The sequence below is a fragment of the Pedobacter folensis genome (genome assembly GCF_056490665.1).
Map to the genome: position 1 here is coordinate 1,326,443 of NZ_JBWJIF010000001.1, position 461,373 is coordinate 1,787,815.

Sequence of the window (461,373 nt, forward strand, 5' to 3'; positions counted from 1 at the left end):
TAAATTCTCACTAAAGATAAAGAAAAAGACTAATCCAATAATAAATCTTAAAATATTTTACAATTGGTTAGTAAATGTTGCAGGTTTTCGTCTTGAATTAATGCCTGTTCGTCGAGTATTACCTATCGATTGTATAAAAACGCAACATGGCCTGCAACGTTTTTCATTTCATTGCGTCTTATCTACAAAACTACAACAAAAAGACTTAAACATTTAAATAACAATTAATTAACATTTAATTTATTAAATAAAAATATTATGAAAACCTCAATCAAAACCCTAATCGCAACTTCATTAACAGCAATCGTTTTATCTTCGGCAGTATTTACTACAAGTGTTTCTGCAACAGAAAAAGAACCGGATGCCATTTTAAAAATATCGGCTTTTAAAAGAATTTCTGTAAAAGGAAATGTAGAAGTAACCATTATCCAGCGGAGTAATCCTGGCATTTCTTATACTGATGACAACACCGGAACAGCAAAAGTAATGCAGGATGGTGATAATTTAAAAATCGCTTCTACCAGTACCGAAAAAGCAAAATTAACCGTTTATGTAAACGATTTTTACAGAATTGAAGCTTCAGAAAATGCAATTGTTAAAACAGAAGGAAAACTAAGAACTAAATATCTTCAGATCTTTTTAAAAGGAAATGCACATGCCGAAATCAATACCAGCTCAGAAGGTTTATATACTGTAATTTCTGATCAGGCAGATTTAAAATTAAGTGGTTCTACTGATAACCATACTTTAGTAATGGGTAAATCGCAAAAATTAACCATTGATAGATTTGCAGCTTTGAAAACCAACATCAGTTCTGTAGAAACTGTGGCTGTTGAAAAAGAAATTGCCGCAATCAAATAATCATAAAACACACCAATGAAACAAGGCTTTCTGATCGCAATCAGAAAGCCTTTTGTTTTTAAAGGTGATTATATTACAAATTTCTTTAATTCTATTTTCATTTTCTGCTGGTTCCGGTTAATCTCCAGTTGAATTTTATTCCTGGCTAAAACCCTCAATTGTTGTGTAATCTGATCAACAGATTCGGGTACAAGCTGATTAACTTTTATCAGTTCATCACCCTTTCTCAAACCCGCCTGATAAGCCAACCCGTCCTCATCAACATTTTTAACAATAAATTTACCACCCTCTTTCTGGAAACCCAAACCCAGTGCATACAATGGTACAATTGGTGTTTCGAAATTTTTATTCGGACTTAACTGGATATAGTTTAAACTATAATTAAACAGCATATTGAATTTACCGATTAGCGACATGCCCAACAAACCATGACTGTTAAAGCCATATGGATTTTGTTCTTTTGGCAAATCGACCGTTACCACGGGGTTGTTAAGATTATAGCCTGCAATACTAATTGCATCAATCCCTCCAATTTGCGCTTTACTAATCTGATTGGTTAAATCCATCGAAGCACTTGATCTTTTATTTTTCAATTTATCAACCAGGCCATTTACATAAGTATTTAAAAAATAATTACCTGAAATACTGCCACCATTACCGGTATCAAACATTAAAATACTGGGATAATTAATGCCATTCACTTTTAATGTAACTTCTAATTTGGCTGTATTTCCATTCAGTTTTACAGGCACTTTATTTCCTGTTGATTGATCAAAATAGCCGAAATTATAAATACTCATCAAGTTATCGTCTAAATTAACGGCAACCTGATAATCTTTTAAAAGATCAAAGCCAATAATGCCATCCATTGGCTGGCCTACTACCTGCGATAAAGCATTTAAATTGGCAACAACAACTTGTTTCCCACGCACATTTACACCTTCGATATTTAACGCTAATGAATCGATGGTTTTAAATTGTCCGCCCTTACCTGCTGTTTTAATATCGATGGCCTTTTGATTGATTTTAAAATTTAAACTTGTGGCCAGACTTTCATTTATAGTTGTTGCACCCGCACCGCTATCGAACAGGAAATTGTATTTTTTACCTGCTATGGCTACTTCTACAAACATTAAACCTGCTGAACGTTTAACATTTACTTTCGACAGTAATTTAGCTGGTTGCAGTTCTTGAAAAACAGGATCAGCAAGCCCCATTAACAGCTCGAAATGACCAATTCTTTCAAAAGTTAAAAACTTGCTCATCCGCAGCCAGGAGATCATTTTCGGTCCAGTTTTTGGAACGGCAACCTGTTTTGCGTAGATTTTATTATTTTTTTTAACGACCGTTTCATAATAAACCGTATCTAATATAACCGGATTTACGAGTTGCGGCACAACCGGATACACATCCCTGTCACTATATTCGGCAATACGAAAAGATGGATCGAGTGCATCGAGGATATTTTTAATATGATGTGTCTTTAAATTTTCACCACACTGCTGCAATGCATATTTAATCTGAACATCATTGGCTTCCTGTTGTGCAAATGCATGTTGACTAATCAACAAAAGCACAATGTATACTATTTTTTTCATGGTAGTTATTTAGTTGAATGAATAGATTGATCGGCCATTTTCAAGGCCTGATAAGCATTAACGATTCCACCAGAAACAGAAATGTTCTGTAGCTTTTGCTTTCCCTGCCATTCTTCCGGAACGATGGTTACCGTTTTCATTAAAATATTTCTAATCTCCGGAGCTGATAATTTTGGATAATAGGAACGCAATAATGCTGCAATACCACAAACTACGGGAGAGGCCATACTGGTACCATGCATGCCCGAGTACTTATTATCAATCATGGTCGAATACACATCAAAACCCGGTGCAAAAAGATCTACCGATTTCTTCCCATAATTAGAGAAACCCATAATTTCGCCAAATGGACTGGTTGCCCCTACCGTAATTACATTTTTCGCCTGTTTACCATTGTTATAAAACTGTGAAGGATAAAAAACAAATTGATCAGTATCTTCGGTAAAATTCCCACCACCTCTTACAATCACGACATCCTTTTTTTCTGCGTACCGGATGGCTTCATCAACCAGGTATTTCAAGGGTGAAACACGTTTTCCAAAACTCATATTGATTAGTTGTGCTCCGTTATCTACGGCATAATAGATCGCTTTGGCTACATCCCGGTCATACTCATCGCCACTTGGCACCACTACACGGATCGGCATAATTTCTACCTGACCGGCAATACCTTCAATACCCAAATTATTGGTACGGTCTGCAGCGATAATTCCAGCCACATGTGTTCCATGATCAGAACTTTGAAAACTCAATTGATTATTGCCCCAGTTTTGCCCGTCCTTAACGTCTTCCATTACAAAAGCACGGTCATCTTTCGATGCTGCAACCAATTTATTCTGATAATTAATTTTAGCCTGACTGATCATAAAATCGCCCATGGTATATAAAATATTTGCGGGCTGACTTACACTATATTTCGCTCCCTGAGCTCTTAATTTTAAAAGTTCGAAAGCAAAAACTAAATCTTTATCGTTTGCGAACTCCGGTTTTTCTTCGTTAAAAGTCTGAATAGTAACCACCTTATTGGGGTACTTTTTACGAAAATAATGATCGATTGAATCAAATTTAGAAGCCATTTTTTCCGCTAAACCGATCGAAGATGCCGTTCTGTATACATCCGATTTACGTTTAACAAGTTCTAAATATTTTTTCTCTTCCCCTTTTAATTTTGTGGTATCTACATTTTCATATTTACGGACCAAACGCAAATATTCACGGTCATTTTCGTTGGCCGTAACCTGAATATTCCTTTTTCCATCAGCACTGCCTAAGAAGTTCCATCCATGAATATCATCTATGTAGCCATTATGATCATCATCTATTCCATTATCAGGAATCTCTTTTTTATTGGTCCAGATTACTGATTTTAAATCTTCATGGTTAATGTCAACACCGGCATCAATCACGGCCACCAGCACTTTATTAGCGATTTTTCCTTTTAAAATTTCGGCGTAAGCTTTGTTTACCTCCGTACCATAAACACTATCCTTATCGAAAGATAACAGGTGCCAGTTTTGAGGATGATGTGTAAACAGGTCTTTCTTTTTAGCTGCAGATAAACCACCTTTTTGCTGTGCATTTAGACAAAGCGGTAGCCATAAGACCAGGAATAGTCTTGTTATTTTTTTCATTTTCGTATTGATTTTTGGTTCTTTCTCTAAAGCTATTTGGCTTGGAGCGCTGTTTGAATTAAGGTTTCATAAGCAGGTTCTGATGCCTGTACAGCATGATCTTCGATAATTTTGCCGTCTTTACCAATTAAGATATACCTGGGTATGCCTGTAATGTTATAAGCTTTTTCGAAAGCAGATGAAGTTTTATCTCCGGCATGCAGATCAACACCATTCATATTTTTCGATTTCAAAAAAGCAAGCCACTTCGTTTTGGATTCGGCATTATCGGTAGAGATCGACATAAACACTACATTCGGATTATCTTTATATTTATCGCGGAATTTTAGGAAATATGGAAGCGAATGCATACAAGGAATGCACCAGGTGGCCCAAACATCTATCGCCACTACTTTTCCTTTAAAATCAGCCAGACTAATCATTTTGCCTGTGGCATCTGGAATAGAAAAAGCAGGCGCCATTGTGTTTTTAGCAACCTTACTGTATTTTTCTCTTAAAGAAATCAAATTTTTCTTGGCTGCCTCATCAGTTGTTTTTTCGATGGCCACAACCATAATTTTGTCCAACTCAGGGTTCCATCCTTTTATAGAGAGATGATAAACAATACTCTGGCTCAGCTCTTCGTTGATGATCCGTTCGTTGCTTACATTTTTAAGTATATAGGTCATTTTGCCTAATGATGAATTGTCGTTTAAATCTTCATCTTTGATATTTGCACCCTGACTCAATTTTAAGAACATGTAAAAATTGGACACCAGCGACCTAAGCCCGATAGATTTTAATGAATTAACCGCTGGATGATTTAAAGAGATCTTGTTTGCAATACCGAAGAAACGTTGGTCAACCTTTTCGGTTGGATGTGCCCTTAAATATTGTAATTTTGCTTCCAGATAGCGTAAATCATTATAAAAACTGGCTACTTGATTAATCCCTGCATCTTTAGATCTGGAAATTAGCTTTGTTTCGGCTTGATAGGCCTGATCAATTTCTGCTGTCGTTGGGATGCCCTTTTTTTCTTTGCTAAAATTTGCCCAGGCCACATTAATTTCATTAATCAATAAATTATTGATGGTTGGTTTTCCTGCCAGTTTAATGTTGGTTTCGGTAAGCATTCCTGGCGTAGCGGCTTTCTGTCCGACAGGCCCTCCTATTACAAAGGCACCCGATTTGCGTTCGGGCAGGATAATTTCGAGACGCTCATTGGGCTGTACGTATACCGGGAAATTATCAATCCAATACACTAAAGCCTCATTTGTAGGGAATTCCAAAACAAATTTGCCGTTCTCATCAAATTTCAAGCTTTTATAAAGCACTCTTCCCTGTTTAGAAAAAGCCTCTACAAAAAAACCTGAACTTTTCTCGTTGGCACCTGTCCTACTGCCATGGATGGTAGCAGAAAATGCAGGTAACACAGCAGCAACCGAAATCAATAAACTTAATATTTTCGCTTTCATAACTAGTTAATTACACCTGCATTACCTATGGCCTGCAAATCGATATTGTATTTCGTTTTATAATAATTGATAATGATATCGTATTTCTTTTTAACCAATCCAGCGGTATCATTTGATGGTTTTAAGATGGTCGCATCAAGCTCTGCTTTAGTTTTTGAAGTAATTAAAGCGATGTAAGAAAGAAAATCTCTTATAGGTTTGTTATCCTGTAAAGAAACTAAATAGGATACATAACCATAGGTATAAAAATTAGTTGCGGTAACCCCTGTTTGGGTATAATTTGTTACAGTGGTAAATTCTGCGGGAACATCAAGTTTACCTCTGTTAAATATGAAGTTGAAAAACTCAGTATGCAAATTATTTACATATGTTTTTTTCTGTGCATCCGTCATCAGATCAAAATCTGCTGAAAAGTTGCTGAGGGTAATCTGATTATAATTGGATAAAATGGTGTATTTTGTGGTTGGAGATGCTTTCATCCTTAAATTCTGTCCCAGTAAAACTTTAAATGGAAGGTTATTTTTCAAAAAATCATCAGAATAATAGTTAAGCCAGTTTTTTTGGATAAACGCAAGTGCTTTACCCACATAAGTTTCATCTGCTATATCTGCAGTGTAAGTTTCATTAAAGCCATTAGCCAGATATACAGGATTGGAAGCAAAATCTACAGCACTCCATTTATATAGGAAAAATGTACCGTACTTTTTGTTCAGTTCTACTAATATCGGATCGTAATCGTGGTTACCCTGCGGCAACTTATATTGTACATCTATTTGCGAAGGCGTGAGCGTTTCTTCTTTCTTACATCCCCAAAGCACACAGCTTAGTATTGCTGTAAAGACTAAATATTTTATTGTTTTCATTTTTAATCTGAGTTTATGGATTTTGGATCAAATTCGGATTACGTCTTAATGCCTCAGTTGGCACATCTAAGGTATATCGGCTATCGTTTTGACTTAAGGTAACCGTTTGAGGCGAGCCAGCAACAAGCTGGATGGTATGCGTCATTTCGGGCATGCCCCATCTGCGAAGATCAAACCAGCGATGATCTTCCAAACAAAGTTCACGGCGGCGTTCTGCTTTGTAATAAGTAAACAAAGCCTGCGGATCAGTTATCATTATTGGCGAATAATTAGCAGTTCTAATCCGGTTTGAACGTAAGAGATTGATATCTGCAAGGGCTTTTGCTATTCCTGAAGCATCGCCGGCTATTCCTTTTTGAATATAGGCTTCGGCACGGTTAAGATATGCTTCTGCAGTCCTAAATGCTTTACCATTGCTAATGCTGGTATTTGCAGTTGAGTACTTCGCGGAGCCCGATTTGTAGCTTACAATTACTGATGTGAGATAAGCTGTACTTCTAAAACTGTAGGTAGTTCTCAGATCACCGGTTTCAAAGGTATTTAAAAAATTATCTGAAATGGAAAAAGCGGCTTTAGCAGCAACACCAACAGCTAAACCAAATGGCATCCCCGTTAATTCTGTTGAACTTCCATAGCCCCAAATCACTTCTGGGGATGAAACACCGTAGGCGATTGGAAATAGTGGTGTAGTGATGGCATTGTATTGTTGCAAAGTTGGTTTTTGCAGTATAACCGCATCCGCATATTTAATACTGGCATCCCAATTCCCCATATAAAGATAAACCCTCGATAATAATAATTTTGCCGCCGTAGCATTAAATTTATAAATATGGTTACCACTTCCATTTGCCTCAAGCAAAGGAACTGAGTTCAGTAAATCTTTCTCAATTTGTATATAAACTTCTTTAACAGTAGATCTGGCAACCGGAGAATCAGAGACTTCGGCTGTTAAAATAAGGGGCACACCTAAATCTGTTTCTGGATGTACACTCGTGCCTACATAAGGTTTACCGAAAAGATTTACCAGCATAAGATAATAATAAGATCGTAACGCTAAAGCCTGTCCCCGAAGGTTATCTTTTTCAGATTGCGGTCCATCTACGCGATCTACATAATCCAAAATCACATTACAACCTTTTATCCTTGCGTAATAATTGTACCAGGTATTACTATAGGTTGGAGCAACATCAATCAGCTTATCAATCATGTTGCGCTGCCAGGTGTAAACAGGAGCATATTTATTCAAACCAGCAACAATCGTTGCATTTGCATTGAAATCAGACTGAATATCGTCAGTTAATAAATCAAGGTAATCGTTCAGGAATGATTCGGCAGTTAATGCATAACCTTCGCCAGACAATAACTGATTTAGTGCCGCTGTTGTGGTAGGGCGTACCAAATCCTGACTGCTTTCTTCCAGGAAGCTTTTTTTGCAGGAAACAACGCTTATTGTTAAACAGATAAGCATTAGTATTTTATAATATTTTCTCATGATCTACAGATTATAAACCAACATTTAGTGTTAAAGAATAGGTTCTGGGAATAGGTAAACTGTTTCCTGTTACTTCAGGGTCTTGTCCATTTAATCGCTTATCAGCCACATAAAATAAATTGGTTACCGAAGCCATTAACTGGAGTGATTTTAAACCTAAATGGGTTACCTGTTTGTTTGGAACAACGTATCCAAGTGCTAAATTTCTTAATCTAATAAAACTTGCATCAACAACCCTGGCATTCGAATAATCGTAAAGCGTTCTCGAATATACGTAACCAGAGGTTCCCGGAACAACTAAACCTGTACTGGCTTGTGGTCCGGCTGTTGGTAACGAAGGAATAATGGTATTGGCCTCATCGCCAGGCTGACGCCACCTGTTAACCAGTTCAGATGAAAGATTCTGGAATGAATATGGCGCAGAACTTGCTGAGGTTGCTGTTGGATAAAGTTCGGCCAGACGTTTCACATTGCCTGTACTGATGTAGAGAAAGGTATTAAGCGTAAATGACTTATACCTGAAATTATTGGTTAAACCACCGGTAAACTTAGGATCTAACTGACCTGAATAAACCATTGCTTTGGTCACATCGGTAACAGCACCCGGGTTACTGGCTACATTTAACCCGTTAAAGGTTGGGTTTCCGTTAGTGGCATCTAAACCTGCAAAGTCGAATGACCAGATTGCAGATGACGGATATCCAATCTTATACAAGCCCCCGGAAACAGCCGTTTTCCAATCTGTTAAAGAGATTGCACCAGACTGCTGCACATTATTGGTAACTTTTGAGGTATTAAAGCCTATATTCCAGTCAAAATCTGATGTTCTGATTGCACCAACATTCAAAGAAAGTTCAAAACCCCTGTTATCTACATTCCCCGCATTGATGGGCATGGTTGTTAAACCATATTCTAATGGAATGGTCTTCTGAACAATAATATCGTATCCTTTTTTAATATAATAATCAAAAGTTCCTGACACCCTATTTTTCAGGAAGGCAAAATCCAAACCCAGATTTACAGTTTTGTTGCGTTCCCATCTTAAATCTTTATAGGCCAAACTTTTAATCAATAATAAAGGTTCACCAGATACTTGACTCACTGAAGAAACGCCTGATGGTATTCTTGCAATTAAATCAGGACTGAAGTTTTCGGCAACATTTCCCTGAAAACCATAACTAACCCTGGCAGAAAGCTGATTTAACCAGATAAGGTTATCAAATAAATGCTCTTCTGCAATATTCCATTTTCCGGCAATAGACCATACCGGTAAAAATCTGTGGTTTGAATACTGACCGAAACGATTTGAAGCATCGGTGCGGATATTTCCATTGATTACATATTTCTGATTGAAATTATAAGTTGCAGTTCCAAAATATGATACAAAATTAGAAACACGATCTGTAATCACTGGAATAGTTTGCCCAAATATTTGATTTATAATCGCTCCACTCGATGTGGTAATCGTTAAAGGAACTTGTGCAAATGATTTCCCACGGTCGGGCAGATAACCGAAGTTGGTTTGACTTAAACCATCATATTTTGAGCTCCTCACCTCCTGGCCAACCATAACGCTCAGGTTATCTTTATTTTGGCGCAATGATTTCGAGTAGTTTAAGTTATTTCTTACGGTAACGGTTTGATTGCTCATTGAAAAGCCGTTGTAAACTCCACCAACAGGCAGTGGAGATGAAAGATAAGCAACAGATCCGGGCAAGGCACTTCCAAATGCGTAACCCCTCATAACCGTAATGTAATTTGAGTTTTCTGTTGCGAAAGTATGAGCAGAAGTTTGATTATAACCGTAACCGAATAAAGACTGAAAAGTAAAATCTTTTAAGAATTTATATTCCAAATTTGCAGCCATATTAATGGTGGTTAACCTATTGGTATTGCCCGTTTGAGATTGCTCGTAGCGCGCATTATAATTATATGATCCTGTTGTAGTATTTGGTGCGGTATAGAAAAAATAAGAGCCATCATCATTAAAAGCGGGTATTGTTCTGCTGGTATTATAAGCATATTTAAAAGGATCAACCTGGTAAAAACCACTTGTTGTGCTTTTAGACCCATTTAGTTTTAAACCGATGCGTAAGTTATTGGTTAAATTGCTGTTGATATTTGCTGAGGCTGTATAACGGTTTTGCTCGTTACCTTTTGAGTTGCCTCTATCATTCATATAACCAATAGAACTGTAATATGTTGTTTTATCAGAACCACCAGAAACACTTAAGCTGTGGTTCTGACTTACAGGTGTTTGAAACAAAGCATCAAACCAGTCCATATTTGTAGTCTCCAATTTATTTACACCAGCAACAAACTGCTCCTGGGTAATTTTCTTATCGAATAAACTGGTCGCTAAACCTTCATATGAAACCGGATCTGGCGTTACAGCAAATTGCAGACCTTTGGCATAAACTTCTCTGGATACATCTACACGCTCTTTCGAGTTCATTAGATTAAACTGGCTATAATTCGGTCTTTGAGAAGTAGTAAAATTTGTAGAGTAGTTGATGGTTGGCTTACCAATTTTACCTTTTTTCGTGGTGATTACAATTACACCATTGGCTGCCTTTACCCCATAAATTGCGGTAGATGCTGCATCTTTAAGAACTGTAATATCCTGAATATCTTCAACATTTAAAAAAGCAACGGTACTGCCCACCAGGTTCTTTATCGCATCACTTGAAGACTGTCCGGACAGCGAGTTTAATTGTTGATAATCGAACGGAATCGGATCTTCCTGGATAATCCCGTCCACTACCCAAACCGGTTCTTGATTACCGAGCAGTGTTGAGGTACCACGCACCCTTACTTTTGGTTTTGAACCTATCAGACCAGAAGAATTGGTTACCGCAACACCCGGCAATTGACCCTGCAATAATTTATCGATCTGATTGGTTCCGGCAACTTTAATATCTTCCATTTTAACAGAAGCAATAGCACCAACAAAATCTCTTTTGGCAATGTTCTGATATCCTGTAACCACTACATCATTAAGCCCTTGTGCCGATTCCTCTAATTTAATATTCAACACCAATACTTCAGTAGTTGCATTTACATTAACTGCTTTTATTTCTGCTTTGTAACCAATATACTGATAGCGAATGGAGCTGTTATCATTAACTAAAAGCACATAATTTCCATTTTCGTCGGTTGAAGTTGCATTCTGCTGCCCAATTTCCTGTATGGAAACACCAGGTAAAGAGCTATTCTTTTCGTCGGTAATTTTACCCGTTAACCTAATTTTCTTTTGTGATATGGTTGGTTTTCCTGATGTGCTAAAAGCTTTTGTTTTAAAAATCACCACATCTTTATCAATTACAAAGGTGATGTTGGTTCCGTTTAACAGGCTGGTTAATACCAGCTCTAAACTTTTATTTTTTAAAGAAATACTTACCCTTGGATTTTTATCCAACTGGTCGGCATTATAAAAAAACTGCATCTTTGCTTGCCTGCTCACCTGTTTAACCGCATCAGACAGTTTTGCATTTTTAACACTAATGCTAATGTTAGCTTGAGTTTGCGCTTTTAGGGATGAACTGAAAATTATAATTGCACAGATTGCAACACTTATCGTTTTTACTAAAAGGCTTAATCCAGGCGAAAAATAATTTTGTAAATATTTTTTCATTTAATTTTGAATAGTTTGGTTGATTTTTTCGATTTTGGTTTGGTTAGATGTCAGTTTTTAACGTTGATCTACATATATCCTCCTGTTTTTAATGCTGAACTTCACCCCGCCGGTTTGTTCAATAATGTTTAGTATTACTTGTATATCTTTATATCTTTCAATTTCTCCAGAGAAATGGATTTGTTTTATTTTTTCAGACTGGAATTCGACATCATAATCGTACCATAAGCTCAACTGATCCATTACCTCATCAAGTGTAGCTTCTTCAAATACAATTTTTCCATTAGCCCAGGCCACAAAAGGTGTTACATCTATAGCTGTTTTGCTTAAAACATTGCTTTGCTGATTATATATTGCCTGTTGGTTTGGTGCTAAAATGGTAGTTTGATTGTTCGCACTTTTGGCTTCAACCTTACCCTCAACCAAAGTCGTGCGCGTAATTTTGGTATAGGTATTTACATTAAAAGTTGTACCCAAAACCTTTACATCCATACCATTTGCATGAACAATAAATGGTTTGTCAGGATTTTTTGCCACCTGAAAGTAAGCCTCTCCTTTTTCTAAATACACCTCTCTGCTATTGGCTGCATTTATGTTGACCGGAAAACGAAGTACCGACGCAGCGTTAATCATTACAGTAGTTCCATCAGCTAAAGCCAACTTATACTCGGCTCCCCTCGGAATAATTAACTGATTAAAAACCTGCTTTCTGCTTGTTGTACCGCTTTCTTTATAACTTAACAATTCTTTATTTTTATTGGTAATGCTTGTTCCACCTACCTCTGATAATTTTTGGTCGCCTTGTTCAGAGAGCTCAACCGAACGGCCATCAGATAAAATCAAAGTAGCCCGGTTATGATTGGTAGGTGCCAGTTTGGCTAAGTTTAACGCAACAGGCTCATTATTTTTAATATAATAGAAAATACCTCCGGCCAATAAAAACACAGGTAATAACAAAACCGCAGCATACTTCAACAATCCTGGCATTAAACGCGCACGCTTTGCTTCGAAATGATGCTGTACCATTTTCCAGGCATGTTGCTCGTCCAACCTGTTAACCAAAAGGCTGGCATTTGCAATCAGTTTATCGGCTTTCAAAGCATCAATCAGTTCTCTTTCCTCCAAACTTAATTGTTCGAGCAATTGCTGGTCGGGCAACTCATTGTTGTTTAACTGTTGGATCACTTTAATCCAGATATTTTCTGTTGCGTTCATTTTCTTAGACGGATTAATATATAGTATAACATATGTTAATTTAGGGTGACAGCAGTATTAAAAAATTATTAAATAATTTTCAACTAACTGATTATCAATAAAATAAATTATATATTTTGATTAGAATTTTCCTTTACCCAATAGGATGGCGATGAAAATTACCGAAAGCGGATCTTCTGCTGCTTTGGCTTTTAGAAAAGCATAAGCCCTTTTCATTTGTGTTTTTACGGTATTAACAGAGATTTGATTTGCCTTAGCAATATCGGCATAACTTAAGCCTTCTACTACGTATTGCAGAAACACTTTTTTGCGTTCATCGGGCAAAAGATTAACCAAACCCAAAACCTTTTCGTCCGTGGTTTCCTTTAATAGCAAAGCCTCTTCTTCTTCCAGGTAATCGGTTTGAATGGCTAAGGGTGTTTGCTCAGTTAACTCAACCGAAAGCGGTTGCTTTTTTAGAAAGGTTAAAGAAAGATTTTTAACGGCACGGGTGGCGTACGATTGAAAAGAAGTTTCGATGGTAACTTCATTTCGCCTGTTCCAAAAGTTGATAAAAAAATCCTGAACAACATCTTCAGCGGCAGCTTCATCTTTAATCATTTGATACGCAACAAGCACTAAAAACTTATAATGTTTTTTAAACAAGTTTTCGAATGAGGCTATATCAGAGTATTCTGCCAATTTTATTATGAATAAGGATGATTTTAAGGAATATCAATTGTAAAATTAATTTAAAACTTGGCAAAAAGAAATATAGTGGTGTATTTAGAATAATTATTCAGCCACAAAAACAGGGAACATTTTGTGAATGCTTTTTATTTTTTATTATCCTGAATGTAATTAAGGATCTGTTTAAACTGTTTGGGTGCTGCGTTTCATAGCCTAAAGATGCTTCACTGGGACCAGCATAACAGACATCCGTTTAATTTATTAAGTTAAAAAAAATCCCCTGGTTTTATGCCAGAGGATTTCAAAATTATATTTAATCAACTTAGTGCTGTAATACCTTAGCGATTTCCTTTTCGATAGATTTGATCTCTTTAGGTTTAAGCTTTTTAGCTGCATCTGTTTTGGCAGTTACTTTATTTTCCAGGTATTTCACACCTACCCTTAAAGCTTTTAATCCGGAAACGCCTTGAAGTTCATCCAGTTCAAGTTCCTCTAAATCATCGTTTAAATAACCTTGCACCTGCATGTATTTAATGTACTCCATATATTCTTTGGCTTCTTCTGGATTGAAATAAACCATGGCAATTTTATGGGGCTGCGTTAAACGTTCGGTGGTACCTTTAACCAATACTTTGTCAATACGTTTTTTAACTACTTCGTAACGGATATTGTAAGCACCTTCTACATCGAAACGACGTTCATCATTCCTGAAGCTAATGTCAATTGCATTAGAGTGGATAAAGATCAGCTGTGTAGTTTCTAAGGCACGAGGCATTTCGCCAATTAATCCTTTCGATAAACGTGCAATATCGACCATGGAGGTTAACTGCCAAAGGCGGATATTTTTGAGGTACAACAAATCGAATGGCCTGTCTGGCGCAATTTCCTGTCCGATATAAATATCGTATTCTACCCCATCTGTTCTGAATTTGGCGAAATAACAAGGGTAAGAAGCCTGTAAATTGGCCTGCGATTTCTCCAGGTATTGACTCACTTCGGTATTGATCAGTTGCATCGAAACTTCCAGCTGCCTGCGGTTGGCAAAACCAGCGCCGGTTTCGGGAACAATAACTTCGAAATAACGATCTACAAACTCAGCTGTTATCGGGTAATTTCCTTTTATAATCGATAAAAAAGGATAAACTTCGATTTCTAAAAACTCGTTCAGTTTGTTTTCTTCATTTGATGAAGCAAAATCACCGATGCGTTTAATCCAATCTTTACAATTGAATAATAGTTTATCGGTCAGTTCTAAAGAAATATGCTTGCGGATGGCCTTTAAAGTATCAATTAAACTGTTTAACTGCACTTCCATGTCATCTTTTAAAGCTTTATTACGCTCTATGGTAGAATTACGGATATCTATTGCACCAAACAATGGATACATATGTTTAAAGGTGATCGTTTCGATTTCCTTTAATTTATGGTAACTGTTATTTTGTTGAAGAAAGTGCCAAACCGCTTCGTTAAATTTCCATTGTACCGATGGTTGCAAAGCCGTAAATTTATCCATCAGCACTTCATCCATTTTGGCATCAAATTCTTCAATACTGTATTGGAAAAGCTGGCCGATTAAAGGCATCGCCGGACGCAACCTCGATAACAATTTATCATCAACCAACACTTCCTCGCTCGAATAAACCTCTAAGACACCTGCCAGCTGGGTATTGTAATACACCGGCAATACCGAATAAGAACAAACTCCTGCTGCTTTTAAAACCCTCAAAAAAGGATCTTTATCAATCTGGTCGTCGTTGATTGAACTCACAAAAATAGACCGTGGGTTTTCTTTATACTTATCAACCAGCGAATAAAAAACCTCTTCTTCGAGATTTGATGATTTTGCCGAATTAATCAGCATACTTTGTGAAAACTCCTGATTATCGAAAACGAGTTTATTGTTAACGGTTAAAAAAGGCATTAAGCCAAATTCAAGTTTTCCGTTTCCGCTAAGTGTTTTTAAAGCGTGGATTACATGCGTATACGCCTCCGTTTGATAATTGTGATTAACCAGGGCATCGCGGATACCATCAATGGCATGCTGCAAGGTCACATCAGTGATAGAAATGATGCTGAATCCTTCAAAATGGAAATTTTGCAGTGGCAAATGCGCTACCAGATACTCCAGTTCGGTTTCGTCCTGGAAATGTTTACCCAGTTCTTCAAAATTAAGCTCAGGCAAATCGCCTTTATGCATAATATCTACAAACTTGGTATCGGTTTGGATATTATAATATTGCGTAAGCTTCGTGTCCTGATTAATGTGCGCATAAATGATCTCATTTTTCAGTACTGAAGTAAAATTATAAAAACGGCCTAAAATAATATTGTAGATAAACTTAAGCTGTTTTTTCTCAATAGGCTCATTGTCTTTAGTTACCTTATTTTTAGGATCATGATCCTTAAAAAATTTATAGAATGCATTGGTGCTAAAAAAAATCTGATCTGGAATTGGGGTACTTAATGCCCAAAACAAATCATCTTCATTATCCATTAAAGGCGTTAGAATAGTAAAAATTAATTCTAAAGTATCTTTATATTGAGATAAATCTTCGGCACTGATGTTGCCAAGCAGCACATCGTCTTTTTCAATTTTTTGAAGTAAAAACCTGTAAAATTCAGATTTTACCGATTTTTCTGTTTTCAACCTGCCTTTTAAATACTCCACAAGCGGACGGAAAGACAGAGATGATTCTACCTGGCAATGTATACATTCGTTTTTATGTAGTTGTATTACATTGGTATTCATTGTATAAGTTTTGCTATAGTGTAAAATTTATAGTTATCTGTTTAATTACTAATTCATTGCAAAGATACACACTCCTAAAAGCAATGTTCGTCTGCTGAACGTAATACTTGGATATTACATCTATTAATATGTTACACAAATTTAATACCTAAAATTAAGCGATACGTATGGATACCAGCCATCAGACGAGTGTCCCATCACAAATCGCACAACTGTGAGTGATGCTGGCGCAAAGTAAACGCCCCCTCCTACACCGTGGTGCCACAATGTAGAGGCTTCATCTCTTTTCCAAACCCTACCTACATCATAAAAACCCAGTAAGCCAACTTGTCCGGGTAAAACATAACTTACTAAATCGCCAATTTTAGCACGTAGCTCTAAATTATTATAAAACATATGCTCGCCGGCAAACCTAAACTGACGGTAACCTAAAAGGTTCCCTTGACCGCCTAAAAATAAAGCCTGATAAAAAGCCGGCTTACCAATGGTTACTCCTCCACCGAAACGATCGGCCAAAATGAAGTTTTTCCGACCATCGAGGTTTTTGTACAGCGCTATACTCGCTGTAAATTGTCCGTAAGAATTAGAATATTTGTTAACGCCTTTATAAGCCAGCAGTTTAAAATCGACATAACTACCCAGGGTTGGCAATAAATCGTTATCACGCGTATTATTGGTGAAATTTACAAATGCACCTGCAAACATCTTTTCGTTCCGAACGGTAAGCGAATCGGATGAATGCAATTGTGATGGATTTTCGATAAAACGGCCTGCATTATCTTCCTGATTAAGTTTATAATATTGATACGATGGACCTACACTAAAAGTAGATTTAGGGCGGCGCCACCGGATGGAGGCATCAACCTGGTAAAGGTTGAAACGCGCACGGTAATACCTGATATCGTCGCCATGTTCGTCAAAATTTGTTTCATTCCCCAGGCCAAAGAAATTCTGCACATTGTTTGGCGCGAAAGCATCAGCTTTTAACACAAAATCGCCCTTACCTAAAGCTTTTAACCACTCTCCTTTATAATTAAACCTAAATGCTTTGGTTGAAAACGAATGCAAAAAGGAAACGGTCTGCGAATTGCCGTAAGGCTGTTTTCTGAAACCAGGATTGGTCTGTTTGTAAATCAAGCCCAACAAAACACCATCATCATTATTGTAACCTGCATTTAACAACCACGAATTCCGGCGATACATATCTTTTGGAATATAGCTGAAATTAGCAGTATCATTAGAGATTATTTTTCTGATTTTATTGGCATCCTCTCCATTATAAGTTGCCTTATCGGTTCTGCCATATAACTTTACAGATCCATTGCTGTTGGCAAAATCGTAAATTTTAGTGCCCTTGCCACCGATAATCCGCAGTTTAATGTTCGAATTTTTATTGTTCAGGATCAGGCTATCGTTACCATTATGCATGTATACCCTGATCTCTTTGGTTACTTTCGGATCAAATTTCCGGTCGAAAAGCTCGTCTTTAACATTACCCTCTTTAGAAATTTTATTGATTTTTACGCGTAAGCCATTATCATCTGCATCAACGATCTGAATCCGTTCATTTTTATTGGTCACTTCGATATCCACAATGCGGTTAAAGAAATGATAATACTGGTTCATTAACTTTGGCAAGGTGGCTATCCGGTTACGCATCTGTGCCAGAAAGGCATCATGGTGTAAGGAATAACTTGGTTTAGGAAGTTTTTTTAGCGCTTTTTCGAAAACGGCATCATTATAATTTGCGCAGAAATCTTTCACAATTTTATCAAATTCGGCCTCGTCGATATTGGCGGTCCAACGGCTGCTGATTTCTCTTCCTTCCCATAAAAACCAATTGATATCTTTTATACCACGCTCATAACCCTGCATCATGGGTAATAAAGAGGAAGATTGTGTGTAACGCTGTAAAAAGCCGTCTGATCTAAAAAATACCTGATCACGATCTCTTGGTACAGGCGAGTAAACCGAACCATCTTTAGTTTTGGTTTCTTTCCAGCGCCATTGGTCTTCATGTCTGTCCCAATCTCCGAGCAACACATCAAAGGCCCTTGCTTTTACCCAGGCTGGTCCGTCTAATCTATTATCGTTATCGTCTGTTAGCTTTTTATCCATTTTTGGAGAACTGTCTGATTCTCCCGTTGGTTCCCTTTCTTCGAACAAACACAAAGTATTGGCAAAAGCCGATTCAAATTCGCCCAGATTATCATCGGGCGAAACCCAGCCAATAATCGGGTTGCTATGCGCAATCCCCCCAGCCTTAGCCAGCTCAGGCACCACTAGCGCCGAAAACGGGTGTTGTGCCGACATGTTATCCTTGATAATATCTTTAGCAAAGGTTTCACGCAATGCTGCAGGCAATAGTACCTCAGGGTATTTCTCTACACTGCGCAACACGTATTCTTTGCCATTTTTATCCTCTAACCGTAATGAACGTGATTGATTCCCCCCGCCGCGTTGTGTCGCTTTTAAGCCACCCATCATTTGGGAAACCCTTAGTACCGGAACTTTTGTTCTTGCAGCATATTCTTTACGGTAATTTTCGCCAAAAATTGCCCGGTGAAAACGACCAACACTATCATATTCGGGTTTAATGCGCACAAAAATGCTATCAGCAGTAATCGGTTTATCTCTGTTTCTTACTTTTTGAGGGATGGTTTCGAACTTTTTAATGTAACTGTAAACCCTTTTAACGCTGGTATCTGAATAAATATAATATTCGTAACGCATATCGTTGTTTTTCAACTGATCAGCAACCACATAACCTTGCTGCATTTCGTGAAATAAAGATGTTTTGCCTTCTTTATTTGGCGATACTTTTGAACCAGATCCACTAATAATCTGCAAGTGTTTTCCTTTAATTAACTGCAGACCGTGTTCATGCCCGGCAACATAAGTTACGTTAGGGTAATCGCCGAATACGCCGGTTACTGATTTAATCATATCCTTATAGGCCGGATGGTTTAAATCTTCAGGACTTAACAAGGTAGAACGAAGTAAAGGATACACAGAGCCCAAAACAGGCAAAGGGATATATAAATTTTTATCTAAAGATGTTAATGGAAAAATATGGTTTCTTAAATTGAAATAACCGCCGTGTGGTCCGTAACTCTGAAATGGATGGTGCGAAGCCAATAGAATAACTTTGTTTTTATTTTCTTCGAGCAGTTGTTCCATTTTGACCAAAACCTCATCTTTTGTCCGGCATTCGCATTCGCCGTTGGGATTTGATTTATTGTATGGGAAAAGCCACCATTCGCTGTCGTAGGCAATAATGGTTAATTTATCGGTTAATTTAATCGCTACGGGATCAGGACATCCGTTTTCGGGTATCAGCCTCAATAATGAATCACCATGTGCTTTAAGGAAATCATCCTGTGCTTTAATTTTGGCCAAGCCCTTAGGACCAGATTTATCCCAGTCGTGGTTGCCGGGAACAAAATAAACCGCAGCGCCCATTTTACGCATAGGCTCGAATTGCGAACGCAAAATCTTTTTAGTTTCTTCTTCTTCTACACTTCCTGGCAGCCCCATTCCAGTAGGGTAAATGTTATCACCTAAATATACTACCGTTGTTTTTTTGGGAAGAATTTGCTTGGCTGCGTTTTTTAAATCCTGCATCTGCGCAGGATTCATTTCGCCTGCATCGCCAAAAAGAATTACACGATATTTTACATCATCCTGCGCTAAGGCAATGAAGTTAATTAAAAATAAGATGGTAAAAAGGGTAAATCTTTTAATCATAGACTCAGCGTTTGTATAAAGATAGTTATTTTAAAATTTAATTTATTTCTCCTTCGGACCGTCATCCTGAATTTATTTCAGGATCTAAAATCAGAAACAATTTAACAATGACCGATTTCGACAGAAAAGTCATCATCGAGTTTTAATTAATTCATAAACATCAGAACTATTGATTCTTTTTGTCCTAAGGCTAATCCTTGCCTCGGCTCGCCGCCGCCGATGGGCTCTTTCTTTTTGATGTCAAAAAGAAACAAAAAACACCGGCTGAAAATTTTTCTTTCAAAGCAACTACTTTGGCTTGTTCTGTGTCTCCCGAAAAATTTGTTAGGCCGGGTTGAAGTGGAACGAGGATACATTGCTATGGCCTAGCGGGGCCTGAATACATATTTATAAGAGAGCGATCTTATATATTATTTACTTTTTCAATTTAAACATTAAAATATTTCCTGCCGATAAAGCACCGCCCTCATTAGAGATATAAAGGTTCTGATCGCGGTCAAATGCAATACCTTCTGGTTGATTAAAGAAACTTCCTTTTAATGGATAAGTGGCTTTAATTTTAAAGTCTGCATCGGTAACGACCAATAATTTATTCATGGACGAAAGCACATACCACTCATTAGTTGATGGGTTTTTAGCCAAAGCAGATGGACGAAATTTGATTTTAGCTTCACCCGATAAGTCTGCGATCTCTTTATATGGTAATGCAAAGGTTCCACTTGCTGTAAATTTGCCATCAGCATATTTAAAGGCATAGATATCGGTTTGATCACTTTTATTTTTCTTAATTTCTTTCGTTAAAACATACACCAGACCTGCTTTCTCATCAGCAGCTAATCCTTCATATTCAGCTTTGGGAACCAGATCTTTGGTTTTAACCACATTGGCCACATCTGGTTTATTAATCTCAGAAATAGGGAATGAATGTAATTCGCCATTACTTTTTAACACAATTACGGTATTATTTAGAATAGCTACGTCTTCGTAATCGCCTTTACCGCCAAATTTGGTGAATTTCGATTCTTTATCAGTTAAACCCAGATGAAATAAATCACCATCTTCGTCCTGTATCGCAAATACTTCTTTCGGATCGCCGTTATGGAATACAATTCCAGAGATTTCGAAAAGATTTTGGGGCATGTTATATTTTACCGGATTTGCTAAATCATAAGGAAGACTTGATTTTTCTCCCCCGCCTGAAGAAACGGTTTCAGTTGAATCACTTTTTTTATTGTCGCGGTTACCATTTACGCATGATATACCTATAAAGGCAAGGGCAATGAGAAAGCCGGGCGCTAAGAAGTTTTTATTGTATTTCATAGGATAAAAATTTAATGTCCATGGTCTGTGTCCTCACAGACCATTAATAAGTAAAATCATGTGGTCTGTGAGGACACAGACCACGGCGTTATAGATTTCTCCATTCCGCTACGCTACAGTCGAAATGACGACTGCTTGGTGGAACTCTAGTCGAAATGACAATCATTTATTTTTTAATAATTGATAAATATCGTGTTGAGACTCGACAAGAGTCCCGCTCCTTTTGACAGGAATATTGTTCATGTTTTCATCTATACAAACGGCCTGCACGTTATCTTGTTTTTGGATTTCGATAATATCTATCATTTCTTGTTTAATCTGCTCATTATAAATCGGAAAGCAAACTTCAATTCTTCGATAGATATTCCGGTTCATCCAGTCGGCAGAACCCAGGTATACATCATTCTTGCCTAAATTGTTAAAAATAAAAATACGTCCGTGTTCTAAATAACGATCTACGATACGGGTAATTTTAATGTTCTCGCTCATTCCGGCTACACCTGGAATCAAGCGACAAATACTCCGCACAATCATATCAATCTTTACACCTGCCGATGACGCCTCGTAAAGTTTGTCGATTAAAACCTTCTCTTCGAGGTTATTCATTTTAATGGTAATACCTGATGGCTTGCCTTGTTTGGCGTGTTCGATTTCCCTATCTATCAAGTTAAGAAAAACCTGCTGTAAATTAAACTGCGCCACCAGCAAATGATTAAATTTAATCAGATCGGCTGAGGTGGGTTTAACCCTTTTGGCCAGAAAAATAAAAAGCAGTTCTACCTCACGTAACATCTCTTTATTGGCTGTCATTAAAATATGATCCGTATAAAAAGCGGCTGTACTTTCATTAAAGTTTCCGGTGGAAAACAAACCAGAATAGCGCATTCTATTACCAACCTGGCGTTTCACTAAGGCTACTTTGGCATGCACTTTTAAGGCGGTTACACTGTAAATAATATCTACACCAACTTCCTTCATTTTTTTGGCCCACTTGATGTTGTTCGCTTCATCAAAACGGGCTTTAAGCTCCACCAAAACAGTCGCTTTTTTGCCGTTTTTTGCAGCGCTGATTAAAGCATTTACAATTTTCGAATCGCTGGCTACGCGATAAAGGGTAACATAGATTTCCCTTACTTCAGCGTCAATAGCCGCTTCGTTAAAAAAACGCAACACGCTATCATAACTCTGGTAAGGCGTATGTACCATAATATCGTTTTTATAAATGGCTTCGGTTAACGATCCATCTATCAAATCGGTATTGCATAGTTTTGGCCAGTTTTGGTTAGATAATTTTGGCGAATTGACAGGAAAACCCATAAAATCTTTCAGGTTATGGTATTGTCCGCCTTCCATCCTGTTGGCTTTTTTCAAATTAAAAAGCTTTTTAAGGAGTTCGAAAACATTGGCCGGTATACCTGGCTGGTGGAGAAAACGTGTAGCCAAACCCGAATCGCGTTTTAACAATTGTTTTTCCAGCTGCTCTGATAAACTGCCCGAATATTCGTCTTTGAGATCTATTTCGGCATCCCGGGTAATTTTGAAACTATAACATCCGGTAACTTCACCTTCCGGGAAAATACGGTCTAAATGAAAACGTACGATATCATCCAGAAAAACAATAAAAGTCTCATCTCCAGTTTCCACCTTATAGAAACGGGGAAGCTGGTTGGAAGGGATATTTAAAATAACCACTTCTGCATCTTCCTTCTTTTTTAGTGTAATCAGAAAATACAGCTCATTATTTGAAGGAAAAAAGTTCGTATTCGCATTAATGTAAACGGGCTGCAAAAAAGCCATTACCTGACTTAAAAAGTACCGGGTTATATTTTTCTGAATTTCTGCGGGGAATGCCTGCCCGTAAATTAAATTGATCTTATTTTCTTTGAGCAGGGGAATAAGATCTGATTTAAGTACTTTACCGTAGCGCTGTTGCTGTTCTGAAATCAGCTGATTGGCTGTGCTCAGCAAATTATCGTCAATCTGAATATCGTTATCTTCCTTATTGCTTAATTTTTCTAAAGCGAGTAATACCGGCATCCTTACCCGGTAAAACTCATCGAGATTGGAGGAGAATATAGACAAAAACTTAATGCGCTCTAAAAGCGGAACAGTGTTTCGCTCGGCTTCCATTAAAATACGCTCGTTAAACTTTAACCAGCTTAAATCTCTGTTAAAAAAAGAGGTTTCGACTATCTGTTCCATTAAAGTTTACCGTAAGCTGCGTAAGCAATTACAAATGCCAATACTGCTGCAATTAAGCCAAACATGAAAATATTATAAGCCAAACGGATCAGTTTATATTTCCGGCCTAAAACTACACCCTGCGAGTAAACATCAGTAATGAGGGTTCCATATAAAAAATCTTTATCGTTCATCACCTTAATCATACCATCGGTATAACTGGGTAAGCTCATTTTATAAAAGTTGCCGAAAAACAATAAATTCACCTTTTTCTTATCCATATCTTCCTGGGTGAATTCTCCCTTCGGAATAGATGGACGGGTTGATAAAATAGATACCACCACACAGGTTAAACTCACCAATAACAAAATAAAGGTAGGTATAATCAGGTTGCCGTGATCTTCTAGCCGCCTTAACAATAAACTCACAATCAACGAAAGCATGATCGAATTTACAGTGATGAGGATATGTGCTTTATTATCAGCCATGTCGCTCAACCGCTGGTTGTTGGCAGAAGTAATCCTGAACATGGTTTCGATACCCTTATCCGGTCTGTCGTCTTTATCCTTCTTCTTTTTGCCCTGTACCACATTAGGTGCAAAGTTTTTAGTTTCGGCCAGTTCCGTACTGATTTCCTCCTGCGCCGTTAATTTACTTTTCAGTTTACTGATATTTTTTTGTTTCTGATCGCTCAGTAGTAAAGTGGCATAATCGGTATGGTAATGATGAGATTCCATAAACTGGATATCTTTTTTGCGCCAATCTAATTTACTGATATCTTTTTTATAGATCAGTTCATTTTCCTTGTGCATTAATTTACCCTTTGCTCTGAAATCGGCCAGGCCTAAATGGAATAAATCTGCATCGCAAAGGATTTTATCAATTTCATTTTTGGGTTTCTGGGGAATTTTAGTGGCCAGTATTGCACTTTTAACGTGATCACGGATTTCCTGATTCACCTGATGTTTGGCTAAAAAATGATCAGCCAGTTCGGCTCCTTTTGCTTCGTGGTTTAATGCATCTTCAAAATACCCTGTATCGTGAAAATAGGCCGCAACGGTTACGGCAAAAAAATCCTGCTCATTTAGCTGGTAATGATTGGCAATTTGCTGCGCAGCATTAACCACTTCCTGCGTATGTTCGAGGTTATGATATACCAGACGGGGATCGTTATGGGTATGGAAGTAATCGCCAACGTGCTTTTCTACATCTTCCTGCAATTGTTTATAGTTCATGAGCATATTGGGGTTGCGATAATTTAATATGTTGAAGGAAATGCATTTCTTGAAAATCTTTAAAACTGAAAAATCGTGTTATTATTTATGATTATAAAATTACGCTAATTTTTTAAAAACAACACTGATCTCCCCTCAACAATAATAATGCCTTGTTTATTTTACAATAAGATTTAGAAATGGCCCGGTTTAAAACTATAATCTGACTAAGAAAGTTTATTCTTGTTAAAAAAAGATAATAATTTGATATAAATAGCCTACTTATTAAAATCTGAAAGTTCTAATTTGCATCTTTTAAATTCATGATTGATCACCTATAGTATTTTAATCTGATGCCAATAGCCCAAACTTGAATGATCAAAAATTCAGGATATGAAATATAAAAACATTCAAGTACCTGCGAGTTTGAATGCTTTATCTAAAAACGGATTACAACCGATCATTTATCTGATACAAAACCGAAGCCGGCAGCGCACAAAAACCTATATAACAGATTTTTACACATACAAAGATTTGCATTGCTTTTTGTACCTGTACTTATCTTTATTACAACTATTTTGGAATATTTTTACGATTAAAACCAGATCGGTCAATAATCCCGATTTCTTAATAGCAGGTGCAGAAAGCATCACCTAAACTTTTTACCCAAATAAATAATGAAAAGAAAAAACACATTTTTTTTTTTACTCTCGATGGCAATAGGTCTGAATAGCTTTGCGCAAAAGACGATAGAAATTGCTACAAAAAACAATGTACTCATCCTGGAAACAGATCGTGATAATACCTTATTATCGACATACCTTGGCAAAAAATTGGAGAATGCGGGCGAATACCCAGGCATACAGGCATTGGATAAATACAAACCTGGCTCTGACGATCTTTTAAATAAACGTGAAGCTTATATTGCCTCAGGCTCACTTAATTTATTAGAACCTGCATTAACCGTAACCCATGCTGACGGGAACAAATCGACGGTATTGACATTTTCAGATGTAAAAACCGAACAGCTGGATCAGAACAGAAAGTTAACCAGCGTTATCCTTAAAGATTTAAAATACAATTTTCAGGTTACACTAAAATACCTGGCCTATTTTAATGAAAACGTGATCGAGCAATGGGCAGAAATTGAACATAAAGAGAAAGGCACCGTAGTGCTCAATAAATATGCTTCCGCAAATCTGACCTTAAGTGGAAAAAAATTCTTTCTTAAAAACCAATATAGCGGTGCTACACGCGAAATGCGATCGGAAGAGCAACAATTGCTGCATGGCATAAAAACCATCGATTCGAAATTGGGGACCAGAACAAATTTGCTTCATTCTTCTTCTTTCATGGTTTCGATAGATCAGCCTGCCACTGAGGATATGGGTGATGTAATTGCAGGCTCGTTAGCGTGGACCGGCAACTTTAAATTAGATTTTGAAACTTTCGACGAATATTACCTCAGGATAACTGCCGGAATTAATAATTTTTCGTCGAACTATACTTTAAAGGCCGGCGAAAATTTCGTTACTCCCCGCTTTATTTATACCTATTCATCTGCAGGAAAAGGTTTAGCCAGCAGAAATTTACATGACTGGGCCAGAAACTATCAAATATTAGATGGAAAAGGCGAAAGATCTACCATATTAAACAATTGGGAAACCACTTATTTCGATTTCAATGATGAAAAACTAAACGAATTAACCAAGGATACCAAAAAATTAGGGGTTGATGTTTTTTTACTGGATGATGGCTGGTTTGGCAATAAATATCCACGAAATGGCGCCACGTCTGGTTTGGGCGATTGGCAGTATAACAAACAAAAATTAAAGAACGGCATTAGTGCTTTAGGTAAAGAGGCCACTGCAAGTGGTGTAAAATTTGGCATCTGGATAGAACCAGAAATGGTGAATCCTAAAAGTGAGCTCTATGAGAATCACCCTGATTGGATTATCAGACAGCCGGAAAGAAAAGAATATTATATGCGCAACCAGCTGGTGCTGGATTTAACCAACCCTAAGGTCCAGGATTTTATTTACAAAACGGTTGATGATATTTTTAAAGAAGTACCGGAAGTGGCTTTTATTAAATGGGATTGTAATTCTTTAATATACAATGCAAACTCTCCTACTTTAAAAAACCAGGATCATTTTTATCTGGAATATATCAGGGGATTAAACAGCGTGCTGGATAGGATTAGGAAAAAATACCCTAAAATACCGATGATGTTATGTGCCGGAGGAGGTTCGAGGGTAGATTATGCTGCGCTACAACATTTCACCGAATTTTGGCCGAGCGACAATACCAATCCATACGACCGCATCTTTATTCAGTGGGAATATTCGTATTATTTCCCTTCCATTGCTGTAGACAACCACATTACCGATATGGGTAAACAACCCATTAAATTTAAAACAGATGTGGCCATGATGGGAAAACTGGGATATGATGTACGGGTAAATGAGCTCAGCAAAAATGATTTGCTTTTTAGTCAAAATGCGGTTAAAACCTACAATAGTTTTAAGGATATTATCTGGCATGGCCAGCAATACCGTTTACAGGATCCTTACGAAAACAAAATAGCCTCCATTGCCTATGTAAATGAGGCTAAAGACCAGGCTATTGTTTTTAACTATCATGTGGCAACCCTTTTTACCAATGGTGTGATCTTACCGATTAAACTAAAAGGATTAGACCCTGCTAAAAAGTATAAAATAGAAGAAATTAACCTGTACCCGGGGGCTAAATCGCCAATTGATAGTACTAAAGTTTACTCCGGAGATTTTTTAATGAAAGTAGGCTTTAATCCGGAAGCAAATGCCTACAGAACAAGTGTGGTTTTAAAGATACAGGCCATTTAGCATTTCCAAAAACATCAACATGATATTAAGGGTGGCTTTTCGCCCCCTTTTTTGATATAGACCTTTATACATCCCTATGAAAAAATACATTTTTAGCATTTGCGGCATTGTCTTGATTGGTGCAGCTACCCTATCCTTCAAAAACAAAAAAAAACAATCTTCTGATCGTCCGAACATTCTTTTCGCCATTATGGATGATGTTACCTACCAGCACATGGGCGCTTATGGCTGTAAATGGGTAAAAACACCAAATTTCGATCGCATTGCTCAGGATGGGCTTCTTTTTAAAAATGCCTATACACCAAATGCCAAATGTGCACCATCGCGATCGTGTATTGTTACGGGCAGAAACTCCTGGCAATTGGAAGAAGCCGGCAACCACTGGTCTTATTTTCCGGCTAAATTTGCCTCATTTGCAGAGGTCTTGGCGCAGAATGGATATGCAGTTGGTTATACCGGTAAAGGTGTTGCACCTGTGGTGGCCAAAAAAGCAGATGGTACACCCAGGGAGATGCTGGTAAAAGCATTTAATCAGCTTAAAACAACACCTCCTACAGCTAAAATCAGTAATGTAGATTATGCGGCCAATTTCGATGCATTTTTAAGTACAACAGACAGCAAACCTTTCTTTTTTTGGTATGGAGGTTTAGAACCACATCGCGAATACGAATTTAACTCGGGCGTAAGTAAAGGAGGAAAAAATCTGAGCGATATTCCCAATGCAGAAATTTATCCCTTCTGGCCAAAAACCGATTCGGTACGAACCGATCTGCTGGATTATGCATTTGAAATTGAATACTTTGATAAACAATTGGGGAAGATGCTTAAAATGCTCGAAGATAAAGGCGAACTGCACAACACCTTAATTGTAGTTACTTCAGATAATGGAATGCCTTTTCCACGCGTTAAAGGACAGGCCTACGAATACGCTAATCACTTGCCGCTTGCCATGATGTGGGCTGATGGCATTGCCCATAAAGGCCGTAAAATTGAAGATTTTATCAGTTTTATTGATTTTGCCCCTACCTTTTTGGACCTGGCCAAAGTACCTGCTGCTAAAAACCAGATGAAACCCATTACAGGCAAAAGTTTTAAGGATATTTTTAGTGCTGATCAGGAAAAGGTTTCAGAGAAACGCAATTTCGTGCTTGTGGGTAAAGAGCGGCATGATGTAGGCCGCCCTAAAGATGTAGGCTATCCTATCCGGGGTATTTTTCAGGAAAACTATTTATTTATAAAAAATTTCGAAACCGACAGATGGCCAGCCGGAAATCCTGAAACTGGTTATTTAAACGTAGATGGCAGCCCAACAAAAACGGTTTGCCTCAATACGGTGTATGCTACTGATCATAATTTCAATTATTGGTTATGGTCTTTCGGAAAACGACCAGGTGAGGAATTATACGATATTAAGAACGATCCGGCCTGTTTAAATAACCTGGCTTCAAATCCGGCTCATCAAAAGAAATCGGCACAGTTAAGAAGTAAATTACTGACTTTATTAAAAGAACAATCAGATCCCCGCCTTTTGGGTAAAGGCAGTGAATTTGACAAATACCAATATGCCGACCAAAGAGGGGTTAACTTTTACGAAAGATATATGGCTAAAGATCCCAAATTAAGCTGGGGATGGGTAAATGATTCAGATTTTCAGGATATTTCAAAAATAGAACGGGCTAAAAATGCACGTAATAAATAAGTATTGATTGTTGATTCCAGTCATTAGCAATAAAACCTGAAAAATTGACCGGACTTGCGACTACAGCGCAGCAAAGTGGAGATAGCTTTTAACCTGGTTCAAAGCTATCTCCACCCCTGTAGAAATAACAATTTATCTATAGTGGAATAAGATTTTTCAATATTAAACAAGCTGGCTTAAAGACCTAAATCGTTCTTCGTAAGCTCTTGGCGAAATGCCGACAACATTTTTAAACACACGGTTAAAATTAGTCATGCTTTTAAAACCAGCTTTGTAAGCCACGTTGGCTATATAATCGGCCTTTTTACCAGTGGCCAGATTTTTACATACCTCATTAATACGTACCTCGTTGAGAAAGGTGATGAAATTGCGGCCGGTATGGCGCTTAAAATAACGGCAAAATGCACCAGAAGACATAAAGGCCTGATTAGATACTTCTTCTAAGGTGATGGGTTTATGATAGTATTGCATAATGTAATTAATCACCTTACTCAGCTGAACGTTTTCATTCTCGTTCATATTTGGTAAATAATCTATTGAGCAAAGCGATTCCAATTGATCTGCAAATCTAAATTCATTGATTAAGTCGATAAAACTGATCAGTATCTGTTCATCGTTTGCCTGATTGATTTTCTCTATTTTACGGGCAATTTTAACGGCAGATTTACCACTCAGCTTAAAACCATTGCTGTAATGATTAAAAACATGACGGGTCTCATTCATTTCTGGTAGTTCAAAAAGTGATCCTATCCCCGTTTTGAGGTTAAAATATATCGAGTATACTTCTACCTGGCCAATGCTGGCTGCACTAAAATGCTCCGCATCACTTTTTAATAAGTGGGGTACATTTGCCCCAATTACAAAAATATCGCCGGGGCGGAAATTATGGATATTATTCCCCGAAAAGACAATGCCCCTGCCTTTAACGATCCAGGTAATCTGAACTTCCTCATGCCGATGCAAATGAGGGTAAAAATGTGTATCACAAATATGTTCAACAATAATGCTCCGCTCATTAGGATATAAAATAGTAAAGGGCAGTACTTTCATCAGATTTCACAAAAAATATGGTGTACAATCTTAGCAGATATGATTACCCCAAGTTAAGTGTGAAAAGAAAATAGCATAAAGATTTAATGGTACAAATAACAAACAAAAGCATGCACACACAAACAACTCTAAATAAGATTGTTAAAGCACTAAATAAAAGGAAATGGACAGAAAAAAATCACTTAGCTAATGAGAAATGAATAATCGAAAACGAAGTCGCAACTAGAATATTTCTTTGGTAGAAAGATCCTCTAATTTTGGAGAAATGGCCTTACCAATTCCACTAAATAAAATCTTGATCCCCATCACCTTACCTATCGATCGTTCATAACTGGTCGTCAGTACTTTTTTACCATTTAGGATTACAGCCGCTTTTTTATTTTCAACCCTGATCTCTATATCTCCTCCGTTTAAAGGATCGAATGCTAAGGCACCTAAAAACTGTTCAGATCCCTGTACCCTTTTCTCCGAAAACTTATATTGTGAAAAAGCTACGCAGCTGGCCCGGTTTAAGGTTAATAAATGGCGGTGCTTTTCTCCCAAAATAATCACGGTGGTTTCTACACATTGCGTACCCGGGCGGCTTTGTTCTGAAAAAACCCTACAGGTGAAAGAGAAATTATCGCCGCTAATGTTTGAGGGTTTAATATTACTATAACCCACCAAAAAAGGTTTATTGGTGGCTAAACCAGCTGAATCTAATTGTTCTTTTGAAACGTAAATATTTTTAGGGTTTAAGGGTTTTAAACCTGCAATGGGGTAAGCCCTGGAGGTATCGTTACCCGAATTGGCCACCCAGCCTTTTGTACGCATGTATACCGCAACAGTATCAATTGGTTTATCCTGGTATAAAAGCGTTGCGTACACCACGCCTGGGTTTCTGAAAAATTTAGCCACTTCTTTTTTTCCGCTTATGGCAGATGGAAGCGCTTCATCCATAAAATCTATCTTAAACTCTTCATTGTTATTCACCGAAGTGCCCGATTTTAATTTAAAAACTGCCGTGTGTGGAACGTTTCCAACAGGATTCTCGCAGACCAATTTTGCATCAATGGGCTTAGCTGTAGATTTCCAAATGAAAAAGCTCCCCGTCAGGACGATTATGATGATGGCAAAAATGCTTACATAAGTATATTTTCTGCTGGTTTTAGGCTTAATTTCGGTGGGGATTGAGACTTCTTCGATGGGTTTATCGACTTCGGTTTTTACAGGAACAGGTTTTACTGCAGCGTGTACGAGCTCAAATTCTTGCCAATCGCGATAACCAATAAACTGTGCAAGTGCATCCCTTGTCGCTTTTTGTGGAAAATATCGCTGGGGTGTTTTCAATTGACCAAACAACCTTTTCAGCGTATTTACACTGAGGTACACTTTTGTTTGTTTACCCAATTGACTACTCAGGCTGTTATAATCAGATACCCGCCAGTCTTCAATCGCCTTGTCGCCCATTTTTTCGATTAGCTTCTGGCAACAGATATCCATTGCATCGAGGGCAGGTTGATTATGAGGTTGTAAAGCGCTGGTATCCATTCGACTATTTTTTTAACTATAGGGACTAATTAATTAAAACAGATCAATTCTGTAAAAAGTTCACAAATACTAAACTTTTGTTTTGCAAACATATAAAATAGTGATGGCTTATAAATATATTTTCTAATTAAAATAGCTTTTTTAATCTTACCTGATGAGTGAAAACTTATCCATTATTTTATTGCTTAAAATCTGATTATTAATATTTTCAAAATTATTGATTTTAGAAAAGCCAGACATTCAATTTTGGATAAAAGACTTTTAATCTGGTCAAAATTATTCACCTCAAATTTCTCGTCTATAGCTTAAAAAAAAGAGGCATGCCAATTTTGGCAATGCCTCTAAACTAAAACTGATTCTTAAGAAATTATAGATCAAATAGAAGTATTAGCTGTATTATCTGTCTGATCTAATCAAAAATTCTTTTTCAAAATCTTTCAAGAATGGTTTACCGCTAATATCAAATACAGGCTCTATTTTGGTTTTTGTCCAATACATCATTAACGCGCCTATATCAGCAACAGCTGGCGCCAACGAATAACCCGTTGTACCTTCATAGGTTGATTGTGAGGGCGCATCGGCTCCTAATGCAGACCAGGTATAAGCGCCTGAAAGGTTCATATTATATCCTGTGGGTGCGGTATTCTGAAGTGTTCCTTCTGCACCCTCGTCCATTTTCCAAAAACCAATTAAGCTATTGTAATTGGGGTGTTTGGTAATATCTTTAAGATTTAAATTCGCCTGAATGGTTGGTCCATCCAGTGCAGTTTGAAAATAAGCTAAATTTGCCACATAATAATCCATCGGATCACCTGATCCGCAATATTTAAATCCGATTCTTAATGGATCAGTTGATGTAAGCGTTTGGCCATTCCAATTGGCTTCGGTTGCAGCCTTAACTCCATCATAATAACAAATTGCTGTTCTGGTTGTCGCATTTACCCTTTTAACCGTCATGGTAAGCGTATGCCAGGCTACATCAGTTAGCCTACCCTGATCACCTTGAAACCATGTTCCACTATAATAAGGTCTCCACTGGCTTGCCCAGGTACCGAAAGTCCAGCCTGTACCTCCATTTGGGTTTTTTGCTGCATCCTTATATCCTGTTCCTTTTGAAAGAAAACCAACGTATCCTGTACCACCTTTGGTTATTTTAACCTGTGCCTGAACAGTGAAATCTTTATCGTTCCCAGCATTGTACAACCCATTATCCTGAGCAACCTGCGCAAATACGCTTGTGCCTGTAAACAAAACCGAATTATAGCCTATTTTCTTTAATTCCTGTGATTTCAATGCCGGATTATTAATTACGAGGAAACCACTTGTAGGGTTATCACTGCTTCCGCCGTGGTTGGATGTAATAATAACCAGCCATTCTTCATTGGTGTATGTTTTGCGTGCTTTAATGGCTTTGATAATTTCATCTACATAACCATCGGCCTTTAGTATGGCATCTTTATATGCAGCGTTAGTGGCCACATAACCACCATTTGCACCCGCAGCCTCAGCTTCTCTAAAATTCACAATGGTGGCCCCTACGCCTTCGTACTTGTTTAATAGTGCAATGGTAGAATCTTTAGCGGCTTGATCAGTATTTACCAGGGGCCTGTAATCAGCCACTTTTACATAATTCCGCAGGTTGGGCCAGGGCGTGATAAATGCGGTTTTAGTGCCTATTCCACTCATAATGTAATCCAAAATATTTCTTCTGATGGGCACAGCATCATGCTCTCCGGAATTTGGATCGGTTGTGGGCTGAAAATCATCTGTAGAAACCAGGTGCTTGGTATAAGGCACGCCAGTAAGCATAGATGTCCAGGTGGCTGCATCAGTTGCCACCGCCGATTTAAATGTTGCATAAGAGTATTTACTGGTAGGCAACAATGCGGTAATGGCTGGCGGTGCAATGGTTTTCAGTTCTGAGCCTGTAACACCATCTATACTAATTAAGATTACCCTTCGTGATGGTGCTACAGAATTATCAAGCTCCTCGTTAAAAGTTGGTGGGTTAGGATATTTCTTACAGCCAGCAAGCGTTACGACAGCTAATGACAGTGCCAGGAAAATCTGTTTTTTATTTAAAAAATAAATCATGTTAATATATTTTTAGCGCTTATTTAAATAGTGTAAGTTCTGATAAAGACATAAATGTTGTACTTGCACCTGTTCTTACAATTACTTTTACATAACGAGTTGTGATTGTTCCTCCGGGAAATGCATAATTGTAACGGGTTTCGTTTTGAGGTACTGTTGTCGTGCCTGCAAGCGTATAGGTGACATTATCAGGACTGGTGTAAATCTCCACATTTCTCACATATCCATTAGACTGGCCAATTCTTTGCACAAAACTGATTCCTTTTACTGGTGCCGCAGTAGCTCCTGTGCTCACAACGATACTAATTGGAAGGCTTTCTGCCGGTGTAGGCGATGAATATTTAGAATGATAAATGGTAGCGGTGTTATTATCAACCAGATTTGCTAAAGCACCATCTTGTGCAGGTGAACTGGCCGAAACTGCTGTTGTTGGTATTGTTGTTGCGACAACTGGTACGGGTCCATCGCCTCCTGTTCCTGTCATAATATTATAAGTCCATATTGCTTTTGCAAGTGGCGGATAATTTGCGGCTTTTATTTTACTTTGCGAAACGTTACTCACGGTAATACCCCATGCACCAAAGAACTGGATTAAATCGGTTTTGGTGTATTCGCAGGCCCACTCATAAAAATTATCCTTTTTGTCCTGATCGTTATTGGCTAAACGTGGTGCATGCCTTGCTTTGGTATAAATATAAGTTAACAAGCCGTAATCAAATTTTTCCAGAAGCTGTACAAAAGGGACTGTGCGTGCAAACGAACCGTTCTCTCTGCCACTATTTAAATCCACATCGAAGTTTTTGGTGGCACTTGGCGGCGTAGCAGCATAAGCAAGGGCCACATCATTCCACTCGTTAGGCGCATGCAGAATTTTGAAATCCTGCCCGTAAGCTTTTGCTACTTTGTATGAGAAAAGATTATTGGTCGATTCTCCCAAAGCAGACCAGTTCCAGGTGGTATTTTGTTGGCAGTTGTGTCCAAATTCATGATAAGTACCCCAGTTTGGATGCGGCTGATTGGTGGTCAGCTGGTTTAAACTTACCCAGGTTTGAAACCACTCGCTGCCGTTATAGTTTAGTAAACCCATAAAAGGGAAACCAGAGTGTCCGGCTGCCGTAGGGAAACCGCTAATCTGAATATCAACTGTACCTCTCCACGGTCCTTGTGGACTTCTGTCGCGCAAATCAGCTGCATTAGGTGATAAACCCATCCAGGCATTATAGTGTTCATCAAAAATCTCATTCCATTTGGTCATCAATGCCGTCGGATTGGTTAGTGGATCTCTTGATGAGGTAAACTTTTCTACAATCAGGTCTCTTGGCACCAGGTAGACTACACTTCTGCAGCGAAGTTCTAACCAGGGCACTTGTGAGGCTTTAACCTGAGCCATCCAGGCGGCATCGTTTGATTTGCCCAATTCGAAATCGGGGGTTACACATGCGCCTGAAATGCTAAATTCTATCGGATTGGGATAAGAAAAGGTCGCATTGATATAAATATACCCCCCGTAAAGGTTACGCACATAATTTACACCGGCAAACAATTGTTTTTTAACCACAATAATCGGGTCTCTCAACAAAGGGCTTACACCTGTTAAATTATCGGTATGTCCGCCAACCTGTACACTTAATCCATCTGCACCTGCAGGCACCACAATTTTGATCAATTCGCCAGGCGGCGCATAATAACCAGTACCAAATTGCGGTTGTGGTGCAACAGAAATCCTTAACATATTGGCGGTTTGGGCGCTAAAGTTTAAGTTTAGCGTAAACTTTGCATCTGTTACTCTTGGTTCGCCATCGCCAACCAAACCAGGGAAAACCCTGGCTTTAGCAAAGGCAGAACGATCAACAAATAACCGGTTGGTATCTACTGTAATGCTTTTGTTGTTTCCTGAGTTATCATCATAACCATCTTCTACTTCGTAGCCGTATTTTTTACAGGCTGATAAAGTCACCATGCCTATCAATATCGTTAGCTTTAATATGCTTTTCATTTGAAATTTCATTTAATACAATCAAATTAGTTCGTTACCACATCAGTAAAAGTTGGAGGCCAGGCTTTGCCCGATAAGTTCCATTCGGTTCGCGGCAGAATGCCTAACCAGTTATAAATCTGGAAAGGTAAGTCTACATTGTTGGGTACTGTACGGTAGGCTGCTCCTACTATTTCCGGATTAATATTTGGCGACAAATCGTTAAATGTTCCCCAGGTAGCATTACTGGTTAAAATAAAATCGTTGTTTTTGCCCGAGCGGTCTTTCAGTAAAAACCCGGTGCCTTCTTTACAAGGCCACCAGCCTTCTAAACTCGAAAAATAAGGATGGTTGGGTGTTACTTCCCGTTTCATATAAGTAATAACATCCGCATCAGACATGGTGGTTTTGTATATGGCCAGATCCCTGATTAAAAAGTTGGTTACTTTTCCACTAGCTGCACCAATACGAAGAAAACCAGTGTTGGTAATATCTTTACCTGTTACATCTACCGGATAGTTGGTACCAACCGGTCGCTTAACGCCATCAGTAAACATGGTTAAATACCTTTTAGTGCCTTCCATATAAACTTTTACGGCAATGGTATGCCATGCACCATCTCTGATTACAGTAACATCAGGACGCAAGAAAGCACCTGCCGCATTGGTCGCATTGCCCCAGTCAAACTGGAAATAGGTGTTAGAAAAAGCAAATGTCCACGCATTTGCAGCAATGGCGAAGTTTGATGACTTGGCCAGAAATGTAGGCCATGTGGTGTTTACGCCTGCGTCATTTCTGATTTTTAACATCATGACATAATCACCAGTACTTCCAAAATTACCAACAGTAGCATTAGACAACAGGGCTGTTACCTGAGTGGTTTCGGTAGACTGGAACCTTGGTGCACTACCTGCATAAGGTACATCAGAGGTGTTTGGTTTACCGATTAACCTGGCTGCGAATTTAGGATTATACAAGGCCACATAAGTATTGCGCGCATCGTCGCCAAAAAGACTGAAATCGGTACGGGGATTAGTTGTTGCGCCCCCTTTGTTTGAAGCAATTACCACCAGCCAATTCTCATCGCGAAAAGTAACACGCGCTTTTAAAGTAGCTACCATTTCACCAATGTAAGTATCTAATGTGCCAATAGCTGAACTGTAAGCTGCGTTAGTTTCACTGTATCCACCCGCTGCACCAGCCGTTTCTGCACTATGAAACTGTGTAACAATTAAATCAGCATTACCATCTTTTAGCTTGGTTACGGCTGATGTTTTTACCTCAGCATCTGAAGTTAAAGTTTGCTTTTCAGATGCATCTCCGGCTAAATTTTGGGTAAAAGCACTACTTGCAGCATAAGAAACCGTTGTAAACTTCGGCTTTTCTTGTTTGATCCTGGTAAACAAACCAGGATAAGTTGTTAAATCGTTTCCGGTAAAACTATCGCCTGTTACTTTGTGGAATTTTGGATCTACCCCGGTGATTAAACTTGCCCAGGCGCCCGCATTGCTTACCGGTAACTGCGTGCTATCCGTTAAACCTACAAAAGAATAAATTGCATTTTTATTGATTTCTGTAATCTTTGGCGGCTTAATTGCGGCCACAGCCGAACCTTTTACCCCATCCAGAATAATGTAAAGCACTTTTGGCTTACCCGAACTTACCCCGGCAGTATCATTTTTGGTGTTGGCCGGAATTACATTATCAAAATTTTTGTTACAGGCACTACCCAGTAACACAAGGGCAAAAAAACAAACCGATATGCAGCCAGTGCCCAGATTTGAAAGTGATATTTTTCTATGTCCCATATTTGTGAGATTATGAATGTTTAATTAGTTAAGCAGTTCTACCCTTAATATATTTTTAACCGGAATATTATCGAATCGGAAAATGTTTCCAACCAAAATGATTGCCGGATTTCCTGCTGTAGAAGTGGTTTCGATCATTTTTTCTATCGTCCCCTGAAATACACCGGTATTGTTATAACCATTTGCCAAGGTACCGTCGGCATTTAAAATCATAAATCCCTGGCGCAGCACGTTGCGGTATAAATTAAAGCTTCCTCCAACGATTACTTTTCCGTTATTCAACTGAGCGGCAAAATTCACTATGCCCCCGTTAAGACTGGGAAAAGTAAAACTTGAGGTTAGGCTACCATCAGCATCTAACATGGCTACTCCGGTACGGGACTGCCCGTTAAAATTTTTGAAAGTTCCGCCTAGCAGTAATTTGTTTGTCGTAGCATTATAGGTAATGGATGTAATTTCATCATCAGCACCTGTTCCGATATTGAATGAATTATCTACAGATCCATCTAAATTTATTCTTACGACGCGGTTTCTGCTCACCCCATTAAAGGTGGTAAAAGTGCCCACCAGCACCAATTTACCGTCGGGCATTTGTATCGCATCGTTAATATTTCCATTACCGGCATTAGGACTTTGTTTTGTCCCTGCGTTGTAATGAAAGCTCTGATCCATTGAACCATCCATATTCATACGCACCATTTGCCTCATCAGCACCCGGTCGAAAACTTTAGAATCGTAGGTAGACCTTTCGTAAAAAGCCCTTAAATAATAATCAAAATTGCCAATGGCATAAATCTGATCATTGAAAGTAAAAATCTTCTTAATGGTACCTTGTACCCCGCCATTAAAACTCGGCACAGTATCTCTGTTTTTTGACGGATCGTTAGGTGTGGCATTTACCACATCAATAATGGTAGAATCTAAAGTGCCATCTACATTTAAGCGGGTAATGCCGTTTATATTGGCCCTGTTTGGTCGCTTGGTATTAAAAGATGAAAAATTACCTGCAATTAGAAATTTGCCATTATCATTACCACTCGAAATCCTGGTTACTGCATTTACCAGATAGTTTGCGCCGATGCCAAACTTTAAGGCCGTTTCTACGGCACCCGCGGCATTTATTTGTGCAACATTCCCTATCGGAAGATCCTTGGTCGCCCTGTTTTCATAATCGGTAAAGGCCCCTGTTAAAAAGTAGCCCCCTGCAGGCAAACGTAAAATATCGTAAATTGGATAATTAGAGCCATTAACCACCTGAAAACCAGCATCAAAACTTACCTTACCCGCAATTTGCATGGTTGGGCCGAAAAACGTCTGATTATCAAGTGTAGGATCATTAACGGTAATCCAGATACCACCTGTACTGGCATTTACCGGCACCTTAAACTTTAGAGTACTATCGGTAAAATTTAATACTTCAGCCTCAATTTCGTTAACATACAGTTTAAACTTACCAGTATATTTTACCAGCCCCCTGATATTTACATCTACTTCGTCGCCGGAGGAAGCAATAGCAGGGCTAAGGGCTTTTGATTTAAATTGAATGCCCAATGGTTCTTTACCATTGGCATAAGGATCTTTCAGTTCTACTTCATTTTTTTTGCAGGCAAACAAAAGCATGGCCAGCAGAAAAAATCCGATTTGAAAAACCCTGGTTGTATATTTATTATAAAGAGATATCATCTTTTAAATCGCTAATCATTAAAAAAATTATTATTGTATTGGCGTTATGCCACTGGCCAGTACATCATTGATGAAAATGTTGTTCACAAATCCAAAATTATGCTTGTTAACCAGGGTACTCCCCGACAAGGTTGCCTGCCTTAATACGTGTATGATTCCATTGGTTGGTGCAATATCTGAGGTGGCTACCGGGATATTAACCAAACTTTGCTGTGGTTTAGTGAAGTCTTTTATGTAAGAAAGAAACAACTGCCTGTAACCTGCATATTTTATACTGGTAGCGCCACTCACCGCATCATTAAATATGACGCCGATATTCATGATCCTGCCATTCTCATAAGAAGAAAAAGACTGTCCGGGGAATGCGGTATAAGCAAGTGTATCCAACTGTGGATAATCTTTCAAACGGTTTGTTCCTTTAAAAATGTATTGCGAAAGTGTTTTGCGCCATACCTCACGTTTAATCTGCGACAATTCTTTTACCGTGTCTCTTCCGTTCTGTATCAGGTATGCATTTAAAGCCCGTACCGATTTATAAATGGAAGAACTTGTTGGTGCAAAAAAAGTAACGTTCTCTTTGTCCAGTACATCATCCATTCCCGCAAGTGCAATTACCCTCACCGTCGTATCGAACATGGCTGGTTTCGATTTCAGGTATTGCAATATCGTTCCGTTGTACGTTGGAGTGAGTACCCCAGAATCTACATAATACTCTTTATTGCAGGCAGTTGCCAAAAGCAATACGATAGCTGCGAATATTAAATTAATTTTTTTATTCTTCATCTCTTTAATTTTATCTCCAGAAATTATTTAAAGTCATATTAGGATTGTTCGCCAGGGCCGATTCGCTGATGGGCCATGTCCAGGCACCTGCATTAAAATCAGCCACACCTATTGGGTGATCGGAATATTCAGAATCCAAAATTCGTTTGGTACGTACCAGATCATAGAAATACTGCCCCTCACAAAACAGTTCTCTTACACGTTCGTAATAGATATCGTCTTTTAACTGATCGCCAATAGAACTGAAAGGAATAGCCTGCGCCCTTGCCCTTACTTTATTTACAAAGGTTTGTGCGGTAGTATTATCATCTAAATTTGCCGCCGCTTCTGCGGTTAACAATAATGCATCTGGCAAACGGAAAATAATGCGGCTATCATCATGAGAAATGGTGTTGTTTGTTCCGCTTGGATAGGTATTGGAAAACTTTTTCAACTGAAATGTATTGTTGCCGATATCGGCATTTTCGAACCAGAGGTTTCTTCGTACATCACCATTTCCTGCAGGAAATACTTTCTGCATAAACTTTACGCTGTAATACATTTGTGAGGTAGTGGTGGTTACGGTTCCACGGAATGGGTATTTAGAGAAAAAGACCGATGGGTTATCATACTGAGAAAGTACCTCTCCATAATTCGCATTCGAAACAATTTCGAAAAGGCTTTCTTTGGTATTGCCTTTGAAAATCTTTTTATTGTTATCTACCGTATAATCCAGCAAACCATAATCGGCATAACTGCTGAGTTCCTGTCCATATTTAACAACTTGTTCGTAATAAGCTGTTTTAATGCCATTATCAAATCCGGCAGCCCACATGTTCATGTGCATAATTAAGGCTAGTGCCGCACCACGCATGGCTCTCGTACCCACCTGGCTGGCATCAACATAGGTTACCGGTAAATCATCTTTAACTGCTGCCATATCAGCAATACAGTTTTTCATTACGGTAATCTGGTTGGTTCTGCCTAAAGGCTGATCATTATAGGCATTGGTATAATACGGAACATCACCATACATTCTCACCAATAAGAAATAGCAAAGGTTTCTTAAGAAAACACCCTCAGCCATATATCTTTTCCTGCTTTCATCAGAAATGGCCGAGTTGGGCATTTCGCTTACCTCTTTCACCATGAGGTTTGCACTGCCAATTACATCATAATAAGATTTCCACTCGGTTGCCGCTTTAAAATTATAGAAGTAATAATTGCCGTTTGTTGATGCAATAGCGCCTTTTAAGTCATTGTTGATGAAGTTGGTAAAACCAGCAATATTAGCAGAATTGATTACCGGTGCGCACCTGAGATCGGCAAAAGTATAAAATGTGCTCCCATTATTGAGTATTCTGCTTCTTAATTTAATATAGATGCCGTTTACAAATTTTTCTACATCGGCTTCATTTTGCCAATAATTATTACCTGAAAGGTTATCTATCGGTGTAACATTTAAAAACTTTTTACAGCTCAGCGCAGCAATGCTGATGATGGCTATAAATATTATATAGGTAATTTTTTTCATATCGATTTTCCGGTTAAAATTCGAGGTTTAGACCTAGTACATATTGTTTACTCAAAGGATAACCCCCAGAGCTATCGCGACCAAGTGCCGTTACAGCCTCTGGATTAGGGCCAGAATAATTGGTTAAAAAGCCAAGGTTTTGTGCGGTAACATATACGTTAGCACGGTTGATTCCGAACTTGCTTGAAAAAGTCTTGTTTAAAGTATAATAAAGCTTAATGGAGTTCAGCTTAAAATAAGTTCCATCTTCCTGGAAGAGTGTTTGCCCGTAACGGAATGGATCGATAATGGAAGCCCTGGTATAGTCAAGCGGATTCGGATAAGTTCCGTTATTGCCTGCCCCGGTCCAATAGCTGTATTGCGATAAGGGCACTAAATTTCCAAGCGTTGTAGGATTATTAAAGTTTCTGAACTGTGCTGCTAATGCATTGTTCAATATATCCCTTACCAGGGTAAATGATCCGTTTACTTCAACACTCCAGTTTTTATAGTTTAATAATGCGCCTATACCACCGGTAATTTGTGGCTGGGAGTTACCTGCAACTACCCGATCATTCGCATCTAAAATATAATCTCCGTTTAAATCCGTGTAAATCGGATCGCCAGCCCTAAAATAGTTCCTGATGCCAGTACCACCCGTTCTGTAACGTTTACCAGTCATTGGGTCGAAAGGTACATCAGCAGTACTGTTATAAACACCTTTGGTATTGTATAGGAAATTGGAAAGCGAGTTAATTCCCAGTCGGTAGTAAATGTCCTGCGCAAAATCCGGATCCAATGCAATCAATTGCCTTGCACCATCAGGTAGCGCTGCCAAAACTTCTTTATTGATGGCTAAGTTGGCATAAACATTAAGTTTGAAAAGACTACTTGGGTTTAAAGGTCTGGAGTTTACCTGAAACTCCCAGCCGTAATTCACATTACTGGTTTCTACCGTGGTCACATTTGAGAAAGAGTTGATATTAGCAATTCCTTTTTCGCGGAAAATATTATCAACCTGTTTGTAATAGGTATCGAAACTGAAGTTTAGTTTGTTTTTGAAAATACTAAAATCAAGTCCGGCATTTAAAGTTGTATTTTTAGTTGGCTCTAAGCTCAGGTTGGGTAAACGGCTTAGATCTATCACCACCGATTGGTTATTGCTGTAGGTACCGCCACCAAAATATCTTCCGTACACATCATAAATACTTCCGTTAGGCTGGATATTACTACCATAACTTAAACGGATATCGCCATAATCCAACCAGCGGTTTCCGGCTAAAAAGTTTTCTTTATCGAAATTCCATTTTACGGAAACAGATGGATTTTTTACATAACCGGCCAATGGCCCGTTGGTAGAAGTTCCATCCACACGGTAGTTGAAATCGATTACATATTTCTGTTTATAGTTATAAGAAAACTGACCTGCAAAACCTACTGATCTGAAATCGCTGAAATTATCTAACGTTCCCCCTAAAGTTTGGTTGTAAGCCGGATTGTGGGTAATTGGTCCACGGATAAAGCTGTTTACGGTACGATCGTTTAAAATGGCATCGGCTTTAAAATTAGAGCTGTTGATTTCGGTAAAAGCAAAAACACTAAAATTGTGTGCAGGCTCATTGGCCTTATCATTTATGGTATACACATAACTCAAACTGCTTCTGTTGTACAATTTGGTAGAACGGTCATTGTAAGAATAAAAATTAGCAAAACCGCCATTAAGCGAAGCTGGTACAAAATTATCCCTGGTACCGGTAATGTTTGTATAGTTGATTACGGTACTCGCTTTAAAATTCTTTAATATTTCATAATCCAGCTGCACTACAGCAAAGGTGTTTAAGGTCTTGTTATCGTTATCGCTTTCTGTAGCCCCCTGTACCTGGTTTACGGACGAGTACAAAGATGGTGGTGGTAATAAAGAAGATGAACTTCCTCCTGTGGCCACTCCGGTATTAAAAATACCATTACCACTTCCGGTTTGCTGTCGCTGCACCGAATTGTTCAACTGACCTAAAATTTTAAACTTACGGCTGGGATTGTAAGTCATGGTGGTATTTAAAATATACCTCGAATAGCCTGTATTTTGTTGTACGCCATCCTCATCATATAAACCTAAAGCCACTTTATAGTTAAAGGCCACATCTCCACCGGAAATGGATAAATTGTGATTCTGGTTATAGGTTGGGCGGTAGAAATACGACTGCCAGTTGGTAGAGTTGTTATAATAAGCGTTTAAGCTATCCGAAAGGAAATCTACCGCATTAATGGTACCCAATGCATGGTAGTAGGTAGAATCGTATTGCATAATCTGTCTTAACCTCATGTTACGTTCTTCTACCCCGCCAATTACCGCTCTTAATTGTGGTACGGTGCTTAAAAATGCAGAACCCTGATAGCGCACTACCGGCACTTTAGAACTACCTCTTTTGGTGGTGATTAAAATTACCCCATAAGCACCACGCGAACCATATAATGCGGTTGCCGCAGCATCTTTTAGTAACTGGATCTCTTCAATATCTTCTGCCGGAATCTGTGAGGCAGGCGAAGTACCCGGGCCCGCTTGCTGGAAACCGTAAGAGAATGTGGCGTTATCATCAACCGGCACCCCATCGATTACATACAAGGGAGATGTTGGCGTTAAGTATGCACTGTTACCCGATCCGCTAACGTTAATGTTGGATAAACCACGTACCTGAACCGAACCCCTGAAACCAGGTGCACCTGTATTATTCTGAATGTTTAAACCGGCTACCTTACCTTGTAGCAGCGAAATAGCATCGCCTGCTGGCTGGCCCTGAATTTCACTACCAGAAATTTTCACGATTGATCCGGTAGATAATGTTCTGGTTTTGGTTACATAACCTGCCGAAACCACTTCAACTGTTTTTAAAGTACTGTTTAGTGGCTCTAAAGTAATGTTGATATTGCGCCTGTTGTTTACTTTAACTGTAATGGGCGCCATCCCCACATAACTGAATTTCAGTTCGGCATTTCCGGCTACCGTTACCCTAAAATTTCCATCGTTATCGGTTTGTCCGATAACCTGGTTGCTTGCAACGAGTATAATGGTTACACCCGGAATTGTTTCTTTTTTTACTGAGCTGGCATCAATTACTTTACCAGTAACCGCAATTTTTTCCTGTGCGTGGACCTGGTTAAATAAACCCATCAGCAGCACCATTACGATTGCATAAAAATATCTCATCATGAATATATTTTGCTTAGTTTTTAATCCTGTCTCCATTAGTCGTTAACAAATTTTGGTTTCTCGGTTTTAAACCAGAAGATGATCTCCCAGTCGCCCTTTTCGTAAATATTATAGTTTAACCCTATGATTGATTTTTGTAATATATTGCCAAAACCAATGCGCTCGAACCTGAATAAAGAGCTCGCCTGTGCACCCGAACTTGTGGTATACCGGGTTGGATAATCGTTTAAAGGGATAGGATAAGCCACCTGATAGGTAACTTTCTCGGATGTTTTGACCATGTTAAAACCATGTACAACGTTTTCCCATTGCGTGGTGGCAAATTTATTGGGATCGATGGTACGGAAAAGTGTATCGACAAACTTGAAAGAAATGGTATTTCCAGGACCTCCTGTAACTTTATTAAACAATACCTGTACATCTGAGCTACCCAAAAAACGGTTTGTGCGCTCGCCACGGATATTGCTGATTACGGATGGATTAACAGAGGTTCTTACCTCTTGTCCGGTAACCGCATCAAAATTCGACGGCTCGTAAGGTCTTTCTCTAAAAGGTCTCAACCTCATTTTCTGAAAATATCTTTTACCGCCTGAATTAGACATTTCTACATCGAATACATAACCCGAATCTGGTTGTGATTTTACAAAATCTGATTTAGCAGCATCCCACATCAAAAACTGACCTGAATGTTCCCTGATTTCGAAAAGTTTATGGTTTTCTATCCCTCTTTTAGCTTCTATTTCTGCAAGTGATTTTTCATTACCATCATAAGCTTGTTTCCAGATTTTAACCGGAAAATAATCGTTCAGTTCAGGAGCAGATTCGCCGTTGAACCTCCTCATGTTCACAATTTTAAAATTTAAGGGTAAGGATGATGTGCCTGCGTTAAAGTTTCCGCTAAACAAATTATTACGGCCTAAAACCGGCTCGTATACCGTTTTGGTAAACTGTGTATCTTTACTGAGCGAGAGTGCATCATCTGGCAGGTTTTTTCTGCAGCCTGCTATCACTATTACCAACAGCAATAACAGATAAAATAACTTTGATTTATATATAACTAATTTCATTGCGTTATTTGTTTAATTTGGTGGTAAAATCGCCAAAGCCAAAAATGTGTGTAGGGCTTAAAATATTAATGATACCGTTACTGGTTTTGATATTTACAGCATTCGTTACGCTTCTTTGCCAGTTGGTTTTTACGGTCAGATTTTTCGGATCGGAGAAAGTAACCGTTACCGGACCGCCGCCCTGATAACCAGATGCATTTTGCTTTTGATATTGAATATGCATCTGATAGTTAAATTTGATTGAACTTGCATAAGAACCATCAAGGAAAGGCTTGTAAAAATCAGTCGTGTTCCTACCGGTGATGATATACTTATCCATCATGATCTCTAATTCGGTCAGATCAGCATTCTCTAAGGTTACCGGAGTTTTACCCTGTTCGGTTCTGAGCTGGTTAAGCTCATAAAGGGCAGCTGCAAAATTATCGTTGGTCGGTGCAAAAAGCGTCACCTTGCTCTCTGTAAGTGCTGTTTTTAAAGCAGTTGTCCTGTTCAATACCACCAACAGCGAACTAAATGTAGCGGGCTGGGTTTCGAGATATTGAATCACATTGCCATTAAACTCTGTTACCTCATTCTCATAATCGCGATATGGCGAATCTTTTTTACACGACGACCAAATCAGGCAGGTCATCACCACTATTAACAAGTGTTTTATTTTGATATTTAATTTCATTGATATGCTAGATTATTGCCAGAAATTATTTTGTGTAATGCCTGGGTTGGCATTGATTACATCCTGCGAAACCGGCCAGTAAATGGCACCTGCGCTTTCGGCCTGTGCAAAAGTTAAAGGCTGTCCATTCTTGGTAATGAAAGTTCCATTGGTTCGCTTAATCCTGTTGTAACGGACTAAATCGTACCATCTCCAGCCCTCTCCCATCAGTTCTCTCCTTCTTTCAGCAAAAATTTCGTTAATTAAATCTTTAGTGGAGCCATCAGGATACGGAATGTAACCCCTTAATGCTGCAGCTTTGTTCAGCGCCACAATGGCATTATCTCTCTGGCCCATTACAGCTAGTGCTTCGGCTCTTAACAGGGTGATTTCTTCTAATCTTGTAAATAATACTGCCGAAGAAAATACGGCGTAATCGCTGGTATTCGCCACGGCCTCAATGATCTTCACTTTACTGAACATCGGGCGCTGCGTGCCATACTGCGTAAAATAATTTTCTCTGTATAAGCCCGTTTGTGGATCAACACTAAACCTCAGGTCTAGTGGGTTTGTAAAAATTTTGCGAATACTGTCTTTAGGTACATAAATCTCCGGTTGTGCTTTAGGTACAAATGGTGCAGCTAAGGTTAATTGCTCAATATGCCCGTTGGCCGATGAATAACCATAGCCATACTCAAAAGAGTAACCAACTAACTGAGTGGCACGTTTATAGGCAAATGGATTAACCTGCTGCGTTTCGTTGGTACGCACATTTAGCGTAAGTTCATTAATCGTCAGGTATCTGCAATTGTAGTCGGTTACCCCTGGTTCTACCAACTGGGTATAATTGTCCAATACAAACTTGGTATAGATATCTGTTTCCAGGTAGTTTTGCTGCCAGGCAGTAACATGTGCCAGCAAGCAATAAACCGAAATGCGGGTCATTAATGTACCATACCAATTTGGATCGGTACTTACCGTTAGGCCATAATAGGCACCCGGAAGAATTACGTCAGTACCACCGTATCTAAAAGGTACAACCTGTGCAGCAGCCAGTAATTCTGATTTACAGAACGATAGTACTCTTTCTTTAGAAGCTCTTGGGGCTTTAATAAAATCGCCATCATGGGTAGTGGTCAGCAAGGGCACATCGCCCCAGATCCGTACCATGTAGAAATAAGCAAAAGCACGCAAAGCTCTGGCCTGGGCAATATCTACATTGTTATTTGCCAGGGTGTACCTATTATCAGATTTCACAATTTGCGACGAACGCTCTATAAATATCGTTGTGGCATTTACTACAGCGTAAAATCTTCTCCAGTTGGTTATGCTATTAATGACAGGATAAGAAGCGTTTAACCTTCCTTCTATAATGGCCTGCAAATCTGCACGGTTGGTTGACGCGAAGTCGCCATTTCTTAAATCGCCCATTAACCAGTGGCCGTTATCTGAGGCCAATGCATTCCGCATTAAGGCATACATGCCGATTAAATTGGCCTTGGCATCATCAATGGTTTTCCACGAATCTGTTTCTTTCTGCAACCTGGTAGATTGTGTGTCATCAATCTTTTTGCATGCACCACCAAGCAATACCAGGATCAGCGTAAAAGCAATCACACTTTTGTGGTAAATGCTGTTATGTTTTAAATTAAATGTCATGATTTCTTACTATCGATTATAAATCAAGTTTAAAGCCCAATACAAATGTTTTAGGGATCGTGATATTTGCACCATCGTACATCCCATTATAGTTTACCAGCTCCGGATCTACTCCCGAAAAATTAGTAAGGGTAAGCAGGTTTGTCCCGGTGGCATATAAGTAAGCCCGTTTAATTGTAGATTTCTTTTTAAGCATACCGCTAAAATCATAGCCAATGGTTACCGACCTCAGTTTGGCATAGGAGGCATTTTCTAAGAACAGGTCCTGATCTTCACGATAAGGCACTACAGAACTGAAAGGGTTATAAATCGGGTAGCTTTTAGCATTATCGAATGATTGCCATGCTGTAATTTCTCTAACTGAATTAATGTTATTTGCAGACTCACGATTAATAAAATCGTAACGGGCAGCATCATACTGGTTTATTGCTTTTTGTCCAAGTGCGAAAAACACATTGAAATTAACATCGATTTTTTTGTAACTGAATGTGTTGTTCCAGCCGCCAATAACTTTTGGCAACCGATCACCGGTAATTACTTTATCATTTATATCAATGCGGTAATCATTATTATAATCAACCCATCTCGGATCACCCGCTTTTAAAGTAATACCGTTAAAGGTCATTTTCTGACCAGTTGCCGGGTTGGTAGGCACCTCCGCATCGGTATTGTAGATGCCACTATTGGTGTACAACCAATAGGCACTGGATGATGCCCCAACTTTTAACTTATTGTTCTGATAAATCAGCTCCTCTAAACCATTGGGTAATGCGCCAATTTTGTTTTTATTATAATTGATGTTAAAACCTGTTGACCAGCTAAGGCCATTTTTATTTTGTACGGGTGTACCATTAATTAAGAGTTCGGCGCCACGGTTATTGATGGTTAAACCCGATTTATACTCGGTAATATAACCTAACTCCTGTGGTACCGGTAAGTTAATCACCTGCCTTTTATCATCACGGTTGTATACGCTAACAGCAGCACTTAACCTGCCTTTTAACATGGTGGCAGAAAGCGTAAGGTTGGTCCGGTCAGAAATTGGTAAAGGAATATTGTAACCTACATAACCTGTTCCATATGGACGGGCAACGCCGATAAAGGTACCGTAACCTGGCAAGGTAGGTTCATCTGCCCAGCCATTAACAGTTGTATATTGAGGACCTGCAGCAAAACGGTCATCAACAAACGGACGCACGGTACGACCCCATCCGGCATTCAGATCAAGGGCATTGAAGAAAGTGTTTTTTGATAAAAACTGATTTTTAATGCTCCAGGTACCACTAAATGAGGGTGCAAATAACCAGCGGCTATCTGGCTGTCCGTTCGATGAACCATCGCGGCGTAAAATGGCATCAAAACTTAAAAGGTTTTTATATTTATATTCTCCACTTGCATATAGCGAGAACAAACTACTGCGCTCTTTGTCTAAAAACCTGAAAACATAAAAATCCCCGTAAGCATTTAAATAATCGCCTGCGTTTGAGTTACCGTTAACCTGAATAATTTTAATAAAATCATTTGGCCCATTATAACCCCTGGCGTAATTATATTTATAGGTATCAGATTGGAATGTTTGTCCAACATCAACCTTTAGCTGATGATTAGTGCTGCCTAAATCGAATTGATAAGCAGCATGGTTATCGAGTATTAACCTTTGGTTGTAACCAAAATAATTAGATACATAACTTATTCCCGCCAAGAGTGTTGAAGGTAAAAAAACATCTCTGATGCCTTCGGTATAGTCGCCAAGCAAGGAGGTTGTTAAGGTTAAGCGCTTAAGTTTTGCATTTAAAATAAGGTTACCATTTATCCCGGTGGTTCTATTCAGATCGGTACTGCCGTCTACGATGTTCAGGTAAGCACCGTAGCTATCAGAATTAGGTGATAGCGGATTAGACAAATCGGGAATATACTGTGTTTCGGCAAAACGGTCGCGTAAACTGCGGTTGCGGTTACGGTCTAACCTGATTGCGTTTATGGCACTCGATACCGTTAACCACTTAAATGGCGCCATATTGATCCCAACTGATAAATTATAACGGCCAAGTTTAGTATTATCGGCATTCCCGGCATCTTGAGTTGCCGCACCGTAAAACCTAAAATTAGCGCGTTCAGAACCACCGGTAATCCCCAGGTTAGCATTATAAGTGGGTGATGTTTGATAATATTGTTTGTCCCAGTTTGATGGTCCGAAATAATCCAGATTAGTAGAATCCCTTAAATAGCTGGCGTAGGTATTGTAATTTGCAGTGCTCGCATATTTCTGATAGAAGGGCCTTCTGAAGTTATTGTCATAAACACCGTTGGTAGGCGCTATGGCCGGAGGGGTTACATAACCGTAATACGAATTAAAACTAATATCGCGATTACCACTCCTTGCCCCTTTTGTGGTAATATAAATGGCACCATTTGCAGCATTCGGTCCAAGTTTAGCCAATTCATATGGATCTTTAATCACCACAATCGACGTAATATTATCGATGTTGATCTGAGATAAAAGGTTATTCGCCGGGCCGATACGGGTATAATCATATTTTTGCACATCGTATGCAAAGGGGTGATCCTGTGCAAGCGGCACACCATTTAAATAAACTGCTGGCTGTAATGCATACCTATCTTTTTTACTGAATAATAATGATGATGGTCCCTGAACAATCATACTTTGTTCGGTTCCGGGCTCACCAGATGTTTCCTGAACATAAACACCAGCCAAATTGCCCTTTACCATTTGTTGCAAGGAAAGGTTTGGAACATTTTTCGACCTCGCTACATCAAGGGTATCCTTTAGTTTATTGAACCTGAGGAGGGATTTCATCATCTCTCCTATGGTATCCAGTTGTTTGGTTTTCTTTGTGGTATCCTGCTGTTGAATCAGGTAACGATTACCCATAACAGTCTCCCTGGCTGGGCTGGCAAAAGCCATAGAAATTCCAAAAACAGATAAAAACAAGACACCTATAGTGCTTGTAGAAATTTTAACCATTTTAAATAAAATTTAGTATTAAAAATTTTGATTGTGTAGATTAAGACCGGCGGTTAATTGCCGGGATTTTGTAATGCCATAATCTCCCGTCTGTTTAATGTTTCACTAAGAAAGGCGCTCGTTTATCATTAATATCCGGCCTACAACTTTTGCATTGCTTAACTGAACATTTGTGAATGACATTTTGGAAAAGTAAATTTTAATCATAGTTTTTTTGTTATGAGTTTGTTTTGGTTGTTTGTTGGGATGTGTTGTCGGTTACAGCTGTGGCTCAAAAAAAAGAGGTGGTTCGGTTCTTACCGGCACTCTTAAATAGCAAATAAATACTAAACAAAGTTAATTTATACTAAACATAAAACCACTTAGTTATTAACTGATATTAACAGTATTTTAGCTGATCTAACTTTTGCTAATTGAGCAGCTTAATTTTTATTAGTTATTGTTGTTTAGCGTATTAGCGTTTTTAACATATGCCAAAAAGCGAATTTCTTTTTTGATAAAGTTATATGCAGTGAATCCCGAAAAACACAAATCAACAATACAAAGTGATTTCAAAAAGATGGACAGGTAAGTATTTAAAAATCAGATTATTAAAATTTTTAAAAATCTGAAATGAACAGATTTATTCCTTCAAAATTCTCCGGTATTAATTTTTTGTTAATGAAATAGCATTTTTTAAGAGCAGTTTATAAAGCAGAAAATCTTCAATCGAGTTGACTTTTACATTTTGAGTGCGTTTGTAATAAGGCTACTACAACATTTACGTGCTAATTTTTATTGTTCTGGTGGTAGTCGGCTACAGCTGATGCAAAGAGCTGAAAATTTTAGAGGTGTTATGGCCTTCAAATTATTAAATTGCCGTGAATATGGTTTTAATAACAGGTATCGCAGGAATAGATCGCTAGCCTAACAAGATCGTTAAGCATAGCTATCGAGCTTTTCAAGAGCAGATTTAGTTCTTTACAAATCATATGCTTGTATCATCTCAATGCTATTAAATTAAGCCATAGTTTAGAGATATTTTTTTCCGCTCTATGCCGCGGGGGCATGGTACTTTGGAGCGCCAAAGTACCCAAAGCGCTTTGTCAATCCAGCAATGTGGCTCCTCACCATCCACGCTCATCAAAAAAACAGCAGCACTTTGTTTTGTGTTCAATTCCCCTGAAAGCTTTAAATCAGCGATATGAACACAAAACCACTGCGTTTAAGGTTTGGTAGTACCATTTGTTCTAATCTGCAACTGTTTTTTTGATTTTTCTGCCACTTGGGATTGACGGCGTTCTTCGGTAACACCCTTACTTTATCAAAGTTGCTTAGCAAAATGCATAAAAACCCAAATTAAAACATGTGGCCAAATGATAGGACTCTTAGCAATAAAGCACACACTAATAGCGATCGTTGTAAGATGTTTAGTTGGTCTGAAAAAGCCTGTCATCTGATAATTATCGGATGATACCACTCAACCTATCGCTGCACCAAAAATTCGCTGTCATCTATCCTAACGCTCCATTTCATCTTCTCTGGCTAAGTATTCGCTGGGCATACACCCGTAATACTGTTTAAATGCAGTCGAAAAATAAGAAGGAGAATTAAATCCACACATATAGGTAATTTGCGCGATGGTGTATCGTTTGCTCTGCATCAGCTCAACTGCTTTACTAAATCTGATTCTTTTAATAAAATCGGTTGCTGATTCGCCGGTTATTGCTTTAAATTTAAGGTATAAGTTGGAACGGCTCATACCAATTTCCCGGCTGAATTTATCCACTGAAAAATCAGAATCGGCCAGGTACTTTTCTACAATCGCTATGGCTTCTTTCAAAAACTCTTCATCTAATGTATTAAATGCTAAATTTTGAGGAACCACCTCTTTACTCCCGCCATAATATTCTTTTAACCGTTTGCGCGATTTTAACAGACTGGCAATTTTAGCGCCAAGCATCTCCACAGAAAAAGGTTTGGTAATATAATCATCTGCTCCCATTTCTAAACCCTTAATTTGCTGGTTTACTTCTGTTTTAGCGGTTAACAGAATCACCGGAATATGCGACGTATTAATATTTTGTTTCAGCCTTTTGCAAAAATGCAGTCCATCCAGCTCTGGCATCATCACATCACTGACAATCAAATCAAACTGCTCGTTCTCTAAAATATCCAATGCCATTTTACCATCAAAAGCTATTGTAATTTCATAACTTTCTTTAAAATAATCTTGCAGATAGTCTAAAATTTCTTTGTTATCATCAACCAAAAGCAGTTTACTTCTTTGCCCGTCGTTTTCATTAAGAGCTATTGTTAATGATTGATCGGCGTACATCAGGTTATTTTCGGCTATAGCTTCTTCTTCGGGTACGATCGAAAGCTCATAACGCATATTTTCGGTTTTTACATCCTCCTGGTAAACGGCATCTGCCATTGGGATGGAAACTGTAAATTTACTGCCCTTGCCAAGTTCGCTTTCTGCTTTAATCGATCCGTGATGAAGTTCTATCAGTCTTTTGGTAAAGGCTAAACCCACGCCCGAACCTAAATTCATTTCCTGGTTATTCACCTGATAAAAGCGATCGAAAACCTTTGCAATATCATCTTCTGAAATACCCACGCCCGTATCGGTAACGGTAATAATGGCAAAATTATCCTGCGTAGATAACTCAACACTGATTTTATTATGTGCACCGGTATATTTAAATGCGTTTGATAAGAGGTTGAACAATATTTTCTCCATTGCATCATTATCAAAATAGAAAGATAATTTTGCTTCGCTTGAATGGTAGGTATATTGTACCTGATTTTTATCCGATAGTGGTTTAAATGATTCGTAAACCTCATGGATAAAACTTACGATATCACTTTTGCTAACCTTTAGCTTTCTGGTACCGGTTTCTGTTTTTCTAAATTCGAATAACTGATCAACAAGGTTGTACAAACGTTTAGCATTGATCAACATCATTTCATGCCGTTTCGTAATCACTTTATCCGTTGAAGGCTTTTTAATCAACTCTTCTAACGGCGCCAGGATAAGCGTAAGTGGCGTTCTTAACTCGTGCGATACATTGGTAAAAAAGTCCATTTTCACCTGGTTGATATAACGTACCTTTTCTTTATCAATCCGTTCTAGTTTAAGCTGGTGTAAGGCCTTAATTCTTTGATCAATAATCCTGTACGCAATATAACTGGCGCCTACGAGGTCGATAAACACAAACAGATAAAACCAGGTAGCATTATACCATGGTGGCGATATGATGATTTTCAAGGTCCTTACCGCACTGGCTTCACCATTTGGCCCAACTGCTTTAATTAAAAAGTTATAGCTGCCTGCCCTCAGGTTATTGTAGGTTATTTTTAAATCTTCGGTATGTTGCCAGTCTTTATCAAAACCATCTAATTTATACAGGTATTTGGTTCTGTTGGCCGAGATATAATTGAAGGTATTGAAATGGATGGTAAATTGTTTGTATTCTGCCGCAAATTCGAGTTGAGTGCTTTGATCGATATGGTTCTCGAGTATTTTAGTTTCATCGCCACTGGTTACACTGTTATTAAACACCTCGAGGCCCGTAAAAGTTAATTTTAAAGGTAAGGGTTGTTGTTTAATGCTCGATGGGTAGAAATAAGAAAGCCCTTTAATCCCGCCAAATAATAACATACCATCGCTGGCTTTGCAAAAAGCATAATCGTTAAACTGGTTGTTCTGTAAGCCATCAGTTTCATCAAAGGCTTGCGAAGTTTTCGTTTCAGGGTTGTAACGGATGAGCCCCCTGTTGGTAGAAACCCAGATATTGCCTTCATTATCGGGCTGCAAACCATAAATGGTACCTTTTATAAAGTCTTTCCGGTTTTTATAGGTCACAAACGATTGCTGGTTCTCATCATATAAAATCAGTCCTTCTCTCGAACCAATCCATATCCTCCCCTTTTTATCTTCTGTAATGCAACTGATTACATCATCGCGCAGCTGATTATTGAGATCATTACCAAATAACATATTATCCGGATAAAACAGCGTAATGCCATTGGTGGTACCAATCCATATCCGGTGTTTACTATCTTCAAAAAGGTAGGTAATATCATCAGAACTGGGCCTTTTCCCTGCCTTGTCTAAATGAATATGGGTAAAAGTCTGACTTTGGGGATTAAACTGATCTAAGCCCGAGCGTGTTCCGACCCAGATCCGGTTTTTATAATCTTTTAATATCCCGTAAACCAGATCGCCTGCTATACTATTCGGATCATTTTCGCTATGGCGGTACCGCTTTACGTTACCGGTATTCGGATTTAAGATATTTAATCCACCATTGTGCATGCCCACCAAAAGGTTCTGATCATTGTCAAAAGCGATGGCTTTAATGTTATTTGCACTTAAACTGTTGGCATTGTTCTCGTTATTGGAAAAATAACTAATGTTATTGGTGGCCCTGTTCCAATAATTCAGGCCCTTATCATTCGTTCCGATCCAGAAATTACCTTTCGAATCTTCTTTAATGGCACTTACTACTTCATCGTTTAACGATAACCTACCTGTATTCTGGCTGAGCAGGTTAAATTTGATATCGTTTTTATGATAATAGTTAATCCCGCCGTAAAAAGTACCCAGCCAGATCCCGTTTTGTTTATCTTTAAAAAAACAGCGCACCGAATTCTGACTGATGGTATAAGGTTGAGAAATCTGGTGGTAATAATTCTCTAAAGTGTTGGTATTGGGGTCGAAAATAGTCAGTCCCTTAAAAGTACCCAGCCAGATATTTCCATCGGTATCTTTCCCAACACAGCGGATATTGTTGTCGGCAATACTCTTACCCCCCGGCGAGTGCATGAAAACTTTCTTTTCTCCGGTTTCGAAATGGTATTGAATCAAGCCATCCCCTTCGGTGGCTACCCAAAAAACATCTCCATCAATATATACATCGTTAATGGCGGGTTTATCGGTTCCCAGATCAATTTTTACCAGTTTATTTTTCGGACCGGTCATTTTAAAAAGGCCAACTTCGGTACCGATTAAAATGTTTTGTTTCCAGCTTCCAACATATACTACCCTTTTAATGCCTGTGTTAAAAGAGTCGTAATTAACCTGCTTAAACTGCGATTCGCCAGCAGTCAGCTTAAAAACCCCCCCAACAACAGAGGTAGCCCAGATATTATGCTGTGGATCTTCAGTAATAGAGGAAACATACCATTCGCCTAAACTACGGGGCAGTTTATAATTGGTAAAACTATCGGTCGCATAATTATAACGGCTTACGCCCTGATTACCTCCTACCCACAAACTTCCGGTATGATCGATAAAAAGGGTACGCGTATAATAAGACTGTACACTTTTCGGATCTGACTTAACGGGGCGGTAAACTTTAAAGCCTTTACTATCGTAGCGGTTAAGCCCGTCTTGTGTTCCTATCCATATGAAACCTAAAGTATCTTGTTTAATGGCAAATACCGTGCTTTGTGATAAACCTTTTTCGACAGAAATATTTCTAAAATGCCGGCCGTTTATTTGTGCATGAAGTTTAGAAAAAACACATAAAACAAGTATTGCGGTTAACAGATACCGGCCGAAACCCGGTAACCGTTTAGCTAACTTCCTACGATCTAAAATATCTCTCTGCAACATTGTACCTGGCCTTTTATTTGGATTTGGAGCCTCAAGTTAACAATTTCTTAATGAAACTTGAGTAGCGATAAAGCTAAATTGGTTAAAAAACAGACATTAATGCAAGCGATGCTGCCAGAGGCACCATACAACGACCTTAATTAATGCCAAATCAGTAATACATCCATAGGTATAATGTTGTTTAACTGGTTTTTACAAAAAAATAATACTACATAAAGTTTAGCTTAAGTAAACAGCTACATCGGGTAATATTTTAGTTCATGTAGCTGTATTTTATTTTCATATTGAACTGTTATTTTGATTCGGGATCGAACTTAACCACATCCGGCAGTTCACCCACTACTTCCTGTTTGTTCACTTGAGCACCCTTCATTTCCAATAATAAACTGCTGTTCTTAATTTGAGTACGATAGGCTTTGTTGCGATACACCACAGGCAGGTTTCCGTAATTAAACAAGGACACTAATTGTTTATCAAAAACCTGCAGGGCAGCGGTTTTATTCCCATCCAGTTGCGCCTGTATATCCCAGTTGCCAACTTTTAAATGAGTGAGGCCATTAACAGCTGTAATGGTTTTAATTACCTCCGGTTTTCCGTCTTTAATTTGTATAATGGTTAAGTACCTGAATTTTTGGGCCGGTAAAGAGGTGATACCTGCATGCCATTGGTTCGTGTATTCAATCAATTTTCCATCAGCGTCAGTAAGTTTGTTCCAGTTTAAAGGCTGTTCGTAAAACTGATCGTGTACATTCATTTTTAAGGCGCTGTTGGCAAATATACTGGCCGTTACGTTGCCCACATCGTTTGTTACGGTAAAATTTTGCTGGTTGGCTTTGCCGCTTTGATCCGCCTTGATGGTGTAATACGGGGTGTGGAACTGTGTTGTCCATTTTACAGGCTTATCAGCTTCCAGCTCATCATAGAGCACAATATAACCGCCATCTAACTGCAACATGTGCCTGCGGTATAAGGTTACACCACTTTCGCCGTAACCATTGGCTTTGCCTGGTTTGAGGTTGATTTGCTCAAACCGGTTTAACCAAAATTCGCTTTTAATATCGCCATAGGCATTGCTGGCATCGCCCAAAGCGTACTGAATATGATTGCCGGAAATGGCACGGGGTATCCAGCCATAACCTTCTTCGCCCAGTTTTTGGTTCAGGCTATCGGCCAGAATGGTATTATAAGATTTTGTTGAACGGTAGTTAAGCAAATTATGTTTATCGCTGAAATTGCTGTAATATCCGGCGCCGCCGAAAATAATTTTCCCCTTATAATTAATGGTAAAGGCATTTTGCGAGGCATGGCCGTGGCCTGAAGAACCAAAGGGATTGCTCAGCAAAAAGCTGCTTAAACTTTTATCGGGATTTGCCAAATCCTGGTACATGGCGACCACGCCTACATCAGCAAATTTGCGGGTTTTGGGTAAATTTGCTGGCGAGGTTACCTGCAATTTCCGATCAGGCTTATAATTCAGCAATCGGTATAAAAGATATTCGTCAGTACCGGTAAAATATTTGGGATTGCGTTTCTTAGCTTCATCAACATACCAGTTTAAATAAGGATTATCCATCCTGAAAGTTAGTGCATCGGTAAACCAGGCCTGCCCCCTGCCACCAGTTGGGTATTTCTCCCACATATCGCCGGTGGCCGTATTACCAGCACCCACCGGATTGGTGTATAACATATAATAAGGCAGGTTTTGCATCCATGGCAGGTTAAAATAATTTACGCCACTAAAATCGCCAAACATTTGCGACAGATAAATAATCGACCTGAAGTTTACCATAAAATAGCCATTGGCCTCATGCCAGCCTCCATCGGTAGTGCCTAAAACCGGAAATCTTGCTGTCCAAACTTCGTACAGGTAAGTTAACAATTCTTTGGCTTCGGGTACATCGTTTATTACGGCTACGGTAGCAATGGCGAGGTTGGCCATCGTAATTTGCCATACGTGGTTATCACTTACATGAAGTTCGAAACGATTAGGCAAATGATCGTACACCAGTTTTGCACGTACAGTAATGGCCTTCTTAAACATTTCTTTTTCCTGTGGGCTTAAAAAATCATAACCCGCATCGTAAAACCAGCCCAAAGCTTCCAGCACCACACCATTGTTAAAATCACTTCCCGTTGCCGGGGCATTGGGATCCATATTGATGATGTTTAAAGCCCTGCGTTTGGCATCCAGAATAAAACGTTTGTCTTTACTTAACTGATAAGCAATACACAGATTGCTGATCGGTTTACCTACAAAATCGCCAAAACCATGATACATGCGGGTTTCGAGTATTTTTTTCTCTATTGTACTTTTGCCTGCAGTATCGATTACCCGCATTGGTTTTTCGACAGGCAGCGGTGCATCCATCAACCTTGTGGCAAAAACAATAAACTTTTTGGCCTCGGGATTCTGGAGGTTATTTTTATAAAATTCTTCGCCAATGCGATGCATGCCCCACAGTAAGGGATGCTGGCCTTCATTGCGTTTTAAGACCTCAGTGATTGGCGGCGCTACCTTTTGATTGGCATATTTGGCATCAACCACAAAATGATAAACTGGCGACCAGGTCCATTTATCACTTCCTTTTAAAGCATAGCTGTATTTCCAGAACCATTGACCAGATTTTAAGGCCTGATGTAAGGGATAAACTGCCCAACGTTGCTCGGCACCGGTAATTACATTGTTTTTAAAATCTTTATCAGTAGCCAGCACAACTTTATAGCGCACATTGCCAATGGCTGGATCTTCAGGTACTTCACTCCCGCTTTCCATAGGGGTAACTATATTTTTGCCATTGGTGGCCGGCCACATCAAGGCAGGCGCATTGGTAGGAACGGTAATTCCGTTTACCGGATAAGGCCATTCGCGGACACGGGCGTGCAGTTTTTCTGCTGTTAATTTAATAACGGCAGGCCTTTGCTGAGCAAAAGAGCTTAGTGAAAATAGTGCTAAGATGAGGATGATTATTTTTTTCATCAGTTCTGCTGCTGCGTTTAATGTTTTATTCTTTTTTATTGGGCGTGCCCCTGCGGGTCGGGCTATTCGCTGCAAGTCCTCGCTACGCTGTGGGCTTTCCGCTGCTATCCCTGCCCGACAACCTCCTTTACGTCCGATGCGTCAGTCGGCCAAACACAAATCATTTACGGCAAAGTGTGGTCATCTAAACGGAGAAAACCTATAAACCTGCCGTAAACTTATCACCGTTTATTTTGCACCATTGTTTTAAATAGGCGCGCATGGCCATTAATTTCTTTTTGTAAGCTGTATTTTTTACCAGGTTGCTCATTTCTCCGGGATCTTTGCTCAAATCAAACAACTGTTCTTTGATTTCGCCCTGATTATAAACGATGTACTTAAAATCTTTGGTGATCACCGCTCTGCCATTAATACCTAAAAGCTGATCATTATCGGCAAAATCAGTTTCTATGACCAAAGTATCACGTAAATTCTTGGCGGGGTTTGCTATTCGTTTACTGATATCTACACCTTTTAAATCAGCTGGTTTTTGCACACCGGTTAGGCCACAAATGGTCGGAATGATATCTGTACCGTTACACACCAGCATATCGTCGGTACGGCTTTTTATAGAACCATCCATTTTGGCAATGATGAAAGGTATTTTAGCTGCTTCTTCGTATAAAATCTGTTTTTGGTTCCAGCTGTGGCCGGCATAACCATCGCCGTGGTCGGCGGTAAAAATGATGATCGTGTTTTTCTCTACGCCATATTTTTTAAGCGAAGCCATCACCATTTCGATGTATTTATCTACTTTTTCAACCAAACGGTTGTAAGCCCAGCGGTACTGGCGCCATTTTTCCGGCGAATAATTTACCGAAGGATAGGTTCGCAGGCCGACCGTTTTTTGTAGTTCGCGGAGTACTTTCGGTTCATCATCCGGAATTTTCCAGTTGGCTGGTAATTGCGGGCACTGATCAGGTGATGGAGCGTTTTCCAATACATCCATTTTCAATTCTTCATCCCTTGCCCATTCACAGATATCGTGTGGATTTAAAAACGAGGCTACCAGTAAAAACGGATTGTTTTTATTTTCTTTGATAAAACTGGCGCAAAAGGAAGGCGTTGCAGCGTCGTTGTAATCTAAAAAATTAGTATTCTGGATGTATTCGAAACCATGTTGTTTTATCTTTTTGGCAGGAATAGGCAGGTGCCACTTCCCTACGTAACCTGTTTTATAACCCCCGTTCTGAAAAATCTTACCCATGGTTAACAGGCTATCGGCCCATAAGCCGTCTTTTTCAGGCGAATTACCTACAAAACCTGTTTCGAAAGGCATTTTACCACTAAAGATAGCCGTGCGCGAAGGTGTACACAATGGCTGTGCGCAATAGGCTTTGGTAAAACGAACCCCGTTTTTTGCCAGTTTATCCATGGCTGGGGTATGCAGATCTTTATTACCAGCAATACTCATCGCATCAGCAGTTTGCTGATCGGTCATGATGATGAGGATATTGGGTTTACTGGTGCTTTGGGCGTTGGCTACTGCAGCTAAAAAAAACAACAGGCTAAGGATGTTATATTTCATTTCTCGAATCGTTTCTGATAACGAATTTAGCTATACCTGTGCAAAATGGGTTTAGAATATGGTTAAAATAAATGCAGTTTTGGTGAAAAAGGCCAGTTGCCGATTGAAAAACAGGTTTAAAACCTTTAACAACCGGCCCCTTTCATATTTGTTACAAAGCTTTATAACACGATTAATTATCCCGGATACTGACCAAACAATTTAATCAGGTGTGCTTGCTGCACTTTGTAGGCTGGTTTATCAAATAGGTTTACCCTTTCTGCCGGATCTTCTGAAAGGTTATACAATTCATTCAGTTTCTTGCCGTCTTTTTCTGTTATCCTTAATTTCCATTCGCCATCTTTAACGCCTTCTAAAACACGGTTTACATAATAAATAGGTTGATGTGGCTTATTGTAATTTTTAATGCTTAATAAGTTTTTTACCGATTCGCCATCTAAAGTATAAGTCGGCAATTTTGCACCTGTCCAATCGGCAATGGTCGGCAGCATATCAATATTAGATAATGGTGTTCTGATCACAGCGTTTGTCAAGGTATGGCCTTTATAATAAACGATAAAAGGTACACGATGTCCGGCTTCATAAGAAATACCTTTTGAACCTCTAAAGATACCTGCAGTGCCGATATGATAAGGCTGAGTGATTCCATCTTCGAACATTCTTTCCGGCGCATTTAGCCATGGTCCGTTATCGCTGGTAAAAATGAAAATGGTATGATTAGCCTGTCCGTTTTTTTCAAGCGTTTGCCAAAGTTTGGCCATCGACTCATCCATATCTTCTATTACGTTACCTAATGCACCGCCGGCAGAATGTAAACCATTCTTTTTTGCTGCCAAACCCACCGGCAAATGCGGCATATTGTACGTAAGGTATAGAAAAAACGGTTTTTTTTGAGCGGCTGATTCGTTAACAAACCTGATGCTTTCTTTGGTATATAATCCTGTTAACGTGGTATCCTCAGGTTTATAAATTTCTGGTCGTGTGTTTCTGAAAATTTTGATTACGGTATCTGTTTTTACATAGGGCGCACGGTAATCATGACTGTATAACATGCCGTAAAATAAATCAAAACCTTGTTGGTTAGGTAAATATTCACCATGGTCGCCCATATGCCATTTCCCGATTACTGCCGTTTTGTAACCTGCAGGTTTCAGCATTTCAGCAATAGTTACTTCTCCTGCCTTTAGTCCGGGCGCTTCACCAGGCCCTACCGGCCAAACCAAATTGGTACGGGTACAATATCTTCCGGTAATTAACGAAGCACGCGATGGTGAACAAGTAGGTGATGTGGTGACAAAATTGGTGGCTAAAACCCCTTTTTTTGCCATACCATCCAGAAATGGTGTGTTGATTAATGGGTTGCCATAACATGAAATGTCGCTATAGCCCATATCATCGGTCAGGACTATTATTACATTGGGTTTCTGCTGCGAATATGCAGATGAGCATACCAACAGAATACCTGCTACAAGTGTTTTTCTAAGTATTTTAATTATTATCATTATTTAGTTTATCTTTTCTTATTCGTTTTTATTCAAATACCACTACTACTGCTGTGCGTGCTGGTACGTTAACTACAGTGGTATTAGCGCCTACGGCATATTGTTCTCCGGCACCAGCTGAAAAAGTACCACTGGTACTAACGGTAGCGCCTCCAAAAGTAATTCCTGTTTTTGAAGCAATTGAAGCTGCTGTAAGCCGATAGAGTGTCATTTGTGTTGCAGCGTTGCTAAGGTTTACCGTGTACGATAAATCAGATTGATCTCTGTTCACCATCGTAACATAAGTTTTTCCGTTTTTGGTACAGGCATATGCAGTACACAACTTGCCATTAGCAGTTAGCGTAGCTGGCAATATTTGGCTTCCACTACCTCCGCCATATTTAAAGGCGAGCATAGCATAATAAGTTGGGCGCGGTACTATGGCTCCATTTGTTCTTGCTATAGGTGTATAGTTTGATGTGGCGCTGCCGTGAAAATCAACTCCCCGTCCATTATTGACAGCAACCTGCCACATAAAATCCAAAGCCCATAATGCCGAACCAAAAGCATCGCTAATACCCGCTACGCCACCTTTAGACACGCTGCCACATTCCGTAATACGATAAGGAAGGCTGTATGAGGTGGCAAGTGTATTGATTTTACCCAATTGTACGGGCGTGGTTTTATAGGTTTTTATAGAAGTAATGGAATCAAAAACTGATTCGGGATCGGTTGCTACAACTGGTGAATAACCGTTGCCATAGTAATGGCCAGAAAGTAATTTGATATCTGCATGGAGATTATCGGCAAATGGTTTTGAAAAAACAGAGATACTATTGGTCATCTTGCTTACATCAGGCCCTGCCAGCGGTGCAAGGGGTAAACGGTTGCGTACCGAATCGCGGTAAACGCTCCAGTCGGCCATATAACCGTTTACATCATAACCTGGGGGGCGAAGACCACTTTCACTGAGACTTGCCGGTTCATTGCCAAATTGTAATGCATACAAGTTTGCACCTAATGCGTTCGATACATATACTCCTTCTTTTGCATTAAGCGAAGGATTGTAATGCCCCATATTTAAGCCAAATATGAGCTTCCATCCACCGGTAGCACTGACAAATGCGGCCAATTGATTTATATCGGTTGTAGTGAGCGAATCGATACCTGTATTGCTATAGCGAGGGCCACTTGTCCATATGGTTTCGTCACTTGAACCTCCGCCTATACGTATTATTCCGTTTGCCCCTAAGTTCTGAATCATCTGTAAAAGCACAGCATTATCTGCTCTTAAAAACGAGGGATCGCGGGCAATATAATTGGTTTCGTAACTCAGTCCGGCAAAATTATCAGCTATTGTAAAACCCGGCTGTGTCTGGTTAATGGATACTGATACCGCCTGACCATTGGCTACAGGAGGTGGTGGCAGCGTAGAAAGTATAGACTGCTGTACTCCAGCTAATTTTTCTGGTGCTAATTCAGGGCTTTTTTGACAAGCGGATAATGCAATTAGAACGATACCCAAATACAAAAAGATACCATTTGAAGGTTTAATCATGCTGTTCATAACTGATCATTTCAGGGATTAAAGATTTTCTACAGGATTGTCATTACATTTTTTAGCGAAATACGATCGGTAATTTTACTGGAACTGGTAAGCCATCACCCTGTTGTGGTTAAACGTTGGAATATATAACATACCTGTTTGTTTATCATAACCTAAATCGGCAGTATTCATCTGACCTTGTACATCCAGCATTTTTTTTATCTCACCATTGGCTTTTACGTGGTAAATTAGTCCGGCCCAACAGGTAACCAAAAAATCGCCGTTTTTCAACTGTTCTAAACCATCACCTGCCTTTTCAAAACCTTTGGCTACAACAACTATTTTCTTTTGTTTATCAATTTTCCATAGCTCGGTATTGGCCAATACAAAAAGGTTTGAATTCACCCATTTTAAGCCATTGGCATTTGGTACATTTTGCAGGTAAAGTTCAGCTCGCCCATTTTTTACACAATAGATTTTATTGGTGCGTGTATCTGAAACATATACCGTACCTTTTTGATCTACGGTTACGTCATTAAGGAAAACGGCACTGTCGATTTCTAACTTATTAATGATTTTACCGCTCGTTATATCTATACTTACCAATGCGGTTAAATCGGCCACAAAAAGTGTGTTTTGATACCGGGCCAGGCCTTTGGGGGCGTTTAAGTTTTCTACCCATTTCGCATTGATGATGGTGCCGTCGGTATGGAGCATAGCTACCCCGCCTTTACCATCCTTAACATTTCCTGCCCCATCAATCAGACTTACATAGAGCTTTTTCTCTTTTGCACTATAGAGTACAGATTCTGGCACGGGCAGTGGCTTGCATTCCCAAACAGGTTTTGAAAGCTCCTGGGCTTTGACAGTTGTAATGCTAAGGGAAATCAGCACTAATGAGCGAAGCATATTTTTACAGGTCATTTTTGACAAAGTTTGATATCTGTTACTTATCTGCAACCATCATAGGGTAACGATCTATTGATTCCTGAAAACCATTTTTGTTTACCAATATGGTGCTTAACGAAAATTTGCGTCCCTGTGCTTTTGTCGCACCATTTGATGGGCCATACAATAAATATTCGCCGGTTGACTTATTTTCGATCTCTAACCTGGCTTCCTGCTCCGGGCTCAGTTGCCCATTGATTACATAATCGCCAATTACAATATTTCCATTCGCATCTGGCTGTACGTTTTTGAACGATAAAGTATTACTTTCATCTATTTGAATCACGGCTAAAAAGCGCATCTGCTTTGCTTTACCGGTGTTTTCTACCTTGTACTGAAATTGCTGCTTCTCAAATTTCTTAGCCGGCCTGCCTCTTTGGGGATTCAACCAATCGAAAGGTTTAACAAAAGAGCTATCTATCAAACTTTTTGCCATGGGCAGACTGCCAAAAACATTTACTGATGCATCGCCGTTATCGGTATGGGCAATTAAAGATTGGTCTTTAGGATTTAACGACATATTGGCCCGTTGCAATCCATTGAGCTGGAAAGCCCAGGATACTGGTTTTTGTGCTGCTAAGTCATCATAAACCACTACAATATTGGGACGTAAAAGCACCAGGTGCCTACGGAATTTGCTTACTTTAGGGTCGTCATCATCATTCATAATAAAGCCGTTTTCAGCCGTATAAGCATTGGCATTTTTGAGTACAGTAATCCAGTTCAGGGCTGTCGAATCCATCTTTTTATAGGCGTTAGTCGCATCGCCCATTACGTAACTTATGCTTTCACCATCTAAATATCGTGGTAACCAACCATAATCACTTTGTGCATAACCCTGTGTTTTGCCATCAACGGTAATGGTGTTGCGGGCGCGGCTATGTTTTTGTGCCAGCAGGTAATGTTTATCCTGCGTGGTGATGCGGTAGCCTGTCGGGTAAAACAAAGGTTTGCCTTTGTAAACGATATTAAAGCTATTTTGCTCGGCCATACCATGCGAACCCACACCGAAGGGTGAACTATAAAACGACAGGAACAAATTCTTTTTGGCATTGAGTACATCGGTATTCATAACGGCGATACCACTTTGCGGAAAAATTGCCGACTGTGGAATATCTTTCCAGTTTAAGGGCACTATTTTTTTAGGCTGATGTTGCAGGCGGTATGCTGAAAAATCGGTATTCTTAAACTGATAAACACTATCTAAGGACTGGTTGGAAATTTTATAGGCATAATTAATGGCAAAGGCATTGTTTTGCTCCTGCCCCAGGATATAGGCAAATCCGGTTCGTAACCTGTTCAGCTGAGCCCATTCTTCACTTCCATCTGCAAAACCATCTCCGGCAGATTTAATGGGAACAGTATAAGCCAAAGCGTTGGCACAATTTACATAATAAGGATGGCTGAAAGTATTTACCTTGAACAAATCTTTGTACAATAAAAAACTGCCCACCATCGATTCCATATTCACATGCATATAGCCCATATTGCCGTTAGCCCAAACACCATCGGCCAGAAATCCGCCACCAGGTGATCGCGAAAGGCCGATATTGTACAACATATTGAACCAAACATCGGCTTCGGGCAGATGATTTTTCATCACCATAGCCGTAATAAACACATCGTGAAAGATGTGCTGAAAAAAATGTTCAGCGACCAGGCCATCGGCAGCGCCGATATTTTCCCGCAAAGCCTCACCTATTATTAATTTGGCCACAGGGGTGATAAAATTTTCATATTGTTTTTTATCACCTGCCGGAATTTTGTCATTGGCGATATCATATGCCATGGCCAGCGTAGCCATCGACATTGAAGCAGAGAAATCGGCCATTTCATACATTTCTACACCATTTAAAGAAACAATATGTTTTGCAAATAACAGTGCATGATTTAAATATTTATCACTGTGCGTAACCTCATAAGCCATCAACAAATTTTGGATATCGGCGCATATGCCTTCCACTTCATAACGTAAACGGAATCTTAAAATCTGTTCTTTTTCTTCAGGTTTAGCCGTGGCCGGAATTTCCTCTCCCTTTACCTTATATGAGGCAATGTTTTTAGCCAAAGTTGCATCAGCTTTGCTGATGTATTGTGCCATCAGCTGGCGTTGGTCGGCAGTTGGGTTTTTGAGGTTTAAAGGCTTGAAAATACGTGGATGTTGTGCAGGAATCATTTGCATGGCGGCATCTTCTTTCGGCGATTCGAATTTTGGTACGCCGGGCAAAATATCAATTTCATAAACTGGCGACCATTGTTTACCCGCTACACGATAACGCCAATACCAGGTTCCGGGTGCCAGCGCTTTGTGGTTATTGTAAAATGGCATCCGCAAGCCATTTGCAGTAATGGTTTCTTTGCCAGATAAATTTTTGCTTTGCCCCAATTGAAAATCGTAGCGCAGATATTCATCCAGTTTTTTCTCGCTTGGCGGAGGGGGAAAAACCTTGTACTGCTCATAATCGCCCATTGGCCAGGTAAATATCGGCGGATTGGCAATTAAGGTATGTCCTTTTGTAGGATACGGAAATTCCCTGTTGCCTTGTTGCCGAATTGCATTCAGGCCTAATGTTTTAACACCAGTGCCAGTACCGGTTTCATTCTTTTTTACTTTGTAGGCATCGGCAAATTGGTAGAAACCTTTAAAAAGTTGTGCTACGCCATTTTGTGCAAAAGCAGTTTGCACCGATAAAAATAACGCCATTAATAAGGCAAATTTCATTGTTACTTTTTGCGCAGAGCGATGATATGATTTTAACATTGCTTGTGGGATATGGTTAATTGTAATGCAATTTAGGCAGATGGATTTCGGGAATGTTTAGGATATGTTTAAACTAGTTTTAAGTTTGATGAAATATGGCAATAGCAGACCTGTTGGAAGATGTTTGGTCATTTCACTTTGATACGCCGACAAATTTTACGAGATTTTTTGGGTGTTTCAGTCTTCAATAACAGGGAGCTTGCTAATCAATTGCATAAATTTTCAAATTCCTGATTTCTTGTCTGGATTGCAAACTCCTGAAACCAAAATATCCTGATGTGAGTGGCGCCGGATCCGTATAATTAAAAAATAACTCGCCATTTACCCAAAAGCTCGAAGTGCCGTTTTTTACAACCGTTTTAATGTGATACACTTTTTCGGCCTCCAGCAAGTGTTCCAGATCAGTATATTCTTTTATAACCGGTTTTGAGCCAGCCAGGTATTTCCTGAAACGGGTTGTGGTATTGTTCCATCCACCCATCCCCACATAATATAAAGAGAGGTTGTCATATTCGTCAAATTTGCCACGGCGGGTAAATAGGGTATCATTTTTAGGATCGGTGGCCATCCAAAATTGGTTCAGATCGCTCACGCGGTCGTTACAACCCTTACCCATACGCACTACCCGATCATACTCTATTTGCAGGTTACCACTTAGTTTTTTATTTAGCCAAACCGTTACGCCTCCCCAGGTATCTAAAACCATCGCATTTTTGTAAGTGTAAACCGTAGAGGTGTGGCCCGGAATATTATCTATTTCAGCAATCCAGGTGTTACAATCTAATGGTTTAGAAAAATCTGACTGGAAGATGAGTTTCTTTTTCACCTGGGCATTAACAGTAGTTGAAGCAGCCAATGACAAGGACAGTATGATGAGGTGTATTTTTTTTATCATTTGCATTTCTAAAATCGGTATTATCTGTGTTCAAAATGTTTCAGGCATTGTCAGCCCAACGATCATTCATTATGGAAGATCGTAAACCTTTATATTATCGTATTCGGCAATGGCACAAGGCATTAACCTGAATCCCCAGACTCCACCTCCCAATGGTTCATGATCTGTGTAGGTAAAAACAATTTTTCCATCAACGATATAGCTGATTTCTCCGCCTGTTTTTTTTATTTCGCAGTGATAAGTTTTATCTGGGTTTTTAGAGATCACATCTTCTCCCTCGTACAATAGTTTGCGGCCTGGGGCTTTGCGGAGGTTCGCCGTTTTGCGGTTAGGCTCGAAAAAAGACAAACGATAATTATTCATTTGTCCGGCCATCATTTCGGTAGACAATCCATACCGGCGGGGAAATGTTTTATCGAAAATGCTTTTCCCGTTTGTACCTAAAGTAGAAAAAACAACCATATGTAATGGTACCGGGTACAAAGCTTTAAAATCGAATTCAATTGAAAAGTTTTTACCGGTTGGGAATTTTTTATTCCAGAAATTAAAACTTCCTCCTAAAAACTGAGGCTGGTTGCCGGCAGTACCTTCTTTCTCATTAACGGTAGCATAATAGCGTGAAATTTCATCACCATACTGCTGCTTCATGGCATTTTCTACAACCTGCTGGTATTCCTTTGCATCATTCTTTTTTGAGATTTTACCTTCATCCATTAATTTTTTAAGCATAGGAAAATAAGTAGGTTCAAGGATTAGTTTTCCGTCCCTGATGTATCCCTTGCCTTCGCCTTCTGTAACCCAGTCTTTTAATTCTGCTTTGTTGCTAAAAGTGTAACTGCAGCGCAAAGTTTTTTCTTTCGAACTTTGCGCAAAAGAAAGTGATGGAATAATAAAGCTGGCAATAAGCAGTATCTTTTTCATTTAAATGATATTTTGTTTCGGCGGATGGAGATCCCACCGATGGAACAATGCTTTTTTTTGGCGTTTTGCTTGCGTGAGGGATAGTAATGGAAATCCTTTTGGTGAGGCACGAACAAAAAGATTGCAGCGAATAGCCCGACCCTTGCGTAGCTTGGGGCACGCCCAAATCTTTTTGATTACCAATATCCCTCCACCGCTATCCGGTTTATTTCTTAATTGTTTCTGTAAAACCACAATGCTCTACGGTAAAACCACCTTTAAATGGTTTGTAAATGCCGTATTTAAAGTATGGCCCCAACTCGTCATTTTTGCCAATGTTCACGTTTTTGATATCGCAAAGCACTTTATCGTCCATCCACATTTTGATGTATCCTTTTTCTAAAATCTGATCTGCTGTTTTACTGTATTTACTATATTTTATTTCCATTTTAAAATGGACCCATTGATTAATGGGCACCGAACTGGTCGGTTCAGAAAAGGCCAAAAAACCAGTTTTACCCTTCTCGCCAATCTCTTTTCCTACCGCTACCTTGCCAGGATATGGCCTTGTTCTGGTTTCGCTGTCTGATACACGCTCTGCACTGCCTCTGGCCATTAAATATAAATATGGCGGACGATAGCTCATTTCGGTAATCGGACCTCCTGCAGCGGCATCAACCCGCCATCCGTTTGGCTTTTTTGTGGCTTTACTTTTTCCGATGTGCAAATCAAAATACATGGTATCTAACATCGTCCTCATTTCTTTGATACTCACCTTAATTTGCTCACCTTTCGGGTTTACCAATAATGTTCTGTCCGGACGACCATGGATTTGGGCGATAATCCCCCCCTTATCCTTCGCTTCTGCTTCAGGAAATCTGGTATACCAATCGTATACGACAACATCGCCGTAATTGCCATGAAACGAATTGATATAGGCTTCACCAATTTCCGACAATTCTTTGATGTCATCATCTGAATAATCCTTTAGGTTTTCCTTAGTGCCAAAGGTGGAGGATAACTCGATCCTATTGGCCTCGCCGGTACAACTAAATTTATAAACAACATTGCCTTTGTGCAGGTTTTTACGATCTTCGGTAATACTGCCATTGGGTTCTTTATCACCAATGGGGATGAATTTATGGTCCAAAATCTGATTTGGGGTAGGAATACTTTTTTGTTCACTTAATCTCCAATCTATTTTCCGAATACCATCCGTATTATTGGTTTGTGCAAAGCCACTTATTACACAAAGTGCACCGCACAAGGTTAGTGAAACATTTTTTAACAGGTTCATATGTTCTGGTTATGTTGATTTTAATTTCTGCAGGTCTACTTCTATTTATTTTCAATTTTTTTCTTTAGCTGCTGATACTTCAAAAGGGCTTCTAAAAAATAATAATCGGCATAAATAAGTCCTGCATCTAATTCAGAGTTTTTTAAATAATTTCCGGTAGCGTGGTTTAATAGAAAAATACCTTTTTTGCTTTCATTTAAATAAGCCGGACTGGCCAAATTGGTCAAGATCTTTTCTCCCGCTTTAAAATATTTTTCTGCGTTTTCTGGTGATACGTCTGCTAATTTCATCAAAGCCGATGCCAGTAAAGCACCTGCCGAAGCATCGCGCATGGCTGGATATTTTGGCGCACGGTAATCCCAGTAAGGCACCATATCTTTTGGCATATTTTTGTTATTCAAAATGTAAGACGCAATACCATCGGCTTGGTTTAAATACTCTTTTTTACCGGTTAACTGGTACATAAAGCCAAAGCCGTATAATCCCCAGCTTTGCCCACGGCTCCACGATGCAGTGGCAGGATCGCTATTGCCATTGTTCCAGTCGCGTTTACGCATTTTTCCGGTTTGAGGATCGTAATCTACCACATGTGAGCAACTAAAATCTGCCCGGTACTGGTTCTTCATCGTCGTGTTAGCGTGGTTGATGGCCACCTGATAATAAACACTGTCGCCGGTAAACTCGGTGCCTTTTAACAGCAGTTCGAGGTTCATCATGTTATCAATAATTACCGGGAATTTCCAATCTTTGGCTGGATCCGGATTCCATGACATTAGCGATTTTACTGTTGAGTTGTACCGTTTAATTGCTGTTTTGGATGCTTCGATAATTACCGCCTTGTATTTCGGATTTTTAGTTAAGCGATAACCGTTGCCATAACTGCAATAAATCATAAAACCGATATCGTGATCGCCATCAAAATATTTATTGTTTTCAACCAGCGCAGTAGCATATTCAGCTTTTTTAAGGATGTCTTGATCTTTTGTAAACGCATAGGTTAACCACAAATTACCAGGATAAAAACCACTTGTCCAATCGCCAATGGGCTGAAAACCTTTTTGGGTAGAGCGTGGCAATTTTCCGGTTTGCTGTACCGTTTTAAAAGCATTGGTCAAATACACTTTTTCAAGTGCAAATATCGACGCAATTTTTTTGTCGCTTAATTGGGCACTAACATTTAGTGCCGCGAACATGGCAACTGCGCCAATTGTTATTTTTTTTAAATATGTTTTAGTATTCATTTTTACTATTTGCTGCATTAAATCAAACTTCTCCGTAAGATGTTATTTATCAATTTCTATGCTTATCGGTGCTCCGTTATATAATTCGGCCTGATAATTATAAAAAGCTTCATCTCTTTTATCAGCAAGTTCAGCTACAATTTTACTTCCGTTTCCTTCATTGGTAACCGTTACAAACTCGCCCTTGCGTGGATAAATACCGCCGTAAGAAAAGTCGTATTTACCTGCTTTTAACTGTTGTGAAGTATGAAATACCAGCTGCTGTTTATCAATAGCCGGAGCCGGATTGCTCACCGTCAGTTTCCATTTGGCGCCTTGATCTTTCAGGATCATTAAAGCAGGCGACTCGGCTTTTACGGTTAAAGTACCAAGGCTAATGCTTGCGGGTTTAAAAAAGGCCAGTTCCCAGGTTTTTTCACTTGCCACGTATACGCCATGCGCATCGTTATCTTTTTTATAAACAATGTCTTTGGTGTACTTTTCTAATACAGCGCTCATTTCATCGGCAGTAACATTGGGCACTAAACAATAGAAATAGCCTTTGCTAGCATCTGGATTTAAGCCATGGTTAATGGATATGATAAAATTGGGTACTTTACTGGCTATGCTTGGGTCGGTAATATTGATGGCTGTACCTGTTTTAATGTTTAACTGTTCTTTTCCTTCAGGGAAGATAATATAGCCCTTATCTCCGCTGTGCAGCCACATTGGTCCGTTGATATCATATTTCAGATTAACGACATCGCCAGGCTGGATGACCTCTTTATTGCCATCACGAAAAATGGTTAAGGGATTGATCAATGAAGATTGATCTACTGTGGTTACAATATCTTTTTGCTGACCCGGGCGCAATCTTTTAATGTTATTGCCTAAGGCCATGATTTTATCGCCCACAAAATAATAGCTTTTAAAAGCAGTAGCCGAACTGTATTTTTCGCCGGTTAAATGATGATAGATCCCAACACCTTCTTTTCCATTTGCTGTAACACCTGCCACCTCGTTAATGCCGGGCAAAGAAGCCTGGGCATGTCCACCCGGAATGGCATCAGTGCGCCATTCTTCGGTTAAACCTGGTAAGGCGTGCCAATCCATGTTGGCCAAAACTTTTTCTGAATATTCGTCACCCTTTATTTTTAAAGGTAAAATCCCATAACCTGCATACCAGGCCTTACGCACTTTTCCAAAATCTTCGGCACCTACGGTGCGTTTCGATTTCAATTTTAGCGACACATAAAAAGGCTTTTCGGCCTCGCCACGGCGATGTACTAAAAACTCATTTACCCAATAGGCATCGGTACCAGAATATTCGTGTGTATTGCTTTTAATTTTATTGTGAAGATCATCCAGTGCAGGTTGGTTACTGATTTTTGTATTTTCACTTTCAGCTGTTTTCAAATCTTCAATGGCTTCGAGGTAAGTTTGGGTAACGAATTTTTTCATATCGTCTCCATAAGATCTTCCGCTAATTAAAAAATCGAACCTGTTTTTATAAATTATTTTAGGGTATACCCTTTCCAATCGATCTGCCGGAAACTGATAAGCGCTATTAGGTAATTTAAAATCGGTGTTTTTAAACTGGTTAAAACCTACAAAAGCATCGGTTAGCCATTCGAAACCATAGGCAACCATCGCTGCATCAGTAGCATTGGCAATATGATGTGATACCGTACCATCAGGCTGAAAACCCGATTGAATATATTGGTGTGCCGGCACCTTATACTTTGTCATCCAATGGGCTACATCAGCGACTACACCATTCGGACTCCATCCCGGCGAGAAGCTCATCCCTTTAAAAGGTTGATTTTTATAATAATCGCTATACCAGTATTGCACATAGGTCATTGGGCGGTTATAATCTGCCCACATAATGGGCAATGCCAGCATCATCCGGCTACGGTGGCCCAGATTGGCATCGGCCCAGGCACCTGATGACCGTAAAGTATCGGTAATTTTCCCCCATCGCTCCGTTGGGTCGTCTACTGCCCTTCTGTTCGCTACTTCTGCCATGGCAGTTTGGTAAAAACGTACCAAATCGTAATATACACGTTCGGCCTGTTTATCACCCTGCTTCATTTCGGCTATTATTTCAGGCATTAAATGCACTACCGGGGCAATCAGGGCATCAGAAATTACCCATTGGTGGGTTACTACCTGTTCTTCAAGAAGATTGTGCAGTTTTAAGTTCGAAAATCCATCGCCCGTGCAATTCCCAATTGGTTTTCCATCAATAATTACATCTTTTCCTTCTACCGGCACTGCTTCGGTATAGGCCATCAGGGCAAGGTAAATTGCTTTTTTTAACTTTTCGCGCTCTGCAGGATTTCCTTCAGGACCATATTTCTTTGAGGTAGCGTAGGCATAGCCCAAACCTCCTATATTGTTAGAAACCGATTCCCAATCATATTCTATGCTTTTGCCTACAGGTTTATAAACTGCAGGATTTTTATGGTAAAAGCCATATTGGGTAAATTCGCCCTTAGTGGCCTCTAAAGTTTCAATAGTTTTTTCTACTTCAGCATCTGTTGGTTTTTTTCGCCCGAACATTCTTCCATTTGCCGTAGTTAGCGTTTTATCTTTATAACGGTTAAACAAGGTTTGCCATAAGGTTTCTTTAACCACTTTTACCGTCACCGGAAAAGAATTAAGCTGTTTAGCACCGTCTTTTAAAACCACAGTCAGCTGCTGGTTGCCCAAAAACTTTCCATCGAGGTTTTGTTTGGTGCTAAGTATGCCCATAATTCTTCCGGCAGGATCGAAGCGGGTACTGATAGCGAACAGATTATCTTTTTGGCTGCTAATGGCGAACTGATAACTTTTTGGAATGGGCTTGCTGAGCACATCTTTGTTTCGCTCTAAATGGATGCGTCCGATGACTTCTGTATTTTTCGGACTGTTTACCTCAATATCGAAATAATTGGCAAATACTTTTTCCTGTGCAAAAGCCTGATTAATGAGCAATATTGCCAAAACTGCAAGTGTGGTTATCTTTTTCATCTAATGTTTTTAATTTTTCTTTTAATTTTTTGGGTGCCCCCCAAGCGCTGTAGGGGATTGAGTTGTACACTTGTTTCCTTGCTTCGTAGCACTTAGTCAAACGGCTACTGTCTGGTCATGGTTTTAATAGGCTACTTGCCTCACCAATGAACAATTGAACCAATGAACTAACTCAATCTATCGAACCTGATTTCATTTTACCGGCCGGCGTAAATTTCTTTTGAGCAAAACCATCTAGTTTTACCGCAATAACACTGGCTATTTTATCGGGTGCATTTTTAGGCAAACCATTAATCTCCAGGCTGCCGTCTTCGCTTTGTGTTAATGATAATTTAGCAAAATCGCCTAAAACCTGTGCCGTTAAAGCCTTGTTGGTTAATCCAGCCAGTTTAAGCTTGCCATTGCCTGGCCAGTTAAATACCGATAAATAAAGTGTAGTACCTTTTTTATCGTCTTTGGCGGTAATGCGGCCCCAATCTACATCGCCTACAGGGTTAGCATGGCTACCATAAACAGCAACACCATATTTTTTAGTCCACTCGCCCATTTCTTTTAAACGGTCTACGCTCTCTTGCGGAAAAGTACCATCGGGCTTTGGACCAATGTTTAATAAAAAGTTACCACCTTTTGAGGCAATATCGGCCAGCTTCTGGATCAATTCTTTTGATGATTTCCACTCGTGGTCGCCTGTACGGTAACCCCAGGTGCGGTTCATTGTCATACAGGTTTCCCAATCTTTACCATCCAGATCTGCCAGATTGGGAATTTTCTGTTCGGGGGTTTTAAAATCGCCTGAGTAGCCTCCACCCAATCTGTCATTGGTAATAATGCCGGGCTGCAGGCTTTTCACCATATCGTTCATTTTTTTACCCTGTTCATTAGATAAACCGCCGGGCGTATCCCACCATAAAACAGCAATATCACCATAATTTGAAAGCAATTCTTTTACCTGTGGATAAGCAACATTATTGAAATAATCATCAAATGTTTTGGTCTGTTGCGCAGGATCCCAGCTGCCTTTATGTGCTAAAGTATAAGCGTCAATTTTAGCACTATCGGGGTTTAACCAGCCTTGTTTCATTACCCTACGACCGGTTACTGCCCCCGGGTTTACCCAATCCTGCGATTGTGAATAGTAAATACCAAATTTTAAACCATATTTTTTACAAGCGTCGGCCAAAGGTTTTATTATATCTTTACCATAAGGTGATGCCTGAATAATATTCCAATCACTTGCTTTGGTGTTAAACAAAGCAAAGCCGTCGTGGTGTTTAGCCGTAATGACAATATATTTCATGCCCGCATTTTTGGCCATTTGTACCCAGGCTTCGGCATTGTATTTTGCGGGATTAAAATGTTTGGCTGTATCTCTGTATTCTTGTACCGGCACTTTCATGCGGTTCATCAACCATTCTCCGTTTTTTACAATTTGTTCATGACCTCGGTATACGCCACCAAACTGCGCATATACGCCGAAATGGATGAACATTCCGAAACGGGCATCACGCCACCACTCCATTTTGGTATCTTGTGGGATCGCTTTGGTGTTGCTTTGTGCAAAAATGGTTTGGGTAGCGATGAATAAGATAAAGAGGATCAGGGATGATTTTTTCATTACAATTTGTTTATTGCTATTGGTTAGTTTGATAAACGAATATAGCTGCTTATTGCCGGGAGCAGTTTTAATGATGTTTTAAATGCTTTCAATTTTGATGAAATACCCCGTTATATAACCAATTGAGGGCAATTTGGGAATTAACAGGATGATTTTTTTCATCAGAGATGAGCAAGCTGTTTAGTTTACAGGTTCTGGATATTATTTTTGTCACGGAAACACAAAACACGTTAGGCAAACTTAATTAATGCCTGGTCTGATTTTATAATTCGGTTTTTCTGTGGGTAAAATTCATGATTTTTCCCATTAACTGATTAAACAAAAAATGCAGGGAAAATAAAATCCCTGCATTAAATACAATTAACTTATCGTAGCTTATTAATTCTAAATATGTTATTGTGGCTTGTCTCGGTGTTAAAATTTTATTGCTTTGCAGACGCTTTTTTAGCTTCAGCTTCAGCTTTTTCCTTTGCTTTTGCTTCTTTGTACGTTTTAAATTGTTCTGGCGTAAGTATCGCCGCAACCTTAGCTTCGTAATCTTTATACCATTGTTTCATGCTTGCTTTTTGTTCATCAGTAGCATTTTCGCCTAATGCTTTCATTTCGCCTCTGCGTGTCTGGCGATCGAGCTCCAGTGCTGCTAATTTAGGCTTTTGGTCTTCTGTTATTTTAACTATCGCATCTAATTTAGCCACTTCAGCTGCTACAACTTTATCATATTTACCAGATGCAGTTTGTGCATAGCTTGCCGTAAATCCAATTACGACAAAAATTAATGTGTAAAATAGTTTCTTCATTTTTTAGTTTTTTATTCTGTTTATCAATCAATTAATTATAGCAAAAGCTAAAGCCTGTGTTTTTTTACCTGATAAATCTTTAGGCAGCGATACCACAACTTCTTCTCCCTCCATTTTCCAGTCTACATTTTTACCGGTTGAAAGCAATCTGATTTGACCACCTTTTGCGGGCGCATTGCCTTTCCATTTTAGTGTGGCCGGAATTGTCTCTCCTTCTTTAATGCAGCAGATTGCATATTTCGTTTTGTTATCTTTTGAGCGGGTAAACCAGGTTAGTCCATCATGATAGTTACCGGTAATTCGGGTCGTGTAAATGGCTTCGCCATTGGCTTTCATCCAGGCGCCCACTTCTTTCAAGGGCGCTTCCACTTCTTTCGGAAATTCGCCTTCGGGCGTTGGGCCCCAGCTTAACAGCAAGTTGCCCCCTTTGGCTACAATTTCGGCCAAAGTATGGATGACCCAGGCAGAAGATTTTACTTGTTCTTCAGCAGATTTACGGTAACTCCAGCTTTTGGTTAAGGTTACGCAGGTTTCCCAGGGCGTATTCATTTGTTCTTTGGGGATCTGTTGTTCCGGCGTGCGGTAATTTTCGTAAGGACCATGTACCGTTCTGTCTACCACTAATATGCCCGGTTGTTTTTCTCTGGCCATTTTGGCAATGCGCGGCATATCCACCTCCTGGTTAAAGTTAGGATAGTTTGACCTGCCTCTTTCGTTCAGGCCCCATTCTTTACGTTCCAGTTCACTTTTTAATGCCGGACGGATCCAACCGCCATCGAGCCATAACACATCTACCTTGCCATAATTGCCTAAAATTTCGCCAATCTGGTTATAGGTAAAATCTTTAAATCTTTTCCACCTATCGGGATATTTGGTTAAATCATAATTAATATTACGTGTTGGCGTAGGAAAACGATCCCACCAGAAATCCTGTGAGTGCCAGTCTGGCTTAGAAAAATAGGCACCAATCATCATCCCCTCTTTGCGGTAAGCATCAAAAATATATTTCAGTACATCTGCTTTCGGATTGCCTTTGAAAGGTCCATTAGTGATTTTATAATCGCTTTGTTTGGTATCGAACATGCTGAAACCATCGTGATGTTTAGTTGTAAAAACCACATATTTTATTCCGGCATTTTTAGAGCTTTCGGCCCATTTCTCTGGATTAAATTTGGTCGGATTAAAATCCTTAGCCAGGCCCCAGTACCATTTTTTATAATCCTCATAGTTTAAAGTGGTATCGCGTTTAGGCCATGGTTCACCACATATTACCCAGGATTCGGGAATACCGGCCTGCGTATATACCCCCCAGTGTAACATCACTCCAAATTTCTGATCCTGCCATTTCTCCAGCTTGGCTTTCACCAGTGGATCGCTCGGGTATTCATATTCTTTAGATGGATCGTAAATGTCTTCTTGCTGGGCAATGGCTAAAGCAGGTGTTAGGGCAAGTATTAATACTACAAGTTTTTTAAACATTTTTTTTCTATAATTAATTAGTAACCAGGATTTTGCTTGATATTTTTATTCACATCAATTTCACTTAATGGAATAGGAAATAGCTCATGTTTTCCGGTTATAAAATTTGCAGGGGCAGGATAATTGTAATTAGACCTAATGGCTTTTACTTTTGTGTTGGTATCATCAATGGATTGTTTTAAAGCATTCCAACGGATTAAATCAGCTCTTCTTAAACCTTCGTAACTTAACTCCCAGGCACGTTCCTGCTGCACAGCTTTAAAAAAGGCATCTTTGCTTAAACCTGACTGCAGATCGGCATTGGTGGTTGTAGGTTTAGGTAATAATGTGGCTACAGCGGTGGCTCCACTGCCTTTTCCATCGGTAGGTACGATGCTCACCGTAGGTACAGAGGTATAGCCTGTTCCGGCATTCATCATGGCAATGGTTGCTACGCCTTTTGTTGCATTAACGCTAACAGCTCCAACGGCAGCATCGCTCCCGCCACCACCAGTAATTTGAAATTTTATAGATGAGAAAGTCGTGTAGCCAGTGCCTGGTGCGGTTAGGCTTACCGAAATTCCACTTCCAGGTACGTCAATCCCATAGGCACGTCTTCTTACCTGGTTGATGGCTTCATAAGCAAGCGTATTCGGACCGTTGTTTAGTTCATTTTCTACTTCTGCACGCATTAATAATAAATCAGCATAACGCATCACTACATAATTAATCCGTGTTCCCCCTCTTTCAATTAATTCTTGCTTTTGGTATTCCCTGCTCCATTTAGCAGCCCTCCATGATTCATCTGCTCTTGCTAAAGTCTGAGGTTGTTTATTTCCCAAGGCATCAATGGTGTAGTTGGCAATAGAAAAATCCCTTCTGGCATCGCCGGTAGCAAAGCTATCGTAAAAAGGCCTAACCGCCAGGGTCCTGCCATTTGTGGAAAAATAAACGCCCAAAGCAGTAACCGGAGTTCCATAAATTACACCTAAGGCATTACCTGAAGTGGTATTATTGTCTGAATTAAAAAAAGCGATCTGAAAAATATTTTCTGTCGGTTCTAAAACACCCTGACACTGGTTTTTGAAAACCTGCGAGTAGCTGGGGTTAAGCTTATACTGGTTTTGTGCAATTACATCATCAATCTGCTGCTTGGCTAGAGTATAATATTCCTTGTAATTTGCCGGGCGCTCCATTTGTTTGCTGGTACGGCTTAGCGAATAACCACCGGCATAGAGGGCTACCCTGGCTAACATTGCTTTTGCAGCCCATTTGTTAATGCGCTCATCGGTCGGTAATGCAGTTGGTAAAGCATCTGCTGCTTCCTGCATTTCTTTAAGGATGAATTTGTAAATTTCGTAACGATCGGTAACTGGCAGTTTAAAATCATCACCTGTTTGTGAAGGTGTGGTTTTAAAAGGCACGTCGCCCCAATAGTGTACCAGTTCTGAATAGTAGAATGCCCTCAAAAATTTGGCTTCAGCCATATTCCTATTTAAAGCATCTTTTTGGGCCTGTGTACCGCTACTGTAAATCCCCATTTGCGGGATGCGGGCTAATACCACATTTGCCCGGTCAATACCTTTGTAAAAGGCCGTCCATGTATCCAGAAAGGCTGCACGTTCCGGTGTACCGTTATAGTGTGGAATTACCCGATAATCGTCGGCTAAATTAGATCCTTCGGTTTGGCCTATATCCGTATCGTTATCATAAACCAAAGGGATGTTGAAGCCATAGGTACTGCGATCAGACATGATATCGTACACACCCAAAGTTGCTGAATAGGCCTCTGTTTCGTTTGAAAAGAAATTGTCAGAAGTAAAGAATGAATAAGGTTCTGTTTCTACCGCCTTTTTACACGAAACAATTGCGGTGGCACCAAAAATTAAGCCTGCCAATAATATTTTATTGTTAAATTTCATATTGCTTTTCATCTCTCTTGATTTAAAATGATAGATTAAGACCTGCCAGGAATGATTTTGCTCTTGGATAAGCACTGGCATCGATGCCTGGAGTTAAAGGATTGTTTACGACACTCACTTCAGGATCATAACCTTTATATTTTGTAAATACATATAAGTTATAAGCAGTAAAATAAACACGCGCATTGGCAATTTTTACTGCACTTAACCATTTTTTAGGAAAAGTATAACCCAGGCTAACATTATTGATCCGAAGGAAAGAACCATCTTCAATAATTTCATCATACAAGCGGGAGCTACCTCCACCATTGTAAGATGGTATTGTTTTACCCTGGTTTAGCGCAGCGAGTTCTACCGGACTGGTCACTCTTGCTCCCGAAGCGTTGATGGTGGTCCAGCGATCGGCAAATGAGGCAAATGTGTTCACGTAATCTAAAGTCAGATCAGAATTGGTTAATTTATTGGCATTATATACCTTATTGCCTAATGAGAAGTTTACAAATACGCTCAAATCGAAGCCTTTATAGCTAAAGTTGTTTCCCAAACCACCTGAAAATTTAGGCTTCGCGTTTCCTAGGGGCACCCTGTCGAAGTTGTTGATGATACCATCAGGCACACCATCGGGTCCGCTAATATCTTTAAACTTAATAAAACCGGGCTGTACGGTAACAGCATCTCTAACCACGCCTGGTTTTAAGGTATAAACATTGGTTGTTGGATTATAGTTAAAATCGCTTACCTGATATAAACCTTCTTTTACATAACCATACATTACACCCACCGGACTACCTACCTGCAAAATATAATCGCTGGCAATATTACCATCGGCCAACCTGCTGGTTTCACCATCACTTAAGCTTAATACTTTTGTGTTGGTAAAAGCCACGTTTAAGTTGGTTGTCCAGTTAAAGTTGGTTGTTCTGATGTTTGTGCTGTTCAAGGTCATTTCAAGTCCTCTGCTCGAAGTGGTACCTATGTTTTGGAACTGGGTATTAAAACCAGAACTGGCTGGTATGCGCGTATTAAACAACAAATCTTTAGAGCGGTTATCATAATATTCGGTGGTTAAGGTGATGCGTTGTTTTAATAAACCAATATCCAAACCAATGTTCAATGCTTTTAACGATTCCCATTTTAATGAAGGATTAGCCAGGTTTTCCTGAAAAGATGCAGATATCAACTGATCGTTTAACGGGTAAACCCCGGCATTATAAATACCTAAAGCGGCATAGTTTGCAATACGGTTATTACCTGCAACACCATAACTTAAACGCAGCTTTAAATCAGAGAATATATGCTGTTGTTTCATAAATTTCTCTTCTATAGCACGCCAGCTTACGGCAGCCGATGGGAAGTATCCCCAGGTATTGTTGGCACCAAATTTCGAAGAACCATCAGCACGCAGGGTTGCGGTTAATAAATACTTTCCTTTGTAAGAATAGTTGGCCCTGCTGAAGAACGACAATAGTTTGCTATCTTCTGCTGCTGTAACCGGGAAGGACGTTACCGTACCCAGTTGAAGTTTATCCCAACCTAAATTAATTGAAGGAAAGTTTGTTGAAGCGGTCAGTAAACTTTGATTGTAATTGTAGATGTATTCCTGACCCACAGAAACATCGAGTTTATGGTCTTTGTTAAATACGTTGGCGTAAGTTAATGTGTTATTGTAATTAAACTGCTGTGCAGTAGAATAACCTACTCCACCAGTAGCTCCGCCCGAACGTTGTGCAAATAATGATCTGGCATCGTTAAAAATCCTGGCTGAGTTATTATTATCGGTAAAGTTTACCAAACCACGATAAGTAAAGTGTTTATCAAAAAAGTATGATGCTGTTGCATTCATGTTCAACGATTTTAACCTTGATTCACGGTGCTGAGTCTCCAGCGTAACGATTGGGCTTTGATAAAGCACAGAACTAGGATTCGGATCTAAAGGATCTATATCCAAATCGATTAGTGAAAAATCATCATTACCAATACCCACAACCGGTCTGTAGCGCAAAATGGTATTCAGCAGGCTTAATCTCCCCTCGCCTGTACCTAAGCCGGGTATTTTCTGGTTGGCATAATTTACTATAGCACTTAAATTAAATTTTTGACTTACGTTGTGTGAAAGACTCACTTTAGCGATATCTTTTGCCGATGCGGTGTTGAGCAAAATCCCATTATCATCATTGCGCGAGTAAAATACATTAAAGCGGGTTTCTCTGCCCCCACCGTTAATACTGATCTTATGCGCCTGATTGACAACGGCATCGCCAAACGATTCTTTTTGCCAATCTACCCCTGGCCTGTTGCCATAGCGGATTTGCAGCGAATCGAAACTACCATAGTTTTTCAGAAATGAGGCTAAACGTGCCGGATCGGTTGCGCTCACTTCATAACGCAGCAAAGTATATTGCAAAGGATTCATCATCGGTAAAAAAGTAGTCACCTTTTTTACTCCTACGTAACCATCATAGTTGATGGATACTTTACCTTCCTTTATTTTTTTGGTGGTAACCAAAACGACGCCGTTAGCACCACGGGCTCCATAAATAGAGGTTGCTGATACATCTTTCAGTACGTCAACAGATTCGATATCCATCGGATCTAAAAAAGACAATCCATCTGTTTGCGGCACACCGTCTACTACATATAAAGGCTCGTTGCTTTGAGTAATCGAAGTTCCACCCCTGATTACAATTGATGGTGCTGCTCCCGGTGTACCGTCAGCCATTGATACCTGAACACCTGCTAAACGGCCTTGTAGTGCCTGTCCAACATTCTGTACCGGAACCTTGGCCAGTTCCTCACCTTTTATGGATGATATTGCACCGGTTAAATCTTTACGGGCCACGGTTTGTCCATAACCGGTAACCACAACTTCGTTCAGGTTATTGGCATCATCGATTAGTTTTGCGTTAATGGTTGTTCTTCCGTTAACCCCCTGCTCTGAAGTTTTTGTACCTAAATAAGAGAATACCAAACGGGCGTTTGATTTTACCTTAATGGTGTATCCGCCATCGTTACCGGTTATGGTGGTATTGGTGGTACCTTTTTCGTTTACAGTTGCACCAGGTAAAGGCTGGTTTGTCTCATCTTTCACTATCCCTTTTACAGTAATAACCTCTTGTGCAAAAAGGAAGTTATAACTGGTAAGCAATAGGAATAAAATTATAATTCGTTTCATGTGATTTCCCTTGTCGGTGAATTAATGGTTTAATTAGATTAGCTGAAACCCGGGTTTAATAAACAGGTTAGCGGCCGTTTTAACTGTTGCAGTTAACAGGTATTCATCAAAGGCTTCTGAAGCAGGACCTGCCGTTAAATCTACATTTCCGGCTATACCCAGCAGCTCTATTCCTGCCTGAGCGGTTTTGGTTTCCCTGTTGAGCAATCCGGCATCAATATCATATACAGGGTTTAGTGCACCAATCATCGAATCGTTTCCGGTAATCGGGAGTAAATCGCTTCCATCGGCATCGTTTCTTCTGATACTTACCCATGGACGTAAATATTTCAGGGTGGCAATCTGTAGTTTATTGACCATCTGGCGCAATTGGGCCGAATGACGAGCTTCTACGGTTTGTATCCGTGCAGCAGTGGCCAAAGCGGGTGTTCCCATTAATGTAATCAGTTGTCCTTTATAAGCACGCTCACTTAAATCTTCCAGCACCACAGCGGTTCTTAAAAATGTGCCATAATTGGTAGCCACATTCGCATTCACTTTGGTATAATCGAAACTGGTATAAGGCATTAAGGGCCTTGGTGTACCACCCAGATCGGTAACGGCTTTGGTGATTACATTAATATGTGCCTGCTCCTGATCGCGTAAAGCGGTAATAATGGGTTTATCGGCAACCGGTATTAAAGTTGGTGTAGCGGTTAATGCATTATTATAAAATTGAAACTGCATATAACCTAAAGCCAAAACCAGGTTTAGCGAATCTATTGTGGCCGCATTTGTGGTCGTTTGGCTATACGCTTTTTGAAACATGGTGCCAAATGTTAAAGGTAAAGTGGCTAAGGAAACTTTCTTGCCCATGTTTAAAAAGTGCTGCAATGCCTTACGCCTTGGACTCAATTTATTATAAACCTCGCCCTCTACTTTTTCTATTTCCTCAATGATATTTAAAATATTCATACTGTTTTGGTTTATAGATTGATTACATTCAATTTTGTTTTGATATATTTTGATGCTTGTTCCAGCACTTTACCTGGTGCGAGGGTAACATCGAGTGCGTTAGCGGCATCGGCACCTAAAGGAGCCAGTTCGGTAAGATCGGCAAAGCTTAGGGCACTTACCTGGCTACGTACATAGGCTGCATGGCGTGCTTCTACGGTTGCGATCTGACTTAAAATAATCAGGTTATAATCGTTTTTGCATTTCACTACCACATCGTTATAAGCGGCAACTCCCAGATCTTCGAATGTTCTGGCTGCATTTAATACGGCTGTAGCATCAGCAAAATCGATAGATGAAAAATCAAATTCAAGTACACCAAGGCCAGCTGCACCTAAAAATTTCTTAAAAAATTCGCGGTGGGCAATTTCATGGAGCCTGATATCATTGAACAACATTTTTTGCTGAACCGTAAAAGTTGCCGGAAAACTTGCTGCAGCCTTGATATAAAACGCAGCCTCTAATTGTTCTAAAGCATAAATATAATTAAGCAAACCTGCATCATCTTTAAAATCGATTGTATTATCGGTATTGGTATAAGGAGTAGATGCAGGTGTTTCTTCCTTTTTACAACCGATTAATCCCATTGTTAAAGCCGCTGATGCCCCTGCAAATTGCAAAAACTGCCTTCGCTGCATGTTGCTGATCGAAAAAGAATCTTTTTCAGCTATCGCTTCAGAATTATTTTTAGTCATTTTGTTAGTTGGTTTATAAAGTTCAGTATTGCAATCGGTATCCGGTTCGGTTATTAACTGTATACCTTATCTGTATTATTTGGTTAAATGTTTTAAACCTTTTCAGGTTTGCTTAGTCTGTAAGCCTGTTAGGAAAATGATATGTGGAGATTATTTTCCACAGGTCGGTTGCCATTCATCTTACTGTAACGAATTTAGCATTAGGGATAGAAAAAGAGTTTCAAATTTGTTTAAAATACTATCAAATTTGGCTAAACATGCCTTAAATGACTTATTTCGGCCTTCCCTGGGGTTATTTGGAGCAGAAATGATGACAAAACAGCTGAGATAAATGGTAAAAAATTTAACCGATTTATATTTTCCTGTAAGCGATATCCTACATTATTCGACAGAAAAAAAGGATATTCTAAATTTTAGAATATCCTCTCTGTTTAAATTCAATAATTTTTATTCTGACCGATTCCCAGAAAAGGATACAGATTTAGCTGAACTCCTGTTATTTTTCTGAAGAATTATTTCACGACATAATCAAATGCCTTAAATTTTTGAAAAACATTTGCTGCACAACCAAGCAAACCTGCCTTGTTGCCCAACCTGGCCGCAACCACCAGCTCATTACCAGGTGCAATAGGTACCGCTAAAGTTTTTATTCTTCTTTCTATCTCCCGAACATAAAAAGCACCCGACTCACTTATGCCTCCACCAATTACAATTTTTTGTGGACTAAATACATTTACAAAACTAATAATGCCCGTAGCCAGGTAATCGAAATGTGATTCCATCGCTTCAACGGCATATTCTTCTCTGGCCAGGTATTTTTCTACCATATATTTACCGTCAATCTCTTCTGGTGGATTAGGATGGATAGACTGGTAATGGTTAAGCAGGGCCGTTACCGATGCATAAGCTTCTAAACAACCACGACCTCCGCAAGCGCAGGCGAGTCCGTTATGTTGTACAACAATATGTCCCAGTTCTGTCCCTCTATTTCTAAATCCGCCGTAAAGCTTATTATCAATCATCACTGCGCCACCTATCCCTGTGCCCACGGTAAGAAAAACCACATCACTACAATCTTTGGCTGCCCCGTAAGTCATTTCTCCAAGGCCCATTAAATTGGCATCATTATCCATTACAATATTATAACGGGTTACTTCCTGCAGGATTTCGCCTAAAGCCAATTGTTTAAACCCAGGTAAATTATCCGCACCGGCAATAATCTTGTTGTTGTAAATAATTCCCGGAAAACCTATACCTACCCCAAGAATGGGATTTTTAAACTTTTTAGCACAGGTATGGATCGCTTCTACAATCAGCGCAATAATGGCGCCTTGTGTTTTCGCATTTTTTAGCGATACAATAATGGAATATAAAATTTCGCCATTTTGGTTTACTACCCCACATTTGAGTGAAGACCCACCAACATCAATTCCGATAGCATACGATTGTTCCATGTTGAAATTATTTAAAGTAATCATATACCGAACCTAGTTTAAATCTTTTTTGCATTGCTTTAATGGATATGTTTTTGTCGTTTCAATTTAGCATTTAAATATAGGCTAAAAATAGAATTCATGATAAGCCTATACATTAAATTTCAGATCAAAATCTTTAAAAATTGATTAATCCATTAAGAAATAGGTTAACAAACAGCCTTAATTACAAATACAAGGAGTATAGCCCTATAAAATTTGTGCGTTAACCAATTTCAAAATATTTATGATAATAATCAAAAGTGATTCTGTTTGCGCTGTCTTAATTTCACTTCACAAAACAATTATAATTAAGACCAAATTTCTACACTATGAAAAAAGCTTTTTGCTTGGTAGTGGTAGCCGCCACACTGGTATTAAACTGCTGTGCTGCTCCTGTACAAAATGATCCTCCCTTAAATTGGTTAAAGAAAACCACTGACGTGATTGCATTTCAGTTAAATAAAGCTGCACAAACCTATAAACCTGGCAAAAACCCACGCTCCGTTAATCCGAACGGAACCATCAGGATTGCTGGCATTACCGATTGGACAACCGGCTTTTTTCCGGGGAGCTTATGGTATGGTTATGAGCTTACAGGCGATAAAAACCTGGCTCAGGAAGCCAGAAAGTTTACGCTGGCACTAGATTCTATTCGCCACATCACCAATACACACGATGTGGGTTTTATGCTTTACTGCTCTTATGGTAATGCTTTCCGCATCACCGGAGATAAAACCTATTTACCCGCACTACAGGATGGTGCCAAACACCTTGCGGCACGTTTTAACCCAAAGGTAGGAGTAATCCGATCATGGGATTTTTCGTGGTGGCATTATCCGGTCATTATCGACAATATGATGAACCTCGAATATTTATACTGGGCAGCCAACGAATTTAAAAACCCGGCTTACGCCAATATTGCCAGTACCCATGCGACCACTACGATGAAAAATCATTTCAGAAAAGATTTCAGTTCGTACCATGTGGTAGATTATGATGCAGCAACCGGAAAGGTCCTTGCCAAAAGAACGCATCAGGGGGTAACTGACGAATCGGCCTGGGCCCGTGGCCAGGGATGGGGACTTTACGGCTATACCATGTGTTATAAGAACACTAAAAATCCTGCTTTTTTAGCGCAGGCAGAAAATATTGCCAAATTCATCATGAACCACCCACGTATGCCAAAAGATAAAATACCGGTATGGGATTTTGATGTGCATAATGCAACCGGTGTGGAAGAGCCTGCGCCGAGAGATGCCTCAGCAGCGGCTGTTATTGCCTCAGGCTTACTGGATTTGAGCACTCAGGTAAAAGATGGTAAGAAATATTTTGATTATGCTGAAGAAATTTTAAAATCACTTTCTTCGGATGAATACCTGGCCAAACCGGGCGAAAACGGTCTGTTTATCCTCAAACACAGTGTAGGTGCCTTTTTATACAATTCAGAGATTGATACGCCTTTAGATTATGCTGATTACTATTATCTGGAAGCATTAAAAAGATATACAGAAATAGCGGCAAAGGCTAAATACTGAAGGTAAAATCCTCCAAGTTTTAAAAACTAAAAATTCAACCAAATATTTTAAAAAACCAAACTTAAAACTATGCGTAAACAATTTACATTAACAACGCTTGCTGCGGCAACACTTATGCTGCTGGCGGCCTCCTGCAAAAAAGGCAAAGTCAACACACCTGACGAAAACCTTGATACAAAAATTTCGTTTACATCTTCTATTCTAGGGCAAGCAAACACCAAAGCTTCTGGAAATACCTGGGATGCAAATGATAACATTGGTGTATTTTCCAAAAAAAGCAGTGATGGAACCTTAGTTGATGTCAACAAAAAGTACACGACTACCGGCAATGGTAATTTTACGGCTACAGGTAGCGAGATTATCACTTATCCGAGCGATGGCTCATCGCTGAAATTTGCAGCTTATTACCCATATAACGCAACCAATACCAATAACATCTACAAAGTAAACGTAGCTTCGCAAACCAGCCTGCCAGCGATCGATTTAATGTATGCCAGTAACGCTACGGGATTTAGCCAAACCAGTACCACTACACCGAACCTCACTTTTACACACCAGTTATCGAAAGTAGAAATTACCGTAAAAGCAGGTGCAGGCGTGAGCAGTGTAAGTGGTGTTACCGCAGCATTTCAAAGTTTTAATACCTTAGCCGATTTTGATTTAATCGCCGGAGCACTGACTAGTGGCCTGGCCCCTGCTAATATTAATGCCAATATAACGGCATCTGGCGCAGATCAACTGGCCTCGGCCATTATGTTGCCATTAGCCGACGCCAGCAACAAAACAATTGTATTTACACTTCCATCAGGCGACAACTTTACCTGGACTTTACCAGCAGGATCTAAATTTGAAGCGGGCAAGAAAAATACCTATACTATTGTTTTACAAAAAGTTACCACGCCAGTAGCCGTACAACTGGGAACGGCTACCATTACCAACTGGGTAGATGTACCTGGTGGCAGCACAAACCTGAATCCGGATGTGACCACCCCAACGCCTACCGAGAAGCAAATTTTTATGGAAACTTTTGGAACCAAAGATTTAAGCGGATTTCCAAGTTCCCGCCAGGCTGTTACAGCATATGACAATTATGACAATCCTACCTTTGCCTATGCAGGAAATACCACAATCATTGTGGCCGGTAACGGATTTACCACCAATAATGCCAGATTTGTCGGCACTGAAAATAATATTAAAATGAACAATATTAATACCGATGGCTTTACTAATCTGAAATTGCAATTCAGGGCGACCTTAATCAATGCGCCTGCATCTGGTACTACACTTGATTTTGCCAACATCATCACCGTAAGGTATAACGGAGTTGACTATACTGTGCCAGCCGCACCAAGCAATAATAGCACGACGCCGGTAAGTATCGAGGTAAACTTAAGTACCGCAGCAGCCAATGCGACCAGTACTTTGGAATTTATAGGTAATAAAGGAATAGTAGCCCCGGCGACAGGTTCTTTTTTCCGTATAGATGATGTAAAACTACTGGGCACAAAATAATATCAATGAAATATAAGAGGAGCAGTCTTGAAGGGGCTAGCTCCTCTTTCTTATTTTCGGAAACCATGGAGCGCTTTTATATTCAACAAATAACATTCAAAAAGTTCATATTTTATATGGGCATCCTTGTGTTTTTATTCTCCTGTAAGCGGTCGGAAGAAGACAATTTTGTTATCAAAAAAGATGAATTAAAAAAAGTAGTTATCGTGTACATGTCGGCGAATAACAGCCTTGCTTCCAGTGCTTATACCAATATCAATCAGATGGAAGAAGCATTTGACCAAACAAACGGCAAATTGATTGTATATGCCAAAATATTTGGACAACAACCTACCGTATATGAAATTTCAAAGGATAGCAGTCCACAAATTATAAGCCGTAAAGTAAAAGTATATAACGACCACGACGCCTCGAACCCCGATATCATGAAAATGATATTCAGCGATATACAGGCTTTATACCCCGCCAAAACCTATGCTGCCATTCTTTGGTCGCATGCGACCAACTGGTTGCCCAAAAATGCCACGATTAGCCTGCGTTCTTTTAGTGATGATAATGGCAGTAAAATGGATGTGCAGGACCTGAAGTATGCCTTACCCAGCAACCTCGAGTATCTTATTTTTGATGCCTGCTCTATGGCCTCTACAGAAGTATTATATGAACTTAAAGACAAAACCCGCTACATCCTGGCTTCGCCAACCGAAGTGTTAAGTGTAGGCCTTCCGTACAACCGCATTGAAAAAAATCTATTTGAAGACCCCGAGGTGGGATTACCTGCGATTTGCGACAACTATTATCGTTATTATATGACGCAAAGTGGCAATAGTCAGTCTGCTACATTCTCGCTCATCAAAACAGAAAAACTGGAACAACTGGCACAAACCACACGCAATTTCCTGTACCAGCATGCTTTTACGTATCCTGATTTTAGACGGACTGAAGTACAACGCCTTGATTTTGATGCCGCTTCTCCTATGGCAGGATTTGATTTTATGGATTTTTTTGAAAAAAACTTCCCAGGTATTTCTCTGCAGGGATTACAAGATGCAGTGGATGATGTAGTGTTATACCAAGTGCATACGCCGAATTTTTTGGGGAAACCCATCAACCGGTTTTCCGGTCTGTCCTGCTATGTACCCCACCCGGATAATGAATGGGTACATCCTTTTTACCGGAGTTTAGGCTGGTATCGCGCAGCAGGATTTGATAAAATGTTGTAATGCAGTATTACACGTAAATAAGAAGGAGCGATAAGCAGCATGATCGTTTTAGGCTTTCTTCATCAAAATTGATATTCTTTTGATCCATATCGAAAGTACCCGCAACATTATATCTATAATTTTAACAAATGAATAAAAGATCATCTGCCTTTCTAAATCAAAAAGCAATAGCTACTTTATTCGCATTATTGTTTTTTGCTTATTCCTGCCGAAAAGATAATACAGGCCCATTGTCAGGCCCCGTATCTGGTAGCAGTCTGCAGTTTACCTCATCTGTTGAAGGTGAAACCGGAACCAAAGCCACTGGCAATACCTGGCAGGTAAACGATAGCATTGGCCTGTTTATGAAAAAAGCAGCTGATGCAGCAGTAATTGCTGCCAATAAAAAATACATCACTACCGGCGATGGCAATTTTTCAGCACAAGGAGACCATGGTTTGAATTATCCTGATGGTTCTGCCGTAAATTTTGTGGCTTATTACCCATATCAACCCGGCATCTCTGGCCATATTTATCCGATCGATTTATCCTCACAAACCAGCCTTCCGGCCATTGACCTGATGTATGCCAACAATGCCACCGGCTTTAGCAATAAAAGCACCACTAGTCCAAATTTAAGCTTTGCGCGTCAGTTGGTGCAGGTAGATCTTACCATTATGGCTGGCAGCAGCATCAACCTGAATGGCATTACTGCCAGTTTTCAAAATATGAATACAAGAGCCGATTTTGATCTCAATACAGGTACGCTAACGACGTGGTCTACGCTGGCTAGTATAAATGCTAATATTAAGTCTATTGCAGGTACCCCCTATTTAATGGCCTCCGTTATTTTATTGCCCCTGGCCGATGCAGCCGGGAAAAAAGTTATTTTCACCCTGGCCTCTGGCAGCACTTACACCTGGACCCTACCTGCAGGTGCTACATTTGAAAAAGGAAAAAAATACCGGTACAATGTTACATTGGGTAACGGACAACCCTGGTTACAGCCTTTTACACGTCGCGTATTTCCCGAAAGGGATAGTGCCCAGTTTGCCAATATTGTAGATAAACAATGGGTGGTTATTGGCAATAACAATCCTTATGCTTTTCAAAAAGATTATGGTATTCTTTTTAATGGCGAACCTTCTTATCGTTTTGAGCTAAAAAGTGATGGCACGACAAGAGACAGGGTTGAACTACAATATGCATATGCCACCAACCAGGATTATGCAGGTATTTCTGCTGCTGATTATATTAAAGACCAAAAAACGTTTAGCACCTACCTCCGTGGTAAAGGTATTACACCGCAGGCTAGCAAATGGCGATATCAATATGCGATCTATGTGCCTTCTAATACTGATCCAGCTTCAACGGCAATTTTTTCACAAATTCATGGCATGAACGATCGTACGCTCGTCGTATCACCAAATGGAGAACAAACCATGCTTACAAAAGACCAGTTTTTGGAACTGACGCAGACCATGATATTTGATGATGGCATCGGATATTCCATCGTAAACGGGGCAAAGGGACCTGCTAACGGATGGAAAATGGATGCTGGTGGTTATCCGCCAATGGAAATGGGCTTTGGCAGAGGACAGTTTTATATTTCCGTAACCTCTGACAGCAAATGGGCAACCGATATTGAAGACCGAAATGGCGCCAATATTGATCGTGTGGGTGTATTACAACCCGTAACCTCAGCCGGGGGATATAAAATAGCGACCAATGTGTACCGCATGCCTTTTGCCAACTATCCTAAAGATACCTGGGTTACCTTTATTATGGATATTGATTATTCCGCTTACAATGGGCCAGGCAACCAAATGATCGCTCCTGGAAAAATAGACGTCACCATGAGTTACCATCAAAACGGCACAGCTGTAAACACAAAAATTGTAAATAATGCCACTGTGGCTATTGGCCGAAACGATGCACCAGGCTATTACTTTAAATTTGGCATCTACCAACCTGGAGATGTCCAATCTTTTGTAGTGAACTGTGCAGGATATTCACAAACACCACGTTAATTAAAATATGTTTAAAAACGACTGCCTAACCGCTATAAATATTTTTAACAAATGAATAAAAGATTAACTAGCTTTCTCGATCAAAAAGCAATAGCAGCTGTTTTGTTTGCCTTACTGATTATTGTCTATTCCTGTCGAAAAGATGATAAGGGCTCCAGCTCGTCTCCGGAGCCAACACCTGGCAGGCAGGTGCAGTTTACCTCATCCGTTGAAGGCGAAACCGGAACCAAAGCCATAGGCAATACCTGGGAGGCTAACGACAATATTGGCGTGTTTATGAAAAAAGCCTCCGATGCTTCGGTGCTTGTGGCCAATAAAAAATATACCACCACTACCGGAAACGGGAATTTTACCGCACAGACCAGCGATGCCTTCAGTTATCCAGGTGATGGCTCTGCCGTTAATTTTGTTGCTTATTATCCTTACAAATCAACAATTACGGGCAATATCTACAAAGTAGATGTGTCTTCACAAAGCAACCTGCCTGCTATCGACCTGATGTATGCCAATAATGCTACCGGTTTTAGCCAGGGCAGCACTACGGTACCCAATCTAAATTTTGCACATCAGTTAGCGCGGGTAAACCTGATCGTACAGGCTGGCGGGGGTATTGCCAGTTTAAACGGCATCACAGCCAGCTTTCAAGACTTCAACACGCAGGCCGATTTTGATCTGAATACGGCTACATTCGCTGCCGGCACTAACCCTGCCAATATCAGCGCCAACATCATTGGCACTGCGGCCGCCGAACGGGTAGCATCTGCTGTTTTAATACCCATTACTGGCGCGACCAATAAAAAAGTGGTTATTACCTTGCCCTCGGGAGAATCTTTTACCTGGTTACTGCCTAATGGCACTAATCTCGAAAAAGGTAAAAACTACAGCTATACCGTGGTATTGCAAAAAAGCATTCCCGTTTCTATCCTTAATGTAGATTATGAAACCGGAACTCTCAATTCGGGCATTACGGGTATAAGCTCTTCTCATGCCACAGCAGCTGATGCCAATTATATGGTACAACCAGGCGCTACAGGAAACTATGCCATTGCCCATAAAGTAGTATATGGCGATAATGCATATTATTCTGATGGCGCTTACCGGAGCGAATCGGATGCGATAGCCCTTACCGCCGCCCGCTACGCACCGGGAGACGAACGCCGGTATGAGTTTAGTGTTCTGCTGAAAGACTGGACGCCCTGGCTTTCCGACCCTATTTATGAAACCAATATTTTTCAGCTAAAAGTATCTGGCAACTCAACTACCGATTCGGGTGTTCCTTTACAGCTGCGTGCTTCGAGAAACGCACTGCGGCTGCGCTACAGGGATAATATTCGCGTAGTTAATTTCCTGTCTGATGTTAGGCCTTATGTAAACCAATGGATACATTTTAGAATAGATGCAAAATGGACTAAAGATGCAACGGGATACATCAGAACTTTTATGAAACTGCCCGGACAAAATGATTTTAAGCTGGTGGATGAAAAAACAAATTACGACACTTTTGCCGGCGATCCAGCTGTCGGAAATATTGGATATATCAAGTGGGGCGTTTACGGAATCCAGGAAGGGCTTACCCGAATTACTTATCACGATGATATCAGGATTTATAAATTAAATTAATAATTCCGCTAAAAGCTAATACAAGACCCTGAATAAATATTACAGCATATGATGTGTTTAAAAAGAACATTACTGGCGATTACCATAATTTTATCGGCATTCAGCTCCACAAAAGCACAAGAAACAGCGGTTAGCAAAAGCAGTTTCGATGTGGTTAACCTGGATGCCAAAGGATTGGAAAAGGTTAAACATCTGGTAGCTGCTGCAAAGTACGAAGAGGGGGCAAAAGAATTGCTTAAATATTACCGCAACCGCACCAATGTGCGTCACCTTGATTTTGATACGGATGAGATTAAAAAATTAGCAGGCAAAAAGGTAAATGAAAATACACTTGAGCTGGCCAATAATATTTTGCAGCACAAATTTAAACCACATAAAGGTTATCCTACTTTCGATTATGGCAAAGAGATTAACTGGCAATACCGTCCGGTGCAAGATCAATTGCTGACCACTTTTTTACACCGCACTGCTTTTTGGGAGCCCCTGGGCATCGTGTACCAAAGTACCGGCGATGAGCAATATGCCAAAGAATGGTTATTTGAACTGCGCGATTGGGTTAAAAAAAACAAACAGGGTGCTTACCCCGATGATAAAGATTACGCCTGGAAGGCTTTCGTAGTATCGTTCAGGTTAAATCACTGGTCGGGGTATTTTAATCTTTTTCTTAACTCGCCAAATTTTACCCCTGCATTTTTAATGGAGTTTTTAAACTCTTACAGCGCACAGGCCGATTATGTAATGGCCAATTATACGGATATAGGCAACCATAGACTATACGAAGCGCTGCACATGATGTACGCCGGCAGCACATTCCCAGAAATGAAACAGGCTGCTAACTGGCGTAAAAGCGGCATAACCGTTTTAAATGAAGAAATTAAAAAACAGATACTGCCTGATGGCGTTCAGTTCGAGCTATCGCCCTCCTACCATATTGGCAGCATTAAAATATTTTTGGATGCACTACAAATTGCCCAGTTAAATGGAGCAGCACAGGAATTTCCTGAAAGCTACCGGAACCTTGCCGAAAAAATGGTGCTTGCAGTAGGTAAATATTCATTCCCCGATTATACCTTTCCGCTTTATGGCAATGCATTTTTAACCACCAAAGCGGCTATGCTTAAAAGTTATGCCTTATGGACAAAGGTTTTCCCTAAAAACAAAGTAATTGAATATTATGCTACTGATGGCAAAACGGGCACAGCCCCAGATTATCTTTCCGGCAGTCTTCCTAATGCCGGCTTTTATGCTTTCAGGAGCGGATGGGATATGAAAGCCATCGTAATGCAGATAAAAGCCGGTCCACCTGCAGCGTTCCACTCCCACCCCGATAATGGCAATTTTGTGCTTTGGGTAAAAGGTCGCGATTTTACACCCGATGCCGGGAGTTTCGTGTATGCCAATGTGGGCGACCAGGCAAATACCAAAAGAGATTGGTACCGCTCTACCAAAGCACACCAAACCCTGAGCATTGATGATAAAACCATAGAAAACGACGCGAAACTGCAAAAATGGGAAACGGGAAATAATTTAGATATCCTTAGCTATTCCAATCCCAGTTATAAAGATTTAAACCACCAGCGCACGTTTTTATTTATAGATAAAACATATTTCGTCATTATTGACAGGGCAATTGGCACAGCAACTGGAAGATTGGCCATCCGTTATCATTTAAAAGAAGATAGCCAGGCTACCCTGAATGCCAGCAACAACCGTATTAATACTAATTATGCTGATGGCAATAACCTTTTGATACAGGTATTAAATAAAGATAAAGTAAGTGTAAAAGAAGAGCCAAGTTTTGTATCGTATGTATACCAAAAAGAAACACCAAGGCCAGCTTTTGCTTTCGAAAAACCAAAGGCAGATGGCAAAACACAGGCTTTTATTTCGGTATTGTATCCTTATAATGGCAGCACCCCACCAGTGATCAACTTTACTGAAAATCCTGGCCATGATTTTGCAAATGGCAAAATAGACATTACGCTTAGTATTAATGGTAAAACGACAATTGTGAAGCAGGATTTAGGTACGAATTAAGGTGATGAACTACAAAGACAAAAAAGACCAAAGAGTAGCTTTGGGCAAAATAAATTGAATGAATAATCATATAAATAACTGATCAGACCCGAATAACAATGAATATCAGAAAAAAAATATCGCTTTGCTCCTTACTGACCGCTGGCCTATTTGCAAACGCACAAGATGCACCGCTTACCAAACAAAGTTTTGACAACATCAACCTTGCCTACCCTGGCTTAGAAAAAGTAAACAAACAATTTTTGGCAGGCCAATACGATAATGCAGGTAAAGAATTATTGAGCTATTACCGCAACAAGGCAAACCATAGCGAAATCACCAAAAACAAAACACTAAACAGTGGCGATAAAGAAAGCGCAGACAATGCTTTAGCGCACAAATTTAAGCCTCAGAAAGGTTATGGGTTTTTCGATTATGGTAAAGATATTAACTGGCAGTTTTGGCCGGTAAAAGATAATGAGGTCCGCTGGCAGTTACACCGCGTAAAGTGGTGGCAATCGCTAGGTAAAGCCTTTAATAGCACTGGAGATGAAAAATACGCCAAAGAATTTATCTTCGAGTTTGGCGATTGGGCTAAAAAAAATCCGCTGGGTTTATCAAAAGACAACGACAGTTTTGCCTGGCGCCCTTTAGAGGTATCAGAAAGGGTAAACATATTTCCGGCTATTTTTGATCTGACGGTAAATGCACAAAGTTTTACACCCGCGTTTTTATTGGAATTTCTAAACAGTTTCAGTTTCCAGGCAGATTATGTTCCTAAAAATTACAGCGAGCTGGGCAACCATTTACTATTCGAAGCCCAGCGTGTTGTAGGTGCAGGTTCGCAATTCCCTGAGCTTAAAAATGCGCCGGCCTGGAGAAAAAGTGGCATTACCGTGCTAAATAAGGAAATTGAAAAACAAGTATTTAATGATGGTATGCAGTGGGAAATGTCGCCATCATACCATATCGCATCTATTGGTATTTTTTTAAATGCATACCGCGCTGCACAGGTAAGCGGACAAGAAAAGGAATTTCCGTCGAGTTATATTGCTAAAATAGAGAAAATGGTATTGGCTACGGCTAACTTTTCCTTCCCTGATTATACTGCTCCCATGTTTGGCGATAGCTGGCCGGGAGATAAAAATGGGATGATGAAAAACTATGCTGACTGGGGCAAAAACTTTCCTGATAACCAAAGCATTGCTTACTTCGCTACCGATGGCAAAAAAGGTAGCGCACCTGATTATTTGTCGAAAGGTTTGCCTAATGCAGGCTTTTATACGTTTAGAAACGGATGGAAAAACGATGCAACCGTAATGACTTTAAAAGCCGGTCCTCCGGGAGAATTTCATGCCCAGCCTGATAACGGAACGTTCGAACTTTGGGTAAAAGGCCGCAATTTTACGCCCGATGCTGGTTGTTACCTCTACAGCGGTGATGCCGAGATCATGAAAAAAAGAGACTGGTTCCGCCAAACCCGTGTACACAGCACACTTACACTGGACAATAAAAACATGGTGATTACCAAAGCCACCCAGAACAAATGGGAAGCCAGTAAACCATTGGATGTATTAACCTACACCAATCCAAGTTATACCGGTTTAAACCACCAGCGCAGTGTGCTATTCATCAACCAAAAATATTTCCTGATTATCGATCAGGCCATTGGCAAAGCAACAGGTACTTTAGGCACACATTTTCAATTAAAAGAAGATAGTAAACCTGTGTTTGATAAAGCAAAAAACAGGGTATACACCACTTATGCTGATGGCAATAACCTTTTAATTCAAAATTTAAATTCAGATCAGGTTTCGCTCAGCGAAGAAGAAGGAAAAGTTTCTTATGTATACATGAAAGAAATCAGCAGGCCTGCCTTTGTTTTCGAAAAAGCGAAAAGTGATGCTAAAACCCAAAACTTTGTGAGTATCCTTTATCCATTTGATGGCGATAAAGCGCCTGTAATTACGGTAAAAGAAAATGAAGGGAACGATTTTGAAAAAGGGAACCTAAACCTTACCCTAAGCATTGATGGTAAAAAAAGCGAAGTAAAAGTAGCGCTGATGAAATGAGCCTGGCTGGTGAGGACACCAGCCAATAGAGAAAGGTTTGGCACTTTGCCAGCGTGAGGGATAGCAGCGAAAAGCCCACAGCGAAGTAAAACGAGGCGAGGACTTGCAGCGAATAGCCCGACCCCTTGCACAGCTTGGGGGCACGCCCAAATAAAAAGCCTGGCAAATAAACTTACAATTCTGAAAATGAATTGAAATGAACCTGGCTGGTGAGGACACCAGCCAATAGAGAAAAGTTTGGCGCTTTGCCAGCGTGAGGGATAGCAGCGGAAAGCCCACAGCGGAGTAAAACGATGCGAGGACTTGCAGCGAATAGCCCGCCCCCCCCTTGCGCAGCTTGGGGGCACGCCAAAAAAATGAGAGCAGGACAGACTGATTGAATGCCAAAACATGGAACGACCGGTTCCCAATAGAGATGATAGATTGAATTAATGACCTTAAAAAAAATACCATGATATAAGAAAAACAATTAACCATTTACTAACCAAAACCACATGAAAAAAAAATCATTTTACCCGCAAAAGTATATGGCTATGGCCATACTATTTTTAGCAAGTGCCTGCAGTAAAATTGAAAACGGCCTGACCAGCCAAACCGAGACAGCAAAATTCTCCATTTCAAAAATGGCTACCGGACCACAAGCCAACCTGAACTATGGCGATACCATTCTAAACGTAACTTACGAAGATGGCACACTCAACTCTGGTATAACAGGCATAAACCCAACCAATGCCACTGCATTGGATGCTGCTTACATGGTATCGCAGGGTGCTACCACGCTAAACCATGCAATTGCGCACAAAGTGGTATATGGCGATTCGGGATATAATTCTGATGGCAACTGGAGAAGTGAAAGCGATGCGCAACAGTTTATTCCTGCCCGTTATTTCCCCGGCGATGAACGCCGCTACGAGTTTAGTGTACTGCTTAAAGACTGGCCGGTGTGGAATCAGGGCGATGCCACCAATGAAAGCAATCTTTTTCAGTTAAAAGTATCGGGTGGTGAAAATGTTCCGCTGATGATCCGTGCACAAAGAAATGCGATACGCATCAGGTATCAGGATGTATCGGTGAAAGATATCGTAAGCAACCTCCAACCCTATGTAAACCAATGGATCCAATTTAGGATAGATGTGCTTTGGGCGACGAGCACTACAGGTTATATGAGAACCTATATGAAATTACCCGGACAAAGCGATTTTGTTTTGGTTGACGAAAAAACAAACTATTCTACCTTTACAGGCAATGTTAGCGATGGAAACATAGGCTACATTAAATGGGGATTATATGTGGTGCCACCCAACAGCACCCGTACCGTTTATCACGACGATATCAGGATCATCAACCTTAATCAGGCACCTACTACAACAGGCCTCATCTGGGGCAATAGTATTCCTGACGCTAATCCGGCCTATCTGGATGGCCCGTATACAATCGTTTCAAATATTACAAGCCCTACCGCTTACAACAATACCAGCCACGTATATATTCACCCCAATATTAAATACCAGCCTGCACAAAACATTGTATATGTGAACAGTACCAGTCCTGCGCCAAACCCGGCTGATAATGTTGTGGGTACCCCACGGTCTGATTTTTCCCGTTCAACGCTGTCGGCAGCAGGTATATCAGGCGGTGCTCCTGGCCCAGGCGGACGATACCTCGTCAGTGGATGGGTAAATGCAGTATCATCTACAACGCCATCAGCTTTTGATCCGACAGAATATTACGAGTTCAATTTGGAACCCCTAAGTGGCTACCATTTTAACTTTAGCGATGTTAAATTTACCGTGTTAAGGGGCGGCGCCACACATCCCAATACATTTGTGCTCCGCTCTAGTATTGATAATTTCGCCAGCAATATCTCTGCCCCTGTTACAATCAGTGGCACTACTACACCAACATCGATACAATTCAATGCCTCGGCACTTACCAATATTAGCACCGCCGTTACCTTTAGGTTATATGCTTATGGGGCTACCGCAACCAGTGGCAGTACTTCTGTTGGGCTTAACGATTTCCAGGTGAATGGCCAGGTATTGCCAAATCCTTAGATCAGTAAGCCTGAACAAAGCAGTGGTGTAATTTTATACTGCTGCTTTGTTCTGAAAACAATACAAGATTAGAAACCAATAATTTGGTGATTAACCTGTCCCCGTTATCAAAAGGCAAGATTCCTATGCACGTATTTAAAATAACCACCAATAGTTTTGATCAAAAAAAACACCTCTACTTTAAATTAAAAATTAATTCATCTATTTAAAACCTAACCAAAATTAACCTATGAAAACAAAAGAATTTAACCCAAAAACAGCAGGTAAACTGTTGGCAGCAATCGGTATACTGGGCCTATTGTTTGCCTGTACTAAAGAAAGCGTTGGCTCATCTGATACTGCCTTAACAAAAGGCAAGGGTCCGATAGAAAATTCGAATAGCCTGAATACCCTAACCGCGGGCGATACGATTTTGAAAATCAATTATGAAAACGGCACAGAAAATTCGGGTATTACCGGCGTAAATCCAACAAATGCGACAGCTGCTGATGCTGCCGATGTGGTTTCGCCAGGGAGCGAAAGCTCCACTTATGGCATTTCCCATAAGGTTACCTTAGGTCTTCCCGGTTATTATTCCAATGGTTCTTATCGCAGCGAAAGTGATGCCGATTATGCAGCAAATGCCCGTTATTTACCAGGTGATGAACGCCGTTATGAATTTAGTGTATTATTGAAAGATTGGGGACAATGGAATTCGGCTAACCCTGCTTATGGCGACAATATTTTCCAGCTTAAAATTACCGGCGGGGCTTTGGTGCCTGTACGGATCTTAACCAAACGCAATGCCATTGTAACCAGAAACACCAGCAATCAGGATAATTTAATAACTGATTTTAGACCATACATTAACCAATGGATTCATTTTCGTATTGATGTGAAATGGGCAACAACCAATACCGGTTATTTGAAAATTTACACCAAATTACCTGGCCAGAGTATCTACAACCTCGTTTTAAACAGAAGCAATTACGCTACCTATACCGGCACACCAGATACCTTACCTGGCCAGCATGGTTATATTAAATGGGGTGTATACCGCGAAGCTGGAACAGATGCCAGTGGCAATGTCATTACCAACGATAATGTTTTAACGCGGATTGCTTATCATGACAATATCCGCATTATCGCATTGAACTAATATTAAATGAGGTTGACTCAAAACTAATTTACGCTAATTTAATCGTCCCATCATCTTTCTAAAGGTCGTTGTTCCACCAGGTGGATATAACGGCCTTCTTTTTTTACCATTTGTTAAAAGACTTATACAGGATATTTTAAAGATTTAGATCATATTATTTCAGAAAAAACTATCTTCGTTATCTATCATCCACACATCCTTTTAACCTTATTTAAAAAACGCTAAAATGATGGAATGGTTAAAACTTCGATCGAAGAAATTAAATATCCTGAAAGAAAACTATGCTGTTTACCCATTTTAACGAAGCAGAAAAGAATGTACATTACCCTCCCGACAGGAAGATGTACCTGGGCTTAAAGCCTTATGTTTTCGTTATTATAGCCCTGCTGCTGTTAGCCAGCGTTGGTGTAGCCTGGATACAGTATTTAGTATATGGTTTACCTGACGATCCATCACGCCTGCTTCCTGCTGTTACGGCAGATACGGTTAAAGGCTTTCCGGTCTGGGTAATTTTATGCCATTGGGTTAACTTTTTCTTTCTGGTAATTTTAATCAGAAGTGGCCTCTCCATATTGATGGATCATCCCCGGCTTTACTGGCAGAATGGCTGTACCCCGGGATCGGAATGGTTGAAGTTAACGCCTATCCAGATACCAAAAGACAAACTTTGGACCGCCAAGGATGATGCACGTTATATCAGTCCGTTATTGGCACTTCCTGGTTTTCGGCATACGGTCGGCATAGCAAGAGGATGGCACTTTATCCATGTTCCATTTTTTGTATTAAATGGGGTTATTTTTGTTGCGCTGTTATTTGCTGGCGATCAGTGGCAGCGGATTGTACCTACCTCATGGCAGATTTTTCCTGATGCATGGTCTGTTTTTGTGCATTATGCTACCTTTAATATGCCATTGGAGCCCAATGGTTTTTATTACTATAATGCTTTACAAAAACTATCTTATTTTGGTGCGGTATTCGTGCTCGCGCCATTATCCATGTTGAGCGGTTTATGTATGTCGCCAGCTATAGAAAATAGATTTCACTGGCTGCCTAAAATTTTTGGCAACAGACAAGGCGCAAGGTCAGTCCATTTTTTAGTCATGCTTGCTTACCTGGCGTTTATAATTATCCATGTGGCCATGGTTGTGGCTACTGGCCTCGTTAGGAATTTAAACCACATCACCCTGGGTACCGATCATCCATCCGATCGGAGTGGTTTATATATTGGCATCGCCATTCTTCTTTTCACCATTATATTTTGCTTTTATGCGCACTGGGTTTCGTGGAAAAGGCCACGCTGGGTGCAACAGGCAAGTGCTTATATAAATGGTAATTTGTGGCTCCGCACCATTAATAAGTTAAAGCCAAAAGCTTATTTTAAGAAGGAAGATATTACGCCTTTTTTCTGGGCAAATGGTAAATTACCAGTCTCAGACAAATGGAATGATTTAGCCGCCAACGATTTTAAAAACTATAAACTCAAAATTGACGGATTGGTAGAAAACCCTATCGAGCTATCCATCGATGAAATGAAAGCTTTAGGTAAAGAACAAAACATTACCATGCACCATTGCATACAAGGATGGTCGGGCATTGCAGAATGGGGCGGCTTACCCCTTAAAACCCTTGTCGATTTGGTTAAACCCAAAGCAAACGTAAAAACAGTTGTATTTTACTCGTTTGGAGAAAGCTTATACGGTGGACCTTATTACGATACCCATACCTTAGATAACTGCCTTAAACCTGGCGCCATACTGGCCTGGGAAATGAATTATGAACCGTTAAGCAACGTTTACGGTGCTCCGTTAAGACTCCGGGTAGAAAACCAGCTGGGTTATAAAATGGTGAAATGGATTGAACACATTGAATTTATAGAAAATCATGAAAGTGTTGGTAAAGGCTATGGCGGTAAAAATGAAGATGATGAATACTTTGATCTGATAGCCAATACTTAAGCTGAAGTCAGTTTATTCTTGATGATCATGCGAATGAACTGATTGGATAATTAAAAAAGGGTAACTCAATCACCTTAATCTGATTTTTAGTTACCCTTAAAATCTGTAAAAAATGAGAGGCGTTAATACAGATCGGTGCCGGTTAACTTGATCTGATAAGGCCATTCGCTGATCAAATCGGGTTTTCTTGGCAATTTAACGTGTACTGTTGGTGCAGCACTGACCACAAGCCATAAATAGGCAGTTTTAGCTGGCACTTTAAAGCGGTAAGATCCTTCATTCGAACGATATACTTTTCCGTAAACCCTTTCACCATTTTCTTTAACAGCTAAAAACCCATATCTCCAGCCGGCATTTTCGGGGTTAATATTTTGGGAGCCAGTTGCACCGGCCATTCCTTTAAATTCAAGTTTAACGGAAGTAACCGCAGGTACTTTAAGCCTTATGCCATTATACCCATAACTTTGGAGACAGTCTTTTTTGCTGATTTGGTACCAGCCATCTGCTGATGGATTAAATACGGTTTTGTGTTTGTTGGCATATTTACTCGTTACCTCGCGCACACGGTCTAAATCCCAGGTAACAAACCTGCTTGATGCATCAAAAACCTCATCATTAAACTGTTCCTGATCTATTTTGGTGATGCGTTTGTAAGTCATTACAGGATCTTCTCCCGGGTTTACGCTATTTAATAGTTTTCCATAAAAATCCAGTCCATGTTTTTCCGACCAATATTCTAACAAGAAAGGCGAATGGTACTGATTTTCGGGATGAAGAAAAGCCAGGTTAGTTTGTTTTAAAAATGCAGATAAATGGAAGTGTTCAAAATCTACCCAATCCGGATAGACCTGCCATAAGAGGTATTGGCTTCCCATTTCGTTTATCGCCCCATTAAAAGCGCTTCCATGATCGCAGCTGGCCAAAAATTGAAAAGAGTGCCCTAGTTCGTGCGCCAATACCCCATAAGGATAACGATGTACGCGTACAGCAGGTGTCCATAAAATGGCTACACTATCTTTTCCCCATCCGTAGGCAGTAGCGTCATTGCCGCCATAGATAAAAACCAGTGCCTTATAGCGATCAGAAACCGATTTTCCCTTTTTTAATACTTTCAGCTGATCAATATAATAATTGTAAAAACGCTCCGTTTCTACCAGCGATTTTTTGACATCGAATGTTTTTGTCGTATCCTTATTCTGCATCGGATCATCTCCAAATTCCTTTGACCAAAAGATTACAACGTTATCTGACTCTACTTTTCTTTTATTGCTAAAAGTGCTGTTATCGTCATTAAAGTCGTTGTTATAAGGTACCCTCGATACATTTTTCGGAATAAAAACCTTCTTAGCTGTTTTTAAGCCAGAAACGCTGCTTTGAGCGCTTCCAATGAGTGGAAGCGCTACTATTGCCAATACGGTGTATACTCGTTTAAGTGGATTGATCATCTATTTCAACAATGAACCTTATTTAAATACGTTTTTGGGTATCGTTCCTGTCCAGGATTCAGGCAGTTTGGTTACGCCAAAAATTTTAGCCAGTACTACCCCGGTATTTTTATTGCTGTTAAAAGAAGTAATTAAACCACCTTTTTTAATCTGTGGCCCGGTGATGCCCCAAGGCACCTGCATTTCAGCCATGGAGATACCACCATGACCTTTATTTATACCGCCGTGATCGGTAATCAATAAAAAGTGTGTGTCTTTGTAAATTCCGTCAGCTTTTAATTTTTCAAGTAAAGCACCTATTGCCACATCTGCCTGCTCTATAGCCGTAATATATTCAGGTGTCATCCAGCCAAAACCATGGCCCGCGTGATCGGTGTGTACGCTATATAAAAAGGTAAGTGTAGGGTTTTGTTTGTTTTTTACCATGAAATCGTAAGCTTTCTGGTAGTTGTCTTTATATTGATCTTTTTCTTCAAAAGATACCTCATCCAGGTATTTTTGATTGATTGGGTTAATTAATTCTTTCCAGTTGTAGTAATAACTGGTTTTAACATTGGGTACAGCATCTTTCAGTACTTTAAATATCGATGGGTAGTAACCATCCTGATCAGTTTCTATTGACTGTAAGGTGTGTTTTTGCAAGGTCCAGTCGTTTGCGGTAATTCCGTGTTCTTCAGGACCTGAGCCGGTCATGTGGCTGGTCCAGTTTGGTAGTGTAACCGATGGCATTACTGGTCGGGTGGTTAAAGAAAGTACACCATCAGCAAACAGTTTATCCAGATTGGGGTGTTTGGCTGTTTTAAATCCTTCAGCACTGAAACCGTCAAGGCCAATAATTAAAACGTGTGTAGCTTTACGCTGTGCCATAGCTGAAAGTGATAGTAAGGACAACACCATCACTGTTAAAAAAACTTTTCTCATAAATTAATCTCTTGATATAAAATTGATATGGTAAATATAAATTATAGAAAATCAAAATGCGGTTTGTATGGAAACACAAAACCTGGCCAAAAGTAAGTATTGCTAAATAAACTATTAATCAAGCCATTACTTAGCAACATTTGATCTAAATGGATATAACGATGATATTCTACATTAAATTATAGCACATAATTACTAAACAAATGTTTAATAATATTAAACATCAGGTAAAATAATTGTTATATCTTTCTAAAATATACGAATGAAGAGAAACTAGTAATTACGCTGAGCAACAAACAGGCTTAAATTATCCTTAAAAACTTACAAATATCTTTTTCGCCAAACCTGCATCATGTATACATTTATTGCCCATTGATCGGCAACCGGAAGGTTGGTAAACGGAATGGTTGGCATATAACTGGGCGGCCCAAATTCAGTTAACATGGTCAGGATTTTGCCCTGTTGCTTTTTTATGGCGACTACTTTATCCCACCAGGCGAAATGGGCTTCAACGGCTTGCTTCCATTCAGGCGCTCGTGGATCGCTTACCTGCGGCCCTTCTGCATGGCCTACCCTGGAGTGAACATGATCGGTACGTGAAATGGCAAGTGCCACAGTTTCGGGTTGATCTTCGAGTAAACTCTCGCTCACATTACACCAGTGAGAAATATCGAGCGTTAGCCTTAAATCAGGATTTCCCTGCAAATATGGCAAGGATGCCGGAGCCGAATAAAGCATACGGGAACGATGGGTTTCATGATAAATCGGAACACCCGTTTCTTTAGCATACTGAACGGTAAAATCAATGAATTTTTTGTTGTCCTGGTATTGAAAAAAATCCTTTCCGGAGTGAACATTGATATACAAGGGTTTTTGATATTGATGCTCAATCGCTTCTTTAAGTACTTTTTTAAAAGTTGCAAAGTGTGGTGCCGGAAGGGCTTCGTCGCCACGGCAAAGAAAACCAACTGCTAATTGGTATTTTTTTAACGCTTTAAATAATTCTTCAGCAATTTCCGGCGACCAGAGGAATTCGATTCCATCATAACCAGAATCTTTTGCCTTTTTGCAAAAATCAGTTACCGAGCCATTAAAACCCCAATAAGGCGCCATAATTTTTAGCGCGAAACCATCCGCCCATTTTTCAGAGCCGGAAGAAGGTGTGCTAAAAGTTTCCGTTGGCGTTAAAAATAAAGCAGATGTGAGTGCCATGCTACCACCAATAAAATCGCGTCGGTTATACTTCATTTGATATAGGTTTTACGGATTCAAGTTACACATTTTTAGTTTTTAAAGCATTTAGTTCATATCAAAAGGTGGTTAATGGCCGTGGAGACACACTTTTAAAGCCTGCTTTTTTTGCACATATTCTAAAGGTGATTATCATGCTGTCATCAACATTATCTGATTCGCTATAAACAATAGTTTGGAGATAATTTTTTGTTATTTTCCGCTCTTTGCCGCGGTGGCATGGTACTTTGGAGCGCCAAAGTACCCAAAACGCTTTGTCAATCCGGCAATGTGGCTCCTCACCATCCACGCTCATCAAAAAAACAGCAGCACTTTGTTTTGTGTTCAATTCTTCTGAAAGCTTTGAATCAGCGCTTATGAACACAAAACCACTGCGTTTAAGGTTTGGTAGTACCATTTGGTCTAATCTGCAACTGTTTTTTTGATTTTCCTGCCACTTGGGATTGACGGCGTTCTTCGGCAAAGCCTGAATTTTATTAAAGTTAGTTAGCAAAATGCATAAAAAAAATCAAAAGACGTGTCCACATGCTAGGATAAATCGGGACGGATAGTCGAAGATTTTCACTAGTTTAAAAAAACGTTTGCCCCTTACTTCGACCTCGCCCAACACTAACTGGCTACCATTGACAGCATGCATAGAATGATCGTCATTGCGAGGAACGAAGCAATCTTAAAGCGCCCGCTAATAACTATTTTGTTTTCTCCTTCCTTTAATGACATTGGTAAGAACACAAAAAAGCCTTTCAGAATATACTGAAAGGCAAATTTTATAATTACAATAAGGATATTTTTACGGATTGATGAACTTACGCTTTAAAATAATTTAAACCCAACAGAGAGATTAAATAAACCACTTTTTTCCCCTAATCCCTTATTAATTTTGGTAAGGCCCCTGCTGTATCTGGCATCGATGCTGATGTTGCCTATATCTACCCCAGCATTAAGTACACCGCCGAAATTGAGCTTTTTATAATCAAAGCCAACTGGACCTTTTGCTTCGTTAAGGGTATAATTAACATCAGGACCTGCAGAAACCCTAAAATTTAAGGCTTCGGTATCGATAAGCTTGTAACCTACCATAAGCGGCAAATTTAATTGGTTAAATTTGGGCGTGTAAGTGTTAGCGGCATAAACATATGAACTCTTAAAGCTAACATAATTCAATTCGGGTTGAAAATATAGCGATTTCCCAACCCGGGCGAATACCCCGAAATTATAACCTACCTTACCTTTTTTATCTGTTATGGCCTTTACACTTGTTGGCAATGTGGCATAGTTTACACCACCTTTTACACCAAATACCAGGTCAGAATCTTGTGCTTTTGCCGCTCCTGCTGTAATAACCATAACAGCAACTAATAAATAAAACTTGTTCATTTTCATACTTTTTGTTTTTAAATATTGAATATTTATTGTGTTTTGAAAGTATGACAACGACATTTGGATTTACCCCTACGTCATGATAAAAAAATGAATAGCTTTATTAAAACAGTTAAGCCCTTTTTAGTTTAACTGAGCCTCCTGGTTTCACCCAAACCGCTTTTTTTACAATGACTTTTCCCTGATCATTTAAAAATTTAGGCAGCCAAAGAATTTTCTTTTGGCCGTTATTGGTTAACGTGGTAGCCATATTCCCCTCATGTTTTACTGTGATTGAGGTCATTAATACAGGTAAATCTTTTAATTCGGAATTTGTTGTTTTATGGCCGCGGTATAAAGTGCTGATCTGATTAAGTCTTGCGTCAGCTTCTATCCCCATTAATCCTTCTGTAAAACCTTTAATTACCCCGAAAGAAACTTCAGGATACTCCCTCCTGGATGTTGCAGGATCGGTTAGGTGCAACAAATAACCATAAGCCTTTTCGGCCTGTCCGTTCTGGTACATGATTAAAGGGAAATACGACAGGTTTTCTACATTCCAGTCTTTTGACAATAAATGTTGTATGGTTTTTTCTTTACGATCACCCGCTTTTAAGGCATCGAACCAAAGTAAAAAGGTTTCTCCTTCATCCATACCGAACTTATTGTCGTTCGAATAAAAAGTATGGTACCGAGAAACACGATCATTCCACCACAAAGCATCGATACTTTTCTGATAAGCTGCAGCCTTTTCTTTAAACTGTTTGGCTTGATCATGTTGTCCTTTTAAATCAAGCATGGCTGCGTACGACATTAAACCCCTGTAGATGGCACCAACAAGATCAACTCCCATTTTAATATTGGGTACACCTTCGGAATAGGAAGGTAAACCACGGCACCGATGAAAAGCATCGTGATCATTGAAAGGTACCGGGGCATTTGGATGTGTTGGCCTTTTCAGCAATGAATCTGCCTGCAATACCCAGCGGTTGATATATTCGGTTACCGATTTTTCGTGAAAGTTTTTAAACCCTGCGCCATTGATGTATTCAAGGTCTCCTGTCCATAAATATAACTTCCAGCTGGCATTTAAAATATCAAAATTCGCATTCAGGTTATACCAGAACGCTGTATCATTACGGTAATCCTCTACGGCTGGCTTTCCTAAATGATTAATTTCCCAATAAGAACACCAATCTTTAGATTCGGATATATTATTGACAAATAGCCTGAACATATTTTTATTTTCCTTAGCCAGGCCCAGTATCTCCCCTCCAATGCTCTGATGAGCGACATCGCGCATACAGAATGCCGATCTTGGCGGCAATGCAGATTCATACCAGGGGCCAACCGGATCGGTAGGTTTACCTTTGTAACTCAATGCCATTTCTTTCGCCCGAATAAATGCGGTTTGTAAAGCAGCATCAGTTGATTTAAAAGTTACTCCGCCCTGGGCACAAACGCCACAGCATAGGCAAAGAAAAAAGTGTACAAAAAGAAGTCTTTTCATGTGTTTAATATAAGTTAATTTCTACAGCCTGTTTTCCGTCCCAGTTGATTTCCTGTTTTTTGCCCGTTTCCTGCTCCACCAAAATCCTGATTTTTCCTCCAATTTTGGAAACCGTAATGCCAAAATCGCTGTTAAAAGCCCTGATGTGTTTAAGCGACATTTGCTTCCAGTCTGAAGGAAGATAAGGGCACAAACGGAATGATTTAAAGCCCGTAGGTTGTATACCAAACAATCCTTCGGTTATGGCCCGGCAATATAATCCACTCTCTGCCGAAAGATGGCGCTGATCTCCTTCTGGCCAGGCTTCAACAGCATAAGGCACATGTTCGCCCAGCAAACGTTTGGCGGTATAGTATTTCAGGTATTTCATGGTTGTATCGGTTATTCCGGCGTTAAACAAACCGCGTACCGCATATAAAAGCGAACGGTCCCAGAATACTTTTGATCCCGATTCGCTTAACATCCCGTCTTTTGTCCACAGATAATCAGACAATAATGCCTTAGCGGTCTGTGCTTTCCGGTCGTAAATTCCCATCACCAGGGGCATTCCTATCCATGACCGAAGCTTATCGTTTCCTTCATAATAGCGGTAGGTATCGAATCCCTGCACTTTGGCACCAAAATATTTCTCTATGGCTGTTTTTAATGCAGAAGCTTCTTTACGCAATTTTGCTGAAGTCGTTTTATCGCCAAGACTTGCTGACAGATCAGCTGCACTGATCAATGCGCCATAAGCCAGTGTATTGGTTGACAGGTTAATTTTACCAGCCGGGAACCTGCCTTCCAGCTCATCCGAATCGGAAGCAATTACCCCATCTGCACTTTTTTTCCTTCTTGAAAATTCCAGGCACCATTCTATCAGCGGCCACAATTGTCGCGCTTCAGCGGTATCCGCGTAAGCCAGTGCAAACCTCGATGCACCATAAGCAATCATAGCCATATCACCGCGATCGCCAGCACCGTTCCATTGATCTGTTCCTTCGGCAATGATCGAACTTGGAATTGGCTTGTATTCGGGATTCATGTATTTGGCAAACAGGCGGAAACTGTTTTTAGCACTTTCATTCCCCGCAGCATTGCCCAAAAAAGGAAAAAACGGATCCATATATTCTGCCTGATCATTTGCCCAGATTGCAGCGTAATAAGATCCACCACCGGGACCATGCATTAAACCATTTTTCGTATCAAAAATACTTTCAGACGCCCTGATTTTAGCAAAAGCGAACATCTGGTTCAAGGTATCATTTGGCGTTTTCAGCACCAGTTGTTGCGTCATTTCGCTTACAAAATTTCGACGTTTTAACAATTCGTATGCTGATGAAAAAGTATAAGGTTGATCGGCTGTTTTCCTTGCAGAATAAACAATGGCATAACTTTGTTCTTCTCCCGCTTTTAAAATAAACCTGCCGGCACCAAATATTTTTGTATGGAGCAGATAGGTACCATAAACACCTTTATTTCGTGCGGTGCTATCTGTTTGGTCAAACTCAGGAACAACAATTTCGACTGGCTTCAATCCCTTATTTTTAAATACCGTGTGTTCAATAAATGCCGGTTTATCAGTTGATGGAAAGAGCTCCCGTAATACACTCACATTTCCGATCTCAGATTTAACCTTTACCGAACCATTGATTGAGAAAGCCAAAGGTTGCTCCCTTAAAGGGGTTCCGTCAATCAAAACGGGAGGTATTACCTGATCGAAATCCCTGATCAAACTACCCCGGGTATCGTTTGGGATCGTCCGCAGCATCGGGAATACGAGTTTTCTTTTTAAGATCAGGTTATTGTTATCGTTTACCCCATAGGTAATTATTGCAGAAATTTGTTTCCCGCTCATTTCTATCTGATCGGTATGTTTGGCATTTTTTTTAACAGTCCATTCAATGCCCCCGTTCTTTTGCAGGTGCCAGCGTAAATCCTGGGCATTTACATTAAAACCATATAGCAAAAACAGGATGAAGGGTATACATTTTATCGGGAAAGATTTCATATCAAAAAGGGAAAAATGGAGGTCTGTTCATCAATACAATTTTTCTTCAAATCTGTCACGTTGAGTCTGTCGAAAACGCCTTAAATTTTTCAATAAGGCCCTCGACAGACTCAGGATGACAAATTCTATTATTTAAGAGACAACCTTCATTAAAAATAGCATTTAATTAATAATTTGGATTTTGCACAATGGCAGGGTTCTTTTGTATTTCACTTCTGGGTATGGGATAGAAATAAAAACCTGGTGCCCAGGTACGCTCCTGAACCGTCATTAATGCATAGGTAAAAGTACCATTTGCTTGTTTGGTAATGGTTACTCCTTTTGCATCTTCTGAACCTATTTCCGCTATCCCCCATCTTCTGATATCAAAATAACGGTGTCCTTCAAAACAAAGCTCTATCCTGCGCTCATGTCTAATCTTATCCATTAATACCGCTCCCGATCCACTTACCACTGGCATACCCGCTTTTTCGGTTCTTATTTTATTCAGGTAATTTAAAGCTTCGCCATCTTCACCCAGTGCAGCACAGGCTTCAGCATAATTCAAATAGATTTCTGATAACCTGAAAACCACCCACTGGCTGGCATCGTAATCCTGAACATTCCAGTCGAAGGCCTCGTTTACCATTTTTTTCACGCAATACCTGGTTTTAGATGCATTCCATGGAGAATAAGGACTTTGGGGAGAATCATCACCACCTTCGTAAAAGCTGGTTAAACGCCCTTTAAACTGCTGGTTATTGGCCAAAATCGTCGCATAAAATCTGGGCTCCCTGTTCAGGTACGGCTCTTTTGCCTGTGCCGGATTGCTCCAGCTAAATTTGGTACCATCGGCCATTTCAAAATCATCGACCATTTGTTGCACCACATTGTAAGCGCTGTAACCATTATAACCATTTGGGCTCAGATCCCGGCTCACGGTATTGTAACGATCGGCTCTCACCAGGCCGCTGTATACCCTCGAAAAGATAATTTCTGAATTGAAAAAATCGAGATAAGTTTTGTTATAGGTACCATTGGCCGCATTGCCATATAAAGCATATTTAGGTGTAGCGAAATCAATTACGGCTTTGGCAGCTAATTTTGCATCTTCCCACAACTTCTTATCGTTTGTTTTGTTAAAATATGGGCTCGCAGCATACAATAAAAGTCTCGATTTTAAGGCCAGAGCTGCTCCTGCGGTAGCACGACCTTTATCATTGCTATTGGCATAAACGGTTGGCAGGGTTTTTAAAGCCTCCGTTATGTCGGCAAGGATGAAATCCTTTGTTTCGGTCCAGGTGGCTCTCTTTTCGCTAAAGCTTTTATCGTTCACATCGTAAACCTTAACAATCAGCGGTACACCTCCAAACCTTTTCAGCAGTTCGAAATAGGCCAAAGCACGTAAAAAATATACTTCGCCCTTCATGGTTTTAACCGCATCGCCCCCTCCTGTTACCTGATTAATATTTGCAAAGAATATATTGCTGTAACGGATAGAAGCATACATTTTGTTCCAGTGGTTCAGCGATCCTGAGCTTTGGTTATCTGGCGTGGCCTCCCCCCGTACATATAGGTTTTCATTGGTCCAGTTAAAGTTTCCGTAAAGCTCATCGGTTTGCGCGCCCCAGCCTAGTCCGCTATCCTGGTAAGCCAGCACGGTTTGATCGTAAATACTGTTTACAAAAACCTGAACCAATTTTGGATCGGTCCACACATCCTTTTCTGAGTAAGCGTTTAAAGGTTGCAGCTCAAGCGCCTTTTTACATCCTCCGATTAACAGCAGTATACAGATGAGTAAAACCATGCTGTTGATTTTATAATTATTGATGTTCAATTTCATGATATAATTTTTTAAAAGGTAATGTTTGCGCCAATATTGATCACACGCTGTTGTGGATAATACTGTCCTGAATTACTTGGGGTTTCTGGATCAAACGATGGCCCGAAGCAATCGATAGAAAAAAGGTTGGTTCCGCTGATGTAAAGCCTTACATTTTGCATTTTTATCTTTTCAATCCATGTTTTTGAGAAGGTATAACCCAGCTCAATGTTCTTTAACCTTACGAAGGCTGCATTTCTTAACCACAAATCCGATTCAAGGGTATTTACTCCGAATGTCCTGCCGGTTGGACCGCTAAAGTTTCTTGGATATTGATTATCGCCGGGGTTTTGCCATCTTTCTTCAAAAAATTCCTGAACCATATTTAAACCCGCCGGTGCCAGGTAAGATTTAGCCCTTGCCTGCCCTTGAAAGAAAAGCGTAAAATCTATGTTTTTCCAGCTTGCACCAACCGAAGTACCAAACATAATTTCTGGTGTGCGGGTAAGCGGCGTTCTCACTTTATCCAGGTCGTTAATTGCACCATCGTTGTTTATATCTTTATACCTGATGTCGCCTACACCAGTACCTGCCGGATGCGGTGTACTGTTAATTTCCTGTTGATTTTGATAAATACCATCACTCTGGTACAAAAACCACGAATCAATCGGGATATTGGTTTTACGCTGATAATCGGGAATATTCGCAGCTTCATCCATAAAAATCACCTTGTTCCGGGCGAAAGTGATATTGCCCCTCACGTTGTATTTAAAAGAATCGCCAATGTTGTTGTGGTATAAAACCTCCATTTCTATCCCCCGGTTTAATACTTTTCCCAGGTTTTCACTTGGTAATGTCAAGCCTGTATAACCTGGAACAGATTCACTTCTGGTGATTAGAATGTTAGAACGCAGCGATCTGAATACATCGATATTAACCCCTAACTTTCCCTTAAAAAACTGTGTTTCCAAACCGATATCGGTGGTATTGGCCAGCTCCCAGGTAATGTTCGGATTTGGGGTTGGTCCTAAAATAAGTGAAGAAACCTGCGAAGCGCCGGCACCCAAAGAGTAACCATAACCGCTGCCAAGCAGGTAGGTTTGCAAGTAATTGAATGCAGAAACCGCATCATTACCGGTCTTGCCCCACGAAGCCCTCAATTTCAGTTCATTAATCACTTCAGACTTGAAGAAATCTTCCTGCGAAATACGCCATCCTGCCGATACACCCGGGAAAAAACCATAACGTTTTCCTTGCGGGAAATTCTGAGAACCATCATAACGCATGGTATAATCTAACAGGTATTTACCTTTATAATTGTAAGAGAAACGGCTAATGTAATTCACACGTGCAGCCTTGGCAGCACTCGAATTGTTCTGCTGACCGATAAGGCTACCTGCAAAAAGCTGATCCAAACTATTGCTCAGGAAATTAGACCGGTTAGCGTTAATGATGTCGGTATTTCCTTTAAAGCTTTCGAAAGCGACAAAGGCATCAAAAGTGTGATCGCTGATTGTTTTTGAATAACCTAACTTTAAGTTTAATAAACCCTGGTTAATATCGCCCCGCTGCTCAAATAATGACGGCGTAATCGAAGAAATAACCTGGGTATAACCTTTCGTAGCCGGATTATAGCGGTATGCGGGTGGTGGTGTTTTGGTAAACGATTTGGTTTTCGATATCGTTTTATCAAACGCATAGTACCCATCCACAAAAAGTCCCTTGCTTACTTTATCCAGCTTCCAGCTAAAAGATGCTTTAGTTTGCAGGTAATCAGTGGTGAATTTTTGATATCCGGCCTCTCCCGAAGTAATGTAAACCATACTGTTATCCGGACCGCCGCCAATACCCACACCAACAAGCTCATTGTCGTATATCGGGGTAAGGTAAGGATAAGCTAACCATAACTCCCTGAAAATTCCTCCTGCATCATAACCACGTTTAGCTGCATTGCGGAATTCGTTACGGTAACTCACATCCACGCCCATTTTAAAATTATCGGTCACATTCACATCTACATTTGCCCTCGCCTGGTCTTGTGTGTAATAAGCGGCATCGCGTTTATAAATACCATCCTGTTTCTGGTGCTGACCGGAAAAGAAATAACTCACCTTATCTGTTCCGCCACTAAGTGAAAGAATGTGATTTTGCTGTAAGGCACGTTTTTTCATTACGGCATCCCACCAATTGCTGTTGGGATAAGCCAGCGGATCAGATCCGTTTCGGAATTTTTCAATATCTTCTGCTTTCCATGTTAATTGCTGACCAACCAGCGCATCATATTCATTGGTCGCCTGTGCATATTGGTAAGCGTTCAGCATTTCGGGCACACGTGTAGGTTCTGTTGTAGCCCAATTGGTGCCAATTGAAAACACTGGCCGACCCGATTTACCTCTTTTTGTGGTGATGAGGATTACCCCATTTGCCGAACGGGCACCATAAATGGCCGCACTTGCATCTTTGATCACCGTAAAAGATTCGATGTCAGCCGGGTTTAACCGGGCAAAACCGCCCGATCGGTCTGGAATCCCGTCAATTACCACCAATGCACCTGTACTGCCTAAAGTACTTTTTCCACGGACAAACACATCGGCATTATCATTACCCGGCTCGCCGCTTCTGGTATTTACAATAAGGCCCGGAACCTGACCGGCAATAGAATTGGTTAAATTGGTCGAAGGCGATTTTGCCAGTTCAGCTCCACTGATAGTGGCCACCGCACCCGTTAAATTAGCCCGCTTCTTGGTACCATAACCTACCACCACCACATCATTAAGGCCAGCGCCGGAGGTTTCGACCAATTGTACCTCTATGTTGGTTTTATCACCTACCGTAATTTCCTGATCGGTGTAACCCACATAACTGAATATTAAAATGGCATTAGCTGGAACGCTTAATTTAAATCTTCCATCGGTATCCGTTTTTATCCCCTGCTGGCTTCCCTTTACCCTAACCGAAGCACCGGGTAAGCCCAGGCCATTATCTGTTACCCTGCCCGAAACCTGTTGTTGGGCAAACGAGGGGACACAAATAGCAAAAAAGAGCAGTAATAAAATAAGCTTTTTCCAGAGCAAATCGGGATAGCCTAACTTTTGAAAAGTAAGTTTTAAGTTCATATTTGGTTTATTTTGGTTGGAATAAAAAGATAGCCTAGTTAATCTAGTCTATTCTGTTCTATTGTTATGTAAATATAAACGATCTTTTATCAGAATTGCAAAACTTATTTTTGTCTTTTGAAAAAAAACCGGATTCAGCAGAAGACTACTTTAACAAAACCAGGCCATTTTGTGCCTTTATTGTTACATAATCTATCTTTACAGATCAATATGCAGAAAATGAGATGTGGAATATTTTTTTTCGATTGTTGATTAACTGAATTTTATTACCTTGTAAATTAAAAGGCGAACAAGAATTACAAACCTATAGACTAGTGTAGCCCAATCTACTTTATGATCACTATTTTCGAAAAAATACAGGAACTCGAAGAAATCCCCTCTTATTCAAAACATGAGCAGTTTGTTCAGGGTTTTATTAATGCCATTGATGAAAGGATTATTTCTAAAGGAGAAGCGCTACCCTCTATCAATGTGCTGATTAAAGAACTTGGTTTTGCCCGCGAGACAGTCATGAAAGGTTATCGCGAATTGATTAGCCGGGGTATAGTGGAATCGAAAAAGCGTTTAGGTTATTTTGTAGCTAACGACGATACCGAACAAACCTTAAAGGTAGCCCTGCTCATGTACCTGATCGACTCTTTCCAGGAACAGTTTTACCGTAATTTCAGAAACGAACTGGGCCCAAATGTGCACATCGATGTTTTTTTTCATCATGGGAATATTACCATGTTCGAAACGATGCTGGATATGATCAAAGGAAAATATGGTGTTTATGTAATTTCGCCCATTCCACATCCTAAAACCAAACATTTGTTAGATAGCCTGCCGAGCAACAAGCTCATTATGTTCGACCGTTACGAAGCCTTAAAAGGTGAATTTAACTATGTTACGCAGGAATTTGAGCATTCTACTTACCAGGTTTTAGCCGAACTTGCTGATACCATCAAAAAGTTCGACGAAATGATTTTCTTCCATGTGCCCGGTTCATTGGATCCTGTCGAAATTATCAGGGCCTTTAAAAAGTTCACCAAAGATTTTGCCGTAAATACACGGATAATAAATGAATATGAGCCTGGAAGCGTAGAAAAAGGCAAGGTTTATTTTACACTGAACAACTCAGAAATCTGGAAAATCCTGAAAGATTGTGAAGCAAAACAGCTTCAGGTGGGCAAAGATATCGGTATTCTTTCACACAACGATGAAGTTGTAAAAGAGCTTATCGGTGGAGGCATTACCACCTATTCGGCCGATTTTTCGTTAATGGGCAAAAAAGTTGCACAGGCAGTGCTCAAAAAAGAAAAAATCCAGGAAGTCATTCCAACGGTACTCATCAGAAGAAATTCTTTATAAGCCAGAGCAGATGAACACTACAGCCTTTGTTACTTTTATTGTGGTCACCTTTCTGGTTGCCTTAATTTCCTGGATCAAAACACGAAAGCATAAAATCACCACTTCTGCAGGGCTTTTTCTGGCCAACCGTACCTTAAGTTTTACGGCCGTAGGGAGCGCTTTATTTTTCACCAACATCAGCGCGGCCGAATTTGTAGGCAGCAGCGAATCGGTATACATCAACAATATGACGGTAATGGCCTGGGGGGTAAGTTCGGTATTTGCCATGTTACTGGTTTCAGAATTTGTAATTCCGGTTTATTTAAAGGGCGCCATGTCTACCACCCCCGATTTTCTGGAAAGCCGCTACGATCCGCAAACGAAGAAACTTGTATCCTTCCTTTTTCTGATCGGCTATCTCATTAACCTGTTGCCTATTGTACTCTACAGCGGTGCCATAGCACTAAATGGCCTGTTTCATTTTTCCGACATCTGGAACATCAGTTATGGCAGCAGCATCTGGATTTTGGTTTGGTGCATCGGGCTTGTGGGCAGTTTATATTCTATATTGGGCGGTTTAAAGGCCATCGTTATTTCTGATCTGGTATTAGGTGCCTGTATGTTTACCGGTGCTTTATTGCTGGCCTATTTTGGGGTGCGGCATGTTGGAAACGGAGACCTGCAACAGGGCATACACACCATTCTGACCTCAAAAACCGAACATTTTAACTCCATAGGAAAAACGGGCGATGCTATTCCCTTCTCAACCATTTTTACCGGCATGATTTTGATGAACCTCTTTTACTGGGGTACCGAACAGGTAATTGTGCAGCAGGCCCTGGCTTCTTCTGATCTTAAAACCAGCCAGAAAGGAATTGCACTGGCCTGCGCGGGTAAACTCCTTGGCCCTCTATTATTTATGCTGCCAGGGATTATTGCTGTTCATATGTACAGCAATATGCAGAATACCACTGAAGTTTTTTCGAGGGTGGTAAGCGATGTATCGCCTCCTGTGCTCAGCGGTTTTATTGCTGCCGTTATTTTTGGCGCAGCTATTACCTCATTTTCTCCCGGATTGAACAGCGCAAGCACATTGTTTATCCTTAATATTTATAAACCTGCCAAAGAAAAGAAAGGCATTGTGGTTACTGAAGCCAATATGTTAAAAAGTTCAAAAAGGTTTGAAATGTTTGCCTCCTTACTGGCCATGTTCATTGCACCATTATTCATCTTTTCTAACGACAGCTTTTATACCTTTATGCAGAAGATAAACGCTGCGTTCAGTATCCCCATCTTTACCATTATGTTTGTAGGATTTGCAACCAAAAAAGTTCCGCCAATTGCTGCAAAAATAGGCCTGGGATTTTGCTTCGTCGCCTATATTCTTACACAAATGGTTTTTGATACCGGTATTCATTTCCTCCATGTACTGGCCATTCTATTTGTGGTTACCACAGCCATTATGCTCATTATAGGAAGACTATACCCCTTGAAGACTCCTTATGTAGCCCAGAACAAGCAGGTTGTTGATTTAAAGCCATGGAAAAACCGTTATTGGGTAAACGGACTCTTACTGCTTATTATGGTTTTAATGTTTTTATTGTTCTCGCCTGCATATCTCGCTGATTGAGGATTTAAGTCCTTGCATATTTTCGTTTATATTCTATCGGCGACAAACCTGTAATGCGTTTAAAGATTTTCCTGAATGCTTTTAAGTCGTTGTAGCCGGTATCTTCCATAATAAATGGCAGATCTTTATGGTTCATTTCGATGGCTTTTTTGGCTGATTCTATCCTTACCCTCTGCAGGTATTCGAAAGGCGTATTATTGGTGGCAGCTTTAAACCGGCGGATAAAATTACGTTTTCCCATATTCACCAGGCTGGATACCTCGTCCATGGCGATATCGTTCCGGTAATTTTCTTCAATGTACTGCTGGGCTTTTAAAATATCTTTATCATCATGCTGATGCTGCCCTGTAAATACCTTAAAGTGTGCCTGGCTGGTCCTGTCCATTTCAATGGCAAACATCTTGCTAATCCATAAAGCAGCTTCGCGGCCACAAAATTTCTCGATCAGGTAGAGGATCAGTTTAAGTGAAGAGAATGCCCCACCACTGGTATAAACGCCATCCTGGTCGGTAGTTACCAAATCGCTTTTCATGCTGATTTTGGGGTAACGTTTCTGCATATCGGCTGCTACCACCCAGTGCGAGGTTACTTCTTTGCCGTCAAGCAAACCCGCTTCAGCCAAAAAGTAACTACCTACGCATAAACTGGCTACTTCGGTTTTGCTGGCGTACATTTCTTTAATCCATTTCACAGCAGCCTGATTTCTGTCTAATACGCCATCATTACCCACACTGAAGGAGGGGATAATAATCAGGTCGGCTTGTTGTACATCTTCATCATTCAACTGCCGGACATTGACGTTGTTAAAATGAAAAGGGATTTCGTGGCCTTTCTCTGCAACCAAACTTAGTGCAAATACAGGCTTTTTACCCGCACGTTCCATATAACGGTTGGCACCACTCAATAAATCTACCACACCTGTAACCGAGGAAGGTACAGCTTCATCGAAAATATAAAGGCAAACATTTAACATGCTTAAATAGTTATTTTTATGATTACTAAATTAGGCATTTTACTTGTCACTTTTACGCCCTCAAGTTGTCATTTATGCCACCTAAATGATATCAATAATCTACAGAGATTTGTAAACAGATCAAGAAACATCAACAATGGGCAAATTAAATGTATTCAATTTTATCAGTCTGGATGGCTATTATAAAGATGCCGGCAATGGGATAGACTGGCACCAGCATGGACAGGAAGAGGGCGAATTCAGCGCAAAAAACCTGGAACACGATAGCATGCTGCTCTTTGGCAGGATAACCTACGAAATGATGGCATCGTGGTGGCCATCGCAAAATGCCTTTGCTGCGATGCCCGAGGTAGCCAGGGGCATGAACCAGGCCGAAAAGGTTGTGTGTAGCAATACCCTGCAACACGCCGACTGGCAAAATACGCGGATCATCAGCGGAGATATACTGGCTCAAATAGCAGCCCTGAAGAAAACATCGCCAAAAGACATGACCATTTTAGGCAGCGGTAACCTGAGCGCACAACTGGCCGAAGCAGGATTGATTGATACCTATCAAATCATGATTGATCCTGTAGCCATTGGTCAGGGTACGCCTATTTTCAGTGGCATGCAACAGCAATTGAATTTAAAATTAACTGATACCCGCAGCTTTAAAAGCGGTACCGTATTATTAAGTTACGAAGCACTATAATTAAGAATCTATACCTAAATATATAATTATGAAAGCAAAAATCTGGGCCAATTTAGGCGTTAAAAATGTAGAGAAAAGCAGGGCTTTTTACACCAAACTCGGTTTTGAAAAAAATGCAGGTCCCGAGAGTGACGAGTTAGCCAGCTTTTTATTTGGAGAAGATAATTTTGTGATCCACTTTTTTAAGGAAGATAGTTTAAAAAAGGGCATGAAAGGCGAACTCGCCGATTTGAGTAAGGGAAACGAGGTCATGTTTACCATTTCGGCAGAAACTAAGGAAGAAGTAGATGAATGGGCGGTAAAAGTGAAAGATGCCGGCGGTGCAGTATTCTCACCTCCAGAGGAATTTCAGGGCATGTATGGATGCGCTTTTGCAGACCCGGACGGCCATAAGTTTAATATATTAAAATGGAAATAAGTATATACCAGCGGCCTGTAATACAGGCCGCTTGCTTCACATCAATTTTTCATTCTATTTCTCAACGTATCTTCCTTTTCTTTAGTCCAGTAGGCACAATCCAGTTGCAAAAACACAGAAGTATAAGGAATTACTTCATTTGTTTTGATTACGAGTACTTTGAACAATTTCGATTCAGTATCTAATTTCTTAAAAACAGAATCATGCAGCATCGTTTGTACAGGCAGCTTACCCAGCGTAGTTTCGATGCCGGTTTTAAATTGAGTTAGCCCTTTGGCCTGCTGCTCAGTAATAAAACCGAGCTCCTTATCGCGGTAAACAATCGGTTTTACATGGCCCGAGAGATTGATCTGCGCAAGCACCTGTTTCAAAACCGTATTGAGGTCTTCATTTGCATAAATATATTCCATTCCTGCAGCATTTTGTTCTGGAAAGGCCTTATCAACGATTAAAATCCAATTTCGGTGCCCCAGCATAGGCAATTTTGCATTAAATGCCTGTTCCCAGCTTTTAGAAGCACCATTTAAGGGTTCTTTTTCTTTTGTCGGTGCAGTACAAGCTGATAGAAATAGTCCGCCTGCAATCAATGAAAGGGCAGCTGACTTCGTTATCAAACGAAAAGGGTTCATATATTTCATTTAAGCAATGTTGACAGTTAAAATCTGATTCTTTTGAATGTTTAAGGTTTCTTTTATCAGGATTTCCACCACATTATTTTCCTGTTTAAAAGTTAAAGGGATTTGTTTTCCGGCTAATTCAGCCGAAACTGCAGTTAGTTTTCCTCCGCCAAGTTTTTCCAGAGCAATTTTATTCAAAGCCAGAGTACCATATTTCAGTTCGAAATGGTGGATCTGTTTAAGTCCGGCTTTTTGCTGACTATAAGTTCCCCAGCCCATTGCGGCAGTAAAAGGTGCTTTAAAGTTCTCTTTGTTCCATTTCGGGGCAAAAGCAATATATCCTTTTGGACCATGGTACTCAAAACCACAGGCGGTAATAAAAGTCCCGTAACTTGCCATTGCCCTTGCATAATGGTCGCTACATTCTATTTCATTAAATGGGTTTCGCTTTGCCGCGTGGTGCCTGTCATGAATAACACGGGTTAAGATCAGGCTTTCCTGTACCATACCCTCTGCCATAAAATGTGCGGCTACCTGATGTTCAAAGCCGCTCATGCACTCATGAAAATAACCCAGCTGCCAGCCTACATTTTCTCCAAATGGTTTAGGTTCGTTATGGGGATTGGTATTCATCACCATTCCCCCCTCACCTGGAAGTGCATACGGGCGACCACCGGTATGGGTCTTGATATAAGGCCCCACATCCATGGTAAAATTATATTTCCATAAGGCTTTTAGTGCAGACAATGCTTTTCCCTTATCCAATACCCGCGGTAAACCCACCTGAAAAGCCCAGCTCTGTCCGTAAACCTGATCAATATGACAGGTATTATAAGATCCCAGTTTTTCACGTCCCTGAACGGCATCCGGACGGTGGATAAAATATTCTCCATTAAACAGTTCTTTTTCCATATTCCTGCGCCCGTTATTTACATAATTTTCGCAGATTTTGGCGAATGAAGTATCCTTTACTTCTTCTGCCATGGCCTGTGCTGCTCTTGCCGCAGCAATACAAAGTCCTACTATCCAGGCAATTTCTCCTTCCCATACTGCATCCAGGGTATTTTCCATCGGCGTATCGGTCATGCCATCTCCATTCTTGTCCTGATCGAGCATAAATTGCACAGCTTTTTTGATCTTTGGCCAGTTGGCCTGCAGGAAAGCATTATCCTTACTCATTTGATGTTCGCGATAGAATCTGAGCACCGTACCGGCCTGACCATCAATAGCCGGCCTGCTTTCATTTTCTGCCCGGAAAATAATGGCGCCGGTATCTGCTTTAAATCCAACGCCTAAGTCAACATGCTCACGCAAACCTTTCTCCAGTTCCGGAAAAATCCTGGCTACAGCCTGTGCGTATTGCCAAACGTGGGTACAGGTACCTGCGCAGGCACCCACACCTTCCCAACCCCAGAACCTGCCATCGGCAAAGCGGTAGGTATTGGCAGTAGCCAAGGTACCTATGTTTACAAAAGTCCTTTCCAAAAACCAATGCGGCAAAGTCGAATTGTTCCAGGTGTTACTCCACAGCTCAGTGGTAGCAGATAGTTCATCAAAATTCTTATCTATAAATGCCGAAACTGCGTTCGCATCTTTAAACTTCCTTCCGTAATGATAACCAGCTTCGGCATCTTTCACCAGTTTTTTAAGCTTGGGGTTAGGGTTATTAAAATGCCAGCTTATCGAATAATCTGCTTTCAGCGATTTTCCCGGCAATAATTCACCAGAGAGGCCAATACTGCCAACGAGTTTTTCTGGCGCCGCTATGGTTGCGGTAGCTGTTCGTGCCTGATCAAAATCCTTGCTTGCTATAGGCCATGGACTAAATGATGCCTGGGCTTTTCCTTCCGGGCTATGCAACATAAAACTCATCGTTCCACCATCACCAGCGGCCTTTACCTCCTCGTTTGTGGATTCAAAAGATGAAAATATACCCGTAGATTTTTCAAGTGTAATGACCTGGTTTTTTCGCTGCCCGGTATTTAGTTTACCTGTGAGTTTATTTACCCCATTCTCCATCCAGCCCAAAACAGAAACTTTTAAAGGGTTTTTACCTTTGTTTACGACTGCCAGGCGCAAAATGGTGGCTGGTAAAGCCGATCGTTCTGCATCAAGCGGAATAAAAGGCGAATAAACCTTTAGGTTTACTTCAAGCGGAAATGCTTTGCTGCTGTATTTAATATTGGCTACAGGATAAGATGCGGTAAAACTAACCTCATCCCAATCACTTTCATTGAGTTCCTTTATCACATTTTTCCCATCAATCACCGTTTTAACAGCGAAACCCTGATCGAGTACGCGTTTGTTATCGGCAATGGCAGGTTCTACATATGCCGCACCGTCTCTCACACGTATTTTACGTACCGTAGTCCCATCGTTCCAATTCACCACTTTCGGATCTATTCCTTCCTGTGGTCCTTCAAAGGTTTCGTTATAAATCTGCCAAAGCCAAAGGCGTCCATCTCCACCTACATAAACAGTTCCGGCATGTAAACCTCCTGCAGGCATACCAATGTATTTTAATTCATTTTTACTTTTCAGGTAAGTGCTTGCCTCACCTCTGTTAAAAAGCGAACGTGCCCAAAGCGGATCAATTCCTTTATCTTCCGGAATATTGTGTAAGGGATAATCTTGCGCAAAAATGCTCCGGGCCCAAACCGGAAACCATAATGTAGCCAGGCCTGCTGTTAACAAACCTGTCTTTTTAAGAAAATCTCTTCGACCAACTGTATGATTATGCATAAAAATTCTGTGTGGTGATTAATGTGTGTCTAATTGAGCTGATGTTATCCGTTACTCCATTCTTTTTTATAAGTTCAGCTGAAGATAATGGTCGCGAAGGCGGCGTATCTTTTATAAAAAGGGAAATAGCTTCGCTATCGACAGCCATCCATTTGCGCCCCGAAAAATCAGATAGTTGGATCATTATTGGTTAGGGATAATACCAATTTAAATATATGTTTATTCAGCCGATATCGCCCCGCTTCTACAAAAAGACTTAATCATTTGGCAAAATCGCATAATATCAGTTAGAGACACAAAAAACCCCTGTAAATAATTTTACAGGGGTTTTTAAGCCATGGGTTGGCCAGTGGTTAGCTATTAATTCCTTTCATTAATTAAGCATCCGGTATTTCAGGCTCCACCAGTTTGGCTAACTTTTCGAGCGATTCCTGCCAGCCGAGGTAACACATCTCTACAGGTATAACAGCGGGAATCCCTTCTTGTGTAATTTTAATTTCAGTACCCACCAAAGTCTTTTTGAACCAAACGGAAGTGATCATCTCACCAGGCAGGTTTGGATCATCAAACTGATCGGTATACTTAAGAAACTCGTTCGGCGTAACTTCAAGATATTTCCCCCCGAAGGAATGACTATTTGAGGTGGAAAAATTTTGAAACGACATTTTAAAAGAGCCTCCTAATGTGACTGTCATTTCGTGAACAGTACAAAGAAAGCCATATGGCGGTAACCATGAAGCAATGGCCAGAGGTTCGGTGAATGCACGGTATATTTTTTCTGGCGACGCTTTTAAAACCCTGTGCAATGAAACGCTGTTGTTCGACATAAAATCATTTTTTAATTTCCTACTCTTTAGGCTTTTCGGTTTCGCCCGTTTTTTGGGGTGGTCGCTGCTCCACCAGCTTTTCGGTTTTTCATATCAATCCCGACTATACAAAGATGGCATGTAAATCCGGGTTTGCCGGTGGCAATATGCGACAATGTTAGAGGGGCTTTACGGCCAGATAATTTAGATCAGCAGGGTACTTAATATTTTCTCAAAAAACATTGTAACTATTTGATTACATTGAATTTGTTTATATATTAGATCACCTGATCAATACATTAACCTAAACTAACTTAAACATGAAAAACACAAAAATTTTATCATTAGCCATGCTATGCGTTTTATTTATCTTCGCATCCTCATGTAAAAAGAACAACACTTCTGAACAAAGCGACAACAAAGACGAAATATCAGCAAGTACTTTACAGCAAATAAAAAGCCTGGGATTTAGTGTCGAAAATGCACGTAAGGTAGATAATGGTTATCTGGTTGAAGGCGATATCCTTTTAACAGATGCCAACCTCAACGAAAAATCTTCGAGTCCTAATTTAAATATTGCTGAAACCGAGCAGTACCGAACTACGAATGTGGTTAAATCACTGCCACGTGTGATTACCATTTCTGTTACCAATTTGCCACAAGTATATAGTGATGCCGTTAATCTGATGATTTCAAGATACAATTCACTGGGCCTGCGTATGACTTTTCAAAGAGCAAATACGGGTACTACCGGTAATATTGATGTATTTGGATTTAACGAAGGACCAAGCGGTGGCTATATCACTTTAGGTTCATCTGGCTTCCCTACTTCAAGTGGCGAACCATTTAACCAGGTTAAAATGAATACGAATGTTAATGCCTACGGAACGAATCCTAATTTATTGTATGTAGCTTCTGTTTTACAGCATGAAGTTGGACACTGTATAGGATTTCGCCATACGGATTATATGAACAGAGCATATAGCTGTGGAGGAAAACGCTCCAACGAAGGAGCTGCAGGTGTTGGTGCTATCCAAATACCAGGAACACCATCAAAAGCCGATGCAGAATCGTTTATGCTGGCTTGCTCTAATGGTGGAGATCGCACCTTTAATGCAAACGATGTAATTGCAATGAATTACCTTTATAAATAAACCAAATACAGATCAGGTATTGATCAGATAAAAAAGAGGGACTTTTCAGCTCCCTCTTATTTGTTTAAATCAGCGTTTATTTTTTTTCATCCAAAAGATACAGTCCAAATTCGGCAAGTGTAGGGTTCAATCTTGACGATAAAATCTTAAATCTTACTTTCTTCGCCGTAACCGCATCAAATTTTAATAAACGTTTATAACCTACAGTGGTTCCCGATGCAAAATCTTTCCATTCAGCACCATCAAAGTATGCTGCTTCAAACTTTTCTATGCGCTGCCCTACTGCAATATTTTCTTGTAATGAAAGTACATTGAAGGTTACTTTTTCAGGCCAGTTTAACTCGAAGGTTACCGTTGTATCTTTATCACGGGGAGTAAAATAAGTATTCAGTTTACCATCGAACATCGCTTTTACTGCTTTTGATGAAATCGAATTGATGGCAGCCGATTTAGCGATATTGTTTGAAAAGGTCTTTTTCATTTCCTGACCAAAGGCCTCAAGGTTTTGAACATCGCGATCAGCGATCAATCCTTTAGTATTAGGCGGGATATTTAAAAGCAAAACACCATTTCTTCCGACCGATGTAAAGTAAACCTCCATCAAACGTTTAGCTGTTTTTACTTTTGCATCTTCGGTGCTATGGTAAAACCATCCCGGACGGATACTGACATCAGTTTCTGCAGGGTACCAAACCAAACCTGTCGCATTGGCTAGTTTAGCTCTGCTCCCACGGTCCTGATCTTTGTAAGAACCCGATAAAGTTGGGATCACGTTTACTTCTTTCTGAGATAAAGCCGCAATCTTTTCCTGACTTTGTTCGGCCATTGGCAAAACACTCCATTCTGTTTCGCGGCCAACACCAGTTTCGGTACCTACCCAGCGTACATCCGGCCCCTGAACAGCAATAACCGCCTGGGGTTGCAGTTTTCTAATCAGGCTGTACCAGGCATCAAAATCGTAAACCTGCTTTTTGCCGTTCGGTCCTTCACCATTCGCGCCATCAAACCACACCTCATCTACCTTACCATATTGGGTTAACAATTCTGTAAGCTGATTTACAAAATAGGTATTGTAAGCATCCGATCCGTAGGAAGGATTGTTGCGGTCCCATGGCGATAAATACACGCCAAAACCAATATTATATTTTCTGCAGGCATCTGCCACTTCTTTTACGATATCGCCTTTGCCGTTTTTGTAGGGTGTATTTTTGATGCTGTGCTCTGTAAACTTACTTGGCCATAAACAAAAACCATCGTGGTGTTTAGCGGTAATAATGGCCTGTTTAAAACCTGCTGCCTTTATGGCTTTAACCCATTGTTCTGCATTGAGCAATTCGGGATTGAATTTAGAGATGTCTTCTTTCCCATCACCCCACTCGCGGTCGGTAAAGGTATTGATGCCAAAATGAAAAAAGGCGGTTAACTCCAAACCTTGCCAGCGCAACTGCCTGGCAGAAGGTACAACATTGGCTGCTTTAGTTATTATGGTGCTTTGATTATCTGTTTTAGAGATGCTTACATAACTTTTTTGCTGTCCATAAGCCTTGGCCGTTAATAATAAGGACAGTACAATGAGGGTGTTCTTCATTTGATTCTTTTATAGTTTGTGTGTGTTTAATAATGTTCTAAAATATATAAAAAGCAGCAACCAGCAAGGGCTACTGCTTTCGAGCGCTTATTTTGTATGCTAAAGGAACATTAAAATCAGCTACGATCGTTAACTTTGCTTATAGGCCAAACACCAATGACAAAATGGATCACCCGTGAACACCCGAAAATTGACCGGATTGCCTGCCCATGGCTGATCAGGCGTTTTATCGATCCTGATGCAGAAATTATTTATGTACCTTCAGATCAGGTGATGATGAAAGCTGAAGCTTTAGGGGCCATACCATTCGACATGCCAGATGTTGAATATACGCATTACGACGATCAGTGCACCTTCGATTATTTCATTAAAAAACACCAGCTAAAAGATACGGCGCTTGATCGCATAGCCGCCATCGTGCGTGGGGCAGATACCGATCGCCATGACTTTGCTCCACAGGCAGCCGGCCTCGAAGCTGTATTTTCGGGATTAGCCTATCACAGTTCAAATGACCAGGAATTACTGGCACTGGGTATACAGATTTATGATGGCCTGTACAGCTGGGCAAAACACCTTTACCACAAAAAACATACACAGGCGGGACCAGTTGAACAAATGTTACTGGAGATTTATACCAGATACCTTCGGGAAAATAAAGGAAAGAAAGCACCGGCCTGGGCAAACGAATTACGGGAAATGATACAGGACCAGATGGATACCAATATGTCATTGAGCCTACAGCAAGCTTCGGATGAACTGGAGATTAACCCGGCCTATTTATCAAGGGAGTTTTCCAAATATTTTGATAACCTGTCTTTTGGAGATTATATAAGGAAGATGCGGATTGAAAAGGCCATGCTGTTAATAGAAAGCACCTCTTATTCCTTAACCGAAATTGCCTATCTCACAGGTTTTTCTGACCAGAGCCACTTTAACCGGATTTTTAAAAAGCAGACCGGGGAAAATCCATCATTTTACAGAAAAAAGCACCAAAAAGGTAAAACGGATACAAATAGTTAAATCTGTACAATTATAAGGTTTTGCGAATCAGCAATATTGTAATGAAATACAATTTGCCTGATGAAAGAACAAACAGATAAAGCCAAACCGCTATACTCACTTGCCGAAATCACAAAATATTTCCTGAAACTGGGCACCTGGGGATTTGGCGGTCCGGTTGCGCTGGTTGGTTATATGCAGCGTGATCTGGTGGTGCAGAAAGGCTGGCTGACAGAAGAAGAATACAAGGAAGGGCTGGCACTTGCCCAACTGGCACCGGGGCCGCTGGCCGCACAATTAGGCATTTATATTGGCTTTGTACACTATGGTTTAATTGGCGCTACGCTAACCGGATTAGCCTTTATATTGCCATCCTTCATCATGGTGGTTTTGCTTGGTATGGCTTACCAGCTTTATGGCGGACTGGCCTGGATGCAAGCCGTATTTTATGGTGTAGGTGCTGCTGTAATCGGCATTATTACCATCAGTGCATATAAACTCACCATCAAATCAATCAGCAAATTCGAACCAGCTGCCATTAAATCCAAATGGCTTTTATGGCTGTTCTACATCATCGGAATCGTGATCACCGTGATTACCGAAAAAGAGGAAGTTTTACTTTTTCTGGGCTGTGGCATCCTGTACATGCTGATTAAAGCTCCACCACAATGGATTAAAAAACCTTCCCACCTCCCAGTCGGAATCCTATTTAGTACTGGTTTCTGGAACTATGACAGTAAAACTTTACAAGAGATCGGCTGGTTTTTCGCGAAGGCAGGCGCCTTTGTATTTGGCAGCGGACTGGCCATTGTACCTTTCCTGCACGGTGGCGTAGTAAAGGAATTTGGCTGGCTCACCGAGGCACAGTTTGTAGATTCGGTTGCAGTCGCCATGATCACCCCCGGACCGGTAGTCATTACGGTGGGCTTTATCGGCTACCTGGTGGCAGGTTTTCCGGGGGCCTGCGTTGCAGCACTCGCTACTTTTCTACCCTGCTACATCTTTACAGTAGCTTTAGCGCCTTCTTTCAAAAAGATTTCAAAAAACAACAGCGTGAAAACATTCGTAGAGGGAATTACCGCCGCTGTAATTGGCGCCCTGGTGGGTTCGGTCATGGTGATCGGCATGCGCTCGATAAAAGATATTCCAACCGCATTGATCGCTGTAGCCACTATACTGGCACTCCTCTACATCAAAAAATTACAAGAGCCTTATATCATTGGTATAGCGGCCATTATCGGACTACTCATCAAATTCATTTAGCTTTCAATGATGCATAAAATTTTTACCAGATCAATCACCCTGCACAGTATATTTTTACTGGTTTTCGCGGCTACACTAAGTTTATCCGCAACAGCGCAACAAACCGTCCAAAGCCCAGTCTATCCTAAGGTAACCGGTTATTTCAGCTTGCTCCACCCCATCGGATCCTGGGACAAAAATGGATTTCATGATAACTTTTCGGAGGTTTACACGCTCGCCTTTCCGTTTGGAATCAACATTTTAAAAAGCGACAAATTCGGAATCAGTTTCGAAATTGCACCCAGTATACGTACCGAACAACACATTTCGAAAGTAAGTTCAGTCTTGTTTCATCCAGGGGCGATGTTCCGGTTTAAACATGGCTTTACCTTTATCGGTCGTGTTGCATTTGAAACCAGCGGCCGTTATGGCTTTACACCAGTTTTGAACCAGGTGATCAAAAAAGGAAAAAATACGAGTGTATACCTGGCCATACCTTTCCCGGTGAGGTTTGGGAACAACCTCCCTCCCGCACTTTCTACAGGTTTACAGCTAGGCCTGGGTTTTTAATTTGGATCAAACTCTACCACCCATTCAATGCCATATTTATCCCTGAACATGCCGGCATAGGTACCCCATGGACTATCGTCAATTGGCCCCTCCACTTCTCCTCCTGCCGATAATCCCTTAAAGATTTGATCGGCTTCTTCACGGCTTTCGGCATTCACGTGTATTTTAGACCGGTTTTCATTTTCGCTTACCTGGCCCATAAATGCAGGAACATCATTACCTATTAACACATTGTTTTGGCCAAGCGGCAAACCGATGTACATGATTTTATTTGCCTCCTCTTCGGCTACCTGAAAATCGGGACCCGATAAGTCTTTAAAACGGGTAATTTTGGTAAACTCGCCGCCAAAAACGGATTGGTAAAAAGTGAACGCTTCTTCGGCATTGCCATTGAAGTTGATCCAGGGATTAATTGCTCTCATGGTTTTTATTTTTAATTGATGTTGTTGCTCAGCCCAATTGCACGGTTCATAGCTAAACCCACTTTGTAGCGAGATGCTTTGTGTTGCTATTTAAATATGTATCAAATCGCTTGTCATTCAAGTTCCCTGCTTTGATTTTCCAGATCCTCATACTTTAGAGATTTTTCATAATATTGATATGCTTTTTTTGCCCAGGCCCGAACTTCTCGCAAAGGGTGATTTAGCAGTTGTTTCATTAAATCCATCAGTTTTTGGAAATACCATTCCGATCCACCAACGGTTCCAAAAGTTCCGAGGTTTGCCACTATTTCATCTAACACTTTTTCTTCACTTCCAAATTTATCAATAAAGCTTTTAGCAAAAGGATGGACTACGAGTGCATTAACCTTTTGTCCATTTTCATGTTCCAATTCAATTGTTTTGTCAAAGGTCATCATATTGGCGATGGCTAATCTGCCTCTTTCATTATTTTTGGCCCATTCATAAAGTTTCTCATAATTATCGGTTTTTCTAAAAAGAATCCCCTCTCGACTATTATTCCCATTTTTGGTTCCAATCATAGATTTCAAATGTACTATCGTCAAGTAATTTTGGTTTAGTTTTTCTCCAATAAATGGCCAGGCTATGTCAAAATATTCATCCAATAATATAACGAAAACCTCAGGTAGGTAGCTTTCAAAACCATAGTTAAAATTTTTATCATCGGTAAATTCAGTCACTTGTGATGCAATTGTTTTTGCGAGGTCAGTATCATTCGTCCCAGACAATAATTTTGTTGCTGATGTTGACCAATAAAAAGGCTCCATATTACGACCTTGAATCAATAATAGGTTATCTGACATAATAATTTTTCTCATTTCCCCTTTGTACTTCTGCCAATTTTTGTCATTATGAAAACAGTGCATAAATAAAATCGAAAATGCGGTACATTTTCCATCCCGTCCATAACTGGCTATACGATCGATAAAAATTAAAAGCTCTTCAGCTGAAAGATAATCAAGTGGTTTTCCCATCCGGAAATGATCGAATATAGTAATGGGGTAATGACCCTCATCAACAAGTTGAAAAAGTTGCATCAATTGTTCTAACGGGTAAGGGTGTAGTTTTGACAGGTTGATGCAGTAAAATCTAAAATCAGGGTCATTTAAAAATTGTGCCAACATTAAATCATAGAAAGCTGGCTGATCAACTCCAGATATTAATCCCATGATAAATCCTGGATTTTGAGTTTGCGAATCAATTTCTCTTAGACTCTCAATAGCATCCATTACAATTTGTTGTGCATTTGGATCGATTTGTCCAATCTTTTTTCCAAAATTGAAACTCTGCCGCTGCTCCCCTATTAAAAGCGTTGGAATTTGATCTTTCCAATCGGTTTTCCGATCCAATAAGTGAATGGCAAACTCTTCAGCTTTTTGTTGCTGTTTGTAAACATTTACACCATTTATCAAGATAGGTTCATCGTAACTCCATTCTGGGAGAATGACATTTGCCAAAAATTCTTCCTTAAGATCTTTGGGCTGAAATTCCTCTATTAATTTATATATGTCGTCTCTTAAATCGCCGGGAGCTATATCATCATACTTCAAAGCCTTTTGAAGTTCACTTCTAACTTCCATCCATGCTCGAGCACCGCGATTAGTTACAGCCTGAAGACTGTCAATTAGGATATCAGACGCATTTTCAGTAATTAATGTCCTTACCGATCTTCCTAATACCTTCAGTGCGTGTTCACTGTGTATATTGTCCACATTTATTATCGGCAAAAGCATTTCTAAAATGCCCTTCCAGTATGCAATTATTTCATCCCAATTTTTTGGATTGAAGTCAACAAGCGGTTTGCCCCTACCTTGCTTTTCCGCTCCACCGCTTCTATGATGTTGTCCTTGTGGTATAAATGTTCGCGACATACAACTAATAGCAAGCTGAGTATAGTCAGAATCGTTTTGCGCTAACGCCCATTTCAAAATGTCTATGCGTTCCTGATAATCAGCCGCGGTACCAGCTAAGAACCTTTGAAACAATTGGGTAACCTGTCCAGTTGCATTGTTTGCCCAATTTTCATTCTCGCTAACTGCAAGGCGAAAGAGCAGTTTTGTGCTTTCGTAAAAAGTTTCCTTGTGGAAACATAATTTTTCTAATGCCCAAACAAGATTTCTTCTGCCATCCGAAAGATCTAAAAGTTCTTGCTTTGTCGAGCTAGCGAAGGCACTGGTTACAGCTGTGCAAGTTGCCTCGGGATTCACTTCAACAACATAGCGAAAGAGTAGTGAACCCCATTCAGTTTTAAGAACTTCCGCCGTACCAAAAGAACTGTTCATCCCAAACAGTTCTTCAACTATAACCTTTGCCTTATCCAATTGGTCAAGATCTGTCAATCTTGCCAAAAATTTTGGTTCAAGCTGAACTTTTCGAAGGTCCTCAATGATTTCTTTTATTTTGTCTAATGGTGTTACCGTAAGCCATTTGGCAGCTAGCTGAATTGCAAGCACAGTTGGTTTAACAACATAGTAAACGCCACGTTGCTCAATAATATCTTCCGCTTTAAATTTTTGACAGATTTCCTTGAATCGGCTAACGGTGACAACTTCATCACATACTCTGGTCCTAATAAATTCAGTCTGACTATTTAGTGAATCTCTATAGTTCACATTGATTACTGATGCAAAACTATCGTCAACAAATCCGAACGCAGAAAATACCGAACATGCACGAAGAACATTCAACTCGGTTTGGTTCGCAGGCTTTAGCCCAAAGACCAACTTTTCTATTGCCTCTTCTTCAAAAAACTTATCGAAGTCAGTTATCCCATTTTTCTTAATAATTTCGCAATATCGTACAGCCATCCAAGGATAACCCTCACATAATCTAGTTACATAACTGATGTCTTCAGCAAAGTGTGTACTCCTGAGCTGTTCCTGCACGATTTGTCTGACCAAATCTCGCTGATCCTCTCTATCGATTTTGATTTTTACATCATCAACCGAATTGTTGTCGTCAAAGCCTAACGTAATCAGCTTCAAATCCCCCTGTGTTTTAACTAGATTGGAAAGTTCTTTATGCCTTTCCAAATCACAATTATCAACCACAAGTATACCTTTTTGAGTTTTTCGATGAGAGGTAATATAATTATGTACTCTTTCATAGCGCCCCTCTATTGCAATATCACAATAAACAAACTGAGCATTTAAGAGCCTAGTTTCTGTATCAATAGGTCTAAAAGCTTCCACGACCAACCGTGTTTTGCCGATACCTGAATGGCCAATAATCCGAATTACCTTTTGAGATACGATGTTATCTCTAATAGTCATAATATGTTGAGAAACTCGAGTGTCAATTTGATATGGCACTCGGTCTGCTTTGTTATCAAGTTCGGTATCTATCCAGTCCCGATATCCTGTAGGCTTAGTAATTCCACTGAAACCTTGCACAAGGTCGACTGCCGAAACATACTTATTTACCCAATTTTTGATGAAATTTGCGTCAAACACTCTAATATCGAGACTGGCATAGTTTGGTTTCCCGGCAATTTGTATGGCTTCCCTAAGTTTGGTTATTTTCTTAGTTTTCATCGAATCAGTATTTGCCTGAGTTGTGAAAAGAATATAAGCACCATCAGAATCAACTATTTTTTCAACTTCAGGTTTTAGTTTTCTAGATTCACCTTCTTTTTTTGGAAGAAGAATTTCTTCAAAACAAGCTTTAGGGTTGAGTTCCGTTGCTTTATTTTGAAATGCGGTTATGTTTTTTAGCAAATGGGCCGTTGAAGATGGGTTACCATTCCACTCAATTCTACCATCGACACCACCATCCTGTGATTTTTCGTTCTCAGGAACCGAAACATAAACTTCTTGAAGTTTAAAATCTTCAGCTTCGAGTAAAAGGAGTTTCTCCAACAACCGTCCAAGCTGGTGTTCATCCAATCTGGAAATATGATCAATAGTTACTTCATTAATACCGTGCATAGTGAGGGCTCTTTAATTTCTTAAAGCTACAAAACTATTTTGAACACAAATAACCTTACTTCTTCCTATACCCTGAAGTAGGAAAGTTGAACAGAGAAACCAGAGCTGAACCTTGCTAACGTGCCAATCTATTTCTAGTCTATAGATCTGGATTGTCAGGCTATAAGTTGAAGGATATAGCACTGGGTATTTTCACATACTGATCTTCGGAAAGACCAGCGAGCTTCAAAAGATTTTTTGGAATATTTGTATTTAAAACTACGTTGCCATCACTTAAATTCTTAAGAATATTTTTGGTAATTGTCTTTTTTATTAATTCATCACCTTTTTCGGCAGCTAGTAGTTCGAGGATTTTACTTTTATAGCCGATACCCCGAAACGATTCTCTGAGGTGCCATACATTAATCCTTTTCCATCGCCTTATTTAGCTTTTTGTCGAATTTCGTCTACTTCTAAGAGGTGCCTTTAAGATGTTTTTAGCCAACAAAAAACCCCTTCAAGTTATCCTTAAAGGGGTTTAAAGCAGTGGGCCCACCTGGGCTCGAACCAGGGACCAAAAGATTATGAGTCTTCTACTCTAACCAGCTGAGCTATAGGCCCGGAAAAAAGGTTATCCTTTTTTGCGAGTGCAATGTTACAAATTTGAATTGAATTTTCGAAAATGTTTTCGGCATTTTTTCATAAAAAGGAAGAATATAAACTCATTTTCAAGTGCTTAATTTTACTTTTCATTTTAGCCCCCCTCTTTTCTGATTAAAAATTGTGGATAAAACACCCGTTCATCTATCCTCAAATCCATTTCGAATAGGTTAATTTTGTAATTGATATGAATACGCCCGATCCGGACAACCAGCTTCTTTTAGATTTTTTAGCCACCACCAACCAGCCGGTTTTTTTAACCGGTAAAGCCGGAACGGGTAAAACCACCCTCCTGCGCAAGATTAGAGACACCACGAAAAAGAATTTCGCCGTTGTTGCCCCCACTGCGGTGGCCGCCATCAATGCCGGAGGCGTAACGCTTCACTCCTTTTTTCAGATTCCTTTTGGTCCTTTGGTTCCGGTTGTTGATGAACATGCGGAAACGAACTTTAAATACTCGGATGAAAAAACAAGGTTATTACGCTGCCTTGATTTATTAATTATTGATGAGATTAGTATGGTTAGGGTCGATCTGATCGATTTTATCGACCGTACTTTAAAACGTGTTAAAGGTTCAAACCGTCCTTTTGGGGGCGTTCAGGTATTGATGATCGGCGATCTTTATCAGCTCTCTCCTATTTTTCATGATGCCTGGCACATCCTGGGCAGTTATTATTCTAGTCCGTACTTTTTCGATAGCCTGGTTTTCAGGTCTATACCCATGCTTACTTTTGCCCTGGATAAAGTTTACCGTCAGTCAGACCCCGTATTTCTGGATATTTTGAACGGCATGCGCGAAAACAGCCTTGATGCTGGTCTTCTTGCGAAACTGAATGAACGTTACGATCCCTCTTTAAATCAGGAATGGAAAGACGATTACATTACGTTAACTACACATAACCAGCTTGTAAACGAAATCAACCAGGGCTGTTTGGAAAAATTACCTGGAGAAATTTTCGAATTCAATGCGGAGGTAAGTGGCGATTTCCCGAAGGATGCCTATCCTACCGACGAAAAACTCCAGTTAAAGCTGGGCGCACAGGTCATCTTTATCAAAAATGACTCCTCGGGCAAAAGGCAGTATTACAACGGAAAAGCGGCAAAAATAACGGCGATTAGTCAGGATTCGATAAAGGTAACTTTTACTAACGGTGGCCGGGAAATCGAAGTAGAAAAAGAAATCTGGCAAAATGTTAAATATAGCCTGAGTGCTGAAGAAAATAAAATCGACGAAACCAGCACCGGATCATTCTCGCAGTATCCTTTTAAACTGGCCTGGGCCATCACGGTACACAAAAGCCAGGGATTAACCTTCGATCAGGCCATCGTGGACGTAAGCACCGCATTTACCCACGGACAGGCTTACGTAGCACTCAGTCGCTGCAGAAGTTTAGAAGGACTTATCTTAAAATCACCTGTGGTTGCCGAAAACATCATTACCGATGCCAAAGTAATCAGTTTTACAAAGGTCACGCACCAGGACAAACCTACGCCTGAGCTGCTGGCACGTTATAGTCAGCAATATGCCTGGGGATTGATCCATGAATTGCTTGATTTCTCGCTGGTAGCCAAAGACTGGGAAAAGCTGGGGCGTTCCAAACTGATCGACAAAGACGAGAAGAATGCCTTTTTGTCTATTTACGAACAGGGCAACCAGATCCTTCAGCAGGAAATCTTTAAAGTAGCCAGGAATTTTATCGTAAAGGAATTTTCGAAGATCAGCACTGATGAAAATCCGGCCAATGAAAGTGCTTTTATGGAACGTTTGCAGAAAGCCTCTGCTTATTTCGTTCCAAAACTCGAACAGCTCATCAGCTTAATGGCAAGAATTGTGGCCATCAACTTTTATAATGATACCCACTCTGATAAACTGCTTACAGTATTAAACGACTGTAAAGATGCCTTGCAGATCAAGCTGGCTTTATTTAAAATTTCGTGGAACCCCTTTTCGATCAAAGATTATATCCACACCTTGCATGCAGCAGGGAATAAACAACCGGAGAAAAAACCGGTTAAATCGAGCATCAAACCAAAAGAGATTTCCAATCCACAAGTTTATAAAAACCTGGTCGAATGGCGCAAAACCATCGCATTGCAGCGGGGCACGCAGGATTATGCTGTACTTTCTGACCTAGCGCTACTTTCTATTGCTGAAAAAATGCCCAGAACGACCGACCAGCTGGCGGCGCTTAAAAGCGTAGGGATTGGCAATGCAAAAGAACTGGGCCAGCAAATTACCCGCATTGTAAATGCCCATTTGGGTACAAGCGAGTTATTTTAAATGATTAAGCATTTATAGCCTTTACAATAAAGAAAATATTTAAAAGAAGGTAAACGGTTAAAAGCGAGATGGAAAAAAACCGGTCAAACTTTTCCGCTTTTTTCTCTTCTCCTCTTTTAATCATTTTTAAAGAAAAGGCCGTTAATATGATCACGATTAAAATAAATACCAGGGTAATTCCGTGCAAGGTATCTACCAGCGTAAAAGTAGTCGATTCGGGCAGCGAGCCATCAATAATGTATTTATTACCAATTACGGCAAAAAGCGAGCCCACACTTAGTCCAAAGCGCGAATCGATGCTATCGGCATGGATGTAAAAACACATATAGGCAATAAAAAAAGCAACATACATGCCTAAAAACATTTTCCAGAACAGGCCAAAAGCATCTCTGCTAATCCCGATCCTCACTTTATAACTGCTGTATTCGGTTCTCGGCACTTTTATACTGGGATCGCCAAAAGCTGTTTCATAAATTTTATTGGCTGCAGAAGTTTTTAAACTGTCGATATTCCAGCCGCGCAGGGTAAAACGGGGATCAAACTGTTTGCCCAGGGTATCGGGTACAAATATCAGTGATGAGGAATCGAATTGTGAATTTTCTACCGAAAGCCTCAGTAACTGGTGGTCGAATGGAAAATTATTAATCGACCACGAATCTTTCATTACGCATTGCAGCTTCATCAGCATGTACACTTCATTTCCACTGGTATCGATGGTAGAAAACGACTTACTAACGGTTTTAGCCTGAGGTACTTCAAGGTTATCGGCAAAATTAAATTCCTTGTTTTTATATTTCAGCCATAGCCAGAAGTTAACGGTATATTCTTTGTCTTTAAAATCTATATCGTGTATACTGGTAACGTAAATGCCGGTTTTTACCGTATCCGGTGTGTTTTTCTGTGCGAAAGATACGGTAATGATACAGAAAAGCTGGAGCATTAAACCCAGTAAAAAGAGTTTGGCGGTTTTCAACTGTGTTTTAATTTATGGTGTAAAGAATTTCTTAAATATACAGAATAACACTTTATTTATAAGCGATATTTTAGCTTATCGCTTTCAGGCCTCGCTTTTTTTTAATACTTTCGCAACCCCATTTTAGTCGCCAACCACAGCATTTCAAGCATGAGCAAGTTTTTATATGGAATCGATTTTGGAACAACCAATTCGGCACTTTCTATTTATGATGAAGAGAAGAAAGAAATTGTAGATACGATTTCTATCCCTTCGTTAATTTATTTTACAGAAGTAAAAAGCATTGTTGATGGTGAAAGTCATATTGTCGGCGAAAAAGCAATAGCTGCTTACCTGAGCGATGGCATGAAAGGGCGCTTTATCAAATCCATCAAACAGATCCTCTCGAGAACGACGTTTACCGAAACCCGTATCCACAATAAAAGGTATACCGCTTCCGATCTGGTTACACTGATTCTTAAAGACCTGAAAGAAAAAGCCGACCTGATTACCGGCGAAGATTGCCACAAAGCCATTATCGGCCGTCCGGTTTTCTTTGACGACGATAATACCATGAAAGATACCCTGGCGCAAACCAGGTTAAAAAAAGCTGCCGAAAGCGCGGGTTTTACTGATGTGCGTTTTCAATTCGAACCTATTGGAGCGGCCTTTGCCTACGAGAAAACCATTCAGAAAAAAGAACGCGTTTTAGTAGCCGATTTAGGTGGAGGTACTACCGATTTCACCTACCTGATCCTCGATCCGGATAAGGTGGGCAGCAAAGACCGTAAAAATGATATGATTGCCTCTGGTGGTATCTACATTGGTGGCGATAGTCTCGATTCTGCTTTTATGTGGGATAAAGGCACACCCTATTTCGGAAAAAACACCATGTACGAGGCTACCCCGGGCAAAGTTTTAAATGTGCCGAAATCGCTTTTTGCCAATATTTGTACCTGGGATAAAATGAACTTTTTTAATGGTTTAAAAATCCAGAAAGAGATTGAGGAATATTATTATTACTCGGGTAACAACCCGAAATTCAAAAACCTGATTACCCTGATCGAAAACAACCTGGGTTATTCGTTGTTCAGATCGATCGAGAAAACAAAAATCGAACTTTCTGACCAGCCCGTTTCCAATTTCGCCTACAGCAATATGGAAATTGAAATCGATGAAAATATTTCACTCGAGCAGTATAATTCGATTATCGAAAAAGACATTAATAAAATCGATGCTTACCTGGATCAGTTTATGGAAACCTACAAAATCAATCCGGAAGACATTGACTGTTTATTTTTAACCGGAGGAACCTCGATGGTTTCGGCCGTACAAAACCTGTTTAAAAACAAATTCCCACACATCCCGTTAAACTCCGGCGATAACTTTAAAAGTGTAGCCAAAGGACTGGCATATAGCGGTTACCTGTTTGAGGATTAAAGATAAATCTGCAACATAACAGCGCTGTCTGCGCAGGCCATAGGCCGAAGAGAAGAAAAACTGATTTGGATTTGGACCACAATGCCTGTGCAAAACAGTCAGTTTCTTATACCATGGTCTGTGTCCGCACAGACCATTTAATTTAAGATCTTGAACCACATAAGAAATATAAGTTCATTGAGGCTTATATGTCCTTAAATGTCTTACATGGTTAAATTTAGATGTTCAGCAGCCCAATAATCACAAAAAATCGTCAGCATCATTCATGGTTGCGACCTTAACAAACCATTTAATTTTAGATTTCGGAGAGAAGTCAAGTTTTGAAAACTTGACTTCTCTGGCACTGCATCTGTGGCTTATGGGCCAAAACAGCATTTCATTTTTGGGATTGCAGGGCGCGCCTTATACCATGGTTTGTGTTCGCACTGGCCATTAATTTAAGATCTTAAACCACATAAGAAATATAAGTTCATTGAAGCTTATATGTTCTTAAATAACTTATATGGTTAAAATTAGATGTTCAGTAGCCAAATAATCACCGAAAATCTTTAGCATCATTCATGATTGGGTTCTTCATAACCCATTTAATTTTTTCTCCTCAGCCTGTGAGGACACAGGCCAAGGAGAAGCCAGGAACCACAAGCTATTCCTTTTCTAATCATTAATAAAAATAATTATCCCTCCACTTTACGACGATATCAGATTCAAAAAAAAGGTTGGTGAGACACCAACCTTTGAATTCATTTTACAATGATTTTTTAACCTGTTTATCGCCAAATGGCAGCACCTTACTTGCTGCTTTTATGCCAAACCTGGAGGGCAAATTGGACGAGCAGCAAATTGCTGGTTTCTTTTTCTCTTTTACCTGCGCAATTTCTTTAACCTTGCCGTTTTTACAGGCGAAAAGCAAAACGCAGCTTAAAACTAGCATTATCCTGATCACTTTCATCTATTTTTCAATTTCAGACCAATCAAAACGTGGATTTTCTGCCGGCGTTTTAGCCTGTTTCATTAGCGCATAAAGCGCCTTTACCGTATCAGGGTTTTTGGCTGCAATATCATGCTTTTCACCGATATCAGCTTTTAAATTATACAACTCTAACTTTTCGGCAGTGCCTTTATCTTTAAAACGGATTAATTTCCAATCGCCTTTGGTTAAAGCTTCTTTTAAACCGCCTTCGTTAAACTGCCAGTAGAAATAATCATGTTCCTTAACTGCTTTTTTGCCGCTTAACAATGGAGAGAACGACAGCCCATCTATATTTTTTGGTGTGGCTGTTCCGCTAAGATCACCAAGCGTTGGCAATACATCCCAGAATGCCCATGGCGTAGGATTAACCTGTCCGGCCGCAATTTTACCCGGTGCCCTTACAATTAACGGCACGCGGATTCCGCCTTCGTACAGATCTCTTTTTACGCCTCTAAACTCGCCACCGCTATTAAAAAACACCGGATCGGCCCCACCTTCTTTATGCGGACCGTTATCACTGGTAAAGAAAATGTAGGTATCGTTATCCAAACCTAACTTTTTGATCAACGCCACAATCGTACCCACATCGGCATCCAGTTTATTTACCATTGCTGCAAAAGTAGCATGTGGCTGCGCCTGACTGTCGTAGTTTCCTTTTTTCTCAAAAGGCGTTTCAGGTGGAAATTTACTCGAACCATCTGCATTTTGGAATTTCTTCAATAATTCTGCAGGCACTTTCAATTCCGCATGCGGAACTGTTAATGGCAGATACAAAAAGAAAGGCTGATCTTTATTGGCGTTAATAAAATCAACAGCTTTATTTACAATCAGGTCTTCAGTATATTTTGTGGTATCAACAGGTACTTCTACAGTTTTACCGCCAACAATTTCGTACAAACGATTGGTGTAATAATCGTGTGCATGCGATTGATCCAGGTATCCGTAAAAACTATCGAAACCTTTTAAATGTGGCGCTCCTTTGCTGTCTTCATCGCCGAGTCCCCATTTACCAAACATGCCGGTTTTATATCCGTTTCCTTTTAAACGTTCGGCCAGGGTAGTGTCCTGTGCGCGTAGCGCAGCAAGACCGTCTTTGGCTTTTGCATTGCCCCTTACCCAGGCATGGCCCATGTTATAACCGGTCATTAAGGCGCATCTTGAAGGTGCACAAACAGTATTTCCGGAATAGAAACGGGTAAACTTAATTCCTTCTTCAGTGAGCTTATCCAGATTTGGCGTTGGAATTTTAGAGTTCGGGTTAAAGCTGTGTACATTACCATAACCTAAGTCATCGGCCAGTATAAAAATAATGTTGGGTTTCTTTTTACTTTGCGCCTGTGCCGTAGCTAAACTGCCCATCAGGCCAGCAAAAACGATAAATTTTAATATATTTTTCATCTCTATTTGTTATAGTTAGGATTCTGTTTTAATGCCGGATTATTCTGGATCGCAATGGAAGGTACCGGCCATAAATAATCTTTATTGGCATCGAAGAGGCGGCTATCAATCCTTGCCCCTGCGCTATTGGTAATATTTCCGTTTAATAACTGATCGGCTATCCTCCACCTGCGTATATCGTAATAATACAAACCTTCGCCTGCCAGCTCTACTCTCCGCTCGTGCCTGATCTCTGCCCTCAATTCTTCCTGACCTAAGGTAGATGGAATATTCGGCATCTTCGCCCTTGCCCTGATTAGGTTTAAAGCATCGAAAACCGATTGATCTGGTCCGCTGTCTTCATTTTTTGCTTCGGCGTACATCAGGAGCACATCAGCATAACGAAGTAAAATTAAATTTAACTCTGATGTTCCGCTGGTTGGTGCGGCCACAGGTTTTTCATTGTCTTTAAAAATAGTATATTTTTTTAATCCGTAACCTGTACTCGGGTATTGAATTGCGGTTACGGTAGCACCTTTAAACTGCGTACCTGGTAAAATTACAGTAGCCTGCAACCTGCTATCGCGGTTTTCGAAAGGTTTTGCGGCATTATAAACGGCAGAACTGTTAATCGGTTTACCATCGGTTGCGTAATAGGTATTAACCAGATCGGGCAAAGGTGCTGAACCCAATTGCTGATCTAAACTGATATCGAGCGAATGGGTAAACTCAGGATATTTATACTGCACATCAAAAATAACTTCTGCATTGCCTTCATTTTCCAGATAAAACAAGCCGCGGTAATCTGGAAATAAACTGTAGGTTTTTAAATCGATAACGGCTTTTGCGGCTTCTGCAGCTTCTTTCCAACGTTTGGCATACAACAAAACCCTCGCCTTTAAAGCCAAAGCCGCACCACGCGTAGCCCTTCCTTTATCTACACCTGAGTAGGTTAACGGTAAGGCAGTTCCTGATGAAGCCTCGGTTAAATCTTTTAAAATCTGCGCCAGCAACTCATCGGCAGTGTTTCTTGGCAAATTGGCCTGCGTTTCGTAATTGGTGGCATCGGTAATTAATGGTGCACCCCCGAATAAATTCCAAAGGGGAATATAATATAAGGCGCGGAGGTATTTGGCTTCGGCTTTATACCTTTCTTTTAAGGCGCCGTCCATATTTACTTTATCGATATTGGCCAATACGTTATTGGCCCTGCCTATACCTTTGTAACTGCCATTCCAGGTTTCGTTAAAATAACCCGTTGCCGCGTTGTGCAAGCCCCTCGAAATGATGTTATAATCGTTATTGTACTGATAGGTATTCGGACTTAAAGCATCCAGGTAAATGGAATTGGCCGCATAAACATTATAGTAAATTGCTGCATAGGTTCCGTTCAGGGCAGCTTCTGCCTGAACTTTTGTATTCCAATAGGTGTCTTGCGTAAAACGATCGGTTGGCGTTACATCCAGATAATCTTTACAGCCAAACAAGAACACCGAAATTAATATGAATAGAATATATTTTTTCATGACCGGTTATTTAAATGATACGTTAATTCCCGCACTAATTGTTTTTGCATTTGGGTATTCAATCAGATCGGCCCGGGTTAAATTCCTTTCCGGATCGCTAAATTTGAAGTTCGAGAAGGTTAAATAGTTTTGTGCATTCACAAATACCTTTAACACATCAATACCTGCTTTATTAAGCCATTTGTTGGGAAAGGAATAACTGATCTGCACATTTTTCAACCGGAGATATGAGGCATCTCTTACCCAAAAACTCGAAGTCTGAAAGTTTTGAGGGTAGCCATTCGATGTCGTTAAACGCGGTAAAGTAGCGCCAGTATTGGTAGGCGTCCACGAATCGGTAAGCCAGTCTTTGGTTACACCTGCGCCATTTTTAAATGGCTGTGCCAAATTTCCGGTTAAGTAGGTATCCACATCCTGCAAACCCTGGAAGATGAAACTAAAATCCCACCTCTTATACCCAAAACCACCTGAAAAACCGTAAACAAATTTTGGAATACTATTCCCAATGACTACACGGTCGTTATTATCGATCACCCCATTGGCATCTACATCTTTATACTTCAAATCGCCGGGAACCGTACCTGCATTTTGAAAAGCGTGTGCTTTCACTTCTTCTGCACTTTGAAAAATTCCTTCTGCCTGTAGCCCAAAAAAGCTGTCAATTGGCGATCCTTCCTGAATAATGGTATTACCGCTATAATATTTCTGGCCGTTTACATTGGTGACTTTGTTTTTCACATAGGTAAGGTTCGCGTCGATGTTGTAGCGAAAATCTTTAACCGAATCTTTAAAACCCAGGGTGATTTCAAAACCACGGTTGTTTACCGCACCGATGTTTTTTACAGGTCCGGCTAAATTGCCTACCTGCCCCGGAACGCTGATCTGTCTGAGGATTTTAGAAGTCTGTTTATCAAAAAAATCGACTTCAAAAGTCAGCTTGTTTTTAAAGAAACTACCTTCTAAACCGATATCGCTCATGGTGGTAGTTTCCCAGGTAATGTTAGGGTCGCTTAGCTGCGTAATGGCCGCGCCACTTACAATGGTTCCGTTAAAATTGTAATTCTGCCCCAGGGCAATGGCGTCTACATAACTGAATAAGGGAACATTCTGATTACCCAGCTTACCATATGATGCCCTAAATTTTAAGTTGCTAAAAACATTTAAATTTTTAATAAAATCTTCTTCACTTGCTCTCCATCCTGCTGAAAATGAAGGAAAAAAGCCCCACCTGTTGTCTTTAGCAAAGCGCGACGAACCATCATACCTGAAATTGGCCTCGAACAGGTATTTTTCATTGTAATTGTAGTTGAAACGACCAAAGTATGATTGCAACCTCGAGGCGCCCGAAGTACCGGTAACCTGAGGTGATGTACTTCCGGCATTGAGTTCGGTTAGGTCATTGCCCAGATAACCCTCATTATAAGCAGAGAAATTGCTGTCATCAAAACGTTCTAAACTAAACCCTGCCAATGCACCAAAATGATGCTTATCAAGCGAACCTTCCCAGTTTAAGGTATGAAAATTGGTAATATTGATATTGTTCTGGCTGATTTGTCTAACCCCTCGTGCGGGTGTATTGCCAATTGGGGTTACTACTCCGGTTTTGGGGTTGGTTAAATTAATAGCCGGATAAGAATATTTGTTGATACCATAAAGTAAGTTAGCACCTAAAGTAGTTTTATACTTGATGTTAAATGGCAACTGATATTCTAAAAACACATTGGCCAGGGTGCGGTACTGGTTATTCTTATTAAAACCTTCGTTTGCCAGGGCAACGGTATTCCTGAAAAAGTTATGTCCGGGTACCCTTATCCATTGATCAGCATAAGTACCATCCTGTGCATAAGGTGTTTGAAAAGGCAAACCACGATAGGTTAAACCCATTAAACCGCCCTCGCCATTGCCATCATCGGCGCTATAGGCACTTTCTTTACTATTCCAAAAGTTAGCAGTCAAACTTGCGCCCACCTTTAGGTTTTTGGTAATATCAGAACTGATATTCGAATTTAAGGAATAACGTTTACCCGAAGAGGCGATTAAAATCCCATCCTGATCTAAATAACCCAGTGAAATGGAAAAAGCTGTTTTTTCTGATCCGCCGGATATACGCAGGTTATGCTCCTGTATGGCAGCATTGCGGAACATGATATCGAACCAGTTGGTATTTGGATAAATAAAGGGATCGGTACCGTTTCTAAATTCGTTAATCAATGCGTCGCTACTTTCGGCAGGCTTGCCTTCATTAGCCAGGGCGCGGTTTTTACCGATCATATAATCGACCGTATTGGTTACCACATCTGGAAACTGCGTAGCTTTTTGCGAACCTGCATAAAAGTTATAATCGATAGAAAATGTTCCTTTTTTTCCGGTTTTAGTCTTTACTAAAATGACGCCGTTTGCGGCACGGTTACCGTAAATGGCTGCAGAAGCGGCATCTTTTAAAACGGTTACACTTTCAATATCGTTTGGATTAACATCGCCCAAAGGGAATTCAACGCCATCAACCAGTACCAAAGGGTTGTTGTTATTCAATGTACCTGCCCCACGGATGCGAATGGTTGCGGCATCAGCCCCAGGACGGCCTTTGGTTTGGTTGGTAAAAACACCAGGTACATTTTGAAGTGCCTGGGTAGCATTGGTAATGGGCCTGTTGGCCAATGTTTTGGCATCTACAGTGGCTAACGATCCGGTCAGGTTAATTTTCTTCTGTGTGCCGTAACCTACTACCACCACATCATCCAGGGGATTATAGTCTTCTACAAGTTCTATCGTAATCTGACTTTGGGTCACCACTACTTCGGTTTGTTTATAGCCCACGAAATTAACCAGTAAAGTAAAGGGGAACTTTTGTCCGGTAATTAAACGAAACCTCCCTTCCCTATCGGTTGAGGAACCGTTAGTTGTACCCTGAATTTTAACTGATGCACCGATTAAGGTTTCTTTGGTTTTTGCATCAATTACAGTTCCCGATAAGGTGGCATTAATGGTAGGTTCTGATGGGTTTTGTGCCTGCGATAACAGTGGAAAGCATAAAAACAGCACAGGTAATAAAATACGGCAGGTTTGCCGTATGCCCAACCGAAAATTGGACATCTTACTTCGTAAAGCCAGATCCCCTTGTACGGGATTGACTTTCTCAAAATTTTGCATAACTTTGAAATAGGTGATTTGAATTGATTTGAAACAGGTGCAACGCCAATTGAATTCCTGTTTCGTTAATTTTGCCTGGGGAAAATACACTTGTATTTTCCTTTTTTGTTACTACAGAAGTAGAAACAAATCATTATTTTTAAATCAACAGCAACAATACATTCTATTTACAGCGATAAATAAAGGGCCGGGTATGAGAACGGATTTCGTAAACTCTTGTTTCATAATGATTATATTTTTGGCAAATATAATTTTTTTCAAATAGACTACAAATTTACTAGACTTTTTATTTTTCCCACGCCAAACTGAGGCAGATACCCATTTGTAAACGCCGGAATACAGCTATGTAACATTATTAAGAATATTTTTTTTCTTTAGCCTGAGATTTTATAATTTAGCCGATGTAAAATTGGTGCGGCTGATAAAATAGCGTCAGTAAGCAAAACTTTACGCGTTAGGCGCGAAAGCAATTAATGTGGTGAGGTCTGGAATACCTGTCTTCTAGAAGAGATGAAATCAAACTGATGAACATTTCTTTGGCAGACGCACCAATTTTCATTCAACTTAGGTTTGGCGGCTAAATTGCAGTACCGATATGCCTTTGTGGCGTCTAAAACTGGTGCTAAAATTAGTGGTTTGCTCAAAACCCAATAGCTCAGCTATTTCATCAACTGTATAATCACTATGCAGCAACAATTCTTCTGCTTCGCGCATAATCCGATCTTTGATCAGTACGGTCAGGCTTTTCCCAAGTACGCGGTCTAAAAATTTATTTAATTTACCAGTACTCATTCCCATGCCTTCTGCATAAAACTGAATGGATCTTTCTTGTTTGTAAAATTGTTCTAAAATGGCCCTAAACCGCAATACCTGCTGTAAATCATCTAAGGTTAAGGCAGCAAGATAGCCATCTAAACCAGCCGTAAAACCCAGAAATAAGGATAAGTATTGTGCTAAAAAGGGCATATCCTTTTTAGTATTGATTTCTCTTTTTAGCTGATCGAGTAAACTATACGTTTTAGTTGATTCTTGCAAATCGAGATCCCTGAAAGACAGATTTAAAAAGAGGTTCTTAGCCTGGGGATCTAAGTGCTGAAGTAAAAATTCGGCATACAATAAACTACTGAAACTTAACCAGTAACCTGAGGTAATTTCTCCATCGATCCTGACCAGGCCTTCCTCAGGGATAAAAAAAATCCTGCCTTTTAACAGGGGGTAATCGCCAGAATTCATGCATAAAAAGCCATTCCCTTCGCGTACAATCAACATACGCATAGGGTATATTGCCTGCAACGCACGTTCTCTTTTAAAAAACCCGTTAATTGGCTCCAATTGTATCATAAAAACTTAAGGATAAACAACAGTAAGACCAAATTTATCAGATTTGGTTACAAGTTGCTAAATTAATTTATTATAATATTAAATGCTATCTGTAATACAGATTAAGAATCAAAGCATTAAACAATCATTAATCTTTCGGCTCAAGAATTAGCACATTTACTGCAATTGATAATGTTTGATGCAGTTCAAAAGAAATTTTTAATCCCCTTCTTGGATTAAATCCATTTATCGGGCCGCTTTGATAAAACAGAACTTCTTCTCCAATATCGCTCCTGATTTTCCCAAAGCCTTCAGTTTCATTATAATAATCTATTGTTCCCATTTCTTTTGCCTCCATTTTCGACGATTTGCGTTAACTATTGTATAGCTAACCCAAAAAACTGTGCCAAATAATAATAGAAGCTTATATAATATAAAAACAACTTTACAATAAGCGCATTGTCTATGCAGATAACACCATCACCTGAACAGCCTCAATGCCACTTGGTGTAAATTCGATGTCAAACTGAACAATATTATTGGATTTTATCGGATCAATTACACCATGGGCAAAAACACTCACTTCTCTCCCTCCGTTTGATGGTGTGATACTGCCAACGCCTTCTTCCTGATTATAAAATTTTACGGTACCTAATCTCATAGAACTACTGAATCAGTTTTACATTAACCGCATTGGGTCCTTTTTTCCCCTGGGTGATTTCGAATTCTACCCGATCATTCTGACTTATTTTATCAGTTAAACCTGTAACATGAACGAAAACTTCTTCTCCGTTTTCTGTAATGATGAAACCAAAACCTTTAGATTCATTATAAAATTTTACTGTTCCTTGCATTTAATTTAGATTTTAATACAACAAACATACAAAAACTCAAAAAGGTTTTGGGAATTAAATCGATTTCTATACTAAATCTATAGATTAAGCAATAATTTGTGCTGATTTTGGAATTTAGACAAGCAAAGCGCATTTAAACAAAAAAGTCGCAGACTGAATCCACAACTTCCCAATTTTGATACTGTACACTAAGCATTGATCAACTGGATTAAAATTAAAGAAAGCATATAATGAAGCAATTACCGGTATAAAAATCCCGATAGGCATACAACAAGGCATAGCAAGCGGTTACCTTACATTGTTGCATAGTCAATCAATCCTAGTTATATAGGACTGCGTAATACCAGAAAGTGAAATCTTTTTTATTTGGATACCGAATTTTGCCGCATCATCAAAATAAACCATTCAAGGAGGAAAGTCCCTCCTGAAAAAAGTATTTGAAAATTGAACTAACCCTTTTTTCCGCTAAAAATCACAACGAAAACACTAAAACCACCTAAAAGGAAAACTATTCCAAGAATCAAATTTACTTTATCGCCCATTCCGTAATTTACAGATTAAAATGACAATGACAATAGGCTGACACAAAATAATTCTAAAAAACAACCTAAAGTTGTACGATTCTAAAATTAGCTTACATTTTAACACAGTTGTTATAAGCTGATAACGAGCTAAACGGAATGTTGAGCAGGAGATGATTTGAGATTAAAAAATCGGAAGCTTTTATATTAAATTAAGGTTTTGGGTCTGATCTTTTTAGCTACACCCATGATGTTTTTAGCCACTACTCCTCTTTTGGTAATAGCGGTATCAAACTCCACTGTACTCCCAACATACAAACCTTTCGCTTTGCAATCTACTATATCAAAATAGATGCTTTCTAAAACTAAATATTGAGAGATCAAACCGAAACCTCTTTCTTTATTATAAGCTGTTATTACTCCAGTCATAGCATTATTTTTAGCGAGTTTATCTATATAAAACTAACATTATCAACGCAATACCAATTCAACAGTAGAGATCCTGAAAGAAAAAATAGATAACCTTAATAAATTTGTTGATGACTGGATTTTGATTAAAAACGTTTTTATACCATCCTTTTTTGATTTTCAGCATGAGTGATGCCTTCTTTAATAAAATTAAACAGGCCCACATTTAATTCCTGCTGTTTAAGTTACATAATCTTTACTTATTATGAAAAAATTAACCTGATATCTTTATCGCAGTGATGTGCTTTATTTAATCATTGCTTCATGCTATAATTCAATCATTCATTAAATAATAACTAATTCTATTTTGACATTATTCGCATAAATTTTGATACAATACCACAGGCTATAAAACTATATCCTATATTTATTAAAAATCTCTGAACCAAATAAATGAAAACAACTTTTACCCTACTGTTATCTGCCCTTGCATTTGTATTTATATCGGCAACCACATTAAACAAAAACATTTACGAGAGCAAGGCTTTCGAATTTTTCACCAAATCTAAAATAGACACACCAGATCAAGATCGTTTTGTAAAAGTTACCCTTGCGCAGGGAGAATTTACAGAGCCTACCGAAATGACCATCCTCCCTAACCTGGATATTTTGGTAGCACAGCGCAGAGGAGAAGTGTTGATTTATAAAAACCAGACTAAAAAAATTAAGGAGGCGGGTAAACTCGATGTTTATTTTAAAACCTCTGTACCCGATGTGAATGCTGAAGAAGGTTTACTGGGTATGGCTGCAGATCCGAAATTTGCAGTTAATCAATATATCTATCTTTTCTATAGTCCGTTTGATAAATCGGTAAATCGATTATCCAGATTTAAATTGATTAACGATCAGATTGTAAAAGAATCAGAAAAAATCATTTTAGAATTTTATTCTCAACGCGAAATCTGCTGCCATACCGGAGGATCTATTGCTTTTGGATCGGATAATTTATTGTATGTTTCAACAGGTGACAACTCTACTCCTTTTGATGTACCCAAACAACAATATGTGAACAAAGGTTATGCCCCGCTCGACAACAGAAAAGGTTTAGAACAATATGATGCCAGAAGATCGGCCGGAAATACTAACGATTTAAGAGGCAAAATTTTAAGGATCAAAGTAAATGAAGACGGCACTTACAGCATACCTGATGGCAACCTTTTTTCTAAAAACGATCCAAAAGCCAGACCAGAAATTTATGTAATGGGCAATAGAAACCCTTACCGCATTTCGGTAGATCAAAAAAACAACTTTTTGTACTGGGGAGAAGTTGGTCCTGATGCCAGTAATGATGACGCTTTAAGAGGTCCGAGGGGTTATGACGAAGTTAACCAGGCTCGTAAAGCAGGTAATTTTGGCTGGCCATTATTCGTTGGTGATAACTATGCATATAAAGCTTACGATTATACCAACGGCGCCAACGGGAATGCATTTGATCCTGAATCGCCTATTAATAACTCGCCAAACAATACCGGTTTGGAAAAACTTCCGGCGGCACAACCGGCATTTATCTGGTATCCTTATGGTGCATCGAAAGAGTTTCCACAGGTGGGGGCAGGTGGCCGTACAGCAATGGCTGGTCCGGTATATTATGCTACAGCAAACTCACCCTACCCGGCTTATTATAACGGCAAGCTGATTATTTATGAATGGGTACGTGGATGGGTTAAAGCGGTAACCATGAATGAACAGGGCGATTACCTGAGCATGGAGCCCTTTATGGCTAAAGTTTCTTTAGCAGCACCTATTGATATGGAATTGGGACCTGATGGAAAAATATATGTCCTTGAATACGGTAAAGGCTGGTTCACCAAAAATCCTGATGCTGCCATTACCCGAATCGATTACCTGAAAGGTAACCGCCCGCCAACAGTTGAAGACCTAAATATTGCAAAAACAAGTGGCCTGCTTCCCTATAAGATGACAGCAACAGTTACCGCTAAAGATCCTGACGGAGATGCTTTAACTTATATCTGGAACCTGGGCAAAGGAGTAACCAAAACAACCACCACACCAAGCATACAGCATACCTATGCTAAAGCAGGCGAATATCCGGTAAGTGTTACCGTGATGGATAAAAGTAAAGCTTCAGCAAAAAGCCAGGTAATTCCGGTTTTTGCAGGCAACGAACACCCTAATGTGAATATAGATTTAGCCGGTAATAAAAGCTTTTATTTCCCCAATAAACCCGTTGATTACAAGGTTTTAGTGAGCGATAAGGGTGCAAAAGTAAATAACAGCCGCATTTATATTTCCAATACCTATACCGAAGGAAGCGATTTAGCGGGAGCGCAATTGGGCCATCAGCAGGCAGCACAAACCCTTGTGGGTAAAACCATAATGTTAAAATCTGATTGCAGCACCTGCCACAAAGAAGCTGCTGTTTCCATCGGACCTGCGTTTAACAAAATTGCCGCAAAATATAAAAACGACAGCAAAGCGGTTGATTACCTGGCTTCGAAAGTGATTGCGGGCAGCCATGGTGTATGGGGAGAAGTACCCATGCCGGCACATACCACGATGAAAGAGGCTGAAGTGAAAAAAATTACAGAGTGGATTATGACTTTGGGTAACAAGGAAGCTGTTAAGGCATCACTTCCAACTTCTGGCAAAATTGTTCCGCCAGCAGCTACCGATAAAAAGAAATCGGTACTTACCTTAAAGGCAACTTATACCGATGCAGGTGCTGCAGGTTTAAAACCTTTAACCACAACCAATCTCATTAACCTTAAAAGCAGCATAATTGATGCAGACGACATTAAAGATTTTGGAGGTTTTCAGCGAAAAGATGTTTTTGGCGGAGAAAAACTGGTATTAACGAAGGATAATGGCTGGTTAGCCCTCAAAAATATCGACTTAACGGGTATTTCAGGCTTTGGTTTCTCATTCTTAAACCTTGATCCGGGTGCTGATGGTGAGATCGAAATTAGGTTGGATGACAGCAAAGGCATTATGATCGGAAAATCTACTTTTAGAAAAAGTATACCAATCAACATGCTTTCGGATGGAAAATTTCATTCCATTTATTTTGTGTTCAAAGAGTTAAAAACAAGTGATAAAAAAAACAGGCCAATTATTCAATCGATAACGGTAGAGCCTAAATAATATAAATCATTATGGAGTTGTTGTCAGTCTGAGCTTGTCGAAGACCTTTTGATAACGAAAACAAAAAAACATTTGTCCTTCTACAGGCACAGGATGACAATGTTTTTTGTTTTCTCCTTAATTTAACAACATTGGCAGGGAATCTTAAGATAAAAAAAACACTAAAGCATTAAGGTTCCCAATCCAGTTGGGAATGATGATATCGCAAATTATGAAGCCCGAAACTTATCGACTATAGGTTTCGGGTTTTTTATTGTAAAAAAACCTGATTTAATACCCTTCATTAAATCAGCAATAATATCTTTGCAGCAAATCAAGATGATTTCCATTTCCATGCAAAACATTAAAAACATTATTTTCGATTACGGAAACGTAATATTTGATATCGATTTCAGAATTGCTCAGGCATCTTTTCAAAAATTGGGCATCACCGATATTGAGAATTTCTTTGCCCATAAAGCACACAATCAATTATTTGATGATTTTGAAACCGGGGCAATTTCTCCTGCCGAATTTAGGACTGGAATTAGAAGGGCGGCAGGAAAACCTGAATTAACCGATCAGCAGATTGATGAGGCATGGAACAGTTTATTAATTGGCACCATTCAGGAAAACCACGATTTACTGCTTGAAGTAAAAGAAAAATACCGTACTTTTTTGTTAAGCAACAACAACGAAATCCACTACGACTGGATCATTGATTACCTGAAAGCAACTTTCCAGATCAATAATTACGACGCTTATTTTGAGAAAGCCTATTTCTCTCAGCACATGAAACTGCGCAAGCCCAATACCAATATTTTTGAGCAGGTATTAAAAGAAAACAACCTAAACCCGGCCGAAACCTTATTTATAGACGATAGTCCGCAACATATTGAAGGTGCTAAAAAAGTAGGTTTAAATACCTTATTAATGACCGAAAAACCTGCTCAGCTAGGTGCCTTTTTAAAAGCAAACGGAATTTTGTAAATTAGTATATGTCAGAAAAAAAGTTTAAGTCGCTAAAAGAGTTCTATCCTTTTTACTTGTCAGAACATACCAATACCACCTCGCGTATTTTACATTTTATCGGGACCGGATTGGTTTGTCTTGCCTTTTTTACTGGTTTTCTTTTTCACAACTGGCATTTCTTTCTCGCCATACCTGTATTGGGATATGGTTTTGCATGGGTTGGACATTTCTTTTTCGAGAAAAATAAACCCGCCACCTTTCAATATCCCGGCTATAGCTTAGTGAGCGATTTTATTTTGTTCTACGACCTCTTAACTGGCAAACAATCTTTTGTGGTGAAGAAATAGTTAGTAGTTTTCAATTGACAATTTTCAGTTCGCAGCATCTATTGACTACCCTGGCCTGGAGTGAAAGAGAACCTGGGAAGTTTAAGCCATAGATTTCAAAATCTACTACCGCACCACCTAAACTCGATTGAAGCGGCATCCTTTTTGGCTGTCACCCTGAGCGAAGTCGAAGGGCAGCCAAAAAGATATAGCGCAAAGCGAGACTGTACGTCCCGAAGAACTACTGCATGCTCATTTTCAAAAAAAATAATGGATTAATAAGATGCTGAACTAAATTACCTTCGGTGAGCTCGCTTAAGGCTCGGTTTACTTCGTAGCTTTCCACTTCGTTACAGGTCAGCATGACGATACGAAAATAAAAAACAGCTGGCAATTTCCAGTCAGCAGTTTCTATTACCGCCCAAAACTGAAAATTTCCAACTGTTAACTGAAAACCGAACTACAGTTTCCTTCTTTTTAGTTCTCTTTCAATCAAACCTAATTCACGGCCTGTTTGTCCGGCAACAGATGTATTTTCTTGTGCCCTTCTGAACAAATAAGGCATTACCGCTTTAATCGGTCCATAAGGAACATATTTGGCTACATTATAATTCGAATCGGCAAGGTTAAAGCTTAAGTTATCGCTCATCCCCAACAACTGGGCAAAATATACATGCGGGTGATTGTGTGTAATATTCTTTTCCTCTAAAAGGTATGTCAATAAACGGCTGCTATCTTCATTGTGCGTTCCGGCCACAATGGCAATTTCTTCAATATGATCTACACAATAACGCAAAGACTCATTGTAATCACGGTCTGAAGCTGCTTTATCTGGCTGAATTGGCGAAGGATAACCCATTTCTGCTGCGCGTTTACGTTCTTTTTCCATGTAGGCCCCACGAACCATTTTCACCCCCAGAATAAATCCATCTGCTTTAGCAATTAAATGATCGGCTTTCATATCGGCTAACTTATCATGACGGTACATTTGATAGGTATTGTAAACAATAATGCGTTCACGGTTAAATTTACGCATCATATCCAGGGCCAATTCATCAATTGTATCCTGAATCCAGGTTTCTTCCGCATCAATCATAATGGGTACGCCTTTATCGAAGGCTGTCTGACAAATCTTCTCACAACGTTGTTTCACCTTTTCGTACTCAGCTTTTTCGCTGGCATTTAAGGTTTCTTTAGCATCCAGTTTCTGCAATAAGGCAAAACGACCAATTCCGGTGATTTTGAAAACAGTAATCGGGATTTTGACATCGCCATCAGCGCGCACAATGGTGCGGATAATTTCGGCGCAGGTTTCATCAAAAACCTGCTCTTCTTCTTCTCCTTCTACCGAATAATCTAAAATGGTACCTACACCACCTTTATGTAGTTGTTCAATAGCTTTATCACATTCAGCAATGGTTTCGCCACCACAAAATTGCTGGAAGATAGTTGCTTTTATTGCGCCCTGAATGGGTAAACCGATATTTAAAAAGAAATTGGTAATGGCAGGACCAACTTTGGTGAGAAAATTACTGCCAATCATTTTAAAAAGCCAGTAAGCTTTTTTTAGTTCGCCGTTTGTTTTTTGTCGGAAAGCGACTTCCGTATTATCGAAATTTGGTTGCTTGTTGGGGGATAAATCCATTTTTTATCTATAATTAAGTCAGATTGGTGCAAAATTATAAAAAGCATTGATTGTTAAAACTAAAAACCTCTAAATAATCGTATTTTTGCAGAAAATGATACAATTCAAATTAGAAGGCGAATTTATTCCACTCATCCAGCTGTTAAAAGCAAGCGGATTGGTTGGCAGTGGCGGCGATGCCCAAACCGTTGTTGAAGATGGTTTAGTAAAAACTAACGGCGAGGTCGAATTCCGCAAACGTTATAAGGTTAGGGTTGGCGATATTATTACTTTTGGCGAAAACAAAATAGAAGTTATTTAATGAAACCACTAACCAGCGCAGGTCACACCCTATATTTCGAAAGTAGTTTAACCGCACTAAAAACACTTTTAGAAAGCAACAAATACAGTAAAGTTTTTGTACTTGCTGATGAGCATACCAGCGAAATCTGTTTACCGCTTTTTCAGTCGCTTTTAGATGATTTTTCTGAATTTGACCTGATCGAAACTTCGGCAGGTGAAGAAAACAAGAATATTGATTTCTGTATAGGCATCTGGAAAACGCTTTTAGATTTTGAGGCCGACCGCAAAAGTTTAATGATTAATTTAGGTGGCGGTGTAATTACCGATATGGGCGGATTTATTGCCTCTACCTACAAAAGAGGTATCGATTTTATCAATGTACCTACTACCCTTTTATCGCAGGTTGATGCTTCGGTAGGTGGTAAAACAGGAATTGACATCGACAATGTAAAAAACATGGTGGGTACTTTTACCTTACCACAAATGGTTTTTATCGAAACCGCATTCTTAAAAACATTGCCACAACGCGAGCTTTTATCGGGCTTTGCCGAAATGATTAAACATGGCTTGATTTATGATAAGCCCTATTACGAAAAGTTAAAAGAAAGCAACTACTTAACCCCTTCTGCTGAAGATATTTACCGCTCAGTAGAAATTAAAAACGAAGTGGTAACCATCGATCCGCACGAGAAAAACCTGCGTAAGATTTTAAACTTCGGCCATACCATTGGGCATGCCGTTGAAGGTTATTCTTTGGCTAATGACGAAAATCCGCTAACGCACGGTGAAGCCATTGCTATCGGTTTTGTTTGTGAAGCTGCATTATCGATCAAAAACAGTACGTTAACACAAGCGGAACTGAAAGATATTAGTGAATATATTTTATCCTTATATCCTAAATACCACATCAAAAAAGAAAGCTTTGACATGCTTTTAGAATTGATGCAGAGTGATAAAAAGAATGAAGATGGAAACATTCTCTTTTCACTTTTAGAAACAACAGGCAAATGCACGTTTAACTGCCGTGTAAGCACTGCCGATATTTTGAGCAGTTTAGATTATTATAATAGTTTATAAAATGAAATTTACAGGAAGTGATATTTCTGTTGTTGGCCTGTTTGGTTTTGTAATCGTTTTAACCCTGGTTGAAATGTATTTCAGCTATGTGCACGACAGAAAATTATATACTAAACGCGATACCTGGACCAATATCTACCTGATGACGGCCGCTATTGTGATTAATTTAGCCACAAAAACAGGCACTTTTTTTCTATTGCAGTACTGTTATCAATTCCGTTTGTTCCAAATTCCTAATATTTGGCTTTACTGGTTTGTTTTGATTTTAGCGCAAGACTTCCTGTACTGGTTTTTGCATACGGTTGGTCATTATGTACGCTTTTTCTGGGCCATGCATGTTACACACCACTCATCTGAACATTTTAATTTAACCACTGGTTTCCGTTCAACTGTTTTCGAGCCATTGTACCGTGTTTTCTTTTATTTGCCACTGGCATTTATGGGTTTCACCGCGGTTGACATTCTTTTTGCTTACCTGGTGACCCAAATTTATGGTAACCTGGTGCATACGCAGTACAACATTAAACTTCCGAAATGGTACGGATATATTTTCGTTACCCCATCACATCACCGGGTGCACCACGCCAGCAATGTACGTTACCTTGACAAAAACATGGGTATGGTTTTAATCCTTTGGGATAGGTGGTTCGGCACTTTCCAGGAGGAGTTACCTGAAGATGTGGTGAAGTACGGCTTAACTACCCAGCCTGAAGATACGGGTGCGGTTAACATTATTTTCCATGAGTTTGTTGCATTAAGTGCCGATGTTAAAAAAGCACCAACTTTTATAGATAAAGTGAAATACATTTTCAATCCGCCGGGTTGGAGCCATGATGGAAGCACCAAAATTGCTAAAATTATGCAACGGGAATTACGTGAAGAGGAAGAGAAAAGGTATGAAGCATTACAACAGAATAAAGTAAAAGGACTCAACGACCGCGGAGAGTTAAGTTCTACCGGATAAAAAAAAATCTAAAGGTCTGTGGCTCCACAGGCCTTTTTTGTTAACATCATTTCTTTGTTTTTTGCCTCGGATGCACGGAAAAACACGGATGACCTTTAAGCACGCTAAAGTGCTGTGATTCTGAGGAGTAATCAATTTTATACAGATAAATATAAATGACATTTAAATATCAGCAGGTATATAATTCCCCTCTTTTAGAGGGGTGTCCGCAGGACGGGGTGTTCTATTTGCCCTAGCCAGACAGGCCTCTTTCTTTTTTTAATCGGTTGCAGATGCTGAACGGCAAGGCATCCAATCTGTGATTAATGTTCTCACTTATGCATAACTTTAATTCGATATTTAGCATATTGCAGTAAATTATCGTCATGAAAAAACTAATGCTCTCGCTCCTCTCCATTTTCTTTCTCACACTCAGTGTTAAATCGCAGCAAATTAATAACATCAGGTATTTTGATATAGATAGTAAGGAAATCAGTAAATCAATCTTCGAAGAAAAACGGGCAACCCATGCTGTGCTGGATATCCCTGGTGATTCAGTAAACTATCGTAAATTAATTAAAAGAGAAGAGCAGGGAAAAATCGGCAACCGTAAAGAACTCATTGCCCTGCTCGAAAATGCTTCGCATAAAAAGATCGACACTTTACAACAGATCGTCATCATCTATTATCCCGGACCGGATCCCTGCAATGCTAACGGCAATACCAGCTTCATCACATCAGCCTACAAGGAGATTGAAAAAGGCGTTAGAGACATCGCAAATGCCAAAACACTTTATATTTATAAGGACGCTACAGGCCTTGAGAAATATAAAAATGCCATCCCATGGATTAAAGATCCGGAACAAATTGTAGAAAAGACATTTTTTAAACACCCCTATCCTTGTAGCAGCTTTACCGTTATTTCGAAAGACGGCAGCTATTTCAGTTATTTTGGAGAATTTTATAGCGGTTTTGTGCTGGAAATCTCAAAAAAAATGCGGTAAATAATCTCGGTCTTTACATGATTGATAAATTCGATGCCTTAAGCACAAAGCACCTTTAACCATATAAAAATCCGTTTTTCAACCGTTTTAATCAACAAAAAGACCTATTAAGAATCCAGTTCATTTTAAACAAAATTAAATTTTATTAAAAATATTTTCAATTTCCTATTGACAAATAAAATTTTGTTGCTACATTTGGCTCAACAAAAAAAAGAGATGCAAATTACAAACACATATTACTTTGGTTACTTTTACTATTTTAGTAAGAGCCGGGGCTAATATGCAAAAAGATATATAACAATATTAAAATGTATAAAAAAGTCCCGGCAAACAGCCGGGACTTTTTTGTTTTAACGCAAAAATGGAAACGACAAAACGAGTAGCAATTCAGGGTATTAAAGCATCTTTTCACGAAGAAGCCGCATACAAATTCTTTGGTAAAGACATTGAGACTGTTGAGTGTAATTCTTTTAAAGAAACCTGCGACAAGCTAGAGAAAAACGATGCCGATTTCGTAGTAATGGCTATCGAAAACTCTATCGCCGGCAGTTTATTGCCAAACTATACACTGATCCGTGATTTTGGTTTTTCGGTTGTGGGCGAGGTTTACTTACCTATTCAGTTGCACTTAATGGCGTTACCAGGCGTAAAATTTGAGGATATTAAAGTAGTTACTTCCCATCCCATTGCCATCCGCCAGTGTATCGATTTCTTTTACGATTATCCACACATTAAAATTGTAGAAAGCAATGATACTGCTGCCTGCGCCAAACGGATTCAGGAAGAGCAATTAACCGATACCATGGCCATTGCAAACAGTTTAGCTGCAGAACTTTACAGCCTGAACATTTTAGAACGCCGCGTAGAATCGAACAAAAAAAATTACACCCGTTTTCTAATCCTTAAAAAAGATAAAACAGACGAAGGAAAGAAAATAAACAAAGCATCAATCTGTTTTCAGGTTGGACACAAAGCCGGCTCGCTGGCCACGGTGTTAAATATCTTCGCAGAACAGGATGTAAGCTTAACAAAAATACAATCTATGCCGGTTTTAGGTAAGAGAAATGAGTATTACTTTTACGTCGATTTAGAATGGCCAAGTACTGAAAAATACGATAAAGCCATTAGAAAAGCATTAAAATATACATCGAACTTCAACATATTAGGAGAATATCAGAAGAACGATAAAGTATAAAAAGTCGGGAGTCCGAAGTCAGGAGTCCGCAGACAAAGTGAACATTCAAACTTGTAATAATAAAATAATTAAAATATAACTCCGGACTGCCGACTAGGAACTCCGGACTTTAAACAACCCCATCATCATGAAACTTAATTTAAACATCCAACCCTTAAACACCTGGTTAAACGTAAACAACGAACCATTAATCATTTCTGGTCCTTGTAGCGCAGAAACTGAAGAACAATTATTAACTACAGCGCATTTATTGGCTGCTACCGGTAAAGTATCGGTATTGAGAGCTGGTATCTGGAAGCCACGTACCCGTCCGGGAGAATTTGAAGGTATCGGAAGTATCGGTTTAGAGTGGTTAAAACGTGCTAAAGCAGAAACTGGTTTACCAACAGCTGTTGAGGTTGCAAATGCAAAACACGTTGAAGAGGCTTTGGCAGCGGGTGTTGATATCCTTTGGATTGGTGCACGTTCTACTGTAAATCCTTTCACTGTTCAGGAGATTGCTGATGCTTTAAAAGGCCATGATGTTCCGGTATTGATCAAAAACCCGGTTAACCCTGATCTACAATTATGGATTGGTGCAATTGAGCGTATTAATGGTGCAGGAATTACTAAAATCGGTGCTATTCACCGTGGTTTCTCTTCATTCGAGAAAAGTTCTTTCCGTAACGAACCAATGTGGGAACTTGCTATCCAGTTAAAAACACTTTGCCCAGAATTACCAATCATCAATGATCCAAGTCACATTTGCGGTAACCGTGAGTTAATCCCTTACATTTCTCAAAAAGCATTAGATTTAGATATGCAAGGTTTAATGATCGAATCTCACGTAGATCCTTCAGTTGCCTGGACAGATGCTAAACAACAAGTTACTCCAGCGGCTTTAGCTGAATTGGTTGATCGTTTAACTGTTCGTGAGCCAGAAGCACCAAACGAAGCTTTTGCTGATAAATTAGCTGATTTACGTAAATCAATTGATAAAATTGATGATGTATTATTGCAAAAACTAGGCGAACGTATGGCTATTGTAGAGAAAATTGGTGAATTTAAACGCGATAACCAGGTAACTATTTTACAGGTTAACCGTTGGGATGCCATCATTAAAAAAGGTCATGCTTTTGCAAAAGCTTTAAAATTAGACTTAAACTTTACCGAGAAATTCTTAGAATTGGTGCACGGTGAATCGATCCGTAAGCAAACTGAAATTATGAATGCCGGCAAAGCTGAACAAGGCATTGCTGCTGAGCAACATACTGAAGTTAAAGCATAATAAAGGTTTAAGGGTTGAGGGTTTAGGGTAAAACCATATGCTTAACCCAAACTTGAAAACTGAAAGACGAAAGCTTAAAGCCAAGTTTAACAGTGGTGTCATGCTGAGCCTGTCGAAGGATTTATGATAATTTTCGGCAAACTCAATATGATATAAAAAACAAATATAATGTGGTGTCAGATGTTTCATCTGACACTTACATTTAAGAATAAAAACAGAATAAAATGTCGAAAAACGCCTTAGTTTCTTTTAAAGGAACCAAGAATATTAATACGGAAATCCAATTAACGGGCTCGAAAAGCGAATGCAACAGGGCTTTAATTATTAGCGCTTTAAGCAAGAAACTGGTTAAAGTTGAAAACCTTTCCAATGCTGCCGATACGGTAACCTTAAATGGCATTCTGAATAATCTTGAAGAAGAGTTAGAAGTAGAAATCCAGGAATCAAAAACAGTTGATGTTGGCCCTGCCGGAACCGCTATGCGTTTCTTATCGGCTTATCTTTCAGCTAAAAACGGCAATTTCTTACTTACCGGTACCGAGCGGATGAAACAACGTCCTATTGGTATTTTGGCAGAAGCCTTAAAAACAATCGGAGCTGATATTTCTTATGCAGAAGCCGAAGGTTTCCCACCATTGAATATTGTTGGCCCTTTAAATCAAAAAACTGCTGAAGTTAAAATTAAAGGCGATATCAGCAGTCAATATATTTCGGCTTTGCTGATGATTGCTCCTATCCTACCTCAGGGTTTAACTTTAGAAATTGAAGGCGAGCTCACTTCTAAACCATATGTAGATATGACTTTAGATATGTTGGCTGAAGTTGGCATTGCACATTCCTGGAATGGAAATTCAATCTCCATTAAACCACAGGCTTTTAAACCCGGCACCTTGGTTGTAGAACCCGACTGGAGTGCAGCATCGTATTGGTACAGCATTGCAGCTTTAGCTGATGAAGCAGAAATTAGTTTACCTGCTTTAAAAGAGAAAAGTTTGCAGGGTGATAGCCAGATCAAAAATATCATGAAGATTTTTGGCATTGCAACCAGCAAAACCGATAATGGAATTGCGATTAGCAACTTAGGCCTTTCTTTAGATACAAAAGAAGTTTTAGACTTAAAAACCTGTCCTGATTTAGCACAAACTATTGTCGTTATTGCGGCAGCTTTGGGTAAAAACATGGCTTTTACAGGTTTAGAAACCTTAAAAATTAAAGAAACAGACCGTATTGCAGCCCTTCAGAACGAATTGGCCAAAATAGGTGTGACATTAACGGAAGACAACCTGGTGTATACACTAAACACTGACAATCTTCATTTCCCGGATAAAATTACGATTGCAACCTACGAGGACCACCGTATGGCAATGGCTTTTGCACCGCTTGCACTATTGATTAACGAAGTTGAAATTGAAGAAATGCAGGTCGTAGAAAAATCTTATCCGTATTATTGGGAAGATTTGAAAAAGGCGGGATTTGAGGTGAGAGAGATATGAGACACGAGATTTGAGACACTAGAAGTGAGACTCAAGAAATAAAACAACAATAATAATCTAACCAGATTTGGGTGCAATTTGAGGAGAAAATTCTCAAATTTAATAGCTCAAATCTGACATATAAAAACAATGAAGTTCAGATATGATAAAAGGAATAATACTCAAATCTAGTATCTAGCTTCTCACATCTAAACAAATATGGCAGGCAACTCATTCGGACAACTATTTCGCATCACCACTTTTGGCGAATCTCATGGCGTAGCCATTGGGGTAATTATTGATGGCTGTCCGGCGCAATTGGATATCGACATGGATTTTATCCAATCAGAACTGGATAAACGTAAACCGGGTCAATCCAAAATTACCACGCAAAGAAAAGAAAGCGATACCGTTCAGATTTTATCGGGTGTGTTTGAAGGAAAAAGTACAGGTACGCCTATTGCACTTTTAATTCCGAACGAAGATCAACGGTCAAAAGATTACGGTCATAATGTTGATGTTTACCGTCCCAGCCATGCCGATTATGTTTATGATGCGAAATATGGTATCCGCGATCACCGTGGCGGAGGTCGTTCTTCAGCCCGCGAAACAGCTGCCCGTGTAGCCGCCGGAGCAATTGCCAAGCTATTTTTAAAGCAGCAGGGCATTGAAATTTTTGCACATGTAACTTCAGTAGGTACCATAGAAGCGCCTAATTTAGAAAGTAATGATTTATCAGCTTTGCTGCAAATCAGGGAAGAAAATATTGTACGTTGTGCTGATCCTGCAACGGCACACGAAATGATTGAATTTATCGATTCGGTTCGTAAAGATGGTGATACCGTTGGCGGAAAAATTGGCTGTGTAGTAAAAGGTTGCCCTGCGGGTTTAGGCGAGCCTGTTTTTGATAAATTACATGCCGATTTAGGTAAAGCCATGCTCAGCATTAATGCGGTTCATGGTTTCGAATATGGCTCAGGCTTTGCGGGAAGCGAATTAAGAGGATCGCAGCACAATGATATTCCTCAGCCAAAAGCTGCCGATTCGAAAGTTTTTAAAACCACCACCAATTATGCCGGTGGTATTTTAGGCGGCATTTCTAACGGAATGGATATTACCTTCAAGGTAGCTTTTAAACCTGTTGCCACCATTATGCACAACCAACAAACCATCAATGCAGCTGGTGAAGCCTCAGAGATTAAAGGAAAAGGCCGACATGATCCTTGTGTGGTACCCAGAGCGGTAGTTATTGTTGAGGCCATGGCAGCACTTGTTTTAGCCGATCAGTTTTTAAGAAACAAAGCCAGCATTATTTAATTTGCATTAATGAGAATTATTACCTTCTTATTGTTATTAATCAGCATGAATAGCTTTGCACAAAGTTATGCTGAACAGATCGCAAAACATCGTGAAGCCTATAAACAGGATTTCATAAAAGACGACCGGTCTCCACTGAAGAAAAACGACCTGCAAAACCTCCACTTTTATGAGGTAGACAGTGCCTATAAAGTTTTGGCTGACGTGGAAATACTGAAGAATGAAAAAGTTTTCAAAATGCCTACTTTTAATGGCTCCAGCAGCGATTACTATAAATATGCACATGTAAATTTCGTTCTGAATGACCAAAAAATTCAAATGACTTTATATCGAAGTGTTGCTTTATCAACCAACCCGGTTTATAAAGATCACCTCTTTCTCCCTTTTACTGACGAGACCAACAATAAGGAAACCTATGGCGGTGGCAGGTACATCGATCTGGACGCAAAAGAAATCATAAACAACCACATCGAAATTGATTTTAATAAAGCCTATAATCCTTATTGTGCCTATAGCGACGGATACCGTTGCCCTGTTCCACCAGAAGAAAACGACTTGCCATTGGCCCTAAAGGCAGGCGAGAAATTATATACTGGTGAAAAGAAACATCAGAAATAAAAGTTAATGTTACGTTTATCCATAAAATGATACCTGGATTGTATTATAATCCACATTTTAACGTAAATTACAAACATTAAGTAATAATAAGTGTTCTCTAAATAAATTATATAACCTATCCCTAAATGACGTACAGCTGTTTAATTGTTGATGATAACGAAATTGAAAGAGATGCCATAGAAATGCACCTCAAAAAAATCCCATCATTAAATATTATTGCTGTCTGTAATAACGGTATAGAAGCTTCTCAAATTTTAACCAGTACCCCGGTAGATATCGTTTATTCTGATATTGATATGCCAGAGCTATCTGGTATGGATTTACTAAAGAGCCTTAAAAAACAGCCGCTATTTATCTTTATCACTTCATTTAGCGAGTATGCCGCAGAAAGCTTTAACCTGGATGCCCTTGACTTTATTGTTAAGCCGGCAACATTCGAACGCATATTAAAAGCTACCAATAAAGCAATTGAATATATTGAATTAAGAAAACAGGTAAATAAACTTCCTGTTGAAAATTTAAACAACGAAGATAAAGACGACGATTACTTCTTTTTTAGGGAAACTAAAGGCATTACCAAACTGAAATATAATGATGTGATTTATATTGAAAGCATGGGTGATTTTTCGAAGCTGTTTACCAGTATTGATAAACATGTGATTTTGGTCAGCCTAAAAAATTTAGAAAAACAATTGCCTTCGAAAATTTTTTCAAGGGTACACAAACAGTATATCATTAACATTAACCATATTGTAACCTTAACCAATCACGAGGTTCATTTAGATCATAACTTCCTGGTTCCAATAAGTGCTTCAAACCGTCAGGAATTACTGGAGAAATCTATTGACAAGAAAATTCTGTCGAGATTTTTAAAATAAGTTATTTTTTCAAAATGATTTTAAAATAACTTCCGCCTGCCGGATTAGTATCGGCACTGATTTTACCGTCCATTAAGCTAATAAACGTTCTACAAAGCAATAAACCTAAACCAGTACCTTTTTCTTTATTGGTACCCAGGGTGCTCACACCAGCCCCCAGATAACCTGCTTTATTAAAATGTTCGACCTGTACGGGCGTTAAACCGATACCCGTATCTGAAATTTTAATTTCCAGCGAATTTCCATTAGAAACTGAATTTATGGTGATGGTGCCACCATTTGGCGTAAACTTAATCGCATTACTAACGATATTTCTAATAACCAGCATAAACATATTCGAATCTGCTTTGCAAAATGTTTTGGCTGGCACTAAATTCTCGATAGCTAAGTGCTTATCATTCGCGTTATCCTGTAAAGAAAGGATTACCTCATTAATCAGCTCATGAACGTCTAATGCTTCTAAATACGGATTAAATCCCTGCATCTGGCTTGCCGCCCAATTGAGGAGGTTCTCCATCATGGTGGAGGTATAGGTGAGGTTATTTTTTAGTGATGCAGCGTATCGGTTTAATTTCTCTTGCTCAATATTGCCACCTTCCAATAACTGCATAAAGGAAATTAAGGAATTAACAGGGGTACGCATATCATGACTCACCACACTAAAAATACGATCCTTAACCTTACTTAACTGCTCTAATTCCCGTTTTTGAGTATTGATAATCTTATTCAGCCTGGTGGTTTTCCGCTGATTAAAAAATATAACAACCGCAATAACCAGAATAAGTGTAGTGGCTATGGTCAGGAATAATTTTACACGTTCATCAAATTTAATTTGCTGTACCTGTTTACTAATCTGTTTATCCTTTATTCCGGCGGCTAACTGTGCTTCGAATTTAGCATTGGCAAATTTGCTATCCTGAGCCAATCGCTGAATATCGAGATCGGCTTTTGCTTTTTGAAAAGTTAACAGATCCAATGCTTTTTCTTTATCGCTCAACACCAATTGCTGCCTTTTTAGTGCAAGTTCCTGTTGTTGCCTTTTTAACTCGCCTTCTGTCAGTTTCTGCTTCAGTAAATAATCGCGCTCTTTAATGCCAAAATCGAGCTGCATCTGCCTCCTGGTAATTTCCTTTTCCTTTTCCTGATCGAAAATCTTATCCCTAACGGCAATATACTGCCTGTAATAGGCTAAGGATTTGTTATAGTCTTTTTGTTTTTCATAGACGGCACTCAGCCCTAAACTCGATTGCTTTTCAATATCCAACAACCTGTTTTCTTCTGCAATTTTTAAGCTGTTATTGAGTAATACGATTGCATTTCCTAAATCATTTTCTTTTTGGTAAAAGTTCCCCAAAGCATATAAACTTGCGGCATAAGCCTCCTTATCTTCGCCCGATTTATTTAGCTCAACCGATTTTTGATATGATTTTAACGCCACATCCTTTTGCCCTATCGAACTGTACAAGTCGGCAAGGTCTCGTTTAACGGTTGCCACTAATCCTACATCTCCAATCGCTTCTGATACCCGTAACGATTTGTTGTAATACTCTAAGGCCAGTTTTATTTTCTGGCCGGGTAATACATTCATCTCCGTTAATTCACGATCTGAAGCCTCAAAATAATTGGTTCCAATCAGGCCATAAACAACGGCTACACCTCTTGTATTTTCGCCTTCCTTAGCAAAAACCTTGAGTGCCATGTTCATGTACACCAGTGCCTGACTCTGATTACCCAGACTCTGATAAATGGCAGAAATATTGGTATAACAACTTGCCATATCGGTTTCGTTGCCCATTTTTTCGTAGATGGCTATTGCTTTTTGGTTAACTTCTAATGATTTGACATAATCAGGAATACTGCCATATAAAGCTCCCAGATTGAGGTAAGTACCGGCTACCATATCCAAATTGCCTATTGAGGAAAACTCAGCAACTGCATTTTGATAGTTTTCTTCTGCCTTTTGATAATCAGACCTGCCATGATACATTAAGCCTCTGCGGTAGTAGGCCATGGCCGAGAATTTTTTTAGGTTTTTCTCATGCGAAAGCTGAATGGTTTTATCTACGTATTCTTCCGCTTTATCTACATTTTTCATCCTCATGTATTGGCGGTAAACTTCCGTCAATATTTTGATTTTGGTAGAGTCTGATTTTAGATTATTATGATTTAAACTTAAAAGGCTATCCAGTTTCTTCTGCGGCGCACTCACCTGGCTAAAGCCGGCTTTGCATAAAAATAAGAAAAAGAGCAACAGCATGCCTTTTTTAAAAAAACACACTTTACTAATGAACTGAGCATTTACAAGATAGCGCTTCATTTGCAGGTCAAACCAATGAATTATTTTTACTACAAAATGAGCATGAAAAATCTTGAAAATGACAGCGTTTCATATCCGGGATGAGATAAAACATACTGAAATAACAAAATAGAATTTGGTTTATAAAAGTAAGTAAAAAACTGATCAATAGGTAACTGGTTTTTTACCTTTTCATCAAAATCTTAATCATTTTAAGCTTCAACCAAATAAGAAACTGATTGTAAACCCTTTAAATTATTCAGCGGGTTAAATCTTTTAGCTTATCTACGCTATTAAAAAAATGAAGGATATTTAACAGGATTGGCATCATGCATCATCTGGTAAATGGTTTCAATAACATCATCAACCGATGGTTTACTGAAATAATCACCATCTGATCCAAACGGCGGACGATGTGCTTTAGCCGATAATGTTTTCGGCTGACCATCTAAATGGAAATAACCTTTTTGTTCTTCCAATACCTTTTGCAGGATATATGCTGATGCACCTCCGGGAACATCCTCATCCACCACCAGTAATTTATTGGTTTTGGCAAGCGAGTTGACACAAACCTGTGTGGTATCGAAAGGCAATAGTGTTTGCGGATCTATAATTTCTACTGAAATGCCCAATAAACTCAATTCTTCTGCCGCTTCCTGGACAATTCTTAATGAAGAACCATACGAGATTACCGTAATATCAGTTCCTTCTTCTAAAACCTCAGCTTTGCCTAATGGAACCGTAAATTCGCCAACATTAACCGGTAGTTTTTCTTTAAGCCGGTAACCGTTTAAACACTCAATTACTACTGCAGGTTCATCAGCCCTGAAAAGGGTGTTGTACATCCCGGCAGCCTGGGTCATATTTCTGGGTACACACAAATGCATCCCTCTTAAAGCACCTAAAATCATGCTGATTGGTGATCCTGAATGCCAGATTCCTTCCAAGCGATGACCACGGGTACGCACAATAACGGGTGCCTTCTGAATCCCTTTGGTACGGTATGAAAGTGACGCTAAATCGTCGCTCAGTACATTGAGTGCAAAAATTAAATAATCCAGGTATTGTATTTCGGCAATCGGCTTTAAACCCCTCATCGCCAAACCAATACCCTGCCCCATAATGGTCATTTCTCTGATTCCGGTATCGGTAATTCTCAGTTCACCGTATTTGGCCTGTAAACCCGCAAAACCCTGATTTACATCACCAATATTCCCTAAATCTTCTCCAAAAGCCACCAAACGCGGATCGCGGGCAAAATTTTCGTTAAAGCAGGCATTAAGCACTTCCCTGCCATCAACCATTTTCGATTGCTCATCATAAGCCGCGTTAACCACTGCAATCATATCCGGGCTTTCTTTACCGTTAGTATGCAGTTTAGAATTGTAACGGTCGTAATTAAACCTAGCCTGTTGTTTGTACCATGCCAGCAGCTCATTCCGTTCAGGAGAGTTAAAACTAGCCGATAAACGTATGGCTTTCCGGGCAGCAGTAAAAACTTCCCTTCGCTGTGCATCCGCCGTTGAAGCCAGGCTTGCTGCAATTTTAGCCAGCTCAGGTTGATGTTTAGCTACACCACTAATTAAATCAACTACTTGTTTTTGTTCGGGTTTAATACTATCCAAAAACTCATTCCAGGCTTCTTTTTGTGCATTACGTACAAAAACCTTTGCTTCTTTTTCAATTTCTGCAATTTCCTCTTCGGTTGCTACCGCCGAATCGAGCATCCAGGCACGCATTTTCAGGATACAATCGTGCTCGGTTTCCCAGGATAAACGGTCTTTTGACTTATACCTTTCGTGCGAGCCAGAAGTAGAATGTCCCTGGGGTTGAGTAAGTTCGGTCACGTGGATTAAAACAGGTACATGTTCGTCTCTACAAACATGTATTGCTTTTTCGTATACCTCGCATAAAGCGGGATAATCCCAGCCTTTTACTTTATAAATTTCATATCCTGGCTGATCAGCATCACGCTGAAAACCTTTTAACACTTCAGAAATATCTTCTTTTGTAGTCTGATATTTTGCCGGAACCGAAATACCATAGGCATCATCCCAAATCGAAATGGCCATCGGTATCTGTAAAACACCTGCTGCATTAATGGCTTCAAAAAATACCCCTTCAGAAGTTGAGGCATTGCCAATGGTACCAAAAGCAACTTCATTTCCGTTTACCGAAAAGTTTTTCAGGTAATCGAGCTCTTTATTTTGTCTGAATAATTTAGAAGCATAAGCCAAACCAACCAAACGGGCCATCTGGCCACCTGTTGGAGAAATATCTGATGAGCAGTTTTTAATCTGCGTTAAATCGTTCCAGCTGCCATCTTCATTAACTGATTTTGTTGCAAAATGGCAGTTCATCTGCCTACCGCCCGAAAAGGGATCTGCTCCTTCGGTTGGATTGGCGTAAAGCTGTGCAAAAAATTCTTTAATGGTAGAAATGCCTGTAGCAAAGGCAAAAGTTTGATCGCGGTAATAACCCGAACGCCAGTCGCCGTTTTTAAAAGCTTTCGCCATAGCCACCTGGGGCACTTCTTTCCCATCGCCGAAAATACCAAATTTAGCCTTCCCTGTTAATACTTCTCTACGGCCTAAAACGCTGGCCTGCCTACTTTCAAAGGCTATTTTGTAGTCGTTTATCACGATCGATTTAAAATCGTTAAAACTGAGTTCGGAAGCATCAATAGTGTTGGTCATCAATTTTTCATTCGGCATAGTAATCAAAGATTGGTTGCGGCAAATATATACAAAATTAAAAGTTTGCCTTTATCCTCCATTGTAAAATTATATATGGATTTGTAAAATATATTTGGAATAGTTTTTGTTTTAATATGAAAACATTAAATTTGTTTTAGAATTTAAAAAATAAAATACAACCACATAACATGAAAAAGATCTTAGTATTATTCGCTTTTGTTTTAGGTTTAGGTATTGCTGTAAATGCACAAACCAAGCCTGCAGAGTTTAAATTTGAATCGGAGACGCACGATTTCGGTAAAATTGTTTTGAACAAACCAGTAACATACGATTTTAAATACACCAACGTTGGCGAAGAACCTTTAATTATTACCAAAGCTGAAGCAAGCTGTGGATGTACTGTGCCTAAATACACGTCTACTCCATTGAAAAAAGGTGAAACTGGTGTAATTTCGGTAACGTTTAACGCTGCTGCTGGTCCATCTAGTTTTTCGAAAGCCGTAACCATTACTTCAAATGCTAAAACACCAATTAAAGTGCTTTACATTAAAGGTGAAACGGTTGCCGCAGCTTCAAAATAATTTTTTAAACGATAATATTTAAAAAGTCCCGATTTTCATCGGGACTTTTTTATTTTTGTGCCATGCCAAAAATTTCACAAAAAGGCGTGCAGATGCCTGCATCGCCAATCAGAAAGTTAACTCCATTTGCAGATCAAGCTAAAAAAGATGGTAAAAAAGTTTTCCATTTAAATATTGGTCAACCCGATATAGAAACACCTGAAGGAATGTTAAACGCCATCAAAAACATTGATTTTAATGTTTGGGCTTATACACCATCAGAAGGTACACTTGCATACCGTTTAAAATTGACCGAATATTACAATAAACTGGGTTACAATATTACACCTGAAAATATTTTGGTAACAGTTGGTGGTTCTGAGGCCATCACCATAGCCATGCAAACCTGCGTAAACGAGGGCGACGAAATTATCATTCCTGAACCTTTTTATGCCAACTACAATGGTTTTGCCTGTATGAGCAATGTGGTGGTAAAACCAATCCTTTCTTATATTGAAAATAGTTTTGCCTTACCGCCAATTGCCGAATTCGAAAAATTGATTACAGAAAAAACTAAGGCGATCATTATCTGTAACCCCAATAACCCGACTGGTTATTTATATTCAAGAGCGGAATTAGAGGCGTTAAAAACACTTTGTGTTAAATACGATCTGTTTTTATTCTCTGATGAAGCTTATCGTGAATTCTGCTACGATGGAAGGGAATTTATTTCTCCAATGCATTTAGATGGCTTAGATGAAAATGTGGTCATTATGGATACGGTTTCTAAACGTTACAGCGCTTGTGGTGCACGTTTAGGTTGTTTAATTACCAAAAACAAGGAAGTTATCGCATCAGGATTAAAATTTGCGCAGGCAAGATTAAGTCCGGGCATGGTTGAACAAATTGCGGGTGCAGCGGCTGTAGATACACCGGATAGTTATTTTGAAAAAGTAAATACCGAATATACTTTACGCCGCGATACTTTAGTTGGCCGGTTAAATCAAATAGAAGGCGTTTTCTGTCCTAATCCGGGTGGTGCATTTTACGTAGTCGCAAAATTCCCGATTGATGATGCGGATCAATTCTGTCAGTGGATTTTAGAAGATTTTAACCACAATAACCAAACGGTAATGATGGCACCTGCAACGGGCTTCTACTCTACCCCAGGTTCTGGTAAAAACGAAGTGCGTATGGCATACGTATTAAATACAGATGATTTAAACGCAGCTATGGACTGCCTGGAAGTAGCCTTGCAGCAATATCCTGGAAGAACGGTATAGTTTGCAGTTGGCAATTTCCAGTTTTCAGTTTTAGATGCCAAATATTAGTTTACAGCTATTATTTGGCATTTTATTTGTATATTTGTGTTCGTTAATCTGTTTGATGTGTTGCCAAGACCAGGCAGCTGCAAACTGATAACCGCAAATTGAACTGGGGCCGTTCTTGGATTTGACAGGGTGGCGAAGGTTATGTTAGCATGCAGTGCGTTGTACGGAGAGCACTTAAAGTGAACGTTCACATTTTAGTTGGCGAAAATACTTACGCCTTAGCTGCTTAGTTTAGAACTAACTAGCTTTTGTCCCTCTAACTGCTGCATTGTTGGGTTAGAATCCGGGGCATCGAAACAACAAAGCTGGCTTTAAGGAGATACGACTTAAAGTGAGACAAAGTATCTAAGGATTTAAATAAGGTCGGTTTTCAGCCCGTTTATTTCCCTAAAATCAATTGAAAAATAAGCATGTAGAAGGTATAATTTATCTCACAACTGGACAAGGGTTCGACTCCCTTCGGCTCCACTGGAATCAGTAACAAAATTCACCAAAAAACACTAAAAGCCTGCAAATCAACGATTTGCAGGCTTTTAGTGTTTTTTGGCATTTAGTGGCTTTTTTGACCAAAAAACGCATATGCGAGGTGAGTCAAGCGGTGAGTCAGACTACGAAAGTTTCGGACTCACCGCTTTAGGGGTCTACCGGAAATACACTTAGTAAGTTAAAGACTATTCTTCTTGGATTTAAAAAAGTAAAATCATTACATTTGGCTTGCTGATTTTGGGTTTTCCTGGCCCGAGAAGCTTAACCAAACTGGCTCTATGACAGAAATGTCGTCTATAATTGAGAAATCACTTTTAAACGCTTTAATCGGAGGCGACAGGAAAGCATTTATTCAAATTTATGAATATTATTGGCTACCGTTATTGCTTCATGCTGAACGGATGTTGAACGATGAACAACAAGCTCAGGATGTGGTTCAGGATGTTTTTGTCATGCTTTGGGAAAAAAGAGACACCTTGATTATTCAATCCTCCATTAAAGGTTTTTTATATGCCGCTACTCGAAATCGGATTCTCAATATTTTCAAAAAGGAAAAGGTAAAAGCGAACCATTTTAATACATTGGCCAACTCCGAGGAATCCGAAACCATACAAACCGATCATTTAATACGTGAAAAGGAACTTGGGGCATTGATAGAAAGTGAAATTGAAAAATTACCACCAAAAATGAGAGCAGTTTTTCTGCTAAAGCGTAAAGACCAATTGTCCTACAAAGAAATTTCAACAACCTTAGGCATTTCTGATCTAACGGTGAAAACACAGATGAATAAAGCCATTAAGATTCTAAGATTGAGATTGGAAGGCTTACGAATTTTATTTTTCTAAATAAATTAATTCTCCAATACAACATTGCCTTAAGCAAATTGTCCTAAGTATATAAAGGAGAATTTATTTTGGACAAAAACAAAGATCAGCTACTCGAAAAATACCTGTCAGGCCACTGCAGTGAAGAAGAAAGAGCCGCAATAGAACAAGAATATAACCACTTTGCCAAAAGTAAAGAGAATCTGATTAAGCCTGACCAAAATCGGTTAGCGCAAACCAAACTGGCGATGTGGTCTCAGATAGATACTCGTACTTCTCTAAAAAAACACAATTATACTGGCAGATGGCTTATTGGCGCAGCCGCATCACTCATCATAGTATTTGGACTGTATTATTCTTATCGGAATACTGAAGTCCCCCTACCAGCAGGTAAATCAGCTAAACACCTAACGAGTATTCCTCCAGGTGGCAATAACGCGACGTTAACATTGGCCAGTGGTCACCAGATTATTTTAAACAACCTAAAAGATGGAGCGATCCAACAGGAAAATGGTGTACGTATCCAAAAAAATAAAGATGGAGAATTAACCTATGTATTCGCTGCAGACCAAAACCAGAATGTAAACTCCTATAATACAATTACCACACCACGAGGTGGAAAATATACCGTTAAACTTGCTGATGGTACCCTCGCGATGCTTGATGCGCAATCTTCTATACATTTCCCTGTGGTTTTCCAAGGTAAAACAAGAGCTGTTACCACGACAGGTCAGGTTTATTTTGAGGTAGCCCATGACCCAACAAAACCTTTTATAGTAACTTCTGGCAAACAAAGCATTGAAGTTTTGGGCACACACTTTAACATAGAAAATTATAATGAAAAAGGTGATGCAACTACAACCCTCATTGAGGGAAAAGTTAAAGTCCATTTTAATGGCCGTACCGCAGTTTTAAAGCCTGGTCAACAATCAACTGTAAATGCTATGAAGCCAGAAATTATCGTCGGCACTGTTGATGATATAGAGGAAGTTCTTGCCTGGAAAAATGGATTCTTCAAATTTAATGATGCCGATGTTGTGAGTATCATGCAGGAACTGAGCAGATGGTATGATATAAAAGTTCAGTACCAGGGCAATGTAACTACTAAAAGATTTTCTGGTAAAATTTATCGAACCTTAAATTTCGATGAAGTTTTGAACATCCTGAAGTTTTCTAAAATAAAGCTAAAACGGGATGGGAATACGATAACCGTTACCAATTAACTAACCAAAACCAAACTAATAAACTATGCAACTCATCTACACATAAATCCACCTGAGCATTAAAATATAAAAACCGCAAAAGTGATGCAACACTTTTACGGTAAGTTTTATTGAGCTCCCCGTTTCTAATCAAGGATTAGAAACGCCAATCTTAAGAAAATCAAGAATTTCAACTCAAACCACTAAGTTAATGAAAATATATTTTTTGTTGGCCAAAATCAAGTATTGGCTAAACTTTATTCCACTCTATATGAAATTGAGTACACTTTTATTATTTATTGTAATCATGCACACCAATGCAAAAAGTGTTGGGCAACAGATTACAGTAAACGCAAAAAACCAACCACTACAACAATTGTTTAAGGTTATTGAAAAGCAAAGTGATTACGTGTTTTTCTATAGTCCTACAGATATAAAAGAGACAAGATCTACAGTATCTGCAGTCAACCAAAACATTGAGGCAATCATGGAGCAATGCTTGAAAAACTCTTCCCTGATTTATAAAGTGGTGGGCAAAAACATTATCATCTCTAAAAAGGATGAAGTATTAAGCCCTGTGGCCGACATTGTTATCAGAGGAAAGGTAACCGATACTACCGGCCAAGCCCTTCCCGACGTAAGTGTACTGGTAAAGGGAACTACCCAGGGTACGAGAACAGACAAAAACGGAAATTTTATGTTAACCTTAAAAGATAGCAAATCTACGCTTATTATATCGTTGATTGGCTATTCAAGTAAGGAAATCAATGTAAGCTCAAGTGGTGTTTTAGATATCGTACTTAAAGAAGCAGCAAATCAGTTACAAAATGTAGTTGTGGTAGGTTATGGTAGCCAGAAGAAAGAAAATTTAATCGGTTCAGTGGCCCAGGTAATTGCCAAAGACATCAATAACAGAACAGCTCCATCTCTTTCCAATGCCTTAACTGGCCAACTACCAGGGGTAACACTAATTCAAAGGAGCGGTCAGCCTGGTTCAGATGGGGCCAATATCCAGGTGAGAGGATTAGGATCATTTGGTGCCAGCGCAGTTCCGTTTATTTTGGTTGACGGTATTCCGGTAAATTCTTTTAATGATATCAATCCCAATGAAGTAAGCAGTATATCGGTATTAAAAGATGCCTCCACTGCCGCAATCTACGGATCAAGGGCTGCCAATGGTGTTATTTTAGTCACGACCAAAACAGGACAGGGGGCAGATGGGAAATTAGTAATCAACTACAATGGTTATGCAGGTTTCCAAAAACCTACGGCCTATCCAAATTTCGTGAATTCCACAGATTATGCCCGACTAATAAACGAGGCTCAGCCAGGTACTTACTCTGCGGCAGAAATTCAAAAATTTGCTGATGGAAGCGACCCGAATAATTATCCGAATTCGAATTGGATTGATATGGTTTTCAAAAAATCGGCATTTCAAACAGGTCACAACCTTAGTTTTGCAAATAACACCAAAAACACGCAATACCTGGTCGCGTTCGGATTATTAGATCAGGATGGAATTGTAGCCAAGAACAATTATAACCGTTATAACCTTCGATTAAATTTAACCAATAAAATATTAGACAACTTAACCTTAACGTCGAGAGTTAGCGCAGCCCAATACAGTGATAACCAGCCTGCCCCACCGGCCAACCTGGATTTTAATGATATGTTAACTGCTATTGGTCAGGCGGTAAGGACCCCTCCCACTTACGTAAACCAACTTACAAATGGCGATTATGGCCTGGGATTTATTGGCAAAGGCACCCCATTCACCTATTTGAATAATGAATCATTCTATAAAAACAAACAAACTGACCTGTTAATTAATGAACGTATAGATTATAAAGTTATACCAGAACTCACCCTTTCTGTTATTGGCGCTTACACCCAGTTAAGCGGCACAGAAAAACGCTACCTGTCTACGCAACGGCTTAATTCATTGGTAAATACTGGCCCTGGTAACTTAACTCAAATAAGCACGCTAAACTATTATAAAACATTCCAGCAACTAGCAGAGTTTAAAAAGAATTTTGGAGCACATCAATTGGGTGTTTTAGCCGGGCATACTTTTGAATATAACTATAACAGCCGAAACGCAGCAAGTAGAGGAAATTACTTTACCAATGCCTTAACAGAGCTTAATGCAGGTGATGCAAGTACGCAAACCAATAATGGCACTGCAAGTGAGGCGGCATTAGATTCCTATTTTGGCCGTTTAAATTATTCATTTGCGAATAGATACCTGGTAGAAGGTACGATACGGTACGATGGTTCTTCCAGATTTGGACCTAGCAATAAATATGCTACTTACCCTGCGGTGGCAGTGGGATGGCGAATCTCAGAAGAGAAATTCTTGAAGAATAAGCTTTCGTGGCTAAATGAACTGAAATTTAAGGCTTCATACGGTACATTGGGCAACCAGAATATCGGAAATTATCCTTACCAGGAATTATTAGTATCAGGTTTTAATTATTCATTTGGCAATGTTATCTATCCAGGTGCGGCATTAAATAATGTTGTAGACCCTAATATTAAATGGGAATCAACCCGTACAAAAGATATCGGTATTGAAGGTACCTTATTTAAAACACTGAATTTTTCGGCAACTTATTTTGATAGGTACACCTATGATATCCTTGTAGTGCCAACGGGCAGTGTGTCGCGAGTGCTGGGCTTTTCGCTTAGCAATGTAAACTCTGGCAGTTTAAGCAATAAAGGTTTTGAATTTACTTTAGATTACCGTAATAAAATTGGTGAACTCAGTTACAATGTGGGCGGTAATTTAAGCATTATTACCAATAAAGTACTTGATTTGGGTGTTGGCAACGTCAATCAGCCAAATGGCTTGGTAGGTAATGGAAGTACTATTTTTATAGGTTACCCGCTAAATATATACTATGGTCATATTGCCGATGGTATATTCGTTAATCCGGCTGATGTGGCCAGCTACCCCACTCAGACAGCAATTAACCCTACGGTGCAGCCAGGAGATATTCGGTATAAGGACATTAGCGGCCCCAATGGATTACCGGATGGTAAAGTAGACGCTACCTACGATCGTACCTATCTGGGGAGCCAAATTCCCAAATATACTTTCGCACTCAATATAGGACTTAATTACAAAAATTTCGATCTACAAATCAACGGACAGGGTGTGGCCAAAGTTAAAGGGCAGTTAAATGGATATGCTGGTTTTGCCTTCTTTGGAAACGGCAGCATTCAACAATACATGGCTGATGATCACTGGACAACCAATAACCCTAACCCTAATGCAAAGTACCCAAGGTTACAAGTGATACCTAATGCGGGTACACCAAACACACTAGCTTCGTCCTTTTACTTGTTAGATGCAAGTTATTTTAAAATTAGAAATATCCAACTGGGGTACACATTGCCAGCAACATTGTTCAAAAACACCCTTATAAAAAGTTTAAGGATCAATGCCAGTGCACAAAATGCCATCTCATTTCATAAATACCCTAAAGGCTGGGATCCTGAAATTAACAGTGGCGGTGCTTATTATCCGATTATGGCTAATTACACTTTTGGACTAAACGCGAATTTTTAACCTTACACTCCTCGACAAATGAAGACTCAATGGCTTTTAACTAATACCCTAAACGGAAAAGTAAATCATAGAGGCATCATCAAGGACAAAAAAATAAACAGATGAAAAAATATATTTATTCATTGAGCATTGTCATCTTATTAACTGGCTCAATATCGTGCCGCAAACAACTCGATACCACACCATTAGATAGTTTTGCTAACGAAACCTTCTGGACCACTCCGCAAAACGTGCTCATAGCACTTACAGGCGTTTATAGAGGAAACATACAAATGCTCACCATTCCCGCAACAGATGTTGAGTTTAACCCTACAGACTGGTGGTCCTACAACGGACTCTTGTTTACTGAGTTTGCTACCGATAATGTATATGATAGAAGAGGTGATAATTCAGCTTATAATACACTCACTAATGGTGCACTAACCAATTCAAATGCGAATTTGAGCCAGGTTTGGAATTTTAGCTACGGTAAAATTGCGAGATGCAATTATTTTCTAGAAAACATCAGTAAAGCAACTTCCTTAGATGCTAAGTTACTTAAACGTTATATGGCGGAAGTCAGGTTCATTAGAGCTTGCCAGTATTTTTATCTTTCCCAACATTTTGGATCGGTACCATTGGTAACTAAAGTGCTTACCAAAGAGGAAGCCAATACCGTAAAAAAGGCATCGGTGCTAGAGGTACAAAATTATGTTGAAAGTGAGTTAAAGACAGTTATCCCGGATTTACCTAAATATGGCGCAATACCAGCATCCGAGAAAGGAAGAGCAAGTGCGCAGGTTGCAATGGCTTTTTTAGGCCGTTTGTACATGGCAGAACAAAAATGGGCTGATGGCGCCGCAGTTTATAAACAGATTATCGATTATAACGAAAATATCATCGATCCCAAATTTAGCAGCCTGTTTGATGGCACCAACGAGAGCAGTAAGGAAATCATCTTTGCCACACAATATCAGCAAGACCTGGGACCAAATTCCATGCTCTTGCATATGTATCCGGCAGCTTTAGGCGGTTATCATTTATCTAATCCCTTGGGTAACCTGGCAGAATCTTACGAATTTAATGATGGCACACCTTTTTCTTTTACAGATCCACGTTACAATCCTGCCGACTTAGGACAAAATCGCGATCCAAGGTTAAAATATACGTTGCTTTACAATGGCCAGTTGTTCAAAAATATAATTTATGACTGCCATCCCGACCATACCTCTTCACCAGATCAACTTACAACAAGTAAACAGGCTACCCGTACGGGCTTTGCACCACGCAAATTCCTTGCTGAAACCTTTGGCGGCAGTAATTTAGCAAATAGTGGTATCGATCTCCCTATAATTAGATATGCAGAGGTATTATTGAGTTACTTAGAATGTCAGCTAGAGGCTGGCTCAGCTATCGATCAAACATTACTAGATGCAACCATTAATAAAGTAAGGGGCAGAGCCGACGTAAACATGCCTAAAGTAACTGAAACCAATCCTGCCAATTTAAGAACCATTCTAAGAAGAGAAAGAAGGAATGAACTTGCTCTTGAAGGTATTAGGCTGTGGGATTTGTTAAGATGGAAAATAGCTGGAACGGTTTTGAAAGGAAACTTTTACGGTGCAGCCTATCCTGGGGCAACGAATTTAAGGAAAAACGGAACAACTGTTGACCCTTACAGCAGGTGGTTTGTAACAAGTAAAAACTTTAGGACCGGTCAGGATGAACTATGGCCAATTCCACTATCAGAAGTAAGTATTAACCCAAATCTTAAATAGTATCATTATTTATAGAGCGTGTTCTAAATGCAATATTATTTAGGTCTGTACCTGACTGAATTAAAAACTTCATTTGGACATGCTCATTTACATCATCAATATGAATAAATTTATTGCTACAATCTTTTTTGTACTATCTGGCTTTTCCCTTAATGCACAAAACAAACCTAATGTAATTATAATTTGCGCGGATGACCTGGGTTATGGAGACTTAAGCTGTTATGGCGCAACCAAAATCCATACGCCTAATTTAGATGCACTGGCTAAAAACGGATTACGTTTTACCAATGCGCATGCTACAGCATCAACCTGCACGCCATCTCGTTTTTCACTAATGACAGGCCAATATGCCTGGCGTAAATCCGGAACCGGGATCTTGCCCGGCGACGCTGCCTTAATTGTACCTACTGATGGTACCGCTTTGCCTGCGATATTTAAAAAAGCGGGTTACACTACAGGCCTGGTTGGCAAGTGGCACCTGGGTTTAGGCAATCAGGTAGAAAAAGACTGGAATAAGGAAATTGCTCCCGGACCAAGGGAAGTTGGATTTGACTATTCATTTATTTTCCCCGCAACAGCAGATCGTGTGCCTACCGTATTCTTAGAGAACCAAAAGGTAGTTGGGTTAGATCCTAATGATCCGATCACGGTAAGTTATGGTAAAATGGTTGGAAATGACCCTACTGGCAAAGATCATCCCGAATTACTGAAGATGTTTCCATCTCCGAACCAGGGTCATAACCAAACCATTGTAAATAACATTGGTAGGATCGGTTATATGACAGGTGGTAAACTAGCCCGTTGGACAGACGAGGAAGTGCCATTAACTTTCTTGGCAAAAGCACAAGAATTTGTCGAAAAACACCAGGCTCAGCCTTTTTTATTGTATTATGCTTTAACAGAGCCACATGCGCCCAGAATGCCTGCAACGATGAACAAAGGTAAAAGTGATTTAGGTTACCGGGGAGATGTGATCTTGCAATTAGACTGGGCTGTGGGAGAATTGATGAAACGTTTAAAATCTTTGAAATTGGATAAAAATACCATCGTCATTTTTACCAGCGATAATGGCCCTGTACTTAATGACGGGTACCTCGATAAAGATGTAGAACAGCTAAATGGCCATACACCAGCTGGGGTATTAAGAGGAGGAAAATATAGTATTTTAGAAGGAGGCAACAGAGAGCCTTTTATTGTTTCCTGGCCTAAAGAAATCAAACCTGGAGTAAGTGACGCTATGATTTCGCAGGTTGATCTGGTTAAATCATTTGCCAGTTATTTTAATATCTCTGCTGAACCAATGGATAGTCAAAATATGTGGCAAGCATTGATCGGCAAAAATAAGGTAGGCCGTTCAGTTTTGATCGAACAAAGTAACCAACTGGCCATTATACAGGATAACTGGAAATACATCAGACCTTCGAAGGGTAAAGCATATTATGCCGACACCCATACAGATAGTGGCAATCTCCCTACTGCACAGCTTTACAACCTATCTAACGATTTAGGGGAAAAAACCAATCTTGCGGATAAATATCCCGAGAAAGTTTTAGCACTGGAAAATTTATTAAAAAAGGAAGAGACCAGAGTTAGATAATCCAAGTTGTGGATGTTTATTTCACTATGCCTGCTTCAAAATAATTGACATTTTTTTTGAGCAGGCATAGGTTATTAAATTCACTTCTGTTATGAAAATGATGCCTTGTTCATCAATACGCGTTCCACTCCAGGCAGAAACTAAAAATCATCGGCAGCATTACGAGTACAAAACAGGAGGATTTATCCATTTTTGGCCCTTATCTCTTTCCTCCTTCCATCGGATGTTCTTTCAATAACTGTTCTGTTGTATAGAAATCTTTTTTCCCCTGGGTGGCTTTCCTCACGGCTTTCACTTTCTCCGGAGAAATAGCTGCCCCGTTATTTCCGAATGAGTTTCGAAGATAGGTTAGTACGGCCGCCACTTCATGGTCTTTCAATAACTCGCCAAACGGCGTCATAGGAACCTGGCCGGTGTATTTTTTGCCATTTACCTCTATCGGTCCCATAAGGCCTTTCAGCACCAGTTTGATTAGCCTTTCGTCACTCCCGTTTACCCATTTACTGGCTGCAAGCGGTGGAAAACCAGAAGCTGTGAGCCCTTTACCGTCAGCCTGATGGCAGGTTTTACAATATCCTTCTTTGTTATAAATAATCCTCCCCTGGTTAAACAAGGCCAGTGTAGGGCCTTTAAGTTCTGTTTTTTCCTTTTTCTCATATTCTTCTGCCAGATTTTTTCCATTCAAATGTGCCACAGCAGTTTTATAGGCAGGTACCATCCAACTATCCATAGGCATTTTATTGGCCTCGGCTAAAACAGGAAGCCCCTTTTCCTTACCTATCCATGAAGCCGCTACGATAGCCATCAACCTTACCCGGCTATTTTTATCCCTGGAGGCTTCCATCAATAAGTTGGCCTGGTCTGGCAGCTGGTGTCCGGTATACCGTACTACCTGCACTGCGGCAGCTCTTGCACGATAATCTTTCGCTTTTAATAGCTGTTTTAAAAGTCGCTGATCTACTTTGTTCATTCCCCAGCTCACCCAAAGGCCTTCAAGTAAATGATGTTCATAACGGATGTCGCTGGTATCCAGTTTCGCTATCCAGGTGGTGAGTTTAGCCAGTACCTGAGCAGCATTACGGCCCCTCAGTTCTCGGCGGGTACGGTAACGGGTGCGGTACTCGGGCAGTTTGAGGTTATCCAGAAGTTCTTGTATACTGGCACCAGCTATCTTAGCCGGTTTTACTAAAGGCCTTGAAGGATAGGTAATCCGGTAAATCCTTCCATGCGAATGATCGCGCAGGGGATCCCGAGCATTGTGCTGCATATGCCCAATAAGGATATTATGCCAATCGATCACGAATAATGAACCATCGGGTGCAAACTCCAAATCTACAGGGCGGAAATTAGGATCATTGCTCACCAGCAAATCCTGACGGAAACGGCTTTTATAACCTGTGCCGTCATCTTCCAGGGTGTGTTCTTTCGTTCCCAGGAAACCAATGGTATTGTTGATCAGGAAGTCTCCCTGGATGTGATCAGGAAAATGGCGGCTGGATACAATTTCAATACCTGATGTTGGCCGTACCAGATGCGCCTGCTCAATCAGTTGTTTTGATTTGTGTGTGGCCTGCCCATATCTTGGTAAGATTGTTCCGGGGAGCATCCAGCGAAAATCAGGGCTGGATGTTTCTGCAAAAAAAGGCTGTCCCCAATCATCAAATGTAATACCCCATGGATTTGGAATGGCCATTTGCGCCGTGCGCTCGAGTTTCCGGCGTATAGGATCGTATCTGTAAAAGCCGCCGTTGGTTGCATAAACAGGTCCGTAAGAAGTTTCTACATTTGTACGGAGAAACACGCCTTCGCCCGAATAAATGGCCCCTGAAGGATCTGTTGTGAAGGCATGACTGCTATGATGCGAGTCGTGGTCATCAAAACCGCTTAACAAAATTTCTTTCTTATCTGCTTTATCATCGCCATCGGTATCGGTCAATAAGATTAGATTAGGCCCCTGTGCTACATATACGCCTTCTGCGGCAATCTCAAAACCGAGCGGTAAATGGAGCCCGTCTGCGAAAACAGTTTGTTTATCTGCCTTTCCATCCTGGTTGGTATCTTCGAGAATAATGATCTTGTCGTTGGGCTTAGCATCTCCTACTTTATATTGCGGATAGCTGGGCATAACCGCAACCCACAGCCGTCCTTTATTATCGAAGGATAACTGTACAGGTTTGGCCAGGAAATTAAACTCCGTTTCTGAAGCAAATAATTCCACCTTGTATCCCGGTGGCACTTTCAGGCTGTTAACAGCCTCTTGCCCGATGAGATATTTAAGGTTACCGTTTTTTTTGCTGGGTGTATAGTTGGTTTTAACCTCAGGCAAGATGCTGGTGTGTTTATCAGCCGCTTCCAGGTCCATTTTCTCCCCTTTAGCCGCCAGCCAGATCGCCGTGTCCCTAACTGCTGTCATCTCCCGGATTTTCTTTATTTCAGCGGGAAAATTGTCTGGTCCATAGGGTTTATACCTGCGGCCATAAACGTGTACTCCATTTGGAATTTTGAAATCGTTCAGCCACATCCAATTCTTTTCCATCACGGCATCGTGCACCAGCTTTCTGTTGTTTTCTGCAGGGGAAGAACTTTCTCCAAAAATCTGGTCTGCCAGCAATTTCCCGAGTTTTTTATAACCTTCTTCATTAAGCTGGGAACCATCGATGGTTAAAGGCGCCGCAGTATCCTGATACCATTTTAATGAAGGGTTGAATACATCTACAAAGCGTACCTGATTTTGCGAAGCGATCTCTTTCATTGCAATCGCATACAGCTGGATATTTTCATTTTCCTTTCGACCATCCGGCAGATCGTAGCTGCTTTTGTGGCTAAGGTCTTCAAAAGCGATAGGCGAAACTATCACGAGTTGTGGCGCTGAAGTACCATTGTATTTTTGCTTCAGGGTCCATTTAATAAAAGCATCAAGTTCTGCTTTGTAGTTATCAAGTCCGGCTTTTCCGGCGAAAGATTCATTAAAGCCAAAAAAGGAGATAATCACATCTGTTTTGAGCCTGCTGAGCCATTGATCGGGCGTCTCAAAAAAACCTTCACCCGGGTCCTCCATTTCTAATGTTCCTCCGGCATCTTTGCTTTTTACCAGGTTTGCCCTTTCGATCTGGAACTTTTCTGCACCCGGGAAAGCCCATGGAGAATTCCTGCCAGCATGCGGCCGGAAACCAGGCGTTTCACCTTCGTCGCACATGTTGCGGATGAATAATTCATGCGTTGGAAAACGAAGCTGCAGCTCTGTTTCAAAATTATCATAATTGATCATCCTTGCCCCCAAATTGTTGCCGATGATTGCAATACGTGTTCCCTTGGCAATGGCCAGTGGCGTATCTTTATATTTAAAGGCATTCATAATTACCGCTGCAGGTACAATTACGAACAGGCATAATATGCTAATTTTTATTAGTCTCATGATCGCTGACAGGTTTATTTAGCTACACGGTAAGGTACCTGGATATCCATTTTACCCTTCCATTTCTTTGGTACTTTCAGGCCCAGTTCGTCGTGAATGGCATTGATCACAAGCCGCTGAAAAGATTCTATCCTGAAATCTTCAGGATGGCCAAGAGTGGTCATAAAAATCTTTCCACCAAAAGAATTGGTACCCGTCCAGGCAACAGGATTGTCGACCGCTGCTCCCTGCGGATTTACGGCTTTGCCCATTAACAATGAAGTAGAGCCTTTTAATGGATAGTCTGGCACAACATGGTACAACCAGGAACGAACATGAAAATCTTTTGCTACGCCAGTGAGTATAGGATTACCTGATGCTGTAGGAATGATGCTCACATCTGTGCTGCTATTGTGGCCATAGTGGGTATGTTTGGCTTTTCCGCCCCAACCCGGAGGAGCGTTCAATGCAAATTCTCCGAAGGCATTCCATTTTTCGCTAACATGCCCTTTGGGAAAATTGAACGCATGTGTAGTCGTGCGGAAGCCCATCACTGGTTTTCCAGACTTCAGATAGGATTCAATATGGGCAAGCTGTTCGGCGGGGAGTCTTCGCCAACGCAAATAGAACACAACCAGGTCTGCATCTTTTAATACTTCCAGCCCTGGAATATTTTCTTCACTGTTGTGGTCTGGAGATGATTTGAGTACAATAGTCCTCATGCCATAGTTTTTTTCCAGTTCTGCTGCAATAATGGGAAGGGTTTCTTCACCGCTATATTCATGGTCTCCGCACACAAAAACAACAAGCGGCTTTTTAGTCTTTTGAGAAGATGGCGTAGAGAATAATACGGTACTAAGGGTTAACAATAAACCCACACAAAAAGTATTCATCTTTATAAGAATTTAGTGATTATCATATAAACGCGTTTCGATTATATATACTATTTAAATCTGGTTGCTGACCTGCAAGTACTGACAATACATTCCTTATGGTAAGCAGGCACATCTGCTTGTATGTGGATGCAGTAAGACTGGCAGCGTGCGGCGTAACAAGTGCATTTGGGTGTTGTACAACGGCTAGGCTCTGCAGAGGCGGTTCATCTGGTAATACATCTGCAGCAAAACCAGCAATAGTCCCTGCGTTCAATGCGTCAAGAAGTGCTACATGATCTATCAGTGCCCCCCTTGCCGTATTGATCAGAAATGCCTTTGGTTTCATTAATGCCAGTTGCGATACGCCGATGATCTCATTGGTTTCATTGCTTAAAGGCAGGTGAAGGCTTACTACATCCGATTGCTGTAATACTTCGTCCAAAGGCAGGTCCTGTACCGACCTACTCCAGCACAACACTTTCATGCCGAAGGCATCTCCCAGTTTGGCTACCCGTTTTCCGATATTCCCCAATCCCAGTATGCCAAGGGTTTTGCCATTCAACTCATCACCAGCATATTGATTGCGCCAGTTCCAGTTATTCTGTTTAACATGAATTACTGAACTGTGCATATCGCGCATTAACATCAACATTAAAGCGAGCGTATGCTCTGCAATGGTCGCCGCGTTACTGCCCGGGGCATTGATCACCCTGATCTTTCTGGCGCTTGCTTCGTCCACATCCACATTATCCAGGCCAACACCACATCTGGCTGCTACTTCTAAATGCGGACAAGCGTCCATCAAGGCCTTATCTATGTGTTTTTTTCCCCTTGTAATAATCGCATGTACTTCCACATTGTTCAGCGTATCTTTTAATCCGGCTTCATCATATCCTGTGAATACATTCACAGTTTCCTGCAAGAGGGCTAATGCTTCTTCTGCGATAGTTTCCAATAGCAATACGTTTTTCCTCATGGCTTGTGATGATATAAGGTCGCGTCGTCTGATTTGAATCCTCTGAAATCATTCCTTTTTGAAATATACAAGCCCTCTTCATACAGTTCATCTTTAAAGATACGGTCATCCACCTCGGCTCCTGGTATAGAAGAAATTTCTACCAGGTTACCAGCAGGATCACGCACAAACATCTGCATGGCACCATCAGGTAGCTTTCTTACTTTTCCCCAGGGATTTACATCAATAGCGTTCAGTTCTTTCATGCGAAAAAAGATGCTGCTGAAATCGTCTACCTGTACACAGATATGCCCGCGAAATGAAGTACGGTCTTCCCATTCCGAAATATGCAACTGCTGTTCATCGTTAAATTTGAAAAACATCACCGGATAATCGAACCGAAAAGCGGCGAGTGGTTCAAGACCGAGTTCCTTTGTGTAAAATTCGCCTGCTTTTTCCAGGTTATCTACTATGAGTGTAACATGGTTAATTTTTAATGCTTTTGCCATACGTAATGATCTAAACCGATTGCTTAAACTGTTTCACAAAATCCCAATTAGGGGTCAGGCCCAATCCCGGGGCGGTGGGTGCGCTGATCTCACCATTTACAACAGCGATCTGTTCGTTCACCAGATCGTACATCATAGGGTTTCCACCCAGGGAGAACTCAATAATGGTTGCGGAAGCCGAAGCAAATGCCACGGTTAAGCCTGCCATAAAAGAAAAGGCAGAACCCCAGCAATGGGGCGCCAGCTCCACCTGATGCACACTGGCCAGATGGCTTACCCGCATGGCCTCCGAAATGCCTCCAATGATAGCCGCATCTGGTTGTACCACATCTATCGCCCTTATCTGTAAGAGATCATGGATATCAAAACTGGTAAACTCACTTTCGCCTGCGGCGATGGGTATATCGGTAGCAGCTCTCACCTCTGCAGTTCCTTTCCGGTTATCAGGACTGATGGGCTCTTCGAACCAATACACATTACAGTCTTCTACGCCTCTGCAAAATTGCTTTGCTTCAGGCACACTGAAGGTTCCATGTGCATCTACCATCAATTTGATATCCGGCCCTAGTGCAGCCCTTGCAGCCTTTACCCTGTTTATACTTTTCTGCACGGTATCATCCATCACCCCAACACGCATCTTCACCCCTTTAAATCCCTTATTCACGTAGCCCATCAGCTGTTCGCCTATATTTTGCTCATCCGCCCAGCCTCCACTCGCATAAGCGGGCATTTTCGTTCTGCAGGCGCCACCCAGGAGATCGGTTACAGGGACATTCAGCATTTTCCCCTTCAGGTCCCATAATGCGGTATCAATGCCGCTCATTGCGGATATGGTAAGTCCCCTCCTGCCAAGGATTGGAAATTTTCTTCCCCTTGATAAGGCGTAATGGTCTCTTGTCCCGTTGTACATTTCTTCCCAAAGGCGGGTGATATTTTTCACAGATTTGCCAAGCAACATGGGCTTCAGCTCATTTTCAATACAATTTACAATGGAAGCACATATTCCGCATGAGCCTACTGCGGCTTTGGCTTCACCAAATCCCTGTAATCCAGAATCGGTGGTGATGACTACAAGGGTCATGTCAAAGCTGGTGAGCAATCCATAGTCTGAAACATGCTGTTTTGCTTCAGGAATTGGACAACGCAACCAAAATGCTTCTACATTCGTTATTTTCATTAGGATATCTTTTATCGGTTATTAATCTCTCGTAGGCCTATTTTTTACCCGTATTTATTTGATTCTTGTGTTTAGATGAGCTTTGATAAAGTATGATAGGATGCTTTGGTAAGCATGGTATAAAATGCATCTGTAACAGAAGAACTGCCATGATCTATCAGGAACTTTTCCTGTTCAGGGCTAAGATTTTCAGGTTTTTCATCAATTGAGCCGGGGTAAGGATTTGCCGGTGTACGGTCTAACGGCGAACAGAACTCTACAGAAAGTGCACCCTTATAATTTACTTCATGCAGGGTATCAACAATCTTTTGCCAGTCGAGATTTCCCATGCCGGGGGCCATCCTGTTATTATCGGCTACATGAAAACCTACCAATCTATCTTTTGCCATTTTAATCGCTTCAAACATATCCCTTTCTTCGATATTCATATGAAAGGTATCAAGGCAAACGCCACAGTTTGGGCCAACTTCTGCCGCCAGGGCCAGCGCCTGCTCTGCTCGGTTAATGAAATAGGTTTCAAATCTGTTAATAGGCTCTATGCCTAAGGAGATTCCAGCGGATTCACTGTACTCATATATTTCCTTCATCGAATTCACTGCCCAGGCCCATTCTTCTTCAGGCCGTCCATCTGGCACAATCTTTCCAACTGTACCCGGAACCACTGAAACCATATGACCATCCAGCTCTTTCACCATATTCACTACATCTTTAACATACTGCACAGAAGCTGCACGTTGCGCCTCATTGCGTGCCAGCAGGTTACGTTCCCCTAACATCAACGTTACTGAGCCCCAACAGGATAGCCCATGTTCTTTCATTAATCTTTTCAGGTCTTTGGTGTTGTACTGATCCGGGGTCCCCGCGATTTCAAGTCGGGTATATCCGATAGCAGAAACCCTTCTTATTGTGGTTTCTATCGTTTCAGCACGCATCCAATTGTGTATCGCGAGTTCCATAACGAGTGATATAAAATTTGGTCAGGTTTATTACAGGCCATGCTTAGTAAAGCCTACATAACAAACATATCCAGATTTGGGTTGAAATAAAAATACTTCATTTGCTAATTTGTGATACTATATTTACCTTAATTCAAAATTTCCGCTCTCAAAACTAATTAATGGTACTAAAATACAGCATATGAAAGCTTCTTACCGACACATATCTACACCTGAGGATGCCAGTTTTGCCATTAAGGAATACCGTCAGCCACGGTTCACCAATACTTTTCATTTTCATCACGGATATGAAATTATTCTGATTGTGAAAAGTTCAGGGCATGTGTATGTGGGTAACAAAGTGATGAACTATAACGAAGGAGAGATTTTTATGTTCGGACAGGGACTGGTGCATTGTTTTTCCAATGATAAATTACCTAAGGATACACCTGAAGAAGTGCATGCCATAATCGTGCAATTCACGGCAGATTTTATGGGAAAGGATTTCTTTGAACGACTGGAGCTAAGAAAGATAAAAGAGTTGTTAGAACAATCGGCTTATGGTATCAAATTCAGTAACGGGGCACCTTCTCTTAACGCACTGTTCTTCCAATTCCAACCCGACCAGCAAATGCGGAACCTGATTCTGTTGCTTCAGGTACTGGAAGAATTATGTCTGCGCAGTAGCGAAGAAGCTTTATTGCTCACTGACGATGTCAGAAAAATAAGGTACAAGGAAAGTGATTCTAACAAACTGGCTTCCATTTTCAACTATGTATTTGAGAACCATCACCATCATATTGATATCAGTTCGGCGGCTTCCATGGCCTGTATGAGCAAAGCAGCTTTTTGCCGTTACTTTAAAAGAAGCACCCACAAAACCTTCTCGCAGTTTGTAAATGAGATCAGAATCAGCCATGCCGCCAAGTTATTGATGGGGAAAGAATATAACATAACAGATATATGTTACGCCTGTGGCTTTGATAATGTTTCTTATTTTAACAGGCAATTTAAAATTCATCAGGGTATATCGCCCAGCGCATACCGCAAAGTATTTATGGAAAGAAACGCCAGCAATCCTTTTTTACGACCTACCCATTGAATTGCGATTACTATTTACTTGAACCAGATGTTTCATCATACATCAGTGAAAGTCTTGCCTATTCCATTTTCCCGCATTTGCAATTAAAACAAACCGATAATGTTAATTGTTGATCTCATAAAAGACTGAAAGATAATCGATTGGTTAAACTTAAAGATAACCAATTTGCCAACGGAAGGTTAAAAATGATGGTGATATGGTCATAAGAAAGGCTTCGGTAAAAGATCAGGTCCATGTTTCAGGAGTATTGACACTGGCATTCAGCACCGACCCGATGGCCAGGTGGTCGTTCCCTGATCCTGCAAAATATTTGGAAGTTTTCGCTTCAATCACGATGGCTTTCGGAGGAAATGCATTTGAGCAGGGAACGGCTTATGTAGCCGATGGTTTCACAGGCGCTGCGCTATGGTTGCCACCGGGTGTTGAATCCGATCAAGAAACCTTATCCAGGTTGTTCGATGAGCATACTGACGACAGGATAAAAGAAGATATGTCCAGCATTATTGAACAAATGGAAAAATTTCACCCGACAGCACCGCACTGGTACTTACCAATGATAGGTGTCGATCCCGCACATCAGGGTGCAGGTACAGGCGCTGCATTGATGACTGAAGCACTCAGGAATGTCGACAGTAGTGGATTAATTGCCTATCTTGAATCTTCCAATCCCAGAAATATTCCATTATATCAGCGTCATGGTTTCGAAGTTATCGGAGAAATTCAATCTGGCAGTTCCCCTGTTTTACGGCCCATGTTGAGAAAAGCGAGATGAACCAATCGCCAGTAATTTGTTCCAAACTTCCAGTGAAGAGATTCGCTGGATAGTTATTTATTCTTGTTCTCAACGCTGGATAGTTACCTGTACTTTTTCCATCGTTTTAATGCTGATCACCAGGTCTGTTTCCCTCACCCCTGATCATGCATCCCATGGTATATTTCTTTGTAAGTGCTGCAGTTGTACATAGAATACTTTTCAGTAGGTTATTTTCTACTGCAGCCATAATACAGGTATCGAGAGGTCACCATCAATTACAGGTAGCAACAGGTAAAAATACGGCGTTTGCGAAATCTACTTACTACACCATAACCTGATGCAAAAGCGGAATTCATGTGGTATAGCTTTTGTAATTTATAGTTACACGCTAAAACAAAGACTTATGACACAGAAAGAATTCAGCGAGACCATCAGCTTTCATGCATCTTCCCTCAGATCGCATGCGCTTAATTTCACCAGGGATCCGGAAGACGCGAACGACCTGCTACAGGAAACCCTGCTCAAGGCGACACGTTTTGTCTCTAAGTTTGAAGACGGTACGAACATTAAAGGATGGCTTTTCGTGATTATGAAGAACACCTTCATCAACAATTACAAAAAAAGCCTAAAAAACCGCGACCGCACCGTTCAGGAAGAAGAGATTACTTCGGCCAATCTTTATTATAGCGCGACCACAAATGGTTCGGTTGGTAGTTTTGCCATGCAAGATATCAATCTGGCCTTATCCATGCTGCCCGAAAAATATGCTGCGCCATTTATCCGCTACTTTGAAGGTTACAAGTACCATGAAATTGCAGATGAGATGCAACTGCCACTGGGAACTGTTAAAACCTATATCCACGAGGCCCGGATACTGCTTAAAAAATACCTCAAACAATACCAGTCATAAACCGAAAAAACTGGAAAGTAGCCAATACCACTTCTTTCCAGTTTTTTATACACCGGGTCAAAATAACAAGTTCCAATTACCTTGAGCCAGTGCGGAAAATACGCGTTTTATAAATAATAATACCTAAATATAATCCATTAGATCTTTTCAATAAAAATATGAAATCTTCTTCTGCCTAAATGGTGAAAGCAGCAACACATCAGTTAAGTATACCCTTGCTATAGGCAAACCGCATGAGTACAGCTGTATTTTTAGCACCAGTTTTATCAATCAGACTCTGACGGTGACCTTCTACAGTCCTTCGGGAAATAAAAAGTTTATCTGCCATTTCCGAATTGGTCAGCCCCTGCCCGATCAGTTGAAGAATTTCAATTTCCCTTGAAGAAAATTCTGATCCTTGTATGTCAATGGATGCCGGAAGTGATTTTTCGATCATCTTATCGAGCAAATTAATCGAAAGGCATGAGCAGATATAGCGCTCACCTGTAAAAATCTTCCAGATTGCAAAAAACAGTTCTTTTGAAGTGACAGATTTTGTAAGAAAGCCCATTGCACCTGCACCCATGGCCTGGTAAAGATGTGATTCATCATCAAGCATGGAAATAATTAAAACAGGAATGTTCAAACCCTTATCCTTAAGAACCTTTACCATGGTTATACCATCCATTACAGGCATTCCGATGTCGGAGACAATCACATCTGCCTGGCAGCCCTGATCAAGGGCATCAATTACCTCCTGACCATTTCCTGCGGTAAAAACAATCTGGTATTCGTTGGTAGATTCCAGAAGCATTTTAAGTCCGTCCCTGATGACTTTGTGATCTTCGGCTAAAATTATTTTTTTCATTATGAATTGACGCAATCGGGACAAAGCTGCGCTGGATTGTCGGAATAGTCATATGCTAAACAACACGCCACATTCCATAAAGTTTTAGATCGTGCCATTCAATTTCCAGAAATTTATACATCTTAACGATTTGAGCTCCCCATTAAGCGAATAAAATAGCTAAGCAGTGGATAACTTAAGACAATATTCCTGAAACCAGTAGATGCCATTGGGTAAAGGACAGGCCAATGGCGCTTCCACCATTTACCACCAGGTTCCTGGCCTGATCGAGCAGTCCCAGACCTTCCGTATTAGGTACCTCATTACGCCCATGTACCTCGGCGCTCAGCACATTGCCACTGCGGAAAACAATAAAGGTAGAAGTAGCACGGTCAGAAAAAAAGTGGGCAGTTTTATTTTCTTCAAGACCAGGAACCCTGCTGGGTCTCGCCACGAAAAGCGTAAAATCAATATCCAGATTGGTATTCGTATACTGTTCCATGTGTTCGATAGAAACCCAGTCATAACCAATGCCTACCGAAGTTCCCAAACCGGGGATATCGATACGGATGTAATCTTTTTCCCGGGCCGCTCTATCGAGTTCATTTCCGAAACTGTCGATCAGTTTAAAACGGCTCGCTTCAATAGTGGAGATATGGTGCCATTCGTTTATATCAAGGAGGCGGTCAACAGCTTTCTGGTAGGCAGCAATAGCCTCCATTGGAGAAGGAAATATCTTTTCTTCTTCAGCGTCGCTCTGCTGACCAATCTGCTGGGTGGGTATAAGGTCATCCTTCTTCATGGTTGCTGTTTTAGTAAAAATACGATTAACAGCACAATTGTTTTCCGTTTTGATGAATAAGGTAAAAACAGGTAACTAACATCAGATGTAATAAATACCTGTTAACAAAAGGCCAACTACCTGTTTACTCGATTTATCAAACTATTCTATTGTCCCTCAGGTTGATACCTATATAAAAGATAACTTAACATTAGCAAATATGGCAACTTCAACAAAAGCAGCAAGCCCTCAAACTGGCGGCAAAACTGCAACAAAAAAAACCACTGGCAATACCACAGGTAAAATTGAACCTGGTGAATTCCACGAATTCTTTATTGACGAGTTAAAGGATATTTATTGGGCTGAAAAACACCTGGTAAAAGCGTTACCTAAAATGAAAAAGGCTGCCACCAGCCCAGAATTGGCTGCAGCCTTTGAAAAACATACTCAGGAAACCCAAACCCATATTGACACATTGGAACAGGTATTCGGATTACTGGATGAGAAACCGGCAGCAAAAAAATGTGATGCCATGGCAGGGTTGCTTGAAGAAGCAAACGGCATCATCGAAGATACTGATGCGGGCACAATGATCCGTGACGCAGGCCTGATCCTTGCCGCACAGAAAGTAGAACACTATGAAATTGCTACCTACGGAACCTTAAAAGTATTCGCTGAAAACATGGATCGTTCAGATGTAGCTGAACTTTTAGGACAAACCTTAGAGAATGAGAAAGCAACAGACGTAGCGCTCACCGAAATTGCGGTAAGTGCAGTAAACGCTGAGGCAGCGGCTGAGTAAAAATATTGATCAAGGCTCGAAAGAGCCTTGATCATATCTGTATTTTAACTAGGCAATATTCTCCAAATATTTCACAACTTCTTCTTTTTTCCTGCTCGAAACCAATACCTGCTCATTATTTTGCATCAGCAGGTAACCCTCCCGGTAAAACTTTTTAACGTATTTGAAATTTACCATATAAGATTGATGGCACCTCAAAAATCCGAATGGGGTTAATAAATTTTCATATTCCTTTAGTCCTTTAGAAACCAGAATCTCTTTTCCATCAATTAAATGGAAAGTGGTATATCCTTTATCACTCTTACAAACCACTATATCGTCTATCGCAATAATTTCAATGTATTCAAAAGTTTTTAGTGCTATGCGTCTGGTTGCACCTAATCCTTGCGCAAGGTAATGGGCTTTAGCGATGGCCAATTGCTGTTGACTAAACCGTTCCTGTTCCTGATGATGATAACATTTATTAATAACTGCGCTTAAAGAAATTTCATCTATCGGTTTCAACAGGTAACCAAACGCGCCTAAATTCAAGGCCTGAATGGCATACTGATCATAAGCCGTTAGAAAAACAACCTGAAAATCCTTCATTCCAATTTCATCGAAAAGCTGAAAGCTGTCGCCATCTTTCAGCCGGATATCTGCAAGAATAATATCGGGTACCAGGCTGGGGATTTCCACCAAAGCTGTCGATACCCTATCGGTGAAACCTACAATTTCAAGATAACTGATTTTCTTTACAATCTGCAAAATATGCTGCATAATTCGCACTTCATCTTCAAGGATATATAACTTCATTTTATCGTCTTCTATTCTTCAATTAAAGGTATCGTGATTTCAGCAATTACGCCCTGCCCTTCTATTTTATCATTAACCGTAAATTCAGCACGTTCACCACGTGATGAAAAAAGCAATGCCAAACGCTCTCTCAGGATAATCTGGGCCAGGGACTGCTTATTTTGTTTTTCTGTATGATGATTCACAATTCCGCTACCGTTGTCATCTACCTTAATCAATAACATCCTGTTAACCTTACTAAATGAGATCTTCAACATGCCTTTATGGCTGATCAGTCTTAAACCGTGTTCTATGGCATTTTCGACAAAAGGTTGTATCAGCATTGGCGGGATAAGTACCCGTTGAGGGTTTAAATCTTCATCTACAATTATCTGGTAATCAAATTCACCTTCATACCGCATTTGCTGAAGCCGGATATAGTTGGTCAAGGTATTTAATTCTTCACCAAGCTCAATAAAATCCTTTCGGTTTTGCTCTAAAACGCCACGCAGCAAACTCGAAAATGAATTGAGATAACAAACCGGTTCATCCACATGGCCTGAAGTGATTAAACTCTGCAGGTTGGCAATTGCATTGAATATAAAATGTGGATTTAACTGGGTTTGCAATAACTTTTGTTCGATGTTTAACCTTTGGTTCTCAGATTGCAGCAATCTGTTTTTCTCTTTTAAACGTTGTTGACGGTAAATAAAATAAAAGAATAGAAAAATAGCCAGAAAAACCAAGGTAAGTAAAACAAGTGTCCAGCGTTGCTGCTTTATAGCGGCCTCATTTGACTTGTTAAGCTCATTTAGTTTCTGAATGCTTTGATCCTTTTTCTCCGTTTCGTATTTCTCCTGCAGATCAGCAATTTTAACTGCTTCAATCGCCTGATAATTTCTGAGTTCTATTGTATAAGCAGAATCTGCGGCCCCCATAGCACGTACAAAATCTCCTTTGTGTTGATAAGCCTCCTTAAGTCCCTGGTAGTACCGCCCGTTTTGTTTTTTAAACTGATTCTTCTTTTCGCGTTCAATACCTTCCAGATAATATTTGATAGCCGAATCGGCCTGCTTATTCCGGATAAAAGCCGTCGCCAAATTGTTGTAAGCGATGTCGTTCAGGTTGTTGTGTTTTTTGAGGTAATTGAAATATAACCTGCTAAACTCCACCGCTTTTTCATTCTGATGCTGTCTGGCATAAATCTGAGACTCGTTATTGTAAGAACGGGCTATAGCAAGGCTATCGCCAACTTTAGCAGCCAGTTCGTGAGCCTTACCATTATAAAATTTCATCTTTTGATCGTCATTTAGTCTGGCTGCCAGCAGAAAACAAATATCATAATACCGTTGTTGAACAACTGCATGCGTTTTGTATGGATGATTTTCATAATAGAGCACCGAGTATTTGAGCGATTCTTTCTCATTGTTATTTTGAAAATATGCCTTGGCCAGCAAATCGTAAAAACGGTAAGTGACAGGGCTGTGAACCCGCTCCGCAATCTTCATGGCAGAAATTATTTTCTCCATTACGCTTGATTCGACGAGTAATCCATCTCCGAAACTCAGACTTAGGATGCTGTAAGTTTTCAAAAGTTCTACCGCATCATCAGGGGTTTTGCCTTTCATCTGCTTAAATTCAAGCAGGGCACTGTCTGGTCTCTTTTCCAGCAGATATTTTCTTGCTTTAAAATAGTGAAGATAGGAACTAACAGGATCGTGTTTAGCTTTAATGAGATTGTTCTCCTGATAAACTGCGCTTTTGAAGGCCTCGTTAGATAAGGTATCCAAGGCTAAAATCGCAGCCAAAGAATCCTTCGCTACACTTGCCCCCTGGCTGTTCTGATGCTGTAATTTAGCCTTTCCCTCTTTATTTTTGCACGCACTGCATACCAGGATTCCACAAAACAGAAGATGAACATATATGGTTAATCTACTCCTCATTAATCAAATTATTTTATTTACTATCCGCTAATTCTAATCGATCTGATACCTTAAAAGTTTTCTGAACTGATAAAACACCCTTTCAATCAACCTTAAATCATGTGTTACGATTTCTGCTTTACCTTTTAGCTCCTTGTCAAAAATCAAACTTTCATGATGAGAAGTTTTCAATCCTTTAGGGAGCATAACATCTACATAATAATTTCCTTCGGCATCAGGGGTCAAAGATATGTTTTGCACCCTTCCTTCTACAATACCATATTCCTGAAAAGGATAATTTTCTAATTTGATCAGCACTTTGGCTCCTGGATGGATCTTCCCTGAATTAGTGGCTGAAACCAACATCTTCCCGATCAGCTTTTTGTTATTGTCGGGCAAAATAGATAAAATCGCATCCCCCTTTTTCACAAACTGATTTTCTCCCCAAAACTGCTGAAAACTGGCCATGCCGTCTGTTGAAGAAACAAGGAGATAATCCTGTTCCCATTGCTTTAATGACTTTCTTAATTGTTCAAACAGTTGCAGCGTTTGAGAAGCAAAACCGATTTTGTCTTTTTCGGTGTTTATGATAGCACTACTTTTTGTTTTATTAAAATTTGAGATACCTTCTTCTGCCTGAGATATGGAAATATTGATATTTTCTAAACCTTGTTGCGCCTGTAAAAATTTAATTCTTTCGTTCTCGAATTCTATGGCTGAAATAACCTTCAAACCAAAGAGTTTTTGTGCGCGCTGATAATTTTTTGTCGTGAGCTCGAACCTAGCCCGTTCCAAATCCTTTTGTTGCTTTAACGATATAATTCTTCCTCTGTATTCGACTATATTTTGATCAGCAGCGATATGCTCAGGCGTGTACGGGCGGAGTTTTGTAAACAATTTTTCATCCTGAAATGCTTTTGCAAAAGCATTGTAGTCGCCTTGTAATTCTCCTAAATTAAAACCTGATGTTTTTTGAAGCGGAAATGAAAATAGTCGGGCTGATGATGTAGCATCCACAATTTTCTTTAATTCAAGCATGTTTTTATAATCGGCTGTAGATTGTAAAACCATTAATACCTCATTTTTGCGCACCTTCTGGTGATCTTTGATGAATATTTTTTCAACTTTAGAATCCGTTCTTGCCTGAAGCCGCTCTGGTGGATGGTGTGAGGTTACAATAATGGTAGCGGGTACAAATTCAGGATATCTGATCACATAACTCATCATCAAGATCATCAAAATTGCGCAAAATACGATCACATTTCCCCAACGGACCATCCAATGAGGAGGTTCAGCCAATACGTCCTGAACACTTTCTGAACGCAGTTCTATATCGTCTAGCAGGTCTTTTTTAGTTTCCAAGTTCCAGTTGATTTTTGATTAATCGGTAATACTCCCCCCTTTTAGAGACCAGTTCGTTATGATTGCCTTCTTCCACGACCATTCCTTTATCCAATACGATAATTTTATCGGCATGTTTTACGGTAGACAATCGGTGCGCAATAACAATTGCGGTCTTTCCTTTGAAAAACTGCTCCAGGTTTTCGATGATGATTTTTTCGTTATTGGCATCTAATGCACTAGTAGCTTCATCAAAAAAGATGTAGTCTGGTGATTTATAAACTGCCCTTGCAATAAACAGCCGCTGTTTTTGACCACCGCTTACGCCTAAGCCTTCATTACCAATTTTGGTATTGTAGCTCAAGGGCAAACTTTCTATAAAATCTTTAATATTGGCAATATTAATGGCCCTGCGTAGTTTTTCTTTATCGATAACATCCTCACCAATACCAATGTTATTGGCAATGGTATCATCAAACACATAACTTTCCTGCATCACAACACCACAATGGTGACGCCAAAACCTGGGCGAAATGTTTTTCATGCTGGTATTTCCTATTTTAATCTCACCTGAACTTGGTTCATAAAACTTGGTCAATAACTTTAGCAGCGTCGTTTTTCCACTCCCACTAGCGCCAACAATTGCGGTTGTTTTTTGGAATGGAATAGTGAGGTTTAGATTTTGGAATACAAAGGATTCTGAACCAGTATACCTAAAAGAAAGGTTGCTCAGCTCAATATTTTGTTCGGGTATTTCTGTAGCATATTGCTCACTGGTATGCTCTTCGTCTTCCTTGTCATGAATCTCTCCCAAGCGTTCCAACGATATTCTGGCATCCTGGGCCTGCCTGATGAAATCAATTAATTGCAGTAATGGGGCATTGAGCTGACCAATAATATACTGTACAGAGAGCATCATCCCCAGGGTCAGGTTTCCACTTAATACCAGTTTTGCAGCCAGAAAACTGACCAAAATATCTTTGATCTGGTTGATAAAACCACCGCCAACAGATTGCCATTGTTCTAAAGAAAGCGATTTTATCTGCACTTTGAATAATTTGACCTGTAGAAATTCCCAATCCCATCTTTTTTGCTTCTCTGCATTGTGCAGTTTTATTTCCTGCATGCCATTGATGAGTTCGATGACCTTACTTTGTTCGCGTGCAGTTTGAGAGAACTTTTTATAGTCTAATTCCTTTCTCTTTTTAAGGAAAAAACTGATCCAGCCGACATATAAAATTGCACCAATTAAGTACACGATAAACAAGCGGTAATCGTAAATCAACAGAACAACACTGAAAATAATGAGGTTAACCATCGAGAACAGGGTGTTGAGCGATGAATTGGTCAGCAATTGCTCTATCCTGTGGTGATCGTTAATTCTTTGCATAATATCACCTGTCATCCGGGTATCGAAAAAGCTGATGGGCAACTTCATGAGCTTAATGAAGAAATCTGAGATGATGGAGATATTGATGCGTGCAGAGAGATGTAACATAATCCAGCTCCTGATAATTTCTATACCCATTTTGCCTAGAAAAAGCATAAGCTGGGCAAGTAAGACCAGGTATATAAAATTGATATCCTGATTCTGGATGCCTACATCAACAATACTTTGGGTTAAAAAAGGAAAAATCAACGACAATATACTTCCTGCCAATAAACCAATAATGAGCTGGAGAATCAGTGACTTATACTTGAGCAGATATTTGGATAAAAAAGAAAAACTTGCTTTCTTTTCTTCGGCATCAAATTCACTTTTATAAAATGCTGGGGTAGTCTCCAGAATAAGTGCAATGCCTTCCTCGGTACGTACATCCGCATTTTCACCGATCCAGCTTTTTATAAATTCGGCCCTGCTATATTTAATTAAGCCGTAACTGGGATCTGATACATAAACGTTTTGTGCGCTGTCAATTTTGTAAACCACTACATAGTGGTTTTTATTCCAGTGCACCATGCAGGGCAAAGGCGCTTCTGCAAGCAGCGTATTAAAATCTATTTTAACACCCAGGGTCCTAAACCCCAAATTTTCGGCAGCATTACTGAGGCCAAACAAACCACTTCCTTCTCTGGTTGTCTCCGAAAGCGTTCTAATCTGCTGTAAGGGGATGCTTTTCTTATAGTATTTAGCAATAATCCGCAGGCAGGTAGGACCGCAATCTTTACTGTCGGGTTGTTTATAAAATGGGAACGACTTCATATTAAACAGACCAGGCATTTTCAAATTCCTGAGTTAATTTCTCTTGATCAATGGCCATTCCGGCTGCAGAAACGGCCACTCCGGCATCGCTTAAAGTTCGGTAGCCTGTTTCATCATCCCACCTGGATAAATATGGATTATACCGGCATTCGGTGGCATGATACCATTTTCCATCACCCTTAAGCGGAACCCGACTATCCACGCACATGTATCTAAACTCACAGTCTTTGCACACCAGCATATCATTTTTATTGATACGCCCCAGTTCCCGAAATTCTGCCGAGGATATAATCGTTAAAAATTGTGCTTTGCTGAGGGAGGCTATATGTCCGTAACTTATTGTATTGTTTAAACCATTTTTAATATGGCCTGCAGCATCAATGTAGATCTTTCCAAAATAATAAGAATGGTAATTGTAAGCCTCAAAAAAATGCTCACTGTTTATATCGAGTTTATCAAAGGTTAGCCTGCTGCTGTAATCTGCAAAGCTTTCCTCAAAAAAATTGTAATATATATTGTCGATCAACTTGGTTTTCTCCCCTACCACTGTGTTGAAAAAGTTGACTGAAAAAATCAGCGGATGAAACCTGAAAGCTTCGCAATATTCTTCGAAAACCTCAGCGTTAAAATTTTCGATGTAAAGGTAAATGCCATCGATTTCGAGTGTGGCAATTTTCTTAAACAGCCTGAACAGATCTGCGCTTAATTCAGTTGCGATGATGGAAATATTCATTAAATATTCTCCATCCAAAAAATCCAGGAAACTTTCATCGATATTGGCATGAATAATCAGGTTGCTTAACTGATTGGGTGTATATAGATTCCTGTCGAGGGGAATAAAGCGTTTCTGTTGATCAGCATCGGAAAGTTCAAATATAATTTCCTCCTGCATTAAAAAACTGATCAGCTCCTGTCTTTCTCCGGCATCCTTAATTTTAGAAAACTGAATAAAGTTGTTGGTATCCAAAATGGCATGATACTCGTTTGGGATAAAAAAATAATCTTTTCTGAGCAGATCGTAAATTATTGCCCTATTGTAACCGCTAACAGGAATACACAATTGGTTTCTTAAAAATAATTTGTTCATAGCGGCGATTTGTAGAAAAGATCCAATTGTAAGTTGGTGGTATTGAATAATTTTGAGCTCCTGGTTTTAATCAGGTATTTAGGCTTCTCCTTTTTCATTAAAGATTTCAGGTGTACAGGTGCATTACCGTTCTGAATTTCAAATTTTATCTTTTCCATGTTATAGCGTTGTGGCAATCTCCTTTTCCAGATGGTAATTGCAGGGATTAGAAACCATTCCAAACTGACCTATAGGGTTGAGATCTAAAAAATAGTATTGTTGATCTTCCAGGGCATAAACCACATCAAAGGAAGCGCAGTTGAGTCCGATCGCGTCCAATAATTTTTGTATTTTACGTTCATAAGATCGGGGAAACTGATAGGGAGTCAACCGGTTCGGTTTCCCGTAATCATAGTTTCTAAAATCTACATTGGTATTTTTATTGTTCTGGGAAAAAATAGCCATTGCGTAAAAATCACCATTTAGATAGAAAGCCCTGATCTCGTAAGCTTTAATAATATTTTTCTGGAAAAATGTAGGGACAAATTGCTCAGGCAGATCGTTGATGTCTGCTAAAGTGATTTCTGCGGTATAGGATAAATGAGCAAAATCATCCGAATCAACCATGCTGAATGGCGCAGTTAAGGGTTTGGAGATCAGTTGTTTTTCCTGATGATAGAAATTTAATAACGTATTTTTACAACTGGTAACCAGAAAAGCTGGTGCTGCAATAGCATATTTTTTGCAGAGATCCATCAAATGAAGTTTGTTGATGTCGCGGGTCCTGAAATTGTTTATAGCCGGCTTTTTATCCAGCACATAATAAAAGTACTGCACCAGACTGGCAATTTCACTTGACAGATATTCTTTGATCAGTGCACTGCTGAAGTTTTTGCTCAGGTAAAGCCCACCCCTACGGTACCATATTTTTGTTATTTGCGCACTATGCACCCTTTTACCGTCAATTTTAAGGGTAAAATCATCTGTGGTAAGCGAAATAATTTCTACATCAGAATTTTCATTCAGCCGGATGAATGCCTTTTTCATATGTATTAACCAGTTGATTACCCTACTGGTTGAATAATCATCGTTGACCGAGAAAATTAATATCATAATTGGGTAGATTATTAGCGGCTGTTTGCAATTGACGATACCAAATGGAGGACAGAAGTCCCCCATTCTGGTTGAGTGAGATTTACCAGGTACTTGTGGTTTGGCTCAGTACTTTACCTTCATCGTTGGTCATCGTGGTGACACTGTCACTACAACAATTGCTTGAAGTGTAAGTAGAACATGAGCTAAAAGTTCTGGCCAGTTTGCCACCATTGATTTGAGCGTCTTTTAAATCAATTCTTTTTGCGAATAGTGCTTTGTTGTTTTTCATAAGTCTTTTCTTAATTTATAGCTAAGTTTATACGGTTTATTTACAAACGTAATCTGTGCAGGCGCTGATTGGTTCTCCACAGTCGTTTTTAGTCACATACTGGGTGTCTGTACAGCCACCACCGCTAGTCGCTGTCGAGGTTACTGTGCTGGATTCAGCAAGTCTTCCGCCATTAATCTGGCAATTTTTTAGCTCAATCCGTTTTTCGAATAATCGGTTACTTTTCATAATTGTTTTAAATAAATATTGATAGATAATCCGCCAACTTACCCTGGCGTATGGGTTGTTGACAGCAAATTCGGGATACATCGTGACTAGCGCAAGGAACAATTTATATCCGAGGGCTTTAAAGCGATATCCGCAGGCAATTGATAAATATTCGTTTTATTAAAACTGACCATTTACAATCTACAGCCAATGGTTATGAGAAAGGAGCTTTCAGCGTAACAGGTGAATAAGTGGATTGTCCTAGCTGGTTGGTAGGATCAAAAATCACTGAAATGAGTATAGGGATTGGCAAAAAATGATGGATTAAGAGTAAAACGGTCAGATGAACCACCTTACAACTTTTACGACTATCTTTTTTAGAAACTGCAAAAATGCAGTAAATTGCGCTCGTCGTTATTCTTATTAATGCTTTCAACTGTTATATAAAATTTAACTAAAAGCATTAAAAAGAAATCATGAACAGTTTAAAGTTCAAAATAAGCCTGTTATTTTTAACTATAATGACTTTGTTGTCATTAACAGCCCAGGCTCAAACCTATACCGGCTGTGTAATATATGAAGCTTCAGGAGATCCACGTGTTAGTGAAGGCATTTATACAACGTCGTTAGGAACCACTTCCATTTGCAATGACTATACTGTTCAAAATTATTCTACAACACCAGCAACATCAGCACTATCCAGCTATTGTTTTACCCCAAGTTTAGATAATGCTTCTCCCGCATTGTACAGGAATTGCGTAACTGGAGGCAAATGCGGAATTATCAAAACAATTACAATAGTCAACTGCCCAATAGACGATTACACCCTATATCTTACACTGGCATTAGCTGTAGTGGTGGTAAGTGTTTTGAGAAAGCAGGTTTATGCGATGCAATAGCTCTATAAACCCCATCAATGGATTGGTGTTGGCGTATCTCCGGAATAAGCATCGAATAGCACATTAGAAACCTATTCTACTGATTGATAGCCTCCTGTAAGCTGTCAACATTTATCACGGTCACTCCCTTTTAAAATTTATTAAAATCAATGTATATTCGTACATGGATCATGCTAAAACCGTGCTTATCTTCGATGATGACCCCGACCTTTTGAATATTTTCAACTTCCTTTTTGAGGAAGACGGCTGGCAGGTACACAGTTTCCAGAACTGCGACCTTGTAGTTGAGATGGCAGTAAAGCATCGGCCGCTGCTGATTCTGATGGACAATTGGATCCCATCTATTGGCGGAATTAAGGCCACTCAGCTCTTAAAGTCTAACGAAGAATTGAAAAACATCCCTGTGATCTACATCTCGGCCAACAATGATGTGAAGGCGCTTTCGGAAAAAGCTGGAGCAGATGGATTTATTGCAAAGCCCTTTGATCTTGACGAGCTTTTGAAACTTGCCAGCGCGCTGGTAAACAAAAGTTAAAAGTCCTTGTTTTATCAGTCAGACCAACCAGGATTTACCCAGCAGACCACCACTTCCCCAGCTTATGGAACATGAAAACCAGACCAGAAACGAACAACAGATCATATCGCTCATTGAGAGTGCACCTTTCCCGATTGCGGTATACGAGGGGCATGAAATGCGCATCACACGGGCCAACCAGGCCGTAATCGATGTATGGGGTAAGGGAAATGATGTGATTGGAAAAATCTATGCGGAGCTGCTTCCAGAGCTCAAAGACTCTGGCATCTACCAAAAACTTGAGGAGGTTTACTCAACAGGTGTTCCCTATCATACCCGTAACAGCTGGGTCAATCTGCTCATCAAAGGAGAATTGAAGGAATTTTATTTCAATTATTCCTTCACCCCACTATATGACCAGAGCGGAAAAGTATATGGGGTAATGAACACCGCTGCCGACGTGACCGATCTTAACCTTGCCAAACAACACGCAGAATTCAGCGAGCAAAACTTCCGCAACATGATCCTTCAGGCACCCGTAGCGATGTGCCTGCTGCGTGGACCAGCGTTTATTATTGAGATCGCGAACGAAGCAATGCTCGATATCTGGGGAAAACCGAGGGCCACGGTAATGAACAGACCAGTCTTCGAGGCGCTTCCCGATGCAAAGGAACAAGGTCTGGAGCAGGTAATGGAAGAAGTTTACCGTAGCGGAGAACCTTTTTCTGCTAATGAAACACCTGTACAACTCTTGAGGCACGGAAAACAGGACACCGTTTATCAGAACTTTGTATACCAGGCCTATCGCGATCCTTTCGGCGCAATTCTTGGTGTACTCGCCATTTCTGTTAATGTAACCGAACAGGTAAAATCGCGGCTGGAGTTGCAAAAAGCATACGAACAGATCCAACTTTCAAAAACCGCAGCACAACTTGGCACCTTTGACATGGATCTGGAAAAGGGAATCATGGAATGGGACTGGCGCTGCCGTGAGCTTTTTGGTGTGCCCCATCAAAATGCAGTAACCTATGAGAATGATTTTGTAAAGGGACTTCATCCGGATGACAGGGAAAGAATCACCAGCATCATCGAAGCACTGCTCTCGGGAAGCAGCCCTAACGGCGAATATGACGTGGAGTATCGGACAATCGGCCAGGCCGATCACCGCTTGCGCTGGGTACGGGCAAAGGGAAAAGTCTACTACGAAAACAAAAAAGCAAAAAGGTTCATCGGCTCTGTACTGGATGTGACTGCGGAAAAGCAGAACGAATTGCGCCTGGCCGACCTGGCTGAAAAACAGGCACGCCTTGCCGCAGTGGTGAATTCAAGCGACGACATTATTATATCAAAAACCCTGGAGGGAATAATTACCAGCTGGAACCCGGCAGCAGAGCGGGCCTTCGGTTATACTGATGCCGAGGCTATCGGTTGCCACATTTCCATTATTATTCCACCCGAACGTATACAGGAAGAGGACTACATTATCTCGCAGATACGCAGTGGAAACAACGTCGATCACTTTGAAACAATAAGACAGGATAAAAATGGCAAGCAGTTGCACTTGTCGATCACAGTCTCCCCTATTATTGGCCCTAAAGGAAATGTTACCGGCGCCTCAAAGATCGCCCGCGACATTTCTGAGCAGCTGCAGGTCCAGGACACGGCCAGGAAATATACGGAGCGCCTGGAAATCATGAATATGGTGATGGGCTCTATATCCGAAGAGCTGGAGCTGAACAAAATACTGCAAAAGGTGACTGATGCCACCACTGAACTCACCGGCGCAGCGTTCGGCGCCTTTTTTTACAACAAGACCGATGAACAGGGAGAATCCTATATGCTCTTTACCCTTTCCGGTGCACCCAGAGCAGCTTTCGAAAAGTTCGGCATGCCCAGAAATACGGAGGTATTCCGTCCTACCTTTTCAGGAGAAGGCGTAGTCAGGGTCGATGACATCACAAAGGATGAAAGATACGGAAAAAATGCTCCTCATCATGGCATGCCAAAGGGGCATCTGCCTGTGGTTAGCTACCTGGCTGTGCCGGTAGTATCAAGAAACGGGAACGTGATTGGCGGACTGTTCTTTGGGCATCCTGAACCAGCAAAGTTCACCCAGGAACATGAGACAGTCGTTAGCTCCATCTCCGCCCAGGCGGCCATTAGTCTGGACAACGCAAAACTCTTTGAAGAAGTAAAGGCACTTAATGACAAAAAGGATGAATTCATCGGACTGGCCAGCCACGAACTCAAAACACCACTGGCCAGCATCAGTGGTTACCTTCAGATCTTAAACCGGTTGACATTCGATGCCAAACAGCAAACATTCCTGGCAAAAGCATCCAACCAGGTGCAAAGGCTTACCGCTCTTGTTAACGACCTGCTGGACATATCCAAGATTGAAGCCGGAAAGCTACAGCTTTCCATTAAATCATTTGACCTGGAGGCCGTGATCAGGGAATCGATTGAACTTATTCAACACTCAGCTCCTAAACATAGCATTAGTTTTCATAGCAATACCAAGCCCTGCATGGCCAGCGGCGATGCCCAGCGTATCGAACAGGTCATCATCAATCTGCTTACTAATGCCGTAAAGTATGCCCCGTTAGCCGACCAGGTTAAAGTTAACCTTGACTGCTCTCCTGAGCGGATTACCGTAAGCGTAAGGGATTTCGGACCCGGTATCCCCCATGACAAACTTAAAAACATATTTACGAGGTTCTACCGCATTGACGAATCCTCGCCTAATATTTCAGGACTTGGTATTGGGCTATACCTATCCCATGAGATCATCACGCGTCACAAGGGAGACATCTGGGCAGAAAGCGAACCCGGCTTGGGTAGTACTTTTCTTTTCACGCTTCCGGTTGGTGGTGTAGATTGATACATAAGGTGTGTTTCACTAAAAGTGATACAATATAGCTCCTTTAAACAATTCGTTTTCCATTCCTGAAAGCAGCGAATACCAGAGCGATTAGGATACCCAAAGCTAGCGCTGTTACCGTTGATAAAATTACCGGATCGGGCACTCGAAGGTATAATTACCCGATCCGATATAACCTGTTTCCCTGCCGTCGGGGAGTTTTATGCTCGCAGAGGTATTTGGAGGTATCTCCACCTGTAGGGTAAATAGCGCTCCTTTAATCTTCCAGGATGAGCTCACCTTGCCGTAGGCAGTTTCAAGTTCAGCAGCTGCACTGCTAAGGCCTCCTCCTGGCTCAGGACAAATCCTGATTACTTTATATCCCGGACCTTCTGCCTGAGGACTTATCCCCGCAATAGTCCGGTACATCCAATCACCGATTGCGCCATAGGCATAATGATTGAAGGAATTCATATCTGCCCTTTGAAAACTCCCGTCAGTTTTGATTCCATCCCATCTCTCCCAGATACTGGTTGCCCCCTGAGTAACCGGATATAGCCAGGATGGGTAGGTTTTCTGGAGCAGCAATTGATAAGCTACTGCTGTATAGCCAAACCTGCTGAGCACATGACAGAGGTAGGGGGTTCCGAGAAAACCGGTAGTGAGGTGGTTTCCGTAACTCTTAATATTGGATACCAATCTCGCTGCAGCCTGCGGCCTCAAATTTTCAGGGAGAATATCGAATTGAAGTGCGAGTACATAAGCCGTTTGTGTATCTGAAGCCAGCCTGCCATTAGCTGTTAAATATTCTGCGATAAAAGCGCTTTTGATATGATCAAGCAGTTGCTGATAAATCCTTACCTCATTTGTCTTTCCCAATACTTTTGCTGTGCGCACAAGTATGGAGGTAGAATGTATGTAAAAGGCCTGGGCAATCAGGTACCTGTCGGTTACTGCCGCTCTGCCAAAACTATCATCATCCGGACTATAAAAAAGCCAGTCCCCATGTTGTGCTCCGGTATTCCAAAGCCCATCTTTCGTCTCTGAAGAGATATAATCTACCCAACGTTTCATACTATTGAACTGATCGCTTAGTATTTCCTGATCTCCATAGGCCATATACATTTCCCATGGGATAATTGTTACTGCATCTCCCCATCCCGCATCTCCGTTCTGTCTATCTGCAAGTATGTCTGGAACAACCAGGGGTACTACACCATTTTTAAGTTGCGTCCCGCTCAGATCCTTCATCCACTTTCTAAAAAAGGCAAATACATCCATATTAAAGGCAGCAGTTCGCGCAAAGACCTGGGCGTCAGCTGTCCATCCCATTCTTTCATCACGTTGCGGGCAGTCCGTTGGTACATCTAAAAAATTACTGCGCTGGCTCCGCTGGATATTGTGCTGCAATTTGTTCAACAGTGAATCGGAAGTGATAAATGTTCCTGTTTTTTCCATGTCAGAATATAATGCAACTGCATAAATATCAGCCAGATTAATTTTACCTGGGTAGCCCGATACACACACGTAACGGAAACCCTGAAAGGTGAAATGGGGTTCAAACTGCTCTACCCCATCTCCATTCAGAATATAGGTATTTTCCTGCCGGGCGCTTCTCAGGTTCCGGGTATAAAAATTTCCGTCTTTATCTAACACCTCAGCATGGCGTAGCTTAATTTTCGTTCCCCTCGGTCCTTTTGCGCGAAGTACTACCCAACCCGCCAGATTCTGCCCAAAATCTATCACCGTATCGCCTTTGGGAGTAACCAGCAATTTGCTTGCATGGAACACTTCATTTTTAGTAATTCCCTGACTGCTTACTGTTACCAGCTTTTCCACTCCCTTAGGCAATACTTTTACTGAACCCCATGTAGCGTTTTCTAAAAAACCAGCATCCCGCCATCCCGGCTCTGCCAGCCTGCTGTCAAATATCTCTCCGTCGTAGATGCCCGAACTTAAGATCGGCCCATACTTGCACTTCCAGTTTTTATCAGTGGTAATGAGCTGTTTTCGCCCGTCGGTATATACCATTTCAATCTGGACCAACAGCGCCCGTGTATCGCCGTAAAACTTACGCAGGCCCCGAAATCCAATTCTTCCCCGATACCATCCGTCACCAACAGAGACTGCAATGGCATTTGCACCAGTTTTTAGGAAGGAGGTAATGTCATAAGTTTGATATTGGATGCGATTTTTATAGTCTGTCCAACCAGGTGTAAGGTACAGGTTCCCTATCCGTCTGCCATTCAGATGCGCCTCATAAAGTCCCTTTGAAGAAATGTAAATGGTTGCTGAACGGAGTTTCCTGCCTGCCAGAAATTCCTTTCGGAACTCCAGGCATGCTTCAGCAGTATCGCCAGCTGCAGGGCTGATCCACCCGGCTTTAAAATCCTGCTCATCAAGACCTGTTTGAAAATAACTGCTTGCCGACCATGGCGAGACATTGCCATGATTATCCCAGACCTGCACCTGCCAGTAGTATCTGGTAGCTGTGGCCAGCGGTTGCCCTTTATACGCTACCCCTACGGACTGTTCTCCACTACCCGATTGTATCCAGGATTTCCACTTCCCCGTTGCAGAAATATAACTCATCCTGATGCGATATTGAGTCTGTTTGGTGTTCCGTAAGGTTGAGTACAGCTTCCAGCTAAAGTGCGGACAGCCTGGGTCTATGCCCATCGGCTTGATCATATGATCAATGCTTAAGCCCGCTACTGATAACTGGGGTGTTGCCACAGCCAGCTGAAAACTACATAACAAAGCTACGATCAGAAAAAGACGGTACAACTTGCCACGTTTGTGGGATTCGTTAAACATCATGCTGTTAAATAGGGTGATTAGATTCGATTGTTTTTTTCAAAGGGAATTAACGTGTTTGTAACCTTACTGTTTTAAGAGTTCTACTCCATCTAAACTACACCAGTTTCCGGCATTGGCCTTACTATAAAGAACTACTTTACAGCTATTGTTGGTTACCGCAATGTTATTGATCTGAATTCTCTTCCAGGTAGAAGTTGCCGGAATACCTGCTGTTTTTTGAACACCAATGGCTCCATACTCTTTTGCAATAAGCTGACAAGTATCCTGACCACCGCCGCTTAATACATAAGCCCTGAGGGTATAGTTACCATTTGGTATTCCACTGGCCACCTGGTAACTTTTAACAGTATAGGCTGTGCTTTTCCAATGGCTCAACCGATAATTTCCGTTATAAGCGCTTGTTTCGGTATACGCCCCATTGGTATTTGCTGTGCCATTGGTACAATACCAGGAAACAGGATTGTGAGTCGGACCCTGCTCATCAAAATCCGGATTAAGTATATAATTCATATTAACCGAATCACGAAACGCCTCTGTTGATATACTAGGTCTTCCCTGTGCGTTCATCATTCCCTTTGGATACGTTGTAACCGGAGAATAAGACTCTGGTGCCCAGTAAAAAACGCCAAGACCACGACCATTAGGTACATGCCTTGTTTTGTTGATAATGTCCGCGACATACGCTCTGCATTTCACCGAATCCTGCCAGTTGAGGCCAATTTCACAAACCATCACATCTTTGTTATAAGTGTTGACAAGCCGTTTCATATTCACGAAACACTGATTATTGGCTGCTTGCCAGGTATTGCTACTTGAGGGATACAATGACAATCCCATCACATCAAATTTTCCGCCGTTGCCTGTAAGCCCATCATATATAAACTGGAGTGAACCGTAATTATCGCCTCCGGCAACATGAATAATAACTTTACTGTTTGGGCTAACGGCCTTCACTGCATCATAGCCTTTATTCACCAGTGCAGCATAATTAGCCATACTGGCTGAGGCTTTTCCAGTGTCCCAGAGCATACCATTGTTCGTCTCATTACCCACCTGTACCCAATCAGGATAAATTCCATTGTCTTTTAGCGAATCCATTACACTGTAAGTATGGTTGTAAACAGCGTCTTTCAACTGGGCGAGTGTAAAAGCATTCCAGGCAGTTGGTTTAATTTGATGGCCGGGATCTGCCCAGGTATCGCTATAATGGAAATCGATCATAATCCGCATACCCAGATTATGGGCAATAACTGCCTGCGACACTACACTTGCCTGATTGGAATAACCCAAAGTGTGGTTAACCCACACCCTTAACCGCACTGCATTTGCGCCAAGGTTTTTGAAAAGCAGGTTACACTCTGTTTGAGTACCGGCCTGATCATAATAGACCGCGCCTTTGGCTACATCTTTTGCAACCGAACTGAGGTCTACCCCAACAGCAAAATCCGGGTCCAGTGAATTGTTCAGTGTACTCACTGAGCTGGATAACATTTTTTCAACCTTTAAGTGGTCGGCATTTCGCTCATTTGCATCTGATGATGCAGCCTTTTTGCAGGCGAAGGCAAATGGACATAGAATGACCATAGCCAGAAAACTGTACTTTCTCATATTGATTTAAATTGGTTAGCAAAAAAATTAGGTTTGTCGGGGTTAATTTTTCCCGACAGCGAGTTCTGAATTTTCCTGTCGTTTTATCGAAAAGAAAATTACCAGGGCAACCAGTAAGATGAGCAGTCCTACTCCGATCACAATTCCTGAAAACACCGTAGCGATGATTCCTAAAATGGTTATTCCACATCCAACCACCGCCATAGCGATCGCAATTACCTTTATACCAAAAATATTCTGTTGTTTAGCAGCATGGTTAGCGGTAACTTCTGTCTTCAGTTCTATCGCTTTGGCAACCATCAAATCGGGCCCCCATTGCTTCAACGACCGATAATAAAGTTCAAAGCAAAGCAGAAGCAAAACTGGTAGTCCAACGCCCAAAATTGTCTCAACGGTACGGCTTAATTTGATGTCAAAAAGCACGGGTGTGACCACTTTGAAAAAGAGCCCTGTAAGCAAACAGGTTATGGAAATAAAAACTAAGGAAAAGGAGGTTTGTCTCCTGCTAAAAAGCGACCAGATAATAGGCCCGAAGAGTGCACCGCCTGCAATAGAGGCCGTGCTGAGTACCACTTCCACTACTCCCCCGGCCCGGGGAATTAAGATGGCAACGATAATGGTGGCTGCGCCGAAAAACAATGTAAACAACCGCGCCATTAAAATCATTTCCTTATCTGTTGCCTTTGGCCTGATCACCGACTTATAAATGTCATTAGCAAAAACTGTTGCCACCAAATTGATGGTTGTGTTCGCCTTGCTGGAAGTGGCGGAGATCATCCCGGAAAGGACTATTCCGATTAAACCAGCGGGAAGTACCTTTTGACAAAGCATCATGTATGCCCCTTCAGGCTCCAAGCCCTGTAGGTTTGGATTAATAATCCGATAGATCATCGGAGGAATCATCCAAATAACAGGACTAACCAAATATAAAACAGCAAAAAGATAAGCTACTTTTTTAGATTCTTTTACGGTAGATACGCTTGTATAACGCTGAACATAAGACCAGTTACCACCAATATAAAAAAGCTGGTAAACTACAAAAGCCAGCATAAATTCAAAGGTATAATCAGCATTGAAAGGTTGGAAAAAGTTATCCGGAGCTTTTTTAAATAACTGCCCTACACCACCTATCTCACTAAAAGCAATCGGAATAACAATTAACACCGAAGCGGTAAGAATTACGAACTGTACCACATCGGTTACCAATACTGCCCAAAGTCCGCCTGCAGCGGTATACACTACAATCAACAGACCAATTACAATGATACAGGCATTAAGTGAAAAGGGAGTGGCTACATGAACCATTTTCCCTACCGGATATAATACCGCAGCTGTTGCAAATAAGCTCAGCAGCAATACCAGATAGGTGTAGAACTGTTGTGTTTTAACCCCAAAACGTGTTCCCAGATAATCTGCTGCAGTTACTGCCCCTGTTTTTTTCCACTTTCCTGCAATAAATCTTGCTACCAGAAAACCGCTGATGGCCATAGTAAGCTGGATGACGTTGGCAACCAGTCCATTCTTATAGGCAATAGATCCCCATACGACGAAAGTTCCGGCCGAGAAGTAACTGATAAAAAGAGAAAGTCCATTAATCCACCAGGGCGTTGCTCCTCCGGCCTCGAAAAAAGCCTGACCATTTTTACTCCCCATTTTGGTAAAAGTAAGCCCGATCGCAAATATCACTACGGCGAAAACCGCCATTACATAAAAATCAAGTTGTACCATGATAATCTTAATTATAACATCTAATTGCAAATATTGCGGCAGGAACCTCAACTGATGGGTGTTCAAAAATAAAGTTCAAACTATCAGTAATTACCGGTTGGTTTAAAATGATACTGTTTCTTCCCTGATAATTCCCCGTTTTTTCGAAAATGATATTCCCAGCTGCATCTTTAATCTGATAATTCCTGATACAGAATGGCATTACCGATTCGGGATGAGACATGAGAACCGATTCCATTGGATGGTCATAATCACAATCAAAAACGATTTCAATTTTTGACACTTTTTTAGCTTCTTCCCATTTTAACCTGATAGTTGGATTGGAATCATAAAAATCTGCCGCCCAGGCATTTGTCCCACTTACAGGCCGGTCTATGCCATTACGTATGTTTTCAACAGAAAAAGGCTTTAGGGCTGGTGTAAAATCAAGCGCCAGATTTAACCCTTCCGGACGTCGTTGCGGGCACCAGAATTCGAATTCATCTACTCCGATATCTTCAGTAGGAATCTGCTTCCCGTAATTGGATACAGCCTTGTTTACCAGATTAAAGACAGATAATATTCCGGTGATGCGCTGTTGAGTAAAAGCGACCTGCACTAAAGGATTTTTATCGAGGATCAAAAACAAATAAGCATCCTTTTCAACAGCAAAATCAAAATCTACCTCCATCCACTCCGTTTCTGGTGAAAGTTTAAGTTCCTGTTCTTCCAAAAGTACGTCTGGAGTGAAGTTCCCAGGCTTGCTACTGCCCATTAAACGCAGGTTAAGAGATGTTTCAGCGGTACACGAAACCTTGAAGCCCACTTTTGGAAATCTTCCTTTTTGCACCGGAATTAATTGTGCAGTAGATATCGTTAGTGGCTGAAGCTGCATATTGCTATACATAGTTGACAACCTCAGTTCGCTTGATGCAGAAATCCCAGCAGAGGCAACCAGGTCATTTCCATCATTTATGCTAAAACCTGGAATGAACTGGCCGGCCCGAAGTAACTGTTGTTGCAACGCGGCCATTTTGCCCGAAGAAAGAACTTCTGCCGGAAGAATCTGATGTGTTAGACAAATCTTTGCCGCAGCACCTATAACCTGTGCGGCGTTGGCACTCGTGGCCATTACCCTGGTTGAGGCAAAAGCAACATGGCTCGCGCTGATTATCCGGCCCCCAAGAAAAAGATTTTTAACATTTCTGCTGTATAAACAACGGTAAGGAATTTGGTAAATGCCTTTTGCATGCCATTGATTACAACCTGGCTTATCGCTAAAAACACCATCGGCGGGGTGAAGATCAAGCGACCAGCCCCCATAAGCTACTGCATCCTGATGGTGCCGTTGTTCGATGATATCCCGTTGGTTCAGGATATATTCCCCCTCAAACCTCCGGCTCTCGCGTTTACCGGGGATCGTGCCTACCCATTCTAAGGTGAGGTTTTCCGCATCCGGAAAGTTTCCAGAGTTCTTGATATAATCCCATGTACCATAAACGACTTTCCAGAGTTCCCATTTAATCTCTTCTGTATCATACACCGTATCCATACGGCCTCCGTACTCAATCCACCACAACCTACAGCCAAACTCTTTTGTATTAAAGCTCTTGTAGCGGGGAATCTTGGTGACATCAGTGAGGGCAAATTCAGGGGCTTTGTATTGAACAGGTTTACCGGTATCTTTAGAGTAAAAATAGAGCGAATGCCCTAAAAGCTCACCATATTCTTTACTTGGGGCAAACTTCTCATTAAATTCTGTCTTAGGTTCAGCGCCCATCCGAAATGCGGCACCGGAAAGAAATCCCAGGATGCCATCACCGGAACAGTCGCAAAATAATGGTGCAGAAACAGTAAACAAACTAGAGTTCTGGCTACAAAACCCACGTATTGATGCAATTTCACCTCTGGTATTTTTCTCCAGTTCATAAACCGCTGTATTGAGTAACAGCTGAATATTCGGCTCGGCCATCACTGCATCAAGCAGGATGGTGTCGAAAATTAAAGGGTTTCCTTCCGGATTGCGATACATATTCTCTACAAGCAACTCATCAATCACGCCACCTTCTCTTGCCCAGCGGTTATTGTTGCCCATGTGTGAAGTGGCACCCAGTACCCACAACCGCACTTCGCTTGATGCATTGCCACCCAATACCGGCCGATCCTGCACCAGCACCACTTTAACTCCAAATCTTGCCGCTGTTATCGCTGCGCAAACCCCGGATAATCCTCCCCCTACAATCACCATTTCTGTGTGGATACTGACATTTCTTAGGCTTCTTTTCTCTTTTTCTCTCGCTAATAGCATATATTTTTATTTAAGGTCGATAGTAGTGGTCAGGGCAGTAAAGCCCGTAGGTTTTAGTACATGAATGGGTAAAGAGGTTAATCCAGCAGGAACATTGATTTGAATTTCCTGATGCTCACCCGGCTTGATCTGTGGAATTATTTTACTCTCTCCACCATACTGCAGCATGTAATGAGTAAGTGTATAACTTGGAAAATCCTTTCTGCAGGTGAATTCCAATACGAGCTTTCCGTTCTCTTTGGTGTAGCTTTTTTTGGTGACAATAAGCGGAGAGAATTCTTCCTGCTGGGCGATGTAAGCTTCCCTGGGCTTTAAATAATAATCTACCAGTCCCCAGGGCCTTTGCCCCTCGGCATTACTCCCTGAATAACGACTGTAATAATCATTTACAGACCACCAGGCACATCCGATTACTGCGTTGCTTTTTCGAAAAATATCTATTGCTGCGTGAATGTAAACCGATCGTTGCTGCTCATTTTTCACCTGGTCTGCCCTTTGGCCCCACTCGCTAATCAGAATGGGTTTGTTTGGGTATTCCCGCTGGATTTTATCAACAGTCCACGCCAGTCCAGCAAGATCTGCATAGATGTTCGCGCAGATAAAATCTGCATAGTAGCTGGCTTCCTGTTCAGGGCGTTCGTATTTTCCAGCCAGTTTATTGCTAACAAAGGTTAACAGTCTGCTGGTGTCTATCGTTTTGATATAAGCGAACATGTCCCTGGTCCAATCTACTCCGGCAGGTCTTCCAGATTCATATTCATTACCAACACTATAGGCAATTACAGAAGGATGGTTCCAATCCTGTTCGATCATTTCCCTGAGCTGCTTTTTATACACCTCACGAAGAGATTTATTGTTGAGCTCGCGATCCTGATATCCCCAGTTCCCCGCCTCAGCAATGATCAGCATGCCATTTTTATCTGCCCAATCTAAAATACTTTCAGGAAGCGGATAATGGGTAAGGCGCTGAAATTCCATTCCTCCATTCTTCATTGTCCGCAGGTAATGATCGGCCAGACTATCCGAAACAACCGAACCGATTTTAGGATAGTCGAGTACCAGGTTTCCCCCGCCGAGCTTAACGGCTTCGCCATTCAATAATAGTTGAGCTCCTTTCACTTCAACCTTACGGATACCAAAGCTTACGCTTTGCGTATCTTTACCAACCGTAACCCTGGCCTGATAAAGTTCAGGATGATCAAGTCCCCATAATTGCGTATCCTTAGCCTTGAATGTAGTGGTTGCCTGAAGATAGCCGTCAGAAGATCTGTTCTGTACGGTAGGTTTGATAACCATCTGAGCAGGTAGGAGCTTACCGTTTTTAAAGAAACGGATATTTACCGGGTCATTCCAGTTTCCCTTACTTAGCCATGTAGCTACTTTGATCTGAGCTGTACCACGCTTAAGATCAGGTATGGCCTCTATCTTCACTTTACTGATGTACAGTTCGGGCCTGGTTTTGAGATAAACATTTCTGGTGATCCCTCCATAATTGATCCAGCCTACATTTCCGGCATTTTCCGGGTTACTTCCGATAGTTGGTATGGTAAGTGAATCCAAATGGTTATTTACTTTGACTACCAGGGTATTCTGCCCTTGCCTGAGTACATTGGTCACATCAAACTCAAAAGGGGTATAACCGCCCTCATGTGCGCCTACACGTTGATCATTGAGCCAAACTTCTGAGCGGTTAAAAACGGCATCGAAATGAAGAAAAACCTTGTTGCCTGCATTTTCAGCAGGCTGGAAGTTGAATCTCTTCCTGTACCATGCATTCCCTTCAAAAAAAAGGTAACGGCCATCTGCGGAGAAACTATGGGGCACTTTCACTTTGTCCCATCTCGAGTCAGCTGAATACCTGTCTTTAGTCCAACCCCGCTCTTCGCCTGTTTGGGTAAAATCAAGCGAAAAACGCCAGTCGCCATTTAAAGAAATATCGCCCTGTTTTTCTTGAGCTGTTAGCTGAATAGTTTGAAGAAGCAGCGCTAAGCAAACCAGAAATTTAGTTTTATAGTGTTTCATTGGTGTTCAGTTATGTTACCAGCCTGTATTTTGACCTAAACCGGCATTTAAGGTAGTTTCGGCATAGGGTACAGGCCATATATAATGTTTTGAAGGATTGAATGCCCTTGTATCTAAGATAGACAACTTTGAAATGAAGGCAGCATAAGATGGAATATCGTTTACATCGAAAGTTGGTGTTCCGGGAAAAGGATAATCAGCTTTATTGACCGGTACGCCTACGATTTGAGTGGTCATTACTTTTTCTGCAAGTTTCCAGCGGATCAAATCCATGTATCTCCGGCCTTCCAAAACGAGTTCCATTCTTCGCTCTCTTCTTAACACCCGTCGCAAATCTGCCTGAACTGAAGTAGTAATAGACGGATAGGCAGCGGTTGCCGACAAAGCCACACCATATGCCCTGGCTCGTACCATATTTATGGCATCCAGCACAGATTGATCGATCTGGTTGAGTTCGATTTTGGCTTCCGCATAAATCAATAATATTTCAGCATAACGGATAATGATCTGATCGAGATCGACCTTGTTGTATTGAGCAACCTGACTTTCATCTATTCCTTTTTTCCATAGATAGCCAGTATAGCTGGCAAATGGGAAACCCGCATTTTTAGCATCTTTATTGGTTACCTTTTTGTTATCTTTTGTACTAAATACCATCGTACTGTCGGGATGATTTTCATAAATATAACCCAGCCAGTTTTCCCCAGGGGTAACGATTGTTGCCTTTAACCTCGGATCGCGGTTTTCAAAAGGTTTTTTAAAATTATACAGGGGAGATTTATCTATCATTAAGCCATCTCTGCATTCATAACTATCAATAAAATCAATGGTTGGAATATTAGATGCAAAGCCACCTGCATTACGGCTAATGGTATACTGAATGTCGTAAAACTGGTTGTATGTAGTCGATCTTGGAAAAGACATAATGATCTCCTGACTATGCTGCCCTACTCTCAAAAATAAATCTCTATAGGAAGGGTAAAGTCCATACACTTTTAAGTCCATAACTTTTTTCGCTGCATCGGCTGCTACGGCCCAATCATTCAATGAGATTGCAATCCTGGCCTTTATAGCCAGCGCAGTGCCCTTGGTCCAATATTGTAGTCCAGTTGGGTAAGAACTGGGAAGGACAGCTGCTGCAAAATCAAGTTCATCGTAGATAAACCGAACGACTTCCGCTTTAGGCGCTCTGGTAACTGTCTTAGCCTGTTCGAGTGTTTGTGTGGTTTTTATCAATGGAACATCTCCGAAATGGACGATGAGAATACCATATTCATAAGCTCTTGCAAAACGTGCCTGCGCCTCGAGCTGACGGCGATATTCGGTGGTAACATCCTGAGCTTTGTTAATGTTATCCAAAATTCCATTTGCCCTGGCTATTCCTTTATAAGCGGTTAGCCAGGTATTGGAAAAAGTTCCCGACTGTATAGTGGTTGTACCGTGTATAACATCATTTCCATTACCAGTACGCTGCCAATAACTATCACCCCAATCTTCTGCATCCTGCGGATAGAGCGCCGCATTGTATAGCGCATTTACAGCCAGTTCGAGTTCAGTTTTATTCGAATAGAAAGTCTCGGTACTGGGTTTATCCAATGGAAACCGATCTAATTTTTTGCATCCTAACGTAAATAAAGTAATGGCAAGAATGCAATAGGTATATTTTGATTTCATGTTGTTTTTAATTAAAAGGTTACACTTAAACCACCGTAGTATGTAGTTACGATTGGGTTATCGCTTTGTCCACCTTCAGGATCCCATCCTTTTGGATAGTTGCTCAAGGCAAAAAGATCTGTCGCACTGGCAAAAATCCTTGCGCTTTTTAAGCCGACATGTCGCAGTACCTTAGGGCTAAAAGTATATCCGAGAGTAACGTCTTTCAGTCTGAAATAAGCAGAGTTGAACAAAAAGAAATCTGAATTCGCATAATTCCCACCCCGGTTATTGTAGGTTAGGCGCGGATATTGTGCCTCTGGCCTATCTGGAGTCCAGGTGTTATCGATCATATAAACGGGCACATTACCCAAATTATCAATAAAAGGCTGATACATAAGACTCTGCGGTTTACCCAGTTGTTTACCTACACCTTGAAATGAAAATCCAAAATCAATCTGTCTGAATTTAAGGCTTGCATTTCCGCCATACATATACCGCGGGAGAGCGTTGCCCAAAATCACACGATCTTTGTCAGCTGAGATCTTGCCATCGCCGTTAATATCGCGGTATTTAATATCGCCCGGACGTTCTGCACCGGTAAGCTTGGGTGAGGAAGCAACATCTGCAGCATCTTTAAAATAACCGATGTTCTCATATCCATACCAGGCATTATAAGGCTGACCTTCCAGAATCGCCTGGTCTCCCAGCGTTGAAGTTCCTTTTAAGTCTACAATGCGGTTTTTGAAATCAGAGATGTTGGCAGAAACACTGTAGCTCCAATCTTCATTTATCTTATCGTTCCAGCCTACCTGAGCTTCCCAGCCCTTATTAATCAGTTTTCCTGCATTCTGAGAGGTCGCATTTAAGCCTGTACTCAGGGGTATGGGAAGATTCAGCAGGATATCGTAAGTGTTTTTATAAAAATAGTCGGCATTTATTGTTAAACGGTTATCAAAAAAACCGGCATCCACACCGATATCATAGTCTTCCTTGGTTTCCCAGGTTTTATTTCGGACAGCAAAATCTTCCTGATTACCGCTACTGGCGGGCACAATTTGTCCTGCTGCATTATAGAATAAGGTGGAACCCAATGCAACCAATGCCTGATAGCTATAATTTCCGATCTGCTGATTTCCATTTCTACCCCACGATCCCCTGATTTTCAGAAAAGACAGCCTTGATTCATCTTTAAGAAAATCTTCTTCTGAAATTACCCAGCCTGCTGATACTGATGGAAAAAAGCCCCAACGGTTTTCCTGAGAAAACCGTGAAGATCCGTCGTACCGGAAATTGGTTTGCAGGAGATATTTGTTTTTGAAGTTATAGGTCAGTCTTCCGAAAAAAGACCTTAATGCACTCTCGTTGGCATTACCGCTGTTAGACCAGTTGAGTTTAGCGCCAGCATCGATCACCTGATAATCTGTAAGTACATAGCCATCTCTGTATTGCCCCGAATTTTCGTTTCGAAAGGCATTGTTCTCAAAGCCCAAAAGCGCCGTAAAACTATGGTGTTTAGCTACCGTTAACTGGTAGTTTGCCAGAAACTGGGCATTAATCGCCTGTGAATATTCCTGGCTTTCATTGAGTGAATTGCTTGTACCAGACGTGTTGACTATAACCGATGGATCATTTAATGCGGTGTATCGAACAATCTTCGAAAAGGTACTATACTTGGTAAAACCCAACTGTGGCGCAAAAACACCTGAAAACTTCAAACCCTTTAAAGGCTCATAATTAAGCTGCAAACGAGCATTTAATTGATTGTTACGGCTGTTATATTCTCCTCCGAGGTAATTATTAGCCAAAGGATTACCTCCATCTTTGCCCGGTGCATAGCGACCATCAGAATAAAAATCGTCATAAATGCTGGAAAGTTGTTTTACCAGAAACAAATCACTCGAGCTCGCCGAAAAAGCAAGTGCCCTATAAAATGCCAGGTCTACATTTGCACTTAATTTGTCGTTGATGTTGAGGTCGTTGTTAACCCTGAGCGAATAGCGTTCAAATGATCGGTTAGGATCCATTCCAGGCTGGTCGGTATAACCAAATATCACTTTTGTTTTTATGTTTTTGGCCCCTATGGCAATATCGAGATTATGACGTTGCTGGAATGCAGACTTCTTAAAATAGGTCTTTTGCCAGTTTGTATTTGGATATTTATCAGGCTCTGCTGCATTTAATGCTGCATAATTATTGATGATATCATTTGAATAGATTGGCGTTAACCCATCATTCACCTTCATTTCATTATTTAACCTCATCCAGGTTGCAGCATCTGCAAATTCAGGTAGAGAACTTATTTTTTGCAAGCCGAAATCGGCACTGTAGGTAATACTGGCCTGACCGCTTTTTGCCCGCTTAGTACTGATCAGGATTACACCGGCAGCGGCTCTTGATCCATATATTGCTGATGATGCAGCATCTTTAAGTACCGAAATATTCTCTATGTCATCCGGACTCACATTATCTATATTTCCGGGTACACCATCAACAATTACCAAGGGATCATTAACGCCAAGCGTTGTTATACCACGGATCCGTATCGTACTACCAGCAGCAGGCCCACCAGACGATCTGGTAACTGAAACACCTGGTATAGCACCCTGTAATGCCTGGCTCACCCGTGTCGTTTTACGGTCGGTCAACAGGTCACCACTTAAGGTTGATACCGCACCGGTCAGGTCCTTTTTAGTAGCCGTACCATAGCCTACCACCACGACTTCATTCATTTCGATCCCTTCTTTCTGTAGCGCGACCGTTAGACTATTTCCCGAAACCGGAAGTGATAGTTCAGTGGTTTTATATCCCACAAAAGAAATCTGAACCTTATTAGAAGAATTATTGGATTGGATAGTAAAATTACCATTGTTATCAGTCGCCACATTTTTCTTTTCTACAGTAAGCAGAACAGTGGCACCTACAAGGGGCTGACCAGTTTCATCATTAACCTTACCCTTAATCAGGGCAGGAATTTGTGCAAACAGATAATTACTGCACAAGATGAAAATGGCCAAAAAAGTTAGTCTTCTTTTCATTTTTAATTTGGTTAGTTATTTTATAAGCAGGTCTTAGGACTTGAACTAAAACCTCACTTGACATGCAACAAATCTATTTCAAAATTCAGCGCTCACTTCAGATTTTTTGTTAAAACATTTTTGGGAATGCTCCCATTTTTGGGAACATTCCCAAAAAATAATTAGCTTTAACCTCATGAAAAAGCACCAGATCACGATTATTGATATTGCCCGGCAATTGGGGATTTCCAAGTCTACGGTTTCCAGGGCTTTAACCGGGCACGCCAGTGTTCATCAACATACCCGGGAAAAAGTGCTCAAGCTTGCTGAAGAGATGGAGTATGAACGCAATATGTTCTCCATTGGCCTCATCAAGAAATCAAGTCTTACTTTGGGTATCATTGTACCGGAGTTTACCAGATCGTTCTTCCCACAGGTAATAATCGGTGCGCAGGCAAAAGCCAAAGCTGCTGGCTACAATTTAATCATCAGTCAATCTGACGAAAGCTACGATACCGAGGTAGCCAATGCCAAGGTTATGCTGGTGCATCAGGTGGATGGGCTCATGGTGTCTATAACAAAGGAAACCAAGAATTTCGACCATCTGAAAGTCTTTCATCGCAAGGGGATTCCAATTGTTTTCTTCAATCGGGTATGTGATGAGATGATTGTTCCTAAAGTGATTGTTGACGACATGGAAGGCGCTTTTGCAGCTGTTGAACACCTGATTAAAAAAGGCCGGAAAAGAATTGCCCACCTTGGTGGTCCCCAGTCTTTATCTATAAGCAACAAGCGGCGGGAAGGTTATACGCTCGCCTTGCAAAAACATGGCTTTCCTGTTGATGAGGCACTATTTGCCGAATATGATCTGACCATTACAAGTGTGGAAAAACATATTGATTACTTCCTATCACTGGAGCCCCGTCCTGATGCCATTTTTGCCATTAATGATCCAGCGGCGATAGAAACCATAAGGGTACTAAAAAAGAACGGAATTACAGTACCCGGAGAAGTTGCTGTAGTTGGCTACAGTAATGATATGATTTCCTCCTTTATTGAACCCGCGCTAACCACCGTTGAACAACCCATTCAGGAAATGGGCAGGGTTGCTGCACAATTACTGATCGATCAGATACAACGGAATGTAGAAGATTGGAAGGCCCAGACCGTCCTACTCAAAACAAAACTTATCGTTAGGGATTCAAGTTAGGACGGTCAAAACCTTCTACCGCTTTCCTTTGCCCTGAAAGAAAGGAAAACAGGTATTTTCTTGTACTTTTTGCATCACATCATAGGCTGAAAACCTAATCAAATAAATTTTCTACTTTATACATTTTAATACTGCTCGCCTGGATGATCTTCTGTGTCCCCTGATCAATTGTGATTAGAAAACCCATCGATATCTGTTTGGTAGCAGTAGTCTTAAAGTCAAAACTCAGCATTTTATTATTCAGGTCATTGGTTATGGGTCTTTGTGCAATTGCTGTACCTATTCCGGCAGCGTCGGGTAAAGTAGCCCCCTCGGTTACCACAAAGTATGAGTCGCGATCAGCGGCCACTTTCTTCATATCAACATCAATAGCGTAAGTTCCGGCAGGTAGGCTGAAAGTTTGAAAGATTTTACCGTTAATAATCGGACTGTCTCCTGAACTCCAACGCTCCAGTCCCATAAATCCAACATTCTGATCATAACCGGCGCCCGTTGGTCTCGAGTTCTTAATCGCATCATTACTGATCCAATCCTGTAAGTTTACAAAACGGGCGGTTGTTCCTGTTTGTCGTGCAAAAATAGCATTTTTAATGTAGCTGCTTGTTACATCGGTTTTGAGTGTGCCGAACTCTGAGGTATTCATAAGCACATACGCTGATTGTGCTGTGGGATTAAGACTATACTTACTGGTTTTAAGCACTTTAACTTTTACGGCTACCGGTTTTCCTGCGTGTGCATCAATTGCGGCTTTCGTAATATTGATATAAAATGCGCCTTGCGGACTTCCAGCAGCAACATTAACCGTTGATACCGGATCTTTGGAAGTTGCCGAAGCACTCAGAAAACACTCTGATGAACTTAGCTTATCGTAACCCTGCGGCACATCATTAAAATCAAGCTGTAAATCAGCACTAAAGCCCTCATTTTCCTGCAAACCGGAAAGTGCCAGGCCTAAGGCTCTTCTCACTAACTGATTAGGTTTATCTACAACAATATTGTCTGTTTTGAGTATCAGCTGGCCACTGGTAACCTGTACCAAAGATACTTTAGGTTCTATTATGGACAGACTTTTTAAAGTATCAACCTTACAGGCATTGGTTGATAATATTAAGAGTAATGCGATTGCTATCATCGCTTGTTTGAAGTTTGTTTTCATCATTTCAGCTATTTATTTACCAACCAGGATTTTGTACGCAAACCTTATTTCTCACAATATCAGATTGTGGAATAGGCCATAGGTAGTAGGCTTTTAAAAAAACTCTTTTTTCGATCACTGTTCGTTTGTAGAAATCTAAATCGGTCAGGCTTTTGCCACCATCTACGTTCATTCCCATGAGTGGTGCTCCATCGGTTTGCTCCGCAATCTTCCACCTGCGCGTATCCCAGGCCCTGAAACCTTCAAAGGCCAGTTCTACTCTCCTTTCATCCCGGATAGCCTCGCGAAATGCTGCCTGACTTGCTTTCTTATCAGCAGTAAGTGCAGGAATGCCGGCACGTTCTCTGATTTTGTCAATGTAAAGGGCTGCCTCATCCCTACTTGCCTGGCTATCATTAGCCTCGTTCAATGCTTCAGCATAGTTGAGATATATTTCGCCTAAACGAATAAGAACTAAAGAACGTAAAGCACCTCCCCATTCTACCAGGTTAGAGTTCGGGCTGATATTCTTACAGGTCAGGTAGCCTGTGGCAGAATGATCATGCGAGCCTTGTTTTCCACAGTTTCCTGTAAAATGGAGTTCAACAGTCTGTGCTGGCTTACCATCTTGTTTATAAATCCAGTCTGCTCCATTATAGATGATTGATACATAAAAACGCGGTTCGCGGTTAACATACATATTAAAGGTGTTAGCCTTGGTATATTTACCTGCTACTCCACTAAACCCAGTTTCAGAATAAAGAGAGCCAGGTTCATTGATTTTTTTACCATTAGCCATAAAATAAGAGTCGATCATCTGCTGTGCTATACCAACCCCGTTCCATCCGTTAACAAATCGTGGTGCGCAATGGCGTTCCCAGCCAACATCTGCTCCTGATGAGGCCATCTGCGGACGGGCATAAATAACTTCCTGATTCCAACGGTCAAGAAACAGATCACGATAGGAAATATAAGGATCGAAGACTGATTGTCCGTCGGGAACTTTTTTGTATAATCCTGCCGGCATTTTATCGATCAAAGCCTTCGCAGCATCTGCAGCCTTCTGCCATTTGGAGGCATCGTAAACAGTATTCATTAGGGCTGTTCCATCTAAATTTTTAAAGTTCTGATAATCAGCATTTCCATTAAAAAGTGGGCTTGCGGAAAGCAATAACGCACGCGATTTAAAGCCCATAATGGTCAGTTTATCTATTCTTCCCTTATCATTAGCGCTCATAAAACGTTCCGGGAGATCTGGACTTGCAAGTACAGCATCAAATTCAGAAATGATGAAATTCATGCATTCATCAAAAGGGCGGCGGGGCATCTGCAGCTCCTCGTTGCTCGCATTTACATCTGTAGTTTCCAAAGGAAGGATAACTACCGGGCCATATTGTCTCACCAGAAAGAAATAATAGATGGCGCGAAGTGCCCTTGCTTCCTGTTTCCAGCTCTTGCGCATTTCTATGGTAAGGGTTGGATCATCACATTCATCAACCCGGTTAATAAATATGGAGGCCGAACGGATACCTTTGTAAAAAGCGCCCCACTTATCATAATAACCACTGGATGGATTCCAGTTTCCATTGTTCATCTGTCCGGCCCATGCCGCAGCCCATATAAAATCACCTTCATCGGTAATGCCCAATGTATTATAATTATTCTGCATGGAGAGAATATCTGGTATAAACGAGTAAACGCTACTCAGGTAAGCCTGAGTCTGTGTTCTCGAGCGGAAAACCTCATCGATAGTCAGCATGTCATCGGGCTGTTTGTCCAGAAATTTCTTACAGGAAGTAAAAGTCAGAATACTCAAAACGATGATTATTCCGTATTTGATTTTTGCTAATGCCATTGTCTAGGTTTTAAAAGTTAATGTTTGCGCCCAGAAGAAAAGTTTTCTGTAACGGATAGGACGCTCCGTTTCCGTTGCCCAATTCCGGGTCCCAGAACTTAAAGCTGCTGAATGTATAAAGGTTCATACCTGATGCATAGACCCTAAAAGTTGATATTTTGGCTTTTTGAGTCCATTTTTTTGGTAAACTATAGCCAATTTCTGCGGTTTTTAGTCGCAAATAATCAGCTTTACGCTGCCACCAGGTAGAGTTTCGGTAATTGTTGGGATTCGAACCAGAACTCAACCTTGGAAAAAGTACGTCCTGGCTTGGATTTGAAGGGCTCCAGCGGTCGGTTGCATAATAAGTAACATTACCCTGAGTCTCTCCTCTGGTGAAAGGAAAAAAGCCATCGCCTCCTAGCATAAAATTCATATTACCTGCCCCCTGAAAGAAAACAGAAAGATCGAACCCTTTGAAAGCTAAAGAGGTACCAAATCCATATACAACTTCCGGAATATCCGAATTGCCGATTGCTACATCATCATAGGTATCAATCACGCCATCGCCATTGATATCTTTGTATTTGATATCTCCAACCCGCACTGCACCGAAAGTTTGTCTGGGTGAACTGTTAATCTCCTCCTGAGAAGTAAAAAGTCCTTCAGCAATTAGTCCAAAAGGCTGGCCTAAACGTTTTCCCTTTGCATTTTGATAGGTATAAACATAATCAGGTTCATCGTTATCTAACAGGTTGTTGCGGGCGAAGGTATAATTACCCCTTACTGCCACATTAAACTCACCGAAATTGCGTGTATATTCGAGTGTAGCATCAATACCATGGTTTTTAAACTCACCGATATTACCCCATGGCCGTTGATTTAAGCCTGCGATCTGCGGAATGGAATTTCTTTGAAGGAAAATCCCTTTACGGTGCCGATCGAAGAAATCTGCCTGGAGGTTAAAACCTTTTAAGAACCTAAGTTCAAAACCCAGGTTGATTTCTCTCTCCTTTTCCCAGGTCAGGTCGGCACCCCATTCATTTTCGCCTACACTTCCCCAGTTTACGTTTACATCCTGCCCCAGAACATAAGCGCCATAGCCACCTCCTACAGTAGTGAGGTAAGCAAAACGGCGGGCACCCAGGTTATCATTACCTTTTAAGCCCACTGTACCTCTGAATTTAAGAAAGCTGATGATGTCGGTGTTGATCAGCTTTTTAAAAACTGGCTCTTCAGAGGCAATCCAGCTAAGTCCAGCAGATGGGAAAAGACCGAAACGATGGCCGGCGGCAAAATTTTCTGATCCGTTATATCCGGCATTTACCTCCAGAAAATATCTTGATTTATAACCATATGTGGCCCTGCTCACCAATCCCATAAAGCGGAAAGGTAAGGCTGCCATGGCGGTACCAGCATCGCCATTCTGATAATCCTGCTGATTGTAACCTATCATGCCCGATACCGTATGGTCGCCAAACTGTCTGTTGTAATCCAGCTGACCAACAAAATAAATCCGGCGGTTACCACCTGCAGATTTACCGTACGATAGGTCTTTTGAACCTGTATAAGTTTTTTGAAGCACCAGTTTTCCGGTAAGCGGATCTCTTCCGGGAGGAACAATTGTCCAGCTATCGCCGCTTCTTAAACGTTGCACATTATTATAAGAATAAGCATCGTAAGAGAATTTAATTGAAGATTTCAATCCTTTTATGATCTTATCTGCATCGTATTTCAATGTGATATCTGTTTGCAGGGTATTTGCCCATTGGTTGGTATAACCCCTGTCTACCAAATATTGATAAGGGTTAAAGTTTCCTGAGCCTCCGCTGTTCAGATAGATTACCCTTCTGGGATCTTCGGGATCAGGAGCGGTTGGTGCATATTTGGCCGGGGTAGCCAACATCATGTTGTACCAGATCCCACCTGTATTACCATCTCCCGGATAGTTATTCAGCATCAAATATCCACCTAAACCTAAACTCAGTTCCATATCGGTGCGTAATTGCAAATCGATGTTTGAGCGAAAGTTGATCCTTTGGAGTTTACTTTGCGAATTGTACGTTTTCAGGGCATCAGTGCTCCAGATACCCGATTCGTCGTAATAGCTTCCTGAAACATAATATTTCGCTTTTTCAGAACCTCCGCTCACATTCATCGTTGCCCTTTGGTTACGCGAAAAATCCTTCATCATCAATGCCATCCAATCTACATTTGGGTAGAGTAGCGGATCAACGCCTGACCGATATTTCTCAATCACCTCTGGCGTGTATGGTGTAACATAGCTGGGGTTGGTGGCCAGATTGGCTTCATTGAGTAAAGTAAGGTAAGTTGGTGCATCTACAAACTTGGGTTTCGAAGTGGCCTGTAATCTTCCTTGTTCGTATTTGAAATTTACCTGCGGTTTGGCCAGCTTTCCTCTTCTGGTAGTGATGAGAATTACACCGTTTGCACCACGTATTCCATATATGGCCGTTGCCGATGCATCTTTCAGTACCGAAAAGTTATCTACATCCTCTGGTTCGACGTTGTTCAAAGAACGCTCTACACCATCTACCAGTACCAGCGGTTCGCGCCCTGCCCCAAAAGTACTAATCCCCCGAATCCAGAACTGGGCATCATCCTTGCCGGGCTCTCCACTGCGCTGCACAGCTATTACCCCGGCAACTTTTCCCGCCAGGGTATTACTCAATGAACGGCCGGCAGCTACTTTTAAGTCAGCTACTTTTACCGTAGATACGGCGCCTACCAATGTGCTTTTCTTTTGGGTTCCGAAACCCACAACCACCACGTCATCCATGGTATTACCCGCTTCTTTTAGGGTAATATCTAAGGTTGTTTTCCCTTCCAGTGAAACTTCCCTGGTTTCGTAGCCAACAAAAGAAAAGACAAGGGTTCCATCTGCATTTTCAAGTTTTAAAGAATAATTACCCTTTGAATCGGTAAAAGTTCCAACATTGGTGCCTTTCAGCTTCACGCTAACACCCGGGATGCCTTCCCCTTTATCATCAGTTACCTTTCCTTTGATTACTTCAATGGAAAGCCTTTTGACGTTATTGGGCTGCCTGTCTGCATATGCTGTAGCACTGGTGGCCGCCAGCGCAGTCAGCAAAAGACACCCCACCGTTCGGATGGCAGAAAACTGCCGGTTCGGCTTAGACCTAGCCCTAAGAATAGCCGGAGAAATAGAAATCATCATGTATAATATTTGGTTATTTATTGGTTAGTTTTTTTCCTGTTTGGCAGGAACAATTTTATCACTTAATAGCGTTACAAAAAGTATGGTATGGTAACAAAAAACGGCTTGTTTGTAACAAATAAGCCTGTTAATGCCCTTTTTTAGGAAACTGATAGCTTAAACACAATTCGTGGGTTGCACCAATCGGCGAAGGATTTCTGTTTGGCCCCGGTTCATAAGCATAGCCAGTTTTAAAATGCTGGCTAATTTTGAAGCCTCCATAAAATGCCGGACCATATTCAAAGCGATAAATGCCTCCAGCCCAGAAGCGCTCTTTCAGGTACAGGGTTAACATCGTTTCCATTTTTCCCTGGTAGGTAGGAACAGTCTTAAAGATGGCCCGTGGTTCAACTATCGCCTGTCCAAAAGAAAACCGGTAAGCCGTCGAAAAGATAAATTGCCTGCGATTAACTTCGACTATTGTACCAGCCCATTTTCTTTGACTGATAAGTGCGGGCGCTGAGATCCCAAAATCAAATTCTTCCCTTCTGTAAGAAATGCCAATATCTCCCTGGAGCAAACTCCTGTTGTGATCAGCGTTGAATAGCACCTGGTCATCTAAATCGGTAGCATTCAATTTCGAAGTACTCACTGATAATGTAGAAATGCCAGCACTAATTCCCAAACTTAAAGTCGATTGTTGATCCAAAGGCAAATGGTATGCAAAAATCAGATCAGCATCTGTGTTACCGATCAGACCTAACTTCTCGCTTGAAAGTCTTGCCCCAATAGCCATGTTTTTAGCCAGAGGCATTCCTGCAGTGATCAAAGCCGAGGATAGAGACCGGTCTGCACCCGCCCATTGCATACGGGATAAACCTATAATTTCAGCTTTATTTCCTGCACCTGCAAACGCAGGGTTATACAAAAAAGGACTATAATAGGCATGATTAAAAGAGGTTTGCTGCTGCGAGTAAGCTTGAATGCCAAAAAGCATCACCGTCAATAATATTAATTGTTTTTTCATTGTTATCTGATTAAAGTGATGTTTCCTGTTTTAAGGAGATGTTCGTTATCACTGATAGAATAGAAATAGATACCTGTAGGTGCAACTGTTCCGTTGAAAGTACCATCCCATTTCTCAGAGCGATCGGAACTAAATACCTGGGCACCTTGCCTATTAAATACCCTGATCTTGAGGGGTGGATATTGTTCCACATTTTCGATTACCCAAAAATCATTTTTCCCGTCTCCGTTTGGTGAAATAAAATTCCTGGGGTTGAGGGCTAATTTCTCAGCGGTAACAACCTGATCTTCTTCAACAGCAATATGAATCTGTTGGGATGAAACTACCTGGTTATCTTCGGCAATAGCTTTGGCCGTGATCTGATAATTACCTTTTTTAACTTTAGGCCATAAATAAACATAGGGCAATTTGGTTACTTCTGCTATTTTATCCGCAGACTGATAAAACTCTACCCGGCTGATTTTCACATTGCTATTGATAGTGGCCTCGATCGGAATATCGGCTCCTGTTTTGAACCTGGCGTTGGTAAACGGGCTGGTTACCCATATATTCATTTGTACCGGCTCATTTGACCGGATAAACAGCCCTTTTCTGAGTTTAATAAAACCTTTTAAATTAGTGGAATCAAGAAGCTTGGTCAATCCCTGATCAATTACTTCATTGCTATCTAAAGTTATATTGGTTAGATTTTTGAGAAAAGCTACAGTATTCTGTCCAATACTATACTGTGCGCCGGTTCCGTTAGGAACACTTAAGCCTGTTCTATAAAATTTATTTTCCTTTATCTTAACATTGCTTGCAGAGGAAATAACGAGATTGACACCATTGATATCTTCAAGCGTATTACCTTCAATAAGAATGTTATCAAAAACACCCGCGGGAGAAAGATCATAACCGGCTCCATCAGCTATTGAAATCGAACCTGCCTGATTACTCCAGGGAGCCGGGTTGAAAAATCCTGTTGAACGGATCGTATTATTTCTGATGATGAGGTTGGAAATCTTAGCCACTCCGGCACCTATCTCCGTATTTACTGTTACCCCACTATGTCCGGTATCAATGATATTATTTTCTATTAATCCATGGCCTGCTTTAATGAGTACTCTTCCCGAGCTTCGAAAATTATTGTTGCGTAATACAAAATGCTCACAGCGCCGGTCTGTTGAATATAATTTGGCTCCTACAGCCCATGGAGAAGCCCTATCCAAAGTAACATTTGAACCGGACTTTGCCGTAACTACAGCAAAATCTGCATTAAGAGCAGTCCGCAATGTATCGCCCACTACCAAAGTACTACGCGACAGGTTGAGTGTGTTTCCTGATACCGTATTTACCACATATTCACCATCCCAGGTTACACTCCAGGTATCATCACCAGCATCTTTCACTTCGCAGTTTTCTACTGTAGGGCCTACACGCATGAGTTTGTGTTGAATGGCATCCCATGAGGCCGACAACAAACGTTCCTGCACAGCGCCCGCAGGCATTGGCCCCGGCACTACTTTACAACTGTCCAATATAGTTCCGCCCGCACCACCAACTTCAAAAATCCCAAAGCCCGGTGCCGAGAATACGGTCACATTTTGTAATTTAATCCCTCCACGGTTATCGCCCAGCACAATTGCATTTTCTCCACCTGTTTCATTTGCAGTACTTAAACTGGCCATATCTCCTACAACTGCTATTCCGGGCAGAGCCGGTTGACTAACCCGAACAATAGAATCTCCGGTTATGGCGGCTGTGGATCCCCAAAGGAAGACGTTACCTTTTTTCCTGAAACGGGTTACAGGATCCACAATATCTATTCGGCTATATGCTTTAACGTCATATCCTTTATGAATTTTAATATCGACATAACCTTGTCCCGTGGCCACAATATCGCCCTGGGTAAACGTTAAAGGATTATAGTCTATTTTTAGTCCTTGCAGGGTTAGGTTGCTGCAGTCTGATATACTTATTGCACGCTTTTTAATGCCACAAACCATGTTCACGCCATCGGCAATAATTTTCAGGTTGTTCACGCCGTTGAGCGCAATAAATTCATTACCAGGAAGTGTTCCGGTATAGGTTCCAGGTGGAATGGTTAAAGTTGTTGCTTGATTTTCTACGGCTTCATAAATCAGCTCTTTTAAACGGGCATTGGAAAAAGGTGGATTTGCCGGAGTATTATCCGGGCAGAGCACATTAATATCTGCCTTTGTAAGCGCACGATTGTAAAAACGCATATCGGCAATAGCCATTTTTACCATATAATTCCCAATTTCCGGCGCGTATTGAGGAACCGTATTGATACTTAAATCAGCATCATTGTTAACCGGGGTAAGGGCTAAAACCTTTCCGTTTACATACAGCTTCAGGCCAGTTTTTCGATCGCCAACCCCATCAAATACCAAGGCGAGGTGGAGCCACTGGCCTTGTGGATGGTCTGTATTGTTCAGTGTGGCAATACTTCTGTTTTTCCAACCATTTCCGCTGGTATTGGCAGCGTTCTCAAACTCGATCTGATGACCTTTCAAGTCAATTTCAAACCGACCGCCTGGCTGGCTGTCATTGCCATAGGCAAATAAAATACGCCCGGTATTATCATCTGATCCGGAATCAATCTTAACCCAGGCACAAAATGTTCTTGCAGCAGATCCCGCAGCACCCAGCCATGAGTTACCTGTTGCATTTGATAGCATTACTCCACCATCTCTCCCTGTTGGAAAATAAACAGCACTCATACTACTACCGTTTATTTGTTCTACACTCCATTGAAAATTGGTTCCAAAAGCTTGTTGTTGCCCGGCCTTAACCGCTGCAATGTGCCTGTTGCTACCAGAATAATCCTTCAGATAGGTATCGCCTGTCTGATAATCGAATTTGTACCACGCCTCCAGATTGGAGCTAATATCTTGCGCCCGGGAGGGCAAAAAGAATCCTGTCAATCCTGTAAACAGGATGAGCCTGAAATAAATAGATCTCATAATTTAAATTTGGTTAGTTTGTATTTTGATGATAATTGTGCTTAGCCGTTTCAATTTAAATATTCGCAAACACGCTTACAATAATGCCTTTGCTGAGCGTACCTGACGAACAGTATGCTTCCGTTGTTTACCTGTCTTCCAACCACGGTATTTCCATCTCCCGTAAAGACATAAGCATAAGTTTTCAATAGCGTAATAAATCACGTAAAGTTTTTCCATGCTGATCAGTTTTAGTAGAAGTAGGAATGATAATTATCGATTCCTACCTTTTTTAATTTCATTTAGCGCCGATACCATTTCACTCAGCCTATCGGGCTCTTCCCGGCTCAAATTGTATTTTTCTGAAGGATCCTTAAGCAGATTATAGAGTTCTTTTCCTTCTTCTACATATTTCCATTCTCCTTTTATAAGGGATAGGCTGTTATTCATTGCATGCCCTACGAAAACATTGCGACCTGGTTTATTGGCATTCATCAGTGCAGGAAGTACATCAAAACTATCAGGAGCATTCCCTGCTGGGATTTTAACCCCGGAAAGTTTGGCTAATGAAGCAATCAGGTCGATCTGGCTGACCAAACTTGCTGAAGTTCCGGGTTTAACGCTGGCAGGCCAGTGCACAATAAACGGAATACGCGTTCCTCCTTCATATGGACTATATTTGCCGCCACGGAATGGGCCTGCAGCAGCATGACCAATCGATTGAGCTATTGCATCATCTTCGTAACCATCTGCCAGAACTGGTCCGTTATCACTGCTGAAGATGATCATGGTGTTGTGCATTAAACCTTTTTTCTTTAAATGCGCTACCAGTTCACCAACCGTCCAATCAAGCTGTAAAATGGCATCTCCGCGTAGCCCCATACCGCTTTTGCCGATAAATCTACTGTTAGGAGATCGGGGAACATGGATGTCGTGCGTAGCAAAATAAAGGAAGAATGGTTTGGTAGATTCCTGATCAATAAATCCAAAAGCCTTGTTCTTTAAAGTCTCTGCGATATCTTCATCCTTCCATCTCGCCTGTTTTCCGCCCGTCATGAAGCCGATCCTGCTGATGCTATCAACAATTGTTTTATTGTGGTGATCGTTCGCTTTGATTTTAAGCATTTCAGGGTTTTCATATCCAGTTGGATCATTGCCAACTTTACCATGATAGCTAACTTGAATAGGATCCAGAGGATCATGCCCTACTACACGGTGGTTTTCTACAAATACGCAGGGCACCCGGTCGGCTGTTGCAGGGATAATAAAACTATAATCAAAGCCGATCTCCAAAGGGCCGGGTTTGAGGTCAGCATTCCAGTCCGGTCCAGCTTTTCCACCAAGTCCCAGATGCCATTTGCCTACTACTGCCGTTCGATAACCTGCCTGCTTTAACATACCGGGCAAAGTTGTTGCTCCCTCTCCGATAATTAATGGTGCATTTCCTTCTAAAATCCCTGTCCCCTCCTGTCTCCAGGCATATTTCCCCGTTAACATAGAAAATCTGGAGGGTGTGCAGGTAGAAGATGTAGCATGCGCATTGGTAAACTGCAAACCTCCTTTAGCCAGTGCATCGATATGTGGCGTGGCAATTCTTTTTGCGCCATAACAGCTTAAATCGCCATAACCAAGGTCATCTGCATATATGATAATAATATTGGGTGTTTTCTTTTGCGCAGTAGCGGCCTGAATGCCACTTAGGCACATCAGCAACAATAGTACGATGCGTATGAATTTATTATTTGTCATTGAAATTTTTTTGATCATAATTAACCCCTTCTACTGTTACATTCGAGCAGTTTTCGATTACAAAACGTGGATCTGTTGAAAATCTGGAGGTATATTGACTGCTTTCCTGGATATCGTTATCCCGGAATACCAGTCCATCCACACAGTACATATTTAATATTCGGGGGTCGAAAATGCGGAACGTGTTATTTGAAATTGAAATATTTTTATGGTACCGGCTTTTTGTCCGCACTTCTTTCGCAATCCCCGATCCTACTTGTATGCAAGCATTTCCCCAAACACCATAATTGCAATTGTCGAAAACATTATTGCGGATCACTACGTCGTTTACTCCAGATTGCTCAAACCAAAAACTTGCGTCTCCCTCAAAAAGAATGGCCGCTCCGGGAACATGAAAAGTATTATTTTCCACAACAGTTTTTCCGCTGGAGTTTAAAAGTATACCTCTGGCCCGATTGCCCCGAATTATACAGTTCCTGATCAGCACTTCAGGATAATCTCCGGCATTGGCAATTACGTCGCCTACTTTAGTCTGCGCTGGAATGGCTTCTTTAAAAAAAACTTTGGTAAATTGTTTATTAAGGACTTCTGCCTGCTTAACATTCCGGGTTCCATATCTAGTGATACTTGGGCCATCTACAAACTCTACCGACAGATTAGGCTTTAAGTACTGAAAACCATATTGTTGACGATGCACCAGCTCTACTTCGATCTCAAAAGGAGAAACAATTTTACTGATGCGGCTGTAGATGCCATGGATATTGGTAGCATCGTCTTTCTGATTTTCAAAAAGACAGTTTTCCAGAACAATCTTACCCGAACAATTGGAAAAATGAGTGGCATCTGCTGTAATGCTCACTATTCTTCCACTACCAGGTGATGGCGTAACCCGAACTTTGTTCAGAAAAATATCACGGCTGTTTTGGGCTACAACACCCATACCACCGCAATGAAAAATATCTACGCTATCGAAATGAATATCAGAACTTTCGGAGATATTGAAGGCAGGTACCAAACGAAAAGCCGAAGCAAATACCATAACATTTCCGGGTTTACCGGTTATTTTATTGGATTGAAGCCTGACCACTCCGGGCCGGATCTGCTGAACGGGAACATTCGCACCTACCCAAAGATCATTAGCCATAAAAGCTGTCTCCTTTTTAACAGGATCAAACTCCAGCAAATCACTCCAAGGATAAACCACACCTAAACTATCGGTAAATAATAGTGTGTGATGGTCAATTTTATAAGGAAATTTGCTGCTAAATACTACAGTTATCCCGGTTTTATCTTCCGAAAGAATCCTGGCCTCACTGTGGAAGGTGCGGACATAATCTATCGAAAAATTCTTAAACAGAATATGATGGGTATCCTGAAGCAGAAAAGGACTTAAAAAACCACTGAGTATAAATCTGGAACCCTGGCCATCAATTTCCAGATTTTCCATTCCGGAAAGATCAAATACAAAGCGCTTCAGGCCTTCGTCGTTATTACTCATGAAGACGTATTTTTCTATAGCCAGGTCGCGCTTAAAATGATAGGATCCTTTAGGAAAAACCAATTTAGACGCCTTAACCTGCCGGCAATAATCTATGGCCGCTTTAACCATTGGCGTAGCATCGTCTGCGCGCTGGTATCGTGCGAAACTGACAATGTTGACCACTACCTCTGCACCCTTAGCTGCAGAGATAGTTAAACTTACGAGCAAAATGGCCAACATACCCTTAATGAAAAATTTCATAGGTACTGGTTTTAGTGTTTAATGTCTTTTTTGCTTCTCAATTCCATAATGTCCTGATCTCTGCTGGTAATTTCCAGTTCTAAGCGTTTGATCTTATCCTGTAAGTCTTTCACCTTTCCATCTTCACCCTTAATTCTTTCTACACTTAACGGAGTGGGGTTTGTTTCTATATTTTTTGCCTTAACAATTGTCGTTGCAGCAGGGCTAAAAAGCAGCGGAAGATCAGCTTTAACAGAAGTTAAGCTAATCTCATCGGCCTTAAGGCCCTCTGCATAAGCTTTGATCCTGATCTCACCAGGCTGGGTTGTGGATCTGATGAATACTGTAGCCGTTCCGAACTGTGTTTTCATCGGGTTTGCCTGATTTTTTTCGCTACCGATAATTTCGCCTTCTCCTGTTATCTCAAAATGGATTTCCTCTGAGGCTAAAACTTTGGGCACGCCATTATTATCTACTATTGTTGCCCTTACAGGTATAAAATCAGAACCATCAGCATACAGCCCCATTCCGGCGCTATCAATTTCCAGCTTTACCCCTGTTGTCCGTTCCGGATACTTTTTAACCGACCGGACCACTACTTTACCACCGATAAGTCCTTCCGCTACCATATTAATATCTTTGGTACGATTTCTCCAGTTCGAACTGATTTCGTGAAAACTGAAAACATTTTTAAAGGTGAATGGTGCGTGTGGCATATTTTTCATCGCACTATCTGGTTTGGCTGTAGCGATTACTTTGCCAAGCCAGGTTAGCCTCACCTCTTCACAATTACTAAAAACGGTAATATCCTTTCCTGAAACCTGGCTTAGCTCATGTGCAATGTAAACCATTGGCCCGGTCTTAATTCCCGGGAGTTTGAAACCGGGATCATACTGGCTTTTGAACAGGTAAAAAGAGTATCTTGGCATTCGGAAAACATCGAGTAAACCGCCTAAAAACGGATCTGGATGATAACCCCTCTGGTGATCAATACCGGCCCAAAGTGCCGCTCCAATTCTTTTTGGAGGCGTATCAAATATGCCATTTAAGCCCCGGGCCCTTATACCAGCCTGGTTAAGCATCGGCAACTCTCCCCATTCCCGTTTCACACGCGTCATGGCATTCTGCGAATAGAAATTATCCACCTCACCCCCATCGCCATATTCGCGGGTAAATGAATTTTTGGCTTCCTCCATGCCTCCGTGATAGTAAAAATCAAATCCTGCTTTTTTGGCCTCATCTACGTCAGCTGCAGTGAATGCGCCCGGAAACGGAAATTCCTGATGAACAATTTCATGCAATCCCTTCATTACCGAGGCCGGTTGCCAGGGGGTTTCATTAATGGCGGTTTCCCATAATAAGAGTGCTGCCCGATTACGATCTCTCCTAACCAGATTATGGGTGTCTTCTCTTAAAAATTTTTCAAAGCGAGCATCTTTTTCATTGTAAAACTGCCAGCCAGGGTTAGCCGAGGTTACCAAAAGCCCAAGCTCATCGCAAGCATCCATAAAAGCTGGATCTAAGGGATAATGTGCCGCGCGAACAATTGTATTTCCCGATTCACGCAATAACCTGGCGTCGCGGTATTGTCCGGTATTAGGCAATGCATTACCAACATAGGCATAATCCTGATGTCTGTTAACCCCTGAGAGTTTATGTCCGATATATTTTTTGTTGACAAAAAAACCGTCATTTCCCCGCATTTCGAATAAACGGATGCCAAAGCGTGTTCTGTAGCTATCTATTACTTTTCCATTTTGGATAACCTCTGTTTTAATAAAGTGGAGATAGGGATCGTCGGGATGCCATAAATGTACATCACCAGTTTTTAACTGTTGACTGATCTGACCGGAAGCCCCTGCAGCCAGTGCTAAGGGTGCGGTTTTGGTTAACAATACTTTGCCAGAGGCATCCTCTAAAGTTGAGCATATGCTTAATTTGGCATCAACCTTACTGCTGTTACACACTTCTGTCCTCACTTCCAGGTCTGCACGTTCTCCATTCACATCTTTAACGGCAACAAATACGCCGCCGCCCGCAACAGTGTGGCTAAGTTCTGGCAGGCTAATGTATAAATCTGGTGTCTGTATCAGATAAACATCTCTGTAAATCCCACCCAGATAAGCAAAATCAAGGTTATCCTGTGGTTTTCCCGGAGGGTAAGACTCGTCGTTAGAATTGTCAGCCAACACTGCAATCACCTGATCTTCATCTGGACGGAGGGTAGAATTATCTATCTCTATTGCAAAAGGAAGATATCCGCCAAAGTGTTCAGCCAACTTTTTACCATTCAGGTAAACCTGGGCCTTCCCCATTACGCCTTCGAAATAAATAAAACTTTTGCTTGTTTTTGCCGGAACTTTAAATGTTTTACGGTACCATGCCGGTCCCTGATAGTTCCGCATGCCACTGGCATTTTCCGGAAGTATCTCCAATCCATGAGGAAGCGATACCTGTTCCCAGGCTGCATCGTTAAATTCTTTTCGCTCTGCACCGGTAACATTGCCCTTATGGAAACGCCAGCCGGGATTAAAATTGTAAACCTTTCTCGGACTGGAAGGTTCGGGATAGAATCCCGCCACTGAAAAATTCTGCTTGGTAACCTGGTGTTGTTGCCCTTTTACGGTGGTGGTTAGGCAAAGCGATAAACTCATGCTTAACGACATCATTAATCGGCGGCAAACCGTTTTGTGGTGTTTCATTGTGTATTTGGTTAGATTTTTAAATTTTAGTTTAATCTGTTCCCCGGAAATCAGAGATGCAATTTTATCGCGATATTTCCATTTTCAAGATTGCCCACGTAACAAAAAAAAGCAGTTACGTAACAATACCGCATTCCCAGTTTATTAATAGAAGAGAATTGGCTAGAATTGTATACCAAATCATCCCTTTTATGAGACCTGTTTTATTGTGCATCCTCTGTTTACTGTCCTTTTTCGGTAAAGGCGCTGAATATTGCGATATCAGTTTTTCTCAAAACTATATTTTCAGATACCTATCCGTTAACAATGGACTGTCGCAAAACTCCATTACCGCCATCATGCAAGATCGAAAGGGATTTATGTGGATAGGGACATATGATGGATTAAACCGTTTTGATGGTTTCGCAGTTCAAACCAAGCGTCATATTTCGGGTAACAGCAACAGTCTTTCTGATAACCGGATCTTAAGTTTACATGAAACCGTTAATGGCATGATATTGATTGGTACTGATGGAGATGGAATTAATCTCCTAGATCCACAAGTAGACAGTATCAGGCACCTTGAGGTAAACAAAAATGATATACTCCGTAACACTGTTCAAACGATCACGAGCGATAAATATGGAAATATCTGGGCGGGGACAACCAGAGGGCTCGCCATCATCAATCCAGGGGGTAAAATATTTTTCATTGAGCGCTTGAAAAACTGTAATATCAAATCCTTAATAACCGACCACCAAGGCGACATATGGGCCGCAACCAACCAAGGGCTGTTTCATATCCTACTGCAGGGATCGAAAACATTGAGAAATATTACATTAACTTCAGTAGTTCAGAACAGATGGATATCAGCAGTTATTGAAGATCGAAATAGAAATATCTGGGCAGCTACAGGTCATGATGTTTTGAAGATCAGTAATAACACGATCAGCTACCAGTACAGTCTTCCTGCATTAGCAGAAGCTACTGGCATTAAGCAGGATTTAGAAGGAAATTTATGGCTCAGCAGCAAAAATAGTGGCATTTTCAGGCTAAAATTAAATAATCATACTGAAGTTCAGTCTATAGATCAATATGCCACAAATAAGGCTTTCTGCAACATTGCAGAAAATTCGGCAAATACCTTATTTATTGATCGTTCTAATACATTATGGGTAGGTACTTATCAAAAAGGGATCAATTATACCGACCTTTCTTCTAAAAAATTCTATTCTTTCCTTCCCCTGATGGAGAACCGGGAAGGAATTTTCGGTTATCAGGGAAAATACATTTCAACAATTGCAGAAACCCCAAATGACTTATGGATTGGAACCTTTAATGAGGGGCTTTACATTTATGATAAATGCAACAAAAAACTGCAGTCGTATAGGTCGGAAATCGGCTCTACCTCGATCTGCGCCATTGAACAGGCCAAAAATGGCACCATCTGGATTGGGGGGAGCGATGGCTTGTATCAGGTTACGAATGCCGGATCGAGCGGTAAAAAACAGATATCGACGATAAAAATTGGTTTTGTTGCCCGTTCCATCTGTGAAGATAAAGCAGGAAATCTATGGATCGCCAGTTTCACAGGTATCCATATTTATAGCCCCTCTACGAGGACTTTCAAAACCATTACAACTGCAAATGGCATTTCTTCCAACGCGGTATACGTGGTTTATTACGACCCCCTTTCGGATATGGTATGGGCTGGAACCATTGGAGGCGGTCTTAATGCTATTCGTTCTACTCCTGGTGGCAGTTACAAAATAGCGGTGTACAAACATAAGCCTAATGGTACGGCCTCCCTGAGTAGCAACCACGTCTGGTCTATTTATAAAGATCAAAAGAATACACTTTGGGTGGGTACTGATGCAGGTTTAAATGCATTAAAATTAAGCAACAAGGCCGAAATATCGGACTATAAAACCATATCTGGTGCAATGCTTAGTGACCGTAAAATTATGGCCATCCTGGAAGACAAAGCCGGAAATCTCTGGTTAAGCAGTAGCCAGGGACTTTTTAGGTATAATATCCAATCGGGCGCTACCAAGCGATATACTTTTCAGGATGGGCTACAGAGCAATACCCTCAATGAAGCAGCCTTCCAGAATCAGTATGGGGTGATGTATTTTGGTGGCATCAATGGACTCAATTACTTTAAACCAGCCAACATCAGAAACAATCCATTTGAGGCCAGTCCGGTATTTACAGAGCTGAGGATATCTAATCAGCCAGTTGGAATCGGGCAGAAAGTAAACGATAAAGTAATCCTTGCAAAAGATATTAACTACACTTCAAATATCACGTTAACCTATCGGCACCGTGACTTTGCCATTGGTTTCTCATCCTTACATTTCGCCTCTCCGGAAAGCAACCTATTCCGTTATAAATTAGATGGTTACGACAAACATTGGATTACCAGTGATAACAATCAGCGTTTGGCGGCCTATGCCAACCTTGACCCTGGCAGATACCGTTTTCTGCTTCAATCATCTAATAACGATGGTTCATTTTCTAGTCACATCAGCACCATCATTATCGATATTACACCTGCACCCTGGGCCAGCTGGTGGGCTAAAACTTTGTATGTATTACTTTTCTTACTGGCAGGTGCCTTCCTGGTGAATTACTCTATTACCAAAAACAGACTTCGTACGGAAATATTTCAGGAAAAACTGGAAAAAGAAAAGGTGACAGAGCTTAATGAGATTAAACTAAATTTCTTTACCACCATCACCCACGAAATCAGAACTCCTTTAAATCTTATTATCAGCCCATTACAAGATTTATTAGGGGTTGCAAACGTATATGATCACTATACCAAAATGAGGCTCAAAATCATCTACCGCAACTCCATGAAGCTTTTTACACTAATCAATCAGGTGCTGGATTTGAGAAAGATATCATCTGAGTCTGAAAAATTAGTCATCAGAGAGGCTGACCTGGTTAAAACAATCCTAAATGTAAAAGAATCATTCGATTGGCAGGCAGGACAGCATAATATTCGTTTAGATTTCGATAGCCCGCGCACAATTAAAGCGTGGTTTGATCAGGATAAGATTGAAAAGATTATTTTTAACCTCCTCTCCAATGCATTTAAATACACCCCATCCGGGGGTAAAATTGCGGTTAGCCTTGAAGCCGATGCCAAACAAGCGACTATCACTGTTCAGGATACCGGAATCGGGATTCAGCAGGAGGAACGAGACCGCATTTTCGAAATGTACTATCAAAGCACAGCACATTTTAATTCAGGCACAGGAATAGGGCTTTCTCTATCTAAAAAGCTGGTAGAAATGCATTATGGTGAAATCAGCCTGGTTAGCGATGGCAATAGTGGTTCGAAATTTACAGTTGTCTTTCCCATCGCACGCGAGGGTTTTCAAGCAGAAGATATCCGTGAGATCATGGAACCTGCAAAGGAGGATGACACACCATCTGAGCCGGAACATATCCATATATCTAAAAAGACCGTGTTGATCATCGAAGATAATGAAGACCAGCGTGCTTATCTGAGGGAATGTTTAACTGCTCACTTCCATGTACTCGATGCGGCAAACGGAGCTGAAGGAGTAGAAACAGCACAGAAAATGCTTCCCGACATCATTATCACCGATCTGATGATGCCAGCAATGGATGGAATGGATGTATGCCGAAAAGTTAAATCCAATGCCAAAACAGCCCATATCCCTGTGATTGTGCATAGCATTAACAATACCGGACAGAGCGTAAAAAATGCACTTTTAGCTGGCGCAGATGATTTTATTGCAAAGCCTTATGACTATGCTATGCTAACGCTTAAGATTAATAATATTTTGCGTTCTAAAAATCAGCTCTTACTGAATATGCATAAACAAACGTTGAGCAGTCCTGCTGAAGTCAGTATTCCTTCTGTTGATAAAGAACTGCTGGAAAAAATAGTAAGCTACGTAGAACAGAATATGGCCGATAACCAGTTGAGTGTAGAAAAAATTGCCGATCATATTGGTATGAGCAGGATGAACCTGCACCGGCGGCTACATGCTATCCTGGGCAAAACCGCATCAGAATTTATCAGGGAAATCAGGATCAAACGCGCTGGTCAGCTTTTGGCGACTGGCTCTAAAAGAATATCGGAGGTAATGTTCGAAATCGGAATATCCAGCAATGCCCATTTTAATAAATATTTCAAGGAAATGTATGGAATAGCTCCGAAAGAATACATTAAACAAGCCAGTAATACCACAAATGAAAGTTAAACAACTTTATAAAGCAATTGCGATCATGATTGTGCTTGTTGCTATGGTAAATACTCATATTTCCGCTCAAAAAATATACCTAAGAGACTGGGGAATAAAACCTGGCAGCGGAGAAAATATAGGGCCACTCCTGCGTAAGATTATGGATAAGTATAGAAACCGCAGCGGAATAAAACTCATATTCGAGCCTGGCAGATATGATTTTCGCCCCGTTTTGATAGAAAATAACGAGTATAATGCTAACGGTCTGGAGATTATCGGTATGCGGAATTTTTCGGTCAGAGGAAATGGTGCAACATTTGTATATCATGGAAAAATGCGCCCCTTTCTCATCAAAAATAGCCAGGGGGTGAATCTGGAAAAATTCAGTATCGACTGGGATCGTCCGCTTATCTCACAAGGTGATATTGTATCGATTACTGATGACTACCTCGACTTAAAGATAGACACAGTACAATACCCTTTTACCATGGATAATGGGGTGTTAACTTTTATTGGCGAAGGTTGGAAAAGCCAGCTGAGTTCCGCTTTTCATAACCTACATACCCTCTACGATCGCGGCCGGAAAGAAATTCTCTACCGAACAAGAGACAATCCATTGGGGAATATTTTTTTTGGAAAGTCAGAAATAAAAGCCCCGGGCATTATCAGATTTTACGGTCATCCAGCACAGCAGGTTCCCATCGGAACATACGTCACCCTTTACCATGGCAGATACCTTACCCCCGGCATCGAAATCTCTCATACTAAGGATACAAAAATTGAAGATGTTACCATCTATCATGCGTTAAGTCATGGGATTTTAGCAGAAAGAAGCGAAAACATAGCGGTACTCAGATCCAGCATGACCGTTAATGAGCAGAAAGGCCGGGTATTCAGCATAGTTGCTGATGCATCCCATTTTACCAATTGTAAGGGGAAAATATTGGTTGATGGCTGCAACCATAGTGGCATGGGTGATGACTTTATCAATGTGCACGGCATTTACACCAGGGTATTGAAACGTTTAAATAACAAAACAATTGAAGTTGCAGCCTCCGGCCGTTCTTCATTCCGTTTAGGTGCTATTGGTGATGAATTTTACTTTGTTGACAGCCTTACCATGAAACGCGATGCATATGCGCGATTATTGAAAATAGACACAATTAGAAAAACCCGTACTATAACTTCCTATTTGCTGAGCTTTAACCGAAACATTCCAGAAAGCATTGATAAGGGCCATTACCTCGAAAACCGGACCTGGACGGCAAGTCTGGAGTTGAAAAACTGCAAGATCCTGAAAAAACACCGTGCCAGAGGGATTTTAGTAACCACCCCCAAAAATGTTGTTATCGAAAAGAATTATTTCAATACTGCCGGAGCTGCCATTTTGATTGAAGGAGACTTAAACTTTTGGTTCGAATCTGGCGCTAACCGCAGAGTAACCATTAAAGACAATATTTTTGAGAACTGTCTTAGCTCTGGTCCAGAATGGGGCGAGGCTGTAATCACCATCACCCCATCCATCAAACGGTTGGGATCGTCGCCCTACCACGAGAACATCAGGATAGAAAATAATGTATTTAAACATTTTGATTCGGCTATCCTATTCGCCAGATCAGTAAAAAACCTCAGCTTTAAAAACAATCAGCTTTTTAAAACGGCCGGTTACCTTCCATTTTCAAAACATCCCACTTTTTACTTTGATGGCTGTGAGGCGATATCCATTCGAAACAATAAGCGGGCTAATACTTTTACCACAGCAGATGTAACCTTCCAAAATATGCCAGAAAAAAACTTAAAAACGGATTGGAGATAATAACTACTGGTCTAGGCATGGTTAAGTTTACTACACTGCAGCATAATTATTTAGCGTGTGTCAAGCAAATATTGACAGATTGAGCAACATTTTGGCTTTGAAAACCTTCTGAAATTAAAGGTAAACTGGAGTTAATAAACTTACTGAAATTTGTTTTTACTTTAAAAAATCAAGTACTATAGTATGAAATGTTTCAGGGCTTTCGTAGTTGAACAGATGCCCCACATTCGGTATAACCTGTAAGGTTGAACCAGGTATCCCGTCTGCAATTATTTTGGCATCAGCGAGTTGGGCAAAGACATCGTACTCTCCGGTGATGATCAAAGGCTTTGCGGTTATCTTTTTTAATTCCGGAATAATATTAAACGATCTCTGTGCAAAATATTGATTTCTCCAGGCGTAAAGCGGTTGTTGTTCAGGGTCGTTTTCGTCAAAGCGCAGGAAGATTTCGTTTTCGGGATTTGAAAGAAAATTGTTAGAAAACAACCATGGCGCTATTAAATCAAACATTTGTTTTGTGGTGATTCCCTTTTCGTAAACATCAAGAACTGCATCTACGTATAGGCGGATCTGTGTATTGAGGGTTGCACACGATGCGGCAATAATTAGCTTTCTAACCTTATCAGGATAATTTACGGCAAACTGAAGGGCGATATTGCCGCCCATGGAAAAACCAAGAATGTGAGATTGGGGGATATTTAAACCTTCCATTAAACCGTTAAGATCATCAGCAAACATATCCATGCTATAAGCCTGACCAGGTGCTTCTGTCCTCCCAATTCCCCTTGTATCAAAAATGATCACCTGATAATGGGCAGAAAAATATTTAAGGCTGTCTTGCCAGAAAGTCCGGTCGCCGCCAAGACCGCTAATGAGAATTAATGGATCTCCATTTCCGTGTATTTCATAATAAATTTGAATCCCGTTTGATTGTAGGTGTGGCATTAGTATTTCGATTTAATGATGTTAAAGTTTTTTAGATATCGTTAATGGTCCTTTAAATATTTCTTTTTTCCATTTTGCCGTACAGCCATCGGGAACGGTCAGTGTCATTACCCGATCTGCGATATCAACAACAATGGTTCCCTGAGGTGTTGGAACTGCGGCAGATACCCAAGAGAGCTTACCCAAGTCTGGATTAATTTCAAAGTTCTTCCACCCGTCTGTTGACGGATGCAGGCCAAGGATAATGTAGGGCAATACTGCTGCTGGTCCTGAACTCCAGGCATGGCAAAGGCTTTTTCCAAATGGCCGGCCATAAAAGGAATACATTTCATCTTTCTTTTCGTCAGCACTATAGGCTTCCCAAAAAGTTGTGGTCCCCGGCTGGGAAAGCATTCCGCCCCAGATTTCCGTGACTGAATGAAGTGCTGGCTCCATCTTTCCCGTCCTGGCAAGAGCAAGTGCTTCAAAGCCACTCATATATGGAGTTCCCACTGCGGCTACTTTTTTATTCAATAGGATACCAGCTATTTTTTCGTAATCTTCCGGGCCGGAAAGTCCTGAAACTACCGCTAAGATATTGGCATGGCGCGAGGGGTCCTTCGGCTGATAAATATCATCCATCCAACTGCCCTGCTTTTCGTTCCAGCCGTATTGAAATAACTTTTTCTTTAGCGAACCGGAAGTTGCCTCCCATGCCCGGGCGGTATGCTCATCTCCCACACGTCTGGCCAGATCAGCATAACTCTGCTGCGCCCACCACCATAACACCTGTAGGGACGAATTTTTATTTACCTTAACCCAATCAATAAAAAGCCATTTGGTATTTTTAACATCGATGAACCCAAGGCTATCGCACTTTGCAGCCAGAATTTCCATGGTTTCTTTGATGCGCGGCCATTGTCTTTTTAAATGTTCAGAATCTTTATAGTAAAGCTGATACTGCCTTTCTGAAATTAACCACCATAGATCGTAATCAATTATCCCGTTAATATCCTGTTTTTTTATGCCTGCCCTGTTCAGTACAGTTAAACTATTTTTAACAGGTGTTGCATCTCCAAAAGTATAGGCATTGACCATCATGCTCATCGCGAGGTCCCCGGCCCAGGGCAGGCGGTCGCGTTTGATGCCATCGACCAAAAAATCGTTCATGCATAAACGCAGGGTGTAGGCGCTGTTCATCCAGATTCTGTTCAACAACGAATCTGAACAGGCAAAGGCACCATGATAGCGGGCGGAGTGAAAAAGGGCCCCGGCATAAACAGATTTTACCGTGCCAGCTGTAACCTTTAGGTATCTAAAAGCCAATGGTACTTTTGACCGCCATTTTCCATTAGAAAGCGAAATAAGCTCCATTGTCTGTTCTAATGACTTGTCGGTAACATGCTGGTTGGCTTCCATGAGGGACTCACCTACAGCTATAACTGGTTTTGATCCCGACTCGAGGTACACGTAGGCCAAAAGTTCCCTCCCAAAATCAGATACACCCGCCTGGATTTTTATGGGCTTTACTTTGGTTTCAGCCACCTGGCTTTTGTGGGGAAAAATTCCATCCTTTAATTGCGCAAACTGCTCCGGTGCCTGCAATTTTTCTGCTCCCGCTTTCCATTTCCAGCCAGATTTACTGGTATTAAAAGGACCATCCTTAATCAAAAGGCATGGTGGTTCTTCATCTGTACTAAGCTCCAGTTCTATTTGTGTGACCAGGGTCTCACTTGCCAATATCACTTTCTGACCGCCATCGCTGGTCTTTTCGAGGCTGGTTTCGTTGCCATTAATCCTTATTTTAGCAGCAGCATTTGTGTAGAACGCTAGAACGCCGAGCGGAACAGGAGTTTCTGCCTGATATATAAAAGTAGCCTTTGTATAAGGCCGATGATATTCACCAGGGTAGCCAACTTTCAGTTTAGCTTCAACAACATCCTTCCGCATTTTATCCAGACGGTAACACTGAAGCTCCGAATAACCGTAAATCCAGTTTGTCCCTTTTATTACCTGGCTTAAGGGAAAGGTCACCTCTGATTTATAGGCGGGATCGATAATATATTTTTTGGAAAGCTGATGTGCCCTGCTTTGCGCATTAATATTCAGCGCAAAAGTTAGTAGCACTCCAGTTGCATATAAGGTTTTATACATTTTTTTTATTGTCATACATTAATTCATTTTACAGAGGGATCATATTCCCCGGAGCTTTGTAAACTGGTTGCTCAGTTCCAGCCGTAAAAGGTTTTCATAATTTAATTCATCTCTACCAGGAGCTATATCTGGGTTACAAAGTAGATCAACAGCACTATAAAAATAAAAAGATCAGTAAAAAGTGCGAACGATTCATTCATACCGGCCGGACGCTTTAGCAAGTGCTGAAATCCCGCTATACCATAGTAGATCCCGCTGGCAAAGGCACTCACTACACGCCAATCGGGAAAGAAAAAAGAAAACATCGCAGTTAAACCAAAACAGCTATTGGCAAATCCAAGCTCCCTGATTACAGGGAAACTTTCCTCTGTTTTAAATTTGAAGATTTCCCTGGCGGTAAAGGCCGGATCGATTGTCTGTTTCATCCCAGCAATGAATAACCTCATCCCTACCGCCCAGAAAATAAACCAATTCGAAAGCATGGCAAAAGTAGGCTGGACATTCTCCACGAAATACATTTCGAGCACTACCGACAGCAGAGGCATGATAAAAGTCAGCAACGATACGATTATGATGTAAGAATAAGTCTTCAATTTTTCCATTAATTGTTTAATTTAAGTTATAGATCACTTTTAATAACTGATTAAAGTTTGTCAACACTTCTGGCGCTAAAATTTTCTTCAGATCAAAGTATAGCACCAGCGGATCTTTTAGCTCCAAAATATTCGTTCTATGCTAGTTATCTTTCTTTGCTGTGTTAAATACATATTTACCTGCCTGCACTTCCAGTATTGCGTACCCATCCTGGGATCCGGTGCGTTTAGCAAAAGTTGAGGAACTTTTTACCTTGTAGCCGTTTGAATCAGGAATGAAGACCGTTGCAGTGCAGTTTGGAGGAACCGTGATTTCTATTGCGATGCTTCCGTTATTTCTTTTCCACTGGCTTTTTATTGTTCCTACATGGGTTTCTAAGCTGGCTTTTGCCCATTTAATCCTGGCATCCTGAACTACCGGCGGTCGGATAACAAAATGCCTGAAGCCTTTGCTGTCAACCGGTTTGTGGATACCGGATAGTCCGTCCAGATACCATGCGCCCGGATAAAGAAATGAACTGTGTAATAGCGAATGGCCGGGTAAGTCCTTTTCCCACATTTCCCAAAGGGAAGTAGCTCCATTGGCTTTCATATATCCCCAGCTTGGGTAATCGGTTCGGGAGGTCATGGCATAAATGAGATCATCCCGTCCTTCATTTCGTAATAATTTAAAGAGCAATGCGCCACCTGTGATTCCTACATGGATATGCCTGTTGCGTACCACCATAATTTCTTTCTCCAACCGCTGCATTACCGATTTTCTAAGTGCTTGTGGCGGGATTTCTGCAAGAAGTGCAACCGCCAGATTACCCATCGACTGATCGGCATAACTATTGTCAGCAGGGTTGAAATATTTAGCATGTATGGCTTTAGCTGAGTGCTCAGCCTGCTCCTCCCAACGAATGGCATCCTGTGTCTGATTCAAAACCCGTGCTATTTTTGCTGCAGTACGCAAATTATAAACCCGGTAGGCATTGTTGAAACAGATATTCTGTGGCTTGTCGTTATTCATGCCTTCAGCAGTAGCATTCGGCCAGAGCCAGTCGCCCAAAAAATCCCATCCTCCACCGAACCTCACCAACAGATCATCTTTGGTATGGCTATCTAAAAAGGCCAGCCAGTTTTTCATCAGATGATAATTCTTTTCCAATACCCTCATATCTCCTTCCTGCTGATACATTAGCCAGGGTAATACAACAACGATTCCCCCCCAGCCTGGCCCGCCACCGCCTTGATAAGTCGGCGCGGTATGTGGAAGTATACCATAATCTGCTGAACCACCATAATTGAGTTCATCCATAGATTTCGTACCCTGTACATCACGCCAATCTTCCATCCATTTGGTGTAAAAGGCGCCCAGGCGATAATTGTACATACCAGTTTCAGAGGTAGCGTGTGCATCACCTCCATAACCCAGCCGTTCGCGTTGTGGACAATCCACAACGTATCCACCCAGCGAAAGATTTTCAAAATTCCATCGTGTAGTTTCATAGATCCAGTTTTGCAAGCTATCTGAACATGAAAAAGACGATGCAGACCGGTAATCTGTATTCACTACCCACCCTTTAATATCAGTGAGTTTTAGTTTTTTCTTAAGTCCTTTTATCGTGATCCAGCGGCCAGCGCTGTAATTGAACCGGTTTTTAAAAGTGCCCGAACCACTTTTCCCAATGATAAAGCTATTGTTGATATTAAAGGTTATTTCTTCATTTTCCCGTTCAGAAAATAACATATCTATGCGTTGTCCGGGCGTTGCGGTAAGTTTGACTGACGTCCATCCTGCAAAATTCACTCCCATATCTACCCTGAACGAGCCATCCTTTCTGCTTTCGATGGCGACGGGTTTTATGATATGCGTTAACCGGTTGCTTTCAACCATCTGAGCCGTTAGCATCAATCGTGGCCTAAAAACAAGTGCCTCCTGCCAATCACGCTCATTACAGGCTGTGGTATTCCAGTTATCATTAGCCTCCCGGTCGTCCCAAAGTTCACCTCCCATGTGTCCAAATGACCAGTTTCCCAGCAACATGTTTGGACTTGGATGTGTTTTCCAGGTTTTATCTGTCTGGAGCTGCATGATCAGGTTTCGGTTGGCATCATAAAGGTCAGCCTGCGCGATAACGATAGGTGCAAGTGGTTTGTCTTTCGTAGCATAAGAACTAAAAACTGACCAGGAGGTACCTAGCCATAGCGCAATAACATTCTTTCCTACAACAAGATCCGCACTGATATCGTAGGCAATATATCTTGCCCTTTTTGAATGATCGGTTACCGCTGGGGAAAGTACTGCATCGCCAATTTTCCTGCCGTTAACATACAGTTCGTGATAGCCCACAGATGCAATGAACATTTGCGCCCTTGATGGCCTTTCCTTTAACTCGAACGTTTTCCGCATCCAGGGATCGGGCAAATTGCTGCTGCTTTTCAGTTCAGTAAGGTTTGATGCACCTATCCACCTGGCTTTCCAATCTTCCGGTTGGAAAAGTCCGGTACTCCAATGAGCTATTGAACTCCAGGCAGAAGCATGATTATTTTCATCTCTCACACCTACTTTCCAGAAATAAGTACGATCGGTACCTAAGGCTTTACCCTTGTAAACAATTTGTTGTGTTTCGTCCGAATCTATCCATCCCGAATCCCAAACCTCCGCCTTTCCTGGTGCAAGATCCTCCCTGGATTCACTCACCAAAATCCGGTATCCGGTTTGGCGCTGTCCATGCCCTTCAGCGTTTGTTGCCTGTAACATCCAGCCCAATCGCGGCTGCAGTTCATCTATTCCTTCCGGATTGATCCGATATTCGCAAAGCAGCTGCGCTATCTTCAGACTGCTCTGTGCCTGTGAGGAGTAGGAAAAGAAAATAAACAGAAAAAATAAAATCAATTTTGGGATATACTTTTGCGCATTCCCATGCTGCGATCCCTTGGTTATTGTACTCGTGATTAATGCTAAATCAAAAAGTTGTTGATCCTCAGTTGAGGCAGATAACCGGGTTCCAGAGAAGTTCATAAGCAACTGTTTTCAGAATTTTAATGTCATAATAATCGGAAAGTAAAACAGTCGGAATAATTGATTGCCTGACGCTCCAAGGAACATTTACGAAATGATATAAGGTTAGAATAAAACAAAATTAGCTTAACGGCTTTTCAAACTGTCATGGACTGTCCTGTTCTGATATCATCACCACAATTGCTAATTGTAGACTAATTCATCTTCAATTACTGTAGAATCGTGATACGTCTGATACTTAGGTGTCGAATACTGCAGAACGAGATCATTTTGATGTTACAACAGAGAATCATTTTGTTACAAATGAGTATAAACATCTAAAAGCTCTATGTTTTACCAACTTATTCTAAGATCAAAATACCAATTTTAAATAACAGAGTAAACAAAATAAACAGCAGATTTAGTGGTTGAACAAAGTTTCCGGATGAAATCCTTACTTCTTTGATTAGATGATATTATTACTTAAACATTAAGATAATTTTCTATCTTAAGTGCGAATATCATTTGTATGAAAAACATTATCCTCTCCATTTTATTTTCAATCATTTACTTTCAGAACTTTGCACAAAATGTTAAAGGAAAAGTACTTGCATTATCGAATCAGGATCCTATAGCATATGCTACCGTTAAGCTTAAGTTAGGTGAAAAAGTTACCCTTACTAATGAACGAGGGGAATTTAGCTTAGAAATTGATAACAAATTTCCTCTCGATACGCTTGTAATTTCAAATATTGGTTTCTTTACCGAGCAGATTGCCGTTAACAAACTCCCAAAAAATGGAATTATCACCTTAAAAGAGAATGAAGCAACATTAAAAGAAATTGGGATTAGCGGTGGCAAAAAGAAGTTCAAAATGTTAAACGAGTTTGCTTATTCCACAGCGCGTTATTCCATAGAGAAAGATACGGCACAAAGCTTTGTAAGTTCTAAATTCCCCATTGCCAAAACTTTCACAGCTGATGTTGACAGTTTTAAGTTAGAATCTATTCATGTTGGGCGATATGTTGAATCTATAATTCCAACTGCGAAGCTATTGACTTTCAAAGGTCAAATTGTCGATCATCCGACACGATTATTATTCTATGATTTGAAGAAATATACACGTAGAGCAATATTCAACCTCTATATCGTCTATCCAACCGCTGCTGGAAAACCTTCTCCACTTTCACAGGCAGTTAAAATCCCCGTAGATATTAATAACCAGCAAAGTGATGTAGAAATAGATCTGCGTAGTTATAATATAAGGCCTAAACAACGCGATTTTTATATCGCGATAGAATGGCTGACTATTTTGCCTAACCAAAACTACAGTTTAGGCGTGCGTAACAGACCAAATATTTACCGGCAATTTGCATGGCCTACAGCAAAAAACGATAAAAACAATGGTGACAAGGCCATTGCCTTAGTTTACGAATTAGGTTATGAACCTTTTGTAGTGATGTACAATACAAAACTTGAAAACTCAACGCAAAAGTATGCATGGATACAAAATACATGGGTAGCAATAGAGCCAGATGCTGCTGCAAAAAAAGACGAAGAAATTGCGCTTTCCGCCAAAATATCATACTACCAATAATGAGAAAATTATTTTTAATGTACTGTTTAATTGGCCATTGCTTTTGGGCAAATGCACAACAACAATGGATGAGTGCAACGGTCGACATCAAAGATGCCAAATCAGGCAGATTTATCGCTATGGGTATGGCTGCTCATTATCGCGCCAGCAAATGTTATGCTATAGAAAATGGAAAGCTTAATTTGCTTTACAACAAACAAACTTTACTCGACACGTTATTTATTGATGTGCAAGGATATGCTAAATATAAAATTACATATGCAGATTTAATACATCAGGGTAAAGCTTTACTACAATCCTTACCCAAACTTTTGGATATACAATTATCTGCCCTCAAAAAAAACGAAAGTCTTAATGATTATGACAACCAGGCCATTTTTCATTGGATTGGTTTGCCAATGGAAGACAAACCTTTTCGTTACTTACAGGTAGGTCAAATATTTTATAATAATTATGCCGGGGCCAAGCTGAACAAAATCAGATTAAACCAAATGTTATTGGACTTACCAACTCAAAATATTTATGAGGATGGTTCTATCAGCGCTGATAGTGCGACTTATGCGCGATATCCAAGTTCAACTATCTTTATGGATGAAGATAAGGACTATATGAAGAGTTATTCACCCAGTTTTTTACAATCCAATAAATTCAACTTGCGTATTTACCAATTGGATAGCAACAATCAACCTATTGTAGAGCTTTGCACCACTCCTATTTTAATTGATCGCGAACCACCGGTAGAGAACATGCACATCAATTTATCTAAGTACAAAATTATATTACCACAAGGCAAATTTATGATTGCTGTAGAATGGGTACCCACACAGCGAAACCACAGTTATATTAATTTTGTCAAAGCAATTTTTCCAATGAGCCAATGCCTTCGCCCTTTTATAGGGGTAAGCGAGAAAAAAGGCGACAAACTAAATGTAATGGCTCTTGATTATGCTGGTAACTGGAAACCTTTCGATTATCTTTCTCCCTATTATACAGATTTGGCAATGGAATGCGACCTTAGCTATTGATGAATGTAACTATTAACTGTTATCATTTAACTTATTATGTTTTTGCTGGTGTAGATGCGGTTTTCACGGCAGACCAAGAGGCTGATAGCTAAAACCTGCAATTACCATGATACTTGTGGGTTTTGTATTTAAATAGCTTAAAGGTAGATCACATCACACAACGCTCATCGAAAATTACCGAAGGTATTAAAGAAAACGATCTGAGACCGACTACCTTAAGGCCCGTTGCGGAAAGCACAATTTCAAACCATACATCGCAATTGAGGTACAATTCAAAAGGTGAATCTGCAATCCATAAATCTATTTCCTGATCGTTCACATCGGTGATAGTTGCCAGACCCGAATAGCGGTTTATGGCCGATATTTTACCAAGGCGCATCATAAGTATAAAACCCACCCTATATGGATGGTCTCCGCGCCAACGCCATGACCGGTACTTCCGGCATGGTGCAGCATTTTTTTTGAATACATATATTAGGATAGACTTTCCATTTTAATATTTCCATCAGGCTTCCGGCTTTAATACCCGGAGGTATCATCAATAGCCGGCCAGTCGTTCAGGAAATCAATTTCTGAAGCAAACATGCCGAATATTGGGCCAGTGCTTTCAGAGATATAAATTTACAAATCCCCTCTATGCGTATCTGTGCCAGTTAACAGTTGGTAATCTTTAGCCCCATAAACAGCAATGCTGGTTAACCGTTGGAAATTCCAGGAACTGGGACTTCGTGGAATCTGACTCCGTGGTGCTATATTTGATCACTTAATTCCGAATCTGACGAAAATCCAATATTTTAGCATAAAATGTCTCTACGCCCTATCCCGTACTTCGCCGGCCTTATGCTACTGGCTGTTCTGTCAATCCGTGCACAATCCGTTCTCCTTGAGAAACGCCGGCTCACTTCTGCAGATGGATTACCGCAGTCCTTTGTGAGCGGTATTGTCCAGGACCGGGCAGGATTTATATGGACAGCTACCCGCGAGGGACTTGCCAGATACGATGGCCGCAGGTTCAAGGTCTTCCGCCATAGCGTGAACAACCCAAAGAGCCTGGCCTCTAACATCATAGCTACACTTTACCTCGATAATCAGGATCAGTTATGGATCCAATATGAAAACGGTGCGCTGGACGTGCTCAATGCCCGCACAGAACACCTGTACCATTTTTCTGATGATCCTGTGTTCAGGCCTACTTTTTCGAATATCAAAAACATCAATGCCATCGTATCCCCTAAAAAAAATATTTATTGGATGATCTGTGATACCGGCGGCATCTTTGTTGCCGATCTGCAAATCAAGAAACTTCATTTTTATTCACCTTCCAGGCTGGGCTTGGGCAAAAAACACATTACCGGAATAGCCACATCTGCAGGCAGGATTGTGCTCAGCACCGACTCGGCAATCGTCACACTCAATACCGCAGGAAAAATACTGAGCACCATTCCGTTCACTTTTAAGAATCCAAACCTATTCGACCCCAGCAGGCCCTGGAAGGATACCTCGCCAATAATCAGAAAAAACGGAGATGTGGTTATCCTTGATAAGGGAAGGGTAATCATCTATAAAAAAGCCAGCCGAAGCTTTAGCATACTGCACCTGGCCGAGTCAAAATCTTATGTGCAGCCTTCTCTGGCCATAGATAAACAAGGAAACATCTGGTTTGGCAGCAATCAGACTGTATTTATGCTGACTACTGATAGCAGACTGATCCCCAAGCCCATCTACAGCGCTCCGGACGAGGTGGCAAGGAATATGCTGATTGACCGTTCGGAGGTACTCTGGATCGGAACAAATGGCTACAACCTCCGGCAGTTCGACCTCCGGCTTCCCCGCATGCCGGCTAAAACCTATACCACAAACTTTTTCCTCGATATGCTTCACCGTGAACTGAATGTCCCGTTAAAGGAGATACAAAACAGTCCGCTGGCTACTGCAAGAACGCCTTACCTATTCCGTTCGGTCAGGGATAAGCAGGGAAAAATATGGATGTCAATTGCAGGCGCCGATGAGCTTCCAGCCCCCAACCTCTGTTATTATCAACAAGGCCACCTGATCAGCGACAAATGGCGTTATGCCGATACGATCAGCACTAATCACCGCAACCTGAGCGCAATGGCAGTAAGTAGCAAAGGTCAGCTTTGGGCAGTGGATGATAAACTCCACCTGATCCGCCTGGACACCGTGAAGCGCCTGGCCACCACGGTATCGCAGATCCCCCTTTCGGGCATGAAAGAGATATATGAGATTTATAGCCTGCTCATGGAGGGAGAAGATATTTTCTACATTACGACTTCGAACGGCTTTTTCCGGTTTGACCTTCGCACAAAAGTCAATATATCCTATGGAAAGATGCTGCCCGGAGCAGAATTTACCATGCTGATCAGGGATCCTATAAAACCAAGCATACTATGGGTGGGTACTAAGGGCGACGGGCTGATTAGAATGGATCTCGCGCGTAAAAAATTCAGGCTCTACAGCACAGAAGACAGCCTGCCAAACAATACTATTTATGCCATCCAGGCCAAAAAAGGCAGACTGTGGTGCAGTACCAACAAGGGGATATTTTCATTTGGTCTTAAGGATTCCAGGATCCAAAGCTACACCATGACCGATGGGCTTCCGGTAGATGAGTTTAACAGGTTCCACTATTTCGAAATGCCCGATGGCAGGCTGGCATTTGGCGGGACTGAGGGCTATACCTTATTTCTGCCCGAAGCAATCACCCATGATAACTTCGCGCCTCCGACTGTACTTACCGGCATTCGGGTAAACAATAAACCCGCCGATTACGGCGAACCTGGCTCCCCCTTTAATCGGGCAATCAATGCCCTTGATACTCTGAATTTGTCTTACCGTCAAAACTTTCTGGAACTTGATTTCGCCGCACTGGAATATAATATTACCGGAAAGCTTAACTACCGGTACATAATGCTTGGACTAGAAAACAGGTGGATTGATGCTGGAACAAATAACCGGGCAACTTATACCAATTTATCCCCGGGAACCTATCAGTTTAGGGTCAATGCCACAAATTCTGCCGGACAATGGAGCAGGGAATATAAACAACTGACCATCATTATCCATCCACCATTTTATCAAACCTGGTGGTTTATAACCGCGCTGGGTATACTTTTTACAGCTACAGCTTATTTGCTTGTCATGCAAAGGATTGCCCGCATCCGTCAGCGGGATCAGAAAAAACATGAACTGGAGATCGAAATGATTGAACTGGAGGCGCAGGCCCTGCGTGCCCAGATGAATCCTCATTTTATATTCAACTGCCTCAGCTCCATCAAATCACTGATTCAGGAAAATGCAAATCAACAGGCCATTAGTTACCTTTCTACCTTTTCCAGGCTGATTAGGGGGCAGCTCGGCAACGAACTACAGGAAATACCCTTAGAAGAGGAAATCAACACCTGCCGTTTATACCTGGATATGGAAAAGCTCAGGTTCGGAGATAAGATCAGTTATCGCTTTTTAACCGAACCTGATATTGAGCCCAAACGAATAATGGTACCGCCACTTTTCCTGCAACCCCTGATCGAGAACGCCATATGGCATGGCATCCTGGCCCTGGAACAGGGCGGTGAGATTGTGATCCGCATTTATAGCGACCAGCAAAATATCATCTGCTGCGTGGAAGATAATGGCATCGGGCTGACCGCATCCCATGCCCGGAAGTCAAAAACCAGTAATCTCTATGAATCAAAAGGAATTGTACTCATCGAAAACCGGCTGAGGGTATTTAATGTCAGGAATGAGACCCAGAGCAGCATTACAATCTATCCTCGCCCCGGAGGAAACAAGGGCACCATTGTCGAAGTTAAATTTTTAAAACCTGAAAGAAATGATCAACGCCATTATCATTGATGATGAAGCGCATTGCGCTAATGTACTCAACAACGATTTAAAGCTATACTGCCCGGAGATTAAGGTGCTCGATATTGCCCATTCGGGTTTAGATGGAATCAGAAAAATCCGTGAACATTTGCCACAAGTGATATTTCTGGATATTGAGATGCAGGATATGACCGGATTTGAAATGCTCGAAATCCTGGGTCCATCGCTTCAGTGCAAGGTAATCTTTACCACGGCATATGCCCAGTTCGCCATCAGGGCCTTAAGGATCAATGCACTGGATTACCTGTTGAAACCGATAGACGCACAGGAACTTATACAGGCGGTAGAACGTATAGGAAGATCCATTGAAACAGATGGAAATAATATTCAGCAGGTACAGCATGCAATAGCCAATCTTAAGCTTCCGCCGGAAGAGCAGAAACTGGCATTACCTAACCGGAACGGATATGATTTTATCGCCCCTGCAGAGATCCTTTACTGCAAAGCAGACGGGGCCTATACCGAGGTCTACTTAACAAATGGCAAGACCATTCTCCTTTCTAAATCGCTGGGGGAAATTGAAACCGTGCTCCCCCCTTCGCTATTCGTCCGCATCCATCACTCCTGCACCATCAACATCAATCACATCAGCCAGTTCAGGAAATCTGAGGGGGCTAGCCTGGTCATGTCTAACGGACACCAACTGGGGATTGCGCGCTCAAAAAAAGATCATTTGCTCCGACGGATCGGCTTATTGACGAAATAAAGCCGGGATTGAGGAATTAAAATTTGTGTAATACTACCCTAATGAAGATTATAATGCAATGACCGGATATTTTGGCAAAACAAAAAGCCGTTTGCAAGGGTTTTGAGATCATGACAGCATTTAACATTGAAATCGAACATGATGATCAAACGATCAGTCTGACCATTATCCCAAAAGATGATTATTTTAAGATTGTTTATTTCGGCGGGATTTTAGGCGCAATAAGAAAACAGGGATCTGACTGGACCTTACTGAAAGCAGAAGAAATTGAGCCCGGCGAACTGGCGCCATTTGATTACAAACTGACAGAAGATGGTCATCATATTTCGCTGGGTGTGGCCGAGATTAACCAGATCTCTGGGGCAATCGAAAATCACCTTAGCTAATGCATCTAACATTAAGACAAATTGTAAAACATCTTGCTAAATCTTCAATAGGCCTCCGGTATTCAAAATTATCTTTAAATGGAATTTTCATCAAATTAAAAGGCAGGGAATCAACTTCTATCCGGTGTAAGCATTTTTACAAATTCCTGTACCGATTCATCAGTAGGAGCAGCGAAATCTTTAATCCCGTCAATTGTCTCCTGGCTAATGCTGGCTGATCGCTCAAACATGATGTTTTCGTACGCTGAAATGGCATCATTTATATCCTTATATTCAAAACTTGTCAAACATTCGCAAAGATCTAAAGCATCGAGCATAGCTAAATTAACGCCCTCACCATTAGGGGGCATCAAGTGTGCTGCATCACCAATAAGTGTAAGGTTACTTTTTGTCTCCCACCGCTGTTCTAAAGGAAAGTAATTCAGTAGCCTTGAAACAAAATGATTACAAGCCTCAAATAGCGTAAAAAAAACAGGGTTCCAGTCTGTAAAATGAGTAATTAGATAGGCGCGCACCGCTTCAGGCTTATTAAAATCAATACCGCTGGTGCTCACCCAATTTTCCGGATACATTGATGCTGCGTAAAAGGTTAATCCGCCATCACCGCGTGGCTGGGCAATAATTGTTGCTCCTGCTCCCATAATCATCAGGTTAGCCTGATCAACTAATTCGTAAATTTCCGGGCATTCTTTTTCGGGTTGTTCTATTTCGCCCTGAATAATCATCGCTCCGGAGTAGCATGCTTTTACATCAGTTAGATAAGGACGGATCTGTGATCGGTAACCATCCGACCCTATAATGATGTCTGCGGTGGCGGAGCTTCCGTTCCTGAAATGTAATTCCCATTTATCTTTAACCTGATGCATATTTAAAAAATGACTATCCCAAACAACTGTTCCCGGTAGCAGCGCCCCTATCAGAATATCCCTAAGTGCACCACGGCCAATCTCTGGCCTGAAGTTTTCGTCACCAAAATCTGCCGCTGAACTTTCCTCATCCAAAAGTATATTTCCTTTTGGATCAAGCACTCTGAATTTATCAGCGCCCGGTATATAATTTGATTTAAATTCCTCCATTAATCCAGCTGCTTCCATCACCTTTAGGCCGGATTCAAAATGAAGGTCAACAATTGCCCCTTGTATACGTGCCGACTGACTATGATCTCGTTCATATACTTTAACATCCGCACCTTTAAGCTGTAAAAGCCTTGCGAGCGTTAAGCCCCCAGGTCCACCACCAACAATGGCTATTTTTTTATTTTGTAATAATTTATGTTCTTTTAAAGTTTCCATTAGATGTTCTCTTTTTGATCGCACAAAGAAACATGGAATGTTCAGGCAGAACAATGGCTGAAACAGGTAAGTATAGGACTATTCGCGGTTTCTTTCACGAAATACTGTAGGTGTGCAACCTGCTAACTTGACAAACAGCCTTATGAAATATGAATAATCATCATATCCCAATTCCACAGCAATCTCCTTTATAGAAAGAAGAGAATGGAAAAGTAAGCGTTTAGCTTCCAGTATAATACGTTGCTGAATATGAGCAGAAACAGATTTTCCTGTTGTGGCTTTAACACACTCATTCAGATAAGAAGTAGATATATTCAGGCGTTTTGCATACTCCGATGGCGTTTTAATCTTTTTATAATAATCTCCCAATGCCACTTTAAATGACTTATTAATAACTTCGTAACGGTTAAGATGGTCTGTTTCTTCAGACCTTGCCAGATAGAGAGAGGTAACCAATGCCACCAATGTATTACAGCTTTCCTGCAAAATAGCATTGTATAGTTTATACGCTTTTTTTTCTGCAAGTCCCAGGCACAAAACCGCAGTTTGCGAGAGAATAGCTAATGTCGCAAGATCAACTGTTAAAGGTTTAACTGGATAAAAATTTTGTAGCAAGCTTAAATATTGCGGATGGAGATTTTCTTCAGTGATAATCATGGTGCTGACCAAAGCATGTTCAAATGTGATGAGTCGGTGTACCTGGTCTGGTTGAATATAAATGATGGAAGGCGCCTGGATATTGTAGGTTTGAAAGTCAATTTCTATTACTGTGCAACCTTCTTCCTGAATAATAAAAGTATAACCACCGTCACGGTGCGACCGTTCCACATCCTCAAAGTTGGGTGGGCCGTCGAAGAATTCTCGCATGATCATTATTCTACCGAAGGTTCCATGAGGAAGTGTATTGACGGGTATTTGTAGGCTTTTTTTATTCACTTCTTAAAATTACCAAGATATTTGACATTTTAACAGCCCGCGTTAAAAAACATATTCAATGCAATTTCTTTTTACCAAAATCCAGTAAAAGGCTAATTTTTGAGATAATGGATTACATTAAATTTTAAAAGTCAGGAAAATTGAAAGGATTTCTATAAGAATCAATTCCCCCAATCCGTTAAATAGATTACTTTAAAAAACTATCCAAATAACCGAATATTGTTTGCGTTTGCTGCATCAGGCTTACATGCCCCTGCGAAGGGACAATGGCCAATTGTGATTTGGGCATTGCTCCAAAATCAGCAAATATAGCACCCCCGAGTAATTGATATGTTTTAATCAACTCCATTTTATCCAGTCCGTCATTATCACCTGCGATAAGTAATACGGGAGAAGAAATCTTCGCGATATTATTGTCACCCATGTTGTATGGTTCGCCGGCTATAGCAATCATCTGCTCCAGGAACTTTGTCCATTTTGTTTTGTCGGGAGCTACCGCATCGTATGCAACGTGCATCGGACTGTTCGTAAAAAGGTCAGGTTTCATGCTTTTAAATGCATTATTCACTTCAGGCATCCAACCAGCACTTTTATAAGTAGAAGAAATGATCACCAATTTCCCTAACCTTTTAGGGCTTTGTATGGCAAACTGGTAAGCTACGCTACCTCCGAAACTATAACCAATTACATCAGCACTGTCTATTTTAAGGTAATCCATTACCCCTGCCACATCGCTGGCTAAGGTAACATGCGATAATTTCCTATCCGAAAACGGGCTGTGTCCATGGCCTTGCAATTCGATCGCAATTACTTTTCTTGTTTTTGACAATTGAGGAATTAATTGTCCCCAATTTGCTTCAATGGTCATAAAAGCGCCATGCAGTAAAATAACAGGCTTACCCTGGCCATAGGTTTCGTAATAAACTTTGATACCATTCACCGGCACAAAACCACTGCCATTGGGTTTACCTTGTTGAGCATGTGATTGAGCTATTATACCCATCATAATTGCAATGAGTAGTATTGTTTTAAGAAGATATTGTGTTTTGAATAAATTTTTCATAACAGTTTAAATTAGTTTGAAAATCATGAACAATACAAAGATAACGCTCATTTCAGGATTTGACCGCGGGCAAAAGCGACGACATAGCGGGTGAATTGTGACAAAAGATCATTATTGTACAGACAAAGAACTGATAAGATTTTAAGTCTTAAAACTTTTATATCTGGCAATGGTTGTATAGGCATGGAGAACATAAACGAGCTGATTATTCCGGCAGCCAGGCAAGGCGAAGTTGAAGTATTAAGAGAACTTATCCGCAGGGGTGCGGATTTAAACCATCGCGATGAGAAAGGATATACCCCTTTAATCATTGCCTGTTATAATAAACAACTGGAGGCTGCAAAGTTATTGATAGACGCAGGAGCTGACCTGAATGCGGCTGATACTGGCGGAAACACGGCATTGATGGGCGTAGCCTTTAAAGGTTACATTGATATTGCCAGTTTACTTATTGAGAGCGGCGCGCTGCTTAACCTCCAGCATGGGAATGGAGGCACCGCACTGATGTTTGCTGCCATGTTCGGCAGAAATGATGTACTTAAGCTATTGCTGAACCATGGTGCTGATCGTTATATGCTTGATGTACGGGGTCAGAGTGCCCTTGATTTTGCTGCCTTGCAAGGCAATGAAACGGGCATACAGTTATTAGAATCTCACAACGGGGCAACGCATCTCTCAAAAGCGCCTTAGTATTTTTTTTTACTGATATCTTCTATCATGTTATCGGGCTACCTAAACTAATTAGGAAGAGTTATCCCATCCCTATCTTTTCCATGTCAAATGAAGTGGAGGCTGTTAGGCCTCCACCTGGTATATGTTGTATTGACCTTATGCAGGTATTTTCCTTGGCTTTTCGCGTTCCCAGAAACGGTGCAGCGCAATAATCTCTACAAAGGTTTTGCTGAGTTGATCAAGATCTGCAGAAACAATGATACCCTCCCGCAAAACGGTTTCCCTGGAATATTCTGCCGGGAGCTTTTTAAAGAAATAGGTAGATTGCAATACCTGAAGTGCATCTTCGTCTGCTGCAATTGCTTTGCAATGCTTAAAAGCCTCATTCAAAAAGTGGATCGCATTGGCCTCGGCTTCCAATGCTGCCACAGCGTTTTTTCCACCTGGAACATAAACCGCATCATATAGTACAGATGCTGCTGTCAGGAAACTCTCGTCTACCTTAATCTTTTTATCTCCTTTTGAAGTGATCTCGCCAAGTTTTGGCGCAATAATGTGCACCACCGCACCATTGGCAATAAGTGAATCCTTAACTACAGACAGGGATTTTTCATCCACACCATCTGCAGCAAGTATGGCAATTTTTCTGGTCCTAATGGTATCCTTAATCGTTTCTGCCATACTTAAAGGAGCCGATTTGGAAAGGCTTCCTTTAGGATTTAAAGAGGCATAATCCGCAGGGTCGCCATCAGCTGGTATACTGTTGTTCAGTTCGCCCAGCGGGATCTTTGGAATATCCAGACCAAGCGCATAAGCAACAGCTGTAGCCAGTCCTTTATCAATTTGAACGAGTACCGCAAGCATGCGCTCACGAATCGCGGTGGTTTTTACCTTTCCAAGCTCAAAACTCAGTGCATCAATAATATGGTTCTTTTCCGGTTCGCTCTGCGAGTTGAAGAACAGGCGTGCCTGCGAAAAGTGATCAAAAAAACTTCTGCTCCTTGCCCTGATCTTTTTAGCATCAATACGTTCATTATAGCTTACAAATCCCCCTTCAGCAGCTTTTACCTGTTGGGGATCGTTGGCTGCAATAGCGTTAGGTCCATAACTGGTTTTACCTCTATTGATCGTCTGGCGCATATAACCATCGCGCTGGTTATTGTGTACCGGCACTACTGGTCTGTTAATGGGAATTTCGTGAAAATTCGGGCCACCCAAACGGATCAGCTGGGTATCGGTATAAGAAAAGAGTCTACCCTGCAATAACGGATCATTGGTAAAATCAATCCCCGGAACCACATGGCCAACGTGAAAAGCCACCTGTTCGGTTTCGGCAAAAAAGTTATCAGGATTTCTGTTCAATGTCATCTTACCAATACGCTGTACAGGTACAAGTTCCTCGGGGATCAGTTTGGTAGGATCCAAAAGATCGAAATCAAATTTAAACTCGTCTTCTTCGGCTACGATCTGTACGCCCAGCTCCCACTCCGGAAAAGCACCGGCCTCGATGGCATCCCAAAGATCCCGGCGATGAAAATCAGGATCCTTACCGGAGATATTCTGGGCCTCATCCCAGGCAACGGAATGTACGCCCAAAAGCGGTTTCCAGTGAAACTTCACAAAATTAGATACGCCACTGGCATTAACAAACCTGAAAGTATGAACTCCAAAGCCTTCCATCATCCGGTAACTCCTCGGAAGTGCCCGGTCGCTCATCGCCCACATGATCATGTGCGAAGATTCAGGCATCTGAGAAATAAAGTCCCAAAAAGTATCGTGTGCTGAGGCTGCCTGGGGCATTTCATTGTCGGGCTCGGGTTTTACCGCATGTACCAGATCAGGAAACTTGATTGCGTCCTGGATAAAAAACACAGGCATATTATTTCCTACAAGATCGAAATTGCCCTCCTGTGTATAAAACTTCACTGCAAAACCACGAACATCACGCGCCAGGTCAGTTGAGCCGCGCGAACCGGCAACGGTTGAAAACCTAACAAAGACCGGCGTTTCAACTTCAGGATCAAGCAGAAATGCAGCTTTGGTTAGTTCCGACATATCTTTATATACCTTGAATACACCATGGGCTGCCGATCCCCTTGCATGCACAATCCGTTCCGGAATGCGCTCATGGTCAAAGTGAGTGATTTTTTCACGCAGGATAAAATCCTCCAATAAAGTGGCTCCTCTTTCCCCTGCTTTTAATGAATTCTGGTCATCATTGATCCGAAGACCATGATTGGTGGTCAGCAATTCGCCAGTGGAGTCCGCAACAAAAGATTCCAATTTAACGGTTTTATCATTTTCCTGACGAGCAGGAGCATTTTTCTTTTCAGATGTTTTCTTAGCCATAATACCTTACATTATGCCTATACAACCCAATATGCTGAACAATAGTTTTGTTTATCTGATACTAAAAAAAGAAAACACAAAAAGCGGCACGATTTTAAAAAAAACACGCTAAAATTAAGTTTCACCACATTAACGGTTCGTCTTACCACGCCAATACAAAAAAGTGAAAATAAAAACCCTAGAATTAAGCAATTGGCTACTAAGCAAATGGTTTATGAACTTGTAAACATCAGGGAAATAATGTTAGATGCCCTTAGGGCAGGAACGGTATATCAGCGTCCGCACAAGGAACTGCAAGACGAAATCGTAAAGGAAAGTAAACGAATATTCAATGCCATTCAGCACCACATCACACAAATAGCCCCTGACAGATCAAAGGCATATCTAACACAACATCAAAAAGGCTTGATCCATTTAATGGAGGAGTTGGAAACCATGGTGAATAATTTGCCTAATGCCAGTTATGAAAACAAAACGGAAGAAATTAATAGCCTAATCAATCTGCTCAACCAGATGGTTTTGGATCTTCAGCATTATTTCCCATATTATTTTGATTATCACAGTCCTGTTCCACTTATTTACCAAAAGCAAGTATTATTAAATATTGCAGAAAATTCTACCCAGATCTTTACAAACCTTGAAGAGCTGCATGCCGATTTGGAAGCCATCGAAGTTTTTACGCATATCTTTGAGCACTTAAATAGTGCTGCAGGCCGTTTCACTTTCGAACAGGCCGGATATCTGCGTGATTTTTTCGAATCACTTCAAATCGCATTAAAGAAATTTGTGCCCCCTATAGAAATACCGGGAATTATTCTACTGCTCAGCGCCTTAAATTTCAATCATCCATCTTTTTATCATTCCTGTTGCAGCCATTTTAATCATGAACTTCAAAAGTGCGAAAACATAAGCGAGCAATATAGATTACTCCATTTCTTTAAAAAGCTAATCGGGCAGGTTTTTAAAACCATAAGCCTACCATACAGCAGGAATTTGCCCGATATTGACGAATCGCTGCTGAGGTATATTGAAAGCGAGATCAGCTACCTCAAATCAATCGATACCATAGCCGAAGACCTGAGTGCTGGTGGTATTTTAGACAGCAGTTTTAAAGTAAGCTTTACCGTAAGACAACTCGCGATCTTTATTCACTTACAAGTGGAGGCCGGCATTATCACAACTCAAAGCCCCAAGGCATTACATCAATACATTACGAAAAATTACACAATTCATTAAGTGTTAACCCGGCCTATGCAGGCTATAAGGAAGAATTCTTTGCTCAGCTTGCATTACGTACACAGTGGACAGGATTAAGTGGCGCCCCCCAAACGGGTCAGCTTTCTTTGGATGGCGTTACAGAAAGTTTTAAAAAGAACATTGGTGTGGGTTTACAGGTTACAGCAGATAAGTTGGGCGCGCAGAGGGCAAACTCAATTTACCTCAATTATGCCTACAGAATACGTTTAGATAGAGACGATACCCAACGTTTGAGTTTTGGTTTAGCTGCAGGTGTTACCAATTATGCTATTGATGGCGCCTCCTTGCATCCTGTTGAGCAAGACGATGTTACAATACCTACCGGAACAGTAAGCAGTTATGTGCCCGATGCGCGCTTTGGCGTTTATTACAGCTCGCCAAACTATTATATCGGGGCGTCGATCATGGATATGTTTTCTGGCGACCAGTCAAACGATATTTTCAAATGGGATACCGCTACACAACAGAACATCAAGCGCAAGCGCCATTATTATTTTATTACGGGTGCCCTTTTCGAATTATCACGGGATGTAAAGTTAAGGCCAAGTTTACTTTGGAAAGAAGATTTTAAAGGGCCAAGCAGCCTGGATCTTAATGCCATGTTCGTATTCGGAGATAAACTTTGGGTAGGTGCAGGATACCGCACTGGCATAAACATATGGGATAAAACATACAGAAACGGGCAAACTTTAAGCGACGCCAATTCCATTTCGGGCATTGCCCAGTTTTATGTTACAGACCGGCTAAGGTTAGGTTATTCTTATGATTATACCATTAATGGCCTCAGCAATGTACAGACCGGTTCTCACGAAATATCGATCGGGCTCACCTTTCCACACCGGTCTGAGCGCTTACTGAGTCCACGTTTTTTCTAATTCAATTACCATCTAGATTAATCCATTATGAATACTAAATATTTGCTGTACCTTTTAATAACCATCAGCTTTTATAACATCAGTTATGGTCAGGAACAGTTATCCTTTAGAGATCGGGCTAAACAAAAATATGAAAACTATGATTACGCCCAGGCTATCCCCATGTACCTTAAACTTGTAGATGTAAAAGATCCCCAGATAGGTGATGTAGAAAAGTTAGCTTACAGTTATTACAAGATAAACGATTACGAGGCTGCAGAAAACTGGTTTTCGCGCCTCATCGCCTATCCGGAAAGCAAATCGGAACATCTGTTAACATATGGTTCGGTACTGAAATCAAACCTTCGTTATATCGAGGCTAAAAAAGTTTTCGAAACCTATGCCTCCAAAACCGGCGACACCAAAAAAGTAGCTAACGACTTATTGGGCTGCGATTCTGCACAGGTTTGGCTGGCTAAACCTACGGCTCATTTAATGCATAACGAATCTGCGGTCAATACATCGCTTTCCGAATTTGGTGTATTTCCATTTGCCTATACTGTATTTTATACCGGAGAGCCGGATGCAGGCGTTTTTAAAAGTGTATATGGCCGGACTGGAAATCCTTTTTTACGGATTTATACTGCAGATAGAACAGCCAGTGGCACTTTAAGTTTCCCCCTTGTCGACAAATCGGTTTACAATGATGCCGATTACCATGTAGGCCCCGTAATCAGTAATAAAGCAGGCAATATGCTTTTTGTTTCCCGAACCTACGTTGGAAAAAAGGATGCAGAAATAGAATTAAAGGCGAAAACAAAGTTTAGAACAAATAATATCGAACTCTATATTTACACGGCGAATAACGGCAATTGGACAGCACAACCTTTCCTTTATAATAATGTAAAACAATATTCATTGGGCCATGCCTGTTTAAGCAAAGATGAGCAGACACTTTATTTCACTTCCGATATGCCGGGAAGTATTGGGGGAACGGATATCTGGTTTAGTACCCTGCTAAGTGATAACACCTGGAGTAAACCACAAAATGCCGGCAAGGTAATCAATACCGAAGGAAACGAAATGTTTCCTGAAATGGGAGCAGATAGTACGCTTTATTTCTCGAGCGATGGTTTACCAGGCATGGGTGGTTTGGACGTTTTCGGGGCAAAAGGAAGTAGGGACAACTGGACAAAACCATTTAATCTACGTTATCCGATCAATTCGGCAGCTGATGATTTTGCCTTTGTAAACATGAGCCTGCCAACTGCTGATCTGGGAATCGGATATTTATCCTCGAATAGAAAAGGCGGAAAAGGTGGCGACGATATTTACAGCTTCCTGATTGAAAAACCAAAGATTATACTGGCCTTGAAAGGCAAAACTTTCGACAAGAGCACAGGTGCCTTGCTCCCGCTCACTAATGTAACGCTAATGGCGGGCGACCGCAGGGTAGTTGGTAAACAGCTAACCGCTGATTCTGCCAAATACTTTTTTGAACTCAGCAAGAATACAGATTATATGGTACTCGGCCAGAAAGTTAAATACTATAGTGATTCTGCAAGGTTAAGCACTGTCGGTCTTACCAAATCAGATACCCTGGAAGTGAATTTATACCTGAAACCACTCTTTGTAGTCGGTACAAAAATAGAAATCAAGAATATCCATTATAATTTCGACAAATACAATATCAGGCCAGATGCTGCTAAAATACTCGACGAAACTGTCCGCATCATGAGGGATAATCCTACGCTCGAAATTGAAATGGGATCGCATACAGATAGCAGAGGTTCTGACATTTACAACATAGACCTTTCACAGCGCAGGGCACAATCAGCCGTTAATTACCTGGTGAGCCGCGGCATTGCCCGTAGCCGCATGAAAGCGAAAGGTTATGGCGAAACGCAGTTACTTAACCGCTGTAAAAACGGCGTAGCCTGCTCTATTGCCGAACACCAGGCCAACAGGAGAACTGAGTTTAAGATTGTGAAATATTAATCACTAAACCATTATGGACTGAAAGTCCCCAGGTTTAATAACGAATGAAATTTATTATTAAAAAAGCCACAGATCCGCAGATTGCGTCTAATCTGTGAATCTGTGGCAAAAAATAAAAATTTGTAGCAAAGAAATCTTGCACTAAACCGCATCGTTTCAACTAAAGGATGAAACCATTAAATCTGGGCTGGCCAAAAACCAGCCCATTTTTTGTGATAAAAACTTACAGATTTCTTAATCAGATTTGCTGGTGTAAGGATATGCCTCATTATAAAGTTTGGTGACCTATTCGCCCTTGAAAATAACAACTTTCTTTCCTGATGTTACAGGTGGCCTGCGCTAAAATTTAAATTGCCCTGACCCGATAGAGGTCTGAAAAAGCTGGCGGTACGCTTTCTAAAATAACAGAGTCACCTTTTGCCATCCATATTCCATTTAGCCTGCAATCGCGAGCAACAGTAACCGAAATCGTACTGAAGATGGGATCCTTTTGTAAAAATCATCCAATCTCCCCTACTGCAAACACATGCAAATCAAACGTTTGCGCAGTCTTTTTCCTTTTACATCGTTGTAATTATGAATACATTGTATTGAGGCTTTACACAGACTTACATCCAGCTGTGTTAGGATTTAAACTGGCTAACTAAATATTACAAAACGAATGATCACCATAATCCATTAGTGGAATATGGCTACCTATAACCAAATACTTACCAAAACCTAAAAAATGAAAAAGAAACTATTACTCTTAACCGTTTCGGCTATTGTAGGGCTTTCGGCCTGTAAAAAAGCAGCCGTATTACAAGATGAAATTGTAAACACCAAAAAAACCATGAGTGGTGTCAGTGTACAATCCCTCACGCAAACCAATGTTTTTAATGTTACCGAAAAAATTAATGCATCAATTGAAAGAGATCGTTTAAAAAATGGATACTATTTAACCGATTTTACAGCAACCGGCTTATACATGGCTCCGGGTGCTACTTTAGATATCACTGTAGAGCAAACCGCAGGAACCCGTTTGCCTAAATTATTAATTGGCACCTACTCTAGGTATGGCACCTGGAATACCCAGCCCACCGTTGTACAGTTAACCGCAGGCACCAACACCATTAGTAATGCTGTTGGCGGCTTATTGTGGATCAGGTACACCAACTCGACAACCGGATCAACCGCTAAGTTAACTTTCAATAGCGGCTATACCTATGCGCCCTATTACAAACTTGGTGTAACTACAAATTCAGACTGGATTAACCAATTACAAACCTATACCACGCCTGATGTTGTTTTAGAAGGGGCCAATTGTTTTATCGTCGTATCACGAACTAAGGCCATACAGTACCAGGCAGAAGATCAGAGCGCTATATTAAACAAAATTACACAGGTTATTGCACTGGAAGATGATTTGAATGGTCTAGATAACTCATTACCTGCTCATGCTAAAAATGTGCATACCTATCTTTTAACACAGCATGAAGATCCGGCCTATTATTTTTTCGCTTACGATTACCGCACGGCTTATATTACTTCAGATGTGAATGCCATTTTAACTTTAAGCGCAGTAGGTACCAATGGCTGGGGCTTATGGCACGAACTGGGTCACCAGCACCAAATGATGTGGCGTTGGGGCGCTTTGGGTGAGGTTACGGTAAATCTTTACAGTTTATATGTGCAACGTACACTTACGCCATCTATCAACAGGCTCGTAAATGATGGGGTTTGGCCGAAAGCTTTTACCTATTTAGGAAAACCTGCCGGAACCAAAGATTATAACGGATCAGCAAGTTATGCCAATCCTTTAACCGATCTGTTCATCAGGCTTTGCATGTTCCAGCAATTAACCCTGGCTTATGGCGATAACTTTTACAGAACCCTCGCCAAAAACATGCGTGTTGAAAATCCAACCTTAGCTAATGATGATGCCAGGTTGCGTTATTTCATGCTGAAAGCTTGCAGTATATCGGGCAAAAACTTAAGTAACTTCTTCCAGAAATGGGGATTGAATTTATCTACCCCGGCAGCTACTACCCAAATATATGCTGATATGGCCGCTTTAGGTTTACCTGCACCAAGCACCGATCCTTCTACCCTGCAAGACAACGTTGCACCTTTAACCGAATTAAGTAAAACCGGGTGGAGCATCAATTCTTTCAGCTCTGAAGAAACCAGTGGCGAGGGTGCTATTAATGGCAGGGCTGCCACTTTAATTGATGGAAGTTACAGTACATTCTGGCACTCACGCTGGACTACCTCTCCAACAAGTTATCCGCATCAGGTGGTTATCGATCTGGGTTCTTCAAAATCGGCAAACGGATTAAGCTTAGTGCAAAGAAGCGGCTTGAGCCGGGCGATTAAAAACTTTCAGGTGTTAACCAGTACCGATAATATAACTTTCACATCGGTAAATAATTATGTAGCTCAAAATGTTGCCGGCGCACAATATTTTGCATTTGGCAGTACCAAAACCTTAAGATATCTTAAAGTAATTGCCACCTCTGCACAAGACGGATTGCAGTTTGCATCGCTGGCAGAGTTAGGTTTATACAACTAAGCATTTAACAGGCTGTATCATAATATAGCATGTCATCCTGAGCTTGTCGAAGGAATTGTTTAAATGCCGCTCAAAGCATTTCGACTCATGACATTAATTTATGATACAGCCTCTTTTTATTTTACCACATTACCCATTGCCTTTTTGATTTATATTCGCAGTATTAAAAACATCTGAATACCATTATTTACCTATTGATTTATCATTAATGAAAACAACAATTAACTCATTTAAAAAACTCACTTTATTTAGCCTTGTTTTAATAACGGCTGCCTGCTCTAAAAAGGAGCTTGAACCCGTAGAAACAGGTCCAACCACACCTGACTACTCTTTTACAGGCACTTCTGCTGCAGAACTGATGTTCGAAGATGGCGAAGAAATGTCAACCATGACCAGCGAAAGCAGAAGATTTAATGTAAATAATGTATTGCGTATCGTAGCCCTAAACAATACTACGATCGAAGTGGCTAATTTTGCACCTGTTGATATCACTGATGCCACAATTCTGGTGTCAATTAAAGGTCAGCCACAAAAAATTCAGTTATTTCATATTGGAACCATTAAAGGGCATAGAATTAAACAAATGGAATATCCCTTTATTACCGGGCAAACTGAATATCTCGACGTTAACAATAATACTGTAGATCTATCCGCCTATAAAACCATTGGCATTAATCCGGCTGATATTAGTTTTGAATTTACAGGCACTACCCAATTGATCACGAAGCTTAAAAAGTTGAATATTATTAAATGGCAGCCTAAAATGCATGATTTTGACCCTCAAAATGAGGACAACAACTGGCTGGACGAACCAACAGCGAAACAGTTCAGGATGTTTACCGGTTTTATGATCAATTTTGCTTACATGTATACCGATGATACCATGCGAAGCAGTATCGTGAATGAACTGGTTATCGGCAATGATGGGACAACCCCGCTTACGACTGCTGAAAAAGAGGCTGATTGGATTAAAGCACAAACACGTACAAAAATCAATTGCGGTTTAACTGATACCCGTAAAGTATCGGGACTTGGTGGCGGAAGTACATTTGGTATGCCAGACTGGCTTACCTTAAATTATATGACCAAAAGTTACAGCACGCCGTTTCACGAAATGGGACATGTTCTGGGATATAGCCACAGTTCATCGATGACTTACCCTCAAAACAACAGAGGCAATGTACCTGTATTTATGGCCAGACAGGATGTGATGAATGCAGCAGGCGATTTTCCGGTAAGAACAAACAATTATTATAAACCTGATGATATTCCAGCAGCTAAACCAGCAACAAGTGCACTAAAAGCAATTGATAGCGGTTTAGAGTGTATTCATTAACTTCATATCAGGCAATTACGAAAGGTCGTTTAATGAATAGGCCTGCCCGGTTATGCCTTTTAGAAGATTTATAGCAATGAAAAGGGTAACAATTTTTGTTACCCTTTTTTATTTTAATAAACAGTGGAAAACACGCCTGGCTCAATATTATTTTTTCATTTTTGGGCCGACAATGATTTTCCTTTTGCTTATTTTAGGTGCAATCTCCTGGCCAGGCCTTAATTTTGCGTCGTCTACATAATTAAGCGCTTCAGGCGATTGACCTACCCAATTGCTTTTTCGGCCTTCGATGTGCATCGTACCTGATGAAGGATCGATTGTTAAAGAAGTAAACAAAGCATCCTCGTAAGGACAGGTACTCGATATCCACGGATGGCTTTTATGAATTTCTTCTGAATAACTGTTGTGTTTGTATTTACCTCCAACCCAAAAATAAGAGGCCGAATTAATGTGGACATAGTTGATGTTTTTGATAAAAAGCTGGCAATCTATGTGCGTATGACCATTTATGGCCAGCAATATTTTATCCGAAGCTGCACTTAATATTTCCTGTATGTCTGCCGCATTATCTACCGCCATGGCTCCCGCTAGTGGCTGGTGGCTGACTATAATAATAGGCTTATCGATTTGTTTTAGTTGCTGTTGCAGCCAGAGTTTTTGCTCGTCGTTAATATAAGCTGGATAGCCACCTTTGCGTGTTGGCGAGCCCTTATCATTTCCATCTAAAATAATAAAACACACCCCATTTATTTCTTTGGTATAATATCTAGATGGCATTTTCCAATAGATCAAACATTGTTCTTTGGTGTGCCCATTGTCTGTATCATGATTGCCGATAACATGTAATGCTGTTTGGTGTGCGTTATTAAAACGATCAATCAGTTCTTTATTTTTTTCATTAGGATAAGCGAAATCGCCCATTTGTAGGATCAGATCGGGATTGATTTTTTTAGTGTGCGCTAAAAAGGCATCTAATCGTTCGCTCCCATTGTGAATTACATCCTGATGAAGGTCAGTGATGATCCCCACTTTTACGGGTTTTACTTTATTCGCAAACATAGCAAGCGCCGTATCGGGAATCTGTAAAACGATACCCGTAGCAAATATGCCATTGATAAATGCCCTTCTATTTAATGTTTTCATTGTTTTAGCGTATTGTTTTTAATAATCGGTTCGACCAGACCTGAATTCTTGACAAGTTTAGCCTCACTGTTTTCAAACTGTTTTATTTAAAGGTGAAAATGCCAGGCAGAAATTTTTCCGGCCTGGCATTTGGTTTCAGTAGCTTAAGGGGCTACTGATATCAAAATGGTCCAATCGCGTATCGTCCCATCTGCAGAATGCAGCCTATAGGTAAACTGGCCTTTAGAAAAATCGGCAATGATACCTGCTGCCGGTGCGCCATTCATTGGCTCTATTGTTTTTGCGAAGTGCGTAAACCTGATGCCTACTTTGGTAAGGTCGGTTCCTTTTACGGCAACAATTCTTACCGTAGCCTGGCCCTTATCTACCACATTAGAGGTTGTCGTAATACCGGTTGTTTGATAACCAGTTACTACTTCTCCATAACCTAACTGATTCTTAACCTCGTCGTATTTGAATAATTGTGCCGTGGTAATATTGGCATTATCGCCCCACTGAGTATCATCTAATTCTACCCTTGGTTTCATACAAGCCGATAACATGAATAAACTCATTAACATCAGGCTATACAATATATTTTTATGTTTCATTTTTAATAATTTAATTAATACCAACAATGAATTAATTCCAACCCGGATTTTGACTGAGCGTTGCATTATTTGCCTGGTAAAGTTTTATCTGCTGAAGCGGAATAGCACTTAGGTAATCTCTTCCCGGATTAATGTAGAGCCCTCTTCCCCCTGCCTTAAAATCAGCCACTTTAAAGTAAGGGTTCATTCTTCCATTGGCAAATCTGTCTACATTGCTACCCACAACCAGACTAAATTCGTTAAGCGTATAACCATCTTTCCTAATTTGGCTATATAATGCTGGGTCTGATCCGTTATCCAAAGTAACCTGGGCAGGCGTACGATTGAAATAATCAAGAAACTCCTGTAATAAAGCGCCTTTTGGCTGATAGCCATTAATTACCTTTTCGTATACGGCCCATCTCTTTAAATCATCCAGTCTGAAACCTTCAAGTGCAAACTCTACACTTCTCTCTCTTCTGATTTCATTTAAAACAGGCGTTGCAGTAGGATCGAATCCGAGATCCTCGCGGTATGTTCCAGGCGTAATGGTATTGATATTTAAGGGTGTCATGCCTACCCGGCTTCTAATCAGGTTTACTGTTTTGTCTATATCGGTTTGATTAATTGTTCCTAATATAGCTTTGGCTTCGGCTAAAGCCAATAAACCTTCTTCGTAGCGCATCAGGATATCATCCGTTTCACCTTTTGTTGCCTCTTGTGCCAATACCGCACCTTTAAAATTCCGGTATCCGGTAGAAGTAAATCCGATGGAAGTATATGGTGCCTGCGAAGCAATTACCGGGTACCTGAACGGTACGCCGTCTCCTCCTCTGCCTGCCAATTGATTAAGGGGACCACGATCTGGCGTCCACACCGTTTGTTTAAACCTGGGATCTAAATTGTTGCCGAGCTGATTCAGCGTATTGGTATAATTTGCTGAAAAGACCTGTGGTGTTCCATCCTTGTTTAAATAGATATCAACCAGGTGGTCGGTAATAGAAGGACCAGAATCTAAAATCTTGAAAAAGAAATTGTGGCTTAATGCAAGCAAAGCGGCATCATAAGCCTTAAATAGAAAAACACCATCAATATTGGCTGCATTTTTTTGTGCAAAAAGCTGATTGTATGCAATTGTTTTATCGCCCGCAGCAGTAAATATCTTTGTGCCATTTCTGTTGATCAGCTGTAAAACTGTGGGCTCGATCATTTCTAAAAACTCGACACCATTTTTACCAGCCATCGCATAAGCACTCGTTTTTTTACCATGGTAATATTCCCAGGTGCCTTCGTATAATGCAACCCTAGCTTTTAATATCAGTGCAGCTTCTTTATTTACTCTTCCTGCAATTGCGGCCTGGCCTTCTCCTTTCCAGTTTAGTTTAGCGATAGCTAAATCCAGATCTGCGATGATCTGTTTCGCAACATCATATCTCGAAGCCCTTGGCTGGTATAACTTATCAAGGTCATTGTCATTTAAGGCTTCTGTAACAATGGGCACACCGCCAAAATTTCTAAGTAAGCCGAAATAATCCCATGCCCTGAAAAAGTATCCCTCACCAATGTAATGGTTCGCTGCATCTGTCTTTTCTGCATTTAGATTGGCATATTTAAGGAAATAGTTATCTGATCTGATATTTGAATAACCTCCAGACCAGCTGCTATTGGCATCGGGTGCGACCGAAACCGCATCCCATCTGTATAAACTACTGGTAGCTGTTGTTTGTACAATCATCATATCTGAATTGGCATCCAGCGCCAGGTTACTGTTGCCACCGGTTGGTGTACCCGTACCGCCCTGGGTATTATATTGTGGTGCTAAGCGGCCATAAAATCCGTTAACAAAAATTTGCAGGTGGGTTGCAGTCTTAAAAAAATCATTTGGATTTACAGCATCCAGCGGAGTTGTATCTAAAAAATTTTTCTTACAGGCCACAAAACACATCATTACAAAGAGCGCAAGTGCGATTTTGCTTGATTTACTAATGTAAGCTTTCATCTCGATTATATTTATGTATGAAGTGATCGATTAGTTATAGGTTGATGTTTAATCCCATTGAATAGTAGCGTAGTGGCGGATAACCATTTACACCATTTCTTAAAAGCTCGGGATCATATTTGATAAAGGATTTATTGTAAATGAATCCCAGATTTTCGCCACTAAAATAAACGTTAACCTTTTTCAGTTTAACTTTGTTCACCCATTTCTGAGGGAGATCGTAAGCTAGCGTAACGTTTCTTACCCTTAAATTGGCCAGGTTTAACGAATATTTATCGGTTGCTGATCCTCTGCCAGTATTAAATGCAGGGAAAAAAGCATCTGTATTACCTGGACTCCAATAGCCTAAATCGGTACTTTCTTTAAATGCAGGGGTATAGAAATAGGCTAAATCGGCACCTGCTTTAGTCCCCCACACCCATTCGGTATCGTTATAAACACGCCATTGCATTACCCCTTCTAACACGGCTGAGAGAGTAAAATTACTCCAGGAAACAGTTGGTAGTATGGAATAACTCTTGCGGGGATAATTAAACCCGTCTTTAATAAGATCGCCTCTGCTATACCAAAAGCCACCGTTGCCAGAATTGATATAACCATCGCCATTAACATCGTTGTACATGATGTACCCAGGGTAGTTATAGGTTCCGCTTAAGGTTCCTGTTCTCAAATCACCCGCGTTTTGCGCAATACCCTTTACACCATACACGTAGTTTTGTCCAAATTGTTCGCCGGGTGTCCAAACACCACTTACAATACCTGTTTTATTTGCATTGTACTCGGTAACGTAACCGATATAATCGCTCATGTTAAACTTAAGTGAATAGTTTAAAGGTTTGCCCGCTGCCTGAAACTGATCATTCCATCCTACCGAGAGTTCCCAGCCACGGGTTTCGGAAACGGCATTGTTTTTTCTTGGGGCATCAGTTCCCAATACCTGTGGAAGTGGGTCAACAGGGCCAATTTGATCAATTACAGTGCGCTGATACCATTCGTAGGTTACATTAAGTCTGTTTTTTAGCGCAGTGATATCCACACCAATATTTAAAACAGTTGGTTTTGCCCAGGTTAATTCTGAGGTAACTAAATCAGGAGTTGATGCGACATTAGCATATGTCCCGCCTAAAAGAAGATTTTTATTAACGGTGGTGGGTACAGTTGGCAAATAAGTGTAATATTCAGGGGTAACACCATCTTTTTTAAAGGCATTTAAATCTCCAGAAGTTGACCAGGAAACACGAGGCTTAAATTCTGAAATGATGTTTTTTAAAGGCCAGAAATTTTCCTTTGCTGCATTCCATGCTCCTGATACTGAAGGGAAATAGCCCCAGCGAGATTTACTCGCAAATCGCGAACTGGCATCACTTCTGCCGGCAAGCTTTACAAAATATTTTTCAAGATAATCGTAAGTAATTACGCCATAAAAACCTAGGGTGCTCCATTGATACATACTATCGCTTGCAGTAGGATTATTGGCTGCAGTACTAAGTGATTCTGAAACATCCTGCGCAAATAAATCCGTTTTGCTACCCGATAAAGATTTAAAGCCAGTTTCTTCGGTTTGAACACCGAACTGTGCCAGAAAATTATGTTTTTGTGCAAACGAATTACTATACTGGGCACTTAATTTAGCCATCTGATAGCCCAGCACGCCATTTGTTTTACTAATACTGCTCAAATTTGCCGAGCGGTTGTTTTGGATTTTGGTACCATCAGGCAGTTCGGTATAAACAACCTTTGTTACTTTTGAGTACTCGGTAAAGCTCTGTCTTCTTGAGTAATCTGCATTAATTTCGAAATGTTTGAAGGGCTTTACAGTCGCCCCGCCACTAAGCACAATATCATTTCTGGTATTGTTGATAAGTCCGCCATCACCTAAAATGCTTGCAGCACCCAGGATCCACGAATATGCATTTCCAGATGGAACTCTTAACGGTGTAGCAAAATACTGCATCATGCTGGAGAAAATAGCGTCATAATTGGCTATGTCACCACCATTTCCAGTATAGTTGGGACCTTGGTTAGCCTGCCTCGCATAATTGATATCTGTTCTCAGGTCCAGCCAGTCTGCAGCTTTATATTTAAGCTTGGTTTGAAAGCTATATCGGGTATTGAAATTTAAATCACCTTTTAGTAAACCTTTGGTATTATTATAACCAAAGCTTGAAAAATAGTTAACCCGATCAGTTCCTCCACTGAAATTTAAGTTGTGCTGCTGACTGAAATCATGGTTATTAAAATAAGTATCGTAAAGCTTTGTAGTCGCAAAAGACTGCTCTCTGGTCCAGCCTTTAAAACCAGCATCACCACTTGGAAACTGCCCGTTTTCAATATACTGTTGTGCTTTATCACCAAATTGAGTTCTTAACGCATTAAACGACGGATCATTCCAGTCTTGTCTTAGCCAGGCTTCCATCCTTGCAATGGTAACCGCATCAACGCCATCTGTACCCGTTCCATTAGGCTGCCCGTTACGCTGCGCAATGTTAATGTACCTTGCCCAATCAGGCGAATTGGGTTGCGTTGGGGCAAGCACCATTTGACCGATTTTCGAATTGGTAGTATAGTTTACCGATACTTTTCCTTCTTTACCGCTTTTTGTGGTAATCAATAATACACCATAAGGTGCTCGCGATCCGTAGATAACTGTTGATGCCCCATCCTTTAAAAAGGAAACGCTTTCAACATCATTTGGATTAACGTCCTGAATGGGTCTTTCAACCCCGTCAATTAAAATTAATGGTGCACCGGTACTGTTAATTGATGTAAAACCCCTGATGTTTATGGAAGGATTAGCTTCAGGCGCACCACTGGGCATCCTGATATTCAGTCCGGGAGCTAAACCAATCAAACCATCGGTTACCGTACGGATAGGCCTATTTTCAAGGGCCTTTCCATCTATGGTTTGAACAGCATCGGTAAGGCTACTTTTTTTAACTTTACCATAGGCGGTTACCACCACATCGTTTAAAACTTCCTGGCTCGGGCTAAGTGAAATTGAGCCATTTACTGCACCTGCTACAACTTCTTTGGTTTGGTAACCAATAAAAGATATCACCAATACAGCTGCTTTATCTTTTACTTCGATGATGAAGTTTCCGTTTCCATTTGTTTGCGTTACATTCTTCGAACCTTTTTCGGTTATACTCGCCCCAGGTATAGGATTACCATTTTCATCAAGTACTTTTCCTGTAATTTTTTCGGCAGGCAATTGAATAGGGTTAAAGAAATTAAACTTTATTTCTTTTCCTTTGATCAGCACGGTTTTATCGGTGATCTCAAAGGCTAGTGCCTGATCTTTAAAACAGATTTGTAATACCTCATCAAGGGAAGCATCCTTAACATTAATGCTCACCAGTTTGGCTTGTTTTACGATCTTCTTATTGTAAAAAAAATCATAATTACTCTGATTTCGGATTTCATCGATAATTGATGATAGGGACGCATTGGTTCTATTAAGGGTTATTTTTTGGGCGAAAGTGCTCGCACTAACCTGCATAATGGTTATTATCAATAAAAATGTTATCATTTTCATCACCAGCAGAATTTTGTAAAGGGCATGGCAGTTACCTCCATACCTATTATGTAAGTTTAAATTCATAAATTTGGATTTGTTGGGTTTCGGATTGATTCTTCGTTAAATTTTATTCCGACTTGTCGGAATGGGTAACTCAACATCCGGTCAGAGGTGCGCTAACACCTTTGGCCATTTTTTGGTTTACCACAGTTGTCGCCATTATTTCGTCACAATTACCCTCCTTCCCTCTATTTTAAAATGTACGTCGCCGTTAAACTCTATGATTTTCAATAAGGAAGATATATTTTTAGCACGCGATACTTTGCCCGCGTAAACATTATTTGGATCGGGTTTAGTTTGATAAACGACATCAACATCATACCATTTAGCCACCTTTGCCATAATGGTTTCGAGGTTATCATCAAATTTGAAATAACCATTTTTCCATGCCACCACATCTTCCATATCGATATCATTGATTACGGTAATTCTCCCTGCGTTCACCTGGGCCTGTTCTCCCGGAACAAGTAGCTTGCTTACTTTTCCATCCGAAATTTTTACTGAACCTTCTAAAAGCGTTGTTTTAATGAGTTTGTCTTCTGCATAGGCCATCACATTAAAGTGTGTACCTAATACTTCAACCACCTGACTACCCGCATGCACTTTAAAAGGCATCTTCGCGTTATGCGCAACCTCGAAATAGGCTTCACCAGAAATTTTTACCTCCCTTTCGTTCCCGATAAAGTGTAATGGATAGGTTATACTCGATAGGGCGTTTAACCAAACTTTAGAATGGTCCGGAAGAATGACCTGCCATTGTCCGCCTACGGGCACCTCTATCGTATTAAACTCTGGTTTTAACCCTTTTGATGCGTTATTGCCCGTTGCTTCATAAACCAGCTGACCGTTGGCTGTTTTAGAAATCCGAATTCCGGTTTGACTGGCGATCTGGCCGTTAGTTAAACCGGATAAACTGATCTTTTTACCATTTGCAAGCGTTAAAATTGCCTTATTACTCCCCGGAGCCACATCGTTAGCCTTGGCCACAACGAGGTTATTTTGATCTGTTTTTTGTACCCCTGATCTAAAATAAAACAAGGAACCAATGGCCAGCAGCATGGCCGCAGCTATTGCAAATGTTTTTAACCATTGATTTGGATAAAGCCTTATTGCTGGAGTTGATTCTGATTTGATGCTGTCGCTAATCCGCAATAACATCTTCCGCTCGGTTTCCGAACGTTCATCAACCGACATGTGATCTGTATAACCTTCATTCGAAGACTGGTTTTCGTACCAAAGTTCAATTTCCTGGATTTCGGCGGGTGTAGCCTCTCCATTTTTGAACCTGGTCATAATTTCCAGCAAATGCTCATCGAACGTGTTTTGATTTTTGCTCATATAACAGTATTCGGAGCAAAAGCAAAAAGGTTCTACAGGAAACTAAAATAAATTCAAAATAAAATACAACAAACTGATTTACAACACAATAAATTTAATTAAAACTGAATCACTAAGGAGTCAGCGTCCATAAATTTATGTAACGAATAAATTTGCTATTAAAAAGAGGGCATATCATAAAGCCGATTTCAGCCCATATGCTATCATGTTGTCCAAAGGACTGTCCAAACACCTTAAAGCATATTTAAACAGGTCATTCGTCAGGCTATCAATGATTTTATTTTATAAACAATTATTAATCATCACTTTAAACACTTCTTATTTCCATCCAGCCAGGCCATAGCACGGTATCCCCGTTCTACTTAAATCCGGCCTAACAAATTTTTCGGACTAAATTGTTCTGGCCACACAGCTGGCTTCAAAAGAAAAATTTTCAGCCGGCATTTTTTGTTTCTTTTTGATGCCAAAAAGAAAGAGCCATTCGGCGGCGGCGAGCCGAGGCAAGACCATGATGTATGGCAAAAGAAATCAATTATATATCACTAATATTGATTTTTATAAAATAAATTATCCCTCAGGATGACAGATCTACATTTATGATACAACCTCAAAAAATAAATTGCATAAACTAAAACCATTGCTCTGAGAGTACATGGTTTCCACTAACGGAAAGACCAATCAATTTATTTAGATAAAAAAAGCAAACAGGCAATCATCAGATAGGTTCTGCTGCCTTTAAACTCTTCTCTAAGGAAAAGCATGGCTTTATGAAGATGTTTTTTTACCGTGCTTACCGAAATCTCCGCACGCCGGGCAATCTCCTGGTGCGACAGTTCTTCAAATCTAAACATCATAAATACTTCCCTGCATTTTTCGGGTAATTTACTGCAGGCAGAAAGTATAAGTGTTTTAAACTCTTTGCTTTCCAACTGATGATCAGGCAATACCGGTGAAAGGTTTGTTTCTGCAATCAGGTTGTCGATATGTTTATAGTGTAGCTGTTGCAAACGATAGGTATCGATTACTTTAAACTTAAGCGCTGTTTTAAGATAAGCCTCCAGCGTAGATTTTGGATCTATCTCATTGCGGCGAAAATAGAGATTAACAAATATTTCCTGCACCACCTCTTCCGCATCTTCTTTCGAACGTAAGCGCTGGTATGCTGTATTGAGCAGAACTTCCCAATATCTGCGATAAATTTCAGTAAATGCGTTTTCATCACCTAACCTCAGTTGGGCAATTAAATCAGCGTCAGAAAATTTCTCATTAGTTTTCATCATGTTAAAAGCTAGCCACTTAAAAAATTATTTTTAATCCACTTTAATTTTATGAGGGGCGTTAAAGCAATTGTTTATTACACATGTTTTTGCATATAAAAAATTTTATTTGGTAGAAGTGATTAAAATTAGAACTTTTTATTTGTTTAGCAAAACTAAACTATGTTTATTATGATATAAATAAATTCCTGTTAATTTTTAGTTACCAAATTTTAATACCGGTTCTGATAAAAACTGGAAAGTATTTGAGAAAAAGAAAGGTAAGTAACAACTAATCAAAGGAATAACAAAACCACACAAAGCTTTACCAGCTCGTGCACAAAGTAATGACCGATACCAGATCATCGGATCGGAAACGTGAGGTAAACCGTAAAATTGAATATTAAAAAAGGTATGTCAGGCTTATAGATTATTTACTTCAAAGCCACGATAGCTAAGCATTTCGGCATTATGCGAAACAATCAGACGAAGTTTTAATCTTTCTATGATTGCTCTAGCTTGCGCAATATTTCTTTGCATATCGTTTATTCCCCTGATTTCTATTCCACCCGACATGAGTTTAAATTTGCTGGGCTCAAACTGATCAATAAACTGCTGTAGATCCGGACTCACTTTTACCTGATTATTTTGCATCATTAATTCTTTTGCCACAAAGCAAGACAAAGCATTTTAACTTATCAGCGCATTCATATTAACTTATTAAGAAATTAGTATTTTACGCTAAAAGAAATTACGGTCATTGAATATCATGTATTTAATTGCACTTGAACTGAAAATGCAATAAATTAGCTTAGCAATTAAAGCCGGCCCGATTGGCCCGTAGCGAACCTCTTCCTAAAAAACAGATGATGCCCAATAACAAAGTATATCCGCTAAGCCTGCTGTTTCTGGCACTTTTATTCAGCTCCGTATCTGCAATAGCGCAAATTGTACTCAAGGATAAAAAATATCGTGTAGACACTAAAATATTCGCGCAAACTGATTCAGGCACACTAAAGTTAGATATTTATTACAGTGGTAAAATAACGGAAACTAAGCCAACAGTTCTTTTTGTATTTGGGGGAGGTTTTGTAATGGGCCGCAGAGATAGCAAGTTATTTGATCAATATTTTAATACTTTATTGTCGCATGGTTTTAAAGTGGTTTCTGTTGACTATAGACTTGGCCTTAAAGGAAAGAAATTTCCGAGTCCATTTAATACTTCTAATTTAAAAGCCGCTATTGATACCGCTACAACAGATGTTTTTGATGCAACAGCATACCTGATCAAAAATGCAAAAGAGCTCGGCATAGATACTGCAATGATCATCCTATCGGGATCAAGTGCGGGCGCAATTACGGCACTGCATGCCGACTATAACAAGCGGAATGCCACAGCCTTGTCGGTTAAACTTCCACCGCATTTTCAATACAAAGGTGTAATTTCTTTTGCAGGAGCCATATTAAGTTATCATGGTGCACCCAAATATGCCATCCCACCAGCACCTACCATGTTTTTTCATGGCACAACCGATAAACTTGTTCCCTATAATAAAGTGAGGTTGCTGAACCGGGGCTTTTTTGGCTCTAAGTATCTTGCACATACCTTCAGCAAAAACGGATATCCGTATTACTTTCAGTATGTACAAGGTATGGGGCACGAAATAGCAGGTACACCCATGGTGGAAAACCTGCCTGATATTTTGTGGTTTATTGAAAATTACATCGTTAAACAAAAACGATACTTTATGGAAGTAAACTTTAAAGATGCAGACAAAAAACCCAGCTTTAGCATACCTCCTGCTTTGAAAAAGAGGTAGCGTAAATGGAGTGATTCACTATTTTTTCAGTTCGAGCACCGCAACGATAGGCAAATGATCTGAAGCATATCGTTCAGGAATAACCTCGTGCGAAACCACTTGAAAAGGATTTCCCGTTTTAAAACCAATATGATCAATTGTTTTCCGTGGGTTGATCACAGGAATGGTAAAACCACAATCGCTACAGGTTCTGGTAAACTTCGAATCGAATATCTTGATGCTTTCTGAACCTGGATCGGCATTCAAATCACCTGCAACAATTAGTGGTAAGGTTTCCTGTGCGGTTAAGCGATTGATCTCTTTAGCCTGAAGGATACGGTTATCTTCCGGGCGTTGGGCATCAAGATGGGTAGAAGCAAAACGGATAAAAACGCCTTTGGCAATTTCGGCAGTTGCAATGGCTAAAACCCTTTGTTCTGCTTTGGCATCGTTATTTTTAGGCAACATAAAAGTTTGTTGTGCAGATAAAGGAAAACGTGATAAAATGGCTACGCCATAGTCGCCCCCATCATGATCAATTGCTTTACCAAAATAAAAATTCATCTTTAATTTAGTTGCCAATACCACGGCCTGGTTAATACTTCCTGATCTTTTGGTATTTACATCTACTTCCTGTAAAGCCACCAGATCTGGTTTTTGCTGTGCTATCGCTTTGGCAATGGCATCAACATCAATAAGGCCTTCTTTCTCTTTTGATGGCGGATTGCAATGGTGAAGGTTATAAGACATTACGCGCAGTACATTACTGTGCTTTGATTCAGCTTGTTTGCTAATCTTGGGTGAACATGCGCCCAAAAGGCAAATGCTTAATATTAAAAAAGAGTATAATTTCATGTCGGTTAAATTAATAAATAAAAAGAGGCCGTATCATAAAATTTTAATGACACAGCCTCTTATATTAGCTACCAGCCTGGGTTTTGCCCCAGTACCGGATTACGCTGTAATTGGGTAATTGGAATTGGCCAGAGATAATTTTTAGGCGCAACAAATTTTCTACCGGTGTTTACCACAAAATAGCCATTGGCATCTGTTGCAATGGTCGCTACATATTGCTGATTAAAGCTTTCAACCAAACTTTTCTTCATGCCCTTTACATCCTGGGCCAATAAATTGCCTTGTTTCCAGCGGAGGATATCGTAATAACGCTGTCCTTCAAGCGCCAGTTCAACCCTTCTTTCGCGTCTGATTTCGGTTCTTAAATCCAATCCGGCCGCTGCAAGTTCGGTTATTACCATTCTCTTCATCCCCACACGATCGCGCAATTTATTAATGGTATTATCAATATCGGTTTGGGTAAGTGTACCTTGCTCCATCCTGGCCTCTGCAAAAGTAAGCAGCACTTCAGCATAACGGATATGATGGATATCGTTCGAATCCTGGCTTACCGTACCTACAGCAGCAACTTCTACGTATTTGCTAAAGTAAAATCCGGTTCCGGTTATACAACCCTTTTTATCGGCGTTCCATTTAGGCGTATTAAATATCGGATTTGTAGTGGCATCGGCATCACCATCATCTTGTCCACCCCAGGCCCAACCTGGTGTTAATATCGTTTGGTTCATGCGTGGATCCCTATTTTTAAAGATATCGGCATAAGTGCTTTCGCTATACAACGGTGATTTATCAATCGGAAGTCCATCGATACATAAATAAGCATCAACCAAGGATTTGGTTGGCGAGTAGCGACTCGTTTGATCGGGTACCTGGATTTCGCGACTGGTGTTGTGCACACTTACGCCGGCAACATTCGGTCTGGCTAAAATGGTTTCTTTGTTGGCACCCGCGGCTAATTTTCCTTTGTAGGTAAAAAGGTCGTTATAACATTTGGCTGTACCACCAGCAGTATATAGCTGATAAACATTCAGGTCCATTACTGATTTAGCGGCAGCTTCGGCAATGCTCCATTTCTCAAAAAAGAGTGCTACCCTGGCTTTCCAGGCAAATGCGGCCCCTTTGGTAATACGGCCAAGATCTGTAGCAGTATAAGCAGTTGGAAGGCCGGCCGCTGCAGCATCTAAATCTGCAAAAACAAATTCGAGCACTTCTGCCCTTTTATTACGCGGACCAAATACTTCTTCATCACCAATATCGAGTGTTTTGGAGAGTAACGGCACATCGCCGAAAAGGAAGATCAGATAAGTATACATAAAAGCCCTCAAAAACCTTACTTCGCCTGCATACTGCGCCAAAGCAGTGGCACTGATATTGGTGGCTTTGGTATAATTTTCGAGAAAATGGTTACAACGCCTGATGGCCGCATATAAATTTACCCATTCGGAGTTTAAGGTACCGGAGGTAAAATCGTAATTACCTGCAGAAATGGCCTGATATTCTGAATTAGGCGGGTAAATGGTATTGTCGCCCATGTTTTCCATGGCGATGGTATTATTGTTTCTTAAATTGCTGTAACAGGCATTCGCAGCCAGCTTTAATTGTTCTTCCGTTTTCCAGAAGCTAATATCGGTTACCGAATCCAGCGGTTCGCGGTCAAGAAATCCTTTTTTACAACTGGCTAAGAAAAAGGATGGAATCAGCGCAGCGCCGCCCAACAGACCCGTTGCTTTTAGAAATGATCTGCGGCTGTTGATATATTGATTTTGATTTTTCATGGGTGGTTTATTTTAACTTAATCGAAAGACCGAAAATGAATGTTTTAACCTGAGGATATAATCCGCCACTGGTTGCCTGCGATTCGGGATCGTAAGCATAAAAGAAGTTGGTGTCGGTAAACAAGTTATCAGCCGAAGCGTAAACCCTTAGCCTATCTATATGAATTTTCTGCAAGAAATTTCCAGGGATAGTATAACCCAGCTGTAGATTTTTCACCCTTAAATAAGCTGCATCCTGTAACCAATAATCGGCCAATCTTCCGGTGTTTCGGGTATCTTTATATACGAAACGTGGGTATGAACCTCCAGTATTTTGTGGTGTCCACCTGTCCATGTGCACTTCCTGAGGAAATGCAGCATCGGCATTATAAGCATGTAAGCCCACTCCGGTAATGTAGCCATTTGCCATGCCTACTCCTTGTAAAAACACACTCAGATCAAAATTATGATAGGCCGCATCTAACCTGAAAGAATAATTATACCTGGGATAAGCATCACCGATTACTTCGCGGTCTAAATCGGCACTAATCAAACCATCGCCATTTAAATCACGGTATTTAAGGTCGCCTGGGGCTACTTTACCCGCATCTGCAGCAAAGATTGGGAACTTCGGCACGTATTTGCCCGCAGCATCTTTGGTAAAATCAGCCTCCTGAGCTAATCCATCTGTGCGGTAACCATAAAAAGCATCAAGCGGTTGCCCCACCTGACGGATCCTGTCGCCAATGGTTGGTGGAACACCGCCCAAATCGGTAACGGTATTTTTGATATCAAAAAACTGCCCGGTTATGCCATATTTAAAGTTTCCGATCTTATCGTTCCAACCCAAACTCAATTCATATCCTTTGTTTGATATGGCTCCTGCATTCTGATCAGGAACAGTAAGGCCAATCACGTCAGGTTGTGGCACTTTAAGTTGAATATCTACCGTTTTTTTGTTAAAAATATCTCCGGTAAAAGTAAGCCGGTTATTAAAAAAAGCCAGGTCCATACCCACATTGAGCATCGTGGCTTTTTCCCATCTTAACAAGGGATTAGAGAGTATCGTTTGTGCAAAACCAGTAGTCAGGATATTACCTATTGGCATGGTCCCCACACTGGTTAACACTTTAATATATGGATACCACTCAGAATAAGCTGGTCCGTCTGCTCCGTATTGATTACCTAATGAACCATAGGAGGCGCGGATTTTACCATCGCTAAACCAGTCGCGGCTATTGTCTTTTATAAAACTCTCTTCACTAAACCGCCAACCTGCAGAAACTGAAGGGAACACGCCCCATTTTTTTCCAGGTGCATATCGCGAAGACCCATCGTAGCGCATATTAAATTCTACCAGGTATTTTCCGGCATAATCGTAATTAACCCTCGAAAAAAGTGACTGTAAGGCATATTGATAAGCATCTCCGGTTGCCGTTGGATTTAGTGATCCAATATTCAACACCGGTACATCATCACTAACCAGATTGGTTTTAGCAGCCGTAAAAGCATCAAAACGGTAAGTTTCTTGCTGATAACCCCCAAGCAGTTTTATGTGGTGTTCGCCTAAATTAAGGGTATAATCCGCCTGCATGGAGAAATTTTGCAAGGTCGTAGTCGTGGCAACTTCCCTCAGCGAATTGTTCGGACTGGTGGTGTAAATAATGGCATTGGTGGCTGGATTGAAATAATCGATCCTTCGGTTAAATGTCCTTCTTTTTTGAGAACTGGCAATTAAACCATACTGCGATTTGATATCCAAACCTTTTAGTACATGCAGGGTTCCGGTAATGTTGGAGGTAAATTCTTTAGAGAAAAAGTTATTGAAACCACCATCAGTAGCAATAGCCAAAGGATTACTGGATCCACCGCCGTAACCCCAGGTCCCCGTAGTAAAGCGTACAGGTGTTAATGGCGAGCTGGTAAATGCCGTATAAATAGCACCTCCGCCGCCTTCCGTATCGGCAGCAGGCTGGTTTTGGTTACGGTCTAAATAGCCCAGATTCACATCGACATCCAGCAGGGAAAGGAGCTTTAATGCTGACAGCTTTATCCTGGCATTGTTTTTTGCAAACTTATATTGATCGCCTGCAATCAGGCCATCCTGGTTTTCTCTTCCATAAGAAAAATAATAATTAAAATCGCTGCTTCCTCCCTGTACGTTAATGCTGTGGTTCTGTTGTGGAGCATAATCTTTTATCAATGCGTCTGTCCAGTTGGTGTTGGCAAAATAATTAGGATCAGAACCATTCCGCGCGACCTCAATCTGTGCATCTGTGTACGATTTTGGAAGGCCTGCATTGATCTGTGCTTCGCCAAGCAGTGTCATGTAATCAACCGAACCTAACATTTTAGGCAAACGGGTAGGTGTTTGAAAACCATAATAACCGTTATATGAAATAATGGCCTTCTGATTAAACTTACCTTTTTTTGTGGTCACTAAAATTACACCGTTTGCTGCTCTGGAGCCATATATTGATGAAGATGCGGCATCTTTAAGCACGGTTACGCTTTCAATATCATCAGGATTAATCCAGTTCATATCGCCTGGTACACCATCAATCAGCACAAAAGGATTTGGATTATTGGTGGTTCCTGTTCCTCTTATCCTTAATGCCGAATGTGTAGCGCCTGGTTGTCCGCTACCGCCAATAGTGGTCAGCCCGGTAATGGTACCTTGCAAGCCTGTAGAAACTGCAGTAATAGGCCGGTCTGCCAGTACCTTGGCGTCAACCTGCGATATGGCTCCCGTTACATTTGCTTTGCGCTGCGTTCCATAACCTACTATAACCACATCATTCAGCCCAACAGTTGACGGTTTTAAACTGATGCTATAAGTGGTTTGATTTCCAATGGTGAAGTTATAGTCCTCATAACCTACCATCCGCACTTTTATTTTATCGCCAGGAAAAGCTACAATGCTAAATCGGCCCATATCATCAGATGACACTGCTTTTTTAGAACTTTCGTTTACGATACTTGCTCCAGGTATTCCCGTTCCGGTTTCATCGGTAACAGTTCCCTTAATATCAAGTTTTTGCGGTAGGGCTTTTTTGGTAATGACTATGGTATGCTGTTCTATGGCGTAACTAAGCGGCAGGTTTTCAAGACTTTTGTCCATTACCTGCTGAATGGTCATATCTTTTACAGTAACATTGAAAGTTCCGGCCTCACCGATCATTTCGTTGTTGTATAAAAAGTCATATCCGCTCTGCTTTTTAATTTCCTGAAAAATTTCTTTCAATGAAGCTCCTTTTAGCGAGAAGTTTATCTTCTGCGCATAAAGGGATGCTCTTACCTGGACGCAGAAGATTAATAGTACGGCTATCGTTAGTCGCATCACCTTAAGTGGCTGAAACATGGAACTTAGCCTGGTTCTTTTTAAATAAAAAAAATTCATTTTGTATGGTCTGTTTAGTGGGTGGTTAATCCGTTTTGTTGTTTAGGGCAAAAATTTAGTTGATAACAGTTACCCTCCTTTCTGCAATATTGAATTTTACCGTTCCTGTAAGACTGAGCACTTTTAGTACCTCAGAAATATCTTTAAACTTCGAAACCGAACCTGTATATGATAATTTGCGGTTATGGGTATTGTATACAATATCGATGTCGTACCATCTCGAAATTTTGCGCATTACTGATGATAAATTTTCTTCATTAAACACGAAATAGCCATTCTTCCAGGCCATGGTCTGCTCTATATCGGCTTTATTCACCGTAAACTTGTTTTCATATAAAACCCCTTCTTCACCAGGTTTAAGATAGGTAACTGCTGAAGCTGATGTAAGCATCACTTTTCCTTCCAATAGCGTTGTTTTGATAAAAGCTTCGTCTTTATAGGCCATCATATTAAAATGTGTACCGAGTACCTTTAGCTTCATATCCTGTGCTTTTACATAAAAAGGCATTTGTTTATTCTTGGCTACTTCAAAATAGGCCTCGCCATCGAGCTCTACCTCACGACTGTTGCCAGTAAACCGCGTTGGAAAGCGAATGGAACTAGCGGCGTTTAACCAAACTTTAGATCCGTCAGGAAGCACCAAAGCATATTGCCCTCCTCTTGGAATTGATACTGTATTCAGTACCACTTCTTCTGATGCATCGGAAATAACATCATAAGCCAATGTTCCATCAGCGGTTTTATTGATGGCAGTACCACTTTCGGAAGCTATTTGTCCCTGAGCCGCATTATTGAGTACAATCTGTTGTCCGTTACCAAGTGTGAGTATGGCTTTATCTGAACCAGGTTTGATTGTTTTTGCATGGTTTAATACCACCGCATGCTGCTTACTTTTAGGGTTAGTATTGAAATAAAAAACTGCCGAGACAATAAAAATCAATATTGCAGCTGCTGCAGCGATCTTCGTAAACAATGTAAATGGTTTAACACGCCTGCTTTCACCAGCCCTTTCCATGACCTGTAAGAACAGGCGTTCGGCTTGCTCGCCACCCGGCTTTGTACTTTCAATCAGTTCGAAATCATCTTCATAAGCATTTAAGCTTTCTATTTCTTCTGGTGTACACTTTCCCTGAAGTGATTTTTGATAGAGAATAATATATTCCTGTTTTGTCATGCGAAGCGCTTTTCATCATAGAGCCATAACTCCGCCCACACACACCTATTTTTCTCAAAAAAAATATTTAACCAGCCTAACCTGGTAAAGAATTAAGGTATCGTTCAAAATATTTATATTAGCTTAACAAATTCTTTATCTTGATCAATGAACTTTGCATAAATGAAACCTATCCATCCAGCGGCAGACGAGTGCGAATTATGGGAGGCCATTAAATTCGGGAATCAAAAAGCATTTAAAATATTATTTGACCGGTACTTTCCTACTTTGATGGCTACTGCCTCGCACTATTTGCAGGATGAGCAGGCATGCGAAAACATAGTGCAGGATATTTTTCTCAATATATGGCTCAAAAGAGATGTGCTCGAGATCAGGGATTTTAAAAGTTACCTTAAAGCCGCAGCAAGGTATCATGTGTATAAGGTCATCAGAAGTAAAAAGTTAGCCGGAAGTGTAATTTTTACCGATGAAAATCTGGAAAACGAATCGGCTTATGCCATTAATAACGCTGAGGAATGGCTCAATGTATCGGCACTAAAAACACAGGTTAGCGGATATTTACGGATGTTACCTAAACGCTGCAGGGAAATTTTCTTAATGAGCAGGGAAGAAAATTTAACAAATGGAGAAATTGCAGAGAAACTTAATATTTCTAAACGGAGCGTCGAGAATCAGATCACCGCAGCGCTTCATCACCTGAGGGTTAATCTCAAAAACTATCTCTTTATGAGTGGATTGGTTTATTTTTATGCGGCACAAAATCCTTCAACAGAAAAAAATATTCATTTCCTTGTTGAATCGCTGTTGTTGTACCCGCTGATTTAGCTTAACGGATTAATTTTCGTGCTCACCGTCCTCCGCAGTCAGTATTCTTTCCATTTCTATCATCATCTGCTCGGCCAGGCGTTGTTTAGCCTGCAATTTCGACAAGTAAGCGTCAGCAAATGTGACTTCAAGTTCATCCATAATAAAGGCATATTTTGCTTTAAGTTCTATGAGATCAATCTGAAGCTTCCTGGAAAGATTTTGCATAGTACAAAGCTAAAAAAAGGGCGGCTATAATTGCAGGTTATGGTCTTATTTTTCTTTTTAAAAAAAAATACACCAAACAGACAATCCCGTTAAAACAATCTCCTAATTCTTTCGTTTATAAATTGATTCCGGCGTGGTTTCCGGAATAGATTTGTTTGGTTAGTTGATTAGGGATCACTCCCAAAGTGAATCCCTTTTCTTTTTTACAAAGCTTTCGATCTGCCGGGCATGGTTTCCAGACAATATTTTCTAAATTCAGCCTTTCAAATCGATAATACAATGGAAGAAATCAGATGGGGCATTATTGGCTGTGGTGACGTGACTGAAGTAAAAAGCGGACCAGCTTTTAATAAGGTAAACAATGCTAAGCTGGTTGCGGTAATGCGCCGTGATGGTGAGAAGGCTGCTGACTATGCCAGGCGACATCAGGTGCCTAAATGGTATGATGATGCTACTCAATTGATTAACGATCCGGAGGTTAATGCCATTTACATTGCTACCCCACCCCTGCAGCATGAGGCTTACACCATTGAAGCCTTAAAAGCCGGCAAGCCGGTATATGTAGAAAAACCCATGACTTTAGATGCGGATGCGGCTCAGCGCATGACTGATGCGGCTAACCAGTTCAACGTAAAACTTTCCGTAGCCCATTACCGTCGTGCCCAACCCATGTTCTTAAAAGTTAAAGAACTATTGGCTGCACACAGCATTGGCGATATCCGTTTAGTCCGGTTAAAAATGCTCCAGTCGCCCAACCCTGCGTTGATTGCCAAAACAGCCGATAACTGGCGGATTAACCCAGCCATTTCTGGTGGAGGTTTATTTCATGATCTGGCTCCGCATCAATTAGACCTGATGACTTATTATTTCGGTGCCGTCAAAAATGCGATGGGTATTGCTACCAGGCAGCAGGAAAACACCGAGGTTGATGACCTGGTGGCAGGAAATATCCTTTTCGAAAATGGCATTGTTTTCAGCGGTACCTGGTGTTTCTTAGTCGCTCCACAAGATCAAGCCGATATTTGCGTGATTTATGGTTCAAAAGGCCACATCAGTTTCCCCATGTTTGGCAATAAAATTACGGTTACTACCGATCAGACAGCAGAATTTGTATTTGAACCTTTGCAGCATGTGCAGCAACCCATGATTGAAAAAGTTGTTGATTACTTTTTAGGCAAAGGACAAAATCCGTGTAGTGGCGAAGATGCCTTAATTACAATGAAGTTAATGGACGATTTTACGCGGAAGTAAGCGCTATGATGCTATGGAAAAGGAAATAAATGGCTGAACTAACACTTCATTTTTGGAATTTGCAAGACACAAAAAGGTATTAACCACATAAGAAAGGTAAGAAAATATAAGACCTCTGAGCTTATATGATCCTTCTACCTCTTATATGGTTTAATTAATAATTCTTCGGTTTGCTCAGGACTAAGCACACCATCATCCATCATCCATCTTACATTTTCCATCATACCAGATCCTTCGACTCCGTTCAGGTTGACAATCGCTAAATATAAAATTCATTACCATATAAGAAATGTAAGAAAATATAAGCCCCTTGAGCTTATATGATCCTTCTACCTCTTATATGGTTTAATTAATAATTCTTAGGTTCCAAATAAAAATAACCTTTTGATGATCTAAATTCTTTTTAAAATTTCACTTCGTAACTTTTACCTGCCAGGGTTTTAATTTCTTTAAATTGGTTATGGTATTTAACCTTACAAACACCACCTTTAGGAGCGAAAATTTTTGCACCAGTTAATTTTCCATCGTTCCAATTCATATCTACTACAAAATTGCCCCTAGTTACGAAACCTTTAACCGATCCTGTTTTCCACTCTACAGGAAGTGCGGGTAACAATTCGACATAGCCCTGGTGGCTTTGCAATAACATTTCTGAAATACCGGCGCCACCCCCAAAGTTTCCGTCAATCTGAAATGGCGGATGTGCGCCAAATAAATTGGCATAAATACCGCCGCCACCGTATTTCACTGTAGCATCTTTACCTACAAAACGCATTAATTTTTTCACCGCATCGTAAGCACGTTCTCCATTTTGCATTCTGGCCCATAAATTTATCCGCCAGGTAATTGCCCAGCCTGTACCTTCGTTTGTACGCAGTTCAAGCGATTTACGTACCGCATCGGCTAGCTTTGGTGTTTCTGAACTGGTGATACTATAACCGGGATATGCCGAAAATAAATGCGATAAATGGCGGTGATGTGGTTCTCTGTCTTTCCAGTCGTGGTACCATTCCTGTAAATTTCCGGCTTTGCCAATCTGATATGGATAAAGTTTAGCCATTGCCGCCTTTACTTTGGCTTGCATCGCTACATCAAGCTTTAATATTGCTGCAGTTTTTAAATAATCGGCAAATAACTCCCTGATCATCGCCATATCTGCAGTACTACCATACAAAGTTTGACCAACGTAACCTTTATCGGTGATGTAAACATTCTCAGGTGAAGTTGATGGTGCCGTTACCAGGTAGCCTTTAGGATCAGCCGTTAAAAAATCTAAACAAAACTGTACTGATCCTTTGATTAAGGGATATGCCTGCTTTTTAAGAAAGGCCTCATCTTTGGTGAAGGCATAATGTTCCCATAAGTGGGTACTTAACCAGGTGCCTCCCATTGGCCAGTTGGCCCAGCAGGGGTCGCCTTCTCCGCTATCGCCCACAGGGTTAGTCATTGCCCACATATTACTGTTGTGGTGGCATACCCAGCCGCCAGCACCATAAAAGTTTTTTGCTGTTATGGCTCCGGGTTTAGCCAATCTGTCTATAAAGTCTAACAGGGGTTGGTGCATTTCCGAAAGATTTGCAGCCTCTGCTCCCCAATAGTTCATTTGTGCATTAATGTTCGTGGTGTAATTACTGCTCCAAGGTGGACGCACAGATTCGTTCCAGATGCCCTGTAAATTAGCAGGAAGGCCACCTGAACGGGAAGAACTGATTAATAAATACCTGCTGTATTGATAAAAAAGGGCAATTAAACTGTTATCGGTTTTACCTGTGGCAAATCGATTGAGCCTGTCTATTGTGGATAATTTTTCATTTTCAGTATCGCCCAATTGTATGGCAACACGGTCAAAATATTTCCTGAAATCGTTAAGATGCGCCGTTTTTAAACTTGGATAACTTTTGTTTAACACGCTATTGAGATAAGCCGCAGCAATAGTATTTTCAGCTTTGCCTGCTAAGCCTGGGTTTTTATCAATACCATTATAACTGGTCGCCATAGAAAGCGCCAATATTACTTCGGTAGCGCCATTAACACTTAAAGTTGTATCCGTTAAATTTTGTTTCCCATCTGTTTTTAAAACCTTTAACATCGATACAAAGCGCATCGCATTTGTGGTATCGTTTACAATTGCATTGGCAATATTTCCTCTGTAATTCGGTTCGGTATGCACAGGTGCCCAACCTTTCATCATCAACATACCCGATTTAACCAAACTCCTGGCCAGCAGTTTACTATTGAAATTACACGAAAAGCTAAGTTTATCTTTCCCAGTTGCAGTTAATTTAAATATAATCAGCTGATTGGGATGAGAGGCAAAGGTTTCGCGGGTATAAGTGGTATGGTTAATCTGGTAACTTACTTTTGATACCGCATTTTGAATATCCAGCTCCCGTTTATAGTTAGTGGCATCGCCTGCGTGATCGAATTTAAAAAACAGATTACCAAGGGGCATAAAAGCTTCTGAGTAAGGCCCCTGCATAAAATGAGCAAGTGAATCGGCCGCTTTATAATCTTCCGAAAAAAGTGCTGTTCTGATAGGTCCCAAATAATTTTTGGCATTGGGATTTATTTTTGCGGCATCAATCGGTCCACCCGACCATAAAGTGGCTTCGTTTAATGATATCTGTTCTTTAGCGATACCACCATATACCATAGCGCCCAAACGCCCGTTGCCCAAAGGCAGGGCTTCTTCAAATTGCGTTGCCGGTTTGGTATACCACAATTTTAGGGCATTATTTTCCTGAGCTAAAACAAAGGTAGCAATACAACAAAAAAATGTTGTCAAAAAAAATCTCATCTTAATTGGATTAGGATATAACATATGGCGTAAATAAAACAAAAAAATAGTTCAAACAATAAACTATTTTTTGCAAATACATAAACTAAATAATCATCTGTAATTAACTTAATTCTTAACCGTAACCGGACTTTCGAATTTAATATCTGATTTAATATCTTTTTTAAGCATTTCCTTCAATCGTATCTCGGGCTTTTCGATGCCGCCAAACTGATTGCCTTTAATTAGCACGCCTGTACAGGCCAAAAAATTAAATGCCGGACGGTTTTTACCTGATGGCATAAAATCTGACTTTTCGATCTTGTTATTGATAAAAGTTAGCCCGTTGGTGCTTTTTGCCGATAATAAAGGATAATCGAACAGTTTAAAGGTATTGTTTTCGACCCTGATGTTCCGGTGTACATAATAATTTTTAACCAACTCACGGTTTTCGGGGTTAATCTTAATGGCATAACTATCAGGTGCACTGTTAAAACCGCATTCTATAAACTGGTTATTGCGGATGGTTACGTCGGTTACCGGACCCGATTCGTACCAGCCCATGGCATCATTTTCAATCAGGATGGCGTGAATGCCCGTACGGTAATAGACGTTATTTTCGATCAATACCTTACGTCGTGTGGTAATCAGCGTTCCTCTGGAGATCGTTCCTTCGAACCTTGAATTTGTAATTTTTACAGATGGTGTCCAGGTGATGTTTTCCAGGGCATCATCTACTTTCAAATCACTGGAAAAAGGTTTTTCCATTTCCACCAGCATTTCTCTTTCCGAAATTAGTTTTGCGGTTTTGATTACACCCTGGGCGTAAATCTGAAGTGCAGCACTATGCAAATAAGCTACCGTATCACCTGGTATAAAAGCATTAAATCCATAACTCTGGTGATGCATAAACTTTAACTTTAAACTGTTGGGCGATACAATTTCGCTTACTTTTAAATGTGTACCGTGTACGTTAACGGGATCATCATGCAAACCATTAAACCGGCAATTATTGATGATAATTTGTCCTTTGCAACCCGAAAAATGCATGCCATCAGCCGATGAGGCAATTACACGGCCGCTTCCGGCTTCAGGCGCTACAAAAACACTGTCGTAACTCAGGTTTTCGGAGAACTGAGATACAATACCCAAACCATGCATTGAATACATGTTGATGTTGTGCAGACTGATATTTTTAGAGCGGTTATTAAATGCGCCTACATAATCGCGATAACGGTCTCTAACCGTTAGCACATCACCAGCCTGCGCTTTAAATTTCGAAAAATCACCGGTAAATTTTACCTGAAGTGGCCCTATGTTTTCGGCTTTACTTTTAGAAAAAACTTCCCAATTGCTATAGAATAAGGTGCCTGCATTTGGTCTAACGAGTACCGCATGGTGGTTTTTAGCTATCCATTTTTCGCCGTACCATTCCAACCGACCATTAACAATGGCAAATTTGCTATCGGGATGGATGTTTGCGATAACCGATGTTGGTGTAATTTCCTGCAAGGTCATTTCCGACATCCCCGGCCGCTCATAATTAATGGATAGGTTTTGAAACCTGATGTTTTCACTCCCATCAATCACCCAGGTAATCATTTTTCCATGAAAGATAAAAACGGAGCCATTGCCTTCTAAAGTCACATTTTTTAAGTCTTGTAGGTATAAGCCGACGCTTTGTTTTTTTATCGGGAATTCTACTTCTGAGGAGGTGTTGGAGATGTAATAATGTGTTTCGGTAGCACTGTCTGGCCAAAAATCATACCTGCCTTTTGGGAAATTAATTACAGATTTCGCTTGCCCTTTAGTTGCTTCAATAGCTTTTTTTACACTTGCAGTAGCATCAGCAAAACTATTGGGTTTGGCCCCAAACTGGGTAACATCAATGGTTTGGGCATGGAGCTGATGAGCAATACATAATAACAAGGCGATAAAATATTTTTTCATTTGTGTGTTTGCTATAAATAATTCAGCCCTTACAGCTTTAGAAAACGGTAAGGGCTATAAATTTAATTTAAATGGATTGTAGTTTGATATTGCGTTATCGCTTTTATTGATTTAAATCCTGTTCCTTTGTTTTTAATCTCCTGTATTAACTCAGCCTGAACACCTGTGGTTTGGTTATTCCAGTCCTTTAAATCTAAGTTAATTTTGCCTTTACCTAAAAATCGCTGCAAGCCAATTTGCCAGGTTTCGCCGTTATACAGGTTATCTGTTTTTATGGTCTGTTGCTGAATCAGATCGCAGGCATCACCCCAGTAATCTACATTTAAAACTACATCATTTACGTTTGTAGGAAATGTGGCCGGGAAACTAATCTCTGCAGTTTTACGGCTTGGATAATTTACCGTGATTTTAGCCATATAGTTTGGTGTTTGCCACTCATACTGATCGAAGAGCGATTTCGTCGTTTTAGGTTTAGCAGCTGTAAAAGCATTTAATCCCTTTGGATAAACCATTAAATTAAATGTCGCTTTGTTAAGTTGCTGCAGCGTAATTTCATCATTTTGAATCAGAACATCTGCCTGGCTAATCAATAAGGCATCTTGTCCTTTCAGTTTTAACCTCCATGCATTTTGAGCTTGCTCAGGACTAATAAAAATAATTTTGATTGAATTTCCGTCTGTGTCTGTAAAGCTGCAGTCCGTTTTATCAAGAGCCTGCAGTTGCAGTTGATCACCAGTTTGTACCGCTTTCCAACCTACAATATCTTTATTTTTAAGCGTGCGGCTGTCTAAAGCGAATTGTGGGTTTACACCTTTTAATTGCTGAAAAACCAGCGTAATATTTTTACCATTAACTAACTTGGCAAAAGGTTGTGCGGTTGCATATTTAATTAAAGCTGAGCCTGCTTTTAAGTTAAAAGGTAAAATTGCCGTCGTTTGTCCTTTGAGTAATAAATTGGGGTAATTAATCGTTTCGTTTGGCAGGTTTACCTGCATCGTAACGTGTTTATCGGGCATGGTAATGCGCACCTGTGTATTACCTAAAAACAGGAAACCGCTATTGCCCCTGGCCCTGGCTATATATCTTAAGTCTTTCGTGTTTTTTTCGTCCCTTACCGGATTTTCTGGTTCGTAAACCCGCATAGGCGCTAAATCCGCACCGAAATCGTTCACAAATGTGTGAATAATTTTAAGGTCCCTGTACGAAGGTCTAAGCAGGCCAAATTCATCTATTGGCGACTGAAAATCATAACTTTCGGGATGGCCTGGTTCTTTTAAGCCTGGCGTTTGGGTACCACCATGAAACATGTAATAGCCAATCAGATTCATCCCACGGCCAATCTGGTTTTGTAAATGTCCAGCCAATACTTCGGGTGCCACCACAAAACGGTTACGATAAGTCATCTGACTACCGGCACCTTGCTCGCACATTCCCCTTGGAAATTTATTGACATCATAAAAAACCTTACCTAAAGCATCGTTCATGATCCATTGATCGTTGCCATATAAAAAATCTTTTGTCGCACCGCCACCGCCTTTTTCCCAACCCCGGTAAGCATATGCACCTTGTAAAGGAATCACTTCCATTTTGGCATCGTCAAATACGGTATTAGCGGTTACCGTCCAATAAACTGGATTAATCTGTGCTTTCCGGGCGATTTCTTTCAGTGTAGTAATGTGTTCTGCCTGGCCACTTGCGTATTCGTTTTCTAACTGCACGCCAATAACCGGTCCACCATCGGCAAAATACATTCCCTTGGTTTGCTGGCCAATTTGCTTAAACAAACCTTCTGATTCTTTTAGATATTCGGGGTTGTTACTTCTGTTCCCTTTCATTTTTGCAATCCAATCTGGGTGACCTCCATGCAGCTGCTCACCGTGGCTCCAGGGGCCAATCCGCAGCCAGACATACATACCATTTTTTTGGCAAAGCGATATAAACCGTCTGAGATCACGGTTACCTTTCCAGTCCCATACCCCTTTGGTGGTTTCATGTTCGTTCCAAAAAACATAGGTGGCTATGATGGACAAACCTCCGCTTTTCATCTTCAAAATTTCGGTTTCCCAGTTTTCTGGCCTTACACGGTTATAGTGCATTTCACCCATTAAAGGAAACCAGGGTTGATCATTTTTAGTAAAGTATTGGTTATTTACACCAAGTTTGATACCCGCCGGATTGATGCCAGACATCGGGATATCGTTAGTGACTGTATGGTTTTTGTTACTGATATCAATTTTATAAACCTGTGCTTGTAAAATTGATACAAAATGGACGAATAGTCCTAGTAACAGCATTTTTATTCTGATCATTTTGTTGATTGATAATATTGTGAAAAAAAGAGCCGTTAAAATTTAACGGCTCTAAACTAAACCAACTAACCTATTAATTATTCGTAAATGATGTTACATTTATGGTCCACACCCTACTTTGTCCGTTTGCAGCCGTTACCACATATTTAAGTGGTTTGGTCGCATCCGTAGGATCGCCAAGTGCAGGCGTACCACCTGTTGGCGAAATAGTGGCTGCTGTAGAGATGTTCATATAAAACCATAGTTTACTTTGTACCACTTTGGCTTTTTCTGCAGCAGTAAACTGACCACTAGCCGCAGGTACACTAACGGTAACATTAATTGTCGCATTTGGCTTATCGATTGTTTGAACTACATTCAATTTTTGATAGGCAACCAATGGTTGATCATACAGCGTTGTTGTACCTGTAAATCGGTGTTCTACGTTTACAAGGGTAATTTCGTTTGTATCAAATAGTGCATAGTCAGTTAGCCCCTTTTTTAAACAAGAGGAAAATAAACCCAATGATAAGATCATCATCAGGAATGATATGTATTTTATTTTTTGTGTCATGATTTATACTGTTAAGGTTACCATCCTGGGTTTTGTGGGCCAAATTTGGCGTTATTATCGATATAGCCCTGTGCTATTGGAAAAAGGTATCTTCTTGAAGCGTCAAATTTTCTGTTATTGTACTGACTGTTAAAAGGTCCGGTTACAATTGAGAAAGATTTACCGTCTTTTGATAAGTCCATTACGCGGATTGGCTCGGTTAACTCACTTATAGTACCACCTGGTGCATTACCTTCATTTGCATTGCCACCAAACCTGCCCCAACGCAATAAGCTATAATACCGATCATTTTCTTCAGCAAGCTCTACCCTTCTTTCTATTTTATAATCTTTCCAGGCAGTGGCAGCTGTTCCTGTTATAGCAGCCGGAAGTTTACCATGTAAGGTTCTGGTTTTATTCAGATTTAAAACCGCGTTGGCTATATCTCCTTTAAGCAAATACGCTTCTGCCAGGTTTAAGTATACCCTACCTAATCTCATACAAATCCAATGGTAATCTGTTCTAACACTATTTAAAAAACTTGGTGCCACATTGGTATACAAGCCTTTCCGCCAGTACATGTTACTTAAAGTACAATCATAGCCACCACCATTAATAGTCCCCAAAAACCTGCCCGAATTACCTTTTAAACTTGTAGTAAACAATTCACCATAAAAAGTAGTATTGTCGCTAATGATAGAAGCCTTCCATCTCGCATCTCTGTTTTCGTTGGTTAAGGTTAGCATCGTTTCGGTACTACCTGGTTTAATACGGCCCATTTTTATAACCACATCATTATTCAACTTGGCCGTTTTATCATCAGGAAAACCCGTTTTTGCAAAGGGCGCAATGACATTTACACTCTCATCAATGGCGTTAAGATACTGTGAGGTTTGGTTCCATGGCACCACTTTGCTTGGATCGGCCTTATCAACGGTTAGGTAATCATCAGTAAAGTTTTGTGTTGGAAAATTCTCAGGCCAAACCTCAAAAGGAACAGGTTTGTTAAACAAAGGCGAGCCCCCAAATTGTACAATAGTTTCTGGTTTGATGTTAGGCAACTGATGTTGCATAGGTGTATCAGATAAGAAAGTATTGATGGCTTTTCTATAAATCGCAAAGATGATCTCATTGGAGGTACTTTTGGTCTCATTGAACATGCCTTCATAATCATTATCCAGTACATATCCTCCGCCAATTACAATTTGTGCATTGGCAATAATTTTATCCAGTAATGGATCATTAGCCGCTACATTCGGTGCTGCCGGATAATTTTTATATGCTAAAGCTTGTAAACAAACCTCGGTTAAGTAGGCTGCTGCAACATATTTATTCGTCCTACCAGCCACCTTTGTGGTTGGCAAATCAGCAACGGCATCTTCTAAATCTTTAATGATGTAATTGTAACTTTCTGTAGGATTTGCAGTGCTAGGTAATTTAAGTTCATCATTTTCGGTTAAAACCTTGTCTATCCAAACAATGCGACCAGTTTTTCTGGCAATGTTGAAATAAGTCATCGCCCTTAAAAATTTTGCTTCAGCAATGAGTTCCTTTTTATCCGGACCAGAAATTCCAGCTGATTCACTTACATTTTTGATGATCACATTACAGCGACGTACGGATGCCCAGTTATTAAAACCATAATCACTTCTATTCGTTAAGCCTTCTGTAAAAACGGTGAGGGCATTACTTGCATTGCCATAGGCACCTATAATGTTAGCTGTATAAGCATCTTCGGCACCCTTAATTCCACTGCTATATGAATTCATGATACCATAGGTACCAAAAACAAAAGTTTCGGCATTCGCTTTAGTGCTCCAAACCACCTCTGGACTTATTAAGCTGAGCGGATCTGCGTCTAATACCTTTTTACATGAGTTTAGTACTAACAAACTAGTAAAAACCCCAATTGTTATTATAATTTTTTTCATGATTTTTAATAATTTATTTAGAAACCTACATTTAAACCCAATGCGAAAGTGCGTTGAATAGGATAACCGTAATTGTTGGTATCTGATTCTGGATCTATAAAATATTTCTGACTTTTGGCTGATGTTAACAAATTAGTGCCAGATGCAAATAACCTCAGGCTTTCAAAAGGTAGTTTTTTAAATGCGCCTTTTTTAAAATCATAACCTAACTGCACATATTTTAACCGTACATACCTAGACTGGATCAACCAGAAGTCGCTTCCTGTAAAATTGTTACCTCCATTAACGGCAGTTTCGCTAACTGCTCTTGGGAAGAGGGCGTCGGTATTGTCTGGCCGCCAATAATCAGATTGAAAATCATAAGTGAATAAACCCTGTGGATCAGCACCTTGTATAATATTACCAATATACCTATCACGTTTACCAGATCCCTGCACTACGGCACTAAATGAGAAACCTTTATAGCCTAAATCGACTGTAATACCATAATTGGTTCGTGGGGTGGTATTACTCCCTATTCTTCTAAAATCATCGGCGTTAAGTTGTCCATCTCCATTTAAATCCTGGTATCTTAAATCGCCGGCACCTACATTAATTGAAGTGATGCGTCGAGCTCCAGTTAACAACTGGCTGTTATCTGTATAAAATCCAGCATTCAAATAACCAGTTTGTAAAAAGCTTCCAACAGTATTGGTTGTCCTGGTATATGGATTTTTCAAAGTAGCGTCATCATCAGCGGCTGAGCGTTCTGTTAAAGAATTAAATCGGGTAAAATTTACACCAATTTTATAGGTTAAATCGCCAAGATTGCTAGCCCAATTGACGTTAAAATCAAAACCTTCGGTACGTGTAGCACCATCTATAAAGTTAATTTGCGGCAAGCCAATACCCAATGTTTGAGCAAAACGTGGATCGCTGGTTACGAAACCTGTTCGGCGGGTATAAAAATAATCGAAAGTGGCATTTAACCTATTATTTAGCGTGCCGATTTCCAATGCCAAATCTCTATTGCCAATAGTTTGCCATGAATAAGTACTACTTGGTAAAGTTCCAGGCTCTGATGTACCCTGAACCACATTTCCATTAATTACATAAGCCTGGGCATTAATACTATAAGAAGGCACATAGCCAAATGCATTAACACCTGTTTTATCACCCAATACACCATAAGATCCCCTAAGTTTCAAAAAATCTATAATGTGTTTATCTTTCAACGACTTCATAAATGGCTCGTCAGAAATAATGTAATTTCCGGATAGGGCATAGAAAGTACCCCATTGTTTACCTGGTACAAAAAGATAATCGCCATCTCTCCTAATGGATCCTTCAATGGTATACCTTGATTTGTAAGCATAGGTTAACCTCCCCAATAATGCAGCTCTTGCCGCTTCGCTTTCGCCACCTCCCAAAGTTTGGTTTAAAGATGGTCCAGCCACCAATTGGTCAAAGATAATCTGGTAATTTACCCTGCTTCCATTTATAGATGATGCCTCATCTTGCTGGCGTTCTGCCACTCCGGTAAAGTCAATACTGTGATCTCCAAAAGTTTTATTGTAAAGCACATATCCTTGTAAGGTCATTGTGCTTCCTTGTCCTTGCGATACACTTAAACTTGGTGGATTACCAAATATGGGAACCGTGCTGTTTAAATTATATGCAGGAGCAAGATAATTCCAATTTTTACCTACGTTATTGTAGGTGGTGTAAGCACCATTAAATTTAAATCTCAGACCATCTAAAAAATGTGCAGCATATTCCAGCCCCAGATTGGCATTTAAAATCTTGGCAAAAGATTTATTATAACCAGATTCTGGATGTAACTCTCTTACCGGATTATCTGGCTGGGTGGTTGGTAAACCAAACTCATTAACTGCCAACTGATCAGTAAGTCTATTTTGAATATGGCTATAAATTGCTCCATACCCAGCACCCGGCTGAATATTGCTTTCTATAAAACCATCCAATCCTGCGGTTACCTTCAAATTTATTTTTTCAAATTCGCTAGTCGTATTTAAACGATAGGTAGTTCGTTTATTATAATTGTTGTCAGTTCTTAAAATACTTCCCTGATCATAATAAGAAAGGCCTGCATAATAAGTTAATTTTTTAGTACCAGAAGTTACCGATAAATCATGCCTCATTTCTGGCGCAAAATTTTTCATGGTTAATTCTTGCCAATCCGTATTTGGAAAATTGAAAGGATCAGCGCCTGTACGTAATTTCTCTAAATCAGCTGCTGATCTAAATGGACTTCTTCCCTCGAATGCATATAGTTTGTTTTTTGCCAGTGCTTGTTCGTAAGAGTTAATCCTGTCTGGGAACAAAGTAGGCTGCGAAAATATTTGATTATAGGCATAATTAATATTGGTTAATCCTTCTTTACCCCTTTTGGTGGTAACAAGTACTACTCCATTTGCACCTTGATTACCGTATACAGCGGTGGCACCGGCGTCCTTTAAAATGGAATAGCTTTCAATATCATTGGGGTTAAGATTTGAGAAGTCATTCGCTGAACGTACAATATTGTCGATTACGAAAATTGGACTTTGACCACGAATCAAAATACCACTTTTGGTACCTGGTGCTCCGCTACTTGCTGTAACAATTACCCCTGGCACTCTACCTGCAACCGCATCGTTAATAGATTGCACGGGTAAAGGTGCCACATTGGTCATATCTAATGTGCTAATTGCACTGGTAGTTTTCCGTTTTGTGGTTGTACCATATGCCTGCACTACAACTTCATCAAGACTGTTGTTCGATTCTTTTAAAACGATTGTCATTGACGAGCTGGCAGGCATCTCTACCGTTTCATAGCCGATGATAGAAAAAACCAGGATCGAATTGTCAGGTACCTTTAACGTAAATTTACCATTCGAATCGGTAGAAGTACCAATGCCTTTAATTCCTTTTACCGCTACGCTCACACCCGGGATGTTCGAACCAGTTGCATCTTTTACTAGCCCCTGAATAACAATATCTTTATCTGTATTTTTATTAGATAAAATAGTCACCAGATTATTTTCCTGCTGATAAAAGCTCAAAGTTGTACCATCCAGCAATGTACGCAGCACAACATCGATCGGTGCCTGAGAAATTTTCAAGGTAATTACTTTATTGAATGGCCCTTCGGTTGGACTGTATACGAAACGGTATCCGCTTTGTTTCTCGATGATCTGCAGGGCCTTTTCGAGCTTGACATTTTTGAGGTCAAGAGAAAGCTTTTCTTGCGAAAAAACCTTGGCAGAAACATTTAAACAGGTAATAAAGATAATAAAAATGGCAATCTTCATTTGAATAATGAATTTGGATAGCAGCCTGAGCCATGGCGAGGCTTGACTAATGTAAATTTTAATCATATTTTTGTTTTTTGGTTGGTTTATTTGAGGCTGCGCATTTTGTGTAATGAAGCCTCAGATTAAAAAGATGATCAAAAAATTATTGAAGGGGAATTGTTGCAGCAATCCCCTTCTTTTCTTTTGATACAGGTTTATTTTGGTTAGTTTGTTTATTTGGTTATCGTAATCAGCTCTCCTTTCTTTTTGAATTTAAAATGTTTTACTTCTTGCATTTTCTGCAATACCGTTAAAATATCTTCATTTTTGAAATGTGCCGTATAAACGTAGGCAGCTACTTCTTTATCCTCAAACTCTATAGTGACATTAAACCAACGCTCAAGCCGCTCTTTGATCTCTTCGAAATTGTTGTTTAAAAAAACGATATTATTATGTGTCCAGGCCGATTCCACGACCTCTTTGTTCACCATCGTAAGATTATTAACTTCAATTTTAGGCAACTTATCGTCTGCGTTCCCAAGTGATGGTTTCAGATTCAATCGATCTTTTATAAAATGATAGGTGATTTTTTGCCCGGCTTTAAGAATAATAGTGTTTTTATTCAATCCATTATTATCTTCTAATTTAATAGAGCCCCGAACTAAGGTTGCCGCCGATTCGTTTTCGTTGTTATAACTTTTAACATTAAAAGCAGTACCCAATACCGTGATCTTAAAATCCTTGGTACGCACGTAGAAAGGTTTCTGTGCATTGTGTTTTACATCAAAATAAGCTTCTCCGGTTAATCTAACGTTTCGATCTTTTTGATTAAAATTGTCTCCCAGCTCGATTTTGCTATCACCATTAAGATATACTGAGGTACCATCGGGTAATACGATTTTTTTCTTCTCCCCTTTTTTCGCTATAAAGTTTTCAGCGTATAGTGATACTTCAGCTCGCCTGGAATAATTAAAATAGATGAGCCCTAAAAATAAAACAACAAAAATGGAAGCAGCAATGCCGTAATGTATTGCCTTGAATCTCCTGATTTTTACTACGGGCGATATTATGCTGGTCAGGTAATCTACCTGTTGATCAACAGGTTTTAAATTACCGCTTAATACCCCATATAATTTTTTGGCAGCATCAACTGTTTTATGCTTTTCAGGATTTTTGGCAATCCAATCTTCCCAAAAAAGAACACATTTTTTGCTGCTACCCTCGCAATATTGCTTAAAGGTATCATCCATTAAAAAATCTTCTGGGTATTTATATTCGTCGATCATTACAGCGCTTTTAATACCAGTGCGCAGAATGTTAAACTTTTACCAAGTTTTTTTCGCTTTTTTTTAATTTATTTTAAAACAGCTTTAAAATACAATTACAAACAGCTAAAATTTAAGGTGGGTACGGAGGAATTTGAGGGCGGTATAAATGGTGTTATAAGCCGTTCTAACGGTTAATTGGCTTCTTTTAGCCACATCTTCATAACTTAAACCATCGTAAAAGCGCAACTGAATCAATTTTCGTTGTTGAGGGGTTAGTTTTTCTAAAGCCGCAAGTAAACTGGCTTTAACCAGCTCATCAGATTGTATTTTTACAATCAGCTCTTCGTAAGGCATCTCTAAAAGATCTTCGTCCTCTCTAACAATAATTGAAATGGCCTTATTTAACCGCTGTTCGTGAGCGATTTTCTTTAAAATCTTCCTTTTCAGAATGGTACGCAGATAAGATTCCACTTGTTCCACCCTGGGAAGTGCATCATGTTTCTCCCACAGTTCGAGAAAAACCTGGTTTAAAGTATCAGTAACTACTTCAGCATCGTTACAAACGCGTAAACCGAATCCAGCTAAACTCCGGTAAAGACTTTTATACAAATTAAGGAAAGCATCTTTTTCACCCAAACACATGGCCTCCCACCACAAACTATGCAGAGAAATGTCCTCACCCAGAATATTCTTTTTGTCCATGTTAGTGGCACGCTTTGTTTGGTTATGATCTACTTATTTAAATGGGGTTCCTTTATAAGCATTTTTCAAAAGTAACATTTAGGTTGCATATTTTATGTTCATAAATACTAAACAATAGGATATATTCTTTTTACCCTTCCATGAAAACCCTAAAAACCAAGGGTTCACAAAGGATTTTTTCCACTATGAAAGCTTCTATTTTAATTGGAAGATTTGTTGTTTAATAAAAAAACACCCACTGCCATTAAAAAATGGTGGTGGGTGTTTATAAATAAATTCTTTTTTAACCCGACTTAAAGCTTAGAAAGCAAAAGTTTTACCGAGGCTCTTTTTTGATAATTAGGATCGAAATGGACATATTTAATTTTGCCTGAACGATCGATAATATAGGTTGCAGGAACGGGTAAGGTATGCCGGGTATTACCATTGTTAGCTTCCAGATTTATACCATAGGCTTTGTATTTGGTAAAGGTAGCTTCGTCCATCATAAAGTTTACATTGTAGGCTTTCATAATCTCATCGTCTTTGTCCTGAAGGATAGAAAATGCCGCACTGGTTTTTTTGATTGTTTTATCAATGTTTTCTTTCGTTTCGGGTGTAACACCAATAACGAAAGCATCTTTCCCATTTAACAAGCTTAAAGAATCCTGAAGTTCTTTAATGTGTTTGTTACAGTAAGGGCACCACTGACCACGGTAAAAGAATAATACCACAGAATGGTGTGCTTTAAGCGCACTTTTCAGGCTCACTGTTTTACCGTTTTGATCCACTCCATTAAACATTGGCGCTTGATCTCCTTCTTTTAAACCCTTTTGTGCTTTTGTTTGTAGCGATAATACAACAGCTAAGGCTGTAAATAAAATAATTCTTTTCATTTTGTCTTTATGTTTTTTACCTCTTAGTCGAACCGGAAACATTAACCTTACAATAAAAATTAATTTTTATTTATTTCTTTTTCAATTTTCTCGGTTAAGTTTTTTTTAAATGCTTCGTCCAGTTTAAAATCGTTGTTTTTGAAACTTACAAAGGCCTGATTAATCAACATACTTTGTTGCTGATAAATCCTGCACACAGAACAACCAGCCAAATGAACATGCAATTGCAAGGTCTCTGCTACAGTAATTTTTCCAGCTATTTTTTTTTCAGTTAAAAAAGTAGCCTGCTTACAGTTATTGATCATATTTCTCAGTGCACTTATCATATCAGTTCCAGTTTTTTTGAAGGCAGGCCCTCAGGTTAAGTTTTGTGCGGTGCATAATCACCCAGAAATTAGCAGTGCTGAGTTTTAATTCGGTACAAATCAGCTCTGACGTGAGATCGTCCATATGTTTCATTGAAAATACAGAAAACCATAAGCCAGGAAGTTTGTTCAAACAATCATTCAAGATAGTACCCAGTTCCTTCATCATTAAAGGGTTATCTATTTCCAAACCAAATGCTCTTGGATAATCTTTTTCAGTCCAGTGCCCTGATTCTGGTTCAAAAAAATCCTTCAGTTCGTTTCCTGCGTCCATTACCTTATTAACAGAACGTTTACGGTAAAAATCAGCTATTTTGTTTTTTAAAATTGCCGTTAGCCAGGTTTTCTCTTTACTATTTCCCTCAAAACGGTCTAATCTTTGTAAACCTGCCAAAAAAGTATCCTGTACTAAATCTTTGGCCACATTTTCATCTCTTACGCTCAACATTGCAAAGCCATACAGGTAATCAGCATATTTTTCTACCCAACTTAGTGGGTCTGAATGAACGTTCTTAACTGTATATTCTCTATCCGTTTCGTTCTGCATGTTTTGGTATTATCTATATAAATATACTGCTTATTGATTAGTCGCAGGGAATGAAATATCCTTACAAATTATTTTATATTTTTTTAAAAAAAGGCCTGTATGCTGATGGAGCTAAATAAAAATATTAAAAAAAATCACTCCGATTTAAAGTAATTTTTAAAGTTGTACGTCTACAGCTCATAATAAACCTAAAAACTTTTCTATATGATAGCCGTTTTCAAAACAAATGTATCTACGGATAGCGAGTTAAACGTAATCAGTCCATTGCTGAACAGCCAGTTCAAAGAAATTAAATGGAATATCGATTTATGGGATTCTGATAAAATCCTTAGGGTCGATTCGCCAAGAGATTGGACAAAAGAAATTACTGAACTCTTTAACAGTATTGGTTTGCGCTGCATTAATCTCGAAATTTTTCATTCCGAACCTTTTTAACCGCATATTTTCCTTAAAAAGCAGAAATTACCGATCTAAAAAACATAAAAGTTAAAAAAAACTTTCATCAGGTTTTAATTCAAATCCCTTAATAGAACGCTACTACATTGTAGCATATCTTATGGCTTTCTTTTGGCTATTTTGTAATAGATTATGATTAAATTGCATCATCTATTACATCAATCCCTAATGAAAGAAATTACCGATATCATAAAGGCGTACCAAAAAGCAACGAAGGAAAAGAAAAAAACGGCCCTTGCAACGGTAGTTCAGGTAGAAGGTTCTTCGTACCGCAGGCCTGGTGCCAGGATGCTGATTACTGAAGATGGACAGTTGACAGGTGCCATTAGCGGTGGTTGTTTAGAGGGTGATGCGTTAAGAAAAGCGCTTTCGGCAATTGTACAGCAGGAGAACAAACTCATTACTTACGATACCACCGACGAAGATGATGCTAAATTTGGTGTTCAGCTGGGCTGCAATGGTATTGTACATATTTTATTCGAACCCATTATAGAATCGGATGCGTTAAACCCCATCGCTATTTTAACCGCTTTGCAAGGCAAAAGAGCGCATGCCGTATTGGTAACACTTTTTTCCCTAACAGATAAGCTGCAATTGGGCACCAGCATGCTCTTTAGAAATGAACCTGTTTTATCTAAAATTCCAAAAGAAATCAAGGATAGATTGCTTCAGGATGCTGAAGAAGTTTACAGGAATAAAACAGCTACATTCAAAACCTACCAAACTGAAAATCAACAAATTGATGCCTTTCTGGAGTTTATCCAACCCCCAGTTTCATTAATTATAGCCGGTGCAGGCAATGATGCACAGCCTTTGGCCGAAATGGCTTACCTTTTGGGTTGGGAAGTAACCGTAATAGACGGGCGGCCAACACATGCCACGCCTCAGCGTTTTACAAACGCAACCAGGGTTTTAGTGAGTAAACCCGAAAATATTTTGGCTCAAATTCACATAGATGCACAAACCGCTTTTGTACTGATGACACATAATTACAATTATGATCTCCAGCTACTTAAATATCTATTGAATACAAACGCACCTTATATCGGTACACTAGGCCCAAAGAAAAAGTTGGTCAGGATGTTAGGTGAACTGGATTTAGCAACACCGGCAAACGAAACACGTGTGCATGGGCCAATTGGGCTTGATATTGGTGCAGAAACTGCAGAAGAAATTGCCATTTCTATTCTCGCAGAGATTAAATCGGTTTTTACAGGCGCTTCGGCCATGTTTTTAAAAGAAAAGAAAAAACCGATCCACGTTTACGAATTAAAAAGTAATTAAGCATTGAAAACGGGCATCATCATATTGGCAGCTGGCAGCTCTTCACGTTTGGGGAGACCAAAACAGCTTTTGGATTATAGAGGGAAAACACTCTTGCAAACCGTCATAGATGAAGCTTTAGCCACAAATTGCAAACCTGTTTTAGTTGTTTTAGGTGCAAATGCTAAAGAAATAGCCGCCCGGCACGAGAATGACCAAATCAGCATCGTGATTAACGAAAACTGGAAAAATGGAATGGCCTCGAGTATTGTTGCCGGACTTTCATCCATGATCAAAAATAATAGCGCATTGGAATGTATCATTATTGCAGTTGCCGACCAGGCTTTTATAAAAATGAGTAACTTTAATCACTTAATCGAAAAGCAGAAAGAAACGGGTAAAAATATCATTGCCAGTGCATATGCAGAAACGATAGGAACTCCTGTCCTCTTCAAAAAGGATTACTTTGAAACACTTTTGTCGCTCAAAGGTGCAGAAGGGGCAAAAAATATATTAAAACAGCATCCCCATGAGCTGGAAACCGTAATTTTCGAAGGTGGAGGAATTGATATTGATACAGAAACAGATTACAACAATTTAATTAGCCAGCAATGATAGCAGATTCTTTTGGAAGAATACACGATTACCTGCGGATATCGCTAACCGATAACTGTAATTTTCGCTGCTTTTATTGCATGCCTGAAGAAGAGTACGACTTTACCCCTGCCTCCCGGCTCATGCAAACCGACGAAATTATTAAGCTGGCAGAAATTTTTGTTGCCAATGGCGTAAAAAAAATCAGGCTTACCGGCGGTGAACCATTGGTAAGAAAAGATGCCGCCCAAATTATTGCCGCACTGGGTAAACTTCCGGTCGAGCTCGTCATCACCACAAATGGAACCCGCATTGCCGAAATGCTCCCCGTGTTAAAAGAAGCAGGTATTAAAACCATCAATATCAGTTTAGATACCCTTCAGCCAGAAAAATTCTTTATGATTACCCGAAGGGATGTTTTCCATCAGGTACGCAGTAATATCGAACTGCTTTTGCAGCATAAAATAAAGGTAAAGGTAAATATGGTGGTGATGAAAGGCCTTAACGATAATGAGATCAATGATTTCATTAGCTGGACTAAACACAACCCCATTCAGATCCGGTTTATTGAGTTTATGCCCTTTAGCGGTAACAAATGGACAAGCAATAAAATGTTTTCTCTGGATGAAATCCTGTCGGTAGTGGAAAAAGATTTCACGGTATTACCTGTCAAAGGAGAACTTCACGATACAGCCAAAAGTTTCATGATTCCTGGTCACGAAGGCTCTTTTGCCATTATCAGCACCATGACCAACCCCTTTTGCGACACCTGTAACCGCATGCGCTTAACTGCCGATGGAAAACTTAAAAATTGTCTGTTTTCGGATAGCGAAACCGATCTGCTTACCGCATTGCGGAAAAATGAAGATGTGCTTCCATTAATTCAATCGGCCATATGGAGCAAAAAGAAAGCCTTAGGCGGACAGCTGGTCAGTGATTTTGAAAAAATTGATGCCACGACCATTCAAAACAGAAGTATGATTACCATTGGAGGATAAAATTTTCATGATCAGCGTTAAAGAAGCAAAAGACCTCATTTCTAAACACATCACATTACTAAATCCCATTTCAATTGACCTGGCAAAGGCATCGGGGCATGTACTTGCGAAAGATGTTTATGCAAAATATGATATTCCAGCATTTAGCCAGTCGTCTATGGATGGTTATGCCTTAAAGTTCGAATATCACGAACAAGAACTTACCTTAATTGGAGAAATGGCCGCAGGAACGGCAGTCCGTATCACTATCCAAGAGGGACAAACCAGCAGAATATTTACAGGTGCCCCCTTACCAGAAGGTGCCGACACCGTGGTGATGCAGGAAAAAATTACACGTAAGGATGGAAAAATCACTTTGCAAGATCCCAATTTAAAACCTGGCTTAAATGTTCGTGATAAAGGTTCAGAAATTATGGCCGGAGCATTAGCAATGGAAAAAGGTAATCTGCTTAGTCCGGCTGCTATTGGCTTTCTGGCAGGAATTGGCATTAACGAAGTTAGCGTTTATCCCATGCCCAAAATTTCGATTATTGTAACGGGAAAAGAATTACAACAACCGGGGAAAACACTCGAATTTGGACAGGTGTATGAATCGAATTCCTATTCGCTTTCTGCAGCTTTAAAACAGGAAGGCATAGAACAGATTACCATTTACGAAGCCGATGATGATCTGGAAATCCTCAAAAAAGTATTACAAACTGCAACAGCAAGCAGTGATGTGGTGCTGCTCACCGGAGGTGTAAGTGTAGGCGATTACGATTTCGTAATCGAAGCAGCTTCACATTGCGGCATCAAACAGATTTTCCATAAGGTGAAACAGAAACCTGGCAAACCGTTATATTTTGGCACCAAAGATCAAAAACTAATATTCGGACTTCCAGGTAATCCTTCATCTGTACTCAGTTGCTATTATAATTATGTATTGCCATCCATCAAATCCTTATCGCATAAAAGCAATAGCATAATGGAGGTTCAGGCAGAGCTTACGCACACCTATTCCAAACCTGCCGGGTTAACACATTTTCTGAAAGGTAAGTATGAAAATGGGCTGGTTACCCCACTCAGCGCCCAGGAGTCATACCGGTTAAGCTCTTTTGCACAGGCCAATTGCCTGATCTGCCTGAACGAAACACAAGAACATTTTAAAGAAAGCGACATCCTCACCGTATTGATTTTACCAGACTAAACGATGCAAGAAAGTTTTATCCTCTTTTACTGTTTACTTTTTATTGTAGCCTTTTTATATGCTTCAGTTGGGCATGGAGGCGCAAGCGGTTACCTCGCACTGATGGCTATTTTCGCCATTTCGCCTGCCGTAATGAAACCTACGGCACTATTGCTTAACCTGTTTGTTTCTTCCACCTCTTTTATCCAGTTTTACCGCGGTGGCCATTTTAAATGGAAAACTTTTTGGCCTTTTGCGCTCGCTTCCATCCCGCTCTCTTTTGTTGGTGGTATGATGGCCATTGAAAGTTCCATTTATAAAAAGATTTTGGGTGTACTTTTACTCATTCCGGTGATCCGTTTTTTCTTCTTTAAAAATACCGATCCGAAAGATTTCAAACCATCAAACATTCCGTTATCATTGCTTATTGGGGGGATTATCGGTTTACTTTCGGGCATGATTGGCATCGGAGGCGGGATTATCCTTTCTCCTATCCTGTTACTTTTAAAGTGGACGGATCAAAAACAAACTGCAGCCATTAGCGCGGCCTTTATTTTTGTTAATTCGGTTGCCGGTTTAGGCGGACAGTTGATTAAAGGTTTCGAATTTAACAGCCACATGCTCGCTTATGTTGGGGTAGCTTTCGCTGGAGGCATTTGTGGTGCTTATTTTGGTGCCTTAAAATTTCCGCAAACTGTTTTAAAAAATGTACTGGCCTGCGTATTGGCGCTGGCCGCTTATAAATTACTATTTACACATGCATAACATGAAATATCTCATCATCGCCCTATTGTTTTTAAGTTTTGCTGCGCATGCTCAAGAAAGCAAGCAATTTGTAATTGAAGGAAAAGTTAAAACACCATTAACAATTACTTTGAACAATTTAAGCGCCTATAAATCCGTTAGTTTGGATAGTATGACGATTTATAACCACCTGATGCAGCGCAAAAGCAGTATCAAAAACATTAAAGGTGTGCTTTTGAAAGATATTTTGGCCAAGGTAGAAATAGATGCGGCCTCGCCCAAAACATTAAGTGAATATTATCTGGTTTTTACCGCAACCGATAACTATAAAGTCGTGTACTCCTGGAACGAAATCTTTAATTCGCCTACGGGAAATCAAGTGTTGGTTTTAATTGATTATGATGCCTTACCAACAAAAGCGGAAAAGGGAAATATCGCCATTATTACGCCCAGCGATTTCGCAACAGGAAGAAGATTTGTAAAAGGATTGAGTAAAATCAGCATCTTACAGGTAAATTAGCAGCATGGAAATTGAAATGATCAGTTTTGGCAAGATCGCCGAGTTTATCAATAATCAAAAAATTGATATTGCTGGTATTGTCGATACCGATGCCTTTAAACAATATCTCGAGAATGAGTTTCCTGCTTTAAAAAGCATGAAATATAAACTTGCCCTGAACAAAAATATCGTTCAGGAAAACACCAAAATTACCAACAACGCCACAATAGCAATAATGCCTCCTTTTTCCGGAGGATAAACAATATATGAGTGCAGAGCGATACAACAGGCAGATTATCCTTAAGGGATTTGGGGAGGAAGCACAGCAAAAGCTTTTAAGGGCTAAAGTACTGGTAATTGGTGCCGGTGGCTTGGGCTGTCCTGCGTTGCAATACCTGGCTGCAGCCGGCATTGGCCATATTGGTATTGTTGATGATGATACCATCTCACTATCCAATTTACACAGACAGATTCTTTTTACAACGGCTGATATCGGAAAGCTGAAAGTAGAGGTTGCAGCGAAGCGCCTTCAGGAGATGAATACCCAGATCGGGATCATACGTCACCCCATACGCTTGCAGAAAAATAATATCCTCGATATTGTATCCAGATATGATTACATATTGGATGGTACAGATAATTTCGAATCCAGGTACCTGATTAACGATGCCTGTGCACTGCTGAACAAGCCACTTATATTTGCCGCAGTTTCGGGTTTTGAAGGTCAGTTAGCCATATTTAATACACCCGATCATCTAACACCCAGCACCAATTACCGCGATCTCTTTCCCATTCCACCCGATAAAGGAGAAGTAGCCAATTGTGCCGAAAATGGCATTATTGGCGTATTACCGGGCATATTGGGCACCATGGCAGCTGCAGAAACCATTAAACTGATTGCCAAAATAGGCCAGGCCTTAACCAATAAAATATTAAGTTATAATTTACTTACACAAGAACAATATACCATCAATATTAGTCACGGAGGCGGTTATACCCTACCCAAAACTGTTGATGAATTTTTAAATATGGATTATCAGGATACGAGCGAAGGACCACAGGGATATATAGAAATTGATGCCGGCGAAATGATTAAACTGCAACAATTAGAATCGACGATTTTAATCGATGTACGCGAAAGACACGAAGTACCAATACTGGATAAACAAATTTTTACACAGGTACCAATGTCGGAATTCGGAGCCTTTATGAGCAAAGAATTTTATCAAAAACACGTGGTTTTAATCTGCCAGCATGGAATCAGAAGTGTAGCCGCAGCAGAAGCCATGCAGGAAAAATATGGCGATGCCAAAAAGATTTACAGTTTAAAAGGTGGTATTGTAAAATGGAGAGATCATTTTCTCAGACCCTAATATGAACGAAAAAAAGATAAAGAACATATTTGTAAATGGCCCGATAGCACCCGCTTTTATTGCCGATAGTATTGCCAAACACAGCAGCAAAACCGCTATTGGTGGTCATAGCATTTTTATGGGTCAGGTGAGAAAAGATGAAATTGAGGGTAAATTTGTTGCAGCGATAGATTATACCGCATATGAAGACCTTGCGCTCGAAAAAATGCATCAGATCAGGGAAGAGATTTTCGAAAAATATCCATTAAACTGCATGCACATTTATCATAGCCTGGGCAGGGTTAAAACCGGTGAGATTTGCCTGTTTGTTTTTACCTCTTCGGCACACCGAAAGCCGGCAATAGCCGCTTGTAGCGAAGTAGTAGACCGGCTAAAAGCAGAATTACCCATCTGGGGAAAAGAAATATTCGAGGACGAAACCCATCAGTGGAAAGAAAATAGTTAAATATGGTAAACATCACAAAAAAATCCAATACCCTAAGGATTGCCATTGCAACCGCAACCGTAAAGGTATCTAAGCAGGAAACCATCGATGCCGTTGAACAGCGCAAAATTCCCAAAGGCGATGTATTTGAATTTGCACGGGCTGCCGGATTATTTGGGGTAAAAAAAACCAGCGACGTGATTCCAGATTGCCACCCGCTCCCCATAGAATATACTGCTATTGCCTACGAAATTGTGGGTTTAACCATCATCATTACCGTTGAAGTACATACCATTTACAAAACAGGTGTAGAAGTTGAAGCCATGCACGGTGCCTCCGTTACTGCGCTAACCATGTATGATATGTTAAAACCAATTGATAAAGGAGTTGAAATAGAAAATATCAGGTTATTAAAAAAATCGGGCGGAAAATCTGACCTTAAAAATGCCAGATTCCCCGAAATTAAAGCTGCTGTTGTGGTATGTTCAGATTCTATTTTCCAGAATAAAGCACAGGATAGCTCTGGTAAAGCGATTATTTCGAGATTGGCACAATGGGAAATTAACGCAGCAAAATATGAAATTCTACCCGACGAAATCAACCTCATCCGTGATAAAGCCAGCGAATTAAGTAAAAGTGGTTACCAGCTGATCATTTTTACCGGCGGAACCGGACTTTCACCACGCGATGTAACCCCGGAAGCGATAGCGCCTTTAATTGACAGGAACATTGAAGGGATTATGGAAACTGCCCGCCGTTACGGACAAGAGCGCATGCCTTATGCCATGCTTTCGCGCGGTGTAGCAGGTTTTATTGACGAAACGCTGGTACTTACTTTCCCGGGATCGAAAAGTGGTGTAGAAGAAAGTATGGATGCCCTGTTCCCGCAGGTTTTACACTTGTTTAAGGTGATTAAAGGTGAGAAACATTAGGTTGAGTTAAATCGTCATTTCGTTAGTCGGGATTTGCAATCCCGTCTTAAGAACCAAGGATCTCTAATCCTTAAACACACATAGATCAAAATGCGGATTACAAATCCGCAGGACGAAGGTCAAGATCACAGATCCTGACCAGCGCAAACCTTTCATTATAAACTATCGTTAGTCGGGATTTGCAATCCCGTCTTAAAAACCAAGGATTTATAATCCTTAAACGCATAGATCAAAATGCGGATTACAAATCCTCAGAGCGAAGGTCAAGATCACAGATCCTGACCAGCGCATAGTTTACCTATATCAACAAGATTAAATCTAAACAGCAAAAATGTTTTTTGTGATAAAAAATTAAGTCCTATTTTTGCGGCATGTCGTCTAAATATAAGATTTTATACTTTTTCCAAAATTCTGATACCGCTATACTAGAAATTCAGCGTCTTGGTCTGCCCGACAATGCAGATGCAGAGGCAACCTACCACTGGCTTTACTTTGATAAAATTACAGGATCGTTGGTTAAATTATGGTTCAGGTCGATGGATTCTTCTACCGAAATTGAAGAACGTTATTTTGAGCAAGGTTATCTTAAATTCAATAAAACAGAGGCTACCTATATAGAAAAACACAATTCTTCTCAACAAAAGCTCAATAATATGGGCAATAGAGCTATTGGAGAGGATATAAGTGTTTTATTGGAAAATTATCTGAAATAATTCAGGCCATTTCCGGCAGCTCTGATTCTAAACCAACTTTACTTAAAGGATAACGGGAGGCATAGAAATCCTGAAGCGACTGGCAGAAATCCGGATACCATTCTTGCTTTTGCATGCTTTCTAAAAGTTGCGCACAGGCCAGTACATCGGCATCGGCCTGATGCAATGCATGAGCAACAAAATTAACCACATCCCAAATGCCTTCCATCATAAAAAACCGAAAGGTAGACAGGATTGCAGACCATTGCACTTTTTTAGCCTGCAATAAAAAGAACCGCGAAACAGGACTGCATAAACGTTTAAAAGCCATGTAATCCTCTTCTGCACCCTCGAGGTTCAAAAGGCCGTCACTATAAGGTAGATTTACAATTTCTGCCGCAATTTTATCACGGCCATGGAAATAAACACTCCCTGCACAGATAGAAGATATCGATATCAGTGCTAAATGATCGTAGATTTCGGGATGCATTTTCAACTTGCCATTGCGTACAAACACCAGTCCGCCTTTTTTAGCAGCGCCAGCTTGTGTATTCATAGCCGATAAACTTAAGAGTTCAAACTCGCCAGCAAAATTAAGTGCTGCTACAAATTGTGCTGCAGCCATAAAAGTACCCCGATCAAGCGGTTTATTGTTGATAACAGGTTTCTGAATTGAAAAAATAGAAAGTTGCAAAAATATTTAATTTGTTTGGTTCCGGCCGATTGTATCGACATTAGCAAAAATAAAAATCCAATCCAGAAAACAATGATGTTGATCGCGGGTAAAGCGGGTCAGAATGGTAATCAACTAGAAATGAGAAGGAAATTTTTTCAACCTTTTTGTTCATTAAATGGTATACTCGTTTTCGATGGTATTTAAAACATGCGGGCAAAAAAAAAGCAGGACTAAATCCTGCTCAAAATCTTTTTGGGAAAGAATTAAACAACTCTTACTTTCACTGCATTAAGGCCTTTTTTGCCTTCTTGAACTTCGTATTCAACTGTATCATTTTCTCTGATTTCGTCAATCAGGCCTGATGCATGCACAAAAATCTCAGATCCGCTTTCTTCTTTAATAAAGCCAAAGCCTTTTTCTGAGTTAAAAAATTTTACTGTTCCGTTTTTCATTATACTGGATGTTTTTAAATTAAAAACCAAAAATAGGATTAAAACCGAAAAACCAAAATTACTGGCAAATAAAATTGCTAATTATGCACAAAAAGATTTACAACTGTAAAGATTACGGCGGCCATTTTACAGTCTGAAATATTAAGCACTAAGTTGATGAGGGGTTAAAAAGATTTTCCCTGCGTAATGGAAGAATACCAATTAATAGGATGCGACCTTAAATTCATGCCATCACTCTCAATATGATACAAGATAATGGGCATACTAAAATCGACAAAACGCTCTACCTGTCTGGACAGTTTACCGAGAAAATCCATACTCGATATACCCTCTTTTAAATGAACGTAAATTACACTGCCTGTTTTAAACTCAAAGCGTTCCACCACTCCTGGCCACTCTGCTTTTATCCTGGTGAGGAAAGCTTTGATTTTGGTTTCTTCTTTTAGATTTTCCATAAGCTTATCAGGTTTTTTAATATATGCTAATTTAAAAAATTATTCCAAATAAGATTAATTGTAACAGTACCTATACAATTAGCAGGTAAATTAATGATGATGTTGAATGCAGTAAAGAATCTTTAATTAAAGTGCTAGGACGCGATAAAGCATTAAGATTCCCAATCGAATTGGGAATGACGATAGATCCCCCCTTACGTCATTCCCGCGCAGGCGGGAATCTTAATACCAAATACAAAAAAACAAATGCGCTAAAGCATTAAGATTCCCAGTCGAGCTGGGAATGACGATAGATCCCCTCTTACGTCATTCCCGCGCAGGCGGGAATCTTAATACCACATACAAAAAAACAAATGCGCTAAAGCATTAAGTTTCCCAATCAAGTTGGGAATGACGATAGATCCCCCCTTACGTCATTCCCGCGCAGGCGGGAATCTTAATACCACGTACAAAAAGACAAACGCGCTAAAGCATTAAGATTCCCAGTCGAGCTGGGCATGAAGATAGATTCCCCCCTTACGTCATTCCCGCGCAGGCGGGAATCTTAATACCACATACAAAAAAACAAATGCGCTAAAGCATTAAGATTCCCAGTCGAGCTGGGAATGACGCCACCTATTACTTAGCCGAAACAACTTCTATATTTCCATCTTCTAGTCCTTTCCCTTTAACCTTCAATGCTATTGCACCACCCTTTTTATCAGACTGTAGCACCACCACCAGTTTCCCACTGAATAATTTCATCGTTGGTTTCACAAAAGATGCTAAAGAAGTGGCATCGCCATTACAAGTGGCTTTAAATGTCCCTGCTCCTTTTACTTCAAAATTTAAAGCATTGGTAGCGGTTGGACAAGGAATTCCATTCTTATCAACCACAGATACCGTTACAAAAGACAAATCCTTTCCATCAGCCTTAATTTCTTTCCTATCAGGGGTGAGCACAATTTTATAGGGTTTGCCTGCTGTGATTACCTTTTCTTCGGCTATGGGTTGCCCCTTGCTATCAAAGGCTACTACTTTTAAGGTTCCGGGTTCGTATTTCACATCCATCCACATTAATCTGTAACGGTTTTGAGGTGTCGATTTATCCTTTTTCTTTACACCCAGGCTTTTGCCATTTAAGAAAAGTTCGGCGCTATCATAGCTCGTGTAAACGAAAACAGGTGTAGTCTGGCCTTCTCTTCCCTCCCAGTTCCAATGTGGAAGTAAATGGAGTGTAGGCTCTGTTTTGTTCCAGCGGCTTCTGTAAAGGTAATAACGGTCTTTAGGTAAACCTGCAAGATCTGAAATCCCGAAATACGAACTCCTGGATGGCCAACTGCTATCATAGGGTGTAGGTTCACCAAGGTAATCGAAACCTGTCCAAACAAATTCGCCAATTACCCATGGTTTATCATCCTGCATTACAAAATCATCGTCAGGTACATTAGACCAGCTACAATATTCAAGATCATAAGATGAAGACTGAAAATCAGGGTATTGTTTATCAAATCCTTTTACAACCGGAAATTTATATATTCCCCTGGAACTTACCGTTGAGGCTGTTTCAGATCCCAAAATAAATCCTTGTGGAAAGACCTTATTGGCTTCCTCGTATAGGTGCACCCGGTAATTTAATCCCGGAATATCCATGAGCGCTCCAAAACCCGATTGCATGGTGGCCTTCACCTGATCCATCCCTACGGTAACCGGGCGTGTAGGATCTTCGCGGTGGAAAATTTCCTGAAGCCATTTGGCCCTTTTCACCCCTTCGGCACCAAACTGATCGGGCACTTCGTTTCCTGAGCTCCACATCACAATACAAGGGTGGTTTTTAGTGGCCCGTACCAGATTAACAATATCCTTTTCGGCATCGGTATTAAAATAAAGGTGATAACCATTTTCTACTTTGGCTTTTGCCCATTCATCAAAACTTTCGGCAAGAAACATGAATCCCATTTCATCGCAAAGCTCCAATTGTTCCGGCGAAGGCATATTGTGCGAACTTCTGATGGCATCGCAACCCATTTCTTTTAAAATGCTGAGCTGCCTCCTTAGTGCAGCCGTATTAATGGCGGTTCCAAGCGGACCAAGATCGTGGTGCAAACAAACACCCTTAAATTTCCTTACTTTGCCATTCAAGCTGAACCCTGTAGATGCGCTGAAATTGATTGACCGAAGGCCTAGCCTTGTTTTCACCACATCCTTTAAAACGTTTCCTTCATAAACACTCGATACAGCGATATACAGATAAGGCCTTTCCGGACTCCAAAGATTAGGATTATTGATTTCGATATTCTGATCGCTTTCATCGCCGAAAATGGATTTAGCCGTATCAATAGCCACCTGTTTACCTAAGCTATCTAAAATCTGCGTAACCAAACGAATACCTTTACCGGTTAGTTTGGTTTTGATATTTACTTTAGCAAATTCTTTTTTCACTATAGGTGTGCTTATGGTGATTCCCCGTTGATCGATGCTTTTTTCTTCTTTAATGATCAAATGCACATTGCGGTACAAACCTGCACCCGGGTACCAACGCGAAGATTTTGGCATGTTTTTCAAATGAATGGCCAATAAATTATCATTCGCTTTAAGGTCATTTGTAATATCAATATAGAAATAATTGTAGCCATAATTCCATTGCCCAATCAGCTTTCCATTCAGGTAAACACGGGGTTCGCTCATGGCACCATCAATCTGGAGCAAAACTTTCTGATTTGGCTTAATCACAGGAAGATTGAGTTTCTTTCTATACCAGCCTTCACCAATATAAGGTAAAGCTCCGGTCCTGCCTGTTTTTTCGCTTGCCTTTGTTTCGCCATTTTGAGTAATGGCCGTTACCTGCTTGTCTATTTCCTTATCAAAAGGTCCGCTAATGGCCCAATCATGCGGTACGGTGACCGTTTCCCAGCGGGTATCATTAAAAGTGGCTTCGGCCGCATTGGGAAAACTTCCCTTTGAAAACTTCCAGCCTTCATCCAGTAAAATTTCGGTTCGTTGTGCAAAGGCATTTAAATAAGCCAGGCAAACCATAAAAATGGTAAAAAGAATTTTATTCAATCGGAACATGTAATTGACAGTTATTTTAAATAGATAGATTCGATAGTAATATGAGTTGGTTTAGTGATGTTTCCATAACCAAATGTAACTTCAAGTTTTTCAGCATGCTTCAAACTAAAGGTAGCTTGACTTGGTGATTGATAGTAAAGTGGTAAAAAACCCGGATAAGGACGTGGAAGCAACAATTGCGCACCGTTTTTAAGCTGATTTAATGGAATTTCGATCAGTTTAAAACCTTTTCCGGCGAGAATTTCTGTCGCGAAGAAATGTGCATCAATATCAGTTAAACCGATTTTAATCTTGGTATTTTCGGTATTTGCTTTAATCTTGACCACCAATGTTTTTAAATTGTTCAATTCTGCAGACCTCCCAGCCATTTTATCAGCAAAGAAGCTTTGAAACCCCATCAATTGATTAGTTTTTGGCTTACCCATGGAGAGTTTCAGATTCAGTACCGATGGATTTTCTTCTGAAACATATTCAATTTTATTGTTTCCCCAATCAGGGTTATAGATATTGATATTTTTGCCATCATTGCCTGCATTAAAAATTTCGACAATGGCATCTTTAGCGGCCACATAGGTCTGGTAACTTTCCGTTTCAAGCTTATCCCAGGCATTGGGATTTCCTTTCACATTTGCCGGGAAAGTGATGTAATCGCCATTTGATTTATGAACGATGATTTGATATTTCAGCAGGCCATTTTTAACCAGTTCAGCCGGAATTGTTGCCTGATATTGGTATTCCTGATTTTTTTCAAAAGGAATATTTTTCCAGCGATTCACAGCATTCAATTGAACAAATGCTGAATCTTTTGCACCTAAGCCTGTAATTTGTGCATTGATGGCTAAGGTTATATCTTCTGAAACCGTTGTTAAAGCCTGATGTTTAACAAAAATAGCTTCATTGGAAGCTTTTGGGGCAACAAATTCACCCAAGGCTATATGCTGACTAATGCTTTGAGCGTTCAGATTGGTTTTTAAGTTTTTCTTAATCAACAGGTAAGCACCCGGAGAAACACTAAAACGATGTTCAACAGCTGCTGAATTAAAGGTATTGCCTTGATTTAATCCTTTGACTGTAAAGCCAGCGCCCAGATCGGGAAGATCAATATCGATTGGTAAAGTAGACCAGATAATCTGTGTGACCTCTTTTTTTGGCGAAGCTCTTTCGAAAGGATCTCTGACGGGGATTGCATCTGGCATTACTTCCAAACGCCACACCCCGGTAGCCACCTGATCGATAAAGTAGGCTCCCCTGCCCTGATATTGAACAATTTTAGAGCTGCCCACACCTGCAATATGCTTCAGTTTTTTTGCATTGATTAGTTTTGAGGTGGTGTTATTGGTATAATAAAATTCTTCAGCGGTATTCATTTCGCTCAGCGAATTTTTGTAATCAATTTTAAACGGGCCAAAAGTATTGCCCTTGTTTAAAGTATCTAAACGACCAAATTGATGGAAAACCTTCGAAGCAATTAACATACTGATTGCTTTTGATGGCGTATAAGCGAGGTTTAAATAATGAGTTTGATACTCGGTATTGGCATAAGCAGTTGCCATCGGATCGTAGGCAAACTGGGTTGCCCATTGAAAACCTGCAGCCCTAAAACTCCTGGCCATTGCAGGGTACATCATCGGCGCCATTACATCACCGGCATCAAATTCGTAGACTACCTTAGCCCGGTTTTTAAATCCAGGGATGCTATCGAAAGGGATTTTATACCTGGCTACATTTGGAAGGTAATTTCCTTGTAAAGTATGTCCGGCAACTAAACCTGTTGGATACCATTGAAAACTATGCCCCTGAACATTTGCTTTCACAATGGCATCAGCGTACCAGGGCGATTCGCTAATGTTATAGAAAACAGGTTTGGTCCAACCGGTACTTTTTATGGCGGCTGTCATGCGGTTAACGTATTCGGTTGCCCTTTCCTTTGGCCCGCTGTGATGGGGTTCGTTATTGATCTCCGTAGCTAAAATATCTACATCCTGTTGGTAGGTTAAACCAGTGTAAGGGTTTTTATGCTTAAAAAACTGTTTCAGGTAATTTTCCTGCGCTTTAAAAGCTTCTTCATTTACTACAGATTTATCTTTACCATACTTATTAGCGAAGCTTCCTGTATTTTCATCTTTTTCCGGATAACCGTTTCCCCAAAAGGCAATTGGCGTAACCAGGGTTTTGATTTTACGTTTCTTAAGTTCTGCAAGCAGAAAATCGAAAAGACGTAAATGTTCGTTATTGATCAGGTTTCCTTCAGCATCTGATATTTCCTGATCCCAGACATGTACACGAAAGGCATCTAAACCCAATCGCGAGAAATGATAAACATCGTCTTTTATCGCTTGTTCGGCAGTAACGCCCATTCTTAAAATGGCTCGATTGCCATAGGCAAAAGGTGCGGTATAGTTGGTACCGAAAAAGGCAGCTTCCTTATTGTCTTTCTCCCAGCGAATTACACCCGATGCATCTACAACAATACCTTGATTATTTTGCGCACGGGTAACGATTGCCATAACAGCAAAAGCAACGAAAAGAGACAGTTTTTTGAGTAAAATCATAAATAAAAAATTGTTTATTATGTGCGGATTTAAAATCCTGTTGGTCGGATTTGCAATCCCGACGCTTTAACTGCGGATTAAAATCCGCCTCTCACCACGTCCGGATTACAAATCCGGACCAACTACCAGGTTAAGGCAGAAACGCATCCATTGCAACCGTTGGTTTGCCCGTATCATCAAAAGCACCCAATTTATAACCACTCCAGCTATTGTAAGATTGCGGCTCCCAATAGAAAACCCCTAGTCCTTTGTTATTTGGCAATGATTTATTCTTCGCGATTAAATCTTTAATAAAAGCTTTGCAGGCTACCGCTTCTGAAACCGGCATTCCCAATTCACAGATCATTACTTCCGATCCGTAACGGGAAACCATATCCGTCATGTTGGCTAAACACTGGGTATTTTTTGCCGACCAATCTGTAGCTGTCGGATACATGGACATCCCGATTACATCCCATTTGGCACCATTATTTTTTAATCCATCGAACATCCACCTGAACAGACTGTTATCATAACCATTAGAAATATGCACCACCACTTTCGAAGTTGGATTTACTGCTTTCACAGCATTATAGCCAGAAAGTACCAGATCTGCAAAGTTTTTCATGTTTGCAGATGCTTTTCCATCATTCCATAACATGCCATTATTGGTTTCGTTACCCACTTGCACCCATTCAGGTATAATTTTATTGGTTTTTAAAACCGTTAAAACCTCAACGGTATGGTTGTAAACCGAAGTTTTTAAGCCAGCAAAATCCTGTGTTGCCCATGCGGCAGGTTTGTTTTGCTGCCCCGGATCTGCCCACGAATCGCTGTAATGAAAATCGATCAACAAACGCATGTTCATGGCTTTTGCTCTTTTTGCCTTGGCTAAAACGTCGGCTGTATTGCAATAACCTGCAGCTGGATTTACCCAAACCCTAAGGCGAATGGTATTGATCCCTTTATCTTTTAAAATTTTAAGCAGATCTTGTTGTTCTCCGGCAGCGTTGTAAAACTTTTTACCTGCAGCTTCCATTTCGCTCAGCCAGCTTACATCAGCTCCCAAGGCATAAGTGCCCACAGGATCTGGCTCAGGATAAATCTGTGTTTCGCCTTTAACTGATTTTTTACATCCGGCACCTATCATTACCAGTAATAAAATAAACCCCAGCCATTTCATATTGTTTATGCTTATATTTTTTAACATCTCTCGCCTATTTAATTGAATACGTATAATTTCCGTCACCAGCACTTAAATCTAAAGTAACGGTGAAAATGCCTGTTTTGGTAACCGGGATATTGATACCGCCCCAGGTTGGTGCACCAGCATAAACCAAGGCGCCGTTGGCATCTACCTTGTAGCTGATATCGTAACTACCATTACAGGTAAACACAAAAGTTTTGCCCGCAGTTAATGAAACATTGGCCGCAACCCATTTGCCAGTTGTTGCATTGTAAATCAATGGTGTTGATGAAGTACTCCAGGCGTTATCATCGCCAGAGATAAAGAACTTAACAGGTGTATAGGTGATCGTTAATGCATCTACATCGGCATTTACTTTCATATAAGCCGGAGCTGGTGTAAGGTACAAATTACCTCCCGTTAAGCTCATCGTAGTTGAAGTACCTCCCCAACCGTAAACCTTGCTGACATCTTTTGTAGATACCAATTGAAAAGCATCGCCACCATAACCATCGGCATTTGGCAGATTAAGATAACCTTCGTATTTCGAATTGAATTTAGCAGAGGTTAGTACAAAACCATTGGTCCTTGCGGTTGGTGTTTTCCAGGAATTACCTCCTTTTACCATCAAAGCAGGATATTCTATGGTGGCTTTGTATGGATTAACCGTCATGGTTAAACTCGAATAAATTGGTTTAATGGTTGAGGCTGTCCCGGTATTTTGAGTCACTTCTGCTTTCAATCTCACCACTACGGTACTTACCACACCTGTTGGCAACAGCAGCTGATTGGCTAAAAGTGAATTAAAATCGGCACCCAGATAAGCTTTTTCAAAAGTACCGGCAGTAAGTTTAACGATTACCGCATTGGCCCAGGCATTTGCACCTACAGTATCTGCAGGCACATCAAATTCCAGTGAATAGGTTGGAATAACACTGGCACCAAAGTTTGCGGCTTTAAAACTAAATGTCGCAACGTTAGCAGCATCATTCGCTGAGGTTAATACCACACTGGCTACCGAACTTTTAAAAGCAAGGCTACCTGCATTTGGCGGTGTAACGATATTTGTACTTTCTTCTTTTTTGCAGCCAAAGAACAGACTGATTAAAAGCAAAGTATATATGATCTGAATTGATAACTGTTTCATAATGGTTTGGGATTAATAACCTGTATTCTGACGAAGGTTTGGATTAGCCGAAAGATCGGTTGGCGGCAATGGATAAAGGTTGTATTTGCTGTTTACGGCTGCACCGTTTTTAACGCCACCTTTCCATGCCCATAAATAAGCAGCAGTGGTAAACTTTCCAAAACGGATCAAATCCGTTCTGCGGCTTGCCTCGTACCAAAGTTCACGCCCGCGTTCATCTAAAATAAAATCGGTAGTTAAAGCGCTTGAGGTGATGTTTCCAGCGACGCTTCCGTTATATGCACGGGTACGCAACTGGTTAATGTACGTTAATGCCTGTGTTAAACTACCGCCTGAACCACCGCGTAAAACAGCTTCGGCATAGGTTAAATAGCTTTCACCTAAGCGGAAAAGTGGAAAATCGATATCCGAAAAGTCTTTGGCAACATCCTGGTGTGGCGCCGGCCCACCAGAGCGGGTTTTATTGCGGAATTTAGTGCTGGAGTAACCATCGTTAGAAGTATACAAATCGTTCACCTCCAAATTTTGTCCCGACATATAAAACTGAGCCCTTGTATCTGTTGCACCTGTTTTATCGGCAAAAAGATTGACAAATTGCTGGGTAATCCTTAATCCACCCCAATCGCCATTCGAGCCTGAAACTTCTGCCGGTACGTGTGCCGGACCATGCATCAGGTAAGTAGTACCCCCAAAATTCTGGGTATTTGTGCCGTCGTAATTAATGGTAAAGATGTTCTCGTCGGTATTTAAGTGATTATCGGCAATGGTTAACTCGCGGTAATTGCCATGCAGCGTATAACCTGCGGCCGTAATTTTGTTGCAATAGGTAATCGCGTCGGTATACCTGGCGGTACCGGTATAAACTTCTGCATTTAGATAAATCCTAGATAACAAAGCCCATGATGCAGCTCTATCAGCACGACCATATTCGTTTGCTTTTGGCGCAGCGAGATCATTTTCAATGGCCTTAAGTTCTGATTCTACATAGGCGAATAAATCTTTACGGGCAATTTGTTTTGGCAAATCCTTACCCCCAATTTCGGTGGTTTCGGTAACCAGTGGCGGATTTCCATAAATATCCATTAATACCGCATATTGATATGCCCTGATAAAACGGGCTTCAGCCTTAAACCTGCGTACCTGATCAGCATCAGCGCCTGTAATTCCTCTTTTGCTTAAATTATCATCTGAAGATTGATTGATAAAATCGTTGCAGAGTGTAATCTGAAAAAATGAACGGTAGTATAAACCATTGATGATCGAATTGATGGATGACCAGGTCATTTCATGCAGTCCCTGGATACCCGCATCGTTCTGCCATGACCAAACGGCCTCATCAGTAGTTAATTCCTGCAAGTTCCAGTATAAACGAAGGAAATCGGAATTACCTTCATCTTTAATAATCTCCACCGGAATATCGGGCTGACCAACGGATGCATTTCCGGTAAGGGCAAAAGCACCATACACCTTGGCTAATGATTGTTTATAACCGGCAGCTGTGGTATACACTTTATCAGCCGTAAGATCGTTTGTGGGCACTAAATCCAGTTTGTTGCACGAGGTGATCAGCATCCCGATGGCACAAACTAGCGCGAATAATGGTAAAACACGTGGTTTCATATATTTTTTGTTAAAGCAGTTCATCATCTTAGAAATTAACATTTAAGCCTAAAGAGAAAATACGAGGTCGTGGATAGATATTATTATCCACTCCAGAGGCCACTTCTGGATCCAACCCTTTGTATTGGGTAATTACAAATACATTCTGTACGCTGGCTGTTAGCTGTACATTTGCTTTGGTTTTAAGGATCTGACCGAAAGTATAACCCAGATTAACGTTATCCATTCTTAAAAAAGAAGCATTTTGAACATAATAATCGCTCAATAACTGCTGGGTTTTAAAATTGGTAGTCAGGTAATTGGGCGAAGCATTCAAAATAATTGCGGTTCCTAAAATCTGGTTTAAATTACCGCTTTGGCTATAGTTATTGTTGTAAACATAGTTACCTAAATTTGCCCTCAGGGTGAATGATAAGTTCCATTTTTTGTAACTCAGGTTATTACTAAAACCCAGGAAAACTTTAGGATCTGCTTGTTTTCCTTTTTTGAAATCGTTCTGATTGATTACGCCATCACCATTCTGGTCTACATAAACGCCCTCAATTGGATTTCCGTTCTGATCATAAGTCTGTTCAAACAGGTTGAAGGTGTTTTTTGGTCCGCCAACTGCGTTGATAAAGGCATTTTGTCCACCAACCCCACCGGCAATGGTTCCACTCGGAAAACCCGCATAATTTGGATCATTTGGTACTACCGTTAAATTGGTGATGGTATTTTTGTTATAAGTGGCATTAAAGCTAAAATCCCAGTTGAAATCTTTCTCTCTTATTGGGTTAAAATTCAGGGTTAACTCCGCTCCTTTGTTTTCCATATCACCCACATTTACAATTGCTGTTGCAGCGAAATTGGTTCCGGCAGGCTGAGGAATTAAATTCAACAAATCGCTGGTTTTCTTGCGGTAAACTTCCAGGGTTCCCGTAATGCGGTTATCCAAAAATCCGAAATCCAAACCAATGTTAGCTGTTGCAGTTTCTTCCCACTTAATGTTGGCAATGTAAGCGCTTGGACGATACATCTGATAAAAGGTATTGCCAAACTGATAAGAGGCATTTAAGGCACTTAAACCATAGGTAGACATATATCCATAATTGCCAATCCCATCCTGCTGACCGGTTATACCATAGCCTACACGTAGTTTTAATGCAGAAACAATTTTACTATCCTTCAGAAAAGATTCATTTTTAATTGTCCAGGCTAAGGCCGCAGATGGGAAAACGCCATATTTAAAAGAAGGTCCGAAACGGGATGAACCATCACGACGTACTGTTGCGGTTAATAGAAAACGCTCATCGTAGTTGTAATTTAATCTTCCAAAATAAGAGATCAAACGATATTGAGGTTTGTTAAAAGCAAAAGCAGGATCTGAGTTTACAACTTTATTTCCATAAGCATCAAAACTTGGATAGTTGTATTGGGTAGTTAAATAATCATTGTAAGAATAACCTGCGGTTGCATCAATCCTACTTTTAATCGATTTAAATTCTTTAACATAATTCAGGTAAAAATCCAGAACGGTATTTCTTCTATTTTGTTTGTATTGATTGTTTACGCCGTTGCTCAAGATCGATTCTGCAGCATTTGGATCTACGTAAACCGTTCCTTTACCCGAAGCTACATCATAAGCAGCGTTTAAATTAGCGTGCAGTTCTGGCAAAAAGTGAAAACTATAATCCAGTTGCAGGTTACCTATACTGCGCATCGGTTTCGCACGATCTTCTCTTTGCTCCAATAAGCCAACCGGATTACGGCCAACTAAATTAACCAGACCGGTCGGCGTAGTTGAATCTAACCACTCCCAATAACCATTATAGTCTGGCCTGTTCGTGTAAGTAGCTTGCGTTGGATCAAAACTCACTGCACCACCAATAGCGGCTGTATTTGCAAAACGTGTTTTCTGCATACTTCCTTTCAGGTTGATATCGAGTTTTAAGTGATTATCAAAGAACCTTGGATTAAAAACAACGGCAGCTGAAGTTTTCTGCAACTCATCCGTCCTTAACACACCTGTTTGATGCTGATAACCGATTGATAAACGGTAAGGCAATTTTTTGATTCCACCACTAATGCTGATGTTGTTATCAGTAGAAAAACCATCCTGATAAATCAGCTCCTGCCAGTTGGTATCAAATGTACCCAGCTGTGCTTTTTGCGCTGCCGTTCCTTTCGAATTCACAATCGCACGTATTTCATCGGCATTTAATACATCCAACTGTTTGCTTAATTTAGAAACAGAATTTACCGAATTGAAAGTTACTTTTAAGGCATCGCCCAAACCTTTTTTGGTGGTGATGATGATTACACCATTTGATGCCCTTGCACCGTAAATGGCTGCTGCCGATGCATCTTTTAAAACCGTAAAGGTTTCAATATCATTTGGATTGATGAAACTCAAAGGATTTGATGCGCCCGAAACGCCACCGCTTTCTAAAGGTACACCGTCTATTACGAACAACGGATCGTTACTTGCGTTTAATGATGAACCGCCACGGATACGAATGGTACTGCCACTTCCCGGCTGACCGCTGTTCGAAGTAATCGAAACCCCCGATACCTTGCCTGATAACATCTGCTCTGGCGTACTGATACTTCCTTTTTGGAAATCCTTTACACCAACCACTGCTACAGAACCCGTAAGGTCTTGTTTTCGGGTGGTTCCATAGCCCACTACAACCACATCGTTTAAGGTAGAAGCATCCTCCACCAGGGTTATGTTTAAGGTTGTGGTTCTCGAAACCGGGACTTCCTGAACTTTATAACCTACCGAAGTAAATTCGAGTATACCGGCCTTAGCAGGAATTTTGATACTAAAATTTCCATTGGCATCAGTAGAGGTGGCAATCGTCGTTCCTTTCAAACGAACACTTACGCCGGGCATACCTAAATTATCGGGTGCTGATTTAACAACGCCGGTAATGGTTGCCTGCTGTGCAAAAAGATATCCATGGGTAAAAATCAGAAGTAAAAGCATTAACATTCGCTTGTTACCCTTGAAGAAAGATGTAAAAATGTGCATAGAATATTTTGGTTAGAATTAACAATACAAATGAAGGTTTTATCGCACTCTCCGCCTTGTGCTATTGTTCATTTTTTTTGTGCTAATCGACATATTATTGCTTTAAATGGCTTTTAATCGCCATTCCTCATGCCTCATTCACGCAGGCGGGAACTACGAAGTACTCAGTGAAGCTAATCTTTAGGAATAATACAAGCCTGGCTAAGGCTTTAAGATTCCAAATCCAGTTGGGAATGACGTTCCGGGGATAAGCCATCGTTTATAATAAGGTTGATAAAAAATCAATTATCTTTATCGGCTCAGAACTGTCTGCATAAACTGTCAAATGAACACGTTAACGAGAACTTTTTTCCTGCTCCTTTTTATTTTTTCGATAGGAAATGTTAGCGCACAAAATTTAAAATTTAAACACGTTAGTGTAGAGGATGGACTATCGAACAGTACCATCGAATGCATCTTTCAAGACCATCGGGGTTTCATCTGGTTTGGTACACGCGATGGTTTGAATAAATACGATGGCAATCAGATTACTGTTTTTAAGCACAACAAAAACGAAAATAGCATCAGTGATAATTTTATCAGGTGCATCTTTGAAGATCAAAACCATACGCTTTGGATCGGCACTTCGGATGGACTGAACAGGTTTAATGCCGATAAAAACAATTTCTCAACCTACAGGGCCAAAGACCAAAAGAACCAGACCAACATTGTTACCTCAGTTAAAGAAACCAGCAAAGGAATCTGGGTAGGCACTTATGGTGGTGGACTAAACCTGCTCGACAAAACTTCGAATACCTTCAGCCGATATCAATATCAATCTGATGTGGCAAAAACCGACCGAAAGGATTACATCAACGATTTGTATGGCGATGCAGCAGGAAATATCTGGATGGCTACCGATGCCGGGATTCATATGTTAGACCTTAAATCAGGTAAAGCAGCAGTTATTAAAACATTAGAGAATGAATCCTTCAGGGTGATTAAAAAAGATTCAAATGGCTCTTTTTGGTTTGGAACAGAAGAAAATGGCCTCATCCATTACGATTCTGACAAGAATACCATTAAAACATACCAACACCAGGAAAAAAACAGCAATAGTATAGGCAGCAACCTGATAAGGACAATTGTTTTCGATCAGCATAAAAACTTATGGGTTGGCGGTATTAATGGTGGCCTAAACCTTTTTAATCCAAAAACTGAAACATTTACACATTATCAGAACGAGCCTGGCAATGCTTTTAGTTTATCGCAACGTACCGTTTCGGCCCTTTTTGTCGATCAGCAGGATAACCTTTGGATCGGTACCCACCGCGGGGGCGTAAACCTTTATAGCCCACAGGCAGAAAAGTTTAAATTGGTGCGCCAGGAGCCCAACAAAAACAGTTTAAGTTACAATGATGTAAGGGCTTTCCATGAAGATAAAGCTGGCAACATTTATATTGGGACCGATGGTGGCGGACTCGATATCTATAACAAAACCAGTAAAACCTTTATCCACCACCGCTATAATCCCTTCAACCTAAATAGTATTGGTGCCGATGCCGTTTTAGATATTACCGCAACCAAAAGCGGCTTGTTATTAGTCGGTACCTGGGCAGGTGGCTTAAACCTGATGCACAACGATGGCTCGTTTACCCGTTTTAACCACAATGCCAATCCGACTTCCATTTCTTCGGATTATGTACAAAAATCGTTCGAAGACAGCAATGGAAACATCTGGATCGGCACTTATTATGGTGGTTTAAACCTTTTCGATGCGCAGAGCAAACAGTTTAAACGCATTACCGAGGGGAAAAATGGCAGTAAGTTAACGGGCAACAACATTGTGTCCATTAATGAAGATCAATACAAAAACCTTTGGATCGGCACCGATGATGGCGGTTTAAACTGTTATAACCTCAATAGCCAGGTATTTACCCATTATTTTTTGGGCGGTGGAAAACGACCGGATTTAAGGGTAATTTTTATAGACAGTAAAGGAAACCTTTGGATTGGGCAGGCTGGTCTTTACCGCTTTAACCGTGCAAAGAACAAATTTGAACTTTACACCACAAAAGCAGGTTTATCAACTGAATTTATAAAAGGAATTACGGAAGATGACCAGGGCAATTTCTGGATCTCAACTGCCCATGGCCTGACGAGATTTAATCCACAAAACCAGACTTTTAAAAAATATAATACAGCTGATGGTTTGCAGGGACTTGAATTTGAAACCAATGCCTATTTAAAAACCCGGAATGGGGAAATGTTTTTTGGGGGAATAAACGGTTTCAACTCGTTTTTCCCTGATGATATCCAGACCAACAAATTTATCCCCCCTGTTTACCTTACAGAATTTCAGATCTTCAATCAAAAAATCTTACCAAATACAGCTGGTTCTGTGCTCGAAAACGACATCAGTTACACCAAAGAACTTCAGCTGGATTATGATCAGGCTTCAATATCATTCCGTTTTGCCAGTTTAAATTATGTGGCCAACGAAAATAACAACTATGCTTACCGCTTAGAGGGTGAAGATAAAGACTGGGTTTTTGCCGGCCATGTGAAACAGGCCTTTTACACCAACCTCGATCCGGGAACCTATACTTTTAGGGTTAGGGCATCGAACAATGATAATCTTTGGAATACCACCGGAACTGCTGTAAAAATCATCATTTCTCCACCTTTCTGGGCAACCTGGTGGTTTAGGTTAATCGTTATTGCAACCGCTCTTTACTTAACCTATTTAGCGCTGAGCTTTAAACGCAGACTGGAAATCAGAAAAATAGAGGAAGAAAAAAGAGAAGAAATCCACCAGACACAGCTTCAGTTTTTCACCAACATTTCGCATGAATTCCGCACCCCGCTTTCGCTAATATTAGGGCCAATAGAACGCCTGTTGAGGGAAGATACACAAGAAAGTTTCCAAAGTTATTACCACACCATCCACCGCAACGCCAACCGCTTATTGAGGCTCATTAACGAACTGATGGATTTTAGAAAAACAGCTTCGGGGGCTTTAAAACTCAATGTGGTAAACGGTAACCTGAACCTTTTTATTGATGAAGTGGCCGAAGAATTTTCGGAAATGGCTGCTGAAAAAGGAATCAGCTTTACGGTAGAAAAAGAAAATCTCCCTGCCGATATCTGGTTCGACAGACAAGTGATTGAAAAAATTATCCTCAATCTGATTAATAATTCCATTAAATACACAAAAGCTGGCGGAACACTCAAACTTCAGGTTTTCACCGAACTGACCGATTATAAACCAAAATTTGAAAACCAATTGGTGATCAAAAGTGACTATGAGGCCAAAGCCTACATCTATTTCCGCGTGATTGATAGTGGAATTGGGATTTCTAAAGATTCTATCCAGCATTTATTTGAGCGCTACTACCGGATAACTGAAACGCATCTGGGCTCGGGAGTGGGATTGGCTTTCGTAAAGAGTTTGACCTTATTGCATAAAGGCTTAATTCAGGTATCAAGCCAGCGGAATGAAGGAACAGAAATTATTATCGGCATCCCAAGTAGCAAAGCAGATTATACACTAAACGAACAGTTCAGCCAAAATAACGAGCCAGGTGGTACAAGGCTGGAAAGCATCAGCTACCGGTCGGAAACTGAAGTAATCCAACTCGGAACCGAACAAATACCTGCAAATACTGAAACCAGTATCCTAATTGTAGATGACAACGAAGAACTGAGAACCTTTTTAAAAGATACCTTAAGTCCGTTTTATACCATTATTGAAGCTTCAGACGGCCATTCAGGGCTTGAACAGGCCCGAAAAAATTTACCTGATCTGATTATCAGCGATGTGATGATGCCGGGCATGAACGGAACAGAATTTTGTAAGTTCATTAAAGAAGATATTGAAACAAGCCATATCCCGTTTTTAATGCTTACCGCTAAAAACAGTGTGGAAGCTGAAATTGAAGGTGCCGAATCGGGTGCCGATCTTTATTTCACCAAACCCATCAACATTAACCTGTTACAGCTCACCATCAAAAATATTTTTGAGCAAAGGCAAAAACTGAAAGACCACTATTTAAAAAATAAGGATATTGAGCCCAAAGCGCTTGCCCATTCTGAAAGAGACAAGGCTTTCCTCACTAAATTATTATCGATCATAGATGCGGAAATGATCAATCCTGAAATGGATATCGATTACCTCTGCAAGGAAATTGGAATGAGCAGAACCAAACTTTACCAGAAAATAAAATCAATCACAGGACAATCTATTGGTGAGTTTGTGAGATCGGCCAGACTCAGAAAAGCCATTGAAATCATGAAAAGTGAAGATGTTTTGATGACAGAGGTTATGTACAGGATCGGTATTCAAACACAATCATACTTTACAAAAGCCTTTAAGAAAGAGTTCGGTGTAACGCCAACCGGCTACATGCAGAACCTAAAACCTTAAGGATGGATTAAATTAAAAAAGCCCTTCAATCCTGAGAGGGCTTTTTCATAGTCGTCTATCCCTATAAGTAGGAATCCAAAACTAATTAATGTGTTTAATATTTTTAGGGGTTGAATAAACTGAACAGAAAAATTTTTCGGCTTAATTCATCTTTGTTTTTTGGGCTTTACATGCCTTTAAACGGGCATAACGAACTATTACTCCACTCCCTTTGCATTCACGGGAATAACATACAGTGATTTTGAAGCCGTAATAAAAAGCATGTTTTTGTCTTTTCCACCAAAACAAATGTTACCACACCACTCTTCGGGTATATCAATATGGCCAATTTTTTCGCCTGTAGGCTTGTAAATATTCACTCCTTTTCCGGTTACATAAATATTTCCTTTACTGTCTAAAGTCATCCCGTCAGAATGCTGATTAAGGATTAGTTGCCTGTCGGTTAATTTAGCATCGGCACCAATATGATAACGGTAGGTTTTATTCGCCCCCATATCTGCTACATATAAAAATTTACCATCTGGCGTACCCACAATACCATTAGGTTTAACCACATCATCCGCAACCACGATGGCTTCTTTTTTCCCTTTTGGAAGATAATACACTTTTTGACCTTCAATTTCGGGCGATTTTCTAGTCCAGTAATCGCGTTGATAATAGGGATCTGTAAAATAAATGCCTCCCTTGGCATCCAACCAGATATCGTTCGGTCCGTTTACCTTTTTGCCCTCATAATCGCTGAAGAGCACTTTTATTTTTTTGTTTTTATCAATAGACCAGATCTGGTTATGCTCGTCTGCACATACAATCAGGTTGCCCTTTTTATCGAAATAAGTTCCGTTTGCCCTACCCGATTTATCCATATACAGGCTCAGTTTTCCATCAATACCATATTTCCAGATCTTATCATTAGGCTGGTCGGTAAAAAAAACATTCCCTTGTTTATCAACCGAAGCACCTTCTGTAAACTTAAATTGTGCAGAAATCACCTTTAAACTGTCCTGAACAAAAAGGTTATCACCTGCATTTTGTGCAAAAGCACTAACGCCAAAGGCAGAAAATGCCAAAAAGAAGAAGTATTTTTTCATTTGTATTTTATATATATAATCGGTGTTTGCTGGTCGGGATTTGTAATCCCGATCATCGAGTTAAGGTTTTTTAATGCTTTTGTGGATTGCAAATCCACAATTCACACAGTCGAGATTACAAATCCCGACTAACCAAAGGTTGTAAAAGTATTAACTTACCCGTTTCCCTTTTAGTAACATATTTAGTGCATCGTTCAGCGTTCCGGCCTTTTGCACTTCACCTTCATTTACAAAATAAATTTCGTCGGCATTTTCAATCGTATTTAAACGGTGTGCAATAATCACCAGCGTAGTTTCTTTTGAAAGCTTATTTAAAATGCTTCCCAAAAGTTGTTCGGTTATGGTATCGATATTGGCTGTGGCCTCATCAAGAATCAACAGCTCAGGATTTCTTAACACCGCACGCATAAAGGCGATCAGCTGTTTCTGCCCCAGACTGATACTATCCGATCCTGAAGTAATCTGCGTATTTAAGCCCTCATCAAATATGGCTAAAAGTGCATTTAAATTGGCTTCTTCAATTATTTTCTCCAGCTGCGCATCACTTACTTCCTTATATTGACTGTTGCCGTACAAAATATTCTCTTTTACCGTTCCGGTAAATAAAAATGGCTCCTGCAAAATGAAACCGATTTTTTGTGTTCTTTCTTCAGCAGAAAATGAACGGATATCTTTACCATTTAATAAAACCGTTCCTTTTGTGGCATCATACAGGCGGGAGATTAAGGAAGCAGTGGTGGTTTTCCCCCCTCCGGTTGGCCCAATTAAGGCGTAAGTTTTTCCCTTTTCAAATTTTAGGTTAATGTTATGGAGGATTTCTTTACTGTCATCATAAGAAAAATGCACATTTTTAAATTCTAGCAAAGCATCAGAAGTGATGGTTTCTTTTGTTTCAATCTGCTTCAGGTCACTTTCTAACGATAGAATCTGCGATATCCTGTCCCAACTGGCCATCGCCACCTGAAAGCTGGTCCAAAGGGCCGCCAATTGTCTTAATGGATTATAAAAATTGGTGGTATAAGCAATATAACTCACCAATAAACCCAAAGTAAAGTTGCCAGTAGAAATGAGATAAATACCGAATAACAAGGTAATCAGTTGTGCTATGCTCGATAGCAATCCATAAACAGGCACAAAAATATTGTTGGCTAAACCAGCACCTATTGCCGTTTTATAGTTTTCAGTATTGGCTTCATCAAAACGTTTTCTAAAATAATCCCTGCGGTTAAAGGCAATAATCACTTTAAAGTTGTTCAGGCTTTCCTGTATTTCGGCGCTCATTCCGCCAACGCTTTTTAAGTTTTTAGCATTTTTTCCTTTTACCCAGGGTGATAATGCCACCGTAAAAAGAACAATAACCACCGCAGGCGAAAGTGTTGCAGCCCCCAGTTCTAAATTAATCGAAAGCAGAAAAATACCTGCTCCAATCATCGTGACTATACTACCAATAAACTGCATTAACGATTGTGAAAAAAACTGGTTAAGCTTATCCGTATCGTTATTCACCCTCGAAATCAGGTCTCCTGCTTTATTCTGGTTAAAAAATGAAACGGGTAACTCCTGCAGTTTATTAAAAATGGCATTGCGTAAAGTGTATAACATTCGCTGGCCCACTCCCCCCATCAACCTGGTTTGGGTGTAACCGGTAACCATGGCAATCATGTAGATCACCAACAGGATGCCACCAAAAATAAGCACACCATGGAATTGTTTGGTACGAATATAGGTATCAACCGTGTGGCCCACTAACAATGGCCCCAAGAGCAATAATCCCGAGTTTACCAAAATGGCAATTAGTGCCAGCCAAAGGTTTTTACGTTCAGCCGATATCAACTTTAGCAGGCTTTTTAAAGCCTTATAGGTAGATTGCTTTTCCTGCTTGTTGCTAAGCTGGTTAAGATTGTAGTTCATAATTACTGGTGCTCTGTTGTGAATTGTAAATCTGAACATATTCAGGACTGCTTTTCAGCAACTCCTGATGGGTTCCTTCTGCAATGATTTCGCCTTCCATCAGCAAGATCACTTTATCATAATGTTCAACAGAAGCTATTTTTTGGGTAATAGAAAGTAAAGTTAAACCTGGATAATTTTGCTGGATATTTTCCAGAATCCTTTTCTCCGTATTGGTATCCACACGGGCTGTAAAATCGTCGAGTAATAAAATCTTCGGATTCACCGCTAAAGCCCTGGCCAGCATAATTCTTTGTTTCTGTCCACCTGAAAGGCTGTTTCCGCGTTCCGAAACAATGGTATTCAATTGATCGGGCAAAGCATCTATAAAATCTTTAAGTTCTGCAGTGGCGATGGCTTTGGCCAGCGATTCGTCTGTAACGGTATCGCTAAAGGCTATATTTTCCCTAATGCTCATGTTGAACATGATACTGTCCTGAAATACAAAGCCTACCTGTTGGTGGAAATTCTCCTGGTTATACTTCTTAATTTCTTCGTGATCAAACAAGGCCGCACCAGAATCTGCTTCAATCAGACCTGTTAAAATATAAAGCAATTGTGATTTTCCCGCAGCCGTAGGGCCAATAATTGCGGTTTTAGAACCTGCTTTGGCAGAGAATGAAACCGACTTTAAAATTGGCTTCTGTCCAAAACTCAAAGTAATATTTTTCGCTTCTACATCTCCCTTCAATTGTGTAGTCAGGGTGCCTGGATGTTTAATCTCCGCAGCATTTAACACCGTTTCTATCCTTTGGTATGACGCTGTAGCCTGTGCAATTACGTTGCTCATAAAACCAATCACCAAAATGGGAAATATAATGAGGGTAAGGTAACTGCTAAAAGCAGTAAACTCGCCCAGGCTCATCGAATTGGTAATTACAAAGTGACCACCCAGTACCAAGATGCATAAACCAGATAAATTGGCTGTAAAAACAATCACCGGAATCAAGGCTGCAAACATGCGGAGGATGGATATCCCTAAATCTCTCGCTTTGGCATTTGCATCCAAAAATTTATGGTATTCTAAGGCTTGCGAATTAATTACGCGGATTAAAGCCGAACCTAAAATACTTTCGCTGATGACCTTGTTCAGCCAATCGATTACTTCCCTGCTCTTTTTAAAAAGCACTTTTACCTTGCTGAGCACATAAAAAAATGCACCGCCAATAATCGGTACAATCGCAATTACACAAAGTGCCAGTTTCCAGTTAATCATCAGGAGCAGAATACTTGCCCCAACAATTAAAAATATAGATGAGCAGATGGAAACAATGGCCTGCGAAACAAACATTTTGATCGAATCAACATCGGCGGTAAGGTTAGTCAGCAGTTTTGAGGGGTTAGCCTGAATAATGTAGGCATGGCTTTGTCGCGAAATTTGATTAGATAACCTGGTTCTCAAATCTCTTGCCACACGCTCAGAAGCATAGGTTTGTACGATACTTTGTAAATAAGTAAAGATAAAAACCAGAACAATGGCCAGCGAAAACTGAAGCAGGATAGATTGAAGATTAAAAGTTTTGTTGGTATAAGCATCGATACCGCTGGCAATAATCTTCGGTAAGAGTAGGTTGATACCGTTACTGAGCAAAGCAAACAGGATCAGCATAAAAATTAAGCCGCTGTAATTCCCAAGTAAACTGAAAATACTCGGCTTTTTGGCTTCTTTGGTTTTTTCCATATCAATGAAGATACCTTAAATTGTAGGTTCCAAATTTAGCCGAATTAATTGATAACGTTTGTAAGAAAATTATAGAAGAAGAAGAAAGCTATAAAATTAAAAGAGGCTGTATCATAATTATAGATTTGTCATCCTGAGCTTGTCGAAGGACTTATTTAAATACCTCCTAAGTTGTTTCGACAAGCTCAACATGACATAATTTAAGGAGAAATTACTTTTATGATACAGGCTCCTACTTAATATTAACCGTTTAAACAGTTAATTATCCTACTTGCTTTCCTTCAAAACCATATCAATCGTAATTGCGGTAGCTACAATCGCCACTTTTTGATTGCTTTCGGCGTAACTGGGATCGATAGAAACATTATATTTATCGGCCGTGGTAAAAACCTCTTTCAAAGCACCAGCCCATTTTTTGTTGATTTTGCCCATTTCGGCACCTGCATTATTGGTAATGCTAAAGTTCCAGGCTTTCCAATCGCCAGATATTTTTGCAATCTCCTCTCCCGATGTTGGGCTTGAAATGGTAAAAGTTGGCTTAAAGAATTTAAATTTTTGTTTAATAATGCCCACTTCAACACCAAGCGGATCGGTCACAATAATTTTCGACATCCAGAAGGTCCAGCCTCTTGTAATGGTGGCCTGCAACTGGTCGTTGGTATCGGTAATTTCCAGTTTAAAAGGCATCATACGCTTATCAACCAGCAAAGTTAAAGCCTTTTGCCATCCAGAAATACGCTGTTTAATAATCCCGATCTGAGCGCCCTGATCGTTGTAAACCTTATACTCGTTTGCAAACTTCAAAAAGTTTACTTTCTCATCAATAAAATACTCGTCGCTTAAAAAAAATGGAGGAATCTGCTTGTTCATACTGTAGATTTAAATATTAGATAAGCTGCTAAAATATATATTTTTCATTGACTATCCTTAATTTTCTAATACAGCATTAATTACTATAAGAGTCGTCACCCTGAATTTATTTCAGGGTCTTTATTACAAAGAAGATGCTGACCACATAGTAGCTACAAGACAATTGAAAATACTATTTCTACTTGTAAAATAAATTCAGCATGACGTAATGATTAGAAATAGCTTATTTAGTTATATCCTAGCTTTAATTCCAGGCAAAACATTAAGATATCTTTCAACTTCATTTAAACCCAATTTGCCACTAAACATTGCTACCTTTGCAGCAAAAGCCATTGAAGAAAATGGTTAAACCCAAAATACATGATTGAAATAGGAAAATACAACGAGTTAAGAATTTTAAGCAAAACAGAAGCTGGATTAAACTTAACCGACGGCGATAAACTGGTGATCCTGCCTTACCAATACGTTCCAAGCGGCGTAGAAATTGGCGACAATATTAATGTTTTTGTTTTTGTACAGAAAGATGGCCGCTTAACCGGTACAACTCAGAAAGCTTATGCCGAAGTGGGCGATTTCGCTTTTTTGAAAGTGGTTTCTGATGGCGATGATGGCGTATTTATGGATCTGGGCATCGATAAAGATGTGTATGTGCCTGATCGCGAACAAAAAAGGCCAATGCAAAAAGGCTATAAATATGTGGTTTACCTGTATTTAGACGAAAGTAACGACCGCCTTTTGGCTTCTTCTAAACTGTACGATTTTGTGGAAGAAGATGGCTTCGATTTTGAAGAGGGCGACGAAGTAAGTTTATTGATTACCGAAGAAACAGATCTTGGTTTCAATGCCATTATCAACAATACTTATATCGGTTTGCTTTACAATAATGAGGTTTTCGATAATATCCAACCGGGCGAAATGCGTAAAGGATGGATCAAGAAAATCCGCGTGGAAGGTAAAATTGATTTAACCCTGCAACCAAGCGGTTATGGCCATATTCTCGATTCGAAAGAAATGATGTTAAGAGAGCTGAAAAAGAGTGGCGGTGTAATTGAGCTGGGCGATAAAAGCTCTCCTGAAGATATTTATCACCGTTTCCAGATCAGTAAAAGTGCCTTCAAAAAAACCATTGGTTCATTGTATAAAGAGCGCTTGATTATGCTTTCTGACGATTCGATCAGACTGATTACAGATGAGGATGCTGAGTAAGTTAACCACAGATCAAAAGGATACACACAGATAGTATCTATAATTAGCCACTGAGACACAGATTTAACACGGAACAGTTTTTCTGAGATTTCTGTGCCTCCGTGGCCAATATATAAATCGTCATTTCGACTGAAGTGAAACGAAATGGAGAAATCTCTCTAGATAGATCTCTCCATTCCACTCCATTCCACTCCGTTCCAGTCGAGATGACGACACTTTTTATTAGCGTATGTCATTGATAGCGTAGTTGAAGGATCTCCGCTACGATCGAGATGAAGGGCCAATTTCCGTGATTTCCGTGCCTCCGTGGCAAAAACCTAATTCAGATTAAACTTTTCGTTCTGCACCTTCACCGCATTTGATGCCGAAACGATGGCCACGATCATAATCCCGATTACAATAGCCAAAATCACCTGCAAGGTAGAGTAAACCTTGGTTCCCGAAACAAAAATTTCTGATCCTTTAATCAGTTCGTTCCCTACTTTAGATTGTATTTTGATGAGTGCCGAAAGTTTGGCTAAAGTCTGGTTTGCAGCATTTCTACCCATCGATTCATAAATTGCCCTTCCCTCTGTGCCCGCCATGTTCAAAATTTTAGCCTCCAATCCCTGTTGAACAGTTAATGCCTTTTTAAGATCATTTAAAAAACTTTTTTCCTGCTTTACCAATAAAGTGAGTTCGTATTTATTAATTACCGAATCTATTTTACGGTTGTGTTTATTCATTTTCACCATACCAGTTGAGGGATGAACCGCACCATTACCTAACAATGTTTCCTGAAGAATCTCATTTTTATAATACAGATTTTCAGCAATAAAATATAAATCTGTTGCCGGTACCAGCCTGTCATTGTACATCGAAATAAAAGATTCGTTAATCTTCTCTACACTTTTATCTTCCAAAAAACGGATCAATAAGGTGCAGCACATGATGCAAAAAAGCAAGAAAGCAATTTTAAGCTTGTTTTTGAGACTAAAGGCAAATTTCATATTATAATTGGTTAGTATTCTAAACGTCTTAGTAATTATATCTCACTTAGATCGTCACCCTGAATTCATTTCAGGGTCTCTTCATAAGATAGATGCTGATCCCGAACATTCGGGACAGCATGACGGTATCCCCTAAAAGTAGTCTTCCTGCGCAGTCTTCGCAAAAAGCTGAGGCGCAAAATTGACTAAATATAACTCTTTTTTTGCTCGTGTTACTGCAGTGTATAACCAACGGAGAAAATCGAGATCGATCATTTCTTCGGTAAGATAACCCTGATCAGCAAAAACAGCATCCCATTGGCCACCCTGTGCTTTATGACAGGTTACTGCATAAGCAAACTTGATTTGCAGTGCATTATAAAAGGGATCAGCCTTAATGGCCAACATCCGCTGCCGTTTATTGGCAATATGTTCATAATCTTCGTTAAGCCCATCAAAAAGCTTCTTATTTTGTTCGTAAGGCAGGTTTGCACTTTCTAAATTTAAGGTATCCAGCATTACTTTGCAGCTGATCTGCCCTGCAGCCGGGAAATCCATAAACTCCAAAGTAGCATCAGCAAAACGAAAACCATAACGTTCTTCTTCCCCCCTCACCCGGATCACCTTTGCCATATCACCGTTGGCAATAAAAGCGGTATCTTCATTATCGGGCAGCCAGAAATAGTTGTTCCGCACCACCATAATCTGATCGCCTCCCGTTAATTCTTCTTCGCGGTAAAGCAGCCTTGCCCTAATCTGCTGGTTGTATACATTGGCCGATTTATTGGAACGGCAAACCACCAAAGTATTTTCCATACCGAATTTACGGTAAGCATATTCTAAGCCCTCTACTAAACGTGCCCCTGGCATATTGTAAATATCAGTATAACTTTTAGTCAGGAATTTAGGCAATGGATTTTCAGGATTTTTAGCAATCTGGTTCCGCAGCATGGTGGCATTGGCCAGAATGCCCGATTTCTTCCCTTGTCTTACAACTTCCTTTAGCTCAACAGACGAAACGGTTAAGGCAAATTTATCCTTAAGGTACTGCTCGTTCAATGCTGGACTGTCTAAACTCCCTACCGGAGGCAACTGCGCCGTATCGCCCACAAAAAGCAAAAAGCAGTTTTTGGTATTGTACACAAACTCGAGCAGATCTCTCAGTATCGAAGATCCCGTTTCGTTAAACTCGTCAGCTATCATCGAGGCTTCATCGATAATAAACAACGTATTTTCGGAGAGGTTCGGCGCTAGCTGAAACTGCATTTCGGGCGATGCTGCTGAGCGTTTACGGTAAATCCGTTTATGTATGGTTAAAGCTTTTCGGTATGAATACTGGCTCATTACTTTCGCTGCCCTTCCCGTTGGTGCAAGCAGTTCACTACGCAAATTAAATTGCTTCAGTACCTTCACTAAAGCCGCTACAGAGGTCGTTTTACCCGTACCCGCGTAACCTTTAAGCACAAAACAGCGGTACTCATCGTCCTGTTGCAAAAACACCGACATCCGTTCGCAAAAAAGCAATTGCTCCCTGGTAGGCGTATGTTCGTATGCAGAAGCGATAAGCTGGCTTTTATCCGGGATCATTAATGGTTAATTGTTTAAATGGTTAATCGGTTAACTGTTTTCAGGACAAAAATAAAACCTGAGTTTTTAGCATCGGCTTAAGTTAACTAAACCGTATTGAAGCGATATCTCCCGATCTAATCGCCTGCTTGTTTTTTTGCAAAGATTTTGATCGGGAATTTAGCGAAAAGACGGACTGCGGCAACCAACTGGCATTACAGTACCTTTTCAAATCAATACAAGGATTATGCGCTTTGCTCCCTGCGCGCTGCTAATTACAAAAGTAAGGTTTCGATGCGATGTGCCATTACCATATTTTGTTTTTTACTAAAGCTGAAAATGGTAAAATGGCCATCCTGAGAGGCGACCAAACCGATAGATTGCGGCTGATCGTTAACAAACTGCGCCACAGAAAAATGCCGCGTACCACCCAATTGTCCGGGATACAGAATTTTATCTTCACCACCAACAATAGGTTCCGAAAAGGCAATCTGTTCTATAGTTGGTTTGCCTTTAGCACGACCGATTTTTGCGCCAAAAGCAATCAGATCAAATTCTTCATTGATGATTGTTGCACCATCAACCGCTGTTAAACCGGCTAAGTGGTCAACCTCTCTACGCACAGCGCCCTGTGAAAATATCTCACTTTGGTTACCACTTTGTTTCGCCAGATTAGACAGGCCACAGAATGGAGGTTCTACCAAATACTGTATGGGGTGGATAATGGATTCTTCCCATTTCGTATCACCTTTAGGTACAATGAGTAATGCCCCACCACGACCATGCGCACGCATAGAAACCGAAAATTGGATCAGGATATTAATCGGGTCGTTCCAGCTGGCTAAAACAGTCAGATCTAATAAGGCCTGCAAAATAGGCGGACAATCTTTATTTGTACAGCTCCTGTCGTCTACGATACGGATCTGCTCGCCTTTTAGCACCGCAACATTGGTAAATTTACCAATGCCGTAAATCCTTCGGTGTTTAATTACGATTAATCCAGGTTCAGACACATCAACAACAAAGCAAAAGTTCGGAATATTGAGGGTTGTACCCCAGATATAAAGTTCGCCATCCTCTTCCCAAACACCCAGGTGAATTCCGGAGCGTTCAATTCCAGGTGCTATTTTGGTGAGGGTATTGGCATTTAAGGCTAGCTTTTTCGCGAAACGTAATGGTTTCGAGGTTTGTTCTGGTGGTAAAAAAGCGATCGAAATCCGTGGCGAATGCCCTTCCTCCTTACGCAAACTGCTCCAAAAAGCAACATCGATTATCGCTTCAATTATTTTTCGATCCGGTTGAGTAGCCAAATCTATCTCACCCTGTGCAATTGCATTTTTATGCAGTTTAACAAAATGTTGCTCAATAGTTGCTGCAATCGTGTTTGCCGCTTTATAGGTAGGCTTATAACTCATGTTCCGAATTTAAGCCGAATATTTCGATTTTTGAATATCAGAAAGGTTTGATTTTGGTAAAAATATTTCGAGGTTTTAACCGCAAATTATACAGAGAGAATATTAACCACAAAGACGCCAAGCACACAAAGTGAATTTTATGTTTTTGGCCAAGCGTCATTCCTCAAGTGAACTTAGGTGTCTCAGGTGGTAAAAATAAAGTTCATTTGTTCATTGAGCAATTAGTAAGTAAGATGGCTAAGAATTATTTCCGTGAACTCCGTGTTTCCGTGGCAAAAAACTAAAGCACTATAAGTCAAAACCAAAAATTTAAGCTCATCTTACCGTTAATCCTCAAAAAAGTCTATTTTTGTTTCAATGAGTAACAATAGTCTCTTATTAGTCGACCCGAATTTTAAAGCTGGTGCATCTGCTAACTGCCATTTATTATTAAAAATAACGAATGACAGCCTTTCTTATGCTGTGGTCAGTAAGGATACAGAGGAGATTAATATCATTTTTGATAAACAAGGTTGTGAAGATGTACAGAAAGAACTGAAATCAGCCTTTGAAACTGATCGTTACCTCTCCTTAAACTATGCAACTGTAAAAGCGGCAATCCATACCTCGAATTTTATTTTCATCCCTGATGAATGGTTTGATGGTGAAAACCTGACCGTTTATGCTAAATATTTAGGTTCTGATGCTAAGGTTTACACTAAACATAACGAGAAACTGGGCTTTAATACTGTTTTTTGTTTAGATGAAGATTTAAAAGCAAATCTGCCCGAAAAAACAGATTTATTTCCACAGTCTGAACCATTAATGGTTTTATTTAATCATTTGGCAGATGAATCTTTATTAATCGATTTTACAGCAATATCTTTCAATGTACTCTACATCAAAGATAAAAAGATCGTTTTTCAGAACCATTATCAATCAGAAAATGCGGAGGAATTTAATTATTTCCTGTTGCTGATGATTGAACAACTGGGTTTAAATGATGCCATTCCCGTTTATTTACAAGGCATTATAAACGAAGATGATGAGCATTATAACTGCTTATTAAAATACTTTAACCAACTTTATTTCTTCCTTCCTGCTGGAAAACAAAATAGCGAATTATTGGCCGATATGCCTAAACACTATTTCAGCGGTCTCCTTGCTTTAGATTTATGCGAATAATTGGTGGCAAATTAAAAGGCATCCGTTTGCAGCCCCCTGCAAATTTACCGGTACGCCCAACTACGGATATGGCCAAAGAAGCACTCTTCAATATCCTCAACAACAAATATGATTTCGAAACCTGTACCGTTCTGGATCTATTCTGCGGTACCGGAAATTTAACTTTTGAGTTTGCCTCACGCGGGGCAGAAAGTATTTTAGCCATCGATATGGATTATGGCTGCATGAACTGGGTTAAAAATACCGCAAAACAACACCAGTTTGATCAAGTTGATGTGCGTAAAGGCGATGTTTTCAAATTATTAAAACAAATGACTGGCGCTTACGACCTGATTTTTGCCGATCCGCCCTACAATATGCCCAACATCCCACAAATTCCGGTGATGGTTAAAGAACAACAATTGCTTAAACCTGACGGTCTGTTAATTGTAGAACATCAAAGTAACATGAAACTGAACAGCCAGCCTGGCTATACCGAAACCAGAAAGTATGGTAATTCGTCTTTCAGTTTTTTTGAGTTTAGTTAGTAGTAAAAAACGATAAAATTTCTTTAGCCACTATAATATTATTTCTTTTTTGAAAGCGTGTAGGCAGTAAGTTGTGGCACCCTTCAGTCGTGCTTTCCATTGCAATCAGGCTTATTGTCAAGGGCCTGCTTCAATCTTATGCCATTGAATTTCTTAATGTCCTTAATTTCTTAATGATAAAACATTAAACCAGATATATTCCGTGTATATCCGTGTTTCCGTGGCAAAAAATACAGAAGACCTGAATCGTCATGCCAAATTTATTTTACAAGTAGAAATAGTATTTTCAATTGTCTTGTAGCTACTATGTGGTCAGCATCTTTTAGTATAAAGACTCTGAATAAATATGCATTGAACTTCTTAATGTCCTTAATTTCTTAATGATAAAACATTAAACCAGATATATTCCGTGTTTCCGTGGCAAAAACAGCTTAATTTGTGTTCTTCGTGTCTTAGTGGTAAATAATTCCGTCATAAAAATCTATATTTGAATCATGAAGATAGCGCTATTTCCAGGCTCATTTGATCCGATCACTATTGCTCACGTAAACATTTTACAACGTGCCACTCCCCTTTTCGATAAAATTGTGGTGGGTATCGGACTCAATAGCGCTAAACAGAATTTCTTAAGCGCAGAGCAGCGCCTTCAAATTTTACAAACTGTTTTTAAAGGCTATCCGAATATCGAAATCCAAACATACGAAGGCCTAACCGTAGATTTCTGCCGAAAAATAGATGCCACCTATATGGTTAGGGGCATCCGTTCAGCTGCTGATTTTGAATATGAAAGAGCCATCGCGCAGATTAACCAGACGATGATGCCAGAGGTAGAAACCATTTTACTCTTAAGCAAACCCGAATACTCAGCCATCAGTTCTACCATTGTACGCGATATTTTAAGAAACCATGGCGATGTAAGTCCATTTGTACCAAAAGAAGCCCTTAGTTTTTTGTAAGAAATTTGGCACCGTTACATTATTCCCCTCTTGCAGAGGGGTGTCCGCAGGACGGGGTGTCAGACCTGTACTCAACTGATCTTAGCGTCTCGCTAAGACATAATTATTTCTACCGAATACCAATTACGAGAGACAAAGTATAGTCTTAGCGAGACGCTAAGACCAGTAAGTGTCCCACCTGCGCGTTAAAGAATACTCATTTTTTGAAGTATCATCCGTGTTCATCCTCTTTATCTTCCCAATATTAACAGGTAGTGCTTAAATTTTATTTAATTTAACCTGTAACGTTTTTTAAAATCGCTTACCAATGGGTTATATATTAAATGAAAGAAACAGAAAACATATTTCTCACCCTGATTAATCAACACAAAGCGATTATACATAAGATTTCGAAAATGTATATGAACGGTTTTGAAGAGCAGCGTGATCTGTTTCAGGAAATTGTATTACAGCTTTGGAAAGCCTATCCCACTTTTAAGGGTAATTCCAAATTTACCACCTGGATGTACCGTGTCTGTTTAAATACAGCTTTAATATACTTTAAAAAGGAGAACAGAAAAGTAGATAAGACACCTTTAGACGAAAATATTGATATAATCGATATAAATGAGAGCGAGGGAAAAGAAGAAAAACTGGCTTACCTGTATACCGCCGTTCAAGAGCTGAATGTGATAGAAAAAGCCTTGATATTTCTCTTTCTCGAAAATCAATCCCATCGCGAAATTGCCGAAAACCTGGGCATCAGCGAGGTAAATGCACGGGTAAAACTGAACAGAACTAAAGAAAAATTACAATCCATCATAAAGAAAAACGGTTATGAATTTTGACGATATAAAAAACGAATGGAATGCTGAAAGTCCGGAAGGAAGTGACATTTCGACCGATATGCTTAAAATAAAACAAGCACATACCCCGATCGACAGGATTAGAGGCAAAATGAAACACGAGTTTTTTTACCAGATCTTCTTTTTGGTTATCATGGCCTTTGTTCCTTACTTTTTTGATTTTTCATCAGCCATGGATCAGGTATTTTTAATGTTTTACGCCATCACTTGTGGTTTTACAGCCTATTACTTTATAAAATTCTACCTCTTCTATAAAAACTCTTACGATATGAGCCTGGATACACGTAAAAACATCCTTTGGTTTTACTACGAAATGAAACTGAATATCGAACTTTATAAAGCCCTGACCTATATTGTTGCCTTTATCGGAATTGCCTTTCTTGCAGTTTACCTGTTTGTAGAAAAGGCTTCCATTTTCTCCAGGATTTTAGGCAAACTATCACCTGTTTACATCTTATTAAACTGCTTTTTCACCATTCTGATTATAGGCGTAATTACCGAGTTATGGGCATGGTATTATTATGGCAAACATTTAAAACAAGTAAAGAAGGTAGTGGATGAACTGGATTATGAATAATCGGTGCAGTCAGATAAAAATATTTGACACCATAGCTACCAAAGGTGCTGAAATAAGTTCAGCAGGACGATCTCTGGGCTAGAACACTTATAGTATTCCTCCGGCTCTTAAAACATCCATAATTGATGGAAAAGTATTTTTAACCACAGGTGAAATGTGGTTTTTGTCTAGCCATACGGCTTCATCAATCCCTTCTTCTTTCTGAGGGACCAATTTCGGTTCGCCTTTAACCTTCATTTTATACCAGTTCGTTTTCTTGATTACCATTTTAGTACCAATCGGGTAAACGTGATAGGTTTTACAAAGTTTTTCTTCGCGTTTAAACACCTTAATGCCGCACTCCTCTTCTACCTCACGAACTGCCGTTTCTTTCATTTTTTCACCTTCTTCAAGCTTTCCTTTGGGTAAATCCCATTTTTTATTTCGAAAAATAAAGAGATAATTTCCATTTGCACTCTCTACCAAACCACCTGCAGCTTTAATAATAGTACAATCTTTCTTTAGTTTTTTAAAGGTCTCCTGGGGATTTTTTGTCAAGAAAATATAGCTCTTCTTCGAACCATTTTTTAGTTTTTTGTAGAACATTTGCAGATCAAAATCCTGGAATTCAAGTTGTTGAATTTTCTCCTTTTGCTCTGGCAAAAAATCTGAGATAAACAAAGTGTTATCGTTGATATAAATTCTATAATTTCTTGGCATATATTTTAAAACACATTAACAGCATAAACTGCGTTTTACAGCAGCCTATTCCTTTCCCGATTACATTTAAAGAGTTCTTTCTGCGAAACCTATATATTTTGCAATGCTCTAAAAGTAGAAAAATTGTTGGGTTATTTATAGGGTATAAAAAAAGGTTACAACAATTAATGTTGTAACCTTATCTAAATTAACGCTCTCAATCAAAGATTGATGCAAGGCTCTCACCCCTTGCTTGCTACAAATATATAATAATTTATTAAAGAGTGAAAAAAAAATATTTTTTAATCCATAATCATCCTATATCACTTGAGGCCAGATACACTAGAATGTAAAAAAAATAGTTAGTAATCTGTATTGGAACATTCAACGGGAAAACAATGGTGAATAATTCCCTCAACGATAATATTTTTCATAATTTTAACCTTTTAATCTGCCATGCCCATACCTTCATTATCCGAAACAGATCTGGAAGCATACCGAAATGATCTTTCTAACCCAGAAAAATCAACAGGTGAACTCTTTATCACATTAACCGGGCTTTATCAGCGTTTTGCCGGCAATGAACAACTATTGGCAAACTTTGAGTATGCCGCCGAACTGCAAAGTTTAGAAAATAGTTACGCTTCTAAAAAAGACCAATACAATAAGGAAATTGCGGAACTCAAAAGGCAGTTTAAACAACTAGACAACCGCATTGTTGCCGCAGAGCAAAAGTTACGTCACGGTATACCCGACGATTTGATGGTAATGGATAAAATTATAGCTGAGCAAGAATCCATCGTTGAAGATCAGGAAAAGCTTAACAATGCCGAATCATCCGTTGTAGAGCAGGTTAGAAAGATAGATATTGCACATGGAAAAGACCTTCAGAAGCTGGAACAGCAACAAAACAATAGAAATACGCCGCTGAACAGTAAATTTTCTGCTTTTAACGAACAGCTCAAACAAGCAGAAAAACGCATTACACTAAAAGCAAGTGCAATCGCCATTATTGCCATTATCGGTATTCCTTTGATTTTAGATTTGGTTCTTGTTTCCTTAGAATTGCCTGCTTTAAGCAAGAATACCAATAACCTGATCTTTACCCATTATATCTTTTTAATCGCGCTGATTTTGGTCGAATTGTTCCTAGCCGAAAAAATCAGGAGCAGGATCTCTGGCATGTTATCTATCTCGTATCTTAAAGATTCGTTAACTACGCTCCAAAACCTGTTGACGGAAAATAAAAAACAGATCTTCAAAGTAGAATCTGAGCACAAGATTTCCCTATCAGAATTTGTAAAGCAAAATTACACTGCCTAGGGAACTGATTTGTTTGATAAACAAATAGGGATTTAGCAACCGTTATTTCCAGTTCCTAAACCCCTATTGATGAAACGCGATCAGATATTCAGATCTATAGCGTAGCCATATCAATTACGAAACGGTAACGCACATCACCTTTTTCCATACGCTCGTAGGCATGGTGGATGTCTTTGATATCAATCATTTCGATATCCGATACGATATTGTTCTCCGCACAGAAATCCAACATTTCCTGAGTTTCGGCAATACCTCCAATACCTGATCCCGCAAGGCTTTTTCTACCACCAAGTAAACTGAAAGCGGCAATTTCTGCTGGCTTAGGCGGAACACCTACGCAAATGTGTATACCATTTGTTCTCAACAAAGAAAGGTACATGTTAAAATCATGTTCTGCAGAAACCGTATCCAGTATAAAATCGAAGGTACCCCTTGCTGCTTTAACCTGTGCCGGATCGGTCGTAACTACAAAATGGTGTGCGCCCAGTTTTTTGGCATCTTCTTCTTTTTTTGGTGAAGTACTCAATACCGTAACTTCAGCGCCAAAAGCTACACCGAATTTCACGGCCATGTGACCTAAACCACCTAAACCAAGTACGGCTAGTTTATGGCCTTTTCCTACTTTCCAGTGTTTTAATGGAGAATAAGTGGTAATACCCGCACATAAAAGTGGGGCTACAGCTGCAAGGTTTAATTTATCTGATACATGAAGCACAAATTCTTCTCTTACTACAATCGAATCCGAATATCCACCATAAGTTGGTGTTTTACCATCTCTTTCTAAACCATTATAGGTCTGCGTATTTCCTTCTAAACAGTATTGTTCTAAATCTTGCTTGCAGTTTTCGCAAACCTGGCACGAATCTACCATACAACCTGTACCGGCAAGATCGCCTACCTTAAATTTCTTCACATGATCTCCAACCTTTACTACCCTGCCCACAATTTCGTGCCCCGGAACCATTGGGAAAATTCCCGGAAACCAATCGTTTTTGATCTGGTGCAAATCTGAGTGGCAAACCCCACAGAAAAGTATCTCAAACTGAACATCATGAGGCCCTACTTCCCGGCGCTCAAAATTCCAGGGTGCAAGATCTGTTTCGGCATTTTGTGCCGCATATCCTTTTGTTGCTATCATAAAAATTTAAATTAATTTTACCATAACAAATGTAAACAGCTTTTGTTAAGAACAATTACGCAAATCAAATAATTCATTGCAAAATTCAAACAATACTTATCATTTACGAGAGATTTTAAAAACGCTATTTGAACGAAAATAATCATTTAATGCTACAAAATTCGTCAGTCTAAAAACTTAGCTAGCCAATATAACATTTACATTCTCTTCTATTTTCAGGCCTTGCCATTCTTTATCACATTGATTTACAGCGCTTGGCAAGAAATAGCTTTTACCATCCATCAAAATTTCCGATATTTGTAGCATTTGGAAGTCGTGATTCAATTCAATTCCCGACATTTTCTTTCCCCGCTAAAACAAGTGGGGCTTAATAAACGTTATGACAAACACAAATAAATCTGTAATTTTGAGCCATGTATAATAAAAGTGATATTGAATTAAAGGTAGCGGAATTTTTATTACAGATAAAAGCAATCAAATTACAACCAAATAACCCTTTTACCTGGGCATCTGGTTGGAAATCGCCGATTTATTGCGACAACAGAATTACCCTTTCCCACCCTCAGGTTAGAACTTACATCCGTCAGAAACTTGCGCAGGCCATTCAGGAAGAGTTTGGTTCAGTAGATGTTATTGCGGGTGTTGCAACTGCCGGAATTCCTCAGGGCGTTTTAGTCGCTCAGGAACTTGGTTTACCTTTTATCTATGTAAGGGCGAAAGCTAAAGAACACGGTACCGGAAGTTTAATTGAAGGTGAAGTGGTAGAAGGTCAGCGTGTGGTGGTTATCGAAGATTTAATTTCAACCGGAAAAAGCAGTTTACAAGCTGTTGAGGCACTAAGAGCGGCAGGATTATCGGTAGCTGGCTTAGCGGCAATTTTCACTTACGGTTTCGAAAAAGCAGACGAAAATTTCGCAGCGGCAAAATGTCGTTACTTAACCCTATCAAACTATGGCGCCTTAATCGATTATGCTGCCGAGCACAGCATTATTGCCAAAAGTGATATGGAATTATTAGGCAAATGGCGTTTAAATCCTTCAGAATGGGGACAAGGACAAGTATTAAGTTCGGAGTCTTAAGTTTTGAGAAAAAACAAAAATCTATAAAAAATATATAATGACTGTTATTGAAAGCGCAGTGGAGGTGAATAAACCAGTTGCAGAGGTTTATGCATTCCTATCCAATATGAACAATCATCAGCAACTGATGCCCGAAAACATCTATAACTGGGAATCTACTGAAGATGATGCTCGTTTTACCATTCAGAACATGGCAAAATTGGCCATCAAAATTTCGAGCCGTATCGAAAATCAGGAAATAACAGCCATTCCGAGTGAAAAAGCACCTTTCGATGTGGAGTTAAAGTGGACTGTAGCAGATAACGGAAACGGAACAACTACAGCGAAACACATTATCTCAGCAGATTTGAACATGATGATGAAAATGCTGGCATCTGGTCCATTACAAAAGTTGGCCGATCACCAAACCGAAAAACTGAAAGAAATATTAGGATAAAAAGTGATTGCACAGATTTAAATGATTGCACAGATACAAAAGACGAGTTAAAGCTCGTCTTTTTTTATGCGTAAAAATTCCATTGTGGTTCTTTTATCAGCATTTTATTTTAATACCTTAGTTTTTTGAATAACCATTAAACTATGAACCTCAGATTTCTACAGGTAACTGCTTTATTTTTTGCCCTCTTTCCTGTTTCCGAAACGTTTGCGCAATCAGTTACAGCCTTGAAAACCGAATATTTGGTTAATCCGATCGGGTTAGACAATCTAACCCCACGTTTTACCTGGCAAATGAACGATGCCAGCCAGGGCGCTAAACAAACTGCTTACCGTATTTTAGTGGATACTGATTCGGCCTCGCTTGTTAAAGCTGAAGCAAAACTTTGGAATACAGGGTGGATAGCTTCAGAAAAAAATCTGATCGTTTATTCGGGCCAGTTACTAAAACCTTTTACCAAATACTATTGGAGGGTTGACATTGCCGATGGAAATCAAAAGAAATCAAATAAGCCATATATCGCCAGCTTCGAAACAGGCATGATGAAAATGGAAAACTGGCAGGGTGCATGGATCTCGGATACCGAAAATATCAAACTTAAACCTGCTCCCTATTTCCGGAATACCTTTACCACAACTAAAAAAATCAAATCGGCCAGGGCATACATTGCCGCAGCGGGATTATACGAACTATCCATCAATGGGAAGAAAATAGGCAACCACCGCATGGATCCGATGTACACCCGTTTTGATAGACGAAGCTTATATGTTACCTATGATGTAACCAATGCCATCAGCAAAGGCAAAAATGCGATAGGTGTATTGCTGGGCAATGGATGGTATAACCACCAATCAACCGCAGTCTGGTATTTCGATCGTGCCCCATGGCGCAATAGACCAACTTTTTGTCTGGATGTGCGCATTACTTACGAAGATGGCACTACCGAAACCATTACATCGGGTAAAGAATGGAAAACAGCTTTAAGCCCGATTATTTTTAATAGTATTTATACCGCCGAACATTACGATGCCCGCCTGGAAAAAGCAGGCTGGAACACCGCAAACTTCGACGATACCGATTGGAAAAATGTGATGTACCGTTCAGCACCCTCTAAAAATATTGTTGCGCAGGTCATGCACCCTATCCGTAATGTGGAGGAAATAGCCAGCAAAAGTTTAAGAAAATTTAATGATACCACCTACCTTTTCGATCTGGGCAGAAATATTTCGGGAGTAAGCAAAATTACAGTGAGCGGACCGGCCGGAACGGTGATTAAACTGAAACATGGCGAGCGTTTATACACCAACGGACATGTGGATATTTCGAATATTGATGCCCATTACCGCCCAACAGATAATACCGATCCTTTCCAAACCGACATTCTGATTTTAAACGGAAAAGGTGCACAAAGTTTCATGCCCCATTTTAATTATAAGGGCTTTCAATATGTGGAAGTAAGCAGCTCCGCGCCCATCGAATTGAAAAAAGAGGACCTGGTTGGCTACTTTATGCACAGTGACGTGCCAGTTGTGGGCGATGTGAAGTCCTCAGAATCAATCATCAATAAAATCTATTACGCCACCAATAATTCTTACCTATCCAATCTTTTTGGCTACCCAACAGATTGTCCGCAACGAGAGAAAAACGGCTGGACAGGCGACGCACAGATCGCCATCGAAACAGGCCTTTATGGTTTTGATGGCATTACCATTTACGAAAAATGGCTCGCCGATCACCGTGACGAGCAGCAGCCAAATGGTGTTTTACCATCCATTATCCCTACCGATGGCTGGGGTTATGAATGGGGCAACGGCCCCGATTGGACCAGTACCATTGCGATTATTCCGTGGAATGTATACCTGTTTTACGGCGACAAAAAATTACTTGCCGATTGTTACGAAAATATCAGGAAATACGTAAACCACATCGATGAAACTTATCCAACAGGCTTAACTACCTGGGGCCTGGGTGATTGGATTCCGGTAAAATCTAAATCGCCTGTCGAACTTACCTCTACCTGCTATTACTATGCTGATGTGCTTATTTTAGCCAAGGCAGCAAAAATTTTAGATAAAAACGATGATTATGAAAAGTACATGGCATTGGCTAAAAAAATTAAAGATGCTTTTAATACCAAGTATTTGAATAAAGAAAAAGGAATTTATGCTTCCGGTATACAAACCGAAATGAGCGTTCCGCTTTATTGGAAAATTGTTCCGGAAGAATCAGTTGCCTTAGTTGCCAAAAATTTAGCCAAACGTGTAGAAGCCGATGGTTTCCACCTGGATGTAGGATTATTGGGTACAAAAGCCATTTTAAATGCGCTGAGCGAAAATGGTTACAGCGACATGGCCTACAAAGTTGCTGCACAAAAAACCTATCCAAGCTGGGGCTGGTGGATGGAAAACGGAGCGACCACTTTATACGAGAACTGGCCTATTGATGCAAAATCGGATATCTCGATGAACCACATTATGTTCGGAGAAATTGGTGCCTGGTTATACAAATCGCCGGGAGGTATTAAACCTGATGAAAAACAGCCTGGCTTTAAACATGTGATATTAGATCCGCACATTATGGAAGGCCTCAGTTCTTTTGAGGCTAGTCATATTGGTCCGTACGGTAAAATTATAAGTGCATGGAAAAAAGTTGATAAAGGAATCAGGTACGATATTACCATTCCGGCAAATTCTACAGCTACTATTAACCTGCCGCTTTCGCCTGGCATGGATAATTATGTAAATGGTAAAATAAACAACACTGGAAAAATAGATTTAGCGGCCGGTAAGTATGTACTTGAACATAAAGCAAAAAAATAATCTATAACATTACCGCCTGGCTTAGATGTACTCAGGTGGCTTAGGTGGTCATTTGTTTTTAGAAAAGCAGCGTTAGTGCTTTTAGGCTATGAAAGTCCCGCTATCCGCTTCAAAGCCTCGGCTCGTACCTCACATTCGGGTTTTATGCTGCTATCGGGTTTATTAAAATGAACCTGATAAAGTGGAAAGCCCGTATCCCGATTTTTCTTCGGGAGCGGACTTGGAGCGATAGCAGGACTGTTCTAACCAACACGGACTGAACCCTGATTTTCAAAATAAGATTAACTACATAAACCACCATGCATATTCGAAACCTGAGAGGTTTAAAAGATCCAACACGACAAATTTTCAGTATAATTCATTAATTATCAGCAATTTAGTCATTAATAATAAAATCTTACCGACAAAATTTCCGATTATAAAATCAAAATTGATGTGGCATTTGTTTTGACCTTAAAGGGAATATGAACTTCAACAATTTTACTATAAAAGCCCAGGAAGCAGTTCAACAGGCTTCTGAAATAGCCCAAGGCAATCAGCAACAGGCTATTGAAACGGCACACCTGCTTAAAGGTTTGCTCACTGTTGATGAAAACGTGGTTTCTTATGTTTTAAAGAAATTAAACGTTAACCTAAATTCATTAAATCAAAACTTAGATGCAGAGATTGCCAAATTCCCGAAAGTGAGTGGAAGTAATGTCTATCTGTCATCTAATGCCAATAGCGTTTTGCAAAAAGCGCAAACATTTTTAAAAGAGTTTAAAGATGAATTTGTATCGGTAGAGCATTTATTATTAGGCATCTTAGCCGTTAACGACAGCACTTCGAAATTATTAAAAGAACAAGGTGTTAACGAAAAAGACCTTAAAAAAGCCATTGTAGAATTGCGTGGCGATAACCGGGTAACCGATCAAAATGCCGAAGCCACTTATCAGGCTTTAAGCAAATATGCCAGAAATTTAAACGAATACGCCGAGAGCGGGAAATTAGATCCGGTAATTGGCCGCGATGAAGAAATCCGTCGGGTTATCCAGATTTTATCCCGCCGGACCAAGAACAACCCGATTTTAATTGGTGAGCCAGGTGTAGGTAAAACGGCCATTGCTGAAGGTATTGCTTTCAGGATTATCAAAGGTGATGTACCCGAAAATTTAAAAAGCAAAGTGGTCTACTCGCTCGATATGGGATCGCTTATTGCAGGCGCCAAATATAAAGGTGAGTTCGAAGAGCGTTTAAAAGCCGTAGTTAAAGAAGTGACACAGAGCGATGGCGACATTATCCTCTTTATCGACGAGATCCACACTTTGGTGGGTGCCGGTGGTGGTGAAGGTGCCATGGATGCAGCGAACATTTTAAAACCTGCCCTTGCCCGTGGAGAGTTGCGTGCCATTGGTGCAACCACTTTAGATGAATATCAAAAATATTTAGAAAAAGATAAAGCTTTAGAGCGTCGTTTCCAGAAGGTAATGGTCGAAGAACCGGATACCCAGGATGCCATTTCGATCCTTCGCGGACTGAAAGAACGTTACGAAACACACCATAAAGTAAGGATTAAAGATGAAGCGATTATCGCAGCCGTAGAAATGAGTCAGCGGTATATCTCAGACCGTTTCTTACCAGATAAAGCCATCGATTTAATGGATGAGGCTGCCTCGAAATTGCGTATGGAGATGGATAGTGTGCCCGAAAATGTGGATGCTTTAGACCGTGAAATTATGCGTTTAGAAATTGAACGCGAAGCGATTAAACGCGAAAAAGATGATAGAAAGGTTAAAGAACTTTCAGAAGAAATTGCCAACCTATCAGCAGAGCGTGATGAATTTAAAGCGAAATGGCAAGGCGAAAAAGACCTGGTAGATGCGGTAAATAACGAACTGGAGCAGATTGAGCACTACAAATTAGAAGCAGAACAAGCTGAACGTGCAGGAGATTATGGCAAAGTGGCCGAAATCCGTTACGGAAAAATTAAAGAAGCACAGGATAAAGTTGAGAAACTAAAAGCCGATTTAGAAAGCCAGCAAAGTGATAGCCGCATGCTTAAAGAAGAAGTTACCGCCGATGATATTGCTGGTGTGGTGGGCCGCTGGACAGGCATTCCGGTTACCAAACTGATTGCCAGTGAGCGCGAAAAATTACTTCACTTGGAAGAAGAATTACACCAGCGCGTAGCAGGTCAGGATGAAGCGATTGAAGCGATATCTGATGCCATTCGCCGTTCCCGTGCAGGCTTGCAGGATAAACGCAAACCAATCGGCTCTTTCATCTTTTTAGGTACTACTGGTGTGGGTAAAACGGAATTGGCAAAAGCCCTCGCTGAATTTTTATTCAACGATGAAAATGCCTTAACGCGTATTGACATGAGTGAATACCAGGAACGTCATGCCGTGTCGCGTTTAATTGGTGCGCCTCCGGGATATGTGGGTTATGATGAAGGCGGACAGTTAACCGAAGCCGTTAGGCGTAAACCTTATTCGGTGGTATTGCTTGATGAGATTGAAAAAGCACACCCGGATGTATTTAATATCCTGCTACAGGTGTTGGATGACGGACGTTTAACCGATAATAAAGGAAGAACGGTGAATTTTAAAAATACCATCATCATCATGACTTCCAACATTGGTGCACATTTAATTCAGGATAACTTCAAAAACTTAAGTGATGAAAACCGTGAGGAAGTAATTGCCAAAACCAAAAACGAACTGTTTGAAGTATTAAAACAAACCATTCGTCCGGAGTTCTTGAACAGGATTGATGAACTGATTATGTTTACGCCGTTAAACCGCAGCGAAATTAGAAATATTGTAAGTTTACAGTTTAAACATGTACAGCAGACACTGGCCGAAATGGGTATAGAAATGGATGCCAGCGACGAAGCTTTAGATTGGCTCGCGCAGTTGGGTTACGATCCGCAGTTTGGTGCGAGGCCGTTAAAAAGGGTTATTCAAAAAAGAATCTTAAATGAGTTGTCGAAAGAGATATTGGCGGGTAAGATAGATAAAGACAGCAAAATTAAGTTGGATATGTTCGATCACAATTTTGTGTTCCTGAACCAAAACGCAGGTTAAAACATTCCAGATCAAATCCCACAGCTTAATTTCTGTGGGATTTTTTTGTTTAATAACTAATTTCTCTGCTATTGACAGACTTTATAGGAAAAATCGTCATCTCGACTGGAACACAGTGGAATGGAGAGATCTGCCTAGACAGATTTAGCTGCGCTGAGCACTTATGTGGTTCCCGACTACGTTGCTATCGCGTGAAATGACAGCCACGTATTGAGCCCTAATTCAAAAATACATTTGAGGTAACTAACATGATAGTTCATTTTCTTGTTTTTTGTTTCAATAATGATTATTATTGATTACACACAAAAACACAAATAAAATGAGACCTAAATTAATCATCATGGCGCTGCTATGCGCCGTCAGTTGGCATTGTTATGCCCAAACAGAAAAAGGAACCGGTTTTGCTGGTTTGAGCCTGAGTTTTGGGACTTCAAAACAAAACAATTCATCACCAAGCCTAAACACCTTCACCGTTACACCTCGCGGAGGCTACTTTTTGGCTAATAATTTCGCTATAGGCCTGGAGATCCCTTTAAACCTTTCCAAACTCCGTGGCGAAAGTTATATCTCCTGGGATGAAGAAGATGGAAGATACGAAGATCGTTATGGCCCCAAAGAATTTAGCTTCGGCTTCTCTCCCTTTGTACGTAAATATGTTGATGTAAAAGAACGTTTTAAGTTTTTTGTACAGGCCAATTTACTCCTTCAGATTAATACCTTTAACAGGGTTGACGATGAAGGTTATCTTATCCGTACCGATGCACGTGCAAAAGGCTTTGGAGCCAGTTTAACTCCAGGGTTTACTTATTTGCTTTCTAATGATTCGAGCATAGACTTTTCGTTTCCAATTTTAAGTTTCTTTCATCAAAATTATTATGCTGAAGAATCGTTGTACAATTTCGATAAGAAAAATAACCTGAAATTGGCACTCGATAACTTTACCCCTACTTTCACCATCAATATTCACTTCTAAGTTCACACCACATGAAAAATATATTCACCAAAATTTTAAGCGTAACGAGTATAAGCTTATTATTTCTTTTAAGCCTTTCCAATCAGGCAATTGCTCAGCGCTTTCGGGGCAAAATAGAATATTATAGCAGTGTATTCCCTTCTGAAGATGGAAAAATCAAATCCATCAATGGTACTAAAATTGAATATTACAATTCGGTTTTTAAATCGGAAGATGGAAAAGTAAAAACAATTGGCGATAAAAGAGTGGAATATTATAACAGTGTATTCCCCTCCGAGGATGGAAAAATCAAATCTATCAATGGTATTCAAATTGAATATTACAATTCGGTTTTTAAATCGGAAGACGGAAAAATTAAATCGATTGGTAATATCAAATTTGAATATAATAACAGCGGATCTCAAAAAAGTGATGGTAAGATAAAATCAATCCATAATGAAAATGATGATTCCGGATCAGAAGACGCATTAGACACCTATTACTTTATTGAAAGACTCAATTGTCAATAATTTACAACCTAATAAATGATGGAAGAGGCTGTATCATAATTATAGACTGTCATCCTGAGCCTGTTTAAGGACCTGTTTAAATACGCTTTAAGGTGTTTCGACTACTTGTCCCGATTCTTCGGGAAGCTCAACATGACAGCATCTTAAGTGAAATCGCATTTATGATACAGCCTTTTTTTTTATTTACTGATCTACAACGACTTAAAAATAAATCAACTAAACAATTAGTTTTTGTGTGTTTTTTATTCTATTATTGGATACACAAAAAACACAAATGAAATGAAAAAACAATTATTAGTTACGGCTATGGCCGTGGGTATCTCCCTATGCGGTTTTGCGCAAACAAAAGGAACAAACGCTTTAAGCTTTGGCGTTAATACTACCACAAGCAAAAGTAGCGGTAACAACTACGAAACCAAATCAAAAAACAACTATTTCACACTTGGTTATGGCTTTTTCTTTAAAGACAATGATAAGATTGGCTTAGATTTAACCTATGGAACAAATAAAAATTCCTCGGGAAATAATAGCCACCAGGAGCAAAAAAGCTACGGCGGAAACCTAAGTTACCAACACTACTTCCCTCTTGTAAAAACCTTGTTTGCATATGCGGGTGGAAAAGCAGCTTATACTTATAGTAAAAACGATAATTTATATGACAGTAGTTATACCCCAATATCAGGCTATAAATCAAACCAATACGCTATAGGAGCCTATGGTGGTATTACCTGGTTTGTATCAAAAAGATTCGCCTTAGAAACAAGTTTGTTATCAGCAGATATTGTTTACAATAAAACAGAACAAAATGAGATTAATGCGAATAACTATTTTACAAAAAATGAATATACCTCATTCAATTTCAGCAGCCAAGGAGTTATCAATAACCTCGGCTTTAAGATCTATATCCTATTTTAACCTCCTCAACTATTAAAGCTTTGGCCCATCCCCTTAAAAAAGGATGGGCTTTTTTATTTCTTCTTCGTTTCAATATTCGGCAAGAAACCGGTTAGTAAACCGATTAAAGGCAGAAACGCACAAACATTAAATACATATTCGATACTGGTAGAATCAGCTAACTTCCCTAACAAAGCCGAACCGATACCACCCATGCCAAAGGCAAAACCAAAAAACAAACCTGCAACCAAACCTACCTTCCCTGGAATTAATTCTTGTGCATAAACTAAAATTGCCGAAAATGCCGATGCCAGGATCATCCCGATAGGCACAATGAGCACACCTACCCAGAACAAACTGGCATGTGGTAGCAATAATGCAAATGGAGCAGTACCCAATATTGATGCCCAGATTACGTATTTCCGGCCAATTTTATCTCCTATTGGTCCGCCCAGCAATGTTCCGGCAGCTACCGAAAATAAGAACACAAATAAATAAATCTGCGAAGTTTGCACTGAAACATGGAATTTATCGATCAGATAAAAGGTAAAATAATTGGTTAAACTCGCCATGTAGAAGTATTTCGAGAAAATCAATAAGAGTAAGATACAAACAGAAAAGATCACCTTAGTTCTCGAAAATTGATTCACGACCGTTTGAATATTGATCTTTTTACTCCTCGAAAGCATAAATCCTCTGTACCAGTTACCTACATAAGTTAAAATAATAATGGCCAAAAGTGCAATAACCGAAAACCAGATCACGCTGAACTGCCCGTAGGGAACAATAATCCAGGCAGCCAATAAGGGGCCTAAAGAACTTCCGGCATTGCCGCCCAACTGAAAAACAGATTGCGCCAATCCCCGCTTCCCTCCTGATGCTGCATGCGCCATACGTGAAGCCTCGGGATGGAATATAGAAGAGCCAATGCCAATAAAACATACCGAAAGCAATATGGTATAAAAATGGGTCGATTGTGAAAGCGAAATTAAACCGATCAGCGTAAAACCCATGCCCGTAGCCAATGAGTATGGCTGAGGTTTTTTATCCGTGTATAAACCCACAAAAGGTTGTAGCAGTGATGCAGCCAGTTGAAAGGTTAATGTAATTAGGCCGATCTGCGAAAAACTTAAATGATAGCTGGTTTTGATAATGGGGTAAATGGCAGGAATTAACGACTGTATGGTATCGTTAAGCAGGTGCGAAAAACTTAAAGCGAAAAGTATCGGGAAAACGGTTTTTTCAATAATGGAGGTGGTGGTGCTATTCTCAGTCATAACGGTAAATTATACCGTCAAAAATAGTGAATATAAATTTTTAAACTACACCGCTTGTCCTTGCACAAACCAAACATTTTTATAAAGTTTTGGTTTTATAGCTATGGAAAAGAACAGAAAAATTGTTGGCTTATGCGGAAGTTTAAGAAAGGGATCTTACAATGCCATGCTGCTTAAAGTTGCAGGCAGTTTAATCCCAGAAGGTATCCACTTCGAAACAGTAGCTTTTGATGATATTCCTGTTTATAATGCAGATTTGGATTTGCCTGAAACAGAAGAAAGGCCGGCAAGCGTGACGAAATTCAGAGATGCCCTCGCTACAGCTGATGCTTTTATTATTGTTTCTCCTGAATATAATTATTCTATCCCTGGTGGACTAAAAAATGCCATTGACTGGGCCAGCCGTGGCAAAGATTCGCCCTTAATGCATAAACCAGTGGCCGTAATGGGCGCCACACAGGGCATGTGGGGAACGGTTAGAATGCAAACAGCATTTTTGCCTGTTTTTACCTTCCTGAACATGAATCCGGTTTTACAACCAGAAGTTTTAGTAGCTCAGGCGCAAAATAAATTCGATGCCGAGGGAAATCTGACGGATGAGAGAACCATCGGTATCATCAAAAAGAAAATAGAAAATTTAATTTCTGCCTGTAAAGTTTAATCCAAAACGGCAGCAATCCCCTATACAAAACCTGCCATTTGCGACAGTTTAAAATCTGACATTTATACAAAAAAAGTCAGATTGTCAATCTGTCATGCCTGAAAAATTAATCAGTCGATTAATTTTTGGTCACACGAAAATAATATTGACTTAACACTAAATTTATATCTCTTTATCAATTAGACAGTTGACCAAAAACTGATTTTTTGATGACGCTGACAAAGTTTTTTGGCACAAGTGTTGACTTTTATTCAAATATAGTCAGAAATTAAAAAAGTAAAATTGACTATATTTTTATAACAAATAAATAATAAAAAAGATGAAAAAACTATTATTATCTTTAGTAGCAGTAGCAGGTTTAGTTTACGGTGCACAAGCACAAACTGAAAAAGGAAATTTTATGTTAGGCGGTAATGTAGGTGTAAACTCTACAAAAGCAGATGGCGCTCCAAAAGCAGATTTCAGCTTTAGCGTATTACCAAGCGTTGGTTATTTTATCAGCAACAATTTTGCAATCGGTACTGGTGTTGGTTACGAATACAATAAAGAAGTAAGCAACAAAACTCAGGATGGTGCTTTTAAAGTTGCTCCATTCGGACGTTATTATGTTGGTTTATCTGATCAATTCAAATTCTTCGGGCAATTATCAGTGCCATTGGCATTTGGTGAATTAAAAGCAACTGATGCTAACGGCGATAACGCAGTTAAATTGGGAACTACGACTAAAATCGGTGTAGAACTTGCTCCGGGATTTGCATTTTTCCCAACCAAAAGAATTGGTATCGAACTTTCAGTTAAAGGTTTAAGTTATGAAAACTATACTTTAAAAGCTGAAGGTACAGGTGCTAAGTTAAAAACAAACACTTTTGGCTTAAACGCTGATACTTTTGCACCAAGATTAGGTGTACAATTCTACTTTTAATTCATTCTCCCTTAGGGGAAAATAATAAAATGACTTTTTTTTCAAAGAGCGTCCCGGTTTACCATCGGGACGCTTTTTGTTTTACTTCTTTTCTCTGATGGCTTTAAATTCAGATCCGTCTTTCCATTTTGGATAAGAATCTTCGTTACTGATGCGATAGCCCAGATCAAAAAGCATCCGAACATCTGCTACAATACCTGATAAATCCCATGTTTTGGCATCGAAATTATCCTGCGGCGAATGGTAACGGAATTTGGTAAAATCGGCTACCTGCTTTAATCCCCATGCCCTGCCGTTCTTAATGTTATCGACGCCAGAACCGGTAAACAGTGAAGGCACACCAACCTTGGCCAGGTTAAAATGATCTGAACGGTAGTACAATCCTGATGATGGAACAGGATCGGGAACAATTACCCTACCCTGCTTTTTAGCCGCCTCGGCAGCATAATCTTCCAGTTCTGACTGGCCAAAACCATATACCACAATATCTTTGGTTTTACCGGCAATGCCCATCATGTCCATATTAATATTGGCTACGGTTTTAGCTAAAGGAAAGGTAGGATGTTTGGCATAATATTCTGATCCTAAAAGGCCCTGCTCCTCTGCCGTGTAAGAAATAAATAAAATGGTCCGTGCGGGAGCTTTGGGTAGTTTTTTAAATGCTGATGCAATTTCGAATAAAGCAGCTACGCCAGTGGCATTATCAACCGCTCCGTTGTAAATCGAATCGCCCTGTATTTTTTCGCCCACGCCCAAATGATCCCAGTGTGCCGAATAAATAATCGCTTCATCTTTACGTTGATCACCGGGTATTTTAGCCAGAACGTTATAAGTAACTGATTTTTTGATGGTATTTTTAACTTTGAGTGAGGTGGTGACATTTAAATCGACAGCCTTAAAACCTTTTTTCCGGGCACTTAAAGCCAGTTGATCGAATGATTTCCCATCCATTGCAAACAGCTGTTTGGCTTTATCTAAAGTAATCCAGCCTTCTACTACAGCCCTGCTCATGCCATTGTCTTCGCTTTGCAGCGTAAGTTTAGATTTCGACCAGCCACTGCGCACAACTGTCCAGGGGTAAGCTGCCGGTTCAGTATCATGAACGATAATAATTCCTGTAGCGCCCTGTCGTGCAGCTTCTTCAAACTTATAGGTCCATCTGCCGTAGTAAGTCATATTTTTGCCTTTAAATAAGGTCGAATCGGCAAAACCCGGATCATTAATCAGCACCACTACCGTTTTCCCCTCTACATCAAGGTTTGCATAATCGTTCCAGCCATATTCGGGCGCAACAATACCATAACCTGCAAAAACCAGTGGTGAGTTACTCATGCTTACTTCATCTTGCACACGGCGCGTGCCAGCCACAAAATCAGTTAAATAATTGAGGGTTAAGGAAGCGGTTTTCCCTTTAAGCACCATTTTATCTTCAGGTATGGATTTAATTTCGACCATGGGTACCTCCTGGAAGAAACTATCGCCATTGCCAGGCTGCAGGCCCAGTTTTTCGAATTGAGTTTTTAGATAATTAATGGTTTTGGTTTCTCCATTGGTAAAAGGCTTTCGCCCCTCTAAACTATCAGCTGCAATTACGGATAGATATTGGGTTAAACTCGAATCATTAATCGCTTTTATGGCTAAAGAATCGGCACCAACACTGTTATTTTTTGCACCTTGCTTACAGGAACAAAAGAAAAGGAGTGCACAGCTGGGAAGTAGCAGGAGTTTTTTCATTTAAAGGATCGTTTTTAAATAATTAATCGCATTTCCTGAAAAATACGAAGAAATTGGGAACATTCTGCGTTTATCATCTTAAATCTGAGAACAAAACGCGCAAAAGAATCTCCCGCAGATCTCACAGATTCCACAGAAAATGCTTATTTCTTAATCAGCTTAAATTTCTTTAACTGTTGCCCGTTTTTATTGATTATACCAACATAAACACCCGTTGATAATGCATTGAGTAAAAAGCGGTTTGAGCTTGTGGCTTTTTCTTCAAAAACCTTCTGCCCTAATATATTAAATAACAACAAACTATAATCTTCGAAAGATCCGCTCAGGATGGTTAAATAATCGGTTACCGGATTGGGATAGAAAGTAAATTCATTTTCCTTAAGGAACACTACCGAAACCAGATCGCTCTGTACCTGGCCGTTAGCCGTTTCGAAAGTAACACGGTAAAACTGAATGCCCGCTTTTGGCTGATCATCGAAAATGGCATAATCAAGCTGATTCTGAACAGGTTTGGTTTGCTGTAAAGCCGTGAAAGTATTAACACCCGTTTGTTTTTCCCAAATGATATTCTTTAAATCCAGGGTGCTCCCAATACTGAGATCAAGCCTTACCTTATTGTCGCTTACAGCGGCAGACAAACTCTTAACATAACAGGCAATGCCCTGCTGTGTATAATCGATGGTATAACTTTTTATGGCCGTAAAAGCTAGGCCGTTTGCGGCCACAGCAAAATATTTACTATTAACCTTGCTTACATCAAGCTTAACAATGGTATCGGTTAGGGTTAACACCGGAGACAGGATATTATCTATTATATTATATAAAGTATAATCTTTTGCACCGGGCTGAGGGTTCCAGTTTAACACCACACCATCTTTACATACGTAGCCAACTTTTAAAATCCTTGGACTGGAAATAGTAAACGATTGGCTCAAAATTACATTTCCCGCTACCTCCATTTTGATCATGGCTTTAGTGAATAAATCAGGGGTATTCCAATGGTAAAAACCTTTGCTTAAATCGATCCCCGAGGCGATTGATTTCCAGGTAAGCCCGTCATCATAACTCACCGATAAATTTCCGGTTTTACTTGCGTAGGTATTCTCCCACCGGATGTAGTTATCTTCATTGGCAAAAAAGTATTCGTTTTTTTCCGGGCTGATGAAAGAAAAAGTGTTTTTGAATGTATAACGATAAGCCAGTGCAAAACGCTGGTTATTGCCTTGTGCGATCCTGTTACCCTTAACATGGATATTATAAGCACCGGCAGCGGGATTATCGAGTGTAACCTGTTGAACGTTATTGATAAGATCAGCCTTACGCACCGCTGGCATTGAGAGGGAATCTAAATGAGGAAAACTGCTTAACACCCAGGGCAGTGTTAAATTTCCGGCAGGGTTTTCGAGACTTAAATCTAATCCGTTCACCAAACTTTGTGCAGCATTTACAACTGCAGGAGGATCATTCCAGGTCATGGTAAGTTTAACTTCGGCTACATTCGCCGGAATAATCAACGGAATAAGCAGATCCTGATTTTTAGCCACCTCATATAGAGAAACCCTGTTTTCATCTAAAGTTTTTAAGGATTGGGCTACATTGAGTTTCCCGTATCCGTACACAAAATCAACCTGAGGTGTGCCCAAATCATCAGCCGAATTAATTACTGTTGCCCTGATGAGTGATGCAGAAGGTGCTTTTTTATATTTCTGCTGGTAAAATTGTTCCAGCAAAATAATCGATCCACTGGTAATCGCTGCAGAGCCAGATGTTCCATCCTCGCCAAGGGCAATAAGTTCGGGTTTTACACGACCATCGTAGGCAGGACCTTTGCTACTTAGGTTTTCAGAAATATTTTCCCTGTTGATTCCACCTATTACCAATAAATTTTTGGCCTGTTTAAAATTGCCCGTTAAATTAGCACGGGCGGTCATGCCCTGATAAACACCCACGGATGGTGTGCTTGTTCCTTTGTTCCCTGCAGAAAAAACATGAATCAAGGTATCGGTTTCAAAAATCTGTTTATCATAGGCAGCGGCCTCCATGCCATAATCGTTATCTATATCAGTACCGTAGGAATGGTTTTGAACTTTAATCTGAAGTTTATTTAAATCGGCAGCCAGGTCAGGCATGAGGTTAGTGAAATCGGAATAGGCAAGTTTGGCTTTAGGTGCTGCGCCCAGGCCACGGATAAAAGAATTCCCGTTCCCCAGTGCTAAAGTAGCCATAATAGTGGCATGCGTAGTTGGTGTTTTACCAATCGTAGCGCCCGGAAGTGTTTTCCCCAATAAATCAAGATCGGCTGCATCGTACATTCCTTCTTTAAACGAAACATTTATGCCTGTGCCATCGATACCGGGAAAAAGACTACGGGTATTAGAAATTTGGTTTAAACCCAGATCGATTCCGTTAACCACAACTTCCTCTTTCGCCACCGGCAGAACATCAGCATATAAAATATCATTGAGTTCCAACAAAGCCATTAAATCACCTGGCGACAGGTAAACCATACCAATGTTATTGACATGATCGGTTGATTTTATATTTAGGCCTACAACAGCCTTTGGTAATGCATTTATATTCTTGAAGGCCAGCCTAACCAGGATAGAATCGTTCTTTTTAGTGCTTTTATTTAATACCTTCATCAATCGATCACTCACCTTCCAAAGTCCGTTGGCTTGTTCCTGTGAAGCTATACTGTTAGAAAAGCGATCAATATTAGATCTATCGACGATAAAATAATCGCCAGAAAGCCGCTTTTTGGGCTTCAACATTTGAATTTCAGCCGCTGTTAAACTATGTTTGAACCGAACTAAAACAGGCTGATCGGCACTTATTTTTTGCAAATTGCCAGTTTTTGAAATATATTTTTCAAAAGATTTTTCTATTCCGCCAGGTTGTACCTGCGCTTTTAAACCCAGTACAGACAGACAAAAACATATAACTAAAAATACAGTGTTGACTTTCAAAAATTATTTTATTATAAAATTTTGTTTACATCGATTATCTTCTCTAAATTAGGATTTATAAGGTAATCCACAAATTTTATTAACTAACTTATTCAACCTAAACTAATTTAATTCTAACCAAGATGAAAACAACCAAATTTTTATCGATTGCAGCAGTATGTTTTCTGCTCACTAACCTATACTCATGTAAGAGTAATAATACAGAAAATGCAGTAGAAGACAAAACTGATATCTCAGCTGACAAATTATCACAGATTAAATCGCTAGGCTTTAGCACCGACAATATCCGTAAGATAGATGAAGGCTATTTGGTAGAGGGCGATATTCTTTTAACTGACGAAAACTTAGCTGAGCCTTCTACTGGTGCAAATTTAAACATTGCCGAAACTGAACAGTACCGAACCACAAACCTTGTTAAATCTTTACCACGGGTAATTACTGTTTCGGTAACCAATTTACCTCAGGTATATAGCGACGCTGTTAACACGATGATTTCGAGATACAACTCGTTGGGTTTACGTATCACATTCCAAAGGGCCAGCGCCGGAACAACCGGAAACATTAATGTTGTTGGCTTTAATGAAGGTCCAAGTGGAGGCTTTATTACCCTAGGCTCTGCAGGTTTCCCTACTTCATCAGGTAAACCTTTTAATCAGATCAGAATGAACACCAATGCAGCAGCCTATGGTGCCAATCCTAATTTATTGTATTTAGCTTCTGTGATCCAGCACGAAGTTGGCCATTGCATCGGTTTCCGCCATACGGATTACATGAACCGTGCCTTTAGTTGCGGCGCGAGTGGAGCAGGAAATGAAGGTGCATCGAATGTTGGTGCGATTAGAATTCCGGGAACACCTTCGAGTCCTGATGCGGGCTCATTTATGTTAGCCTGTTCTAACGGCGGTAATCGGACCTTCAATGCAAATGATGTGATTGCCGTAAATTACCTTTATAAATAAAAAATACCCCAAAGGATTACCTTAACAGATCAGAAGCCCCGAATAATTTCGGGGCTTTTTTTTATACCACGGTATCACAGCACCTTTTCAATGTAAACAGTCAAAATTTGGAACACGGCACCAAATTAACCAAACCCGATAGCGCCAAATAGCTCCCGATTGGAGCAAATATTTGTATTTAAGAGATCTTAAAATCGGGACTATAGGCAATAGCAGGACTGAAATAACCGAAGAACTACCGAACGCTGCTTTTCAAAACATTAACTCATCAAAATGAAAATGGTTTGTGAGGACACAAACCATGGCAAGAGAAAAAAGATTGCCACAGCTAATAAAAATTAGCCACAACGACGATTCATGCGGTTAAAATTAATCGGCCACTTCTTTAATAAACTTGCCACTTGCGTCGTACCATACATTTACATCTGGTGTACCTTCAATATCAATTTTATAGGTAATTTTTCCTCCAGTGTTAATCCAATCTACATCATCAATCCTGCCTTTTGGATATTTAGCTTTAATATTTTTGGCTATTATTGCCGGAAGCTGCGCATTTGGAATATCTTTTTCGAAAGAAACCGTTTTGCCAGCGGCTGAGTAAGTGGCTTTATGATCTACCTTTCCTAAATTAAAATCAACTTCATAATTTGCACCTTTCTTTTCCCAATCTGCATCTGTTGCTTTTGGATAAGCTTTATTAAATGCCGTTTTAACCGCTGAGGGAACATTTTTCTGATCTATATCTTGAGCGTTGCTACTGGCAATTCCTCCAACTAAAAGTAATGTTGCCAAAATTGTGCTTTTGTAATTCATATTAAAATAACAGCCATCTCCTGCAATTGTTTCAAGCTTAATCTGCTCCTTCTTTATAAATGGAGATAATACCATGGTTTTGCGAATAAAGAGATACAGCCCTAAATGAATTAAACCTGATAGCGCCAAATAGCTCCCGATTGGAGCAAATATTTGTAATTTAAGAGATCTAAAATCGGGACTATAGGCAATAGCAGGACTGAAATAAGCGAAGAACTGCCGAACGTTGCTTTTCAAAACAATAGTTCATCATAAAAAACATGAAAATGGTTTGTGAGGACACAAACCATGGCAAGGAAAAAAAAGATTGCCACGGCTAATGAAAAATTAGCCTCGCAATCACGATTTATGTTAATAGGCAATAGCAGGACTGAAATAACCGACGAACGTCGGAACGCTGCTTTTCAAAACAATAACTCATCATAAAAAACATGAAAATGGTTTGTGAGGACACCACCATGGAGAAATACTAGTTAGGTAGGTTGCTATGGCAAATGAAGATTAGTCTCAATAGCTATGAGTTTTTTTGGAGCGCAATACCTGTGCAAAACATTTAGCCTGTCCCATTTTACGCCTATACGCTTCGCTGCCTCGTACCTCGTTGCTGCAGGGTAACACTTCAACCGGGGCTAGGTGGCCAAGGCAGCATTCCATTTTTAAGGTTTATGAATACGTGCTTCGTGCAACGCTAATCAGGTAGATTGCCACGATTAATGAAAGATTAGCTCCGCAATGAAGACTTATCGCTATAAAAAAAATGGCCTGCATTTCCGCAGGCCATTGTAATAACTATTGTATTCAAATTATTTTCCGTTCTGTTCGATATCTCTGTCCATTTCTACCAAATCAACATCACTCGGTTCAGAAAAATCGCCGATTAAATATTTGTTAAAATGATCAGCCAGCTTCCAGAAAGCATACTCCGTCATATCACCAAAACCATGGCGCTGACCTGGGACAATCAGGAAATCGAAACGTTTGCCTGCCTTCATCAATGCATTAGCCACGCGGATGGAGTTTGCCGGATGCACATTGTTATCTACATCGCCGTGCATCAATAACAAATGACCTTTCAGGTTTTTGGCTAGATCAGGGTTTTTATCAATGCTATATTTAAATGAAGTATCGCCTTTTAAAGAGATCGTCTCTTTTACACCATGGTGTTTTTCGCTCCACCAGCGGTTGTAAATGCTATTATCGTGATTTCCGGCATTCGAAACCGCAGCTTTAAAGAAATCAGGGTAAACCAACATCGCAGCTGTCGACATAAATCCACCTCCAGAGTGGCCTGTAATACCCACTTTAGATTCGTCGATATAAGCATATTTAGCTGCCAATTGCTCAATAGCCGTTTTTTTATCCGCCAAACCATAATCGCGCAAATTGCCATAACCGTAAGTATGGTACCATTTAGAGCGCGAAGGGTTTCCACCACGGTTACCTACCGTAATGACGATATAACCAAATTGCGCCAAACGTTCGGTGCGATCCATGCTTTTGCTGAAAGCCTTATTTACCGCTTCCGTTTGCGGACCTGGGTAAACATACTCAATAATCGGGTACTTTTTATTCGGGTCGAAATCAAAAGGTTTATACATTACGCCATATAAATCGGTAATTCCATCATCAGCTTTTACTTTGAAAGGCTCAGGGAATTTGTAACCCGCTGTCATCAGCAATGAAAGATCTGTAGTTTCAAGGTCCATTACTTTTTTACCGGCCCCATCATAAAGTGTTGCTTTTGGTGCAGTATTTACCCTCGAATAATTATCGACAAAGAAAGTATTGTTATCGTTCATGTTCGCCGCATGATCAAAATCGCCTGCATTTAACAATTTCAGGTTCGAACCATCAAAATTGATGCTGTACAAGTGCAGATAATAAGGATCTTCCTTTCCTTCCCTGCCATTTGCCGTAAAATACAGGATACGTTTTTTCTCGTCGATATTCACGATGCTCTCGCAGTGGAAAGCGCCTTTGGTAATCTGGTTTTTCAGCTTCCCGTTTTCATCAAAAAGATAAAAATGTGCCCAGCCATCGCGCTCACTCCAATGGATCAGTTCTTTACCATCGTTTACTAACCCTGGACGGTTAACCTCCACATAAGTATTAAAACGCTCGTCGATTAAAGGCGTAACTTTTCCGCTGGCAATATCAACCGTACCGATGTCGATACGTTTTAAATCGCGGCTGGTGCGCGAAAAATAGAACCTGCTATCGTTACCCAACCAAATAGATGGGCGGAATTCGTTATCACGATCTTTATTTAATGATGGTTTGCTCCAAACCGAAACACTTTGATCTTTAAATGCGGCAACGCTCAGTTTTTTATAAGATTTTGCAGCGAAATCAAATAAGAGTACTTCATCCTGAGGGGCTTCAGCCTCACCAGGCATTTGATATTTATAGGTTTCTAAAGTTGGACGACCCGGTGTAACGCTATTTATGACCCAAAGATCTTTAACCTTACGCGAATCGGTTCTGTCCAATACGAAATATTTCGAATTCGGCGACCAAAGCACATAAGCACCGCGACGTTTTTTATTGTTTTTTTCGTTCTCTACATTGTTTTCGCCATCGCCGTCGCTTCCGTACGAATAAAACTTAACGCCATCTTTAGTGAGCTGATGTTCTACAATGGTGCTGTCATCTTCATTTTTGACTGCTTTTTTGTAGTTGTCTTTATCCATCCAATACAGGTTGTAATTACGGGAAAAAATAATGGCCGACGAATCAGGCGCTACCGATCCCCATGATGGTTTAGGTTTTGGTTTACTAAAATTTGGCACCTCTGTTAATTTTGCACTGGCCAGTTCGTATTTGAAAGAAAATATTTTCTTCTGCATAGAATCTGCAGCTTTTTTATCTTTTCTATCCTTCTTAAGCTCATCAACACTGCTTTTAATTTCGAAAGAGATACTTTTTTCGTCGGCGGCAAATTTCAGGTTTTCGAGTGGTAAATGTTCGGCATCGAAGGGATCGCGGACAATCAGGGTAATATCGGCTGCCAGTTTAGCATTATCAAACATCAGTTTTTTGCTTTTTGATGCAGGATCTACCAGGTACCAAAACTTTCCTTTTGGACTTTCGAAAGTGTACCAGAAACGATTGCTCAGTTTTAACCAATGCGGATCTACTGCAGTAGAATAAACCATTTTTTTCAGCTTATTTGGCGAAAAACGCGATGCAAGCTGATAATTTGCTTTAGGCTGAGGCTGAATATTCTCGGTTAGGGTAAATGTTTTGTTTTGTGCGACTACAGTTAAGGATAAAAACTGCGCACACAGCAGGAGTTTATAAAGTTTATTCATCAAAATTTGTTTGAGCCGCTAAATTATTTAATTAAAGGATATTAAGCAGTTTTTGATGTGTAATAAATGCGATAGTTAGCGTAATTTCCTGCAACTGAAATTAATTATTAACACAATTTATTTTGATATATAAATAATTAATGGATTTTATAGTTTTGTAGCTATATATCCTAATAATGAAATACAGCTTTTTAACCCTAATAACAGCCGGAGCAATCTTATTGGCCAGCTGCCAATCTAAATCTCAAACAGAAAATTCTGCTACTAAAGATTCTACTGCACAAACCAGCAATACGGCAGCCAGCACCGGAACACCGGTTGATGTTTCGAAAATTAAAGTTGCTGATGCTAAAACCATTTTAGCCAGAAAACAGGTGCCCATTTTATGCTATCACCAGGTAAGAAACTGGAAAGCAACTGATGGCAAAGTAGGCAAAGATTATATTGTAGAAATCCAGAACTTTAAAGATCAGATGAAAATGCTGGCCGATAGCGGTTACCATACCATTTTACCCGATCAGCTTTACGCCTACCTGAACACTGGTGCAGCGCTACCGAGCAAACCCATTATGTTAACCTTCGACGATACAGACCTGGATCAGTTTACGATTGTGCGACCTACTTTAGATAAATTAGGTTATAAAGCCGTTTATTTCATCATGACGGTTTCGATCGGTAAAAAAGGCAAATTTGTAGATTACATGAGCAAGGAGCAGATTAAGCAACTTGCTGACGAAGGAAATGTGATCGGCAGCCACACCTACGATCATAAAAATTTCAAGAAATATGCGGGTAAAGATTGGGAAGAGCAATTAGATAAACCTACCAAAAAACTGGAAGAAATTACAGGTAAAAAAATGACAGAATTTGCCTATCCTTTCGGTTTATGGAATGCAGAAGGTATTCCGGAGCTTAAAAAACGTGGTTTTAGAATGGCTTATCAACTATCAACCAAACGCGATGAAAAAGATCCGTTATTTACCATCCGCAGGATTATTGCCAGTGGTTACTGGTCGCCTAAAACATTAAGCAATAGCATTAAAAACAGCTTTTAACAGGCGACGAATATGAAAAGTTTTCTGCTCTACGGTGCTGTTTCTGCATTATTTTTAGCCTCATGCCAATCATCTGATGCTTCAAAAGGAAAAACTGCCGCAAAACCCAAAACAGAAGAAGTTAAAATAGATTCGACCAACACCAAACCTGCCGATACCAAAACAATCCTGGCGCGCAGGGAGGTGCCGGTTTTGTGTTATCACCAGATCAGGAATAACATTGCCAGTGATAGCAAAAGGGCGCATGATGATATTATAGCTCCTGATAAGTTTAAGGAACACATGAAAATGCTGGCCGATAGTGGCTACCACTCCATCCTACCTGATCAGCTGTACAATTATTTGGTATATGGCGCTAAGCTGCCTGAAAAGCCAATTATGATCACTTTTGATGATACGGATGAGGATCAATTTACGATTGGAAATACAACGCTGAAAAAACATGGTTTTAAAGGCGTTTATTTTATCATGACGGTATCCATCGGGAGAAAAGGCCGGATCAATTACATGACTAAAGAGCAGATTAAACAGTTATCCGACGAAGGAAATACGATTGCCAGCCATACCTACGATCACAAGAACTTTGCCCAATTTACCGATGAGGACTGGACAAGCCAAATTGATGCACCTACTAAAAAACTGGAAGAGATTACAGGAAAAAAAGTGGAATATTTCGCTTATCCCTATGGCGTTTTTAAAGCATCAACTTTGCATAAACTAAAAGAACATGGTTTTAAAGCGGCATTTATACTTTCGACAGCACGTGATGAAAATTATCCGCTTTACACCATTAGAAGAATCATTGATCCGGGGAGATACACAGCAAAAAACTTATATTACAGCATAAACAAGAGTTTTAATAAAACAAAACCATAGTTTCGACTGTAAATCTTAAGTAAATCAATTCCCTTGCTTATGAAATATGCTTTTCTTTGTTGCTTTTTCGGATTACTGGTTTTATCGGCCTGTAACAACCCTAAAAATAGCGCCAATACCACTGAAACTACAGCTGATAGCACAGCGAATGTAAAGGCCGAACTTACAGAAAGTTTCTACAAGAGATTGGAAGGCACCATTGCGGGCAAAAAAGTAATTATGCATTTGCAAAAGGTGGATGACGATGTAAGTGGCACCTATTATTACGATGGCTCCTGGCTTAACCTATCAACTGATACTTTGATCGGGAAAGATAGCATTATCCTGACCGAATACAGTTTTTACGAATCTTACTTCACGCAGGACTTTAAATCGCCACATTTGGCCTTTAAATGGAATGGAAATGGCTTTAATGGCAATTGGGAAAGTGGCGATAAAACCAAAAAATTTCCGATTGTTTTAACGGAAAAATATCCTGAGGGCAGTTATCAGTTCAATGCAGGCATTTATAAAGAATCGGTTAAAGCATTTGCCAGTCAGGCAAAATCGCCTGCTGCAGAAATCAGTTTTGAGTATCTGGAAAGCAAAAACAATGATGAATACGGCAACTGGCTAAACTCGGAGCTTAAAAAAATATCGGGCGTAAAACCTAATGTTGACCGCTCAACAGGCTTCAAAAACATTGCGGCAGCTTATTTCAAAGACTATAAAACGCAGGTTACCGAGCAATCCAAAAATAGCCGTGGAGATGATTTTCAGGCCTGGATGAATTATACCAACAACAGTCAGCAGTCGGTTAATTATAATGATAATGGTTATGTCGTAATCGATTTCCTGGCTGATGCCTATACCGGCGGCGCACATGGCAATTACAGCAGTACGATGTTCTGTTTAGATGTGAAGAACAAAAAACAATTGGTACTGAGCGATATCATTAAAATAGATTCGAATACCTTACAAAGCATTTTAGAACGTAATGTTAGGAAAGAATACAACATTAAAGCTAAAGATGCTTTAAGCACCGTACTTTTTGATGATTTTATAAAACCGAATAAAAACTTCTATTTCAATGCGAATGGGATTGCTTTTATGTACAACCCTTACGAAGTAGCCAGTTATGCACAGGGACAAATTGTCGTATTTATTCCTTATTCGGATTTAAAAACTTATTTGGTGCCAACTTTTGCAGAAAGGATGGGAATTAAGTAAGTTCTCCGTTAGCAATTTTCAGTTAACTTAATTCTGCGTTTACCCCTTAAATCAGCGGGCATAATATTAAAAAAGGTTTCCCGCTGATCAAACAGATTTGAGCGCAGATTTTGATTAAGAAATACTGAGGGAAAAAAAGTTAATCGCTAGCTTCAATGGAGAATTGAAAATTGCCAACTGAAAACTTTATAGTATCTCTTTCACGAAATAATCTTCAATGAACAATTGCAAATTGCTAACTGAAACTTTATACTATCTCTTTTACGATATATTCCTTGCCATTAAACTTGAAACGCTCATTTATTGCTTTTCCAATTAAAAACCTGCCTATTGGCGATGCCTGCGATACGGCGAAAAATTTCTGTCCATCGGTATTAAGTTCACCGGCGCTGATGCTGATGTAAAAATTACCTTCTGAGGTTAAAACCAGACTTCCGTTTTTAACCAGGCGATCTGATTCTACATTTTCAATTTGCTGCAACGCAATTTTCTGCTGACCGGCTTCGTATAACAATTTACTGTTGCGGTCCATCTCCTGCTGCATCATCTCGCGGGTAGTTTCGTATTTATCACCTGCACTACTTTTTGTATCATCGTTTGATGCCTGCCTCGCCTGTTGTAAGGAATACTCAATATTCTCTATCCTGTTTTGGATAAAAGTTAAACAAAGCTGATAAAGTTTTGATTTTAAGGTAGACATATATGATTATGGATAATGGGTGATGGAAGACGTAATTAACTACGGAGGGCAAAGGCCTGTTTTAAAATAGATTCGATTTTCTTTTTAGGAATATCTTCGAGGTGGTTGATCAATAAAATTTTCATTCGGGCTCTTTTCTCCTGCAACAGATCTTCGTGTTCAATTTTATTTCCGTCAACCAAACCGATGTAAGGTTGATGAAGTTTTTTATGGATCCAAAGATAACAGAACATTTTTCCTTTATGGGAATAAAAAGGCATTCCATATTTCCAATGCTCAGTAATATCGGCATAACCCATTAAAAGCGACCTTAAATATTGCAGACAGCTTTTAACAGGTTCATCTTTTTGCTCGAAATAGTTATCCAAAGGATTTAGCATAATGCATGATGTTAGATGGAGATAATCTGTAGTCGTCAGTCTGTAGTCTTCAGTCCGTAGTCTAAAGTCGATAACCAATTAACCATTGACTAAATATTAGTCCGAAATCGATTAACCATATCAACCAATGAACTACTGAACCAATAAACTAATGACTAATGACCAATAAACTAATGACTAATGAACTACAGAACCAATATACTACCCCTCTATCCACCTCACCTTTTCTTCTATCGAAGTCCGGTTGGGTTCCCATGGTTTTTCGTTATGGTAGCCCATGTAGAATAAACCGATGCACTTTTCGTTTTCACCGAGGCTTAAAAAGTCACCTAAATCGTCAATTAAAGGTGGAGAACTCCAGTAGGCGCCAACTTTTAAACTTTCGGCAGTTAAAGCCATATTCTGAACCGCACAAGAAACTGCCGCCAATTCTTCCCACTCTGGTATTTTACCGCTCACCTGCATATTGATGGCAATAATGCAATCGGCCTGACTCGTTTTTTCAGCAAAACTATCGTACTTTTTCTGTAAAAACTGCTGGGGGCTAACCAATTGCTTGTATAATTTACCCAGTTCTTCACCAAGTTTTGTTAATCCCGCTTTTCTGATCACGACAAAGCGCCAGGGCTGTGTTAATTTATGTGTTGGTGCGTAATTGGCTGTTTCTAAAATCTGGTTGATCACCTCAACCGGAATTTCTTTTTTTATATAGCTGGCAGGGAAAATACTGCGACGTTCTTTTATAACTTTTGAAACGATATCATATGTTGTACTCATTTGGTAAATATAAGGTAAAAGGTGGAATGATATATGAGGTAGAAGGCGGAAGGTAGAGGGTTGAAGGTTAAATCCCGAAGATTTGACTTTACGTTAACTGAAGAAAGCTTAATGGCGGAAGGCAGGAAGATTGAGGGCTCAAAAACTGTCAGCTGAATCTGTTAAGAAGAACTGCAAATTGATAACTGTTAACCGCGAACTGCCAACTGTTTCCTGATCTGTTTAACTTTTGCGAAAAAGGCAATACTTTCTTTATCTACCAGGAAATCCATGGTTTGTAACAATTCTTCTTTAATCCAATTGTGTTTGACATTTAAATTGGCCAAAAGGTTTAAACAGTGTGATTTTACAGCTACCGGAATCTGCTCATCAATTAACCAGGCAAAAGCAACTTCTACCAAATGATCGGTATCATAACCGGCAAGGATTTTCTTAACTTCCACTGAGGCATTTTTTTTGGTCATAAAGGCCATAATTTTAACATAATGCCTCAATGCCGACAAATTGTGTTGTTGTGGAAATTTCTCTAAAAAATAAAGTGCGTAGGGCAGAAATCTCTGCTGATGGTTAGTGAATACATTTTCTAAGATCCAGGCGGCCCTGAAACCAATTTGTTCATCATGATAAAAACTCAAATCAATCAAATCTTTTACCGAAAAGGTATCTTCAGAAGCTATAGCAGCTAATTTTTCTACTTTACTTTTTTGCAGCGTGGTTTTTATGGTATCTAGCAAAATATGATTTGGCATGGGACTAAAATAAATATTTTACAACAAAGTACATTGAGATAGGTCGTCATTCCCAACTTAATTGGGAACCAAAAAGTGCTCATCTAACATAATCTAAATGCTATGTATAGCTTGCATTAAGATTCCTGCATGCGCGAGAATGACATAAGCCTACTTTGAAAAAGTTTATTAAATAATCAATACCCTTTAATGTTCGGGAACAAAAGATTTATTTCCAAAAATATCCGTTTTGAAAATGCCCACCTTTTTACCATTAACATCTTCTATTACAGTATGGCCAAATACATCTTTTTTATACTTAGCTAATATATTTCCATGGTCATCTTCAACAACGGTATCGCCAAAAATATTATTTTTCTGTTTGCCTATTACCTTACCATTGCCATCTTCTATGATGATATTGCCCGAAATATCTGTTTTATAAACATTTAAGATCTGGCCACGGTCGTTTTCAATAACGATATTACCGAAGATATCTGTTTTTTGCCTGATGGCCACTTCTGTTTTCCCATCACCAGGAACCAAACCTCCTAATTGCTTTGGCACCAGGTTTTGATCACGTTCACTTTCTAACACCTTATTGCCAAAAAAATCTTTCTTTTGTGTACCTACAGTTTTTCCGGCTTCATTTTCTAAAATCGTATTACCGAAAAAATCCTGCTTTTGCTTGGCTATGGTTTTGCCATCTTTATCTACAATAATGGTATTGCCAAAAAAGTCTTTCTTCTGTTTGCCGATGGTATTATCTTTGGAATCGACCAGAATGGTATCGCCAAAAAAATCGACTTTATATTGATACTGGGATTCTTGGCCAAAAGCCACGATGGAAATAGCAGACATGATGATGCCTAGTGTTAATTTTTTCATATTGATTTCATTTTGTGTGTATCACTAAAATACTAAAATCACATCATGAAAAGAAGTAATGACCAAAAATCTATTTTATTAATTGCGCTACATTTCGTTATTAATTTAGTCTCTGGGTTTTATACCATTGGCCAAAAGCTTCTCCCCTTTGTAAAATAAACCCGGTAGCAGCGGGCACGACGTGTAACGGAGTAAAGCGGATAACGGGACTGCTTAGCCAAAAAAGAACGGAACCTCCGTTTTCAAAAAAATTGGTTAACCGGTTAACTGATCATACAGCTTTCAACAATATAGCAATCGAACTTTCCAACCTCAAAACCTTTCAACAATAAAACAATAAAACAACCAAACCATCAAACACTTTCCTACCCTCAACCTTTTTCCCTATCTTTGCGGCTTATTTCAATTACAGCATGATTTCAGTTTCTAATTTATCGTTACGATACGGCAAACGCACATTATTTGAAGATGTTAACCTAAAATTTACCCAAGGCAACTGCTATGGCGTAATTGGGGCTAACGGCGCAGGTAAATCTACTTTTCTAAAAATTTTATCGGGAGAAGTGAACCAAACCTCTGGTAGCGTGGCTTTTACTCCAGGCGAAAGAATGGCGGTTTTAAAACAAAACCACTACGAATTTGATGAGTTTTCGGTATTAGAAACCGTAATGATCGGTCATAAAGAACTTTATGCCATCATGAAAGAGAAAGATGCCATTTACATGAAAGAAGATTTCTCGGAGAAAGATGGCGAACGTGCCGGAGAGCTGGAGAATCTTTTCGCAGAAATGGATGGCTGGAACATGGAAAGCAATGCTGCTACGATGTTGAGCAATTTGGGCATAACGGAAGATAATCACTATAAATTACTTAAAGAACTGGACAACACACAGAAAGTACGTGTGTTATTGGCACAGGCCTTATTCGGTAACCCCGATATTTTATTACTGGATGAGCCTACCAACGATTTGGACATTGAAACCATTGCCTGGTTAGAAAACTTTTTGGCCGATTACCAGAATATCGTATTGGTTGTATCGCACGACAGGCACTTTTTAGACGCCGTTTGTACGCATATTGTCGATATTGATTTCGCTAAAATGAGTATTTACACTGGTAACTATACTTTCTGGTACGAATCTAGTCAGCTGGCTTTAAAACAACGTAGCGACCAGAATAAGAAAATGGAAGATAAGGTGAAGGAGCTACAGGAATTTATCCGCAGGTTCAGTGCCAATGCATCTAAATCAAAACAGGCTACTTCGCGTAAGAAAGCTTTGGATAAGATCGATATCACCGAAATTAAAGCCTCGAGCAGAAAATACCCGGCCATTATCTTCAACAATACTGGTCGCGAAGCTGGTGACCAGATTTTACAGGTAGAAAACCTGGGTAAAAACGGAAATGACGGTGTATTGTTCGATAAAATCACCTTCATGGTAAACAAAGGTGATAAAATTGCCGTATTATCTCAGAACAGTTTGGCTACCGCAGCATTTTATGATGTATTGACAGGCAGAGACGCAGAACACAGAGGTGAATTTAAATGGGGCGTTACCATTAGCACTGCAGATATTCCGAACGATAACTCTGAGTATTTTGCCGGTAAAGATGAAAACCTGGTAGATTGGTTACGTGAGTACTCAGGTACCGATGCGGATGAGCAATTTGTACGTAGCTTTTTAGGCCGTATGTTATTCTCGGGTGAAGAAGTACTTAAAAACGTAAAAGTGCTTTCAGGAGGTGAGAAAATGCGTTGTATGTTCTCCAGAATGATGTTACAACAAGCCAACTTATTAATGTTTGATGAGCCAACCAATCACCTGGATCTGGAATCTATCGAGGCCTTGAACAATGGTATGAAAGATTTTAAAGGTGCGATATTGTTTACTTCACGAGATCACCAGTTAACAGAAACCGTTGCCAACCGCATTATCGAAATTACGCCGAAAGGCACTATTGATAAGTTGATGACTTACGATGAGTACATTAACAGTAGTGATGTTGCGAAACTAAGAGAAGAAATGTATTCTTAAGTGAGTATCTATAAAAATTATTGATAAAAGAGTTTTGATTTGATATCAAAACTCTTTTTCTTTATAAAACAATACTAAATATGAAAACGCTCTCCATACTCTTATTATTTTTTATTTGTTTTACCGCTACTGCACAAAAGAGCGACTCTACCAGAACCTATTATAGAATTATTAGAGGTGGCATGATTGAACATGCAACAGAACTAAAGACTAAGAGGTATGTCAAAAATGGTTTATCAGAAATAAAAGCTGGTAAAATGCTTGTAGCTACAGGCCTCTATAAGGAGGGAAAACGATACGGAAGATGGCGCTTCTTTAAAACATCCGATACGGTTGATCAAATCTACAACTATACTACTAAAAAAGTAGAATACAGTCTTACTAGACCAGATTTCTCTTATGAAATAGATAGCTTAAAGAATGGCGACCAAGTTATGTATCCGGTTAAAATTGGCGGTTCGTATTTTGCATTCTTTTTTTTGTGGAAACAATATACCCCACCACATGATTTAAGGCCATATAAAGGAATCCATAAAGCCTATCTCATATTCCACATAAATGAAAAAGGCATACTCACAAAATACGAAACCAAGGTGACTTCATCAGTTTACAATAAAACCAGTGAAATTAAACTTAAGAATTTGCGCGAGGAAGACTTCGACTTTATGCCTGCAATTGTAAATGGGAAACCCGTGGCAAGCAAAATTATTTATGAGAGTAAAATTACTGTCGATTAAAAAAAACACATCTGTTGTAGCGTTTTCATTCCGTTAATCGTTTTACAAGAAAAAAGCGTTAATGGCCATTAACCAATTTTGTTCATAAAATTGATTTAAAACATTAAAATGAAAACGAATTTGAAAAATTTTAGCACTACAAAAATTATACTCTCTCTCTTAGCGATAGCTTTAACCATAACTGCCTGTAAAAAAGATTTTAACAACGATCCGATAGAAGCTGCCGGTATTGGCTTTGTTCATGCATCACCTGGAACAGCTGCTTTAGATTTTATCCTGGATAACCAAAAAATAAACAGCTTTACCTACACTAAAGATCTGGGCTATTATGCTGCTTATCCTGGAACAAGATTAGTTGGCGTTGCTAAAAAAGACTCTTTAAAATATTTAACAACAGCTACAGCTACCTTAAAAGAAGGATCATTTTATTCGGTTTTCGTAGTAGATACTTTAAAATCTACCAAACTTTTAATCCTGGAAGATGATTTAAAAGCACCAGAAACCGATAAGGCTAAAGTTCGTTTTGTAAACTTAAGCCCAGGTTCTGCTCCATTTGATTTAGCTATTGCCGGAACAGATGCGCCATTATTTACAGCAAAAGCATTTAAAGAGTTTACCACTTTTAGCAATATTGCACCGAACGACAGCTATACTTTCCAGTTAAAACAAAGCGGAACAGTTAAAGTGAGTTTACCAGCTGTTAAAATCGAAAAAGGTAAAATTTATACCATCTGGGCTAAAGGCTTATCAAGCAAAACCGATAGTACCGGCGTTGGGTTATCAGTGATGACAAACAAATAAAAAATATTTCACGCTACCTGTGGAAATGAAAATTGACACCACTCAAAAAATTGGGTGGTGTTATTTTCTTAAATTTGCAATAATTAATCATGATAAACCTTTAATAAATAGTCCTTTACAGGGGTGATAAAAAAAATACTCAGTTTTGAGGAAATTTTAAAAGGCTGTGTAAAAAACGACAATAGCTGTAAAGAAATGATGTATAAATCATTTTATGGCTATTTAATGGGCATAATTTTAAGGTATACCAAGAATCCTTCGGACAGTGAAGAGCTTGTAAATGACAGTTTTATCAAGATTTTCAAACATGTTGGCGGCTTCAAAGCACCAAAGAACCCGGAAGAATTACAGCGATCGTTTAAAGGTTGGATTGCCCAGATTGCTTCGCGGACAGCAATAGACAAAATACGAAGTTCGAAAGTTCAATTTTATGTTGATGATTTAGCAGAAAGTGAACATCCGGTTACCCAGGTTTCGGTTGCTTCGGAACTACACGTTAATGATATTTTGAATTTACTAAATCACTTACCAGATACGCAGAGACTGGTATTTAACTTATATGAAATTGAGGGCTTCGCCCACGATGAAATTTCGAAAATGTTAAACATTCCTGAAAGTTCCAGTCGTGTTTACCTTACACGTTCTAAAAATAAGTTACGTACCCTTTACCTAAATACCATGGTTAATTCATACGAAAAAAATGGATAAGGAATTAATTGAGCATATCACCGCGCAACTCCAAAACCATGAGGAAACATACCCTGATGGTGCATGGGAGCGCTTTTCGGAGAAAAAAAATAAGAAACCAGGCATCGCTTTTTGGCCTTTGTGGGCTGCTGCTGCCTTAATTTTTATCTTCGGAGGTGTATTTTTTATGCAAAACAATACAGATCAGAAAAAAGAAATTGCGATAATTAAACCTAAAGCCACGCAAAATCCGGCGGCTAAGGGGAATACAGATGCGGTTATTGAAACTCCGGCCAATCCTACTTCATTAAATGGCAGTGCAACTGCTGCAAACAACCTTGTTGCCAGTCGCCCGGCCAAAACCGTGGAAAGCATAAAACCATTATTAACACCACAAAGCGATTATACTTTTATCAATACCGAACAATTGGTTCCGGCAAATGATAATCTTTTAGATAACAAACTTGCAGGTACTAATCTTTCAAACCTGAAATCAAAACCGTTTGATATTTTAACGGAAAAGAAGAAACCTCAGCCAAATACGCAAACAAGTTTTGAGCGATTGCTTGCCCATGATAGTTATGTAAATCAGCAAAAACCGCCATCCAAAACAAGTGAAAATTCTAAATGGCAGCCTGATGTGTACGTAGCCCCGGCAATGGGTAATGACAATAAAGTAACCATGAACTATGGCTTTTCTTTATCGTATGCCATCGCCAACAAACTATCGATAAGCTCTGGTGTTTCTTATGCATCTATTAGCACCACCGAATCGTTAAATGCTTCTGCACCACAAACTTTATCAGGCAAAAACCTCGAGTCGGTTGATGCTAAAGTGCGTGGAATCAACGTTCCTCTGGAATTAAAATACAATATAAGTGATAAACTCTACACCAATATTGGGGTTTCTGCACTGGCTGTTTTAAACAACTCGCAACAGAATAACTACATTGTAAACCAGGTGCAGAATTTTTCTTCTACAACAGCAAATGGTTATGCTGATTCGAAAACGATGATTGTGAAAGAAAAAACTACTGAACCACAACCTGAAGCGAATATAGATCCTGATAAATACATCGGATTTTATAATTTCTCGTTCGGTTATAAACAAAAAATATCTAAAAAGAACAATATTGCCATCGAACCTTTTTTAAGGTTGCCGATGAAAACTTTCTCTAAAGAAAACCTCAATCTCACTAATGGCGGACTGCGTTTGAAGATTGATTTTTAAAAAACTAAGATATTTAGTATATTTGGTTAAATACCTCATATGAAAAATATCAAGCCATATCCTACTGAGGAAGAGCTGCCTCCAGTTAAGACGCTTAATGAAATTGATTTCTCTGCGTCTTACAGTTATGCAGATTATATGCGTTTCGAATTTGAAGAGCGCTTAGAAATCATCAAAGGGTACATTTTCGAGATGAGCCCTGCTCCCTCCCGTCTTCATCAAAAACTATCGGGAAGAATTTACGTTCCAATTTACAACGCATTGAATGGCCATAAGTGTGAAGTATATTCAGCACCTTTTGATGTCCGTTTAGCAAAGAAAACCCAGGAGGATAAAGAAGTTTTCACGGTAGTACAACCTGATATTGTGGTGGTTTGCGATCAGACCAAACTCGATAAACGCGGATGCATAGGTGCACCTGATATTGTTGTCGAAATTTTATCTCCAGGCAACAATAAAAAAGAACTGATCAACAAATACGAGGTTTATGAAGAAGCAGGCGTTAAAGAATACTGGATCGTAAGTCCTTCGGAAAAGACTTTTTTCAGGTATATTCTTGATGATAAAGGTAAGTTTCAACCCACCAAACTGTTAACCGTTGGTGAAAAGGTAACCACACCGATTATGCCGGGGTTTTTACTTGTTCTGGAAGAGGTTTTTCAAGATTAAGTATGGACATACAAACGAAAGAAGTCAAGTTTACATAGCAAAGTGGCTATCTAAAACTTGACTTCTTTGAAAATCGTTTATATTTAGTAATTAGTGACCTGAGTGACCATCCGCTCCGTGCGCATGACCATGAGCCAATTCATCTTGAGTAGCTTCACGTACATTCAAAATCACACCATTAAATACCAGGTTTTTACCAGCCATTGGGTGGTTTAAATCAACTGAAATGGTTTCGTCGTGAACAGCTGTAACACCTGCCCTAAACTGGTTACCATTGTTATCTTGCAATGGAATTACATCACCTACATTTGGCAATTCGCCACCAGCTTCAGTAAACATCGTTTTTGGCAAATCGGCAAAAGCACCCGGATCGATATCGCCATAACCATCTGCAGCAGATAGCTCGAAGCCATATTCATCACCAGTTTTTAAACCAGTTAAATGCTCTTCAAATTTAGGCAACATCATGCCTACGCCATATAAAAATACTAAAGGATTTTGTTCGTCAGCTTTTTCGACAAAAACTTGTTGTCCTTCTTCGTTAGTAGTATGCAATTCGTAAGTTAACGCTACTACAGAGTTTGGTGAAATATTCATTTAAATTAATTTATTGTAAATACTCTAATGCGTCCTCAACAGTTTTAACCGGCAACTGGCATACTTTATTTCGGCAAATATAAACTTTTGTTTCATTGCTTTGCTTACCTTTTAACAGCGGTAGGTTACTTTTTGTTCCGCCCAATGTAATTTTGTTTGGAATATAATGTCCGCTTAATGCTAATTTAACAACATCCGTTTCTAAACCGGTAATGGCAATTTCGTTTATGCCGTAAATTTCGTTTAACAATTGAATGGCCCAGTTTGAATAGGCAGAACCATAGGTTTTTATCTTCGGATGAACCGCAGCAAGCATTTCTGAAGCTTTTTCGGTGTATTGTTCTACATCAAAAAGCAGGCCCAGTTGCTTTAAATTCTGCGCCATGGTAGAGTTTGAAGCCGGAATTACATTATCCATTACTTCATGTTTACGGGCAATTAAATCTTCACTCTCTGCTGAGGTGTAGAAAAACATTGGCGAATCTGCATCCGTAAAATTAGCAATCACATAATCGGTTAATAATTTTGCTTCTTCTAACCATTTTTCCTCAAAATCAGCTTCATATAGGGCAATCAACGCTTCAATAAAAAAAGCGTAATCGTCTAAGAAACCCGTAATAGAAGCCTTTCCGTTTTTATAATTGCGGTATAAACCACCTTTTTCTGATTTTAAGTGCGATAAAATAAAATTGGCGGCAGTTGAAGCTTTTTCATAATAGGACTTCTGATTTAACACTTCTGCTGCATCGGCTAAAGCTTTAATCATCATACCATTCCAGGCCGTTAAACATTTATCATCCAAGCCCGGACGGATCCTTTTACTCCTAACCGCCAGTAATTTTGCTTTAGCTGACTTTACTTTACCGTGAAGTACTTCTGCATCAATATTAAATTTTGCAAGCAGGTCATCATCGCTGATCGTTTTACGTAAAATATTGGTTTGCTCCTCTTCCCAGTTGCCTTCTTCGGTAATGTTGTAATAAGCGCCAATCAACTGGGCATCTTCACCTAAAACCTCATCGAATTCACTTTTATCCCAAATGTAAAATTTGCCCTCTACCCCTTCGCTATCAGCATCCAGTGCCGAATAAAACAATCCATCTGCTGAAGTCATCTCATCGAAAACCCAATTTATCGTTTCAACAACGGTCTGTTTAAAAGAATCGAATTTAGTACATTGATAGGCTTCTGCATATAAACTGATCAGTTGCGCATTATCATAGAGCATTTTTTCAAAATGGGGCACGTGCCATTTATCATCAACCGAATAACGGGCAAAACCACCGCCGATCTGATCGTAAATACCACCACGGCTCATTTCTTCGAGGGTATGACACACAGCGGTAAAAACTGACTCATCATCTTTTAAAAAGCCATATCGCAATAAAAAGACCCAGTTATTGGGTAAAGGGAATTTTGGTGCACGGTTATATCCCCCAAAGCCAATATCGAAATGACGTTTCCAGGGATCGATAATTTCAGTTAAATGTTCATGGGTATATTCTTCTGTTGTACCTGCAGCGATTATTTTTTCGCTGTCTTTAATGCCCGAAGTTAACCGCTCTGCATACTGGATAGCCTTATCGGGTTCATTGGCCCAAAGTGCAGCCACATTTTCCAGAATATTGATCCAATCATTTTTCCGGAAATAAGTTCCGCCATAAATCGGACGCTGATCCGGCAAACAGATACAATTTAATGGCCAGCCTCCACTACCTGTCATGAGCTGGATGGCATACATATAAATCTGGTCAATATCCGGACGCTCTTCACGATCGACCTTAATGCAGATAAAATGACGGTTCATCACTTCGGCAACTTCATGATTCTCGAAACTTTCGCGCTCCATTACATGGCACCAATGACAGGCTGAATAGCCGATACTAACCAATATCAGTTTGTTTTCCGCTTTAGCTTTTTCTAATGCTTCTGAGCCCCATTCGTACCAATTAACCGGGTTATGGGCATGTTGTAGCAAATATGGCGACGAAGCGTGGATTAAATTATTGGTATCAGACATGGCTGCTAATGTAAAATGTAAGCGGGAAAAAGGAATTTTAATTTGAGGCGTAAATCTATTAATAATCTACAAACCTGTTTCTATTTAGTTTTTGTTTTTATACTTTAGTTGGAAATCTAAATAATGAATGGAATTTAGCACAAATGAGCTATTTAATTTAAATATGATGCATTGCTTTACGAATTGAGTTGTAAAGATGATCGGCTTCTATCCCGATTTGCAAACCTTACACCTTCAACCTTATACCTTCGACCTTAAAAAAATGAGAATCACCCATACCGAAATATACCGCTTTAGCATCCCCATGGAACCTTTTGTGATTGCAACCGGAACCATGCATTTTGCACAGAACGTATTGATCAGGATTTACACCGATGCTGGCATTCACGGCATTGGAGAGTGTTCTGCTTTCCCGATGATTGTTGGTGAAACGCAGGAAACCTGTATTGCCATGGCTAAAGATTTCGCCGCCATTTTAAAGGGGAAAGATCCTTTAGATATTCCTGAGCGGATGAACGATTTATTGGGTTATGCAGATCATAACCATACCATTAAAAGCGCTTTCGATATGGCATTATTCGATATTGCAGCGAAAAACGCCAAATTACCACTGTATAAATTTCTTGGCGGAACCAAACGCAGCATTGAAACAGATATGACCATTGGTATCGACACGCCAGCGGGAATGGCTACAACAGCATTAAAGTATAAAAGCCAGGGTTGCCGCATATTAAAGATTAAGCTGGGTAAAAAAGTACATGATGATATCGAAAGGGTAAAACATATCCGCGAGGCGGTTGGTGAAGATTTGATTTTACGCCTGGATGCCAATCAGGGCTGGAGTTTTGATGATGCTTTATTTGCTTTAGGAGAATTAGCACAGTACAACATTGAGTTTTGCGAACAACCCATGCGAACCTGGTACGATGATCAATTACCAGAACTGAATGTAAATTCGCCGATTAAACTAATGGCCGATGAAAGCTGTTACAACCATCACGATGCCCGAAAATTGATCAATAGCCAGTCTACAACTTATTTAAACATTAAATTCTCGAAATCCGGAGGCATTTTAGAAGCGCAAAAAATCCATGAAGAAGCTTTACAACGAGGCGTAAAATGTATGATCGGTAGCATGCTCGAAACCCGGATTGCGTTAAGTGCCAACCTTCATTTTGCATTGGCCAGTCCTAATGTTGAGTTTTTTGACTTAGATACGGCACTATTGGGGCACCTGGTCGACCCTGTGGTGGGTGGCTTAACTTATAACGGTTACTTTCTTGATGTTCCCGAGGAAATTGGTATTGGTGCGGAGGCAGATGAGTTTTTCCTGGAGAAATGTGAAAGCTGGACGGTTTAGCTATACTAGTTTGGAGGTGAGCGTTTGGCGTTTGGAGTCGGTTAACCGATTTAAACAATTAACCAGTTAACCTCATCTAATTAACTAATAACCTATCCAACGCCAAACTATCGCCGTTAAAGGCATTAAAATCGACTACATGGCCGATGCCGTTAATTTTAGCTTTATCAGAATGCTGCCAAAATTTCCAGCGGCTTTTATCCATTCTTAACTTTGGTTGATAATAATGGGCGATCCACAAAGGATAATCATCAAAATGATCGACTAAATAATCTTCATAAAATTTAAGTCCGGTATAAACAATCGGTCTGACTTTTGTTTTCATTTCTACATAATTGAGAAAATCAGAAAGTTCTGCCCTCATTTTTAGTGGCGAAACGCCATCAAGAGATTCAATATCCACAACAGGTGGTAAATCCCCTTTCTCTATATTAACCACTTGTAAGAAAAATTTAGCCTGCGTTTTACCATCCTTTTTGGGTCGGAAGAAATGATAAGCACCACATATAATCCCTGCTTTTGGCGCTTCACGCCAGTTGCGTTGAAAATAGGGATCAACTAACATTAACCCCTCTGTGGCTTTGATAAAGGCAAAACGGATGCTGACCTCATCCTCTTTCATATCTTTTACTTTTTGCCAGTTTATTTTGCCCTGGTAATACGAAACATCGATTCCGTGAACCGTGTATTTTTTGGGGATCTTGATATTAAAACTTTCGTAAGTTCTGTAATTGGGGTCTTGACCCCAGTCTTTAACCCAGCGCCAGGTAGCCACAAAGCTCCTTAATACATAACCGTAATAAAATGGAGAGAGCAAAACCAACAATAAAGCAGCAATAACCAATTTAAGCTGAACGGAAAGCGCGCCTTCCTTTTTTCTGCCTGCTGTGGTTTTTCTGGTTACAGGTTTTCTGGCAGCAGGTTTTCTGGCAACTGGGCTTTTGTTTATCGGGGTTCTTTTCTCTGGCGGCATTTGATCGGTTTCCGGATGCAAATTTGTAAAAAATTATGGGATATTTTTTGCTCATCTTTTTTAGCTCAATAAGCGGATATTGAATTCAGATGATTAAATAATATCTGGCATTTGGTATTTTTACTGCATCTAAATACACCATGTTCAAACTTATTTTCGACACTTATAAGACATCATTTAGCGGATTAAGCAGAGAAACCTGGCTTTTGAGCATTGTAATGATGTTTAACCGATGTGGTAGTATGGCCGTTCCGTTTATGGGCTTATACGTTACCCAAAGTTTACATCGATCGGAAATGGATGCGGGTTTGATCATCACCTTATTTGGTGTAGGTTCGATCCTTGGATCGGCAACAGGCGGAAAGCTGACCGATATGATTGGTTTTCGCCCGGTGCAAATTCTATCGTCAATTATTGGCGGTTTGCTTTTCATGCTTTTTTCTACGATCACCCACTTTTCTACATTATGTATTTTAGCCGTAGTCATCAGCTTTTTTTCTGAGGCATTCCGTCCGGCAAATTTTACGGCAGTTGCCCATTATGCCGCAGAAGGAACCATAACCAGGTCGTACTCCTTAAACAGATTGGCCGTCAATATAGGTTGGTCGGTAGGAATCAGTTTGGCAGGTATTATTGCCTCCATAAATTACAAACTCCTATTCATTGTTGAGGGAGCTGTAAGCATTGTAGTTGGTTTATTAATCTTGTCGTTTTTGCCACAGGTGAAAGATTTTATCAAAAAAGCCAAAGAAAATGCCAGTAACATGGTGATTATGAAACCATGGAGAGACATTTTTTATGTAAAATTTATCCTGCTCACTACGGTTTTTATTACCTGCGCTTTTTTAATGTTCAGGGTTGTGCCAGTGTTTTTTAAAGAGCAATGGCACATTGATGAATTCGCCATTGGTATTATTATTGGGATTAATGGAGTAGTGATTGCCTTATTCGAAATGATCATGATCAACAAGATTGAAGCCAAAAAATCTCCCATGTTTTTCATCATCATAGGGGCAGTTTTATTTTCGGTCTCTTATATCATGTTGAGTGCTCCGGTGAGTTTTCACATCGTTGCTGCTGCACTTACCATTGTTGTTTTTACCTGTGGAGAAATGTTCTCCTTACCCTTTATCAATACGATCGTGATCAGCAGAAGCAATGAGCATAACAGGGGTTTATATGCGGCAGGTTATACGTTGAGCTGGTCGTGCGCACAAGTAGTCGGACCATTATTCGGATTTTTCATCGCCAAAAACTTAGGTTACAACTGGCTTTGGCTAGGGCTGGCCTGTATGCTTTTATTGTGTGCCTGGGGATTTAATACCCTGAATAAAAAGCAGGCGAAAAGTGTTTTGCAAACCAGTAAAGTTCAGCTGGAAATTGAATAAAAATATCCAGCTGAACAGCAATTATTTTACTTTCTGGGCTTTTACCCCTTCGTTTGTAATTTTTACAGGAAGAATATTGCCATCTGCATCAAATTTCATCTCATCAATACAGGTAACACGGTGGTTTCCATCTGTTTCGGTTAAGGGACGACGGTGATAAACGATATAATACTTTTCTTTTTTCTCGTTAATGATAACCGAATGATGGCCCGCGCCGGTAGCAATTGCGGCATCCTGTTTTAATATTTTACCGATCCTTTTAAACGGACCAAATGGCGAATCGCCCACGGCATAAGCTACAGAATAATCCGGACCAGTCCAGCCCCCTTCGCTCCACATGAAATAGTATTTACCATTCCGGATGAACATATAAGGGCCTTCAACATAATTATCAGGTGTAATTTCTTTAAAGGTCGTACCATCTTCAAAAGGCAAAAAGCCCGTAAAATCTTGATTTAATTTGGCAATGTTACAATGTTTCCAGCCTCCATAAATTAAATAATACTGACCATCTTTATCTTTAAACACAAACTGATCAATAGGTTGGGCGCCATTATGAAACTTATCTACCAAAGGTTTCCCTAAGTGATCTTTGTATGGTCCTTCTGGTTTATCGGCAACAGCTACGCCAATTCCGCCAATTTCTTTGTCGCTTTGAATATCATTGGCACCAAAAAACAGGTAATATTTTTTGTCTTTTTGAACAATTGCAGGAGCCCACATCGCTTTATTGGCCCATTTTACAGCAGCCGTATCTAAAATATGCGGGTGTTTTTTCCACTTCACCAAATCATCTGATGAAAAGGCATCTAAAAAAACCTGTTCCTTATACCTGGCCGAGTAAGTGGGGTAAACCCAATATTTATTGTTAAAAATAGCAGCATCGGGATCTGCATACCAACCTTGAAAAATTGGATTCCCGGATTGGTTAATCGTTTTAGTATCCTGAGCAAAAGAAGCGAGTCCGGATAAAAGTAAAAGAGATGAGAATAGGTATTTCATGGTACCAATTTAGAAAAAAAACCCTGGTAAAAAAATTAACCACTAAAATCAATTGGTTGAAACCAGTTGAGATATAAACAACAGGGATGGTCTTCGACTCCGCTCAGAAGGACAGTCAACTTAAATTTATGTAATGTATTGGAAAGCAAAACCGGCAACAATGCACTTAAAGTAGCCCCGCCATCCGTTTCAAATCCTCGCCCTCATATTTCGGGCTGTGGGTTTTCCACTACTGTCGGGTTTAGGTGGCAAGGCCGGTTATACTATTTAAAGATGCAAATTGCATCTGTAGTGCTGTCTCTGGGAACTGTCTGCAGTTAAATAAACCCGACAAAGCTGAATAGCCCGGAATGAAGTGCAACGAAATGAGGACTATAAGCGATGGCGGGACTACAGCACCTATGAAATACAGAACGCTCATTTTCAAAAAAATCGTCACCTCGACTGAAGTTTGGCAAAATAGAGAAATCTGCTGAAAATAGATTTCCCGACTGCGTTGCACTCCGCTCGAAATGACGATCTGTTGGGTCAGAACGGATAAATTAAATCGAACTTATTTGCTCAGCTCTGCGAAATATTTATGGAATAAAGGCAAAGTTTCTATTCCTTTATAATAATTGTAAATATCATATTTCTCATTCGGAGAGTGTAGTGCATCGCTATCTAAACCGAAACCAAAAAGCACCGATTTAATTCCCAGTACATCTTCAAACAAAGCCACAATTGGAATACTGCCACCACCGCGTGTTGGAATAGCCTTTTTGCCAAAACTATCTTCAATTGCTTTTTCTGCTGCCTGGTATGCAATACTATCAGTTGGGGTTACCACAGGTTCGCCACCATGGTGAGGGGTAACTTTTACCTTTACATTTTTAGGTGCAATACTTTCGAAATGTTTGGTAAAAATCTCGGCAATTTCTTCTGAGCTCTGGTGTGGAACCAAACGCATAGAAATTTTTGCATTGGCTTTACTTGGCAACACGGTTTTTGCACCTTCGCCAATATAACCGCTCCAAATTCCGTTTACTTCTAAAGTTGGACGGGTACCTGTACGCTCCAGCGTTGAATAACCTTTCTCACCCCAAACTTCTTCGATATCTAAATCCTTTTTGTATTCAGCTTCGTCATAAGGTGCAGAATTTAATGCTTTTTTCTCCTCATCGGTTAATTCAAGCACTTTATCATAAAAAGCAGGAATAGTAATGTGGTTATTTTCATCGTGCAATGAAGCGATCATTTTACAAAGAATAGTGGCCGGATTGGCTACTGCCCCACCATAAACCCCAGAGTGTAAATCGCGGTTCGGACCAACCACTTCAACTTCCATGTAAGCTAAACCACGTAAACCGGTTTCGATTGATGGATGTTCCATGCTGATCATTGAAGTATCAGAAATTAAAACAACATCGGCTTTTAAACGTTCAGCATTGGCTTTTACAAAAATACCAAGATTTGCAGAACCTACTTCCTCTTCACCTTCGATCATGAATTTAACGTTACAAGCCAGGGTATTGGTTTGCATCATCAGTTCGAATGCTTTTACATGCATATAAAACTGTCCTTTATCATCACAAGCGCCACGGGCGTAAATTTTACCATCGCGTACGGTTGGTTCAAAAGGTGGTGTATGCCAAAGTTCTAATGGATCTGCCGGTTGAACATCGTAATGGCCATATATTAAAACGGTTGGTAAAGAAGCATCTATAATTTTTTCGCCGTAAACGATAGGATATCCTGCTGTTGGGCAAATTTCTACCTGATCAGCTCCTGCATCTTTTAATTTCTGCGCAACGTAATCAGCTGTTTTTAAAACATCGCCTTTGTATTTCGGATCAGCACTAACCGATGGAAAACGCAATAACTCAAACAACTCATCTAAAAAACGTTGTTTGTGCGTTTCTACATAATTTTTAATCTCTTGCATAACAAAATGAATTTGGACAAATATAGGCTTTACCAAATAAAAGGCACAGCAAGCGCTTAATAAATTATCCTCATATCGGCGTAAAACTTTAATATCGCCAGATGATAATAGCTTCAATTATTTTTTTTTAAAAGCTAAAAATCAATGTATTATCTGCAAAACGTAAAACCCGTCTGTTAATAGATACAAAAAATGATTTATTGTTTGTAAAAAAAGATAGCACAGCATTATTTATATTTACTTTTTTGTAAATTGCGCGAATAACAGATATCCTTAAATCCTGTACGAAAGAATTTTAACAATGAAGTTTAGCGCAAAAGTTTTTCTATCTCTGCTGCTGCTTCTTGTTGTCCGCATCTCTTCCTTTGCTCAAGCGCAAAATCCCACCCGCGTAAGTTGCCCGGAAGCAGCTCAATATTATTCGAAAGACAGTATAAATATTGTAACCTTTGGGGCCAGTACTGTTGAAGGTGTTAAGGGATTGGGTTTCCAAACCATGCTGGAGAACAACTTTTTAAACTGTTACACCAACAAGGTAGTCGATATTACTAACCACGGTATAGGCGGTCAGACTACTTTTCAGGGTTTGCTCAGAATTGATAATGCCATAGCCAATAGAACAGGCTTTATTGTGATAGATATGGGTATTAATGATGCTATAGCGATTGCTGCAGGCAAAGGAAGCATAGCCGAAAGCGTTGCTAATATGAGGGTGTTGATTACAGCAAGTCTTAAACAAAAATTGATTCCGATTTTATGTACCCTTCAGTTTGTTGACGATAGGACTGTTAAAAGTTATGTTACTGTAAATACCAATATCAGGAACCTTAATACCGCATACCGGAAATTAGTTACCGAGTATAAAATATATTTAGCAGATGTAAATGCGGCGATGAGGCGCGATTTTTCGCTTTATCAGGATGCATTTCATCCAAATGCACGCGGTTATAGATTGGTGAGTTATGTTATTTTCGATGCCATTAATAAAGCAATTTTTGATAAATTCTTAAAGTTTACCGTTTCTCAGAATTACCCAAATCCGGCGGCCATGCAAACCTTTATTGATATTGTTTTGCCGGAAACGGATAAAATCAACATCCAGATTTACGATTTGATGGGCCGATTGGTAAAAACAGTAGTAAACGAATACCTCAATACCGGAAAACACACACTAGAAATCAATACTTCTGCTTTTGTTCCCGGCATTTATTTCTTCAAAATCTCTTCCGATTCAGGTCAATATAATTCTGCAAAAAAGTTTATTGTAGCGAGGTAACAAAAGATTTAAACATTAGTCTATTGATAGATTAATATGTTTTATACCTTTAACCATGACCACTGAGACATTTTTCACCAATGAAGTTATTGATCTCGATCTTCTCCCAAAATACGAAGACATTCAGTTAGGCCGGCCACATCCCGATTATTGGAAAATCATCTGCATCAATCTGTTCATCTTTTTTGGCCTGCTAGGCATAACTGTTGGTTTACTCCTGTTCTTTATCGATGAAGTAAAAGCAAACGCAAAATGGATTATCCCGCTTTACCTGGCCTTATTAGCCATCTTCTTTTTACTCTTTCGTGCCAGTTTTAAGAAACGGGGTTATGCCATCCGTACACATGATGTAATCTATAAAAGCGGGATTATTGCCGAATCGACCACAATTGTACCTTTAAACAGGATTCAGCATATTGAATTAAATGAAGGGATTTTTTCCAGGATGTATAAATTGGGATCATTACAACTATTTACCGCAGGTGGCCAAACCGGGCATATCCATATTTCGGGTATTGCCATTGACGAGGCAAAGCGTATTAGAGACCTGCTTTTGAAAAAACTAGACCTGCTCGAAAATCCAATAACTGAATTGAATCCTAATGAATAACGATTTTAGCAAACCGCAACGCGAATCGGCCTTTGGTATCATCATCATGGGCGCTCATACCATGCTAAAAATTGGCAAAGCGAGTTTTTTCTTATTCATTATCGCATTTGTAAAAATGTCGGGCACTTCTTTTACCTATCTCCTGTTGGGCATTGCTGCGATCATCGTATTCAGTTTCATATTTGCTTATTTATGGTATTTAAAATTCACGTTCTTTCTGGATAAAGAAAAGCAGGAATTTGTAGTGAATAAGGGGATATTCAATCGCGATCAGGTCATTATTCAGCTTGATAAAATACAGCAGGTTAACATTAACCAGAATATGCTGCAGAAAATTATCGGTGTTTATGGTTTAAAAATCGATACTGCAGGTGCTCATGGAGAAGAAGTGAGCATAAAAGCCATCGACGAAACTTCGGCCTACAACCTTAAAGAGCATTTATTAAACAGAAGAGCCGCAATTGAAACGCCATTAGAAATTGAATTAGAAAACAAGAAGACAGCAGAAACACCATTTTTAAGAATAAGTACCTGGACATTGTTTAAAGTTGGACTAACCTCTAATTACGAGCAAAGTTTAGCTTTACTTGCTGCTTTTTTTTACACCGTTATTTATGAGGGCAGGCAGTTGCTTGATGCTTTTAAAATTAATAAAGATGAAATTCAGAGCACGGTTACAGGTATGCTGACCATTGTTACCGTTTTTATCTTAATTGCCTGCCTATTAATGGTATTGTTGATTATTAACCTGGTGAGAACTTTTTACAAGTATTTCGAGCTCGAAATTAGTGAGCATAAAAACACACTCTTACTCTCTTCAGGGCTAATTGCCAAGAAAAATACTCTGATTAGTCCAAATAAAGTCCAGATTACCAAATACAGCCAGAATTACTTTCAGAAAAAGATGAATATGCTGAATATGAGTTTAAAACAGGCTCATTTTGGTCAAAGTAAAAAAGGACATGAAATGCAGGGAAATACTTTGGAAATTCCGGGATGTAACCCTGGCGAACGGGATGAATTGTTAAAAATGATATTGGGTCAAATTCCTTTAAAAACAAAAACCTTTATCCCTGACTGGCGCTTTTTGAATTTACCGATCTTCTTTAAACTGGTTTTGCCAGTTGTGGCATTTTTAATCATTGCGTTTAACATTCCTGAAGTTAAACCTTATATGGGTGCATCAATTGTTTACTTTATTATAGGCACTTTGATGATTTATATCAGCTACCGCCGACATCGGATTTCAGTAAACCAGGATTTTATCATTAAAAAAAGCGGAATCTGGGATATTTCGAATGAAATAGTAATGCCAAATAAAATCCAGGCCATAAGCACTTTTCAATATCCCTGGCATAAAGGGGTTGATGTTGGTCATCTTACCTTACACACGGCGGCTGGCCAGATTCACTTTAAATATGGAAATTATACCGAAATTAAACAGCTGGTTAATTACTGGTTGTATCAGGTAGAAAATGGAAACGAAGATTGGATGTGAGTTTTAAAAGAATTAAAGCAATTAATATGAATACCAGGGAACAGATCATTTTAAACGAAAAGAGATTATTAACGGCCATACTGAATGGTGATGTTGCAGACCTTAATCTGCTTTTGCATGAAGATTTACTTTTTAACCTGCCCAATGGAATAACCATCACAAAGGCCATGGATATGGAAACTTATACATCTGGCAGTATCGATGTAAATTCTATTATCCCCTCTGAGCAGCAAATTAACCTGATTAATGATACTGCAGTTGTTAGTGTGAAAATTGAGCTAAAGGCCGTATATGCTTCACAACCCATCGAAGGTATTTTCAGGTATTTGAGAGTCTGGAAGTTGTTTGATCAGGAATGGAAAGTAATTGCCGGAAGTTGTGTGGCCATATAAAAAATAACAGCTGCCAGGTTTAAATCCAGGCAGCTGTTATCATTCAATTAATCCTGGTATGCCGCAGCAAACTCAGCCGCAAAATCTTTAAGCTTAATGTTACCTAAAACGGGCCTGTTTTTATAATAATCTACAAAAAGTTTATTGCTTCTTATCGCATCGCCCATTTCTACGTAGTTTTTGGCTATTTCTTCCGGTAAACCCGCTCCTACCATTCCGTTAAATGCATCTTCATCGCTAAATTCTATCCATGGTAATTCCGGCTTAGCGACTGCAGTACCTAATATTTTTGCAACATCGGCTGGCGTACTTTCATCATCACTGGCGACATACTGTACGCTTTTACCTGTAAAATTACTTTCCAATACTTCAGCGGCTACCTCAGCAATATTACGCGGATGCACCAAAACTAATTTTGCATCAGCACCAAAATTAGACCCTAAAATGTTTGCCTGTTTAACCATATCAATATTGGCTAAAAAGTTAATGTAGAAATAACCAGCACGCAAATGTTTTACCTCTACCCCATTTAATGTAGCAAAAATATTTTCTACATCGTGTAATCCGGCAATAGGACCAGTTCCATCCGGCAGGTCTGCACCTACGCTACTTAAATTCACTACTTTTTTAACACCTGATTCTTTAATGGCAACAGCATAATTTTCGCCAATACTTTTAATATATGCCCTAAATTTTGGTACTGCAAAATTCGGCGGAACCATGGTGTAAATGGCATCAGCGCCTGAAAAGGCCGCTTTTAAAAATCCGATATCGCTTACACTACCAATTAATGGTATTGCGCCCAGCGATTTAATTTCTTCGGCTCTGTCAGCGTTGCTGCTAATAATTTTTACTTCGTGACCTTTAGCTACCAATATTTCGGCAAGTGGCTTTGTAATATTACCTGTTGATCCTGTTAATGTTATTTTCATGATTTTTTGTTTTTAAATATTGAATACAAAGCTATATTTGTACTTACTTTTATACAAGTACTTACCCCAAAGTATGTAACTATGACAGCTGTTAAAGAAAGTTCGACCCGTAATTTTAATAAAGGCATAGCGCTAACCAGCTGCCCTGTTACTTTTGTAATGGAAAAAATTGGTGGTTATTGGAAACCGATTATTATTTTTCATTTAATGAGCGGACCAAAACGCTATAGCGAGTTAAAACGTGCAATACCACAGATCACCGAAAAAATGCTTATACAACACTTAAAGCAATTGCAAAATGATGAACTTGTTCATAGAGATGCGCAAGCAGTTGTTCCGCCGGTAGTTACCTACAGTCTCACAACATCGGGGCAGGATCTTTTTGAGGTCTTGGATTCAATGGTAGATTGGGCCGTTAAAAACGGATCGGTTTAACCTTGATAGGAACTCCTTCTGACTATCTTTAATTAGGAGGAAGATGCTGAGCAATAGGTAGCTTATAAACTTTGACGTAGCGGTTAGCCAAGCCGCTACGTGTAAAACCAATATTTTACTGAAATTATTTTATACGTACGGGACTATAAGATCATTATTCCCTTGATGTTTCCTACTTGTTTATAAACAGCAATCACCTCATCAGCATTTTGCATGATCTTTTTTACGGTAATGGAAACATATTTCCCGGTTTTTGAAGCATGCTCAATAAACTCATCATCAGGCAAAACAGCACGTAAATCTTGTATTTTGTCTAGTCCGCCTGTAATAATAAATTTAAAATTGTACACACCCGGAAATTGCTCAACACTTTCCAGTTTCTCTTTTAAATTGGCATAAATATCTGTATTTGTTCCTTCGGGGATATCAGTAAACTCGATATCCTTATTTATTTTTTTCTCTTCCATTACGAAAGCATATCAAATTCTATACCCAAATAAATAGGGTGCAATTCTGACAGAATTTAAATAAATACAGGTTTGGCTTTTCTAAAAACCGATGGAGCAGATTTACCATAGCCATATTAGCCCCCAATAAAATAAGGGCCATTTTACCATATAAGATAGATAAGGGCCATATAAGCCAATGCAGGATAGATTCTGACCACGAAGTAGCTATTAGACACTTAATAAGAACAGCTAATAAAACAAGTTCAGAATGACGAGTCACAAAATAAACTATGGGTTTTATACCCCTAATAGTAGCACAAACTAAATTTTATAAACCTTGGCGAAGCGGATACCGGCCTGGTGGGCAATGCCTGTAGGCGTATGAGCAAAGCAAAGGGCTACCGAGGCCGATGAAATACAGGTTTGGCTTTTATATAAACCCATGGAGCTGATTTACCATAGCCATATTAGTCCCCAATAAAATAAGGGCCATTTTACCATATAAGATAGATAAGGGCCATATAAGCAATACCGGATAGATTCTGACCACGAGGTAGCTATTAGACCTAAACTTAATAGAACAGCTAATAATACAAGTGCAGCATGACGGATTATAAAAATCGGGTATCATTTCGACTGCAGCATAGCGGAATAGGAAATCTTTGAACGATGTTAATAGATCTCTCCACTCCGGTCGAGATGACGATACCGCTCAGCCTGTCATCCTCACGCTAAGTTTTTCTAAAACTGAGATCACAGAATGACGAGTCACAAAGTAAACTATGGTTTTTACCCCCCAAATAGTAGCACAAACTAAATTTCATAAACCTTGGCGAAGCGGATACCGGCCTTGTGGGCAATGCCAGCAGCAGTATGAGCAAAGCAAAGGACTACCGAATGCTATGAAATACGGATGTAGCTTTCCTCAAAATCAATCAAAACAAGTTCTTTTTACCATGTTAGGCTATAAGTTTCAACAAGTCTAATGGCATGATTGATTCTGAAACAAGTTCAGAATGACGAACCGTTAGGACGACCGATTAGGTTTTAAACTAATTACTAACAACTTTGGCAAAAAGCGATAGGAATTGTTATTTTTGAACCTCAAAAAAACAGGAGCCGATTTGGATTATTTAGCAGGATTAAACCCACAACAAAGAGCAGCAGTAGAGAACACAAAAGGACCAGTAATGATTGTTGCTGGTGCAGGTTCGGGCAAAACCAGGGTAATTACATTTCGTGTAGCCCACCTTATCCAAACCGGTACCGATCCATTTAACATTCTGGTTTTAACCTTTACCAACAAGGCGAGTAAAGATATGCGTGAGCGTATTAGTAAAGTGGTTGGTGCAGAGGCAAAGAACATTTGGATGGGTACTTTTCACTCTGTTTTTGCGAAAATTTTAAGGGTAGAGGCCGAAAAAATCGGTTATCCGAGCAATTTTACCATTTATGATACGGATGATAGTAAAAGTGTAATCCGTGCGATTTTGAAAGAAATGCAGCTGGATGATAAATTATATGCAGCGAACTTTGTTTTCAATAGAATTTCATCAGCTAAAAATAATTTAATTTCCTGGGGCGAATATCAGGCTAACGACCAGATACAGGCCGAAGATATCCAGAATAAACGTCCGTTGATTGGCCAGATTTACGAAACCTATGCCAAACGCTGTTTTAGAGCCGGCGCCATGGATTTCGACGATTTACTGTTCAAAACCAATATTTTATTGAAAGAACATCCGGATGTTTTAAATAAATACCAGCAGAAATTCAGGTACCTGATGGTGGATGAGTATCAGGATACCAACTTTTCGCAGTATACCATTGTGAAAAAACTGGCTGCTGCTTATCAGAACATCTGTGTGGTAGGTGATGATGCACAAAGTATTTACGCCTTCCGTGGTGCAAACATCCAGAACATTTTAAATTTCGAACGCGATTATCCTGATTTAAAGGTTTATAAATTGGAGCAGAATTACCGTTCTACCCAAAATATTGTAGATGCAGCCAGCAGTATTATTGCCAACAATAAAAACCAGCTCGAAAAAAATGTTTTCTCGGATAATGAACCTGGCGACCGCATTAAGGTTTCGCGGGCTTTTACCGATAACGAAGAAGGTAAATTAGTTGCCGAAGCCATTATTCAGGAGCGCAGTACTAAAGGTTACCAGCACAACGATTTCGCCATTTTGTATCGTACCAACGCACAAAGCAGGGCTATGGAGGAAGGTTTGCGCAAATTAAACATCCCTTACCGGATATATGGCGGTCAATCTTTCTACCAGCGCAAAGAGATTAAAGATTTAATTGCATACTTCCGTCTAACCTTTAATCCGAAGGATGAAGAGGCTATAAAGCGTGTCATTAATTATCCTAAGCGTGGTATTGGCGATACCTCTATTGATAAAATTATTGTTGCGGCAGACCAGCATGGAAAAACCATGTGGGATGTAATTTCGAATGCACACGAATATGTAGATGGGCGTTTAGCCAATCAATTGAACGATTTTGCGATGATGGTGCAAAGCTTTCAGGCAGAGGCAAAAAAGCTCGATGCCTACGATACTGCTTTATTTATTGCCCAACATGCAGGTATTTTAAAAGAATTATATACCGATGATAGTGTTGAAGGACGTGCGAGATACGAAAATATTCAAGAATTATTAAACGGTATTAAGGAATTTGCCGAGCGCGAAGACATTGAAGAAAAAGGTTTGGATATCTTTATGCAGGATGTTGCCCTTTTAACCAATGATGATAAAGATGGCGATAAGAATAAGGATACGGTTTCTCTAATGACGATCCACTCAGCCAAAGGTTTGGAGTTTAAAAACGTATTTATCGTAGGACTGGAAGAAAACCTGTTCCCCTCACAAATGTCGTTAACCAACCGAACTGATTTAGAGGAGGAGCGCCGTTTGTTTTATGTGGCCATCACCCGTGCCGAAGTGAAACTGACACTTACTTATGCTACTTCCCGCTACCGCTGGGGAACTTTAACCAACTGCGAACCAAGCCGTTTCATCAACGAAATTAGTCCGAAGTTTTTAGAATTGGATGTTAAACCAGCCAAGTCGAACAGTTTTGAAGGTAATTTTGATGATGACCGCAAAACATGGACCTCGCAGCCACGCGATTTCTTTAGCAAACCGAAACCAGCAGCCGGCGCAACTACTTCTGCCCCACCCGCCCGTCCGAAAACAACCTCGCTACTGGCAAAAGCACATGTGCCAACGCCTGGCTTTACTCCATCGCAACCACATGAATTTCAAGGCGGTATGGAAGTGGAGCACGAAAAATTCGGTTTCGGAAAAATTATCAGCTTAGAAGGAACTTTGCCCGATGTTAAGGCAACTGTATTCTTCCAGGGTTTAGGTAATAAACAGCTATTGCTTAAATTTGCCAAGCTGATGATTGTAAAATAAGGACAAATTTCCATTTAGCCACGGAAACTCAGCTACACAGAAAATTAACAAAGATTCATCATCCTGACCCGATTTTACATCGGGTAAGGATTTTTAATAGATAAACCTTAATAGATGCTGAATCAAGTTCAGCATCACGATCGCTTTTGAAAATTGCATCCAACACTATACCCTCTGCGCTTTCTCTCTGCCTTCTCCACTTTTAATAAACAGACCGGTCTTCGAGAAATTCTCCAATCTTGAGTGTAATTAATTGTTCACGATCCAATGATTTAGCTTGTACAATCCATTCATCTGTCACCTCAATAACTTCAACCACAGTACCAAAAGGAAAAAATTCGCCTTTATTGTCAACTGTAATTTTCACCTTTTCTCCTACCCTTGGCTCTTTGAAAAATAATTGATTTCCGACTATACTCAGTCCTTCAATTTTTTCTAAATCTGATAAAAGATATTTTCGGTAAGGTGATTGCGGATTTTGTGAAACCAGGACAAAAGACTGCGTCTCGATTTCATATTGAACCTGCATTTTATAGAAAAATTTACCCCGAATTTTGTCTCCCAGATAAATTTTCTCTCCTTGTGCAGTAAGGCAGCCTGTGTAAAAAGATTCTATATTCATAAATTAACTGATAAGATCTGATTTTCCATCGTAAACACCAAATATGACTTAAAATTTTAGAATGCTTATCTTGAAAAACCACAAAATTATCCTTATTATTGAGGTCGGTTCTCCCGATTACAAACCATGCAACTTACTAGGTTAGAAATTAAAGGTTTTAAGAGCTTTGGCGATAAAGTGACCATCAATTTTAATGAGGGTGTTACTGCTATTGTGGGGCCTAATGGTTGTGGGAAATCAAATGTAATCGATGCCATGCGCTGGGTTTTGGGCGAGCAGAGTACCAAAGCTTTACGTTCAGAAAAGATGGAGAACATCATTTTCAATGGGACAAAAAACCGTAAACAAGCGCAGCTCGCCGAGGTTTCATTAAGCTTTGATAATACCAAAAATATCCTGCCTACCGCCTATTCGCAGGTTACTGTTACACGTAAACTCTATAGAAACGGCGATAGCGAATACCGTTTAAACGATGTTCAATGCAGGTTAAAGGATATTACCGACCTTTTTCTGGATACCGGAATCGGCTCTGATAGTTATTCCATTATCGAGCTTAAAATGGTTGATGAAATTATTACCAACAAAGAGCATAGCCGCCGTTCTTTATTTGAGGAAGCATCGGGAATCTCAAAATACAAATTACGTAAGAGACAGACTTTCAGTAAGTTAAAAGACACCGAAGCGGATTTAGAACGGGTGGAGGATTTACTTTTCGAGATCGAAAAAAACCTTAAAACCTTAGAAAATCAGGCTCGTAAGGCCGAACGTTATTATAAGTTAAAAGAACAATACCGCGAACTGAGTGTTCAGTTGGCTACGCACCGTATAGCCTTCTTCCGTACCGACTTAAATGCTTTAGAAACACAGGAGCAAAATCAGCAGGTAAACCGGACAGAACTCAGCAACAAAATAGATACCGGTGAAGCCGAACTACAAAAGCTTAAACTGGGTAGCATTAGTCAGGAAAAGAACCTTTCCGTACAACAAAAGGCCACAAACGAGTTTGTTTCCAAAATCCGTGCTTACGAAAGTGAGAAAAAAGTAAAGAACGAGCAGATGCGTTTTTTACAGGAAAAAGAAACCCGTTTATCTGGCGAGCTCGAAAAAGATAAAAATCAGGTTAACCACATTAAATACAACATCAAACGTTTAAATGAAGAAGTTTTAACAGAAACCGAAGTTTTTAACCGATTGGAATCTGATTTAAAGCTGCTGAAATCGACACTTGATACTTTGCGGGAGCAACAACAAACGGAGAAAAACAGGATTGATAACCTGATTAAATCGGTTAACGAGTTGCAAAACAACGTATATCAGTCGCAAAAGGAAATTGATATCCTGAATATCCAAAAAGATGCCCTGGTACAGGAAACTAACCGAAATGTGGATGATACCGAAACCAAAACCTTAGAGTTAAAAGCTTTCGATCATGCTTTAGCCGAACTTGATATCCAGGTTAGGGAAAAGCAAGCCAACATTAAAAACCTGACGGAGGCTGAAGAAATTTTAAAGGAAAAACTGGCTGCTTCAGAAATCAGCCTAAGTTCGAATAAGGAAAAGCTGACGGCCGAAAACCGTAAAAAGGATGCCAAACAAAACGAGTATAATCTTACAAAATCGCTGGTTGATAGTCTGGAAGGTTTTCCTGAATCGATCCGCTTTTTAAAGAAAAACAACGCTTTTGCTAAAAGTGCCTTGCTCCTTTCTGATATTTTATTTTGTAATGAAGATTACCGCATTGCCATAGAAAATTACCTCGAACCGGTAATGAACCATTATGTGGTTGATCAGTATGCAGATGCCGTTCAGGCGATTAACCTCTTAACCGATGCCAGTCGCGGACGGGCTAACTTTTTCATTTTAGAAAATGTTCCTGATAAAAATCCGGTTATTGGTACACATGAAGGACTTGTTTCGGCTTTATCGGTAATAGAAGTCGACAAAAAATACCAACACCTGTGCAACCTGCTTTTACAAAATGTGTACATCGCAGTGGCTGAGCAGGAAAATTTATTTAAAGTCACGCCAACCGAAAGTTTAACCATTTTGGCTAAAAACGGGAAATATGCCCAAACCAAATTCACTTTAGCGGGTGGTTCGGTAGGTTTGTTTGAAGGTAAAAGGATTGGTCGCGCCAAGAATTTAGAAAATCTGGCTAAAGAAATCAAGGCTTCAGAATCGTTGATTAATCAATATAATGCGGCGATAAAAGCCGAAACTGATCAAATATTTGAGTTAAAAGAAGCTTCAAAAATCAATCAGATTAATGCCCTGCAACAAGAAATGAACCGTTTAAACAACGAACACATTTCTGTGCAAACCCGTCGCGACCAGTACCAGGAATTTATTACAACCAGTGAAAACCGCAAAACAGACATTGCCCAAAAGATTGTTTCGATAGAAAAAGCCTTGTCTGAAAAATTGCCTGCATTGGTTCAATTGCAAAAAGACCAGCAAGAAGCGCATGTTAATTTACAGGAACAGCAACTGAATTATCAGGAAATTGCCGACCAGGTAAACGAAAGTGCAGGTAAATACAATCAGGATAACATCCGTTTTCACCAGCAACAGAACAAATTATCGGGTTTAGAAAAAGATTTAGATTACCGTTTTGTACAGGAAGAAGCATTAAACAAACGCATCGCTCAAAACGACAAAGAATTACAAGAAGCACTGACTCAAATTACGGCAACCTTACAACACACCGATCTTAACGATGATACGCTTTTAGAAATGTATCAACAACGTGAAGAGATGGAAAAAGGGCTTGCAGAAGCCGAGCAAGCCTATTTCACAAGTAAAGGGAGCATTAACGAGGTTGAAAACGACCTGACCAATATCCGTAAAAACCGCGAAGAAACCGATTTCTTATTAACGGAAATCAAGGATAAAAAAAATGCTTTAAAAATCGATCTGAATGCCTTAAAAGAACGTTTAGCTGTCGAATTCAATATCGACATTAACGATCTTTTAGAAACAGATACCGAAATTGAAGCTTTAGAAAGTGAATTTGATCTCCGCCAAAAGGTAGAGCGAATGAAACGCCAACTGGACGAATTTGGTGCCATCAACTCAATGGCCATGGAGGCCTTTAAAGAAATGGAAGAACGTTACACTTTCATCCAGAACCAGAAAAAGGACCTTAATGCAGCCAAAACCGATCTTTTACAAACGATTAAAGAAATAGACGATACCGCTAAAGATAAATTTATGCAGGCCTTTACCCAGGCCCGTGAGCACTTTATCGTGGTTTTTCGCTCTTTATTTAACGAAGAAGATAGCTGCGACCTCATTTTATCAGACATCAATAATCCGTTAGAGGCTGACATTGATATTATAGCACGTCCGAAAGGGAAAAGGCCTTTATCGATCAATCAGTTATCTGGTGGAGAAAAAACTTTAACGGCTACTGCCCTACTGTTTTCACTTTATCTGTTAAAACCTGCTCCTTTCTGTATTTTCGATGAGGTTGATGCCCCATTGGATGATACCAACATCGATAAATTCAATAATATTATCCGCAAATTCTCTGATCAATCGCAGTTTATCATTGTATCACATAACAAACGGACCATTGCCAGCACCGATATTATTTATGGCGTAACCATGGTAGAACAAGGTGTTTCGAGGGTTGTAGCGGTCGATTTAAGGGAAGTAGCGGCTTAAAATCTTAAAGATAAAAGTAGAAAGACCAAAGCAAAACCTACCATTTCTATCTTTGCCAGGAGGCTTTTCAGCCGACAGCCTGCCCCGACTTTCGGGAAGCAATCGATTTTGTAATTAAGATAATGAAAGCTACTACCACTGGCTTCTTCAGGCCTGCTGTACACTATAGTCCCGACTTTACGCCGGGAGCTGCCGTTTCCATCAGGTTTAGAAACGCAATACCGTAAACTAAACAGCGTTTGAATAGCATAATGAAAAAATGTATATTTGTTATAACAACTTAAGGATATGTTAGCTACAGTTAAAGGATATTACGAAAAAGGAAAGATAACGTTGAAAGAAAAAGCACCTGTACAAACAAAAACAGAGGTTATTGTTACCTTTCTTACAGATGAACAACCAGCTATCTTAAAAAGAATTCCGGGTGCGCTGAAAGGTAAAATATCAATCCCAGACAATTTTAACGATCCTCTAGATGATTTAAAAGAGTACATGTAATGACATCTAATTACTATCTTTTAGATACACATTGCTTACTTTGGTTTCAGGAAAACAGTCCAAAAATCCCAAAAAAAGTATTGGATATTATTCAAAACATAGAAAATATCGTTTACTTTAGTCAAATTAGTTTATTCGAAATCTCAATAAAACAATCTCTTGGTAAACTTCCCAATTTCAGTGTAACTGTTGAGGACATTTATAATCAAGCACTTTTAGATGGTTTTACGTTTTTATCAATTGAAAATTCCTCAATTTTCAATTATAATAGCGTCCCATTGTTGAATGAACACAGAGATCCATTCGATCGGTTAATAATTTCTTCAGCGATACAACAAGATGCTACCTTATTATCCGCCGATGAAAAATTCAAGTTGTATCCAACTATTTTAAAATTGTTTTGGCAGTAATCTATTATAACCATGAAAATCCTATATATCCTTCCCTTAGCCATAATGCTAAGTTGCTGTTCATCAGTAAAAAACCAAAATAATGCCACATCTGACAAGTTGGATACCCAATTACTAAAAGATGTTGAGGTATTATCATCAGATGCCTATCAGGGTAGAAAAACCGGAACAAAAGGCGCTGAGATGGCCAGGGCTTATATTATTGAAAGATTTCAAAAATTAGGCTTAAAATCTTACCCTCAACACGTAAACTATGCGCAGGAGTTCACTTTTAATGGAAGAGGCAATGCCAAAATAAATGGCACCAACATCTTCGGCTACATACCAGGCAAAGGAAGCAATGTTATTGTGGTATCTGCCCATTACGACCATTTAGGCGTAGTAAAAGACGAAGTTTTTAATGGTGCTGATGATAATGCATCAGGAACTGCAGGATTATTAAAAATTGCCGCTTATTTCGCCAAAAACAAACCTAACAACACCATCATTTTTGCTTCTTTCGATGCCGAAGAAATGGGGCTGCAAGGTGCAAAAGCATTTGTAGGCAATCCACCTGTACCCATTAACACGATTGCCATTGATCTGAACATGGATATGATCAGCCATAGTGATAAAGGTGAACTTTATGTATGTGGAACTTTTAAATACCCTGATTTAAAGAAATATGTAGATACGACTAAAACCAATATCAAACTACTTTTCGGCCATGATGATCCTAAACAAGGTCATGATGATTGGACCAACCAGAGCGATCAAGGAGCTTTTAACGCTAAAAATATCCCCTTTTTATACTTCGGTGTAGAAGATCATAAAGACTACCATAAAGCGACAGATGAATATGCGACCATTACTAAGCCATTTTTCAGTCATGCAGCAAGTGCCGTATTAGATGTGGTAAAAAGTATCGACAAACAATCAGGTTTACAACAATTGTTAAAAGATAAAATGATCATGATGGACAATCCAAAAAGATCAGAAAAGTTTTAATAAACAATACAAAATAACCTAAACCTGCCCTATGCGGCAGGTTTTTTTATGCCTTACACATTTCAAAACAAAAATTATTTAACTGTATATCAAGAAATTACAAACAAAACTATAAAAATAGTTTGTAAACTATTTTTATAGTAGTAACTTCATTTAACCAAACTATAAAAATAGTTGCTATGATAAAAGAACTCACAAAAGCAGAAGAACAGATCATGCTCATCCTTTGGGAAATGGGCGAAGCCTTAGTAAAAGACGTTATCGAAAAAATGAACGAACCCAAACCTGCTTACAATACCGTTTCCACGGTAATCAGGGTTTTGGAAGGAAAAGGTTTTGTTGATCATAAAGCCATTGGCAATACCCATATCTACTTCCCTATTATCAAAGAAACTGATTACAAGCGTTTTGCATTCGACAAGGTCATGAACAATTACTTCGAAAATTCTTACGAAAGTTTGGTTTCTTTTCTGGTAAAAGAAAAAAGTATGAGTACTGAAGAACTCAATGAAATTATTCAATTGGCCGAGAAACTTAAAAAAGATAAATGATGAGCTGGTTATATTATTTACTCGAAGCAAATCTATATTTCGCCTTATTTTATGGCTTTTATAGATTATTCCTCCACCGGGAAACCTTCTATGGCTTAAATAGAAGTTATTTAATTAGTACCTCCATACTGGCATTTATTCTTCCGTTTTTTCAGCTGGGTTTCTTAAAAACAACTGTAATCGAACAGGTTACGATAGCCCCCTCAACGGAAGCTGTTGTTGGCCAGGTGATGATTCCAGAAAATTTGCCTTTGGAAAGTTATCAACCGGATATTTTCACCTTTGATCATGCAGTCATCGCGATTTATGCTTTGGTTACCCTTGTTTTTCTGCTTAAAATGCTCTTTAACCTATCCAGAATTATCCGGATGCGTAAACTACCATCTGTTAAATTGGATAATGGAGTGAAAATCATTGATTTAAAAGATTCTAAAATAGCTTTTTCATTCTTCAATCTCCTCTTTTTAGATCCACAGTTGGCAGAAAAAAACACCATACTCAAACATGAGCTGGTGCACATTAAACAAAAACACAGCCTGGATGTGCTGTTATTCGAAATCATTCAAATCATCAACTGGTTTAACCCAATCGTTTATCTCGTTAAAAAAGATATTAAGTTAATCCACGAGTACCTGGCCGATGAAGAAACAACGAGATGCGATGTAGAAAAATATCATTATGCAATGTTTCTGATCCAAAATTCAACGGGGATCCAAAGCTTAACATTAACTAACCAAATATTCAGTTCATCAATATTAAAAAAGAGAATTAACATGCTAAATCAAAAGAAATCAGCACGTTGGGCAAAGCTCAAATTGCTATTGGCACTGCCCGTTATTGCAGGCATATTATGCATTTCTACCATGGCCTTTACAAAAAATTATGGATTTGTGGAACTTGGCCCTTCCTCGAAATTACCATCAACAAAACAAGATACAGTTAAAAAAGCATTCGACAGTAATGATGGCATACACGTACCAAATCCCAATGAATTGTATTTAGCCTTACGTAGAGATCCTAAATCAAAAAAACTAACGACATATACAAAAAAGTTAATACTTCTAAACGGCAAAGAAATAAAAGCCGGCACGAGTGGGGGCGTAAAAAACATAAAACATATGATTAGGTTAAATCCAGCAACTGCTAAGGCAAAATATGGTGAAAAAGCTAGTCATGGTGCTATTGAGATTTTCAGTTCAAATCCTGAGATCATAGGCACTCCTCCGAAAGTAAAACTACCAGCTAACTCATCACAAAAAATTATAATTTTAGCACCTCCACCTCCCATCGAGCAGGATACAACCAAAAAGAAAAAACTAAAAGAGGTAACTATAAAAGCTTACCGGGCTGCCATGGAAACTAAAACAGCTCAAGCTTCAACGGATATTAAAGACCAAACAATAGAGCGTAAACCTACGTCAACATCTGATAAAAAATTAAAGGAAGTATTGATTAAGGCCTATGAAAAAGGAATGGGTGATTACAAGATTTATTTTGGGAAGCTAAAACTTTTAATACCAAAGGTAGAGTTCAATAATCTACGATCAGATAAAGATTACGCAGGCTTGATTCTTTTGAACAATATATCTAATGAGAATCTTAAAATAGAAAAAATAACTACTGACTGTGATTTTTTAGAGTTGAAAACTAACTCTAAGACTTTAATACCTAACAAAAATTTTAGCATTGATGTGGTCATAAGAAACGCAATAAAAGGTAATGTTTCTCAAAAAATATCTATATACTTCATCGGACAAAAATCTCCAATCATTATTCCTGTTGAAGGGAGCTTTATATAATCTCCATTTATAAAATAACTACTGCGGTACGTAAACCACGTATTTCGTTTCGAAGAAATCTTCTTCAAAATAAGCTGAAAGCGGATATAATTCTGCTTTCAGTTTTGATTCTTTAATCTCTTCTGCTAAATCGCCACCTTTTAAGTACAAAATCCCATTTGGAATGGCATTTAACGTATCTTTTTTAAATTTCCCCTGTATCCATGGGTAAAATTCGCCCAAACGCGTAACGGCTCTCGATACCACAAAGTTAAATTTCTCTTTAATTTGTTCTGCCCTTAAATGATCGGCCCTTAAATTCTCCAAACCTAAGGCCGAAGCCACTTCTTTTACCACTTTAATCTTTTTTCCGATAGAATCGACCAGATAAAATTCTGTTTCAGGAAACAAGATGGCCAATGGAATGCCCGGAAAACCGCCACCTGTACCTACATCTAAAACAGATTCGCCGGCTTTAAAAGTACATACTTTAGCTATGCCTAATGAGTGTAATACATGGCGTTCATATAATTCTTCAATATCTTTTCTCGAAATTACATTAATCTGCGCATTCCAAAAGCGATATAAATCGAACAATTGTGAGAATTGAGCAATTTGTTTTTCACTTAAGTCAGGAAAATATTTTAAAACGATATCAGGTTTTACATCAAGCATATTGCAATTACTATAGGATTATTGAATTATTTCCAGTTAACTTTTTTCTTGCCAAATAAGGCTAAAAATCCGTTCAGGGTTAAAAACAGAAACAAAAGTATGTCTAAAATCGGGAACCACCAACGCAAATCGCTATAGTTTAAGCGTTTCAGCAATTTCGGATAGATAAAACACCTGATGATGATGCTTAAGCCAAGGATTCCGAGCGCTACATATTGGGCTTCACGGCTAAAAAACATACATCCGGCAAAGAAAGCATAAAACAGAAACTGAAACACAATCTGAAGGCTCAAAATAAATTTATGCTTTGATTTATACAGCTTTCCGGCACCGAAATGACGTTTTTTCTGCCTCAGATAACCTCCCCAGGTACTATTGGGTTCACTCCAAACATGACTGTCGCGATGTAAACGGATTTCGGTATTGTATTTATTGGCATGTGCATTTACGAATAAATCATCATCTCCGGATGGGATATGCATGTGTGCTGCAAAGCCTTTATTTTTGAAAAAAAGTGATTTTTTGTAGGCCATATTGCGCCCAACGCCCATATATGGCATGCCTTTTAGCGCAAAAGACAAATAATTTACGGCCGTAAAAAAGGTTTCGAACCGAATGAGTGCATTTAACAGACTTCTTTTCTTCAGATAAGGTGAATAGCCCAAAACGATCTCCGTATTTTCGTCGGCAGGTTGTTGCATATCCATTAACCAGCGTTCGGAAGCTGGCGTACAATCTGCATCAGTAAAAACCAGCCAATCATACTTCGCTGCCTTTATTCCCATGGTTACCGCGAATTTTTTACCTGCTATAAATTTATCGTTATCTAAAATCTTAACTACTTTCAGGTTATGGTGTTGTTTTTCCAGTTGTTCCAGAAATTCTTCTGTACCATCCCAGGAGCGGTCGTTAACCACCACAATTTCGAATTCCGGATAATCCTGCTTTAATAATGTAGGCAGATACTGCGTTAAATTTACAATTTCGTTTCGGGCACAAACAATTACACTTATGGGTTTTTGGGCCGATAACGGGACCTCCTCGATGTTTACATTGGCCAATTTCAAATGAACAAAAAGTACATAGTAAAGCTGAACCAACAGGCAAAAAGCCAATATCGAGAGCAGAATAATTTCAAGCAGGGTTAATATCACGATGGTAAAATAAATAGGCGCAAATTTCTCATTTTTAATCTGTAAATCACTTTTATGTGGATAAAAAATTAAACAAAAATATGCCCTCAATTTTTGCTATTTTTGGCAGATTTTCGACGAGAAAAAACACATATGAACCGTCTGCCATCAAAATAATTAATTTAATAAAACGTATTTTGAAGGTGGTAAGCTCCAGCTAACAATTGGAGAAAAATAATATAGAAACAGATGAAATTTAGTTTACAGGCTAACGATCCACTATCTAAAGCCAGAGCTGGAACAGTAACCACTGCTCATGGCGAAATACAAACCCCTATTTTTATGCCTGTGGGCACAGCTGGAACGGTAAAGGCCGTACATCAGCGCGAACTTAAAGACGATATTGATGCTAAAATCATTCTAGGTAATACTTATCATTTATATTTAAGACCAGGTTTAGACATTCTTGAAAAAGCTGGTGGATTACATCAATTTATTGGCTGGGACCGCCCTATTTTAACCGATAGTGGAGGCTACCAGGTGTATTCTTTAAGCAAAGTGCGTAAGATTAAGGAAGAAGGTGTTACTTTTCACTCACACATTGATGGGTCAAAACACCTTTTCACCCCAGAATATGCAATGGATATCCAGCGCACTATTGGTGCTGATATCATCATGGCTTTTGATGAGTGTACCCCATACCCATGCGATTACACTTATGCAGCGCAATCCATTAAAATGACACACCGTTGGTTAAAACGCTGTTGTGCACGTTTTGATAGCACTGAACCTAAATATGGTTTCGACCAGACCCTTTTCCCTATTGTTCAGGGTTCGGTATATAAAGATTTACGTATAAAATCTGCGGAATTTATTGCCAGCATGGATCGTGAGGGTAATGCCATTGGTGGTTTATCCGTTGGTGAGCCAGCCGAAGAGATGTATGCCATGACTGAAGTGGTGTGTAATATATTACCGGAGGAAAAACCGCGTTATTTAATGGGTGTTGGTACGCCAATCAATATTTTGGAGAATATTGCACTCGGTATCGATATGTTCGATTGTGTAATGCCAACCCGAAATGCCAGAAATGGCATGCTTTTTACGAGAAATGGTATTATTAACATCAGAAACAAAAAATGGGAGAACGATTTTTCTCCATTGGATGCAGAGAGCGATCTTCACGCTGATTTAGTCACCAGTAAAGCATATTTAAGACATTTAGTACATAGTAAGGAGATGCTTGGCGCTCAAATTGCTACCTTGCATAATCTACATTTCTATCTTTGGCTCGTCAAACAAGCCAGGGAAAAGATCATTGCTGGTGAATTTTACGAGTGGAAAAACAAAATGGTTAAAGTATTAGGCAATAAGCTATAAAATGAGTCTGTTAAAAGGGAGAATAAAAATCATCGATCAATACATTATCGGGAAATACCTGGGTACATTTATTTATACCCTGGCCATTTTTGTGATCATTATTGTCGTATTCGATTTATCGGAAAAGATGGATGATTTCATGAAAAGCGGTCTTAGTTTTTGGGGGATCCTCTCTAAATATTATGCAGGCTCCATTCCTTTTTATGTGAATATGCTTTCACCACTGATCAATTTTATTGCGGTAATTTTCTTTACCGCTAAAATGGCCGATCAGACTGAAATTGTACCAATTTTAAGTGGTGGCGTAAGTTTTAACCGCTTTTTATTTCCTTATTTAGTGTCGGCTACGATTATTTTCTCGGCCAACCTGCTTTCAAATCTATACATCCTCCCTTATACCAATACCCTAAAAAACAGCTTTGAGAATACTTACGTAAAACGTAATGATCCTTCCACTAAATCAAACATCCATATGAAACTGGATGACAAAACCTATATCTACATTGATAATTTCGACAACAAAACGAATTCGGGATATCGGTTTTCTTTGGATAATTTTAGCGGAGATATACTCACTAAAAAGATCGTTGCAGAAAACATTAAATGGGATTCGCTCAAACGCAAATGGCAGCTGAACAACTACTCCATCCGTAAAATTGACGGCTTGAAAGAAACCATGATTTATGGCAACGGGAAGTTGAAGGATACCATTTTGGATATGCGTCCGGATGATTTTTCTGCATATGATAATGTCGTGCAGAATTTAACCACAAAGGAACTTTCTGACAAGATCAGGAAAGAAAGAATCCGCGGAACAGGGGTAATGAACGATCTTCAGTTCGAAAAATATAAACGTTACCTTCATCCGCTTTCTGCCTTTGTATTAACGCTTATAGGCGTAGCACTGTCATCACGTAAAGTACGCGGAGGGGTCGGTGTATCCTTAGGTATCGGAATCTTCATTAGCTTCGCTTATATCGTATTTAATCAGTTCACGCAGATGTTTTCTACTAAAGGGGGATTACCGCCTTTTGCTGCTGTTATTATGCCTACATTATTCTTTGGGTTATTAGGTTTTTACCTATTAAGAAAAGCACCAAAATAGCAATGGAAGCTACCAAAAAGAATTTACTGATCCTTCACCTTACGGTGTTGGTTTGGGGCTTTACAGGCGTACTGGGTAAAGTAATTTCTATTGATGCAGTGCCTATGGTATGGTACCGGGTTTTAATTGCATCCACCACACTTTTCGCCTGGTTTTTAATCACCAAAAAGAACATTAAGATCACCAAAAAACAGTTTATCCAATTCTTTTTAACCGGCGGAATTGTAGCCATTCACTGGATATTTTTTTTTCATGCCATTAAAGTTTCTACTGTTTCGGTCACTTTGGTTTGCCTCTCTTCCTTCACTTTATTTACCGCAATTTTAGAACCGCTGATTAAAAAACAACCCATACAAATGGGCGATATTTTAATCGGTTTACTCATCATATTGGGCATATACATGATCTTTAAATTTGAAGGTAAATATACCCTGGGCATTATTTTTGGCTTACTGGCAGCGGTAGCTTCGAGTCTTTTTTCAACTATAAATTCAACCCTGGTTCAAAAAAGCGAACCGTCTATCATTAGTTTTTATGAACTGGTAGGCGCTTTCTTCTGGATCACTTTATACCGTTTATACGATGGAACGCTGCTGAACACAGCTTTCAACTTAAGCGCTAAAGACTGGTTTTATCTTGCTCTTCTTGGCACACTTTGTACATCTGTTGCGTACGTTGCCGGTGTTGCGGTAATGAGAACTTTATCGGCTTTTAGGGTAGCGTTAATTACCAATCTGGAACCCGTGTACGGAATCGTATTGGCCTTCATTTTCTTTCAAAATAAAGAGCAGATGACAGGTGGATTTTATATAGGCGCAACCATTATTCTGGCTTCTATTTTTCTATATCCGATTTATAAAAAAAGGAAGAACCAACTGTAAATCCCCCTTCGAGAATATTCCCGGTTTTGACAAAAACCATTTAAATTTCTATATAGCTTTATACCAACCGGATCAATTTTTAAATCGTTCCTATTGTTGCCTGCTCCTCTTTCCTGGTTATAAAATACTTAAAACTTCAGCGTTAAATTTCTTTATACAGGTCAGGCAAAAACAAAAGGAGAAAGCTTATCACAGCGCATCATTTTAAGGTGAACCTGATCTCCCAAAGGCATCTAGATGAGCTTATATACAGGTGCAAAAACAAATGAGTATACACAGCAAACCGATACCTTACGATATAAAGATCTTGATGTTCAACTTTACTGCAAGGTCAGTTTCAATCACACCATCAGAACAAAAGAATAGTTGTAATCGAAGAGATTGACGAGCATTAAAATGGAGTCTATTCAGCAGTATAAAATCGAAAGTGAACACAGTTTACAACGATATTCTTAATACCTCTTCACAGAAAATTTGAACATAATCTGCGGGACTCAAACGCTCAACTTTCTTAACTCCTTACTGATCAAAAAACCGTTATAGTCCATTTTCCGATTAAGGAATGAAGGACAAGAACCATAAAAAAAAGTGACCCAGCATCATTTAAAATCATTGAGCTAAAGCGAATCAAACAATGGAATTTAATTACTTCTCCCTGCGTTTTTCTAGTAAACCAAGCAGACGCTCATTTATGTAATAAGATCAGATAAGGGTCAACAAAACACTAAATAAATAACTTTAAAATTTGGCTGTACCACACCAGATCAAGACCTACTTGTAAGCTTCACAACCAAAACCATCGCACGATAAAAAACGCTTAAATACCACTCAACACCCACCGATAACAAACCAGAATTGGAGCCAAAATACCGGAGAACTTAAATGTAAAAACCAATCAAATCAGCAGCTAAATTAAGTCAAAAATACCAGCTTAATTTTAAGCTACACTCAAGCTCATGACCAGCCATTTCTTTCAATTATAAAGCCCCCAAAAAGAATAAAAATCTACGACATTATTTAGCAAAAATCCTCGCCCAATTGAACGGTATAAAACTCAAAAAAAGCAGCTAGATAAGATGATTAAATCACTATAAAAAAGTTCATCCAATTCAACGAAAAACACCTCCAAAACAAACAAGAAATATGGCCAAAAACAATACTTGATAGTGGTAATTGTCATGAGGTATTTTCTATTGAAACTTCACAACACTCGGAGTTAAAGGCGCTATAGGGAAAGGTGATAACTTGTCTTAAAAGTTCAGTCTTCAATCGACAATGGTTTTGGATTTCATCAAAACCTTCTTTAGAAACACGAAAAATACAGGCCACTTTACGATTGCCAAGCGCAAAAATATGGACGAAAATCACGGCTATAAAACCAAATTTTAGTATGCTTTTCACCAGGTACGAGAGAAAAAGCAGTCCATTCTCAATTTTAAAAAAACAAAGACAAAAACAGTAAAAAACTGCTTTTAAACCACCATAAACAGCATTTTTTAAACAAAAATGAAATTCCATTTAAAATTACCTGAAAACACCATTATTCACGAATATCGTCAGGAAATCGCATTATAAGGCCAAATTATTATCGATTTCGGGCGCTTAAACAGCAAAAAAACATACAATTTTCATCTTTAAGATCAAATTTTAAGCAAGAAAATGGGCGTAAAAACCATGCTCCAAACCCCATTAAAGCGATCAATTTTGGTGATCGAATGGGCATTTTGCTTTCCGATTATTGATCAAAATCAGGTAGCACATACTGAAAACGAGCTAAAAGATTACCAGCATACAGGTTAAGTAATCGCTAAAAAATAAAGACATTTTGTCACCACAATCTAATCCAGCGCATGCACAAAAATTTTGAAGGCCGCATTCAACCCTTAACTTTTGCCTCAAAATCTGACAGATACCATGTGATGATTTAGCAAAATTCAGACCTGCTGAATTCAATTTTAAAGCGGATTATTCGAGCTAAAATCCTGACTGTTTTTCCCGCATTAAAGAACCAAAAAATAGCAGCAAAACTTATCAAATAAAGACACACTTTAAGCCATTGCCTTTGCCTTGCCGATTTCTAAAAAACCATACACCAATTAAAAAAGGCGTTAAAATTTTCAAAGAAAATCGATTAATAAGTGTAAATTAAATCAATAAAATCAAAGCAATTAAAAATACTGACTTGAGCACAAATCAGCCATAAAAAGAAATAAAAATTAGAGGTAAAACCAACAAATTAAGGATTTATATAAATTTCATTAATATTTAAAAATCAATAACTTAAATAATTTTACATCAATTAAAAATTTACAAATATTAGCAGTTGCAAATTTTAAAAAACTAAATATTTTAGCAAAGAATTTAGATGAATTTAAACATATCAAACAAGAAACTAATTATCAAGTATTTAAGTTCTATTACTTTAATCTTTACATCACTATCGGTTTTTGGCCAGATTTTCAGCACTGCACAAAACCCACTTAGTGTAAAATGGAACTATATTTCTGCAGGGGGCTTTAAAATCATCTATCCGCAAGAACTGGAGAAAGAAGCCCAAAGAATGGCCAATACCCTACCCTTCATCTACCCGAAAATAGGACTGGGTTTAAGGCAGCAAAAAACCACCATTCCACTCCTCTTGCAGAACCGCGGAACTGTAGCAAATGGCTTTGTTCAGCTGGCACCCAGGAAGTCTGAATTCTATGCAACCCCACCCCAGTTTTTCGACAGTCAGGATTGGCTAAATAACCTGGCGGTGCATGAGCTTAGGCACATTGCCCAGTTTGACAAATTGACAGGAACAAAGGCACATCCCTTTCCTGAACTGGTTTACTTCGCTTACTTCGGGGCAGGCATCCCTACCTGGTTTTTCGAAGGTGATGCAGTGGTTAACGAAACCGCTTTGACCAATTCGGGCCGGGGCCGGCAGCCCAACTGGATCATGCCATACCGGGCTTCAATTTTGGAAGGCAAAAAAATATCATACAGCAAGGCCTATTTCGGTTCGAACAAAGACGTTACTCCCGGCTATTACCAAACCGGATATTTGATGGTATCGGATATGAAAGAAAAATATGGTCAGTTCATTTCCGACAGCCTACTTAGCGACATTAGAAAAAGGCCTGTAAGATTGTACCCCTTTTCGCAGAGCTTAAAAAAATTCACGAAACAAAACTCCAGAACTTACTTTCTTTCCACTCAAAACAAGCTTGCTGAAAAATGGAAAATACAGGAAGAAAAATCGGTTACAGAAAGCTATGAAAGCTTAAATAAAAAACCCGCTCTGGCAACGGATTATTTTCTTCCTGTACGGCTAAACAAAAACCAGGTTTTGGCACTCAAAGAAAGCAAGACTGATGCACGTTATTTTGTAGTTATTAACGAAGATAAATCAGAGCAAAAATTATTCGGAATCGGTTACCAGGAACAGCCATGGTTTACTTTAAAAAATGAGCTTTTGGTTTGGGATGAAATACGCTACGATCCGCGTTACAAACAACGGAGTTATAGCGTCATCTGTTCCTACAATTTAAAGACTAAAAAATTCAAAAAATTAAGCAGCAAAAGCAGGCTCTTCTCGCCCAGCCTTTCTAACGACGGGAAGAAAATCATCGCTTCAAAAGTGGAGCTGAACAATCAGTTTAATTTGGTAGAGTTAGATGCAGCTTCAGGAAAAATTTTAAAGACCTACCCCAATCTTGAAAACGAAATCCTGCAGACACCTTCCTTTGATGAATCAGGAAATAAGGTTGCCTATATCGGTGTAACTGAGAAAGGAAAAAGTTTATGGCTGATTGACGGAGAAAAAAAAATTCAGCTGATTTCGAACAGCAGGCAACAGCTCAGCCGCCCGGTTTTCATCAACAACAAAATTGTTTTCAATGCACACTTTAACGGCATCGACAATATCTACAGCATAGATCCTGTTTCGAAAAAAATAAATGCCCTTAGTGCTTCGAAATATGGAGCCTTTAACGCCAGCGAAACTGCTGATGGAAAAATCATTTTTAACAATTATAAAATCAATGGTTACGAAATTGCGGAGGCAGCCTTATCCGAAAAACCAGTCGGCGAAAATAACTTTGTAGATTTTTCGGCTGCTGCAGAAAAGCAGGAAAATGTGGGGAATGTTTTCGACAAAATTCCAGACAGCACCTACCAGGCTAAACGCTACCATCAAACCTTAAACCTTTTCAGCTTCCACAGTATTATTCCGGTTATCGATAACGAATATCTTTTCGGCCTGGAGCTGCAATCGAACAATCTGCTCAACACGATGGACTTTTATACAGGCGCAAAATACCATCGCGATTTAAAACGTTTTGAGTACACAGCAGACATCATCTATAAGGCACTTTATCCTGTATTTAGTGTATTGTACCGCAACCGTCCGAAAAGAACGTTCTACAGAGCTAAAAACGCGACACAACAGGGCGATTGGAGAGAGAACTACATCAAACTTAATGCATCGGTTCCGCTTTCGTTTAATGCCCGCAATCAGAACTATGCTTTCACCCTAAATGCAGCGACCAGTTTTACGCAAAGGTACATGCCCGAAAACATGCCTACCGGTTTTATCCGCGAGCTCAAATTTCCGATGGAATATAATTTCACTTTCAACCACAGTGTGCGCACTACCGAAAGAGACATTGCACCAAAGTGGGCACAAGTGTTCAGGGCAACTTATAATCACCAGCCTTTTGACAAAAACTTAAAAGGAGAAATCTTAGCACTCGAAAGTTTCCTTTACTTTCCAGGCCTTGCAAAAAACCATTCCTTTTTGGCAAGCTTCAATTACCAAAAAGCAAGTGGGGTAAATCAGTACGCAACCGAGATTGCAACTGTTTATGGGTACAACAATATTTTAGCGAAAAGCACATTACAAAACAGTTTGCTTTTTAACTACCGTTTTCCCTTTGCTTTTCCGGATTGGGAGTTGGGGCCTTTAGCTTACGTCAGAAATTTTAGGGCAGGTTTATTTTGCCATTACGAAAACATTGGGAAGGGCACAACCTTTAACGATCCGAAAACTTATGGGATAGAATTGAACACAAGTGTAAACCTTTTGCGCTATCAGCCTGTTGTAGATTTAGGAGCGAGATTGGTTTTTGTTAATCAGATTTACAATCAAAATCCGATATTAGAGTTTTCATTTAATTATAGCTTTTAAAACCATGAGCGCAAAAACAATTTCCATCATTATCCTGACTGCATTGCTGACCATATTTTTAATGGTGAATACCGAACCTGTTGATTTTGATTTCCTGGTTACCACAGTTCCGGTATCTAAACTTTTGGTTATTGGTGTTTGCATCATCATCGGTTTTATTATCGGTTTTGTGGTGGGTCGTCCCAGAAAAACAGTGAGCAGTTATGATGATGAGATCGAAAGAAATCAACCGGTTTCGAACAAAAAAGAATTGAGCGACGAGGATAGAGATTATATTAGCTAGGGCCAGGATTGAATAGAATTATAAGATTTCAGGATCATTGTGCTTCAAGATTTCGGATCATGATGTTTCAGCATTATTGGATTCCATGATTATCGCGCTTCATGCTTCAGGATTTCAGATCATGATGTTTCCAATATTATTAATTTCAGAATCATTGCGCTTCAGGATTTCAGGATCATTGTGTTTAAGTATTATTGCACTTTAGGATTATATAGTTTATCTTAGTTCACAAGAGAATCCCTATTTCTTACAGTAAATTTTAATTTATTAATATGAAATATGGCGATTTAACAGGCCGAATTATTGGGTGCGCGATGAAAGTCCACTCTTTTCTAGGTTCAGGTTTTCAAGAAAAGATTTATCAAAAAGCCTTGGGTATCGAAATGAGGATAGAGAAATTATCCTACAAGGAAGAAATGATAATGAATATTTTTTATCGTGATATAAAAATTGGATATAGAAGGGTAGATTTTTTTGTTGAAAATACGATTATGTTAGAATTGAAAGCTGTATCAGAATTAAATGATGCACATCTTGCCCAAGCGATTAACTACCTTGAAGCATATAAACTGCCTGTAGGATTGTTAATCAATTTTGGAAGTAGGAGCTTAACTTTTAAAAGAGTTTATAATACGAAGCACGCGGATAACAAGAGACATGACTAGTATGATCTGAGAATGGCAAGACTTAAGTATACAAATAATGCATAATAAATATATATTTTAGGGCCAATGTGATCTAGGGATAGCAAGATTTAGGGCCCGATAAGAAGTGAATTTTATGAGCCCTGATTTTGAAACCCTATCATCTTAAAAATCCTAGCTTATCGCGGTCATGATCTCACCATACAACAAGCCACTACCCCCACCATAATGCTGGATAATTTTCAACCCTGGTCTTAAAGCAAGTAGTATGGTTTTTAATTCGGCTTCCGAATGGGCTTCGATACCGTTTCCGAGTAAAACCAGATCTACCTGTTGTTCTTTACAAATGGAAATGGCTTCTTCATTTTTACAAACACATAAACCCTTCCATTCGGGCCGGGCATTTAACAAGCGGTTCATCACTGCGGTAATTTCTGTATCGCGGCCGATATAAAGTATAGTAGTTTGCATATTTTAAATTTAAGCAATATCGTTGTAGATCAAAAAAAATCGTCATTCCGACTGAAATACCAATTTTTTCATTGGCAGTAAGGTGGAGAAATACCTGATCTCTACTTCAGGATTTCTCCACTACAGTCGAAATGACGATTCTTCTAAATTAATTCAATTCCATCGGAACGTCCATCAATAAAACCTCTGCATCTGCAGTATTGGCTTTAAAACTGATGCTATCGGTATCCCAAACACCTAATCCATCTCTTTTGCTCAACACCTGTCCGTTAATGGTAACTTCTCCGCTGATGACGAACGCATAAACACCGTTTCCCGCTTTTTTGATTTGGTATGTGGTTTCAAAACCTTCATCAAACTTTCCTAACGAAAACCAGGCGTCCTGATGGATCCATATACCGGCATCATCCGCGTTTGGCGATAAAATCTGCTGGAAGTTATTGTGCCTTGCTGCAACATCTAAAGTTTGCTGATCGTAACGTGGGGTAACGTTTTTCTGGTTCGGAAATAACCAAATCTGCAATAAATTTAATTGTTCATCTGCATTTGCATTAAACTCGCTGTGGCTAACTCCTGTTCCGGCACTCATTACCTGAATTTCTCCGTTTTTAATTACGGCTGAGTTACCCATACTATCTTTGTGTGCAATTGCACCTGCTAATGGAATGGTAATAATTTCCATGTTATCGTGTGGGTGCGAGCCAAAGCCCATTCCACCATCAATACTGTCATCATTTAAAACCCTTAAAACGCCGAAGTGCATCCTTTCCGGATTGTAATAATTAGCAAAACTGAATGAATGGTGTGCATCTAACCAACCATGATTAGCATGACCGCGGGTGTTTTCTTTGTGCAAAATAAACTGTGACATAAATTTCCTTTCTTATTTATGATACAAATTTACAGCAGCGAAGTTTGGCAGACGTTGATGTAGGGTAAGAAAGTTTGGCGAGAAGCGTTTAGCGAGAAGCGTTTGGCGAGAAGCGTTTGGCGAGAAGCGTTTGGCGGTAAGCGGTTTAAAACCTGATGTACTAAAGCCCTTGCTTTGCCAGTACGGCATCGCTATTAAGCTCCCTCAAGGCATCTAAAGCTACCCAGTTTGCTTTTTTGTTGTTTTGAGCAAGGATATTGTTAACGGTTTCGATGGCATACTCATGCAGAAAAACATTTCGTTTACCAATCTGCCTCAGCGCCCAGTTGACGGCCTTTTTAACAAAATTCCGGTTATCATAAGCCTCTCTTTCAATAACCGGAAGGAAACTTAAAAAAGTTTCATTGGGTTCTTTTTTAAGGTGTACAGCCGCCTCGGCCATTAACACAAAACCGGTACGTTTCACAAATTCCGCTTCGGCCTGAGCAAACTCAAAAACCTTCGACTTAAAATAAGGCGTTTTAACAAAAAGATTTCCGCAAGCCTGATCACATATATCCCAAGAGTTAAAATCTTTCGTCCATGCGTTTATTTGCGCTTCTCCGACTTCTTTATAATCGCCTATAAATGTTGCTAAAAGCCGGGCTTCATGAAATCCGGTCTCCCAAAGCAGTAAAGACAGCTCCTGGTTTTTACCAATCTGCTTGCCCAGCTTGCGGATATTAGGCACGCGAATACCAAAAGCCCTGGAAGTATCGATTCCAAAATGAGCCATCTTTTTTAAATACTCAGGCTCACTGATGGCTTCCAGCTCGGAAAGAATAAAAGCAATGTCGCTCATCGTAAAAAAATATTCCGTTATTCTATAAAAAAATCTGCCGGAGATACAGCCTTACGTTTTCCTGCATTAATGCTGTATTCCAGCTCCAGGGTATATCCGCCGCCGCCTTCCAGAAACAAAAGTTCAAAAGGATGGTAGCCTTTTTTCAACGCAATTTGTGCAGATTTTTCAATGGCAAAGTGCATTCCATCATTATCAATTAATGTTTTATTTTGCATTTTAAGCACACTTCCATCGTCAGAACGGAGAAAGAACGAATAAATACCATCTTCGGCTGCATAAAAGAAACCTTTATGGCGCGTAGCAAAACTTCCGGCTTTATCTTCCACCGGAATTTCGATAGCCGCTGTGGTTGCGGATTTCGTTTTATCAGCCTCTGCGATTAAATTTACAACCTTGTAAAATTTCGGATAATAGCTAAAATTCAAACCTGGTTTTGGGTTATTCAGCGATACGGCATCCACATAATCGGTTTGTACATAATTGGCAGTAAAAACATCGCCCATCCTTCCGCCAGCACCAAATATGGCCGCTTTTATCGTCTGGGTATGATCAATATAAATGGGTTTAATGTATGTTGGAGAGCTGATTTTTGGTGTACTTCCATCAGTGGTGTAATGCACGATAGCATTTTTGGGTGCCTCGATTTTAAGCGCTGCCGATTTCAGAAAAACATTATTTTCGGCAAAACCTTTAAGATCGGTAAAACGGTAATTGATATGCATCGCATCTAAAACAGCAAACTGCTGATCCATTTTCCTGCTAAAGGTTTCGAAATTCTGTTGATGCCCCCATAATACTTCAGACATTGCTAACATGCGCGGAAAAAGCATATATTCCAGCCTTTGTTCTGAAGGGATATATTCTGTCCAGAGATTGGCCTGTCCGCCTAAAACATATTTTTGTTCGTTTGCGGTAAGGCCGAAACCAGTTGGATTGAATCCATACACTTTTTGCAGCGAATGTGCATCCTGTTGTGCATCAAAATAGCAAAACTCTCCCGGAGTCATAATGAGTTGATTTCCTTTTTCTGCCGCATGTTTAGGAGCTGTTGGCACCCAGGTGCGCCAATACATCATAGTGGCCGTTGGCGAAACGCCACCATCTAAAATTTCATCCCAGCCAATTAGTTTTTTGCCCAGGCTATTGAAATATTTTTCCATGCGTTTAACAAAATAGCTCTGGATTTCATCGATATTTTTAAGGTTTTCGCGCTTCATCAGGGCCTCACATTCGGGTATATTCTTCCAGCTACTTTTTTCAACCTCATCTGCTCCTAAATGAATATACTTCGAGGGGAACAAGTGTGCTACCTCTCTGAAAATATTTTCAGCAAATTCAAAAGTAGTTTCCTTACATGGACAAATGGGATCGGTAAAACTTTTTTCCCTTTGCACTGATCCGGTTGAGGTTAGCCAGGGGAACAGTTTTGTTGCGGCTTGCATGTGGCCGGGCATATCTATCTCAGGAATAATTTCTACCCCTTTACCAGCTGCATATGATACCAGTTCTTTGATCTCCTCCTGCGTATAAAACCCACCATACATTTTTTCTCCATCGATCATTTTAAAATGTTTCTCCGGAATATTGTAATCAGGATTGGTAGCAGCCAGTTTTAAACAGGCAGAATCCTGGTTATTTAATTTTCTCCACGCTCCTTTTGCCGTTAGTTCAGGGTATTTCTTGATTTCAATTCGCCAGCCCTGATCATCGGTAAGGTGCCAGTGAAACTTATTAAACTTATAAAAGGCTAACCGGTCGATAAAACGGTGAAGATAATCGATATCAAAAAAATGACGGGAAACATCTAAATGGATACCACGCCATGAAAACTTCGGCTGATCATTAATTTCTAATGCGGGTAAACTCCAGGTATTACCAGTTTTAAAAGCATTGGCAGCCGCCAGCTGTTTAAGGGTTTGTACTGCCCAAAAGGCACCTAACTTATCACTTACCGCAATGGTTATTTGTGTTGGCGAAATACGCAAACGATAAGCCTCTGGCTTTAGGTTTGCATCCTTGGTAAACAAAATTTTATTGGCAACTCCATTTGCCCTGGCTTTTTTAAGCAGATTGATCTCCCGGATGGCTATTGAAAAAACACTATCCGTATTTGCTGAAATGGCGGTGCTGGCAGAAAAAATAAAGTTACCTTTTAATAGTTGAAGTGATTCAGGTTGCGGGACCAGGCTTACTTGTGCGAAGGTAGATTTAGCAATAAGAAAAAATGCTAAGCCAAGCACAAGGATAAAAGTATTTAATTTCATTAAAGTTACGTTTTGATCAATTGATCAAATATAGTTTTTTCGGTGAAAAAAGTTCATTACAATCCACCGGTTCTATTTCCATTTGAAACTTACGCTATGTGCTGGCAATATAACCAATCCTTAACACCGCCTGAGGTTTAAGTTTACATATACCATTTAAATTGCTTCAATTTTACCATTGATAGTTATTCACCTAAAAAAACCATTAAACTTAAAGAACCCATGCAAAGAAAACTCATCTGGATGCTACTGGCCCCATGTTTGTTAGCTGTATCTTGTAAAAAGAATACCTTAAATGAAGCGGACACCGACACCGCAAGTCTTAAAAAAAATAGGTTGCTGGCCACCACAGCAGCAACCAGCGCTGCCGTAAGTGTAAATGCCTATACCAATACATCAGGCTACATCAGCACCGGTTTTTCATTTTTAAACCCAACACAAATTGATAAAAACCGCCAGGCCATTGGCGGCAGTGCTTACACCGAAGTATATGGCTTTAATGTTCCTGAAGAAAACAGGGTAAGAGGTATCAGGTGGAATGAAGATGATGAAACCACCGCTATATGGCGCCCTCAGGGAATCGCCGGTTTTTCGAGGAATGGTGTACGTTATTTATTGGTCAGCTGGTATGCCAAAGATGCGGCAGAGAGCAAAGGATCGAGAATAACTCTGATCGATATCAGCCCAAGCTCGAGCACCTATTTAACTTACCGACATATTTTACTGGTACAGCATACCCTTCCAACCGGCACATTGGATTATACGCAATATGGCACTTACGCTCCCTTAAATGTGCACGCCGGCGGGATAGCTTATTTTAATGGTAAAATTTATTTAAGCAGCACAAGTTTAGGCTTAAGGGTATTCGATTTAGATAAAATTATAGAAGTAAGCGCTGGCACGGGTACCGAAAATAAGTGCGGCAAAGACGCCAGTGGTAATCTTTATGCTTTTAATTACCGGTACATACTGCCACAAATCGGTTATTATAAAATTAACGAGGCAGATCCTTTTTCAACGGTACAGGTAAATTATGAGAATAATCAATTATGGACAGGGCAATATTATGCCGGAAGTGCAGATGCATCGATTGTACCTAAAATATTCGGGTTTCCCATCAACGCATCCGGCGAAGTGCAGAATTCGGGTATACAAACCGTGGTTCCAAAAAACAGTCTGTTTACTTCAGATCATGCACATGGCATACAAGGCGTTTTTAGAAAAGGTAACAGAACCTGGCTTTCCTGCACCGGATCACCGAGCGAATCATATGGGTCAACCGCTCGTTTAGCAAGATATACCGATGGTGATACCAATACCGTACGATACAGATGGCCTTACGGTGCTGAATCCTTATATCTTGAAACGCAATACGGATATCTATGGAGCTTAACTGAGTTTGAACCCAATGCAGGCGCTCAAAATGGCAGTCAGGTTAACCGTTGCATATTTGCCGTAGATTTTTCAAAATACGAATAGCAGCCTTAATCAAATCAAAAAGAGGCTATATCATCATTTTATATCTATCTCCTTGAGAAAATTCGTCATTTCGACTGAAGCGTAGCGAAATGGAGAAATCTTTTATCATAGTACAAAGATTTCTCCACTACGGTCGAAATGACGATATCATGCCTTAAGCCAGTGCCTGCTCAATATCGGCTAAAATATCGTTGATATGTTCTAAACCGATCGATAAACGGATAGAACCTTGTTCAATACCCACCTCATTACGCTGCTCTTCAGTAAGTTTACTATGCGTACTGGTAGCAGGGTGTGTTGCAATTGAACGGGTATCGGCTAAATTTGCTGAGATCGAGAACATTTGCAGGCCATCCATAAATTTACGTGCAGCATCGATACCCCCTTCAACCACAATGGTTACAATACCACCACCCTGTTTCATTTGCTTTTTGGCAATATCGTACTGAGGGTGTGATGGTAGAAACGGATACTTAACCAGTTTAATTTTCGGGTGTTTTTCTAAATATTCGGCAACCTTTAAAGCATTTTCGCAATGACGGTCCATACGGATGGCCAGCGTTTCTAAACTTTTAGATAAAATCCATGCATTAAAAGGTGATAATGCTGGTCCACTGTGACGGGCAAAACCAATTACATCAGCGATTAATTCTTTAGTACCTAAAATAACGCCGCCTAACACACGTCCCTGACCATCAATATATTTAGTAGCCGAGTGGATAGAAATGTGTGCACCAAATTTAATCGGCTGTTGTAGATACGGTGTGGCAAAACAATTATCGACAACTAATAATACGTTGTGTTTTTTAGCCAGGTCGCCCAAAAATTCAAGGTCGATAATGTCGATACCTGGATTAGATGGGGTTTCTACAAAGATCATTTTGGTGTTCGGCTTAATTAAAGCTTCCCAATCCTGTGGTTTATCTAAATCGGCATAATCAAAAGTAACGCCCCAGTTAGAAAAAACATTGGTTAATAATTGGTGTGTTGAACCAAAAACCGATCTGCTGGAAACCAGGTGATCACCATTTTTCAGGAAAGCACCAAATGTGGTGAAAATAGCCGCCATGCCTGTAGCGGTGGCAAAACCATCTTCTGCGCCCTCTAACAGGCACATTTTCTCGATAAACTCTGATGTATTTGGATTTGAATAACGGCTATATACATTCCCCTCTTTTTCGTTTGCAAACAAGGCACGCATTTCTTCGGCATCCTCAAACTTATAACTCGAAGTAAGATAAATAGGCGATGAATGTTCTTTGTGTAAACTGCGTTCTGTTTGAGTGCGTATAGCTATGGTTTCAAAATTTTCGGATTTCATTGTATTGTAAGATATGTGTATTGAGATGTGAGATACTATTTGAGATGTGAGATGTGAGATTTGAGATATGAGATTGAACCCTACACCTTAAACCCTGCATCTTAAACCTCCCCCTACACCTTATTTATTTTGTAAGTAAAATTAATGGTTGCAGAGCGGCCCAAGATATTCGATACCGAGCAATATTTATCGAAGGTCATTTGTAGTGCACGCTCCACCTTTTGAACACTTAAATCGCCAAATAAATCAAAGTGAATATCAATGACGTCAAAAATTGGCGGCATTTCTTCATCTTTCCTGGTTGCTTTAATCGCTATTTTAACATCATCAAGTGGTTCTTTCTGCTTGGTTAATACGTTTACCATATCAATGCCACTACAGCCGCCTAATCCAATCAGTAACATCTCCATAGGTCTGAAACCTTTTCCTTCGCCACCAATGGCAGCCTTTGCATCCAACTCTACAGTAAAACCGCTCTCGTTTTCTGCTTCAAAATTAAATTTACCGCTCTTGCGGATCAGATTTATGTTCATATTAATCGTACCGAGTATTAAGTATCAGGTATCAAGACCTTAAGCCTTCTACCTTCCAACCCTCTACCTTAATTTAAATATTATAAAATACTAAGTTATTTTCTTCCAGTTCGGGCAATTTAACCGGATGGTCGAAAATTGCAAAAACCGACGAACCGCTGCCACTCATTAAAGCGAATGTTGCGCCTGCATCGTATAAACTGGTTTTTATTTGACGAATTTGGGGATACTTTGCGAATACCGATGGCTCGAAATCGTTGATAACCTTATTTTTCCATGTTGTTGGGCACAAATGTATGATTTCTTTTAACGATTGCAAAGGTTTTTGCGGTTTTACCTGCGCATAAGCATCAGCCGTACTCACGTGTACAGGCGGTTTTACCAAAACTTTAAACCAGGCTGACAAATCTATTTCGCACTTTTCAAATTCGTCGCCTTTATTAAACGCGTAAACTGGTTTATTCTCGATAAAAAAAGCACAGTCTGCCCCTAACTGGCGGGCGTAACCTTCCATCTTATCAACCGACATTCCTAAACTGAATTTCTCATTCAACAATTTAATCAGGAAAGCACAATCTGCCGATCCGCCACCAAGACCTGCTCCCACAGGGATATTTTTCAATAAATTAATCTGCTGTGCCGGAATATCATAATCCTTTTTTACGAGTTGATAGGCTTTAACACACAGGTTATCATTCGCATCGCCGGGAATATCAATGCCATGAATTTTGCACGATGTTTCTTCCGCATCGGTAATTTCGACCGAATCCTTAATATTAATCGGATAAAAAACCGTTTCGAGGTTATGGTAACCATCAGCACGTTTTTCGGTGATATTTAAACCAAGATTTATTTTTGCGTTGGGAAAAGATAACATTTTAGTCGTGAGTCAATAGTCCTGAGTCCATAGTGCCAAAACCAGCAACCGGCCCGTTTTGCAAACATACAAATTTTATGTATGTCCCGGCTTCACGTCGGGACTAAGCCCAATCAATGTTAACAATTAGTCAGTGTGTATAAAAATGATTCTGAACACCTGATAAATTTTAGATATTTGTAAATTATCAGAACAGTATGAAGCAATATTTAGATTTAATGCAGCATGTGCTTGATCATGGCGCTCAAAAGCACGACCGTACCGGAACCGGAACCATAAGCGTTTTTGGTTATCAGATGCGTTTTAACCTTCAGGAAGGTTTCCCGATGGTGACCACAAAGAAACTGCACTTAAAATCTATCATTCACGAACTGATCTGGTTTTTAACAGGCGATACCAATATTAAGTACCTAAAAGATAACGGCGTACGGATCTGGGACGAATGGGCCGACGAAAACGGAAACCTGGGACCTGTTTATGGTTCGCAATGGAGAAGCTGGCCAACACCCGATGGACAACACATCGATCAGATCACCAATATCATCAATACCATCAAAAACAACCCCGATTCGCGCAGGATTATTGTTTCCGCCTGGAATGTGGCTGAAATCGAAAATATGGCTTTGCCGCCTTGTCATGCTTTTTTTCAATTTTATGTGGCTGATGGAAAATTAAGCTGCCAGTTATATCAGCGCAGCGCCGATATTTTCTTAGGCGTACCTTTTAACATTGCTTCTTATGCTTTATTGACCATGATGGTCGCACAGGTATGTGGTTTAGAGGCCGGAGACTTTATCCACACCCTTGGCGATGCACATTTGTACAATAACCATATCGAACAGGCCAACCTGCAATTAAGCCGCGAACCAAAACCGCTGCCCACGATGAAAATCAATCCTGAGGTGAAAAGTATATTCGATTTCAAGTTTGAGGACTTTACATTGGAGAATTACGAAGCGCATCCGCATATTAAAGGAATAGTGGCGGTATAACCCCCCCAGCCCCCTGAAGGGGGGAGCTAAAGACATAAGGGAAAAGATAGCAATAAAACAATAATATAGAGATTAAGCACTACACATGAACGATGGAAATTCAAGTTCCCCTTTAGGGGCGGATGGGCTGAACGATGGAACGGAAAAGCCCCTTCAGGGGTTGGGGTTATCCATCGCTGTAGCAGTAGGCGAAAATTTTGCAATAGGCAAAAACAACCAGCTTTTATGGCACATGCCGGCCGATTTAAAGTTTTTTAAACAAACTACATCGGGACATACCGTAGTAATGGGTCGCAAAACATTTGATTCTGTAGGCAGACCATTGCCAAACCGCAGGAATATAGTGATTACCAGAGATCCGGATTTAAAAATTGAAGGCGTTGAAGTAGTAAACAGTTTGGATGAAGCTTTAGCCATTACCCAAACGGAAGATAAACCTGTATTTATTGTAGGTGGCGCTGAAATTTACAGACAAGCCTTGCCAAAAACACAAACCCTTTATTTAACCACCATCCATCATAATTTTGATGCGGATACTTTTTTCCCTGAAATTGACCGCAACGAATGGAAATTAATAAGCAGCGAACCGCACCAGGCCGACGAAAAGAATAAATACGATTATACTTTTGAGGTTTTAGAAAGGATTTAATTTGTTAGGTCGTCATTGCGAGGAGGCTTTTTCAGCCAACGAAGCAATCTCAACGCTTTAGCAAACAGCGATCGTTGTAAGATTGCTCCCCCGAAAGGTCGGGACAGGCTGTCGTTCCTTCTCGCAATGACGTAATCTCAAAGAAGCGCTTCTTCCCCTGCCAGCTAAACCCGATATACGTGGATGCCCCCGATTTTTCTATCGGGGCAGAAACATTAGCGGGACCTAACCAAAGCCAAAAGTGCTGCACCTGCTTTTCCCAATCATGATAGCATCAAAATGCAGGTATTTAGTAAAAGGATTAGCAGACAAAAAATGAGATTATTGCCCGATAAAAATTAATGTTAATAAATTATCAATTAAGGGGTTCTATAATTTAAAAATTTAATTAGATTTGCCGACTTGTTAAAAAACAGCGAAAGACAAAATTATTTTAAACAAACAATGCAAGGAAAAGGTTTTATTAAGTTTATAGCGATAGTATTAGCTATCGTTTGTGCGTACGCACTTTCTTTTACTTTGGTAGCATCCAAGGTAGAAAAAGACGCAAAAAACGCTGCGAAGGGTGATTTAGCCAAAGAAAAGGCTTACTTAGATTCGATGAGTACCGTGAAAGTTTATCCTGTAGTTGGATTTACTTATCAAGAGGTAAAAGCGAAAGAGATTAATTTGGGTTTAGACTTAAAAGGCGGAATGAACGTAACGATGGAGATATCGTTAGCGGAGTTGGTTAAATCATTAGCGGGTAACCCTACTGATGCTAACTTTAACAAAGCCGTTCAGAATGCACAGATCCAGTTAAATGCCGGTGGTAAAGATTACATCAAAATTTTTGTTGATGAATTCGAAAAATTAAGCCCTGGAGTAAAACTTGCAGATTATTTTTCTAACCAGGATAATGCATCTCAGTTAAAACCTAGCGCAAGCAATGGCGATGTTGAATCTTTCTTAGAAAAAGAAGCAACCAGTGCTATCGATCGTTCATTTACAGTTTTACGTTCACGTATCGATGGTTTCGGCGTAGTGAGTCCGAACATGCAAAAACAAGAAGGTAGTAACCGTATCTTAATCGAAATGCCAGGTGTACAAGATAAAGAGCGTATTGCTAAACTTTTACAAGGTTCTGCCGAATTACAGTTCTGGCAAGTATACCAGGTACAGGAAGTTGCGCCATTGTTAGAAAACATTAATAAAATTTTAGCTGCAACATTAAAAACTGATGCACCTGCAACTAAAGATACAACAGCTGCTGCTGGTGGTAAATTAGCCGGTTTAGAAAAAGCTGCGACTAAAGATACTACTGCTAAAGGTGGCAAACTTGCTGGTTTAGGTAAAAAAGATACCAGTGCGGTTAAAGCCGAACTGATTAAATCTAACCCATTATATGCTGTTCTTAACCTTCCAATTTATCAGGGTGAAAACGGACAACAACAATTAATGCCTGGTGCAGTTGTGGGTATGTCGCTACAAAAAGATACTGCAAAGGTTAATGCTTATTTAAAACTTCCTGAAGTTGCTGCATCTATTCCATCTACGATGAAATTTATGTGGAGCGTTAAACCTAGAGAAGGTTCGAAAATTTTCGAATTATATGCAATTAAAGTGGTGAGTGCTGATGGTAAACCAGATTTAGGTGGTGAGGCAATCAGCGATTCGCGTGCTGACTTTGATCAAAAAGGTAAACCAGAAGTAACCATGTACATGACCAGTGAAGGTTCTGCTAAATGGAAAAAAATTACTGCTGAAGCTGCCGCTGATCAAAACAACAAAAAATCTATTGCCATTGTACTAGATAACCAGGTTTATTCTGCACCTACCGTTCAGAACGAAATTGCTGGTGGTGTTTCATCAATCACCGGTAACTTTACACAAGCAGATACTAAAGATTTATCTAACATCTTAAAAGCTGGTAAATTACCTGCTCCTGCGCGTATTGCAGGTAGCTACGTAGTTGGTCCAACTTTAGGTGCACAAGCTATTCACGATGGTTTAATCTCATTCGTAATTGCCTTTATCGTAATCTTAATCTTCATGGCGTTGTATTATCACCGTGCGGGTTGGGTTGCTAACTTTGCATTGTTAATCAACTTATTCTTCATCATTGGTATTTTGGTATCACTTGGTGCAGTATTAACCTTACCTGGTATTGCTGGTATCGTATTAACCATTGGTTTATCGGTAGATGCAAACATCCTTATTTTTGAGCGTGTACGTGAAGAGCTTGCGCATGGCAAGAACACGGCTACTGCAATTAAAGAGGGTTTTAAACATGCAATGCCATCAATTATTGACTCAAACGTTACCTTATTCATTTTAGGTGCTATCCTTTACGTTTTCGGTAGCGGTCCGGTTCAAGGTTTCGCAACTACATTATGTATCGGTATCCTTTCTTCATTATTTGCAGCTGTAGCCATTTCGAGAGTAGTTTTCGAATCGTTATTAAACCGCAAAATTGATGTAAGTTTCGATAACAGCATTACACGTAACGCCTTTAAAAACATCAGTTTCAACTTTGTTGGCCGTCGTAAAATTTACTACGTAATCTCTACCATCATTATTATTGCCGGTATTGGTATGTATTTCAAAAATGGCGGTTTAAACTTAGGTGTAGACTTTAAAGGTGGTAGAACTTATTTAGTTCACTTCGATAAAGCAGTTAACACTGAAGATTTAAAAGCTAAGTTAAACCCTGTTTTCGGTAACGAAACGCCTGAGGTTAAAACTGCAGGTGAAGATAGTCAGGTAAAAATCACCACTACTTTCCACATCGAAGATCAGGACATTAAAACTGATAAAGTTGTAGAAGACGCTTTAAACAAAGGTTTAGCCGGTTCTAAATATGAAATCGTAAGTTCACAAAAAGTAACGCCTATCATTGCAAGTGATATCGTAAACGGTGCATTCTACGCAGTATTGATCTCATGTTTATTCATGTTTATCTACATCGTGGTACGATTCAAAAAATGGCAGTATGGTTTAGGTGCGGTAATCGCATTGTTCCATGATGTGTTAATGGTATTATCTTTCTACACTATTTTAGATGGTATTATGCCATTCTCATTAGAAATTGGTCAGGATTTTATCGCGGCAATTTTAACGGTAATGGGTTACACCATGACAGAGACCGTTGTTGTATTCGACCGTATCCGTGAGAAACTAAAAGAATCTGGTAAAGAAGATTTACATGGCGAAGCGCGTAACAACTTAATCAACTTCGCGTTGAACAGTACTTTAAGTCGTACCATCTTAACCTCATTAACCGTATTCTTCGTGTTATTGGTAATCTTTATTTTCGGTGGCGATAGCATCCGTGGATTCATCTTCGCATTGTTAATTGGCCGTATCATCGGTACATATTCATCATTATGTATCTCTACTCCTATCGTAATCGATTTGGGTAGCTCAGCCGAGAAAAAATAAGAGATTAATTTTCTTAAAATATATAAGCGCTCCGATTTATCGGGGCGCTTTTTTTATGCGCTTTTTTGTTACCAAGAAGGCACAAAGAACACAAAGTGGTCTGTTTTATTTTTTGGTTTTTGAAAAGCAATACCTGTAGCTCTTCGGTTCCGATAGCCCTGCTGTTCGTTTTATCCCGATGAAGGATCGGGATGCCCACTACCATCAGGTTTAATTAACTTAAAATGGTGCTTAAAACCTACAAAACCCATGTTCGTCATACCAGCGTTATATCTTCACGATTAAATCAGAATAACTGCCAAAACCTCACTTTTTAAACCTTTTGGCTATCTTTTTGTTACATTAGCAATAGATAAACCGATACAAAATGGATTTACAACTTCCTAAAAGCGAATACCCTAGAGTAGTTATAGTTGGCGGTGGATTTGGCGGAATTGAGTTAGCTAAACGATTAAAAAACAAACCCTTTCAGGTGGTGATGCTCGATAAACATAACTACCATACTTTCCAGCCCTTACTTTATCAGGTAGCTACAGGCGGTTTGGAAGCCGATTCGATCGCTTTCCCTTTACGCAAGATTTTTAAAGGTCAAAAAAACCTGATTTTTCGCGTGACCAAGGTGACCGAAGTAAATGCTGCCGAAAACTGTTTACAAACCGATATCGGTAGAATCAATTACGATTATCTGGTGATCGCCACAGGCTCTACCAGTAACTTCTTTGGCAATAAAGAAATTGAAGCCAATTCAATGCCCATGAAATCAATTCCGGAAGCATTGGATTTAAGAAGTTTGATTTTACAGAATTTCGAAAAATCGCTGATTGAAAAAGATGCAGATAAAAAGAGTGCCCTATTAAACTTTGTGGTAGTTGGCGGTGGTCCGACAGGAGTTGAAACCTCCGGAGCCATTGCCGAGCTGAAAAAACACGTTATTCCGAACGATTATCCCGAAATGGATTTTAGTAAGGTGAATATTTACCTCATCGAAAATTCGCCGGAATTATTGGGCGTCATGTCGCCGCAGGCACAGCAAAAAGCAAAAGATTTCCTTACCGATATGGGCGTTCAGGTAATGAACGAAACCAGGGTACTAGGTTACGACGGTCATACCCTAACCTTACAGGACAAACCACCGATTTTGAGTGCTACGGTAATTTGGAGTGCGGGTGTTAAAGGACAAGTACTGGCTGGTTTAGATAAAGCAGAAATTGTTCGTGGTGGTAGATTGAAAACGGATACGCAAAATTTAGTGGTGGGTTACCCAAATGTATATGCCATTGGCGATGTTGCCGCTATTATTGATGAAGAAACCCCTAATGGCCACCCGGGGGTTGCACCTGCCGCCATCCAGCAAGGACATCATTTGGCCAAAAACCTGATCAACATTAAAGAAAATAAACCTTTAGAGAAATTTAAATACTTCGATAAAGGCTCTATGGCTACAGTAGGGAGAAACAAAGCGGTGGTAGATATTGGAAAAGTCCGTTTTCAAGGGGTTTTCGCCTGGTTTACCTGGATGTTTGTTCACTTAATGACTTTGGTGGGCTTCAGAAACAAAATTATTGTTTTCGTAAACTGGGTGTGGAGTTATTTCAGTTACGATAGAGGAACGCGTTTAATTATCAGAACCTTTGCCAAAGACCGTAGTGTTGATTATAGGAATGAGGTACCGACAGTAAAAGAAGAAGTTAAGGTTTCTTAGTCTTTAGTCTTCTTTAGTCTTTAAGGTAACTTTGATGATAAAAATTTGTTTCCTGTTTCTTCTTTTCTTTGCGAAAAACTTTGCGCATTTTGCGGTTAAACCAAAAACATGAGCCAAAACAACTTCAAATTAGTAGAATGTCCACGCGATGCCATGCAGGGACTACACGATTTTGTTCCAACCAAACTTAAGGCCGAATATTTAAACCTTTTGTTACAGGTTGGTTTCGACACGCTCGATTTTGGAAGTTTTGTGTCGCCAAAAGCCATTCCGCAAATGGCCGATACAGCCGAAGTTTTGGCACAATTGGATTTAAGCAATACTTCTACCAAACTTTTGGCCATTGTAGCCAATTTAAGAGGCGTAGAAGACGCTGTAAAACATGAAGCGGTAAATTACCTTGGTTTTCCATTTTCGATCTCAGAAACCTTCCAGCAGCGCAACACCAATTCAAGTATCGAACAATCATTGAATACAGTGGAAGAAATGCTCTCTCTGTGCGCCAAAAACAATAAAAAAGCAGTGGTTTACCTGTCAATGGGTTTTGGTAATCCTTATGGCGATGAATGGAATTACGAAATTGTAGAAAAGTGGGCTGATGTACTGGTGAGTAAAGGTGTGGAGATTTTATCTTTAGCAGATACTGTAGGCATTTCGACACCGGAAAAGATAGAAAATATTCTACCTAAACTCATTTCCCGGTTTAGCCGCACAGAAATTGGCATTCATTTGCACTCCACTCCTGCTGAGCGTTTCGAAAAGATAGAAGCGGCTTATCATTCGGGCGTAAAACGCATTGATTCGGCTTTAAAAGGTTTTGGCGGCTGCCCTATGGCTGCAGATGACCTCACCGGTAACATTGCAACCGAAGATGTAATTACCTTTTTGAATACGAAAGGAGAAAATTTGAATCTGAACATGGAAAAATGGAACGAGGCCATGGTTTTATCAGGGAAGATATTTGGGTAAGCCTATTTTTCGCCACGGAAGCACCGATTTACACGGAATAAGTATTACGATCTTTTAACATTAAGTGAATATCAAAGATCATCCACATGTGGATTTCAGTGGTAGTTAGTTAAAATTAAAAGGAAGAGTGAATTTCACATCAATAAACTTTCCATCTTGCTTACCGGGCTCCCATTTTTTCATCAATTTTACAACACGGACAGCCTCAGCATCTAAAAGTGGATGAACACTATTAATTACTTGCGGATCGATAACATCACCATCTTTGGTTACAGTAAAGCGAACAACTACTTTACCTGTTACTCCCTCTTTTTCCAATTCCCTTGGGTATTTTGTATTTTTTGAAATAAATTCCGAAAGTGCAGAAATTCCACCTTTATAAGATGGTGCCCGTTCGATGAATGCCATTCCTTTTTCACCTGTTACTGAATTTGTTACCTTAACAACATCAGGGCCTTTTTTTAACTCACCACTTTCGTCCCATTCTGCAACTTTAATCATTTCGTTTTGCTTAAATACAGATTCCATTTTTTTCTTTCCATCTGGGTAAAACCAAACGAAATTTCCATTTTTAATATCAGGATTAAGTGAAGAATAAGTTCCCTCCATTTGAATTGCACCTGTGTTATAAAAATCTTTTATAAAGAAACTTTTATGATCTGTATCCTCTTTTATTACTCTATAGTAATGTTTATTTGCCTTATCGGTTTTTACCCATTTTGAATCAAAATAGACTGTATCAATTTTCTGGGCCTTTGATGCCATTACCATTCCAAAAAATGATAATGTCAAGAGTATTCTTTTCATTAGTGCGAGCAAGGTATTTTACGATTAATTTAGTTTATAGTGAGACCAATACTATTTTTTCAGTCTAATTAGATTGTATCCGGGCTATTGGCTTAACTTAAGTAGCAAAACTGGTATTTAAAACTTAAACCTTTTTCACCATTTTAAAATGCTGTATCCCGGCTTCCTCAAATTGCTCGCCTTCAGCCACAAAACCAAATTTAGCGTACAAACTCATGGCATCCAGTTGCGAATTCAGGTAAATATAATGCGCATCCTTCGGCAAATCAGATAAAGCTTCTGCTATGAGCGCTCGGCCAACTCCCTGTCCTCTAAAATCTTTTAAAACCGCAAAACGTTCTAACTTGTAACCATTATCCGTTTTACGCCATCTGCAGGCACCACAAGGCTGTCCGTTACTGGTAGCCAGAAAATGTACCGACTCCTCTTCATGTTCCCATTCCAGTTCCGGCGGACAGTTCTGTTCTTCTACAAATACAATCTTACGGATAGCAAATACTTTATCTAAATCTTCGGGATGATTAACTTTTTGAACTTGTAGACTCATTATCGTGGTGTTTAAAGTGTTTATTCGATTTTAATTTCATTTCATTAAGCTCTTTGGCCACATCAATCGAATGCGAGCAATGAATATCGGCCTCTTTTTTGGCAAGTGTGGCAATCGTAACGTAAAATTTATGCAATTGATCTAATTCTTTTTCGCTCAGGTCTTCAATATCTACCATCCGGTTGCTGGCGCCTTGCTGTGCCGCAATCAGTTCATTTAATTTTAGCTGAATGGCTTTACCATCTTTATTCTGTGCCTTTTGGATTAAAAAAACCATTAAAAAGGTAATGATGGTGGTACCCGTATTAATCACCAATTGCCAGGTTTCAGAATAATCGAAAAGCGGACCTGTTACCGCCCACAGAACTACAATTGCCGTAGCGGCTATAAACGCAACAGAACTACCGGTAAACTTGGTTGCTGCATTTGCGAATTTCTCGAAAAAATTATTCCTTTTGGTATCCTTTTTAGATTTTGCCATTACAATTTGTTTGCTTAAATATACCATAAAACAAACAAAAGCGCCATAAGTTTTTAAACCCATGGCGCTTTTGTTTTTAGTTGAAAAGTTGTAATGTTAAAATTGTTGCAACGTTAAAACCTTTCAACTTTACAACATTTTTTACTCCCTTAAAGCTTGTCGTTTACATTAATACAGTTTAGATCTTCGAAAGCAGTAGTTAAACGCTTCACGAAAGTTTCTTCACCTTTACGTAACCAAACGCGTGGATCGTAGTATTTTTTATTTGGTTTATCATCACCATCAGGGTTACCAATCTGGCCTTGAAGATAAGCTTCGTTCTTTTTGTAGTATTCTAAAATACCTTCCCAAAATGCCCATTGCATATCGGTATCGATATTCATTTTAATTGCACCATAAGAAATTGCTTCCCTGATTTCTTCCTGGGTAGAACCAGAACCACCGTGGAATACAAAATTGATTGGTTTCTCTGCAGTTAAGCTGAATTTTTCTTTGATAAAATCCTGAGAGTTTTTCAAAATTACCGGTTGCAATTTTACGTTACCTGGTTTATAAACACCATGTACGTTACCAAAAGCAGCAGCCACAGTAAAACGAGGCGAAACTTTGCTTAATTCTTCGTAAGCATAAGCCACTTCGCTAGGCTGAGTATATAATTTAGAGCTGTCTACATCGCTGTTATCCACACCATCTTCCTCACCACCTGTAACACCAAGTTCGATTTCGATAGTCATATTCATTTTAGCCATGCGTGCTAAGTATTTAGCAGAAATTTCCATGTTTTCTTCGATCGACTCTTCTGATAAATCCAACATGTGTGATGAAAACAAAGGTTTTCCGGTTTCAGCGAAGAATTTTTCACCGTGGTCTAAAAGTCCATCAATCCAAGGCAATAATTTTTTAGCGGCGTGGTCAGTATGTAAAACCACGGCAACACCATAATGCTCTGCCAATAAATGTACATGTTTAGCTGCCGATACAGCACCTAAAATACATGCTTGCAATTTCTCATTATCTAAAGATTTGCCGGCATAAAACTGTGCACCTCCATTAGATAATTGAATCATAACAGGCGAATTTACTGCCTTAGCAGTTTCCAATACCGCATTAACCGTATTTGTACCGGTTACGTTAACTGCTGGTAAAGCAAACTGATGTTTTTTAGCCTGCTCAAACAATTCTTGAACGGCATCTCCGTAAATTACGCCTTTGTAGCCTTTTAAACTCATTTCTTGTTAATTTTATTAAGTCCGAAGTTATAAAAAAAAATAACATTCCAAGCTTTTCTGACAACAGAATTATTTGCCTAACAGCAAAATAAGGCCTATTTAGTGTAAAAAACACATTATCCTTAGTGTAAAAAAGACACACTTAAGTTTACAATTCGCAGTTGGCCATAAGCAAATACCAGTTTTCGATTATTTCAACAATTGGTTATCAACCAACTCACCATAAACTATTTTTACCTTTAATAAGGTTCGACTTTATTATATTTTTCGTTTCTTTGCAATCCAATTCTTCAAAAAATTATATGGCTTGGTTTAAGAGAGAAAAAAAAGGTATCATTACTACAACAGAGGAGAAAAAAGAAGCACCAGATGGGTTGTGGAATAAATGTCCAAATTGTAAAAAACCGCTACATCAGGCAGAACTTCAGGAAAACAAATACGTTTGCCATTACTGTGATTACCACCTGAGAGTAGGCTCAAAAGAATATTTCGAGGTTTTATTTGATAATAACGAATTTAAAGAGCTGTTCCCTAACCTAACATCAGGCGACCCTTTAAACTTTAACGATAACAAACCTTACACCGATAGAATTAAGGAAAGTCAGGCTAAAACAGGCTTAAAAGACGCTATCCGTGCGGGTGTAGGTAAAATTGAAGGGCAAGACCTGGTAATTGCCTGTATGGATTTCGCTTTTATCGGCGGTTCTATGGGTTCAGTTGTAGGTGAAAAGATTGCAAGATCGATCGATTACAGCATTAAACATAAAGTGCCCTTCCTGATGATTTCTAAATCAGGTGGTGCACGTATGATGGAAGCCGCATTTTCATTAATGCAAATGGCTAAAACATCAGCCAAACTCGCTTTATTGGGTCAGGCTAAAGTGCCATACATCTCTTTATTAACCGACCCAACTACAGGTGGTGTAACGGCTTCATATGCGATGTTAGGCGATATCAATATCGCAGAACCAGGCGCACTGATCGGTTTCGCTGGTCCGCGGGTAATTAAAGAAACCATTAAAAAAGATTTACCGAAAGGTTTCCAGACTTCAGAATTCGTTCTCGAACATGGTTTCCTCGATTTTATTGTAGATAGAAGAGCCATGAAAGCTAAACTGGGCGCTTTTATTAAAATGATGAACAACTAGCTGGTTCAATAGTTCATTAGCCATTAGTTCATTGGTCTGGGTACCAAAAATTGAATTCATAATATTTAGAAAAGCAGGGCTTGAATAACTTAGGTTAATTCAGTCCTGCTTTTTGCTTCTCCCTATTTTACATCGGGACCGCGGCAATCAGGTTTAATTAAATAGTGTTGTAGTTCTTTAGAGGGGGTACTTCCACCAAAAGCATTGAACCACCCCGCCTTCTCGCACCCCTCCGAGGGAGGTAATAATATACACCAAAATTTTTCTTATTTTTAAACTAACCAAACCATAACTAAAATGAAAAAGATATTTCTGTTAATCTCCCTAATCACCATTACTTTCGCCACACAAGCGCAGGAGAAAAAAGCTAAAGTGCCTTACGATGAAGCCTTAGCCAAAAAACTTGGTGCCGATAATTATGGTATGAAAATGTATGTGCTCGTTATTTTGAAATCAGGCACAAACACCACAGCAACAAAAGCCAAAACAGATAGTTTATTCGCAGGCCATATGGCAAACATGGGCAAAATGGTTGAAGCGCAAAAACTCGTAGTTGCTGGTCCGATGGGTAAAAACGACAAAAATTACCGCGGTATTTTTGTGTTAAATACAAAATCGATCGAAGAAGCCAAACAATTACTGGAAAGCGATCCGGCCATAAAAGCCAAGTTACTGGAACCAGAATTATACAATTGGTATGGCTCGGCAGCACTTGCTGAGTATTTGCCGTTTCATGATAAGATACAGAAAAGTAGTTTTTAGGATTAATAGTTAACGGATGTAGGAAAAAACAGAGAAGTGCCAGGAAGAGAATGTTTTATCACATAAGTTTGTCATGTCGAAGGACGCTCCATAACACCATAAAAGGTGTTTCGACGGGCTCAACGTGACAAAATCCGGAGAAATTAGGTTTGTGATACAGACCCACGCCGATTCTTGCAACATTTCCATTAACATCCGCTAAGCCCACTCCTTATTTCATAAATTAGCTTATCAAATAATCAACCCTAGCTTATTATGAATAAAAAACTACTATTTTCTGCACTGTTGCTGTGCACTTCGGCCAGCATTTTTGCGCAAGACAAGAAAGTAATCGACAACATTGTAAAAGAGGTGAATGAAAATTCTCAATTAGAAAAACTTGCACACGAACTTTTAGATGTTGTTGGACCGCGCTTAGTCGGTTCTCCGCAAATGAAACAAGCCAATGATTGGGCTGTAAAAAAATATAGCGATTGGGGCATCTCAGCAAAAAATGAAAAATGGGGCGAATGGGCCGGCTGGGAAAGGGGCATTACACACATCGATTTAATAAGCCCGCGGGTGAGAACCTTAGAAGGTACACAATTGGCCTGGAGTCCATCTACCAATGGTAAAGCAATTAATGCAGAGGCAATTATTCTTCCAGCCCTAACAGATTCGATATCCTTCCAGAAATGGTTACCCAATGTAAAAGGCAAAGTTGTATTAATTTCGATGAATCAGCTTTCCGGCCGACCAGAAAAAAACTGGGAAGAATTTGCCACCAAAGATTTGTTCGAAAAGTTTAAAAAGGAAAAGGCCGATGCCGCCAAAGCGTGGACAGCCAGCATTGCCAAAACTGGTTTAACCGCAAAAACACTTCCTTTAGCCATAGAAAATGCAGGTGCAGTAGCCGTAGTGATCAATAACTGGTCGCAGGGTTTTGGTGTAGATAAAATTTTTGGTGCAAACACTAAAAAAATCCCAACCTTAGATTTATCCGTTGAAGATTATGGCTTAGTTTACCGCCTAGCATTGAACGGTGATAAACCTAAACTGAGAATTGAAGCAGAAGCTAAGAAATTAGGCGTAGTACCTACCTTCAATACCCTGGCTGAAATCAAAGCCACACAGAAACCAAATGAGTATGTCATGTTATCGGCACATTTCGATTCGTGGGATGGGGCAAGCGGCGCTACTGATAACGGTTCTGGTACCATTTTAATGATGGAAGCCATGCGCATTCTAAAGAAATTTTATCCTAATCCAAAACGCACCATTCTGGTTGGTCACTGGGGAAGCGAAGAACAAGGTTTAAATGGCTCTAGGGCATTTGTAGAGGATCATCCCGAAATTGTAAACAATCTTCAGGCTTTGTTTAACCAGGATAATGGTACGGGCCGCGTAGTGAATATCGGTGGCCAGGGATTCGCTAAATCGAAAGATTACATTACCCGTTGGCTGGCTGCAGTTCCAGATACGATTAAAAACCAGATCAAAACCAGTTTTCCTGGATCTCCGGGTGCCGGAGGATCAGACTTTGCCTCCTTTGTTGCGGCCGGAGCATTGGGTTATTCCTTAAGCTCTACCAGCTGGGATTATGGTACCTATACCTGGCACACCAACCGCGACAGTTACGATAAACTGGTTTTCGACGAAATCAGAAGCAATGTGATTTTAGCCGCCATTATGGTTTATATGGCCTGCGAAGATCCTGAGAAAACCTCTAATGAAAAAGCGACAGATTTACCTGTAAACGAGCGTACCGGAAAACCAGCTACCTGGCCGGTACAAACGAAATCGAATAGAAAAGGTGGCTTGTAGCTAAAGATTTTGGATACATTTTTAAAGGAGCACTTGGAAACAGGTGCTCTTTTTTGTTACCTCGGATCGTCATTTCGAGCGGAGTGCAACGCAGTCGAGAAATCTATCTAGGTAGATCTCTCTCCCGAACGTTCGGGACTGCGCTTCAGTCGAGATGACGATTTTTCTTAATGTATATCTCTTTTACTCCTCTTTCTTCTGAAACTTATAAAACAAATAGCCCAAAAAAGGTAAAATCAGCACACTGCCCAGTAAAAGGGCTAAACCTAAGCTATAAATTGTTTTTTCAGGTCCTACGGTTTCGAGAAGCGAAATGGCATCTCCATTTTTTAAACGGATAAAATTTGGAAAATGCGCATAACTAATGGCCAACAGAATCATGGTAACCTGAAAGCCAGCCAAAATACGCAATACCTTCGTTTTACCCTTAAGCAGTAAGTACCACAACAAAACCAGCGATAAACTTGCCAGGACAATGGCCGATAAACCTACATTACTTTTAAAAACCCAGTCGATCAAAGGAATTCCATCCCTTTGGGCAGCCATAAAAACCATCGCGCCAAAAACTACCGCAGCCACATTCATAAATTCGGCTTTTTTAATGAAACGGCGTTTATCATGAGCTTCTTTTGTTTCACCAATCAGGTAAATCGCGGCAAGGAAACCACAAAGCGCAACCGTAAACAAACCTACAGCAACAGAAAACCAGTTCAGCCAGCCCGAAATATAGGCGGTATAGAAATCAGTCGCCTGTGTGTTTATATGCCCCGAAATTAAGCTTCCGGCAATAATACCCAGAAAAAGTGCGGTAACAAAACTCGAATACCGGAATATGCGGTTATAAAGCCAATGCATATCATCTTTGACTGCATCGTAATGACGGAATACAAAAGCAGTACCCCGCGCGATAATCCCGATGAGCATAATCGCCAACGGAATATGCAGATAAACCGACATGGTGGTATAAATATGTGGGAAACCCACAAAAAGAATCACAATGGCAATAATCAGCCACATGTGGTTGGCTTCCCAAACCGGACCAATGGCATGGTACAAGGTTTTACGTGTTCTGCTCCTGTTTTTTGTAGAAGTAAACAGTTCGATAATCCCTGCACCAAAATCAGCCCCACCCAATAAAAAGTAGAGCAGAATGGCCATGCATAAAAATGTAATGACAACGTCTTTCATATCTGAAAATGATTACACCGATGTTTTGATTTCACAGATCATAATTTCATCCGTGGTTAATGATTATTTTCTTCAGTTTTATTATACAGCACGGGCACCATTTTTATCTGCCGGTAAAGCAAGAATGTTACTATGATGCTTAACGAAACGTAAATGGCCGAGAAGATATAAAAGGAGTAAGCAATACCAGGCATTGGCGTAACCGCATCCTTAGTACGCATAATGCCGTAAATAATCCAGGGCTGCCTCCCAACCTCTGTAACTACCCAGCCTGCCTCTAAAGCGATATAACCAAGCGGAATGGCTATAACGAATAGCTTTAATAACCAACGTTTTTCGGTTAAAGGTTTCTTTTTAAATAAGATGAAGAAATAAGTTAAGGATACTAAGAGCAGCAGTGTACCAATCCCAACCATAATCTGAAAAGCATAATGGGTAATGGCCACCGGCGGATGTTCGTTTTCAGGAATCTGATCCAGTCCCTTAACCTCAGCCTGGAAATCGCCATGGGCCAGAAAACTTAAAGCACCGGGGATTTCGATTGCACCTTTTACCGTTTTATCTTTCTCGTTTACAATGCCACCAATTAAGAGTGGAGCAGGTTTTTCAGTTTTATACAAAGCTTCCATGGCAGCGAGTTTAGCAGGCTGCCTTTTGGCTACATCTTTTGCCGAAATATCGCCACTTAAAGGCTGCAATAATGCGCCAATGCAGGCAAATATGGCCGCTATTTTAAAAGCTTTCAAATGAAATGCTGCATTACGATTTCTCAGGATCATTAAGGCATGTACACCTGCCACAGCGAAGCCTGTAGCAGTAAATGCGGCTAAACACATGTGTAAAGCCTGGCTAAACCATGCTTTATTGAACATGGCCTGTATGGGATCGATATTAAGGTATTGCCCGTTTACAAAATCAAAACCCGCCGGACTGTTCATCCAGGCATTTGCAGCAACCACCAATATTCCGGATGCTAAACCACTTACACCTACCACCATGCCGGTAAACCAATGGAACCACTTATTTAACTTGTTCCAGCCATACAGGAAAAAACCTAAGGCTATGGCTTCGATAAAAAAGGCTGTTCCCTCAAGCGAAAAAGGCATTCCGAATATGGGTCCTGCATGATCCATAAATTTTGGCCACAACAAACCAAGTTCGAAAGATAACATGGTGCCTGATACCGCTCCGGTAGCAAAAAATATGGCTACTCCTTTACTCCAGGCTTTAGTGAGGTTTTTATATACCTCATCGCTTGTTTTAAGCCATTTATAATGCGAAACAGCCATAAAGAAAGGCATAACCATGCCAATACAGGAAAAAATGATGTGGAAGCCTAACGATAAGGCCATCTGGGAACGGGCTGCGATAAAATCATCCATGAGCTGTAGATTTTGAATTGTAACAAATATAGTTGTTAAAGACTAAAGCCTACGGTAATTCAATGACGTTGAAAGGATTATTTTAAATATAGAACGTTTATAAATTGAAAAAAGATTTGGTTGTTCTTTACATGGACACCAAATTCCAAGGTTGTCATCCTGAAGGATAATTTATTTTATAACGATGACAGGGTGGTAATGAATTATATATTGCGTGGAATCGTCATTCCCAACTTGATTGGGAACCTTAATGCAATAAGCTTTAATTCCCGCCTAGGCGAGAATGACGATCACTCTATTGGATTCTTTCAATAGTATTTGAGTCGAAAGATTGTCAATGGAATTAATTAATTCAAAAATTTATTAGCAAGAAAATTACTTTCCAATAAATTAGGACACGATAATAGTTACCGCTTATAAGATTGCTTCGTCGGCTGAAAAAGCCTTCTCGCAATGACGAAAATCTTCTAAACTCCTTTCAACTCATCATAAGCGGCACCTAAACTTCTTTGAATACCTTCACCCTTCCATTCTGATGCATTTGGAATGGTAGTTGCTTTTAA

330 protein-coding genes, 1 tRNA gene and 1 other RNA gene (1 of these 332 running past the window's edge) are annotated in these 461,373 nt (G+C 40.0%); 139 read left to right on the top strand and 193 right to left on the bottom strand.

The window, feature by feature from the left end; translation table 11 throughout:
- The first annotated feature begins 258 nt into the window (after positions 1–258).
- Entirely contained in the window at positions 259–861 is a 603-nt protein-coding gene (locus tag AC04QZ_RS05400; RefSeq protein WP_086546718.1) for a GIN domain-containing protein, read from the top strand.
- Between the two features lie 68 nt (positions 862–929).
- Here AC04QZ_RS05400 and AC04QZ_RS05405 read toward each other — a convergent pair whose 3' ends face one another.
- The 13 genes from AC04QZ_RS05405 to AC04QZ_RS05465 all read right to left on the bottom strand — a co-directional run bounded on the left by AC04QZ_RS05405 (position 930) and on the right by AC04QZ_RS05465 (position 24,649).
- Entirely contained in the window at positions 930–2,459 is a 1,530-nt protein-coding gene (locus tag AC04QZ_RS05405; RefSeq protein ID WP_478356878.1) for an aspartyl protease family protein, read from the bottom strand.
- Between the two features lie 5 nt (positions 2,460–2,464).
- On the bottom strand, positions 2,465–4,090 hold the full coding sequence (locus AC04QZ_RS05410; protein WP_478356879.1) for a S8 family serine peptidase: 1,626 nt from the start codon (positions 4,088–4,090) through the stop codon (positions 2,465–2,467).
- Positions 4,091–4,122: 32 nt separating this feature from the next.
- Positions 4,123–5,544 (bottom strand): TlpA family protein disulfide reductase, encoded by a 1,422-nt coding sequence (locus AC04QZ_RS05415; RefSeq protein WP_478356880.1) that lies wholly within the window; start codon positions 5,542–5,544, stop codon positions 4,123–4,125.
- Between the two features lie 2 nt (positions 5,545–5,546).
- Entirely contained in the window at positions 5,547–6,407 is an 861-nt protein-coding gene (locus AC04QZ_RS05420) for a putative zinc-binding metallopeptidase (protein ID WP_478356881.1), read from the bottom strand.
- A 13-nt stretch (positions 6,408–6,420) separates the two neighbouring features.
- Positions 6,421–7,899, bottom strand: a complete 1,479-nt coding sequence (locus AC04QZ_RS05425; protein WP_478356882.1) for a RagB/SusD family nutrient uptake outer membrane protein — start codon at positions 7,897–7,899, stop codon at positions 6,421–6,423.
- Between the two features lie 10 nt (positions 7,900–7,909).
- Positions 7,910–11,533, bottom strand: a complete 3,624-nt coding sequence (locus AC04QZ_RS05430) for a SusC/RagA family TonB-linked outer membrane protein (protein WP_478356883.1) — start codon at positions 11,531–11,533, stop codon at positions 7,910–7,912.
- A 57-nt stretch (positions 11,534–11,590) separates the two neighbouring features.
- Complete coding sequence (locus AC04QZ_RS05435; protein WP_478356884.1) at positions 11,591–12,748, bottom strand: FecR family protein; 1,158 nt, start codon at positions 12,746–12,748, stop codon at positions 11,591–11,593.
- 120 nt (positions 12,749–12,868) lie between these two features.
- On the bottom strand, positions 12,869–13,429 hold the full coding sequence (locus tag AC04QZ_RS05440) for an RNA polymerase sigma factor (protein ID WP_478356885.1): 561 nt from the start codon (positions 13,427–13,429) through the stop codon (positions 12,869–12,871).
- Positions 13,430–13,739: 310 nt separating this feature from the next.
- Complete coding sequence (locus tag AC04QZ_RS05445) at positions 13,740–16,166, bottom strand: hypothetical protein (protein WP_086546727.1); 2,427 nt, start codon at positions 16,164–16,166, stop codon at positions 13,740–13,742.
- A 141-nt stretch (positions 16,167–16,307) separates the two neighbouring features.
- Entirely contained in the window at positions 16,308–19,913 is a 3,606-nt protein-coding gene (locus AC04QZ_RS05450) for a BamA/TamA family outer membrane protein (protein WP_478356886.1), read from the bottom strand.
- A gap of 414 nt (positions 19,914–20,327) precedes the next feature.
- On the bottom strand, positions 20,328–21,233 hold the full coding sequence (locus tag AC04QZ_RS05455) for an SdiA-regulated domain-containing protein (protein ID WP_478356887.1): 906 nt from the start codon (positions 21,231–21,233) through the stop codon (positions 20,328–20,330).
- A 162-nt stretch (positions 21,234–21,395) separates the two neighbouring features.
- On the bottom strand, positions 21,396–23,435 hold the full coding sequence (gene ppk1, locus AC04QZ_RS05460; protein ID WP_478356888.1) for a polyphosphate kinase 1: 2,040 nt from the start codon (positions 23,433–23,435) through the stop codon (positions 21,396–21,398).
- The gene (locus tag AC04QZ_RS05465) at positions 23,435–24,649 is read right to left on the bottom strand and encodes a Pycsar system effector family protein (protein WP_086546730.1); all 1,215 of its coding nucleotides are present in this window, start codon (positions 24,647–24,649) and stop codon (positions 23,435–23,437) included. Before AC04QZ_RS05465 ends, ppk1 begins: the two co-directional genes overlap by 1 nt.
- 372 nt (positions 24,650–25,021) lie before the next feature.
- On the opposite strand from AC04QZ_RS05465, the gene AC04QZ_RS05470 reads away from it, so the two are divergent.
- From AC04QZ_RS05470 to AC04QZ_RS05480, 3 genes are all read left to right on the top strand, one after another.
- Complete coding sequence (locus AC04QZ_RS05470) at positions 25,022–25,285, top strand: hypothetical protein (protein WP_478356889.1); 264 nt, start codon at positions 25,022–25,024, stop codon at positions 25,283–25,285.
- A gap of 20 nt (positions 25,286–25,305) precedes the next feature.
- Positions 25,306–27,492, top strand: coding sequence for an alpha-galactosidase (locus AC04QZ_RS05475; protein WP_478356890.1), 2,187 nt, complete (start codon positions 25,306–25,308; stop codon positions 27,490–27,492).
- A gap of 76 nt (positions 27,493–27,568) precedes the next feature.
- Positions 27,569–29,191 carry a sulfatase family protein gene (locus tag AC04QZ_RS05480; RefSeq protein ID WP_478356891.1) on the top strand — a complete coding sequence of 541 codons (1,623 nt, stop codon included), beginning with the start codon at positions 27,569–27,571 and terminating at the stop codon, positions 29,189–29,191.
- 162 nt (positions 29,192–29,353) lie between these two features.
- Here AC04QZ_RS05480 and AC04QZ_RS05485 read toward each other — a convergent pair whose 3' ends face one another.
- The 33 genes from AC04QZ_RS05485 to AC04QZ_RS05645 form a co-directional block, all read right to left on the bottom strand.
- A complete protein-coding gene (locus AC04QZ_RS05485) occupies positions 29,354–30,241 on the bottom strand; it encodes an AraC family transcriptional regulator (protein WP_478356893.1) in 888 nt (295 codons plus the stop codon).
- A gap of 222 nt (positions 30,242–30,463) precedes the next feature.
- Entirely contained in the window at positions 30,464–31,771 is a 1,308-nt protein-coding gene (locus tag AC04QZ_RS05490) for a hypothetical protein (RefSeq protein WP_478356894.1), read from the bottom strand.
- 396 nt (positions 31,772–32,167) lie between these two features.
- Positions 32,168–33,865, bottom strand: coding sequence for a LamG-like jellyroll fold domain-containing protein (locus AC04QZ_RS05495; protein ID WP_478356895.1), 1,698 nt, complete (start codon positions 33,863–33,865; stop codon positions 32,168–32,170).
- Between the two features lie 19 nt (positions 33,866–33,884).
- Positions 33,885–35,861, bottom strand: a complete 1,977-nt coding sequence (locus tag AC04QZ_RS05500) for a M60 family metallopeptidase (protein ID WP_478356896.1) — start codon at positions 35,859–35,861, stop codon at positions 33,885–33,887.
- A gap of 26 nt (positions 35,862–35,887) precedes the next feature.
- Positions 35,888–37,648, bottom strand: coding sequence for a hypothetical protein (locus tag AC04QZ_RS05505; protein WP_478356897.1), 1,761 nt, complete (start codon positions 37,646–37,648; stop codon positions 35,888–35,890).
- 24 nt (positions 37,649–37,672) lie between these two features.
- The gene (locus AC04QZ_RS05510; protein WP_478356898.1) at positions 37,673–39,331 is read right to left on the bottom strand and encodes a DUF5008 domain-containing protein; all 1,659 of its coding nucleotides are present in this window, start codon (positions 39,329–39,331) and stop codon (positions 37,673–37,675) included.
- Between the two features lie 30 nt (positions 39,332–39,361).
- Entirely contained in the window at positions 39,362–40,114 is a 753-nt protein-coding gene (locus AC04QZ_RS05515; RefSeq protein WP_478356899.1) for a fasciclin domain-containing protein, read from the bottom strand.
- Between the two features lie 10 nt (positions 40,115–40,124).
- A complete protein-coding gene (locus tag AC04QZ_RS05520; RefSeq protein ID WP_478356900.1) occupies positions 40,125–41,627 on the bottom strand; it encodes a RagB/SusD family nutrient uptake outer membrane protein in 1,503 nt (500 codons plus the stop codon).
- A gap of 13 nt (positions 41,628–41,640) precedes the next feature.
- Positions 41,641–44,814, bottom strand: coding sequence for a SusC/RagA family TonB-linked outer membrane protein (locus tag AC04QZ_RS05525; protein WP_478356901.1), 3,174 nt, complete (start codon positions 44,812–44,814; stop codon positions 41,641–41,643).
- 35 nt (positions 44,815–44,849) lie between these two features.
- Positions 44,850–45,881 (bottom strand): DUF5007 domain-containing protein, encoded by a 1,032-nt coding sequence (locus tag AC04QZ_RS05530; RefSeq protein ID WP_086546743.1) that lies wholly within the window; start codon positions 45,879–45,881, stop codon positions 44,850–44,852.
- A gap of 4 nt (positions 45,882–45,885) precedes the next feature.
- The gene (locus AC04QZ_RS05535; protein ID WP_478356902.1) at positions 45,886–46,554 is read right to left on the bottom strand and encodes a hypothetical protein; all 669 of its coding nucleotides are present in this window, start codon (positions 46,552–46,554) and stop codon (positions 45,886–45,888) included.
- A 12-nt stretch (positions 46,555–46,566) separates the two neighbouring features.
- Positions 46,567–48,192 carry a RagB/SusD family nutrient uptake outer membrane protein gene (locus tag AC04QZ_RS05540; RefSeq protein WP_478356904.1) on the bottom strand — a complete coding sequence of 542 codons (1,626 nt, stop codon included), beginning with the start codon at positions 48,190–48,192 and terminating at the stop codon, positions 46,567–46,569.
- A gap of 16 nt (positions 48,193–48,208) precedes the next feature.
- Complete coding sequence (locus AC04QZ_RS05545) at positions 48,209–51,178, bottom strand: SusC/RagA family TonB-linked outer membrane protein (RefSeq protein ID WP_478356905.1); 2,970 nt, start codon at positions 51,176–51,178, stop codon at positions 48,209–48,211.
- Between the two features lie 1,498 nt (positions 51,179–52,676).
- Positions 52,677–56,783, bottom strand: a complete 4,107-nt coding sequence (locus AC04QZ_RS05550; RefSeq protein ID WP_478356906.1) for a hybrid sensor histidine kinase/response regulator transcription factor — start codon at positions 56,781–56,783, stop codon at positions 52,677–52,679.
- Positions 56,784–57,075: 292 nt separating this feature from the next.
- Positions 57,076–59,760: a DUF4962 domain-containing protein gene (locus tag AC04QZ_RS05555; RefSeq protein WP_478356907.1), complete on the bottom strand. Its 2,685-nt coding sequence runs from the start codon at positions 59,758–59,760 to the stop codon at positions 57,076–57,078.
- Positions 59,761–59,959: 199 nt separating this feature from the next.
- Positions 59,960–61,327: a sulfatase family protein gene (locus AC04QZ_RS05560; RefSeq protein WP_478356908.1), complete on the bottom strand. Its 1,368-nt coding sequence runs from the start codon at positions 61,325–61,327 to the stop codon at positions 59,960–59,962.
- A gap of 176 nt (positions 61,328–61,503) precedes the next feature.
- On the bottom strand, positions 61,504–62,829 hold the full coding sequence (locus tag AC04QZ_RS05565) for a sulfatase-like hydrolase/transferase (protein WP_478356909.1): 1,326 nt from the start codon (positions 62,827–62,829) through the stop codon (positions 61,504–61,506).
- Between the two features lie 28 nt (positions 62,830–62,857).
- Positions 62,858–64,375 (bottom strand): glycosyl hydrolase family 79 C-terminal domain-containing protein, encoded by a 1,518-nt coding sequence (locus AC04QZ_RS05570; RefSeq protein WP_478356910.1) that lies wholly within the window; start codon positions 64,373–64,375, stop codon positions 62,858–62,860.
- A 75-nt stretch (positions 64,376–64,450) separates the two neighbouring features.
- Positions 64,451–65,263 (bottom strand): SMP-30/gluconolactonase/LRE family protein, encoded by an 813-nt coding sequence (locus tag AC04QZ_RS05575; RefSeq protein ID WP_478356911.1) that lies wholly within the window; start codon positions 65,261–65,263, stop codon positions 64,451–64,453.
- Between the two features lie 37 nt (positions 65,264–65,300).
- Positions 65,301–68,024 (bottom strand): DUF4962 domain-containing protein, encoded by a 2,724-nt coding sequence (locus tag AC04QZ_RS05580; protein WP_478356912.1) that lies wholly within the window; start codon positions 68,022–68,024, stop codon positions 65,301–65,303.
- Between the two features lie 241 nt (positions 68,025–68,265).
- Entirely contained in the window at positions 68,266–68,958 is a 693-nt protein-coding gene (locus AC04QZ_RS05585) for a DUF6250 domain-containing protein (RefSeq protein ID WP_478356913.1), read from the bottom strand.
- A gap of 69 nt (positions 68,959–69,027) precedes the next feature.
- A complete protein-coding gene (locus AC04QZ_RS05590; protein ID WP_478356915.1) occupies positions 69,028–69,879 on the bottom strand; it encodes a DUF1961 family protein in 852 nt (283 codons plus the stop codon).
- A 205-nt stretch (positions 69,880–70,084) separates the two neighbouring features.
- Complete coding sequence (locus tag AC04QZ_RS05595) at positions 70,085–71,155, bottom strand: polysaccharide lyase family 20 protein (protein ID WP_478356916.1); 1,071 nt, start codon at positions 71,153–71,155, stop codon at positions 70,085–70,087.
- 41 nt (positions 71,156–71,196) lie between these two features.
- Positions 71,197–72,396 (bottom strand): glycoside hydrolase family 88 protein, encoded by a 1,200-nt coding sequence (locus tag AC04QZ_RS05600; protein ID WP_478356917.1) that lies wholly within the window; start codon positions 72,394–72,396, stop codon positions 71,197–71,199.
- A gap of 42 nt (positions 72,397–72,438) precedes the next feature.
- Positions 72,439–75,390: a polysaccharide lyase family 8 super-sandwich domain-containing protein gene (locus tag AC04QZ_RS05605; protein WP_478356918.1), complete on the bottom strand. Its 2,952-nt coding sequence runs from the start codon at positions 75,388–75,390 to the stop codon at positions 72,439–72,441.
- A 172-nt stretch (positions 75,391–75,562) separates the two neighbouring features.
- The gene (locus AC04QZ_RS05610) at positions 75,563–77,005 is read right to left on the bottom strand and encodes an alpha-L-fucosidase (RefSeq protein WP_478356919.1); all 1,443 of its coding nucleotides are present in this window, start codon (positions 77,003–77,005) and stop codon (positions 75,563–75,565) included.
- A 422-nt stretch (positions 77,006–77,427) separates the two neighbouring features.
- Positions 77,428–77,802 carry a hypothetical protein gene (locus AC04QZ_RS05615; RefSeq protein ID WP_478356920.1) on the bottom strand — a complete coding sequence of 125 codons (375 nt, stop codon included), beginning with the start codon at positions 77,800–77,802 and terminating at the stop codon, positions 77,428–77,430.
- A 27-nt stretch (positions 77,803–77,829) separates the two neighbouring features.
- Entirely contained in the window at positions 77,830–79,281 is a 1,452-nt protein-coding gene (locus tag AC04QZ_RS05620) for an alpha-L-fucosidase (RefSeq protein ID WP_478356921.1), read from the bottom strand.
- Between the two features lie 17 nt (positions 79,282–79,298).
- The gene (locus tag AC04QZ_RS05625; protein WP_478356922.1) at positions 79,299–81,194 is read right to left on the bottom strand and encodes a RagB/SusD family nutrient uptake outer membrane protein; all 1,896 of its coding nucleotides are present in this window, start codon (positions 81,192–81,194) and stop codon (positions 79,299–79,301) included.
- 10 nt (positions 81,195–81,204) lie between these two features.
- Positions 81,205–84,354 carry a SusC/RagA family TonB-linked outer membrane protein gene (locus AC04QZ_RS05630; RefSeq protein ID WP_478356923.1) on the bottom strand — a complete coding sequence of 1,050 codons (3,150 nt, stop codon included), beginning with the start codon at positions 84,352–84,354 and terminating at the stop codon, positions 81,205–81,207.
- 33 nt (positions 84,355–84,387) lie between these two features.
- The gene (locus tag AC04QZ_RS05635) at positions 84,388–85,308 is read right to left on the bottom strand and encodes a ferritin-like domain-containing protein (RefSeq protein ID WP_478356924.1); all 921 of its coding nucleotides are present in this window, start codon (positions 85,306–85,308) and stop codon (positions 84,388–84,390) included.
- 11 nt (positions 85,309–85,319) lie between these two features.
- Complete coding sequence (locus tag AC04QZ_RS05640) at positions 85,320–86,042, bottom strand: ferritin-like domain-containing protein (RefSeq protein WP_478356925.1); 723 nt, start codon at positions 86,040–86,042, stop codon at positions 85,320–85,322.
- Between the two features lie 512 nt (positions 86,043–86,554).
- Positions 86,555–87,520, bottom strand: coding sequence for an ROK family protein (locus tag AC04QZ_RS05645; protein WP_478356926.1), 966 nt, complete (start codon positions 87,518–87,520; stop codon positions 86,555–86,557).
- A 326-nt stretch (positions 87,521–87,846) separates the two neighbouring features.
- Between AC04QZ_RS05645 and AC04QZ_RS05650 the strand changes: the two genes are divergently transcribed.
- The 10 genes from AC04QZ_RS05650 to AC04QZ_RS05695 all read left to right on the top strand — a co-directional run bounded on the left by AC04QZ_RS05650 (position 87,847) and on the right by AC04QZ_RS05695 (position 104,648).
- Positions 87,847–89,052 (top strand): glycoside hydrolase family 88 protein, encoded by a 1,206-nt coding sequence (locus tag AC04QZ_RS05650; protein ID WP_478356927.1) that lies wholly within the window; start codon positions 87,847–87,849, stop codon positions 89,050–89,052.
- Positions 89,053–89,121: 69 nt separating this feature from the next.
- Complete coding sequence (locus tag AC04QZ_RS05655) at positions 89,122–90,564, top strand: fimbrillin family protein (RefSeq protein WP_478356928.1); 1,443 nt, start codon at positions 89,122–89,124, stop codon at positions 90,562–90,564.
- A 5-nt stretch (positions 90,565–90,569) separates the two neighbouring features.
- Positions 90,570–91,784, top strand: a complete 1,215-nt coding sequence (locus AC04QZ_RS05660; RefSeq protein WP_478356929.1) for a clostripain-related cysteine peptidase — start codon at positions 90,570–90,572, stop codon at positions 91,782–91,784.
- A gap of 128 nt (positions 91,785–91,912) precedes the next feature.
- Positions 91,913–93,793, top strand: coding sequence for a fimbrillin family protein (locus AC04QZ_RS05665; RefSeq protein WP_478356930.1), 1,881 nt, complete (start codon positions 91,913–91,915; stop codon positions 93,791–93,793).
- 51 nt (positions 93,794–93,844) lie between these two features.
- Positions 93,845–95,413 carry a fimbrillin family protein gene (locus AC04QZ_RS05670; protein WP_478356931.1) on the top strand — a complete coding sequence of 523 codons (1,569 nt, stop codon included), beginning with the start codon at positions 93,845–93,847 and terminating at the stop codon, positions 95,411–95,413.
- 48 nt (positions 95,414–95,461) lie between these two features.
- Positions 95,462–97,450 (top strand): heparin-sulfate lyase HepC, encoded by a 1,989-nt coding sequence (hepC, locus tag AC04QZ_RS05675; protein ID WP_478356932.1) that lies wholly within the window; start codon positions 95,462–95,464, stop codon positions 97,448–97,450.
- Positions 97,451–97,548: 98 nt separating this feature from the next.
- The gene (gene hepC, locus AC04QZ_RS05680) at positions 97,549–99,501 is read left to right on the top strand and encodes a heparin-sulfate lyase HepC (protein ID WP_478356933.1); all 1,953 of its coding nucleotides are present in this window, start codon (positions 97,549–97,551) and stop codon (positions 99,499–99,501) included.
- Positions 99,502–99,995: 494 nt separating this feature from the next.
- Positions 99,996–101,555, top strand: coding sequence for a heparin lyase I family protein (locus AC04QZ_RS05685; RefSeq protein WP_478356934.1), 1,560 nt, complete (start codon positions 99,996–99,998; stop codon positions 101,553–101,555).
- A gap of 229 nt (positions 101,556–101,784) precedes the next feature.
- Positions 101,785–102,693: a heparin lyase I family protein gene (locus tag AC04QZ_RS05690; RefSeq protein WP_478356935.1), complete on the top strand. Its 909-nt coding sequence runs from the start codon at positions 101,785–101,787 to the stop codon at positions 102,691–102,693.
- A 281-nt stretch (positions 102,694–102,974) separates the two neighbouring features.
- Positions 102,975–104,648 carry a molybdopterin-dependent oxidoreductase gene (locus tag AC04QZ_RS05695; RefSeq protein WP_478356936.1) on the top strand — a complete coding sequence of 558 codons (1,674 nt, stop codon included), beginning with the start codon at positions 102,975–102,977 and terminating at the stop codon, positions 104,646–104,648.
- 122 nt (positions 104,649–104,770) lie between these two features.
- Here the strand turns inward: AC04QZ_RS05695 and AC04QZ_RS05700 are convergent, their stop codons facing one another.
- From AC04QZ_RS05700 to AC04QZ_RS05740, 9 genes are all read right to left on the bottom strand, one after another.
- Positions 104,771–106,093, bottom strand: coding sequence for a DUF6055 domain-containing protein (locus AC04QZ_RS05700; RefSeq protein ID WP_478356937.1), 1,323 nt, complete (start codon positions 106,091–106,093; stop codon positions 104,771–104,773).
- Between the two features lie 18 nt (positions 106,094–106,111).
- Positions 106,112–107,014, bottom strand: coding sequence for an alkaline phosphatase family protein (locus AC04QZ_RS05705; RefSeq protein WP_086546774.1), 903 nt, complete (start codon positions 107,012–107,014; stop codon positions 106,112–106,114).
- 321 nt (positions 107,015–107,335) lie between these two features.
- On the bottom strand, positions 107,336–108,262 hold the full coding sequence (locus AC04QZ_RS05710) for a sugar phosphate isomerase/epimerase family protein (RefSeq protein ID WP_478356938.1): 927 nt from the start codon (positions 108,260–108,262) through the stop codon (positions 107,336–107,338).
- 61 nt (positions 108,263–108,323) lie between these two features.
- On the bottom strand, positions 108,324–108,728 hold the full coding sequence (locus tag AC04QZ_RS05715) for a hypothetical protein (protein WP_478356939.1): 405 nt from the start codon (positions 108,726–108,728) through the stop codon (positions 108,324–108,326).
- Positions 108,729–109,078: 350 nt separating this feature from the next.
- Positions 109,079–109,642, bottom strand: a complete 564-nt coding sequence (locus AC04QZ_RS05720; RefSeq protein ID WP_478356940.1) for a porin family protein — start codon at positions 109,640–109,642, stop codon at positions 109,079–109,081.
- A gap of 115 nt (positions 109,643–109,757) precedes the next feature.
- Complete coding sequence (locus tag AC04QZ_RS05725) at positions 109,758–111,134, bottom strand: hypothetical protein (RefSeq protein ID WP_478356941.1); 1,377 nt, start codon at positions 111,132–111,134, stop codon at positions 109,758–109,760.
- A gap of 4 nt (positions 111,135–111,138) precedes the next feature.
- Complete coding sequence (locus tag AC04QZ_RS05730) at positions 111,139–113,124, bottom strand: glucosidase family protein (protein WP_478356942.1); 1,986 nt, start codon at positions 113,122–113,124, stop codon at positions 111,139–111,141.
- A 166-nt stretch (positions 113,125–113,290) separates the two neighbouring features.
- A complete protein-coding gene (locus AC04QZ_RS05735; protein WP_478356943.1) occupies positions 113,291–114,946 on the bottom strand; it encodes a RagB/SusD family nutrient uptake outer membrane protein in 1,656 nt (551 codons plus the stop codon).
- An 11-nt stretch (positions 114,947–114,957) separates the two neighbouring features.
- A complete protein-coding gene (locus AC04QZ_RS05740; protein ID WP_478356944.1) occupies positions 114,958–118,041 on the bottom strand; it encodes a SusC/RagA family TonB-linked outer membrane protein in 3,084 nt (1,027 codons plus the stop codon).
- 333 nt (positions 118,042–118,374) lie between these two features.
- Here AC04QZ_RS05740 and AC04QZ_RS05745 point away from each other — a divergent pair, with 333 nt between their 5' ends.
- Together AC04QZ_RS05745 and AC04QZ_RS05750 are read left to right on the top strand one after the other, a co-directional pair.
- The gene (locus tag AC04QZ_RS05745) at positions 118,375–119,391 is read left to right on the top strand and encodes a GntR family transcriptional regulator (protein WP_086546780.1); all 1,017 of its coding nucleotides are present in this window, start codon (positions 118,375–118,377) and stop codon (positions 119,389–119,391) included.
- A gap of 10 nt (positions 119,392–119,401) precedes the next feature.
- Positions 119,402–121,000 (top strand): solute:sodium symporter family transporter, encoded by a 1,599-nt coding sequence (locus AC04QZ_RS05750; protein WP_478356945.1) that lies wholly within the window; start codon positions 119,402–119,404, stop codon positions 120,998–121,000.
- A gap of 4 nt (positions 121,001–121,004) precedes the next feature.
- Here the strand turns inward: AC04QZ_RS05750 and AC04QZ_RS05755 are convergent, their stop codons facing one another.
- Positions 121,005–121,973, bottom strand: a complete 969-nt coding sequence (locus AC04QZ_RS05755) for a GlxA family transcriptional regulator (protein WP_478356946.1) — start codon at positions 121,971–121,973, stop codon at positions 121,005–121,007.
- Between the two features lie 136 nt (positions 121,974–122,109).
- On the opposite strand from AC04QZ_RS05755, the gene AC04QZ_RS05760 reads away from it, so the two are divergent.
- Both AC04QZ_RS05760 and AC04QZ_RS05765 read left to right on the top strand, forming a co-directional pair.
- Positions 122,110–122,664, top strand: a complete 555-nt coding sequence (locus tag AC04QZ_RS05760; RefSeq protein ID WP_478356947.1) for a dihydrofolate reductase family protein — start codon at positions 122,110–122,112, stop codon at positions 122,662–122,664.
- A gap of 28 nt (positions 122,665–122,692) precedes the next feature.
- Complete coding sequence (locus AC04QZ_RS05765; protein WP_478356948.1) at positions 122,693–123,082, top strand: VOC family protein; 390 nt, start codon at positions 122,693–122,695, stop codon at positions 123,080–123,082.
- Between the two features lie 41 nt (positions 123,083–123,123).
- On the opposite strand, the gene AC04QZ_RS05770 is transcribed toward AC04QZ_RS05765, so the two are convergent.
- From AC04QZ_RS05770 to AC04QZ_RS05780, 3 genes are all read right to left on the bottom strand, one after another.
- Positions 123,124–123,711, bottom strand: coding sequence for an RbsD/FucU domain-containing protein (locus tag AC04QZ_RS05770; protein WP_478356949.1), 588 nt, complete (start codon positions 123,709–123,711; stop codon positions 123,124–123,126).
- A gap of 9 nt (positions 123,712–123,720) precedes the next feature.
- Positions 123,721–126,441, bottom strand: a complete 2,721-nt coding sequence (locus tag AC04QZ_RS05775) for a GH116 family glycosyl hydrolase (protein WP_478356950.1) — start codon at positions 126,439–126,441, stop codon at positions 123,721–123,723.
- A 377-nt stretch (positions 126,442–126,818) separates the two neighbouring features.
- Positions 126,819–127,268: an SRPBCC family protein gene (locus AC04QZ_RS05780; protein ID WP_478356951.1), complete on the bottom strand. Its 450-nt coding sequence runs from the start codon at positions 127,266–127,268 to the stop codon at positions 126,819–126,821.
- A 299-nt stretch (positions 127,269–127,567) separates the two neighbouring features.
- On the opposite strand from AC04QZ_RS05780, the gene AC04QZ_RS05785 reads away from it, so the two are divergent.
- Positions 127,568–128,401, top strand: coding sequence for a M57 family metalloprotease (locus AC04QZ_RS05785; protein WP_478356952.1), 834 nt, complete (start codon positions 127,568–127,570; stop codon positions 128,399–128,401).
- Between the two features lie 76 nt (positions 128,402–128,477).
- Here the strand turns inward: AC04QZ_RS05785 and AC04QZ_RS05790 are convergent, their stop codons facing one another.
- Positions 128,478–129,989, bottom strand: coding sequence for an alpha-L-fucosidase (locus AC04QZ_RS05790; protein WP_478356953.1), 1,512 nt, complete (start codon positions 129,987–129,989; stop codon positions 128,478–128,480).
- A gap of 156 nt (positions 129,990–130,145) precedes the next feature.
- Between AC04QZ_RS05790 and AC04QZ_RS05795 the strand changes: the two genes are divergently transcribed.
- Genes AC04QZ_RS05795 through AC04QZ_RS05805 form a run of 3 tightly spaced genes read left to right on the top strand, consistent with a single transcriptional unit; the run spans position 130,146 to position 132,800 of the window.
- The gene (locus AC04QZ_RS05795) at positions 130,146–131,009 is read left to right on the top strand and encodes a chromate resistance protein ChrB domain-containing protein (RefSeq protein ID WP_478356954.1); all 864 of its coding nucleotides are present in this window, start codon (positions 130,146–130,148) and stop codon (positions 131,007–131,009) included.
- A 60-nt stretch (positions 131,010–131,069) separates the two neighbouring features.
- Positions 131,070–132,251: a chromate transporter gene (locus AC04QZ_RS05800; RefSeq protein WP_478356955.1), complete on the top strand. Its 1,182-nt coding sequence runs from the start codon at positions 131,070–131,072 to the stop codon at positions 132,249–132,251.
- A gap of 6 nt (positions 132,252–132,257) precedes the next feature.
- Positions 132,258–132,800 (top strand): hypothetical protein, encoded by a 543-nt coding sequence (locus AC04QZ_RS05805; RefSeq protein WP_478356956.1) that lies wholly within the window; start codon positions 132,258–132,260, stop codon positions 132,798–132,800.
- On the opposite strand, the gene AC04QZ_RS05810 is transcribed toward AC04QZ_RS05805, so the two are convergent.
- The 3 genes from AC04QZ_RS05810 to AC04QZ_RS05820 form a co-directional block, all read right to left on the bottom strand.
- On the bottom strand, positions 132,797–133,222 hold the full coding sequence (locus tag AC04QZ_RS05810) for a VOC family protein (protein WP_478356957.1): 426 nt from the start codon (positions 133,220–133,222) through the stop codon (positions 132,797–132,799). The genes AC04QZ_RS05805 and AC04QZ_RS05810 overlap by 4 nt on opposite strands.
- 113 nt (positions 133,223–133,335) lie before the next feature.
- Positions 133,336–137,187 carry a hypothetical protein gene (locus tag AC04QZ_RS05815; RefSeq protein WP_478356958.1) on the bottom strand — a complete coding sequence of 1,284 codons (3,852 nt, stop codon included), beginning with the start codon at positions 137,185–137,187 and terminating at the stop codon, positions 133,336–133,338.
- Positions 137,188–137,713: 526 nt separating this feature from the next.
- Positions 137,714–137,787 (bottom strand) — tRNA-Ile (locus AC04QZ_RS05820).
- Positions 137,788–138,013: 226 nt separating this feature from the next.
- On the opposite strand from AC04QZ_RS05820, the gene AC04QZ_RS05825 reads away from it, so the two are divergent.
- The gene (locus tag AC04QZ_RS05825; RefSeq protein ID WP_478356959.1) at positions 138,014–140,107 is read left to right on the top strand and encodes an HRDC domain-containing protein; all 2,094 of its coding nucleotides are present in this window, start codon (positions 138,014–138,016) and stop codon (positions 140,105–140,107) included.
- Positions 140,108–140,111: 4 nt separating this feature from the next.
- Here AC04QZ_RS05825 and AC04QZ_RS05830 read toward each other — a convergent pair whose 3' ends face one another.
- Positions 140,112–141,080: a ligand-gated ion channel gene (locus AC04QZ_RS05830; RefSeq protein WP_478356960.1), complete on the bottom strand. Its 969-nt coding sequence runs from the start codon at positions 141,078–141,080 to the stop codon at positions 140,112–140,114.
- Between the two features lie 150 nt (positions 141,081–141,230).
- Between AC04QZ_RS05830 and AC04QZ_RS05835 the strand changes: the two genes are divergently transcribed.
- Positions 141,231–142,499 carry an Hsp70 family protein gene (locus AC04QZ_RS05835; protein WP_478356961.1) on the top strand — a complete coding sequence of 423 codons (1,269 nt, stop codon included), beginning with the start codon at positions 141,231–141,233 and terminating at the stop codon, positions 142,497–142,499.
- A gap of 745 nt (positions 142,500–143,244) precedes the next feature.
- On the opposite strand, the gene AC04QZ_RS05840 is transcribed toward AC04QZ_RS05835, so the two are convergent.
- From AC04QZ_RS05840 to AC04QZ_RS05880, 9 genes are all read right to left on the bottom strand, one after another.
- Positions 143,245–143,430, bottom strand: a complete 186-nt coding sequence (locus AC04QZ_RS05840) for a hypothetical protein (protein WP_478356962.1) — start codon at positions 143,428–143,430, stop codon at positions 143,245–143,247.
- An 18-nt stretch (positions 143,431–143,448) separates the two neighbouring features.
- Entirely contained in the window at positions 143,449–144,867 is a 1,419-nt protein-coding gene (locus AC04QZ_RS05845; RefSeq protein WP_478356963.1) for an arylsulfatase, read from the bottom strand.
- A 2-nt stretch (positions 144,868–144,869) separates the two neighbouring features.
- Complete coding sequence (locus AC04QZ_RS05850; protein ID WP_478356964.1) at positions 144,870–146,372, bottom strand: RagB/SusD family nutrient uptake outer membrane protein; 1,503 nt, start codon at positions 146,370–146,372, stop codon at positions 144,870–144,872.
- Positions 146,373–146,378: 6 nt separating this feature from the next.
- Positions 146,379–149,465 carry a SusC/RagA family TonB-linked outer membrane protein gene (locus AC04QZ_RS05855; protein WP_478356965.1) on the bottom strand — a complete coding sequence of 1,029 codons (3,087 nt, stop codon included), beginning with the start codon at positions 149,463–149,465 and terminating at the stop codon, positions 146,379–146,381.
- 621 nt (positions 149,466–150,086) lie between these two features.
- Positions 150,087–150,863 carry a helix-turn-helix domain-containing protein gene (locus AC04QZ_RS05860; protein ID WP_478356966.1) on the bottom strand — a complete coding sequence of 259 codons (777 nt, stop codon included), beginning with the start codon at positions 150,861–150,863 and terminating at the stop codon, positions 150,087–150,089.
- A gap of 127 nt (positions 150,864–150,990) precedes the next feature.
- Positions 150,991–151,200, bottom strand: coding sequence for a S1 domain-containing protein (locus AC04QZ_RS05865; RefSeq protein WP_478356967.1), 210 nt, complete (start codon positions 151,198–151,200; stop codon positions 150,991–150,993).
- Positions 151,201–151,305: 105 nt separating this feature from the next.
- Positions 151,306–151,503, bottom strand: a complete 198-nt coding sequence (locus AC04QZ_RS05870) for a cold-shock protein (RefSeq protein WP_086546815.1) — start codon at positions 151,501–151,503, stop codon at positions 151,306–151,308.
- Between the two features lie 4 nt (positions 151,504–151,507).
- Positions 151,508–151,696 carry a cold-shock protein gene (locus AC04QZ_RS05875; RefSeq protein ID WP_086546816.1) on the bottom strand — a complete coding sequence of 63 codons (189 nt, stop codon included), beginning with the start codon at positions 151,694–151,696 and terminating at the stop codon, positions 151,508–151,510.
- Positions 151,697–152,424: 728 nt separating this feature from the next.
- Positions 152,425–152,646 (bottom strand): cold shock domain-containing protein, encoded by a 222-nt coding sequence (locus AC04QZ_RS05880; RefSeq protein ID WP_478356968.1) that lies wholly within the window; start codon positions 152,644–152,646, stop codon positions 152,425–152,427.
- Between the two features lie 432 nt (positions 152,647–153,078).
- On the opposite strand from AC04QZ_RS05880, the gene AC04QZ_RS05885 reads away from it, so the two are divergent.
- The 3 genes from AC04QZ_RS05885 to AC04QZ_RS05895 all read left to right on the top strand — a co-directional run bounded on the left by AC04QZ_RS05885 (position 153,079) and on the right by AC04QZ_RS05895 (position 157,085).
- Positions 153,079–155,787, top strand: coding sequence for a PQQ-dependent sugar dehydrogenase (locus AC04QZ_RS05885; RefSeq protein WP_478356969.1), 2,709 nt, complete (start codon positions 153,079–153,081; stop codon positions 155,785–155,787).
- A gap of 333 nt (positions 155,788–156,120) precedes the next feature.
- Positions 156,121–156,756 (top strand): HAD family hydrolase, encoded by a 636-nt coding sequence (locus AC04QZ_RS05890; RefSeq protein ID WP_478356970.1) that lies wholly within the window; start codon positions 156,121–156,123, stop codon positions 156,754–156,756.
- A gap of 8 nt (positions 156,757–156,764) precedes the next feature.
- Positions 156,765–157,085, top strand: coding sequence for an Mpo1-like protein (locus tag AC04QZ_RS05895; RefSeq protein ID WP_029279495.1), 321 nt, complete (start codon positions 156,765–156,767; stop codon positions 157,083–157,085).
- Between the two features lie 439 nt (positions 157,086–157,524).
- Here the strand turns inward: AC04QZ_RS05895 and AC04QZ_RS05900 are convergent, their stop codons facing one another.
- Positions 157,525–158,709, bottom strand: coding sequence for a proline dehydrogenase family protein (locus AC04QZ_RS05900; RefSeq protein ID WP_478356971.1), 1,185 nt, complete (start codon positions 158,707–158,709; stop codon positions 157,525–157,527).
- Positions 158,710–158,803: 94 nt separating this feature from the next.
- Here AC04QZ_RS05900 and AC04QZ_RS05905 point away from each other — a divergent pair, with 94 nt between their 5' ends.
- The 10 genes from AC04QZ_RS05905 to AC04QZ_RS05950 all read left to right on the top strand — a co-directional run bounded on the left by AC04QZ_RS05905 (position 158,804) and on the right by AC04QZ_RS05950 (position 168,762).
- Positions 158,804–159,010: an RNA-binding S4 domain-containing protein gene (locus tag AC04QZ_RS05905; RefSeq protein ID WP_029275915.1), complete on the top strand. Its 207-nt coding sequence runs from the start codon at positions 158,804–158,806 to the stop codon at positions 159,008–159,010.
- Complete coding sequence (aroB, locus tag AC04QZ_RS05910; protein WP_478356972.1) at positions 159,010–160,068, top strand: 3-dehydroquinate synthase; 1,059 nt, start codon at positions 159,010–159,012, stop codon at positions 160,066–160,068. The genes AC04QZ_RS05905 and aroB overlap by 1 nt, the downstream gene beginning before the upstream one ends.
- A 1-nt stretch (position 160,069) precedes the next feature.
- On the top strand, positions 160,070–161,032 hold the full coding sequence (locus tag AC04QZ_RS05915) for a sterol desaturase family protein (RefSeq protein ID WP_478356973.1): 963 nt from the start codon (positions 160,070–160,072) through the stop codon (positions 161,030–161,032).
- 365 nt (positions 161,033–161,397) lie between these two features.
- Positions 161,398–162,015: a hypothetical protein gene (locus AC04QZ_RS05920; protein ID WP_478356974.1), complete on the top strand. Its 618-nt coding sequence runs from the start codon at positions 161,398–161,400 to the stop codon at positions 162,013–162,015.
- A 361-nt stretch (positions 162,016–162,376) separates the two neighbouring features.
- Positions 162,377–163,210: a prephenate dehydratase gene (locus AC04QZ_RS05925; protein WP_029275918.1), complete on the top strand. Its 834-nt coding sequence runs from the start codon at positions 162,377–162,379 to the stop codon at positions 163,208–163,210.
- Positions 163,211–163,337: 127 nt separating this feature from the next.
- The gene (locus AC04QZ_RS05930; RefSeq protein ID WP_478356975.1) at positions 163,338–164,477 is read left to right on the top strand and encodes a chorismate mutase; all 1,140 of its coding nucleotides are present in this window, start codon (positions 163,338–163,340) and stop codon (positions 164,475–164,477) included.
- A gap of 224 nt (positions 164,478–164,701) precedes the next feature.
- A complete protein-coding gene (gene aroA, locus AC04QZ_RS05935; RefSeq protein ID WP_478356976.1) occupies positions 164,702–165,970 on the top strand; it encodes a 3-phosphoshikimate 1-carboxyvinyltransferase in 1,269 nt (422 codons plus the stop codon).
- A gap of 198 nt (positions 165,971–166,168) precedes the next feature.
- A complete protein-coding gene (gene aroC, locus AC04QZ_RS05940) occupies positions 166,169–167,266 on the top strand; it encodes a chorismate synthase (protein WP_086546826.1) in 1,098 nt (365 codons plus the stop codon).
- Between the two features lie 9 nt (positions 167,267–167,275).
- Positions 167,276–167,884 (top strand): DUF1684 domain-containing protein, encoded by a 609-nt coding sequence (locus tag AC04QZ_RS05945; protein WP_478356977.1) that lies wholly within the window; start codon positions 167,276–167,278, stop codon positions 167,882–167,884.
- A 125-nt stretch (positions 167,885–168,009) separates the two neighbouring features.
- Entirely contained in the window at positions 168,010–168,762 is a 753-nt protein-coding gene (locus AC04QZ_RS05950) for a LytR/AlgR family response regulator transcription factor (protein ID WP_086546828.1), read from the top strand.
- Between the two features lies 1 nt (position 168,763).
- On the opposite strand, the gene AC04QZ_RS05955 is transcribed toward AC04QZ_RS05950, so the two are convergent.
- Both AC04QZ_RS05955 and AC04QZ_RS05960 read right to left on the bottom strand, forming a co-directional pair.
- Complete coding sequence (locus AC04QZ_RS05955; RefSeq protein WP_478356978.1) at positions 168,764–171,019, bottom strand: tetratricopeptide repeat-containing sensor histidine kinase; 2,256 nt, start codon at positions 171,017–171,019, stop codon at positions 168,764–168,766.
- Positions 171,020–171,351: 332 nt separating this feature from the next.
- Entirely contained in the window at positions 171,352–173,772 is a 2,421-nt protein-coding gene (locus AC04QZ_RS05960; RefSeq protein WP_478356979.1) for an alpha-ketoacid dehydrogenase subunit alpha/beta, read from the bottom strand.
- A gap of 170 nt (positions 173,773–173,942) precedes the next feature.
- Between AC04QZ_RS05960 and AC04QZ_RS05965 the strand changes: the two genes are divergently transcribed.
- The 8 genes from AC04QZ_RS05965 (at position 173,943) to AC04QZ_RS06000 (ending at position 185,082) form a co-directional block, all read left to right on the top strand.
- Positions 173,943–174,335 (top strand): DUF1573 domain-containing protein, encoded by a 393-nt coding sequence (locus AC04QZ_RS05965; RefSeq protein ID WP_478356980.1) that lies wholly within the window; start codon positions 173,943–173,945, stop codon positions 174,333–174,335.
- 62 nt (positions 174,336–174,397) lie between these two features.
- Positions 174,398–175,597, top strand: coding sequence for a pyridoxal phosphate-dependent aminotransferase (locus AC04QZ_RS05970; RefSeq protein WP_478356981.1), 1,200 nt, complete (start codon positions 174,398–174,400; stop codon positions 175,595–175,597).
- Positions 175,598–175,750: 153 nt separating this feature from the next.
- Positions 175,751–176,116, top strand: a transfer-messenger RNA (tmRNA) gene (ssrA, locus tag AC04QZ_RS05975).
- Positions 176,117–176,409: 293 nt separating this feature from the next.
- Complete coding sequence (locus AC04QZ_RS05980) at positions 176,410–176,976, top strand: RNA polymerase sigma factor (RefSeq protein ID WP_478356982.1); 567 nt, start codon at positions 176,410–176,412, stop codon at positions 176,974–176,976.
- Between the two features lie 68 nt (positions 176,977–177,044).
- Positions 177,045–178,178 carry a FecR family protein gene (locus tag AC04QZ_RS05985; RefSeq protein ID WP_478356983.1) on the top strand — a complete coding sequence of 378 codons (1,134 nt, stop codon included), beginning with the start codon at positions 177,045–177,047 and terminating at the stop codon, positions 178,176–178,178.
- 190 nt (positions 178,179–178,368) lie between these two features.
- On the top strand, positions 178,369–181,728 hold the full coding sequence (locus AC04QZ_RS05990; RefSeq protein ID WP_478356984.1) for a TonB-dependent receptor: 3,360 nt from the start codon (positions 178,369–178,371) through the stop codon (positions 181,726–181,728).
- Positions 181,729–181,829: 101 nt separating this feature from the next.
- On the top strand, positions 181,830–183,485 hold the full coding sequence (locus AC04QZ_RS05995) for a RagB/SusD family nutrient uptake outer membrane protein (protein WP_478356985.1): 1,656 nt from the start codon (positions 181,830–181,832) through the stop codon (positions 183,483–183,485).
- A 100-nt stretch (positions 183,486–183,585) separates the two neighbouring features.
- On the top strand, positions 183,586–185,082 hold the full coding sequence (locus AC04QZ_RS06000) for a sulfatase family protein (protein WP_478356986.1): 1,497 nt from the start codon (positions 183,586–183,588) through the stop codon (positions 185,080–185,082).
- A gap of 199 nt (positions 185,083–185,281) precedes the next feature.
- Here the strand turns inward: AC04QZ_RS06000 and AC04QZ_RS06005 are convergent, their stop codons facing one another.
- The 6 genes from AC04QZ_RS06005 to AC04QZ_RS06030 all read right to left on the bottom strand — a co-directional run bounded on the left by AC04QZ_RS06005 (position 185,282) and on the right by AC04QZ_RS06030 (position 192,948).
- On the bottom strand, positions 185,282–188,497 hold the full coding sequence (locus AC04QZ_RS06005) for a PVC-type heme-binding CxxCH protein (protein WP_478356987.1): 3,216 nt from the start codon (positions 188,495–188,497) through the stop codon (positions 185,282–185,284).
- Between the two features lie 14 nt (positions 188,498–188,511).
- Complete coding sequence (locus AC04QZ_RS06010) at positions 188,512–189,369, bottom strand: ThuA domain-containing protein (protein ID WP_478356988.1); 858 nt, start codon at positions 189,367–189,369, stop codon at positions 188,512–188,514.
- A gap of 22 nt (positions 189,370–189,391) precedes the next feature.
- The gene (locus AC04QZ_RS06015) at positions 189,392–190,327 is read right to left on the bottom strand and encodes a 2-hydroxyacid dehydrogenase (protein WP_478356989.1); all 936 of its coding nucleotides are present in this window, start codon (positions 190,325–190,327) and stop codon (positions 189,392–189,394) included.
- Positions 190,324–190,815, bottom strand: coding sequence for a VOC family protein (locus AC04QZ_RS06020; RefSeq protein WP_478356990.1), 492 nt, complete (start codon positions 190,813–190,815; stop codon positions 190,324–190,326). Before AC04QZ_RS06020 ends, AC04QZ_RS06015 begins: the two co-directional genes overlap by 4 nt.
- Before the next feature lie 10 nt (positions 190,816–190,825).
- Complete coding sequence (locus tag AC04QZ_RS06025; protein WP_478356991.1) at positions 190,826–191,992, bottom strand: mandelate racemase/muconate lactonizing enzyme family protein; 1,167 nt, start codon at positions 191,990–191,992, stop codon at positions 190,826–190,828.
- 71 nt (positions 191,993–192,063) lie between these two features.
- The gene (locus AC04QZ_RS06030; RefSeq protein ID WP_478356992.1) at positions 192,064–192,948 is read right to left on the bottom strand and encodes a sugar phosphate isomerase/epimerase family protein; all 885 of its coding nucleotides are present in this window, start codon (positions 192,946–192,948) and stop codon (positions 192,064–192,066) included.
- A gap of 181 nt (positions 192,949–193,129) precedes the next feature.
- Here AC04QZ_RS06030 and AC04QZ_RS06035 point away from each other — a divergent pair, with 181 nt between their 5' ends.
- The 4 genes from AC04QZ_RS06035 to AC04QZ_RS06050 all read left to right on the top strand — a co-directional run bounded on the left by AC04QZ_RS06035 (position 193,130) and on the right by AC04QZ_RS06050 (position 195,693).
- Entirely contained in the window at positions 193,130–194,029 is a 900-nt protein-coding gene (locus AC04QZ_RS06035) for an AraC family transcriptional regulator (RefSeq protein ID WP_478356993.1), read from the top strand.
- Positions 194,030–194,225: 196 nt separating this feature from the next.
- Positions 194,226–194,801 (top strand): GNAT family N-acetyltransferase, encoded by a 576-nt coding sequence (locus tag AC04QZ_RS06040; protein WP_478356994.1) that lies wholly within the window; start codon positions 194,226–194,228, stop codon positions 194,799–194,801.
- A gap of 155 nt (positions 194,802–194,956) precedes the next feature.
- Positions 194,957–195,121 (top strand): hypothetical protein, encoded by a 165-nt coding sequence (locus AC04QZ_RS06045; RefSeq protein WP_478356995.1) that lies wholly within the window; start codon positions 194,957–194,959, stop codon positions 195,119–195,121.
- Positions 195,122–195,186: 65 nt separating this feature from the next.
- Complete coding sequence (locus tag AC04QZ_RS06050) at positions 195,187–195,693, top strand: RNA polymerase sigma factor (protein ID WP_086546942.1); 507 nt, start codon at positions 195,187–195,189, stop codon at positions 195,691–195,693.
- Between the two features lie 199 nt (positions 195,694–195,892).
- Here AC04QZ_RS06050 and AC04QZ_RS06055 read toward each other — a convergent pair whose 3' ends face one another.
- Positions 195,893–196,540 (bottom strand): response regulator, encoded by a 648-nt coding sequence (locus AC04QZ_RS06055; protein ID WP_478356996.1) that lies wholly within the window; start codon positions 196,538–196,540, stop codon positions 195,893–195,895.
- Positions 196,541–196,715: 175 nt separating this feature from the next.
- Positions 196,716–197,321: a hypothetical protein gene (locus tag AC04QZ_RS06060; protein WP_478356997.1), complete on the bottom strand. Its 606-nt coding sequence runs from the start codon at positions 197,319–197,321 to the stop codon at positions 196,716–196,718.
- A 199-nt stretch (positions 197,322–197,520) separates the two neighbouring features.
- On the opposite strand from AC04QZ_RS06060, the gene AC04QZ_RS06065 reads away from it, so the two are divergent.
- Complete coding sequence (locus tag AC04QZ_RS06065; RefSeq protein ID WP_086546945.1) at positions 197,521–198,102, top strand: YciE/YciF ferroxidase family protein; 582 nt, start codon at positions 197,521–197,523, stop codon at positions 198,100–198,102.
- 48 nt (positions 198,103–198,150) lie between these two features.
- On the opposite strand, the gene AC04QZ_RS06070 is transcribed toward AC04QZ_RS06065, so the two are convergent.
- Genes AC04QZ_RS06070 through AC04QZ_RS06110 form a run of 9 tightly spaced genes read right to left on the bottom strand, consistent with a single transcriptional unit; the run spans position 198,151 to position 207,020 of the window.
- On the bottom strand, positions 198,151–198,897 hold the full coding sequence (locus AC04QZ_RS06070; protein WP_086546946.1) for a LytR/AlgR family response regulator transcription factor: 747 nt from the start codon (positions 198,895–198,897) through the stop codon (positions 198,151–198,153).
- Between the two features lie 11 nt (positions 198,898–198,908).
- Complete coding sequence (locus AC04QZ_RS06075; protein ID WP_478356998.1) at positions 198,909–200,819, bottom strand: tetratricopeptide repeat-containing sensor histidine kinase; 1,911 nt, start codon at positions 200,817–200,819, stop codon at positions 198,909–198,911.
- Between the two features lie 33 nt (positions 200,820–200,852).
- Positions 200,853–202,160, bottom strand: coding sequence for an HlyD family secretion protein (locus tag AC04QZ_RS06080; RefSeq protein WP_478356999.1), 1,308 nt, complete (start codon positions 202,158–202,160; stop codon positions 200,853–200,855).
- On the bottom strand, positions 202,150–204,342 hold the full coding sequence (locus AC04QZ_RS06085) for a peptidase domain-containing ABC transporter (protein ID WP_478357000.1): 2,193 nt from the start codon (positions 204,340–204,342) through the stop codon (positions 202,150–202,152). The genes AC04QZ_RS06080 and AC04QZ_RS06085 overlap by 11 nt, the downstream gene beginning before the upstream one ends.
- A gap of 1 nt (position 204,343) precedes the next feature.
- On the bottom strand, positions 204,344–205,429 hold the full coding sequence (locus AC04QZ_RS06090) for a hypothetical protein (protein WP_478357001.1): 1,086 nt from the start codon (positions 205,427–205,429) through the stop codon (positions 204,344–204,346).
- Positions 205,426–205,587, bottom strand: a complete 162-nt coding sequence (locus AC04QZ_RS06095; RefSeq protein ID WP_478357002.1) for a hypothetical protein — start codon at positions 205,585–205,587, stop codon at positions 205,426–205,428. Before AC04QZ_RS06095 ends, AC04QZ_RS06090 begins: the two co-directional genes overlap by 4 nt.
- A 1-nt stretch (position 205,588) precedes the next feature.
- Positions 205,589–206,587, bottom strand: a complete 999-nt coding sequence (gene gwsG, locus AC04QZ_RS06100) for a grasp-with-spasm system ATP-grasp peptide maturase (protein ID WP_478357003.1) — start codon at positions 206,585–206,587, stop codon at positions 205,589–205,591.
- A gap of 16 nt (positions 206,588–206,603) precedes the next feature.
- Positions 206,604–206,792 (bottom strand): hypothetical protein, encoded by a 189-nt coding sequence (locus tag AC04QZ_RS06105; RefSeq protein WP_145954256.1) that lies wholly within the window; start codon positions 206,790–206,792, stop codon positions 206,604–206,606.
- 36 nt (positions 206,793–206,828) lie between these two features.
- Positions 206,829–207,020: a hypothetical protein gene (locus tag AC04QZ_RS06110; protein WP_145954257.1), complete on the bottom strand. Its 192-nt coding sequence runs from the start codon at positions 207,018–207,020 to the stop codon at positions 206,829–206,831.
- Positions 207,021–207,475: 455 nt separating this feature from the next.
- Between AC04QZ_RS06110 and AC04QZ_RS06115 the strand changes: the two genes are divergently transcribed.
- The 3 genes from AC04QZ_RS06115 to AC04QZ_RS06125 all read left to right on the top strand — a co-directional run bounded on the left by AC04QZ_RS06115 (position 207,476) and on the right by AC04QZ_RS06125 (position 211,293).
- Complete coding sequence (locus AC04QZ_RS06115) at positions 207,476–207,898, top strand: hypothetical protein (RefSeq protein WP_478357004.1); 423 nt, start codon at positions 207,476–207,478, stop codon at positions 207,896–207,898.
- Positions 207,899–208,061: 163 nt separating this feature from the next.
- The gene (locus tag AC04QZ_RS06120) at positions 208,062–208,433 is read left to right on the top strand and encodes a response regulator (RefSeq protein WP_478357005.1); all 372 of its coding nucleotides are present in this window, start codon (positions 208,062–208,064) and stop codon (positions 208,431–208,433) included.
- A 64-nt stretch (positions 208,434–208,497) separates the two neighbouring features.
- A complete protein-coding gene (locus tag AC04QZ_RS06125) occupies positions 208,498–211,293 on the top strand; it encodes a sensor histidine kinase (RefSeq protein ID WP_478357006.1) in 2,796 nt (931 codons plus the stop codon).
- A gap of 129 nt (positions 211,294–211,422) precedes the next feature.
- Here AC04QZ_RS06125 and AC04QZ_RS06130 read toward each other — a convergent pair whose 3' ends face one another.
- From AC04QZ_RS06130 to AC04QZ_RS06160, 7 genes are all read right to left on the bottom strand, one after another.
- On the bottom strand, positions 211,423–214,092 hold the full coding sequence (locus AC04QZ_RS06130) for a family 78 glycoside hydrolase catalytic domain (protein WP_478357007.1): 2,670 nt from the start codon (positions 214,090–214,092) through the stop codon (positions 211,423–211,425).
- A gap of 63 nt (positions 214,093–214,155) precedes the next feature.
- Positions 214,156–215,700 (bottom strand): glycoside hydrolase family 53 protein, encoded by a 1,545-nt coding sequence (locus tag AC04QZ_RS06135; RefSeq protein WP_478357008.1) that lies wholly within the window; start codon positions 215,698–215,700, stop codon positions 214,156–214,158.
- 42 nt (positions 215,701–215,742) lie between these two features.
- Complete coding sequence (locus AC04QZ_RS06140; RefSeq protein WP_478357009.1) at positions 215,743–217,428, bottom strand: sodium:solute symporter family protein; 1,686 nt, start codon at positions 217,426–217,428, stop codon at positions 215,743–215,745.
- 7 nt (positions 217,429–217,435) lie between these two features.
- Positions 217,436–219,715 (bottom strand): FAD-dependent oxidoreductase, encoded by a 2,280-nt coding sequence (locus AC04QZ_RS06145; RefSeq protein ID WP_478357010.1) that lies wholly within the window; start codon positions 219,713–219,715, stop codon positions 217,436–217,438.
- Positions 219,716–219,721: 6 nt separating this feature from the next.
- A complete protein-coding gene (locus AC04QZ_RS06150; protein ID WP_478357011.1) occupies positions 219,722–221,737 on the bottom strand; it encodes a glycoside hydrolase family 2 protein in 2,016 nt (671 codons plus the stop codon).
- 15 nt (positions 221,738–221,752) lie between these two features.
- Positions 221,753–223,411, bottom strand: a complete 1,659-nt coding sequence (locus AC04QZ_RS06155) for a RagB/SusD family nutrient uptake outer membrane protein (protein WP_478357012.1) — start codon at positions 223,409–223,411, stop codon at positions 221,753–221,755.
- Positions 223,412–223,422: 11 nt separating this feature from the next.
- Positions 223,423–226,428: a SusC/RagA family TonB-linked outer membrane protein gene (locus AC04QZ_RS06160; RefSeq protein WP_478357013.1), complete on the bottom strand. Its 3,006-nt coding sequence runs from the start codon at positions 226,426–226,428 to the stop codon at positions 223,423–223,425.
- 175 nt (positions 226,429–226,603) lie between these two features.
- Here AC04QZ_RS06160 and AC04QZ_RS06165 point away from each other — a divergent pair, with 175 nt between their 5' ends.
- Entirely contained in the window at positions 226,604–227,617 is a 1,014-nt protein-coding gene (locus AC04QZ_RS06165; protein WP_478357014.1) for a LacI family DNA-binding transcriptional regulator, read from the top strand.
- A gap of 94 nt (positions 227,618–227,711) precedes the next feature.
- Here the strand turns inward: AC04QZ_RS06165 and AC04QZ_RS06170 are convergent, their stop codons facing one another.
- The 8 genes from AC04QZ_RS06170 to AC04QZ_RS06205 form a co-directional block, all read right to left on the bottom strand.
- Positions 227,712–228,776, bottom strand: a complete 1,065-nt coding sequence (locus AC04QZ_RS06170; protein WP_478357015.1) for a DUF5013 domain-containing protein — start codon at positions 228,774–228,776, stop codon at positions 227,712–227,714.
- A gap of 13 nt (positions 228,777–228,789) precedes the next feature.
- Complete coding sequence (locus tag AC04QZ_RS06175; RefSeq protein ID WP_478357016.1) at positions 228,790–230,607, bottom strand: RagB/SusD family nutrient uptake outer membrane protein; 1,818 nt, start codon at positions 230,605–230,607, stop codon at positions 228,790–228,792.
- A gap of 10 nt (positions 230,608–230,617) precedes the next feature.
- Complete coding sequence (locus AC04QZ_RS06180) at positions 230,618–233,785, bottom strand: SusC/RagA family TonB-linked outer membrane protein (RefSeq protein ID WP_478357017.1); 3,168 nt, start codon at positions 233,783–233,785, stop codon at positions 230,618–230,620.
- Between the two features lie 127 nt (positions 233,786–233,912).
- Positions 233,913–234,791, bottom strand: a complete 879-nt coding sequence (locus AC04QZ_RS06185; RefSeq protein ID WP_478357018.1) for a PorP/SprF family type IX secretion system membrane protein — start codon at positions 234,789–234,791, stop codon at positions 233,913–233,915.
- A 2-nt stretch (positions 234,792–234,793) separates the two neighbouring features.
- Positions 234,794–237,757, bottom strand: coding sequence for a T9SS type B sorting domain-containing protein (locus tag AC04QZ_RS06190; protein ID WP_478357019.1), 2,964 nt, complete (start codon positions 237,755–237,757; stop codon positions 234,794–234,796).
- Positions 237,758–238,009: 252 nt separating this feature from the next.
- Positions 238,010–239,485 carry a sulfatase family protein gene (locus AC04QZ_RS06195; RefSeq protein ID WP_478357020.1) on the bottom strand — a complete coding sequence of 492 codons (1,476 nt, stop codon included), beginning with the start codon at positions 239,483–239,485 and terminating at the stop codon, positions 238,010–238,012.
- Positions 239,475–241,226 (bottom strand): right-handed parallel beta-helix repeat-containing protein, encoded by a 1,752-nt coding sequence (locus tag AC04QZ_RS06200; protein WP_478357021.1) that lies wholly within the window; start codon positions 241,224–241,226, stop codon positions 239,475–239,477. The genes AC04QZ_RS06195 and AC04QZ_RS06200 overlap by 11 nt, the downstream gene beginning before the upstream one ends.
- A gap of 11 nt (positions 241,227–241,237) precedes the next feature.
- A complete protein-coding gene (locus tag AC04QZ_RS06205) occupies positions 241,238–243,907 on the bottom strand; it encodes a glycoside hydrolase family 2 protein (RefSeq protein ID WP_478357022.1) in 2,670 nt (889 codons plus the stop codon).
- Between the two features lie 191 nt (positions 243,908–244,098).
- On the opposite strand from AC04QZ_RS06205, the gene AC04QZ_RS06210 reads away from it, so the two are divergent.
- Both AC04QZ_RS06210 and AC04QZ_RS06215 read left to right on the top strand, forming a co-directional pair.
- A complete protein-coding gene (locus AC04QZ_RS06210) occupies positions 244,099–248,127 on the top strand; it encodes a hybrid sensor histidine kinase/response regulator transcription factor (protein ID WP_478357023.1) in 4,029 nt (1,342 codons plus the stop codon).
- On the top strand, positions 248,117–249,925 hold the full coding sequence (locus AC04QZ_RS06215; protein ID WP_478357024.1) for a right-handed parallel beta-helix repeat-containing protein: 1,809 nt from the start codon (positions 248,117–248,119) through the stop codon (positions 249,923–249,925). The genes AC04QZ_RS06210 and AC04QZ_RS06215 overlap by 11 nt, the downstream gene beginning before the upstream one ends.
- Before the next feature lie 156 nt (positions 249,926–250,081).
- Here AC04QZ_RS06215 and AC04QZ_RS06220 read toward each other — a convergent pair whose 3' ends face one another.
- The 4 genes from AC04QZ_RS06220 to AC04QZ_RS06235 all read right to left on the bottom strand — a co-directional run bounded on the left by AC04QZ_RS06220 (position 250,082) and on the right by AC04QZ_RS06235 (position 256,603).
- Complete coding sequence (locus tag AC04QZ_RS06220; RefSeq protein ID WP_478357025.1) at positions 250,082–250,870, bottom strand: alpha/beta fold hydrolase; 789 nt, start codon at positions 250,868–250,870, stop codon at positions 250,082–250,084.
- A 21-nt stretch (positions 250,871–250,891) separates the two neighbouring features.
- Complete coding sequence (locus AC04QZ_RS06225; protein WP_478357026.1) at positions 250,892–253,018, bottom strand: alpha-L-rhamnosidase-related protein; 2,127 nt, start codon at positions 253,016–253,018, stop codon at positions 250,892–250,894.
- 107 nt (positions 253,019–253,125) lie between these two features.
- Entirely contained in the window at positions 253,126–253,605 is a 480-nt protein-coding gene (locus AC04QZ_RS06230) for a DUF6790 family protein (protein WP_478357027.1), read from the bottom strand.
- A 133-nt stretch (positions 253,606–253,738) separates the two neighbouring features.
- Positions 253,739–256,603, bottom strand: a complete 2,865-nt coding sequence (locus AC04QZ_RS06235) for a family 78 glycoside hydrolase catalytic domain (protein WP_478357028.1) — start codon at positions 256,601–256,603, stop codon at positions 253,739–253,741.
- A 508-nt stretch (positions 256,604–257,111) separates the two neighbouring features.
- Between AC04QZ_RS06235 and AC04QZ_RS06240 the strand changes: the two genes are divergently transcribed.
- Positions 257,112–258,179, top strand: a complete 1,068-nt coding sequence (locus AC04QZ_RS06240) for a carboxypeptidase-like regulatory domain-containing protein (protein ID WP_478357029.1) — start codon at positions 257,112–257,114, stop codon at positions 258,177–258,179.
- Complete coding sequence (locus tag AC04QZ_RS06245; protein WP_478357030.1) at positions 258,179–259,204, top strand: hypothetical protein; 1,026 nt, start codon at positions 258,179–258,181, stop codon at positions 259,202–259,204. Before AC04QZ_RS06240 ends, AC04QZ_RS06245 begins: the two co-directional genes overlap by 1 nt.
- Before the next feature lie 148 nt (positions 259,205–259,352).
- Here the strand turns inward: AC04QZ_RS06245 and AC04QZ_RS06250 are convergent, their stop codons facing one another.
- A complete protein-coding gene (locus tag AC04QZ_RS06250; protein WP_478357031.1) occupies positions 259,353–259,586 on the bottom strand; it encodes a hypothetical protein in 234 nt (77 codons plus the stop codon).
- Between the two features lie 422 nt (positions 259,587–260,008).
- Between AC04QZ_RS06250 and AC04QZ_RS06255 the strand changes: the two genes are divergently transcribed.
- The 3 genes from AC04QZ_RS06255 to AC04QZ_RS06265 all read left to right on the top strand — a co-directional run bounded on the left by AC04QZ_RS06255 (position 260,009) and on the right by AC04QZ_RS06265 (position 264,199).
- Entirely contained in the window at positions 260,009–263,077 is a 3,069-nt protein-coding gene (locus AC04QZ_RS06255) for a ligand-binding sensor domain-containing protein (protein WP_478357032.1), read from the top strand.
- Positions 263,055–263,813 (top strand): LytR/AlgR family response regulator transcription factor, encoded by a 759-nt coding sequence (locus AC04QZ_RS06260; RefSeq protein WP_478357033.1) that lies wholly within the window; start codon positions 263,055–263,057, stop codon positions 263,811–263,813. Before AC04QZ_RS06255 ends, AC04QZ_RS06260 begins: the two co-directional genes overlap by 23 nt.
- Positions 263,814–263,923: 110 nt before the next feature.
- Entirely contained in the window at positions 263,924–264,199 is a 276-nt protein-coding gene (locus AC04QZ_RS06265) for a hypothetical protein (RefSeq protein ID WP_086546959.1), read from the top strand.
- A gap of 110 nt (positions 264,200–264,309) precedes the next feature.
- On the opposite strand, the gene AC04QZ_RS06270 is transcribed toward AC04QZ_RS06265, so the two are convergent.
- The 3 genes from AC04QZ_RS06270 to AC04QZ_RS06280 form a co-directional block, all read right to left on the bottom strand.
- The gene (locus AC04QZ_RS06270) at positions 264,310–265,491 is read right to left on the bottom strand and encodes an FAD-dependent oxidoreductase (protein WP_478357034.1); all 1,182 of its coding nucleotides are present in this window, start codon (positions 265,489–265,491) and stop codon (positions 264,310–264,312) included.
- A gap of 78 nt (positions 265,492–265,569) precedes the next feature.
- Positions 265,570–266,427 carry an AraC family transcriptional regulator gene (locus AC04QZ_RS06275; protein ID WP_478357035.1) on the bottom strand — a complete coding sequence of 286 codons (858 nt, stop codon included), beginning with the start codon at positions 266,425–266,427 and terminating at the stop codon, positions 265,570–265,572.
- Between the two features lie 187 nt (positions 266,428–266,614).
- Complete coding sequence (locus tag AC04QZ_RS06280; protein WP_478357036.1) at positions 266,615–267,490, bottom strand: alpha/beta fold hydrolase; 876 nt, start codon at positions 267,488–267,490, stop codon at positions 266,615–266,617.
- Between the two features lie 183 nt (positions 267,491–267,673).
- On the opposite strand from AC04QZ_RS06280, the gene AC04QZ_RS06285 reads away from it, so the two are divergent.
- On the top strand, positions 267,674–268,180 hold the full coding sequence (locus tag AC04QZ_RS06285; RefSeq protein WP_478357037.1) for an ankyrin repeat domain-containing protein: 507 nt from the start codon (positions 267,674–267,676) through the stop codon (positions 268,178–268,180).
- A gap of 138 nt (positions 268,181–268,318) precedes the next feature.
- Here AC04QZ_RS06285 and AC04QZ_RS06290 read toward each other — a convergent pair whose 3' ends face one another.
- Complete coding sequence (locus tag AC04QZ_RS06290; RefSeq protein ID WP_478357038.1) at positions 268,319–270,511, bottom strand: catalase; 2,193 nt, start codon at positions 270,509–270,511, stop codon at positions 268,319–268,321.
- Positions 270,512–270,718: 207 nt separating this feature from the next.
- Between AC04QZ_RS06290 and AC04QZ_RS06295 the strand changes: the two genes are divergently transcribed.
- From AC04QZ_RS06295 to AC04QZ_RS06315, 5 genes are all read left to right on the top strand, one after another.
- The gene (locus tag AC04QZ_RS06295) at positions 270,719–271,747 is read left to right on the top strand and encodes a hypothetical protein (protein ID WP_478357039.1); all 1,029 of its coding nucleotides are present in this window, start codon (positions 270,719–270,721) and stop codon (positions 271,745–271,747) included.
- On the top strand, positions 271,717–272,643 hold the full coding sequence (locus AC04QZ_RS06300; protein ID WP_478357418.1) for a PorP/SprF family type IX secretion system membrane protein: 927 nt from the start codon (positions 271,717–271,719) through the stop codon (positions 272,641–272,643). The genes AC04QZ_RS06295 and AC04QZ_RS06300 overlap by 31 nt, the downstream gene beginning before the upstream one ends.
- 27 nt (positions 272,644–272,670) lie before the next feature.
- Positions 272,671–274,620, top strand: coding sequence for an OmpA family protein (locus AC04QZ_RS06305; protein WP_478357040.1), 1,950 nt, complete (start codon positions 272,671–272,673; stop codon positions 274,618–274,620).
- 727 nt (positions 274,621–275,347) lie between these two features.
- Positions 275,348–277,171, top strand: coding sequence for a M60 family metallopeptidase (locus AC04QZ_RS06310; protein WP_478357041.1), 1,824 nt, complete (start codon positions 275,348–275,350; stop codon positions 277,169–277,171).
- A gap of 208 nt (positions 277,172–277,379) precedes the next feature.
- Positions 277,380–278,507, top strand: a complete 1,128-nt coding sequence (locus AC04QZ_RS06315; protein ID WP_478357042.1) for a hypothetical protein — start codon at positions 277,380–277,382, stop codon at positions 278,505–278,507.
- A 147-nt stretch (positions 278,508–278,654) separates the two neighbouring features.
- Here AC04QZ_RS06315 and AC04QZ_RS06320 read toward each other — a convergent pair whose 3' ends face one another.
- The 7 genes from AC04QZ_RS06320 to AC04QZ_RS06350 all read right to left on the bottom strand — a co-directional run bounded on the left by AC04QZ_RS06320 (position 278,655) and on the right by AC04QZ_RS06350 (position 289,046).
- Positions 278,655–279,650, bottom strand: coding sequence for a metallophosphoesterase family protein (locus tag AC04QZ_RS06320; RefSeq protein ID WP_478357043.1), 996 nt, complete (start codon positions 279,648–279,650; stop codon positions 278,655–278,657).
- A 143-nt stretch (positions 279,651–279,793) separates the two neighbouring features.
- A complete protein-coding gene (locus tag AC04QZ_RS06325) occupies positions 279,794–280,240 on the bottom strand; it encodes a DUF5018-related domain-containing protein (protein WP_478357044.1) in 447 nt (148 codons plus the stop codon).
- Between the two features lie 31 nt (positions 280,241–280,271).
- On the bottom strand, positions 280,272–282,218 hold the full coding sequence (locus tag AC04QZ_RS06330; RefSeq protein ID WP_478357045.1) for a RagB/SusD family nutrient uptake outer membrane protein: 1,947 nt from the start codon (positions 282,216–282,218) through the stop codon (positions 280,272–280,274).
- 34 nt (positions 282,219–282,252) lie between these two features.
- Positions 282,253–285,753: a SusC/RagA family TonB-linked outer membrane protein gene (locus tag AC04QZ_RS06335; protein ID WP_478357046.1), complete on the bottom strand. Its 3,501-nt coding sequence runs from the start codon at positions 285,751–285,753 to the stop codon at positions 282,253–282,255.
- Between the two features lie 201 nt (positions 285,754–285,954).
- Entirely contained in the window at positions 285,955–287,133 is a 1,179-nt protein-coding gene (locus AC04QZ_RS06340) for a FecR family protein (RefSeq protein ID WP_478357047.1), read from the bottom strand.
- Positions 287,134–287,816: 683 nt separating this feature from the next.
- On the bottom strand, positions 287,817–288,413 hold the full coding sequence (locus tag AC04QZ_RS06345) for an RNA polymerase sigma factor (RefSeq protein WP_086546975.1): 597 nt from the start codon (positions 288,411–288,413) through the stop codon (positions 287,817–287,819).
- A gap of 399 nt (positions 288,414–288,812) precedes the next feature.
- The gene (locus AC04QZ_RS06350) at positions 288,813–289,046 is read right to left on the bottom strand and encodes a hypothetical protein (RefSeq protein WP_478357049.1); all 234 of its coding nucleotides are present in this window, start codon (positions 289,044–289,046) and stop codon (positions 288,813–288,815) included.
- A gap of 209 nt (positions 289,047–289,255) precedes the next feature.
- On the opposite strand from AC04QZ_RS06350, the gene AC04QZ_RS06355 reads away from it, so the two are divergent.
- Positions 289,256–290,209 (top strand): alpha/beta hydrolase, encoded by a 954-nt coding sequence (locus tag AC04QZ_RS06355; RefSeq protein ID WP_478357050.1) that lies wholly within the window; start codon positions 289,256–289,258, stop codon positions 290,207–290,209.
- Between the two features lie 18 nt (positions 290,210–290,227).
- Here AC04QZ_RS06355 and AC04QZ_RS06360 read toward each other — a convergent pair whose 3' ends face one another.
- From AC04QZ_RS06360 to AC04QZ_RS06375, 4 genes are all read right to left on the bottom strand, one after another.
- Positions 290,228–290,938, bottom strand: a complete 711-nt coding sequence (locus tag AC04QZ_RS06360) for an endonuclease/exonuclease/phosphatase family protein (RefSeq protein WP_478357051.1) — start codon at positions 290,936–290,938, stop codon at positions 290,228–290,230.
- Between the two features lie 173 nt (positions 290,939–291,111).
- Positions 291,112–292,818, bottom strand: coding sequence for a RagB/SusD family nutrient uptake outer membrane protein (locus AC04QZ_RS06365; protein WP_478357052.1), 1,707 nt, complete (start codon positions 292,816–292,818; stop codon positions 291,112–291,114).
- A 7-nt stretch (positions 292,819–292,825) separates the two neighbouring features.
- Entirely contained in the window at positions 292,826–296,197 is a 3,372-nt protein-coding gene (locus AC04QZ_RS06370; RefSeq protein ID WP_478357053.1) for a TonB-dependent receptor, read from the bottom strand.
- Positions 296,198–296,252: 55 nt separating this feature from the next.
- Complete coding sequence (locus tag AC04QZ_RS06375; protein ID WP_478357054.1) at positions 296,253–297,371, bottom strand: FecR family protein; 1,119 nt, start codon at positions 297,369–297,371, stop codon at positions 296,253–296,255.
- 162 nt (positions 297,372–297,533) lie between these two features.
- On the opposite strand from AC04QZ_RS06375, the gene AC04QZ_RS06380 reads away from it, so the two are divergent.
- Positions 297,534–298,196, top strand: a complete 663-nt coding sequence (locus AC04QZ_RS06380) for an RNA polymerase sigma-70 factor (RefSeq protein ID WP_478357055.1) — start codon at positions 297,534–297,536, stop codon at positions 298,194–298,196.
- 9 nt (positions 298,197–298,205) lie between these two features.
- On the opposite strand, the gene AC04QZ_RS06385 is transcribed toward AC04QZ_RS06380, so the two are convergent.
- A complete protein-coding gene (locus AC04QZ_RS06385) occupies positions 298,206–298,403 on the bottom strand; it encodes a hypothetical protein (RefSeq protein WP_086546981.1) in 198 nt (65 codons plus the stop codon).
- A 279-nt stretch (positions 298,404–298,682) separates the two neighbouring features.
- Between AC04QZ_RS06385 and AC04QZ_RS06390 the strand changes: the two genes are divergently transcribed.
- A complete protein-coding gene (locus tag AC04QZ_RS06390; protein ID WP_478357056.1) occupies positions 298,683–299,654 on the top strand; it encodes a Gfo/Idh/MocA family protein in 972 nt (323 codons plus the stop codon).
- Positions 299,655–300,057: 403 nt separating this feature from the next.
- On the opposite strand, the gene AC04QZ_RS06395 is transcribed toward AC04QZ_RS06390, so the two are convergent.
- The 11 genes from AC04QZ_RS06395 to AC04QZ_RS06445 form a co-directional block, all read right to left on the bottom strand.
- Positions 300,058–302,451, bottom strand: a complete 2,394-nt coding sequence (locus AC04QZ_RS06395; protein ID WP_478357057.1) for a glycoside hydrolase family 95 protein — start codon at positions 302,449–302,451, stop codon at positions 300,058–300,060.
- A 108-nt stretch (positions 302,452–302,559) separates the two neighbouring features.
- Entirely contained in the window at positions 302,560–304,380 is a 1,821-nt protein-coding gene (locus tag AC04QZ_RS06400; RefSeq protein WP_478357058.1) for a right-handed parallel beta-helix repeat-containing protein, read from the bottom strand.
- A gap of 62 nt (positions 304,381–304,442) precedes the next feature.
- Positions 304,443–306,689 carry a beta-galactosidase gene (locus AC04QZ_RS06405; RefSeq protein ID WP_478357059.1) on the bottom strand — a complete coding sequence of 749 codons (2,247 nt, stop codon included), beginning with the start codon at positions 306,687–306,689 and terminating at the stop codon, positions 304,443–304,445.
- A gap of 73 nt (positions 306,690–306,762) precedes the next feature.
- Complete coding sequence (locus AC04QZ_RS06410) at positions 306,763–307,242, bottom strand: DUF5018-related domain-containing protein (protein WP_478357060.1); 480 nt, start codon at positions 307,240–307,242, stop codon at positions 306,763–306,765.
- 17 nt (positions 307,243–307,259) lie between these two features.
- Positions 307,260–309,152, bottom strand: a complete 1,893-nt coding sequence (locus AC04QZ_RS06415; RefSeq protein WP_478357061.1) for a RagB/SusD family nutrient uptake outer membrane protein — start codon at positions 309,150–309,152, stop codon at positions 307,260–307,262.
- A gap of 17 nt (positions 309,153–309,169) precedes the next feature.
- A complete protein-coding gene (locus AC04QZ_RS06420; RefSeq protein ID WP_478357062.1) occupies positions 309,170–312,445 on the bottom strand; it encodes a SusC/RagA family TonB-linked outer membrane protein in 3,276 nt (1,091 codons plus the stop codon).
- Between the two features lie 215 nt (positions 312,446–312,660).
- A complete protein-coding gene (locus tag AC04QZ_RS06425) occupies positions 312,661–313,713 on the bottom strand; it encodes a FecR family protein (protein ID WP_478357063.1) in 1,053 nt (350 codons plus the stop codon).
- Positions 313,714–313,818: 105 nt separating this feature from the next.
- Positions 313,819–314,397, bottom strand: coding sequence for an RNA polymerase sigma factor (locus tag AC04QZ_RS06430; RefSeq protein WP_478357064.1), 579 nt, complete (start codon positions 314,395–314,397; stop codon positions 313,819–313,821).
- Positions 314,398–314,690: 293 nt separating this feature from the next.
- Positions 314,691–315,272: a peroxiredoxin-like family protein gene (locus AC04QZ_RS06435; protein ID WP_478357065.1), complete on the bottom strand. Its 582-nt coding sequence runs from the start codon at positions 315,270–315,272 to the stop codon at positions 314,691–314,693.
- A gap of 59 nt (positions 315,273–315,331) precedes the next feature.
- On the bottom strand, positions 315,332–315,598 hold the full coding sequence (locus AC04QZ_RS06440) for a hypothetical protein (RefSeq protein WP_478357066.1): 267 nt from the start codon (positions 315,596–315,598) through the stop codon (positions 315,332–315,334).
- Position 315,599: 1 nt separating this feature from the next.
- On the bottom strand, positions 315,600–316,184 hold the full coding sequence (locus AC04QZ_RS06445; RefSeq protein ID WP_478357067.1) for a sigma-70 family RNA polymerase sigma factor: 585 nt from the start codon (positions 316,182–316,184) through the stop codon (positions 315,600–315,602).
- A gap of 204 nt (positions 316,185–316,388) precedes the next feature.
- Between AC04QZ_RS06445 and AC04QZ_RS06450 the strand changes: the two genes are divergently transcribed.
- The 12 genes from AC04QZ_RS06450 to AC04QZ_RS06505 all read left to right on the top strand — a co-directional run bounded on the left by AC04QZ_RS06450 (position 316,389) and on the right by AC04QZ_RS06505 (position 325,345).
- Positions 316,389–316,619 carry a hypothetical protein gene (locus AC04QZ_RS06450; protein ID WP_086547003.1) on the top strand — a complete coding sequence of 77 codons (231 nt, stop codon included), beginning with the start codon at positions 316,389–316,391 and terminating at the stop codon, positions 316,617–316,619.
- 189 nt (positions 316,620–316,808) lie between these two features.
- Positions 316,809–317,924 carry an XdhC family protein gene (locus AC04QZ_RS06455; RefSeq protein ID WP_478357068.1) on the top strand — a complete coding sequence of 372 codons (1,116 nt, stop codon included), beginning with the start codon at positions 316,809–316,811 and terminating at the stop codon, positions 317,922–317,924.
- A gap of 3 nt (positions 317,925–317,927) precedes the next feature.
- Entirely contained in the window at positions 317,928–318,518 is a 591-nt protein-coding gene (locus AC04QZ_RS06460) for a nucleotidyltransferase family protein (RefSeq protein WP_478357069.1), read from the top strand.
- The gene (gene moaA, locus AC04QZ_RS06465; protein ID WP_478357070.1) at positions 318,515–319,495 is read left to right on the top strand and encodes a GTP 3',8-cyclase MoaA; all 981 of its coding nucleotides are present in this window, start codon (positions 318,515–318,517) and stop codon (positions 319,493–319,495) included. The genes AC04QZ_RS06460 and moaA overlap by 4 nt, the downstream gene beginning before the upstream one ends.
- Before the next feature lie 7 nt (positions 319,496–319,502).
- Positions 319,503–320,681: a molybdopterin molybdotransferase MoeA gene (locus AC04QZ_RS06470; RefSeq protein ID WP_478357071.1), complete on the top strand. Its 1,179-nt coding sequence runs from the start codon at positions 319,503–319,505 to the stop codon at positions 320,679–320,681.
- Positions 320,682–320,684: 3 nt separating this feature from the next.
- Positions 320,685–321,425, top strand: a complete 741-nt coding sequence (locus AC04QZ_RS06475) for a sulfite exporter TauE/SafE family protein (RefSeq protein WP_086547007.1) — start codon at positions 320,685–320,687, stop codon at positions 321,423–321,425.
- Between the two features lies 1 nt (position 321,426).
- Positions 321,427–321,924 carry a molybdopterin-binding protein gene (locus AC04QZ_RS06480; RefSeq protein ID WP_478357072.1) on the top strand — a complete coding sequence of 166 codons (498 nt, stop codon included), beginning with the start codon at positions 321,427–321,429 and terminating at the stop codon, positions 321,922–321,924.
- 4 nt (positions 321,925–321,928) lie between these two features.
- On the top strand, positions 321,929–322,162 hold the full coding sequence (locus AC04QZ_RS06485; RefSeq protein ID WP_478357073.1) for a MoaD/ThiS family protein: 234 nt from the start codon (positions 321,929–321,931) through the stop codon (positions 322,160–322,162).
- A 7-nt stretch (positions 322,163–322,169) separates the two neighbouring features.
- Positions 322,170–323,276 (top strand): ThiF family adenylyltransferase, encoded by a 1,107-nt coding sequence (locus AC04QZ_RS06490; RefSeq protein WP_478357074.1) that lies wholly within the window; start codon positions 322,170–322,172, stop codon positions 323,274–323,276.
- 1 nt (position 323,277) lies between these two features.
- Entirely contained in the window at positions 323,278–323,721 is a 444-nt protein-coding gene (locus tag AC04QZ_RS06495) for a molybdenum cofactor biosynthesis protein MoaE (RefSeq protein ID WP_478357075.1), read from the top strand.
- Between the two features lie 2 nt (positions 323,722–323,723).
- On the top strand, positions 323,724–324,632 hold the full coding sequence (gene moaCB, locus AC04QZ_RS06500) for a bifunctional molybdenum cofactor biosynthesis protein MoaC/MoaB (protein ID WP_478357076.1): 909 nt from the start codon (positions 323,724–323,726) through the stop codon (positions 324,630–324,632).
- 371 nt (positions 324,633–325,003) lie between these two features.
- On the top strand, positions 325,004–325,345 hold the full coding sequence (locus tag AC04QZ_RS06505; protein WP_086547013.1) for a hypothetical protein: 342 nt from the start codon (positions 325,004–325,006) through the stop codon (positions 325,343–325,345).
- Position 325,346: 1 nt separating this feature from the next.
- On the opposite strand, the gene AC04QZ_RS06510 is transcribed toward AC04QZ_RS06505, so the two are convergent.
- The 9 genes from AC04QZ_RS06510 to AC04QZ_RS06550 form a co-directional block, all read right to left on the bottom strand.
- Positions 325,347–326,018, bottom strand: coding sequence for a hypothetical protein (locus tag AC04QZ_RS06510; RefSeq protein WP_086547014.1), 672 nt, complete (start codon positions 326,016–326,018; stop codon positions 325,347–325,349).
- A 245-nt stretch (positions 326,019–326,263) separates the two neighbouring features.
- A complete protein-coding gene (locus AC04QZ_RS06515) occupies positions 326,264–326,452 on the bottom strand; it encodes a cold-shock protein (RefSeq protein WP_025142821.1) in 189 nt (62 codons plus the stop codon).
- Positions 326,453–326,616: 164 nt separating this feature from the next.
- A complete protein-coding gene (locus AC04QZ_RS06520) occupies positions 326,617–326,907 on the bottom strand; it encodes a hypothetical protein (protein WP_057933358.1) in 291 nt (96 codons plus the stop codon).
- A gap of 618 nt (positions 326,908–327,525) precedes the next feature.
- Entirely contained in the window at positions 327,526–329,949 is a 2,424-nt protein-coding gene (locus AC04QZ_RS06525; RefSeq protein WP_478357077.1) for a DUF4982 domain-containing protein, read from the bottom strand.
- Between the two features lie 20 nt (positions 329,950–329,969).
- Positions 329,970–332,510, bottom strand: a complete 2,541-nt coding sequence (locus AC04QZ_RS06530; protein WP_478357078.1) for a membrane or secreted protein — start codon at positions 332,508–332,510, stop codon at positions 329,970–329,972.
- A 130-nt stretch (positions 332,511–332,640) separates the two neighbouring features.
- Positions 332,641–333,699 carry a glycoside hydrolase family 53 protein gene (locus AC04QZ_RS06535; protein ID WP_478357079.1) on the bottom strand — a complete coding sequence of 353 codons (1,059 nt, stop codon included), beginning with the start codon at positions 333,697–333,699 and terminating at the stop codon, positions 332,641–332,643.
- A 7-nt stretch (positions 333,700–333,706) separates the two neighbouring features.
- Positions 333,707–334,822 (bottom strand): SusE domain-containing protein, encoded by a 1,116-nt coding sequence (locus tag AC04QZ_RS06540; protein ID WP_478357080.1) that lies wholly within the window; start codon positions 334,820–334,822, stop codon positions 333,707–333,709.
- A gap of 12 nt (positions 334,823–334,834) precedes the next feature.
- Positions 334,835–336,442 carry a RagB/SusD family nutrient uptake outer membrane protein gene (locus AC04QZ_RS06545; protein ID WP_478357081.1) on the bottom strand — a complete coding sequence of 536 codons (1,608 nt, stop codon included), beginning with the start codon at positions 336,440–336,442 and terminating at the stop codon, positions 334,835–334,837.
- Between the two features lie 28 nt (positions 336,443–336,470).
- Positions 336,471–339,455, bottom strand: coding sequence for a SusC/RagA family TonB-linked outer membrane protein (locus tag AC04QZ_RS06550; protein ID WP_478357082.1), 2,985 nt, complete (start codon positions 339,453–339,455; stop codon positions 336,471–336,473).
- A 325-nt stretch (positions 339,456–339,780) separates the two neighbouring features.
- On the opposite strand from AC04QZ_RS06550, the gene AC04QZ_RS06555 reads away from it, so the two are divergent.
- Entirely contained in the window at positions 339,781–343,860 is a 4,080-nt protein-coding gene (locus AC04QZ_RS06555) for a hybrid sensor histidine kinase/response regulator transcription factor (RefSeq protein WP_478357083.1), read from the top strand.
- Between the two features lie 197 nt (positions 343,861–344,057).
- On the opposite strand, the gene AC04QZ_RS06560 is transcribed toward AC04QZ_RS06555, so the two are convergent.
- The 4 genes from AC04QZ_RS06560 to AC04QZ_RS06575 form a co-directional block, all read right to left on the bottom strand.
- Positions 344,058–344,948 (bottom strand): SMP-30/gluconolactonase/LRE family protein, encoded by an 891-nt coding sequence (locus AC04QZ_RS06560; protein WP_478357084.1) that lies wholly within the window; start codon positions 344,946–344,948, stop codon positions 344,058–344,060.
- 150 nt (positions 344,949–345,098) lie between these two features.
- Positions 345,099–346,859: an ABC transporter ATP-binding protein gene (locus AC04QZ_RS06565; RefSeq protein ID WP_478357085.1), complete on the bottom strand. Its 1,761-nt coding sequence runs from the start codon at positions 346,857–346,859 to the stop codon at positions 345,099–345,101.
- Positions 346,843–348,579, bottom strand: coding sequence for an ABC transporter ATP-binding protein (locus AC04QZ_RS06570; protein ID WP_478357086.1), 1,737 nt, complete (start codon positions 348,577–348,579; stop codon positions 346,843–346,845). The genes AC04QZ_RS06565 and AC04QZ_RS06570 overlap by 17 nt, the downstream gene beginning before the upstream one ends.
- A gap of 267 nt (positions 348,580–348,846) precedes the next feature.
- Complete coding sequence (locus AC04QZ_RS06575; RefSeq protein ID WP_057933366.1) at positions 348,847–349,449, bottom strand: LURP-one-related/scramblase family protein; 603 nt, start codon at positions 349,447–349,449, stop codon at positions 348,847–348,849.
- 360 nt (positions 349,450–349,809) lie between these two features.
- On the opposite strand from AC04QZ_RS06575, the gene AC04QZ_RS06580 reads away from it, so the two are divergent.
- Positions 349,810–350,655, top strand: a complete 846-nt coding sequence (locus tag AC04QZ_RS06580) for a CvfB family protein (RefSeq protein WP_478357087.1) — start codon at positions 349,810–349,812, stop codon at positions 350,653–350,655.
- A 317-nt stretch (positions 350,656–350,972) separates the two neighbouring features.
- On the opposite strand, the gene AC04QZ_RS06585 is transcribed toward AC04QZ_RS06580, so the two are convergent.
- The 3 genes from AC04QZ_RS06585 to AC04QZ_RS06595 form a co-directional block, all read right to left on the bottom strand.
- Positions 350,973–351,644: an MCP four helix bundle domain-containing protein gene (locus AC04QZ_RS06585; RefSeq protein ID WP_086547020.1), complete on the bottom strand. Its 672-nt coding sequence runs from the start codon at positions 351,642–351,644 to the stop codon at positions 350,973–350,975.
- A 132-nt stretch (positions 351,645–351,776) separates the two neighbouring features.
- Positions 351,777–353,210, bottom strand: a complete 1,434-nt coding sequence (locus tag AC04QZ_RS06590; protein WP_478357088.1) for an ATP-dependent DNA helicase — start codon at positions 353,208–353,210, stop codon at positions 351,777–351,779.
- 254 nt (positions 353,211–353,464) lie between these two features.
- Positions 353,465–354,604 (bottom strand): putative sensor domain DACNV-containing protein, encoded by a 1,140-nt coding sequence (locus AC04QZ_RS06595; protein ID WP_478357089.1) that lies wholly within the window; start codon positions 354,602–354,604, stop codon positions 353,465–353,467.
- A gap of 357 nt (positions 354,605–354,961) precedes the next feature.
- Between AC04QZ_RS06595 and AC04QZ_RS06600 the strand changes: the two genes are divergently transcribed.
- The 5 genes from AC04QZ_RS06600 (at position 354,962) to AC04QZ_RS06620 (ending at position 358,673) form a co-directional block, all read left to right on the top strand.
- Complete coding sequence (locus AC04QZ_RS06600; RefSeq protein WP_478357090.1) at positions 354,962–355,768, top strand: DUF3822 family protein; 807 nt, start codon at positions 354,962–354,964, stop codon at positions 355,766–355,768.
- Entirely contained in the window at positions 355,759–356,295 is a 537-nt protein-coding gene (gene rsmD, locus AC04QZ_RS06605; RefSeq protein WP_478357091.1) for a 16S rRNA (guanine(966)-N(2))-methyltransferase RsmD, read from the top strand. Before AC04QZ_RS06600 ends, rsmD begins: the two co-directional genes overlap by 10 nt.
- Positions 356,296–356,789: 494 nt before the next feature.
- The gene (gene coaD, locus AC04QZ_RS06610; RefSeq protein ID WP_478357092.1) at positions 356,790–357,251 is read left to right on the top strand and encodes a pantetheine-phosphate adenylyltransferase; all 462 of its coding nucleotides are present in this window, start codon (positions 356,790–356,792) and stop codon (positions 357,249–357,251) included.
- 323 nt (positions 357,252–357,574) lie between these two features.
- Positions 357,575–358,078 (top strand): RNA polymerase sigma factor, encoded by a 504-nt coding sequence (locus tag AC04QZ_RS06615; RefSeq protein ID WP_478357093.1) that lies wholly within the window; start codon positions 357,575–357,577, stop codon positions 358,076–358,078.
- Positions 358,068–358,673 (top strand): hypothetical protein, encoded by a 606-nt coding sequence (locus AC04QZ_RS06620; protein WP_478357094.1) that lies wholly within the window; start codon positions 358,068–358,070, stop codon positions 358,671–358,673. The genes AC04QZ_RS06615 and AC04QZ_RS06620 overlap by 11 nt, the downstream gene beginning before the upstream one ends.
- Before the next feature lie 87 nt (positions 358,674–358,760).
- Here the strand turns inward: AC04QZ_RS06620 and AC04QZ_RS06625 are convergent, their stop codons facing one another.
- On the bottom strand, positions 358,761–359,372 hold the full coding sequence (locus AC04QZ_RS06625; RefSeq protein WP_086547028.1) for an NUDIX hydrolase: 612 nt from the start codon (positions 359,370–359,372) through the stop codon (positions 358,761–358,763).
- 435 nt (positions 359,373–359,807) lie between these two features.
- On the opposite strand from AC04QZ_RS06625, the gene AC04QZ_RS06630 reads away from it, so the two are divergent.
- Complete coding sequence (locus tag AC04QZ_RS06630) at positions 359,808–360,674, top strand: hypothetical protein (protein ID WP_478357095.1); 867 nt, start codon at positions 359,808–359,810, stop codon at positions 360,672–360,674.
- Positions 360,675–360,768: 94 nt separating this feature from the next.
- On the opposite strand, the gene AC04QZ_RS06635 is transcribed toward AC04QZ_RS06630, so the two are convergent.
- Positions 360,769–361,812: an NAD(P)-dependent alcohol dehydrogenase gene (locus AC04QZ_RS06635; RefSeq protein WP_478357096.1), complete on the bottom strand. Its 1,044-nt coding sequence runs from the start codon at positions 361,810–361,812 to the stop codon at positions 360,769–360,771.
- 413 nt (positions 361,813–362,225) lie between these two features.
- On the opposite strand from AC04QZ_RS06635, the gene pyrE reads away from it, so the two are divergent.
- From pyrE to AC04QZ_RS06670, 7 genes are all read left to right on the top strand, one after another.
- Entirely contained in the window at positions 362,226–362,891 is a 666-nt protein-coding gene (gene pyrE / locus AC04QZ_RS06640) for an orotate phosphoribosyltransferase (RefSeq protein ID WP_086547031.1), read from the top strand.
- Positions 362,892–362,928: 37 nt separating this feature from the next.
- On the top strand, positions 362,929–363,327 hold the full coding sequence (locus AC04QZ_RS06645; RefSeq protein WP_029280423.1) for an SRPBCC family protein: 399 nt from the start codon (positions 362,929–362,931) through the stop codon (positions 363,325–363,327).
- Positions 363,328–363,470: 143 nt separating this feature from the next.
- A complete protein-coding gene (locus AC04QZ_RS06650) occupies positions 363,471–366,146 on the top strand; it encodes an alpha-L-rhamnosidase (RefSeq protein ID WP_478357097.1) in 2,676 nt (891 codons plus the stop codon).
- Positions 366,147–366,610: 464 nt separating this feature from the next.
- The gene (gene clpB / locus AC04QZ_RS06655; RefSeq protein WP_086547033.1) at positions 366,611–369,211 is read left to right on the top strand and encodes an ATP-dependent chaperone ClpB; all 2,601 of its coding nucleotides are present in this window, start codon (positions 366,611–366,613) and stop codon (positions 369,209–369,211) included.
- 319 nt (positions 369,212–369,530) lie between these two features.
- Positions 369,531–370,184, top strand: a complete 654-nt coding sequence (locus AC04QZ_RS06660) for a hypothetical protein (RefSeq protein WP_478357098.1) — start codon at positions 369,531–369,533, stop codon at positions 370,182–370,184.
- An 11-nt stretch (positions 370,185–370,195) separates the two neighbouring features.
- Positions 370,196–370,693: a hypothetical protein gene (locus tag AC04QZ_RS06665; RefSeq protein ID WP_478357099.1), complete on the top strand. Its 498-nt coding sequence runs from the start codon at positions 370,196–370,198 to the stop codon at positions 370,691–370,693.
- Positions 370,694–370,972: 279 nt separating this feature from the next.
- On the top strand, positions 370,973–371,608 hold the full coding sequence (locus AC04QZ_RS06670; RefSeq protein WP_478357100.1) for a hypothetical protein: 636 nt from the start codon (positions 370,973–370,975) through the stop codon (positions 371,606–371,608).
- 53 nt (positions 371,609–371,661) lie between these two features.
- Here AC04QZ_RS06670 and AC04QZ_RS06675 read toward each other — a convergent pair whose 3' ends face one another.
- Positions 371,662–372,864 (bottom strand): MFS transporter, encoded by a 1,203-nt coding sequence (locus tag AC04QZ_RS06675; protein WP_086547037.1) that lies wholly within the window; start codon positions 372,862–372,864, stop codon positions 371,662–371,664.
- A 103-nt stretch (positions 372,865–372,967) separates the two neighbouring features.
- Between AC04QZ_RS06675 and AC04QZ_RS06680 the strand changes: the two genes are divergently transcribed.
- Entirely contained in the window at positions 372,968–373,525 is a 558-nt protein-coding gene (locus AC04QZ_RS06680) for an NADPH-dependent FMN reductase (protein ID WP_086547038.1), read from the top strand.
- Between the two features lie 319 nt (positions 373,526–373,844).
- Positions 373,845–374,447 (top strand): outer membrane beta-barrel protein, encoded by a 603-nt coding sequence (locus AC04QZ_RS06685; protein ID WP_086547039.1) that lies wholly within the window; start codon positions 373,845–373,847, stop codon positions 374,445–374,447.
- Positions 374,448–374,528: 81 nt separating this feature from the next.
- On the opposite strand, the gene AC04QZ_RS06690 is transcribed toward AC04QZ_RS06685, so the two are convergent.
- Positions 374,529–376,181 (bottom strand): M28 family metallopeptidase, encoded by a 1,653-nt coding sequence (locus tag AC04QZ_RS06690; RefSeq protein WP_478357101.1) that lies wholly within the window; start codon positions 376,179–376,181, stop codon positions 374,529–374,531.
- A gap of 143 nt (positions 376,182–376,324) precedes the next feature.
- Positions 376,325–379,024 carry a S8 family peptidase gene (locus AC04QZ_RS06695; RefSeq protein ID WP_478357102.1) on the bottom strand — a complete coding sequence of 900 codons (2,700 nt, stop codon included), beginning with the start codon at positions 379,022–379,024 and terminating at the stop codon, positions 376,325–376,327.
- A gap of 245 nt (positions 379,025–379,269) precedes the next feature.
- On the opposite strand from AC04QZ_RS06695, the gene AC04QZ_RS06700 reads away from it, so the two are divergent.
- Positions 379,270–380,106: a M57 family metalloprotease gene (locus AC04QZ_RS06700; RefSeq protein ID WP_478357103.1), complete on the top strand. Its 837-nt coding sequence runs from the start codon at positions 379,270–379,272 to the stop codon at positions 380,104–380,106.
- A 369-nt stretch (positions 380,107–380,475) separates the two neighbouring features.
- Here AC04QZ_RS06700 and AC04QZ_RS06705 read toward each other — a convergent pair whose 3' ends face one another.
- Positions 380,476–381,156: a PepSY-like domain-containing protein gene (locus tag AC04QZ_RS06705; protein WP_478357104.1), complete on the bottom strand. Its 681-nt coding sequence runs from the start codon at positions 381,154–381,156 to the stop codon at positions 380,476–380,478.
- Between the two features lie 566 nt (positions 381,157–381,722).
- Positions 381,723–384,230 carry a S9 family peptidase gene (locus AC04QZ_RS06710; protein WP_478357105.1) on the bottom strand — a complete coding sequence of 836 codons (2,508 nt, stop codon included), beginning with the start codon at positions 384,228–384,230 and terminating at the stop codon, positions 381,723–381,725.
- A gap of 176 nt (positions 384,231–384,406) precedes the next feature.
- Here AC04QZ_RS06710 and AC04QZ_RS06715 point away from each other — a divergent pair, with 176 nt between their 5' ends.
- The 3 genes from AC04QZ_RS06715 to AC04QZ_RS06725 are packed head-to-tail and all read left to right on the top strand — an operon-like array spanning position 384,407 to position 387,370.
- A complete protein-coding gene (locus AC04QZ_RS06715; RefSeq protein WP_478357106.1) occupies positions 384,407–385,285 on the top strand; it encodes a polysaccharide deacetylase family protein in 879 nt (292 codons plus the stop codon).
- A gap of 12 nt (positions 385,286–385,297) precedes the next feature.
- Entirely contained in the window at positions 385,298–386,161 is an 864-nt protein-coding gene (locus AC04QZ_RS06720; protein WP_478357107.1) for a polysaccharide deacetylase family protein, read from the top strand.
- Positions 386,162–386,200: 39 nt separating this feature from the next.
- A complete protein-coding gene (locus tag AC04QZ_RS06725) occupies positions 386,201–387,370 on the top strand; it encodes an RsiV family protein (protein ID WP_478357108.1) in 1,170 nt (389 codons plus the stop codon).
- Positions 387,371–387,617: 247 nt separating this feature from the next.
- Here the strand turns inward: AC04QZ_RS06725 and AC04QZ_RS06730 are convergent, their stop codons facing one another.
- The 5 genes from AC04QZ_RS06730 to AC04QZ_RS06750 all read right to left on the bottom strand — a co-directional run bounded on the left by AC04QZ_RS06730 (position 387,618) and on the right by AC04QZ_RS06750 (position 390,843).
- Positions 387,618–388,070, bottom strand: a complete 453-nt coding sequence (locus AC04QZ_RS06730; RefSeq protein ID WP_478357109.1) for a 3-oxoacyl-ACP synthase — start codon at positions 388,068–388,070, stop codon at positions 387,618–387,620.
- Positions 388,071–388,105: 35 nt separating this feature from the next.
- A complete protein-coding gene (locus AC04QZ_RS06735) occupies positions 388,106–388,450 on the bottom strand; it encodes a DUF1801 domain-containing protein (RefSeq protein WP_478357110.1) in 345 nt (114 codons plus the stop codon).
- Between the two features lie 201 nt (positions 388,451–388,651).
- Positions 388,652–389,227: a nitroreductase family protein gene (locus tag AC04QZ_RS06740; protein WP_478357111.1), complete on the bottom strand. Its 576-nt coding sequence runs from the start codon at positions 389,225–389,227 to the stop codon at positions 388,652–388,654.
- Between the two features lie 188 nt (positions 389,228–389,415).
- On the bottom strand, positions 389,416–389,976 hold the full coding sequence (locus tag AC04QZ_RS06745) for a hypothetical protein (RefSeq protein WP_478357112.1): 561 nt from the start codon (positions 389,974–389,976) through the stop codon (positions 389,416–389,418).
- Positions 389,977–390,162: 186 nt separating this feature from the next.
- Positions 390,163–390,843 carry a hypothetical protein gene (locus tag AC04QZ_RS06750; RefSeq protein WP_478357113.1) on the bottom strand — a complete coding sequence of 227 codons (681 nt, stop codon included), beginning with the start codon at positions 390,841–390,843 and terminating at the stop codon, positions 390,163–390,165.
- A 413-nt stretch (positions 390,844–391,256) separates the two neighbouring features.
- Between AC04QZ_RS06750 and AC04QZ_RS06755 the strand changes: the two genes are divergently transcribed.
- The 6 genes from AC04QZ_RS06755 (at position 391,257) to AC04QZ_RS06780 (ending at position 397,004) form a co-directional block, all read left to right on the top strand.
- Entirely contained in the window at positions 391,257–392,879 is a 1,623-nt protein-coding gene (locus tag AC04QZ_RS06755; protein WP_478357114.1) for an ABC-F family ATP-binding cassette domain-containing protein, read from the top strand.
- Between the two features lie 80 nt (positions 392,880–392,959).
- Positions 392,960–393,616, top strand: a complete 657-nt coding sequence (locus AC04QZ_RS06760; protein ID WP_478357115.1) for a hypothetical protein — start codon at positions 392,960–392,962, stop codon at positions 393,614–393,616.
- A 108-nt stretch (positions 393,617–393,724) separates the two neighbouring features.
- On the top strand, positions 393,725–394,417 hold the full coding sequence (locus tag AC04QZ_RS06765) for a DUF4397 domain-containing protein (protein WP_086547054.1): 693 nt from the start codon (positions 393,725–393,727) through the stop codon (positions 394,415–394,417).
- Between the two features lie 123 nt (positions 394,418–394,540).
- Complete coding sequence (locus AC04QZ_RS06770; RefSeq protein ID WP_086547055.1) at positions 394,541–395,125, top strand: RNA polymerase sigma factor; 585 nt, start codon at positions 394,541–394,543, stop codon at positions 395,123–395,125.
- Positions 395,118–396,335 (top strand): hypothetical protein, encoded by a 1,218-nt coding sequence (locus AC04QZ_RS06775; RefSeq protein WP_478357116.1) that lies wholly within the window; start codon positions 395,118–395,120, stop codon positions 396,333–396,335. Before AC04QZ_RS06770 ends, AC04QZ_RS06775 begins: the two co-directional genes overlap by 8 nt.
- Positions 396,336–396,374: 39 nt before the next feature.
- On the top strand, positions 396,375–397,004 hold the full coding sequence (locus AC04QZ_RS06780) for a Uma2 family endonuclease (RefSeq protein WP_478357117.1): 630 nt from the start codon (positions 396,375–396,377) through the stop codon (positions 397,002–397,004).
- Between the two features lie 90 nt (positions 397,005–397,094).
- On the opposite strand, the gene AC04QZ_RS06785 is transcribed toward AC04QZ_RS06780, so the two are convergent.
- Both AC04QZ_RS06785 and AC04QZ_RS06790 read right to left on the bottom strand, forming a co-directional pair.
- Positions 397,095–397,601, bottom strand: coding sequence for an FKBP-type peptidyl-prolyl cis-trans isomerase (locus AC04QZ_RS06785; RefSeq protein ID WP_029280752.1), 507 nt, complete (start codon positions 397,599–397,601; stop codon positions 397,095–397,097).
- Between the two features lie 10 nt (positions 397,602–397,611).
- Positions 397,612–399,621 carry a thioredoxin domain-containing protein gene (locus AC04QZ_RS06790; protein ID WP_478357118.1) on the bottom strand — a complete coding sequence of 670 codons (2,010 nt, stop codon included), beginning with the start codon at positions 399,619–399,621 and terminating at the stop codon, positions 397,612–397,614.
- Positions 399,622–399,883: 262 nt separating this feature from the next.
- Between AC04QZ_RS06790 and AC04QZ_RS06795 the strand changes: the two genes are divergently transcribed.
- On the top strand, positions 399,884–400,981 hold the full coding sequence (locus AC04QZ_RS06795) for a mandelate racemase/muconate lactonizing enzyme family protein (RefSeq protein WP_478357419.1): 1,098 nt from the start codon (positions 399,884–399,886) through the stop codon (positions 400,979–400,981).
- 76 nt (positions 400,982–401,057) lie between these two features.
- Here AC04QZ_RS06795 and AC04QZ_RS06800 read toward each other — a convergent pair whose 3' ends face one another.
- Entirely contained in the window at positions 401,058–401,954 is an 897-nt protein-coding gene (locus tag AC04QZ_RS06800; RefSeq protein ID WP_478357119.1) for a glycoside hydrolase family 25 protein, read from the bottom strand.
- Positions 401,955–402,094: 140 nt separating this feature from the next.
- Between AC04QZ_RS06800 and AC04QZ_RS06805 the strand changes: the two genes are divergently transcribed.
- Positions 402,095–403,342, top strand: a complete 1,248-nt coding sequence (locus tag AC04QZ_RS06805) for an MFS transporter (RefSeq protein WP_478357120.1) — start codon at positions 402,095–402,097, stop codon at positions 403,340–403,342.
- Positions 403,343–403,363: 21 nt separating this feature from the next.
- Here the strand turns inward: AC04QZ_RS06805 and AC04QZ_RS06810 are convergent, their stop codons facing one another.
- Complete coding sequence (locus AC04QZ_RS06810; RefSeq protein ID WP_478357121.1) at positions 403,364–404,344, bottom strand: glycoside hydrolase family 43 protein; 981 nt, start codon at positions 404,342–404,344, stop codon at positions 403,364–403,366.
- A gap of 553 nt (positions 404,345–404,897) precedes the next feature.
- Positions 404,898–406,268: a dipeptidase gene (locus tag AC04QZ_RS06815; protein ID WP_086547065.1), complete on the bottom strand. Its 1,371-nt coding sequence runs from the start codon at positions 406,266–406,268 to the stop codon at positions 404,898–404,900.
- Positions 406,269–406,569: 301 nt separating this feature from the next.
- Between AC04QZ_RS06815 and AC04QZ_RS06820 the strand changes: the two genes are divergently transcribed.
- The 4 genes from AC04QZ_RS06820 to AC04QZ_RS06835 are packed head-to-tail and all read left to right on the top strand — an operon-like array spanning position 406,570 to position 410,044.
- The gene (locus AC04QZ_RS06820; RefSeq protein ID WP_478357122.1) at positions 406,570–407,544 is read left to right on the top strand and encodes an SGNH/GDSL hydrolase family protein; all 975 of its coding nucleotides are present in this window, start codon (positions 406,570–406,572) and stop codon (positions 407,542–407,544) included.
- A 55-nt stretch (positions 407,545–407,599) separates the two neighbouring features.
- Positions 407,600–408,154 (top strand): PH domain-containing protein, encoded by a 555-nt coding sequence (locus tag AC04QZ_RS06825; RefSeq protein WP_478357123.1) that lies wholly within the window; start codon positions 407,600–407,602, stop codon positions 408,152–408,154.
- Entirely contained in the window at positions 408,147–409,652 is a 1,506-nt protein-coding gene (locus AC04QZ_RS06830) for a PH domain-containing protein (RefSeq protein WP_478357124.1), read from the top strand. Before AC04QZ_RS06825 ends, AC04QZ_RS06830 begins: the two co-directional genes overlap by 8 nt.
- 26 nt (positions 409,653–409,678) lie before the next feature.
- Positions 409,679–410,044: a nuclear transport factor 2 family protein gene (locus AC04QZ_RS06835; RefSeq protein ID WP_478357125.1), complete on the top strand. Its 366-nt coding sequence runs from the start codon at positions 409,679–409,681 to the stop codon at positions 410,042–410,044.
- A gap of 47 nt (positions 410,045–410,091) precedes the next feature.
- Here the strand turns inward: AC04QZ_RS06835 and AC04QZ_RS06840 are convergent, their stop codons facing one another.
- Positions 410,092–410,976: an NmrA family NAD(P)-binding protein gene (locus tag AC04QZ_RS06840; protein ID WP_478357126.1), complete on the bottom strand. Its 885-nt coding sequence runs from the start codon at positions 410,974–410,976 to the stop codon at positions 410,092–410,094.
- Between the two features lie 81 nt (positions 410,977–411,057).
- Here AC04QZ_RS06840 and AC04QZ_RS06845 point away from each other — a divergent pair, with 81 nt between their 5' ends.
- Positions 411,058–411,411: a winged helix-turn-helix transcriptional regulator gene (locus tag AC04QZ_RS06845; protein WP_478357127.1), complete on the top strand. Its 354-nt coding sequence runs from the start codon at positions 411,058–411,060 to the stop codon at positions 411,409–411,411.
- A gap of 143 nt (positions 411,412–411,554) precedes the next feature.
- On the opposite strand, the gene AC04QZ_RS06850 is transcribed toward AC04QZ_RS06845, so the two are convergent.
- Together AC04QZ_RS06850 and AC04QZ_RS06855 are read right to left on the bottom strand one after the other, a co-directional pair.
- The gene (locus tag AC04QZ_RS06850; protein ID WP_478357128.1) at positions 411,555–411,878 is read right to left on the bottom strand and encodes a DUF493 family protein; all 324 of its coding nucleotides are present in this window, start codon (positions 411,876–411,878) and stop codon (positions 411,555–411,557) included.
- A gap of 303 nt (positions 411,879–412,181) precedes the next feature.
- Positions 412,182–412,304: a hypothetical protein gene (locus tag AC04QZ_RS06855; protein ID WP_478357129.1), complete on the bottom strand. Its 123-nt coding sequence runs from the start codon at positions 412,302–412,304 to the stop codon at positions 412,182–412,184.
- A gap of 680 nt (positions 412,305–412,984) precedes the next feature.
- On the opposite strand from AC04QZ_RS06855, the gene AC04QZ_RS06860 reads away from it, so the two are divergent.
- On the top strand, positions 412,985–415,288 hold the full coding sequence (locus AC04QZ_RS06860; RefSeq protein ID WP_478357420.1) for an ATP-dependent helicase: 2,304 nt from the start codon (positions 412,985–412,987) through the stop codon (positions 415,286–415,288).
- 202 nt (positions 415,289–415,490) lie between these two features.
- On the opposite strand, the gene AC04QZ_RS06865 is transcribed toward AC04QZ_RS06860, so the two are convergent.
- Positions 415,491–415,910 (bottom strand): hypothetical protein, encoded by a 420-nt coding sequence (locus AC04QZ_RS06865; RefSeq protein ID WP_478357130.1) that lies wholly within the window; start codon positions 415,908–415,910, stop codon positions 415,491–415,493.
- Positions 415,911–416,036: 126 nt separating this feature from the next.
- On the opposite strand from AC04QZ_RS06865, the gene smc reads away from it, so the two are divergent.
- From smc to AC04QZ_RS06895, 6 genes are all read left to right on the top strand, one after another.
- Positions 416,037–419,576: a chromosome segregation protein SMC gene (gene smc, locus AC04QZ_RS06870; protein WP_478357131.1), complete on the top strand. Its 3,540-nt coding sequence runs from the start codon at positions 416,037–416,039 to the stop codon at positions 419,574–419,576.
- A gap of 288 nt (positions 419,577–419,864) precedes the next feature.
- Complete coding sequence (locus tag AC04QZ_RS06875; protein WP_116252798.1) at positions 419,865–420,074, top strand: DUF2281 domain-containing protein; 210 nt, start codon at positions 419,865–419,867, stop codon at positions 420,072–420,074.
- Positions 420,074–420,484, top strand: a complete 411-nt coding sequence (locus AC04QZ_RS06880; RefSeq protein WP_478357132.1) for a type II toxin-antitoxin system VapC family toxin — start codon at positions 420,074–420,076, stop codon at positions 420,482–420,484. The genes AC04QZ_RS06875 and AC04QZ_RS06880 overlap by 1 nt, the downstream gene beginning before the upstream one ends.
- Before the next feature lie 12 nt (positions 420,485–420,496).
- Positions 420,497–421,471 carry a M28 family peptidase gene (locus AC04QZ_RS06885; protein WP_478357133.1) on the top strand — a complete coding sequence of 325 codons (975 nt, stop codon included), beginning with the start codon at positions 420,497–420,499 and terminating at the stop codon, positions 421,469–421,471.
- Between the two features lie 179 nt (positions 421,472–421,650).
- On the top strand, positions 421,651–422,022 hold the full coding sequence (locus AC04QZ_RS06890; protein ID WP_086547078.1) for a BlaI/MecI/CopY family transcriptional regulator: 372 nt from the start codon (positions 421,651–421,653) through the stop codon (positions 422,020–422,022).
- Positions 422,019–423,821 (top strand): M56 family metallopeptidase, encoded by a 1,803-nt coding sequence (locus AC04QZ_RS06895; protein ID WP_478357134.1) that lies wholly within the window; start codon positions 422,019–422,021, stop codon positions 423,819–423,821. The genes AC04QZ_RS06890 and AC04QZ_RS06895 overlap by 4 nt, the downstream gene beginning before the upstream one ends.
- A gap of 18 nt (positions 423,822–423,839) precedes the next feature.
- Here the strand turns inward: AC04QZ_RS06895 and rsmG are convergent, their stop codons facing one another.
- Together rsmG and AC04QZ_RS06905 are read right to left on the bottom strand one after the other, a co-directional pair.
- A complete protein-coding gene (rsmG, locus tag AC04QZ_RS06900; RefSeq protein WP_478357135.1) occupies positions 423,840–424,475 on the bottom strand; it encodes a 16S rRNA (guanine(527)-N(7))-methyltransferase RsmG in 636 nt (211 codons plus the stop codon).
- A gap of 26 nt (positions 424,476–424,501) precedes the next feature.
- Entirely contained in the window at positions 424,502–425,719 is a 1,218-nt protein-coding gene (locus tag AC04QZ_RS06905) for a glycosyltransferase (RefSeq protein ID WP_478357136.1), read from the bottom strand.
- Positions 425,720–425,857: 138 nt separating this feature from the next.
- Between AC04QZ_RS06905 and tgt the strand changes: the two genes are divergently transcribed.
- The 7 genes from tgt (at position 425,858) to AC04QZ_RS06940 (ending at position 435,092) form a co-directional block, all read left to right on the top strand.
- The gene (gene tgt, locus AC04QZ_RS06910; RefSeq protein ID WP_478357137.1) at positions 425,858–426,988 is read left to right on the top strand and encodes a tRNA guanosine(34) transglycosylase Tgt; all 1,131 of its coding nucleotides are present in this window, start codon (positions 425,858–425,860) and stop codon (positions 426,986–426,988) included.
- A 1-nt stretch (position 426,989) separates the two neighbouring features.
- Positions 426,990–428,093 (top strand): LptF/LptG family permease, encoded by a 1,104-nt coding sequence (locus tag AC04QZ_RS06915; protein ID WP_086547082.1) that lies wholly within the window; start codon positions 426,990–426,992, stop codon positions 428,091–428,093.
- A 2-nt stretch (positions 428,094–428,095) separates the two neighbouring features.
- A complete protein-coding gene (locus AC04QZ_RS06920; protein WP_478357138.1) occupies positions 428,096–428,974 on the top strand; it encodes a DMT family transporter in 879 nt (292 codons plus the stop codon).
- A 237-nt stretch (positions 428,975–429,211) separates the two neighbouring features.
- Positions 429,212–429,340: a hypothetical protein gene (locus tag AC04QZ_RS06925; RefSeq protein ID WP_478357139.1), complete on the top strand. Its 129-nt coding sequence runs from the start codon at positions 429,212–429,214 to the stop codon at positions 429,338–429,340.
- A 1,999-nt stretch (positions 429,341–431,339) separates the two neighbouring features.
- Entirely contained in the window at positions 431,340–434,144 is a 2,805-nt protein-coding gene (locus tag AC04QZ_RS06930) for a hypothetical protein (RefSeq protein WP_478357140.1), read from the top strand.
- A 4-nt stretch (positions 434,145–434,148) separates the two neighbouring features.
- Complete coding sequence (locus AC04QZ_RS06935) at positions 434,149–434,427, top strand: LapA family protein (RefSeq protein ID WP_086547085.1); 279 nt, start codon at positions 434,149–434,151, stop codon at positions 434,425–434,427.
- Between the two features lie 272 nt (positions 434,428–434,699).
- On the top strand, positions 434,700–435,092 hold the full coding sequence (locus AC04QZ_RS06940; protein ID WP_478357141.1) for a GxxExxY protein: 393 nt from the start codon (positions 434,700–434,702) through the stop codon (positions 435,090–435,092).
- Between the two features lie 153 nt (positions 435,093–435,245).
- Here AC04QZ_RS06940 and AC04QZ_RS06945 read toward each other — a convergent pair whose 3' ends face one another.
- The 4 genes from AC04QZ_RS06945 to AC04QZ_RS06960 all read right to left on the bottom strand — a co-directional run bounded on the left by AC04QZ_RS06945 (position 435,246) and on the right by AC04QZ_RS06960 (position 439,521).
- Positions 435,246–435,542, bottom strand: a complete 297-nt coding sequence (locus AC04QZ_RS06945) for a hypothetical protein (protein ID WP_478357142.1) — start codon at positions 435,540–435,542, stop codon at positions 435,246–435,248.
- A gap of 148 nt (positions 435,543–435,690) precedes the next feature.
- On the bottom strand, positions 435,691–436,413 hold the full coding sequence (locus tag AC04QZ_RS06950; RefSeq protein WP_478357143.1) for a pirin family protein: 723 nt from the start codon (positions 436,411–436,413) through the stop codon (positions 435,691–435,693).
- Between the two features lie 160 nt (positions 436,414–436,573).
- Positions 436,574–437,254: a DNA alkylation repair protein gene (locus AC04QZ_RS06955; RefSeq protein ID WP_478357144.1), complete on the bottom strand. Its 681-nt coding sequence runs from the start codon at positions 437,252–437,254 to the stop codon at positions 436,574–436,576.
- A 17-nt stretch (positions 437,255–437,271) separates the two neighbouring features.
- On the bottom strand, positions 437,272–439,521 hold the full coding sequence (locus AC04QZ_RS06960) for a family 20 glycosylhydrolase (protein ID WP_478357145.1): 2,250 nt from the start codon (positions 439,519–439,521) through the stop codon (positions 437,272–437,274).
- Positions 439,522–439,743: 222 nt separating this feature from the next.
- Between AC04QZ_RS06960 and AC04QZ_RS06965 the strand changes: the two genes are divergently transcribed.
- The gene (locus AC04QZ_RS06965) at positions 439,744–441,000 is read left to right on the top strand and encodes a hypothetical protein (RefSeq protein ID WP_478357146.1); all 1,257 of its coding nucleotides are present in this window, start codon (positions 439,744–439,746) and stop codon (positions 440,998–441,000) included.
- A 154-nt stretch (positions 441,001–441,154) separates the two neighbouring features.
- On the opposite strand, the gene AC04QZ_RS06970 is transcribed toward AC04QZ_RS06965, so the two are convergent.
- The 3 genes from AC04QZ_RS06970 to ispE form a co-directional block, all read right to left on the bottom strand.
- Positions 441,155–442,321, bottom strand: a complete 1,167-nt coding sequence (locus AC04QZ_RS06970) for a trans-sulfuration enzyme family protein (RefSeq protein WP_086547091.1) — start codon at positions 442,319–442,321, stop codon at positions 441,155–441,157.
- 113 nt (positions 442,322–442,434) lie between these two features.
- Positions 442,435–442,854, bottom strand: a complete 420-nt coding sequence (locus tag AC04QZ_RS06975; RefSeq protein ID WP_086547092.1) for an OsmC family protein — start codon at positions 442,852–442,854, stop codon at positions 442,435–442,437.
- 73 nt (positions 442,855–442,927) lie between these two features.
- Positions 442,928–443,731, bottom strand: coding sequence for a 4-(cytidine 5'-diphospho)-2-C-methyl-D-erythritol kinase (gene ispE, locus AC04QZ_RS06980; protein WP_478357147.1), 804 nt, complete (start codon positions 443,729–443,731; stop codon positions 442,928–442,930).
- Positions 443,732–443,928: 197 nt separating this feature from the next.
- Here ispE and AC04QZ_RS06985 point away from each other — a divergent pair, with 197 nt between their 5' ends.
- The 5 genes from AC04QZ_RS06985 to AC04QZ_RS07005 all read left to right on the top strand — a co-directional run bounded on the left by AC04QZ_RS06985 (position 443,929) and on the right by AC04QZ_RS07005 (position 451,463).
- On the top strand, positions 443,929–444,723 hold the full coding sequence (locus AC04QZ_RS06985; RefSeq protein WP_478357148.1) for a thymidylate synthase: 795 nt from the start codon (positions 443,929–443,931) through the stop codon (positions 444,721–444,723).
- An 85-nt stretch (positions 444,724–444,808) separates the two neighbouring features.
- The gene (locus AC04QZ_RS06990) at positions 444,809–445,372 is read left to right on the top strand and encodes a dihydrofolate reductase (RefSeq protein WP_478357150.1); all 564 of its coding nucleotides are present in this window, start codon (positions 444,809–444,811) and stop codon (positions 445,370–445,372) included.
- A gap of 444 nt (positions 445,373–445,816) precedes the next feature.
- Positions 445,817–448,792 (top strand): protein translocase subunit SecDF, encoded by a 2,976-nt coding sequence (secDF, locus tag AC04QZ_RS06995; protein WP_478357151.1) that lies wholly within the window; start codon positions 445,817–445,819, stop codon positions 448,790–448,792.
- Between the two features lie 367 nt (positions 448,793–449,159).
- Positions 449,160–450,494 carry an NAD(P)/FAD-dependent oxidoreductase gene (locus tag AC04QZ_RS07000; RefSeq protein ID WP_478357152.1) on the top strand — a complete coding sequence of 445 codons (1,335 nt, stop codon included), beginning with the start codon at positions 449,160–449,162 and terminating at the stop codon, positions 450,492–450,494.
- A 108-nt stretch (positions 450,495–450,602) separates the two neighbouring features.
- Positions 450,603–451,463: a hydroxymethylglutaryl-CoA lyase gene (locus AC04QZ_RS07005; protein WP_478357153.1), complete on the top strand. Its 861-nt coding sequence runs from the start codon at positions 450,603–450,605 to the stop codon at positions 451,461–451,463.
- Between the two features lie 105 nt (positions 451,464–451,568).
- Here the strand turns inward: AC04QZ_RS07005 and AC04QZ_RS07010 are convergent, their stop codons facing one another.
- The 4 genes from AC04QZ_RS07010 to fbaA all read right to left on the bottom strand — a co-directional run bounded on the left by AC04QZ_RS07010 (position 451,569) and on the right by fbaA (position 454,527).
- Positions 451,569–452,270 carry an energy transducer TonB gene (locus AC04QZ_RS07010; protein WP_478357154.1) on the bottom strand — a complete coding sequence of 234 codons (702 nt, stop codon included), beginning with the start codon at positions 452,268–452,270 and terminating at the stop codon, positions 451,569–451,571.
- A 124-nt stretch (positions 452,271–452,394) separates the two neighbouring features.
- A complete protein-coding gene (locus tag AC04QZ_RS07015; protein ID WP_478357155.1) occupies positions 452,395–452,817 on the bottom strand; it encodes a GNAT family N-acetyltransferase in 423 nt (140 codons plus the stop codon).
- Positions 452,792–453,361 carry a low affinity iron permease family protein gene (locus tag AC04QZ_RS07020; protein WP_478357156.1) on the bottom strand — a complete coding sequence of 190 codons (570 nt, stop codon included), beginning with the start codon at positions 453,359–453,361 and terminating at the stop codon, positions 452,792–452,794. Before AC04QZ_RS07020 ends, AC04QZ_RS07015 begins: the two co-directional genes overlap by 26 nt.
- 86 nt (positions 453,362–453,447) lie before the next feature.
- Positions 453,448–454,527, bottom strand: a complete 1,080-nt coding sequence (gene fbaA / locus AC04QZ_RS07025; RefSeq protein ID WP_029276269.1) for a class II fructose-bisphosphate aldolase — start codon at positions 454,525–454,527, stop codon at positions 453,448–453,450.
- 302 nt (positions 454,528–454,829) lie between these two features.
- On the opposite strand from fbaA, the gene accD reads away from it, so the two are divergent.
- The 3 genes from accD to AC04QZ_RS07040 all read left to right on the top strand — a co-directional run bounded on the left by accD (position 454,830) and on the right by AC04QZ_RS07040 (position 458,240).
- Entirely contained in the window at positions 454,830–455,675 is an 846-nt protein-coding gene (gene accD / locus AC04QZ_RS07030; protein WP_057933455.1) for an acetyl-CoA carboxylase, carboxyltransferase subunit beta, read from the top strand.
- A 297-nt stretch (positions 455,676–455,972) separates the two neighbouring features.
- Positions 455,973–456,437 (top strand): YciI family protein, encoded by a 465-nt coding sequence (locus AC04QZ_RS07035; protein WP_478357157.1) that lies wholly within the window; start codon positions 455,973–455,975, stop codon positions 456,435–456,437.
- 255 nt (positions 456,438–456,692) lie between these two features.
- The gene (locus AC04QZ_RS07040) at positions 456,693–458,240 is read left to right on the top strand and encodes a M20/M25/M40 family metallo-hydrolase (protein ID WP_478357158.1); all 1,548 of its coding nucleotides are present in this window, start codon (positions 456,693–456,695) and stop codon (positions 458,238–458,240) included.
- Between the two features lie 183 nt (positions 458,241–458,423).
- On the opposite strand, the gene AC04QZ_RS07045 is transcribed toward AC04QZ_RS07040, so the two are convergent.
- The 3 genes from AC04QZ_RS07045 to AC04QZ_RS07055 all read right to left on the bottom strand — a co-directional run.
- Complete coding sequence (locus tag AC04QZ_RS07045) at positions 458,424–459,428, bottom strand: cytochrome d ubiquinol oxidase subunit II (protein WP_478357159.1); 1,005 nt, start codon at positions 459,426–459,428, stop codon at positions 458,424–458,426.
- A gap of 56 nt (positions 459,429–459,484) precedes the next feature.
- Positions 459,485–460,810, bottom strand: coding sequence for a cytochrome ubiquinol oxidase subunit I (locus AC04QZ_RS07050; protein WP_478357160.1), 1,326 nt, complete (start codon positions 460,808–460,810; stop codon positions 459,485–459,487).
- A gap of 467 nt (positions 460,811–461,277) precedes the next feature.
- Positions 461,278–461,373 carry the end of an MBL fold metallo-hydrolase gene (locus AC04QZ_RS07055; RefSeq protein WP_478357161.1) on the bottom strand. The gene runs 804 nt beyond the window's last position, so 96 of the gene's 900 nt are visible here — the last part of the coding sequence; the start codon falls outside the window, past its right edge; its stop codon occupies positions 461,278–461,280.

Coding starts and splice junctions, on each gene's coding strand:
- AC04QZ_RS05705 (WP_086546774.1), bottom strand. CDS start 107,014: ATGAGAAAAGTTTTTTTAACAGTGATGGTGTTGTCCTTACTATCACTT.
- AC04QZ_RS06660 (WP_478357098.1), top strand. CDS start 369,531: ATGAGACCTAAATTAATCATCATGGCGCTGCTATGCGCCGTCAGTTGG.
- AC04QZ_RS06480 (WP_478357072.1), top strand. CDS start 321,427: ATGAAATATCTCATCATCGCCCTATTGTTTTTAAGTTTTGCTGCGCAT.
- AC04QZ_RS05455 (WP_478356887.1), bottom strand. CDS start 21,233: ATGAAATACAATAAAAACTTCTTAGCGCCCGGCTTTCTCATTGCCCTT.
- AC04QZ_RS06245 (WP_478357030.1), top strand. CDS start 258,179: ATGAGAAAATTATTTTTAATGTACTGTTTAATTGGCCATTGCTTTTGG.
- AC04QZ_RS06885 (WP_478357133.1), top strand. CDS start 420,497: ATGAAAATCCTATATATCCTTCCCTTAGCCATAATGCTAAGTTGCTGT.
- AC04QZ_RS06715 (WP_478357106.1), top strand. CDS start 384,407: ATGAAATACAGCTTTTTAACCCTAATAACAGCCGGAGCAATCTTATTG.
- AC04QZ_RS06785 (WP_029280752.1), bottom strand. CDS start 397,601: ATGAATATTTCACCAAACTCTGTAGTAGCGTTAACTTACGAATTGCAT.
- AC04QZ_RS05630 (WP_478356923.1), bottom strand. CDS start 84,354: ATGAAACGAATTATAATTTTATTCCTATTGCTTACCAGTTATAACTTC.
- AC04QZ_RS05875 (WP_086546816.1), bottom strand. CDS start 151,696: ATGCAAGGAACAGTAAAATTTTATAATGAATCTAAAGGTTTTGGTTTC.
- AC04QZ_RS06985 (WP_478357148.1), top strand. CDS start 443,929: ATGAAGCAATATTTAGATTTAATGCAGCATGTGCTTGATCATGGCGCT.
- AC04QZ_RS06410 (WP_478357060.1), bottom strand. CDS start 307,242: ATGACACAAAAAATAAAATACATATCATTCCTGATGATGATCTTATCA.
- AC04QZ_RS05580 (WP_478356912.1), bottom strand. CDS start 68,024: ATGAAATTTGCCTTATTAATGGCGTTATTTTTATCGGTGCAAACTGCT.
- AC04QZ_RS06425 (WP_478357063.1), bottom strand. CDS start 313,713: ATGATCGACGAATATAAATACCCAGAAGATTTTTTAATGGATGATACC.
- AC04QZ_RS06335 (WP_478357046.1), bottom strand. CDS start 285,753: ATGAAAATGATAACATTTTTATTGATAATAACCATTATGCAGGTTAGT.
- AC04QZ_RS06520 (WP_057933358.1), bottom strand. CDS start 326,907: ATGGAAAATCTAAAAGAAGAAACCAAAATCAAAGCTTTCCTCACCAGG.
- AC04QZ_RS06495 (WP_478357075.1), top strand. CDS start 323,278: ATGAACGAAAAAAAGATAAAGAACATATTTGTAAATGGCCCGATAGCA.
- AC04QZ_RS06915 (WP_086547082.1), top strand. CDS start 426,990: ATGAGTCTGTTAAAAGGGAGAATAAAAATCATCGATCAATACATTATC.
- AC04QZ_RS06665 (WP_478357099.1), top strand. CDS start 370,196: ATGAAAAATATATTCACCAAAATTTTAAGCGTAACGAGTATAAGCTTA.
- AC04QZ_RS06960 (WP_478357145.1), bottom strand. CDS start 439,521: ATGAAATTAAATACTTTTATCCTTGTGCTTGGCTTAGCATTTTTTCTT.
- AC04QZ_RS05565 (WP_478356909.1), bottom strand. CDS start 62,829: ATGATAATAATTAAAATACTTAGAAAAACACTTGTAGCAGGTATTCTG.
- AC04QZ_RS06115 (WP_478357004.1), top strand. CDS start 207,476: ATGAACAGTTTAAAGTTCAAAATAAGCCTGTTATTTTTAACTATAATG.
- AC04QZ_RS06025 (WP_478356991.1), bottom strand. CDS start 191,992: ATGAAAATAACGAATGTAGAAGCATTTTGGTTGCGTTGTCCAATTCCT.
- AC04QZ_RS06485 (WP_478357073.1), top strand. CDS start 321,929: ATGGAAATTGAAATGATCAGTTTTGGCAAGATCGCCGAGTTTATCAAT.
- AC04QZ_RS06280 (WP_478357036.1), bottom strand. CDS start 267,490: ATGAAAAATTTATTCAAAACACAATATCTTCTTAAAACAATACTACTC.
- AC04QZ_RS06270 (WP_478357034.1), bottom strand. CDS start 265,491: ATGGAAACTTTAAAAGAACATAAATTATTACAAAATAAAAAAATAGCC.
- AC04QZ_RS06360 (WP_478357051.1), bottom strand. CDS start 290,938: ATGTCTTATAACCTTCACCATTGCAATCCGCCATCAAAAGAGAAAGAA.
- moaCB (WP_478357076.1), top strand. CDS start 323,724: ATGGTAAACATCACAAAAAAATCCAATACCCTAAGGATTGCCATTGCA.
- AC04QZ_RS05900 (WP_478356971.1), bottom strand. CDS start 158,709: ATGGATTTATCCCCCAACAAGCAACCAAATTTCGATAATACGGAAGTC.
- AC04QZ_RS07005 (WP_478357153.1), top strand. CDS start 450,603: ATGAGCCAAAACAACTTCAAATTAGTAGAATGTCCACGCGATGCCATG.
- rsmG (WP_478357135.1), bottom strand. CDS start 424,475: ATGCTTGATGTAAAACCTGATATCGTTTTAAAATATTTTCCTGACTTA.
- AC04QZ_RS06865 (WP_478357130.1), bottom strand. CDS start 415,910: ATGAATATAGAATCTTTTTACACAGGCTGCCTTACTGCACAAGGAGAG.
- AC04QZ_RS06290 (WP_478357038.1), bottom strand. CDS start 270,511: ATGGCTAAGAAAACATCTGAAAAGAAAAATGCTCCTGCTCGTCAGGAA.
- AC04QZ_RS06990 (WP_478357150.1), top strand. CDS start 444,809: ATGAACGATGGAAATTCAAGTTCCCCTTTAGGGGCGGATGGGCTGAAC.
- AC04QZ_RS06815 (WP_086547065.1), bottom strand. CDS start 406,268: ATGCAAGAGATTAAAAATTATGTAGAAACGCACAAACAACGTTTTTTA.
- AC04QZ_RS06155 (WP_478357012.1), bottom strand. CDS start 223,411: ATGAAATCAAAATATACCTATTGCATTCTTGCCATTACTTTATTTACG.
- AC04QZ_RS05530 (WP_086546743.1), bottom strand. CDS start 45,881: ATGAAATTAGTTATATATAAATCAAAGTTATTTTATCTGTTATTGCTG.
- AC04QZ_RS06415 (WP_478357061.1), bottom strand. CDS start 309,152: ATGAAAAAAATTATAATAACAATTGGGGTTTTTACTAGTTTGTTAGTA.
- AC04QZ_RS05725 (WP_478356941.1), bottom strand. CDS start 111,134: ATGAAAAGACTTCTTTTTGTACACTTTTTTCTTTGCCTATGCTGTGGC.
- AC04QZ_RS07040 (WP_478357158.1), top strand. CDS start 456,693: ATGAATAAAAAACTACTATTTTCTGCACTGTTGCTGTGCACTTCGGCC.
- AC04QZ_RS05990 (WP_478356984.1), top strand. CDS start 178,369: ATGAAAATATATTTTTTGTTGGCCAAAATCAAGTATTGGCTAAACTTT.
- AC04QZ_RS06055 (WP_478356996.1), bottom strand. CDS start 196,540: ATGAAAAAAATAATTTTAGCCGAAGATCACAAAGTCATCAGGGACGGA.
- AC04QZ_RS06725 (WP_478357108.1), top strand. CDS start 386,201: ATGAAATATGCTTTTCTTTGTTGCTTTTTCGGATTACTGGTTTTATCG.
- AC04QZ_RS06790 (WP_478357118.1), bottom strand. CDS start 399,621: ATGTCTGATACCAATAATTTAATCCACGCTTCGTCGCCATATTTGCTA.
- AC04QZ_RS05490 (WP_478356894.1), bottom strand. CDS start 31,771: ATGGATACCAGCGCTTTACAACCTCATAATCAACCTGCCCTCGATGCA.
- AC04QZ_RS05695 (WP_478356936.1), top strand. CDS start 102,975: ATGCTGTTTACCCATTTTAACGAAGCAGAAAAGAATGTACATTACCCT.
- AC04QZ_RS06880 (WP_478357132.1), top strand. CDS start 420,074: ATGACATCTAATTACTATCTTTTAGATACACATTGCTTACTTTGGTTT.
- AC04QZ_RS06855 (WP_478357129.1), bottom strand. CDS start 412,304: ATGGGTTTATATAAAAGCCAAACCTGTATTTCATCGGCCTCGGTAGCC.
- AC04QZ_RS06420 (WP_478357062.1), bottom strand. CDS start 312,445: ATGAAGATTGCCATTTTTATTATCTTTATTACCTGTTTAAATGTTTCT.
- AC04QZ_RS06035 (WP_478356993.1), top strand. CDS start 193,130: ATGAAAGCTTCTTACCGACACATATCTACACCTGAGGATGCCAGTTTT.
- AC04QZ_RS05525 (WP_478356901.1), bottom strand. CDS start 44,814: ATGATGAGATATTTTTATGCAATCGTAATGGTGCTGCTGATGGGTTTA.
- AC04QZ_RS06130 (WP_478357007.1), bottom strand. CDS start 214,092: ATGATGTTTAACGAATCCCACAAACGTGGCAAGTTGTACCGTCTTTTT.
- AC04QZ_RS06945 (WP_478357142.1), bottom strand. CDS start 435,542: ATGCAAACTACTATACTTTATATCGGCCGCGATACAGAAATTACCGCA.
- AC04QZ_RS05485 (WP_478356893.1), bottom strand. CDS start 30,241: ATGAAAGTACTGCCCTTTACTATTTTATATCCTAATGAGCGGAGCATT.
- AC04QZ_RS06205 (WP_478357022.1), bottom strand. CDS start 243,907: ATGAAACACCACAAAACGGTTTGCCGCCGATTAATGATGTCGTTAAGC.
- AC04QZ_RS05845 (WP_478356963.1), bottom strand. CDS start 144,867: ATGAAAAATATATTAAAATTTATCGTTTTTGCTGGCCTGATGGGCAGT.
- AC04QZ_RS05825 (WP_478356959.1), top strand. CDS start 138,014: ATGAATACGCCCGATCCGGACAACCAGCTTCTTTTAGATTTTTTAGCC.
- AC04QZ_RS05805 (WP_478356956.1), top strand. CDS start 132,258: ATGATGCATAAAATTTTTACCAGATCAATCACCCTGCACAGTATATTT.
- coaD (WP_478357092.1), top strand. CDS start 356,790: ATGAAGATAGCGCTATTTCCAGGCTCATTTGATCCGATCACTATTGCT.
- AC04QZ_RS05790 (WP_478356953.1), bottom strand. CDS start 129,989: ATGAAGAACACCCTCATTGTACTGTCCTTATTATTAACGGCCAAGGCT.
- AC04QZ_RS05595 (WP_478356916.1), bottom strand. CDS start 71,155: ATGAACCTGTTAAAAAATGTTTCACTAACCTTGTGCGGTGCACTTTGT.
- AC04QZ_RS05635 (WP_478356924.1), bottom strand. CDS start 85,308: ATGAATATTTTAAATATCATTGAGGAAATAGAAAAAGTAGAGGGCGAG.
- AC04QZ_RS06830 (WP_478357124.1), top strand. CDS start 408,147: ATGAATAACGATTTTAGCAAACCGCAACGCGAATCGGCCTTTGGTATC.
- AC04QZ_RS05785 (WP_478356952.1), top strand. CDS start 127,568: ATGAAAAACACAAAAATTTTATCATTAGCCATGCTATGCGTTTTATTT.
- AC04QZ_RS06590 (WP_478357088.1), bottom strand. CDS start 353,210: ATGATCCCGGATAAAAGCCAGCTTATCGCTTCTGCATACGAACATACG.
- AC04QZ_RS05645 (WP_478356926.1), bottom strand. CDS start 87,520: ATGATTACTTTAAATAATTTCAACATGGAACAATCGTATGCTATCGGA.
- AC04QZ_RS06010 (WP_478356988.1), bottom strand. CDS start 189,369: ATGAATACTTTTTGTGTGGGTTTATTGTTAACCCTTAGTACCGTATTA.
- secDF (WP_478357151.1), top strand. CDS start 445,817: ATGCAAGGAAAAGGTTTTATTAAGTTTATAGCGATAGTATTAGCTATC.
- AC04QZ_RS06345 (WP_086546975.1), bottom strand. CDS start 288,413: ATGATGAAAACTAATGAGAAATTTTCTGACGCTGATTTAATTGCCCAA.
- clpB (WP_086547033.1), top strand. CDS start 366,611: ATGAACTTCAACAATTTTACTATAAAAGCCCAGGAAGCAGTTCAACAG.
- AC04QZ_RS05770 (WP_478356949.1), bottom strand. CDS start 123,711: ATGAACCCTTTTCGTTTGATAACGAAGTCAGCTGCCCTTTCATTGATT.
- AC04QZ_RS06030 (WP_478356992.1), bottom strand. CDS start 192,948: ATGGAACTCGCGATACACAATTGGATGCGTGCTGAAACGATAGAAACC.
- AC04QZ_RS06315 (WP_478357042.1), top strand. CDS start 277,380: ATGAAAACAACAATTAACTCATTTAAAAAACTCACTTTATTTAGCCTT.
- AC04QZ_RS06435 (WP_478357065.1), bottom strand. CDS start 315,272: ATGAAAAGAATTATTTTATTTACAGCCTTAGCTGTTGTATTATCGCTA.
- AC04QZ_RS06110 (WP_145954257.1), bottom strand. CDS start 207,020: ATGAAAAGTAACCGATTATTCGAAAAACGGATTGAGCTAAAAAATTGC.
- AC04QZ_RS06800 (WP_478357119.1), bottom strand. CDS start 401,954: ATGCCGCCAGAGAAAAGAACCCCGATAAACAAAAGCCCAGTTGCCAGA.
- AC04QZ_RS05425 (WP_478356882.1), bottom strand. CDS start 7,899: ATGAGAAAATATTATAAAATACTAATGCTTATCTGTTTAACAATAAGC.
- AC04QZ_RS06235 (WP_478357028.1), bottom strand. CDS start 256,603: ATGAACTTCTCTGGAACCCGGTTATCTGCCTCAACTGAGGATCAACAA.
- AC04QZ_RS06845 (WP_478357127.1), top strand. CDS start 411,058: ATGACAGCTGTTAAAGAAAGTTCGACCCGTAATTTTAATAAAGGCATA.
- AC04QZ_RS06135 (WP_478357008.1), bottom strand. CDS start 215,700: ATGAGAAAGTACAGTTTTCTGGCTATGGTCATTCTATGTCCATTTGCC.
- AC04QZ_RS05835 (WP_478356961.1), top strand. CDS start 141,231: ATGAGCAAGTTTTTATATGGAATCGATTTTGGAACAACCAATTCGGCA.
- AC04QZ_RS06475 (WP_086547007.1), top strand. CDS start 320,685: ATGCAAGAAAGTTTTATCCTCTTTTACTGTTTACTTTTTATTGTAGCC.
- AC04QZ_RS06690 (WP_478357101.1), bottom strand. CDS start 376,181: ATGAAAAAACTCCTGCTACTTCCCAGCTGTGCACTCCTTTTCTTTTGT.
- AC04QZ_RS06515 (WP_025142821.1), bottom strand. CDS start 326,452: ATGAAAAACGGAACAGTAAAATTTTTTAACTCAGAAAAAGGCTTTGGC.
- AC04QZ_RS05735 (WP_478356943.1), bottom strand. CDS start 114,946: ATGAAATTGAACATCAATAATTATAAAATCAACAGCATGGTTTTACTC.
- AC04QZ_RS06735 (WP_478357110.1), bottom strand. CDS start 388,450: ATGCTAAATCCTTTGGATAACTATTTCGAGCAAAAAGATGAACCTGTT.
- ispE (WP_478357147.1), bottom strand. CDS start 443,731: ATGTTATCTTTTCCCAACGCAAAAATAAATCTTGGTTTAAATATCACC.
- hepC (WP_478356933.1), top strand. CDS start 97,549: ATGAATATCAGAAAAAAAATATCGCTTTGCTCCTTACTGACCGCTGGC.
- AC04QZ_RS06970 (WP_086547091.1), bottom strand. CDS start 442,321: ATGAAATCCGAAAATTTTGAAACCATAGCTATACGCACTCAAACAGAA.
- AC04QZ_RS06380 (WP_478357055.1), top strand. CDS start 297,534: ATGAAACCTATCCATCCAGCGGCAGACGAGTGCGAATTATGGGAGGCC.
- AC04QZ_RS06555 (WP_478357083.1), top strand. CDS start 339,781: ATGAACACGTTAACGAGAACTTTTTTCCTGCTCCTTTTTATTTTTTCG.
- AC04QZ_RS06470 (WP_478357071.1), top strand. CDS start 319,503: ATGATCAGCGTTAAAGAAGCAAAAGACCTCATTTCTAAACACATCACA.
- AC04QZ_RS05640 (WP_478356925.1), bottom strand. CDS start 86,042: ATGACTAAAAATAATTCTGAAGCGATAGCTGAAAAAGATTCTTTTTCG.
- AC04QZ_RS07045 (WP_478357159.1), bottom strand. CDS start 459,428: ATGAAAGACGTTGTCATTACATTTTTATGCATGGCCATTCTGCTCTAC.
- AC04QZ_RS06805 (WP_478357120.1), top strand. CDS start 402,095: ATGTTCAAACTTATTTTCGACACTTATAAGACATCATTTAGCGGATTA.
- AC04QZ_RS05945 (WP_478356977.1), top strand. CDS start 167,276: ATGAGAATTATTACCTTCTTATTGTTATTAATCAGCATGAATAGCTTT.
- moaA (WP_478357070.1), top strand. CDS start 318,515: ATGATAGCAGATTCTTTTGGAAGAATACACGATTACCTGCGGATATCG.
- AC04QZ_RS05855 (WP_478356965.1), bottom strand. CDS start 149,465: ATGTCCAATTTTCGGTTGGGCATACGGCAAACCTGCCGTATTTTATTA.
- AC04QZ_RS05685 (WP_478356934.1), top strand. CDS start 99,996: ATGAAAAAAAAATCATTTTACCCGCAAAAGTATATGGCTATGGCCATA.
- AC04QZ_RS05755 (WP_478356946.1), bottom strand. CDS start 121,973: ATGTTAAATGTTTGCCTTTATATTTTCGATGAAGCTGTACCTTCCTCG.
- gwsG (WP_478357003.1), bottom strand. CDS start 206,587: ATGGGGGACTTCTGTCCTCCATTTGGTATCGTCAATTGCAAACAGCCG.
- AC04QZ_RS05550 (WP_478356906.1), bottom strand. CDS start 56,783: ATGTTGCAGAGAGATATTTTAGATCGTAGGAAGTTAGCTAAACGGTTA.
- AC04QZ_RS06185 (WP_478357018.1), bottom strand. CDS start 234,791: ATGAAAAAACAATTAATATTATTGACGGTGATGCTTTTTGGCATTCAA.
- rsmD (WP_478357091.1), top strand. CDS start 355,759: ATGCGAATAATTGGTGGCAAATTAAAAGGCATCCGTTTGCAGCCCCCT.
- AC04QZ_RS06375 (WP_478357054.1), bottom strand. CDS start 297,371: ATGACAAAACAGGAATATATTATTCTCTATCAAAAATCACTTCAGGGA.
- AC04QZ_RS06060 (WP_478356997.1), bottom strand. CDS start 197,321: ATGAAGAAGGATGACCTTATACCCACCCAGCAGATTGGTCAGCAGAGC.
- AC04QZ_RS07050 (WP_478357160.1), bottom strand. CDS start 460,810: ATGGATGATTTTATCGCAGCCCGTTCCCAGATGGCCTTATCGTTAGGC.
- AC04QZ_RS06745 (WP_478357112.1), bottom strand. CDS start 389,976: ATGCCAAATCATATTTTGCTAGATACCATAAAAACCACGCTGCAAAAA.
- AC04QZ_RS05445 (WP_086546727.1), bottom strand. CDS start 16,166: ATGAATACCAATGTAATACAACTACATAAAAACGAATGTATACATTGC.
- AC04QZ_RS06255 (WP_478357032.1), top strand. CDS start 260,009: ATGTCTCTACGCCCTATCCCGTACTTCGCCGGCCTTATGCTACTGGCT.
- AC04QZ_RS06090 (WP_478357001.1), bottom strand. CDS start 205,429: ATGAACAAATTATTTTTAAGAAACCAATTGTGTATTCCTGTTAGCGGT.
- AC04QZ_RS06170 (WP_478357015.1), bottom strand. CDS start 228,776: ATGATGAAAACAAACTTCAAACAAGCGATGATAGCAATCGCATTACTC.
- AC04QZ_RS05475 (WP_478356890.1), top strand. CDS start 25,306: ATGAAAAGAAAAAACACATTTTTTTTTTTACTCTCGATGGCAATAGGT.
- AC04QZ_RS05600 (WP_478356917.1), bottom strand. CDS start 72,396: ATGAATACTAAAACATATTTAAAAAAAATAACAATTGGCGCAGTTGCC.
- AC04QZ_RS06535 (WP_478357079.1), bottom strand. CDS start 333,699: ATGTTAAAAAATATAAGCATAAACAATATGAAATGGCTGGGGTTTATT.
- AC04QZ_RS05625 (WP_478356922.1), bottom strand. CDS start 81,194: ATGAAAAGCAATATGAAATTTAACAATAAAATATTATTGGCAGGCTTA.
- AC04QZ_RS06550 (WP_478357082.1), bottom strand. CDS start 339,455: ATGCACATTTTTACATCTTTCTTCAAGGGTAACAAGCGAATGTTAATG.
- AC04QZ_RS06750 (WP_478357113.1), bottom strand. CDS start 390,843: ATGAAAAAATTAACACTAGGCATCATCATGTCTGCTATTTCCATCGTG.
- AC04QZ_RS06730 (WP_478357109.1), bottom strand. CDS start 388,070: ATGTCTACCTTAAAATCAAAACTTTATCAGCTTTGTTTAACTTTTATC.
- AC04QZ_RS05670 (WP_478356931.1), top strand. CDS start 93,845: ATGAATAAAAGATTAACTAGCTTTCTCGATCAAAAAGCAATAGCAGCT.
- AC04QZ_RS05780 (WP_478356951.1), bottom strand. CDS start 127,268: ATGTCGAACAACAGCGTTTCATTGCACAGGGTTTTAAAAGCGTCGCCA.
- AC04QZ_RS06210 (WP_478357023.1), top strand. CDS start 244,099: ATGAGACCTGTTTTATTGTGCATCCTCTGTTTACTGTCCTTTTTCGGT.
- AC04QZ_RS06105 (WP_145954256.1), bottom strand. CDS start 206,792: ATGAAAAACAACAAAGCACTATTCGCAAAAAGAATTGATTTAAAAGAC.
- AC04QZ_RS06260 (WP_478357033.1), top strand. CDS start 263,055: ATGATCAACGCCATTATCATTGATGATGAAGCGCATTGCGCTAATGTA.
- AC04QZ_RS05700 (WP_478356937.1), bottom strand. CDS start 106,093: ATGATCAATCCACTTAAACGAGTATACACCGTATTGGCAATAGTAGCG.
- AC04QZ_RS06850 (WP_478357128.1), bottom strand. CDS start 411,878: ATGGAAGAGAAAAAAATAAATAAGGATATCGAGTTTACTGATATCCCC.
- AC04QZ_RS06395 (WP_478357057.1), bottom strand. CDS start 302,451: ATGAGATTTTTTTTGACAACATTTTTTTGTTGTATTGCTACCTTTGTT.
- aroA (WP_478356976.1), top strand. CDS start 164,702: ATGTCGAAAAACGCCTTAGTTTCTTTTAAAGGAACCAAGAATATTAAT.
- AC04QZ_RS06455 (WP_478357068.1), top strand. CDS start 316,809: ATGAAAGAAATTACCGATATCATAAAGGCGTACCAAAAAGCAACGAAG.
- AC04QZ_RS05810 (WP_478356957.1), bottom strand. CDS start 133,222: ATGAGAGCAATTAATCCCTGGATCAACTTCAATGGCAATGCCGAAGAA.
- AC04QZ_RS06200 (WP_478357021.1), bottom strand. CDS start 241,226: ATGAAATTTTTCATTAAGGGTATGTTGGCCATTTTGCTCGTAAGTTTA.
- AC04QZ_RS06385 (WP_086546981.1), bottom strand. CDS start 298,403: ATGCAAAATCTTTCCAGGAAGCTTCAGATTGATCTCATAGAACTTAAA.
- AC04QZ_RS06310 (WP_478357041.1), top strand. CDS start 275,348: ATGAAAAAGAAACTATTACTCTTAACCGTTTCGGCTATTGTAGGGCTT.
- AC04QZ_RS05570 (WP_478356910.1), bottom strand. CDS start 64,375: ATGAACAGCATGATTAAACCTTCAAATGGTATCTTTTTGTATTTGGGT.
- AC04QZ_RS06920 (WP_478357138.1), top strand. CDS start 428,096: ATGGAAGCTACCAAAAAGAATTTACTGATCCTTCACCTTACGGTGTTG.
- AC04QZ_RS05405 (WP_478356878.1), bottom strand. CDS start 2,459: ATGAAAAAAATAGTATACATTGTGCTTTTGTTGATTAGTCAACATGCA.
- AC04QZ_RS05495 (WP_478356895.1), bottom strand. CDS start 33,865: ATGATTTATTTTTTAAATAAAAAACAGATTTTCCTGGCACTGTCATTA.
- AC04QZ_RS06250 (WP_478357031.1), bottom strand. CDS start 259,586: ATGATGCGCCTTGGTAAAATATCGGCCATAAACCGCTATTCGGGTCTG.
- AC04QZ_RS06760 (WP_478357115.1), top strand. CDS start 392,960: ATGAAAACGCTCTCCATACTCTTATTATTTTTTATTTGTTTTACCGCT.
- AC04QZ_RS06405 (WP_478357059.1), bottom strand. CDS start 306,689: ATGATCAGAATAAAAATGCTGTTACTAGGACTATTCGTCCATTTTGTA.
- AC04QZ_RS05995 (WP_478356985.1), top strand. CDS start 181,830: ATGAAAAAATATATTTATTCATTGAGCATTGTCATCTTATTAACTGGC.
- AC04QZ_RS05890 (WP_478356970.1), top strand. CDS start 156,121: ATGCAAAACATTAAAAACATTATTTTCGATTACGGAAACGTAATATTT.
- AC04QZ_RS05555 (WP_478356907.1), bottom strand. CDS start 59,760: ATGAAAAAAATAATCATCCTCATCTTAGCACTATTTTCACTAAGCTCT.
- AC04QZ_RS05415 (WP_478356880.1), bottom strand. CDS start 5,544: ATGAAAGCGAAAATATTAAGTTTATTGATTTCGGTTGCTGCTGTGTTA.
- AC04QZ_RS06630 (WP_478357095.1), top strand. CDS start 359,808: ATGCCCATACCTTCATTATCCGAAACAGATCTGGAAGCATACCGAAAT.
- AC04QZ_RS05435 (WP_478356884.1), bottom strand. CDS start 12,748: ATGAACGCAACAGAAAATATCTGGATTAAAGTGATCCAACAGTTAAAC.
- AC04QZ_RS05760 (WP_478356947.1), top strand. CDS start 122,110: ATGGGCAAATTAAATGTATTCAATTTTATCAGTCTGGATGGCTATTAT.
- AC04QZ_RS06140 (WP_478357009.1), bottom strand. CDS start 217,428: ATGGTACAACTTGATTTTTATGTAATGGCGGTTTTCGCCGTAGTGATA.
- AC04QZ_RS05500 (WP_478356896.1), bottom strand. CDS start 35,861: ATGAAAAGCATATTAAAGCTAACGATATTGATAGGCATGGTGACTTTA.
- AC04QZ_RS07020 (WP_478357156.1), bottom strand. CDS start 453,361: ATGGGTTTAAAAACTTATGGCGCTTTTGTTTGTTTTATGGTATATTTA.
- AC04QZ_RS06400 (WP_478357058.1), bottom strand. CDS start 304,380: ATGAAAAAATATTTTATCGCCTTGTTATTATGTATTGCTCATCAGCTC.
- AC04QZ_RS05690 (WP_478356935.1), top strand. CDS start 101,785: ATGAAAACAAAAGAATTTAACCCAAAAACAGCAGGTAAACTGTTGGCA.
- AC04QZ_RS06925 (WP_478357139.1), top strand. CDS start 429,212: ATGAGCTTATATACAGGTGCAAAAACAAATGAGTATACACAGCAAACC.
- AC04QZ_RS05930 (WP_478356975.1), top strand. CDS start 163,338: ATGAAACTTAATTTAAACATCCAACCCTTAAACACCTGGTTAAACGTA.
- aroB (WP_478356972.1), top strand. CDS start 159,010: ATGAAACCACTAACCAGCGCAGGTCACACCCTATATTTCGAAAGTAGT.
- AC04QZ_RS06700 (WP_478357103.1), top strand. CDS start 379,270: ATGAAAACAACCAAATTTTTATCGATTGCAGCAGTATGTTTTCTGCTC.
- AC04QZ_RS06795 (WP_478357419.1), top strand. CDS start 399,884: ATGAGAATCACCCATACCGAAATATACCGCTTTAGCATCCCCATGGAA.
- AC04QZ_RS06765 (WP_086547054.1), top strand. CDS start 393,725: ATGAAAACGAATTTGAAAAATTTTAGCACTACAAAAATTATACTCTCT.
- AC04QZ_RS05960 (WP_478356979.1), bottom strand. CDS start 173,772: ATGCCGAATGAAAAATTGATGACCAACACTATTGATGCTTCCGAACTC.
- AC04QZ_RS06305 (WP_478357040.1), top strand. CDS start 272,671: ATGAATACTAAATATTTGCTGTACCTTTTAATAACCATCAGCTTTTAT.
- AC04QZ_RS07015 (WP_478357155.1), bottom strand. CDS start 452,817: ATGAGTCTACAAGTTCAAAAAGTTAATCATCCCGAAGATTTAGATAAA.
- AC04QZ_RS06930 (WP_478357140.1), top strand. CDS start 431,340: ATGAATTTAAACATATCAAACAAGAAACTAATTATCAAGTATTTAAGT.
- AC04QZ_RS06615 (WP_478357093.1), top strand. CDS start 357,575: ATGAAAGAAACAGAAAACATATTTCTCACCCTGATTAATCAACACAAA.
- AC04QZ_RS05605 (WP_478356918.1), bottom strand. CDS start 75,390: ATGAAAAAGATAACCACACTTGCAGTTTTGGCAATATTGCTCATTAAT.
- AC04QZ_RS06190 (WP_478357019.1), bottom strand. CDS start 237,757: ATGAGATCTATTTATTTCAGGCTCATCCTGTTTACAGGATTGACAGGA.
- AC04QZ_RS05905 (WP_029275915.1), top strand. CDS start 158,804: ATGATACAATTCAAATTAGAAGGCGAATTTATTCCACTCATCCAGCTG.
- smc (WP_478357131.1), top strand. CDS start 416,037: ATGCAACTTACTAGGTTAGAAATTAAAGGTTTTAAGAGCTTTGGCGAT.
- AC04QZ_RS06740 (WP_478357111.1), bottom strand. CDS start 389,227: ATGAGTACAACATATGATATCGTTTCAAAAGTTATAAAAGAACGTCGC.
- AC04QZ_RS06720 (WP_478357107.1), top strand. CDS start 385,298: ATGAAAAGTTTTCTGCTCTACGGTGCTGTTTCTGCATTATTTTTAGCC.
- AC04QZ_RS06950 (WP_478357143.1), bottom strand. CDS start 436,413: ATGTCACAGTTTATTTTGCACAAAGAAAACACCCGCGGTCATGCTAAT.
- AC04QZ_RS05885 (WP_478356969.1), top strand. CDS start 153,079: ATGAAAACAACTTTTACCCTACTGTTATCTGCCCTTGCATTTGTATTT.
- AC04QZ_RS06670 (WP_478357100.1), top strand. CDS start 370,973: ATGAAAAAACAATTATTAGTTACGGCTATGGCCGTGGGTATCTCCCTA.
- AC04QZ_RS06370 (WP_478357053.1), bottom strand. CDS start 296,197: ATGAATTTTTTTTATTTAAAAAGAACCAGGCTAAGTTCCATGTTTCAG.
- pyrE (WP_086547031.1), top strand. CDS start 362,226: ATGTATAATAAAAGTGATATTGAATTAAAGGTAGCGGAATTTTTATTA.
- AC04QZ_RS06895 (WP_478357134.1), top strand. CDS start 422,019: ATGATGAGCTGGTTATATTATTTACTCGAAGCAAATCTATATTTCGCC.
- AC04QZ_RS05505 (WP_478356897.1), bottom strand. CDS start 37,648: ATGGGACATAGAAAAATATCACTTTCAAATCTGGGCACTGGCTGCATA.
- AC04QZ_RS07035 (WP_478357157.1), top strand. CDS start 455,973: ATGAAAAAGATATTTCTGTTAATCTCCCTAATCACCATTACTTTCGCC.
- AC04QZ_RS06220 (WP_478357025.1), bottom strand. CDS start 250,870: ATGCCACACCTACAATCAAACGGGATTCAAATTTATTATGAAATACAC.
- AC04QZ_RS06620 (WP_478357094.1), top strand. CDS start 358,068: ATGAATTTTGACGATATAAAAAACGAATGGAATGCTGAAAGTCCGGAA.
- AC04QZ_RS05860 (WP_478356966.1), bottom strand. CDS start 150,863: ATGATACAATTGGAGCCAATTAACGGGTTTTTTAAAAGAGAACGTGCG.
- AC04QZ_RS06835 (WP_478357125.1), top strand. CDS start 409,679: ATGAATACCAGGGAACAGATCATTTTAAACGAAAAGAGATTATTAACG.
- AC04QZ_RS06020 (WP_478356990.1), bottom strand. CDS start 190,815: ATGGCAAAAGCATTAAAAATTAACCATGTTACACTCATAGTAGATAAC.
- hepC (WP_478356932.1), top strand. CDS start 95,462: ATGATGTGTTTAAAAAGAACATTACTGGCGATTACCATAATTTTATCG.
- AC04QZ_RS05870 (WP_086546815.1), bottom strand. CDS start 151,503: ATGAGATTAGGTACCGTAAAATTTTATAATCAGGAAGAAGGCGTTGGC.
- AC04QZ_RS06505 (WP_086547013.1), top strand. CDS start 325,004: ATGTCGTCTAAATATAAGATTTTATACTTTTTCCAAAATTCTGATACC.
- tgt (WP_478357137.1), top strand. CDS start 425,858: ATGAAATTTAGTTTACAGGCTAACGATCCACTATCTAAAGCCAGAGCT.
- AC04QZ_RS06755 (WP_478357114.1), top strand. CDS start 391,257: ATGATTTCAGTTTCTAATTTATCGTTACGATACGGCAAACGCACATTA.
- AC04QZ_RS06825 (WP_478357123.1), top strand. CDS start 407,600: ATGACCACTGAGACATTTTTCACCAATGAAGTTATTGATCTCGATCTT.
- AC04QZ_RS05750 (WP_478356945.1), top strand. CDS start 119,402: ATGAACACTACAGCCTTTGTTACTTTTATTGTGGTCACCTTTCTGGTT.
- AC04QZ_RS06975 (WP_086547092.1), bottom strand. CDS start 442,854: ATGAACATAAATCTGATCCGCAAGAGCGGTAAATTTAATTTTGAAGCA.
- AC04QZ_RS06125 (WP_478357006.1), top strand. CDS start 208,498: ATGGAACATGAAAACCAGACCAGAAACGAACAACAGATCATATCGCTC.
- AC04QZ_RS06575 (WP_057933366.1), bottom strand. CDS start 349,449: ATGAACAAGCAGATTCCTCCATTTTTTTTAAGCGACGAGTATTTTATT.
- AC04QZ_RS05850 (WP_478356964.1), bottom strand. CDS start 146,372: ATGAAAAAATATATTCTATTCATATTAATTTCGGTGTTCTTGTTTGGC.
- AC04QZ_RS06430 (WP_478357064.1), bottom strand. CDS start 314,397: ATGGACAAAAAGAATATTCTGGGTGAGGACATTTCTCTGCATAGTTTG.
- AC04QZ_RS06040 (WP_478356994.1), top strand. CDS start 194,226: ATGGTCATAAGAAAGGCTTCGGTAAAAGATCAGGTCCATGTTTCAGGA.
- AC04QZ_RS07000 (WP_478357152.1), top strand. CDS start 449,160: ATGGATTTACAACTTCCTAAAAGCGAATACCCTAGAGTAGTTATAGTT.
- AC04QZ_RS05740 (WP_478356944.1), bottom strand. CDS start 118,041: ATGAACTTAAAACTTACTTTTCAAAAGTTAGGCTATCCCGATTTGCTC.
- AC04QZ_RS06215 (WP_478357024.1), top strand. CDS start 248,117: ATGAAAGTTAAACAACTTTATAAAGCAATTGCGATCATGATTGTGCTT.
- AC04QZ_RS05665 (WP_478356930.1), top strand. CDS start 91,913: ATGAATAAAAGATCATCTGCCTTTCTAAATCAAAAAGCAATAGCTACT.
- AC04QZ_RS05575 (WP_478356911.1), bottom strand. CDS start 65,263: ATGCTTCGCTCATTAGTGCTGATTTCCCTTAGCATTACAACTGTCAAA.
- AC04QZ_RS05795 (WP_478356954.1), top strand. CDS start 130,146: ATGACAAAATGGATCACCCGTGAACACCCGAAAATTGACCGGATTGCC.
- AC04QZ_RS06965 (WP_478357146.1), top strand. CDS start 439,744: ATGCAAAGAAAACTCATCTGGATGCTACTGGCCCCATGTTTGTTAGCT.
- AC04QZ_RS06810 (WP_478357121.1), bottom strand. CDS start 404,344: ATGAAATACCTATTCTCATCTCTTTTACTTTTATCCGGACTCGCTTCT.
- AC04QZ_RS06545 (WP_478357081.1), bottom strand. CDS start 336,442: ATGAAACCACGTGTTTTACCATTATTCGCGCTAGTTTGTGCCATCGGG.
- AC04QZ_RS06015 (WP_478356989.1), bottom strand. CDS start 190,327: ATGAGGAAAAACGTATTGCTATTGGAAACTATCGCAGAAGAAGCATTA.
- AC04QZ_RS05480 (WP_478356891.1), top strand. CDS start 27,569: ATGAAAAAATACATTTTTAGCATTTGCGGCATTGTCTTGATTGGTGCA.
- AC04QZ_RS06365 (WP_478357052.1), bottom strand. CDS start 292,818: ATGAAAAATCAAAATCAATATATCAACAGCCGCAGATCATTTCTAAAA.
- AC04QZ_RS06070 (WP_086546946.1), bottom strand. CDS start 198,897: ATGAAGTTATATATCCTTGAAGATGAAGTGCGAATTATGCAGCATATT.
- AC04QZ_RS05540 (WP_478356904.1), bottom strand. CDS start 48,192: ATGACATTTAATTTAAAACATAACAGCATTTACCACAAAAGTGTGATT.
- fbaA (WP_029276269.1), bottom strand. CDS start 454,527: ATGAGTTTAAAAGGCTACAAAGGCGTAATTTACGGAGATGCCGTTCAA.
- AC04QZ_RS06645 (WP_029280423.1), top strand. CDS start 362,929: ATGACTGTTATTGAAAGCGCAGTGGAGGTGAATAAACCAGTTGCAGAG.
- AC04QZ_RS06935 (WP_086547085.1), top strand. CDS start 434,149: ATGAGCGCAAAAACAATTTCCATCATTATCCTGACTGCATTGCTGACC.
- AC04QZ_RS06045 (WP_478356995.1), top strand. CDS start 194,957: ATGGTATATTTCTTTGTAAGTGCTGCAGTTGTACATAGAATACTTTTC.
- AC04QZ_RS06625 (WP_086547028.1), bottom strand. CDS start 359,372: ATGCCAAGAAATTATAGAATTTATATCAACGATAACACTTTGTTTATC.
- AC04QZ_RS06570 (WP_478357086.1), bottom strand. CDS start 348,579: ATGGAAAAAACCAAAGAAGCCAAAAAGCCGAGTATTTTCAGTTTACTT.
- AC04QZ_RS06680 (WP_086547038.1), top strand. CDS start 372,968: ATGGAAAAGAACAGAAAAATTGTTGGCTTATGCGGAAGTTTAAGAAAG.
- AC04QZ_RS05880 (WP_478356968.1), bottom strand. CDS start 152,646: ATGACTGGAGTAATAACAGCTTATAATAAAGAAAGAGGTTTCGGTTTG.
- AC04QZ_RS05545 (WP_478356905.1), bottom strand. CDS start 51,178: ATGGTTAAAATTTCTACAAGCACTATAGGTGTCTTGTTTTTATCTGTT.
- AC04QZ_RS06095 (WP_478357002.1), bottom strand. CDS start 205,587: ATGGAAAAGATAAAATTTGAAATTCAGAACGGTAATGCACCTGTACAC.
- AC04QZ_RS05430 (WP_478356883.1), bottom strand. CDS start 11,533: ATGAAAAAATATTTACAAAATTATTTTTCGCCTGGATTAAGCCTTTTA.
- AC04QZ_RS06265 (WP_086546959.1), top strand. CDS start 263,924: ATGACAGCATTTAACATTGAAATCGAACATGATGATCAAACGATCAGT.
- AC04QZ_RS06230 (WP_478357027.1), bottom strand. CDS start 253,605: ATGGAAAAATTGAAGACTTATTCTTACATCATAATCGTATCGTTGCTG.
- AC04QZ_RS06225 (WP_478357026.1), bottom strand. CDS start 253,018: ATGACAATAAAAAAAATGTATAAAACCTTATATGCAACTGGAGTGCTA.
- AC04QZ_RS06120 (WP_478357005.1), top strand. CDS start 208,062: ATGGATCATGCTAAAACCGTGCTTATCTTCGATGATGACCCCGACCTT.
- AC04QZ_RS06710 (WP_478357105.1), bottom strand. CDS start 384,230: ATGAATAAACTTTATAAACTCCTGCTGTGTGCGCAGTTTTTATCCTTA.
- AC04QZ_RS06445 (WP_478357067.1), bottom strand. CDS start 316,184: ATGCAGAACGAAACGGATAGAGAATATACAGTTAAGAACGTTCATTCA.
- AC04QZ_RS05520 (WP_478356900.1), bottom strand. CDS start 41,627: ATGAAAAAAATTACCTATATAATATTTATAGCCATCATCAGCATTGCT.
- AC04QZ_RS05915 (WP_478356973.1), top strand. CDS start 160,070: ATGAAATTTACAGGAAGTGATATTTCTGTTGTTGGCCTGTTTGGTTTT.
- AC04QZ_RS05955 (WP_478356978.1), bottom strand. CDS start 171,019: ATGCTGTTGCTCTTTTTCTTATTTTTATGCAAAGCCGGCTTTAGCCAG.
- AC04QZ_RS06165 (WP_478357014.1), top strand. CDS start 226,604: ATGAAAAAGCACCAGATCACGATTATTGATATTGCCCGGCAATTGGGG.
- AC04QZ_RS06175 (WP_478357016.1), bottom strand. CDS start 230,607: ATGGCATTAGCAAAAATCAAATACGGAATAATCATCGTTTTGAGTATT.
- AC04QZ_RS05730 (WP_478356942.1), bottom strand. CDS start 113,124: ATGAAATCTTTCCCGATAAAATGTATACCCTTCATCCTGTTTTTGCTA.
- AC04QZ_RS06240 (WP_478357029.1), top strand. CDS start 257,112: ATGAAAAACATTATCCTCTCCATTTTATTTTCAATCATTTACTTTCAG.
- AC04QZ_RS06075 (WP_478356998.1), bottom strand. CDS start 200,819: ATGAGGAGTAGATTAACCATATATGTTCATCTTCTGTTTTGTGGAATC.
- AC04QZ_RS06160 (WP_478357013.1), bottom strand. CDS start 226,428: ATGAAAAGAAGACTAACTTTTTTGGCCATTTTCATCTTGTGCAGTAAT.
- AC04QZ_RS05745 (WP_086546780.1), top strand. CDS start 118,375: ATGATCACTATTTTCGAAAAAATACAGGAACTCGAAGAAATCCCCTCT.
- accD (WP_057933455.1), top strand. CDS start 454,830: ATGGCTTGGTTTAAGAGAGAAAAAAAAGGTATCATTACTACAACAGAG.
- AC04QZ_RS05710 (WP_478356938.1), bottom strand. CDS start 108,262: ATGAAGTATAACCGACGCGATTTTATTGGTGGTAGCATGGCACTCACA.
- AC04QZ_RS05465 (WP_086546730.1), bottom strand. CDS start 24,649: ATGAACTATAAACAATTGCAGGAAGATGTAGAAAAGCACGTTGGCGAT.
- AC04QZ_RS06775 (WP_478357116.1), top strand. CDS start 395,118: ATGGATAAGGAATTAATTGAGCATATCACCGCGCAACTCCAAAACCAT.
- AC04QZ_RS05895 (WP_029279495.1), top strand. CDS start 156,765: ATGTCAGAAAAAAAGTTTAAGTCGCTAAAAGAGTTCTATCCTTTTTAC.
- AC04QZ_RS07010 (WP_478357154.1), bottom strand. CDS start 452,270: ATGAAAAGAATACTCTTGACATTATCATTTTTTGGAATGGTAATGGCA.
- AC04QZ_RS06955 (WP_478357144.1), bottom strand. CDS start 437,254: ATGAGCGACATTGCTTTTATTCTTTCCGAGCTGGAAGCCATCAGTGAG.
- AC04QZ_RS06890 (WP_086547078.1), top strand. CDS start 421,651: ATGATAAAAGAACTCACAAAAGCAGAAGAACAGATCATGCTCATCCTT.
- AC04QZ_RS05585 (WP_478356913.1), bottom strand. CDS start 68,958: ATGATAAAAAAAATACACCTCATCATACTGTCCTTGTCATTGGCTGCT.
- AC04QZ_RS06840 (WP_478357126.1), bottom strand. CDS start 410,976: ATGAAAATAACATTAACAGGATCAACAGGTAATATTACAAAGCCACTT.
- AC04QZ_RS06005 (WP_478356987.1), bottom strand. CDS start 188,497: ATGAGACTAATAAAAATTAGCATATTATGCCTGTTCGTAATTGTACCT.
- AC04QZ_RS06320 (WP_478357043.1), bottom strand. CDS start 279,650: ATGAAAACATTAAATAGAAGGGCATTTATCAATGGCATATTTGCTACG.
- AC04QZ_RS06295 (WP_478357039.1), top strand. CDS start 270,719: ATGGTTTATGAACTTGTAAACATCAGGGAAATAATGTTAGATGCCCTT.
- AC04QZ_RS05765 (WP_478356948.1), top strand. CDS start 122,693: ATGAAAGCAAAAATCTGGGCCAATTTAGGCGTTAAAAATGTAGAGAAA.
- AC04QZ_RS06675 (WP_086547037.1), bottom strand. CDS start 372,864: ATGACTGAGAATAGCACCACCACCTCCATTATTGAAAAAACCGTTTTC.
- AC04QZ_RS05840 (WP_478356962.1), bottom strand. CDS start 143,430: ATGCTAGTTTTAAGCTGCGTTTTGCTTTTCGCCTGTAAAAACGGCAAG.
- ppk1 (WP_478356888.1), bottom strand. CDS start 23,435: ATGGAACAGATAGTCGAAACCTCTTTTTTTAACAGAGATTTAAGCTGG.
- AC04QZ_RS05815 (WP_478356958.1), bottom strand. CDS start 137,187: ATGCACGGTATTAATGAAGTAACTATTGATCATATTTCCAGATTGGAT.
- AC04QZ_RS05590 (WP_478356915.1), bottom strand. CDS start 69,879: ATGAAAAAGATACTGCTTATTGCCAGCTTTATTATTCCATCACTTTCT.
- AC04QZ_RS05865 (WP_478356967.1), bottom strand. CDS start 151,200: ATGGAGGCAAAAGAAATGGGAACAATAGATTATTATAATGAAACTGAA.
- AC04QZ_RS06355 (WP_478357050.1), top strand. CDS start 289,256: ATGATGCCCAATAACAAAGTATATCCGCTAAGCCTGCTGTTTCTGGCA.
- AC04QZ_RS06180 (WP_478357017.1), bottom strand. CDS start 233,785: ATGATGATTTCTATTTCTCCGGCTATTCTTAGGGCTAGGTCTAAGCCG.
- AC04QZ_RS05775 (WP_478356950.1), bottom strand. CDS start 126,441: ATGCATAATCATACAGTTGGTCGAAGAGATTTTCTTAAAAAGACAGGT.
- AC04QZ_RS05535 (WP_478356902.1), bottom strand. CDS start 46,554: ATGAAATTAAATATCAAAATAAAACACTTGTTAATAGTGGTGATGACC.
- AC04QZ_RS05510 (WP_478356898.1), bottom strand. CDS start 39,331: ATGATATCTCTTTATAATAAATATACAACCAGGGTTTTTCAAATCGGA.
- AC04QZ_RS05980 (WP_478356982.1), top strand. CDS start 176,410: ATGACAGAAATGTCGTCTATAATTGAGAAATCACTTTTAAACGCTTTA.
- AC04QZ_RS06595 (WP_478357089.1), bottom strand. CDS start 354,604: ATGAGTTATAAGCCTACCTATAAAGCGGCAAACACGATTGCAGCAACT.
- AC04QZ_RS05720 (WP_478356940.1), bottom strand. CDS start 109,642: ATGAACAAGTTTTATTTATTAGTTGCTGTTATGGTTATTACAGCAGGA.
- AC04QZ_RS05450 (WP_478356886.1), bottom strand. CDS start 19,913: ATGATTAAAAGATTTACCCTTTTTACCATCTTATTTTTAATTAACTTC.
- AC04QZ_RS06560 (WP_478357084.1), bottom strand. CDS start 344,948: ATGAAAAAATACTTCTTCTTTTTGGCATTTTCTGCCTTTGGCGTTAGT.
- AC04QZ_RS05560 (WP_478356908.1), bottom strand. CDS start 61,327: ATGAAATATAACATCCTTAGCCTGTTGTTTTTTTTAGCTGCAGTAGCC.
- AC04QZ_RS06490 (WP_478357074.1), top strand. CDS start 322,170: ATGAGTGCAGAGCGATACAACAGGCAGATTATCCTTAAGGGATTTGGG.
- AC04QZ_RS06065 (WP_086546945.1), top strand. CDS start 197,521: ATGGCAACTTCAACAAAAGCAGCAAGCCCTCAAACTGGCGGCAAAACT.
- AC04QZ_RS06600 (WP_478357090.1), top strand. CDS start 354,962: ATGAGTAACAATAGTCTCTTATTAGTCGACCCGAATTTTAAAGCTGGT.
- AC04QZ_RS05965 (WP_478356980.1), top strand. CDS start 173,943: ATGAAAAAGATCTTAGTATTATTCGCTTTTGTTTTAGGTTTAGGTATT.
- AC04QZ_RS06685 (WP_086547039.1), top strand. CDS start 373,845: ATGAAAAAACTATTATTATCTTTAGTAGCAGTAGCAGGTTTAGTTTAC.
- AC04QZ_RS06565 (WP_478357085.1), bottom strand. CDS start 346,859: ATGAACTACAATCTTAACCAGCTTAGCAACAAGCAGGAAAAGCAATCT.
- AC04QZ_RS06635 (WP_478357096.1), bottom strand. CDS start 361,812: ATGATAGCAACAAAAGGATATGCGGCACAAAATGCCGAAACAGATCTT.
- AC04QZ_RS06820 (WP_478357122.1), top strand. CDS start 406,570: ATGAAGTTTAGCGCAAAAGTTTTTCTATCTCTGCTGCTGCTTCTTGTT.
- AC04QZ_RS06650 (WP_478357097.1), top strand. CDS start 363,471: ATGAACCTCAGATTTCTACAGGTAACTGCTTTATTTTTTGCCCTCTTT.
- AC04QZ_RS06145 (WP_478357010.1), bottom strand. CDS start 219,715: ATGCTATTAGCGAGAGAAAAAGAGAAAAGAAGCCTAAGAAATGTCAGT.
- AC04QZ_RS05800 (WP_478356955.1), top strand. CDS start 131,070: ATGAAAGAACAAACAGATAAAGCCAAACCGCTATACTCACTTGCCGAA.
- AC04QZ_RS05615 (WP_478356920.1), bottom strand. CDS start 77,802: ATGAAGAAACTATTTTACACATTAATTTTTGTCGTAATTGGATTTACG.
- aroC (WP_086546826.1), top strand. CDS start 166,169: ATGGCAGGCAACTCATTCGGACAACTATTTCGCATCACCACTTTTGGC.
- AC04QZ_RS05650 (WP_478356927.1), top strand. CDS start 87,847: ATGAAAAAAGCTTTTTGCTTGGTAGTGGTAGCCGCCACACTGGTATTA.
- AC04QZ_RS05400 (WP_086546718.1), top strand. CDS start 259: ATGAAAACCTCAATCAAAACCCTAATCGCAACTTCATTAACAGCAATC.
- AC04QZ_RS06530 (WP_478357078.1), bottom strand. CDS start 332,510: ATGATTTTACTCAAAAAACTGTCTCTTTTCGTTGCTTTTGCTGTTATG.
- AC04QZ_RS06540 (WP_478357080.1), bottom strand. CDS start 334,822: ATGAAACAGTTATCAATTCAGATCATATATACTTTGCTTTTAATCAGT.
- AC04QZ_RS05420 (WP_478356881.1), bottom strand. CDS start 6,407: ATGAAAACAATAAAATATTTAGTCTTTACAGCAATACTAAGCTGTGTG.
- AC04QZ_RS05660 (WP_478356929.1), top strand. CDS start 90,570: ATGAAATATAAGAGGAGCAGTCTTGAAGGGGCTAGCTCCTCTTTCTTA.
- AC04QZ_RS05925 (WP_029275918.1), top strand. CDS start 162,377: ATGGAAACGACAAAACGAGTAGCAATTCAGGGTATTAAAGCATCTTTT.
- AC04QZ_RS06940 (WP_478357141.1), top strand. CDS start 434,700: ATGAAATATGGCGATTTAACAGGCCGAATTATTGGGTGCGCGATGAAA.
- AC04QZ_RS05410 (WP_478356879.1), bottom strand. CDS start 4,090: ATGAAAAAAATAACAAGACTATTCCTGGTCTTATGGCTACCGCTTTGT.
- AC04QZ_RS06195 (WP_478357020.1), bottom strand. CDS start 239,485: ATGACAAATAATAAATTCATACGCATCGTACTATTGTTGCTGATGTGC.
- AC04QZ_RS06150 (WP_478357011.1), bottom strand. CDS start 221,737: ATGAAACACTATAAAACTAAATTTCTGGTTTGCTTAGCGCTGCTTCTT.
- AC04QZ_RS05920 (WP_478356974.1), top strand. CDS start 161,398: ATGAAAAAACTAATGCTCTCGCTCCTCTCCATTTTCTTTCTCACACTC.
- AC04QZ_RS05970 (WP_478356981.1), top strand. CDS start 174,398: ATGCCAAAAATTTCACAAAAAGGCGTGCAGATGCCTGCATCGCCAATC.
- AC04QZ_RS06585 (WP_086547020.1), bottom strand. CDS start 351,644: ATGAAATTTGCCTTTAGTCTCAAAAACAAGCTTAAAATTGCTTTCTTG.
- AC04QZ_RS05470 (WP_478356889.1), top strand. CDS start 25,022: ATGAAATATAAAAACATTCAAGTACCTGCGAGTTTGAATGCTTTATCT.
- AC04QZ_RS06390 (WP_478357056.1), top strand. CDS start 298,683: ATGGAAGAAATCAGATGGGGCATTATTGGCTGTGGTGACGTGACTGAA.
- AC04QZ_RS06085 (WP_478357000.1), bottom strand. CDS start 204,342: ATGAAGTCGTTCCCATTTTATAAACAACCCGACAGTAAAGATTGCGGT.
- AC04QZ_RS06440 (WP_478357066.1), bottom strand. CDS start 315,598: ATGATAAGTGCACTGAGAAATATGATCAATAACTGTAAGCAGGCTACT.
- AC04QZ_RS06780 (WP_478357117.1), top strand. CDS start 396,375: ATGAAAAATATCAAGCCATATCCTACTGAGGAAGAGCTGCCTCCAGTT.
- AC04QZ_RS06050 (WP_086546942.1), top strand. CDS start 195,187: ATGACACAGAAAGAATTCAGCGAGACCATCAGCTTTCATGCATCTTCC.
- AC04QZ_RS06285 (WP_478357037.1), top strand. CDS start 267,674: ATGGAGAACATAAACGAGCTGATTATTCCGGCAGCCAGGCAAGGCGAA.
- AC04QZ_RS06000 (WP_478356986.1), top strand. CDS start 183,586: ATGAATAAATTTATTGCTACAATCTTTTTTGTACTATCTGGCTTTTCC.
- AC04QZ_RS06350 (WP_478357049.1), bottom strand. CDS start 289,046: ATGATGCAAAATAATCAGGTAAAAGTGAGTCCGGATCTACAGCAGTTT.
- AC04QZ_RS05620 (WP_478356921.1), bottom strand. CDS start 79,281: ATGTTTAAAAAACTTGTAGTATTAATACTTGCCCTAACACCTGCTTTA.
- AC04QZ_RS05950 (WP_086546828.1), top strand. CDS start 168,010: ATGACGTACAGCTGTTTAATTGTTGATGATAACGAAATTGAAAGAGAT.
- AC04QZ_RS06875 (WP_116252798.1), top strand. CDS start 419,865: ATGTTAGCTACAGTTAAAGGATATTACGAAAAAGGAAAGATAACGTTG.
- AC04QZ_RS06340 (WP_478357047.1), bottom strand. CDS start 287,133: ATGAGCAAAAATCAAAACACGTTCGATGAGCATTTGCTGGAAATTATG.
- AC04QZ_RS05610 (WP_478356919.1), bottom strand. CDS start 77,005: ATGAAAAAATCATCCCTGATCCTCTTTATCTTATTCATCGCTACCCAA.
- AC04QZ_RS05515 (WP_478356899.1), bottom strand. CDS start 40,114: ATGAAGAATAAAAAAATTAATTTAATATTCGCAGCTATCGTATTGCTT.
- AC04QZ_RS06450 (WP_086547003.1), top strand. CDS start 316,389: ATGATAGCCGTTTTCAAAACAAATGTATCTACGGATAGCGAGTTAAAC.
- AC04QZ_RS06325 (WP_478357044.1), bottom strand. CDS start 280,240: ATGAAACATAAAAATATATTGTATAGCCTGATGTTAATGAGTTTATTC.
- AC04QZ_RS06580 (WP_478357087.1), top strand. CDS start 349,810: ATGATTGAAATAGGAAAATACAACGAGTTAAGAATTTTAAGCAAAACA.
- AC04QZ_RS05655 (WP_478356928.1), top strand. CDS start 89,122: ATGCGTAAACAATTTACATTAACAACGCTTGCTGCGGCAACACTTATG.
- AC04QZ_RS06330 (WP_478357045.1), bottom strand. CDS start 282,218: ATGAAAGCTTACATTAGTAAATCAAGCAAAATCGCACTTGCGCTCTTT.